This is a genomic window from Endozoicomonas sp. ALC020 (assembly GCF_049275935.1).
Classification (GTDB): domain Bacteria; phylum Pseudomonadota; class Gammaproteobacteria; order Pseudomonadales; family Endozoicomonadaceae; genus Endozoicomonas_A.
The window spans coordinates 2,784,885-3,246,257 of the sequence record NZ_CP184830.1 but is presented as its reverse complement, the minus strand read 5'-3'; the positions used below and the strand labels follow the sequence as shown (position 1 = coordinate 3,246,257).

General features: G+C 47.4%; 425 protein-coding genes, 5 tRNA genes, 3 other RNA genes, 8 pseudogenes and 2 riboswitches (2 of these 443 running past the window's edge). Of the genes and pseudogenes, 222 read left to right on the top strand and 219 right to left on the bottom strand.

The features are described from left to right. The 4 genes from ACOJUO_RS12195 to ACOJUO_RS12180 form a co-directional block, all read right to left on the bottom strand. Window positions 1-836, bottom strand: the 5' portion of a protein-coding gene (locus ACOJUO_RS12195; RefSeq protein ID WP_422136955.1) for a hypothetical protein. 298 nt of this gene lie to the left of the window's left edge; the window shows 836 of its 1,134 coding nt (coding positions 1-836); the start codon lies at window positions 834-836; its stop codon lies beyond the left edge, outside the window. A gap of 102 nt (window positions 837-938) precedes the next feature. Next, on the bottom strand, window positions 939-2,123 hold the full coding sequence (locus tag ACOJUO_RS12190; protein ID WP_422136954.1) for an FAD-dependent monooxygenase: 1,185 nt from the start codon (window positions 2,121-2,123) through the stop codon (window positions 939-941). 83 nt (window positions 2,124-2,206) lie between these two features. Next, entirely contained in the window at window positions 2,207-3,442 is a 1,236-nt protein-coding gene (gene ubiH / locus ACOJUO_RS12185; protein ID WP_422139916.1) for a 2-octaprenyl-6-methoxyphenyl hydroxylase, read from the bottom strand. A gap of 65 nt (window positions 3,443-3,507) precedes the next feature. Further along, the gene (locus ACOJUO_RS12180) at window positions 3,508-4,086 is read right to left on the bottom strand and encodes a UPF0149 family protein (protein WP_422136952.1); all 579 of its coding nucleotides are present in this window, start codon (window positions 4,084-4,086) and stop codon (window positions 3,508-3,510) included. A gap of 225 nt (window positions 4,087-4,311) precedes the next feature. Here ACOJUO_RS12180 and ACOJUO_RS12175 point away from each other — a divergent pair, with 225 nt between their 5' ends. The 6 genes from ACOJUO_RS12175 (at window position 4,312) to ACOJUO_RS12150 (ending at window position 6,427) form a co-directional block, all read left to right on the top strand. Further along, the gene (locus tag ACOJUO_RS12175; protein ID WP_422139915.1) at window positions 4,312-4,521 is read left to right on the top strand and encodes a TIGR02449 family protein; all 210 of its coding nucleotides are present in this window, start codon (window positions 4,312-4,314) and stop codon (window positions 4,519-4,521) included. Next, window positions 4,521-4,820 carry a cell division protein ZapA gene (locus tag ACOJUO_RS12170; protein ID WP_422136950.1) on the top strand — a complete coding sequence of 100 codons (300 nt, stop codon included), beginning with the start codon at window positions 4,521-4,523 and terminating at the stop codon, window positions 4,818-4,820. Before ACOJUO_RS12175 ends, ACOJUO_RS12170 begins: the two co-directional genes overlap by 1 nt. Window positions 4,821-4,945: 125 nt before the next feature. Beyond that, window positions 4,946-5,124, top strand: a non-coding RNA gene (ssrS, locus tag ACOJUO_RS12165) — 6S RNA. 94 nt (window positions 5,125-5,218) lie between these two features. Next, window positions 5,219-5,716 (top strand): DUF29 domain-containing protein, encoded by a 498-nt coding sequence (locus ACOJUO_RS12160; RefSeq protein WP_317143385.1) that lies wholly within the window; start codon window positions 5,219-5,221, stop codon window positions 5,714-5,716. An 18-nt stretch (window positions 5,717-5,734) separates the two neighbouring features. Next, window positions 5,735-6,061: an HI0074 family nucleotidyltransferase substrate-binding subunit gene (locus ACOJUO_RS12155; protein WP_422139914.1), complete on the top strand. Its 327-nt coding sequence runs from the start codon at window positions 5,735-5,737 to the stop codon at window positions 6,059-6,061. A 216-nt stretch (window positions 6,062-6,277) separates the two neighbouring features. After that, window positions 6,278-6,427: a hypothetical protein gene (locus tag ACOJUO_RS12150; protein WP_422139913.1), complete on the top strand. Its 150-nt coding sequence runs from the start codon at window positions 6,278-6,280 to the stop codon at window positions 6,425-6,427. Window positions 6,428-6,476: 49 nt separating this feature from the next. Here ACOJUO_RS12150 and ACOJUO_RS12145 read toward each other — a convergent pair whose 3' ends face one another. The 3 genes from ACOJUO_RS12145 to fur form a co-directional block, all read right to left on the bottom strand. Further along, window positions 6,477-7,253: a hypothetical protein gene (locus ACOJUO_RS12145; RefSeq protein WP_422139912.1), complete on the bottom strand. Its 777-nt coding sequence runs from the start codon at window positions 7,251-7,253 to the stop codon at window positions 6,477-6,479. 273 nt (window positions 7,254-7,526) lie between these two features. Next, on the bottom strand, window positions 7,527-7,949 hold the full coding sequence (locus ACOJUO_RS12140; protein ID WP_422139911.1) for a hypothetical protein: 423 nt from the start codon (window positions 7,947-7,949) through the stop codon (window positions 7,527-7,529). 147 nt (window positions 7,950-8,096) lie between these two features. Next, entirely contained in the window at window positions 8,097-8,504 is a 408-nt protein-coding gene (fur, locus tag ACOJUO_RS12135) for a ferric iron uptake transcriptional regulator (protein WP_422137071.1), read from the bottom strand. A gap of 102 nt (window positions 8,505-8,606) precedes the next feature. On the opposite strand from fur, the gene ACOJUO_RS12130 reads away from it, so the two are divergent. After that, window positions 8,607-8,984, top strand: a complete 378-nt coding sequence (locus tag ACOJUO_RS12130) for an outer membrane protein assembly factor BamE (protein ID WP_317143396.1) — start codon at window positions 8,607-8,609, stop codon at window positions 8,982-8,984. Between the two features lie 33 nt (window positions 8,985-9,017). Here ACOJUO_RS12130 and ACOJUO_RS12125 read toward each other — a convergent pair whose 3' ends face one another. The 3 genes from ACOJUO_RS12125 to ACOJUO_RS12115 all read right to left on the bottom strand — a co-directional run bounded on the left by ACOJUO_RS12125 (window position 9,018) and on the right by ACOJUO_RS12115 (window position 11,317). Next, the gene (locus ACOJUO_RS12125; protein ID WP_422136946.1) at window positions 9,018-9,365 is read right to left on the bottom strand and encodes an RnfH family protein; all 348 of its coding nucleotides are present in this window, start codon (window positions 9,363-9,365) and stop codon (window positions 9,018-9,020) included. Continuing rightward, on the bottom strand, window positions 9,358-9,789 hold the full coding sequence (locus ACOJUO_RS12120; protein WP_422136945.1) for a type II toxin-antitoxin system RatA family toxin: 432 nt from the start codon (window positions 9,787-9,789) through the stop codon (window positions 9,358-9,360). The genes ACOJUO_RS12125 and ACOJUO_RS12120 overlap by 8 nt, the downstream gene beginning before the upstream one ends. 169 nt (window positions 9,790-9,958) lie before the next feature. Next, entirely contained in the window at window positions 9,959-11,317 is a 1,359-nt protein-coding gene (locus ACOJUO_RS12115) for a sodium-dependent transporter (protein ID WP_422139910.1), read from the bottom strand. 483 nt (window positions 11,318-11,800) lie between these two features. Here ACOJUO_RS12115 and smpB point away from each other — a divergent pair, with 483 nt between their 5' ends. Next, window positions 11,801-12,280: an SsrA-binding protein SmpB gene (gene smpB / locus ACOJUO_RS12110; RefSeq protein ID WP_252177135.1), complete on the top strand. Its 480-nt coding sequence runs from the start codon at window positions 11,801-11,803 to the stop codon at window positions 12,278-12,280. A gap of 86 nt (window positions 12,281-12,366) precedes the next feature. Here the strand turns inward: smpB and ACOJUO_RS12105 are convergent, their stop codons facing one another. After that, window positions 12,367-12,903, bottom strand: coding sequence for a hypothetical protein (locus ACOJUO_RS12105; protein WP_422139909.1), 537 nt, complete (start codon window positions 12,901-12,903; stop codon window positions 12,367-12,369). A 260-nt stretch (window positions 12,904-13,163) separates the two neighbouring features. Between ACOJUO_RS12105 and ACOJUO_RS12100 the strand changes: the two genes are divergently transcribed. The 4 genes from ACOJUO_RS12100 (at window position 13,164) to ACOJUO_RS12085 (ending at window position 19,756) form a co-directional block, all read left to right on the top strand. Then, window positions 13,164-14,357, top strand: a complete 1,194-nt coding sequence (locus ACOJUO_RS12100) for a hypothetical protein (RefSeq protein WP_422136941.1) — start codon at window positions 13,164-13,166, stop codon at window positions 14,355-14,357. 391 nt (window positions 14,358-14,748) lie between these two features. Continuing rightward, on the top strand, window positions 14,749-15,321 hold the full coding sequence (locus ACOJUO_RS12095; RefSeq protein ID WP_422136939.1) for a polysaccharide biosynthesis/export family protein: 573 nt from the start codon (window positions 14,749-14,751) through the stop codon (window positions 15,319-15,321). A 165-nt stretch (window positions 15,322-15,486) separates the two neighbouring features. Next, entirely contained in the window at window positions 15,487-17,700 is a 2,214-nt protein-coding gene (locus tag ACOJUO_RS12090; protein WP_422139908.1) for a GumC family protein, read from the top strand. 883 nt (window positions 17,701-18,583) lie between these two features. Beyond that, window positions 18,584-19,756: a nucleotide sugar dehydrogenase gene (locus tag ACOJUO_RS12085; RefSeq protein ID WP_422139907.1), complete on the top strand. Its 1,173-nt coding sequence runs from the start codon at window positions 18,584-18,586 to the stop codon at window positions 19,754-19,756. Window positions 19,757-19,967: 211 nt separating this feature from the next. Here ACOJUO_RS12085 and ACOJUO_RS12080 read toward each other — a convergent pair whose 3' ends face one another. Further along, window positions 19,968-20,165 (bottom strand): type II toxin-antitoxin system VapB family antitoxin, encoded by a 198-nt coding sequence (locus ACOJUO_RS12080; protein WP_422136935.1) that lies wholly within the window; start codon window positions 20,163-20,165, stop codon window positions 19,968-19,970. Window positions 20,166-20,303: 138 nt separating this feature from the next. On the opposite strand from ACOJUO_RS12080, the gene ACOJUO_RS12075 reads away from it, so the two are divergent. The 10 genes and pseudogenes from ACOJUO_RS12075 (at window position 20,304) to ACOJUO_RS12030 (ending at window position 24,783) form a co-directional block, all read left to right on the top strand. Beyond that, window positions 20,304-20,594 carry a nucleotidyltransferase family protein gene (locus ACOJUO_RS12075; protein WP_422139906.1) on the top strand — a complete coding sequence of 97 codons (291 nt, stop codon included), beginning with the start codon at window positions 20,304-20,306 and terminating at the stop codon, window positions 20,592-20,594. A 109-nt stretch (window positions 20,595-20,703) separates the two neighbouring features. Continuing rightward, window positions 20,704-20,907: a hypothetical protein gene (locus ACOJUO_RS12070; RefSeq protein ID WP_422136933.1), complete on the top strand. Its 204-nt coding sequence runs from the start codon at window positions 20,704-20,706 to the stop codon at window positions 20,905-20,907. Between the two features lie 39 nt (window positions 20,908-20,946). Further along, a complete protein-coding gene (locus ACOJUO_RS12065) occupies window positions 20,947-21,201 on the top strand; it encodes a hypothetical protein (protein ID WP_422139905.1) in 255 nt (84 codons plus the stop codon). A gap of 115 nt (window positions 21,202-21,316) precedes the next feature. Next, on the top strand, window positions 21,317-22,450 hold the full coding sequence (locus ACOJUO_RS12060; RefSeq protein ID WP_422138217.1) for an ISAs1 family transposase: 1,134 nt from the start codon (window positions 21,317-21,319) through the stop codon (window positions 22,448-22,450). A gap of 32 nt (window positions 22,451-22,482) precedes the next feature. Then, a pseudogene (locus ACOJUO_RS12055) lies at window positions 22,483-22,635 on the top strand (hypothetical protein); the annotation flags it as partial. Next, window positions 22,632-22,886 (top strand): UPF0175 family protein, encoded by a 255-nt coding sequence (locus tag ACOJUO_RS12050; protein ID WP_422136931.1) that lies wholly within the window; start codon window positions 22,632-22,634, stop codon window positions 22,884-22,886. The pseudogene ACOJUO_RS12055 and the gene ACOJUO_RS12050, both read left to right, overlap by 4 nt. Before the next feature lie 408 nt (window positions 22,887-23,294). Further along, window positions 23,295-23,699, top strand: coding sequence for a type VII toxin-antitoxin system MntA family adenylyltransferase antitoxin (mntA, locus tag ACOJUO_RS12045; RefSeq protein ID WP_422136930.1), 405 nt, complete (start codon window positions 23,295-23,297; stop codon window positions 23,697-23,699). After that, window positions 23,692-24,108, top strand: coding sequence for a type VII toxin-antitoxin system HepT family RNase toxin (hepT, locus tag ACOJUO_RS12040; protein ID WP_422136929.1), 417 nt, complete (start codon window positions 23,692-23,694; stop codon window positions 24,106-24,108). Before mntA ends, hepT begins: the two co-directional genes overlap by 8 nt. 94 nt (window positions 24,109-24,202) lie before the next feature. Continuing rightward, window positions 24,203-24,367, top strand: a complete 165-nt coding sequence (locus ACOJUO_RS12035; protein WP_422139904.1) for a hypothetical protein — start codon at window positions 24,203-24,205, stop codon at window positions 24,365-24,367. A 134-nt stretch (window positions 24,368-24,501) separates the two neighbouring features. Continuing rightward, window positions 24,502-24,783 carry an addiction module antidote protein gene (locus ACOJUO_RS12030; RefSeq protein ID WP_422136928.1) on the top strand — a complete coding sequence of 94 codons (282 nt, stop codon included), beginning with the start codon at window positions 24,502-24,504 and terminating at the stop codon, window positions 24,781-24,783. Window positions 24,784-24,981: 198 nt separating this feature from the next. On the opposite strand, the gene ACOJUO_RS12025 is transcribed toward ACOJUO_RS12030, so the two are convergent. Beyond that, a complete protein-coding gene (locus tag ACOJUO_RS12025; protein ID WP_422139903.1) occupies window positions 24,982-25,317 on the bottom strand; it encodes a hypothetical protein in 336 nt (111 codons plus the stop codon). Window positions 25,318-25,904: 587 nt separating this feature from the next. On the opposite strand from ACOJUO_RS12025, the gene ACOJUO_RS12020 reads away from it, so the two are divergent. The 13 genes from ACOJUO_RS12020 to ACOJUO_RS11960 all read left to right on the top strand — a co-directional run bounded on the left by ACOJUO_RS12020 (window position 25,905) and on the right by ACOJUO_RS11960 (window position 37,611). Continuing rightward, a complete protein-coding gene (locus ACOJUO_RS12020; protein WP_422138217.1) occupies window positions 25,905-27,038 on the top strand; it encodes an ISAs1 family transposase in 1,134 nt (377 codons plus the stop codon). Window positions 27,039-27,340: 302 nt separating this feature from the next. Next, window positions 27,341-27,787 (top strand): UDP-N-acetylglucosamine--LPS N-acetylglucosamine transferase, encoded by a 447-nt coding sequence (locus ACOJUO_RS12015; RefSeq protein WP_422136924.1) that lies wholly within the window; start codon window positions 27,341-27,343, stop codon window positions 27,785-27,787. Window positions 27,788-27,799: 12 nt separating this feature from the next. Beyond that, complete coding sequence (locus tag ACOJUO_RS12010; protein WP_422139902.1) at window positions 27,800-28,285, top strand: glycosyltransferase; 486 nt, start codon at window positions 27,800-27,802, stop codon at window positions 28,283-28,285. Further along, window positions 28,282-29,091 (top strand): hypothetical protein, encoded by an 810-nt coding sequence (locus ACOJUO_RS12005; protein ID WP_422139901.1) that lies wholly within the window; start codon window positions 28,282-28,284, stop codon window positions 29,089-29,091. The genes ACOJUO_RS12010 and ACOJUO_RS12005 overlap by 4 nt, the downstream gene beginning before the upstream one ends. Before the next feature lie 120 nt (window positions 29,092-29,211). Continuing rightward, complete coding sequence (locus ACOJUO_RS12000; protein ID WP_422139900.1) at window positions 29,212-30,426, top strand: glycosyltransferase; 1,215 nt, start codon at window positions 29,212-29,214, stop codon at window positions 30,424-30,426. Next, window positions 30,407-31,870: a lipopolysaccharide biosynthesis protein gene (locus ACOJUO_RS11995; protein WP_422139899.1), complete on the top strand. Its 1,464-nt coding sequence runs from the start codon at window positions 30,407-30,409 to the stop codon at window positions 31,868-31,870. The genes ACOJUO_RS12000 and ACOJUO_RS11995 overlap by 20 nt, the downstream gene beginning before the upstream one ends. After that, window positions 31,842-33,134, top strand: coding sequence for a polysaccharide pyruvyl transferase family protein (locus ACOJUO_RS11990; protein ID WP_422139898.1), 1,293 nt, complete (start codon window positions 31,842-31,844; stop codon window positions 33,132-33,134). Before ACOJUO_RS11995 ends, ACOJUO_RS11990 begins: the two co-directional genes overlap by 29 nt. 329 nt (window positions 33,135-33,463) lie before the next feature. Then, window positions 33,464-34,603: an O-antigen ligase family protein gene (locus ACOJUO_RS11985; RefSeq protein ID WP_422139897.1), complete on the top strand. Its 1,140-nt coding sequence runs from the start codon at window positions 33,464-33,466 to the stop codon at window positions 34,601-34,603. A gap of 279 nt (window positions 34,604-34,882) precedes the next feature. Next, window positions 34,883-35,326: an acyltransferase gene (locus ACOJUO_RS11980; RefSeq protein ID WP_422139896.1), complete on the top strand. Its 444-nt coding sequence runs from the start codon at window positions 34,883-34,885 to the stop codon at window positions 35,324-35,326. Between the two features lie 154 nt (window positions 35,327-35,480). Next, window positions 35,481-36,125, top strand: coding sequence for a polysaccharide lyase (locus ACOJUO_RS11975; protein WP_422139895.1), 645 nt, complete (start codon window positions 35,481-35,483; stop codon window positions 36,123-36,125). Next, window positions 36,112-36,759: an SGNH/GDSL hydrolase family protein gene (locus ACOJUO_RS11970; RefSeq protein WP_422136916.1), complete on the top strand. Its 648-nt coding sequence runs from the start codon at window positions 36,112-36,114 to the stop codon at window positions 36,757-36,759. The genes ACOJUO_RS11975 and ACOJUO_RS11970 overlap by 14 nt, the downstream gene beginning before the upstream one ends. A 209-nt stretch (window positions 36,760-36,968) precedes the next feature. Beyond that, complete coding sequence (locus ACOJUO_RS11965) at window positions 36,969-37,217, top strand: sugar phosphate nucleotidyltransferase (RefSeq protein WP_422136915.1); 249 nt, start codon at window positions 36,969-36,971, stop codon at window positions 37,215-37,217. A 106-nt stretch (window positions 37,218-37,323) separates the two neighbouring features. After that, entirely contained in the window at window positions 37,324-37,611 is a 288-nt protein-coding gene (locus tag ACOJUO_RS11960) for a four helix bundle protein (protein WP_422136914.1), read from the top strand. On the opposite strand, the gene ACOJUO_RS11955 is transcribed toward ACOJUO_RS11960, so the two are convergent. Beyond that, window positions 37,612-38,049: a type II toxin-antitoxin system VapC family toxin gene (locus ACOJUO_RS11955; protein WP_422136913.1), complete on the bottom strand. Its 438-nt coding sequence runs from the start codon at window positions 38,047-38,049 to the stop codon at window positions 37,612-37,614. After that, window positions 38,049-38,306 (bottom strand): type II toxin-antitoxin system Phd/YefM family antitoxin, encoded by a 258-nt coding sequence (locus ACOJUO_RS11950; protein ID WP_422139894.1) that lies wholly within the window; start codon window positions 38,304-38,306, stop codon window positions 38,049-38,051. The genes ACOJUO_RS11955 and ACOJUO_RS11950 overlap by 1 nt, the downstream gene beginning before the upstream one ends. A 122-nt stretch (window positions 38,307-38,428) precedes the next feature. On the opposite strand from ACOJUO_RS11950, the gene ACOJUO_RS11945 reads away from it, so the two are divergent. The 6 genes and pseudogenes from ACOJUO_RS11945 to ACOJUO_RS11920 all read left to right on the top strand — a co-directional run bounded on the left by ACOJUO_RS11945 (window position 38,429) and on the right by ACOJUO_RS11920 (window position 40,314). Continuing rightward, window positions 38,429-38,554: a hypothetical protein gene (locus ACOJUO_RS11945; RefSeq protein ID WP_422136911.1), complete on the top strand. Its 126-nt coding sequence runs from the start codon at window positions 38,429-38,431 to the stop codon at window positions 38,552-38,554. Between the two features lie 82 nt (window positions 38,555-38,636). Continuing rightward, complete coding sequence (locus ACOJUO_RS11940; protein WP_422136910.1) at window positions 38,637-38,780, top strand: sugar phosphate nucleotidyltransferase; 144 nt, start codon at window positions 38,637-38,639, stop codon at window positions 38,778-38,780. Next, window positions 38,752-39,279: pseudogene (locus ACOJUO_RS11935) on the top strand (sugar phosphate nucleotidyltransferase). Before ACOJUO_RS11940 ends, ACOJUO_RS11935 begins: the two are co-directional and overlap by 29 nt. Beyond that, window positions 39,224-39,364: a hypothetical protein gene (locus ACOJUO_RS11930; protein ID WP_422136909.1), complete on the top strand. Its 141-nt coding sequence runs from the start codon at window positions 39,224-39,226 to the stop codon at window positions 39,362-39,364. The pseudogene ACOJUO_RS11935 and the gene ACOJUO_RS11930 overlap by 56 nt, the downstream one beginning before the upstream one ends. Before the next feature lie 428 nt (window positions 39,365-39,792). Continuing rightward, a complete protein-coding gene (locus ACOJUO_RS11925; protein ID WP_422139893.1) occupies window positions 39,793-39,918 on the top strand; it encodes a hypothetical protein in 126 nt (41 codons plus the stop codon). A gap of 132 nt (window positions 39,919-40,050) precedes the next feature. After that, window positions 40,051-40,314: a DUF2442 domain-containing protein gene (locus tag ACOJUO_RS11920; RefSeq protein ID WP_317143429.1), complete on the top strand. Its 264-nt coding sequence runs from the start codon at window positions 40,051-40,053 to the stop codon at window positions 40,312-40,314. Window positions 40,315-40,402: 88 nt separating this feature from the next. Here the strand turns inward: ACOJUO_RS11920 and ACOJUO_RS11915 are convergent, their stop codons facing one another. After that, window positions 40,403-40,660, bottom strand: coding sequence for a type II toxin-antitoxin system Phd/YefM family antitoxin (locus tag ACOJUO_RS11915; protein ID WP_422139892.1), 258 nt, complete (start codon window positions 40,658-40,660; stop codon window positions 40,403-40,405). 183 nt (window positions 40,661-40,843) lie between these two features. On the opposite strand from ACOJUO_RS11915, the gene ACOJUO_RS11910 reads away from it, so the two are divergent. From ACOJUO_RS11910 to nadS, 3 genes are all read left to right on the top strand, one after another. Beyond that, window positions 40,844-42,328, top strand: a complete 1,485-nt coding sequence (locus tag ACOJUO_RS11910) for a mannose-1-phosphate guanylyltransferase/mannose-6-phosphate isomerase (RefSeq protein WP_422139891.1) — start codon at window positions 40,844-40,846, stop codon at window positions 42,326-42,328. A gap of 231 nt (window positions 42,329-42,559) precedes the next feature. Further along, window positions 42,560-42,880 carry a type II toxin-antitoxin system RelE/ParE family toxin gene (locus tag ACOJUO_RS11905; RefSeq protein WP_422139890.1) on the top strand — a complete coding sequence of 107 codons (321 nt, stop codon included), beginning with the start codon at window positions 42,560-42,562 and terminating at the stop codon, window positions 42,878-42,880. Then, complete coding sequence (gene nadS / locus ACOJUO_RS11900) at window positions 42,873-43,169, top strand: NadS family protein (RefSeq protein WP_317143432.1); 297 nt, start codon at window positions 42,873-42,875, stop codon at window positions 43,167-43,169. Before ACOJUO_RS11905 ends, nadS begins: the two co-directional genes overlap by 8 nt. Window positions 43,170-43,282: 113 nt before the next feature. On the opposite strand, the gene ACOJUO_RS11895 is transcribed toward nadS, so the two are convergent. The 3 genes from ACOJUO_RS11895 to ACOJUO_RS11885 all read right to left on the bottom strand — a co-directional run bounded on the left by ACOJUO_RS11895 (window position 43,283) and on the right by ACOJUO_RS11885 (window position 44,204). Beyond that, window positions 43,283-43,531, bottom strand: coding sequence for an AbrB/MazE/SpoVT family DNA-binding domain-containing protein (locus ACOJUO_RS11895; protein ID WP_422139889.1), 249 nt, complete (start codon window positions 43,529-43,531; stop codon window positions 43,283-43,285). A 197-nt stretch (window positions 43,532-43,728) separates the two neighbouring features. Continuing rightward, a complete protein-coding gene (locus tag ACOJUO_RS11890; RefSeq protein ID WP_422139888.1) occupies window positions 43,729-43,923 on the bottom strand; it encodes a hypothetical protein in 195 nt (64 codons plus the stop codon). Next, window positions 43,920-44,204 (bottom strand): type II toxin-antitoxin system Phd/YefM family antitoxin, encoded by a 285-nt coding sequence (locus ACOJUO_RS11885; RefSeq protein WP_422139887.1) that lies wholly within the window; start codon window positions 44,202-44,204, stop codon window positions 43,920-43,922. Before ACOJUO_RS11885 ends, ACOJUO_RS11890 begins: the two co-directional genes overlap by 4 nt. 428 nt (window positions 44,205-44,632) lie before the next feature. On the opposite strand from ACOJUO_RS11885, the gene ACOJUO_RS11880 reads away from it, so the two are divergent. Continuing rightward, entirely contained in the window at window positions 44,633-45,721 is a 1,089-nt protein-coding gene (locus ACOJUO_RS11880) for a type II toxin-antitoxin system RnlA family toxin (RefSeq protein ID WP_422139886.1), read from the top strand. 43 nt (window positions 45,722-45,764) lie between these two features. Then, window positions 45,765-46,061 carry a type II toxin-antitoxin system RnlB family antitoxin gene (locus ACOJUO_RS11875; protein ID WP_422139885.1) on the top strand — a complete coding sequence of 99 codons (297 nt, stop codon included), beginning with the start codon at window positions 45,765-45,767 and terminating at the stop codon, window positions 46,059-46,061. Window positions 46,062-46,127: 66 nt separating this feature from the next. On the opposite strand, the gene ACOJUO_RS11870 is transcribed toward ACOJUO_RS11875, so the two are convergent. Both ACOJUO_RS11870 and ACOJUO_RS11865 read right to left on the bottom strand, forming a co-directional pair. Next, window positions 46,128-46,355 carry a hypothetical protein gene (locus tag ACOJUO_RS11870; RefSeq protein ID WP_422139884.1) on the bottom strand — a complete coding sequence of 76 codons (228 nt, stop codon included), beginning with the start codon at window positions 46,353-46,355 and terminating at the stop codon, window positions 46,128-46,130. 254 nt (window positions 46,356-46,609) lie between these two features. Beyond that, the gene (locus ACOJUO_RS11865; protein ID WP_422139883.1) at window positions 46,610-46,870 is read right to left on the bottom strand and encodes a DNA-binding protein; all 261 of its coding nucleotides are present in this window, start codon (window positions 46,868-46,870) and stop codon (window positions 46,610-46,612) included. A 128-nt stretch (window positions 46,871-46,998) separates the two neighbouring features. Between ACOJUO_RS11865 and ACOJUO_RS11860 the strand changes: the two genes are divergently transcribed. Next, window positions 46,999-48,132, top strand: a complete 1,134-nt coding sequence (locus tag ACOJUO_RS11860; protein WP_422138217.1) for an ISAs1 family transposase — start codon at window positions 46,999-47,001, stop codon at window positions 48,130-48,132. Window positions 48,133-48,143: 11 nt separating this feature from the next. Here ACOJUO_RS11860 and brnA read toward each other — a convergent pair whose 3' ends face one another. Both brnA and ACOJUO_RS11850 read right to left on the bottom strand, forming a co-directional pair. Next, the gene (brnA, locus tag ACOJUO_RS11855) at window positions 48,144-48,377 is read right to left on the bottom strand and encodes a type II toxin-antitoxin system BrnA family antitoxin (protein WP_422139882.1); all 234 of its coding nucleotides are present in this window, start codon (window positions 48,375-48,377) and stop codon (window positions 48,144-48,146) included. Continuing rightward, a complete protein-coding gene (locus ACOJUO_RS11850; protein ID WP_422139881.1) occupies window positions 48,374-48,625 on the bottom strand; it encodes a BrnT family toxin in 252 nt (83 codons plus the stop codon). The genes brnA and ACOJUO_RS11850 overlap by 4 nt, the downstream gene beginning before the upstream one ends. 83 nt (window positions 48,626-48,708) lie before the next feature. Here ACOJUO_RS11850 and ACOJUO_RS11845 point away from each other — a divergent pair, with 83 nt between their 5' ends. The 6 genes from ACOJUO_RS11845 (at window position 48,709) to ACOJUO_RS11820 (ending at window position 54,368) form a co-directional block, all read left to right on the top strand. Continuing rightward, a complete protein-coding gene (locus ACOJUO_RS11845) occupies window positions 48,709-50,091 on the top strand; it encodes a phosphomannomutase CpsG (RefSeq protein ID WP_422139880.1) in 1,383 nt (460 codons plus the stop codon). An 83-nt stretch (window positions 50,092-50,174) separates the two neighbouring features. After that, window positions 50,175-50,552 (top strand): VanZ family protein, encoded by a 378-nt coding sequence (locus tag ACOJUO_RS11840; RefSeq protein WP_422139879.1) that lies wholly within the window; start codon window positions 50,175-50,177, stop codon window positions 50,550-50,552. 11 nt (window positions 50,553-50,563) lie between these two features. Further along, window positions 50,564-51,934: an undecaprenyl-phosphate glucose phosphotransferase gene (locus ACOJUO_RS11835; protein ID WP_422136897.1), complete on the top strand. Its 1,371-nt coding sequence runs from the start codon at window positions 50,564-50,566 to the stop codon at window positions 51,932-51,934. Between the two features lie 76 nt (window positions 51,935-52,010). Then, window positions 52,011-53,411: an O-antigen ligase family protein gene (locus tag ACOJUO_RS11830; RefSeq protein WP_422136896.1), complete on the top strand. Its 1,401-nt coding sequence runs from the start codon at window positions 52,011-52,013 to the stop codon at window positions 53,409-53,411. Between the two features lie 137 nt (window positions 53,412-53,548). Next, complete coding sequence (locus ACOJUO_RS11825) at window positions 53,549-53,854, top strand: hypothetical protein (protein WP_422136895.1); 306 nt, start codon at window positions 53,549-53,551, stop codon at window positions 53,852-53,854. Then, a complete protein-coding gene (locus ACOJUO_RS11820; RefSeq protein ID WP_422136894.1) occupies window positions 53,844-54,368 on the top strand; it encodes a hypothetical protein in 525 nt (174 codons plus the stop codon). The genes ACOJUO_RS11825 and ACOJUO_RS11820 overlap by 11 nt, the downstream gene beginning before the upstream one ends. Window positions 54,369-54,631: 263 nt before the next feature. On the opposite strand, the gene ACOJUO_RS11815 is transcribed toward ACOJUO_RS11820, so the two are convergent. Beyond that, the gene (locus ACOJUO_RS11815) at window positions 54,632-55,213 is read right to left on the bottom strand and encodes an ATP-dependent zinc protease (RefSeq protein ID WP_422136893.1); all 582 of its coding nucleotides are present in this window, start codon (window positions 55,211-55,213) and stop codon (window positions 54,632-54,634) included. A 559-nt stretch (window positions 55,214-55,772) separates the two neighbouring features. On the opposite strand from ACOJUO_RS11815, the gene ACOJUO_RS11810 reads away from it, so the two are divergent. The 4 genes from ACOJUO_RS11810 to ACOJUO_RS11795 all read left to right on the top strand — a co-directional run bounded on the left by ACOJUO_RS11810 (window position 55,773) and on the right by ACOJUO_RS11795 (window position 59,737). Then, entirely contained in the window at window positions 55,773-56,096 is a 324-nt protein-coding gene (locus ACOJUO_RS11810) for a RusA family crossover junction endodeoxyribonuclease (RefSeq protein WP_422139878.1), read from the top strand. A gap of 73 nt (window positions 56,097-56,169) precedes the next feature. Next, on the top strand, window positions 56,170-56,829 hold the full coding sequence (locus tag ACOJUO_RS11805) for a hypothetical protein (RefSeq protein ID WP_422139877.1): 660 nt from the start codon (window positions 56,170-56,172) through the stop codon (window positions 56,827-56,829). 262 nt (window positions 56,830-57,091) lie between these two features. Continuing rightward, window positions 57,092-58,726, top strand: coding sequence for an IS1634 family transposase (locus tag ACOJUO_RS11800; RefSeq protein ID WP_422139876.1), 1,635 nt, complete (start codon window positions 57,092-57,094; stop codon window positions 58,724-58,726). A 684-nt stretch (window positions 58,727-59,410) separates the two neighbouring features. Continuing rightward, window positions 59,411-59,737, top strand: a complete 327-nt coding sequence (locus ACOJUO_RS11795) for a hypothetical protein (protein WP_422139875.1) — start codon at window positions 59,411-59,413, stop codon at window positions 59,735-59,737. Between the two features lie 95 nt (window positions 59,738-59,832). Here ACOJUO_RS11795 and ACOJUO_RS11790 read toward each other — a convergent pair whose 3' ends face one another. Then, on the bottom strand, window positions 59,833-60,252 hold the full coding sequence (locus tag ACOJUO_RS11790; RefSeq protein ID WP_422139874.1) for a hypothetical protein: 420 nt from the start codon (window positions 60,250-60,252) through the stop codon (window positions 59,833-59,835). Window positions 60,253-60,674: 422 nt separating this feature from the next. On the opposite strand from ACOJUO_RS11790, the gene ACOJUO_RS11785 reads away from it, so the two are divergent. From ACOJUO_RS11785 to ssrA (ACOJUO_RS11750), 8 genes are all read left to right on the top strand, one after another. After that, a complete protein-coding gene (locus ACOJUO_RS11785) occupies window positions 60,675-60,989 on the top strand; it encodes a type II toxin-antitoxin system HigB family toxin (protein ID WP_422136890.1) in 315 nt (104 codons plus the stop codon). Further along, a complete protein-coding gene (locus ACOJUO_RS11780; RefSeq protein ID WP_422136889.1) occupies window positions 60,986-61,411 on the top strand; it encodes a helix-turn-helix domain-containing protein in 426 nt (141 codons plus the stop codon). The genes ACOJUO_RS11785 and ACOJUO_RS11780 overlap by 4 nt, the downstream gene beginning before the upstream one ends. 876 nt (window positions 61,412-62,287) lie before the next feature. Next, window positions 62,288-62,542, top strand: coding sequence for a type II toxin-antitoxin system HicA family toxin (locus tag ACOJUO_RS11775; RefSeq protein ID WP_422136888.1), 255 nt, complete (start codon window positions 62,288-62,290; stop codon window positions 62,540-62,542). Further along, window positions 62,539-62,871: a type II toxin-antitoxin system HicB family antitoxin gene (locus ACOJUO_RS11770; protein ID WP_422136887.1), complete on the top strand. Its 333-nt coding sequence runs from the start codon at window positions 62,539-62,541 to the stop codon at window positions 62,869-62,871. The genes ACOJUO_RS11775 and ACOJUO_RS11770 overlap by 4 nt, the downstream gene beginning before the upstream one ends. A gap of 242 nt (window positions 62,872-63,113) precedes the next feature. Next, window positions 63,114-63,872: a tyrosine-protein phosphatase gene (locus tag ACOJUO_RS11765; RefSeq protein ID WP_422139873.1), complete on the top strand. Its 759-nt coding sequence runs from the start codon at window positions 63,114-63,116 to the stop codon at window positions 63,870-63,872. After that, window positions 63,865-64,482: a hypothetical protein gene (locus tag ACOJUO_RS11760; RefSeq protein WP_422139872.1), complete on the top strand. Its 618-nt coding sequence runs from the start codon at window positions 63,865-63,867 to the stop codon at window positions 64,480-64,482. The genes ACOJUO_RS11765 and ACOJUO_RS11760 overlap by 8 nt, the downstream gene beginning before the upstream one ends. Before the next feature lie 62 nt (window positions 64,483-64,544). Then, the gene (gene galU / locus ACOJUO_RS11755; RefSeq protein WP_422136884.1) at window positions 64,545-65,372 is read left to right on the top strand and encodes a UTP--glucose-1-phosphate uridylyltransferase GalU; all 828 of its coding nucleotides are present in this window, start codon (window positions 64,545-64,547) and stop codon (window positions 65,370-65,372) included. Window positions 65,373-65,427: 55 nt separating this feature from the next. Then, window positions 65,428-65,792, top strand: a transfer-messenger RNA (tmRNA) gene (gene ssrA / locus ACOJUO_RS11750). Between the two features lie 72 nt (window positions 65,793-65,864). Here the strand turns inward: ssrA (ACOJUO_RS11750) and ACOJUO_RS11745 are convergent. Then, a complete protein-coding gene (locus tag ACOJUO_RS11745) occupies window positions 65,865-66,365 on the bottom strand; it encodes a hypothetical protein (RefSeq protein WP_422136883.1) in 501 nt (166 codons plus the stop codon). Between the two features lie 229 nt (window positions 66,366-66,594). On the opposite strand from ACOJUO_RS11745, the gene ACOJUO_RS11740 reads away from it, so the two are divergent. Then, window positions 66,595-66,894 carry a transposase gene (locus ACOJUO_RS11740; protein ID WP_422139871.1) on the top strand — a complete coding sequence of 100 codons (300 nt, stop codon included), beginning with the start codon at window positions 66,595-66,597 and terminating at the stop codon, window positions 66,892-66,894. Window positions 66,895-67,025: 131 nt separating this feature from the next. Next, complete coding sequence (locus ACOJUO_RS11735) at window positions 67,026-67,433, top strand: IS3 family transposase (RefSeq protein ID WP_422139870.1); 408 nt, start codon at window positions 67,026-67,028, stop codon at window positions 67,431-67,433. Window positions 67,434-67,436: 3 nt separating this feature from the next. On the opposite strand, the gene istB is transcribed toward ACOJUO_RS11735, so the two are convergent. Further along, on the bottom strand, window positions 67,437-68,195 hold the full coding sequence (istB, locus tag ACOJUO_RS11730; RefSeq protein WP_317146525.1) for an IS21-like element helper ATPase IstB: 759 nt from the start codon (window positions 68,193-68,195) through the stop codon (window positions 67,437-67,439). 10 nt (window positions 68,196-68,205) lie between these two features. After that, the gene (istA, locus tag ACOJUO_RS11725; protein ID WP_422138318.1) at window positions 68,206-69,759 is read right to left on the bottom strand and encodes an IS21 family transposase; all 1,554 of its coding nucleotides are present in this window, start codon (window positions 69,757-69,759) and stop codon (window positions 68,206-68,208) included. Between the two features lie 249 nt (window positions 69,760-70,008). On the opposite strand from istA, the pseudogene ACOJUO_RS11720 reads away from it, so the two are divergent. Continuing rightward, window positions 70,009-70,419: pseudogene (locus tag ACOJUO_RS11720) on the top strand (IS3 family transposase); the annotation flags it as partial. Window positions 70,420-70,585: 166 nt separating this feature from the next. Here the strand turns inward: ACOJUO_RS11720 and ACOJUO_RS11715 are convergent. From ACOJUO_RS11715 to ACOJUO_RS11695, 5 genes are all read right to left on the bottom strand, one after another. Next, complete coding sequence (locus ACOJUO_RS11715) at window positions 70,586-72,313, bottom strand: hypothetical protein (protein ID WP_422139869.1); 1,728 nt, start codon at window positions 72,311-72,313, stop codon at window positions 70,586-70,588. A gap of 283 nt (window positions 72,314-72,596) precedes the next feature. Beyond that, the gene (locus tag ACOJUO_RS11710) at window positions 72,597-73,646 is read right to left on the bottom strand and encodes a hypothetical protein (RefSeq protein WP_422139868.1); all 1,050 of its coding nucleotides are present in this window, start codon (window positions 73,644-73,646) and stop codon (window positions 72,597-72,599) included. Window positions 73,647-74,771: 1,125 nt separating this feature from the next. Next, a complete protein-coding gene (locus tag ACOJUO_RS11705) occupies window positions 74,772-75,713 on the bottom strand; it encodes a hypothetical protein (protein ID WP_422139867.1) in 942 nt (313 codons plus the stop codon). Window positions 75,714-76,230: 517 nt separating this feature from the next. After that, window positions 76,231-77,499, bottom strand: coding sequence for a type II toxin-antitoxin system HipA family toxin (locus ACOJUO_RS11700; protein ID WP_422136879.1), 1,269 nt, complete (start codon window positions 77,497-77,499; stop codon window positions 76,231-76,233). Beyond that, the gene (locus ACOJUO_RS11695) at window positions 77,496-77,849 is read right to left on the bottom strand and encodes a helix-turn-helix domain-containing protein (RefSeq protein ID WP_422136878.1); all 354 of its coding nucleotides are present in this window, start codon (window positions 77,847-77,849) and stop codon (window positions 77,496-77,498) included. Before ACOJUO_RS11695 ends, ACOJUO_RS11700 begins: the two co-directional genes overlap by 4 nt. Before the next feature lie 199 nt (window positions 77,850-78,048). Here ACOJUO_RS11695 and ACOJUO_RS11690 point away from each other — a divergent pair, with 199 nt between their 5' ends. From ACOJUO_RS11690 to ACOJUO_RS11680, 3 genes are all read left to right on the top strand, one after another. After that, complete coding sequence (locus ACOJUO_RS11690; RefSeq protein ID WP_422136877.1) at window positions 78,049-78,495, top strand: hypothetical protein; 447 nt, start codon at window positions 78,049-78,051, stop codon at window positions 78,493-78,495. Window positions 78,496-79,359: 864 nt separating this feature from the next. Then, entirely contained in the window at window positions 79,360-79,677 is a 318-nt protein-coding gene (locus ACOJUO_RS11685; protein WP_422136876.1) for a hypothetical protein, read from the top strand. A 66-nt stretch (window positions 79,678-79,743) separates the two neighbouring features. Then, window positions 79,744-80,217: an FKBP-type peptidyl-prolyl cis-trans isomerase gene (locus ACOJUO_RS11680; RefSeq protein ID WP_422139866.1), complete on the top strand. Its 474-nt coding sequence runs from the start codon at window positions 79,744-79,746 to the stop codon at window positions 80,215-80,217. 47 nt (window positions 80,218-80,264) lie between these two features. Here the strand turns inward: ACOJUO_RS11680 and ACOJUO_RS11675 are convergent, their stop codons facing one another. Beyond that, window positions 80,265-81,863 carry an ABC-F family ATPase gene (locus tag ACOJUO_RS11675; protein WP_422139865.1) on the bottom strand — a complete coding sequence of 533 codons (1,599 nt, stop codon included), beginning with the start codon at window positions 81,861-81,863 and terminating at the stop codon, window positions 80,265-80,267. A 103-nt stretch (window positions 81,864-81,966) separates the two neighbouring features. Here ACOJUO_RS11675 and ACOJUO_RS11670 point away from each other — a divergent pair, with 103 nt between their 5' ends. Beyond that, on the top strand, window positions 81,967-83,040 hold the full coding sequence (locus tag ACOJUO_RS11670; protein ID WP_422139864.1) for a methyltransferase domain-containing protein: 1,074 nt from the start codon (window positions 81,967-81,969) through the stop codon (window positions 83,038-83,040). Between the two features lie 221 nt (window positions 83,041-83,261). Here the strand turns inward: ACOJUO_RS11670 and ACOJUO_RS11665 are convergent, their stop codons facing one another. Both ACOJUO_RS11665 and ACOJUO_RS11660 read right to left on the bottom strand, forming a co-directional pair. Next, a complete protein-coding gene (locus tag ACOJUO_RS11665; protein ID WP_422136872.1) occupies window positions 83,262-83,915 on the bottom strand; it encodes a ChrR family anti-sigma-E factor in 654 nt (217 codons plus the stop codon). Then, entirely contained in the window at window positions 83,912-84,523 is a 612-nt protein-coding gene (locus ACOJUO_RS11660) for a sigma-70 family RNA polymerase sigma factor (RefSeq protein WP_422136871.1), read from the bottom strand. The genes ACOJUO_RS11665 and ACOJUO_RS11660 overlap by 4 nt, the downstream gene beginning before the upstream one ends. A 120-nt stretch (window positions 84,524-84,643) precedes the next feature. Between ACOJUO_RS11660 and ACOJUO_RS11655 the strand changes: the two genes are divergently transcribed. From ACOJUO_RS11655 to ACOJUO_RS11630, 6 genes are all read left to right on the top strand, one after another. Continuing rightward, a complete protein-coding gene (locus ACOJUO_RS11655) occupies window positions 84,644-86,029 on the top strand; it encodes an NAD(P)/FAD-dependent oxidoreductase (protein WP_422136870.1) in 1,386 nt (461 codons plus the stop codon). After that, window positions 86,026-86,880, top strand: a complete 855-nt coding sequence (locus tag ACOJUO_RS11650; RefSeq protein WP_422139863.1) for a DUF1365 domain-containing protein — start codon at window positions 86,026-86,028, stop codon at window positions 86,878-86,880. The genes ACOJUO_RS11655 and ACOJUO_RS11650 overlap by 4 nt, the downstream gene beginning before the upstream one ends. Next, complete coding sequence (locus ACOJUO_RS11645; RefSeq protein ID WP_422139862.1) at window positions 86,881-88,188, top strand: class I SAM-dependent methyltransferase; 1,308 nt, start codon at window positions 86,881-86,883, stop codon at window positions 88,186-88,188. Between the two features lie 22 nt (window positions 88,189-88,210). Beyond that, entirely contained in the window at window positions 88,211-88,756 is a 546-nt protein-coding gene (locus ACOJUO_RS11640) for a DUF3833 family protein (protein ID WP_422136867.1), read from the top strand. Next, on the top strand, window positions 88,753-89,526 hold the full coding sequence (locus ACOJUO_RS11635; protein ID WP_422139861.1) for an SDR family NAD(P)-dependent oxidoreductase: 774 nt from the start codon (window positions 88,753-88,755) through the stop codon (window positions 89,524-89,526). The genes ACOJUO_RS11640 and ACOJUO_RS11635 overlap by 4 nt, the downstream gene beginning before the upstream one ends. Window positions 89,527-89,617: 91 nt before the next feature. After that, entirely contained in the window at window positions 89,618-90,016 is a 399-nt protein-coding gene (locus ACOJUO_RS11630; protein ID WP_422139860.1) for a hypothetical protein, read from the top strand. A 52-nt stretch (window positions 90,017-90,068) separates the two neighbouring features. Here ACOJUO_RS11630 and ACOJUO_RS11625 read toward each other — a convergent pair whose 3' ends face one another. Continuing rightward, window positions 90,069-91,616 carry a cryptochrome/photolyase family protein gene (locus ACOJUO_RS11625; RefSeq protein WP_422139859.1) on the bottom strand — a complete coding sequence of 516 codons (1,548 nt, stop codon included), beginning with the start codon at window positions 91,614-91,616 and terminating at the stop codon, window positions 90,069-90,071. Window positions 91,617-91,736: 120 nt separating this feature from the next. Here ACOJUO_RS11625 and ACOJUO_RS11620 point away from each other — a divergent pair, with 120 nt between their 5' ends. Next, window positions 91,737-92,792 (top strand): hypothetical protein, encoded by a 1,056-nt coding sequence (locus tag ACOJUO_RS11620; RefSeq protein WP_422139858.1) that lies wholly within the window; start codon window positions 91,737-91,739, stop codon window positions 92,790-92,792. A 52-nt stretch (window positions 92,793-92,844) separates the two neighbouring features. On the opposite strand, the gene ACOJUO_RS11615 is transcribed toward ACOJUO_RS11620, so the two are convergent. After that, entirely contained in the window at window positions 92,845-93,567 is a 723-nt protein-coding gene (locus tag ACOJUO_RS11615; protein ID WP_422136862.1) for an acyltransferase, read from the bottom strand. On the opposite strand from ACOJUO_RS11615, the gene ACOJUO_RS11610 reads away from it, so the two are divergent. Continuing rightward, the gene (locus ACOJUO_RS11610; RefSeq protein ID WP_422139857.1) at window positions 93,553-94,314 is read left to right on the top strand and encodes a class I SAM-dependent methyltransferase; all 762 of its coding nucleotides are present in this window, start codon (window positions 93,553-93,555) and stop codon (window positions 94,312-94,314) included. The two genes, ACOJUO_RS11615 and ACOJUO_RS11610, sit on opposite strands and share 15 nt — an antisense overlap. Here the strand turns inward: ACOJUO_RS11610 and ACOJUO_RS11605 are convergent. The 3 genes from ACOJUO_RS11605 to ACOJUO_RS11595 are packed head-to-tail and all read right to left on the bottom strand — an operon-like array spanning window position 94,311 to window position 97,559. Beyond that, the gene (locus ACOJUO_RS11605) at window positions 94,311-95,402 is read right to left on the bottom strand and encodes a prenyltransferase/squalene oxidase repeat-containing protein (protein WP_422139856.1); all 1,092 of its coding nucleotides are present in this window, start codon (window positions 95,400-95,402) and stop codon (window positions 94,311-94,313) included. The two genes, ACOJUO_RS11610 and ACOJUO_RS11605, sit on opposite strands and share 4 nt — an antisense overlap. Beyond that, a complete protein-coding gene (locus ACOJUO_RS11600) occupies window positions 95,395-96,153 on the bottom strand; it encodes a class I SAM-dependent methyltransferase (RefSeq protein ID WP_422136859.1) in 759 nt (252 codons plus the stop codon). Before ACOJUO_RS11600 ends, ACOJUO_RS11605 begins: the two co-directional genes overlap by 8 nt. Before the next feature lie 23 nt (window positions 96,154-96,176). Continuing rightward, a complete protein-coding gene (locus ACOJUO_RS11595) occupies window positions 96,177-97,559 on the bottom strand; it encodes a glycosyltransferase family 4 protein (RefSeq protein ID WP_422139855.1) in 1,383 nt (460 codons plus the stop codon). Between the two features lie 426 nt (window positions 97,560-97,985). On the opposite strand from ACOJUO_RS11595, the gene ACOJUO_RS11590 reads away from it, so the two are divergent. From ACOJUO_RS11590 to dxs, 11 genes are all read left to right on the top strand, one after another. Next, complete coding sequence (locus ACOJUO_RS11590; protein ID WP_422139854.1) at window positions 97,986-99,284, top strand: ATP-binding protein; 1,299 nt, start codon at window positions 97,986-97,988, stop codon at window positions 99,282-99,284. A gap of 127 nt (window positions 99,285-99,411) precedes the next feature. After that, window positions 99,412-99,827, top strand: a transfer-messenger RNA (tmRNA) gene (ssrA, locus tag ACOJUO_RS11585). Window positions 99,828-100,105: 278 nt separating this feature from the next. Next, complete coding sequence (rimK, locus tag ACOJUO_RS11580; RefSeq protein WP_422136856.1) at window positions 100,106-101,008, top strand: 30S ribosomal protein S6--L-glutamate ligase; 903 nt, start codon at window positions 100,106-100,108, stop codon at window positions 101,006-101,008. A gap of 11 nt (window positions 101,009-101,019) precedes the next feature. Continuing rightward, a complete protein-coding gene (locus ACOJUO_RS11575) occupies window positions 101,020-102,048 on the top strand; it encodes a succinylglutamate desuccinylase/aspartoacylase family protein (protein ID WP_422139853.1) in 1,029 nt (342 codons plus the stop codon). 5 nt (window positions 102,049-102,053) lie between these two features. After that, complete coding sequence (locus ACOJUO_RS11570) at window positions 102,054-102,503, top strand: ATP-dependent zinc protease (RefSeq protein ID WP_422136854.1); 450 nt, start codon at window positions 102,054-102,056, stop codon at window positions 102,501-102,503. A 326-nt stretch (window positions 102,504-102,829) separates the two neighbouring features. Continuing rightward, window positions 102,830-103,690, top strand: a complete 861-nt coding sequence (locus tag ACOJUO_RS11565; RefSeq protein WP_422136853.1) for a hypothetical protein — start codon at window positions 102,830-102,832, stop codon at window positions 103,688-103,690. Between the two features lie 129 nt (window positions 103,691-103,819). Then, the gene (locus tag ACOJUO_RS11560) at window positions 103,820-104,296 is read left to right on the top strand and encodes a GNAT family N-acetyltransferase (protein ID WP_422136852.1); all 477 of its coding nucleotides are present in this window, start codon (window positions 103,820-103,822) and stop codon (window positions 104,294-104,296) included. 307 nt (window positions 104,297-104,603) lie between these two features. Next, window positions 104,604-106,076, top strand: coding sequence for an alanine/glycine:cation symporter family protein (locus ACOJUO_RS11555; RefSeq protein ID WP_422139852.1), 1,473 nt, complete (start codon window positions 104,604-104,606; stop codon window positions 106,074-106,076). A 237-nt stretch (window positions 106,077-106,313) separates the two neighbouring features. Next, complete coding sequence (locus ACOJUO_RS11550; RefSeq protein WP_317143495.1) at window positions 106,314-106,556, top strand: exodeoxyribonuclease VII small subunit; 243 nt, start codon at window positions 106,314-106,316, stop codon at window positions 106,554-106,556. Between the two features lie 3 nt (window positions 106,557-106,559). After that, window positions 106,560-107,447: a (2E,6E)-farnesyl diphosphate synthase gene (gene ispA / locus ACOJUO_RS11545; protein WP_422139851.1), complete on the top strand. Its 888-nt coding sequence runs from the start codon at window positions 106,560-106,562 to the stop codon at window positions 107,445-107,447. Between the two features lie 325 nt (window positions 107,448-107,772). After that, window positions 107,773-109,698 (top strand): 1-deoxy-D-xylulose-5-phosphate synthase, encoded by a 1,926-nt coding sequence (gene dxs / locus ACOJUO_RS11540; protein WP_422139850.1) that lies wholly within the window; start codon window positions 107,773-107,775, stop codon window positions 109,696-109,698. A 62-nt stretch (window positions 109,699-109,760) separates the two neighbouring features. Here the strand turns inward: dxs and ACOJUO_RS11535 are convergent, their stop codons facing one another. Next, window positions 109,761-110,174 carry a nuclear transport factor 2 family protein gene (locus ACOJUO_RS11535; RefSeq protein WP_422136847.1) on the bottom strand — a complete coding sequence of 138 codons (414 nt, stop codon included), beginning with the start codon at window positions 110,172-110,174 and terminating at the stop codon, window positions 109,761-109,763. Window positions 110,175-110,250: 76 nt separating this feature from the next. Between ACOJUO_RS11535 and ACOJUO_RS11530 the strand changes: the two genes are divergently transcribed. Together ACOJUO_RS11530 and ACOJUO_RS11525 are read left to right on the top strand one after the other, a co-directional pair. Next, entirely contained in the window at window positions 110,251-110,484 is a 234-nt protein-coding gene (locus ACOJUO_RS11530) for a hypothetical protein (RefSeq protein WP_422136846.1), read from the top strand. A gap of 905 nt (window positions 110,485-111,389) precedes the next feature. Beyond that, entirely contained in the window at window positions 111,390-112,154 is a 765-nt protein-coding gene (locus ACOJUO_RS11525; protein WP_422136845.1) for a hypothetical protein, read from the top strand. 350 nt (window positions 112,155-112,504) lie between these two features. On the opposite strand, the gene ribA is transcribed toward ACOJUO_RS11525, so the two are convergent. The 10 genes from ribA to ACOJUO_RS11475 form a co-directional block, all read right to left on the bottom strand. Continuing rightward, window positions 112,505-113,098 (bottom strand): GTP cyclohydrolase II, encoded by a 594-nt coding sequence (gene ribA, locus ACOJUO_RS11520; RefSeq protein WP_422136844.1) that lies wholly within the window; start codon window positions 113,096-113,098, stop codon window positions 112,505-112,507. Between the two features lie 61 nt (window positions 113,099-113,159). Beyond that, entirely contained in the window at window positions 113,160-113,819 is a 660-nt protein-coding gene (locus ACOJUO_RS11515) for a retropepsin-like aspartic protease family protein (protein ID WP_422136843.1), read from the bottom strand. A 186-nt stretch (window positions 113,820-114,005) separates the two neighbouring features. Next, window positions 114,006-114,479, bottom strand: a complete 474-nt coding sequence (locus tag ACOJUO_RS11510) for a phosphatidylglycerophosphatase A (RefSeq protein ID WP_422139849.1) — start codon at window positions 114,477-114,479, stop codon at window positions 114,006-114,008. Between the two features lie 48 nt (window positions 114,480-114,527). Further along, complete coding sequence (gene thiL / locus ACOJUO_RS11505; protein WP_422139848.1) at window positions 114,528-115,496, bottom strand: thiamine-phosphate kinase; 969 nt, start codon at window positions 115,494-115,496, stop codon at window positions 114,528-114,530. A gap of 98 nt (window positions 115,497-115,594) precedes the next feature. Continuing rightward, window positions 115,595-116,077, bottom strand: a complete 483-nt coding sequence (nusB, locus tag ACOJUO_RS11500) for a transcription antitermination factor NusB (RefSeq protein ID WP_422136840.1) — start codon at window positions 116,075-116,077, stop codon at window positions 115,595-115,597. Window position 116,078: 1 nt separating this feature from the next. After that, entirely contained in the window at window positions 116,079-116,552 is a 474-nt protein-coding gene (gene ribE / locus ACOJUO_RS11495) for a 6,7-dimethyl-8-ribityllumazine synthase (protein ID WP_422136839.1), read from the bottom strand. Between the two features lie 60 nt (window positions 116,553-116,612). After that, complete coding sequence (gene ribBA / locus ACOJUO_RS11490; RefSeq protein ID WP_422136838.1) at window positions 116,613-117,725, bottom strand: bifunctional 3,4-dihydroxy-2-butanone-4-phosphate synthase/GTP cyclohydrolase II; 1,113 nt, start codon at window positions 117,723-117,725, stop codon at window positions 116,613-116,615. An 81-nt stretch (window positions 117,726-117,806) separates the two neighbouring features. Then, a complete protein-coding gene (locus ACOJUO_RS11485) occupies window positions 117,807-118,472 on the bottom strand; it encodes a riboflavin synthase (protein WP_422139847.1) in 666 nt (221 codons plus the stop codon). Between the two features lie 12 nt (window positions 118,473-118,484). Continuing rightward, complete coding sequence (gene ribD, locus ACOJUO_RS11480; RefSeq protein ID WP_422139846.1) at window positions 118,485-119,612, bottom strand: bifunctional diaminohydroxyphosphoribosylaminopyrimidine deaminase/5-amino-6-(5-phosphoribosylamino)uracil reductase RibD; 1,128 nt, start codon at window positions 119,610-119,612, stop codon at window positions 118,485-118,487. Between the two features lie 209 nt (window positions 119,613-119,821). Then, a complete protein-coding gene (locus tag ACOJUO_RS11475; protein ID WP_422139845.1) occupies window positions 119,822-120,361 on the bottom strand; it encodes an acyl-CoA thioesterase in 540 nt (179 codons plus the stop codon). A gap of 331 nt (window positions 120,362-120,692) precedes the next feature. On the opposite strand from ACOJUO_RS11475, the gene ACOJUO_RS11470 reads away from it, so the two are divergent. Next, window positions 120,693-121,706 (top strand): S66 peptidase family protein, encoded by a 1,014-nt coding sequence (locus ACOJUO_RS11470; RefSeq protein ID WP_422136834.1) that lies wholly within the window; start codon window positions 120,693-120,695, stop codon window positions 121,704-121,706. Window positions 121,707-122,041: 335 nt separating this feature from the next. Here ACOJUO_RS11470 and nrdR read toward each other — a convergent pair whose 3' ends face one another. The 3 genes from nrdR to ACOJUO_RS11455 all read right to left on the bottom strand — a co-directional run bounded on the left by nrdR (window position 122,042) and on the right by ACOJUO_RS11455 (window position 124,488). Continuing rightward, the gene (gene nrdR, locus ACOJUO_RS11465) at window positions 122,042-122,503 is read right to left on the bottom strand and encodes a transcriptional regulator NrdR (RefSeq protein WP_422136833.1); all 462 of its coding nucleotides are present in this window, start codon (window positions 122,501-122,503) and stop codon (window positions 122,042-122,044) included. Between the two features lie 150 nt (window positions 122,504-122,653). Beyond that, window positions 122,654-123,907: a serine hydroxymethyltransferase gene (gene glyA, locus ACOJUO_RS11460; protein WP_422136832.1), complete on the bottom strand. Its 1,254-nt coding sequence runs from the start codon at window positions 123,905-123,907 to the stop codon at window positions 122,654-122,656. Window positions 123,908-124,029: 122 nt separating this feature from the next. Further along, window positions 124,030-124,488: a DUF29 domain-containing protein gene (locus ACOJUO_RS11455; protein WP_422139844.1), complete on the bottom strand. Its 459-nt coding sequence runs from the start codon at window positions 124,486-124,488 to the stop codon at window positions 124,030-124,032. 163 nt (window positions 124,489-124,651) lie between these two features. Between ACOJUO_RS11455 and ettA the strand changes: the two genes are divergently transcribed. Beyond that, window positions 124,652-126,319 (top strand): energy-dependent translational throttle protein EttA, encoded by a 1,668-nt coding sequence (gene ettA / locus ACOJUO_RS11450; RefSeq protein ID WP_422139843.1) that lies wholly within the window; start codon window positions 124,652-124,654, stop codon window positions 126,317-126,319. Between the two features lie 208 nt (window positions 126,320-126,527). Here ettA and ACOJUO_RS11445 read toward each other — a convergent pair whose 3' ends face one another. After that, complete coding sequence (locus tag ACOJUO_RS11445) at window positions 126,528-127,016, bottom strand: hypothetical protein (RefSeq protein WP_422136829.1); 489 nt, start codon at window positions 127,014-127,016, stop codon at window positions 126,528-126,530. Window positions 127,017-127,263: 247 nt separating this feature from the next. On the opposite strand from ACOJUO_RS11445, the gene ACOJUO_RS11440 reads away from it, so the two are divergent. Continuing rightward, window positions 127,264-129,117: an RNA ligase family protein gene (locus ACOJUO_RS11440; RefSeq protein WP_422139842.1), complete on the top strand. Its 1,854-nt coding sequence runs from the start codon at window positions 127,264-127,266 to the stop codon at window positions 129,115-129,117. 167 nt (window positions 129,118-129,284) lie between these two features. Here ACOJUO_RS11440 and ACOJUO_RS11435 read toward each other — a convergent pair whose 3' ends face one another. Then, window positions 129,285-129,836 carry a hypothetical protein gene (locus ACOJUO_RS11435; RefSeq protein WP_422136827.1) on the bottom strand — a complete coding sequence of 184 codons (552 nt, stop codon included), beginning with the start codon at window positions 129,834-129,836 and terminating at the stop codon, window positions 129,285-129,287. Between the two features lie 351 nt (window positions 129,837-130,187). On the opposite strand from ACOJUO_RS11435, the gene ydiJ reads away from it, so the two are divergent. The 9 genes from ydiJ to ACOJUO_RS11390 all read left to right on the top strand — a co-directional run bounded on the left by ydiJ (window position 130,188) and on the right by ACOJUO_RS11390 (window position 143,374). Continuing rightward, on the top strand, window positions 130,188-133,268 hold the full coding sequence (ydiJ, locus tag ACOJUO_RS11430) for a D-2-hydroxyglutarate dehydrogenase YdiJ (RefSeq protein ID WP_422139841.1): 3,081 nt from the start codon (window positions 130,188-130,190) through the stop codon (window positions 133,266-133,268). A 352-nt stretch (window positions 133,269-133,620) separates the two neighbouring features. Next, window positions 133,621-135,342, top strand: a complete 1,722-nt coding sequence (locus tag ACOJUO_RS11425; protein WP_422139840.1) for a hypothetical protein — start codon at window positions 133,621-133,623, stop codon at window positions 135,340-135,342. Between the two features lie 318 nt (window positions 135,343-135,660). Continuing rightward, a complete protein-coding gene (locus ACOJUO_RS11420) occupies window positions 135,661-136,821 on the top strand; it encodes a hypothetical protein (RefSeq protein WP_422136824.1) in 1,161 nt (386 codons plus the stop codon). 141 nt (window positions 136,822-136,962) lie between these two features. Continuing rightward, the gene (locus tag ACOJUO_RS11415; protein WP_422139839.1) at window positions 136,963-137,934 is read left to right on the top strand and encodes a hypothetical protein; all 972 of its coding nucleotides are present in this window, start codon (window positions 136,963-136,965) and stop codon (window positions 137,932-137,934) included. A gap of 72 nt (window positions 137,935-138,006) precedes the next feature. Continuing rightward, complete coding sequence (locus ACOJUO_RS11410) at window positions 138,007-139,068, top strand: hypothetical protein (RefSeq protein ID WP_422139838.1); 1,062 nt, start codon at window positions 138,007-138,009, stop codon at window positions 139,066-139,068. Between the two features lie 188 nt (window positions 139,069-139,256). Beyond that, entirely contained in the window at window positions 139,257-140,630 is a 1,374-nt protein-coding gene (radA, locus tag ACOJUO_RS11405) for a DNA repair protein RadA (RefSeq protein ID WP_422136821.1), read from the top strand. 62 nt (window positions 140,631-140,692) lie between these two features. Beyond that, complete coding sequence (gene thiE, locus ACOJUO_RS11400; RefSeq protein ID WP_422136820.1) at window positions 140,693-141,307, top strand: thiamine phosphate synthase; 615 nt, start codon at window positions 140,693-140,695, stop codon at window positions 141,305-141,307. Between the two features lie 13 nt (window positions 141,308-141,320). Then, a complete protein-coding gene (gene hemL / locus ACOJUO_RS11395) occupies window positions 141,321-142,616 on the top strand; it encodes a glutamate-1-semialdehyde 2,1-aminomutase (RefSeq protein WP_422136819.1) in 1,296 nt (431 codons plus the stop codon). 110 nt (window positions 142,617-142,726) lie between these two features. After that, window positions 142,727-143,374, top strand: coding sequence for a hypothetical protein (locus ACOJUO_RS11390; RefSeq protein WP_422139837.1), 648 nt, complete (start codon window positions 142,727-142,729; stop codon window positions 143,372-143,374). Between the two features lie 82 nt (window positions 143,375-143,456). On the opposite strand, the gene ACOJUO_RS11385 is transcribed toward ACOJUO_RS11390, so the two are convergent. After that, window positions 143,457-143,768, bottom strand: coding sequence for a DUF1820 family protein (locus ACOJUO_RS11385; RefSeq protein WP_317143534.1), 312 nt, complete (start codon window positions 143,766-143,768; stop codon window positions 143,457-143,459). A 319-nt stretch (window positions 143,769-144,087) separates the two neighbouring features. On the opposite strand from ACOJUO_RS11385, the gene ACOJUO_RS11380 reads away from it, so the two are divergent. The 18 genes from ACOJUO_RS11380 to lnt all read left to right on the top strand — a co-directional run bounded on the left by ACOJUO_RS11380 (window position 144,088) and on the right by lnt (window position 171,233). Continuing rightward, window positions 144,088-154,452, top strand: coding sequence for a VCBS domain-containing protein (locus ACOJUO_RS11380; protein ID WP_422139836.1), 10,365 nt, complete (start codon window positions 144,088-144,090; stop codon window positions 154,450-154,452). Window positions 154,453-154,520: 68 nt separating this feature from the next. Continuing rightward, a complete protein-coding gene (locus ACOJUO_RS11375; protein ID WP_422139835.1) occupies window positions 154,521-156,704 on the top strand; it encodes a type I secretion system permease/ATPase in 2,184 nt (727 codons plus the stop codon). Next, window positions 156,701-158,026 carry an HlyD family type I secretion periplasmic adaptor subunit gene (locus tag ACOJUO_RS11370; protein WP_422139834.1) on the top strand — a complete coding sequence of 442 codons (1,326 nt, stop codon included), beginning with the start codon at window positions 156,701-156,703 and terminating at the stop codon, window positions 158,024-158,026. Before ACOJUO_RS11375 ends, ACOJUO_RS11370 begins: the two co-directional genes overlap by 4 nt. A gap of 43 nt (window positions 158,027-158,069) precedes the next feature. Continuing rightward, window positions 158,070-159,389, top strand: a complete 1,320-nt coding sequence (locus ACOJUO_RS11365) for a TolC family outer membrane protein (RefSeq protein WP_422136814.1) — start codon at window positions 158,070-158,072, stop codon at window positions 159,387-159,389. Window positions 159,390-159,569: 180 nt separating this feature from the next. Continuing rightward, window positions 159,570-160,745 (top strand): hypothetical protein, encoded by a 1,176-nt coding sequence (locus ACOJUO_RS11360; RefSeq protein WP_422139833.1) that lies wholly within the window; start codon window positions 159,570-159,572, stop codon window positions 160,743-160,745. A 279-nt stretch (window positions 160,746-161,024) separates the two neighbouring features. Continuing rightward, entirely contained in the window at window positions 161,025-162,380 is a 1,356-nt protein-coding gene (gene miaB, locus ACOJUO_RS11355; protein ID WP_422140067.1) for a tRNA (N6-isopentenyl adenosine(37)-C2)-methylthiotransferase MiaB, read from the top strand. Window positions 162,381-162,479: 99 nt separating this feature from the next. Continuing rightward, window positions 162,480-162,722 (top strand): hypothetical protein, encoded by a 243-nt coding sequence (locus ACOJUO_RS11350; RefSeq protein ID WP_422139832.1) that lies wholly within the window; start codon window positions 162,480-162,482, stop codon window positions 162,720-162,722. A gap of 121 nt (window positions 162,723-162,843) precedes the next feature. After that, the gene (locus tag ACOJUO_RS11345; protein ID WP_422139831.1) at window positions 162,844-163,026 is read left to right on the top strand and encodes a hypothetical protein; all 183 of its coding nucleotides are present in this window, start codon (window positions 162,844-162,846) and stop codon (window positions 163,024-163,026) included. Between the two features lie 442 nt (window positions 163,027-163,468). Further along, window positions 163,469-163,855, top strand: coding sequence for a hypothetical protein (locus ACOJUO_RS11340; protein WP_422139830.1), 387 nt, complete (start codon window positions 163,469-163,471; stop codon window positions 163,853-163,855). Window positions 163,856-164,407: 552 nt separating this feature from the next. Beyond that, window positions 164,408-164,515 carry an AAA family ATPase gene (locus ACOJUO_RS11335; RefSeq protein WP_422136811.1) on the top strand — a complete coding sequence of 36 codons (108 nt, stop codon included), beginning with the start codon at window positions 164,408-164,410 and terminating at the stop codon, window positions 164,513-164,515. Continuing rightward, a complete protein-coding gene (locus ACOJUO_RS11330; RefSeq protein WP_422136810.1) occupies window positions 164,487-164,939 on the top strand; it encodes an AAA family ATPase in 453 nt (150 codons plus the stop codon). Before ACOJUO_RS11335 ends, ACOJUO_RS11330 begins: the two co-directional genes overlap by 29 nt. A gap of 236 nt (window positions 164,940-165,175) precedes the next feature. Continuing rightward, window positions 165,176-165,430, top strand: coding sequence for a type II toxin-antitoxin system HigB family toxin (locus ACOJUO_RS11325; protein ID WP_422136809.1), 255 nt, complete (start codon window positions 165,176-165,178; stop codon window positions 165,428-165,430). 56 nt (window positions 165,431-165,486) lie between these two features. Then, on the top strand, window positions 165,487-165,930 hold the full coding sequence (locus tag ACOJUO_RS11320; protein ID WP_422136808.1) for a helix-turn-helix domain-containing protein: 444 nt from the start codon (window positions 165,487-165,489) through the stop codon (window positions 165,928-165,930). A gap of 312 nt (window positions 165,931-166,242) precedes the next feature. Continuing rightward, window positions 166,243-166,980: a 4-hydroxy-tetrahydrodipicolinate reductase gene (gene dapB / locus ACOJUO_RS11315; protein ID WP_422136807.1), complete on the top strand. Its 738-nt coding sequence runs from the start codon at window positions 166,243-166,245 to the stop codon at window positions 166,978-166,980. A gap of 199 nt (window positions 166,981-167,179) precedes the next feature. Next, complete coding sequence (locus ACOJUO_RS11310; RefSeq protein WP_422136806.1) at window positions 167,180-168,202, top strand: PhoH family protein; 1,023 nt, start codon at window positions 167,180-167,182, stop codon at window positions 168,200-168,202. After that, window positions 168,202-168,681, top strand: coding sequence for an rRNA maturation RNase YbeY (gene ybeY / locus ACOJUO_RS11305; protein ID WP_422136805.1), 480 nt, complete (start codon window positions 168,202-168,204; stop codon window positions 168,679-168,681). The genes ACOJUO_RS11310 and ybeY overlap by 1 nt, the downstream gene beginning before the upstream one ends. 61 nt (window positions 168,682-168,742) lie before the next feature. Next, window positions 168,743-169,582 carry an HlyC/CorC family transporter gene (locus tag ACOJUO_RS11300; protein ID WP_422136804.1) on the top strand — a complete coding sequence of 280 codons (840 nt, stop codon included), beginning with the start codon at window positions 168,743-168,745 and terminating at the stop codon, window positions 169,580-169,582. Between the two features lie 106 nt (window positions 169,583-169,688). Continuing rightward, complete coding sequence (lnt, locus tag ACOJUO_RS11295) at window positions 169,689-171,233, top strand: apolipoprotein N-acyltransferase (RefSeq protein WP_422139829.1); 1,545 nt, start codon at window positions 169,689-169,691, stop codon at window positions 171,231-171,233. 79 nt (window positions 171,234-171,312) lie between these two features. Here the strand turns inward: lnt and ACOJUO_RS11290 are convergent, their stop codons facing one another. Beyond that, on the bottom strand, window positions 171,313-172,152 hold the full coding sequence (locus ACOJUO_RS11290; RefSeq protein ID WP_422136802.1) for an isopenicillin N synthase family dioxygenase: 840 nt from the start codon (window positions 172,150-172,152) through the stop codon (window positions 171,313-171,315). Between the two features lie 277 nt (window positions 172,153-172,429). On the opposite strand from ACOJUO_RS11290, the gene ACOJUO_RS11285 reads away from it, so the two are divergent. Continuing rightward, window positions 172,430-173,833 carry a class II fumarate hydratase gene (locus ACOJUO_RS11285; protein WP_422137068.1) on the top strand — a complete coding sequence of 468 codons (1,404 nt, stop codon included), beginning with the start codon at window positions 172,430-172,432 and terminating at the stop codon, window positions 173,831-173,833. A 46-nt stretch (window positions 173,834-173,879) separates the two neighbouring features. Here ACOJUO_RS11285 and ACOJUO_RS11280 read toward each other — a convergent pair whose 3' ends face one another. After that, window positions 173,880-174,548 carry a YdcF family protein gene (locus tag ACOJUO_RS11280; RefSeq protein ID WP_422139828.1) on the bottom strand — a complete coding sequence of 223 codons (669 nt, stop codon included), beginning with the start codon at window positions 174,546-174,548 and terminating at the stop codon, window positions 173,880-173,882. A gap of 414 nt (window positions 174,549-174,962) precedes the next feature. Here ACOJUO_RS11280 and ACOJUO_RS11275 point away from each other — a divergent pair, with 414 nt between their 5' ends. Next, complete coding sequence (locus ACOJUO_RS11275; RefSeq protein ID WP_422136800.1) at window positions 174,963-175,544, top strand: sugar O-acetyltransferase; 582 nt, start codon at window positions 174,963-174,965, stop codon at window positions 175,542-175,544. A gap of 71 nt (window positions 175,545-175,615) precedes the next feature. Here ACOJUO_RS11275 and tatC read toward each other — a convergent pair whose 3' ends face one another. Further along, window positions 175,616-176,374 carry a twin-arginine translocase subunit TatC gene (gene tatC, locus ACOJUO_RS11270; protein WP_422139827.1) on the bottom strand — a complete coding sequence of 253 codons (759 nt, stop codon included), beginning with the start codon at window positions 176,372-176,374 and terminating at the stop codon, window positions 175,616-175,618. 387 nt (window positions 176,375-176,761) lie between these two features. On the opposite strand from tatC, the gene chrA reads away from it, so the two are divergent. Both chrA and ACOJUO_RS11260 read left to right on the top strand, forming a co-directional pair. Further along, a complete protein-coding gene (gene chrA, locus ACOJUO_RS11265; protein ID WP_422139826.1) occupies window positions 176,762-177,937 on the top strand; it encodes a chromate efflux transporter in 1,176 nt (391 codons plus the stop codon). A 76-nt stretch (window positions 177,938-178,013) separates the two neighbouring features. Continuing rightward, window positions 178,014-178,478, top strand: coding sequence for a hypothetical protein (locus ACOJUO_RS11260; protein ID WP_422136797.1), 465 nt, complete (start codon window positions 178,014-178,016; stop codon window positions 178,476-178,478). Window positions 178,479-178,493: 15 nt separating this feature from the next. Here ACOJUO_RS11260 and ACOJUO_RS11255 read toward each other — a convergent pair whose 3' ends face one another. Further along, the gene (locus ACOJUO_RS11255) at window positions 178,494-179,111 is read right to left on the bottom strand and encodes a hypothetical protein (protein ID WP_422139825.1); all 618 of its coding nucleotides are present in this window, start codon (window positions 179,109-179,111) and stop codon (window positions 178,494-178,496) included. A gap of 156 nt (window positions 179,112-179,267) precedes the next feature. Here ACOJUO_RS11255 and ACOJUO_RS11250 point away from each other — a divergent pair, with 156 nt between their 5' ends. Beyond that, complete coding sequence (locus tag ACOJUO_RS11250; RefSeq protein ID WP_422139824.1) at window positions 179,268-180,263, top strand: CobW family GTP-binding protein; 996 nt, start codon at window positions 179,268-179,270, stop codon at window positions 180,261-180,263. Window positions 180,264-180,351: 88 nt separating this feature from the next. On the opposite strand, the pseudogene ACOJUO_RS11245 reads toward ACOJUO_RS11250, so the two are convergent. The 3 genes and pseudogenes from ACOJUO_RS11245 to ACOJUO_RS11235 all read right to left on the bottom strand — a co-directional run. Further along, window positions 180,352-180,420 (bottom strand): annotated as a pseudogene (locus ACOJUO_RS11245) (SEC-C metal-binding domain-containing protein); the annotation flags it as partial. A 225-nt stretch (window positions 180,421-180,645) separates the two neighbouring features. Then, window positions 180,646-180,993 (bottom strand): annotated as a pseudogene (locus ACOJUO_RS11240) (UPF0149 family protein); the annotation flags it as partial. A gap of 816 nt (window positions 180,994-181,809) precedes the next feature. Next, on the bottom strand, window positions 181,810-182,493 hold the full coding sequence (locus ACOJUO_RS11235) for a zinc metallopeptidase (RefSeq protein ID WP_422139823.1): 684 nt from the start codon (window positions 182,491-182,493) through the stop codon (window positions 181,810-181,812). A gap of 485 nt (window positions 182,494-182,978) precedes the next feature. On the opposite strand from ACOJUO_RS11235, the gene ACOJUO_RS11230 reads away from it, so the two are divergent. Both ACOJUO_RS11230 and ACOJUO_RS11225 read left to right on the top strand, forming a co-directional pair. Continuing rightward, a complete protein-coding gene (locus tag ACOJUO_RS11230) occupies window positions 182,979-183,767 on the top strand; it encodes a threonine/serine ThrE exporter family protein (RefSeq protein WP_422139822.1) in 789 nt (262 codons plus the stop codon). Continuing rightward, on the top strand, window positions 183,767-184,261 hold the full coding sequence (locus ACOJUO_RS11225) for a threonine/serine exporter family protein (protein ID WP_422136792.1): 495 nt from the start codon (window positions 183,767-183,769) through the stop codon (window positions 184,259-184,261). Before ACOJUO_RS11230 ends, ACOJUO_RS11225 begins: the two co-directional genes overlap by 1 nt. Before the next feature lie 18 nt (window positions 184,262-184,279). On the opposite strand, the gene ACOJUO_RS11220 is transcribed toward ACOJUO_RS11225, so the two are convergent. Then, on the bottom strand, window positions 184,280-184,543 hold the full coding sequence (locus tag ACOJUO_RS11220; protein WP_422136791.1) for a hypothetical protein: 264 nt from the start codon (window positions 184,541-184,543) through the stop codon (window positions 184,280-184,282). A gap of 65 nt (window positions 184,544-184,608) precedes the next feature. On the opposite strand from ACOJUO_RS11220, the gene ACOJUO_RS11215 reads away from it, so the two are divergent. After that, entirely contained in the window at window positions 184,609-186,225 is a 1,617-nt protein-coding gene (locus tag ACOJUO_RS11215) for a VRR-NUC domain-containing protein (protein ID WP_422139821.1), read from the top strand. Between the two features lie 770 nt (window positions 186,226-186,995). On the opposite strand, the gene ACOJUO_RS11210 is transcribed toward ACOJUO_RS11215, so the two are convergent. Next, window positions 186,996-187,220, bottom strand: coding sequence for a hypothetical protein (locus ACOJUO_RS11210; protein WP_422136789.1), 225 nt, complete (start codon window positions 187,218-187,220; stop codon window positions 186,996-186,998). 550 nt (window positions 187,221-187,770) lie between these two features. Further along, a tRNA-Arg gene (locus ACOJUO_RS11205) sits at window positions 187,771-187,845 on the bottom strand. Between the two features lie 534 nt (window positions 187,846-188,379). Here ACOJUO_RS11205 and ACOJUO_RS11200 point away from each other — a divergent pair. Both ACOJUO_RS11200 and ACOJUO_RS11195 read left to right on the top strand, forming a co-directional pair. Continuing rightward, complete coding sequence (locus ACOJUO_RS11200; protein WP_422139820.1) at window positions 188,380-189,063, top strand: RING finger domain-containing protein; 684 nt, start codon at window positions 188,380-188,382, stop codon at window positions 189,061-189,063. A 370-nt stretch (window positions 189,064-189,433) separates the two neighbouring features. Beyond that, window positions 189,434-189,883, top strand: coding sequence for a c-type cytochrome (locus ACOJUO_RS11195; RefSeq protein WP_422139819.1), 450 nt, complete (start codon window positions 189,434-189,436; stop codon window positions 189,881-189,883). A gap of 31 nt (window positions 189,884-189,914) precedes the next feature. On the opposite strand, the gene ACOJUO_RS11190 is transcribed toward ACOJUO_RS11195, so the two are convergent. The 3 genes from ACOJUO_RS11190 to ACOJUO_RS11180 all read right to left on the bottom strand — a co-directional run bounded on the left by ACOJUO_RS11190 (window position 189,915) and on the right by ACOJUO_RS11180 (window position 191,819). Continuing rightward, window positions 189,915-190,853, bottom strand: a complete 939-nt coding sequence (locus ACOJUO_RS11190; protein ID WP_422136786.1) for a universal stress protein — start codon at window positions 190,851-190,853, stop codon at window positions 189,915-189,917. 127 nt (window positions 190,854-190,980) lie between these two features. Further along, window positions 190,981-191,595 carry a LysE family translocator gene (locus ACOJUO_RS11185; protein WP_422136785.1) on the bottom strand — a complete coding sequence of 205 codons (615 nt, stop codon included), beginning with the start codon at window positions 191,593-191,595 and terminating at the stop codon, window positions 190,981-190,983. After that, window positions 191,595-191,819, bottom strand: coding sequence for a PhzF family phenazine biosynthesis protein (locus tag ACOJUO_RS11180; protein WP_422136784.1), 225 nt, complete (start codon window positions 191,817-191,819; stop codon window positions 191,595-191,597). Before ACOJUO_RS11180 ends, ACOJUO_RS11185 begins: the two co-directional genes overlap by 1 nt. A gap of 202 nt (window positions 191,820-192,021) precedes the next feature. Here ACOJUO_RS11180 and ACOJUO_RS11175 point away from each other — a divergent pair, with 202 nt between their 5' ends. The 5 genes from ACOJUO_RS11175 to selD all read left to right on the top strand — a co-directional run bounded on the left by ACOJUO_RS11175 (window position 192,022) and on the right by selD (window position 196,439). Further along, the gene (locus ACOJUO_RS11175) at window positions 192,022-193,419 is read left to right on the top strand and encodes a PLP-dependent aminotransferase family protein (RefSeq protein ID WP_422136783.1); all 1,398 of its coding nucleotides are present in this window, start codon (window positions 192,022-192,024) and stop codon (window positions 193,417-193,419) included. 12 nt (window positions 193,420-193,431) lie between these two features. Continuing rightward, window positions 193,432-193,956: a DUF2878 domain-containing protein gene (locus tag ACOJUO_RS11170; protein WP_422136782.1), complete on the top strand. Its 525-nt coding sequence runs from the start codon at window positions 193,432-193,434 to the stop codon at window positions 193,954-193,956. A 217-nt stretch (window positions 193,957-194,173) separates the two neighbouring features. After that, complete coding sequence (locus tag ACOJUO_RS11165) at window positions 194,174-194,659, top strand: hypothetical protein (RefSeq protein ID WP_422136781.1); 486 nt, start codon at window positions 194,174-194,176, stop codon at window positions 194,657-194,659. A gap of 216 nt (window positions 194,660-194,875) precedes the next feature. Then, a complete protein-coding gene (locus ACOJUO_RS11160) occupies window positions 194,876-195,202 on the top strand; it encodes a hypothetical protein (RefSeq protein WP_422139818.1) in 327 nt (108 codons plus the stop codon). A 184-nt stretch (window positions 195,203-195,386) separates the two neighbouring features. Beyond that, entirely contained in the window at window positions 195,387-196,439 is a 1,053-nt protein-coding gene (selD, locus tag ACOJUO_RS11155) for a selenide, water dikinase SelD (protein WP_422139817.1), read from the top strand. 42 nt (window positions 196,440-196,481) lie between these two features. Here selD and ACOJUO_RS11150 read toward each other — a convergent pair whose 3' ends face one another. Beyond that, window positions 196,482-196,727 (bottom strand): hypothetical protein, encoded by a 246-nt coding sequence (locus tag ACOJUO_RS11150; protein WP_422136778.1) that lies wholly within the window; start codon window positions 196,725-196,727, stop codon window positions 196,482-196,484. A 168-nt stretch (window positions 196,728-196,895) separates the two neighbouring features. Next, window positions 196,896-197,327, bottom strand: coding sequence for a secondary thiamine-phosphate synthase enzyme YjbQ (locus tag ACOJUO_RS11145; protein WP_422136777.1), 432 nt, complete (start codon window positions 197,325-197,327; stop codon window positions 196,896-196,898). 73 nt (window positions 197,328-197,400) lie between these two features. Between ACOJUO_RS11145 and ACOJUO_RS11140 the strand changes: the two genes are divergently transcribed. The 3 genes from ACOJUO_RS11140 to ACOJUO_RS11130 all read left to right on the top strand — a co-directional run bounded on the left by ACOJUO_RS11140 (window position 197,401) and on the right by ACOJUO_RS11130 (window position 198,687). Continuing rightward, complete coding sequence (locus tag ACOJUO_RS11140) at window positions 197,401-197,853, top strand: hypothetical protein (protein WP_422139816.1); 453 nt, start codon at window positions 197,401-197,403, stop codon at window positions 197,851-197,853. A 142-nt stretch (window positions 197,854-197,995) separates the two neighbouring features. Continuing rightward, window positions 197,996-198,235 (top strand): type II toxin-antitoxin system VapB family antitoxin, encoded by a 240-nt coding sequence (vapB, locus tag ACOJUO_RS11135; RefSeq protein ID WP_317143578.1) that lies wholly within the window; start codon window positions 197,996-197,998, stop codon window positions 198,233-198,235. Beyond that, a complete protein-coding gene (locus ACOJUO_RS11130; RefSeq protein ID WP_422139815.1) occupies window positions 198,232-198,687 on the top strand; it encodes a PIN domain-containing protein in 456 nt (151 codons plus the stop codon). The genes vapB and ACOJUO_RS11130 overlap by 4 nt, the downstream gene beginning before the upstream one ends. 66 nt (window positions 198,688-198,753) lie before the next feature. On the opposite strand, the gene ACOJUO_RS11125 is transcribed toward ACOJUO_RS11130, so the two are convergent. The 7 genes from ACOJUO_RS11125 to ACOJUO_RS11095 all read right to left on the bottom strand — a co-directional run bounded on the left by ACOJUO_RS11125 (window position 198,754) and on the right by ACOJUO_RS11095 (window position 212,863). After that, on the bottom strand, window positions 198,754-199,980 hold the full coding sequence (locus ACOJUO_RS11125; RefSeq protein ID WP_422136774.1) for a hypothetical protein: 1,227 nt from the start codon (window positions 199,978-199,980) through the stop codon (window positions 198,754-198,756). 191 nt (window positions 199,981-200,171) lie between these two features. After that, window positions 200,172-201,452, bottom strand: a complete 1,281-nt coding sequence (locus tag ACOJUO_RS11120; RefSeq protein WP_422139814.1) for a hypothetical protein — start codon at window positions 201,450-201,452, stop codon at window positions 200,172-200,174. Between the two features lie 208 nt (window positions 201,453-201,660). Continuing rightward, window positions 201,661-202,884, bottom strand: coding sequence for a hypothetical protein (locus ACOJUO_RS11115; RefSeq protein ID WP_422136772.1), 1,224 nt, complete (start codon window positions 202,882-202,884; stop codon window positions 201,661-201,663). Between the two features lie 202 nt (window positions 202,885-203,086). After that, entirely contained in the window at window positions 203,087-204,307 is a 1,221-nt protein-coding gene (locus ACOJUO_RS11110) for a hypothetical protein (protein ID WP_422136771.1), read from the bottom strand. A gap of 185 nt (window positions 204,308-204,492) precedes the next feature. Then, on the bottom strand, window positions 204,493-205,701 hold the full coding sequence (locus tag ACOJUO_RS11105) for a hypothetical protein (protein WP_422139813.1): 1,209 nt from the start codon (window positions 205,699-205,701) through the stop codon (window positions 204,493-204,495). Window positions 205,702-205,888: 187 nt separating this feature from the next. After that, window positions 205,889-208,471 carry a WD40 repeat domain-containing protein gene (locus ACOJUO_RS11100; RefSeq protein ID WP_422139812.1) on the bottom strand — a complete coding sequence of 861 codons (2,583 nt, stop codon included), beginning with the start codon at window positions 208,469-208,471 and terminating at the stop codon, window positions 205,889-205,891. 516 nt (window positions 208,472-208,987) lie between these two features. After that, complete coding sequence (locus ACOJUO_RS11095) at window positions 208,988-212,863, bottom strand: WD40 domain-containing protein (RefSeq protein WP_422139811.1); 3,876 nt, start codon at window positions 212,861-212,863, stop codon at window positions 208,988-208,990. A 538-nt stretch (window positions 212,864-213,401) separates the two neighbouring features. Between ACOJUO_RS11095 and ACOJUO_RS11090 the strand changes: the two are divergent. After that, a pseudogene (locus ACOJUO_RS11090) lies at window positions 213,402-213,764 on the top strand (transposase); the annotation flags it as partial. Between the two features lie 459 nt (window positions 213,765-214,223). Here the strand turns inward: ACOJUO_RS11090 and ACOJUO_RS11085 are convergent. Then, entirely contained in the window at window positions 214,224-214,445 is a 222-nt protein-coding gene (locus ACOJUO_RS11085; protein ID WP_422139810.1) for a hypothetical protein, read from the bottom strand. A gap of 249 nt (window positions 214,446-214,694) precedes the next feature. On the opposite strand from ACOJUO_RS11085, the gene ACOJUO_RS11080 reads away from it, so the two are divergent. Next, on the top strand, window positions 214,695-214,838 hold the full coding sequence (locus ACOJUO_RS11080) for a hypothetical protein (RefSeq protein WP_422139809.1): 144 nt from the start codon (window positions 214,695-214,697) through the stop codon (window positions 214,836-214,838). Between the two features lie 41 nt (window positions 214,839-214,879). Next, entirely contained in the window at window positions 214,880-215,749 is an 870-nt protein-coding gene (gene dinD / locus ACOJUO_RS11075) for a DNA damage-inducible protein D (RefSeq protein WP_422136751.1), read from the top strand. Window positions 215,750-216,353: 604 nt separating this feature from the next. On the opposite strand, the gene cas6f is transcribed toward dinD, so the two are convergent. From cas6f to ACOJUO_RS11055, 4 genes are read right to left on the bottom strand one after another with little or no spacing between them, the layout of a single operon-like run. Then, window positions 216,354-216,965: a type I-F CRISPR-associated endoribonuclease Cas6/Csy4 gene (gene cas6f / locus ACOJUO_RS11070; RefSeq protein WP_422139808.1), complete on the bottom strand. Its 612-nt coding sequence runs from the start codon at window positions 216,963-216,965 to the stop codon at window positions 216,354-216,356. Further along, window positions 216,962-217,987 carry a type I-F CRISPR-associated protein Cas7f/Csy3 gene (locus ACOJUO_RS11065; RefSeq protein ID WP_422137066.1) on the bottom strand — a complete coding sequence of 342 codons (1,026 nt, stop codon included), beginning with the start codon at window positions 217,985-217,987 and terminating at the stop codon, window positions 216,962-216,964. The genes cas6f and ACOJUO_RS11065 overlap by 4 nt, the downstream gene beginning before the upstream one ends. After that, on the bottom strand, window positions 217,974-220,016 hold the full coding sequence (locus ACOJUO_RS11060; RefSeq protein WP_422139807.1) for a type I-F CRISPR-associated protein Csy2: 2,043 nt from the start codon (window positions 220,014-220,016) through the stop codon (window positions 217,974-217,976). Before ACOJUO_RS11060 ends, ACOJUO_RS11065 begins: the two co-directional genes overlap by 14 nt. Before the next feature lie 2 nt (window positions 220,017-220,018). Continuing rightward, window positions 220,019-221,260, bottom strand: a complete 1,242-nt coding sequence (locus ACOJUO_RS11055; protein WP_422136748.1) for a TniQ family protein — start codon at window positions 221,258-221,260, stop codon at window positions 220,019-220,021. A 400-nt stretch (window positions 221,261-221,660) separates the two neighbouring features. Here ACOJUO_RS11055 and ACOJUO_RS11050 point away from each other — a divergent pair, with 400 nt between their 5' ends. The 4 genes from ACOJUO_RS11050 (at window position 221,661) to ACOJUO_RS11035 (ending at window position 223,675) form a co-directional block, all read left to right on the top strand. Next, window positions 221,661-221,831: a hypothetical protein gene (locus ACOJUO_RS11050; RefSeq protein WP_317143595.1), complete on the top strand. Its 171-nt coding sequence runs from the start codon at window positions 221,661-221,663 to the stop codon at window positions 221,829-221,831. An 84-nt stretch (window positions 221,832-221,915) separates the two neighbouring features. Further along, window positions 221,916-222,140, top strand: coding sequence for a hypothetical protein (locus ACOJUO_RS11045; RefSeq protein WP_422136747.1), 225 nt, complete (start codon window positions 221,916-221,918; stop codon window positions 222,138-222,140). Continuing rightward, window positions 222,067-223,005, top strand: coding sequence for a JmjC domain-containing protein (locus ACOJUO_RS11040; protein ID WP_422139806.1), 939 nt, complete (start codon window positions 222,067-222,069; stop codon window positions 223,003-223,005). The genes ACOJUO_RS11045 and ACOJUO_RS11040 overlap by 74 nt, the downstream gene beginning before the upstream one ends. A 67-nt stretch (window positions 223,006-223,072) precedes the next feature. Beyond that, a complete protein-coding gene (locus tag ACOJUO_RS11035) occupies window positions 223,073-223,675 on the top strand; it encodes a LysE family translocator (protein WP_422139805.1) in 603 nt (200 codons plus the stop codon). A gap of 322 nt (window positions 223,676-223,997) precedes the next feature. On the opposite strand, the gene ACOJUO_RS11030 is transcribed toward ACOJUO_RS11035, so the two are convergent. The 10 genes from ACOJUO_RS11030 to ACOJUO_RS10985 form a co-directional block, all read right to left on the bottom strand. Next, window positions 223,998-224,159, bottom strand: a complete 162-nt coding sequence (locus ACOJUO_RS11030) for a hypothetical protein (RefSeq protein ID WP_422136745.1) — start codon at window positions 224,157-224,159, stop codon at window positions 223,998-224,000. Between the two features lie 168 nt (window positions 224,160-224,327). Beyond that, entirely contained in the window at window positions 224,328-225,338 is a 1,011-nt protein-coding gene (locus ACOJUO_RS11025) for a TniB family NTP-binding protein (protein WP_422136744.1), read from the bottom strand. Next, window positions 225,338-226,075 carry a Mu transposase C-terminal domain-containing protein gene (locus tag ACOJUO_RS11020; RefSeq protein WP_422139804.1) on the bottom strand — a complete coding sequence of 246 codons (738 nt, stop codon included), beginning with the start codon at window positions 226,073-226,075 and terminating at the stop codon, window positions 225,338-225,340. The genes ACOJUO_RS11025 and ACOJUO_RS11020 overlap by 1 nt, the downstream gene beginning before the upstream one ends. Next, window positions 226,024-227,100 carry a hypothetical protein gene (locus ACOJUO_RS11015; RefSeq protein ID WP_422139803.1) on the bottom strand — a complete coding sequence of 359 codons (1,077 nt, stop codon included), beginning with the start codon at window positions 227,098-227,100 and terminating at the stop codon, window positions 226,024-226,026. The genes ACOJUO_RS11020 and ACOJUO_RS11015 overlap by 52 nt, the downstream gene beginning before the upstream one ends. Next, window positions 227,075-227,728 carry a TnsA endonuclease N-terminal domain-containing protein gene (locus ACOJUO_RS11010; RefSeq protein ID WP_422136742.1) on the bottom strand — a complete coding sequence of 218 codons (654 nt, stop codon included), beginning with the start codon at window positions 227,726-227,728 and terminating at the stop codon, window positions 227,075-227,077. Before ACOJUO_RS11010 ends, ACOJUO_RS11015 begins: the two co-directional genes overlap by 26 nt. A gap of 152 nt (window positions 227,729-227,880) precedes the next feature. After that, on the bottom strand, window positions 227,881-229,131 hold the full coding sequence (locus tag ACOJUO_RS11005; protein WP_422136741.1) for an ammonium transporter: 1,251 nt from the start codon (window positions 229,129-229,131) through the stop codon (window positions 227,881-227,883). A gap of 232 nt (window positions 229,132-229,363) precedes the next feature. Further along, window positions 229,364-229,702, bottom strand: a complete 339-nt coding sequence (glnK, locus tag ACOJUO_RS11000; RefSeq protein WP_422136740.1) for a P-II family nitrogen regulator — start codon at window positions 229,700-229,702, stop codon at window positions 229,364-229,366. A gap of 488 nt (window positions 229,703-230,190) precedes the next feature. After that, the gene (locus ACOJUO_RS10995) at window positions 230,191-230,553 is read right to left on the bottom strand and encodes a hypothetical protein (RefSeq protein ID WP_422139802.1); all 363 of its coding nucleotides are present in this window, start codon (window positions 230,551-230,553) and stop codon (window positions 230,191-230,193) included. A gap of 25 nt (window positions 230,554-230,578) precedes the next feature. After that, window positions 230,579-230,842 (bottom strand): hypothetical protein, encoded by a 264-nt coding sequence (locus tag ACOJUO_RS10990; RefSeq protein ID WP_422139801.1) that lies wholly within the window; start codon window positions 230,840-230,842, stop codon window positions 230,579-230,581. 48 nt (window positions 230,843-230,890) lie between these two features. Next, window positions 230,891-231,916 (bottom strand): serine hydrolase domain-containing protein, encoded by a 1,026-nt coding sequence (locus tag ACOJUO_RS10985; protein ID WP_422139800.1) that lies wholly within the window; start codon window positions 231,914-231,916, stop codon window positions 230,891-230,893. Between the two features lie 138 nt (window positions 231,917-232,054). Between ACOJUO_RS10985 and ACOJUO_RS10980 the strand changes: the two genes are divergently transcribed. The 4 genes from ACOJUO_RS10980 (at window position 232,055) to ACOJUO_RS10965 (ending at window position 235,474) form a co-directional block, all read left to right on the top strand. Next, a complete protein-coding gene (locus ACOJUO_RS10980) occupies window positions 232,055-232,318 on the top strand; it encodes an accessory factor UbiK family protein (protein ID WP_422136736.1) in 264 nt (87 codons plus the stop codon). A 290-nt stretch (window positions 232,319-232,608) separates the two neighbouring features. Continuing rightward, window positions 232,609-233,010 (top strand): hypothetical protein, encoded by a 402-nt coding sequence (locus tag ACOJUO_RS10975; RefSeq protein WP_422136735.1) that lies wholly within the window; start codon window positions 232,609-232,611, stop codon window positions 233,008-233,010. A gap of 87 nt (window positions 233,011-233,097) precedes the next feature. Then, entirely contained in the window at window positions 233,098-233,817 is a 720-nt protein-coding gene (locus ACOJUO_RS10970) for a hypothetical protein (protein WP_422139799.1), read from the top strand. Window positions 233,818-233,962: 145 nt separating this feature from the next. Then, entirely contained in the window at window positions 233,963-235,474 is a 1,512-nt protein-coding gene (locus ACOJUO_RS10965) for a YifB family Mg chelatase-like AAA ATPase (RefSeq protein WP_422139798.1), read from the top strand. Window positions 235,475-235,589: 115 nt separating this feature from the next. On the opposite strand, the gene phnW is transcribed toward ACOJUO_RS10965, so the two are convergent. Then, window positions 235,590-236,732 carry a 2-aminoethylphosphonate--pyruvate transaminase gene (gene phnW, locus ACOJUO_RS10960; protein WP_422139797.1) on the bottom strand — a complete coding sequence of 381 codons (1,143 nt, stop codon included), beginning with the start codon at window positions 236,730-236,732 and terminating at the stop codon, window positions 235,590-235,592. 283 nt (window positions 236,733-237,015) lie between these two features. Between phnW and phnR the strand changes: the two genes are divergently transcribed. The 8 genes from phnR (at window position 237,016) to ACOJUO_RS10920 (ending at window position 245,068) form a co-directional block, all read left to right on the top strand. Then, window positions 237,016-237,741, top strand: a complete 726-nt coding sequence (gene phnR / locus ACOJUO_RS10955; protein WP_422136731.1) for a phosphonate utilization transcriptional regulator PhnR — start codon at window positions 237,016-237,018, stop codon at window positions 237,739-237,741. 99 nt (window positions 237,742-237,840) lie between these two features. Beyond that, the gene (locus ACOJUO_RS10950) at window positions 237,841-238,509 is read left to right on the top strand and encodes a phosphonatase-like hydrolase (RefSeq protein WP_422139796.1); all 669 of its coding nucleotides are present in this window, start codon (window positions 237,841-237,843) and stop codon (window positions 238,507-238,509) included. Between the two features lie 16 nt (window positions 238,510-238,525). Continuing rightward, entirely contained in the window at window positions 238,526-239,659 is a 1,134-nt protein-coding gene (locus ACOJUO_RS10945; protein ID WP_422139795.1) for a TIGR03364 family FAD-dependent oxidoreductase, read from the top strand. Window positions 239,660-239,957: 298 nt separating this feature from the next. Further along, window positions 239,958-240,425, top strand: coding sequence for a DUF29 domain-containing protein (locus tag ACOJUO_RS10940; RefSeq protein WP_422136728.1), 468 nt, complete (start codon window positions 239,958-239,960; stop codon window positions 240,423-240,425). Next, a complete protein-coding gene (locus ACOJUO_RS10935) occupies window positions 240,415-240,906 on the top strand; it encodes a DUF29 domain-containing protein (RefSeq protein ID WP_422136727.1) in 492 nt (163 codons plus the stop codon). The genes ACOJUO_RS10940 and ACOJUO_RS10935 overlap by 11 nt, the downstream gene beginning before the upstream one ends. A 249-nt stretch (window positions 240,907-241,155) precedes the next feature. After that, on the top strand, window positions 241,156-242,178 hold the full coding sequence (locus ACOJUO_RS10930) for a putative 2-aminoethylphosphonate ABC transporter substrate-binding protein (protein WP_422139794.1): 1,023 nt from the start codon (window positions 241,156-241,158) through the stop codon (window positions 242,176-242,178). A gap of 87 nt (window positions 242,179-242,265) precedes the next feature. After that, a complete protein-coding gene (locus ACOJUO_RS10925) occupies window positions 242,266-243,324 on the top strand; it encodes a putative 2-aminoethylphosphonate ABC transporter ATP-binding protein (RefSeq protein ID WP_422139793.1) in 1,059 nt (352 codons plus the stop codon). Continuing rightward, window positions 243,290-245,068: a putative 2-aminoethylphosphonate ABC transporter permease subunit gene (locus ACOJUO_RS10920; protein WP_422139792.1), complete on the top strand. Its 1,779-nt coding sequence runs from the start codon at window positions 243,290-243,292 to the stop codon at window positions 245,066-245,068. Before ACOJUO_RS10925 ends, ACOJUO_RS10920 begins: the two co-directional genes overlap by 35 nt. 92 nt (window positions 245,069-245,160) lie before the next feature. Here ACOJUO_RS10920 and ACOJUO_RS10915 read toward each other — a convergent pair whose 3' ends face one another. Next, window positions 245,161-245,955: a DUF1028 domain-containing protein gene (locus ACOJUO_RS10915; protein ID WP_422139791.1), complete on the bottom strand. Its 795-nt coding sequence runs from the start codon at window positions 245,953-245,955 to the stop codon at window positions 245,161-245,163. Between the two features lie 131 nt (window positions 245,956-246,086). Here ACOJUO_RS10915 and rep point away from each other — a divergent pair, with 131 nt between their 5' ends. From rep to ACOJUO_RS10895, 4 genes are all read left to right on the top strand, one after another. Then, window positions 246,087-248,099 carry a DNA helicase Rep gene (gene rep, locus ACOJUO_RS10910; protein ID WP_422139790.1) on the top strand — a complete coding sequence of 671 codons (2,013 nt, stop codon included), beginning with the start codon at window positions 246,087-246,089 and terminating at the stop codon, window positions 248,097-248,099. 170 nt (window positions 248,100-248,269) lie between these two features. Next, window positions 248,270-251,044, top strand: a complete 2,775-nt coding sequence (locus ACOJUO_RS10905; RefSeq protein WP_422139789.1) for a hypothetical protein — start codon at window positions 248,270-248,272, stop codon at window positions 251,042-251,044. Window positions 251,045-251,336: 292 nt separating this feature from the next. Next, a complete protein-coding gene (locus tag ACOJUO_RS10900; protein ID WP_422139788.1) occupies window positions 251,337-253,946 on the top strand; it encodes a hypothetical protein in 2,610 nt (869 codons plus the stop codon). Window positions 253,947-253,985: 39 nt separating this feature from the next. After that, window positions 253,986-257,381, top strand: a complete 3,396-nt coding sequence (locus ACOJUO_RS10895; RefSeq protein ID WP_422139787.1) for a hypothetical protein — start codon at window positions 253,986-253,988, stop codon at window positions 257,379-257,381. Between the two features lie 184 nt (window positions 257,382-257,565). On the opposite strand, the gene ACOJUO_RS10890 is transcribed toward ACOJUO_RS10895, so the two are convergent. Beyond that, window positions 257,566-257,778 (bottom strand): hypothetical protein, encoded by a 213-nt coding sequence (locus tag ACOJUO_RS10890; RefSeq protein WP_422136718.1) that lies wholly within the window; start codon window positions 257,776-257,778, stop codon window positions 257,566-257,568. A 198-nt stretch (window positions 257,779-257,976) separates the two neighbouring features. On the opposite strand from ACOJUO_RS10890, the gene ACOJUO_RS10885 reads away from it, so the two are divergent. Continuing rightward, the gene (locus ACOJUO_RS10885; RefSeq protein WP_422139786.1) at window positions 257,977-263,802 is read left to right on the top strand and encodes a hypothetical protein; all 5,826 of its coding nucleotides are present in this window, start codon (window positions 257,977-257,979) and stop codon (window positions 263,800-263,802) included. A 185-nt stretch (window positions 263,803-263,987) separates the two neighbouring features. On the opposite strand, the gene ACOJUO_RS10880 is transcribed toward ACOJUO_RS10885, so the two are convergent. The 6 genes from ACOJUO_RS10880 to ACOJUO_RS10855 all read right to left on the bottom strand — a co-directional run bounded on the left by ACOJUO_RS10880 (window position 263,988) and on the right by ACOJUO_RS10855 (window position 270,689). Then, complete coding sequence (locus ACOJUO_RS10880) at window positions 263,988-265,367, bottom strand: hypothetical protein (protein WP_422136716.1); 1,380 nt, start codon at window positions 265,365-265,367, stop codon at window positions 263,988-263,990. Between the two features lie 154 nt (window positions 265,368-265,521). Continuing rightward, entirely contained in the window at window positions 265,522-266,139 is a 618-nt protein-coding gene (locus ACOJUO_RS10875) for a LysE/ArgO family amino acid transporter (protein WP_422136715.1), read from the bottom strand. 45 nt (window positions 266,140-266,184) lie between these two features. Then, window positions 266,185-267,027 carry a DUF547 domain-containing protein gene (locus ACOJUO_RS10870; protein WP_422139785.1) on the bottom strand — a complete coding sequence of 281 codons (843 nt, stop codon included), beginning with the start codon at window positions 267,025-267,027 and terminating at the stop codon, window positions 266,185-266,187. Between the two features lie 501 nt (window positions 267,028-267,528). Next, entirely contained in the window at window positions 267,529-268,110 is a 582-nt protein-coding gene (locus tag ACOJUO_RS10865; RefSeq protein WP_422139784.1) for a 5-formyltetrahydrofolate cyclo-ligase, read from the bottom strand. Window positions 268,111-268,649: 539 nt separating this feature from the next. Next, window positions 268,650-269,258 carry a single-stranded DNA-binding protein gene (gene ssb, locus ACOJUO_RS10860; protein ID WP_422139783.1) on the bottom strand — a complete coding sequence of 203 codons (609 nt, stop codon included), beginning with the start codon at window positions 269,256-269,258 and terminating at the stop codon, window positions 268,650-268,652. 90 nt (window positions 269,259-269,348) lie between these two features. After that, complete coding sequence (locus ACOJUO_RS10855; RefSeq protein ID WP_422136711.1) at window positions 269,349-270,689, bottom strand: MFS transporter; 1,341 nt, start codon at window positions 270,687-270,689, stop codon at window positions 269,349-269,351. A gap of 252 nt (window positions 270,690-270,941) precedes the next feature. On the opposite strand from ACOJUO_RS10855, the gene ACOJUO_RS10850 reads away from it, so the two are divergent. After that, window positions 270,942-271,892 (top strand): hypothetical protein, encoded by a 951-nt coding sequence (locus tag ACOJUO_RS10850; protein WP_422139782.1) that lies wholly within the window; start codon window positions 270,942-270,944, stop codon window positions 271,890-271,892. Window positions 271,893-272,170: 278 nt separating this feature from the next. On the opposite strand, the gene ACOJUO_RS10845 is transcribed toward ACOJUO_RS10850, so the two are convergent. Both ACOJUO_RS10845 and ACOJUO_RS10840 read right to left on the bottom strand, forming a co-directional pair. Continuing rightward, window positions 272,171-272,926 carry an SDR family NAD(P)-dependent oxidoreductase gene (locus tag ACOJUO_RS10845; RefSeq protein ID WP_422137065.1) on the bottom strand — a complete coding sequence of 252 codons (756 nt, stop codon included), beginning with the start codon at window positions 272,924-272,926 and terminating at the stop codon, window positions 272,171-272,173. A gap of 13 nt (window positions 272,927-272,939) precedes the next feature. Beyond that, a complete protein-coding gene (locus tag ACOJUO_RS10840) occupies window positions 272,940-273,647 on the bottom strand; it encodes a TSUP family transporter (RefSeq protein WP_422136709.1) in 708 nt (235 codons plus the stop codon). Between the two features lie 225 nt (window positions 273,648-273,872). Between ACOJUO_RS10840 and ACOJUO_RS10835 the strand changes: the two genes are divergently transcribed. Further along, window positions 273,873-275,186, top strand: a complete 1,314-nt coding sequence (locus ACOJUO_RS10835; protein WP_422139781.1) for an aspartate aminotransferase family protein — start codon at window positions 273,873-273,875, stop codon at window positions 275,184-275,186. Window positions 275,187-275,258: 72 nt separating this feature from the next. Here the strand turns inward: ACOJUO_RS10835 and ACOJUO_RS10830 are convergent, their stop codons facing one another. Next, window positions 275,259-276,779, bottom strand: a complete 1,521-nt coding sequence (locus ACOJUO_RS10830) for a PLP-dependent aminotransferase family protein (protein ID WP_422136707.1) — start codon at window positions 276,777-276,779, stop codon at window positions 275,259-275,261. A 165-nt stretch (window positions 276,780-276,944) separates the two neighbouring features. On the opposite strand from ACOJUO_RS10830, the gene ACOJUO_RS10825 reads away from it, so the two are divergent. The 4 genes from ACOJUO_RS10825 (at window position 276,945) to ACOJUO_RS10810 (ending at window position 280,099) form a co-directional block, all read left to right on the top strand. After that, window positions 276,945-277,808 (top strand): transporter substrate-binding domain-containing protein, encoded by an 864-nt coding sequence (locus ACOJUO_RS10825; RefSeq protein WP_422136706.1) that lies wholly within the window; start codon window positions 276,945-276,947, stop codon window positions 277,806-277,808. Window positions 277,809-277,917: 109 nt separating this feature from the next. After that, complete coding sequence (locus ACOJUO_RS10820; RefSeq protein WP_422139780.1) at window positions 277,918-278,559, top strand: amino acid ABC transporter permease; 642 nt, start codon at window positions 277,918-277,920, stop codon at window positions 278,557-278,559. A 15-nt stretch (window positions 278,560-278,574) separates the two neighbouring features. After that, the gene (locus ACOJUO_RS10815; protein WP_422139779.1) at window positions 278,575-279,240 is read left to right on the top strand and encodes an amino acid ABC transporter permease; all 666 of its coding nucleotides are present in this window, start codon (window positions 278,575-278,577) and stop codon (window positions 279,238-279,240) included. Next, entirely contained in the window at window positions 279,233-280,099 is an 867-nt protein-coding gene (locus ACOJUO_RS10810) for an amino acid ABC transporter ATP-binding protein (protein WP_422136703.1), read from the top strand. Before ACOJUO_RS10815 ends, ACOJUO_RS10810 begins: the two co-directional genes overlap by 8 nt. Before the next feature lie 109 nt (window positions 280,100-280,208). Here ACOJUO_RS10810 and ACOJUO_RS10805 read toward each other — a convergent pair whose 3' ends face one another. Beyond that, the gene (locus ACOJUO_RS10805; protein ID WP_422136702.1) at window positions 280,209-280,928 is read right to left on the bottom strand and encodes a riboflavin synthase subunit alpha; all 720 of its coding nucleotides are present in this window, start codon (window positions 280,926-280,928) and stop codon (window positions 280,209-280,211) included. Window positions 280,929-281,205: 277 nt separating this feature from the next. Between ACOJUO_RS10805 and uvrA the strand changes: the two genes are divergently transcribed. Further along, a complete protein-coding gene (gene uvrA, locus ACOJUO_RS10800) occupies window positions 281,206-284,040 on the top strand; it encodes an excinuclease ABC subunit UvrA (RefSeq protein ID WP_422136701.1) in 2,835 nt (944 codons plus the stop codon). 236 nt (window positions 284,041-284,276) lie between these two features. Then, window positions 284,277-284,720: a bactofilin family protein gene (locus ACOJUO_RS10795; RefSeq protein ID WP_422139778.1), complete on the top strand. Its 444-nt coding sequence runs from the start codon at window positions 284,277-284,279 to the stop codon at window positions 284,718-284,720. Between the two features lie 136 nt (window positions 284,721-284,856). Here the strand turns inward: ACOJUO_RS10795 and ACOJUO_RS10790 are convergent, their stop codons facing one another. The 42 genes from ACOJUO_RS10790 to rpsL all read right to left on the bottom strand — a co-directional run bounded on the left by ACOJUO_RS10790 (window position 284,857) and on the right by rpsL (window position 312,141). Then, window positions 284,857-285,339, bottom strand: a complete 483-nt coding sequence (locus tag ACOJUO_RS10790; protein WP_422139777.1) for a zinc ribbon domain-containing protein — start codon at window positions 285,337-285,339, stop codon at window positions 284,857-284,859. Further along, the gene (locus ACOJUO_RS10785; RefSeq protein ID WP_422139776.1) at window positions 285,317-285,748 is read right to left on the bottom strand and encodes a hypothetical protein; all 432 of its coding nucleotides are present in this window, start codon (window positions 285,746-285,748) and stop codon (window positions 285,317-285,319) included. Before ACOJUO_RS10785 ends, ACOJUO_RS10790 begins: the two co-directional genes overlap by 23 nt. Window positions 285,749-285,854: 106 nt before the next feature. Continuing rightward, a complete protein-coding gene (locus ACOJUO_RS10780) occupies window positions 285,855-286,430 on the bottom strand; it encodes an IS607 family transposase (protein ID WP_422136697.1) in 576 nt (191 codons plus the stop codon). A 369-nt stretch (window positions 286,431-286,799) separates the two neighbouring features. Beyond that, complete coding sequence (locus ACOJUO_RS10775) at window positions 286,800-288,098, bottom strand: amino acid permease (protein ID WP_422139775.1); 1,299 nt, start codon at window positions 288,096-288,098, stop codon at window positions 286,800-286,802. A gap of 168 nt (window positions 288,099-288,266) precedes the next feature. Next, a complete protein-coding gene (rplQ, locus tag ACOJUO_RS10770; RefSeq protein ID WP_422136695.1) occupies window positions 288,267-288,653 on the bottom strand; it encodes a 50S ribosomal protein L17 in 387 nt (128 codons plus the stop codon). A gap of 73 nt (window positions 288,654-288,726) precedes the next feature. After that, window positions 288,727-289,728, bottom strand: a complete 1,002-nt coding sequence (locus tag ACOJUO_RS10765; protein ID WP_422136694.1) for a DNA-directed RNA polymerase subunit alpha — start codon at window positions 289,726-289,728, stop codon at window positions 288,727-288,729. A 31-nt stretch (window positions 289,729-289,759) separates the two neighbouring features. Continuing rightward, window positions 289,760-290,380 (bottom strand): 30S ribosomal protein S4, encoded by a 621-nt coding sequence (gene rpsD, locus ACOJUO_RS10760; protein WP_257254923.1) that lies wholly within the window; start codon window positions 290,378-290,380, stop codon window positions 289,760-289,762. Window positions 290,381-290,396: 16 nt separating this feature from the next. Next, the gene (gene rpsK, locus ACOJUO_RS10755) at window positions 290,397-290,786 is read right to left on the bottom strand and encodes a 30S ribosomal protein S11 (RefSeq protein ID WP_034841784.1); all 390 of its coding nucleotides are present in this window, start codon (window positions 290,784-290,786) and stop codon (window positions 290,397-290,399) included. A gap of 52 nt (window positions 290,787-290,838) precedes the next feature. Beyond that, the gene (rpsM, locus tag ACOJUO_RS10750; RefSeq protein WP_422136693.1) at window positions 290,839-291,195 is read right to left on the bottom strand and encodes a 30S ribosomal protein S13; all 357 of its coding nucleotides are present in this window, start codon (window positions 291,193-291,195) and stop codon (window positions 290,839-290,841) included. 381 nt (window positions 291,196-291,576) lie between these two features. Beyond that, entirely contained in the window at window positions 291,577-291,690 is a 114-nt protein-coding gene (gene rpmJ / locus ACOJUO_RS10745; protein ID WP_079253874.1) for a 50S ribosomal protein L36, read from the bottom strand. A gap of 49 nt (window positions 291,691-291,739) precedes the next feature. Further along, on the bottom strand, window positions 291,740-293,065 hold the full coding sequence (gene secY, locus ACOJUO_RS10740) for a preprotein translocase subunit SecY (RefSeq protein ID WP_317143664.1): 1,326 nt from the start codon (window positions 293,063-293,065) through the stop codon (window positions 291,740-291,742). After that, a complete protein-coding gene (gene rplO, locus ACOJUO_RS10735; RefSeq protein ID WP_317143665.1) occupies window positions 293,066-293,500 on the bottom strand; it encodes a 50S ribosomal protein L15 in 435 nt (144 codons plus the stop codon). It lies immediately after the preceding gene. A gap of 1 nt (window position 293,501) precedes the next feature. Beyond that, complete coding sequence (gene rpmD, locus ACOJUO_RS10730) at window positions 293,502-293,684, bottom strand: 50S ribosomal protein L30 (protein WP_252177315.1); 183 nt, start codon at window positions 293,682-293,684, stop codon at window positions 293,502-293,504. Window positions 293,685-293,687: 3 nt separating this feature from the next. Beyond that, window positions 293,688-294,200: a 30S ribosomal protein S5 gene (gene rpsE, locus ACOJUO_RS10725; protein ID WP_252177316.1), complete on the bottom strand. Its 513-nt coding sequence runs from the start codon at window positions 294,198-294,200 to the stop codon at window positions 293,688-293,690. A gap of 11 nt (window positions 294,201-294,211) precedes the next feature. Next, window positions 294,212-294,562: a 50S ribosomal protein L18 gene (gene rplR / locus ACOJUO_RS10720; protein WP_257253596.1), complete on the bottom strand. Its 351-nt coding sequence runs from the start codon at window positions 294,560-294,562 to the stop codon at window positions 294,212-294,214. Window positions 294,563-294,574: 12 nt separating this feature from the next. Beyond that, window positions 294,575-295,108 (bottom strand): 50S ribosomal protein L6, encoded by a 534-nt coding sequence (gene rplF / locus ACOJUO_RS10715; RefSeq protein ID WP_422136692.1) that lies wholly within the window; start codon window positions 295,106-295,108, stop codon window positions 294,575-294,577. A gap of 12 nt (window positions 295,109-295,120) precedes the next feature. Continuing rightward, on the bottom strand, window positions 295,121-295,513 hold the full coding sequence (gene rpsH, locus ACOJUO_RS10710; RefSeq protein WP_422136691.1) for a 30S ribosomal protein S8: 393 nt from the start codon (window positions 295,511-295,513) through the stop codon (window positions 295,121-295,123). A 29-nt stretch (window positions 295,514-295,542) separates the two neighbouring features. Then, window positions 295,543-295,848, bottom strand: coding sequence for a 30S ribosomal protein S14 (rpsN, locus tag ACOJUO_RS10705; RefSeq protein WP_422136690.1), 306 nt, complete (start codon window positions 295,846-295,848; stop codon window positions 295,543-295,545). A 15-nt stretch (window positions 295,849-295,863) separates the two neighbouring features. Then, the gene (rplE, locus tag ACOJUO_RS10700; RefSeq protein WP_257253585.1) at window positions 295,864-296,403 is read right to left on the bottom strand and encodes a 50S ribosomal protein L5; all 540 of its coding nucleotides are present in this window, start codon (window positions 296,401-296,403) and stop codon (window positions 295,864-295,866) included. 11 nt (window positions 296,404-296,414) lie between these two features. Further along, a complete protein-coding gene (gene rplX, locus ACOJUO_RS10695; protein WP_257253580.1) occupies window positions 296,415-296,732 on the bottom strand; it encodes a 50S ribosomal protein L24 in 318 nt (105 codons plus the stop codon). An 11-nt stretch (window positions 296,733-296,743) separates the two neighbouring features. After that, entirely contained in the window at window positions 296,744-297,112 is a 369-nt protein-coding gene (gene rplN / locus ACOJUO_RS10690; protein WP_062268071.1) for a 50S ribosomal protein L14, read from the bottom strand. A gap of 104 nt (window positions 297,113-297,216) precedes the next feature. Beyond that, entirely contained in the window at window positions 297,217-297,480 is a 264-nt protein-coding gene (rpsQ, locus tag ACOJUO_RS10685; RefSeq protein ID WP_422136689.1) for a 30S ribosomal protein S17, read from the bottom strand. A 2-nt stretch (window positions 297,481-297,482) separates the two neighbouring features. Continuing rightward, window positions 297,483-297,674: a 50S ribosomal protein L29 gene (rpmC, locus tag ACOJUO_RS10680; protein WP_252177324.1), complete on the bottom strand. Its 192-nt coding sequence runs from the start codon at window positions 297,672-297,674 to the stop codon at window positions 297,483-297,485. Next, window positions 297,674-298,087 (bottom strand): 50S ribosomal protein L16, encoded by a 414-nt coding sequence (gene rplP / locus ACOJUO_RS10675; protein ID WP_034841748.1) that lies wholly within the window; start codon window positions 298,085-298,087, stop codon window positions 297,674-297,676. The genes rpmC and rplP overlap by 1 nt, the downstream gene beginning before the upstream one ends. Window positions 298,088-298,098: 11 nt before the next feature. Beyond that, window positions 298,099-298,800 carry a 30S ribosomal protein S3 gene (gene rpsC / locus ACOJUO_RS10670; protein WP_422136688.1) on the bottom strand — a complete coding sequence of 234 codons (702 nt, stop codon included), beginning with the start codon at window positions 298,798-298,800 and terminating at the stop codon, window positions 298,099-298,101. A gap of 11 nt (window positions 298,801-298,811) precedes the next feature. Next, window positions 298,812-299,147 carry a 50S ribosomal protein L22 gene (gene rplV, locus ACOJUO_RS10665; protein WP_317143670.1) on the bottom strand — a complete coding sequence of 112 codons (336 nt, stop codon included), beginning with the start codon at window positions 299,145-299,147 and terminating at the stop codon, window positions 298,812-298,814. Between the two features lie 11 nt (window positions 299,148-299,158). Continuing rightward, window positions 299,159-299,437 carry a 30S ribosomal protein S19 gene (gene rpsS / locus ACOJUO_RS10660; RefSeq protein WP_252177327.1) on the bottom strand — a complete coding sequence of 93 codons (279 nt, stop codon included), beginning with the start codon at window positions 299,435-299,437 and terminating at the stop codon, window positions 299,159-299,161. A gap of 21 nt (window positions 299,438-299,458) precedes the next feature. Then, complete coding sequence (rplB, locus tag ACOJUO_RS10655) at window positions 299,459-300,286, bottom strand: 50S ribosomal protein L2 (protein ID WP_252177328.1); 828 nt, start codon at window positions 300,284-300,286, stop codon at window positions 299,459-299,461. Between the two features lie 11 nt (window positions 300,287-300,297). Then, window positions 300,298-300,594 carry a 50S ribosomal protein L23 gene (gene rplW / locus ACOJUO_RS10650; RefSeq protein ID WP_422136686.1) on the bottom strand — a complete coding sequence of 99 codons (297 nt, stop codon included), beginning with the start codon at window positions 300,592-300,594 and terminating at the stop codon, window positions 300,298-300,300. Further along, entirely contained in the window at window positions 300,591-301,193 is a 603-nt protein-coding gene (gene rplD / locus ACOJUO_RS10645) for a 50S ribosomal protein L4 (RefSeq protein WP_252177330.1), read from the bottom strand. Before rplD ends, rplW begins: the two co-directional genes overlap by 4 nt. Before the next feature lie 12 nt (window positions 301,194-301,205). Beyond that, window positions 301,206-301,844, bottom strand: coding sequence for a 50S ribosomal protein L3 (gene rplC, locus ACOJUO_RS10640; protein WP_422136685.1), 639 nt, complete (start codon window positions 301,842-301,844; stop codon window positions 301,206-301,208). Window positions 301,845-301,945: 101 nt separating this feature from the next. Beyond that, window positions 301,946-302,260 (bottom strand): 30S ribosomal protein S10, encoded by a 315-nt coding sequence (rpsJ, locus tag ACOJUO_RS10635; RefSeq protein ID WP_034841731.1) that lies wholly within the window; start codon window positions 302,258-302,260, stop codon window positions 301,946-301,948. A gap of 553 nt (window positions 302,261-302,813) precedes the next feature. Next, window positions 302,814-303,350: a hypothetical protein gene (locus tag ACOJUO_RS10630; RefSeq protein ID WP_422139774.1), complete on the bottom strand. Its 537-nt coding sequence runs from the start codon at window positions 303,348-303,350 to the stop codon at window positions 302,814-302,816. A 563-nt stretch (window positions 303,351-303,913) separates the two neighbouring features. Further along, window positions 303,914-304,492, bottom strand: a complete 579-nt coding sequence (locus ACOJUO_RS10625) for an HD domain-containing protein (RefSeq protein ID WP_422139773.1) — start codon at window positions 304,490-304,492, stop codon at window positions 303,914-303,916. Window positions 304,493-304,514: 22 nt separating this feature from the next. Continuing rightward, window positions 304,515-305,573, bottom strand: coding sequence for a TauD/TfdA family dioxygenase (locus ACOJUO_RS10620; protein WP_422139772.1), 1,059 nt, complete (start codon window positions 305,571-305,573; stop codon window positions 304,515-304,517). A 57-nt stretch (window positions 305,574-305,630) separates the two neighbouring features. After that, on the bottom strand, window positions 305,631-306,635 hold the full coding sequence (locus ACOJUO_RS10615; protein WP_422136681.1) for a putative 2-aminoethylphosphonate ABC transporter substrate-binding protein: 1,005 nt from the start codon (window positions 306,633-306,635) through the stop codon (window positions 305,631-305,633). Window positions 306,636-306,885: 250 nt separating this feature from the next. Continuing rightward, window positions 306,886-307,176, bottom strand: coding sequence for a helix-turn-helix domain-containing protein (locus ACOJUO_RS10610; RefSeq protein WP_422136680.1), 291 nt, complete (start codon window positions 307,174-307,176; stop codon window positions 306,886-306,888). Further along, window positions 307,157-307,504: a type II toxin-antitoxin system RelE/ParE family toxin gene (locus ACOJUO_RS10605; RefSeq protein WP_422139771.1), complete on the bottom strand. Its 348-nt coding sequence runs from the start codon at window positions 307,502-307,504 to the stop codon at window positions 307,157-307,159. The genes ACOJUO_RS10610 and ACOJUO_RS10605 overlap by 20 nt, the downstream gene beginning before the upstream one ends. Window positions 307,505-307,744: 240 nt before the next feature. Beyond that, window positions 307,745-308,938 (bottom strand): elongation factor Tu, encoded by a 1,194-nt coding sequence (gene tuf, locus ACOJUO_RS10600; RefSeq protein ID WP_257254328.1) that lies wholly within the window; start codon window positions 308,936-308,938, stop codon window positions 307,745-307,747. A 100-nt stretch (window positions 308,939-309,038) separates the two neighbouring features. Further along, window positions 309,039-311,141, bottom strand: a complete 2,103-nt coding sequence (gene fusA / locus ACOJUO_RS10595) for an elongation factor G (RefSeq protein ID WP_422136678.1) — start codon at window positions 311,139-311,141, stop codon at window positions 309,039-309,041. A gap of 18 nt (window positions 311,142-311,159) precedes the next feature. After that, window positions 311,160-311,630 carry a 30S ribosomal protein S7 gene (gene rpsG / locus ACOJUO_RS10590; RefSeq protein ID WP_252177337.1) on the bottom strand — a complete coding sequence of 157 codons (471 nt, stop codon included), beginning with the start codon at window positions 311,628-311,630 and terminating at the stop codon, window positions 311,160-311,162. Between the two features lie 136 nt (window positions 311,631-311,766). Beyond that, window positions 311,767-312,141 carry a 30S ribosomal protein S12 gene (gene rpsL, locus ACOJUO_RS10585; protein WP_034841716.1) on the bottom strand — a complete coding sequence of 125 codons (375 nt, stop codon included), beginning with the start codon at window positions 312,139-312,141 and terminating at the stop codon, window positions 311,767-311,769. A gap of 308 nt (window positions 312,142-312,449) precedes the next feature. On the opposite strand from rpsL, the gene glpX reads away from it, so the two are divergent. Then, window positions 312,450-313,460: a class II fructose-bisphosphatase gene (glpX, locus tag ACOJUO_RS10580; RefSeq protein ID WP_422136677.1), complete on the top strand. Its 1,011-nt coding sequence runs from the start codon at window positions 312,450-312,452 to the stop codon at window positions 313,458-313,460. Between the two features lie 148 nt (window positions 313,461-313,608). Here glpX and ACOJUO_RS10575 read toward each other — a convergent pair whose 3' ends face one another. Then, window positions 313,609-314,193, bottom strand: coding sequence for an RING finger domain-containing protein (locus tag ACOJUO_RS10575; RefSeq protein ID WP_422139770.1), 585 nt, complete (start codon window positions 314,191-314,193; stop codon window positions 313,609-313,611). 183 nt (window positions 314,194-314,376) lie between these two features. Between ACOJUO_RS10575 and ACOJUO_RS10570 the strand changes: the two genes are divergently transcribed. Then, the gene (locus ACOJUO_RS10570; protein WP_422137064.1) at window positions 314,377-314,562 is read left to right on the top strand and encodes a fructose-bisphosphatase class II; all 186 of its coding nucleotides are present in this window, start codon (window positions 314,377-314,379) and stop codon (window positions 314,560-314,562) included. Window positions 314,563-314,708: 146 nt separating this feature from the next. Here ACOJUO_RS10570 and ACOJUO_RS10565 read toward each other — a convergent pair whose 3' ends face one another. Continuing rightward, the gene (locus ACOJUO_RS10565; protein ID WP_422136675.1) at window positions 314,709-315,287 is read right to left on the bottom strand and encodes an RING finger domain-containing protein; all 579 of its coding nucleotides are present in this window, start codon (window positions 315,285-315,287) and stop codon (window positions 314,709-314,711) included. 184 nt (window positions 315,288-315,471) lie between these two features. Here ACOJUO_RS10565 and ACOJUO_RS10560 point away from each other — a divergent pair, with 184 nt between their 5' ends. Next, complete coding sequence (locus ACOJUO_RS10560) at window positions 315,472-315,657, top strand: fructose-bisphosphatase class II (RefSeq protein WP_422140066.1); 186 nt, start codon at window positions 315,472-315,474, stop codon at window positions 315,655-315,657. A gap of 146 nt (window positions 315,658-315,803) precedes the next feature. Here ACOJUO_RS10560 and ACOJUO_RS10555 read toward each other — a convergent pair whose 3' ends face one another. Continuing rightward, window positions 315,804-316,379 (bottom strand): hypothetical protein, encoded by a 576-nt coding sequence (locus tag ACOJUO_RS10555; protein ID WP_422139769.1) that lies wholly within the window; start codon window positions 316,377-316,379, stop codon window positions 315,804-315,806. Between the two features lie 219 nt (window positions 316,380-316,598). On the opposite strand from ACOJUO_RS10555, the gene ACOJUO_RS10550 reads away from it, so the two are divergent. Both ACOJUO_RS10550 and ACOJUO_RS10545 read left to right on the top strand, forming a co-directional pair. Continuing rightward, a complete protein-coding gene (locus ACOJUO_RS10550) occupies window positions 316,599-316,970 on the top strand; it encodes a hypothetical protein (protein WP_422136673.1) in 372 nt (123 codons plus the stop codon). Window positions 316,971-317,098: 128 nt separating this feature from the next. Beyond that, complete coding sequence (locus tag ACOJUO_RS10545; protein WP_422139768.1) at window positions 317,099-317,455, top strand: YgiW/YdeI family stress tolerance OB fold protein; 357 nt, start codon at window positions 317,099-317,101, stop codon at window positions 317,453-317,455. Between the two features lie 99 nt (window positions 317,456-317,554). Here ACOJUO_RS10545 and ACOJUO_RS10540 read toward each other — a convergent pair whose 3' ends face one another. Then, the gene (locus ACOJUO_RS10540) at window positions 317,555-319,267 is read right to left on the bottom strand and encodes a choice-of-anchor I family protein (RefSeq protein ID WP_422139767.1); all 1,713 of its coding nucleotides are present in this window, start codon (window positions 319,265-319,267) and stop codon (window positions 317,555-317,557) included. 528 nt (window positions 319,268-319,795) lie between these two features. Between ACOJUO_RS10540 and ACOJUO_RS10535 the strand changes: the two genes are divergently transcribed. Then, on the top strand, window positions 319,796-320,110 hold the full coding sequence (locus tag ACOJUO_RS10535) for a helix-turn-helix domain-containing protein (RefSeq protein ID WP_422136670.1): 315 nt from the start codon (window positions 319,796-319,798) through the stop codon (window positions 320,108-320,110). Window positions 320,111-320,219: 109 nt separating this feature from the next. On the opposite strand, the gene nhaA is transcribed toward ACOJUO_RS10535, so the two are convergent. Then, window positions 320,220-321,623, bottom strand: coding sequence for a Na+/H+ antiporter NhaA (gene nhaA, locus ACOJUO_RS10530; RefSeq protein ID WP_422136669.1), 1,404 nt, complete (start codon window positions 321,621-321,623; stop codon window positions 320,220-320,222). Window positions 321,624-322,045: 422 nt separating this feature from the next. Here nhaA and ACOJUO_RS10525 point away from each other — a divergent pair, with 422 nt between their 5' ends. After that, entirely contained in the window at window positions 322,046-322,573 is a 528-nt protein-coding gene (locus ACOJUO_RS10525; protein WP_422139766.1) for a hypothetical protein, read from the top strand. A gap of 113 nt (window positions 322,574-322,686) precedes the next feature. Continuing rightward, on the top strand, window positions 322,687-324,057 hold the full coding sequence (locus ACOJUO_RS10520; RefSeq protein WP_422139765.1) for a Fic family protein: 1,371 nt from the start codon (window positions 322,687-322,689) through the stop codon (window positions 324,055-324,057). A gap of 228 nt (window positions 324,058-324,285) precedes the next feature. Here the strand turns inward: ACOJUO_RS10520 and rpoC are convergent, their stop codons facing one another. From rpoC to birA, 16 genes are all read right to left on the bottom strand, one after another. Continuing rightward, window positions 324,286-328,497 (bottom strand): DNA-directed RNA polymerase subunit beta', encoded by a 4,212-nt coding sequence (gene rpoC / locus ACOJUO_RS10515; RefSeq protein WP_422136666.1) that lies wholly within the window; start codon window positions 328,495-328,497, stop codon window positions 324,286-324,288. A 64-nt stretch (window positions 328,498-328,561) separates the two neighbouring features. Then, complete coding sequence (rpoB, locus tag ACOJUO_RS10510) at window positions 328,562-332,638, bottom strand: DNA-directed RNA polymerase subunit beta (RefSeq protein WP_422139764.1); 4,077 nt, start codon at window positions 332,636-332,638, stop codon at window positions 328,562-328,564. Window positions 332,639-332,758: 120 nt separating this feature from the next. Then, window positions 332,759-333,031, bottom strand: a complete 273-nt coding sequence (locus ACOJUO_RS10505; protein ID WP_422139763.1) for a hypothetical protein — start codon at window positions 333,029-333,031, stop codon at window positions 332,759-332,761. Window positions 333,032-333,115: 84 nt separating this feature from the next. Beyond that, entirely contained in the window at window positions 333,116-333,493 is a 378-nt protein-coding gene (gene rplL / locus ACOJUO_RS10500) for a 50S ribosomal protein L7/L12 (protein ID WP_422136664.1), read from the bottom strand. A 132-nt stretch (window positions 333,494-333,625) separates the two neighbouring features. Beyond that, complete coding sequence (rplJ, locus tag ACOJUO_RS10495; RefSeq protein WP_317143700.1) at window positions 333,626-334,156, bottom strand: 50S ribosomal protein L10; 531 nt, start codon at window positions 334,154-334,156, stop codon at window positions 333,626-333,628. 345 nt (window positions 334,157-334,501) lie between these two features. Beyond that, window positions 334,502-335,197 carry a 50S ribosomal protein L1 gene (rplA, locus tag ACOJUO_RS10490; RefSeq protein ID WP_422139762.1) on the bottom strand — a complete coding sequence of 232 codons (696 nt, stop codon included), beginning with the start codon at window positions 335,195-335,197 and terminating at the stop codon, window positions 334,502-334,504. After that, the gene (rplK, locus tag ACOJUO_RS10485) at window positions 335,197-335,631 is read right to left on the bottom strand and encodes a 50S ribosomal protein L11 (protein WP_252177357.1); all 435 of its coding nucleotides are present in this window, start codon (window positions 335,629-335,631) and stop codon (window positions 335,197-335,199) included. Before rplK ends, rplA begins: the two co-directional genes overlap by 1 nt. 173 nt (window positions 335,632-335,804) lie before the next feature. Next, entirely contained in the window at window positions 335,805-336,338 is a 534-nt protein-coding gene (gene nusG / locus ACOJUO_RS10480; protein WP_317143703.1) for a transcription termination/antitermination protein NusG, read from the bottom strand. 9 nt (window positions 336,339-336,347) lie between these two features. Continuing rightward, window positions 336,348-336,719, bottom strand: coding sequence for a preprotein translocase subunit SecE (gene secE, locus ACOJUO_RS10475; RefSeq protein WP_422136662.1), 372 nt, complete (start codon window positions 336,717-336,719; stop codon window positions 336,348-336,350). 60 nt (window positions 336,720-336,779) lie between these two features. Continuing rightward, a tRNA-Trp gene (locus tag ACOJUO_RS10470) sits at window positions 336,780-336,855 on the bottom strand. 147 nt (window positions 336,856-337,002) lie between these two features. After that, window positions 337,003-337,078: transfer RNA gene (locus ACOJUO_RS10465), tRNA-Thr, on the bottom strand. 17 nt (window positions 337,079-337,095) lie between these two features. Next, window positions 337,096-337,169: transfer RNA gene (locus tag ACOJUO_RS10460), tRNA-Gly, on the bottom strand. Between the two features lie 70 nt (window positions 337,170-337,239). Continuing rightward, window positions 337,240-337,323 (bottom strand) — tRNA-Tyr (locus tag ACOJUO_RS10455). 105 nt (window positions 337,324-337,428) lie between these two features. Continuing rightward, window positions 337,429-338,127, bottom strand: coding sequence for an SPOR domain-containing protein (locus tag ACOJUO_RS10450; protein WP_422139761.1), 699 nt, complete (start codon window positions 338,125-338,127; stop codon window positions 337,429-337,431). 107 nt (window positions 338,128-338,234) lie between these two features. Then, entirely contained in the window at window positions 338,235-338,987 is a 753-nt protein-coding gene (locus tag ACOJUO_RS10445) for a type III pantothenate kinase (protein WP_422139760.1), read from the bottom strand. Continuing rightward, entirely contained in the window at window positions 338,984-339,946 is a 963-nt protein-coding gene (gene birA, locus ACOJUO_RS10440) for a bifunctional biotin--[acetyl-CoA-carboxylase] ligase/biotin operon repressor BirA (RefSeq protein ID WP_422136659.1), read from the bottom strand. Before birA ends, ACOJUO_RS10445 begins: the two co-directional genes overlap by 4 nt. Before the next feature lie 470 nt (window positions 339,947-340,416). On the opposite strand from birA, the gene ACOJUO_RS10435 reads away from it, so the two are divergent. Continuing rightward, on the top strand, window positions 340,417-341,754 hold the full coding sequence (locus ACOJUO_RS10435) for a WD40 repeat domain-containing protein (RefSeq protein ID WP_422139759.1): 1,338 nt from the start codon (window positions 340,417-340,419) through the stop codon (window positions 341,752-341,754). Window positions 341,755-341,947: 193 nt separating this feature from the next. Beyond that, complete coding sequence (locus ACOJUO_RS10430) at window positions 341,948-343,000, top strand: pyridoxal phosphate-dependent aminotransferase (RefSeq protein WP_422136656.1); 1,053 nt, start codon at window positions 341,948-341,950, stop codon at window positions 342,998-343,000. Here ACOJUO_RS10430 and ACOJUO_RS10425 read toward each other — a convergent pair whose 3' ends face one another. From ACOJUO_RS10425 to ACOJUO_RS10405, 5 genes are all read right to left on the bottom strand, one after another. Next, window positions 343,001-347,560, bottom strand: a complete 4,560-nt coding sequence (locus ACOJUO_RS10425) for an HAD family hydrolase (protein ID WP_422139758.1) — start codon at window positions 347,558-347,560, stop codon at window positions 343,001-343,003. Between the two features lie 87 nt (window positions 347,561-347,647). Then, complete coding sequence (gene thiC / locus ACOJUO_RS10420; protein WP_422139757.1) at window positions 347,648-349,375, bottom strand: phosphomethylpyrimidine synthase ThiC; 1,728 nt, start codon at window positions 349,373-349,375, stop codon at window positions 347,648-347,650. A gap of 50 nt (window positions 349,376-349,425) precedes the next feature. Continuing rightward, a riboswitch (TPP riboswitch) is annotated at window positions 349,426-349,530 on the bottom strand. A 65-nt stretch (window positions 349,531-349,595) separates the two neighbouring features. Beyond that, window positions 349,596-350,264, bottom strand: coding sequence for a phosphohydrolase (locus tag ACOJUO_RS10415; RefSeq protein WP_422139756.1), 669 nt, complete (start codon window positions 350,262-350,264; stop codon window positions 349,596-349,598). Continuing rightward, complete coding sequence (locus tag ACOJUO_RS10410) at window positions 350,261-351,091, bottom strand: phosphodiesterase (RefSeq protein ID WP_422136652.1); 831 nt, start codon at window positions 351,089-351,091, stop codon at window positions 350,261-350,263. The genes ACOJUO_RS10415 and ACOJUO_RS10410 overlap by 4 nt, the downstream gene beginning before the upstream one ends. A gap of 97 nt (window positions 351,092-351,188) precedes the next feature. After that, the gene (locus ACOJUO_RS10405; RefSeq protein WP_422136651.1) at window positions 351,189-351,704 is read right to left on the bottom strand and encodes a GNAT family N-acetyltransferase; all 516 of its coding nucleotides are present in this window, start codon (window positions 351,702-351,704) and stop codon (window positions 351,189-351,191) included. A 250-nt stretch (window positions 351,705-351,954) separates the two neighbouring features. Between ACOJUO_RS10405 and ACOJUO_RS10400 the strand changes: the two genes are divergently transcribed. Beyond that, the gene (locus ACOJUO_RS10400) at window positions 351,955-353,301 is read left to right on the top strand and encodes a PhoPQ-activated protein PqaA family protein (protein ID WP_422136650.1); all 1,347 of its coding nucleotides are present in this window, start codon (window positions 351,955-351,957) and stop codon (window positions 353,299-353,301) included. Between the two features lie 95 nt (window positions 353,302-353,396). Here the strand turns inward: ACOJUO_RS10400 and ACOJUO_RS10395 are convergent, their stop codons facing one another. Beyond that, on the bottom strand, window positions 353,397-353,822 hold the full coding sequence (locus tag ACOJUO_RS10395) for a hypothetical protein (protein ID WP_422139755.1): 426 nt from the start codon (window positions 353,820-353,822) through the stop codon (window positions 353,397-353,399). Window positions 353,823-353,906: 84 nt separating this feature from the next. On the opposite strand from ACOJUO_RS10395, the gene ACOJUO_RS10390 reads away from it, so the two are divergent. Then, the gene (locus tag ACOJUO_RS10390) at window positions 353,907-354,326 is read left to right on the top strand and encodes a hotdog fold thioesterase (RefSeq protein WP_422136648.1); all 420 of its coding nucleotides are present in this window, start codon (window positions 353,907-353,909) and stop codon (window positions 354,324-354,326) included. Window positions 354,327-354,404: 78 nt separating this feature from the next. Here the strand turns inward: ACOJUO_RS10390 and tal are convergent, their stop codons facing one another. The 4 genes from tal to ACOJUO_RS10370 all read right to left on the bottom strand — a co-directional run bounded on the left by tal (window position 354,405) and on the right by ACOJUO_RS10370 (window position 357,079). Next, on the bottom strand, window positions 354,405-355,355 hold the full coding sequence (gene tal, locus ACOJUO_RS10385) for a transaldolase (protein WP_422136647.1): 951 nt from the start codon (window positions 355,353-355,355) through the stop codon (window positions 354,405-354,407). A 221-nt stretch (window positions 355,356-355,576) separates the two neighbouring features. After that, a complete protein-coding gene (locus ACOJUO_RS10380; RefSeq protein WP_422139754.1) occupies window positions 355,577-356,140 on the bottom strand; it encodes a hypothetical protein in 564 nt (187 codons plus the stop codon). Between the two features lie 122 nt (window positions 356,141-356,262). Beyond that, window positions 356,263-356,706, bottom strand: a complete 444-nt coding sequence (locus tag ACOJUO_RS10375; protein ID WP_422136645.1) for a YbaN family protein — start codon at window positions 356,704-356,706, stop codon at window positions 356,263-356,265. Continuing rightward, entirely contained in the window at window positions 356,699-357,079 is a 381-nt protein-coding gene (locus ACOJUO_RS10370) for a hypothetical protein (RefSeq protein WP_422136644.1), read from the bottom strand. Before ACOJUO_RS10370 ends, ACOJUO_RS10375 begins: the two co-directional genes overlap by 8 nt. Window positions 357,080-357,251: 172 nt before the next feature. Here ACOJUO_RS10370 and ACOJUO_RS10365 point away from each other — a divergent pair, with 172 nt between their 5' ends. From ACOJUO_RS10365 to ACOJUO_RS10355, 3 genes are all read left to right on the top strand, one after another. After that, the gene (locus ACOJUO_RS10365; protein ID WP_422139753.1) at window positions 357,252-358,907 is read left to right on the top strand and encodes a hypothetical protein; all 1,656 of its coding nucleotides are present in this window, start codon (window positions 357,252-357,254) and stop codon (window positions 358,905-358,907) included. 173 nt (window positions 358,908-359,080) lie between these two features. After that, window positions 359,081-359,479 carry a hypothetical protein gene (locus ACOJUO_RS10360; RefSeq protein ID WP_422139752.1) on the top strand — a complete coding sequence of 133 codons (399 nt, stop codon included), beginning with the start codon at window positions 359,081-359,083 and terminating at the stop codon, window positions 359,477-359,479. Window positions 359,480-359,658: 179 nt separating this feature from the next. Further along, complete coding sequence (locus ACOJUO_RS10355; protein ID WP_422139751.1) at window positions 359,659-361,191, top strand: PhoPQ-activated pathogenicity-related family protein; 1,533 nt, start codon at window positions 359,659-359,661, stop codon at window positions 361,189-361,191. On the opposite strand, the gene ACOJUO_RS10350 is transcribed toward ACOJUO_RS10355, so the two are convergent. The 5 genes from ACOJUO_RS10350 to ACOJUO_RS10330 form a co-directional block, all read right to left on the bottom strand. After that, entirely contained in the window at window positions 361,176-361,760 is a 585-nt protein-coding gene (locus ACOJUO_RS10350) for a disulfide bond formation protein B (protein WP_422139750.1), read from the bottom strand. The genes ACOJUO_RS10355 and ACOJUO_RS10350 overlap by 16 nt on opposite strands. Window positions 361,761-361,780: 20 nt before the next feature. Further along, complete coding sequence (locus ACOJUO_RS10345; RefSeq protein WP_422136640.1) at window positions 361,781-361,939, bottom strand: DUF5993 family protein; 159 nt, start codon at window positions 361,937-361,939, stop codon at window positions 361,781-361,783. Between the two features lie 211 nt (window positions 361,940-362,150). Further along, window positions 362,151-363,161, bottom strand: a complete 1,011-nt coding sequence (locus ACOJUO_RS10340; RefSeq protein ID WP_422136639.1) for a tryptophan--tRNA ligase — start codon at window positions 363,159-363,161, stop codon at window positions 362,151-362,153. A gap of 181 nt (window positions 363,162-363,342) precedes the next feature. Continuing rightward, a complete protein-coding gene (locus tag ACOJUO_RS10335; protein ID WP_422139749.1) occupies window positions 363,343-364,266 on the bottom strand; it encodes a hypothetical protein in 924 nt (307 codons plus the stop codon). A 468-nt stretch (window positions 364,267-364,734) separates the two neighbouring features. Further along, a complete protein-coding gene (locus tag ACOJUO_RS10330; RefSeq protein WP_422139748.1) occupies window positions 364,735-366,108 on the bottom strand; it encodes an MATE family efflux transporter in 1,374 nt (457 codons plus the stop codon). 191 nt (window positions 366,109-366,299) lie between these two features. On the opposite strand from ACOJUO_RS10330, the gene mutM reads away from it, so the two are divergent. The 5 genes from mutM (at window position 366,300) to ACOJUO_RS10305 (ending at window position 370,704) form a co-directional block, all read left to right on the top strand. Further along, complete coding sequence (mutM, locus tag ACOJUO_RS10325; protein ID WP_422139747.1) at window positions 366,300-367,115, top strand: bifunctional DNA-formamidopyrimidine glycosylase/DNA-(apurinic or apyrimidinic site) lyase; 816 nt, start codon at window positions 366,300-366,302, stop codon at window positions 367,113-367,115. A gap of 64 nt (window positions 367,116-367,179) precedes the next feature. Then, a riboswitch (TPP riboswitch) is annotated at window positions 367,180-367,282 on the top strand. Between the two features lie 80 nt (window positions 367,283-367,362). Continuing rightward, a complete protein-coding gene (gene thiD / locus ACOJUO_RS10320) occupies window positions 367,363-368,181 on the top strand; it encodes a bifunctional hydroxymethylpyrimidine kinase/phosphomethylpyrimidine kinase (protein ID WP_422139746.1) in 819 nt (272 codons plus the stop codon). A gap of 10 nt (window positions 368,182-368,191) precedes the next feature. After that, a complete protein-coding gene (locus ACOJUO_RS10315; RefSeq protein ID WP_422136634.1) occupies window positions 368,192-368,977 on the top strand; it encodes an ABC transporter ATP-binding protein in 786 nt (261 codons plus the stop codon). After that, the gene (locus ACOJUO_RS10310) at window positions 368,974-369,726 is read left to right on the top strand and encodes an ABC transporter permease (RefSeq protein ID WP_422136633.1); all 753 of its coding nucleotides are present in this window, start codon (window positions 368,974-368,976) and stop codon (window positions 369,724-369,726) included. Before ACOJUO_RS10315 ends, ACOJUO_RS10310 begins: the two co-directional genes overlap by 4 nt. Window positions 369,727-369,747: 21 nt before the next feature. Continuing rightward, the gene (locus ACOJUO_RS10305; RefSeq protein ID WP_422136632.1) at window positions 369,748-370,704 is read left to right on the top strand and encodes an ABC transporter substrate-binding protein; all 957 of its coding nucleotides are present in this window, start codon (window positions 369,748-369,750) and stop codon (window positions 370,702-370,704) included. A gap of 62 nt (window positions 370,705-370,766) precedes the next feature. Here ACOJUO_RS10305 and ACOJUO_RS10300 read toward each other — a convergent pair whose 3' ends face one another. From ACOJUO_RS10300 to xerC, 4 genes are all read right to left on the bottom strand, one after another. Next, on the bottom strand, window positions 370,767-371,363 hold the full coding sequence (locus ACOJUO_RS10300; RefSeq protein WP_422136631.1) for a hypothetical protein: 597 nt from the start codon (window positions 371,361-371,363) through the stop codon (window positions 370,767-370,769). 102 nt (window positions 371,364-371,465) lie between these two features. Next, window positions 371,466-372,083: a hypothetical protein gene (locus ACOJUO_RS10295; protein WP_422136630.1), complete on the bottom strand. Its 618-nt coding sequence runs from the start codon at window positions 372,081-372,083 to the stop codon at window positions 371,466-371,468. A gap of 155 nt (window positions 372,084-372,238) precedes the next feature. Then, complete coding sequence (locus ACOJUO_RS10290) at window positions 372,239-372,946, bottom strand: HAD family hydrolase (protein ID WP_422136629.1); 708 nt, start codon at window positions 372,944-372,946, stop codon at window positions 372,239-372,241. Further along, the gene (gene xerC / locus ACOJUO_RS10285; protein ID WP_422136628.1) at window positions 372,946-373,959 is read right to left on the bottom strand and encodes a tyrosine recombinase XerC; all 1,014 of its coding nucleotides are present in this window, start codon (window positions 373,957-373,959) and stop codon (window positions 372,946-372,948) included. The genes ACOJUO_RS10290 and xerC overlap by 1 nt, the downstream gene beginning before the upstream one ends. 159 nt (window positions 373,960-374,118) lie before the next feature. Here xerC and ACOJUO_RS10280 point away from each other — a divergent pair. The 10 genes and pseudogenes from ACOJUO_RS10280 to ACOJUO_RS10235 all read left to right on the top strand — a co-directional run. Further along, window positions 374,119-374,256, top strand: a pseudogene (locus ACOJUO_RS10280) (RING finger domain-containing protein); the annotation flags it as partial. A 3-nt stretch (window positions 374,257-374,259) separates the two neighbouring features. Continuing rightward, window positions 374,260-374,691, top strand: a complete 432-nt coding sequence (locus ACOJUO_RS10275) for a hypothetical protein (protein WP_422137151.1) — start codon at window positions 374,260-374,262, stop codon at window positions 374,689-374,691. A gap of 292 nt (window positions 374,692-374,983) precedes the next feature. Further along, window positions 374,984-376,945, top strand: a complete 1,962-nt coding sequence (locus tag ACOJUO_RS10270) for an RING finger and CHY zinc finger domain-containing protein (RefSeq protein WP_422139745.1) — start codon at window positions 374,984-374,986, stop codon at window positions 376,943-376,945. Between the two features lie 239 nt (window positions 376,946-377,184). Further along, a complete protein-coding gene (locus ACOJUO_RS10265; RefSeq protein WP_422139744.1) occupies window positions 377,185-380,163 on the top strand; it encodes a CHY zinc finger protein in 2,979 nt (992 codons plus the stop codon). A 171-nt stretch (window positions 380,164-380,334) separates the two neighbouring features. Further along, window positions 380,335-383,685: a CHY zinc finger protein gene (locus tag ACOJUO_RS10260; protein ID WP_422139743.1), complete on the top strand. Its 3,351-nt coding sequence runs from the start codon at window positions 380,335-380,337 to the stop codon at window positions 383,683-383,685. 320 nt (window positions 383,686-384,005) lie between these two features. Beyond that, window positions 384,006-387,296 carry a hypothetical protein gene (locus ACOJUO_RS10255; protein ID WP_422139742.1) on the top strand — a complete coding sequence of 1,097 codons (3,291 nt, stop codon included), beginning with the start codon at window positions 384,006-384,008 and terminating at the stop codon, window positions 387,294-387,296. A 268-nt stretch (window positions 387,297-387,564) separates the two neighbouring features. Beyond that, window positions 387,565-390,372 (top strand): hypothetical protein, encoded by a 2,808-nt coding sequence (locus ACOJUO_RS10250; protein WP_422139741.1) that lies wholly within the window; start codon window positions 387,565-387,567, stop codon window positions 390,370-390,372. A 534-nt stretch (window positions 390,373-390,906) separates the two neighbouring features. Further along, complete coding sequence (locus ACOJUO_RS10245; RefSeq protein ID WP_422139740.1) at window positions 390,907-393,762, top strand: CHY zinc finger protein; 2,856 nt, start codon at window positions 390,907-390,909, stop codon at window positions 393,760-393,762. 267 nt (window positions 393,763-394,029) lie between these two features. Further along, on the top strand, window positions 394,030-397,767 hold the full coding sequence (locus ACOJUO_RS10240; RefSeq protein WP_422139739.1) for an RING finger domain-containing protein: 3,738 nt from the start codon (window positions 394,030-394,032) through the stop codon (window positions 397,765-397,767). A gap of 241 nt (window positions 397,768-398,008) precedes the next feature. Beyond that, on the top strand, window positions 398,009-401,302 hold the full coding sequence (locus ACOJUO_RS10235) for an RING finger domain-containing protein (RefSeq protein WP_422136620.1): 3,294 nt from the start codon (window positions 398,009-398,011) through the stop codon (window positions 401,300-401,302). A gap of 309 nt (window positions 401,303-401,611) precedes the next feature. On the opposite strand, the gene ACOJUO_RS10230 is transcribed toward ACOJUO_RS10235, so the two are convergent. Continuing rightward, window positions 401,612-401,740: a hypothetical protein gene (locus tag ACOJUO_RS10230; protein ID WP_422139738.1), complete on the bottom strand. Its 129-nt coding sequence runs from the start codon at window positions 401,738-401,740 to the stop codon at window positions 401,612-401,614. Window positions 401,741-401,815: 75 nt separating this feature from the next. Here ACOJUO_RS10230 and ACOJUO_RS10225 point away from each other — a divergent pair, with 75 nt between their 5' ends. From ACOJUO_RS10225 to ACOJUO_RS10215, 3 genes are all read left to right on the top strand, one after another. Continuing rightward, complete coding sequence (locus tag ACOJUO_RS10225; RefSeq protein WP_422139737.1) at window positions 401,816-403,903, top strand: hypothetical protein; 2,088 nt, start codon at window positions 401,816-401,818, stop codon at window positions 403,901-403,903. A 206-nt stretch (window positions 403,904-404,109) separates the two neighbouring features. Further along, window positions 404,110-404,832 carry a CHY zinc finger protein gene (locus tag ACOJUO_RS10220; protein WP_422139736.1) on the top strand — a complete coding sequence of 241 codons (723 nt, stop codon included), beginning with the start codon at window positions 404,110-404,112 and terminating at the stop codon, window positions 404,830-404,832. A 314-nt stretch (window positions 404,833-405,146) separates the two neighbouring features. After that, window positions 405,147-409,283, top strand: a complete 4,137-nt coding sequence (locus tag ACOJUO_RS10215; RefSeq protein ID WP_422139735.1) for a CHY zinc finger protein — start codon at window positions 405,147-405,149, stop codon at window positions 409,281-409,283. Between the two features lie 42 nt (window positions 409,284-409,325). Here the strand turns inward: ACOJUO_RS10215 and ACOJUO_RS10210 are convergent, their stop codons facing one another. From ACOJUO_RS10210 to lptM, 4 genes are all read right to left on the bottom strand, one after another. Continuing rightward, window positions 409,326-410,069, bottom strand: coding sequence for a DUF484 family protein (locus tag ACOJUO_RS10210; RefSeq protein ID WP_422136615.1), 744 nt, complete (start codon window positions 410,067-410,069; stop codon window positions 409,326-409,328). Next, window positions 410,066-410,896, bottom strand: coding sequence for a diaminopimelate epimerase (gene dapF / locus ACOJUO_RS10205; protein ID WP_422139734.1), 831 nt, complete (start codon window positions 410,894-410,896; stop codon window positions 410,066-410,068). Before dapF ends, ACOJUO_RS10210 begins: the two co-directional genes overlap by 4 nt. A gap of 10 nt (window positions 410,897-410,906) precedes the next feature. Beyond that, window positions 410,907-412,175: a diaminopimelate decarboxylase gene (gene lysA / locus ACOJUO_RS10200; protein WP_422136613.1), complete on the bottom strand. Its 1,269-nt coding sequence runs from the start codon at window positions 412,173-412,175 to the stop codon at window positions 410,907-410,909. Between the two features lie 123 nt (window positions 412,176-412,298). Then, window positions 412,299-412,421 carry an LPS translocon maturation chaperone LptM gene (gene lptM / locus ACOJUO_RS10195; protein WP_306670875.1) on the bottom strand — a complete coding sequence of 41 codons (123 nt, stop codon included), beginning with the start codon at window positions 412,419-412,421 and terminating at the stop codon, window positions 412,299-412,301. A 168-nt stretch (window positions 412,422-412,589) separates the two neighbouring features. Here lptM and cyaY point away from each other — a divergent pair, with 168 nt between their 5' ends. Beyond that, window positions 412,590-412,913, top strand: coding sequence for an iron donor protein CyaY (gene cyaY / locus ACOJUO_RS10190; RefSeq protein WP_422139733.1), 324 nt, complete (start codon window positions 412,590-412,592; stop codon window positions 412,911-412,913). A gap of 153 nt (window positions 412,914-413,066) precedes the next feature. Here cyaY and ACOJUO_RS10185 read toward each other — a convergent pair whose 3' ends face one another. Together ACOJUO_RS10185 and tenA are read right to left on the bottom strand one after the other, a co-directional pair. Beyond that, a complete protein-coding gene (locus ACOJUO_RS10185; protein WP_422139732.1) occupies window positions 413,067-414,197 on the bottom strand; it encodes a porin in 1,131 nt (376 codons plus the stop codon). A 585-nt stretch (window positions 414,198-414,782) separates the two neighbouring features. Next, window positions 414,783-415,469, bottom strand: coding sequence for a thiaminase II (gene tenA, locus ACOJUO_RS10180; RefSeq protein ID WP_422139731.1), 687 nt, complete (start codon window positions 415,467-415,469; stop codon window positions 414,783-414,785). 105 nt (window positions 415,470-415,574) lie between these two features. On the opposite strand from tenA, the gene ftnA reads away from it, so the two are divergent. Further along, the gene (gene ftnA / locus ACOJUO_RS10175; RefSeq protein WP_422139730.1) at window positions 415,575-416,090 is read left to right on the top strand and encodes a non-heme ferritin; all 516 of its coding nucleotides are present in this window, start codon (window positions 415,575-415,577) and stop codon (window positions 416,088-416,090) included. A gap of 232 nt (window positions 416,091-416,322) precedes the next feature. Here ftnA and ACOJUO_RS10170 read toward each other — a convergent pair whose 3' ends face one another. The 5 genes from ACOJUO_RS10170 to ACOJUO_RS10150 form a co-directional block, all read right to left on the bottom strand. Beyond that, window positions 416,323-417,795: an ATP-binding protein gene (locus ACOJUO_RS10170; RefSeq protein WP_422139729.1), complete on the bottom strand. Its 1,473-nt coding sequence runs from the start codon at window positions 417,793-417,795 to the stop codon at window positions 416,323-416,325. Between the two features lie 23 nt (window positions 417,796-417,818). Continuing rightward, on the bottom strand, window positions 417,819-418,547 hold the full coding sequence (locus ACOJUO_RS10165; protein WP_422139728.1) for a response regulator transcription factor: 729 nt from the start codon (window positions 418,545-418,547) through the stop codon (window positions 417,819-417,821). Between the two features lie 286 nt (window positions 418,548-418,833). Beyond that, window positions 418,834-419,598, bottom strand: coding sequence for an enoyl-CoA hydratase (locus ACOJUO_RS10160; RefSeq protein ID WP_422139727.1), 765 nt, complete (start codon window positions 419,596-419,598; stop codon window positions 418,834-418,836). A 49-nt stretch (window positions 419,599-419,647) separates the two neighbouring features. After that, window positions 419,648-420,964: a hypothetical protein gene (locus ACOJUO_RS10155; protein WP_422139726.1), complete on the bottom strand. Its 1,317-nt coding sequence runs from the start codon at window positions 420,962-420,964 to the stop codon at window positions 419,648-419,650. Next, window positions 420,964-422,631 (bottom strand): AMP-binding protein, encoded by a 1,668-nt coding sequence (locus ACOJUO_RS10150; RefSeq protein ID WP_422139725.1) that lies wholly within the window; start codon window positions 422,629-422,631, stop codon window positions 420,964-420,966. Before ACOJUO_RS10150 ends, ACOJUO_RS10155 begins: the two co-directional genes overlap by 1 nt. Before the next feature lie 421 nt (window positions 422,632-423,052). Here ACOJUO_RS10150 and ACOJUO_RS10145 point away from each other — a divergent pair, with 421 nt between their 5' ends. Then, complete coding sequence (locus tag ACOJUO_RS10145) at window positions 423,053-424,555, top strand: catalase (RefSeq protein ID WP_422139724.1); 1,503 nt, start codon at window positions 423,053-423,055, stop codon at window positions 424,553-424,555. Window positions 424,556-424,614: 59 nt separating this feature from the next. Continuing rightward, window positions 424,615-425,136: an ankyrin repeat domain-containing protein gene (locus tag ACOJUO_RS10140; protein WP_422139723.1), complete on the top strand. Its 522-nt coding sequence runs from the start codon at window positions 424,615-424,617 to the stop codon at window positions 425,134-425,136. A gap of 128 nt (window positions 425,137-425,264) precedes the next feature. Here ACOJUO_RS10140 and ACOJUO_RS10135 read toward each other — a convergent pair whose 3' ends face one another. Both ACOJUO_RS10135 and elbB read right to left on the bottom strand, forming a co-directional pair. Continuing rightward, on the bottom strand, window positions 425,265-426,062 hold the full coding sequence (locus tag ACOJUO_RS10135; protein WP_422139722.1) for an RING finger domain-containing protein: 798 nt from the start codon (window positions 426,060-426,062) through the stop codon (window positions 425,265-425,267). 12 nt (window positions 426,063-426,074) lie between these two features. After that, entirely contained in the window at window positions 426,075-426,728 is a 654-nt protein-coding gene (elbB, locus tag ACOJUO_RS10130; RefSeq protein ID WP_422136601.1) for an isoprenoid biosynthesis glyoxalase ElbB, read from the bottom strand. 188 nt (window positions 426,729-426,916) lie between these two features. Between elbB and ACOJUO_RS10125 the strand changes: the two genes are divergently transcribed. From ACOJUO_RS10125 to pgi, 7 genes are all read left to right on the top strand, one after another. Beyond that, window positions 426,917-428,119, top strand: coding sequence for a retroviral-like aspartic protease family protein (locus ACOJUO_RS10125; protein WP_422139721.1), 1,203 nt, complete (start codon window positions 426,917-426,919; stop codon window positions 428,117-428,119). A 548-nt stretch (window positions 428,120-428,667) separates the two neighbouring features. Then, window positions 428,668-430,149, top strand: a complete 1,482-nt coding sequence (gene pcnB, locus ACOJUO_RS10120) for a polynucleotide adenylyltransferase PcnB (RefSeq protein ID WP_422136599.1) — start codon at window positions 428,668-428,670, stop codon at window positions 430,147-430,149. 20 nt (window positions 430,150-430,169) lie between these two features. Beyond that, complete coding sequence (folK, locus tag ACOJUO_RS10115; protein WP_422139720.1) at window positions 430,170-430,667, top strand: 2-amino-4-hydroxy-6-hydroxymethyldihydropteridine diphosphokinase; 498 nt, start codon at window positions 430,170-430,172, stop codon at window positions 430,665-430,667. A gap of 220 nt (window positions 430,668-430,887) precedes the next feature. After that, window positions 430,888-431,682 (top strand): 3-methyl-2-oxobutanoate hydroxymethyltransferase, encoded by a 795-nt coding sequence (gene panB / locus ACOJUO_RS10110; protein ID WP_422136597.1) that lies wholly within the window; start codon window positions 430,888-430,890, stop codon window positions 431,680-431,682. Window positions 431,683-431,804: 122 nt separating this feature from the next. Then, on the top strand, window positions 431,805-432,665 hold the full coding sequence (panC, locus tag ACOJUO_RS10105; RefSeq protein WP_422139719.1) for a pantoate--beta-alanine ligase: 861 nt from the start codon (window positions 431,805-431,807) through the stop codon (window positions 432,663-432,665). Window positions 432,666-432,746: 81 nt separating this feature from the next. After that, a complete protein-coding gene (locus ACOJUO_RS10100) occupies window positions 432,747-433,274 on the top strand; it encodes a hypothetical protein (RefSeq protein WP_422136595.1) in 528 nt (175 codons plus the stop codon). Between the two features lie 274 nt (window positions 433,275-433,548). Beyond that, window positions 433,549-435,192 carry a glucose-6-phosphate isomerase gene (pgi, locus tag ACOJUO_RS10095; RefSeq protein WP_422139718.1) on the top strand — a complete coding sequence of 548 codons (1,644 nt, stop codon included), beginning with the start codon at window positions 433,549-433,551 and terminating at the stop codon, window positions 435,190-435,192. A gap of 182 nt (window positions 435,193-435,374) precedes the next feature. Here pgi and ACOJUO_RS10090 read toward each other — a convergent pair whose 3' ends face one another. Further along, window positions 435,375-435,617, bottom strand: a complete 243-nt coding sequence (locus ACOJUO_RS10090; RefSeq protein ID WP_422139717.1) for a hypothetical protein — start codon at window positions 435,615-435,617, stop codon at window positions 435,375-435,377. Window positions 435,618-435,794: 177 nt separating this feature from the next. Further along, entirely contained in the window at window positions 435,795-436,778 is a 984-nt protein-coding gene (locus ACOJUO_RS10085) for a transposase (RefSeq protein ID WP_422139716.1), read from the bottom strand. Between the two features lie 261 nt (window positions 436,779-437,039). Between ACOJUO_RS10085 and ACOJUO_RS10080 the strand changes: the two genes are divergently transcribed. Then, window positions 437,040-438,854: an F-box/WD repeat-containing protein gene (locus tag ACOJUO_RS10080; RefSeq protein WP_422139715.1), complete on the top strand. Its 1,815-nt coding sequence runs from the start codon at window positions 437,040-437,042 to the stop codon at window positions 438,852-438,854. A gap of 126 nt (window positions 438,855-438,980) precedes the next feature. On the opposite strand, the gene ACOJUO_RS10075 is transcribed toward ACOJUO_RS10080, so the two are convergent. The 7 genes from ACOJUO_RS10075 to ACOJUO_RS10045 are packed head-to-tail and all read right to left on the bottom strand — an operon-like array spanning window position 438,981 to window position 450,917. Next, window positions 438,981-442,604 carry a hypothetical protein gene (locus tag ACOJUO_RS10075; RefSeq protein ID WP_422139714.1) on the bottom strand — a complete coding sequence of 1,208 codons (3,624 nt, stop codon included), beginning with the start codon at window positions 442,602-442,604 and terminating at the stop codon, window positions 438,981-438,983. Between the two features lie 32 nt (window positions 442,605-442,636). Beyond that, entirely contained in the window at window positions 442,637-444,415 is a 1,779-nt protein-coding gene (locus ACOJUO_RS10070) for a hypothetical protein (RefSeq protein ID WP_422139713.1), read from the bottom strand. 48 nt (window positions 444,416-444,463) lie between these two features. Next, a complete protein-coding gene (locus tag ACOJUO_RS10065; RefSeq protein WP_422139712.1) occupies window positions 444,464-445,741 on the bottom strand; it encodes a hypothetical protein in 1,278 nt (425 codons plus the stop codon). 41 nt (window positions 445,742-445,782) lie between these two features. Beyond that, entirely contained in the window at window positions 445,783-447,399 is a 1,617-nt protein-coding gene (locus ACOJUO_RS10060; RefSeq protein ID WP_422139711.1) for a hypothetical protein, read from the bottom strand. A 48-nt stretch (window positions 447,400-447,447) separates the two neighbouring features. Further along, the gene (locus ACOJUO_RS10055; RefSeq protein ID WP_422139710.1) at window positions 447,448-448,863 is read right to left on the bottom strand and encodes a hypothetical protein; all 1,416 of its coding nucleotides are present in this window, start codon (window positions 448,861-448,863) and stop codon (window positions 447,448-447,450) included. A gap of 48 nt (window positions 448,864-448,911) precedes the next feature. Next, complete coding sequence (locus ACOJUO_RS10050) at window positions 448,912-449,775, bottom strand: hypothetical protein (RefSeq protein ID WP_422139709.1); 864 nt, start codon at window positions 449,773-449,775, stop codon at window positions 448,912-448,914. Window positions 449,776-449,822: 47 nt separating this feature from the next. Then, a complete protein-coding gene (locus tag ACOJUO_RS10045; protein ID WP_422139708.1) occupies window positions 449,823-450,917 on the bottom strand; it encodes a hypothetical protein in 1,095 nt (364 codons plus the stop codon). Between the two features lie 263 nt (window positions 450,918-451,180). On the opposite strand from ACOJUO_RS10045, the gene add reads away from it, so the two are divergent. Then, window positions 451,181-452,176 carry an adenosine deaminase gene (gene add / locus ACOJUO_RS10040; RefSeq protein WP_422136583.1) on the top strand — a complete coding sequence of 332 codons (996 nt, stop codon included), beginning with the start codon at window positions 451,181-451,183 and terminating at the stop codon, window positions 452,174-452,176. Between the two features lie 30 nt (window positions 452,177-452,206). On the opposite strand, the gene ACOJUO_RS10035 is transcribed toward add, so the two are convergent. After that, window positions 452,207-453,217: a 2-hydroxyacid dehydrogenase gene (locus ACOJUO_RS10035; RefSeq protein WP_422139707.1), complete on the bottom strand. Its 1,011-nt coding sequence runs from the start codon at window positions 453,215-453,217 to the stop codon at window positions 452,207-452,209. Window positions 453,218-453,621: 404 nt separating this feature from the next. Here ACOJUO_RS10035 and ACOJUO_RS10030 point away from each other — a divergent pair, with 404 nt between their 5' ends. Further along, entirely contained in the window at window positions 453,622-454,260 is a 639-nt protein-coding gene (locus tag ACOJUO_RS10030) for a hypothetical protein (protein WP_422139706.1), read from the top strand. 109 nt (window positions 454,261-454,369) lie between these two features. On the opposite strand, the gene ACOJUO_RS10025 is transcribed toward ACOJUO_RS10030, so the two are convergent. Next, window positions 454,370-454,582: a hypothetical protein gene (locus tag ACOJUO_RS10025; protein ID WP_422136580.1), complete on the bottom strand. Its 213-nt coding sequence runs from the start codon at window positions 454,580-454,582 to the stop codon at window positions 454,370-454,372. Window positions 454,583-455,128: 546 nt separating this feature from the next. Continuing rightward, a pseudogene (locus ACOJUO_RS10020) lies at window positions 455,129-455,320 on the bottom strand (2-hydroxyacid dehydrogenase); the annotation flags it as partial. 153 nt (window positions 455,321-455,473) lie between these two features. Here ACOJUO_RS10020 and ACOJUO_RS10015 point away from each other — a divergent pair. Next, window positions 455,474-455,851 (top strand): CidA/LrgA family protein, encoded by a 378-nt coding sequence (locus ACOJUO_RS10015; protein ID WP_422139705.1) that lies wholly within the window; start codon window positions 455,474-455,476, stop codon window positions 455,849-455,851. Continuing rightward, complete coding sequence (locus ACOJUO_RS10010; RefSeq protein WP_422139704.1) at window positions 455,827-456,570, top strand: LrgB family protein; 744 nt, start codon at window positions 455,827-455,829, stop codon at window positions 456,568-456,570. Before ACOJUO_RS10015 ends, ACOJUO_RS10010 begins: the two co-directional genes overlap by 25 nt. A gap of 36 nt (window positions 456,571-456,606) precedes the next feature. Here the strand turns inward: ACOJUO_RS10010 and ACOJUO_RS10005 are convergent, their stop codons facing one another. The 3 genes from ACOJUO_RS10005 to ACOJUO_RS09995 all read right to left on the bottom strand — a co-directional run. After that, window positions 456,607-458,838, bottom strand: coding sequence for a TonB-dependent receptor (locus ACOJUO_RS10005; protein WP_422139703.1), 2,232 nt, complete (start codon window positions 458,836-458,838; stop codon window positions 456,607-456,609). A gap of 99 nt (window positions 458,839-458,937) precedes the next feature. After that, complete coding sequence (locus ACOJUO_RS10000; RefSeq protein WP_422139702.1) at window positions 458,938-460,944, bottom strand: iron ABC transporter permease; 2,007 nt, start codon at window positions 460,942-460,944, stop codon at window positions 458,938-458,940. After that, window positions 460,944-461,373, bottom strand: the 3' end of a protein-coding gene (locus ACOJUO_RS09995) for an iron-siderophore ABC transporter substrate-binding protein (RefSeq protein WP_422139701.1). Its footprint extends 476 nt past the window's final position; only the last 430 of its 906 coding nucleotides appear in the window; its start codon lies beyond the right edge, outside the window; the stop codon is at window positions 460,944-460,946. The genes ACOJUO_RS10000 and ACOJUO_RS09995 overlap by 1 nt, the downstream gene beginning before the upstream one ends.

Sequence of the window (461,373 nt, the reverse complement as noted above, 5' to 3'; positions counted from 1 at the left end):
AACAGATAGAAGTATTCACAGGTGGTTTTGCCACTTTCAAGACAGCTCTGATAATGCTGATAACGCTGGTCAATCGCCTTCACAAGATACTGGCTGGCCAGCTGGACTATACGGCTGTCTTTGCCCATTTGAGGCATAAACCAGTCAATCAGACCCTCCAGCTGCTGCTCATCCCGGGGGGTCAGAAACTCTGGCAGAGGAAGATTATGCAGTTTTCTGATATGCAATGCGTCGGCAAGGCTCATCATGGCATGGAGTGTTGGCCTGTGCCCTGACTCTTTGGCCCAGAGCCTGATCCTGTCGAGCCCCATTTCTTCTGCCTTCTTTTGCCACAGAGGACTCTTTTGCAGACCGCCAATCAGGGCTTTGTAGCCAGTGCAGGCTTGAGTAAATCCGAGAAAATAATCGTCTCGCAGAGGGTAAGCATAAACCGGTGGAACAGCCGCAAACTCATTGCCTGAGCCTGTTTTGAGACTGTCGGGGTAAATAGCCTGAAGCATGGTGGTGGCGCACTGGATGGTTCTGTCCAGGCCACGGGCCTGATGATAACTGAGATCCGGATTCCAGCGGGAAGGAAAATCAGTCGGAAGTTGTGTCTGCCTGAAATGCTTACCCGCTTCATAACACTGCTTGAAGCCAATGTCTGTCATCTCACCGGGTCCCATGGGCCAGAGTTCGGGATTTAAAGGGTACCTTGGACTTCGATCTCCATGTCGCACCAGTGTGACAATGAAGTCATGAGAGTCGCGGTGATTGTCATTGTCGTCAGGCTCTGACTGAGCATGAGCCGTCATTAAAAAACACAATATACCCCAGACCAGAAGACACTCTTTCATTCTTTTATTCCTGATTAATTAAAGAATCAGACAACAGAGCATAGAAAGAAAAGTAACAATTGTTCAGAAAATGCGTCTGGATAGACAAACAATTTCGAGCTTTCAGACTCCCAGTGCATGTTTGATCAACATATCTTTGGCAAAAGGCAGACTATTCGTCCACTTCAGTCCGGTATTCCTCAGCCAGCGAAGACCGATATCGTCAGCGGCAAAGAGGTTCTGTAAACCCTCCATGGACTTCATCATCAACAAATTACTGCCCATTCTTCTGCGCTCATACCGATTCAGGATATGACTGCCAGAAAAGTCATCGCCACGCTCAATAGCACGAATAATTTCTTCAGAGAGAACCTCCACATCCTGCAGCCCAAGGTTCACACCCTGACCCGCCAAAGGATGAATGGTATGGGCTGCGTCACCTGCCAGCACAATTCTATTCCGGTGATATTGGCGGGCGTGTCGCTGCCTGAGAGGAAAGCGAAAACGGGGATCGACTGAAAGCACCTTCCCGAGCCTGGATTCAAAAGCGCATTCTACAGCCTGACAAAAAGCCTCATCATCCAGGGACAGGACTTCGTCGGCGCCATCGGGAACCAGCGACCAAACGATGGAGCAGAAGTGTTTTTCTCCCCGGCTGGGCATGGGCAGAAACGCCAGAGGCCCGGAGGCCAGAAAGACCTGCCAGGCGGTGTCCTGATGATATTTCTCTGTTTCTACGGTGGTGACCACCGCATGATGGAGACAGTCTTTCTGACTGGAAGGAATGCCCGAAAGTTTCCTCAGGCGCGACTCGGCCCCATCGGTAGCCACCAGCAGACGAGCTTCTATCTTTTCATTGTCCAGTTGAACCTGATGGGGCTCTCCCAGCTGATAGGCAATGGTTGACTGGTTGGGGAAGCATTCAACCCCCGTCTTAGCCAACTGCTCCAGCAGCGCATTGCGAACCACATCGTTTTCAACAATATTTCCAAGCGTCTTAAAACCTGCTGACCTGGCATCAAAGGCAATCTCACCCGTTCCTTCACTGTCCCAGACATACATATGCTGATAGGGCATTGCACGCTGTGAGGTCATAGCTTCCCAGGCTCCCAGTCGCTGGAATAACCGGGAAGAAGCTTCGGTCAGGGCACTGACTCTCGGTGCATAGGGACTGTCAGGAGAGAATACCTGAGCCGAAAGCGACTGTTGATCGACCAGGGCTATTTTCAGGTCTGTTTTTGACAGCGACAGGGCCAGAGATACCCCAACCATGCCACCACCGGCAATCACCAGATCAAATGATTTCAACCGAGATCTCCTGCTGATACTGTTTTTTCAGCTCAAGGCTGTATTTCCGCTAAAGGCTGTATTTCTGCTAAAGGCTCTGGCAATTAAAAGCCCATGGCCTTTCTGGCAAACCGACCTTTTAATCCCCGGCTCATATCCAGACAGCTTAACCCCAGGTTCCTGGCCAGAATCACCGGCAGCTCCTGTCGGGAAAACAATTTCACCAGACCGTCACAGAAGTCCAGAGTCATCCTCTGATCGATTCTCTGCTCATCGACGTACTGAAGCAAGCGGGACAGATTGCCCGGGGCCATACCCTGTCTGAGTGATTCAGCGATATTCCCGGCCAGAGCCATTGTATCCCTGATGGCCAGGTTATAACCCTGGCCTGCGACAGGATGCATAGCGTGAGCCGCATTGCCCAGAACAACCAGACCAGGTCTGACTTGCTCACGGGCAACACTGAGAGCCAGAGGATAGCTTTCACGCACACCAACTTTGATAAACTCACCAGCACGATAACCAAACTTTTCTTGTAAAGTGATCAGGAAAGTCTCGTCATCCATAGACATTTTGTCGTCAATTTCGTCAGACGGCACTGTCCAGACCAGTGCTGAACGATCTCCAGAGAGAGGAAGCAGAGCCATGGGTCCCCTTCCGGCAAAGCGTTCATAGGCTATGCCATTGTGAGGCTTATTCAGGGAAACGTTAGCAATCAGTGCATGCTGCTGGTAGTCATACTGCTTGCGTGAAATACCCAGTTTTGCCATCAAACGGGAACGACCACCATCGGCAAGGACCACAAGCGACGCCATTTTCTCAAAAGATTCATCCCCTTGATTGATAACCACTTTCGTTTCTGAGTCAGGCAGTGGCTGTAAAGATTGAACCTGTGCCGGACTCAGGACGTCTACCTGCCCCTGATCGCGATAAGCTTTCAGCTTTTTGAGCAGCACTTCACCCAGCCGATGGTTTTCAACCACATACCCCAGTGCAGGTACATTTTCTTTCTGATGATTAAGGTGGGTGGCACCAAAATGCCCTCTGTCAGAGACCTGAATATCCAGAATAGGCATGGCAAACGGATCAAGATCGGGCCAGATGCCAAGTTCACCATAGATCAGCCGAGTGCCATAAGAGAGTGCCGAGGCCCTGGCATCATAGCCCGGTGGAGACTTGGGCAGAGCGTCAGGGGAAGTATCCCGCGCTTCGTCAATAGAATGCGTTTCAACCAGCGCTACCTTCAGCCCATGTTCATCGATCGCAGACGCCAGAGCACACAGCAGACTGGCACCCACCAGCCCACCACCAATGATCAGGACATCGTACTTCCCGGTCATCTCTCTCTCCTTTCAACCATGAAAACACTCATCACTTAAGAGGACAACGGTAGCCTTTTTGGTTATCAGTGAATGGTTTTTGTATTACGCTTTGCCGATTTTTCCTGAGACGCCACCTCAGAAAAAATGGTTAAAAGACTCATCCGAACATACTCACTGACGTCTATGAACAAACGTTCAGACTCATCACTGCCATCCGCTTCAGGCCGGATCTGGGCAATTTCCGAGAAATCTCCCAGAACCCCTTCCACTTCCTGACTCAGAGACTGACCGCCAATCACTTCGCCGAAACCGAACAGAAACCCCTGACACCAAAAGCCCAGTGCTTCGGTTCTTTGCTCCAGGGCTTCATCGTCATCTGGCAGAAGCAGAGCAATGGAAAAGTCTGATTGATCAAGCTTTTGCAAGGTTCCCTGATACATGCGCATCAGGAGTTCCTGAAAGCGGCTGTCCAGCTCCTGATCATCCAGTAAACCGGACACCTGGCGGAACCAGGCTTCCACGCCGGGCTGACTGCCTGCAGCAAAGGTACCACAGAGAATGCCATGCAGTTCAGAAGGATGACTTTCACCGCCCAACTCAACCAGACGATCAGCCAGCTCATCAAAGGCGACAAGGTCACGAGCCGCATCATTATTTGTCATTACAATTACCCTGAAAGCCTTACTGGAATGAGCCCGTTGATCACATAACAACCGATCAATAACCGCGTGGATTGAAAAACCGGCAGGAAACCGGATCCCAGTGGCTTTATAAAAAACCCGATGGTCTGTGAGTGTACCAGATTTATCGGTTGGGCAAATCGCAAAGGCATTGTTCTGTCTACTGACAGCCGCTATAGTAGATCCAATAGCTCGGTCCCGGAACCTATGAACGACCACGAACTCACAACTCTGAACCAGAAAATCGATGACCTGGTAGCCATCAGCCTGAAACTGAAAAAAGAGAACCGGCTACTGCGCGCCAAGGAACAAACCTGGCAGGCAGAACGCGCGCAGCTGATGGAGAAGAATGATGTCGCACGCAGCAAGGTCGAGGCCATGATCAACCGCTTGCGCACTCTGGAGCATGAATCCTGATGGACAGTTCATCCACTACCACCGTCAATATCCTGGACAAAGAATACCTGGTCAGTTGTCCCAAACAGGAAGAAACCAATCTTCATCAGGCAGCCCGACACTTAAATGAACAAATGAAGCAGATCCGTGCGGGTGGCGTGATAGGTGCAGAGCGTATTGCAGTCATGGCGGCACTTAACATCAGTTACGAACTGCTACAGAGCAGGCAGCAAAGCCTGACCGACAATTCCGATGCTCAGGAACAGATCAAACAGATGCTTGGTAAGCTGGATCAGGCGCTCATGTTGATCGAAAGCTAAAACCCCTGACCGCTCTGGCCTGATGGTTCAATGTTGGCAAAAAACCAATTGAGCTATCAGTCAAAAGATCAATAGCAAAAAAAACCTACAGACTTACACGGCATAACCGATATAATTCCGGTTAAGTCTCCCTGGCCTGTTTGCCAGTCATTAAAGACCCGGGCTGATAATACCATAACGGGGATTCCTCGATGATGCTGGAGCGCAGGTCCACCTTGCAGTGGAAAGCCCGATTCATCACAGCAATCCCCACCGTTGCTTTAACGGCGACGGGCTTGTGTGACAGCGGCAGCTTGGGGAGACTTACTATCATGTTGTGTTTGACAACTTGCCCTCCCCTCACCAATTGCTATCCTCAAACCTCAAACAGTACGGTGTCCCCAAATCGAGGCAGAACGATGGAAAGTTTATACAACACTGACTATCACCAGTGGTTAAGACAACAGCGGGAACTCCTCATTCAAGGTCAATTGGATCAATTGGATATTGAAAACCTGATTGAGGAGTTAGAGTTGGGTATTAATCAAAACCTGGATACATTAGAGTCACACCTGATGATCCTGATTACTCACTTATTAAAATGGGATTATCAGGAAAAAGTATTACAAGATCCATGGGTGGACGAATGCGTGAAACATACCTGGATGCCCAGCATTAGAAACCCAAGGGCGAAAATTCGACAATTGATTGAAAAGCATTCTAATCTAAAACCCCAGATAGATCGTGTTTTGGCTAAGGCTTATTCCATCGGTAAGCAAGATGCCATTGATGAAATGAATGAATACGCTCGCCATGATCACCAAAGGCTCAATCAAAGCAGTTTTCCTGAAGTCTGCCCTTGGAGTTTTGAGCAGGTGATGGATAAATCTTGGCCGGTTTCTAAACACAGCCCCTGAAAGCCAGCCAACAATAAATTGCAGTATGAAGAGTTGCAACCCCTGGTGATTAATGCCTCAATTCAGCGATTCGACTTTTCCATTGAACTGAGTTGGAAAACTCTGAAAGCATGCCTTGCACAAGAAGGCATCACTGCCAATACGCCCAGAGAGTGTATGCAGCAGGCATACGCCGCCCACTGGTTCGATGACGAAAAAGCGTGGCTGAGTATGTTGAAGGACCGCAACCTGACTTCCCATACCTACAAAGAAGACCTGGCACTAGAAATATATCGTTGTTTACCCGGTCATTATCAGGCGATGAAGGCCTTGCATGTTTTTCTGACTAACCACTTTCGCCGCTGACCCAATGAATTGTCTCCGCACTGCGGAGACAATTGTGCAGACACTGTCTGCCCAATGCTTCAGTCCCATTTTTAACATCCTCCCCGCCGTGAAGAGGGTGTCGCAAAACTCTCTCCAGCGTGGGAACGAGTTGACTCCCCTCATTCCCGGCTTCATTCTCGTCATTCCCGCGAAGGCGGGAATCCCACTGACTCTCCACCAGAACCATACTGCCCGGTGCCCCCCTGGCCTTGTCATCCCCGGGAAGGCAGAGATCCACCGTTGGCGCTGGATTCCCGCCTTCGCGGGAATGACGAACTCAAAGCAAAGGAACGAGCTGTTGAAGTTTTGCGACACCCTCTGAACGACGGGGATTCCTTCGGCTAGACGGTCATCCCCGTCCTCAAAGTACGGGGTTTTACGCTCATTCGATAATTTAAAATATTCTATGAGAAATAGCATTGTTAACTTCTAATAACAGTGCACCAACTGACCTGATAGTTTCGTTCGTTTTAACGAGCTTACGGTTGTAGTGATTTTGCATCCACAAGTTAGAATGGATCCTGCCTCTGGCATCATCTACGCGCTGTCTTGCACTATTGTCTCCAGTCAAAGCTAAATGAGTCATATTTAAAGCACCATCAACACTATTAAGTACCATTTGACCCTGACAAAAACTGGCCGATGCTGAGACGCTCGCAGCTTCTCGTTCTAACTTATTCATTCTGATAACAAGTTCATCTTGAAGTTGAAGAAGCAGAGAGGAGTCGTAGTGATTATGATAAAGGGTTTTCGCCAGATTGAGACGAGTTCTATCTTCAAGATCATCAACACCCAATTTATTATTAAGCTGAGTTGCGGCTCTGAATCCATCTTTGATAGTCTTTACATTGTCGTAAGGTTTAGTAGCAGCATCTATAGCCTGTTTCAGAATACCATTTTCAAGTTTACTCTTAATTTGGTGCGCACGAGTTTCATTAAATCTCATACCCGGTGTAACCAACCGTTTAAATGCGTCAGCAACTGCACCAACCATACGGCTAAAAATATTTTTCCTACCTGTTTCGGCTGTGACATTGACATTAACAAATCTGCCTTTAACGTTACTTTCGTGGACATAAACAGTGTAAGCTCTTTCTGCTTCCTCAGAGTAAAAGGTTACTTTTTCACCTCTAAACTTACCAGCTTCGTTAATTAGTGTTTCATCAGCCATGCTATTTTTCCATGACTTGATGTGAAAGGTATTTGCTAGTGGACATCCCTGTATATTCATACGAATTACCTCCGTGGCAGTTAATATTTTTTAAAAGATATAGAAAATTCACCCTGACTATAATGACAACTCAGTTAGCAACACTGACAATTGTTGGAAACAGCCGGGGTCATAAGGAAATTGGTGTCATTCATTTTTCCGCTCATTCGACTCTGGTCTTTTTCAACTCGTTCCCTCGCTCTGAGGGTGTCGCAAAATTTCAACAGCTCGTTCTCACCCTCTGAAGTCGTCATTCCCGCGAAGGCGGGAATCCAGCGCCAACGGTGGATCTCTGCCTTCTCGGGGATGACAAGGCCAGGGGAGCACCGGGCAGTATGGTTCTGGTGGTGAGTCAGTGTGGATTCCCGCCTTCGCGGGAATGACGAGAATGAAATCGGGAATGACGAGAATGAAATCGGGAATGACGAGAATGAAGTTGGGAATGACGAGAATGAAGTTGGGAATGACGGGGGTGAAGGCGGGAACCAGAGTTTTGCGACACCCTCCCAATGAGGTAATCCAGTCGACATCTTTAGCTTTAGCAGAAAACTTATCCGTCAAGGCATATATCTCTGAAGACTTGTCATAGGAACAAAGTTCCCGAATAGCATGGGCTAAACGCGGGGGAAGATTGTGGTCAATGAAGTATTTCGCCATTAGCAATCCTTTGTTCAAAAGATACTGCTGCCATGACGGCTGACACATCAATCTTGTAGGGTATTCAGCTGAATGAAAGAAACGCAACTCACAAAAAAAGCCGATCCACTGTGACCGGCTTTCCAAGAAAACGTGTTCCAGAATAAATCAGGACTTTTGTTTTGGCTTTACGTACAGCACCAGGTTGTGGTCAACAATCTCGTAGCCGTGCTTATCAGCAATCTCTTTTTGACGACGCTCAATATCTTCATCGATAAACTCGATGATCTCACCGCTTTCCATACAGACCATATGATCGTGATGCTCACCTCTGGCCAGCTCGAACACCGAGTGCCCGCTGTCAAAGTTGTGCCTGATCACCAGACCGGCCCCTTCAAACTGGGTCAGCACCCGGTAGACGGTAGCCAGACCGACATCTTCTTCTGCTCCGAGGAGTGCCTTGTAGACATCCTCCGCACTCATATGAAGGCCCTGAGAGCTTTCAAGAATCTGAAGGATTTTGACACGAGGCAGCGTGACCTTCAGACCCGCTTTGCGCAACTCTTGATTTTCCAACACGTTTCCCTAACCTTTAGCATTTAGCAGGTAATCCCTGCTATTATCACACTTTTAAACCGAACATTCATTTTCGAAGAAGATAGTGGAAGTCTGAAACCGATGCAAAAACGTCCAGCCCTGACCACCGTTGTTCTCAGTGCCGCTGCTCTTCTGGCTGGGTGTGCCAGTTCAACAGACAGTGGCTCCAAACTCATCAGCTTCCCCGGTGTTTACAAGGTCGACATCCAGCAGGGTAATGTCATTACCCAGGAAATGGTCGATCAACTTCGTCCGGGAATGACCCGTAACCAGGTCCAGTATGTTATGGGCACCCCTCTTATGGAAGACGCCTTCAACCGGGACCGCTGGGATTATATTTCCAGTCTTCAGCCTGGCGGCGAACAGCGCACCCAGCAAACCCTGACTATCTTCTTCAAGGACGACAAACTTACCTCTATTGAAGGAGACTTTCGTCCCGGTGCTGGTAAAACACCTTAAGACAGCTTTGTTGACTGGAAGAGCAGCTCACCCTCAGGATGCAGCTGCCTCTTTCTTGAGCTTCGCTGTCTCCGCACGCTTCTTGCGCACTTCTTTCGGATCAGCTATCAATGGTCGATAAATTTCTATCCGGTCACCTTCTTTCACTGCCTGATCGGCAGGTCTGATAACCGCTTTGCCAAAGATACCCAGTTTAACAGAGTCCCAATCAATCTCAGAAAAAATCGACTTCATCCCGGATTGTCTGGCAGCATCAAGTACTGAAGTACCTTCTTTAACATCTACAGTCAGGATTCGGTAATCATCCGGCTTGGCGTAAGCCACTTCAACGCTTACTCTGGAATCTTCCCCCGGCTCCGACCGGTTATTGTTTTCAGCCATAAAGCTGCTCCGCTCTTTGACAGAAGGCGTCAACCATTTTATTCATTGCCTTATTGAACACTGCACCGACTGTAGCTCTGAGCACCGGGTTGGATATTTCGAAATCCAGCTCCAGAGATACCTTGCAGCCTTCATTGCCCAACGGTTTGAATGTCCAGAGCCCATTCAGCTTTGAAAAAGGCCCCTTCAGCAATGACATTTCAATAGATCGATTTTCCACCATTCGGTTCCTTGTGGAAAACTCATAACCCAGACTCCCTTTTGACAGTTCAAGAGCGGCTTCCAGCACTTCCCCTTCCTGCTTCAGTATTCTGGCCCCTGAACACCAGGGTAGAAACTCAGGATAACCTTCAACATCAGCCACCAGCGGATACATTTTTTCTACTGGCTGCATGATCAGGGCTGAACGGGAAACTCTTGGCATGACACACTGCAAATTTACAAAACAAGGGCCCGCGAGCATACCATATTGTCAAAGTTTTTGCTTTCAGGACTCTGCAGGAAGGACAGTGTAACTGAGCATCGGAAGGTGTGGGAGGAGCGTAGCCCCATAGCTACGCTCTGCGTCGATTATGATTTAAAAAGGCTTCAAATCATTTCAGCGCTGTGTACAGAATCAGAGCTACCGCTACGGGCACAATGATACGAACGGCAACGCGCCATACATTGAACAGACCAACGCTCATAGCCAGTTCGTTAGACATAACAGAACGCTTAATAATCCAGCCAGCAAAGATCGCTGTCAAAGCACCACCGAGAGGCAACAGGAAAACGTCGGTCATGTAACCCGCCAGGTCAAAGATAGTCTTGTCGAAGAACTTGACGTCGGCCCAGATGTTAAAGGAGAACACAGAGCCCAGACCAACCAGCCAGATAGCACCGCCAATCAACCAGGTCGCCAGTACACGATTGATAGCGAAGCGCTCAGTCACCCAGGACAGAGAAGGCTCAATCAGGGAGATGGCTGAACTCAGGGCAGCAATACCTACCAGCGTGAAGAATATGAAGCCCAGAATCGATCCGCCAGTGATATTAGCGAAGGCAGAGGTCAGGGAAACAAACAGCAGGCCGGGGCCGGCAGAAGGCTCAAGACCATGAGCGTAAACAATCGGGAATACGATCAGACCAGATATGATGGCCATGAGGGTATCCAGGAATGCAACATTCAGAGCTGTACGCGGAATAGAGTTATTAGCAGGCATGTAGGCACCGTACGCCATCAGGGCACACATACCCAGACTCAGGGTAAAGAAGGCCTGACCCATTGCCGCCGCAACCGCTTCGCCGGTAATCTTGCTGAAATCCACATCGAACATGAAGTGGAAACCACGCATAAATTCACCGGTGGCCAGAATACTGTAGCCCAACATGGCAAACAACAGGACGAACAGCGTTGGCATCATAACCTGAAGACCTTTTTCCAGACCTTTATGAACACCACGAGCGGTTATCAGAACAGTGATAACCATAAACAGGGTGTGCCACAGAATCTGTCTTGGCGCCGAGGCCGTCAGAGCTTCAAACTCACCGCCAATCTGATCAGCTGACATACCATTGAAGACACCTGTCAACAGATCCCAGGCGTATGACAGCGCCCAGCCGGCTACTACGCTGTAGAAGGTCAGAATGATGAAGCCGGTGACCATCCCCATCCAGCCAATCACTTCCCAGCCACGAAAGACACCTGCGTCGCTGGTCAGTTTACGCATGGCATTCAGGGGGCTCAGGCGGGTTGAACGACCAATGGCCGTTTCAGCCATCAGCAAAGGAATACCTACCAGAGCGATACACAGCAGATAAACCAGAACAAAGGCGCCACCGCCGTACTGACCGGCAATGTATGGGAATTTCCAGATATTCCCCAGGCCAATGGCAGAGCCGGCCGCAGCCAGCATAAATGTCCAACGGTTGTTCCAGGTTTTGCGCGAGGTTGTCGGGTTTTGTCCTGACATGAGACTCCTCAATGATATACAGCAAAATTCTTATCGAGTGAAACCTTCATGCAGAGTGTTGCAAGGATAATTCAAACAACACTGCATTCAATTGCAAGCCGCCCGGGCTATTCAGTCTTGAATCAGACAGTCAGGAAAAGGAACTCAAACGACAACCAGCTTGCAGAAGAGAGTAGAGTCATTACTTACAGCCAGGGGCACAAATAACAGCCCACTCAACACCGGATAAAGCAGCTACCATAAAGCTTTCACTGGAGCATGAGGGCGACGCTGAGCATTGTATCGGTTTAATTTCTCACCTCAACCACTTTTTCCTACAATCACCACAAAAAAAGAAATATCCTCCAAAATAATTTACAGCCCAGAATATTTAACCTAAACAATGTAAATTCCGGACAAATACGAAAAATCGTCAGGAACTTGAATAAGTAACAGTCATAAGCAACGACTGGTTTTATACTCTATCCACGTTATAATCCGCGCATGGCTAAAAGATCGAAAAAAAGCGGCAAAGGCGACTCCTCCATTGTCGTCAACAAAAAGGCCCGTCATGACTACCATATAGATGAGTCATTTGAAGCGGGACTGTCACTGGCAGGCTGGGAAGTCAAAAGCCTTCGCATGGGCAAAGTACAGCTTGTAGACAGCTACGTTCTGCTCAAAGATGGCGAAGCCTGGTTGATTGGTGCCCAGATCACTCCATTGGATACGGCATCCACCCATGTGGTGGCAGATCCTCTGCGCGACCGTAAGCTGCTGTTGCACAGAAGAGAGCTAGCCAAGCTGTTCTCGGAAACTCAACAGAAAGGTCATACCTGTATCGCTACCAAGCTCTACTGGAAAGGCCACCTGGTCAAATGTCAGGTAGCCCTCGCCCGAGGCAAGAAAGAGTTCGACAAGCGAGCCGCCACCAAAGAGCGCGAGTGGAATATTGAAAAGCAGCGGGTTATGCATCGGGGGTGAAAGGTTAAACTTTTCAGAATCACACAGCAGGTTCAGCTAAGCAGAGAAGAAAAGGTTGCTCCCGGAGGCCCCGGGAGCAGAAAGCTTCAGTTCGGACTGATCTCCGGCGGCCTGTCACCTGCACCTGTGTTAGGTGGAGGTGGTGGCGGCACCGTGGTGTCAACAGCCACTTCTGTTTGTTCCGCTTCAATTTCCGTCTGTTCCGCTTCTTCTGTTGTGCCCTCAGTTTCCGCCAGTGCCTGCTCACAGTTTGCGGCGGCCTGACCAATCGCGCCCTGCAAAGCAGCATTGCCTGCTGAGGCGGTCATCAACGCAGCGACCATCGATTCTTTGTTCTGTTCAGAAACCTGACAAGCTGGAATATAGACAATCGGCTTCATCTGATCCGGAAATTCAGCAACCGCAGCCACCACCAGTGAAGCCAGCAAGTCTGGCTGATCCTGCAACTTTGCGGTAGCCCCTGAAATTAGCGCTTCAATGGATTGGTCATCATTTTCCATGGCCTTGGCCAGTGCCTGCTCGACGGGCATGGTCGTCAGATCTTGCGCGAGGTCGGCCCGGACACTACCCGAGAGGGCCACCATCATCAGCGCAGTGGATGCAAATATGAGTTTTGGTTTCATCGTCGTTCCGGTTACGGTTCCCTGGACATGCACCTTTTATACAGCAACTGTCGCATCCATGTATAGGCAGGGACTGCGAGAAATTATATTGGCAGACCTCAACCAATACAAACTGGCAAAAGTCTTAAAGTGTCTTTTAAACAGAGCCTCTTAAACAGTGCCTGTTAATTAGCAGTAATAGACATTAATATACGGGCTTATCCAGATGTACGTCGTTTATATTACACCAGCCGTTCCAGTTTAAGGTAGAGACAGTTAGCATGAAGGGAATAAAGCAGCTCAGCACAGCAAGTCTGCTGGCTATGTATGGCACGAATGCGATGGCTGCCGTTGAGGATGCAGGCCATATCAATCTGGGTCCTGTGGAAATGGTACCGGTAGTCAGTGCCGGTATCGGCTACGACGACAACGTTTACCGTAAAGGTGAAGGCGAACTGGCGGATAAAGGCTCTACAGTTTACAAGTTGAATGCCGAAGCGCAGTTCCGAGCCCAAACCGGTCTCAACACCTACGCGGCAACCCTGGCAGCCCGTAACACCAATTTTTCCAGTCAGTCCGACGCCAGTTATACCGACGTTGGTGTTAAGGGAGATATCCACCAGGAATTTACCAGCCGCCACAGGCTGGATGCCGGATTTGACCTTGGCCGCTATCACGATGCTGGCTCTACTGTTAATGATGTCACTGATAAGTCCGCACCGGAATACAATCGCACCCAGGGCAGCCTGAAATACGGCTTTGGCGCCCAGGAGGCGATAATGCGTGCCGACCTGTTTGGCAGCTACAACAAACAGAATTACAGAGCGGGTGGCGAAGACAAAAAGACTACTGAATATGGTGCCACCGGCTATTACCAGTTCATGCCCAAGACCAGTGCCCTGATAGAAATCAAGGAGCGCAAGCTGGACTACACCGAGGAACAGAATGCTGCTTACGATATCACCAGCTATCTCGTAGGTCTCAGCTGGGATGCCACCGCCAAAAGCAGTGGTTATGCCAAACTGGGTCGCCGTTACCGGAGTGCCACTGGCATAGAACGCCAGGATTATACTGGCTGGGAATTGGGTGTAAGCTATCTACCGGTAGACCGCTCTCTGATTCAGCTGAGCACCACCCGGGACTACGGTCTGGAATCGGATGACCCGGCCAGTGCGGACTTTACCAAAGGCACCACAACCCGACTCACCTGGGAGCACCAGTGGACCGGAAAAATCAACACCCGAGCCAGCTACAGTTATTCCGACGAATCGATTCAAGACGGCACCGGCATCACCGAGAAAGAGCGCAAGGTAAACCAGCTGGGTCTGGCGGTAGACTGGAACATCAAACATAACATTCTACTCTCTGCCTCCTGGCAGCATGTCAGCCGCGATGAAACCGACAAAAACGGCTTTACCGGTGCTGAAGATTACAAGCGGAGCTACTATATGCTCACAGGTACTTTAGCTCTTTAAAGCACTACCGCTGCTCACTTTCAGTTGCCCGTGCTAGCATCAGCCCGTCTTTTTTTCGGTTCTTTCACGGGTTGATCTATTTTTAGAACCGATTCATTAACACATGCAAATAAGAAAATGATGCTCAACCTGTTTTCAGGTAACTCCCAGTAAACAGGTTGAGCAAGTGGGGTATTTTGCTAGCAGGAAGAACGTCTTGTTATTTGCCGAACATTTCTGCAGCTTTATCTGGGTTTTGGTCAGCCAACCTGTGAAAGCCCCTATTTTTCAGAAGGCGGGAAGCGTTTAGCATGTTATGTTATTATGTTTGCTTTTTTATTCAGGACTTTTTTCAATCTATCGCCTCAAATAAACCTCAGCCTTTTCAGGAGATTTCAATAGGGTACAAGCAATGATTTCCAGACAATACCTAACCAACCCACTGCGGCAGCTGACGACTTTAGTCGTTTTACTATCAATCATGGTCTTCAGTAGTGGCCTGCTGGCTGCCAACCCCATGAGCCTCTCTCGCTACAAACTGGGTGCAGGGGATGAAATCATGATCTCCGTTTACGGTGAAGAAGGGATGGAGAAAGAAATAATCCTGACGGATGCGGGCAGTATTTCCTATCCGTTCCTTGGGGAGTTTCGCGCCAAAGGTCTCACCCTGGGTCAGCTACAAAGGCTGATAACGGAAAAACTGAAAGACGGCTACTTCATTGACCCTCGGGTCAGCGTCTCCATGGTGAAATACCGCAAGTTTTTTGTCACCGGTGAAGTCAAGGAACCGGGAGGGTTTCCCTTTGAACCGGGGCTGACCCTGGAAAAAGCTATCGCTCTGGCGGGTGGTTTTACTCAGCGGGCTTCCAAAAAAGGCATTATCGTCACACGCGATGAAAATGGCAGTGAGAAAGAAAAGGAACTGTCGCTTAATGGTTCGGTTCTGCCCGGTGATATTATCGTTGTCAGCGAAAGCTTCTTCTAGGAGCTTGAACGAGAATAGAGTCCGAAAAATAGAAGACTATTCTCGTGCAACATCTCAGAAAACCGGCAGTTAACCAGACTCTTTTTCAGTAACCACGAAGGCACGAGGTTTTTCTTTTAAAAAAAATCTCCTCAGTGACTTCATGGCAAAAAATATGTACCCGATATGAACACAGAAACCCGAAAGGCATCATCGCCACCCGAAGCCCCTGCAAAAACAAGACTGCCCCGGGACGAAGAGATTATCGACCTTCGCCAGATTTTCCATGTGCTCAACAGTCACCGCTGGGCGATTGTCGGTTTTACCGCTGCGGTCACCCTGGTGGCGATATTTGTGGTGTTCTCCATGACACCCATCTACCAGGCCACCGCTACCCTGCAAATCGAGCAGGAGCAGGCCAAAGTCCTGTCCATTGAAGAGGTCTACGGCATTGATGGTGGAACCGACAGCTACCTCAACACCCAGTTTGAGGTGCTGAAATCCCGTGGCGTACTGGAAAAGGTAGTCAACAAGCTTGATTTGCTGAACAACCCGGAGTTTAACGGTCGACTGAAAGAAGCCCCCTGGTATGCAGGCATGCTGGACTGGCGCAACTGGTTCGGCCTGAAACAGCCGGAAGCACCGGAAGATCCGGACATGATCATGCGCGATACCATCAATGCACTGTCAGCCAGTGTCTCCATTGAGCCCGTGCGAAAAACCCAGATTGTAAAAATCCATGCCCAATCCGAAACCCCGCAACTGGCGGCAAAAATCGCCAACGCCATTGCCAACGCCTATATCGAAGCCTACATGGAATCAAAGTTGGCCCTGACCCTGAACGCCACTGACTGGATGCAGGGCAGAATGGGTGAACTTTCCGAAAAGCTAAGAGTGGCAGAACAGGAGTTACAGGACTACCGTGAACAGGAGAACCTGATTGAGCTGGAAGGAGTCCTGAACGCTTCCAGCGACGAACTCAAGGCGCTAACCAATGCCCTGGTGGAAGTGCGCCGCAAGCTGGCGGTATCTGAGAACATCTATAGACAGATCTCTACCGGTGATACGCGCAAAGGCGACAATGCATCCCTGCAGGCGGTGCTTAGACACCCGCTGATTCAAAATCTCAAGCAGGAGAAATCAAAAGTTCAACGACAGGTAACGGATCTGTCCCGCCGTTACGGCCCAAAACATCCTGATATGATTTCGGCAAGGTCTGAACTGAAAAGTATTCAGGACAACCTTAATCTCCAGATTCGCACCATCGTCGAAGGGGTAGAGCGAGAATACGAAATCGACAAGGCCAATGAACGCAGCCTGACTGCGGCGGTAGAAGCGCTGAAAAAACGCATTCAGGCGACCAACCGCAAAGAATTCCGCCTGCGAGCTCTGGAGCGTGAAGTACAGACCAATAAAGACCTGTACGACGCCTTCTTCACACGGATTCAGGAAACCTCCGCTACCAGCGACCTGCAAACCGCCAATGCCCGAATAGTGGATCAAGCCTTTGTACCGAACTCGCCGATCAAACCGAAGAAAAAGCTGATTATTGCCGTGGCCGCATTGATGGGTTTGTTGATCTCCTGCGGTATCGCCTTCCTGCTGGAAATGCTGAACAACACTATTCGCACGACGCGGGACGTAGAAGATAAGCTAAACCTGCCGGTAATGGGGGTATTGCCAAAACTCACCGATAAAGCCCAGTTGGACCGTGTGTTCAACCTGTTTACCGACAAAAAACAAGCTTCATTCGGGGAGGCGGTGCGCACCATCCGGACCAGTGTCAACCTGACCGCAATGGATGAGAAACACCGACTGTTTGGTGTCACATCAACAGTACCCGGTGAGGGTAAATCATCGGTGGCCTCCAACCTGGCGCTGGCTCTTGGGCAGCTGGGCAAAACCCTCCTGATTGACTGTGACTTACGTCGCCCGGTGGTGGGTAAAAACTTCCATATCAAAGGGGGTTCTGCCGGGCTGGCCAACTTAATGGCCGGTACCGCCAAAGTGTCCGATGCGGTGCATAAACTGGAAGGGATTGATGTGATTCCCTGCGGCATGGTACCTCCGAACCCACAAGAACTGCTGGCTTCTGATCGACTGGCAAGCCTGCTGACCAAACTGAGGGAGCATTACGACTACATCGTGCTGGACTGCCCACCAGTGCAGAACGTCAGCGATGTATTGATGGTCTCCCGCCATTGTGACGGGCTGGTCTATGTAGTGGAAGCCGGCCGTATGCAGGCCAATGCCGTCAACGCGGCGGTTGGCCGACTGCTGCAGGCCGGGGCTCCGGTTACTGGAGCGGTGCTGAACAAGATTAACCCGAAAGCCAAAGATCCTTACGGCTATAACCAGCGGTATTACGACACAACTGGTTACTACTCCGGAGCCTCCTGATCTCTGTTAAATCGTGAAGAGCGCTAAGGCTTAAAAAATGGCCTTAGGCTCTTGGTAAATCGAAAAATACCGTTTTATGTCGCGGGAGCAATTCAAGCTGAGGCCAAAAACGAGAGCCTGATACCTGCCAATGATAGACCAATTGCTGTGGCAGGTATTGACCAAAGTCGTATATTAGTTAATCGAAATATTGATTATGTACGACAGATTAAATATGTTATTTTTAATGCTCGGCGTGACCTCTGATACTTTAAATATAAAAATATTGTCTAAAACTAAAAACCATAGCTTTTCGCTACTGAGCCAGTGAAATTACCAAAAAACTATTCAGGGCTGTAGTACAAACTCCCTGAAAACAACGACTTATGGGGTTTAATGCGGTCATACACTCATGTGAACACAGTACAAAACATGCGTCGTACTTGAAATGTAATATTGTAGCCGTAAAATGTATCTCCATTGTTATCGGGGTGCTAGATCTCTCTAATTTTTCCCTGTCTGCTCATACCTGCATCATTGGTTGTCAGTGGTGCTCTTTTTTATTTGACAGGCAGCGTGATTGGCGGTGTAAGCAATGCCTGTTACCGAAGCCGTATGGTTGGACATCGCAATTGAACGCTGGTTGTTTCAGTAAAAACCGAAAATCTGACGGGCGGTAGCGTGATTTTTATAATTGCAACAATCGTCTAGCGCTGCCAGATTCTTCAAATTCCGTTGAGTTTAACTAACCAGTTCCCGCTCCTGCGTCTGAAAGCTTTGAGCAAAATTAACGTTTCACGCATTACGCAGCACTTTTTGACTGGTTTGGCCGGGCTGCTGCGAAAATACACGATAACAAATCTGTCTCGGCTATTTTGACGCTCTGAATATACAAGTGACTCCAATGCCTAAAATTGCAATAGCCGGAACCGGGTATGTCGGTTTGTCCAATGCCATGCTTTTGGCTCAACACAATGAAGTGATTGCGCTGGACATTATCCCTGAGAAAGTGGGTATGCTGAACGAACGCCTCTCACCGATCGAGGATGACGATATCGAACGTTTCCTTCGCAATGAGACGCTTCACTTCCGGGCCACACTGGATAAACAGCAGGCATTTGCTGAGGCTGATTATGTCATTATCGCAACCCCTACGGATTATGATCCGAAGACCAATTATTTTAATACCGAAAGTGTTGAAACAGTGGTTCGTGATGTGATGGACATCAACCCGGATGCCGTCATGATCATTAAATCAACGGTACCGGTAGGCTTCACCCGACAATTAAAAGAAGACACCGGCAGCAACAACATCATCTTTTCTCCGGAATTCCTGAGAGAAGGTAAGGCACTGCACGACAACCTCTTCCCCTCCCGAATCATCATTGGTGAACAGTCAGAGAGGGCAAAAAAAATAGCAGAGCTGTTTGCTCAGGGTGCGGAGCAAAGAGATACTCCCATTCTTTTCACCAACAGCACCGAAGCCGAGGCCGTGAAACTCTTCTCGAATACTTTTCTGGCACTGAGGGTTTCCTACTTTAATGAACTGGACACCTACTGTGAAACCCACGGTATCGACTCACGGCAAATCATCGAAGGTGTTGGGCTGGACCCAAGGATTGGCAACCACTACAACAATCCAAGTTTTGGTTATGGCGGCTATTGCCTGCCAAAAGATACCAAACAGTTACTGGCCAATTATCAGGATGTGCCCAATAACCTGATCAGAGCCATTGTTGATTCCAACACCACCCGAAAAGATTTTATTGCCGACTCCATTCTCCGGCGCAACCCTGAAGTGGTCGGAGTTTACCGACTGGTGATGAAATCCGGCTCCGATAACTTTCGTGCATCAGCCATTCAAGGTGTGATGAAACGGATAAAAGCCAAAGGGGTTAAAGTGGTCGTCTATGAGCCGGTGCTGACTGACGATGAGTTCTTTCATTCAGAGGTGATCAACGATTTGGAAGCCTTTAAAGCAGTCAGTGATGTGATTATTGCCAACCGCAAAGAATCTGATTTGGAAGATGTTGCGGAGAAAGTTTATACCCGTGATTTATTTGGGGTGGATTCGTGAAGTCGCAGATCAAACGCACTCAGTTTTTCACACAACCGAGTGAATTGCTCATCGTATTTAATGCCGGTTAACACTTCTTGCAATATCGGGCCAATCATCACAGCCCGGTGTTGGCGGATTAATCTCTGCAACAGTATTGTTTCTTCAGGTATGGATTCAGTCCTGCGTCGACGCAGTGCAGCCGACCATACACAGGTATCAACAAGCACCATTATTTTCTTCGGGCCTCTTTTTTAAGGGGCTGAGCGTCGTAATCAATGGTGCCGAGATCATCCAGTAGTTCCAACTGCTTGCGGTGGCGAATAAATTCGGCGAGAGCTTCGTTAACGGCTGCTTTTTTGGTTTTGTAGCCTCCCAGTTGTTGGACCTGAGCAATCAAGTCGTCGTCTATAGCGAGGTTTGATGGCATGTTATCAACTGCTACACAATGGTTTACACAAAAAATCAATTTAGCCCGAGTGCTCATCCATTGCCAATGGCTGAACAATCGCAAAACCTGAGTGACCGACTAAGACTAGGTAGAAACGACTATCGGCTGAGGCATCCCATGAGACCATCGGCAGCATTAAAAAAATACCGGGTAAAGATCAAGGCCATCATAAAAGAGCATAAAGCGGCCAATGCCAGAGTATTTGGCTCTGTACTGAATGGAACAGACACCGAAACCAGTGACCTGGACATACTGATTGACCCAGATCAGGGCATGACCCTATTTGATATTGGAGCGATTCGCCACAAGCTAAAGCAGCTAACCGGTGTAAAAGTCGACATCCTGACCCCCGGCTCACTTTCAGACTCGATCAGAGAAGAAGTTCTTAGCCAGGCAGAGCCGATATAAAACTGAAAAATCCCCTAACCTCAGTTTTTTGAGCTGAACCTGGTTTCCTACTCTACGCACCTTAAAGTAAAACTATATTTGTCTTACCTTAAGCTGAAGGTAGAAAACCATGAAAAAGAAAACAGAGAGTAATTTTCTGCGTTATCTGAAAAGCACAAAAAAGTTGACAGCCGACTGGCCTGAGTGGAAAAAAGAGGCTTTGAAGACAAGGTCTGCAGAGCATGATGTTCTGGATGACCATGATGCTCTCAATAATACGCAAGTTACACAAGATCGTAGCGATTGTGCTCAGTGGCTAAAAAATCACCTGTAATGGGTGATGAAGAGTAACCAAAAGCACATGGGTGAAAAAATGATCGACTTTGGAAAGTTCAAGCAGTCACTTGTGCTTCTAGAATCGCAATTCGGAAATTGGCAAACTCTGGATACCTCATTACCTTCATGGATTCAGGAAGCAGTTTCTGAATCCGTTATCCGGCGGTATGTAACCTGCTACGACTGCTTATGGAAAGCCCTGAAACACTACCTGAAAGAAGGCCTTGGTCTCCCTGATGTGCCTAACAGTCCAAAGCCGCTGTTTCGGATAGCCAATGAGAACCGCTTATAGGGAAAAATCATGAAAGCCCCCGAAGCCACTGGGCTCAATGGCTATAAGGATTTCTACCTATAGAGTAAAATACACATCCATTGTCTTATACAAAAAAGATTTGGATGTTCTGGAAATGAATGCATTTGATTTAATGAATAGGCTATCTGTCATTTATGACGCACGTCAGCAATGGAAAGTAGATCATAAACTTGCTGATATTCTGCTCTTAACCATCTGTGCTGTCATTGCAGGTTGTGAAGGTTGGGAAGAAATTGAAGACTTCGGCAATGAAAGACTGCAATGGTTAAAAAAGTATGGTGAATTTGGATACGGTATTCCTTCACATCATACAATTTCCAGAGTAGTTGCTGCTATTAACCCAAAGCAATTCCAGAAATGCTTTATTGAGTGGATGCAAGCCTGTCACCAGACAACCAATGGTGAGATCATTGCAATTGATGGAAAAACAGCAAGAGGCTCTTACGATAAAGGCAAGGACAAAGGTGCAATTCACATGGTGAGTGCATTTGCGACTGCAAACGAATTGGTTCTTGGTCAAATTAAAATTAATGATAAAAGTAACGAGATTACCGCCATACCTGAATTGCTCGATCTCCTGGAAATCCGTGGCTGCCTCATCACTATAGACGCCATGGGGTGTCAGAGGGATATTGCCAAGAAAATCGTTGATAAAGGCGCTGATTATTTGTTAGCGGTAAAAGGCAACCAGGGTAAGCTTTATGAAGCATTTGAGAAACATTTCTCTGTTGAAAAAGTGAATCAATGGAATGGTGATACTTTCAGAATCGAAGAGAAAAGCCATGGTAGAATGGAAACACGCCTTCACATTGTAAGTGATACCTTTGATGAGTTCGTTAATTTTTCTTTTGATTGGAAAGGAATGAAAACACTCGGGATTATTTTCTCTGCAAGAATGGAAGATAAAGTGTTCAATGCTGATGATATCAGTGTCCGTTATTATATCTCCTCTGCGAAGTTAACAGCAGAAGAATTTTCACATGCTGCAAGAGAGCATTGGGCGATCGAAAATAAACTCCATTGGAAAATGGATGTTGCAATGCGAGAAGATGATTGTCGAATCAGAAGGGGCAATGCCGCTGAAATGCTCACAGGTTTTCGACATATGGCAGTGAATATGTTGAACAATACCAAAACCTTTAAAGCAGGCTTAAAGCGTAAACAGAAAAAGGCAGCCATGAACACACAATACCTGTCTGAAGTCCTTGCTGGGTGTGGGGTTTCATGATTTTTCCCTAGAACCGCTTACTAACATCTGATGTCGCTCAGTGGATGACATACGCAGACACTCGCATCGGAACTTCTCACGACTACGATGGGAAAAAAGCAAAAGCTGCACTAAATATTATGGATGCCTTTATCAAAGATTCCGTAAAGCTTTATGTAAGCATGAGCGATGAAACCTGGTCATGAAAACAGCGTTGGAAACACCTGACCTGAATGCTCTGTTGGGCATTCCATTTACAGACCAAATACTGGAACAGGGAGTGGCAATTAACCTGGCCATTCATTTGTTTCGAAATGACGTGGTTACCCTTGCTAAAGGGGCCAGGATAGCCCGGGTTCCACTGGGTGATTTTATCCAGATTCTGGGTGCACAAGGCATTCCTGTAGTTGACCATGACCCTGCGGATCTGGACAGTGACCTTGAAAACCTTGGATAAGCCGAGGATACTTCGCAAATCGTAGCCAATAGCAGCCCAATAATTGCCTTTGATAATCACCAGAAATTCAACACCAACAGTGAAAATCAGCTTTTTACACTGACTTCCCTGCTGTTTCTTAAGAAAGACATCAATGGGTTTACGCACTATTCGGCTGACAGTTACATAGCAGATATGGAAGACCTGAAACCAGCAGCTATTTTTTATGATCATTACGGTTCAGGTACTTAACCCAGATCACCAGTGCACAGACAATGGAAAAGAAAATAGCCAGAGCCCAGGCGAAAGGGTTCATCTCAATCATGGTCAGACTCCAAATGAAAGCCCAGACCCCGGTTTTTCCTTGGAAAAACCCGGCAAAAAAGTTACGTTGCCTAAACCATTACCGATAGAGCTAATATCAAACCAATGGAACCACTGCACAAGGCAGTCATCATCTCATTTCTCAGGCAAGCTTATGGTGACTTGTCACAAGGTATACTGCTCTTTGGGAGCCATGCCAACGGCACAGCCAATAAAGAAAGTGACATAGACTTGGGTATTTTGATTGACGGTATGGCTGACCCGGTTGAACTATGGGAAAACGCCCAGACACTAGCCAGCCAGGTGAATACCAATATTGACCTGATAGATTTACGCGCAGCAACTACTGTACTACAGCATGAAGTGATCAATACAGGAATCTGGCTGTGGCAGCAAGATACCCTAACCTGTGACTTATTCGAACTCCAGGTTATGTCGTTGTACCAGCAGCTACAATACGATAGACGGGAAATCCTGGACGACTTACAAAGAAGGCTGCGTAATGAATGACATTATTCTTAACAAATACTCAATCATTCAGCGCTGTATTGCCCGTATTAATGAAGAATACAAAGGTCATGAGTCTGAACTGGCGACAAATTACACTCAGCAGGATTCTATAATTCTGAATATTCAGAGAGCCTGCCAGGCTGCCCAGGATATGGCGAACTACGTTATCAAACTGAAAAAATTGGGAATCCCCCAGAATGCCAGAGAATCTTTCCAGCTACTAAACGATCATGGACTAGTATCAGCCCCACTCACAGTCAGTATGACAAAAATGGTGGGGTTCAGGAATATAGCGGTTCATGAGTACCAAAAATTGAACATAGCTATTCTCAAATCTGTTATAGAAAACCATGTTGATGAAATTAACGGGTTCGCAGAAGAAGTTATGCGCAGTTTTAATAAGGATTGACAATGAAAGACCTGAACATGGTTTTCCTGGCCCCGGTTTTCCTTTCCGGTTTTTGTAACTTGAACACGTATCCAAATGGATACATACTTCTTTAATGTACTTGCTCAAGACCACTGACCACTTCGAGAAGTGGTTGAACAAACTCAAAGACAAGCCGGGCAAGGCTCGAATCCTGGCCTCTCTGAAATTGCTGGAGCAGGGGCACATCGGGGACTGGAAATCAGTTGGAGGCAAAGTGTCAGAGCTTCGGGTGCACTAGGGGGGCAGGCTATAGGATCTACTTTGCCAGGCAAAAGGATATCATCATCGTATTACTCAATGGTGGTGACAAGTCCAGCCAGTCCAGAGACATTGAAAAAGCAAAAGCCATTTTAAAAAATCTGGAGGCATGACATGAGCAGGAAGCTAAAGACCTTTGATGCATCAGAGTATCTTGACGACAGTGAAACGATTGCAGAGTACCTGAATGCTGTCATTGAAACGGGTGACCAGGCTTTGCTCTTATCGGCTATTGGTGATATCGCCAAGGCAACAGGGATGCAGAAGATAGCCAATGACTCAGGCCTTGGTCGGGAAAGTCTATACAAAGCCCTGGCACCAGGTGCGAAACCAAGGTTTGAAACAGTGTTCAAAATTCTTCAGGCTCTGGGAGTGAGTTTGAAAATCAGCCCTTAGCATTAGTGTTATTCTGGCATCGGACAATACAAAGTATAATAAGGATGTTGGGTTACATTGTGAACGATGAAAGACCTGACCCCGGTTTTCTTTCTATTATCAGTAACCCTCGCCAAGCTTGGTAAGTTGACAACAGCTAAAAGACAGCCTTTTGCATCACGGGAGAAGTCCCGTGGATGCTGTTGTCAGGTGCCGTGGTTATTTTTGGAGGTGGTTTACAATGATAGCCAGAGTGTCTTCAATCTTGTCAAAACGTTCACGGTTTTCTTGCTGGTTAGCGTCGATCTTGTCAAAACGTTCACGATTTTCTTGCAGGTTAACGTCAATCTTGTCAAAACGTTCACGATTTTCTTGCTGGTATTGGCGAACTTCTTGCTGGTTAGCGTCAATCTTTTCATTAAGTGACTCAATAGCTATTTCCTGCCGTGCGCTGTGCAGGTACAGCTTCCTAATATCGTCCTGTGAGTTTTTTACACTGACCTCTATGCGACTGATGGCATTAAAGAAATCATCTGTGTCTTTATCGTGGTTCACGCGTACACCCTGTGATTATTTCTTGTGCGTTGAGCATAGCAGACAATAAAAGATGGCACAGAGACACCTAACCTTTTTCTGACCATCTGTGCTGTCACTGCCAGCGCAGAAAGCCAGATGTATTTTGTCAGTGTTATCATCTTCGTTAAGTTTTTGAATGGATGCAAAAGCGACATATCCTCAGTTCTGCCGACAGCTGGCGGAAAATGCGTGAAATTCGCAATGCATTTTCTCACGACTACCCGGAAGCTGAATCAAAGCGGGCTGAGGCGCTTAACATGGCATGAGCTGTGGCTCCCGAACTGATTGAAATCACCGAACAGTTCGAAGCCTATGTACTCAAGCTCCACAATATAAAGTTAGGCGGCGGTCATTGAGAATCAGTCCGGAACAGAAAGACGACATCATCGAGTTGGTCAGGAAAGAGATCAGCCAGCAGGCCAGGGTCTGGCTCTTTGGCTCCAGGGTCTAGGGAAAAATCATGAAAGCCCCCGAAGCCACTGGGCTCAATGGCTATAAGGATTTCTACCTATAGAGTAAAATACACATCCATTGTCTTATACAAAAAAGATTTGGATGTTCTGGAAATGAATGCATTTGATTTAATGAATAGGCTATCTGTCATTTATGACGCACGTCAGCAATGGAAAGTAGATCATAAACTTGCTGATATTCTGCTCTTAACCATCTGTGCTGTCATTGCAGGTTGTGAAGGTTGGGAAGAAATTGAAGACTTCGGCAATGAAAGACTGCAATGGTTAAAAAAGTATGGTGAATTTGGATACGGTATTCCTTCACATCATACAATTTCCAGAGTAGTTGCTGCTATTAACCCAAAGCAATTCCAGAAATGCTTTATTGAGTGGATGCAAGCCTGTCACCAGACAACCAATGGTGAGATCATTGCAATTGATGGAAAAACAGCAAGAGGCTCTTACGATAAAGGCAAGGACAAAGGTGCAATTCACATGGTGAGTGCATTTGCGACTGCAAACGAATTGGTTCTTGGTCAAATTAAAATTAATGATAAAAGTAACGAGATTACCGCCATACCTGAATTGCTCGATCTCCTGGAAATCCGTGGCTGCCTCATCACTATAGACGCCATGGGGTGTCAGAGGGATATTGCCAAGAAAATCGTTGATAAAGGCGCTGATTATTTGTTAGCGGTAAAAGGCAACCAGGGTAAGCTTTATGAAGCATTTGAGAAACATTTCTCTGTTGAAAAAGTGAATCAATGGAATGGTGATACTTTCAGAATCGAAGAGAAAAGCCATGGTAGAATGGAAACACGCCTTCACATTGTAAGTGATACCTTTGATGAGTTCGTTAATTTTTCTTTTGATTGGAAAGGAATGAAAACACTCGGGATTATTTTCTCTGCAAGAATGGAAGATAAAGTGTTCAATGCTGATGATATCAGTGTCCGTTATTATATCTCCTCTGCGAAGTTAACAGCAGAAGAATTTTCACATGCTGCAAGAGAGCATTGGGCGATCGAAAATAAACTCCATTGGAAAATGGATGTTGCAATGCGAGAAGATGATTGTCGAATCAGAAGGGGCAATGCCGCTGAAATGCTCACAGGTTTTCGACATATGGCAGTGAATATGTTGAACAATACCAAAACCTTTAAAGCAGGCTTAAAGCGTAAACAGAAAAAGGCAGCCATGAACACACAATACCTGTCTGAAGTCCTTGCTGGGTGTGGGGTTTCATGATTTTTCCCTACCCATTCAGCGAATTGCCAAGCTGGAAGGTGTACGGTTGGTTTGATGTAGATGTTTTTAGACATTTTAGAGTCAAACTGCTGAACAATACGAAAACCTTCAAAACGGGCCTGAAGAGAAAACAAAAGAAAGCTGCTATAAGTATAAGCTAACTGGCTGATGTCCTTGCTGGGGAGGCGATTTCATAATTTTGCCGTAATGTCTGAGTAGAGCAGAGCAACAGTTAATGATTCAGGATTAAAGAACTACCCCCAGTTGATTAATTGGTTAACTAAAAACGGAATAAATTCAAAATGAAAAAAATTCTTGCTGTGGCTTCCGGTGGTGGTCACTGGAAGCAACTAATTAAATTGAAACCTGAATTAGAAAAAGCAAATATAATATATGCAACAACTATCAAAGGTTTGGCTGAACAAGAGGGTATTAAAAACTCATATATCTTGCCTGAAGCTAGCAGTACTGAAAAGTTAAAAATACCCAATCTTCTTTATGAAGTCATTAAAATGATTGTTAAGGAACGGCCAGATATTATTATTTCGACAGGTGCTGCACCAGGCTTATTAACAATAGTGTGTGGTCGGCTTTTAGGCTCAAAAACACTATGGATCGATAGCATAGCAAATGGTGAAAAACTTTCTATGTGTGGTAGATTATCCACCTTCTTTGCGCATAAAACGCTTTCACAATGGGAAAACCTTTGTGATGGTAGAAAAGTTTTTTATCATGGTTCAATTATTTAAGAGATAAGTACATTGATATTGGTTACTACAGGCACACAGTTTCCTTTTGACCGAATGGTTCTTGCTGTAGACAAGTGGGGCAATATAAATAGTGAAGTAGAGATATTTGCCCAAATTGGTAAAGGTGGAATTAAGCCACAACATATAGAGAGTACTGATTTCTTAACTCCAGTACAGTATTCAAGCTTGCTAAAAAAAACAAAGGTTATAGTAGCGCATGCTGGCATGGGTTCTATTTTAACCGCTTATGAATTGAATATTCCTATTATAATTTTCCCTAGACGTTTTGCTCTTGGTGAGCATAGGAATGATCATCAAACATCAACAGCAAACAAATTTAAAGATGTATCTGGAATCTATGTTGCGACAAATGAAACTGAAATACACAACTACTTAGATAAATGGAATAGATTAAAGAAACCTGAACAAAAAAATAATCCTGAATATTACAAGTTGAAAAATTTCATCAATTCTTTTATTGAAGGGAATGAATTATGAAATTCTTACTTATGACAACTTCAATATTAAGCGAAAAAGCAATAAAGGAACTAGAACGCCTGTTTAACAGTATTGAAGAATCAGAGAACAGGCTAGAAAAAATTAAACACATAGTTCTTCTTCAAAACTTTACAGAAGAATATCAGTTTTTTATAGAAAAACACTCGAGATTAATTGATTTCATGACTTTTGATTCAAAAATGTCTTTATCAAAAGCACGAAATCTAATGTTAGCAAAGGCTAGAAAAGAAGGTACTTTGTCAAATGTTGATATAATTGCTTACCCCGATGACGACTGTTGGTATACAAAAAGTTTTCTGGAATACATTAGCTCTATCTTTGCAAGCAAAAACAACCTTGACTTCTTATTTTGTAAGTATTCATCTAAGCCGGTAGATGCATTGGATAGTAATAAACCAATAAAAGCTAAAATTACTGATCTAATAAAAAATGCTTCATCAAATACTATATTTGCCAGGTCAAATATAGCAATAAATGCAGGTGGCTTTGACGAATCATTAGGTGTGGGCACACCAAATAATGGGGGTGAAGATTTGGATTATGCAATAAAATTATTCTTATCATCTAGGTCAACAGAATTTATTGATAATGAACTGGTTGGTCACAGAGATAAAATGTTAGAACTGAAAGAAAAATATTTCCAAGGTAGCCATATTGCTTTAAGAAAACATGCATTTAAAAAACCAACCCTTTTTTATCAATGGTTTCGAAAATTGATTGTTGGGATCGTATTGATTATTAAAGGAGACATGAATTTTACTAAACTTATGAAGGCTAAATATTAAAGAACGAACACTTCTAGTTCTTTTGAAAAACCATATCAATTTATTGAAAAGACGCTAATGATCCAACGTATAAAATATACAGCATTAATTACAAAGCACACTAACAACTAAACAATGACTATGAAAGCTATTTTTGTATGTGAACGATTACCAAGCTTGGGCTTCAGTGGCGCTCAAAGCTACAACCTTAATATAATTAATGCATTGTTAGACTGTGGTTATGAGGTAACTGTAATAATAACTGGTGACTACTTTCCTGCTATCTTTTCAAGCAAATACGAAATCAAGCATCCACAAGTTAAAACTAAATATGTAAATGCGGTAAAGATTTTTAGTATTTATCTGTCTAAATCATGGCGTTCATTTTTAAGGCCATTAAAAAAAATAAGTTATTTGTTTTTTGATAGTCATAGTCCTCAAAAAAAAATGACAATTGGTAAGTTTTTATCAAAAAGAGATACCAACTCTACAAAAAAACTGATTACGAAAGAATGCAGCTTAGTTGTTGTAGACACAATATTTAGGTCAGCAATTATTGATGAGCTATCGTCAAAAAAAATATTAATAGCGCATGATGTATTTTTTGATCGGACTAAATCATTTCAAAAACGGGGTTATGAAGTATCACCTAGTATTACAAAGGATAAAGAGATTGGTATATGGAAAGAATTTGATTGTATTGCAGCAATCAATATTGAAGAGATGGATTTAATATCTTCATTAATAAAGAATAAGTCAGTGGTAACCATTTATCCAAGTGTTTCTAATAACACCTATCCGGCATTACGTACTTATAATGGATCTAGTATCTTATATATTGGTGCTAATGCAAACCACAATGTTGATGGGCTTAAATGGTTTTTTAATGAAGTTTGGCCAACCATTCTCAAACAGCATCCAAATATACATTTAAATATTATCGGTTCAGTTTGTGATGCTTTTCAAAGCCCGCCAGAAAATGTCAACTTCCTTGGTCGATTAGATTCCATAGAGGAAATTGCTAAAGACTGCCTATTTGCAATCAATCCGGTATTAATGGGGAGCGGGATAAAAATAAAAATTCTTGATTACTTAGCTTTAGGGTTACCGACAATAACCACAAAAGAAGGTGGATACGGGTATCCGAAGGGTGATCATGTGCCATATATTTGTGTATCAACAGCTAGTGAGTATATCAATGCTATTTCTAGCTGGATAGGTGACCGTAAATTAGTAACTGAAAGAGCAGAATATTGTTCGGCTGTTTTAGAGATTTTTACAAGGAAGTCTGCAGCTAAATCAATGGCTGGTTGTTTTAAAAAATTAGGTTTGAATAGTGACACAGATACGATCTAGCTTATTATGGTCAGCAGTAAAAAATTCTCTAGTCCGATTCAGTGGTGCTATTACTTTTATAGTAATGGCCAGGGTTTTGGAAACAGAACAACTAGGTATATTTTCAGCAGTTCTTGCAGTTTTAGCATTCCTAGAAATTTTTAGTGATGGTGGTATTAGTGATGCTCTTATTCAAAGAGAAAAGCTTAATGATATAATATTAAATACTGCTTTTGCTATAAATATTGTCATTGCCCTTATACTGGTTGTTTCGGTATGGTCTTTTTCAGACAACTTGGCTTTTCTTTTGCCAATGGAGGGAATAACAGAAATTCTTAAATTTGGTAGCCTTGCACTATTAATGAACGCTATTGGCTTTGTACCACAAGCGTTACTCAGGAGAAATTTTAAGTTTAAATGGCTGGCAATAAGAGCAGCTTGGGGTGCTCTAATCAGTAGTGTTTTTGGTATAACCCTTGTATTGGCAGGCTTTGGTGTATGGAGCCTACTGGCTCAGTTTCTATTAATGGCTCTTGTAAATGTGGTACTGGTTTGGAAAGGAGTTGACTGGCGTCCAAGCACTTCTTTTTCGATTACAGAAGCCAAACCGCTAGTTAAGTTTGGATCAAATTTAATTGGAGCTAAAGTACTGGATTATTTTTCAAATAGATCTGTAGAAATCTATGTGGTTACAATTTTTGGGCCCGTATCACTTGCTTTGTATGTAATGGGGCAAAGATTATACAGTCTGGCCATGCAAGTTATTTCTGCTGTGACCGTAGATGTATATATGCCCAAGTTTTCATTGTTAAAATCTTCCCATGAGGAACTTAGCAGTTGTTACTATAGAGCAGTAACTGTTACAGCTGCTATTGGCACACCCATATTTATTATACTAGCTATTTTGTCGCCTGAAGTCGTTAATATACTTTACTCGCATAATGGGCAAGGTTCTGAAAGGGTGGCCTTTTATCTTTCTATTTTAGGTGCAATACAAGTTATTCAGTTTTATAATGGTACTCTTCTAAATGCTATAGGGAGGCCAGATCTCACTCTTAAAATACTTTTAGTAAAAAGTATTGGAGTGTTGACATTAATGATATTTGCCACAGAAGTAAGTTTTTCTGACTTTGTTTTTTTCTACTTCACAGTCCAACTTTTTATTGTACCAGCCAGTTTTTTGATGGTCGCAAAATACTCCAAAACCTCATTAATTAATATTGTTAAAAAAACATATCCGTTTTTCTTAGCTTCCACTGCAATGGCGTTTAGTGTTACTCACCTCAGAGATCACCCGTTATTATCTTTGAATAATTCCCTTCTCAGTTTATTTTTACTTGGAATAATTTCAGTATCAATTTATTTTTTTGTTTTGGTGACTTTCTTTAATTCGAAAGCCAATTTAGTTTTGAAAATTGTATTAGGTGATAAATATTATGGTTTTTCACAATCAAAAAAAAAGTAAGGAAACAAAATCAATCAAATCTCAGATTAGAGAGTTTATTTTGCCACCGCTAATGTTTACTTCGTGGTATTTTTTAAAACGCAAGATAACTCCTATCAAAGTTGATAATTGTGTTAAAAAATTGGTATTTTTCTCACCCCATACAAGCAACCCTTTCGGCTCTAAAGGTGATGAAGCAATGCTTATTGCACTTGTCAATAAGTTAAAGGTTCAAAACCCTGATATCGAGTTAGCAATAGCGGTTGAACCTGGAGCATTTGTTTCTCCTTTGAAAAAGCTTGATGTAAAACCAATTGAGTGCTGGTCTTATCCATGGAGCCTTAAAAATATTTTTGCCCATGTAAAGGATTATGATGCAAGTATTTGCATAGGTGCAGATGTTATGGATGGCTATTATTCTGACATTAAGTCACTGCGGCTTTGGCTAATTTCAGATTTGATGGCTCGACATGGAAAAAAAACAATAATAGGAGGGTTTTCATTTAATTCTTTGCCTGCTACTTTTACCAAACTCTTTTTAACTAAATTTATATCAGACAAAATCATTGTAAATTTAAGGGACTCTTGTTCTTTAAAGTGCTATGATCAAATAGCTCGCTTTGATGCCAAACTCGTCGCAGATAATGCATTTATGCTTGCTCCTACTTTAAGTAAAGAAGTGAGTGATATAAAAAAATGGGTTGAGATACAGAAAAATAACAAAAGAATGGTTGTTATTTTTAACATCCACCCGATTTTAGTTCCTGATCGTTCTAAAGAAAAACTGACCTCAATGATTAACAGCTGTGCACAAACTGTTGACTTTATCATATCTGAATATAATGCAAGCGTTTTATTTGTAGCACATGATTTCAGAGATAAAAACACTGGTGATGTTTTTATGTTGAATGCGATTTATTCCAAGTGTAAGAGTGATAAGAGTTATCTTTCAACAGTATTCAATGATATTCCTGCCTCAGACTTAAAGGGTTTAGCATCATTGGCTGATTTGGTGATTACAGGACGAATGCATTTATCAATAGCAGCCTTAGGCTCAGGCGTACCTATATTAGGAATAACCTATCAAGATAAATTTGAGGGTCTTATTAAACATTTCGAACTTCCAAGTTACGTGCTTGCATCACCAGAGAAGATTATTGACGCTTCATTTTTTAAAAAATTTTGTGAGCATGGGATTCATAATGTAGATGAACTCAAAAAAAATGTTCAATCCAAAGTAGAGGTCGTCAGTTCGCTTTCAGAAAAAAACATACGATTAATTTGAACAGTTTAAATGTTGTCTAGTCTCACTCTTGGTAAAACAGTATTTAAGTTACTAACTTGTGATTTTTAATTTGTAAAATTCGGTTTTCAATTCTGGCTTGTTTAAAGGAGGTGCTACTTTGCTTTGGCAGGCGTAGTTCGTATTGCAGCAAAAAGCAAAAAATACTGTTCTTATTCTCGATTAACTAGTTACAAGTTTTTGTGCTTTAAACCATAAGAATTGCTTAAATCAATTACCCCCCACATATGTCATTCGGTAAATTTATACTTTAGTAATCTGTTATAGATTTATAGCCAGGTTGTATTTCAATATTGGTTTTTTAAAAGATAATGATTTTCTACCAGCTTTTTTCATTTTCATTGCTTTTATTAGTATTAAATGTTGGAATGGTTTTTAATGTCGGTTTTGCAAATCCAATAGAAAAATCCTTCCTACTACTTTCAGCATTGGTACTAATTTTTAGACGGCATTTTGATCATAGAATAATAGCAATACTATTTGTTATTTTAATGATCACTCTTTTTAGTGCGATCCTGTCAGATTACTCTGATTTTAGTTGGATTATTTACGGAAAAGCTTTATTTCAAATAATTACAATTTTTATTTTCTTATCTGCCAGATTAACTGAGGCTGAAATAAGGTTCGTCTTAAAGGTGGTTACCTGGCTACCAACTTTTTCAATACTAATTGGTATGTTTTATTGGGTTGCTTTTGGCAGAAGCATATTTAGTTATGAGTTTGCTAGTGGTTTACCTAGGCTACAAGGTTCGTTAATACCTGCCTATCTTGGAGCCTATTGTATTGCAGGTTGTTATTCATCTTTAAGGTATGCTGATACATATGATATACGTTATCTCTGGTTAGTTTTTATTAATACAGTCATACTTATCTTAACTGGAGGGAGAATGGCGCTATTTATTGGTGCTCTTCTCTGCTTTCCAGTTTTCTGGGGTGGCTTCAAAAACTACATGAATCTAAAACGACTCATAATTATTGCAGCAGCTATATTTTTAATTTTATTTTTGATATTGTTGGGCGATGTTATAATTGGTCGTATTTTTCAAACACATTTAAGTGGCAGAGAAATCATTTGGGATTATCTTAACGACGTACTCGCCAAACATTGGTGGTTTGGTGTTGGTTATGGGCATCAGGCTACAATCCTTCCAGATGAGGTTAGAATTTTAGTGGGTGGAACAATAAGTGCGCATAATGAGTATTTGAGAGTCGCAGTGGAAATTGGATACATCCAAACTATTGTATTCTATTCTCTTTTGCTCCTCGCACTTATTCTCAAGGCTAGGCTGACAGAATGTACTAAGCCCTTTGAAATAATTTGGTCCAGCATATTATTTTTATTAATTTGTATAACTGAGAATGCAATTTCTTCAGTTTCTGGTTTTTTGTTCTTAATTGTTGTTGTAATGACTCGCATGGAACCAATGCGTACTTCTATGCGACAACCGTAAACTATTTACCTCTTGCTAGGATTTTGCAATGAGTAATCAAAATAGAATTAGCTCTCGTAGTAAAAGTGGAGGGGACAAAAAACTGTTTTAAATACTTTTGTGTTTTAAAATTTAATAACCAAATAATAAATATAAACTCCCTCAAAAAAGTCTATTAAAAATTAAAAATCCTTCATAGGTTGGGCTTACTACGAGGCTTAGAGACTTATGAAGCTGACATATTCATTTTTTTGAGTGATTCCAATTTAACTTTATTTTCTTTTAAGAACTTAACGAAAGATGACTCTAAACAAATTCCTTTTTTTACAAAGAGCTTTAGTAAAGCTGAGATTGTTTTGGTATACACATTTTTGGGGAATGAAGATACATAAAACAGTCGTTATATCTATGAGTGCAAAACTAGATAAAACCTACCCTAAAGGAGTCAATATAGGTGAATACTCATACTTAGCATTCCGATGCTCAATCCTGACGCATGATATGACTAGGGGGATTAAAACGAATACTATTATTGGCAAAAACTGCTTTATCGGTGCTAACAGCATTATCTTACCAGGCATAACTGTTGGTGATAACAGCATTGTGGCTGCTGGGGCTGTAGTAACAAAAAATGTACCCAACAATTCTATTGTTGTAGGTAATCCGGCAAAGTTATTACGGTCCAATATCTGTGTAGATAAATATGGAGTTCTCATTGCAGAGAATGATCATTCCACGAAATAAAATCCTATTTATTCTCTCGTCTTTTTTACTATTCACTCTGTATGGTTGCACAAGCACCCTTACCAAGGAAAAGCCTGCAACAAGCTGCCAAATCTTATGGAAGCCTAACTCGGAGAATTTAAGATTCAAAGGTAGTTCCGCATCATCTATTATCATGGCGCTTGCTCCAGATGATTCACCGTCACTAAAGAGAAATGTTTTTAAGGGTCCAAATGATATAGCACAAATCAAACTTACTTTATTTGATCGCAATATAACAGCTGCCAGAATAACCTTTGATATTTTTCTTGAAGATGGATTTGAGTTCAGTCGCGGTGGTCATAAGCTACCACTCGGTTTATGGGGTGGCAGTTTGGATAGCAGATGCCTTGCAGGTGGTTGCCCACCTACAAGGCAAGATGGATTCAGTATAAGGTTGATTGAAAATCAAGGACTCCTCGGTTTATACATATATAACCTAAACAGGTCATCAGGTTCGGATAAGAAAGTATATGGCTCTACTCACATTAGCTCCACTTATATTGAATCTAATCGTTGGCACAAAATAGCTATAGATGTTTTCTTGAACTCCCCTAATAGAAACGATGGTATGTCCTATCTCTGGTTGAACGATAAGCTCGTTTTAATTGTGAGAGACTTGATTTTTAGAAATGCAGATGACTGGTTTATTCGTGGACCACTTCTGACTGAACTATGGGGGGGAGATATTTATCTATGGGGCAGTCAATCACCAAAAGATCAGAGTATTTGGTTTAAAAATTACAGAATTAACAAACTAAATTGCCATGAAGATTTATGATTTAATATTTATTGTTTTGATTACTATGATATCGACTCCCACAGAAGCATATGAAAATAAAAATAATATTGAGATCATTGCTATTGGGACAAGCTTGACAAAGCGCGGTATATGGTTAGAAGAATTAAGTAACGAATTAAGCAAATGTTTATCAGCTCCAGTAAAGCACCTAAATTTCGGATACCCTGGTAGAAACATTGAATATGGTTTAAGTCAACTTGATCTTATTCTTAAAAATAGAGCTGATTTTTTTCTTATTGAATTTTCGGTTAACGATGCCGACCTTATTAAAGGTGTAACGTTTACTAAAAGCAAGGAGCAAACAACAACACTAATAAATAATATAAGAACAACTTATCCTGAAGCCAAGATAATCATGATGAAGATGAATCCTGCTCTTGGCTTAAAGAAAGTAATGCGACCTAGGCTTAAATCTTTCTACGATATTTATGACCAGTTTGCCACGCTCCATAATGTATTTGTGATTGATTTTTATGAAAAATGGGAAAGCATACTTTCTGATGAACTTAAAGAAAATATTCCAGATGGGATTCACCCTGCACCCACCTACGCAGCTAGAGTAATGGTTCCACCACTTTTAAAACTCCTAAGTAACGAAAACTGTACTAATTAGTTCTAAATACATAACAAAATAAAATCATATGTTATCTTGCTAGCAGGCTACAAAAACCCAGAAATATACTTAAAAAACTAAATCGCCTTACACCTAATCTTTACTTTAATCGGTAAGCCTTAATATACCTAGTGTTAAATATTATTCCTTTTATTACATGTCAAGATTGACTACATCATTCATTACCTTGAGTTAACGTAAGAATATCTATGTTTTTAACACCCGTCATCATGTCCGGCGGCACCGGCAGCCGCCTCTGGCCCCAGTCCCGCTCTCTATACCCTAAGCAGTTCCTGCCACTGGTAAACGAACAAACCATGTTGCAGAACACACTTTCCTGGCTTGACGGGTTGGATTCGGTATCGGATCCGTTAGTGATTGCCAATGAAGAACACTGCTTCCTGGTAGCAGAGCAAGTCCGCCAGATGGGGGGCGGTGACTTCGGCCATTATTCTTGAACCTGTCGGTAAAAACACGGCACCCGCCGTCGCTCTGGCAGCCCTGAAAGCTCAATCCCTGTCTGAAAAGTAAGACCCATTACTGCTGGTATTGGCTGCGGACCATGTGATTCAGAATGTACAAGCTTTTCATCAGGCGATTGAAGCTGCATTACCTGCGGCAAGCGTTGGTGTATCAGTGCCATCCAATATTGCGGAAGGTGCTGGGCGGGGCAGCAACAAGGATTACTTGCGCTTTCTTTATATTGCCAGAGGTGCACTTCGTGAATTGGAAACACAGCTTATTATCGTAGGTGAGCTGGGTTTTTTTCCACCTGGAACCATATTAGCGAAAGTCGATGGGCTATTCAGAGTGCTGTCAGGCTTAATCAGCGCCATCAAAAAAACTCAATAACTATTCTCTATTCCCAGCCCAAAACTCCCAAGGATTTAACAATTTCACCCCTGTCTGTTCAAAGTCCTTAATGTTCCGGGTAACGACCGTCAGTTGATGGGTGATTGCTGTGGCAGCAATCATGGCGTCCCGCTCGGATTTTGGATTGGGTATATGTAACCGGGCACAGGTCAGGGCAATCGTGGTATCTAGTGGCAAAATGCGCCCCTCGAAAGCGGGTAGCATTCGCTCGTTCATCCATGCTCTGAGCGACCGGCCCTGCACTGGGTCTTTCCTGTCTTTCAACAGGATGCCCATTTCTATTTCCAGGACGCTGATGACTGATAAATAGAGTTCATTCGGTGCCACGGTTGTGGCCCAATGACTCACTGAAGGATGACCTTTGCCTGCACTGCACTTGCGCAGCTCAGACACAACATTAGTATCAAGCAGGTACATCAGAAAAAATCTTCCGGTTTCAGGAAGTTGTCTTTCAGGGGCAGCGCTTCCAGATCGGCTTCCTCCACATCGGGCATCGCCAGCAGCTCGAGTATGTTGGCTGCATTGCGGGTAATCTCTTTATAGTGTTCGATATTAAGCAGGACATGGGTGACGGTCCCTCTGTCGGAAATAAATACCGGCTGCTTGAGCGCAGATCGTTTAGCCTCAGTAACATTCTGGTTGAATGTCCGTGATGAAATGGTCGTTATACTCATATCGAAATCCCTCTGCCCCTATTAACTTTTCACTATTAACTATTCACCACGTAGTAATGTAGCTACATTATTTATGGTTTTCAAAGTTTATAAATAACGTTTATGTGGCGGGCCACCAGGGCATGGTGGGCTCGGCTATTGTTCGTCAGCTGTCTGGACAGGCTGATATAGAACTGATCACCCGAAGTCATGATGAGTTAGATCTGACCAATCAACTGCATCAACACACCAAAGACTACTTTCTTTAATTTTTTTTGGCTGCAAAAGCACGGTGAAAACCTGTGCTAAAAAAAAGTCTGTGCCTCCGTTAACTCTTGGCAAATATCCTCTATGAATTTAATACCCGTTATCATGTCCGGCGGCTCCGGCAGCCGCCTCTGGCCCCAGTCCCGCTCTATATACCCTAAGCAGTTCGGAGTTCCTGCCACTGGTAAACGAACAAACCATGTTGCAGAACACACTTGCCCGGCTTGACGGGTTGGATTCGGTATCTGATCCGTTAGTGATTGCCAATGAAGAACACCGCTTCCTGGTAGCAGAACAAGTTCGCCAGATGGGGCGGCAGACTTCAGCCATTATTCTCGAACCTGTCGGTAAAAACACGGCACCTGCCGTCGCTCTGGTAGCCCTGAAAGCTCAATCCCTGTCTGAAGAGGAATAACCATTACTGCTGGTATTGGCTGCGGACCATGTGATTCAGAATGTTCAGGCTTTTCATCAGGCGATTGAAGCTGCATTACCTGCGGCAAGCGATGGCAAGCTGGTGACCTTTGGTATCGTACCTACCCATCCGGAAACCGGGTATGGCTATATTAAGGCCAGTAAAACGTTAACCGGGAATAGTGAACAGGTTTCTCCGGTAGACAATTTTGTGGAAAAGCCAGATTTAGAAACGGCTCAGGGCTATCTTGCTTCCGGTGACTATTATTCCCATTGGTGTCGTGCATCGACTGGAAAACCCCGGCAAGTTTGACCTTGAGTTGATTGAGGTGCAGAGCGGGGGGTATTTGGGGGAGGATGATATTGTGCGGTTTGAGGATACGTACGGTAGGGTGTGATGAGTCGTGGGTGAATGCCGCCACCCGCTGCCCGCCTCATGTTAATCACAAGCGTTTTGTTCTTTTGGTAAGCGGGCACAGGGCAGCGTTTCTTGGCATTAACTATTCCCTCATAAGCCAAAGGTGATTGCTCCCCGCCCTGTCGAGGGTGTTGCAAAACTCCAACAACTCGTTCCCACGCTCTGAGGTTGTCGCAAAACTCCAACGGCTCGTTCCCATGCTCTGAGGTCGTCATTCCCGCGAAGGCGGGAATCCAGCGCCAACGGCGGATCTCTGTCTCGGGGATGACAAGGCCAGGGGGCACCGGGCGGTTTGGTTCTGGTGGTGAGTCAGTGTGGATTCCTGCCTTCGCGTGAATGACGAGAGTGAAGTCGGGGATGACAAGGCCAAGGGGGCACCGGGCAGTACGGTTCTGGTGGTGAGTCAGTGTGGATTCCCGCCTTCGCGGGAATGACGAGAGTGAAGTCGGGGTTGACAAGGCCAGGGGGGGCACCGGGCAGTGTGGTTCTGGTAGTGAGTCAGTTTGGATTCCCGCCTTCGCGGGAATGACGTGAATGAAGCCGGGAATGACGTGAATGAAGCCAGGAATGTCGGGAGTCAACTCGTTCCCACGCTGGAGTCAGTTTTGCGACACCCTCTAAGGGCAATAGATCTCCAACCACTTGGGCGTATAGCAGGAGCTGATAATGATTAAAATTGTTCAGGCTGTTTATCAGACAAGGCTGGAAATAAAGCTTCGCTTTTCTGATGGCAGCTTTGGTGTTATGGATTTTAGTGAAATGTTGTCACATAAAACCAGCCTTACCCTGGCTTTAGAGGATGGCGTTTTTTTTCAGCGCTTCTTTATCGAGCTGGGTGCTCTTTGCTGGCCTAATGGCCTGGAGTTCAGTGCGGGCAGCCTTTATAAAAGGCTGGAAGAATCCGGTAAACTGGTTAAGCCAGCTGCGTAGGAATTGTCCTCTAAATAAGTTGCCTATGGGGCAAATAAGCTTTTAAATTTGCGTAGCTCCGAGACAACGTTGGTATCAAGCAGGTACATCAGGAAAAATCTGCCGGTTTCAGAAAGCTGTCTTTTAAAGGCTCTGCTACCAGATCGACATCCTTCGCTTCGGGCATGGCCAGCAGTTCAAGAATATTGGCAGCATTGCGGATGATCTCTTTATAGTGATCAAAATTGAGCAGGACGTGAGTAACGGTCCCTCTATCGGAAATAAATACCGGTTGCTTCAGTGCCGATCGTTTAGCCTCTGTGACATTCTGGTTGAATGTTCGTGATGTAATGGTCGTCATACTCATTTCGATGCTCCTGTTCATATTTAATACCAATCAAACTTTCTAACTCCCTATTGCGCTGAAGATTTGAGTCTTAATCCTGTGTTGGCGATCGTCGCCTTGTCTTAAGGCTCAAATCTCCATGCTTATCACAAGTATATTAAGACACCAAAGATTATTTTTTAAAAAGACTGCACCTTAAAAATTATGAATTTAATACCCATAATCATGTCCGGCGGCTCCGGCAGCCGCCTCTGGCCCCAGTCCCGTTCTTTATACCCAAAGCAGTTTCTGCCGCTGGTCAATGAACAGACCATGCTGCAAAACACATTGAGCCGGTTGGATGGGCTAAACTCTGTTTCCGCTCCAATGGTGATTGCCAATGAAGAGCATCGCTTCCTGGTAGCAGAGCAGTTTCGCCAGATGAATCGCAAAGCCTCTGCAATTATTCTGGAGCCAGTGGGGCGGAATACTGCACCTGCTGTTGCCTTGGCTGCTTTAAAAGCCAAGACCCTCTCCGAAGATGAAGAACCGCTGTTATTGGTATTGGCTGCGGATCATGTGATTAATGATGTCAATGCTTTTCATCAGGCTGTTGAGGCTGCGTTGCCTGCGGCTCTTGATGGCAAGCTGGTCACTTTCGGGATTGTGCCTGGTCATCCGGAAACAGGGTACGGTTATATAAAAGCCTTGAACGACAGTGAGACAAAGGCACAAGGTTTTTCTTCTGATGAGCAAAAAGAAACCTTTGAGCCTTTGAGCCTTTCTGCTGAAAAAATAATGCCTGTGGAGCAGTTTGTAGAGAAACCAGATCTGGAAACGGCACAGGGTTATCTGGCTACAGGTGACTATTACTGGAACTCCGGCATGTTCCTGTTCAAAGCCTCGCGCTATCTGGAGGAATTGAACAAGTTCCGTCCGGATATTCTGGAAGCCTGCCAGAAAGCCATGGAAGTACAAACTGCTGATCTGGACTTCGTCCGTTTGGATGAATTGGCCTTTAAAGCCTGCCCGGAGGAGTCCATAGATTACGCCGTGATGGAAAAAACCACCGATGCAGTGGTGGTTCCCTTGGATGCAGGCTGGTCTGATGTTGGCTCCTGGTCATCGCTGGCAGATATTTCTGAAAAAGATGAAGTTGGAAACTCCACCCTGGGTGATGTTCTGCTTCATGATACCCGTAACACTTACGTGCGCAGTGAGAAAAAACTGATTGCCACCTTGGGCGTCGATGATCTGGTGATCACCGAAAGCGACGACGCCATTCTGGTGGCCCATAAGAACCGGGTGCAGGATGTTAAAAAGATTGTTGAACGGCTAAAGGCAGCTAACCGGTCTGAAGCTAAATTGCACCGTAAGGTTTATCGCCCCTGGGGTGCTTATGACTCCATCGATATGGGCGACCGCTTCCAGGTTAAGCGCATTACTGTTAAGCCGGGTGCGCAGCTTTCTTTACAGATGCACCATCACCGGGCCGAGCACTGGATTGTTGTCAAAGGCACAGCGCTGGTCACCAATGGCGATCAGGAAATTCTGCTGACTGAAAACCAATCGACTTATATTCCTATTGGTGTCGTGCATCGACTGGAAAACCCCGGCAAGTTTGACCTTGAGTTGATTGAGGTGCAGAGCGGCGGGTATCTGGGTGAGGATGATATTGTGCGGTTTGAGGATACTTACGGTAGGGCTTGATTGACGCCGCCCGCTGCCTGAAAAAGCACAGCTCTTGTCTTTTATGGGGAGCGGGAGGCGAGCGGCGCCTTAACTGTTCATTTTAAACGCTTTGGTGATTACCGGCCGTATTTCGATATACCGGTGACCAGGCTGGAGTATGATTTGCTTATTTCCCAGACGCCTTGATGTTTCACAATTTGCAGAAATCCCACATTGTGGTACATTGATTACTACAAAATGGGATTAAATATGGAATTTGTAGAAGCCAGCATATTTACCAAAATCATCACCCAGCTCATGTCTGATGATGAGTATCGATCCATGCAAAAAGCCTTGATCGCACAGCCTGATCTTGGCAGTGTTATCAAAGGTACTGGGGGGCTACGGAAGTTCCACTGGAAGTTGGGTGACTCGGGAAAGCGAGGAGGTGTGCGAACGATCTATTACTGGCAGGTCAGTGAGGAAACCTTCTACATGCTGTATGCCTACACCAAAAACCGACAAAAAGACTTAACAAGTGCCGAGAAAAAGTTACTGTCAGAACTAGCGAGGGAGTTTTGCAATGAGTGACCATGAATTTAACTTTGATGAATTGGTGGAGAGCGTCAGGGAAGCGATCGACATTAACAAAGGTATTAAGAAACCTTCACGGTCGTTCAAATATGAAGAGATTGACGTCTTTGCTATCAGGAAGGCAACGCACCTTTCACAGGAGAAGTTTGCCGCCCTCCTTGGTGTGAGCATCAAGACAGTACAGAGTTGGGAACAAAAGGTGAGAAAACCGCTCGGGCCAGCCAGATCGCTACTTATTATGTTTCGCAACAACCCTGCCCAGGCAATGGCTTTGCTTCATCAATGAGAACTCGAGATAGACCTGTTAACGAAGGATTCTCGAAAAAGAAAAAAGATTTTATGCGGGCTGTTCAATGTGTTGCGAGCCACAGCGCAACAGCACATTGGTAGCCACAGCAGTCATTGTTTGTCCCGGAATTTTCTGGCGGCTTTGCCTTTGATGGCTTTTTTGGTGTTCTCTGGCGTCAGGGGCAGATGGGGATCAGCGGATAATTTGATGGTGCCAGAGAGATCATCGGAGTTCATTTTTACCAAATGTGCCACACCGTCAAGCTCGAAAACCTGTATAAAGTCACCTGGTTTTAGCCCGAGCTTTTGGCAGATGCTTTGAGGAATAGTCACTTGCCTCTTGGCCGTTAATTTATGCACATCGCACCTCTTTATGTATCTCTTTATGTATAACTACGTTGCAATAGTAATACTATCTGTAGGCACAGATTGTACACAGGGCAAATGTTAGCGCTAACCGCTGCCCGAAAAAGCGGAAAATGATCTTGACCAGCTACAAACTTCGCTGTTTCTGTTGGACGCGTCAATCAGGATGCAGGTATCAGGGAATACTCGTTTCACTGGTTGATCTCCGAACGGTTATCTTCCAGTAATGCTTCAAATTCCACAGGCTCCAGAGAAGGCTGGAAGCGATCAAATATCTCATCAATACTTGGTCTTACTTTTTTGTCAGGTACCTGCAGGATGATTTCTCCAGAAGGAGTCATGGATATCATTAACTCTGAACCTTTTTTTAAATCGAGAATGATCATTGCATGGCTTTCCATGGCTCATTGGTGCATTCCGTGAGATCATTGGCCCGTGCTTTTGACGCCAGCTCGTTCAGGGCTTTACGGGCTGATTGTCTCAGGGCGACCGGTGAGGCAATGGTGACCAGCGCTTCGCCATTGGAAGTGACCGTAACTGGTTGACCTGACTGAGCTTTTTTTAGATAGCTCAACAGGTTGGCTCGTAGTTCACTGATATTGATCTGTTCCATAGTCATCTCGTTTTTTACGTAAATTTTGTACAAAATAGCAGATTCAGAGAACAAGAGGCTTGCTTATTGACGTGATTTAATCCTGTTATACTTGTTGGCCCTCTTTAAGTGATACTGGCAAATTTGACCTTGAACTGATCGAGGTTCATAGCGGGGTGTCTGGGTGAAAAGAAGCCGGGGTCTGGTCTTTCTTTGTACATAACCAGCAATTCTAGTCATACATTTTTGACTTTGAGCACAGAGCGGGGAGTGTCTTGCGGAGGTTGATATTGTGCGGTTTGTGGTCACTTACGGTAGAGTGTGATGGTTTGTGCCGGTATGGTCAGCCGGATCTATGCAGTGAAAAAAACTGATAATCAGGAGGTCATCGTTTTTGGTTATTAGTTAAACTTTCCTCACTATTTCAGAAAGGGTTGCTAAACTTTTGCCGTTCCTTTCTATTAAGTTGTGAAAAAACTAGCGCCTTATTGGAGTTATCGGCAATGAGCAACTACAAAAGTCTGAATTTAAAAAGAGAGTCGATTGATAGTTATATTGAGGAATTTGCAGAATCCAACTCCTTAAGCTTAAGAGCAAATCAAATTGTCGGCAACAAGAGAAAAAGGATTAAGATAGGTTATGTCGGAGTAGATGATGCTATCATCGATCTACATTTGAATAATGATGGAACCACAAGTATTAATCACAAGCTTGGTAAAAACCAAGAACTCGGTGCAAAGCTTGCTAATTTTCTCTTGGAAACAATAGATCCTCATGAGTTTCTTACAGTTAACTACACTCTAAAAGGCATTTATGCTGATGATATTGAGCCCGTCATAGAAGAGGTTAACAACTGCTTTTTGGATAATGGTGCTAATGAGTTTGAAATATCTATTGATCAAGAGAACGATGTACGTAAAGTGTTCAAGATCACCAGTCTTCAGCATCAGGACACGATTACAGTTACTCACTTTAAAACCAGTAACTTGTTAGCAATACAAGGGAAACCGCTGTTTTCATACAGGCGATTAATTTATTTGCTTACTGAGTTGCTTGATCTGGCTGGCTTGCAGGCAGTTTTAAGCCGGACAGAAGAAAATACAGCCCAGATAGTAAGAGCTGAATTGGCCCAAGACTATCTTAAAAATCAACTGACTGACTCGTTTGAATATTTATCCAAAACCATCAAGGAGTTGTTAGTTGCGGGCTGCTGTGTGAAACTTGCATCTCCTAAGCTGCCTGAGTACTCCATGCTGTTGTTTCCTGACCTGAGAGCATTAGAGGGGGTATTAAGATCTATGCTATGCGATTGTGGGATGTATCCTGGTGATGAAAAGTCTGGTTTTGGAGCTTTCTTCTCAGTTGTAGGTGAGAATGTAGCGCTAAAAAAAGAGTTCAAGGATCGCATTGGATCAGTCGATAGGGTAAAGGCATTTGAAAGAACCTATGCGTTTTTCAGGAAGCACCGGCACACCTTATTTCATATGGAAGACTTCACGGACGCAAGCAGGAAAATTGATACGCTCGAGAAAGCTATAGAGCTAAGCAAGGATTGTTACAAGTTAATCAATAACTTATACAGGTTGCAATAATAAAATGATTAAATTTCGCAAGGTCGATAACTCGGAAATAGCAGTGATTACTGCTATTGCTGGATATCATCCTATGCAACATTTAAAAGCATTGAGTGCTGAGCTTAATTCTATTGATTATTGTGGCGTTGTCGTATTTGACCTTTTGGTTTTTAATGGCCAGAGTGATAACCGTTTTGCAACATTATTTTTTAATGGAAAAAGCTTCGACAGAGCATCATTTAAGACTCCAACTGATATTGATCAAAATTTGATAAATAAACAGGATAATTACTTTCGTACTCATCCAGATTTACTGAAAAAGAGTGTATTGTCTTTTTCAGAGCTGAAAAACTTCTAAAAGAAAACCTAAAGAAAAATTCTGGGACAAGGTTTTCTTTTTGAAAGTCGTTAGCCGTATAAAGTTTTAGCCGGGAAGTCGGGATAGTATGATTTTTAACGTTCCTTTGATTTCCCCAACATCTTCCTTCAGGACTGTGACATCCGATTTCAATGCAGCAATTTCTCTATCCTGATGATCAAACCTCCGGAGCATTTCGCCACGGGTATCGCTGGCATATGCGACCCTACCCGTCAGGGTGTCTCGGATATGGTCAAGTTCTGTGTCAGACGTTCGGTGATTTCTCAAGCTCATGCTTTACTCCTGAAAGGTGGCTGAGGGATCAGCGTAGCACACAAAAAGAAATTGGCATTTCGATGAGTTAGTGAATTTTTCCCTTGACTGGCCGGGTTCAAAACCCCTGGGAATAGCGCTGTCATCGCAAGAAATTGGAGGTGAGCTGGTAAATCTGGATGGTGTCCGCAAATGCTGTTACAGCGATTCTGCAGAATTAAAGTCCGAGCAATTAGTTTACCAGCAACACTTATTCCCGATTCTTTCATGACTGGTCATCCAGTCTGTCCAGAATTTTCAGAGCTTCCTTTGCCCGACAACATTCGATGCAGGCTTTTGCCGGATTTTTGGGTAGTATTCGCCAGCTGCTCGAAACCGACCGTGGCATTCACCAGATCCCTCAGAACCATTCGGGCGGCATCGGGCTCACCGTTAAGGAACAGGGTTACGGCTTCGTCCAGAAGAGCACAGGCAAAATCAGGGTCTCGTTCCGCCCGGGCTTGTAGTGTCTGTTTGAAATCCCGTGCTGATGACATACTAACTCCGTAGGGAAAAATCATGAAAGCCCCCGAAGCCACTGGGCTCAATGGCTATAAGGATTTCTACCTATAGAGTAAAATACACATCCATTGTCTTATACAAAAAAGATTTGGATGTTCTGGAAATGAATGCATTTGATTTAATGAATAGGCTATCTGTCATTTATGACGCACGTCAGCAATGGAAAGTAGATCATAAACTTGCTGATATTCTGCTCTTAACCATCTGTGCTGTCATTGCAGGTTGTGAAGGCTGGGAAGAAATTGAAGACTTCGGCAATGAAAGACTGCAATGGTTAAAAAAGTATGGTGAATTTGGATACGGTATTCCTTCACATCATACAATTTCCAGAGTAGTTGCTGCTATTAACCCAAAGCAATTCCAGAAATGCTTTATTGAGTGGATGCAAGCCTGTCACCAGACAACCAATGGTGAGATCATTGCAATTGATGGAAAAACAGCAAGAGGCTCTTACGATAAAGGCAAGGACAAAGGTGCAATTCACATGGTGAGTGCATTTGCGACTGCAAACGAATTGGTTCTTGGTCAAATTAAAATTAATGATAAAAGTAACGAGATTACCGCCATACCTGAATTGCTCGATCTCCTGGAAATCCGTGGCTGCCTCATCACTATAGACGCCATGGGGTGTCAGAGGGATATTGCCAAGAAAATCGTTGATAAAGGCGCTGATTATTTGTTAGCGGTAAAAGGCAACCAGGGTAAGCTTTATGAAGCATTTGAGAAACATTTCTCTGTTGAAAAAGTGAATCAATGGAATGGTGATACTTTCAGAATCGAAGAGAAAAGCCATGGTAGAATGGAAACACGCCTTCACATTGTAAGTGATACCTTTGATGAGTTCGTTAATTTTTCTTTTGATTGGAAAGGAATGAAAACACTCGGGATTATTTTCTCTGCAAGAATGGAAGATAAAGTGTTCAATGCTGATGATATCAGTGTCCGTTATTATATCTCCTCTGCGAAGTTAACAGCAGAAGAATTTTCACATGCTGCAAGAGAGCATTGGGCGATCGAAAATAAACTCCATTGGAAAATGGATGTTGCAATGCGAGAAGATGATTGTCGAATCAGAAGGGGCAATGCCGCTGAAATGCTCACAGGTTTTCGACATATGGCAGTGAATATGTTGAACAATACCAAAACCTTTAAAGCAGGCTTAAAGCGTAAACAGAAAAAGGCAGCCATGAACACACAATACCTGTCTGAAGTCCTTGCTGGGTGTGGGGTTTCATGATTTTTCCCTAACTAACTCCGCCTTCCCTGATCCAGTCTTTCGGCCAGCCAGGTTTTGACCACAGCTTGCCGGGCAATACCAAGCCTTGCTGCCTCGCGATCGAGCGCGGCGATCATCCACGCAGGAAAGTCGATATTGATTCGACGGGTTTCCAGGCCGGGACGCTGAGCGCTGGACCAGTCAATATGTTCATCAATGCTGTCGTGGCCCTCATCAAAGGCCTGGTCAAATTCTTTGGCTTTCATAAGCGGCTATTCTTTTTGGATCTTGAGCGACGTACTGAAATAATTCGGTTTTTATCTTCACGTGGCGTAAATACGGCAGTCCAGTGCTTCTCAGCGTATTTGGCAATGAGTAGGAAAAGAGACTCATCAGAAATCAAGGTCTTGATAATCACTCGATTTTCATCCAGCCAGAGGTTCTGGGCCTGCTCGAAATCAATGCCATGTTTTTCCAGGTTGCCGAGGCTTTTTGCTGGATCATACTCAAACATGATTATTTAGGTATCCAATATATATCTACAGGACACCTTAAATATATGTCAATGTATACTGTTTTTCACTTCTGGTGTTATAGATGAGTACACTTAACTGTTTCAAGGCTTACGATATCCGTGGCCGCATGCCTGATGAATTGAATGAAGCTGTCGCCTGGCGGATTGGCCGGGCAACAGCGGAATATCTAAAACCCAAAACCATGGTGGTGGGGGGCGATATTCGCTTGTCTACGCCTGAGTTAAAAGCTGCTCTGAGTGACGGTCTTCGGGCAGGCGGGGCGGATGTGATTGATATCGGCCTTTGTGGCACTGAAGAGGTTTACTTTGCCACATCGCACCTGAAGGCAGATGGCGGCATTATGGTCACGGCCAGCCATAACCCGAAAGACTACAACGGGATGAAGCTGGTGCGGGAAGAAAGCAAGCCGATTTCCGGGGATACCGGGTTGCGTGAAATTCAGCGGTTGGCTGAAGATGTGTTTGTGGAGCCAAATAGAACGGGCTCCCCGGATACCCCATTAGGTTCTTATCGGCAGATCAGCAACCTTGCTCCCTATGTGGATCACATTCTGGGGTATATCAAACCGGATGAGCTAAAGCCTCTGAAACTGGTGGTCAATGCCGGCAATGGCGCTGCCGGGCATGTGATTGATGCCATTGAGGAACGGTTTAAGGCATCTGAAGTGCCGGTGGAGTTTGTGAAGATTCACCATGAGCCGGATGGTCACTTTCCCCATGGCATTCCTAACCCGTTATTACACGACTGTCGGCAGGCAACGGTGGATGCGGTTCTTGAGCACAAGGCCGATATGGGCATTGCCTGGGATGGGGATTTTGACCGTTGCTTCCTGTTTGATGAAAAAGGCCAGTTTATTGAGGGGTATTATATTGTCGGGCTGTTGGGCGAGGCGTTTTTGGCTCACTATCCCGGTGCGAAAATTATCCATGACCCCCGATTGACCTGGAATACTATTGATCAAGTTGCCAGTGCCGGTGGTGTGCCAGTGTTGTGTAAAACCGGCCATGCTTTTATTAAGGAACGGATGCGGGAAGAAGATGCGGCCTATGGCGGAGAGATGAGCGCGCACCATTATTTCCGTGACTTTGCCTACTGTGATTCCGGGATGATTCCCTGGTTACTGGTGGCGGAGTTGATGTCCCATAAAAACAAGAAGCTTTCTGAACTGGTGGCCGAGCGGATTGCCCTGTTTCCATCCTCTGGTGAGATCAACAGTACATTGGATAATCCACAAGCGGCTATTGATCGCACTCTGGCAATTTATGAAAAGGATGCGGTGGCGGTGGACCATACCGATGGTATCTCTCTGGACATGGGTGACTGGCGATTTAACTTGCGCCTTTCTAACACTGAGCCAGTGATTCGGCTGAATGTGGAAAGCCGGGGGGATGTGGCGCTGATGGAAGAAAAAACATCTGAACTGTTGAGTTTGATTCGGCAGTGATTGTTTTGGACACGGAGGCATGGAGTTTTTCTTTTTAAAAAACTCATTCTCTGTGCCTTTGTCGCCAATAAACAGGGTTGTGAATGGTACGGATTATAGCGGCTGGCTGGCTGGCCTTTGTGGTGATTCTTTCCGCCAGTAAGAGTCTGGGCTATGGCAAATGGGCCTGGGGCAGTATTGAGCATTTTCTGGGCGGCAATTTGCAGATGCATTTTGTCATGGCGTTTATCCTCTCTGCATTGGCACATCTGGCCAGCTCAGGATTCTGGCAACGGGGCTGGTTGTTAATACTGTTGATTATTGGCTGTGCACTGGATGAAAGCGTGCAGTTTTTTTTACCCCTACGAAATTTTGACCCGCTGGATTTTCTCGTAACCTGTATCGGGTTGTTGTTGGCTGCTTTGCCGTTTATGGTAGCGCAGTGGAGAATTCTGAAGAAGAGTTGTACTCCAAAAAGATAGAGTCTACGTAAATGCCTACCTCTTTGTTATCGGGCCGCTCCCGGCTGCCTCTTTTTTCTCTGGTGATTATGGACATAGCCATCGCAATTGGTTGTGCTGAGCTGTCCGAATATATCCGTTTTGGGAATCATGCCACCCATTATGTGAATGCGATGGCCATACAGGCCCTTTTAGTCGTGGTTTTTTCGTTTTTGTGTGATGTTTACTCGCCGTGGCGTGGGCGTAAACTCATTGAGCGGCTCAGCAGAGTTTTTGCTGCATGGCTTCTGTCGTTTATGACGTTGTTTGCCATTTTGGTATTGACCAAAACCTCTGCGCAGTATTCCCGAATCTGGTTATTGATCTGGGGGGTGGGGGGCATTTTCATGGCGCTGCTGACCCGCTTTGTTCTCTATCGCATATTGATGTCGATTCGACGGCGCGGTCGCAATACCCGGCATGTGCTGGTGATTGGCGAAGGCCGTAACTTTGAGGCAATGCGCGCCTATTTTTCCAAAGACAACAGCTTGGGTTTCCGTTTGCAACATGTGATTGAGCATCACAATAATGAGCAGGCACTGGCAGAGCTACAAGAATACCTTGCTGAAAATAAAGGCTTTGATGAGTGCTGGCTTTGTATTCCTTTTAACAAAAACTCTCTGCTTCAGCCGGTGCTGTTCACCCTGCGCCACAGTACCGCCAACATTCGTTACATGCCAGGGCTGCAGGATCTGCCGCTGTTAAACCATAACATTACCAAAGTCGGTGATTTTGTTACCCTGGATATCAGTTGCTCCCCCATGGACAACAGTAACGCTTTTATTAAACGGATGTCTGATATTCTGTTTGCTAGCCTGATTCTGTTGCTGATATCACCCGTGATGATAGGTGTCGCCATTGCCGTGAAGCTTTCGTCACCGGGGCCAGTGTTTTTCAGGCAATACCGTCACGGTGCTTCTGGCAAGCAGGTGAAAGTGTATAAGTTCCGCAGTATGAAGGTACATAAGGAAGGCGAGGGTAAAGTAACCCAGGCCACCAAAGGTGATCCGCGAGTGACTAAAGTCGGTGCCTTTATTCGCCGCACCAGTCTGGATGAGCTGCCCCAGTTTATTAATGTGCTGCAGGGGCGGATGTCCATTGTCGGGCCAAGGCCTCATGCCCTGGCTCATAATGAGTATTACAAAGACCTGGTGGAATCCTATATGAAACGCCATAAAGTGAAACCGGGTATTACCGGTCTGGCCCAGGTGCGCGGCTTCAGGGGTGAGACCGATACACTGGATAAGATGCAGCGAAGGGTGGAGTGTGACCTGGAATACATCAACAACTGGTCGCTGTGGTTGGATATCAGGATTATCATCGGTACCGTGTTTAAAGGGTTTATGAACCCTAACGCCTATTGATTTGACGCTGCCTGCCTTGCCCGAAAAAGATAAGACTGAGACTTTTATGAGCAGCGGGCAGCGGATTTAAATAAACATGAAACAAGTTCTTTTTTTAGCATTGCTGGCGGTGATGCTCTGGCTGCCGTTACCCGAAGGCAGCAAGCCCGAGTGGGCGATAGGGATTATGATGATGCTGGTCTTCGGGCTGGCGTTGTTCTGGTTACTGGGTTATGCCCTGAATCGGCTGCCGGTGACCCTTGTTTTTCAGAAAGCCCGCTGGTTTCACGTTGGGTTTATTCTGATCACCAGCTGGCTGTTTATACAACAAACGCCGCTACCGGCTAATTGGGTAAAAACGATTTCCCCCCATGCGTGGGATATTCATTCTCAAGCCAGTTTGGCATTGGAATTGCCTCTTCCCGAATGGCTCCCACTCTCTATTGATCCTTTTGCCACGCTGGTTACGGCCTTGCTGACAATGGCTTATTACCTGCTGTTTTGCCTGTGTCTTCTACTGATTGACCGGCCTGAGAAACTGAAAATCTTTGCCTGGGTGCTGGTCATTTCAGGTATTTTACAAGCAGTGTTTGGTTCATTAACTACGCTGTCAGGTCTGGAGGTTTTGCTGTTCCGGGATAAGCCCTCTTACTTCGGTGTCGCCACCGGTACCTTTGTGAACCGTAACAGTTTTGCCGGTTTTCTGGAGATGACTTTAGCCGCTGGTATGGGGTTGCTGATTGCCCAGCTTAATGAGCGACCTTCCCAAAGTTGGCAGGAATGGCTGCACCGCACCCTGAAAACCCTGATGAGCAATAAGGTAATTCTCCGCACCGGGCTGGCCATTATGGTGATTGGTCTGGTGCTCTCGCGCTCACGTATGGGGAATACTGCGTTTTTCACAAGCCTGATGGTGACCGGCTTTTTGTACGTCATCTGTCGAAAACAGCTGAGCCGGAGTATGGTGGTGCTGTTTGTCAGTTTACTGGTGATCGACATTGCTATTGTCAGTCAATGGTTTGGCCTGGAGAAGGTGGTGGAGCGTCTTGAGCAGACTTCACTGGAACGGGAGACCCGTCCCAATGTCTCCGAAGTGACACTAAATGCCATTGGCGATTTTGGCCTGACCGGCTCCGGTGGCGGCTCCTTCTATACGACACTGCCTTTTTATCACGATGGTAGCTGGAGGGGGTATTATGACTTGGCCCATAATGATTTTCTGCAGTTTCCCCTGGAGTTTGGTTTGCTCGCTTATGCCATTCTGGCGCTGATGGTGCTTGCTGCGGTCTGGCATGCCATTGTGGCCATGCGCCAGCGTCGTAATCGGCTGATGATTGGTATGGGCTTTACAGCCTTTATGGGCATTCTGGCCATTATGATTCACTCATCGGTGGATTTTAATCTGCAAATCCCTTCTAACTCAGCGTATTTTATCTGCATGATGGCGCTGGCATTGCTGGCGCGATATTTGCCGACGGTTGGCAAAACACGCAGGTAAAAGATCTCTGGTGAGAGGTTTTTGAATAGGGATAAATCATGAAAGCCCCCGAAGTCACTGAGTTCAATGGCTATAAGGATGTCCACCTTAATAGACTATAATTTTCTGTCACATATGTATTGGAGCAACATATAAGCATGAAATTTACTATTGAAGGTAATGATTGCATGCCTCCACTTTCAGGAGGTTATTTAATCATTTTTCTTGACAACCAGGAAATACATGTTGTTAGTGTTCCATCTCCAAATATATTTGCAGATAGACATAAGGACAGCATTTCAGAAAATCATGATGAATTTGAAGACTCGAATGGAAATGAATTTTCAATATCGGTATGGTCTTCAAATGTGGGTGTGGATTGGCAGCTAGACATAACGTCAACTAATAATAGAGAAAACTTAAAAGAACGTATTGGTGTGGAGTATCGCCCAAATGACTTCTGACCGATGCAAAAGTAGTTTCTATGAAGAATTCTGTTCTGGTATAGAAATAATAGAAAACCAAAGTAATGATAAGTTTCACAATAAATTATATTTTTCTAATGTAATAAGCTTGATGGAAAAATATCTATATGACCTTTTCATAAATGAAATCTCTTCAAATAGGGAGGCGATTGTAAGATTAGGAATGCAGAATAAATTTAGAACTGAATCACTGAAAATTCCTTACTTGCTTCATCATACAGTTGAAGAATATTTAATTAATGCAATGAAAAACATGGTCTGGCATAGACTTAACGATATTGATGTTTTGTTCAAAAATGTAATTGGTATAAAGATTAATATCAGTACAACATTGCTTGAAATTCTCAACATAAGGCACCACATCATTCACAGAAATGGTTACGATCTTGAAGGAAATAAAGTAGTAATTGAAGATCAAGATTTACAATACTGTATAGCCCTAGTCAACTCTTTTGTATTCGAAATAGATAAAAAGTATCAGGCTCAAAGGTAAATGAACAAATTGTAGTTTTGTGCATTAGCAACATAACGAATCTGTCATTTATGACGCATGTCAACAATGGAAAGTAGATCATAAACTTGCTGATATTCTGCTCTTAACCATCTCTGCGGTCATTGCAGGTTGTGAAGATCGGTAAGAAATTGAAGACTTCGGCAATGAAAGGCAGCCATGAGCACACAATACCTGTCTGAAATCCTTGCTGGGTGTGAGGTTTCGTGATTTTTCCCCAGGCTTTTAAGCCTTTCAGCCACTTTTCAGTGGCTGAAAGCAATGCCTCCGGCTGGCTGGCAGCTATCCAGAAGATACTGTTGTGAGGTATCAATCACTGCCAGGTCATCCAGCGTATTCCGCCCAAGCAGAATACTCTGGGGAAATTTGGAACGTGAGGTAAGGCTGAACTCGGTGGTGGTTTTTATATTGCCCAGTTCGATAGTGGCTTCTATGACGGGCCGTCGTTGTGGTTTCCCGGAATGGGTTAGTACACGAATAAACCGTTTAACGGGTTTGAGCAGGGTCACTTCCCGACCATAACCGCCCCGCTCTGTCAGGATCTTGAACCTTACCCAGTCTGAACCATTGACTGAGGTTTCGAAATTAATATCCCTGGCATCCATAGAGGATGTGGTGGAACCGGAGTCAATCAGTGCGGGAAGTTGGGTATCAAACTGATGGTCAATGCGAGTCACGGTTTCCAGATGGCCCACCAGGTAACGGTTGCCAATATTGCACTGTTGAGAAGTGCTGGCCGAAAGGGGCTGAGACAGTGGCGGGAATAACAGCATCAGAGCCAGTGAAAGAAAACCAGCTGCATAGCGCAGCCTTAGAGAATACAACATATCTTCCTCCATGAAGGTACTACTTCTTTAACCTTTCCTTAAGTGTATTCATGGAGGATGGTGTTGCCGGAGGGTGCTGACCAGAGGCATTAAATGGCGATGTACCTAATTATCCCGATGATTGCTCAGGGTCAGGGCGTCAGGAGTTCAGCACTGCGAACGGGCTTATCGGGTTTCTGGTGAATGGGATTTGTGAAAACGTCAATATCACGGCGAAAATCATGAACGAGCCTCTGCTGACTAATGCCACCATTCTCCTTTGGGTGGTAGTTGCAGAGGTGCCGGTGATTAATGCATCATCTTGTGACGTCCCAGCAGTTCGAAATAGACAGAAACTATTCTTCAATAAAAGCAAAGTACGTTGTTTGCTCCAGCTAATTATACAATTGCCATTTGACAAGAGCAGGCAAAGGGTTGGCACACTGCGTTAGCCTCTCCTACAAATTCGCAACTATTGATTTTTGATGGTTATAGGTAATACTACTCTTACTCAAAATCCAAGAAAGCAAGGCTTGACTGTGTAACGTCAAGTTACGAAAATTCAGTAAGGTAGTACAATGTGATTGAGTTTTTATTGCATAAAAGGCCAGTGTCGCTCCAAGTAAAGAGGCGAGAAAATCTTCAAGCATGGAAAGATTTTATTTACGGGAGGGCCAGGCAATTCTGGCGTGGCCCACCTTTAACAGAAGATAACGACATACACCTAACAGTCGTCTATTTTTGTAATGATTCACCTGTCGATGTGGACAATATAATTAAACCTATTCAAGACGCACTTAGCAGCCTTGTATTCGCTGATGATGTGCAAATCACTGACGTTGAAAGCCATCGCCGCTATTTATCCGATGGTATTGATGTGTTACAAATTTGCCCTCTATGCTAGCTGAAGCAGCAGCAACAGGCGAAGAAAGTGTATATATTAAAGTTGGACTTGCTAGTGCTTTAGAGGAATATTTATGAAATCTTTTTATGAGAAGTGCGAGCAAAAAGCAAATGAGCTTGCTGAAGAGTTACATGAGAAAGGATACTCTGTTAATATACAGCCTCAGAGGGACTCACTTCCTTTCACTCTTGAAAATTATCAGCCTGATATTATTGCCACAAAAGGAACTGAAGGTCTTATCATAGAAATAAAATCCTCAGCCAAGCGAGTCTCTATTGATAAATTCCAAAGTATTTCAAATGAGATTTCAAAGCACGAAGGGTGGAGGTTCATATTGGTCACCCTTGACGATGAGGGGATTGATTTATTTTCATATAGCAATGAGTCTCTACCTAGTAGAGATGAAATCAATGAGCGCAAAGAAGAAGTTGAACAACTGATAACAATAGGAATGTTTGATGCTGCACTGTTGTATTTATGGAGTACATTGGAAAGCTGTTTAAGGATTTTAGCCTTAAATACAAACATTCCAGTAGAAAGATTGGCGTTTAATAAATTATCTGATCACTTATATTCTAATGGAGAATTATCTATCGAACAGCATGAGTACTTGAAACAGATAATAGTGTTAAGAAATCAAGCAGCGCATGGATTTAATACAGAAATTCAAGCAGATCAGTTAAACACCGGTGTCAAAATATTAGAAGATCTTAATACTAGAGAACGAGGCTAACACATATGCTTAGGGTAGACATTAAGCCCCACCCTCAGCACAAAGACCTAATCTTGTACGCCCTGAACAACCATCTCGTGCAGGGTGTTCACGTTTCGCATTATTTGCCCAGAAGTTGTGCAGCTTCCTTATATGTGAGAGCAGAGACTTTCCTGCATTCATCAGGGATAAAATGACATTACCAACTGCCTTTCACCACCCCGATTGATATTTGCCTAAAATCTGTTGTCAAAGAAATAAACAGACATTCAGGTGCACCAACATGCCTCAAGCTCAATACCAGTCTAAGAACCTCAACCACCTTGGCTTGGTTGCCGCTATGTGTCGGGAGTTAAAGATAGCCGAATACATTGATGCCCGTATCACAAATGACTCCGATGTTCGTAATGTCACTATTGGACAAGCTGTAGTTGCAATGATCATCAATGGCTTGGGCTTTACGGGGCAAACTCTGTACATGCTCCCTGAGTTTTTTGAGGATAAGCCGATTGACCGCCTTATCGGGGAAGGTATACAGGCTGAACACTTGAACGACAAGGTACTTGGTCGGGCTCTCGACAGTTTGTACGACGCTGGTGTTAGCGACTTGTATCTCAATCTGGCCGTCAAGGTCGTCAATCATCTGAAACTTCCTTGCAAGGCATTAAATCTGGATGGCACCAGCTTTCATGTGGATGGAGTCTATAACAGTCATGACAATCCAGACGACTTAAATTGTATTCATATCTGCCAAGGTTACAGCCGTGACCACCGGCCTGACCTGAATCAGGTAGTCTTGCAGTTAATGACTGAAAATCAGGCGGGCATCCCTGTGTTTATGGCCCCTGCCAGCGGTAATGTAAACGACAAAACCTGTTTTCAGGAAATTATCAAAAATCATCTGTCATGTTTTAAGGCCGCTTTGAATAGCCGCTATCTGGTTGCTGATGCTGCCATGTATGTTGCAGAAACCCTTCAGTTGCTTGATGAGCAAAAGCAGCTGTTTATCTCCCGGGTGCCCCTGAACATCAAGGAGGCAAAGGAGCTGGTCTGCAAAGCGCCAACCATGTCGCTGGTGCCTGTTGAAGGCTATGAAGATTACTACTCAGCTGAAGTGCCTTCCTGCTACGGAGGGGTTCAGCAACGATGGTTCCTGTTTCTCAACAAAAAGCGCGGGCTTAGTGAACGGAAAACATTGACCCGAAAGATGCAAAAGCAGTCACTGAAAGAGGCCCGTGATCTGGAGAAGCTGAGCAAAAAGGCCTTTTTGTGCCGGGACGATGCATTGAAGGCTTTTGCCTTGTGGCAGAAACAATCGAGACTTTGCCAAAGCGAAACAGAGCCAGAGGTTATCCGTAAACCCTGCTATTCGGGCAAAGGAAGACCATCGCCGGATAGCAAGCCTGATCACTTCGAGTACTTTGTGCAGGCTGAGTGCTTTGTTTCCTGCGAGAAAAGGGAGCATGCAGAAGCCTCACTGGGTTGTTTTATCCTAAGCACCAATGAACTGGATAAAAATAGTTTGAATGCCTCTGAGCTGCTGTCTACTTATAAGTCGCAACAAAAAGTTGAAGGCGGCTTTCGGTTCCTGAAGAGCCCGGACTTTCTGGTCTCTTCGCTCTATCTGAAGAAAGCGGAACGTATTGAAGCCCTGTTAATGGTGATGACTCTATGCCTGATGGTCTATGCTGCTATCCAGCACAGAATCAGGCAGGAACTGAAAAAGCAAAGTCGTGTATTTCCAGACCAGAAAAAAAAGCCCTGCCAGAACCCAACAGCAAGATGGGTATTTTTCTGTTTCCAGGGGCTTAGTGTATTAACGGTCAATAATCAGGAGGAACATGTGATTGGCTTGAAGGAAAGGCAGTGGACGATCATTCAAATTTTGGGCATTTTTTACGAGTCCATGTATTCCTGATAGGGGTGGTGAAAGGCGGTTACCAAACAACCGGGTTCCACTTTTCATCGCCTTATGCGTCGAGATTTCTTCAATGGCTCCACTTTCATAAAGGTTCGCCTGCGCAGCGTGGGCAAGATACTTTTTCAACGTCACAACCACGAAGGATATTAGAATCAGACTAAACACCAGTGTCGCTGATTTAGTGTTAAAACGATGCCACCCTGAATAGGACTTGGTCAAAGTTATTGAGGAGGTTCTGAGTAAAAACTCATAAAAAAAATCCAGAGGTCGGCGCCGACACGCTGCCCCTGAATTTGGCGTTATGCGCTTAGTAGTAAGGTGCATTCAACTATCTGCTATATTGTATTTCCTGAATTAATTATTTTGTATGAGGTTTTCTATAGTGAGTCAACTGAAAAGAATAAAGTCGGCCTTGATTAACTAAGCTTATCTTGATCCAAAAGATTTCAAAATTAATATAATCCGAGGTGAGCCAGCTACTGTAGAACATCTCGAATCAGGAATAACCATATCAATCTATCCAAATGATTCGATTATTGTTAATGGGGCAGCATTAAAAATATGGGCCATGAACAAAAATTAAAAGTTTGGATTTAGACAGTGATGAATGGGTGAATGTTTGGAGAAGACTTAAAGATAATAACGAGATATAAAACATTTAAAAAGTCATGGGGTTAATAATTGATTGCCTTCATTAAGTGGTTAAATGAACCAAACCGAATCAAAAATTGGTTCTCTTGGTTGGCCTGGGTTAGCTTATCTGCATTATTCATTGCGGCTGGTCATAAGGCAGGATACTGGCCAGTAACATTTCTGGGTATTTTTTCTGCATTCTTATGTTGGGTTTCTTCTGTTCATAGTTTATCAAACCTCGTAGGGGATTTTATTACCAAAAGGTTACCAAAATGGTTGGGCTGGCCTATTGCAGGTATTGTTGTTGCTATAATGCCACTTGGTATCCTGATTCTACTATCAATGTCACTGGTCGCACTCATCAGCAGCGCATAACGAATAAGGATAGATCGCGCCCAGCCGCAATCTTATCCTGTTGTTGCACAAGCAGACGACGCTAGACGTGCCGCCGCTTTGCTCATCGTTAAGTGCTATTCATGAAAATTGAACAAATGAATATTTGGATGAATTTCAAAGTTAGGCTTAATATCATGTCTTTTCAAGTCTGCCATTTCCTGAATAGCTTCTGGAGTTAGTACTTTGGAAATACCATCTTGGATAATTCCGATAAAGTGTATGAGAGATTCATTAGATAGATAGTGGTATAAACGCCATATCCTGATGCCTTGAATTCTATTTTCTATCATGAAATTGAAGTATTCAGATAAGCAATGATCGCATCGATTTAAATTTTCTATCATTAAATTTAAGACTCTGCGAGCACCAAAACACCATGCTACCCTGTGCTCATCATACATAAGCCGATCTAATATCTCTTCGTAATCAGAGTGAACAGATGAGCTACTAAGGCAAATGACAAACAATACATACTGAAAGTATTTACTTTTCACGCTGGCAACCTGCTATAGATCAGTAAGTTAGCGGTATTATAGTTTTCGTACTCCCCTGTAGCACGCACCTAAACGGGTAAGAGCTGGCCTTTCTCCAGCTCTCCCCAGTCGAGTCAACCAAGCATTCGGGCATGTAGATCTATACCGCAGTAATATGGGTGAGAATTAATGCAGAATCCCATTGGGTCTTCTCCATGTGGGATTGATTGGTTGCCTTTAGCTTATTGTTTCGGCAATAAGCTGGGGAGAAGGCTCAATAAGTACCGAATGGTTCCAGTTCGTTCCGGGCCTGCGCCCCCTCCAACCGACGTCCGCAGCGCGGTTGAACCAGGCGTTATGCTCCTATCAATTCTTCTAGTTCACAATTTGTAAAATTCCCTTATGCGTGCTAGAGTTCACAATACGTGAACATAGAGACTATTATGCACGTTATCTCAAGAAAGCCGTTTAACGAGGCTGCAAAAAAGTATCCAAACGATGCTACTGCAATTGACGCAACCTATAAGTCATTGAGAAATAGTGATTTTCATAGCCCGAATGAGTTGAGTTCACTATTCCCCAGCTTGGATAATTTCAAGTACAAAGATAAATGGTGGGTAATAGATGTTGGTGGCAACAACCTTCGACTCATAGCTTTCATTGAGTTCAGAGACAGTAGAATGTATGTCAAACACATCGTCTCACACTCTGAATACGACAAACTATGCAAGAAGTACGCAAAGGAGGCTGGTACATGAGATACACAAATCTTAAGCAAAAGGCTCTAGACTTTTTTTCTGAAGCAGGCTTTGTAAGTCGTATTCATAGTGAGGAAGAGTACGAACAAGCTCTGGAATTAATGGAAGAACTCATCGAAGACTACGATAAATATCTTCCTCTAATCGAAGTTCTCTCTATATCCATTGAAAAATGGGAAGATGAGTCTGAGGATTTTTCAGATTTCAATGCAAGAATTGAAGCTCTGGATGATGGTGTAGCTGTTCTAAGAACACTAATGGATCAATATCAGCTCAAAGCTGATGATTTAAAAAGTGAGCTGGGAAGTAAGAGTTTGGTTTCAATGATCTTGAATGGTTCACGAAATCTAACCAGAGATCATATTCAGGCTCTTTCACAACGGTTCAAAATATCGCCGTCTGTATTCTTCAGTGGAGCATAAATCGGGTAGCCGGAGGATTCTAACCTCCAGCCCCCACTCCACGAAGCGTGCGGGTCCGCACTACACGAGTCACCGAGGATGGTGAAACCTGATCCATAAGTCTTTCAGAGAAACAAGCCCAGGATTTGCAAGAAAGCTGTCGTTCAATGCTTGCTATACTGCGAACGTTTTGCTCAACCGGTAATACCCTTTGTTACTGGCTGCGATCGAGGCGGCTTTGATATGGTCAACGCCTAACTTGATCAGATTTATATAACGAGTTTTCGGCTTACGCCACTGCTTGATAAAACAGCAACGGATGCGCCGACGTATCCATTGATCCAGTAACAGTATGGGGCAGTAATTAAAGCGAAGCAGGCCCTTCTGTGACCAGCGGATTCTCTTCCCTGTGAAGGTAAAACTCAGGAACTCGATCTCGTGAATTTCACCACCTTGCTTGTGGTCGGGTTGACTGTCAGTTTTAGTCGACGTTCAAGGTACTGAGTGATGCTTTCCATCACCCTTTCCCCTGCCCATTGCCTGCGAACCAATATCACGAAGTCATCGCAATATCTTGCGAAACAGTGACCCCGGTATTCCAGTTCCTTGTCCAGGTTATCAAGAAGTACATTCAACAGTAGCGGTTAAAGTGGATCACCTTGTGACATACCTACCCGAGTGGGGTAGCATTGCCCATCAATCTTATCAGTTGGCCTGTTAAGCGCAAGATCCGATGCTGGTTTACCCAGAAGGGACTTTCATCCCATAATTTCATGCCCATGCCGGGCGTACCAAAAAATTTCAGCGGACACTAGCTCCGTTCGTGCCGCTGAATTTGGCTTTAGGCTCCTAAAATATCATTTGGTATGATTGCGCATTAAGCTATCATTTCAAATCATGAATAATGCAAATAGAAAAACACTAAAGGCGCTATTTGCCGACCCGATAAATGGCAATATTGAGTGGCGCAAGCTCGAAGCATTGTTTCTGTCATTGGGAGCCAAACGGACAACTAAGGGAGGTTCTTCAGTCAGTTTCGTTCTGAATGATGTACGTGCTGATTTTCATAGACCGCACCCAGACAAAGCATCGCTACGGTACCGGATTAAGGATGCCAGGCGTTTTCTGGAACAGGCAGGGATTAAACCATGAATATAATGAAATATAGAGGCTATATAGCCAGAGTTGAATACGATGATGAAGATCGTATATTTGTAGGGCATCTGGCTGGCATAAAAGATATTGTTGGTTTTCATGGTTCTTCTGTAGATGAACTGGAAACGGCTTTTCATGATGCGGTTAATGACTATATTGCAATCAGTGAAAAAACGGGGCGTCCGGTTCAGAGACCCTATTCGGGCAATCTGATGCTGCGGATTTCACCGGAAGTTCATGCTGCTGCTGCGACTGCCGCCGAAGCAAAAGGGAAAAGCCTGAACCAGTGGGCTTCAGAAGTTCTAAGCAATGCTTCTCAAATTTAACCTCTCTGCCTACCGGAGCCTAAATCGGGTAAGAGCTGGTCTTTCTCCAGCTCTCCCCACACCACAACAGTATGCGGGTCCGCGCCTGGCGATTGACCGAGGATGGTGAAACCTGATCCATAAGTCTTTCAGAGCAACAAGCCCAGGATTTGCAAGAAAGCTGCCGTTTAATGCCTGCTGCACTGCGAACGTTTTGCTCAACCGATAATTTCACGTGCCCTTGCGGTGAATAGCTTTTAAACATGATCGATATTCATAACCATATTATCCCCGCCATTGATGATGGCCCGGACACCCCGGAGCAGTCTCTGGAACTGCTGCGTATTGCCGAAGCCAATGATATCCAGCGGTTAGTCTGTACGCCCCATATGCATCCTGGTCGTTACGATAACGATATCACCACCATTGCTCCCGCCTTTGATGCACTGTTAGGCTTAGCCCTTGAAGCAGGCGTGGGTATTCAACTGGCCATGGGCGCTGAGGTGCGCTTCAGTGACGAGTTGATGTTTCAGCTCCGCAATGAGCGTATTCCGATGATCGGCAAGTGGGAGGGCAACGACTGTCTGTTGCTGGAGATGCCTCACCAGAATATTCCCATGGGCATTGAAGAAATGCTTGAGTGGCTGACTCGGCAGCATGTGAGGGTAGTGATTGCTCACCCGGAACGTAATAAAGAATTGATGGCCTACCCTGAGCGAATCTTCCCGCTGGTGGAGAGGGGCGCTTTGTTGCAGGTGACTGCGGGTTGCATTCCCGGTTTTTTTGGTGAAAAGGCGCAGACCACAGCCCGCTGGCTACTGGATCATGAACTGGTGCAATTTGTGGCTTCTGATGCTCATCACAGCAAACATCGACCACCCGCGATGAAGGCTGCTGCAGAGGTGCTGGATGACTGGTACGGTAAGGAGTTTCGGGATCAGTTGACGATGATCAATCCGGACTTGTTGACCTTTTCGCTCTTTGGTAACCAATCACTCTTAAAGGCTGGACGTGATGTTTAAGCGATGGTTGATGGTTTTTCCAGCGATAGTTCTGCTGGTAACCGCCTTGAATACTGCATGGAATCTGGTGCAGTCGCAGATATGGCGCTCCCAGACAGAGAACTTTCTCGATCATTGGGCTGCTAAAACGAAAGAAGATGACGGCTTCTCGGTGGATAAAGAAGAGTGGCAACTCACGCTGAATGGTGCAGATAAGGCGTTAGACAACATGCCAGGCTCTCCGGACTTGCTGGTGATGCGTGCCAAAGTACTTGATCGGGGAGTACAAGCGGGCTGGTCAAAGCATGATTACGGAGAGCTGTCAGAACTTGACGCCTGGCAACAATCCATTCTGTTAAGGCCTGGCTGGCCTTATAGCTGGAGCAACTATGCTCAGGCTCGTTCACAGCGATCATTAATTGACTCGTCGTTTGAGCAGGCATTGGTTCGCGCTGACCAACTCGGTCCGTGGGAACAATACGTAATGGAAAACGCCAGCATTCTTGGCAGATATTATCACGGATGGTTGTCTGAGCCGACTCAGCAGATGCTCAATAGCAGTCATCAGCGGCTGGTAACGCTTTATCCTCATCGGGCTAAACAGATAGAACAGAAATACCCACTGCCTTAAAGTATTAGCTATTTTCCCCAAAGGGCATAAAAAGCTCTTAAATCACAAAAGTACAATTGATTATGCTGAAAAAATGTCTTTTCCCTGCTGCCGGGTACGGTACGCGTTTTCTGCCTGCTACTAAAAGTATGCCCAAAGAGATGATGCCGGTGGTGTCCAAACCACTGATTGAATACGGTGTAGAAGAATCCCTGCAGGCTGGCTTATCGGACATCTGTATGGTGACTGGTCGCGGTAAGCGAGCACTGGAGGATCACTTCGATACCAATTACGAGCTGGAGCACCAGATCGCAGGTACGGACAAAGAAACATTGTTGACCAATATTCGACAGTTGATCGACAGCTGTACTTTTTCGTACACACGACAGCGAGAGATGAAAGGTCTGGGCCATGCCATTCTCTGTGGTGAAACATTAATTGGCAAGCAGCCCTTTGGTGTGGTCCTGGCCGATGACCTGTGTATCAATGCCGATGGGCCTGGTGTACTGGCACAGATGGCACAGCTCTACAAACAGTTCCGTTGCTCAATTGTGGCAGTCATGGAAGTGCCGGAAGATGAAGTCCATAAATACGGTGTCATTGCCGGACAGGCTATTTCTGATGACCTGATTCGCGTAGAAAATATGGTGGAAAAACCTGCCAGAGAAGAGGCTCCCAGTAATCTGGCCATTATCGGGCGCTATATTCTCACTCCGGACATTTTCGACCTGATCAGAGATACCCAGCCGGGCAAGGGAGGTGAGATCCAGATTACCGATGCGCTGATGACCCAGGCTCAGCTTGGCTGTGTGCTGGCTTATAAATTCAAGGGCAGACGGTTCGATTGCGGCAGTATTGAAGGTTTCATCGAAGCCACTAACTATTGCTACGATAAGCTTTACGCTCATTAATAATAAGTGGTTGACTTTGAACCCACTTTTTGAATAATTAGTCTCAGGTTTCACCGGGGGCGATCTGGATTCGACGACGGTTACGAAACCTTAGGTGCATGTCGAGAATGTAGTGATTCTCGTAAATCAAAACACTACAACCTTTTAGTTGCTAACGAAGACAACTTCCAAGGAGCTCTGGCAGCCTAAACCCTGCCTCCTCCCGGTCACTCCGACTTGCCTGTTGGCTGGAAATGACCGCTACTGAAAACAGGATCGCCTTGATGTCTGCCTGGGGCTGACAGGTTAAACTTTTCAGGATCGCGCAGTGTCACCCTGACCGTTGGGTCGTTCTGCGTTAACCTAATAACGGAATCTAAGCATGTAGAGCCGAAGGCGGAGAATCGGCGGACGCGGGTTCAATTCCCGCCGCCTCCACCAACTTGTCAATAGCCCTAATGAGTTCTTAGCAACCATTAGGGCTTTTTATTTTAAATTAACTATCAACCCTCGTTACTGACTCTCGAATCCATCAGGCTTCTTCTTGCCATCATAACTGACCCAGACTTTAATCCTGTTGGCATCGCCATTATCAATCCATAATAATCCATATGGATCCGCGCCTTCACTCACACTGACACTGGGGGCCTCACCAGTCTTTTTCTCCCACCAAAATTTCGCCACTCTCTCAGAGTGTGCTTTGCTTTTCACCAGGAACAGCTGGGTAGCAGCCGACTTTTCGCTACAAGCACCGGATTCAAGATAATGGATATTCATGGATTGACCGTTTTCATACGCCTGAATCGTCCCCACATAACGAGGCACAACAAAGTCAACACATACGCCCGATGAGTCCCACACTGCCTTAACGGAGTAGGCGTCCTCATCGGGTCCGACTTTCTGAAAGATTTCTACCTGCCTCACACCGTCGGAGAGAACATTCAGGGAGCATAAAGAGAACACAACCGTTAAAAACGCGAGCTTAAAGGCCTGCCTTGTATTTTGCGTCAACATAATGGAATCTCTCGCTACATCACAACAACTTACATTCTAGCTGCCTTTCACCACCCCGATTGATATTTGCCTAAAATCTGTTGTCAAAGAAATAAACAGACATTCAGGTGCACCAACATGCCTCAAGCTCAATACCAGTCTAAGAACCTCAACCACCTTGGCTTGAAGTGGTCTAATGACACCGGACACCTCGTTAAGCACAATAGTGCAACCAGTAACGAGGTTCATAATGGCAACGCGAAAACATTATTCTCAGGAATTCAAACTCAAAGCTGGAAAACTGTTTACTGAACAAGCTCAGTCGCCTACAGCAGTCGCCAGAAGTCTAGGAATTTGTGCGACTAACCTCCGTCGTTGGGTTCGACTCAGTGAAGAGAAGAAAGAGCTGGCTTTCCCCGGCAAAGGCCATCAGGCCCTGACGACTGAACAGCAGAGAATCAAAGAGCTTGAAGCTGAAAACAAACAGCTGAAAATGGAACAGGAAATCTTAAAAAAAGCCATGGCCTTCTTTGCGAAAGACCAGCTGTAAGATACGCCTTCATACAGCGGGAGAGGAAGGCCTATCCTGTCGTAACGCTATGCAAAGCACTAAAAGTTAGTCGCAGCAGCTTCTACTAATGGAATAAACAACAGGCAAAAAATCAACAGATTGACCCGGAGATGTTTCGCCTGGAGGCAGATGCCCGAGAGATTTTTGCTCAATCAGGTGACTCTTATGGAAGTCGTCGAATGGCGAAAGCCCTGCATTCAAAAGGTTACAGCATAGGGCGTTATCAGGCCAAAACCCTGATGCAACGGCTTGGCCTGCGGGTTCGGGTGGTCAAAAAATTCAAGGTGACAACCAACAGCAAACACAAACTGCCAGTGGCGGCAAACCTTTTGAATCGTGAGTTTTCAGTTTCAGCACCCGACAGAGTATACGTAGCTGATATCAGCTACCTCTGGACTCGTGAAGGCTGGGTTTATCTGGCGGCTGTCGTTGATCTGTTTTTGCGTATTCTGGTCAGCTTGAACACCCATTCTGGTTCATTTGAACACCCTGGATCTCCTACGCATCACCCAGTCTGATTTTTAGTCCAAGTGTTCAAGTGTTTCCAGTTTTCCCAGCTTCTTGCGCATGGATTCCCCTTTCAGCGTAATCCTGTGGGCGTTGTGCATCAGGCGATCCAGAATGGCGTCTGCCAGAGTCTCATCACCGATGCTGCCATGCCATTGCCGGGTCGGTAGCTGGCTGGTAACCAACGTTGAACTTTGTTCGTGACGGTCATCCATCACTTCCAGTAAATCGTTGCGTTGCTGCTGGGTCAGAGGTTCCAGCCCCCAGTCATCCAGTATCAACAAATCCACCTTCGCCAGTTGCTTGAGTTGCCTGCTGTAGCTGCCATCACCATGGGCAAGGCTCAGCTCTTCCAGTAAGCGCGAGAGTCGGTAATAGCGGACACTGTAACCCTGTATGCAGGCCCGGTGTCCCAGTGCACAAGCCAGGTAACTTTTACCACTGCCACAAGGTCCGGTAATCAGCAGGTTCCTGTGCCTGTTTAACCAGTCCTCGCTGGACAGTGTGGCTATTTGGACTTTCTTCAACCCCCGGGGATGTTCGTAGTCAATGTCGTCTACCCGTGCAGCCAGCTTAAACCTGGCCGCCCTCAGTAACCGGGCAAGACGTTTGTTATTGCGCTCGGTCTCTTCCTGTTCTGTCAGGAGGGCCAGCCGCTCCACAAAGCTCAGGCTGTCGTAGGTGCCGGGCTGCTCCAGTTGCTGAGCCAGGGCATCGGCCATGCCTGTCAGGCGCAGTGACCGCAGACGGGTCAGAGTTTGATTCATCATGATACGTCTCCGGTTACTGATAGCTGGCTGCACCACGAACATTTTCGTGGCTGTCATGAAGAGGTAGTGTCGTTTGTTTCACCTCAGGTTGAAGAGCCTGTTTGTCTTTACCTGATTGCAGGATCGCCCGGATATTCTTGAGTCGGTAACCTTTGATTTTCCGGGCATGGGCGCAAGCATTGTTTAACCGGTCAGCTCCGTAATCCCGTTTGAGGTTCAATAACCCCAGGCAAGACCGATAAGCCTGCTCCGGATGCTCACGACTGTTCAACAGATACTGAGTTATCCAGTGAACATCGGGGCCCAGCTGTTTTGCCCACTCCAGCAGTCGTTCCGGTGTCCACTCCTGGTGCTTGCTATGTCGTTCAGGCATATGGGCTGATTGAGTGGTAAAACCGGTTGTGAACTTACGGGGGTGACAGGCCACAACTTCACCTTTGCAGAAGACAGTGACCGTATGTTCTGTTGCCTGAACTTCCACCTCTTTCTTGACCAGCTGATGAGGCACTGAGTAGTAATGGCCTTTACAGTGAATGTGATAGTCAATGTTCACCCTGGCTTTGCTGAACTCAGCGTACTCAAAGGCCTGTTTGGGCAAAGGTCGCAAAGCGGGTTCATCCAGTTGCTCAAAGGTACTTCGTCGTGTACCTGGCAGTTTTTGAAAGGGCTTAAGGTTGAGTTCAGTCAATAGCTCCCGTATACGACTGTTCAGTTCTGCCAGGGTAAAAAAGGTCTCATGACGAAGTCTGGCCAGTATCCAGCGTTCAACCAACTGCACACCCACTTCGGCTTTCGCCTTGTCCTTGGGCTTGTAGGGCCGAGCTGGAATGACCGCCACCTGGTAGTGGTTGGCCAGGTGTTGGTAAGCCGGGTTCAAGTCCGGTTCATAACGGCAAGACTTACTGACACCGCTCCTGAGGTTGTCTGGTACCACGACAGCTGGAATACCTCCAAAGAACTCAAAGGCCCGAACATGAGACCCCAGCCAGTCTTCGGACTTCTGGGATAGGGTGGCTTCTGCGTAGGTGTAGTTAGAGGCTCCCATCACCGCTACGAAAATCTGGGCGTTATGGGCGATCTCACCGGTCTTTGGATTAACGACAGGGACCGTAAGACCAGCGTAGTCTACAAACAATTTTTCACCCGCCTTGTGATGCTGTCGCATGGAACGTTTCTGGCAGCCCAGCCACTGGTTGTAGCGGTGACAGAACTGCGAGTAGCTGTAGGCATTGAGAGTGCTCTCCTGGCAGTACTCCTCCCAGAGTGTTTGCTTGGTCACCTCCTTGCGCTTGAGTGACTGGTGAATAACGCCCCAGTCCGGGTCGACCAGCCCCTGGCGGCTCGACAGGGGGGCCTCAGGGAACAATGTTTGCACCAGGGTAGCCTCAGAGCAATCGGAGGACAGAGGCCAGCTCAGTGGGGACCGCTCAAAGGCCTGAACGTAGTTGGACACAGTGCCAACACTGACCCGCGTGCTGCGAGCTATTTGCCGGATGCTGAGGCGGTACTCAAAGCGCATCCGAAGCATTTCTTGAAGTTTTCGCATGGAAATCCTGTTATTTGGCATGGCTGCTGTCCTTACTGTTTAGAAAGGTCAGCGGCTAAAGTTCATGGAAATCAATGCGTAAGAGATAATCTACCGAAAGAAGAGGTTTCAGATTCTGGAGGCTTGAACACGGATTCTGGGCAGTTGAACAGCGATTCTGGTAATCTCGAAAAAGTGTTCAAGAGTTAACAGAATGAGTGTTCAAGCGCCGCCAGAATAGGTGTTCAAGAGTTAACAGAATCAGTGTTCAAGCGATGCCAGAATATGCAGTTTTCGCGGAAAGTCGTCGGTTGGTCGATGAGTAACCGTATGACGACAGAGCTGCCCCTGGAAGCTTTGAGAATGGCTTACTGGGGCAGAAAGCCTGGAGATGGTGTGATGCACCATTCAGATCGTGGCAGCCAGTACGCGTCTCTGGAGTATCAGAATCAACTCAGGGAGTATGGGATGGTCTGTAGTATGAGTCGCAAGGGTAATTGCTGGGATAACTCTGTGATGGAGCGGTTCTTTGGCAGCCTGAAAAGGGAAAGAACGGATCATTATATTTATGATACTCGGGCAGAAGTAGAGGCACATGTTATTGATTACATTTTGTTCTACAACAATAACAGATTGCATTCCTATCTGGACTATATGAGTCCAGTAGACTTCGAGAAGCAAAAATTGAAAAAAGCAGCTTAATCAGGTGTCCGTTTTTACTTGACCACTACAAAAAATGCTGGCAAAAATAAAGGCACAACACAGATACTTCATTGCAGATAACCAAGCTCAAATAGAAACAAAACATCACTCTGGAATATTCAGGGATTAGTGCTGACCACCAACAGTAAACACTGAACGTACTGATCTATTTTTTCTGCCCTGAGCAGCTCTTATCCATTAAATCAATATTCAGTTGCATCCACAGCAGAGTAGCAGCCAGGTTCACGTTGTTATGGCAGGTTCCATCATCGAGAGATAACAGGCCCCGAGTCTTATCGATCACCTGATTCACCTCCTGTTGGCGTTCTTCAGGAAAATTTTCCAGCAATCGTTTCAGACGCTGCTGCCCTTGGGTCAGATATGCAAACCTCGGAGGAAACTGGCACAGCTGATAAAGTTTAACCAAATCTGGTTCCAGCCCCCAGTCCTTCCAATTTCGCAATGCCATCATAACAAGGGATTCCAGATCAAGGGTATCAAAGGCAGGCTTGTCTAGCGTTTCAATAAAGTCCTTATCCTCCCCATTGATTACCAATCGTCCCAGTTGTTCACTTCCCTCCAGATACATTATTTGCAAAAAAAACCTCAACATCTTCTCTTTAGTAAGAGGTTCTTTTTCTGAATAATAACCGTTATCAGCCAACATGGGGAATGCCAACAATGTTTCCAGATCGTGAAACACGAATGACTCACAACCAAAGCGACTGACTTGACGTTGAGGAAAAAAGTAAAACCGGGAATCAGTAAAGCCGTGATATTTTATCGCCAGTGTTAAAGCTAAAGCGACAAAATGCGGCAGGGGTGAATAAGTTTGTTCATTATTGTAGTACTTAAAAACATTCAGGCTATCAGCGACAAAAACCCGATAATGCCCTTTGCTATTTCTCCTGATAGAAAAAACACTAATGTGGCCTGTTTTAACCTGAAAAATATAGTTTTTTGGCTCTTCGGCTGCCATTAATGGCAACTCGGTTATAAATAACGCAACCAGCTGATAAAGACACTGCGGGAAGCCAATATAAATATGCATGAGTTTTATAATATCTGCGCTGGCAGCATCCAAAACCCTCTCAACTAACTCGTCGTCGAGCAGCCCTTTGGGTAACTCAAGCTCAGGAAGCACCGCTTTGGCAAAAAATTCGATTAAATTTACTGGTAATTTCTTAAGCTTTGGATAGTCAAGTAGAACATGTGTCATTTCACCAGTTTCCAGCTTTCCAGGAAAATAAAGCTGAAGTAAACTTAGAATCGCTTTCCAACGGTATTGACTCTTCTCCAGAGAGCCTTTTTCTTCCAGAATACCGGGGTTTTCGGCGTAGAATTTTTTCACTTCTTCATTAAAGTCATCAATATTTTTTTTCTGATCCATTGTTTTCAACGACTTTTCAGTGGCCTTAAGTATTTCTTTCAGTTTTTCAAGATACCTGGCATGACCCTCACCGTTTCCGGAAGCTGACGCTGACGCTGCAGCAGAGGAACCTGAACTGCCCAGCCCTTCACTGCGTTGCTTTTTGCTTTGTCGCTGCTGCTGTGGTGGTGGCGATTGATTGCCCGTTTTGGTCTGTTTCTTGTTTTCATTACCAAAACGGTTCAATTCGAATGGATAGGCAGAAAACACCGTTGCTTTATCTGGCTGTAATCCTCCCCATTCAGAGACAGGTGAACTGACTATCGAACCTTTTTTTTTCTTCTGTAACAGCAAAAACGGAACAACCTTAGACTCAGGTAAACGAATGGGGTCAGATAAGAAAGAGGAAAGAATCGCATCGACACCACCACTGGAGAGCAATGACGAAGTGTGAGGAATTACAGCCTGGCCGCCAGCTGACCAAAAGATGCTGGCAAAAATAAAGACATGGCTCATATTCTTCATTGTTGATAACCAAGCTCAAATAAAGACAAAAATATCATACTAGACAAAAAACTCAGATTTGCCCGACTAGGTGGTGTCTTCTTTTTGTCTTAAGAAGATTGTCTTAAACAGATCAGAAGCTCAATATATACGACATCAACTAACTAAAAACCGGGAATTCCGTCTATGTTACCTTTAGACGTATTTTCAGAACTGATTCAAGCTCAGGCAGATAATCATCGATCACAAATACCCGCTACTCCATTTTGTAGTAAATATTACCGTTTAAACATGCCCAACGGAATCAATCTTTGACTACCTGACCAGTTGATTTTGCAGACGCCTCAAATTCAGTTTTTGCAGATTGGTAACCGGGAGCACCAGGAGCAAAATAGAGTTCATCAAACAAATTATTTGTTTCAATATATGCAGATTCCCCAGATGTATATTGTTTAGCAAATCTTGTCTCACTAACAGTTTGAGTTACAGTCAATAACACTTCACCCCTGTAATAGACACGATAATGAGTACTGCTATAACCTTCACAACATGAACAAATATTATTCCCGTCATGAACATCTTCGCCCTTTGAAATATCGCAAGGTTGAAGATATTCAAGTAATTGGATGGCGTTCTCGAATACCTGAATCTTCGGGTTAGGTTTTTTTGCGCGATAGTGCTCATCGTTTTCAGTCAGGATTTTTTTTAACCTGTTCATATGCTTTATGATGCCTGGCACAGTTTTATGAGCTTTTGAAGCGGTCGAAGAAGTACGCCTACGCTTCGATTGTTCAGTGTCAGAAGAGGCGTCAACATGCTCATCTACTTCCTCAAACCTGCGTTTTTTTGACACTTTCTCCTTTCTCCTTTTCTCCTTTTTCTTTTTCTCCTTTTTCCGTTTCTCTTTTTTTCTTTTCTTAGCTTGTCTCTCTACTTTTGCAATAGCCTTATCGGCGCGTGGCTGAGAGCGTTGTTTTTCTTTCATCGCGTGATGACTTTGGCTTGTCGAACTTTCAACGGAATTCAGCGCCCCTTCATCAGACTCACTACTGTTGGATGATAGAGAGAATTTACAAATGCCATAACAGGCAGCGACATAGCAATTTAAACCAAAAGTATGCTGTTCTTCTTCAGGGTCTTCCTTTCCATCGTCAGAGTCAGACGCCAGTGGATAAGTGAAATAGCCTGCAACACGGGTAGTTGTCCCTGAGCCTGAGGCTTGCTGACCGGATGATTCTGATTGTGGGTTTTGTTGGTCATTTTGTTGTTGGCTTTGTCCGGGTAGCACCAAAGTGGTGATCGCAAACGAGTCATCCTGACTTACCCCCAGCTGACCCATTGACTTAAACAGCATCGAATCGGGCTTCCAATAGCTTTTTAAAAGCCAGCCGACAGTGACAAGCGCTTCTGCAGGTATCCATGAATAATGTTTGCCACTCAGAGCGGCGTGATTGGTTGCCAGGATCAGTTCGTAAGCAACCAGCAGATTGGTGACGAAAAGCAATCGCCATGAAATGGACTCACTAAAGTTCATTTTTAGCCCGTAAACACCGTGTCTGCCTGGCTTGTCATCATGTGGCAAAGTTGATCCTGCACTGTCGTTTGTGTCAGCAAGGTCTGTCGGATTGCCCAACAACGGATTGAAGTTGTGCTTTACAGAAAAGCTCTGAGTGATTGGCGTATGCTCGATAACAAAATGTCTTGTCAACGATTCTGCCTGACAGACAATAGACAGCGCTAAAAGCAGGAACAGCAGCGTCGCAAAAAGCGATTGTTTCATTATTCGACCTGCGCACTTTGACACTCCCCGCCTTGTCGAGGGTGTCACAAAAGAGTAAGCAAGGCTGATTTATTTTCCCTGCCCCTGGCAGTTCCCATCCAACAAATCAACATTCAATTTCATCCATAGTAGGGTAGCAGCCAGGTTCACGTTGTTACGGAGAGTTCCATCATTGAGGGTTAACAGGCCCCGAGTTTCATCGATTACCTGATTCACCTCCTTTTGACGTTCTTCAGGAATTTTCTCCAGCAACCGATTCAGATTCTGCTGTCCCTGAGTCAGGTGTGCAAACCTCAGAGGAAACTGGCGTAACTGAGACAATGTAACGAAATCGGGTTCCGGCCCCGATATATTCAAAATGTGGATCATCATGTAAATAAAAGAGTCGAGGTCTTGCGCATCAAAGGCAGGTTAGGTTTTGGTATACGAACTGGGTCGGCGGATAAGATAGAGGACAGAATTGTATCTACACCATAACCAGAGACCAATGATGAAGTGTAAGGAATTGCAGCCTGACTGCCAGCTGAAAAAAAATATGCTGGCAAAAATAAAGACACAACAATTACTCTTCATTATTGATAACCAAGCCCAAATAGAAGCGAAAACATCATTCTAGACAAAAAACTCAGATTTTCCTCACTCTTGGATAACTTATTTAATCTGAACCAGCACCCGGTCATAATATACGTCATTAAGTACCTAACCAGTTGATTTTGCACACGCCTCAAATTCACTTTTTGCAGATTGGTACCCGGGGGCATCAGGAGCATAATAGAGTTCATCAAATAACGTACTGGTTTTAATATCTGCTAACTGTCCACAACTGTACTTAGTTGAAAATCTTCTTTCACTAACAGTTTCATTAACAGTGAATAACACATCACCTTTATAATAAACATGGTAATAAGTATTGATGCCAAAATCATAGTTTCCACAGACATCAGGCACGAATTTAACATCTTCACCTTTTGAAATATCCCAAGGTTGAAGATATTCAAGTAATTGGATGGCATTCTCGAATGCCTGAATATCCGTGTTAGGATTTTTCGGGCCATAATGCTCATCGTTTTCAATCAGAATTTTTTTTAAAGAGTTCATGTGCCCTATAATACCTGACACAACTTCATGAGCTTTTGCGACTGCCGAAAAAGTGCTGTGCTCCGCTGGAAAGGCGTTAACAAGTGGCTCACTACTATCAGATGATTGTCGGAGTTCACAAACACCACAACAGGAACCGACGTAACAATTTAAATCCAAAGTATGCTGGTTTTGTTCAGGGTCTTCCTTTCCGCCGCCAGATCCAGACGACAGTCGACTTGTGATAGAGCCTGAAACACGGGTACTTGTCCCTGAGGCTTGATGACCGGATGATTCTGATGGCGGCTTTTGTTGGTCACTTTGTTGTTGCTTTTGTCCCGGGAGCATCAAAGTGGTGATTGCAAACGAGTCATCCTGACTTGCCTCCAGTTGATCCATTGGCTTAAACAGCAGTGAATCGGAGTTCCAGTAGCTTTTTAAAAGCCAGCTAACAGCGACAAACGCTTCTGCTGTTATCCATGAATAAGGTTTGCCGCTGGAAGCGGTGTCACCTTTGGCCAGGATCAGTTCGTAAGCAACCAGCGGATTGATGGTGAAAAGCAACCGCCATGAAATGGACTCGATAAAGTTCTTTTTTCGCCCGTAAACAACAAGCCTTCGTAGTTGGTCATCAGGCGGAAAAGTTGCCCATGCATAGTCGTTTGTATCGGCATCGCCTGACGGGGTGTACTGCAATGAATTCAAGGCGCACTTAATAGAAAAGCTCTGGTATAACTGTGCATGCTCGACAAGAAAACGTGTTGTCAACGATTCTGCCTGACAGATGACAGACAGCAACAGAAGCGGTAAGAGCAATGTCGTAAAAAACAGCTGTTTCATTATTCGGTCTATACAATTTAATTTTGTGGAGATTAATTAATAGACCAGAAAAATGGCAAATCAAAAAAATAACTGTAATTTGCCTTCAGAAACAAACCAAAGGTTGCCGCAAAAAAAGTTTGTAGACACCATTGCCACTAGCACCATCGCAGTGTCTTGATAGCTGGGAAGATGGCAGACCATCCGCTGAGCAATACGTGAGGCCATGCCCCTTCTGTCACTTTTCTTCATCAAGATAGGTTTACAGCCTGAAATCCTGATGCAAGTTTTTCCAATGCTCTGTTAACTTTTCTTTGTGTTTCACATTCATCGGAAGTTCTTTAATAGCGGAATGCCACAATGTTCGGGCCCTATACATTACATCTTCTAGATGAGGCCTTACTGCTCGCCATGGTATGCCCGATTTTTCTGACCACGCCTTGAAGTTTGAGAATGATACAGCATACCAATCTTTTGTTTTTCCCAAATTCAAAGCAAAGTTTCGCTCCCCATCGATATACACATTTGTCGTTACTATGTCATAAGCAGGAGATAGCCGTGGTGTCACCTTGTCTTCGTATAAAAGACTCCAGTTTTTTAAATGCGCGTCACCATTTGCCAACAAAATATTCACTAACAGTCGTCTTGCGAACTGCTGTACATCTGTTAATGCATCACCAGAAAACTCGTACAAGACCCTGGCAATCTGTTCATAGTTTGCGGTGCGATATTTTTCATGGGGATACTTCACCAATACTTGTGCGAAGTCTTCCATATGAACTCGCCTGCTCTTTTTTCGATCAAAACGCTTTATCGCAAAAGCAAGGGATTCTTCAGGTAAATTGATTTGTGGCAGGTTATCCAACTGTCCCATATCAACCAGCTTGATTTCCGGTATATCAATACCCGCTATGGATGCCAGAGTCATCGCCGAATATTCATTAACAGGAACATCTCTATATTTTGTTGATGGCGTTTTTATAATCCAATCGCCTAAAACCCCGGATTTACAAAGGTTATAACGCCCATCCTTTTCTTCCATTGAAAACTTCATCTGGACGCCTGCCAGGGAAAATTTATTTTCTCGTTCTAATTTTTCGAACTTAATCACTTTCGCATTTCGATAATGACCTCTGGAAATAAGGGATACAACATCATCAGGTACGTGTTCTGGCTCTAATGGTGTGGCAATGATTGCTCCGGGCAAATCTTCCCCCAGATAAGAGAAGATTTGAAATTCATTATCAATATGCACCTTTAATCCCTGTGCAATGAGTTCTCGCAGCGATCCTTCTGGTAATAAATTTGATAGCGTTGGATGCAAGCGTTGATTTCGTGCCCAAGGCTCTGACATCAATTTATCAGAATGAGGAAATGCAGGATGGGTGATCAGGCTAAACGTTGACCGATGAATATTACTGCTAAATTCATCGGCAAAAAAAAGTACATTCCTACCACTCTGGTAGCCAGCCAAATAACCCACGCACTCTCCATGAAGTGTCAGCTTAATGACGTTAACATCGTTGCTCACGAATCATCTCCAAGCAAATCTTGCCACGGATCATCAAACAAGCTTTTCTTGTTCACTGAATTAGACTGATCTCTTTGGCCTGAGCTAACGCCTTCAGATCCTGCCTCCTGCTCTTCGTTAACGCTTCTCCCCAGGACGGTCAGAACCGCCCCAAGCTTCTCTTTGGGTATAAGCACTACTTCACTATTTAAGCCCTTTGCTATCAATTGGAGCGTGTCAAGCCGTGGATTCCCTTTGGACTCCAGGCGCTGATATTGCTGGCGGGAAACACCAACACGCAGCAACATGTCGTTTTGTTTCAGACCTAAATCCAAGCGCCTTTTTTTAAGTTGCTGAAGCAAAGTATCCATATCATCTTGTCAACTTACTAGTTGCTTTGTTAGCTATAAAGAAACATATTAGTTTCATTTTTGAGAAAAGCAACTAATGTATTGCTTTACAATTTTCCAATCCATTGAATCAGACCCAAAGCAGCCAGAATTGCAAGTTTTCAGTCAAATGCTATTTTTTCATGTCCAATCATGAATTAATTACCATTGAGGTCGCTTTATGAAGAATTACCTGTTTGTAATAATGCTTGGGTATACGAGTGTTTTCTCAAGCACTGCCCGCTCTAATGACGTCTGCGTCGTCCCTCGCAGCTACGATCAAAAACCCATGTTGTCAGGTTTATACGATGAGGAAAACTCCAATGATGACTACGTCGTCCCTCACAGCCACAATCGAGAACCCATGTTGTGGGGTTTATACGATGAGATAAGCTTGAGGAGGACCTTGCTGGCATTGCACGCAATGGGGCTTGTTGTTTATTGGGTTATTCCACGTGCATGTCTAGGCGCTGCTGGAGGCTATTATTTTTTCTCTGGATCACCCCACATCAGGGCGTTGAAGGGTGCTGCAATTCTGGGAGGGCTATCAGCATGTGCATTTTCAACTGCAGCTGGCGTTATGCTTTATAATTGCCGCATAGATAATGTAAAAGAGGGGTCGCACTGAAAGAAAAACAGATCACCCGTATATTTCTTAATCTCCCTGGCTTAAAGCGTCGATAACCTCTATTGTTCCTTGCACAATATATAACCTGCTGCCTGACTCTCAAGGTAGCTTTCGTTTCTTTCTTGCCTTTTCACCAAAGATGCTGATTCCAATCAGAACCTTCTTAGCTTGGACGATGGTTCAATAATTTTTTCAATCACGCTCAAAGCAGCCCGGCTTGCAAGCTTTCAGTCAAATGCTATCCTGCGTGTTCAATCAGGAACTAATGGCCATTGAGATCATCTAATGAAAAACTTCCTGTTTGTCATAATGCTTGGATATGTGATTATTTTCTCAGGCGCTGTCTTCTCCAGTGGCAGCAGTGATCATGGCAATTACAATTATGGCTGCTGCGATGATGATGACAACTTTGGTCCTGACAGCTACAGCAAAAAAACCATTTTGTGGGGTTTATACACTCCGAAAAGCTTGGTGAATACTTTTGCGGCATTGTTCGGAACGGGAGTTGTTGTTTTTACTGTGACTCCACACGCATTCATAGGCGCTGTTACAGGGTATTGTATTTACCATGGATCACCCCACATCAGGGCGTTGAGAGGTGCTTTAATCTATGGAGGTCTGGCAGCATGCGTATATTCACCTCGAGTTGGCATTTTGCTTTATGACTGGAGCAGAGGTAACGGGGGATCAGACTAAGCCAGTAATCTTCGTCAAAACAGTCCTTCACCGGCCAGTGGCAACTCCTGTCCTTTAAAAACACAACCCTTTTCGATGAACAAACTTTAATCTACCGGACACGATCTGTTTATCCACAACCCTCTACACTTGAGCCATGACTAACTTCCTCCCTGATCGAGGTAAATCATGGAAAAATGGCTCAATCAATTAAAAAATGACTTCATTCACGTTAAGACTGCTTTTTTTGAGCAGCGTAATGGCGCTGCCATCAGCCCGTTTAAAGCAATTCTCGGCACCGTTATTCTCACGGGCCTGTTTGTACTGATGTTGCCGCTGATCATGCTGATCTTTATGGTTCAGATGGGGCTGATTCTGGTGGGTATGGTTGCTGTTCTTTTTATGGGGACCCGAAAACAGAGTGGACAATGGCCCAAAGAGGAAAAGCTGGTTAACCCTAAACCTGAGCCCGCAGAAACCGACAGGGAAGCGGAGATAGGAGGCTGATATTTTTGAGTTAGCTGTCCGGATAAGGTATTTTTCATCGACTTATCCACAGATCGGGTGATCCTTGTGTCTACTGCTATCCTCATTGTTTTTATTGCTGTCATCTTGTTCTGGGGCAAACGCCGCTTTGACCAGAAAAAACAACTGGCTCAGGAGGCCCTGGTTCAGGGTCAGGCTTTTCTGGAAAAAAACCAGAATGAAGAAGGCGTGATGACTACAGAGTCCGGATTGCAGTACAAGATTCTTGAGAAGGGTGAAGATTCCGATCACCCCACAGCCACCAGCAAAGTGAAAGTGCACTATCACGGTACGTTAATTAATGGTCAGGTGTTTGACAGTTCTGTAGACCGTGGACAGCCGATTTCTTTTGGACTGAATCAGGTGATTCCGGGCTGGACCGAAGGTCTGCAACGGATGTCGGTAGGCGACAAGTTCCGACTGTTTATTCCTGCCAATCTGGCATACGGCAGCGGGGGTGCCGGTAAAATCCCCGGCAACTCTGCGCTGATCTTTGATGTGGAGCTGCTGGGTATCGAATAAACCATTCATTCAATATAAGGGCAGAGGCCCTCTGCCCCATTAATCACTTATTCTTCAACAACCCCCTGCTTGCGCAGGTAATCGTCATAAGTTCCGTGGAAATCGACGATGCCATTTTCTGTGATTTCAATGATGCGGGTCGCCAGAGACGATACAAACTGACGATCATGGCTGACAAAGATCAGTGTGCCCGGATAGTTTTCCAACGCCAGGTTCAGAGATTCAATGGATTCCATATCCATGTGGTTAGTCGGCTCATCCATCAGCAATACGTTCGGTTTTTGTTGAATCAGTTTGCCGAACAACATACGGCCCTGCTCACCACCGGAAATAACGCGGACGGACTTTTTGATGTCGCTCTGGGAGAACAGCATACGGCCCAGAACACCACGGATCACCTGCTCATCGTCGCCTTCGTTCATCCATTGACTCATCCAGTCGTACAGGTTCATATCCTTATCGAACTCGTCGCTGTGGTTCTGGGCGTAGTAACCGATATCAGCGTTTTCTGACCACTGGATAGTGCCTCCCTTCGGTGCCATCTTACCGGCCAGAGTATGCAGCAGTGTGGACTTGCCAATACCGTTCTGACCAATGATGGCAATGCGCTCACCCACTTCAACCATCAGTTCAACGTCGTTGAACAGCATGTTGTCCTGGTAACCCTGGGACATTTTTTCCATCACCAGCGCATTGCGGAACAGTTTCTTTTCCTGTTCAAAACGGATAAACGGATTCTGTCGGCTGGAAGGTTTAACCTCTTCGAGCTTGATCTTGTCGATCAGCCTGGCCCTGGAGGTCGCCTGTTTGGCTTTGGAAGCATTGGCAGAAAAGCGACTGACAAAACTCTGGAGCTCCGCAATCTGGGCTTTCTTCTTGGCATTATCAGCCTGCATACGCTCACGAGCCTGGGTAGCCGCAATCATGTACTCGTCGTAATTACCCGGGAACGTTCGCAGCTCACCGTAGTCCAGATCAGCCATGTGGGTGCAGACACTGTTCAGGAAGTGACGGTCGTGGGAAATAATGATCATGGTGCAGTCGCGCTGCTTGAGTACCCCTTCCAGCCAGCGGATCGCATTGATGTCCAGGTTGTTGGTGGGTTCGTCCAGCAGCATGATGTCCGGATCGGCAAACAATACCTGAGCCAACAGAACACGGAGCTTCCAGCCCGGGGCAACAGCACTCATTGGACCATAGTGTTGCTCCAGAGGAATATCCAGGCCCAGCAGCAGTTCACCGGCACGGGCTTCGGCGGAATAACCGTCCATTTCACCAAACAGAACTTCCAGATCTGCGACACGCATACCTTCTTCTTCTGTCATGTCAGCCTTGGCATAAATGCGGTCACGCTCTTCCTTGACCTTCCAGAGTTCGGCATGGCCCATGATCACGGTATCAATCACCGTGTTTTCTTCATAGGCGAACTGATCCTGGTTCAGCTTTGCAATACGCTCGTTGGGATCGTAGCTGACATTGCCGGCAGAGGGTTCCAGTTCGCCACTGATAATTTTCATCAAGGTGGACTTACCACAACCGTTAGCACCGATCAGACCGTAACGGTTGCCGTCGCCAAACTTGACGGAGATATCTTCAAAGAGGGGTTTGTCCCCGAATTGCATGGTCACATTAGACGTTATCAGCATAACCTAGCTCCCCCTTGGCGATCTGCCTGACCAGACAGCCTATACATCATTTAAAAGATAAACCGCCAATTATTACACAAATGTGCCTGTTTGGTTATCAGAGGTGCTCCATACTTCCCTGTTGATAGTGACAGTGTCCGTCAGCAAACGGCTATGGCCTCCCGGTTTGCCGCTGGCAATAGAAGAAGGATCTCACTATTATCAGCTAACTGCCCGAGCTCTGTGCGGACATACAGGCTTATCCAAAGGAATTAATAATTTATATTCTATGACCATCTTCGCATTTCTTTCAGGCATCCTGTTAACTTGGCTGGTAATGTCAGGACTTTTGTCCCAGCTGATCAGTCTGATCGTCAATATCTGGTGGCCCCCTTCTAATGGAGAGCGTGGCATGCTGGCTGATCAGTGGCTTTTGAACAGTGGTGTATCAACTTCCTCCGGCTGGAGGCTGATCGGTTATTGGCGCGAGACTTCCGATTATGGTCATGCCTGTTCCGAGCTGGCAGGTCTGCTTGCCGATAAAGCCTGCCTCTCCAATCAGGATAAGGTGCTGGATGTGGGTTTCTCCAGCAACGATCAGCTTTTGGTCTGGCTCGATTATTATCAGGTTGATTCACTCACCGCATTGGCAGAAACAGAGCAACTGCTGGCAAGCGCCCAGGACCAGTGTGATCACTATGACCAGCTAAAGCTGGTAAGAGGCCACGAGCTGGAGCTGGCGAAGCTGGAGGCTGATTCTTTTGACAAATTGCTGGCCCTTGATTGCGCTTACCAGTTTGATAACAAATCGCGTTTTTTCAACAACGCCAGAAAAGTCCTTAAGGATGGCGGCAGCCTTACCCTGACCGATATGATACTCAGCCGCCCTTTCAGGAATCCCATGGAACGAAGAATGGTAAACCTGCTGGCAAGACCCTGTGGTATTTCTGTGAAAGGCTTAATGGTTCGGCAAAAGTATGAATTCCATCTTAAAGAAGCGGGCTTTGAAAAAGTTGAGTGTCTGGACATCAGCCAGGATGTTCTTTCGGGCTTCTGCTTCTGGTTCTCGCAGCACTATCGTCAACTGTCGCCTGTTACCCGTCCAAAAGTCTGGATTCGTTTGCGGCTGCTGGTCTGGTTTATCCGCTGGATGCAACACCGGGGATTGCTGGAATACCACGTCATATCTGCACGATGATGACAGTTATGTTTCATTATCCACAAATATTGTGGATAACCTTGTGACTTCTTTCTGGATACATCTGGAAGCCTCATTAAACGGTTTTTTTGTCAACTGATCAAAAAACAACCAACTATTTATGTAGATACTTTAAGGCTGTCGTTTAGATTCAGTCGTCGGAATGCAAAGAGTGTGGATAACCCATGCATCCCGGAAGACTGACTGTAAAATGACTCAACTCAAAGCTGGAAGAAGGGTTGCAGAAGCCTGGGAACGAGACCATTGAATCGTAAAGGTGCATCAGTGGCAATCAGACAAATGCAGTCTTCGCCGGTGTCTGCCACCGGTTGATGTTGAACGTCCGGGTCCAGATCGGCTACATCTCCAGCGCAGAATCGACCCAGCTCATCCGAATAGGAACCTCTCAATACCATGGTAAGTTCTGAGCCGGTATGCCCGTGGGAAGGCATGCAGGTGCCAGGTGCGATCTTTAACAACCGCAGGTTGCTGCCACCAGACGCTGGCAGTAAGAATTGCTTCAGGCCCGGAGCCATGTACCGCCAATGCAGATCGTCCAGGTAATAGCCGAGCAAGGGTCTGAAAGGAGCCGGTATATCGGCATCAACCGGAACATCCCGCTCCTCTCTGCTACTGACGGGAGCCTGCTCAATCTCATCAAGCAGGGCAAGAATGTCGTCTTTAGCATGGTCAGACATGGGTGCTGGTTCTAACTCTTCCAGTAAACTGATACCGACTTGTTCAGCTTCCTGAACCTGTTGTCTGCAATGACTGCAAACACTCAGATGAGCAGCAACCACAGTAGCAATGGCATCAGGCAGACTGCCCGCAGAGTAGCTCATCAGGGTGCTGAGGTCAGGATGATGTGTAGTCATTTTAACCCTCCCGCCTGACTACGAAGTTTGTTGAAAGCCAGTCTCAAGCCTGACTTGACACTGCCCAGAGGCATGTCCATGTCTTCAGAAATTTCCCGGTGGCTTTTTCCTTCGTAGTAGACCTTATACACCAACTGAGCCTGTTGTTGAGGCAGGCTCTTGAGAGCGGACTTGATCTTTTCTGAATCAAGCTCCGCCATGGCTGGCTCAAAATGGCTTTCCGGATAATTATCTAACGGCGTCATCAAGTCCGCTTTTTCCTTTCTCAACCGATCAATCCAGAGGTTGCGTGCAATCCTGAAGATCCAGGTGGACGCCGTAGATTTCTCGGGGTCGTAACTTTTACAATGTCTCCAGACAGAGAGCATGGTTTCCTGAACCAGCTCTTCAGCCATTTCTCCGTGTGCGCCTTTAGTCATCAAGTGTCTTTTGAGTCTGGGTGCAAAAAAACTGTACAGGAGCGCAAACGTTTGTTTGTCCCGATAGCGGCCCAGATCAACCAATGACTGCTTGAGCTTGTCTGGCATTTCAGAGTGACTGTTTTCTGAATCCATTGTGGTCTTGTTCGTAGATGGACTTATCATGAGAGTATCGTGTGTCCAGCTCATTTGTCTCTCTTTACGCTATGAAATGTCGTTTGGATCATCTGGATTCCGATTTTTTAGTGAGTGATCCAAATAAATCGTTATAGCGTAAAAATCTTGAAGATTATGTTTACAGGTCGCCCTATGACAGCTAAAGGACTCAGCATTGCTGTAATTGGATCAGGCATCAGTGGGCTTTCCAGCGCCTGGTTACTGTCCAAGCAGCATCAAGTCACTCTATTTGAAAAAGATGATCGTTTTGGAGGTCACAGTAACACGGTGATGGTTCAGGATGATGACCAGTCTATACCCGTGGATACCGGTTTTATTGTCTTCAATGATAAAACTTACCCCAATCTAACAGCTCTTTTTGACCATTTGGATGTACCTGTCACCAATACGGATATGTCTTTTGCGGTATCCATGAATAAAGGACAGACTGAATATTCCGGAACAGACCTGAATGGACTGTTTGCCCAAAGGTTGAATGCCGTTAAGCCCGGATTTCTGAAAATGTTGCTGGATATTTTCCGGTTCTATCGGTCCAGTGCCAAATTAATGAAACAGCTGGACCCATCAGTCACGCTCCGGGAACTGCTCACAGGTCGGGGCTACAGCCAACGTTTTATGGATGATCACCTGGTGCCAATGGGAGCGGCTATCTGGTCAACGCCATCCGATCGAATGCTGGATTATCCCGCCCTGGCTTTTATGCGTTTTTGCCAGAATCACGGCTTACTCCAGCTGACAAATCGTCCTCAATGGCAAACTGTCAATGGCGGTAGCAAAGAATATGTTCGCCGCATTCTGGATGACATGGACGGCCTGGCCATCAAAAATCGCTGTGTTCGAAAGGTCAAGCGCCATGCAGACCGGGTTATCATTTCTGACTTGCAGGGCGATACTCATGAGTTTGATCATGTTGTTATGGCCTGTCACGCAGATACTTCTCTGGCGATGTTGAGTGAACCCAGTGAGTTGGAACAATTACTGTTAGGATCGTTCAGTTTCCAGCGTAATCGGGCTATTTTGCACAGTGATGAACGACTGATGCCTAAACGAAAAAGAGCCTGGGCGAGCTGGAACTATTTTGGCACCCAGAGCAATGAGGGTCCTTCCGTCACTTACTGGATGAATCGTCTTCAGCATCTGGAAGGTCTTCCTCTGTTTGTCACTCTCAACCCTTCCATAGAGCCTGAATCTATTCATGGTTGCTACCTCTACGACCACCCTGTGTTTGATCGAAATGCTCTGGAGGCACAATCAAGATTATGGGAGTTACAGGGCCGTAATCGTACATGGTTCTGTGGCGCCTGGTTTGGTTTCGGTTTTCATGAAGACGGCCTTCAATCCGGGCTGGCCGTTGCCGAAGCGCTGGGTGGAAAAAGAAGACCCTGGTCTGTTGAAAACCAGAATGACAGATTGATCTGGCCCGAACATGGTATCGGGAAGAGGCCGGTTTCTCATTTTACAAACAGCACTACCAACAAGGTTACAGACAGCAGTGTCAGTAATGGGAGGCGGACATGAAGTCAGCGGTCTATTGGGGACAGTTAATGCATAACCGTATTCGGCCCCGGAAGCACCGTTTCAGTTATCGGGTGGCTTCCTGGCTTATCGATCTGGATGAGCTGAATCAGCTTGATGACGAGCTCAAGCTGTTTTCAGTGAGCCGATTCAATGTGCTCTCTTTTCATCCAAAAGACTTTGCTGACGGTTCCGGAAACTGTCTCAAAACCCAGGCAACCAGGCTTTTGTTGGCATATGACATCCCGGCACCTGAACAAATCTTTATGTTGTGTTACCCCAGAGTACTTGGCTATATCTTTAATCCTCTGACGGTCTATTACTGTCTGGACTCAGAGCAGAAACTGTCTACCCTTATCTATGAGGTGTCCAACACCTTTGGTGAACGACACAGTTACGTTATACCGATAGAAAACAGTGAGGGTAAAAAAACAACCTTTCACCAGTCCGTCAAGAAGCAACTTCACGTTTCACCCTTTTTTGAAACCGAATGTGAATACCGTTTCAAGGCCCGCTTGCCCGACCAGATTCTGAAACTTGGCATTCATCTACATAATGCTGATGGCCAGCTATTTGCAGCAGTTCTCAAGGGCGAGCGACAGGCGCTCAGTGATCTGAACATTCTCAGGCAGTTGTTTGTTCTGCCATTGCAGGCTTTCAAGGTAACTCTGGCCATTCATTGGGAAGCTCTCCGGCTATTCATTAAAGGTGTTCGGGTAGTTCGCCATGTTCCAAAAGGTCGCTTCTTCAGTTGGAGTCGCGGCATCACACACCGCTGGAATAGCACCCTGAAACGCACAGGAAAAACAACAACCATGAACGAACAAAAAAAGTACCAGAAACAGGGGGCGTAAATGTTGGACATCTCAGGAAAAACCCTGTCGCAGAATGGATTGCCTTCCGGGCAGAGCGCAGCTAACCTCCATGCTGAAAGAAGCGCCCACAGCGAAGGAAATGCCCTTGGCGAAAGTGAATTGTTTCTCAATAAAACATCGTCCAAAGCCGTTAATTGGCTGGTTAAACGGTTGGAGAAGGCTTCGCTGAGTCGTATTGAGTTAGTACAAAAGAACAGTGTGATAAAAATAGGTTCGTCTCTACGGGACGTACCGATTGCCAGAGTCAGAATTAATCACCCTTTCAGCATGCTCCTGGCAGCCAACCGGGGGATCATCGGGCTGGCAGAATCTTACATGAAAGGCGACTGGGATACGCCAGACCTGCAGGCTCTGCTGGACTGGGGAATGTTTAATGAAAAGCAGTTAGACAAGCAATTTTCCTCAAACTGGCTATTTCGAAAACTGAATCGATTAAGTCATCTTTTAAACAACAATAGTCGCTCAGGAAGTCGTCGCAATATTGCCGCCCATTATGATCTGGGCAATGACTTTTACCGATTGTGGCTGGACGACTCCATGACCTATTCCAGTGCCTTGTTCAGCAACAACGATGAAACACTTGAACAGGCTCAGGCCAATAAATACAGATGGGTACTGAACTGGCTGGATGTGATGCCAGAACATTCCGTGCTCGAAATCGGTTGTGGCTGGGGAGGTTTTGCCCGCTCATTACAGCAGCAGGGAGGACAGAATTATTCCGGAGTGACGCTGTCCAGAGAGCAGTTACAGTTTGCCCGTGATTCGCTTCAGCAGGATGCCGGTTTTAACTTTCAGCTAAAGGATTACCGGGATATCCAGGGACAGTACGACCGCATTGTCTCCATAGAGATGTTAGAGGCCGTGGGAGAGAACCACTGGCCCATTTATTTCCGGAAAGTGTTTGATGCCCTCAAGCCTGGCGGAGTGGCGGTGATTCAGGTGATTACCATTGATGAAGAGCGCTTCAGCGATTATCGGGCGGAAGCCGACTTTATTCAGCGTTATATCTTCCCGGGCGGCATGCTCCCGACAGACCAGGTGATCCACGACCAGTGTCATCAGGCAGGCCTGAATATCGAGAACACTCATTCCTTTGGCCGTGATTACGCCAGAACACTTTCAATCTGGGCCCAATCATTCAGGCAACACTGGCCAGAGATTGTGACTCTGGGCTTTGACGAACATTTTAAACGTATGTGGTTGTTCTACCTGGCTTATTGTGAAGCCGGCTTTAAGCAGGACAGCATTGACGTGAGACTTTATCGAATCAGTAAGCCCGGTATATGAAGCAGGCAGGGAGGTCTTAGTTATGCGGGAAGCAATACAGAAGCGATACAGGCAGGACCAACCTGTTCTAACCATTGAACAATATTTCCAGGGCACCACCTATGCCTGGGGAGAGTTTGTTGATCGCTTTGGTAAAGTGCGGAACTACTTTGAAGTCATCATGAAAGGTCGAATAGAAGACAATACACTAATACTGGATGAGGACTTTATTTATGACGATGGCACTGCATCCAACCGGCTCTGGAAAATAAAAACACTGGATGACAGCCACTACGAAGGTCAGGCAGATGATTTGATCGGTCTGGCCACAGGCAGCAGTCAGGGCAACACCTTTAACTGGACCTATGAAATGAATTTACCCATCAAGGGAATCAACTGGCGGGTGAAATTTGATGATTGGCTGTTCCTGCAGGAAAATGGCCAGATTCTCAATATTGCTGATGTCAGCAAATGGGGGTTCAGGCTGGGCACCCTGACCTTCTATTTCAGTAAAGATGCTTCGCTGATCAGTGCATCATCGCTGGAAAAACTGCAGCTTTCGAATACAGAATCAGAGAAGGAAAAATGAAGAAACTCCCATCTCTGAAAAACAAGGTAATCTGGATTACCGGTGCCAGTCAGGGAATCGGTCGCCAGCTGGCTTTAATGATGGCCCGTCAAGGTGGCACGGTCATAGCTACGGCGCGAAGTTTCGGCAATCTGGACCGGCTACAGAACGAAGCGCTTGATCTGGAGGGAGTTATTATCCCTTTGCCTGCCGACGTGACCCGTCAGGATGAGGTGACGCGAGTAGCCGAGGAGATTATGAGCCGCTTTGGTCAGGTAGATATTGCCGTATTGAATGCAGGCACATTTATCAAAACAGCAGGCGTGGATTTCAGATCCACCCATATGCGTCAACACTTCGAATTGAATGTGATGGGCGTCTGTCATTGTCTGGATGCGTTAATCCCCATGATGGTGAACCAGCAGTCGGGAACCCTGGCGATTAATGCCTCGCTGGCCGGCTATCGTGGTTTACCTGCTGCCGCCGCTTATGGGGCCAGCAAGGCAGCTCTGATCAATATGGCTGAGTCCCTGTATACGGATCTGAAACCGAAAGGTGTGAATATCAAACTGATCAATCCGGGATTTGTAAAAACCCCTCTGACGGATAAAAACACCTTTGAGATGCCCTTTCTGATGGATGCTGAGCCAGCAGCAGAAGCTATTCTGCGCGGTTTAAATGGCAAACATTTTGAAATTCGATTTCCGAAGGTGTTTGGCATGATGATGGGAATGCTCAGAATTTTGCCCTATAGAGCCTATTTTGGTGTGACCGGTCGGCTGAATCAATAATGGTCTCTTCAGGTTGTGCCAGAATGGACTCAACGGCACCCTGTTTCGGAGACTTGGGAGGCTGATCAACCAATAACAAATCTGGCTCCTTATGAAATTTGCCAAGTACCCGCTCATCCTGATCATTGCAATAGCTGCCATTGTCTGGTTTGGGGTAATGGACTCCATCACCCCATTGGTGAGAGAGGATATTACCCACCCCATATTTACCATTGGTGATGCCAGCTATCAGAGCGCCCTGTCGGAAGGGAAGAGTATCATCAAGTTTGGACCTATGTTCTGGGGGTTATATCCCGGTGGATTGGCGTTTAAAAGTGCCAGAGAAGCCACAGCTTTTATGCAAAATAACCAAAGTGAACTGGATAAATTTGCTTCCGGCTGGGCGGTTTACGAATTGACCGGGGATTTTGAAATGGATACACATTTATCAGGCCAGCATCGCTATTTAAATCAATCCTTACTGGTCAGGCAGCGAGTGGGCCAACCTTAGCCAATAAAAAGCTCTAATATGTTCGGCTGGGCAAGGGTTTAAGGCGTTTTTGCTAAAGCTCGTGTATTTTCTTCAAATACACCTCTGCCTGATGGGTAATAACTGCCCGTTCATCACCGGACTGTTTGTCCCAGTTCTTGTAAATCATGCCGATTCTGGGGTTCTTGCTCAGTTGCTCTCTGTGTTTCACCATAAAATGCCAGTAAAGACTGTTGAATGGGCAGGCCCGCTCACCGGTTTTTCGCTTCACGTCGTAGTGACAGCTTTTGCAGTAGTCACTCATCTTGTTGATATAGTTACCGCTGGCCGCATAGGGTTTTGAAGCTAACAAACCACCGTCTGCAAACTGGCTCATGCCACGGGTGTTTGGGAGTTCGACCCACTCAATAGCGTCCACATAAATGCCCAGGTACCACTCATCAACCTGACCGGGGTCGATTCCTGCCAACAAACAGAATGTGCCGGTAATCATCAATCTCTGTATATGGTGGGCATAGGCATAATCCAGAGACTGACCAATCGCCTCCTGCAAACAGGTCATTCGGGTTTCGCCGGTCCAGAAAAAGTCCGGCAATGCACGCTGAGCCTTGAAGTAGTTGAGTGAGGAATATTCTGGCATATTGACCCAGTAAATGCCCCGAACGTACTCCCGCCAGCCAAGAATCTGTCGGACAAATCCTTCCACCTGGGCAATGGAGATGGACTCGGGGTCTGCTCGCCAGGCTCTGACTGCGGCCTGAATCACCTGCATTGGGGTCAGCATTTTACTGTTCAGGGCAAAGGACAGACGAGAGTGATAGAGGCTCCATTTTTTATCACTCCGGTGAGTCATAGCGTCCTGAAACTGCCCGAACCGCGGCAATCCGTGTTGACAGAAGTAACGCAGTTGTTTGAGTGACTGCTGCCTCGTAATCGGCCAGATCAGCTCGGGAGTGGCTTTACCAAAATATTGAATATTTTGTCTGTTCAGCCTTTCCAGAATCCCTGTCACGGGATTAGTGAACACCAGTGGCTCCGGGATCTCTTCAAGATCACTGGCTTTAAAGTGGTTGCGGTTCTGCTGGTCATAATTCCACTGCCTGCCCTCTGGCTGATCGCCGTCCATCAGAATGTCGAATCGCTTTCGCATCTTGCGATAAAAGTGCTCCATCCTTGTGGCTTTGCCCTGACCGAAATAGCTCGAAATCTCATCAAACGGCAATAGAAAGTGTTCGCTATCGACTTCCTGGACAGGGACACCGATATTCATGTCCTGCAACTGCCTCAGAAGCCGGTATTCATCGGCTCTCTGGTATTGAACCTGTTTGATCCCGTGGGTTTTGACCAGCGCTCGCAGAAGGGATGGCAAATCCTCGTATTGAGCCGTCTCATCGAGGGTTAAATGCAAAACCTCATGGCCGGACTTTGCCAGTGCCGCAGCAAAGGCTTCCATCGCTGCAAAGAACGCACAGATCTTTTGTACATGGTGCTTTACATAGGAGGCTTCCTGATGGAGCTCTGCTATCAGATAGAGGGTATCCGGGTCTTTCTTACTGAACCAGCTATGACCAGCGTATAGCTGGTCCCCGAGGATGAGCCTCAGTGTTGAATAGGTTTTCATAGAACCTTCGCAAGTATCTGCCTACATCCTTACCTTTAATGCCTTCTGGGGCAAGAGGAACTTTCTCACCCTTAGTCGTGTCTAAATTATTAAACGGATTTACTATCAGGAGGTACCATTATGAAGTATTTATGGACAATTCTATTGATTCTGGCCCTGCCACTTAAAGCTCCAGCGGAAGAAATCAATCAGGGAATGATTGATATGGTTTCCACAGCCTACGGTTTGAGCGTATCGGGCGCCTATCCCGAGACTGCTTTAGTGGTCGGCAATTCTGCTTATTATGAACAAATGCTCGCTGCCGGAGCCATCGGTAACGACCACTCTGTGGACCCTGCTTTCTCTGAAGCCTATACAGCTCTTGGAGCCAAGGCTGAGGAGAATTTTTCCAAACTCTGTGAAGCCTATAAATTGTCAGCTTCCGAGAGTAAACCGACGGCACAGGATGTTCTGGATGCCATGAAGGCGCTGGACTTCGGCAGGCAATTTAATGCCGGCATTGAGGCATCCCGCAACAGAGATGACGGGCTCTTACTTTACAAAACGCCTTCCCTGATTAAAAAAGCTTTTAAGTCACTCCTGCCCTCTCGTGCAAGAAGTTTCAGAAAGCTCATAGAAAGCAGCCATGCCAGAACCATGATTTTCAATATCAATAAAGATCTTGTTAATTTACTGGGCATCGGTTCAAAGGCACGTACTGACCAGGTTAATGACATCGTCAGCTTTACCTCGAACAGCAAAGATTCAAGACTCATAAGGAGCAACACCGGCAATGCCGAGGGCATGAGCAAGGGGTTTAATGCCGTAGCCGGTGGATCTGGCCTGCAACTAAGTAAAGTAGACCCCGGAAAAGTCGTCAGCCATTACAGTGGCAAAAGTCAGGCTGATGTCATCATTGCTGCCGTTACAGAGCACGCTGCAAAACATGAAGACGTCGTCTACCTGCTGGCATTTTATGGTCAGTCCAAATACCAGTATTTCACCGTCAGCATTGCCAGGGGTTTCATCAACATTACCTTTGCGGCTGATGATAACAAACCGGTTCCGGTCGTCATTGCCTCAATGCCCGCAAGCAGAGTCGATTATTCAACCCTCGCGGCAGCCATTAATGACTTTATGAGAGGCAAGGATGAAGTGCCGGATCTGCTGGGAATCTGGAGAATGGCTGACCTGTAAACTCGCTTGATTCCGGGCTAATTGTTCATGAGAGCCTGCCGGGGAGTCAAAGTTAATCCCCTTTTCTGGGAAAAAGCTTGTGACGAACCCAGCCTCTCAGGCTATTCCCCCCCAAAACATAGCGATCCAGTTCCTCCTGCATGTGAAGGAAACGATCGCTGTCCCGAAACATAAATTCTCTCTTCAGCATCCGGCGTTGGGGGTTCAGCTTTTTAATAACTTTAGCCGGATTGCCTCCCACTACCGTATTGGGAGGCACGTCTTTCACAACCACCGCACCTGCTGCCACAACACTGTTCTCGCCTATAGTGATACCCTTGCCAACTTTCGCACCGTGCCCCACCCAGACATTATCTTCCAGCACAATAGGTTTGCTGCAACGGAAGGGGCGCAGACGGTTATAGAGACCGTGCCAGTCGCTGTCGGATATGTAGCAATCGGCGGCTAACATACAGTTGTCACCAATGGTAATGCTGGCTGCTGAAGATATTGTAGTTCCCGGAGATATCAGGCAATGATCACCTATTTTGATATCACCCTGGATTCCCCGGCCGCTCCAGGTGGAAAGACTGACCGGGTTATGGCGGATACTGATCAGGTGGACAAAACGACCAATGGAAATACCGGCACCATGAACATTGACAGTAGAAGGGTGAACCACCATGGGGTGTTCGCCCAGATGTTCAAAATGTTTGCTGAAAAAGTGCCGGATATAAAACCGCTGCCAGCGGTCTGAGAGCACCTTGATCCAGAAAGGTTTATGATTTTTACGCACTGTCCAAGCCTGATTTGTTATTATGCCTTTGCAGCCAGTCATCTGACTGAACTACTTCCGACGTATAAGTTGAAAAAACGAACGACCTCTTTACAGACGGGTCTTTTACAAACGGGTCTTTTACAAGCTATGCCTCTAAAACTGCCACTCAATATCGATTCGGTTAAAGGCTTTCTGGCACCGGATGAAGGTGAAGCACTTTATCAGTTCGCCCTGAAAGCCAGCCAGCTGGGCCCCTGTCTGGAAATTGGCAGTTACTGTGGCAAGTCTACGGTCTACCTGGGTGTTGCCTGTCAGCAAAATAACAGTGTGCTCTACGCCGTCGATCACCACCGGGGTTCAGAAGAGCACCAGCTGGGAGAAGAGTACCATGACAGTGACCTCTACGATGCCAGCATTCAACAGATGGATAGCTTTAAAGCGTTCCGAACCACAATGCGCGAAGCCAAACTGGAAGATACGGTTGTCCCTGTTGTTGCACCTTCAGCGGTAGCATCCCGTCACTGGGCCACGCCTCTGGGCATGGTGTTTATTGACGGCGGTCACAGTGAAGCAGCCGCCCGGACAGATTTTCGCAGCTGGGTCAGCTTTATCAAGCCCGGCGGCATTCTGGCCATACACGATATCTTCCCCGATCCCAAAGACGGTGGGCAGGCACCCTACAATATCTCGAAGCTGGCGAAAGCCTCCGGATTGTTTGAAGAGCTGCCCATGGTCAACACTCTGGGGCTTTTCCGCCGCCTTTAATTGTTAACTGCTGCCAGAGCTTCTTCGGTTTCTGGCAGTTCCACTTCCGGTTTTATCTCCAGACTTGATTCCAGGAACAGACGGGAAGCGGCTGTGTGCTCGGTCAGAGCATCGGCTGCCAGCAAAATAGCACCGGCAGTCCAGGTCGTTTTTTCCTGCGGCCAGATCACCTCTTCAACGTATTGATAGCCTGTCCAATAGCCGCCATCACTGTCACGCCAGTTGTGCAACCAGCTATAGAGCTGAGTGGCTTTCTGCTTTTCACCGGCAGCCAGCAGCGCCATGGTCAGCTCGCAGGATTCAGCGATGGTGACCCAGGGTTGATCGCTGACACAGAGACAGCCCATGTCTTTACGTACAAACTTGTCCCAGAATGTCTGGATTCGGTCACGGGCTTCCTGACCACGGAAGACACCGGCCAGAATGGGATAAAACCAGTCCATGGAAAAACGCTCTTTGCTTTCCCAGGTGCGGTCGAAGTACTCGGGATGGAATTTCAGAGCCTGCCCCAACTGTTGCCAGGCATTGAGCCATGGCTCAACCTTCCTGTTCAGCGCTTGAGCGATCAGAATGGCGCATTCGAGACTTTTCAGAACCGAAGAGCAGCCTGTAATCAGCGCGTCTTTGTGTGGCTCACCATCTTCCATGACCGCCCAATAAATCTCGCCAGTAGACGACTGTTGTCGTAATACAAACTGGATAGCACTTTCGACCATGGGCCAGTTCAGTTCCAGAAACCCGATATTTTCAGTAATCAGATAGTGATGCCAGACACCGGTCGCCACATAGGCGACAAAGTTCGTTTCTCGCTTATCACTGTATAGAGGCTTGCCGTCCTGATAGTTGGCGAACCAGCTGCCATCTTCCAGCTGCTCTTTTCGCAGCCAGCCATAGGCGCTTTCAGCTTCAGAATAATGACCAATAATACTCAGTCCCATGGCCGCTTCGGTATGATCCCAGGGGTCCAGCTTGCCACCGGTAAACCAGGGAATGCTGCCATCTTCCTGCTGTACAGAGAGGATGTGCTCTGCTGTTTTGTTGAGAAAATCTCTTGGGAACAGGCCTTTGGTCAGCAGCAGGCTATCCATAACAGACCTCCTTGTTGGTATCGTTGGATTTACCTCTGCCTGACTCCCACTCGAAGTACATCACGACACTTTTTCCCATGACCGGATCAAGCAGCTTTTCGGTAATGCGGGTCACCTTCGGCTTTTTCATAAGATCCCATACCAGCAGTTTGTGATAGTGATCGACCAGTTTAGAGGGCTGTTCCCATTTCCAGCACTTCAGCCACCAGTAGGGAACGTGCAGGGCGTGAGCCCAGTGTCGTGAATAACGACGCCAGCCAAGCGATTCGATATCATGGCGCAGATGCGTGGCGTTGAAGATGCGAATATGGCCACCTTCCACCTCATGGTATGCTTTGCTCAGTCGCCAGCAGATCTCTTCCGGCCAGGCTCTGGGCACACTGACTGCCAGCAAACCATCGGGCTTCAATACCCGTTTGATCTCGGCCAGCACCCCCAGGTAATCGGGAATATGCTCCAACACTTCGGAACAGATTATTTTGTCGAACGTGTCGTCTTCAAAAGGCAATTCCAGAGCGTTGCCCTGAATAAAACGAAGACTGCGACCGTCTTCTGCCCCCTGCAGAAATTGTTCAGACTCCTGCTGCCTGTCACGGGCTGTTTGCAAGTCTTTTTCGCAAAGGTCCAAACCTGTCACATCCACTCTGACCTTCAGCCAGGCTGCGATGGAGTGACGGCCCTCACCGCAACCCACGTCCAGCACTTTATCGCCACTGCGTAACTTCAGACGATTAAAATCTATGGTTTGCATATTGTTTCAGTTATCCTCTGGCATCATCCGCTGACAGCGGTTCGCTGGTCAGGCTCTGCATCGGCAGCGATTGTGGCTTTTAATTCTTCGGGTTCTTGTTCAGTATCCAACAGGTTCAGGTAATACTGGCTGAACTGTCTGGCGGCTAGTTTCCAGCAGAAGGTATCCAGAATTCGTTGTCGGCCAAGCTGGCCGTATTTCATCCGCTGTTCAGGGTTTTCCAACAGTGTCCGCAAGGCTTGTGCCAGGGCTTTGCTGTTGCCAGCCCGGACAATCAGGCCAGCATCTCCCACAACTTCAGGGAGAGCTCCTCCGTCTGAAGAAATTACCGCACATCCACAGGACATGGCTTCTCCGGCCGGCAGCCCAAAACCCTCATAGAGTGAAGGGGTCACAGCAATGGCGGCCTGGGAATAGTATTCCACCATTTGTTCAGTGGAAATGCCGGACACAAAAGTTACCACTGAACCAAGATTCAGTTGTTTCAACTGCCGCTCTGTCTGACCACCTGCTCTCAGTTTGCCTACCACCAGCAGTTCCAGCTCAGGATAGTCCGGTTTTAACAAAGCCATGGCTTCCAGAAGGTGTTTTAAACCTTTCAGAGGCTGGTCCGCAGAGGCTGTTGTCATAATTCTGAACGGCTTGCGTTCGATATGGGGTTGAGGACTGAAGACTTCGGTATCAATCCCATTATAAATAAGACTAATGTCGTCAGCTGGACGCTCAAAGGCTTCAGCAATATCCCCCCGGGACTGCTCCGAAACAGTGACAATGTGCTTCAGTTTACGAACCACTTTGCCCTGCATGGTCAGGAAGGAATACCAGCGACGAGTCAACAGACGGTGCTTCCAGTCAGGCGCGGCATCCAGAGCCAACTGTCTGTCCCGGGTTATGGGGTGATGGACGGTGGCTACAACGGGAATACCCTGTTTTTGCAGGTCCAGAAGGCCATAGCCGAGACTCTGGTTGTCATGAATAATGTCGTAGTCATGACCGTTTTTGCGCAGATATTTCACGACACGACGAGTAAATGTGTAGGGCTCGGCAAAGCCTCCGGTCAGCATGGCCCACCACTCAAAGAAATCAGACCAGGATTTCAGGTGTCTGGGTCTCAGGGCTGTGACATGACTTTGCTGGTTGAACAGATCCAGACTGGGGATTTCAATCAGACCCACCCGGGGATCAAGATCCGGATAAGGAGGGCCGGAAATAACATCAACCTGATGACCGGCTTCCACCAGAGCCTTGCTCAGGTACTTGAGATAGATGCCCTGACCGCCCACAAAGGGATGACTTCGATAACACAGCAGACAGATTTTAAGTGACCTGGCAGGCTGTTCGGATACCTCAGACGACAGGGGGCTTGCTGACGTCAGTGTGTTGGGCAGTTTTTCTTGTACGGTCATTGAATAACCTGTCACCAGACTGGTTTATGGGCTTGAAACAGTGCTGTTTGCTGAATGTGACGGGACAAAGGCCACCGTTTTCTACCCGTATCATTTATGCGGGTGAGTCCTTTCTGTCAGACTCGGACAGGCTCCTGATCGTCAGGGTCGTGGGAAAATAGCATAAAGTGAAGCGGGCGTGAAATGGCGGGTGCATATCGAATAAATCTCTGAGGGTCATACTCCCTTTGTCTGCAGCGAACTGATGACAGATCTACCTTCATGCCTCACCTCTTGGGGCAGAATATTGGCCACGCAAAAAACTGTTATAACATTTTTATGCGCAATAAAATGTTATAAAAATACACTTTATTGCGCATAAAAGTGTATACACCTACACTTTATCTAAGAACGATCAAAAATCCGACATAACCCATGAAAAGATTGTTGCTGAAAAAACTGCTTGATTGGAAGCAAAGCCCTTCGAGAAAGCCTGTTCTGCTTGATGGTGCAAGGCAAACGGGCAAATCTTTTCTCCTTGAAACACTGTTCGGTGGACACTTCGAACAAGTCATACGCCTGGATTTTCTTGAGCAGCCCGGTTTGGCGAATCTGTTTGCCGACTCTCTCAAACCAGACGATATTATCACCAATATTGAGATTGAACTGAACATCAGCATTGACAGGCAAAAAGATCTCATCATTTTCGATGAGGTTGGAGAATGTCTGGCGGCCCTTCACTCCCTGAAGTTTTTTGCTGAACAGTGTCCTCATATGTATCTTTGTGCATCGGGGTCAAATATTGGTCTTCTGGATTCATTTCCCGTTGGTAAGGTGGAATGGCTTGAACTCTACCCAATGACATTTGAGGAATTCCTCCTGGCCTCCAATCAACCGCCTCTGGTTAAAGCTTTTGAACAAATGAATCTGGGTAAGGTAGCTCATGAAAAGCTCTTCAGTTTGCTTATTGACTATTACTTTGTTGGAGGGATGCCAGAAGCAGTAAAGGCCTGGTTTGAGATTGATAAAGACATCACTGAAAGAACCCGGACAGTCCAACAAATACATACTTCACTTCTCTCGGGTTATGAGCGCGATTTCGGAAAGTACTCCGATAAACTTTCTGCACAACATATACAGGCAATTTTTAAAAATGTGCCAGTTCAGTTATCCAATACCATGGACGACTCAGTTAAACGGTTTAAGTTCAAAGACGTTTTAGAGAAAAAAAGTCGCTACAAAGAGCTGGCGGGCCCCATTAACTGGCTGGAAAATTGCCGACTGATATCCAAGTGTCACCCCATAGACTGCAAGCCTGACTCCCCCCTTAAACCACTGGCCAAAGAAAATATCTTCAAACTGTTTTTATTCGATATTGGCTTACTGGGACACATGCTGCAGATCAACTACAAGGAGCATCGGGATCAGAAGTATCACTACAAGGGTTTTATCGCAGAAAACTTCATACAAAACGAACTCATCACCCTGATCGGCAAGCCAACCTATTCATGGGAATACGCCAGAAGTGAAATCGAATTTCTGTATAAAACCGAAGCAGGTGACATCGTACCTGTAGAAGTAAAAAGTGGCAAAAGGACTCGAGCCAAATCGCTGCAAACTTATGTCCAGCGATATAGCCCAAATACAACACTCAAGCTGATTGGTTCAACAGGCTCACTGGATGACCCTGCTGCCAGAGTCCTGCCTTTGTATTACATTTCTAAAATCAAAGAGATTCTGGGGTAATTTGAACAGCCGGACTTCTGTGCGCCAGGTGCTGCTGGAACAATAAGAGATGGGAGCGAGATATATAAAAAATTGTCTTACTTCTATAGATGGCCTATAACTAAATGATCCAATGAAGTTTTGATCCGGGGGCGATCTGGATTCGACGACGGTATCGAAACCTTAGGTGCATGCCGAGGACGTAGTGGTTCTCGTTAATCAAAACACTACAAACCTTATAGTTGCCAACCTGGTAGCTCTTGGAGACGCTCAAAACGAACTCTTCGATCAAGAAGAGATCGCACTTGCAGCTTAATCGTAGCTAAACCCTACGAGTCTTCCAGTCTGTCCGGCTCGTCTACTGGCCGGTTTTTGGACTGTCACCGTAAGTAGACTCGCGAGGCCCGGTATGCCTGTGGCTGGCCAGCTAAAACTTAACAGGATCGCTCAGTAGAACCCCGACCGCTGGGTCGTTACTGAGTTAAATCCAAAGGCGGATCTAAGCATGTAGAGCCGAAGGCTGAGAATCGGCGGACGCGGGTTCAATTCCCGCCGCCTCCACCAATATAAAGCCCTGTGGATAATTGATCTGCAGGGCTTTTTTTATGTCTGACAAGACACTTTTTCTTCAGGGTTCCGAAAAAGTATCAAAGGTTTGTCGAGCGAAACTTCCAGCCGTTTTCGCAGGTTTATCTCCGGGTCGTGCAATTCTCGAGCGCATGAACATTTGCCACCTGCCTGAAACACATCATCCCTGACGGACTATTTTTGAAGAAATAAAGATTTCTTATCAAGTTTGTTTGTTCCCACAAACTTCTATCTTGAAGTAATTTGGAGTCAATATGAAAATTGCAGTACTGTCTCGCAACCCCAAACTGTACTCTACTCGTCGTTTAAAAGAAGCCGGCGAAGAAAGAGGACATGAAGTTGATATTATTGACACACTCCGATGTTATATGGATGTAACACGCAGTCGCCCCACTGTTCGTTGTGATGGTGAGTCTCTTCCATACTACGACGCAGTCATACCAAGAATTGGCGCTTCAATTACATTTTATGGCACCGCCATCGTCAGGCAATTTGAAATGATGGGCACATTCTGTGTGAATGAATCTGTTGCCATTACTCGCTCTCGCGACAAATTACGTTCTTTACAATTGTTGTCACGAAAAGATATTGGATTACCGAGAACAGGCTTTGCCTGTAAACCCGAGAATGTAAAGGACCTTATCAAAAACGTAGGTGGAGCCCCCCTGGTTATAAAATTACTGGAAGGTACTCAGGGTATCGGAGTAGTTCTCGCAGAGAATCAGAAAGCAGCAGAAGCAATAATTGAGGCTTTTTTTGGGTTGAAAGCTAATATTTTAGTTCAGGAGTTTATAAAAGAAGCAGGAGGTGCAGATCTCCGTTGCTTTGTGATTGGCAGCAAAGTCGTAGCCGCTATAAAACGACAGGGAGCAGATGGAGAATTTCGCTCAAACCTCCATCGCGGTGGAACAGCAACGCTTGTCCGTTTGTCAAAAGAGGAGAGAGCGACTGCCGTTAATGCCGCAAAAGTAATGGGACTGAATGTCTGTGGTGTCGACCTTTTACAATCTGACAATGGGCCAGTCGTTATGGAAGTTAACTCCTCTCCGGGACTGCAGGGCATTGAAACAGCAACAGGAAAAAATGTTGCTGGCATGATCTACGAATTTATTGAAAGCAAAGCAACTAAATCAACCCGAACCCGTGGAAAAGGCTGAAGGTGACAAAGATGTTATTACCAGATATCAGTATCGGTGGCTCTGTGATCAAGGCCGGGCAAACCAGACAAGTTAGTCTGGAGGTTGCAAAGCTGTACACCGATACCGACTTTTCAGTACCTGTACATGTTATACACAGTAAAAAACCGGGTCCAAAAGTCTTTGTGTCTGCAGCTGTTCATGGTGATGAACTGAACGGAATTGAGATTATTCGTCGGCTAATAAATTTAAAGACATTTAAAGTTACTGTGGGCACATTAATTCTTGTTCCAATGGTTAATGTTTATGGCGTGCTTTATCAAAGCCGATACCTCCCAGATCGCCGAGATTTAAACAGAAGCTTTCCCGGTTCACCGAAAGGCTCATTGGCCAGCCGGTTAGCTCATATATTCCTGAAAGAAATAGTCAGCCTCTGTGAATACGGCATAGACCTCCACACAGGTGCTATTCATCGCTCAAACCTGCCTCAGATTCGTGCCAACCTGACGGATAAAGAAACACTCTCTCTGGCCCGTGCATTCGGTGTACCCGTTTTATTGAACGCCAATATTCGTGATAATTCTCTTCGACAGGCAGCTGAAGAGCACAATGCGCGAATACTGCTTTATGAAGCTGGAGAAGCCTTAAGATTTGATGAAGTCAGTATACGTGCGGGAGTTCATGGCGTTATCAATGTGTTAGCTGAACTGGGGATGCTCAGACTAAGGCGCAAAATAAAAGCTTTTACTCCCTACATAGCGAACAAAAGTTCGTGGGTCAGGGCTAATGCCAGCGGCATTATCAACTCACTTAAAAATCTTGGTGATCAGGTTGATAAGGGAACTCCATTAGCCACTATTGGTAGCCCACTTGGTGAAATCATTGATGTAGTAAAAGCGACACAGGCAGGCATCATTATTGGTAAACAGAATATCCCTCTCGTTCAGGAGGGTGAGGCTATGTTTCATATCGCTTTCTTTTCTGCATCCGATGATGATGTTGCTGAAGATATAGAAATGATGCAGGAAGAACTGCAAACTGAATCGTCCGTCTTGGAGTAACTTAAATGTTTAAAAAAATACAAAAAGCAAACAACAAACCTGTTATTGGCTGTGTAGAGCTATGCGACCTGCCAGACCTGGGTATTTGTGGCGTTGAAGTACGCATTGATACCGGAGCAAAAACCTCCTCCCTGCATGTGGACAATTTAATATCCTTTGAAGACGAGGGGAGCCCATGGGTTATGTTTGACCTGCATCCAAACCTCCATAACGTGGAAGAAGTTCTAAGCTGTAAAGCGCCTGTTAAAGATATCAAAACCATAAGGTCATCAAACGGGATGATAGAAAAACGGTATGTGATTAGTACCACATTAAAATTGCATGACTACATCTGGACTATCGATGTAACACTTTCTAACCGTGCAAAGATGACATATCTGATGTTACTTGGAAGAGAAGGGATGGGTAATTTTTTTTTAGTAGATCCTTCTCGGAAATTTATGAAGAACAAATAGGATAGATACATTCTTTGGGTGTGAATGCCAAACCATGCTGGCAGCAACACTCGATTCTGCCTGCCTATTGCGACCTGTATATTCTCGTCGATGAAGTTACCACCCGGGATGCCATTCCAGATGGAAAGATATGAGGAGACCACCGGTAAAGTGATTTTCGGATTTTTAACCATGCAGCAGTCATCTACTAATGTTTTTCGGGAACTTATACGGGGTCCAGCGTGTCTTATGTGTATGGGTTAAGCAATTTTAAATCAGCTCATTCTAATTAATTCACTAAACTTCTTGACTGAAGCCAAGTGTTCTGAAGATTGGAGGATCGTGTAATGAAGAGATTTCTCAAATTTGGCCTTCCTTTCACCCTGTTATTTTCTCTGGGTGCGAGTGCCGAACCATGTTGGCAGCAACAGTCGGTTCTGCCTGCCGACGGCAACCTGTGTATTCTCATCGATGATAAAGTGGAGCCAGATCAACCAAAATGGTTTTTCGGCAGGGCGGCACTGGATCTGAGTGAAACCGACCAGGCGGATGGCAAAATAAAACACTTTTGTGTTTATGAAGTAAAGAGTGAAGGTGGCTATGACATCAGGCGCAGCAATGACTATTTCTGGCTGGATGCGACGGAAAGTGAGGTCCAGTCAAGATTTCAAATACTGCCTAAGCACAAAAATGATCCACTCAGCCCTGATCAGTCTGATAAATGGGTTTTGAGCTCAGGCGCTCTGGCAGATCTTTTCAAGTTCTGCTCTGCTGAAAAACCAGAAGTGGTTGATTCAAGCGATATCAGCATGTGCGCAAAACCTTTGCAGAACGAAAGCATTGCTTTCGGAAAACTTTCCACACAGGCTAAATGCAAGGTGTTTGATGCAGCGGTAGGCGAAGGTGTATTGCCCCTCCGTCTGGTGCAGGCTATGCGTAAAGATATGTCTTATGCCACGTGGATAGGCGTTGGCTGGGCTGTGCGCAATGGTCAGCCATTTGCCACGCATACGGTTTATGGCCCTCCCTACTCCACAGAATATTGCCTGCTTCAGGCCATGATTCGAGGCCACGAGTACTGTAGCGTTGATAAAACCGGTCACTATCAAACTGGCAATCTGATTGACTACGATGACACAGCCGACGGCATAAACGACGCTTATCTTTTAAATTATCCTGATCAACCCTCAGGCAAACCGGAACTGTAATATCAGGGATTACTGCTATCAATCGACAGTCTGGCGGCCTCAAGCAGAAAGACGGCTAAAATAACATGTCAATAACTGTTAGATTTTAAAAGCTATTCTTCGCAAAAAAGCAGTAGATCCCTGACAACAATGGAAATAAGAAAAGCACAACGCAGCGATGCCCATAGAGCTTTTGAGCTTCGAACTCTGGCGATACGTTCTGAATGCAAAGGCCATTACAGTGATGAAGCCATCGCTCTTTGGACTGATGGTTCTGCCACTGAGAAATTTGTCGATGACGTTGAGCAGAATTTTCATGTTGTGATGATGAAAGGGGAAGTGGCCGGTACAGGAATGATTGATATTGGGAACGGTATGATCGATGCCATCTTTGTGGACCCTCGATTTATGGGAATGGGCGTAGCCCGCAGGATGATGACTCACCTGGAACAGATTGCGAGAGAAGCCGGTCTGCCTGAGATGAAGCTGAATTCAACTTTGAATGCGGCTCCCTTTTATAGACTTTGTGGTTTTGAAGGAAATGAAGTATCGACTTATCATTCTTCCAGAGGATTTCAGCTGGACTGCATTCCCATGACGAAAAACCTCTCTGATGATGCCTGCTGACTCATTGTTGTGGTTTCACCCACACTTCTAAGAGGCTGTCGCAAAAGTGCTGCGCTTCTCCGAGGGCAGCCCTGGAGGCGGCTGGGATGCTCATTTACTCGTTGTAAACTGGCCTTTTTCGCCAATTGGTGCTGTGTCTCAGCTTGACTCGGTAGTTTTTCAGCAGCCTCTTAACCCGTTGCTATTCGTGACTTTCAGCTGAACCGTAAAGACAGGGTTTGTACCTATCCATCATCGTTTATTCATCTATATTATATGGAAATAATAACAAACAAACTTTATGTCATATTGATATTCCGGAATTACTATGAACGATTTCATTTCTGCATCGAATAATCTTCTTTGGGGAAGTATCCTGATTTACCTGCTGCTAGGAGCCGGTATTTTATTCACTATTCGTACCCGCTTCGTGCAGTTTCGCCGCTTCGGTCTGGCCGCCAGAACCATGATGGGAAGTCGCAGAACCCACTCCCACCGCCAGATTTCTGCGTTCCAGGCATTCTGCACCAGTCTTGCGGCCCGAATAGGTACCGGTAATATCGCCGGTGTTGCCGTTGCCATCTACCTGGGTGGACCCGGTGCTATCTTCTGGATGTGGCTGATCGCCCTGCTGGGTATGGCAACCAGCTTTTCTGAAAACATTCTCGCCCAGATATACAAAACCAACAATGGCGACGGCACCTATCGCGGAGGTCCCGCTTACTATATGCAGAAAGCGTTGGGTCAGCGCTGGATGGGCATTGCTTTTTCCATCGCCCTGATTATCGCATTCGGATTTGCTTTCAACAGTGTTCAGTCCAACTCTATTGCGGCTGCTTTTTCGGGTTATAACATTGCTCCTGAGTACATTGGTGCAGGTCTGGTACTGGTCAGCGGCATTGTTATCTTTGGCGGCATTCGTTCCATTGCCAAAGTCGCTGAAATGATTGTTCCTGTGATGGCTCTGGGCTACCTGGCTGTGGCTCTCGTGATCGTTGCCATGAATGTCTCTGAACTGCCAGCTGTATTCACTCTGATTTTCAAGAGTGCTTTCGGTCTTGAAACAGCTATGGGTGGCGGTGTTGGCTACATGGTTTCCCAGGCGATGATGCAAGGTATCAAGCGCGGTCTTTTCTCCAACGAAGCGGGTATGGGTAGCGCACCTAACGCTGCAGCGACTGCACACTCCACTCACCCGGTCAGTCAGGGCATGATGGGAATGCTGGGCGTATTTATGGACACTATCGTCGTATGTACAGCCACGGCTGCTATCATTCTGATGTCTGGCATGCTGGAACCGGGCAGTGGCCTGACCGGCGTTGCATTGACTCAGGCTGCCCTGTCCAGTGAGATAGGTTCCTGGGGTGAACATCTGGTTGCAGTAGCTATTTTGTTGTTTGCTTTCACTTCCATCATTGCCAACTACTACTACGGTGAGTCCAACCTGCTGTTTATCAAAAACAGCAAGCCTCTGTTGGTGCTTTATCGTCTGGCAGTGCTGGTTATGGTGTTCTGGGGCTCTATTGGCAATCTTCCTGCCGTCTGGGCTTTTGCCGACCTGTCTATGGGTATCATGGCCCTGATCAACATTACCGCTATTCTGCTACTGTCAGGCATCGTTGTGCAGGTTCTGAAAGACTTTGACGAACAGGTGGCTGACGGCGTTGTCCCGGTATTTAACCGTAAGAAGTTTCCATTGCTTGATAAGACCATGGATAAAGACGTATGGCAGGAGCACAATGCTGGCGGGGTTCAACCATACCCTATCCCGAAAGTGAAGGCCCAGACGGCTACTGAATAACATCTGTTGAGGTCGAGCCACCTGCCCGACCTCTTTTTCCTGAAAATGCTCTCCTGCTTGACATAAAACCGCTTCAGCAGAACCTGTCCTAACCCGGATTTGTGATATGCTTGAGCCCGTTTAAAGTTATCCAGGTGAGTACCGTCCTTTTTGCCATGCACTGAAGCACTCTGGCTGTGAAAGGTCATCCCAAAGGCAGGTATTCCCCCACCAAGTCAATGGAAAAGGTTTCTGAGCATGCCGGAAAAAAAGCAGGGCTTCGCCTTTGAGCAGTCGCTCACCGAACTGGATACACTGGTCCAGCAAATGGAATCCGGTGATATGTCGCTGGAAGAGTCACTGAAGGCCTTTGAAAAAGGGGTAAAGCTGACACGTGAATGTCAGAAAGCCCTGACTGAAGCAGAACAGAGAGTCCAGCAGCTTCTGGAAAATCAGGGCCAGCCGGAAACCCGCCCGTTCGATCCGACAGAAGGCCAATAATCCATGACTCTGCTGGAATACATCAAGGGTTGTCAAAGCCGCGTTGATGAGCAGCTCAAAAATCATCTTCCCGGAATCAGTCAGGTCAGTGAAAGACTGGTTGAGGCTATGTCCTACTCCGTTTTTAACGGCGGCAAACGCGTCCGACCGATCCTGGTTTATGCCGCCTCTGAAGCCCTCGGCGGCGAGCAGACTCAAGCAGACCCTGCTGCCTGCGCTGTAGAGCTGATCCATGCTTACTCCCTGGTACATGATGATCTTCCAGCAATGGATGACGATGACCTTAGAAGAGGCAAACCCACCTGCCACAAAGCTTTTGATGAAGCCACAGCCATTCTGGCCGGTGACGCTCTGCAAACCCTGGCTTTTGAAGTACTGGCTACCAACAGTCATGAATTACCCGCGCCTGTCCGTCTGCAACTGGTCAGGGAGCTGGCCCGTGCTTCTGGCCATGGGGGCATGTGCGGTGGCCAATCCATGGACCTCAACTCGGTAGGCAGTCCTCTGAATCAGGAACAGCTGCAGTTAATGCACAGCCACAAAACCGGGGCGCTGATTCGCGCCAGTGTTGTCATGGGCGCCATCTCAAGCGGTAAAGTCGAAAGGGAACAACTGACCCACCTTATTCGTTATGCGGACGCTATCGGTCTGGCTTTTCAGGTTCAGGATGACATTCTTGATGTCACTGTCGACACCGAAGTACTGGGCAAACAACAGGGGGCAGACCTGGCTCTCGACAAGCCCACTTACGTATCGCTCATGGGACTGGAAGGAGCCAGAGAGCTCGCCAGCTCCCTTTCTCAGCAGGCGATTCACTCCCTTGAAAGCTTCGGGAGTCGAGCCATAATACTCAGGCAAATGGCAGAGTATCTCATCCAGAGATCTCATTGAACCGATCTGAGCAGTATTCCAATAGAAAAAACCTCCTGTTCAGGTACAATCCTATAATTCACCGATGACATTTACTGTTATCATTCTTTGCCCTTTGAGAAGAGTGTGGAATGATATCAGTCTCTCATGACTGTGTTATGACGCTGTCAGGCTTCGATACCCTCAAACCTGGCAAACTGCCGGAAGCATCAAGGTTTCCCCTTCCCGTCCCATACAAGTTGTGGTGAATGAGGAACTACGTCGAATTTTTGAAAAGCGACCCGGAACACCGCTTCCCCTGAAAAAGTCGCTTTTTATGGCTGAGAGGCCTGGATCGCAAGCAAACATGTTTCACGAAATACCCAAGACAAAACCTGATACTCCGCTGTTGGATCAGGTCGATACGCCTGATCAGCTGCGCCAACTTGACAGGACAGATCTGCCCCAGCTGGCCCGGGAACTCAGAGAATTTCTGCTCTACTCGGTCGGTCAGGTAGGTGGGCATTTTGGTGCCGGGCTGGGTGTTGTTGAACTGACTGTCGCCCTGCACTATCTCTTCGATACCCCCCATGATCGCCTGGTATGGGATGTGGGCCACCAGACCTATCCCCATAAAATAATCACTGGTCGCAAAGACAAAATGAGCACTCTTCGACAGAAAGACGGTCTGGCTGCGTTTCCAAAAAGAGAAGAAAGTGAATTTGATACTTTTGGCGTAGGTCACTCCAGTACGTCTATCAGTGCCGCAATGGGCATGGCGACCAGCGCTCGACTGAAAGGAGAAAAACGTCGTACCGTTGCCGTGATTGGCGATGGTTCCATGACGGCCGGGATGGCTTATGAAGCCATGAACCATGCCGCCGACCTCAAAGCCAACATGCTGGTTATTTTAAACGACAATGACATGTCCATTTCAAAAAGCGTGGGCGGCTTGTCGAATTATCTGACCAAAATCTTATCCAGCAGGACCTATCACCATATTCGGGAAGGCAGCAAGAAAGTACTTAATGGCATCCCCCATGCCTGGGAGCTGGCGCGCAGGACCGAAGAACACATGAAGGGAATGATCATTCCCGGTACTCTGTTCGAAGAAATGGGTTTTAACTATTTTGGTCCTATTGACGGCCACGACCTGCCCATGTTGCTGCATACTCTTGAAAACCTCAAAGATCTGGACGGTCCTCAATTCCTGCACGTAGTAACCCGCAAGGGTAAAGGCTTTACACCGGCAGAAAAAGACCCTATTGGTTATCACGCCATCACAAAACTGGAACCCAGCTCCAAAGCCAGTGAAGAAAAACCCAGTCTTCCCAAAAAACCCAAGTACTGTAATGTCTTTGGTCAATGGCTCTGCGACATGGCTGCAAAAGACGACAAACTGGTCGGTATTACCCCGGCCATGTGTGAAGGCTCGGACCTGATTCGCTTTGCTGATCGCTACCCGGATCGCTATTTTGATGTCGCCATTGCCGAACAGCACGCAGTGACTCTGGCTGCTGGTATGGCTTGTGAGGGGATGAAGCCCGTCGTAGCGATATACTCTACTTTCCTGCAACGAGCCTACGATCAGCTGATTCACGACGTTGCTGTTCAAAAGCTGAATGTTCTTTTCGCCATCGACCGGGCAGGCATGGTTGGCGAAGACGGCCCGACTCATGGCGGCTGTTTTGATATTGCCTACCTGCGCTGTGTACCTGAAATGCTGGTCATGACGCCTTCTGATGAAGATGAAACCCGTCGTATGCTCTCTACAGGTTACCAGTATAAGGGACCGGCTTCTGTCCGTTATCCCAGAGGAACCGGACCCGGTGTCGCGATCAGTGAAAGTCTGGAACCCATGACAATCGGTAAAGGAGAAATTCGTCGTCGGGGACAGCAAGTAGCTATTCTCTCTTTCGGCACTTTGCTGCAGAACGCTCTGCAAGTCGCTGACGAACTGAATGCCACTGTCGCAAACATGCGCTTTGTCAAACCGCTGGATAAAGAGCTCATTCAACAACTGGCCAAAGATCATGAACTGCTGGTCACTCTGGAAGAAGGCTGCATTGCCGGTGGAGCCGGCTCAGCCGTTTCCGAGTTCCTGAATGAGCATGGCATTAATGTGCCCATCATGCAGCTGGGCATTCCGGATGACTACATCGAAGCCGCCAGTCACAAACAACAACTGGCCGAGTGTGGACTGGATGCCGAGGGTATCAGACGATCCATTTTGAAACGCATGAGCCGGAGCCTGAAAAGAGCGATTAAAATCGCCCACGTCACCCCGGCCTGATCATCTCATTATCAGCCTCCTGTTCATGGGAGGCTGATTCATTTCACTTCTGATACTCTGATCTATTGCTGAACAGATGTTGCTAAATGCATAGCTTCTTCGCCTTCCATCTGAATGGTCACATCTTCATACAGTGATATTTTATTGTCGCGCATCTCTATATAGCCAAATATTTTAAACAAGGCGGTAGTGCCCTCATTGGAGGTTACTCTGGAGGTGTGGTGATCGAACCCCCGGTCACCGTCAAAAAAAATCCGATGCACAGAAATATCTACGCTTCTGGTATGCTCCTTTATCCACTGTAATCGCTCGCAAATTTGTCGGCTGCCCTCCAGACGTCTTTCATTGATGATTATGACGGCGTCCTCCGTAAAATAATCAGTCACTTTTGAGGTGTCATGCTTTGCCAGGACAATTTGTAGAGCATCACAGAAAAGTTGCACTTTTTGCTGATAAGTCATTACCTTTGCATTCATGAGTACTATTCCTACCTTCGACATCCTCCCCGCCGTGAAGAGGGTGTCGCAAAACTCTCTCCAGCGTGGGAACGAGTTGACTCCCGTCATTCTCGTCATTCCCGCGAAGGCGGGAATCCACACTGACTCACCACCAGAACCGTACTGCCCGGTGCTCCCCTGGCCTTGTCATCTCCGAGAAGGCAGAGACCCACCGTTGGCGCTGGATTCCCGCCTTCGCGGGAATGACGACCTTCAGAGCATGGGAACGAGCTGTTGGAGTTTTGCGACACCTTCTGAACGACGGGGATTCCTACAGCTAGGAGCCTGACCGAGAATAGCGCCCGTAGCGAGGACGGCAGAAAATTGAGGATGAAAATTCGGTTTTGTGAGGAGAATAGCGAGCTATTTGACGAACAAAAGCGGATTTTCAGACCAATTTGCTGCCGCCGCAGTAGGGCAGACTATTCTCGGTCAGGCTCCTAGAGGGTCATGCCCGAGCGCAGTGTACACCTTACCCAACAGCGGCATACACCTTATTCGACAATCTGCTCTACCTTTCAGATTGTCTGGGCGACCCCTTTAACAAACACGGGCAGAAAGCGGAAGGTATTTTACTTTTCCTGTCAGGTAGCGTAATCGCTAAAAACACCTGACGGATAGCAAAACAGCACAAGGGGCTTGCTCTGCAAGCCGAGCTTTCATCCCCGTCCTCAAAGTACGGGGTTTTACGCTCATTCGATAAGAAAGGTTCAATTTCTTCAGATATCCCACCCATTCTGAACCAACTGGAAATTGATTCAAATGAATGGCTCAAAACCATGAGATGGAATAACCGCCTTTATCGGGCAATGGGCAGGCTGGAAGCCATGAAAACTATTGCTCGGAAAATGGGGCAGTAATGAGTATAGGGATCGTTTACCTGTAGTCGCTCATTTCATGGCGTAAGCTGACTGCCCAACTTTTCCATTGTTATTTGTTTGTCCTGTCATATGGGGACCTTTACTATTTCTGACTTTTCCCCTTTTGAGCTATTCGTTTGTCGTTTGTTATGACAAACGATTATTCTGCTTGGCTGTAGGTTTGATGGTCTGCTGGGCTCGCGGTTAATAGGCCGTATTTTATATTTTTATATGGATGTCCTATTTTTCTTTTGAACTTTAATGACCATTACCTGTCTAAAACTTAGATGGCCATTGCTAGTCTAAAACTACAAATTATTACGAGGGATATATAATGACTTACGGAGTAACAACCAGCGCCGCAGTCAGTGCGGTAACTCAACCGCCGCATTACAGTGCAGCTGCGTCCAGGACCGATTCGGAGGCTACAACGCTTATTCCACGTGTTGATCAGCCTTCTGTAGATGAGGCTTCAGGCATTGCAGCCCGTAAAGCAACTAAAAGAAAGTTTGAAGAAGTACTGTTGGTTCCGACAGACAGGCCGCCTTCTGGCAGTCATCCCTCTACTTCCATTTTGGAAAATAGAGAAAATAACCATGAAAAATATTCACAAATGACTAACGCAGAATATGCTAGCACGTTTAGTTATGACGATCCGTTAGGATCAAATATAGAAGTTATCCTGGGAACAGGGGATTCAATTTGGGCTGAGTTGCCTTCCATTTATAGTGCGTGTCATCGTTATTGTTATCTTCTGATTTCTGCGAGTGAGAACAGAATTAATGCGGCCATGCATACTGCCATGAATGAAATAAACCTTGACTCTCATAAGGGAGAGGTCGATGATTTTTTAGAGGAATTCGGTGATAAAAAGTATAAAAAACTACTTTTTGTAAGAGACCATGAACTCTACTCCCATCTTGTTGAAAATGGTACCAGATTGGGTAACAACAGCGACGTTTATGTGTGTTTTTTTAATGAAAATCCTGTTACCGCATCCGACTACGATATTCAGTGTGATGCAAGACATAACAAATACGTGATATTAGACTCATCCGATAAATCAATCATAAAAGAGGGCAGAATATTTCATGATTAAATCCTCATTAGCCGACAGCTTGCACTAAGTTCTGTGCAAACTGTCAAGTGCCGAAAACAATGGAAAATACAAGACACTCGTAACCTGTTCCTTTTTTGGGATATATGGTTGATTTGTTTCCAGTAGCATTTTTGGGTGCCCAGTTTATTTCATATGGGACCTTTGCTATTTCTGACTTTTTCCCCTTTTGAGTCATTCGTTTGTCGTTTGTTATGACAAACGATTATTCTGGGGAGCTGTCAGGGTTTGACGGGCTGCTGGGCTCGCGGCTTATGGGCTGTATTTATATGGATGTCCTACTTTTTTCACCAAGAGCCAGAAACAGGTCGCATCTGGCTCCAGCTCAGACATCATGCAGTATCGTACAAGTGTCCCAGCTTCCAGACCTTGGTGGTCAGGTACTTCTCGTTATGAGGATTCTGCCCAGTCTGATGGGGCTGACGATGAATAATATCAATCCCCTGACGGGTCAAGGCTTCAACCTTTTTAGGATTATTGGTCATCAGTACTAACTGTGTAACCCCCAGATGATCCAGCATGGTCTTGCACATATCGTATTTGCGCAGATCAGCAGCAAAACCCAGTTCTTCGTTGGCTTCTACGGTATCCAGACCTGTATCCTGAAGCTGGTAAGCCCGTACTTTGTTCAGCAGACCAATGCCACGGCCTTCCTGACGCAGATACAGGATAACCCCGCGACCAGCTTCGGCAATCTTGCGCATGGCCTCCTCAAGCTGGGGGCCGCAATCACAGCGCATGCTGAAAAGAGCATCTCCGGTCAGACACTCTGAATGAACCCGTGCCAGAACGGGACCACCCTGACTCACATCCCCCATGGAGAGAGCCAGATGCTCCTTGCCGGTGCCACTCTCTTCAAATCCATGCATCATGAACTCACCGAAAGGGGTGGGCAAGCGAGACTCTGCAACGTAACGAACAGACACTCACTACTCCTCAAGACAGTCGTGCGTTGGGATTGTAACAGTACAAGATGTTACAGGCGAGTTAATATGGAGCCTCCAGTGTCATGACCCCGCCTTCCTCACTGAATCGGATATTCTTCAGATAACTCATACCCAGTAACACCTTTTCAGGGCTGCTGCCTTCGATGACCGTCGCTTCAACATTGGCAACCCGTATGCCGCCGACGGACACGAAATCCAGCATCACCCGAAAACCCCTGACGACGCCACTGGCCGTTTCGACACGAACCGCGCTGCCATCCCTGTAGCGAATGCCAAGACGGTCAGCCGTGGCACCGTTGATGGCGACAACATTCGCTCCGGTATCTATCAGCACCTGAACCGGATTATTGTTAATGACACTCTGGGCAAGGTACTGCCCATCATTGCTTCTGTTGATTCGAAACGTCAAAAGCTCCGGCGATTGAATGCCGTTACCCATATCGCGACTGAGAAAATAATCTTTCGCTACGCCATTGATTTCGAGCCGGGCTTTTCGACTGCTGGCGTCGATCAGTTTGACACCTTTCACCGGTTCTTGACCGGCCTTGAGAAATTGACGTTCACCATCAATGAAGACAAGAGCTTTGTCTGGAAACAGGGCCACTACCCTGACATTGACGGCGTGGGAAGAGTATGAAAAAGACAACAATAGGCTGGTAAAAACCCCAGCAATCACCTTGAAAGAGAATACTGATTTCATTCTATTTTTTATTTTGATCACCCACGAAGGGTTATAACCAATTCCGTTTAGGCTCTATCTTGCTCACCACAGGCGATAGGGTCAAGTTGTTAGACACAGCCGAATATTTTATTCTCGAAAACACCCACCAACTCTCAGAGTCGGCACTCAGCTCTATGGCTCTGAGATCCAACAGGACACAAGCCATCAGAGCACAAAACAAGCAATAACCTGAAGACAGACAAGCGCAAAAATACCAGCCACAATGTCGTCTATCATTATACCCAGACCACCATGCACTCTCTTGTCTAACCAACCGATGGGCCAGGGTTTCCAGATATCGAAGATTCGGAACAGGATAAAACCGACTAACACCCACTCCCAGCCTCTGGGAGCAGCTAGCATAGTAATCCAGTAACCGACAAATTCATCCCAGACAATACCCGGATGGTCATGGACGCCCAGATCTTTAGAAGTCTTTCCACACAGCCAGATGCCCAAAATAATACTGACAACCAGTACTAAAAAATAATTCCAGAGCGGCAGGTACTGGAACATCAAATAGAAAGGAATGGCCGCTACCGTACCAAAGGTTCCCGGCGCAACAGGCGACAGGCCACTACCCAGACCAAAGGCTAAAAAGTGCACCGGATTTTTCCAGACTGAGGGTGTATTGCTCATAAGTTTCTGTAGTCCATGAAAGAATGCTCTTTCATAAAAAAGATGTCACTAAAAGTGCTGGTAGGCTCGTGGAGAAAGTGGCTCTGCCGTCTCTGCATCCACCAGCCCGGTAGCGGAAGTTATTCGACCGATACAGGTTACAGGATTTTCAGCCAGCAGGCTGTCAGGAAGCTGCAACTTTTTTCGATCGGGCCATGTAAAGCACAGCTCATAATCATCGCCTCCGGCCAGGGCCAGCTCCCTGGCTTTCTCCAGACCCTGCAAACTTTTCAGCTCTTTGGAGACGGGAACCGATGAAGTACTGATTTGAGCACCTACCTGGCTGGCTTTGAGAATATGCCCCAAATCGCCCAATAGACCATCGGAAATATCCAGGGCAGCTGTGGCTCCATTTTCCAGTAACCACTGACCCAACGCTATTCTGGGTGTCGGTCGATAGTAACGTTCCAGCAGATGACGCTGTTCGAGGGTGCGAACACTGCCCGGGCTCTCACCTCTCAAAACATCAGGTAATGCACCGACAGCGTCACCAAGACAACCACTGACGTAAATCAGGTCTCCAACTTTAGCGCCATTTCGCCGCAGCGCTTGAGCTACAGGTAATGTTCCCTGTACCTGTATCGAGAGGGTCAATGGCCCGAGGGTGGTGTCACCCCCGATCAATCCTATCTGATAGGTTGACGCAAGCTCTGCCAAACCGTCAGAAAACGACTGCAGCCAGACATCATTCGATTCAGGCATGGTGAGACCCAGCGTAAAACTGTGGGGTTTTGCCCCCATAGCGGCGAGGTCACTGAGATTAACGGCCAGCGCCCGACAACCCAGCAGATAAGGGTCGCAGTTTTTCGGGAAGTGAATGCCTTCAACCAGCGTATCCAGGGATTGAGCCAGTTGTTGACCAGGTTGAAGAGACAGAAGCGCACAATCGTCGCCTATACCAACGACATCACTTAAGTGCGATCGAAGACCCGGACGATCGAAGAAACTGCGAATCAGATCAAATTCGCCAAGCGCCATAGGAAAGGTTCCAGCCAAGCTAAAATGTGAGTTTAACCTGCTGTCAGGCGGGTTAACAGATCAGGAGACAACAGCGCTACCTCCTGATCAAAAACCGATTACTTCCGACGGAAGTTACGCACCTCGTCAGGACGAACACGGGGTGCCAGCTTGTCCAGAATGCCGTTTATGTAACGGTGAGAATCCTGAGCACCAAACCGCTTAACCAGCTCAATCGCTTCGTTGATGACCACGCGGTATGGGACATCAGAGCGATTCATCAGTTCGTAGCAACCAATGCGTAGAGCCGACATTTCAACCGGGTCCAGCTGTGAAATGGGACGGTCCAGCAGCGGCGACATGGCGTCATCGAGTTGACTGACTTCACGGGCAATCCCGGTCAGCAGCATGTGGAAATAGCCGTCGTCAACTTTGCTGAAATCGTTGTCCGCACGGAACTGCATTTCAATCTGGGTGACGGATGACTGGGACATCTGCCACTGGTACAGGGCTTGCAGCGCCAGTTGACGTGCACGACGACGGGCAGATGGTTTAGGACGCGGGGCAGGTTTCTGCCCGGTTTCCTGCTTCTCAGTGGACAACTCAGGCCTCCAGTTTCTTGAGCAGGGACACCATTTCGAAAGCTGCCATGGCAGCCTCTTCACCCTTGTTACCCGCTTTGGTGCCGGCACGCTCGATAGCCTGTTCAATGGTGTCTACGGTCAGAACACCAAAGCTCACTGGAATTTCTTCCTCCAGATTCACGCTGGACAGGCCTTTCACGCACTCGTTAGCAACGAATTCAAAGTGTGGCGTGCCACCACGAATGACGGCACCCAGAGCAATAATAGCGTCGAAGCGTTGGGTTTTGGCGACTTTTTTAACAGTCAGTGGAATTTCGAACGCACCCGGACAACGAATAATAGTAATATCTTCTTCCGCAACACCGTGACGGGTCAGGCTGTCCACAGCCGCATTGAGCAGACTTTCTACAACAAAGGCATTCCAGCGGCCAACAACAATCGCATACTTGCCGTCATTAGCCTGCAGAGTACCTTCGATGGTTTGCAATGACATTGCGCTTTCCTCAATAAATCTTTGTAATGCACTTACTTCAAAGTACATGTGCTCTGACGTTCAGTCTTCACACGGGATATATTCTACAATTTCCAGATCAAATCCGGACAGGGCAGCGAAGCGAACCGGTGAGCTGAGCAGGCGCATTTTGCCTACTCCCAGGTCACGCAGAATCTGTGAACCGGTACCAATGGTCAGATAAGCACCGGACATACCGTTGCTGCCACTCTTGCCTTCCGAGAACTTTTCCAGTGCTCCGCCCAGGTCCAGTCTGGACTCAGAGTCCAGCAGCACAATCACGCCACGACCTTCACTGGCCACTTTGGCCATCGCCTTGTGCAGCGGCCAGCTGGACTTACCGCTTTCCGGATGTGCCGACAGCAGATCACGGAATGGTTCCATAGCGTGAACTCGCACCAGCGCCGGAGAGTTCGGTGTAATATAGCCCTTGGTCAGGGCAATGTGCGTAGCGCCGCTGATAGAATCCTTGTAGGCCGTCATATCAAACTGACCAAAATCGGTATCCAGTGTGCGCCGCTCTGACTTTTCAACGGTTTTCTCATTCAGGATTCGGTAGTTGATCAGATCGGCGATGGTGCCGATTTTCAGATCATGCTCTTTGGCAAACACTTCCAGGTCGGGACGACGAGCCATCGTGCCGTCTTCGTTCATGATCTCGATGATAGCGGCTGCCGGTGTCAGTCCGGCCAGACGCGCCAGGTCACAACCGGCTTCGGTATGACCCGCACGGCTGAGTACACCGCCAGGCTGCGCTCTCAATGGGAATACATGACCTGGCTGAACAATATCGCCGGGGCGGGACAGTGGGTCCGCTGCCACTCGAATGGTTCTGGCCCGGTCATGGGCAGAAATACCTGTGGTTACGCCTTCTGCGGCTTCAATGGAAACGGTAAAAGGTGTACCAAAGCCCGATGCATTGTCTTCCGAAGTCACCATCGGTGGCAGCCCCAGAAAATCACAGCGCTCTCCGGTCAGTGTCAGGCAGAGCAGACCTCTGGCCTCCCGGGCCATGAAATTCACGATCTCAGGAGTGATTTTTTCAGCAGCGATTATCAGGTCACCTTCGTTTTCACGGTCCTCATCATCTATCAGGATGACAGGTTTCCCGAGGCGAATATCCTCAATAATCTCTTCAATGGAGTTAAGCTGCATAACACCCCCATGTGTGTTTTTTATACATCCGGTATGCGAAACCGGCGTATTCTAACGGTTTCGTTCCCAAGCTGGAAGCAGTCACTTCATAAAGCCATGTTCAGCAAGAAAACCGGCTGTCAGGCTGGCAGGAGCCGATTCACTCTGTTCCCTGAGGCTCGGGTCCATTAGCCTTTCCAGATACCTGGCCAGCAGATCCACTTCCAGATTGATTTCTGTTCCTGCCCGGTACCCGGCAATAATGGTTTCCTGCCGGGTATGAGGCACGATGTTCAGGGCAAAGCGACAGCCATCCACCCTGTTTACCGTTAAACTGACACCATCTATCGTGACTGACCCTTTGTGGGCAATGTACCGGGCCAGATGAACGGGAGCCTCCACCCAATAGACCGTCGAACGACCCGAGAGTTCGATGGAGACAATTTTACCGACACCGTCGACATGACCACTGACCAGGTGGCCACCCAGCCGGGTTGAAGGCGTCAGAGCTTTTTCCAGATTCAGGGCAGAACCGACAGCCTGTCCCGAAAGCGTTGAATTTTCAAGCGTTTCCAGGGAAACATCGGCTACATATCCCTGTCCGGTCAATTCCACCACAGTCAGGCAGACGCCATTGGTGGCAATACTGTCACCCAGTTTTACATCAGAAAGATCCAACGAACCAGAGTTGACCGTTAACCTCAGATCACCAGAGAGGGGTTCTACTTTCTGCAGGCTACCAACAGCCTCAATAATGCCTGTAAACATGAATAGTGAATCTCAGTAATCAGTGTTCTGTTTAAACGTTGCCTTAATAAGCCAGTCATCGCCAATAGCACGGATATCAGAGATATTAAGACCCAGCTTTTCTGACATAAACTGGAATGGAAGGTTCAACAATGGCCGGGCTGCTGACCCCATCAAGATCGGGGCCATAAAGATATTCAGCTCATCCACCAGTCCTTCACTGACAGCGGCTCCGGCAAGGGTAGCTCCTGTTTCCAGCAAAACTTCCTGGCAATCTCTTTGAGCCAGTTCGCTCATTAATGCGTTCAGGTCCACCTGTCTGTCGGCGTTCAGCCTGATCACTTCAGCACCGGCAGCCTCCAGCTGTGCCTGTCGGCTCTGTTCTGCCTGATTCGTGCAGACAATCAGAGCCCTGCCGGGCCCGGTGACCACTTTCGCGTCGACAGGGGTTTGCAGGGATGAATCCAGAACCACCCTTAATGGTTGTCTGCGGGCCAGTTTTTCAGCGTCTGGCAGCCCCAGCTCTTCAGCTCTGACTGTTAATGAAGAATTATCATGAAGAATCGAGCCAACACCCGAAACAATGGCACAGCTCTGCGCCCGGAGCTTTTGAACTTCACTGCGGGCATCGGGTCCGGTAATCCACTGGGATTCACCACTCTCCATAGCCGTTCTGCCATCGAGGCTCATGGCCAGCTTGAGTCGGACGAAAGGTTGCCCGCTCATCATCTTTTTGATGAAGCCAGGATTCAATGCTCTGGCTTCGGCTTCAAGAATACCGGATTCAACCTCAATGCCGACGTCACTCAGTCTTTTCAACCCACGACCGGATACCAGGGGGTTAGGGTCTTCCATAGCAGCGACCACCCGGCTCACCCTGGCCTTGATCAGCGCTTCTGCACAGGGCGGTGTTTTTCCGAAATGACTGCAGGGCTCAAGGGTGACATAGACCGTTGCTCCCTTAGTCCGGTCACCTGCCATTTCCAGGGCATGCACTTCAGCATGGGGCTCGCCCGATCGTTCATGAAAGCCTTCACCGACAATGACGCCATCCTTCATGATCACACACCCTACCCTGGGATTGGGCATTGCGGTGTATAACCCTTTACGTGCCAGTTGCAGCGCACGAGACATCATTTCATGATCAATCGCAGACGCCATGGGACCTTCTCCAGGCTCAGTCAGAAATGGGGCCAGTTTATATGAATTTACCTCCGGCATCACTCACTGGTGAAAGCGCCCGATAAAATTTAAAGAGGACAATACTCACTTCTCATTGCCCCCTTCAGCCAGGGAGAATCAGTCAAAAGTAAATGAGTTTAGCGGGATGCTTTCGGTTAAAAAAGATTCAGTCAATGGCCCATATCGTCTTAAGTCCGGGCTGACAAAGGAGGCCATGGACGCTGCTCTTCGCTCTCAATCCAGGCCTTGACCCAACCTTCCGGCTCTGGACGCCAGTCTTCCCTGCCCGTGGCTTTTCTGACTCGTTCAGTGGCCACTATCCGGCCCTTCTCGGTGACAGCCGTTCTTAACAGAATTGAAGAAGCCGGTTCCCCTTTGACCCACATGGACTGGATAATATAAACCCATCGCTCATCCATCGCAGCCACCTGAGTGTACATAGTTACTTTGTCGAACATCCGGACCCGCTTTCGATAACGAGTGGTACTGCCAGCAACCACCAATCCCCACTTCTCTCTTTTGAGGACATCAGACAGCCCACACTGAATAGAAAGAGTAAACCGGCCCAGATCATAGAGCGTCAAAACACGACCATTGTTCATTTCCATGAACAGATCTAAATCCCATGGCATACAGCGAAAGCAGTTTTCACTGACAGCATCGACGGAAATTTTGGGCGCTTTTTTGGCTTTACGGATTGTGGTCAGCAGTCGAATGAATGGATACATACTCAAATCTTCTAGTAATTATGCCGAGCATCATAGCCATTCAAACAGTAGAAAGAAACAAGCGTTTAAAACTGAGTCATTCACGCTTGTTAATCAATAGCTCAAAGTCTGTTCGAAGCTGATATGTTGTCTAGACTATCCTAGATAGCTTTCAGCCCTGTATGAGATGTTTCATGGCTAAGAACTAAGCGCATGCAAGTGATGACAGGACGTAATGACAGCCACCCCTCACAAACGACGTACCCATTGATGAAGTCTGTCGGGAAGATGACAAGCCCGGAGATAAGAGAGGGAGAGGCCAGGAAAACAAGCCCTTCTTCCGGAGTAAACTATGAAAAAATTATTATTTATTATTCTATGTTGGCTAATGACCAGCCCTGTATTGGCGTTACCTGCTATTAAACCGGCTCCTCTCAATAAGGGTGATACCGTTGCCTTAATTTCCAGTGGCTTTCGTGTTAATACCGCCCAGGATGTGCAATTTGCAACAGAACGACTCGAGGCACTGGGCTTGAGCGTTATCTACGGTAAAACTATTTTTCAACAAACCGGATATTTTGCAGGTACTGATCAGGCACGAGCTGCTGATATCAATGACATGTTTGCCAATCCAAAAGTAAAAGCCATTATCGAGTTGCGGGGCGGCTGGGGGTCAGCGCGAATACTGGAATATTTAGATTTCCCTTTAATCAAAAAGCATCCCAAGATTTTTATGGGTTTTAGCGACATTACCACCTTGCTGCTAGCCATCCACCAGAAAACCGGCTTAATAACGTTTCACGGCCCGATGGCTGCAGCTTACCCCTGGACACAATACACCGTTAATTATTTAAAGAAAATTCTCTTTGAAGGTAATGCCATTACCATGAGCAACCCCATCATCAAAAGCGATGATTTAACCCGTACTGTTGCCAGGATTCAAACTATTCGCCCTGGCATTGCCACAGGGGAAATTCTGGGTGGCAACTTATCCGTTTTAGTTTCTATGCTGGGAAGCCCCTACTTACCCAGTTTTAAAAATAAAATTCTGTTTTTGGAGGATACCGGTGAAGATGTTTATCAAATTGATCGCATGTTAACCCAGTTACAAACTGTCGGTATATTAAAAGAAATCTCTGGTTTTATTTTTGGTCAATGTATAAATTGTAATGCCAAGGTTCCTTATGGCTCTTACCGCTTGCAGGAGGTGTTAAAACAACATATTTCACCCTTGAATATTCCAGCCTGGAATGGAGCAATGATTGGCCATCAGGCCAGTATATTTACCATTGGTGAAGGTGTGAAGGTTCGTATCGACGCAAGTAAAGGGACTATTACGATGCTGGAACCTGCCGTCAATCCCTGAGACGAAAGTTTTGAACCGAAACTGCCTGTTCTAAAAGCCGGAAACTGAGAACAGACCACCAAAACAGATACTAAGACATATTTGTATGGCAGCACTTCGGTAATTCCTCTGGATATCATTCTCATAGCTTCTGGCGATTTGCATACTAACCAGCCTGTCAATGGATCGCGCCAGCACCTCTTCATCCATGACTATGGGAAGATTGGCATGCAGCAGGGTACCGCGTCATAAGAGTGCCATTATTCTTGCTGCATTTGCCGTCTACTATGGGTGTGCTGGCATTGTCAATCATTGACTTATGAACGAAAAACTCTGCAATGAGGTCAGCAATGGCCTCATTGTTTATCAATGGTTTCCAGTCGTTCAATTTCTTCCCGGAATTCATTCAGGTCCTTGAAGTGACGATAAACAGAGGCAAACCGGATATAGGCTATTTCGTCCAGCTCCCGAAGTACACGCATCACTTCTTCCCCCAAAACCAGGGATTTTATTTCCCGCTCACCGGTGGCCCGAAGCCGATGCTTGATCCGGTTCACAGACTCTTCAATCTGTTCCACGCTGACAGGACGCTTTTCCAGAGCTTTGGATATGCCTGCCCTTAGTTTTTCTTCATTGAAGGGTTCACGGGAACCGTCTCTTTTGACCAGCCTGGGAATCAACAACTCTGCCATTTCATAAGTCGTAAATCGTTCACTACAGGTCAAACATTCACGACGACGGCGAACCTGGTTACCGTCTGCCACCAGGCGGGAATCAATGACTTTGGTATCGACAGCGTTGCAAAAAGGGCAGTGCATGGGTAAGAGAAACGTTTTTCAGAGTGAGTCTTCCATCATAATTCACGCCTGTAAAATTACCAAGACTTTGCAGAATGAAGTGATTCTGTGTGGGTAAGCCGCTGACCCGATTCTCAGGTCAGCGGTCTTACTTTGAAAAACAGCCCTGGATCAGCTGTAGACAGGCAGACGCTTGCAGATTGCCAAAACCTTCGCCTTCACATCCCCGACAACCTGTTCATTACCAATGTTTTCAAGTACGTCACAGATCCAGCCTGCCAGAGCAGCAGAATCCTCTTCATTGAAACCACGGCGGGTAATGGCCGGAGTACCAATACGCAGACCACTGGTGACAAATGGAGAGCGAGGATCATTTGGAACAGCATTCTTGTTGACCGTAATGTTAGCTTCACCCAGAGCCGCTTCGGCGTCTTTACCTGTGTACTCTTTACCGATCAGATCCATGAGGAACAGATGGTCGTCAGTGCCGCCGGATACAACCTTGATGCCGCGCTCGAGCATAACCCGGGTCATCGCCTGAGCATTTTTAACGACCTGCTGCTGGTAAGTCCTGAAGTCATCGGACATGGCCTCTTTGAAGCAAACCGCTTTAGCTGCAATCACGTGACACAGAGGACCACCCTGGGACTCGGGAAATACCGCAAAGTTGAACTTTTTGTTCAACTCTTCATCATCGTTAGCCAGGATCAGACCACCACGGGGACCACCCAGGGTTTTGTGAGTCGTTGTCGTAACAACATCGGCAATACCTACCGGAGACGGGTAAACACCGGCAGCAACCAGACCAGCCACGTGAGCCATATCAACCAGCAGGAAAGCACCTACCTTGTCGGCTATATCGCGAAAACGCTGCCAGTTCACAACACGGGAGTAGGCCGAGAAGCCTGCAACGATCATTTTTGGCCTGTGTTCATCCGCCAGACGCTCAACTTCTTCGTAGTCGATCTCGCCGGTTTCAGGATTCAGGCCATACTGAACCGCTTCGTAAATACGGCCGGAAAAGCTGACCTTGGCACCGTGAGTCAGGTGGCCACCATGGGCCAGGCTCATACCCAGAACCTTGTCACCGGGCTTGATCAGAGCCATGTAGACCGCCGCATTGGCCTGGGAGCCGGAATGAGGCTGAACGTTAGCGTAGCTGGCACCAAACAGCTCTTTGGCACGATCAATAGCCAGCTGTTCAGTGACATCAACATGCTCGCAGCCACCGTAGTAGCGCTTGCCCGGATAACCTTCTGCGTATTTGTTGGTCAGGACAGACCCTTGTGCTTCCATCACTCTGGGGCTGGTGTAATTTTCGGAAGCGATCAGTTCGATGTGCTCTTCCTGGCGAACCGCTTCAGCGTCTATGGCAGCCTTGAGTTCAGGGTCGAACTCAGCGATGGACATGTCCTTTCTGAACATTAATGATTCCTCGGAATGTTGCCTGTTAATGAGGTTTTTCGGCGACCATTCTAATACAGCTGTTCAGGATTTCGTATCGAAAAAGTTTCATGTCAATTTGAGCGAGACTCATGGGCTCTGACTTAGCTTTCTGGCAGCCAGTCCTCAGTCATGATTTGTTCAAAGCTCCAGGGGGAGTCAGCCGGGAAATCATCGGGCTTACATTTCATGTCAGCCGCTGCATCTCTTTTTGCAGACCGATAGGCTTTTGGCAAGACCTCATCAATCTTACTGTTTAGGCCAGGGTTATCTTCGAGTAGATCGAAGATGGCACCTCGTTGTTTAGCGATACTGACCAGCCAGCTCCTGTACCAGTCCGTCATTGTGTGCTGATCGTCTTTTCCAGACTGCATTTGCCATTTCAGCAGGTGCAAGAGCAATTCTTTAACACAACTGCGTAAAGCCTGATACTGAGCCTTACCCATGTCTTCAATTTCCTCTACCAGATTGGCAATATCAAGTTCATTGAAACGACCTTGCCTAATCAACTCGGCCTGACGATACGACCAGCTATAGAAATCAGTGTCATACAGGTTTTCCATAAAAATACCTCCATTGCCCTAACACTGTAGGCAAAGAACGGAAGGGAATCAAAATGAAGCATGCAGAGGCTGACGCCTTTGCGGAGTAAGTACGAGCATACAGAAATGCCTCAAAAGTGCTATTATACGGAGGCTTCAGTCAAACCTATTATGGATGCCTAAATTGTCACAATACGTCTATACCATGAACCGGGTGAGCAAGATCGTTCCCCCAAAGCGCCAGATTCTTAAAGACATTTCCCTCTCTTTTTTCCCCGGTGCCAAAATTGGCGTCCTGGGTCTGAACGGTGCCGGTAAGTCCACTCTGCTGCGCATCATGGCTGGTGTCGATCAGGAATTTGATGGCGAAGCCCGTCCACAACCCGGTCTGAATGTTGGTTACCTGCCTCAGGAGCCGCAACTGACACCCGGTAAAACAGTCCGTGAAGTGGTGGAAGAGGCACTAGGTGAAATCAAGGAAGCCCAGGACAAGCTGGAAGCCGTTTACGCAGCTTACGCTGAGCCCGATGCGGACTTTGACGCCCTGGCGACAGAACAGGCCAGACTGGAAAACATTATTCAGGCGGCCGATGCCCATAACCTGGAGCGCAAACTGGACGTCGCTGCCGACGCTCTGCGTCTTCCCGAGTGGGACGCTGTCGTAGACAATCTGTCAGGTGGTGAGCGCCGTCGTGTAGCTCTTTGCCGCCTGTTGCTCTCCAGTCCCGAAATGCTGCTGCTGGACGAGCCTACTAACCACCTGGATGCCGAGTCAGTGGCCTGGCTGGAGCGCTTTCTCGTTGAATATCCGGGAACCGTTGTGGCTATCACCCACGATCGTTACTTCCTGGATAACGCAGCGGGCTGGATTTTGGAGCTGGACCGTGGCCACGGTATACCCTGGGAAGGTAACTACAGCGACTGGCTGGAGCAAAAAGAAGCCCGACTCGAGCAGGAAAGCAAGCAACAGGACGCTCATCGAAAAGCGATGCAACAGGAACTGGAATGGTCCCGCTCAAATGCCAAAGGTCGCCAGTCCAAATCCAAAGCACGTCTGGCACGCTTTGAAGAGATGCAGTCCCAGGAATTTCAGGCCCGTAACGAAACCAACGAAATCTACATTCCACCCGGCCCACGTCTGGGTGATAAGGTTCTGGAATTCAATCATGTTTCCAAAGGCTTTGGTGATCGGCTGCTGATCGACGACCTGAATTTCAGCATTCCCAAGGGTGCTATTGTCGGTATCATCGGGGGTAACGGTGCTGGTAAAACCACCCTGTTCAAGATGATTACCGGAGACGAACAGCCTGATTCCGGAAGCATCGAACACGGCGAGACGATCAAAATCTCTAATGTTCAGCAGATGCGTGACGAGCTGAAAGACGACAAAACTGTTTTTGAAGCGATCTCCGATGGCCAGGACATTCTTCGCATCAATGGCTACGAAATGCAGTCCCGCAAATACATTGGTCGTTTCAACTTCAAAGGCGGTGACCAGCAGAAGCGTGTGGGTGAGCTCTCCGGTGGTGAGCGCGGTCGACTGCAATTGGCCGCGACACTGAAAGAAGGCGGCAATGTACTGCTACTTGACGAACCCTCCAACGACCTTGATGTTGAGACCCTGCGTGCACTGGAAGATGCACTTCTGGCCTTCCCGGGCTGCGCCATGGTGATCTCTCACGATCGCTGGTTCCTGGATCGCGTGGCCACACATATCCTGGCTTACGAAGGCGATTCCAAAGTCACCTTCTTCGAGGGCAACTACACCGAGTACGAAGCCGATCGCAAAGAGCGTCTGGGTGAAGAGGCAGCGGGCCCTCATCGTATGAAATACAAGCGTATTGATGCCTGATTGCCAGCCGACTAGAGCGTAGCTTTCTGGCTACGCTCTTCAGTCAGCAGTGCGTGATTCGTCCGGTTACTCAGCCATTGACTGAGACCTGAGAGTAGGTCCCCTGTAATATGAAAAAACGACGAATGTCTGCTTCAACCGATCGACAAAGCCCCGAAAAGAAATGGAAACATTTGTTTTCGGGGCTCTCAATTTGTCTGGCTGCGCTCTAAAAGTTGCTGCGGCCATGCATGGGAACAACTTTGACTTTGAATCTACTAAGTTCAGCCATTGGATCTCCAGCGTTGAATAATGGCAGCTTCTCATCAAGTTTATTTGAGTAGTCGATAACACAATCAGTGTTATATCCACTTAGTTGCGGAACTTGTGAAATTATTTCATTTGGATTTGTCGTTCCATCCAACTGTTGTATTATCAGCCCCTCTGCGGAATTTTCACCTGCGTATATCCTCATCCCCCTACCCATAATGAAGAATGGTTCATCGGCTCCTAACTCTGTTGCAACCTTCAGTGCTGATCTTAATTTTATATAGTGGATTCTTTTTCCATCAATTGAAATTGGTGGATTCAACCTGAATTCCTGTTCGTAAAACAGCAATCCTTCTTTAGTTCGAACGCACTCCATTGTCTTCTCTGCAAAGGCTTCGAAAGACATGCACATAATAACTATTGGCAATATCAGATAGGATTTAAACATCTCATAACCTTTTGAACAACGTGTTTAAAATAATACACATTTGTTTTTTTTCAACATCAACCGAGACCCGGTGCAGTAATGCTCTTCAGCACTTCCGGCTACTTGCTTTTTAAGCGGTCACGAACGAAAAAGTACTTAAGAGCCGTTTCTTTTCAGACCCTGACCGCTTAATCCCGAATAAGAATAGAACTTTCCTAAGATTCATCTAGTCTTCTCACTTCTGCAAAATAATTCAGGATTTATGGCTATGCTGTTTAAGGCACTCGGTAGTTTGCGTCTTGGTTTGATGTGCACTATTACAGGCTCAATACTGTCAAATAGTGCACAAGCTTCCGGAGCGGTTTTTATTGGGAGAATGGGAGGCTTGGCAGTACAGGTTCAGGGAGATAAGGCCCTGTTTAAAAACAACGAAATGCTTCACAAAAGCAACCCGTTGTCTCTGGCAATGGATAACAAAGGCATTCAAAAAATAGAAATAGAACCGGACAAGATAGAAATTTACAAAGATAAAAACAACTTGCCAGACACCATTTATTTTCCACTACTGATTGAGCCAACCCCATCGGCCACAGGCATTCAAACCATTGACCAAACCAGAGGGCTACAACTACTGAACGACAGCGTTATATCACTGGCAACCACCGTAATCGATAAAACCATCGTTCTTTCTACACCCACTCTGTACGCCCCGCCAACGGAATACAACTCTAAAACGATCGCTTATTCTGAGCTGGAACTCTATCAGGAGACTCAAAATACATTTTATGCGACAGCTTCTATTCCTATGCTGACCCCTGTGTCCTCAGCGGCATCCGAGGGGGATTATATTGACCTTGATTTTGAAACTCGGGATACCATCAGGGTTTACCCAAAAGGAAAGGACTCTGACTCCACATCCGGTTTTTTTGAGCAGATTATCAGAAAAGTGCCTGATAGCCCTGAGAAAAAAAGCGAAAACGGAGGGCAACAGGAAAAGCAAACGACCAATTCGTCCGGTGATGACCCCAACTCGGAAGACACTACTTCAGAAGACACTACTACAGAAGCGACAACAGATTCCTCGACCACAGTCGAAACTGCTTCAACCCCCACACTGCGATCGGAAGCCTCAGCGCTGGATGAAAAAGCTGATCTAACGCCGAAGCCTCTATCTGAAAATTTCAACACGTATCACTCAATAGAAAACAGTTCGAATCAAATCGTGCTTGATGCCATTAGAGCATTCATTGAAGAAAATGATGAACAGGATCTTTCATGGGTCGTACTTGAAAAAATTCACGGCTGCAACTACAGCTTCTGGACGGACGGCAGCATTGTTAAGGTGGGTAGAAGGAATGATTGGATTGGTGAAGATGAAAACTTTTTTAACCACCGCCCGGTAAATGAACAATACAGAGAAATGATTCTTGATATGCACCGGAAGTTCTGTAAAGAAGGAGACATTTTAAATGTTACGGGCGAACTCTACGGCAAATCTATTCAGAAAGAAATTTTTTATCAGGATAATATAAAATTTGCGGCTTTTGACATTTTCGTCAACAAACAAAAAATAGATTATAACACTTTTAAACAGTGGACTTCAGCTATTGGTATCCCTACGGTTACAGAGATAAAAATATGTGACTCCCTTGAAAGTGCTCTTTCTTTCAATCCGGTTTTTACAAGTTTTCATAGTCAAACCGGTGATGTTGCAGAAGGTGTTGTTATTAAGCCTGTGCAGCCTAAATTTTTAAAATACCAAAAACCTGTCATTTTAAAAATAAAAAACCCGAGATTTGCTGAAACCAATTTTAAAAAAGCACTTCCTAACGAAAATAAAAAAATAAAGCAAGAGAATCAGATTATACTCTCCTCACTTCTTGCAAAAGTAACGGAAAACCGTCTTTGTTCTGTTACTTCAAAATCAGATAAATTAACAACAAAAAACACTAATAAAATTAAAGGCGAACTTGTTAAGGACATTTTAGATGAATATGAAAGAGAGAATGAGCTAGCTGCCAAGAGTAAAGTAAACGATAACAAACAGTGGAAACTTATAATTTCTGAATTATTTAAAGCCGCATATCAACTGATAAATGATCGGCCTGAGACTTTTCAATAACCGGGAAAGCCTGTTGACTAGTTTGACTCGTTCCTATGCCGGTTCATGGTAATGAGTCATTCTTTGTGAAACTCTATAGCCAAACCTCACCCCTCGATAAGAGTTAACTACGAATTGAAAAAATCACACCAAATGAAAGAATGTCTTTGAAAACCTTTTTCTAGATGTTACTCATCCCAATTTTCAGTACAATTGATTGAAGAGTTTTCATAACGCATATAATTACGTTCATATAAAAATGGTCTCAATACCCCCTCAAAGACTTTTCTAAAGGCATATGGGAAGCGTGATAATTGTAACTGTGGCGTTATAGATAATATGGTAATTAAAGCAGTAATTGTTAGCACCGGAAAAAGATCAAATAATGCTTTATTTAATTCCTGGATGTTCGTTATATTTCTCTTTAGCTCAGCCCGTGTATCTTCTGGCAAAAGAAACCAGTAGAAAAAAATAAAATAATGGTTAAATAAACAACTATCTCTCGCATACGTATATATAGTATTGCAATCAATATGGTAAGAACTACCTAAACCAGCATTCGGGTCAGCTCCATATACTAATAATAAAAAAATAATCTGCATGCTTTCTGTCTCAAAAATGGCTGGATGGAAAGAAGAATAGCCAATAAATCTAATACAAAAAGCAGACACATTGGGATCAGCCCCATTTTGAAGTAAATGAAGTATCATCTCAACACTTCCATGCTGAAGAGCTGCCACTATTGGATAGACAGCCTCTTCATAGATTTCTTCATCTTCAACTACTCCATCGAACTCCCTTACATTAATATCTTTTCCTTGCGTAACGAGCAGAGTAACTTTCTCCTTATCTGCACTTTTTATGGCATCTAAAAACTCTCCGGAATAAACATAAATTGGATATAAAAAAAACGCATCTTAATAAACCTGAAAAATTGTAACCCAGTGCAATATAGCACCGAAATCATGAAACAACTAAATGAGCAAAAATCCCCACTGACTAAAGACTTTTAATTGCGTACAATACGCAGTCCGAGAAACGTCACCTTCGCTTCGCAAGACGATAAAACAGCAAAGCCCGGGAGTAGGAAAGTGATCAGCAAACTGAACCAACAGGCCGTCAATGCCACCAGCGCAGAAGGGACGCTGTATCAGAATTTTGCCGATCGGCTGGCCAGCTCCGGATTCCAGGGCGATATAGAGCTGGGCTATGCAGAACGGACTGTGCTGGCTACTGACAACTCGATCTATCAGGTGTATCCGGCAGGTGTCCTATACCCCAAAGGCACCGAAGATCTGAGCACAATGTTGTCATTGGCTAATGAACCTTCTTTTCAAACGGTTGTACTCTCTCCAAGGGGAGGAGGTACCGGCACCAACGGCCAGTCACTAACCTCGGGATTTATGGTAGACACCAGTCGCTATATGAATCAGGTTCTGGAGATCAACCCTGAAGAGCGCTGGGCAAGGGTTCAAAGCGGTACCGTCAAAGACTATCTGAATGATCTGGCTGCAAAGCACGGACTGTTTTTTGCCCCGGAACTGTCCACCAGCAACCGGGCGACAGTGGGTGGCATGGTGAACACCGATGCCAGTGGTCAGGGTTCGGTTGTCTATGGCAAAACCCGCCATCATGTCCTTGAACTGACCTCGGTCTTTGCTGATGGCACCGTATGGAACTCATCACCACTGACAGAACAGGAGCTTGATGAAATCTGTCAGCGCAAAGACCGCGCAGGGCAGGTTCACAAAACGGTGATTGAAGCCTATAACCAGAATAAAGATCGTGTCGAAACCATCTTTCCAAAGCTCAACCGTAATCTCACCGGCTACGATCTGGCCAATATCCGCAGAAAAGATCCTGTGAACCCTGAAGACGTTGGCAAGTTTGATCTCAATGCCATTCTTTGCGGTTCTGAAGGGACCCTGGCCATGGTCAGTGAAATCAAGGTCAACCTTCTGCCTATACCCGACACCTCTGCACTGGTTCTGGTGTTCTACTCCAGCTTTCAGGAATCGCTGAGGGATGCCCAGTCCCTTATGCAAGCGACTCCAAGCTCGGTTGAAACCATTGATTCCAAAGTTCTGTCGCTCGCCAAAGCAGACAGTGTCTGGGAGAGCGTCAAAGAGTACTTTCCGGATGATGTTGATCAAATAGACGGCATTAACTTTGTTGAATACACCGGCCAGTCGCAAGCCGATATTGAAAAAGGTATTGAACGCTTAAAAGCAGAGTTGGACAAGCCATCGGAAATCCAACGGGTGGGTCACAGCGTTGTGACAGGAACTCCAAACGTTAAAAAGATCTGGAATATGCGCAAGCAGTCCGTGGGATTGCTGGGCAACATGGAAGGCGACGCACGACCTATACCCTTTGTAGAAGACGTTGCCGTGCCACCAGAGAATCTGGCTGCTTTTATCGCTCGCTTCCGGGCGTTACTGGATAGCCATAACCTGTCTTATGGCATGTTTGGTCATGTCGACGCCGGGGTTCTCCATGTAAGACCCGCCATTGATATGAAAGATCTTGAGCAGGAGGTTCTGGTCAGAACCATCAGTGATGAAGTCTCTGCGCTGGCGAAAGCCCATGGTGGCGTCCTTTGGGGAGAGCATGGCAAAGGCGTTCGCTCTGAATACGCACCCGACTTTTTTCAGGATCTTTACCCGGTACTACAAAACATCAAAAGTGCTTTCGACCCCCATAATCAGTTGAATCCGGGAAAAATAGCGACACCCTCCACCCGGGCATCAGAAACCCTGCTGAAGATTGACGGTGTGCAAACCCGTGGCCAGCTGGACAGAACCATCGAAAGAAAAGCCTTCGATGCTTTTACCCATGGCATGTATTGCAATGGCAATGGCGCCTGCTTCAACTACAATCCCAACAGCGCCATGTGTCCAACCTGGAAGGCCACTCTGGATAGAACTCAATCACCCAAAGGCCGATCAGGACTGGTACGTGAATGGTTGCGACTGCAAAGCGCGGCGGGCAGCAACATCTCTGAAGCAATGGACGAAGCTCGCCAGTCCGGACTTTTCTATAACGCCATGGACAAGACCCGCAACAGCATTGCCAAGCTGCGAGGCAAGGAAGATTTCAGTCATGATGTTTATGAAGCACTGGACAGCTGTATGAGCTGTAAGTCCTGTGCAGGTCAGTGCCCTATTCAGGTGAATGTGCCTGACCTGAGGTCCCGGTACTTTGAGCTTTACCACACTCGCTACCTGCGCCCTGCTAAACATCATGCTGCTGCGATGTTGGAACCCGTTCTGCCAACACTGGCAAAAGCCAAATCTGTTTACAACCGTGTGGCCAACTCGGGTTTGATGAACAAGCTTTCGGCCAAAACGTCCGGTCTTCAGGATCTGCCGACTATCACCAGTGCATCCCCTCTGGAAGACAGCTGTCGTTCTGGTGCCTCCGTGGCCTCAGACAGTCTGCTTGCTTCCATGACAGAAAAAGAGCTGGCTCGAACGGTGGTGATTGTTCAGGACGCCTTTACCAGTTTTTTCGAAACTCCGGTATTGACTGACCTGGTCGAGCTGTTGGTCAGACTCGGTTATCGTCCTCTCGTTGCGCCCTATAAACCCAACGGCAAAGTGTTGCATGTCTATGGTTTTCTGGGGCGTTTTGAGAAAGTCGCGAAAACCAATGCCAGAGCACTCAAAAAACTGGCCGATAAAGGTGTAGCCCTGATAGGGATTGATGCTGCCGTTACCCTGACTTATCGCGATGAATACCATGAGATCATGGGTGAAGAAGCTCCCAAAGTGCAATTACTCTCGGAATGGTTTGCCAGTCAGGCAGATACCATTCGTGAGCTTCAGTTAAATCTGAATGGTGAGTTCAAGCTGCTGGGGCACTGCACGGAGACCACGAATGCGCCAGCAGCACCGGCACAGTGGCAAAAGCTGTTTGCCGCCTGTGGACTAAAACTGACTTACCAGGCTACTGGCTGTTGCGGTATGGCGGGTATCTACGGACATGAAACCCGTAACCAGGAAACGTCCCGCAAGCTATACGACATGAGCTGGAAACCTGTGATCGAGAATCCTGACAACCAGGATCAACTGTTGGCTACCGGCTACTCCTGTAGAAGTCAGGTTAAGCGTTTTGGGAATACCGAGATTCCTCACCCGGTCTCAAGGCTGTTGGCCTTGATGAACGAGTAAAATAACAGTGCTCAACCCACTGCCAACAGCTCTGACAGCTCATTAGGATTCTCAATCAGATCAGCCACCAGCGTGTAAGCTTCCAAAACCGCCATGAACGCTGACACAGGGGGTCATCGTCCTGATTCGTGAGCAAATTGAAATCCCGGGCGCTCACCAGGATTCGGCCCTCACAAGGAAATCTGATCTGTGCTGAAGAGTGCTCAGGGCGCTCTCCTGCTGACGCCTTTTTGTCATCTCCACTCACTGTTAAAGCTTATCTAAATGCTGAATCAGGTTTCTGACTCTGATCCTGACTCTGTTTCTGTTGCTAGATTCTTGATAAAGAGGTTTTAAAACAGGGAAGTAAACAATGACTCAGGGTCTCTATGAACAGGTTCGGGATCTGACGCTAGATCGTAATAAGTTTGCACCGGGTACCAGGGTTGGACTCAATGACCAATACGAACTGGTGGAAGTAATAGCCAGCTATAAAGACTGGATTGTCACTCATCCGGACCCGGTTCGCCTGAGAAACCTGCTCGGCTCGCTGATTCAATCAGCCCAGGATGTGAATCAATACCTCAACCTCAGTGATCGTTCCGCCTCAATGCTTGAAGCAAAGGTAGCGGGAGAGCTGGACTTCTCAGTACTGACCAAACAGGTCGCAGCATTCCTGAAAACCCCCGCCTGTCAGATCATTCGTACCAGAGAGCAGCTCAATAATCTGCTGCAAGCTTCCGTCAAAGCCAAAAAAACCGGGAAAAATATTCAGGTCGAACTGAAACAAACCCTGCATGAAGGCTTTTCAAGATTCTGCAACTTTATGGACGTCAGCGATCTCAACCAGCTGGTCGGATTCTACAGAACAGCACTGTTTGAATGGCTGGATGAATTCAGTCATCTGTGCGCAACTCAGGGCGATCTGAATGACCTGTATCAGACTACCCGGAACTGTTTTGATGCCTTCACCAAAGACCTTATTACTGAGACTCAGGGCAATGTTGTCACGCCTTCTTCTGCCAAGGCAGCGAATCAGGTTGCAAAAGATGAGAAGCGACAGTGGGATGATAATGCCGAATCACTGATTGAAATGGATGGCTGGTTGCAATCATCCAACACTGAAAATCTGGAACGACTGCTGAAGAAGATCCGTCAGGATAAAGATCTTGGTGACAGGTTTCTGAAAGTTAAAGGGTTTGAACTCAGATCCCGTCTGGAAAAATGTCCTGACGCCGTAGCTATGGACCTGAAGAGCATGAAGCTTTCACTGGATGATCACCTCCTGCGCATTGCAAAGCCTCAGCGCAAGAAACAAGATCCTCTTTATCAAATTGTTCTCTCTGTTGCCCGGCAGCAGAGCACCGACATTATTGCCCGTCTGCCACAGGATGATCCTGACATGATGGGTCTTGGTCTTTATCTGAAATACCCGAATGTGTTGGCTCGATGTAAGTCAGCCCTCGTGCATCAGCTCATTCTTCTGATTCAACTCAGCCCGGAAATGGAAGAGCACTATATTACCGTAGCCTCAAAACATTATCTGAGGCACCAGAACGGCTTGATGGTTGCCCGGTCACCGCTTTTGTGCAAAGCCACCCGAAGTACACTGCTACTGTCTGACTTTACCCAGGAAAAAACTATCACTCTGGAATTCATCAAACATTACCCAAAAGCGGCTCTGGACATTGAGCCGACTGTTTTTAAAAAACTACTTGCTCACCCTGATCTGGTCGACTTCTGGCCCGGGTTTATCGCAGAAAATGCGACCCGGCTCAGTATTGAAAACTGGCAACAGCTCTTTTCTGGAAACCCTTCCGGTTTTCATAAATTGATCACCCGACAAATGTCAGCAACACCTCCCGTGGTTTGCCGGTTTCCCAACGCTTTCGCAGCTCAGGTAAAGAGCTTCCTGAAAAACAACCCGGATATGTTAAGCAAAGTACTGAAGTTACCCAGACAGGTAGAAAGTGCTGGTTACAGAACGTTGATAGCCATCGCCCAATCACTCTCTTTTGAAATTGCCACCCTCTCGGAAATCAAACCTGATTCAGGTTTGAAATCAGAGGAAATTGGCAGCTCAAGTCAATACTGAATCATAAACGACGATGGACAAATGAACTCGGCATCGCAGGCAAGACCATGCCTGCGGCCGAAACACGGCCTGAAGCCAAGGTTGTATGAGTAGAGGTGTTTGGTATCGACAGTTGAAATAAAAATTGTCAACTAACGCCAAAAAACTGCTGATAAGGCCAGTGTTGTCATGAATACTCCGGGCGTTAATTACTTAGAAGACATTTTCTAGCACGGTGAAACCTTTGTTTTTGAAAAAATACTTATTTTCTTGATCTATCAATTTTCTGGTCTAGCCTCTCAATTCTTAAAAACACAAAACAGATGTAAGGATAAAGCTTTGAAAAAGCCATTTTCCAAGGCACTGCTGTTATTGCTAATATTGCTGCCTGTTACCTGTAATGCCAAATCTTTTAAAAGACATTTTATTGTCGAGTTTGAACAAGATGGAGGCGTTCCAGAAAGGAGTTTTTTCATAGAATACAATAAAAACACATTGTCGTACGATAAGTCATACTCTGCCGAAACAAATGATGACTCAGGATCAATTTTTCCGCCTGATCACAAATCATACAGACTTGGCGATTATGGAGAAACAACGCCTCTTATTGAATCAATCCCGTGGGAATTGATTTATGTCGCTCATCTGCTGGTTGCTTACAAGCTGGTTCTGACCACCAGCGCCCCGCTTCTGAGCGCCAAACCCTATTCATGGATACCCGCAGAAGCGTTTGTCGCTGTCGGCATACTTTTGAAAAGCTATTGGAACTCCAATTCATCGCTGTTTAACCCGGTGGATCAACTGGAGACAAGTCAGCATCATCCGTTTGCGATCACCACTATGGTGCTTCCGGGACAGGATCAAACAGAAAATGGCCAACAAAACCAGGCATCAGCATCATCCGGTCAGCAGGCCTCAGGAACAATCACCCGTAGAGGCTTTTTCGCCAGGTTTCTGTCTCGCGGCTCTGGCGAAGGCAAAGAAAACCCCGAACAACATCAGCATACTTTCGGCTTAAATTGTTACGTCGATTCCTGTAATGGCGTTTGTCAATTCCGATCACAAGCTGATAGCAGCAGGCAACCTGATAGAGGTGAGGAGTGCCCCATATGCTTTGAAATGTTTGGAAAAGTAACTGTGACTCCCTGTTGTTCGAATAAAATTGACACACACTGTTTAAAAGAGATATTTCTGAGCACTTCACCAGGGTCAACGAAAACCTGTCCATTTTGCAGAAGAGATCTGTCTTTCCTGGCAGAATCACCGGATTTTGCAGCAAGTGTAGAATCACAGCAGGACTTAACAGTTGCTGATAACAAGCCTTCGGGTATCAGTTCCTCACAAACGGCCTCTTTCACTAACACTATGAGAGCACTTGATCTAGCAGTCTGCGAGGTGATCCTAATGGACGGGATTGGCAGGGTGTTGCCATGTGGGAAGGTCTGCAAAAATCACGCAGCCCTGGCCAATCATGTATCACACTTCCACTTTCGCCGATGAAACTGTGACGTGGCCAGAGAGCCCCCTCTATGATTGGAGCGGGGAATTTCATACCAATCGATCATTTTTTCTTGATTTAACAACGTTCTGATCTAGCCTCTCTATTTCAAAAAATACGAAATAGATATTAAGGATGACCCCTTGAGAAAACCATTTTCTGCTGCATTGCTGTTCTTGCTGATGTCGTTGTCTGTTATCTGTTACGCCGAACCTTACAACAATGCCCTGAGCGCCAAACCTTATTCATGGATACCGGTAGAAGCGTTTGTCGCCGTCGGCATGCTTTTGAAAAGTGATTGGAACTCCAATTCATTGCTGTTCAACCCGACGGATCAACTGGAGGCCAGTCAGGATCATCCGTTTGCCATCACTACTATGGTACTTCCCGGACTGGGTCAACAAAAAAATGACCAGCAAAGCCAGGCATCAGCATCATCCAATCAGCAGGCCTCAGTAACAACCACCCACCTTAAAAACTGTTTCGCCCAGCTCCAGACTTGCCGCCGCGACGGTAATGGGAACCCTGAACAACCCCAACATACTTTCGGTTTAGAGTGTTACGTCGATTCCTGTAATGGCGTTTGTCGATTTCGATCACCCGCTGCTAGCAGTATGTCACCTGAAGCAAGTGACGAATGCCCTATATGCTGTGAAACGTTTACCAATACGATTCTTACTCCTTGTTGTTCACAGAAAATTGACAAACACTGCTTGCAAGAGGCATTTGAGAAAACTGGGAACACCTGCCCATATTGCAGAGAAGATTTGTCTTTTCTAGCTCAATCACCGGATTTTTCTCCAAGTGAAGCAGATGGGGAGTGCCCTATATGCCATCAAATGTTTAGAGATGATGTGCTTGTGACTCCCTGCTGTTCGAAAAGAGTCGAGACATGTTGTCTACTGGATGCTTTGGTATGGTCGGAGTCGGGACAGTGCCCATTTTGCACAGCAGGCACGTTATCAGTATTACGATCACTAGGTTTTATAGCAAGCGCAGAGGCACCGCAGGACTTAACAGGTTCTGTTAACGGAGACTTGCCAATAGTTGGCGAGGATGGGCCATGTCAAAGAGTCTACAAGTATGTTAGAGACCTGATCGGGTATCTCGAATAAATATACCCCTGATGAGTTTCTGGTCTAGCCTCCACATTCTCAAAGACACAAAATAGCTGTCAGGTTAAACCTTTGAAAAACCCATTTTCAGCGGCACTGCTGTTATTGCTAATGTCGGTTTCTGTTATATGTTCCGCCGAACCGTCGAAAAGCTATTTTATTGCCGAGTTTGAACAGAATGGAGGCGTTCCAAAAGGGAGCGTTTCTATAAAACTCAACAGTTACGTTGAAACAACCTCTTTTATTGAATCGATATCGTGGGAGCTGATTTCTGCCACTCATCTGCTGGCGGCTAACAAACTGCTCCTGAACACCAGTGACACCTCTTTGAGCGCCAGACTTTATTCATGGATACCATTAGAAGCGCTTGTTGCTGTCGGAATGCTTTTGAAAAGCTATGGGAACCCGGATTCACCTCTGTTTAATCCGCTGGATCAACCGCAGGCAAGTCAGGATCATCCGTTTGCGATCACCACTATGGTCCTTCCGGGACAGGGTCAAACAGAAAGTGGCCAGCAAAGCCAGACATCAGCATCATCTGGTCAGCAGGCCTCAGGAACAATCAACCGTCTTATAGGCTCTTTTGCCAGGCTTCTCTCTTGCCACCGCGACGGTAATGGAGACCCCGAACAACAGCAGCACACTTTCGGTTTAGATTGTTACGTCGACTCCTGTAAAGGCGTTTGTCGATTACGACCACCAGCTGAGAGCAGAAAGCTACCTGAAGCAAGTGCCGATTGCCCTATATGCTTTGAAATGTTTACCAATGCGATTCTTACGCCCTGCTGTTCACAGAAAATTGACAAACATTGTTTACAAAATATATTTCAGACAACTCCGGAAATCTGCCCGTATTGCAGAGTAGGCCTGTCTTCATTAGCAAACTCACCAGATTTTGCAGTACGCGATGGGGCACAGCAGCACTTGCCGGAGCCTTATGACGAGTCCCGGGGTGTCAGCTCCTCACAAACGGCCTCTTTCGATATCCATTCGAGAGTACGTGGTCCAATAGCTTGCAACATGATCTTAATCGACGAGAATGACGGCCTGCGGCAATGTGGGATAGTCTTCAGTAATTATGCGGCCCTGAGGACTCACATAGCAAGATACCACCCCCCAGCACCCGGGCCATGACAGGGAGCAGCCCTGAAGCTCGAAGTAAACAGGATTCTAAAAAACTGACTGATTGCACATACGACTTTTGCTGTCATGGCTGTGAGCCCTGTGCGAAAAAGGCTTCAGACTCGCAACAAAGAGATGGCGCTTTAAGTTGGAGCTGACACAAGGACAGGCTACCATACAGTTTTATCTGAAACCTTCTAATGGCCAAAGCAAAATCCAGAAAAGCCTATGTCTGCACCGAGTGCGGCAGCGAGTCCTCCAAGTGGCAGGGGCAATGTCCAGACTGTAAAGCCTGGAATACGTTCAAAGAGGTCAACCTGGGACCTGCGGCTTCCCCCTCTATTGGTGCCGTCAATAAATCAGGCTTTGCAGGCACCCTCAGTGGTCTTCAGACCCTGAGTGAGGTGGATGTTGCTGAAGCGCCCAGGTTCAGCAGTGGCACGTCAGAGTTTGATCGGGTTCTCGGCGGTGGTTTTGTCAAAGGCAGTGCTGTCCTGATTGGCGGCCATCCGGGGGCTGGCAAGAGTACCATCCTGCTTCAGGTCCTGTGTCATGTTGCCCAGAGCATGAATGCCCTTTATGTCTCCGGTGAGGAATCACTGCAACAGATTGCAGCCCGGGCCAAACGCCTCGACCTGCCTGCTGATCGCCTGAAGATGCTGGCAGAAACCTCAGCCGAAAATATTGTCGCTGTGGCCGAACAGGAGAAGCCAGGGGTTATTGTTATCGACTCTATCCAGGTCATGTATATGAACGGTGTGGATGCGGCTCCCGGAGGCGTTGCCCAGGTCAGGGAGTCCGCTGCCTTTCTCACCCGTTTTGCCAAACAGACAGGCACTGTCTTATTGTTGGTGGGCCATGTGACCAAAGATAATTCTCTGGCAGGCCCCATGACCCTGTCCCATATTATTGATACCCAGATCATGCTTGGAAATACTGATGATTCACGCTTCAGGGTTATGCGGGCAACCAAGAACCGATTTGGTCAGGTGAATGAGCTGGGCATCTTTGCCATGACGGAAAGGGGCATGAAAGAAGTCAAAAATCCTTCAGCCATTTTCCTGTCCCGGGCATCTGAGCCCACCTCAGGCAGCATTATCAATGTTTTGTGGGAAGGCACCCGCCCTCTTCTGGTGGAAATTCAGGCACTGGTCGTAGACTCGCAGCTAGGCAACCCAAGACGTGTAACAGTGGGACTGGATCAAAACAGGCTGGCCATGCTGCTGGCGATACTGACTCGACACGGGGGTATTTTTACCAGCGATCAGGATGTCTTTCTCAACGTGGTAGGGGGCGTGAAAGTCACAGAAACCAGCGCCGATCTGGCCGGTTTGCTGGCAGTCGTTTCCAGCCTGCGCGACAGTGCTCTGCCCCAAGACCTTTTTGCCTTTGGGGAAGTGGGCCTTGCGGGTGAAATCAGGCCCGTTGCCAATGGTCAGGAGCGCCTGATTGAAGCGGCCAAACATGGTTTCAGAAGAGCCATTGTTCCGGCAGCAAACAAGCCCAGAAAACCCATTGAAGGATTAACTGTTGTCGGTGTTCACAAACTGTCCGAGGCACTGGAGGCTATCTGAATTATCCGGGTCGACACTCATCCTGTTATAATCCGGCGAAATGTTTGAAATCAGGTTAGAACATGCTCAAAGGTCTCTACGGTGTAACCGACAGCCAGCTTCTCCCCGACGATCGTATTCTACTGGAAGCGGTTGAACAGGCTTTGATGGGCGGCATGAAAGTACTTCAGTACCGAGACAAAAGTCTGGATCATGAAAAGAGGTTCCGTCAGGCCAGTACTCTGAGGGTGCTCTGCCACACATACGGGGCCCTTTTGATCATCAATGATGACATTGAACTGGCTGCAGAATCGGAAGCAGACGGCGTGCACCTGGGACAACAGGATGAATCCATAAAATCCGCCCGAAAAAGGCTCGGGGAATACGCTATTATTGGTATCAGCTGTGAAGGATCTCTCGATCTGGCCCACAAGGCTGTTGAGGAGGGTGCCGATTACATTGCCTTTGGACGTTTTTTCCCCTCACATACCAAGCCTGACGCCAAGCCTGCCGAGCCGTCACTTCTGCCTTCTGCCCGGGAGACCTTTGAAGTCCCTGTTGTAGCTATTGGAGGAATTACTGTGGATAATGCCCCGCAGCTCATAGAAGTGGGTGCTGATATGGTGGCAGTGGTTCATAATTTATTTGCTTCCACAGATATTCAGAGTCGTGCCCGCAGTTTTACTGAATTGTTTTAATCAGGAATAGATCATGTCCCTTCCCCATGAACGCTCTAGCACTCTTTTTACTGAAGCCCAGGCTGTCATCCCGGGGGGAGTCAACTCACCGGTCAGAGCGTTCAAGGGTGTCGGTGGCAAGCCAGTCTTCTTCAAAAGTGCCAAAGGTGCCTATATTCAAGATGTCGATGGCAACAGCCTGATAGATTATGTGGGTTCCTGGGGTCCGATGATTCTCGGACATAACCATCCGGATGTTGTCAGCGCCGTTCGCGATCAGGCTCTGGATGGAATGAGCTTTGGTGCGCCCACAACCCTGGAAACCGAGCTGGCTCTGAAAGTCCGTGAAATTTTTCCCTCCATGGAACTGCTCAGAATGGTGAGCTCGGGCACCGAAGCCACCATGAGTGCTATTCGTCTGGCCAGGGGCTTTACCGGCCGTGACAAAATTGTCAAGTTTGAAGGCAACTACCATGGCCATTCTGACTCACTGCTGGTAAAGGCTGGCTCTGGCGCACTGACTCTGGGAGTGCCAAGTTCTCCGGGAGTTCCTCAAGCTCTGGCAGAAAGCACTATTACACTGACGTACAACGACATTGACTCTGTTAAACAGGCTTTTGCAGAAACAGGCAGCGAAGTGGCCTGTATCATCGTCGAACCAGTGGCCGGTAACATGAACTGCATTCCCCCGGTCAAAGGTTTCCTTGAAGGTCTGAGAGAAGTATGTAGTGAGTACGGCGCCCTGCTAATCTTTGATGAAGTCATGACCGGATTCCGTGTTGCCCTGGGTGGAGCACAGGCTCACTATGGCGTAAAACCAGATCTGACGACACTGGGTAAAATCATAGGTGGCGGTCTGCCAGTGGGTGCTTTTGGTGGCCGAAAAGAGGTCATGGAGCACCTGGCTCCACTGGGACCGGTTTATCAGGCTGGTACCCTGTCTGGTAACCCGTTGGCTATGGCCGCAGGGCTGGCGACACTGAGAAACCTGAGCCGTCCCGGCTTCCACGCAGAACTTACCGAAAAAGCAGCGAAGTTACTGGCAGGCTTCAAGGAGAAAGCCTCACAACATGGTATTCCCCTGCAAACCTCTCAAGTGGGTGGTATGTTTGGTTTATTTTTCACTGACCAGCCTCGCGTCGACCGCTTTAATCAGGTAATGGCCTGCGATGGAACCTTCTATGGTCGCTTCTTCCACGCCATGCTGGATGAGGGAGTCTATCTGGCTCCCTCCGCATTCGAAGCCGGATTTATATCCGAAGCTCATGGTGATCTGGAGATTCAGAAAACCATAGAGGCTGCGGATCGTGCTTTCCTTCACTGTCGATAAGGTAATCAATTGACCGTGAAAAATATTTTACTGCGTCGTTTTCCATGCTCACCGGATTCATACATGAGAATGACGCAAAATAGTTTTCTTACCTCACGGCTGTATTCACTATGAGTTCACTGGCTCTTTCGGATGCGGTGCTGGCAGCTGCCAGCACCTTTGCTGTTTTCCTGCTCTGCCAGCAACAGGCATTTGCCGAGATTCACAGAACGGCTACCAAGGGGGCCCTCCTGGGCTTCCTGCTGGTTGCTCTGGCGTCGGCAGCGGGCACCCTGAAGTATGGCTTTTCAGAGATCTGGACCGGTGTCTATCTCTTTCTGAATAACGCCGCTACTTACCTTTCGCCACCATTAGTTGGTACAGCCATTGCCCTGCTTCTGTCTAACAGGGTGTGGAGCAAGCCGGCCTGGGGAAGGATGATCATCGGACTCTGTCTGGCTTACGAAATAAGCCGCTGGTACGGGGTTGAAACACTCTACAGGGACGCCCTGTTGGCTTTCAGCCTGCTCATAGCCCTCTACAGTGTCGTCAGAGCACAGGTAGAGCCCGGACCCAAAGGCTTACTGCTCGTTGCGTTCATCAGCTTTTTTATTGGCGGCCTGGTCATTGGCAATCAGGGCACCCTGGGCGGATACCTGAGGCTTAACCTATTCCGCTACATGCTTGCCCTGGGAAGCCTGCTGATGGCAACCGGTTTGTTCATGCTATTGAAAAACCAGAACCGGCCTTTCGAACAAGCAGACATCAATCAGGAATAAACGAACCCTCCCCTTTCCTGCTGCACTGCCAGCAGCAGGCGACCGGCAAACAAATGCGCGATCAGGGCTCAGACCCGAAGGCTCATGCCGGAGGCATTGGAAACAGTTTGACGTTATTGCCTTTTGCTTCAGAAACCTTGGCTGCCCCTTCTTTTTCAACTTCGTCAATACGAATAATAGACGACAAAGGAATATAACTCCGCTTAACACCTTCGAAAGTGCTCTTTAGTTTCTCTTCACTGGGATCGACCAGCAACTGGCTACGCTCACCAAAAGCAAATTCCTCTACTTCAATAAATCCCCAGAGCTCGCTCTGGAAAATCTGTCGAGCATACACTTCAAAGACTTCAGACTCATTCTGAAAAATAACGCGAAAAATCTGAGATTTCGACATTGACTCCAAACACCTGTGACGCCGGAAACTTTAATGAAAAACATTCATTTCCAAAGGAGATTAGGGACTGGTTCTAACGCCTATGGTCATTTCGGGCATGTAATACTAAAGGCGGCTAGCATAGCACAGACTGGGCGACCATGAGCTAATGAAAACGGGGGTTTATTGGACTTTAGTAATTTTTCGATATCTAAACTATATTTCACTGTGGGCTGGTTATGGAACATGGTTTGTATTCGATATGTTTACAGTGTCGCAAATTTCGGGCCCGGTTTTCTATCTAGCTAACTCTGGTGAGCTTGAGTCCCTTGAATCAGGCATGCTGATTTCTGAGAGCACGATAATTTCAAGTCCCGATGAGCATCATGTGGTTCTTCAGGAAGAATCAGGATCCCCGATCTCTGTTTTAGTGAAAGACCTTCAACCTGTGGCTGACATCTTGCAGAATAATGCTGCTAATTCTGCAATAAACAGTGTCCACTCAGCCAATAGTTTGCCTGACAGTGGTTCAGATGAAACACTGCAAGCGACTGAAACAGCCAGAGAGCATAATGACCGTCGGGTTATGCATGTTATAGAGTTTGAAGACGGGCATCATAAGGCAGCAGCTATTGTGGAGCGCGTTAACCTTGAAGTGGAGGTTTCGAAAGGACAAGCTTCCGCTAATGATCAATCTGCACGAGACTACACCGGCGATTTAAATACAGACTCTGGCTCAGTTTCGCTATTTAATGAAAAATCTTTTTTAAATTCACGAAACGGGACCGTTGCTCCACAGATAGCAGGAAGGTCACCAGCATTATCCGAAAATGCTGCTTCGAGTAATTTACCTCTGACAATTGTCGGCAGTTTTGCTGGTCAAGTGATCGAAGATTCGCAGATCAGTGCTTATGGACAATTGGATTTAAAAAATGGGGAGGGCACTTTCCCCGCGCAAGTTTATCAGGGTAAATATGGTGTTCTGACCATTCAGGAAAGTGGTGCGTGGGGCTACACGCTGGATAACAGTGCATCTGATGTTCAGGGGCTGCATGATGGACAGCGTGTATCTGAGCATTTTGTCGTACATGCTCTAAATACAAACGGTGTTGATTTCTCCCGCGCGTTTACTGTTGAAGTTCAAGGCTCTAATGACTTGCCAGTCGTAAATGGTGGACATGCAGGCCATTCAGTTGAAGGTGTCAGTCAACCGACCACTGGCAGCATTACCTCTACCGATGTCGATACTGGCGACACTGCAACCTTCTCTACCACGATGACAGTAGCAGGGTTCGCACTGAATGCCGATGGCTCCTATTCTTTCGACCCAACCGATCCGGCTTACAACAGCTTGGCTCAGGGCGATTCGGAGAAAATCGTCATCCCGGTCACGGTGACTGACGCTAGCGGCGCTTCTGATACAAAAGCTCTGTTGATGACAATTAGCGGCACCAACGACGCCCCCGTGCTTGATCAGATACAGGCGCAAAGTGTAAAGAAAGATGGCAACCAACTTAGCGGACAGATCACTTCACAAGACCCGGATAACCATGCATCCGTCGCTTATTCAATCGCCACTCCGGTTGATGGCTTCACGCTCAGCAGAGATGGTCAGTATGCCTTTGACCCAGGCCATACCGCCTATCAGCCCCTTGTTGCCGGTCAGAATAAAACGCTGACTATCCCCATCACGGTTACAGATCAACACGGAGCCACCGATACCCGGAATCTGGTCATTACCGTACACGGTCAATCCAATGCTGCGGTGATTGCTGGAGCAGACTCCGGTAGTGTCACCGAGGACTCTTCATTACAAGTCACTGGTAGCCTGAGTATCACCGATAAGGATGCAGGGCAGGATCACTTCCAGGCAGGTATCTACACAGCAACCTGTGGCAACTTAAACCTCAACGCTAATGGTCACTGGGCTTATAATCTGGATAATGCCCATGCCAACGTTCAGGCGCTGGGGGCTGGCACAACGACCACCAACAGCCTGACCGATACAATCCAGATTCAGAGTGCAGATGGCACAACGCATGACATTGTTATCACCGTTAACGGTTCTAACGATGGCCCGGTGCTGAACGCCATTTCCGCCGCCTCTGCAACAGAAGGTGCCAGTCAGGCAACCACGGGAAGCATTACTTCCGTCGATGTTGATACGGACGACACTGCCACTTACTCCACCACAGCGACGGCGGCAGGGTTTACGCTGAAGGCCGATGGTACCTATTCTTTCGACCCAGCCGATCCGGCCTACGATGGTTTAGCTCAAGGCAATACGCAAAGAATCGTGATCCCGGTCACGGTGACTGACGGTAATGGCGCTACAGATACTAAAGCCTTGTTGATGACGGTTAGCGGTACCAACGACGCCCCCGTGCTTGATCAGATACAGGCACAAAGCGCAACGGAAGATGGCAGTCAACTTAGCGGGCAGATCACTTCGCAAGACCCGGATAACCACGCATCCGTCGCTTATTCAGTCGCTACTCCGGTTGATGGCTTCACGCTTAACAGGGATGGTCAATATACTTTTGATCCGGGCCATGCTGCTTACCAGTCCCTTGCGGCCAGTCAGGATAAAACGCTGAGTATCCCTATTACCGTTACGGATCAACATGGAGCCACCGACACACAGAATCTGGTCATTACTGTACATGGCCAATCGGATGCTGCGGTGATTGCTGGAGCAGACTTCGGTAGCGTCACCGAGGATTCTTCATTACAAGTCACTGGTAATCTGAGTATCACCGATAAGGATGCAGGGCAGGATCACTTCCAGACGGGTAACTACAAAGCAACCCATGGCAACTTGAACCTTAATGCTAATGGTCAGTGGGCTTACAATCTGGATAACGCCCATGCCGACGTTCAGGCACTGGGGGTCGGCACCACGACCACCAACAGCCTGACCGACAGGATTCAGATTCAGAGTGCTGATGGCACAACCCATAATATTGTTATCACCATTAACGGTTCTAACGATGGCCCGGTACTGAATGCCATTTCCGCCGCCTCTGCAACAGAGGGTGGCAGCCAGCCGACCACGGGAAGCATTACTTCCGCCGATGTTGATACGGGTGACACTGCAACTTACTCCACCACAGCGACAGTGGCAGGGTTCATGCTGAAGGCCGATGGCACCTATTCTTTCGACCCAGCCGATCCGACCTACAATGGTCTAGCTCAAGGCGATACGCAAACAATCGTGATCCCGGTCACGGTGACTGACGGAAGTGCCGCTACAGATACTAAAGCCCTGGTAATAACCGTTAGCGGTACCAACGACGCCCCCGTGCTTGATCAAATACAGGCGCAAAGCGCTTCGGAAGATGGTAGCCAGCTTAGCGCGCAAGTCACTTCACAAGACCCGGATAACCATGCATCCGTCGCTTATTCAATCGCTACTCCGGTTGATGGTTTCATGCTCGGCAGCGATGGTCAATATACTTTTGATCCGGGCCATGCTGCCTACCAGTCCCTTGCGGTCGGTCAGGATAAAACGTTGACTATCCCCGTTACGGCTACGGATCAACATGGGGCCAAAGATACCCGGAATCTGGTCATTACCGTACATGGTCAATCGGATGCTGCGGTGATTGCTGGAACAGACTCCGGTAGCGTCACCGAGGATTCTTCATTACAAGTCACTGGTAATCTGAGTATCACCGATAAGGATGCAGGGCAGGATCACTTCCAGACGGGTAACTATAAAGCAACCCATGGCACCTTGAACCTTAATGCTAATGGTCACTGGGCTTACAACCTGGATAACACCCACGCCGACGTTCAGGCGCTGGGCGCTGGCGCAACGACCACCAACAGCCTGACCGATACCATTCAGATTCAGAGTGCGGATGGCACAACCCATAATGTTGTTATCACCATTAACGGCTCTAACGATGGCCCGGTCCTGAATGCCATTTCTGCCGCCTTTGCAGCAGAAGGTGACAGCCAGCCGACCACGGGAAGCATTACTTCCGCTGATGTCGATACGGGCGACACTGCAACCTACTCCACCACTGCGGCGCTGGCAGGGTTTACATTGAATGCCGATGGCACCTATTCTTTCGACCCAACCGATCCGGCCTACGATGGTTTAGCTCAGGGCGATGCGCAAAGAATCGTGATCCCCGTCACGGTGACTGACGGTAGTGGCGCTACTGATACTAAAGCCTTGGTGATGACGGTTAGCGGTACCAACGACGCCCCCGTACTTGATCAGATACAGGCGCAAAGCGCGACAGAAGATGGCAGCCAGCTTGGCGGGCAGATCACTTCTCAAGACCCGGATAACCATGCATCCGTCGCTTATTCAATCGCTACTCCGGTTGATGGCTTCACGCTTAACAGGGATGGTCAATATACTTTTGATCCGGGCCATGCTGCCTACCAGTCCCTTGCGGCCGGTCAGGATAAAACGGTGACTATCCCCATTACGGCTTCGGATCAACATGGAGCCACTGATACCCGGAATCTGGTCATTACTGTGCACGGTCAATCGGACGCTGCGGTGATTGCCGGAGCAGACGCCGGTAGCGTCACCGAGGATTCTTACCTACAAGTCACTGGTAGCCTGAGTATCACCGATAAGGATGCAGGGCAGGATCACTTCCAGGCAGGTAACTTCACAGCAACCCATGGCAACTTACATCTTGATGCCAATGGTCACTGGGCTTACAGCCTGGATAACACCCACGCCAACGTTCAGGCGCTGGGGGCTGGCGCAACAACCACCAACAGCCTGACCGATACCATTCAGATTCAGAGTGCGGATGGCACAACCCATAATATTGTTATCACCATTAACGGCTCTAACGATGGCCCGGTTCTGAATGCCATTTCCGCCGCCTCTGCAACAGAAGGTGACAGCCAGCTGACTACGGGAAGCATTACTTCCGCCGATGTCGATGCGGGCGACACTGCAACTTACTCAACCACTACGACGGTGGCAGGGTTTACACTGAATGCCAATGGCACCTACTCTTTCGACCCAGCCGATCCGGCCTACGATGGTCTAGCTCAAGGCGATACGCAAAGAATCGTGATCCCCGTCACGGTGACCGACGGCGGTGGCGCTACTGATACTAAAGCCTTGGTGATGACGCTTAGCGGTACCAACGACGCCCCTGTACTTGATCAGATACAGGCACAAAGCGCGACCGAAAACGGCAGTCAACTTAACGGACAGATCACTTCACAAGACCCGGATAGCCATGCATCCGTCGTTTATTCAATCACTACTCCGGTTGATGGCTTCATGCTCAGCAGGGATGGTCAATATACTTTTGATCCGGGCCATGCTGCCTACCAGTCACTTGCGGCCGGTCAGGATCAAACGCTGACTATCCCCATTACGGTTACGGATCAACACGGGGCCAGCGATACCCGGAACCTGGTCATTATCGTACACGGTCAATCCAATGCTGCGGTGATTGCCGGAGCAGACTCCGGCAGTGTCACCGAGGATTCTTCATTACAAGTCACTGGCATCCTGAGTATTACCGATAACGATGCAGGGCAGGATTACTTCCAGGCGGGTAACTACACAGCAACCCATGGCACACTACATCTTGATGGCAATGGTCACTGGGCTTACAACCTGGATAACACCCATGCCGACGTTCAAGCGTTGGGGGCTGGCACAACGACCACCAACAGCCTGACCGATAGTATCCTGATTCAGAGTGCTGACGGCACAACACATGATATTGTTATCACTATTAACGGTTCTAACGATGGCCCGGTACTGAATGCCATTTCCGCCGCCTCTGCAACAGAAGGTGACAGCCAGCTGACTACGGGAAGCATTACTTCCACTGATGTCGATACAGGCGACACTGCAACTTGCTCCACCACTATGACGGTGCCAGGGTTTACACTGAATGCCGATGGCACCTACTCTTTCGACCCAGCCGATCCGGCCTACGATGGTTTAGCTCAGGGCGATACACAAAAAATCGTGATCCCGGTCACGGTGACCGACGGTCTTGGCGTTACTGATACTAAAGCCTTGGTGATGACGGTTAGCGGTACCAACGACGCCCCTGTGCTTGATCAGATACAGGCACAAAACGCGACGGAAGATGACAGTCAAGTTAGCGGGCAAGTCACTTCACAGGACCCGGATAACCATGCATCCGTCGCTTATTCAGTCGCTACTCCGGTTGATGGCTTCACGCTCAGCAGGGATGGTCAATATACTTTTGATCCGGGCCATGCCGCGTTCCAGTCCATTGCGGCCGGTCAGGATAAAACGCTGACTATCCCCATTACGGCTACGGATCAACATGGAGCCACTGATACCCGGAATCTGGTCATTACTGTACATGGTCAACCGGATGCTGCGGTGATTGCTGGAGCAGACTCCGGTAGCGTCACCGAGGATTCTTCATTACAAGTCACTGGTATCCTGAGTATTACCGATAAAGATGCCGGGGAGGATCAGTTTCAGACGGCTAACTACACTGCGACTCATGGCAACCTTGACCTTAATGCTAATGGTCATTGGGCTTACAACCTGGATAATTCCCATGCCGATGTACAGGCGCTGGGGGCTGGCACAACGACCACCAACAGCCTGACAGATACAATCCAGATTCAGAGTGCTGACGGCACAACACATAATATTGTTATCACCATTAACGGTTCTAACGATGGCCCGGTACTGAATGCCATTTCTGCCGCTTCTGCAATAGAAGGTGACAGCAAGCCGACCACGGGAAGCATTACTTCCGCTGATGTCGATACGGGTGACACTGCAACTTACTCCACCACAGCGACAGTGGCAGGGTTCACGCTGAAGACCGATGGCAGCTATTCTTTCGACCCAGCCGATCCGACCTACAATGGTTTAGCTCAAGGCGATACGCAAAGAATCGTGATCCCGGTCACGGTGGCTGACGGAAGTGGTGCTACTGATACTAAAGCCTTGATGATGACGGTTAGCGGCACCAACGACGCCCCCGTGCTTGATCAGATACAGGCACAAAGCGCGACGGAAGACGACAGCCCACTTAGCGGACAGATCACGTCAAAAGATCCGGATAACTATGCATCCGTCGCTTATTCAATCGCTACTCCGGTTGATGGCTTCATGCTCAGCAGGGATGGTCAATATACTTTTGATCCGGGCCATGCTGCCTACCAGTCTCTTGCGGCCGGTCAGGATAAAACAGTGACTATCCCCATTACGGCTACGGATCAACATGGAGCTACTGATACCCGGAATCTGGTCATTACTGTGCATGGTCAATCGGATGCTGCGGTGATTGCTGGAGCAGAGTCCGGTAGCGTCACCGAGGATTCTTTATTACAAGTCACTGGTAATCTGAGTATCAGCGATAAGGATGCAGGGCAGGATCACTTCCAGGCAGGTAACTACGCTGCAACCCATGGCAACTTAAATCTTGATGCTAATGGTCATTGGGCTTATAACCTGGACGAGACCCATGCCGACGTTCAGGCACTGGGGGCTGGCGCAACGACCACTAACAGCCTGACCGACACAATCGAGATTCAGAGTGCGGATGGCACAACCCATAATATTGTTATCACCGTTAACGGTTCTAACGATGGCCCTGTACTGAACGCCATTTCCCCCGCCTCTGCAATAGAAGGTGACAGCCAGCCGACCACGGGAAGCATTACTTCCACCGATATCGATACGGGCGACACTGCAACTTACTCCAGCACTATGAAAGTGCCAGGGTTTACATTGAATGCCGATGGCAACTATTCTTTCGACCCGGCCGATCCGGCCTACGATGGTCTAGCTCAAGGCGATACGCAAAGAATCGTGATCCCGGTCATGGTGACTGACGGTAGTGGCGCTACTGACACTAAAGCCTTGATGATGACGGTTAGCGGCACCAATGACGCACCAACACTCTCTTCAACAGTAGTGTTGCCTCCGGGTACAGAGGATCAGGTGGTTATCATAAAGGCTTCTGACCTTCTGGCTCACGCCACTGATGTGGATCACCGTGCTCAGCTTAGTATTCATAAGCTGTCAGCAGACCATGGTCGTATTACTGATAATTATAACGGCACATACACCTTCATCCCGACTGTAAATTACAACGGCCCGGTGCAATTTAGCTATGAGGTCAAGGACGAGCATCAGTCCTCTGTCACCCAGACGGCTTCAATGAATCTGGCTGCTATTGATCATCCTTCGATAATATCCGGAAACCTTGTTGCCACTGTTGCCGAAGGTGACATCGGTGATATCACTAATGTCAGAGGCATGCTCACTGTTAGTGATGTTGATGCTGGTGATAATCCGGTTTTCCACAATGTGTCGCCCACTGCAACAACCTATGGTCATTTCACCATGATTAATGGCTTGTGGACCTATCTGCTTGACCAGAGCAAGGTGCAGGAACTAAACCCGTCTGCTCCGGATGCCAGCAAGCGCCAGGCCGCAGACTCTTACACATTTACGGCCAGTGATGGCAATACTCAAACGGTTCATATCACCATCACGGGTAGCAATGATGAACCCACGGTTGCAACGGTTCCTCTAAGTGGTACTGAAGACACAGCCTATACCTTCAGTGCCAGTGACTTTGGCTTTCAGGATGTGGATGCGGGTGCAGTTTTGGATCATGTCACCATCACCCGGTTGCCTGCAGCCAATGAGGGCAAATTCCAGTTAAATGGTGCAGATGTGACTGTCGGCCAAAATATAGTGACCGGTGCTATCCCCAATTTGGTATTCACCCCTGCCGCCAATTTTAACGGCGATGTACATTTTACTTATACCGTTAACGATGGTACGGCAGATTCAGCCATAGCAACTGGCAACATCAGTGTTTCGAGTGTTGTTGATGCCGCTGCCATTTCAACCAGTGCCCCACCTGCAGGAGATGAAGATAAGGCCATCGCACTAAACCTGGTTATTGCATCACACGGTGATACCCTGGAAAGCATTACCCTCACAGGTTTTTTAGCCGGTACTCAGTTTTCATCAGGTCATAGCGATGGTTCCGGTGGGTGGGTAGTAAATGCGAGCGATGTCTCATCGTTGACTTTAACACCTCCAACGAATTATCAGGGCTCCATGCCGTTATACGTCACTGCGACGACGACTGATGGCACCCACTCTGTTACCTCTCCTCCCCAAGCTGTTTCGGTCATGGCCAACTCTGTAACTGATGCAGCATCAGTTGCTTTAAGTTTTTCCGCTGAGCAAAAAGTTATGACCTTTAGCAGTGCGGGAACCGGGGGGGTTCTGAACCAGGGCCAGCTTGATACACCAGACCCTATTACAAAGTTGGCCGTTGAGTTTAACATTATCGGTAGTCAGCAAGTTGCCACAAGTGCTCATCACGGCGCTACGTTTCTGAGTTATGGCGTCCCGGCAGATCCAAATGAGTTTTATGTCTGGAGACCAGATAACCTGACCATTGGAATAGGTCACCATGAATACGCTACCGGCATTGATACAACTGACGGAAATAGCCATCGCTACTCATTATTATGGGACTCAGTGACCGGTCACCTGGATGTTCTTGTCGATGGCCAGAGCGCTTACAGTCATGACCACATTGCAACAGGCTACCAGATCCCGGGGCACGGCGTTTTTGCTCTTGCCCAGGACCAGGATCATTATGCAGAAGAGTCCGGACCTGCTGCCACAGGAAACCATGGATTTAACCCTAACGATGCCTATCATGGTCAGATATTCAGTGTATCGATGGCTGCCAATGTTGATGTTGACAAAACTCTGCTGACTCATTCTCCCCTGGGCAAAGTAATATCAAAAAATGCAGGCCTGGTTTTTGATATACAGGCAGACTATTCTGGCATGCTTGTCGATGTGACAGGTCATCATCAGTTATCACAGGTCGGAGCATTGACCGAACAGAAGGTGTCAGTCGATACGGATATCGCTACTCCCAATAGCTCTGCACTATTGCATTTACACCCAAAGATAACACCACCTGCTGATCCGCAAGACCGTATCAGCAAGATTGAACTCACAGGTTTTAATGTCGGAACGGTATTAAGTGATGGCCATGGTCACGCTCACACAATTACCCAAATGACAGAACATGTCGATGTTCAAAACTGGACAACCACCGACTTGACTGCACTGTTACCAGGTGGGAATGCGCAAAATATGAATATCCGGCTAGTCGTAACAACCTCCGGTGCAGGAGGTGATACGGTCAGTGAACATTCTGCGCCGTTGATAATGGATCCGACCCAGCCTTTACCAGCACCGCCGATTTCAAGCCATGAGCAGGCTCCGGGGAGTGAAAGCGCCGACATTAACGTTCAACATGATAGACAGGCAACTGAAGGACCTATACAGGTAAGCCTTTCTGATAATGAACCTCAAGTCAATCTGGAGGCGCTGCGTGATCAAAATCAACCCCGTACTCAGGGTGATATCGACAATGCCCGGATCATACGTGCCGAGGTCGTTCTTGAAGCAGCTACCGAAAATGAAGCCGAGGGCTCTTTACGGCGTCAGGTTGAGCAACATCTCAATGAACAACAAAGCGAGAACGCTGGAGAACAAACCATTTCCAATGAGCTAAAAAGCGAACCATCACAGCCGACTGATGAAAAACCCTTGGCAAGCAGTAACACAGAGACTACCCACGATGATGCAACCTCAGGGAGTTCAAGCTTTCACATAGAGAATCTGGTACCAAAGCCGGATGATAATTCCTTTCCACCGATTTAACGACACAACTGACAATCGGTGCAAACGCAGACAAGAACCGTTCCAAAACTCAATGTTTGGGAGAATAGATGACAGATCAGAGCAACACTGAAGCCACTGATCGATGGGATACAGGATCTCCCGAGCGGACACACTTTGATGCCTTGCTCGATAGCCTGGTTATCGTGACTAAGTTGTATGATAAACCAAGTACGGCGACTGCCTTAAGTGCAGGCTTGCCTTTGATTGAGAATAAACTCACCCTTGCTCTGTTACCACTGGCGGCTGAACGAGCCAGTTTGTCTGCGCGCTTATTGAATCGTGAACTCGACACAATACTTCCCGAAGTCTTGCCAGCTATTTTGTTGCTTCACAATGGCAATGCCTGCGTGCTGACCAAGCTCGACATTACAGCTGACGAAGCCACAATTATTCGCCCGGAAGCAGGTCTGGGCAAGGCTGAAATGCACCTTGATGAGCTGCGTCTGCTGTACACAGGGTTCTGTTTTTTTATTAAGCGTGAGTATAAATTTGATAAAGGCCGCCGCCTGATAACCGGTGAGGCGGGCAAACATTGGTTTTGGGACACCTTGCGACTGTCTTTCCCAATTTATCGTGATGTGATCATTGCCTCTGTTGTTATTAGTTTATTTGTACTCGCCACCCCCTTTTATGTCCGAAATATCTATGACCGGGTCGTCCCTGACTCAGCTTTTGATACCTTGTGGGCATTTTCAATTGGCGTCGCCATTATTTTTTTCTTCGATCTTTTGCTTAAATTGATTCGGACCTTTTTCCTGGATGTTGCAGGGAGAAAGTCGGATGTCATTCTTTCATCCAGAATTTTTGCTCATGTTCAGGCTTTGAAATTAGAACACCGACCCAGGTCAGTGGGTTCATTTGCCAGAATGGTGAGTGAATTTGAGAGTATTCGGGATTTTATTACCTCTGCAACACTTAGCACATTGGTTGATATACCTTTTGTCATTATTTTCCTGATCGCAATTTATATATTTAGTGGCTACCTCGTTATTGTCCCGATGGTTTCAATTTTTATTATTTTGGTCATTACACTGTTGATCCGTCGACCAGTTGATGAGGCTATCTCTCATAGCTATGGTGCATCCTCGGTAAAGAATGGGTTGCTGATTGAAACCCTTAATGGCCTGGAAACCGTTAAGAGTAATCGAATGGAGGGGTTAAATCAGCGAAAGTGGGAACAGAATATTGGCGAAGCTTCGTACTGGAGCAATCGCTCCCGGCTTTATTCAACCTTTGGTACGAGTACGTCTGGCTTTATCCAGCAAATGTCGACGGTTGCCGTACTCATTGTTGGTGTGTATAAAATTGCAAACCATGATCTGACCATGGGTGGGTTGATTGCGGCCAGTATGTTAACAGGGCGTGTAATTTCTCCAATGACCCATGTTGCAGGCTTAATCGCACGATGGGGGCAAACCAAAGTAGCTTACAAGGGTATTGCCGGTATTATGGCAATGCCTGTCGAACGGGAAGATGAAAAACAGTACCTTCAGTGCGACCTTACTGACGGTCATTATCAGCTTGAAAATGTTTCGTTAACCTTTCCTGAGCAAACTGTTCCTGTTATCAAAAGAGTGTCCATTAATATTCCTGCGGGAAGTCGATTGGCGGTAATTGGTCGCATTGGTTGCGGAAAAACCACTTTGCTTCGGCTCTTAATGGGACTTTATACGCCTACCGAAGGTGTCATTAAGCTCGACGGTATTGATATTCGTCAACTTGATCCAAGTGACCTGCGCAAGATGATAGGCTCAGTTGAGCAACTGCCGACCCTGTTTTCTGGAACGATACGCGATAATATCGCCACGGGTACACCTTATGCTACCGATGCGCAGATTCTTAAAGCCGCAGAGATGGCAGGCGTCATCGAATTTACCGGGACGCACCCGGACGGCTTGAACCGAGAGTGCGGCGAGCAGGGGAGAATGCTCTCCGGAGGTCAACGACAGTGTGTGGCACTTGCTCGCGCTTTGCTCCGGGATCCTAAGATTCTGATCTTTGACGAGCCCACCAGTGCCCTTGATCAAGACTCGGAAAGAAAACTGATACAGCGCCTGAATCGACTGGCACCTGATAAAACCATCATTGTTTTTACACAACGGCTTGCCATATTGAGTTTACTTGATTCCATCGCGGTTATGGATGATGGCGAGATACTGATGAAAGGAGAAAAGCGAAAAATTCTTGATCAGCTTGCGAGTCAATCTCCCGGCCGGATGAGGGCTGTATGAGTTTATCACGGTTAAAAGGCAAAGCATTCACTCAGGCCGATCTCGATTTTATCACTGACGCCTCTCAAGGTGAGTTAATGCGAACACCGTCTGCAGCCAGAGTGACGCTTTGGATAGTATTTGTGATGGTGTTGTTTTTGCTCGTTTGGGCCTATTTTGCCAACATCAATGAAATCGTTCGCGGCCAGGGCAAAGCGACCCCCATTAGCCGTACACAGGTCATTCAAAACCTCGAAGGCGGTACTATTAAAGCAATCCACGTCATTGAAGGGCAGTCGGTCATGCAGGGTGAGCTGCTCATGGAACTTGATCCAACGGTAGCGAGCGGGTCATTGACACAGTCGGTCGTGGAGACTTCATCGTTACTTGCAAAAGAAACGCGCCTTGCAGCAGAAGTTGCTGGTACTCACCCAGAATTTACCCCTGAACAAATTGCTACCCATAACACTTTTATAGATACACAGTTAAAGCTCTATAAGGTGAGACAGGATGAGCTTCATATGCAGCTTGATGACATCCATCTGAAAACAAGCAAGGCTCGCCAGGAACTTGTCTCAGCTCAACAGCAGGTGGAAGATCAGCAGCGACAGGTTGATTTGATCCAGCAGCAGCTCAAAATGAACGAGCCTCTACTTAAAATGGGTGCAGTATCTGAGTCTGTTGTGATTGACGTTAAACAAAGGCTCAGTCAGGCACAATCAGAGGTTAATAAAACAAACAACCAGATCCCAAAGCTGCAAGCAGAGATTCAGCGTCTTGAGAAAGAAGAAGGCAGTACTCTGTCGGGCTTCCGGGCGGAAGCTCAGGAACAGCTATCCGAAGTGCGAACTCGTCTTGGTATTGCACGTGGTAAAAAAACCGTCAACGAGGCAAGTGTTCAAAACACCGAGCTGCATTCGCCGGTTGATGGGGTAATTCAAAAATTGTATGTCACAACCATTGGTGGTGTCGCAAAACCAGGGGCTGAGCTTATCGATATTGTGCCAGTAGATGATGAGCTATTGGTTGAGGCTAAGGTAAAGCCTAAAGATATTGGTTTTGTGCAGCACGGCCAGCATGCAAAAGTGAAAATTTCGGCGTTTGATTTTGCTGTTTACGGTGGGCTGGATGGCAGAGTACAGACCATTTCCGCAGATTCCATTACTGACCCCCATGGCGATAGTTTTTACATCGTAAAAGTAAGAGTCGAAAAAGCTTACTTTGGCGAGGGTTACAGCCACCTGAATGTCATTCCTGGCATGCAGGCAACTGTCGACATCAGCGTGGCAGAACGCAGTGTATTGCAGTACATCATGAAGCCACTATTGAGAGCTTTAAAGTGATAATTGCAGTGGCGATTATGTGTTTATATTGGAGCTGATGACAATGAAGCCTGTATTACGCACCACACTAACAGTGCTTGGTATGCTTTGGTGCAACACGAATTGGGCACAAAGCCTTGAGCAAACGATTAATGATGCCATACAGACCAACCCGGATATGGCTGTAACCTTACAGTCTTACTTTGCATCGCAGGCTGAACTCGACATTGCCCAGGGAAGGTTTCTACCCAGTCTTGATTTAAGAGCTGATAGTGGGCGAGAAGATCAGGATAGAGCTAATGTTGGAGAAACCAATCAAACTCGCAAGCAGGCCAGGCTGAAATTATCAATCCCGCTATTTCGTGGTTTTGCCAATACCAGTGAATACTCGCGCGCTGACTTCAACATGCAGGCTCATTATCATCAGACACTAGCACAAGCTGAATCACTCGCTTTACAGGTGGCGCAGGTTTATACCCATGTAATGAATGCTCAAGAGGTACTGCGTTTGTCGCAAGAAAACCTGGAGCAACATCTCGAAACTTACGATATGGTCGCTGCACGCAAGCGACAAGGCATATCGGATAAATCTGATCTTACGCAAATCAAAGGACGTATTGCCAGAGTCAGAGCCAATATACTAGCTGCCCGTAACAACCTGGCTGATGCTGAAACTTTATACAAGCAACTCACTGGTGACTATCCCGGTGACTTTATCCGTCCGGAGGTCGATCAGTCTTATTTACCTGAAAGCCAGGATCGAGCCATTAAATTAGCACTTCAGAATAATCAGCTACTCATCGCCAGCAGACTCGATGTGAATGCTTCAACAGCTGATGTGAAAGGTGTTCAATCTGAAAACTATCCCAGCTTTGACTTAGTTGCAGATCGTAGTTGGAAAGATAATGTGTCTGGTTTTGATGGTCGGGAAGATGAATCGCGACTGCTTGTAGAAATGAACTGGAACCTCTACTCCGGGGGACAAAGCAGCTCCCGTTATCGTCGGGCTCTCTATCGGGAGGAAGCCTCCCGGATGCGTTCGAATAAGGTGTATCGCGAGGTTCAGGCCAATGCAGAATCATCTTGGGACGCTTTCGTGACACTAAAGCAATCACGCGTCCATTTACACGATTATGTAGAGCAATCCAGAGAGAGTACGGAGTTATATCTGGCGCAATTTAAGGCTGGCCATCGTACGTTATTGGATTTGCTTGATACTCAGAACGAGCTGTTTGAAGCGCGCAAGCAATACCTCGCTGCTGATTATCAGTACGTTTATGCCCAATACCGTGTTCTTGCGAGCATAAGCAATATCCTGGGTGCAATGCGAATCAATACTATACGGCCACTGTTGCAAAAAGGGCCAAAGAAGACGACTCCATAAGCAAGGAGCGTGTACCACCCAGGGCTCACTTGGGATGAAATACAACAGGTGTTAGCGACTGATTCCGATATTCCACAGCGGAATTTGACAGATTCGACAATCGTATCTAATTAAAATATGTGCTCCGCTTTCCTTCCAATATCTTGCCTGTTCATTCCTTAACATCTCCTAAGGCTCCTCATGAATACACGACTCCCACTGCTTATACCCATACTCCTGTCTCTTTTTATCCCTCCTGCTTTTGCCGACAAAGAGTGTTCCGACATTGACGCTCTTGGCCTGAAAGAGAAGCAGCAAAGATTGATTGATATGAAACAGCGCTTCATCGAAACCCTTAAACCCTGGAAACACCTGGATCATATTCGTAAAGAGGCCACCAACCCCTCGCAATTAGATGAAGCAGGGGATCTTGCCCTGCAAAGCATCCCTGAAATCATTCAAAAAAATTATCCGGAAGTGCCCAAAACCATTCAGGAAGATATTAGTCAGCAGATAGAAGAACTCGATAGGGTGGCAGACTGTTTCCACTTTGGTAAGCGAAACAAAGAGTCGCTGATGAAACTGCGTTACCGCAAGGTACAAGACACCGATAGCCCCTATATTGGCTTCCTGTTACCAAAGGAGCGGGATCAGCCCCGCAAAGCGGAAGTCACCAGCTCTTCATCCTGCCGGGATAAACACTGCGACTTCACCACTAAGAATGTCGATGACCTGGATAAAGATGTCATCCTGCTGGTTCATCGCCCTGCCCGACTCAGTACTCCGGTCATGCATACGAAACCCATTGTCGACCCCAACACCACTGCCACAGAGCGCCTGCCTGAACGTGATTATCTTCTGGAGCTCAACCTGGAACGGGTCGGCGAGTATTTCACCAAGCCTGAAATCTACATGCATCTGACCTACTACAATGGCGACCAGCCCATTCGTGAGGATACGATTGAAATCCCCTGGGCAAAAGAAAAAGGCGTCAACAAAGGCAAAACAGAACTGATTATCTGGATGAATGCAGACTCCGTACAGCTGACTCTGATGGAAAATGACTGGGAAATCCCCTTCAGACTGATCGGCAAAATCCTCAGCAAGGCTGTAGCCATTGGAATACAGCTGGCCAGCGCCAGTTATCCTGAAATAGGCCATATCAAGAGTGCTCTCGATACGCTCAATAATCGCTTCTCATCGGAAGAGACCGAATTCTATGATGCCTTGGGCAGAATGAATGCCGATGATCTCCTGGATACCGTTCGTCTGCAAAGAACCGACGTGCAAAGTTATGTCGTCATGAAAACCGGGGTTGTAAAAATGACACTGATGCCTGTCTACACCCCCAAAACAGGCTTGAAAGACGAACTATAGCCGAATGGTTATCACGTAGTCTCTGTATGGAGGGTCAGAAATATTGCTCACTACCTTACGGGGTCGACTGCCGTTATAATGGCGACTTTTTCACCAGCCAGATCAGTGATCGCTGATTTTGCTATTCTGAGTCACCTGAGGCCTGAACATGACAGCTTCAGGGTCTCAGACCATTATACAGCAGACAGGAATCCGGCTTTGGCGTCTGAAATAACCAAAACAGCCCTGAGCAAACAAACAGCCCTGAGCGAAAAGAATGTGAACCCAGAAAGCAAAAGTATGAGCGCAACAAAAAAGCTTTATATCAAAACCCACGGTTGCCAGATGAACGAGTACGACTCAGCTCGAATGGCTGACCTGCTCGGAGAAACCCATACTCTGGAGTTAACAGACAATCCGGAAGAAGCCGATGTTGTGTTGGTTAACACCTGCTCTGTGAGGGAAAAAGCCCAGGAAAAGCTGTTCCATCAACTGGGTCGCTGGAAAAAACTGAAAGAAGCCAATCCCGACCTGGTGATCGGTGTCGGAGGCTGCGTGGCCAGCCAGGAAGGGGAAGCTATCCGCAAGCGTGCGCCCCAGGTAGACGTAGTATTCGGACCACAAACCCTGCACCGCCTGCCAGAGATGATCGATGCCACCCAGAGCAACCATATCCCTGTGGTCGATGTCACCTTCCCGGAAATTGAAAAGTTTGACCGGCTGCCAGAGCCTTCTGTAGAAGGACCAACGGCCTTCGTTTCCATCATGGAAGGGTGCAGCAAATACTGTACTTTCTGCATTGTTCCTTACACCCGTGGTGAAGAAGTCAGCCGCCCCATGGATGACGTAATTGCCGAGTGTGCCGGTCTGGCTGAGAAAGGGGTTCGGGAAATCAATCTGCTGGGGCAGAATGTAAATGCTTATCGTGGCGAAAAAGACGATGGTACTGTTTGTGATCTGGCTGAGCTGATCACCATAGTCGCTGCGATAGACGGCATTGACCGAATTCGTTTCACCACGTCTCACCCGAAAGAGTTCTCCCATAGCCTGATCGATGTTTACGCTCAGGTACCGGAGCTTGTCAGCCACCTGCACCTTCCTGTGCAAGCCGGATCTGACCGAATTCTCTCCCTGATGAAACGTAACCACGAAGTTGAGATGTACCGGGACAAGATTCGCCAGTTGCGTGAACACCGCCCTGACCTGAGTCTCTCTTCAGACTTTATCGTGGGCTTCCCGGGTGAAACCGATGAAGATTTTGAAGACACCATGAACCTGATCAACGAGATCGGTTTCGATGCCTCTTTCAGCTTCATCTATAGTAAACGCCCCGGAACCCCGGCATCCGACATGCCCGACGACGTTCCTGAGTCCACCAAAAAGCAGCGACTGAAAATTCTGCAGGAGCGAATCAATCAACAGACCATGCAAATCAGTCGTCGTCTGGTAGGCAGCACCCAGAAAATTCTGGTAACGGGTTACTCCAAAAAAGACCCGGGCGAACTGAGTGGCCGGACAGAGTGCAATCGTGTGGTTAACTTCAAGTGTGCCGAACCTCGCCTGATTGGTCGATTTGCCGAGGTTGAGATTGTTGAGGCGTTCCCTCACAGTTTGCGTGGCAGCCTGATTGATTCTGAACTGGGTGTTGTTGCCTGACCCTTCGAACAGAGTGGCTGGTCTCAAGGTGAATGTTCCCCGCCCTGTCGAGGCTGTCGCAAAACTCTGCTTCCCGCCTTCACCCCCGTCATTCCCAACTTGATTCTCGTCATTCCCGATTTCATTCTCGTCATTCCCGCGAAGGCGGGAATCCACACTGACTCACCACCAGAACCATACTGCCCGGTGCTCCCCTGGCCTTGTCATCCCCGAGAAGGCAGAGATCCACCGTTGGCGCTGGATTCCCGCCTTCGCGGGAATGACGAACTCAGTGCATGGGAACGAGCTGTTGGAGTTTTGCGACACCCTCGATTGGGCGAGAGTTTACGACGATTTTGCTAAGTTTTGTAAGCTTTGGGAGTTAACACATAACTACCCAGAGCTATCGAGACCGACGCTCTCTGTACCCTCTCTCAAAGTCTGCTATGCTATTTTTCTCATTCATTTGATAGAGGAGTAAAGCATGAGCTTAAACGCTGAACAGCCGCCCGAAACCGAGCTTGACCCTATTCGGGACACCCTGACGGAGATTGTCAGCTACGCCAGTAAAACCCGTGCTGAAATGCACCAAGGGTTCGCTCAGATAAACAAACGTTTTGATCAGCAAGACAAACGTTTTGACCAGCAAGACAAACGTTTCGAATAGTTCAAACAAGAGACTCATGAACGCTTCGACAAAATAGAAGACACTCTCACCATCATCGTCAACCACATCAAGAAATAAGCCACAGCGGAAAAATTATAAATTAACCGGGAGCCTGAAGATCAGCACTCGCTAATAACAGGAGCCGCAAGTTATACGGCTTTGTTTTTGGATTTTTCTACAGGCTCGTTATGTGCTCAAAATACAACTATAATCTCGTGCGGCATGGTTGGTTCAAATGTAGGCCTTTGCTCCTGAAAAGCATGATTATCAAGAAATTGAGAGATTTCGCATACATATCTATCATTTATTGAGTTTGGTTAATTGCACGTAACATGCTTTCATTATGAGTTGGCTTTAGCGCATGAATACTAATCATTAGTACCGGATATAAGGAGTTTAATTTATCAAGAGCTTTATATGCGCCCTTTTTATTACAGGCATCTTGAATTTAGGGCACGCTTCATGTCTAGTATATAAGAGTTCCAACAGCTGGACGGCCATTGGTTACATTGGTTTAGATAACCAAACCATCTACAAGATTTCTGATAAATCACATAAAAATGTTTACGTTGACATGCTACAAAAGTTTGCTTTTGAGCTAACAAATAACTTGGGTTATAGTATTTTTTCAAAAATCTTCTACGAAACCCCACATCAAGAAAAAGTGACAGGTTATATTAGCGTTTTCAAAAATGTTATTTATGAAAATGCTAGTAGTTGGAATGAGGTTGGTTTTATAGGTTGGGATCGTCGTACTATCTATAAAAATAGGGATAGTTGGGACATCACAGGGTATATCGGATTTGGTTGCGACGATGACGATGATTAGTAATTCTAAATTTTAAGTTAAAGTTCGGATGATTCATAACGAATAAGGATAGATTGTGCACAGCCGCAATCTTATCCGGTTGTTGAACAAGCCCGGATTTGACAGCCACTCAGTATGGTTTGTAGGAAATAGCTTTTTCTCTGGCTGCCTTCATAGCTGATGTAGGTTGGTTTTGACTTTTGTTAAGCTAAGCGTGCCCCCGCCCCAGCCATTAATTGAGCATTGTCGTGAAATTATGTATTCAGATTGTGCTGGCTCTCCTCTGTTGAGTGAATTTAAGCCCTTTTCTATTGGTCAGGTGTTTTTGGCAAAGTTCTTCGAACTGTTTTTTCGGTTGAATTCATGTTCAGTATTCCTGTTATTCAGACACATCAGAATTGATGTGGTATCAGGAATTATTAGACAATATTGAGAGTTTTTTTACCGCGTTAGCGGCTTGGTTCATCAAAGCGTTTAAGAGTGACTACCCACGCTTGCTGATTTCGCTTCGCTCAAATTATAGCAAGCTTGGGCAGCACCTTGACACAATGTTAGGCGCGACAGGAGGTTCATTTGGAAAATCTAATTGTTTTTACTGGCGGTCCAGGTTCAGGTAAAACATCTGTTATTAATCACTTGAAAGAACTCGGGTATGAGTGTGCCCCCCGAAGTCGGTCGTGAAGTAATTAAGAAGCAAGTAGAGTCTCAAGGTCTCGCGTTACCATGGTGTAACAAAGTGGCATTTCGTGACGAAATGGTGAGAGAGGAGATCATAAATTATGAGAGATATAGAATGATCAAAGACACAGTTTTCTTTGATCGATGTGTGATTGATTGTTACGGGTATAGTACGCTGGAGCAGTTGCCAGTATCAAATATGTTGCTCAGATATTGCATTGAGATTAGCTATCGTAAATCGGTTTTTTTGTTCCCACCTTGGGAATCAATATTCACTAATGATCTGGAACGAAAACAAGATTTCAACGAGGCTGTAGCTACGTACGAACACATGGTTGAAGCCTACTACAAATTCGGTTATGACTTAGTGGAAGTGCCAAAATGTTCTACCAAGAAACGGGCAGAATTTATCGTGAATAATGTGTAGCTAACAAGCGGCTGCATTTCGTTCCGGCCTGCGGCCTCCAACGGACTCGCTTCACTCGCCGATGAGCCGAGCGTTAGGTGCCACCACCTCTGAAACTTCTCATGAAATTGACAGTACGATTCCTGTGAGCCATCATTCTTGGCAGGAATCATTTGTCTATCATAGATTATGGGAGATTGGATTTTTTGCATGTAATAAAGCGAAAACCATTCGATGACCTTGCTGTTCGGTTTCCAATGGATCGTGAACCTATCTTGAGAACGTACAGGTTGCTTGACAGTATGAAGTGTAAACCAAACAACTCTCAAGAGCTTAAGAACCTGTTCCCAAGCTTAGATAGATTCAAGTACGTGGAAGATTGGTGGGTTATTAATATTGGTGGTAACAAATATCGAACTGTACTCGGAATTAATTTCAGATCGGGTAGAGTTTTTGTGAAATTTGTTGGGACTCATAAAGAGTATGAAAAATTTACGAATGAGTATAGATGATATAGCTAGTGCGGAAGCTTGAGCTCCCACCAAAACATGCAAAAAGTGAATTGACAATGTTAGTAGCACTTGAAAATAGAGAGAATACGATGACTATATATGAACAAATGAGAGAGTTTGTAGCGTCAGTATCTCATGAAGCTAAAACGAGCTTCGGATTTTCTTTGCCTCTATCATCAGAAGCAGATTACAACAAAGCTTGTGATTTAATAGAGGAACTTGACTCAAAAAAGGGTACTGATAAAGAAGTTGATTTTATTTATCATTTCATGAAAATGTGGGAAGACAAGAATCTTCAAGCATTGCCTGAAGCCAGAGGAATAGATTTTCTATTACATTTGATGGAGGTAAACAATCTATCACAATATGATTTACCTGAAATTGGTAAGCAACCATATGTATCAAGAATAATTTCAGGAAAAGCAACGCTTAAATTACATCACATAGATAGATTAAGTGATAGATTTAATGTTCCTAGATCTATGTTTCTAGATGATTGAGACCACTCCCAATATAATTAGCTCCAGCACCTAACGAATATGGATAGATTGCGCGTAGCCGCAATCTTATCCGGTTGTTGAACAAGCCCGGATTTGACAGCCACTCAGTACGGTTTGTAGGAAATGGCTTTTTCTCTGGCTGCCTTCCCCTCTGTGTCAGAATAGATGTCGCCCTATTTTCTTTTCTCGCAGGTTCGCTGGTCGACCATTGACAGCTCCACCTGATCCGTTACAGTGTCGTCACTCACCTGCATGCCAAAACCCGTTAGTTGGCATTTCCCATAACATCAGACAATTACCACGGAGCACACCATGTCAGTTTTGAGAATCGCTGTGAACGGAGCCAAAGGCAAAATGGGACAGACAGTGGTTGAGTTTGTCCAAAAACACAGCCGTCTGGAACTGGCCGCATCCATCGACCTGGGCGATGACCTGGCAGCGGAAGTGAAAAACAACGACGCCGATATTGTCGTTGACTTTACCCGTCCGGAAATTCGTATGGAAACTGTGAAGAACACTCTGTTCTCTGGTGCTTCAGCGGTAGTCGGTACAACCGGCTTTACGCCTGAAGACCTGGAGAGCATTCGGAGCTGGGTCAGGGAAACCGGCAAAGGCTGCTTTATTGCACCTAATTTCATCGTGGGTAACGTGCTGATGCAGCAGTTTGCCAGGCAGGCCGCCCGTTATTATGAATACGCCGAAATCATTGAGTACCATCACCAGCAAAAAGTAGACTTCCCATCGGGTACCGCAGTAAAAACAGCCGAACTGATGAGCGAAGAGCGCGAGAAGTTCAATATTGGTACCCATGATCAGGTTGCCAACATTGAAGGCTCGCGGGGTGGTGATTACAGGGGAATAAAGCTTCACGCAGTCCGTATGCCAGGCTTTGTAGCCTCTCAGGAAGTGATTCTGGGCGACACTGGTCAGTACCTGACCATCCGTCATGATTCCATTGAACGAACAAGCTACATGCCAGGCATTCTTATGGCCAGTGAGTACATCCACGACAAGGCTGAACTGGTATACGGGCTGGAACATATTCTCTGATCGCAGAGAATGAATGGATTAAACAGATGACATTGTTAAAACCTACGGTAAAATCCTATTTTTCAGCAGTCTGATTCACTCATTTTTGCCCGCTGCGAGTGCACAGCAAAATACACTCATAGCGAATAAAATACGGCAAGAATCGGACTGCAGTATATGCTTAACCAATATAAATCGCAGTAAGAGCTGAATTCTCGACTTGAATACCCAGATCCAGGCAACACCGACAAAAAGTGCAGGTATAACCTGTCAGTTTCTTCTCGAACCGGACGATCCCCATCGATTCGCAGAGCTCTGCGGACAATTCAATCAGCACCTGAAACAGATAGAACAGCGCCTTGGCGTTGATATCCGTTATCGTGGCAACCAGTTCACGATCAGGGGTGAGGATCGGAGTGCCCAGGCTGCTTCGGAGATACTCAAGCGTCTATACCGGGAGACCGGAAAAACAGAACACCTGACGGCTGAGACAGTGCACCTCTATCTTCAGGAGTCAGCTGTTGAATGGGTCCACGAAGCCAGATCCGACAATCTGATCACTCTGCGCACCCGCAAGGGCACAGTCACTCCAAGAGGTGAAAACCAGCAGAAATATGTTCGTTCCATTCTTACTCACGATATCAACTTTGGTATTGGCCCGGCTGGCACCGGTAAAACCTATCTGGCTGTTGCTGCTGCCGTTCAGGCTCTGGAAGAAGAGGAAATCCGTCGAATCCTGCTGGTAAGGCCCGCTGTGGAAGCCGGTGAAAAGCTGGGCTTTCTTCCGGGTGACCTGTCTCAAAAAATCGATCCTTATTTGCGTCCTCTCTACGATGCACTCTATGAAATGCTGGGCTTTGAGCGAGTCGACAAACTGATCGAGAAAAATGTGATCGAGGTTGCCCCTCTCGCTTACATGCGTGGCCGTACTCTTAATAACTCTTACATCATCCTTGATGAAGCCCAGAACACGACGCCGGAACAGATGAAAATGTTCCTGACCCGCATCGGTTTTGGCTCAACCGCCGTCATTACCGGTGACATTACCCAGGTCGACCTGCCCAGGGGCACCCGCTCTGGTCTGGCTCATGCCATTGATGTTCTCAAAGGTGTCGACGGTATTGGCTTCAACTGGTTTAACGCCAAGGACGTTGTCCGTCACCCGATTGTCCAGAGAATTGTGCGGGCTTACGATCGCTTTGATCAGTTAAGTCAGAACAAATCTGTTGCAGGGGTTCAGTAATGTCTGCAGACGTCCATGTCGACGTACAGATAGCCAGCGGGAGTTCCGAAATACCCTCGCAATCGGATCTGCACAAATGGGCAGCTGCAGCAGTTGGCAATCATCGCGAAGAAGCCGAAATCAGTCTGCGTATTGTTGACAGTGAGGAAGGTGCAGAACTCAACCGGCAATGGCGCCAAAAAGACGGTCCCACCAACGTTCTGTCTTTTCCCTCTGACCTGCCGGAAGAACTCAACCTGCCGCTTTTGGGCGATCTGGTTGTCTGTTCACCTGTGGTTGAACGTGAGGCCAGGGAACAGGAAAAAACCCTTCAGGCACACTGGGCTCATATGATGGTTCATGGCACACTGCACTTGCTGGGTTATGACCATATCGAAGAAGACGAAGCCGAGGCGATGGAATCTCTGGAAACAGCGATTCTCCAAAGCCTTGGTTTTCCTGATCCGTACCAGTCTGAAAAGGGCGGATCATCATCATAGGAGAGGCTGGCCGAATCATGCAGATGATGCCATGAGAAGGCCTTCACGGTAATACAAGGTAATGAACGACGACACTGCGCCGGGCGACTCGCCCGCCCCGACATGGAAAGACAAACTGACGGCTCTGTTCGCTCAGGACCCTCAGAACCGGAGTGAGCTACTGACTCTACTCAATGATGCCGGACTCAGGGGCATTATTGACGATGAAGCTCTCAGTATTATTGAGGGCGCTGTTCAGGTGGCTGACATGCAGGTCAGGGAAATCATGATCCCACGCTCCCAGATGGTCTGTGTTGATGAAGACCAGGAGCCTCGGGACTTCCTGTCCAGGGTGATCGAATCAGCCCACTCCCGCTTTCCCGTCATCGGCGATACCAAAGACGAGATTATCGGCATTCTTCTGGCCAAGGATCTTCTGCCGCTGATTCTCCAGAATGGTAAATTCAATATCAAGGACCACCTTCGTCCTGCCACTTTCATTCCTGAAAGCAAACGTCTGAATGTGCTCCTGAAAGAGTTCCGAACCAACCGTAATCACATGGCCATAGTCATTGATGAATTTGGTGGTGTAGCCGGTCTGGTCACGATCGAAGACGTTCTCGAACAAATTGTCGGGGATATAGAAGACGAGCACGATGTTGAAGAGGACAGCTTCATCAAACCGGTTGAGGAACAGGCCCGTACTTTTATCGTCAAAGCCCTGACCCCTATAGAAGACTTCAACGAGCACTTTGAATCCAGCTTCAGCGACGAAGAGTTCGATACCATTGGGGGGATTGTCCTGCAGGAGTTCGGACATATGCCCAAACGGAATGAGTTCGTGGAAATTAACGGTTTCCGATTTGATGTTCTGAATTCTGACGGCCGCCGAATTCGACTGTTGCGAGTTAGCCCCGTCTAGCAAAATCAGGCAAACTGGCGGGGAGGACTCACGGTGTGACTGGTTTCAGTCCGACGGTTCTCCAGCCAGTCACCGCTGAGGAAACTGACTTTTCCGAATTCCATTTATGAACAAAAAAACGCTCTACTTTGGTCACCTTGCCACACTGTTGGCTGGAAGTTTGTTTCCACTGGGTTTCAGTCCCTTTAACATCTGGCCTGTCCTGATCGTTGCTACAGCAGCAGGCTTTGCTTATACCCGCACAGAAACAGTAAAGACGACCACTGTCCGAGGCTTTCTGTTTGGGCTGGGCCTTTTCGGTACAGGGACTTCATGGATTTATGTCAGCATCCATAACTTTGGTGCTGCCTCAGTCCCTCTGGCAGCTCTGTTAACCGCTCTGTTCGTTATTATGATGGCTGCCCTGATGGTCATGCCGCTTTTCTATCTTTATGCAAAACTCAGGCATCGATTCAATATTCAGGCTCCCTGGCAACAAGCTCTGATTTTCGCCGGATTATGGACACTGTTTGAATGGGTTCGTAGCTGGCTACTCACTGGCTTCCCCTGGCTTCTTGAGGGTTACTCACTGCTCGACACCCCTGTTCAATCCTGGGCACCTGTCGTAGGTGTTTTTGGATTGACTCTGCTCATGGCTTCGACTGCAGCCCTGATTACTGCGACACTGGTCACTGATCGAGCCCATCGGAACCCATCTTTGATCGCCCTGTCAATCACCCTGGTGTTCTGGGTTGCATCGGTTCCACTGGGTAAATTACAGTGGACTCACCCCGTGGGGGAGATAAGCTTCAGCGCTGTTCAGGGGAATATCCCCCAGCTCCTGAAATGGGACCCCGGCTATGTTGAGAAAACACTGAATACTTTCTATGGACTTTCTGAAGACGAGTGGGATCAGGAGCTGATCATCTGGCCTGAAAATGCCATGCCTCTTTACTACAGTCAGGCCAGATCGGTGCTCAGTCAGCTCAATCGTAAAGCAGCTGAACACAACAGCGCCCTGATTCTCGGCTTACCTATTGATGAGCGATCTGAGGACACAAAATCTTTGTTCGACGAAAAGTATTACAACGGCATAATCGCCATGGGTCTGGGAGAAGGTCGCTATTACAAGCAGAAGCTGGTTCCCTTTGGGGAGTATGTTCCTCTTGATTCACTCCTGCGCGGGCTGATCAGCTTTTTTGACCTGCCTATGTCGGCATTCAGCCCGGGGCCTGGTGGTCAGGAAAAACTGCGAGTCCCCAACACTGTGATAACCACTTATATTTGTTATGAGGTGGTTTACCCCGACTTTGCTGCCCGGCAGGCAAAAGACAGTGGGTTGTTAATAACCATCAGTAATGACACCTGGTTTGGCAAGTCTATCGGCCCCGAGCAACATTTCCAGATGGCCCTTATGCGCTCACTGGAGACCGGTCGATACATGATTCGCGCGACCAACGACGGTATCACTGCCCTGATAAACGATAAAGGTCAGATGGTTGAAAGCATCGAACGTTTCAAACCCGGAGTACTGAGAGGCACCGCTAAAGTCATGACAGGCAACACTCCTTTCATGTTACTGGGGTCCTGGCCTGTTTTATTCTTGAGTTTGATAATGATTATTGTGGCAGTTCTCAGCGCAAGAAGATCTGTCTCTGATTCACAGAAGTAAGGATCGGCTGTCTGTTATCTGAATTAAAAAGGGTGGCTTTGAGTCACCCTTTTTAATTCGGCCATCCTTTGATAAAAAATCAAACCACGCCCAGTTCTTTCAGTCGTTCCACCAGGTAACTACGCTGAGTATGACGCTCAGACAAGACCACCTCACTGCGTGGATGCAAGAACAGAGGCAGGGACATTCTGGATTTCTCACCCTTACCACCAGTCGGGTTGATCACCCTGTGACTGGTGGAAGGGAAATAACCGCCGGAAGCTTCCTGCAACATATCCCCGGTGTTGATGATCAGGTAGCCGAACTTTGAAGGAACATCGACCCAGCTGCCATCTTTCAATCTGACCTGCAGGCCGGGCTCACTGGCTGCTGGCAGAATGGTCAGCAGATTGATATCTTCATGGGCTGCTGCGCGAATGGCTCCCGGCTCTTCTTCGCCAGTGAACGGAGGATAGTGAAGTACCCTGAGCAAGGTATTTGGCGTGTCTTCAATCATATGTGGAAGCGGCTCGGAAAAGCCTTCTGCTACCTCACAAGGCGCATTACTTTCAACCCATCCCAGCAACTCACCCGCCAGATCAGAAGCTTTTTCATAATAATCTGTAATTTCTGATTTCAGTTCAGCAGGAATCCGGCCCCAGGGGTAAATATGGTAATACTCTTTAATATCTTTCTTCTCATGCCCTTTGGCCACTTCAGAAACCTCTGGTGGAAAATAGCCGTCCTGCTTTTCAGGATCAAACAGAAAATCCTGTCTGGCGGGAGAATTAAAGAAGTTCAACCAGTTATCGTAAATTGACTGAACCAGATTCTGACTCAAAGGGTGGTTGGTTAAAACCGCAAAGCCGGTTTCGCGGAGTGATTCAACAAATTTTTGAGCTGCATCTGTGGCCTTATAATCAACTACCTTAACGTCCATTATCCTGATATCCGGTCAGTAAAAGTGGCGAGATTTTATCGTTCAGTTCAAGAAAAGAACAAGCTTTATGCGGTATTAAAAGCATTAAACCGGCTTCATACAAAAAATTGATTTTTTATTCTCAATAGCCGCCAATAGGCTATAAGGGTCTATGATATTGGCGTTCACATTCGAATTCCGGACTGGATAGGGTTTCGATTCAATGACAAACACCAACCTCAAGCAAAAAACCTGGCGACATTTGACTCTGGCACTACTAATGGGACAGTCGACAGCCATGTACAGCTCTGCAGAACGCCCAACCGGGGTGCGAATTGAACGCGATAGCCTGGGAGAAGTGACTGTTCCCAGGGACGCCCTCTATGGTGCCCAGACCCAGCGGGCAGTTGAGAACTTTCCTGTCAGTGGGCAGCCATTGCCTCATCCTTTCATAGAAGCCATTATCCGCATCAAAAAAGCCGCAGCCCGAACCAATCAGTCACTTGAGTTACTGGCTGAAGAGAATGCCCTGGCCATTATCGAAGCTGCAGATACTCTTATTGAAGGAAAATATGCGGATCAGTTTCCTATCGATGTCTACCAGACCGGGTCCGGAACAAGCAGTAATATGAATGTGAACGAAGTGATCAGTAATCTGGTCAATCGTACTTCAGGATTAAAAATCTCGCCCAATGATCACGTCAATATGGGACAAAGCAGCAACGACGTCATTCCTTCTGCTATTCACGTATCGTCTGCCTTGTTGATTCATAATCACCTGCTGCCCGCTTTGAATCATCTTCTGGAAGTGATGAAAAAGCGTCGGTTAGAGCTTGAGAATACCGTAAAAACAGGCAGAACCCATATGATGGATGCCATGCCCGTAACCTTTGGTCAGGAAATCAGTGGCTGGATAGCACTGATCAATAATGACCAACAACGAATCAGGCAGACTCTTGAGCGTCTCTATCAACTCACTCTGGGTGGCACCGCTGTTGGCACCGGAACCAACACTCATCACGACTTTGCAACAAAAGTCAGCAAACAACTGAGTCAGGATACCGGTTTGCTTTTCAAGCCTGCTAATAACTTCTTTGCAGCCCAGAGCCTGCCGGCCACAGCGCTTGAACTGTCCTCAGACCTTCGCAGTGTGGCGGTGTCACTGATGAAGATCGCCAATGACCTGCGCCTGATGAACAGTGGACCTTTGGCAGGGCTTGGTGAAATTGAACTGCCTACCCTGCAGCCTGGCTCCAGTATCATGCCGGGTAAGGTGAATCCGGTTATCTCCGAATCGGTTACCATGGCAGCCGCCCAGATCATGGGGCTGGACTCAGCCATCGCGATTGCCGCCCAGTCTGGCAATTTTCAGCTCAATGTCATGCTGCCACTGATCGCCAACAACCTGATCAATAGCATTACTCTGGCCACCAATAGCAGCCTGATTCTCGCCGACAAGGCTATAGCCGACTTTACTGTCAGGGAAGCTCATATCAAGGAAACGCTGAGGCGCAATCCGGTACTGGTGACAGCCCTGAACCCATTGATTGGCTATATGAAGGCGGCTGAAATTGCCAAGCAGGCTTATCGTGAGAAACGTCCGGTCATCGAAGTTGCTAAAGAAAAAACCGGTATGTCGGAAGAGGCATTGAAGAAGATTCTGGACCCTGGACGGGCCACCAAAGGCGGCATTGTCAAATAGCCCGGCTTGCTAAAGAGGGCGTCACAAAAACCCGTTTTCGACACCCTTAACGAATGGTCAGCCGATACCAGATTAAGCCCAGATATTCATTCAGGGCCAGTTCACTGAGCCTGAGATTGCGAACCCTCGGGATCCAGTTGGCCCCTTTCTGCCAGGTGATCTCTTTCGAGTTGAATGCTGTGGGTGCCGGAATCACTTTGAAGCCAGCCCTTTCAAAACTCAACACTGCCCGGGGCATATGCCAGGCGTGAGTAATCAGGACAACCGTTATCTGCTCTTTACCTGCCAGCTCATTACCCAGCAGCTTTTTACTGTTCCGGGCATTTTGCCGGGTTGTCGTGCTCTGAGTTTCTTTCCATGAGACATCAACGTTATAGTCATTCTTCAGAACCCTGGCCATCATTTCCGACTCAGGTCGCTTCCCACCGCCAGTGGCCAGAATGGGGACTTCACACTCCCGGTGCAACAAGGCGGTATAACGAATACGCTCAAGTGACAGAGGGGTCGGCTGATAACCCTCCAGTTCAGCAGAGCTTCTCGGCCTTCCCCCTCCCAGCAGCACCATGGCATCGGCTTTTTTACAAAGACTCCTATCAACAGGAGGATATATCTCCAGCCCCCTGGCGAGAAGATTGGCAATAGGGGCAACCGAAAGCAGATAGAGAAAAATCAGGGCCAACCACGCCAGCAAGCCCATTGTTGTTTTAAAGATCATGTTTTAAAGATCATTCCCAAAATCAGCATCCATAAAATATTAAAGGGGGGAAGCTGTCAGCCTCTCACCCCAATCAGCTACTGTAATTCACCAACAATATAACATCGTTACTGAGAAAAAAGCTTAACCGTTCAAGAGCCTGTCAGAATGATCTGATTCAGGCATTCAACCTGATAGCAATGAGTCAAAAAAAATGACAAGGCCCAGCTTGATGGGATCAATAAGAATTTACTTATTCAGCCGCCACTAATGCTGATATTTTAAGCTTTTTCGTAACATCCAGTATTCAGTATTCCGGCTCAGGACTATTTATCTGACAAGAGATCCTGATAATAGATCGGAAAGCACGTACTAAACCCCTGATCCAGACATGAGTTAATAAAGCCACTGACAAACTTTTATTGAAGTAGCCTTATGACCGAAAAAGAGAAAATGCTTGCAGGACTGGATTACCTTGCATTTGATTCTGAATTGACCCAGGATCGCCTCGAGGCCAAGAAGCTGTGTCACCGCTTTAATCAAGTTTCACCGGACGACAAAACACAACAGGCAGAGGTTCTCAATGAACTTCTGGGTACCCTTTCAGAAGCATGGATAGAGCCCTTTTTCTATTGTGATTATGGCTACAATATCCACTTGGGAGAGAACTTTTATGCCAACCATCACTGCACGATTCTCGACGGTGCTAAAGTCACCATTGGTAATGATGTGTTGTTTGGCCCCAGTGTCACCATAAGTACTGCGGGACACCCTCTGGATTCAGTAACCCGAAACACAGGGCTGGAGTTCTGCAAACCCATCACCATCGGTAATAACGTCTGGCTGGGCGCCAATGTGAGCGTCAATCCCGGAGTGACTATTGGCGATAATTCTGTGATTGGAGCGGGCAGTGTGGTGACTCGTGACATTCCTGCGAATAGCGTGGCAGTGGGAGCACCCTGCAGAGTCATTAAATCAGTCATGAACAAAGAAGCCATCTTATCACCCTTAAGCTGATGAGATAGCTTTATCTTGACATCCTCTAAAAGTACGGGGCTTTCCGCTCATTCAGGTAAAAGGCCTCTGATTCACGACTTCACTTCGGCTTCCTCTGGTTTTCGAGACGTCAGACGAGCAAACAGAATGCCCACCTCAAACAACAACCACATCGGGCCAGCCAGCAGAGTCTGGGAAATTACATCAGGAGGGGTCAGCAGCATGCCCAGAACAAAGCAGCCTACGACAATATAGGGACGCTTTCCAGACAGGGACTCAACGGTTGAGACTCCCGACCAGATCAGAAGCACAGTGACAACAGGAATCTCAAATGCCATACCGAAGGCAAAAAACAGTTTCAGAATAAAATTCAGGTAACTGTTTATGTCGGTCATCACCGTGACACTCTCAGGGCCGGTGCTGGTAAAGAACCCAAAGATCAGCGGAAAGACCACAAAGTAGGCAAAAGCCACTCCGACATAAAACAGTACGACACTGGCAATCAGCAGTGGTACAGCCAGCCTCTTCTCATGCCTGTATAGCCCCGGCGCAATAAACCCCCATATCTGATTGAGGATAAAAGGAATAGCGGCAAACAGTGACAGGACCATTGTCAGTTTGAAAGGTGCCAGAAAGGGCGAAGCAACATCCGTTGCGATCATGCTGCTATTTTCCGGCAGGAAAACTCGCAGAGGCTCTGAAAAGAATTCATAGAGCGTACTGGAAAAGTAGAAGAGCCCGGCAAAAATAATCAGCACAACAACGATGCTGCGCAGAATACGGGTTCTCAGCTCTAGCAGATGCTGAACCAAAGGTTGTTGCTTGTCACTGCTCTCGGTAGTAGACGACATTTATTTGTTATCCTGAAAATCACTCCGATGGCCAGATACTTAAGCATACTCAACTGAAAACCCTTCTCACAATCAGTAGATTCAATAGGACAGCCACTACTTGCGAAAAAAACAGCCGCCATTCTGCACAGAACCCTATCTGAAATGATTTCCAATAAGTACCTGGCCAGTTGGTTTCGCATATTCTGGCGAGTGGATTTTTTCATCCTTCAAGGCGCAACGACGGGCGCGTAGCCATAGCTACGCAACCAGAGTTGGAACGCAGAAGGGTGGAAAAAGCCGCCGTCCAGAATATGCGAAACCAACTGGTTAGGTACTTAAGTGAATTCATTCGATTAATGACATACCCATCCTTACAATAACGGGCAATATTTGTGAGGACAGTTTATGAGACACTCGATTCTCGACATCTTCTGGCGCTTTCTGGTGCTGGGTTGCTACTCCTTCGGGGGACCCACAGCCCACATTGGCTACTTTCATAAAGAGTTTGTAGGACGTCGCAAATGGCTCAGCGAAAGAGATTACGCTGACACCGTAGCCCTCTGCCAGATGCTGCCCGGACCGGCCAGCAGTCAGGTAGGAATGAGCATAGGTTTTGAACGTGCCGGCCTGCCGGGTGCTGTGGCCGCATTCCTGGGTTTCACCCTTCCTTCTGCCCTGATCATGATCCTGCTGGCACTGGGCTACAGTGAGATATCCGGCATCCCTGCCGCTATGGGAATGCTACAGGGCATCAAGCTGTTTGCCGTTGCTGTCGTGGCGGATGCCCTCATCAAAATGGGCAAATCATTATGTCCGGATCGTCCCAGGGTGACATTAGCGGTGTTGTCAGCAGGGGTCATGTTGCTGCTTCCCCATGTATTCACCCAGATTGGGGTGATTTTTGTGGCGGCAGCCTGTGGATTCGTCATCTACAAAGATCAGTCTGCTCATGACGACCATGCCCGGGTTAAAGGCAGCAAACGACAGGCCTTTGCTGCACTGGTTCTTTTTCTTGCCGGCCTTATCTTGCTGCCTTTCTTTGCAGATATGTCAGACTCTACCAGCCTGAGCTTGTTTGACAGTTTCTATCGCGCCGGTGCCTTGGTGTTTGGCGGCGGTCATGTTGTTCTGCCGATGCTTCAGGCTGAAGTTGTACATCCCGGCGGTGTTACCCCGGACGCCTTTCTGGTTGGCTACAGTGCCGCCCAGGCAGTACCTGGCCCTATGTTTGCCTTGGCTCCTTTTCTGGGCGGTGTATACGGCGATAGCTACAGTATTTCCAATGCACTGGCCGCTCTGTTGGGTATTTTTGCTCCCTCTTTCCTTCTGCTGGCAGCGGCCTGGCCCTTCTGGAATCGTCTGAAAGCCATGCCAAAGCTGAGAGCCGCTATCAATGGCATTAATGCGGCGGTGGTAGGCTTGCTTCTGGCAGCCTTTTACAATCCGGTGATTACTCTGGCCATCAAGGATGCTCAGGATGTTGCCCTGGCATTGTTGGCTTATCTGCTTCTGGCTGTCTGGAAGCTGCCAATTGCCTGGATGGTTCCCCTTTTTGCAGGCATTGGTTTTCTGTTGATCTGAAACTGAGCAGACACTTCCGGGGAACTTTTCACTCCCCGGAGACTCTAAACTATATAAGCTTTTGGAGGGTACGATTATGCAATTCGTGGTGTTCTGGGATATCAACTGGCTGAAGGAACGACTGAGAAAGAAGCCTCTCTCTGGTCGGGAAACTTACCTCTATGCGATATGCTGGCTGGCATTTCTAACCCTGGCTTTTTTTCCTGGAAGCATCAATGACCGCTCTGCCCATTCCGTCTGGCTTGAGGCCATAGAGCTCTTGATTCCTGTCATTGCTATCTTTTACGCCTGGCTCTGCAACGGGGGTCTTCAGGGAGAACAGTTCTGGACCCGACTGATTTCAATAGGTTGGGTCGTCACCATGAGAGCGTTGGTGTTCAGCCTGCCGATCTTTTTAATATTGGCTTTTGCACCCATGGAACAGTCAGAGCTTATTTTTGAATCCGTCGCCACATTGGTGAGTTTATTCATAATCTGGCGGCTGGGGAGTCATATCGAAGGACTAAGGGAAGTCAATATGACTAAAAAAACTTCCCTGTGAGCGGATGTTTTACTGTTACTTTTCATTCTCGAGAGTCTTGATTCTGGCTCTCACCTGCCTTATGTCCCGCCACAGTTGAAAGCTTTCTGCAGGGTTCTTATACCACTTCAATTTGTCTTTTTGCTTAATCATATTGTTCAATACATCTTGTTCGTTAACTAATCTGACCTGACGCCCCCCCCATTCGACAGCCTGTGATGCAGTCTGATAAAACTCTTCTGCTTCATGCTTTACGGCATCAACAACCTTAACTGCGGCTTTTTTTATCTGATTCAGAGGACCCTTCTGTCTTGCTTTCCTTGCTTCGGCCATTCGGCTTCTTTGTTCCTTACGAATTTTTTCATTTTGAAGCTGGGCACTGGTTTTGGCATTTTCCGCCTGGGTTCTGAATTTTTGAGCTTGCTCTAGTGTGCACTGTTGCGCAACCTTCGACCTGTACTGTCCAGCCTGTTTTTCCAGATGATCAGCTTGAGCCAAAAAGAATTCTTTTGACTCCTTCAGAATGGGTTTGCCATCGACAGCCTCAGCTGCTCGATGATCATATCGCCCGACCTGCTTGCCTTTGACCTTGTTCGAACTCTGTGAAGTTGAAGCTCCCACCAAGCCTTTGAGAAAATTTACTGGTCCAGCCATGGCTCATGATCCTCCTTGAAAGCTGAAAATACCTTACATCTAACTATCGACGATTTTCAGGTTTCTTCCATCACTGGACAGTGTTTAGAGAAATTCTTCTCCCATACCTTCGGCAAAAACGTTATATTATAACAACCTCAATCAGTTTCAGATGTCATGACCAAAGCAATCCCTACTAACCTGATTACCGGCTTCCTCGGATCCGGTAAAACTACTGCGATCCTTCATCTTCTTGCCAACAAGCCCACAGAAGAAACCTGGGGTGTGCTGGTGAATGAGTTTGGAGAAATCGGCATCGATGGCGCCATAATGTCGGGCAAAGGCGCAGTTGTCCGGGAAGTGCCCGGTGGCTGCATGTGCTGCGTGGCCGGGCTACCCATGCAGATAGGGTTGAATATGCTGATTGCCCGCAGCAAACCAGACCGTATTCTGATCGAACCCACAGGACTGGGGCATCCGGAGCAGATTCTGCAGACGCTGTCAGGTGAGCACTATTGCGATGTACTCGATCTGAAAGCCAGTATCTGTCTGGTGGACCCCCGGAATCTGAAAGACCAGCGGTATCTGGATAACGAAAATTTTCAGGATCAGATCGCTCTGGCAGACGTTATCGTGGCCAATAAGACCGACTGTTGTGAGGATTCCGACAAAGAGCGTTTTGACGACTTCTGCAGCTCTATGGAAAACAAAACATTCAAAACAGCCTGGGTAGCCCATGGCGCACTGGAGCAGCAATGGCTGGATCTTCCCAAAGGCCATCAGGTCGCTCTGCACCCGGACGCGCATCACTCACACAGCGCCATGCCCCAAACCGCCCCCCTGCAACTGCCCGATGGCGAGCTGTTTATCCGGCGAGAGAACAAGGGACAGGGCCATTTCAGCTGTGGCTGGCTGTACAGTTCAATGCTGGTGTTTTCCTTCGATGCACTGTTTCATCTGTTCAACAGCATACCCGCCAAACGTCTGAAAGCTGTGGTTAATACCCATCTCGGGCCAAGGGCATTTAATGCCCAGGATGGAGTAGTCAGCATCATGGAACTGGAAGAATGCGATAACAGTCGGATTGAGGTGATTCACAACGAACCTCTGGCATGGGATGAGATTGAAGAGTTATTGTGCCAGGCGGCAGGATTGGTGCCTGATTCAGAGTGAAGGCTTTACCAGTTACAAAAACGGGACCTCCATGAGATCCCGTTTCCAGAAAGTGTTGTGTTTCATCTGGATAATAAGCTTGCCAGAATCAAGCGCCGCAGCACTTCTTGTATTTTTTACCACTGCCACAGGGGCAAGGATCATTGCGACCAATTTTGGTAACAGAAACCGGATCTGGCGTTTCCGTAATGGCTTCCCAACGGGTGCGAACTCCCAAGTCAATGGAAGCCAGCTCCCTGGCTACAGAGGGCACTGCAGACAGCATCTTGCCAATGTCAGGCCCCCCCGGTTTTTTGGCTTTATCCATTAGCTGCTCAGGGTTGGACCAGACGCTGAGGAGAATGGTGCAGGCTGTCCAGGATTCTTCCAGCTCTTTCATGGCCTGGTGCTGGAATATTTCTTCCCAGAAGTTCACCAGCATGGCATTGGCTTCACCGAAACCTTTGGACCACTTTTGAAGATTGGGGAACAACTCATCTTCCGGCGTTTCTGACAGACAGTCTTCAGGAATGATATCCAGCCCCATTGCAGCAGTCCGCTCAATCGTGTCGCAAAGATTAAACAATATACGGTGAGCGTCTTTTTCCTGCTGCGCATCCGTAAAAGCAGGTGTTTCACCAAAGATTTTTTTAAACCAGCGGTTGGGTGGCACCGGTTGAGGCGAGCCCCAGATACCAAACAGGAAACCTTCCAATTCCTGATAGGACATCTGGCCATACTCAGACAGCATGGTTGCCAATGTTGCCTTCTGGGCATCGTCAAAACGCCAGTCAGGAATGAAGGAACGGGTTTCTCTCAAACCCAGCTCAATCTCCACGTCCTCAATATCACCATGAACCTCACGATCAACTTTACCACGCTCAAAAGCATCGCGGATGACTTTAGCTGCTTCTTTGCCGTGCAGATCGATCAGGGCACCGACCAAGGCCGTATTCAGATAGTTCCCATCATCTTCCCTGTCTTCCAGAAGCTGCTGAAGGCCTGCTACTGTGCTTTCACGATCCGCGTCATGGTAAGTCGCATTCCAGCGCAGAGACTCTATAGCCAGATCCCGGGCATCTTCATTTTCCCCGGTGTTTCTGGCAATGCTCCAAAGGCGATCAGTGGCCACTTTACCAAGACGACCGACCACAGAAGGCAGATACTCTGAAATCACAAAATGTTCATCATCTTTGTAGAACAGCTCCAGCAGAGGTTCTACCGCTTCTTTTGCCTGCAGAATACCCAGAACTCTCCAGGCATGAACGGGTGACCAGACGGTATCGGCATCGTCATGGTCAAAGAAGGCCCAGTCCTGAGCCAACTTCAACAGCTCCGGGATGTGCGACTCATTAAATTCAAAACGGCTGTAATCCGTCCAATCCTGCCAGTCGCAGTGGCCCAGACCAAGAAGTTCAGAAATAGGAGAGGTATAAGGACTCATGGAGATATCCGAAGGTGATCCGTACAGAAAGGCACGCAATCATAGTAGATCAGTTCAACTAATCCAACATCCTCGAGCTCCTTCAGAATAAATACTCCGGAGAGATTATGACGCTCATTCAAACTAACGTCTGAGAATAGCAATCCAGCGGCCAAGATTAAGCAGGCTGCCCAGCGCTGCAGCAACATAAGTCATGGCAGCCGCTTTTAATACCTCTCTGGCAGCAGGCATATCTTTTTCTGACAGGTAACCCTCCGCCAGAATGGGCAGGGCTTTTTTAAAGCTGGCATCCAGTTCAACGGGCAAATTGATCAGTTGCACCCAGATGGCCGCTAGCATACCGGAGACACCGATCAAAACCGTTAGCAACATGCTGTGTGGAACCCGGGTCAGGGCGAAAATCAGTGGCGTAATCATCAGTGCCATGGCACTGAAACGCTCTATGGTTATGGCGAGACGTATCCGCCTCTGACGAAGCATAAATCCGGCATGTTTTTCCTGATGCTGAAGCGCATGTCCGGTTTCATGGGCCGCGACAGCAACTGCTGAAACTGAACGTCCATCGTAGTTTTCCGGAGAAAGCGAAATCAGCCACTCTTCCGGGTTATAGAAGTCTTCTCCCTGGTTGCCTTTGATAACCTTTACACCCTCAAGGCCAAAGCGTTCCACAAGATGTTCAGCCAGCTCGCCACCGGTTCCCTGGAGATCCGGACGATCACTGCTATGTAGTCTGATTGTTCGCTTTACCCAGATCTGGGGACCAAACACCAGAACAAGAATCAACAACCCCAGGATGACAAAGACCATTCCATGCTCTCCAATCCATTGATAATGTTTTAGCCCGGAAATTTCGTAAACTATCGAGCTTTTCGCTCAGCCATTCTCTTGATTTGCAGCGTTTTTATACGCTTTCAGGATTAAAAAATGGCCTGTTCACGTACCACGTCGGCGATCACTTTCAAGACGACCAGGGCCAGAATCAGCCTTGGGGCCCAATGCATATTTTTTACATCTTTAAAGAATTGCAGCATGTTTTTCAGCCCATATTACCGCTTACTGTTTGTGAAAAGGTCTTTCATAATGAAAAATAATTTCACTTTTTCACTTGTGGCTGGGAAGCTTTATATCATATCTCGGCTGCCAGCTCATATAAGTGTCCGTCGCTGGCGTGGTTCAATGGCGGTATATTTCTATCTCTGCTGTTTGCTAAAATCCTGACCTGAATCGGGAAGCCTGGCATTATTGGCCGATCTGGTTTCTGAATCCTTGCCTCACTCCAGAATCTGCTTTTCATGGCTATATCGAATTTTGCCCCTGAGTATAATCACCGAGCCGTGTCCAGCCTTCTGCTGGATATCGCTGTTCTGCTTACGTCATCCGGTGCACATACTGACAGGGTTGATCGTAATATACGACGAATATCTTATGCCCTGGGATATGACATTGAACTATTCTTCTCCTTTGCCGGGATTACTTTGACTCTATCTGATCGAGAGAGCCCCCACCTTCAACACACTGCTTTTAAAAGAGTTGGCCATTACGCTGTAAACCTCAGTGTGGTATCCGCCATCAGTCGAATGAGTTGGAAAGTCGCTTTTGAAAACTGGCCCATGACCGACATTGCCATAGAAATAGAGCGCATCCGAAGCATTCCTCATTACCCAAAAATGGTATTGCTGGTCATGATAACTCTGGCAGGTATGGCCTTTTGTCGACTGGCCGGCGGAGAAGTTCTGGCCATGCTGCTGGCAGGTGCGGCGACAGCCATTGGCTTTACAGCCCGAAATATATTGCTGGCCAAGGGTTATAACCTTGCCCTGACCGTTGTCGCTGCTGGCTTTATCGCCAGTACTATCAGTGGAATGGGTCTGGTGTTTCACTGGGGAGATTCTCCGGAAATAGCTGTAGCCACTTCCGTTCTTTTTTTGATTCCGGGCGTGCCGCTGATCAACAGTATTATTGATCTCATGCATGGCTATATTATTGTCGGACAGGCACGCGCCACGCAGGGCATTGTTATCGCATTTGCCATTGCCGCAGGTATCGTCATCAGCTCCGCACTGTTGGGAGTTCATCAATAATGAGCGGTTTGCTGTTAGAAAAGTGTCTTTGGGCTGCTCTGGTCGCCATGGGCTATGCTACGCTGTTCACTTCGCCTATTCGGGCATTCTGGGCTTCAGCTTTTCTGGCTGCCCTGGGATACGGACTGAGAGGTGTAGCCCTGCAGTTTGGTCTCGATTTACTGACATCCACACTGCTGGCATCATGCACCATGGGCTTGCTGTCGATTCAGTTAGCACATTGGGTGCACACGCCTACTACTGTTTTTATGGCACCCGCTGTTATTCCGATGGTGCCGGGCGTCTATGCCTATAGAAGCATTATGGGGCTTATGGAGATGAGCCAGGCCACCACCTTCTCAAGCGATCTTTTAATGCAAACCGTCAGCTATGGGTTGAATACACTATTTATTCTTTTATCCCTGGCCGTCGGAGTCACCATTCCATCTCTGCTCTTTAAGAATCGCAGTGTCAAAGACATCCGTTTCCTGAAATCCCGTCGCACAAGAGTCTAATTTCTCATAAGTAGCCGGTTAAGTTGTCATCCAGGGAGTGTCAGGCAGTTTATCGAGATTCTGCTCATATCTGTTCAGATTGAAAGTCGCATCATTTTGAATCACATCGATAATCTCGACCGAAAGGGCGCAGGCAATATAGTCCATGGCTTCCTGTCTATCCATACCCGTCATGGTCAGCCTGAGCAGTGTCTCTTTAACCCTTGTGGGGTTATTCCCGGTCAGCTGGTTTTCTACGATTTCCAGCAAATGCGCCTCAGTGACCAGATCATCATCAATCATGGCATTTTTCCGATTATTAAATAGGGTAATCTTAGCGTTTTACCTTATCGATTGGCAGCCTGACGATGACTGAAATGGTTGAAATTCCGGAAGACTATTATCTAACCAACTTCCTGTCACTGCTGGATTTTGTTAATCATCATTATGAAGACCTGTTGGTGGATGATGAAAATAGTTTTCTCAGCTGTTTCCATGCTGCCTCTGAACCTGCCCGGCGTCTCTATGTTCGTCTGATTTGCAGAAAGGGCCCCTTGTTCCGCTCAGACTTATTGAAGTATCCGGAAATATTGGCCATAACCCCGGCAGCCCGTGAGCTTGAGAAGCTGGGGCTACTGGCTGTTAATCCTGATATTAACGTCTCGGAACTGGTTCAACTTGGCACCAAGCCAGAGCTCTTGAAGTGGTTCAGCTCAGTCAGTGGCATTGCTTCGAAGTTGAAAAGACCTGAACTTGTTGAACGGATTGTGGCTGAAGTCTCTCAGTCACCCGATCTGCCTTTTGATATCTATAAGCCTCTTTTCGCCGAACAGGTTCAGAATCTACAATTCCTGTTTTTTGGTAATCTCCATCAGAATCTGACCGAATTTGTGCTGCAAGACCTGGGACTTTATAAGTTTGAAAATTACCCTCTGGAAAAAAGCAATCGACTATTCAAAACCCGGCAGGAATTAAACGACGCTTTACAACTATCTAAGTTAGGCATTCTCGCTTATGAAGCAGAATTTGATAAAGACTCTCAAGCCCTTTGCCATTTACAAAATGAACTCCCCGCCCCACCTGCCAGCCCCATTCTAAAAAGACGCTTCAGCCGCCTGGTCAACCGGATCGCCAGAGAATTGGAGCGTAAAGAACGGTTCGATGAAGCTCTAAGCCTGTTTGCACAATCAAACCTGCCGCCAGCTCTGGAAAGAATGGCTCGTATCCACCAAAAGCTTGGAGAGATAAAGGCCAGCGAAACGATTTGCACCCATATTCTGAAACAACCTGCCAGCGATATGGAGCTGGAGTTTGCCAAACGATTCATCAGAAAATTAAAGAGGGAGAAAGCCTTACGAAAACAATCCCGTTTTTCTGAAAAACGCCTTTCCCTACCTGATAGCAGCGAAAGGGTTGAATTTCAGGTGCAAAAACACTTTCAGAATAATGGCTGGAAAACATTCTATGTAGAAAATACTCTGATCTGTGGGCTGGCAGGTCTGCTGTTCTGGGACATTCTGTTTGCCGATATTCCAGATGCCTTTTTTCATCCTTTCCAGAGTGCGCCTGCTGACTTATCGACCCCCGACTTTTACCGTAAACGACAGAATTTGTTTGAAAAAAGATTCAGACAACTGAAAACGTCTGATGTGACCCGGGAGGCTCTGACTATTTATCAAAAAAAGCGGGGCATTTCCAACCGTTTAATCTATTGGCCCGGGCTTTCAGAAGAGTTAATCACGCTTGCCTGCGACCTGATACCCTGGCCTCACCTGAAAGCCATGCTGGAAAAACTGGTTTTCGACTTTGCCCATAATCGTACTGGCTTTCCCGACTTGATTCTTTTTCAGCCAGAAACCCGGAAGTATCGATGGGTAGAAGTAAAAGGCCCTGGTGACCGACTTCAGGACAATCAGAAACGCTGGCTTTCATTTTTTTCCGAACACGATATACCGGCTGAAGTTATGTATTTGGATTGGCAGTAGTCAGAATGGTGTCATGACCATCGCCGAGATCAGCCTCTTTGGCTACAGCACACTAACACTTGACCGACTTTCCTTTTATCGTGGTCAGGCTTAAATGCTTTTTCAGAGTCCGGTTTCTGAAAAGATTTCCTCTTCCCCGTCCGACGCTGAGGTATTTCTTTGATAAGCTGGTGGAGGGTTTGCAGGTGCAGTTAGGGTGGATCGACTGTCTCTTTCTTCATAGGGTGGCGGTTGCATTGAAATAATGGGCGGATAAGAATGGCTACCGGCATCTTCATCAGCCCGGAGTAAACCCTGAAGCACGGGAGTACTTCCAGGCTGGTCTGTTACTGGCAAATGCCTGCGACAAACATCATCTGCCTCAGTTATACGACGACACCGGATACTGCAGCCATCGTTCCGATATGCACTGACAGCTAGGTAAGTCAGGCAACCAATACTGGAGCCAGTAATGCCACCGATAATAAGTCCTGTGGGACTGGTTCCGCTTCCAATAGTGGCAATACTCCCTATAAGGAAACCAACAGCACCTCCAAGGCCTGTAGAAATTCCAGTACAAATCCCGTGTCTTCGAGCACTTTGCAACGTCGGGTCCTGGCAAATACATTCTACTATTGTTGCACTTCCTGCTACCTGCATAACATCCTACCCACATTAATGATTTATGTTGTCATTATTCAATTGGACTAAAGTATCTGAAAAAAGTTCCTCAGTTTTTGTCAGAAAACATCCAGAGCCTTTGAGAGTGAGTTAATACTTTAAATGCTTTTTCAAACCGTAGTTTCTGAAGAAGTTTCCTCTTGCCCATCCGACGCTGAATCATGTCTTTGGTAGGGTGGCGGAGGATCTGCAGGTGTGGTCAGGGTGGCTCGACTGTCTCTTTCTTCATAGGGTGGCGGTTGCATTGAAATAATGGGCGGATAAGAGTGGCTACCGGCGTCTTCATCAGCACGGAATGACCCCTGAAGCATGGGGTTGCTTCCGGGTTGGTTCATTACTGGCAGGTGTCTGTGACAAGCGACGTTTGTCTCAGTTATACGACGGCAGCGGATAGTGCAGCCTTCAGTCCGGTATGCACTACAAGCCGCGTAAGACAGGCCACCAAGACAGCAACCAGAAGAGCATCCGATAAGAAATCCTGCGTAAGTACTTGCGGTTGCGAGAGGCAGCACATTCCCGGTGAAGCCGGCAATCAGGCCTCCACAACATGCAGAAGTTCCGCCAAGAATGCCGTGTTTTCGAGCAGTTTTCGTCGTTGGGTCTGGGCAAATACATTCTAATATTGTTGCACTTCCTGATACCTGCATAACATCCTACCTCCATTAATGATTTATGTTGTTATTACTTTATTGGACTAAGGTGCATTAAAAAAGTTCCACAGTTTTTGTCAGAAAAATGAATTTTTCTCTCTGTCAACAATCACGGAGCAGCGGGGATCATTGCTTAGTGCCAGACAGGCACAGTCTCTGATATGTGATGCAGGGAATAGCGTGGCTGAACCCGGAAAGGTTCATTATTCGGTGTCAACGGGGACAATCAATGAAATGGCGCTCTCGTAGGGAATCGAACCCCAATCTCAGCCTCCGGAGGGCCGCGTGTTATCCGTTACACCACGAGAGCATCGTCTGGCGTAGCCTCGACAGGGCTGAGGCAGGTTAGAATCCCTGTCCAGCTGAGCTACGACTGTTTGAAAGCCAATTGACTTCAGGGCTTTCAGCGGAGGCCAATATTACTGATCAGCTTCCTGCCTGTCTATGGCTTTTTGCCGCAAATACGGTTTTAGACACTGGTATCTCAAGCTGAACAGGTTTTGGCGGATTCGTCAACTGTCAGCTAATAACCTTTCCTGGCAGCCGGGGTCCTGCATGCATAAGCGTGTCTTGTCTGGTGGAAATACCTGTGACCAACCTTTTTTGCTTTTTCAAACGCCCTATCCGAGGTGACGTAAGATTCAGCATTTGCCATGAACTCAGGGAACTGATGGGAAAAGATGAAATCTGATCTGGACGAACATGACACTGCCTTCTATACATCAAGCACAAATCTCAAAGCAGCACTTAATCACAAATTCAGGGACTGCCAAGTAGATGCATTCCTGTGGATTTTTTTGTGACGCTTGCTCTCTTTATTAAAATCAAAATGGTGTAGCTGTTTATGCGCTTGTTTATTTTTTTAGTTTTCAACTTAATTTTAACAATAGGGTACGCTGACGTATGTCCAATTTGTCTGCATGAAATTATCAGTGGTCAGCAAAGTACCAGCCTTTGTTGCGGACATGATTTTCATAAGGATTGTATAGAGACATTACGATCAAATCATCGTGATCTGTTATGCCCGGTTTGCAGGCAGCGATCCCGAGTACACCATGGTGCAAGTTCGGGAAATCATAGTGTTTGTTTTGGGCAAGAACCTGCGGTTGAGGCACTTTCCAGACCAGAGCTTCAGGCAAATATGATTGTCGAGCTACAAAACAAACCGGCTAGTCCTAAGTTATTATCTGCAGCAGCTCTATTTGTACAATCACAACTCCATTGTCCACCAAGAGACGATAATGACAGAAGATTATACAAAACATTACTTGATTTGTTCTTTCAGCGTTTTTCAGAGTTAAGCGAAGCCGATCGGTGGAAATCAGTAGAAGCTTTTCGAATGATAATGGATATAACATGCAAGCCAGAGACACAGACTCAGACAGAGAATCAGACAGAGACAGAGACTCGGACAGAAACTCAGACTCAGACTCAGACTCAGACTCAGACAATGACAGTGACAGTGACAGAGACAGTGACAGAGGCAGAGGCAGAGGCAGAGGCAGAGACAGAGTCAGAGACACAATGACAGCTGATTTTATTTAGCAAAATCGCCGTCAACCCTCGCCCAATCGAGGGTGTCGCAAATAAAGAAGCACCAATGTTTATATTTCGACAAATAGTTCAATACAATCAATCTGTTAAACAATTAGCTGATATGACAAACGTTTTGTTCTATAATCCGCGTTGCTTAAAAACAATTCGGTTGCTGGCGGTGCCCTGAGCACACAATAATAAGATCATCTCAATGGTTTATTCAGGTCCACCAGATCTAACCATAAGCAGCATAAGCGTTGAGATGCCTGACGTAGCCAAGTGCCACTGGCCAATTACAGTAAATTGTGCCACTGACTCATTACATGGTGCCGCGGGCCTTTGTCGATATAGGGGATAAGTGAGTGTCTCGGGTAACTCAAATACGTACGTTAATTGCCTTGGTCGGAGGCCTGTTTTCCGTCCTGGCGTTCGCCAAGCCTGTTGAGCTGGATGATATTTCCCGTAAAGAAGTAGCCGAGCGCATCGCTCCTCTTGGCTCTGTGTGTCTTGAAGGTGAAGACTGTGCTGCCAATGCCGGCGCCACTGCCAGCACCGCCAGTGGTCCTCGTTCCGGTGAGCAGATCTTCAACCAGTTCTGTACTGCCTGCCATACTTCCGGTCTGCTTGGCGCTCCCAAGAAAGGCGACAAGGCTGTCTGGGAAACCAAACTGGCTGCAGCGGGTGATTTCAGCAAGCTGCTGGGTAATGCCATCAAAGGTGTCGGCAGCATGCCTCCAAAAGGAACCTGTGGAGATTGCTCTGACGAAGAGATCAGCAACGCCATTGAATTCATGAGTGGTCTCAAGCCCTGATACGCTTCAGTGTTGTCAGCTTCACTGGCTCTCAGGCCAGTGGACTGACAAAGCCTTCCGGCTTAACAGCCAGAATTGAACAGTAGATATTGTTCAGAATATTCTCAGCCGTATTCCCCATCAGTACTCCACGGGCATGACGGCTCAGAGTTCCCATAACGATCAGATCCACATTAATTTCGTTGGCCAAATTCTCTATTTCTCTGGCAGCGTTGCCTTTCAACAGGTGTACTTTTACCCTGTCAGATTCAGGATCAATGCCCGCATCAACCAGTGTCTTATCCAGTCTCTGCTGATAGCGCTGATGAGTGCTCTCCTGAAGATCATAGATCTCCTCATCACCCAACATCCTCAATGCAGGCTGGTTCAACGGCAGGTTCCAGACTGTCACTATATGCAGCTCAGCGTCTTCCTGACTGCTGAGATAGTGACCATGAAGGAGCAGATTTCTATTCAGGGCCACCGCATCAGAGTCCGGGTCACCGACATCGACCGCTACCAGAATCTTGCCGGTGAAATCAGGTAGCTGATCCCTGCAGGCCATCATCAATACAGGGACCGGACATTTTCTTAGCAGCGCCAGGTCATTACCTGTTAACTGATTACGAACCAATGCCCCAGAGGGATCTGCAAGCTTGATAACCAGGTCTACACCAAATTCTTCAATTAAACCCGCAATAAGTTGTCTTGGCTTGCCAGCAACAATATGAACTTCGGCTTCGATGCCTTCTTCCCACGCCAGTTGCCTGAACTTCTCGGCATCCAGTTCCAACTGCTTTCTCATGGCAGCCTCCAGCTTGCTTTCCAGAGGTATGAACTGAAGCTTGCGCATAATTTCCAAGCTTTGATCAAAAAAGGCCATAATAAGCCTGGCGTGGTTATCAGCCACCAGCCTGAAGGCCTGTCTTAACTCGAGCTCGCTGGTATGACTTCTGGTGATGGCCACCATAACGGTCTTGAAAGCATGCATAGTCAACCCCATACAGTTCGCATCGGGCTTGTCGAATTACGTGCCGCCATCCTGCGACAAGCTCAGAACGAACGAAGTGTGTATATCAGTTCCTGGCTGCACCGGAAGCAAGACTCCAGAAAACGCCTCAGATCATCTCACCAATAACCGGAATAATAGACAGCACCAGTAAAAGCGCCATAGTGATGTTAAATGCCCTTTGATAAGACGGCTGTTGCAACACCTTTTTCAGACGAACACCAAAAAATAACCAGACGCCTACGCAGGGAATCGCAGCGACCAGAAAGGCCAGGGCAATGACAATCACTTGCAGAAATACATCTCCGGACACTGTTGTATAAGCAGCCACGGCACCTGTCGCCATAATCCATGCCTTCGGGTTTACCCACTGAAACAGGGCTGACTGTATAAAAGTCAGTGGTCTGGACTTGCCGCCATTTAAATCGGCAGGTGCAGACTTTGCGATGAGCCAGGCAAGGTATAGAAGATAAGCGACACCCAGAACCTTGATAATATCGTGAAGCACTGGAAAAAGATCAAACACCGCCCCCAGCCCCAAACCCACAAACAACACCATCAGAGGAAAGCCAAGACAGATGCCCAAAAAATGGGGGATGCTCTGTCGGGTGCCATAATTCATCCCCGAGGTCATGATCATGACATTATTGGGTCCCGGAGTAATCGTACTGGAAAAAGCAAAAGCCAGCAGGGGCCACAAAACGATGCTCAACTCGCCACTCATTATGAAACTCCCGATACTGTTATCTGGCCTTTGAGGAAGAGTACAGCGGCTCCACGCAGCAACACCCTGTCCTCAACCCATTCACACCCCAGCTCCCCCGTTCTTCGGGAAATCTGTTCAGCTTTGAGTGTTCTTTTGCCCAATAGTCCAGACCAATAAGGAGTTAGCATAGTATGAGCTGAACCGGTGACCGGATCTTCTTTATGAATGGGAAGCACTTTCATTATTTGTTCCTTTCTTCGGTTGTCCGATCAAAAACGATTTGGACTCTCTTGTTTTTTTTGCCTTTACTTTCAACCGGCATAAATTGTCACCATACAATTTTGTTTTTATTTTGCTTTTTTCATTTGATTGCAGTTTATAGGCTGCTTAAAATGGTTCAATCCTTTTATTGTCACCATGACAATCATGTAAATAGCTGAATCTATGATCGACTGGCAACCTGATCTGGATCGTTTTTCCGGTCCCAAATACAAAGCGCTGGCTGACGCTATAGAAGAAGCCATAAAGGAGGGCAAGCTAAACAATGGCGACCGGCTGCCCACACACCGCTCTCTATCTGAGCAACTGGGTGTCACCATCGGGACAATTACACGTGGCTACGCTGAAGCTGAACGACGGCGGCTTATCATCGCAAGAGTGGGAAGTGGTACATTTGTTCTTGGCAAGGTCTGGGAAAAAAGAGATTTCTCTATTCCAGAGCCCCGGGAATCCGACCTGATCGACCTTAGCCTCAGCTTGCCCGTCCCGGCCAACCGAGAGCAAACCCTGGCCAGGAGCCTAAGTTCAATAGCCGAAAAATGGCAACAATTGTCGCCTTTACTGGATTACCATCCGGAAACGGGCATCCCCCGGCACCGTGAGACCATAGTTCGCTGGATGGGCTATCACGGAATGAAAGCGGCGCCAGACAATATTCTGATAACATCCGGTGGCCAGAACGCTAACATGCTTACCCTCCAGGGTCTCATGAGGCCCGGAGATGTTATCGCGTCAGAATATCTGACCTACCGCGGATTTATTAATGCCGCCAGACACTGGCAGCTTCGCCATATGGGTTTGGCCATGGATCGGCACGGTCTGACGCCTGAGGCGCTGGAGCAATGTTGTGATCAATTCAAACTCCGTCTTCTCTACCTGACGCCAAACCTTCAGAACCCGACGGCCACTTTAATGCCACTGGCCAGGCGTCAGGAAATTCTGGACGTTGCTGCTGCGCACAACCTTGTGATTCTTGAAGACGATGTGCAGTTTATTCCACCTGAAAACCGCTTACCGTCTCTCTATAGCCTTGCGCCGGAACGAGTGGTGTACACTTCAAGTTTTTCCAAATTCCTGGCGGGAGGGCTGAGAGTCGGTTTTATTTGCAGCCCGAAAGACTTGAACCTCAAAATCAGAATTGCCATGCAAAACAATTATTGGAGCGCACCGCCACTGATGTCAGAAGTGGTAACGGAATGGATTGACTCCGGGGAAGCCCGGCAACTGACAGACTGGCAGCGGGAAGAAATCCTGCACCGGCAGGACATTCTGAAAGAAACTATCGGGCACCTTGATATTCAGTCACAGCCTTATAGTTTTTATGCCTGGCTGAGACTGCCAGAACCCTGGCGGGCAGAAACATTTGTCCAACAGCTGGAAAGTAAAAATGTTAAAGTGTTGCACTCTGAAGTTTTTGCGGTTGGCAGCTCGGCTGCGCCTCAGGCCGTGAGAATCTGTATCAGTAGTCCATCATCAAGAGATCAACTCAAAAGAGGACTGGAAACCATCAGCGAACTTCTGGCCTCTGACCCCAAACCTGTTTTCAGACCCATTGTCTTTTAAATGGTTTTTTAGATGAAACAACTGAATACTTTCTGGCTTAACAGTGGCCTGGCTTTGGCAGGCTGGCTGGTGTGCATGACAACCCGATCAACCTGGGCTGTTGCCGCAGCAGTCATCATTCTGATAGTACACTTCTCTACCTACGGCTCATGGAAAAAAGAGCGGGAGATTATGTTTATTACCCTGATTCTCGGTAGCGCCCTGGACAGTGTGATGAGCAATATAAGCGTTCTTCAATTTGCCGGTGAGAGTCGAATTCTTCCGCCATGGCTGGCTTGTATCTGGATAATGCTGGGACTGACCATCCGTCATAGTCTGAGCTGGTTAGGTAAAAGCAGACTGACAGGCAATCTGTTTCTTATTATTTTGAGTGCAGCACATTACTTCCTGTTGTTACAGTTTACCTATGTATCTTCCTGTCTGCCCACATGGCAGGCAGTGGCTATTCTTTCAATATCCGCAACAATAATTATTAATATTATTCTGACATTCTCTGATGTCTGGTGGGAAAAATATCGTCTCCAGAACCCGAAATAATCTCACCTGTTATTGAGTCTGAAAAATCACTGCTATCGAATTGCTGCCACAGAAACAGGCTCAAAAAGAGTCTGCTCTCAAATACGCTTACATAAAAGTATCACTTTAGTTACATAAACTATTGTAATATGCCGTCATTTCTGTGTAGCCTGACAACATTTCCGGGCGATGAGCTCTAGATGACATAGTGCGCGAAAATAAAAAAGGAAAGTATTTGATGACCGTCTCAGCCCCCCCTGTTAATGCCAGCAACTTTCTGACTCAAAAGGCAGCTGATATGAAGTCCTGGTTCGAGTCCGGGACCCAACCCATAGAAGGCCTGAATGTTCGTAAAATGCCGGCCCGTGCAGAGCCTCTTGAATACATAGCGAGCGCGGGAAAAACCAAAAACAAGGCTCGCTTCAAACTGATTGTCAGTAAGAACTTTAAGCTTTGGTCGATGGATCTTGAAATGAGTTTTTTCTGCCAGCCCTGGCTAAGCAATGACGGCATAGCCAACCCACCTGGTTTACTTTTCTCAGTCATTGATGACGAAGGTACGATTCACCCCATTGAATACCTGCCGACAGTGTTCGATTATGAAGAAGAGGATATGAATGCACCACAATGGTTCAGCTTCTGGATTCAAAAAATTCTGAAAAGACCTTCAATCAAAATTGTCTTTGCCTATAAACAACTGATTTTCTCTGAGCTTGATGACTAAAGCGCCCTTTCATTTACCATGATACGCCCAGAAACAATAATAAGAACCGGAGCCTGCTTTGAATAATTCATAACAAAAGGCTCCTTTCTTTTTATTTCCGGACGGGTGAAAAATATCTGCTATTACTTAATAAAAACAGGCAGAGCCTTCTTACTCCGAAAATACTGGATTAGTAACATACGTTTTTCTGCCATCTAACTTTTTGGAAGGAAAATAATGAATCGTTTACTCCTGCTTTTCTTCACTGCTTCACTATCACTCTTCTCATATTCAGAATTCAGTCACTACACTCATCGCTGGGTTGCCGTATTTGACTCAGGTATTGTTAAAAGCTGCGATGCAGAACTACTGATCGAAAAGCTGGACAAACTCTCTTCAGAGGTGACGATATCACTGGTACGCCCCTTCGGATCCTGCGGTATTGTTTTTCTTTCCGATTCATCGCTGGATATTGAAAGCCTGACTCAGCAGGACCCATCCATTCGATATATTGAACCAGATGGCCTTAACCAAATTCTGCCGGAAATGACACCCATTAATTAGCAACAAAACATAAGAGAACGATAATTAAAACAATTCCCTTCTAAAGAGTGATGACAGCACTAACAACCTGGTAGCCTGTTATCTGGCATTGATTCCCTGGACTCCGGCTCTCCCACTGCTTGCTTCTACTTCTATTAGTGCTAAAGTGCATGATTTTTCCATTTTATCCCTCTTGAGCATTTTAATGACCTCCCAGTACACCAACAACATCAAGCTGACTGAATACAGCCATGGTGCAGGATGCGGCTGCAAAATTTCGCCACAAATTCTCGATGGCATTCTAAAAACCAACCTTCAGCTGCCTGACTTCCCCGGACTGATTGTCGGTAACTCCAGCAAGGACGATGCCGCTGTTTTTGACCTCGGAAATGGTGAAGGCGTGATCAGCACCACTGACTTTTTCATGCCTATTGTTGATGATCCCTTCGATTTTGGACGAATCGCTGCCACCAATGCGATCAGTGATATCTACGCCATGGGAGGTAAGCCCATGATGGCTATTGCCATTCTGGGCTGGCCAGTGAATAGGCTGCCCCCTGAAATTGCCGCAAAAGTTGTCGATGGCGGTCGTCGGGCTTGTGCTGATGCCGGTATTCCTTTGGCAGGTGGGCACAGCATTGATGCACCGGAGCCTATTTTCGGACTGGCGGTCACTGGCAAAGTACCGCTAGAGCAGCTCAAGCGCAATGACCAGGCCCGGGCAGGTAGCAAGCTTTACCTTACCAAGCCTCTTGGTGTCGGTATTCTCACCACAGCCCAGAAGAAAAAGCTGCTCAGGGACGAACACAGCCACCTGGCTCGTGATGCCATGTGCACACTTAACAAAATTGGCTCAGAGCTGGCGCAATTACCGGGTATCAGTGCCATGACCGATGTCACAGGATTTGGTCTGCTGGGTCATCTGATTGAAGTCTGTGAAGGCAGCGAAGTAGCGGCCAATATCAGAATGAGCGCTCTACCACTACTCCCCCACGTCAGTGAATACCAACTACAAGGTTGCATTCCGGGCGGTACTGTACGCAATTTTGACAGTTATGGGCATAAAGCCGGGATCATCATAGAAGAGCAAAAACAACTCCTGTGTGATCCACAGACCAGTGGTGGCTTACTGGTCGCTGTGGACAGGGAAAGCGAAGAAGCGTTTCTGGCCATCACCCGGCAGCATGGTCTTTCACTGGAGTCTATTGGTGAGCTGGAAGAATATTCAGAAGGCCCATTGGTGAGGGTTCAGGTATAAAAGGCCAAAAAAAGCCCGACAGTGTCGGGCTTAAAAAAAAGGTTAAATTGTACGGTTACCGTATTCGCTCGAAGGTTTTTTGGGCGGATCAGCAGTAACATTTGATGGGACCTCTTCTATTTCACCACCGGACTTAAGAAAGGCCTCTACCTGAGCGTTAAGACTCTCTCTGAGTTTTTTCCGGGATTCAACTGTGCGTTGATCAGCGGGTTCGTCTCGACTCCCCAGATAACTGATATCAACCCCGTCAAAACCAGCAGCAGCTTTTTTCGGCGTTTTCCGTGCCATAGCTATTTCCTCTTGGATACTGGTCAATGGAGCAATCTGTGCTCCAACCCATATTTTAAGACTTTAGTTCCGATTTTTTTTAGTTATAGTCCAGCGTTGGTAAAACGCCAGTCGGTTCGAGTCCTCCATTGATATACTGCTGTTAAAAAAAGACCAATGAAATTATAATTACCTATATAGACGGCCTTGTAAAGTCGCAATCAAGCGACGTTTTCCGCCGCGCTTTTTGTGCTCTCCTAACCAGAGTCCCTGCCAGGTCCCGAGATTAAATCGGCCCCCGGTAACAGGTATCATCACACTGGCACCCCACAAGCTTGATTTTATATGGGCCGGCATATCATCAGCCCCCTCAAGAACATGGCGATAGTAGTCGGCACTATCCGGAATAGCTTGAAGGGAAAATGTTTCCATATCATGACGAACATCCGGATCTGTATTCTCATTCAGAGTAAGGGACGCGGATGTGTGCTGAATAAAGATATGAGCCAGACCCACCTGATAGAGTGAAAGCTCGGGAAGCTTTGACTCCAGCTCATCAGTGATAAGATGGAAGCCCCTGTCTTTTTCCGACAGTTGAATCAGTTTCTGAAACCAACTCATATCAAGTCTTCTCCTGTTTTGCCGAACTGCATTGGGCATTAAGCCCTTTTGGATAGCTTAACAGGCCTGTTTAATGATTCAGAGATTTTGGTTTGCTTTCATACTGCCTCTTTCTTTTCTGACAGCACTGTCTCACGCCAACGATTTGAATAACTTTGGCTGTGACTTTCTTGCTATGCAGGCTTTCTATATGGAAGAACTGGGAGTCAGTGGTGTCACTATTGTTCATCTGACACAAAAAATGGATAAGCCCGAAATAAAGGGCTTTACCAAACCGCTCGGGCCGAAAAAGTACCTGATAGCCTTGGCAGAAGGACTCGAACCCAGTGAAATAAGAGTCACCATGGCTCATGAACTGGTGCATGTCCGGCAGCTGGAAGAAGGCTCAATCGAAAACAGTGAGTTTAAAAAGCATTATCTGGACCGAAGCTTCGAAGATGAAGCCTTCCGGCTAAGCCTGCCATTAGCTGCCCAATTCTACACCAGCCATTCATGTAATGATGAAAATCAGGCAAAGCAACACTGAACGAAGGGGTAGTAGAGTATTTTCCAGCTCAGGGGCGTCGATAGTTGCGCCGTCTATTGATGACAACCTCTCCGAACTTATTGATCTACCCGCTGTTATAGTCTACTTTTTGGATATACAAAATATATATACAGGACTAAACATGGAAACCAGTGTATTTAGAAACAACCGTTCACAGGCGGTCAGAATCCCCAAAGAGCTTGAGCTGCCAGAAGGCACAAATCGTGTCAGGATCTCCAAACGTGGAGAATCTATACTGATCACTCCGATAAAAGGAGACTGGGACTCATTCTTTCAGATGGTTGATGAAAACGCTGTTGAGTTTGAGCGTCAGCCTCAACCCGACATGCAGGCCAGAGATCTGGGGGATTGGGGCGAATGAAATATATGCTGGATACCAACATGGTTATCTTCGCTATGCAAAAAGACGACCCCAGGCAAGTACGCCAAAAGATAACCAGCCACAATGGTGATATGTTCATTTCCTCAATCACCTATGATGAGCTGATGTTCGGTGTTTATAACTCAGACAGCGAAAAACGAAAGCAGACCAAAATCATTATACTAAACGAGTTTCTCATGAGGGTGTCCATTTTGCCCTTTGATGAAAAAGCCGCCGATCACTCAGCCAATATCCGGCAACACCTTTGCTCAAAAGGCCAGCAAGTCGGCATATACGACAATCTCATTGCGGGTCATGCCCGAAGTCTTGGCATGACATGCATCACCAACAATACCCGTGAATTCGCCAGGGTACCCTCTCTGCTCGTGGAAGACTGGACCAATGTAAAAACACAAAAAACCAGCAGAAAAAGGTCATTGAGTTCAAACTGATCTACGAAAGAGCCTTGTGTAACTGCCAGAGTTCACCGCTGATTCAATTGCTAAAAGTTGAGTCTGTCAGTTAAACAGGGTCGAGAGATAATCCAGAGGCGCATAGAACTTTTTCCACTGAGTCCAGCCGGTCTCTGAAAAGCCTTCTTCCATTGGATAGCCATAAACGACGTAGTTTGAAAGACTGTTGATGAGAGCGAAGGTCAGTGCAGGCACCAGAGTGACACCGGCTCTGATAAATGGGTTGTTTGAGGTTATCTTCGAACTGCCGAACATAAGCAGGACTCCAACTCCGCCCACAGCTGAGGATCCGAGTCCGACTCCGAATCCGGCTCCTAATCTGGCCAAGGCTCCGGCTGAGGTCGTGGCACTGGCTATGGCTCCAGCTACGGCCCCGGCTTCGGCTCCAGCGCCGGCTCCGGTTATAGCTCCGACTTCTGCTCCGGCTCCTGCTATGGCTCCGGCTCCGGCAAAAGTTCCTGCTAAAGCTGCGATTCCGACTCCGGCTAAGGCTAAGGCTCCAGCTTCAGCCTTTAACTGTTCCCCCGCATCAATTGTTAACAATGAAAAAATTCCCGAGAGGCTACCCGCAATTGCTGCGCTGACAGCGGAAGCAAGAGTCGCTTTTGCCGGACTGAAGCCTTTATAGATCATGGCTTCATAGGCGACAGCGCCTGCCATAATCCCATTGACCACAGACAATGTCGTGTACCCTCCAGCCGCATACCATTCAGTTGTAGTATTTCTCACGCTCATTTTTCTTAGAATTACCGCCGAAAAAGCGCTGGCTCCAGTTCTTAATAATGCTTCGGACGCAAGGTAGATCAGGACTGTAACAGGTATCTTCCCACTCGTTTTCGTTATAGCCGCATAAGCTGCCATTACAGCACCGGCAAAATATAGGGGTTTCCACCAGCGCTGCTCCAGGGGCCAGGGAGACACATGCCCAGCCAGCGCCACTTCGGTGCTGGTCATCAGGGGGGCCAGCTGCAAACAAAAATCCGTTTTCAACTTCTCCAGCTCCTTTGTATCCGATTCAGCCAGATCATATTTACTAGAAAGCCCCGAGACTATTCCCGCTGTTTTACACACACCCCACCAGATACCCAGGTTGAGCAGGGTAGACAGAGAGAATCCAGCAATGTTTACCGTTAACTCAAGCCCGTTTGCCACCAGTGCGGTGTCATTTAAAGGCTCAAGAAAATCAAAATCATTTTGTAAGGGGGGACTGGCCTGTGCTGTCGTATAAAGCAAACACAAAACTAATGGACACAGGTTGAATGGCTTTCTCATGGTGATTTACCAGATGCAGCTACTGAACCGGAAATATAGACCTTTATCAGAGCTATGGATGACAAAATTCTTAACTCCAACGTGCGCTGCAGATAAGGCAACTAACACATAATGAGGCTCTTTTACCGTGTTCTTCTCACCAAGGCTGATGGTTTAATTCCTGTTAACCTCAGGGGCACTTCAAGCGTCTGTCATCTAAACAGGGTCGAGAGATAATCCAGGGGCGCATAGAACTTTTTCCACTGGGTCCAGCCGGCCTCTGAAAAACCTTCTTCCAGTGGATAGCCATAAACGGCGTAGTTCGAAAGACTATTGATAAGAGCGAAGGTCAATGCAGGCACCAGGGTGACACCGGCTTTGATGAACGGGTTGTTTGAGGATATCTTCCAATTGCCGAACATTAGCAAGGCTGCGACTCCACTTAAGGTAAGGGTTCCGGCTCCGATTCCGCCTGAGATTCCATTACTGACTTCTGCTGAGGCTCCAGCTCCGAGTCCGGCTACGGCTCCGGCTCCGGCTCCGATTCCGGCCAGGGTTCCTGCACATGCTCCTCCACCGGCAACAGCTCTGACTACAGATTCGATTGTGGCTGTGGGTATAACTTCAGCTCCGAATCTGGCTAAGGCCAAGGCTAAGACTCCAGCCCCGAGTCCGGCTATGGCTCCAGCTTCGATTCCGGCTAAGGCTCCAGCTACGATTATGGTCAGGGCCTGCGTCTGTCCGTCCACATCAATTGATAGCATTGAAATAACTCCCGAGAGGGTACCCCCAATCGCTGAGCTGACAACAGAAGCAAGAGCCGCTTTTGCTGGACTGAAGCCTTTATGGATGATGACTTCATAGGCGACAGAGCCCGCCATAACCCCATTCATCGCAGAAAATATCATGTATTCCCAAGCGGCATACCTTTCAGCTTTAATATCCCTCACGTTCATTTTCCTTAGAATTAGCGTCGAAATAGCGCTGGTTCCAGTTCTTGATATCGCTTCGGACGCAAGGTAGGTCAAAACTGCGACAGGTATGTGCTTCCTCGTTTTCGTAACACTGGCGTAAGCTGCCATTCCTGCACCGGCAAAATACAGGGGTTTCCACCAGCGCTGCTCCAGGGGCCAGGGAGATACACGCCCGGCCAACGCCACTTCGGTGATGGTCACCAGGGGGGCCAGCTGCAAACAGAAATCCGTTTTCAACTTCTCCAGCTCCTTTGTATCCGATTCAGCCAGATCATATGTGCTTGAAAGCCCGGAGACTATTCCCACTGTTTTGCATACACCCCACCATATACCCACATTGAGCAGGGTAGACAAAGAGACTCCGGCAATGCTTGCCGTGAACTCAAGTCCGTTTGCCACCAGTGCGGTGTTATTTAAAGGCCCAAGAAAATCAAAATCATTTTTTAAGGGGAGACTGGCCTGTGCCGTCGTATAAAGCAAACACAAAAGCAAAGGAAACAGTTTGAATGACTTTCTCATGGTGACCTGCCAGATACAGTTACTGAACGGGAAATATAGACTCTTAACAGAGCTACGGATGACAAAATCCTTAACTACAACGTGCGGTGCAGATAAGGCAGCAAACACATATTGAGGCTCTGCTAATGAGGTCTCACCACAGCCTGATGGTCTACTTCCTGTTAACCTCAGGGGCGCTTCGAGTAAATGGATTTGAAGGTTGAATCTGTCAGTTAAACAGAGTCGAGAGATAATCCAGGGGCGCATAGAACTTTTTCCACTGAGTCCAGGCGGTCTCTGAAAAACCTTCTTCCAGTGGATAGCCATAAACGGCGAGGTTCGAAAGACTATTGATAACAGCGAAAGTCAACGCGGGCACCAGAGTGACACCGGCTTTGATAAACGGGTTGTTTGAGGTTATCTTCCAATTGCCGAACATAAGCAAAGCTGCGACTCCGCTAAAGGTAAAGGCTCCGGCTGTGACTCCGGCTCCGATTATGCCTCTGATTACTGCTGAAGCTGAAGCCCCACCTCCGATTCCGGCTATGGCACCCGCACATGCTCCTGCTCCGGCTATAACTGCGACTACAGCTTTGATTCCGGCTGCATCTCCGGCTATGGCTCCAGCTCCGGCTATAGCTGTGGCTCCAGCTCCGGCTATGGCTCCAGCTACAATTCCGGCTAAGGCCTGTGCCTGTGCGTCTACCTCAATGGTTAATACTGAAATAACTCCCGAGAGGGTACCTGCAATCGCTGAGCTGACAACAGAAGCAAGAGCCGCTTTTGCTGGCCCAAAGCCTTTATGGATGATGGCTTCATAGACGACAGCGCCTGTCATAATCCCATTGATCAAAGACAACAATGAGTATTCCCAGGAGGCATACGTTTCAGTTGTAATATTCCTCACATTCACTTTTCTTAGAATTAACGCCGAAATAGCGCTGCCTCCAGTTCCAGATACCGCTCCGGACGCGAGGTAGGTCAAGACTGCGACGGGTAAGTGCTCCCTGGTTTTCGAAGCAATAGTGGCGTAAGCTGCCATTCCTGCACCGGCAAAATACAGGGGTTTCCACCAGCGCTGCTCCATGGGCCAGGGAGACACATGCCCGGCCAGCGCCACCTCGGTGGTGGTCACCAGCGGGGCCAGCTGCAAACAGAAATCTGTTTTCAACTTCTCCAGCTCTTTTGTATCCGGTTCAGCCAGATCATATGTGCTTGAAAGCCCGGAGACTATTCCCACTGTTTTGCATACACCCCACCATATACCCACATTGAGCAGGGTAGACAAAGAGACTCCGGCAATGCTTGCCGTTAACTCAAGTCCGTTTGCCACCAGTGCGGTGTTATTTAAAGGCCCAAGAAAATCAAAATCATTTTTTAAGGGGAGACTGGCCTGTGCCGTCGTATAAAGCAAACAGAAAAGTAAAGGAAACAGTTTGAATGACTTTCTCATGGTGACCTGCCAGATACAGTTACTGAACGGGAAATATAGACTCTTAACAGAGCTAAGGATGACAAAATCCTTAACGTGCGGTGCAGATAAGGCAGCAAACACATATTGAGGCTCTGTTAATGAGGTCTCACCACAGCCTGATGGTCTACTTCCTGTTAACCTCAGGGGCGCTTCGAGTAAATGGATTTGAAGGTTGAATCTGTCAGTTAAAGAGAGTCGAGAGATAATCCAGAGGCGCATAGAACTTTTTCCACTGAGTCCAGGCGGTCTCTGAAAAACCTTCTTGCAGTGGATAGCCATAAACGGCGAGGTTCGAAAGACTATTGATAAAAGCGAAAGTCAACGCGGGCACCAGAGTGACACCGGCTTTAAAAAGTGGGTTGTTTGAGGTTATCCTGGAACTTTCCAACATAAGCAAGGCTGCGAATCCGGCAAAGGTAAAAGATCCAACTTCGGCTCCAACTAAGGCTACTAATCTCTCTCTGAACCCGGCAGGAGCTGCGGCTGGAACTGCGCCTGTGGCTGTGGCTGTCGCTGCGGCTGAAGCTGCAGCTGTGACTGTGAGTAAAGCTGCGGCCCCGGCTCCTAATCCTGCTCCTGCTCCGAGTCCGATTCCTGCTCCGGCTACAGCTCCGGCTAAAACTCCAATCCCGGCTTTGGCTAATGTCTCTCCGCCCACATCAATTGTTAACAATGAAATAATTCCCGAGAGGCTACCCGTAATCGCTGCGCCAACAACAGAAGCAAACATCGCTTTTGCTGGCCTGATACCTTTATGGATCATGGCTTCATAGACGACAGCGCCTGCCATAACCCCATTAATCAGAGACAATATTGCGTATTCCCCAGCCGCATACCATTCAGTCACCATATCCCTTACGCTCATTTTTCTTAGAACTAATGTCGAAATAGCGCTGGCTCCAGTTCTTGATGCCGCTTCGGATGCAAGGTAGATCAAGACTGCGACAGGTACGTGCTTCCTCGTTTTCGTACTACCGGCGTAAGCTGCCATTCCTGCACCGGCAAAATACAGGGGTTTCCACCAGCGCCGTTCCAGGGGCCAGGGAGACACATGCCCGGCCAGCGCCACTTCGGCGGTAGTCACCAGGGGGGCCAGCTGCAAACAGAAATCCGTTTTCAACTTCTCCAGCTCCTTTGTATCCGATTCAGCCAGATCATATGTGCTTGAAAGCCCCGAGACTATTCCCGCTGTTTTGCATACACCCCACCATATGCCCACATTGAGCAGGGTAGATAAAGAGACTCCGGCAATGCTTCCCGTTAACTCAAGCCCTTTTGCAACCAGTGCGGTGTCATTAAAAGGCTTAAGAAAATCAAAATCATTTTGTGAGTGGGGGCTGGCCTGTGCCGTCGCATAAAGCAAACATAAAAGCAATGGAAACAGGTTGAATGACTTTTTCATGGTAATTTTCCCAGTACAGCTAATGAACGGGAAATATAGACCCTAAACGGAGCTATGGATGACAAAATCCTAAGGCAGCAGACACATAGCGAGGCTCTGTTACTGAAGTCTCATCACGGCCTGATGGTCTGCTTCCTGTTAGCCTCAGGGGCACTTCGGGTAAATGGAATTGAAAGTTGATTCTGTCAGTTAAACAGAGTCGAGAGATAATCCAGGGGCGCATAGAACTTTTTCCACTGGGTCCAAGCTGTCTCTGAAAAGCTTTCTTCCATTGGATAGCCATAAACGGCGTAGTTTGAAAGACTGTTGATAACAGCGAAAGTCAACGCAGGCACCAGAGTGACACCGGCTTTAATAAGCGGGTTGTTTGAGGTTATCCTTAAACTGCCCAACATAAGCAAGGCTGCAACTCCGCCAAAGGCAAAAGCTCCAGCTATGGCTCCAGCTGCGGCTTCGACTCCTGCTCTGAAATCGGCTTTGGCTATGACTGTGGCCGTTGCTGTGGCTTTGGCTATGGCTGCGGCTATGATTGTGGCTTTGGCTGCGGCTGCGGCCACAGCTCCGACATCTGCTCCGATTCCGACTACTACTCCGGCCAGAGCTCCAACTAGAACTCCGGTCCCGGCTTTGGTCTCTGTCTGTCCGCCCACATCAATTGTTAATAATGAAATAAAACCCGAGAGGGTACCGGCAATCGCTGCGCTGACAACAGAAGCAAGAATCGCTTTTGCTGGCCTGAAACCTTTATGGATCATAGCTTCATAGGCGACAGTACCTGCCATAACCCCATTAATCACAGACAATATTGGGTATTCCCCAGCCGCATACCAATCAGTTACCACTTCCCTCAGGCTCATTTTTCTTAGAGCTAACGCCGAAATAGCACTGGCTCCAGTTCTTGATACCGCTTCGGACGCAAGGTAAATCAAGACTGCAACAGGTATGTACTCCCTCCTTTTCGAACTGGCAGCATAAGCTGCCATTCCTGCACCGGCAAAATACAGGGGTTTCCACCAGCGCTGTTCCAGGGGCGAGGGAGATACATGCCCGGCCAGCGCCACCTCTGCGATAGTCACCAAGGGGGCCAGCTGCAAACAGAAATTCGTTTTCAACTTCTCCAACTCCTTTGCATCCGATTCAGTCAGACTGTGTGTGCTTGAATGCCCGAAAGCTATTCCTGCTCTTTTACATACACCCCACCATATACCCACATTGAGCAGGGTAGACAAAGAGACTCCGGCAATGCTTTCTGTTAACTCAAGCCCGTTTGCCACCAGTGCGTTGTCATTAAGAGGCTTAAGAAAATCAAAATCATTTTGTGAGGGGGGGCTGGCCTGTGCCGTCGTATAAAGCAAGCACAAAAGTAATGGAAACAGGTTGAATGACTTTCTCATTCTGATTTGCCAGATACAGTTCCTGAACGGGAAATATAGACTCTAAACGGAACTATGGATGACAAATATAGACATTCAGGGTCAGTCGTTTTTACGCCTTCTGTAGTTTTTATTATCCGGTGATGTTCTGTCAGGTAGCCAGCTCAGTGTCTGTGGAGACTTTTTATGTCTCAAACACCGGAAATGATCATAATTCGGGGAACAAATCCGTGACATTCTTCACGGGAACTGGTTGTCTGCTTTTGAGCTTCTTAACGAAAACGGTAGCTGAAACCGCTGCAACGAAGACAACACCCACCGCGATAAGCCCAATACCCCAGTCCGGGATTTCTGCTCGTGATAAAGGGGGAAGGTTCTTTGGGTTGTAGTTTTGAAGACCCAGAGAAAGCACCTGCATACGGACATGCCGGATACCCTTCTCAATATCAGCGTCTGCAATTGCCAGATAGGCGTTATTGCCCACAAAAATCGGGCGCATCGACTTTGTTGCCGGGGTCTTGAATGCGGTGTCAAAATGATGGACATTGACCTGATTTTCATAAGTAATGACGGACAGTTGTCCATTACTGTTGTAAATAATAGCGTGCAAATAATGGTCTGAAGTCACCAGTCTGACGATTAAAAACGAACCAGGTTTTCCTGAAGGAAAACGAATCACATCGTCTATAATATGAGCACTGTCCATCACTCCAGTGTCAGTCGCCACCCGGCGAATGGAGAGTTTCTCTTTCTCAGGGCTGAATACAGCAACGTAAACATGGTCCTTTTGAATCAGAATGTCCTGCCGGATGTTGTCACTTTCAATGTTTGTGTCAATTACTATCTCTTTGCCATTGTATCCAAAAGAGAAAGCGGGATTGAGTTGTTTTTTTTCGAACTGTCTTATAAATACAGGATAGGGCGCATTTTTACCGCCACTGATGCCTGTTACATAAAGGTGCTTGCCATCTGGAGAAACCCTCAAAAAAAGTCCTCGTTCCTCATCGCTCTTAAAACATTTTTCAGGAAACGTGAGTCCTTGTTGATGATAACTGCTCATCAACAGTTTGTTATTGATTTTTCCTGTTAAATACATGACACCCTGATGATGAGCGGTATCATTAATTTGAACCCCTTCAGGAAATACCTTGTCGTGTACGCTGAATCGTGCCCGGTATCCCTGGCCAGCAATTAACGGAAACTCCAACAGAACCGTTTTTCCAGACGTTGGCGTTGCAATAATGTCAAGGTGAGAACCTGTAGTTTCGTGAATAACCTGTCCAGCCAGAGACTGATAGGAAGCCAACCTTCTGAAACTGCTGGCAGAGGTCGTGTAAGTCACAATACCACACAGACCAAATTGCTTATCCAGTTCAGAGCCTTTATAACGTGCCAGAATAATCCTTTTGGGATCCGACTCAGGCTGAATAACAACGTATATCTGCTGATTTGCAGCATCATACGCTTGAAACTGGGGTATTCCTTCTGGCGGTGGACAGTCAGCCGAAAGGCTGGGTGCATTTGTATTGTGAGGCAGAGTTGTATTCGACGATAAAGTTTTGTTCAGCAGTGAATTTGCTGACGGAGATTCCGAAATGATCGTAGAAGTCGTGGTCAGTTTTCTGGTTGACAGACGTGTAGAGGGTGATGTTTTCGCTGATGCTCTTATACCGACCTGATAAATCCTGACCTTTTGGTCTTCCCCACCGACTGCCAGCAGGGTACCGTCGTGGTTATAGGCAACGCTCCGTATATCGCTTTTCGCATCGGAGATGGTGTGCAGGAGGCGGGCTGGTTTCGACACGTCATATATCCTAACCTTTAGATCACCTGACCCAACTGCGAGTCGGGTGCCGTCGTGATTGAAGTCGATGCTCATAATCCAGTCTCTCGCAACGGACAGAACTTGCGGCGGAATGGTCAGGTTATTCGGGTTATAAATCCTGACCTTATTCCAGACCTTTCTATCACTTCCCCCAGTTGCCATCTGAGTGCCGTCGTAGTTGTATTTAACGCTCCGTACCTGACCATTTGACTCGTGCAGAGTATGGGGGAGAATGGACAGATTCCTCGGATAATAAACCCTGACCTTTTGATCTTTCCCTCCCACTGCCAGCTGGGTGCCATCGTGGTTGTAGTCAACACTCATTACCCAATCATTTGCATATGGCAGTATTTTCGGGGAAATGGACAGGTCATTCGGGTCATAAATCCTGACCTTGTGATCTTGCCCACCCACTGCCAGCTCGGTGCCGTCGTGGTTGTATTTAACACTGCGTACCGCTTTTGTCGCATCGGACAGGGTAGCAAGGGGGGAGGACGGGGACACTGGGTCATAAATCCTGACCTTTTTATCATTCCCCCCGGCTGCCAGCCGGGTGCCGTCGTGGTTGAAGGCAACAGTCCTGACCCAGTCTTTAAAATCGTGCAGGGTATGCAGCAGTCTGGGCCTCGCCGGGTCACTCATATCAAAGATTTGTACGGGGCCTGAAGAAGGGCATTTGGGATCAGCACTGCCGGAACCCATTCCCACAGCCATGAGCGTACTGTTCTTATTCCATGAGACACTCATAACCCTGTGGGGCCCACAATAACTTGGTGGGACAACGCCTCCTGTGGGTGTTGGAGCGGTCGTTACCGGCAACATGTTCGGATCTATATTAATCTCGTGGATCAGTAAAGGTTGCATTGTTGGCCGGGCAATAACGGCCGTTTGAGCAACTGCCTGCATACAGCTTGTTGCCAATAAGATAACCAAACCCGCAATAAAACAGCTCTTTGCAATGCCCATAACCACTCTCCAGAATTCCAGCTTGGTGATCTGAGGCAATGAAAATGGATACAAAATTCACTGCCGCCCGGTTAAAAAACAGGGAAAGATGTGAGGTGCCTGACGCTGTCGGTCAGCGGTAAAATAACAGTTGCCGAGACAGCTATTTCAGAAAACAGGAACAATAGACGTGAGTCTCAGTGGGTGTTGGCGCTTCAATCAGCTCTTCAACATCTTCTGCTAAACGCTGTATCTTACGACGACTTTCAGATAGGTAGCTATCAATCCATTCATTTCCAGATGTTAATGTTGCTGTACTGTGATTACTGGATCCTCGTAAGCACATCCTTCAAAAAAAATCACCATTATCGGTATGGATAAATATATACGATTTCATGCGGAAGCGTTGCTGACCCTATTTGCTGATAATGGGCTTTGATACGCTGTACAGGAATGTCAGGTGTCTTCTCGTTAATCCCAGAGGATCATCAGCGGGTTGATCTGGTTGCCAGACTGTTTGGTGGTTATTAATGATCATCACTCTTGGAGCGCATTCGTGGCATCACTTACTGGAACGGGTGGTTTCCTCCTGAACTTCTTATGGACTAAGACTGAAACCGCGACAACCAGGACCACAACAACCACTGTAATAAGCCCAATACCCCACTCTGGGAATTCTCCGGGGGGTGAAGGCGACAGGTTCTCAAGATGCAGAGAAATCACCTGCATCCGGACATGCCGGGTACCCTTCTCAATATCGGCGTATGCAGCTGCCAGATAGGCGTTATTGCCCACAAAAACCGGGCGCATTGACCTTGTTGCCGGGATCTTGAATGCGGTGTCAAAATGATGGACATTGACCTGATTTTCATAAGTAATAACAGACAGTTGCCCATTACTGTTGTAAATAATGGCTTGCAAACAATTTTTCGCAGTCACCAGTCTAACGGTTAAAAACCTACCAGATGTGCCTGAAGAACAACGAATCGTATCGTCAATAATAAAAGCGCTATCCATTTGTCCATTGTCAGTGGCGAACCGACAAATGGAGAGTTTCTCTGATGCTGGGTTGAATACGGCAACATAAACATGGTTCTTTTGAATCAGAATGTCCTGCAGACTGTTGTCACTTTCAATGTTTGTGTCAATTACTATCTCTTTGCCATTGTATCCAAAAGAGAAAGCGGGATTGAGTTGTTTTTTTTCGAACTGTCTTATAAATACAGAATAGGGCGCATTTTTACCGCCACTGATGCCTGTTACATAAAGGTGCTTGCCATCTGGGGAAACCCCCAAAAAAAGTCCTCGTTCCCCATCGCTCTTAAAACATTTTTTAGGAAACGTGAGTCGTTGTTGATGATAACTGCTCATCAACAGTTTGTTATTGATTTTTCCTGTTAAATACATGACACCTTGATGATGAGCAGTATCATTAATTTGAACCCCTTCAGTAAATACCTTGTCGTGTACGCTGAATCGTGCCCGGTATCCCTGGCCGACAATTAACGGAAACTCCAACAGAACCGTTTTTCCAGACGTTGGCGTTGCAATAAGGTCAAGGTGAGAGCCTGTAGTTTCGTGAATAACCTGTCCAGCCAGAGACTGATAGGAAGCCAACCTTCTGAAACTGCTGGCAGAGGTTGTGTAAGTCACAATGCCACACAGACCAAATTGTTCATCCAGTTCAGAGCCTTTATAACGTGCCAGATTAACCTTTTTGGTATGCGACTCAGGCTGAATGACAACGTATATCTGCTCATTTTTTGCATCATACGCTTGAAACAGGGGTATTCCTTCTGGCTGCGGGCAACTACCCGGCAGGCTTGGCGCTTTTGTATTGTGAGGCAGGGCTGTATACGACGATGAATGCGTGATCAGCGTTGAATTTTCTGATGGAACTCCCGAAATGGTTGTAGAAGCAGTGGCGAGTTTACTGGTTGAGTGACTTGCAAAGAACGAAGCAGTGGTTAGTTTACTGGTTGAGAGACGTGTAGATGACGATGTTGTAGCTGACGCTCTTATATCGAAACGATAAATCCTGACCTTTTCATCTTCCCCCCCAACTGCCAGCAGGGTGCCGTCGTGATTATACTCAACGCTCCGTACATCGTTTTTCGCATCAGAGATGATGTACAGGGGGCGTGTTGGATTTATTGCCTTGGACGCAATGGGCGGGGGCAGTTTGGTGTGCAGGAGGTCAGATGTATTCGACATGTCATATATCCTAACACTTCGATCACCCGACCCAACTGCGAGCTGGGTGCCGTCGTGATTGAAGTCGATGCTCATGATCCAGTCTCTCGCATCGGACAGAACTTGCGGCGCAAAGGTCAGGTCATTCGGGTTATAAATCCTGACCCTATTCCGTGCCTTATTATCACTTCCCCCAGTTGCCAGCTGAGTGCCGTCGTGATTGTATTTCACGCTCCGTACCTGACCGTTTGAATCCTGCAGAATGCGCGGGAAAATGGACAGATCCCTCGGGTCATAAACCCTGACCTTTTTATCTCTCCCTCCCACTGCCAGCTGGGTGCCGTCGTAGTTGTAGTCAACACTCATTACCCAATCACTTGCATCGGACAGAGTGTGCGGGGAAATGGACAGGTCATTCGGGTCATAAATCCTGACCTTTTGATCTTGCCCACCCACTGCCAGCTGGGTGCTGTCGTGGTTGTATTTAACGCTGCGTACCGCTCCTGTCGCATCAGACAGGGTAGCAAGGGGGGTGGACGGGGACACTGGGTCATAAATCCTGACCTTTTTATCATCCCCACCGACTGCCAGCCGGGTGCCGTCGTGGTTGAAGGCAACGGACCTCACCCAGTCTTTAAAATCGTGCAGGGTATGCAGCAGTCTGGGCCTCGCCGGGTCACTCATATCAAAGATTTGTACGGGGCCTGAAATAGGGCATCCGGAACCGCCGGAACCCATTCCCACAGCCATGAGCATACTGTTCATATTCCATGAGACACCCATAACCCTGTGAGGCCCACAATATCTTGGTGGGACAACGCCTCCTGTGGGTGTTGGAGCAGTCGTTACCGGCAAAACGTTCGGATCTATATTAATCACATGGATCAATAGAGGGCGCATGTTTGTAGTACCAGACGTTGTTGGCTGGGTTGTATACGACGATGAAGGTCTGGTCAGCGTTGAATTTCCTAATGGAGATCTCGAAATGGTTGTAGAAGCAGTGGTAGGTATACTGGTTGAGGGACGTGCAGATGGCGAAGCAGTTGTGAGTTGACTGGTTGAGGGACGCGCAGATGACGATGTTGTCGCTGGCGCTCCTGTAGCGACCTGATAAATCCTCACCTTTCCATCTTCCGCCCCAACTGCCAGCAGGGTGCCGTCGTGGTTGTATTCAACGCTCCGTACAACATCTGTCGCATCAGAGAGGGTGTACAAAACGCCAGGCAGATTCAACATGTCATATATCCTGACCTTATGATCAGCCGACCCGGCGGCGATTCGGGTGCTGTCGTGATTGAAGTCAATGCTCATGACCTTGTCTGTCGCACCCAACAGAGTATACTTCGTGCTGGCCAGGTTCTTTGTGTCATAAACCCCAACCCTTTTTTCCGGCCTTCCAAGATCACTTCCCCCAATTGCCAGCAGCGTCCCATCGTGGTTGAATTTAACGCTCCGCATTTGACCAAGCCAAGGGATCTTAGCTTGCGGGGCAATGGACAGATCCCTCGGGTCATAAACCCTGAGTCTGTAGTCTCTTGATACCGTTGCCAGTTCGGTGTCGTCGTGGCTGTAGTCAATGTCCATTACCCAGCCTCGTGAATCGGTCAGAATTGTCGGGCGAATGGACAGGTCCCTTGGGTCATAAATCCTGACCTTTTGATCGTTCCCACCCACTGCCAGCTGAGTGCCGCCGTGATTGTATTTAACGCTGCGAATCGGGCCTGTCGCATCGGACAGGGTAGCAAGGGGGGCGGACGGGGACACTGGGTCATAAATCCTGACCTTTTTATCATCTCCCCCGACTGCCAGCCGGGTGCCGTCGTGGTTGAAGGCAACAGCCCTCACCCGGTCTTTAAAATCGTGCAGGGTATGCAGCAGTCTGGGCCTCGCCGGGTCACTCATATCAAAGATTTGTACGGGACCTGAAAAAGGGCATCCGGAACCGCCGGAACCCATTCCCACAGCCATGAGTGTACTGTCCTTATTCCATGAGACACTCATAACCCTGTGGGGCCCACAATGTCTTGGTGGGACAACGCCTCCTGTGGGTGTTGGAGCGGTCGTTACCGGCAACATGTTCGGATCTATATTAAGCCCGTGGATCAGTTGAGGTTGCATTGTTGGCGAGGCAGTAACGGCCGTTTGAGCAAATGCCTGCATACAGCTTGATGCCAATAAGAGAACCAAACCCGCAATAGACAAGCTCTTTGCAATACCCATTGCCATTCTCCAGAGTTCTGTCTACCGACACTTCACTTCGTGGTCGAGGAAGCCAGTAGGGTTTAAAAACCTTTAGAAACATCCTCTACAAAAACGAATGAGAGCAAAGTAAGAGTCGTAAAGTTGATTGCTGAAATAATGCTTGCGTTGAAAGCTACTTTCATTCTTTGAAAGTAGAAACGCAGCTTTGTATGCCTATGATGAATGGGGCAGCAGATGCGTCGGGCGGTGTTTGAATATATTGAAATTGATTATAGTCGGACGCGTCAACACAGTTTTAACGGGTATGTGAGCTCTGAAAAATATGAATAGCCAGAAGCAGTTTAATCCGGCGTCACTTATATACTGTCTCAGATCAAGTGTTCTCCGTAACATAAAAAAAGACCTCGGTCGCACAACACCTGAAGTATTGTTGCCGAGGTCTTGTTTGTCAGAGTTGTGCTGGATTAATAGGATAAGTGCAATCGACTGAAATTTCAGATTTGAGTCAGCTGCTGGTACATTTCGTAGCTCTCACACTCAGAAATGGAAGTCAGGAATGAGTACACAAACCAGACAATACAAGCAGCTGACTCTTGGTCAACGATACCAGATTCAAGCACTCCGTGGAAAAGGCCATTTGCAAAAAGAAATCGCAATGGCAGTTGGCATCAGTGAGGGCGCTCTGTCGCGGGAGCTCAGCCGTAATTCTTCTACTCACGGCTACTGTGCTGAGAGTGCTCATGCACTGGCTTGTAAAAGAAAAAAATCAGCCAGAAAGTTCAGCAAAACAGATGAACGATATATGCCCATCATCGAGAAAGGATTGCTCCTTGGCTGGTCACCTGAAAACATCAGCAAGCGGATGCACGTCGAACTGCCTGAGATTGCCCTGAGTCATACGACTGTTTATAGCCGTATCGCGAACGCCTCTTGAAGTCTACACCGGGCAGTCGATTGCACTTATTGCTTGAATCCAGCGTTAACCTTGGATTTCCCTGGTTTTCTACGGTACATAAAAGAGACCTCGGTCACACAACACCTGAAGCATTGTTGCCGAGGTCTTTTTTGTCAAAGTAGCTGTTTTATGTCATTACTACTTTTTTTGTCAGGACATGGTTGCACCCACATGCACTGTCGGTACTACCATATCGTGACAAAAGCAGCCCCCATAAACTAAGGACTGCAGCAGGGATAAAACTTCATTTGTCATAAGAATAACAGCCATCTCATGACAAATAATTCACTTTACAGCCATAGCACGACAATTGCTTACCCCGATAGCGATCTACCTGCACGGTAGGTTATGTGAAATCAGGGTAAGCTTCGATACCTCATTCTTTGCCAACTGCCTGACCGGCAGGTCACAAATACCAAGAACTCAGGCTTGAGTTTCCCTGTTTGCCAACTGCCTGATCGGCAGGTCACTCTCAAGAGTCACCTGGCTGGCATGGCGCAGTTTTGCCAACTGCCTGATCGGCAGGTCACAATCCCATGCCAACCATCGCCCTATGATGTATTTTGCCAACTGCCTGATCGGCAGGTCACTGGAGGGAAAATGCAGATAACCCTCACAGCTCAAGAGGATAGGCCAATAATCCACAAAACACCCTTTTTTAGTCCGATCAAAAAAATTCTAAATAAAACAACCAGCTACAAGCCTTGTTTATTTTTGGTAAAAGTCAGATCCGGCACCGTCCCTCATGCACACTCATGATTTGCTAACCCATAACTGGTATAACCATCACAACATATATTTGATTCTTGTTCGTTCAGCATTAGCCAGCATTAACCGAACCCTCTGAGTGAACAGAAAATAATCGTCAATTATCTTGATGCTGAAAATAAAAAGATGAAAAAACAGCTGAGGCTGGCAGAAAAAACCATCGCTCAGTTGACAGAATACCGCACAGCCCTGGTTACCGTTGCCGTCACTGGGAAAATCGACTTGCGAAACGTCAAGATTGAAAGCACTGTAGACTCTGCTGAGCAATAATACCCAAAGCATTTTTTATAACTTAATCGAAGGTTACCACTATGAACAAAGCGTTGATTTCCCAGCTAACCAACCGATTCGAGGAAATTACCCACACATTAGCCGATGCAACCATAGAGTTCTGGTATGCACGGGAGCTGATGTCTGAGCTGGGGTATGACCGCTGGGAAAACTTCACCAAGGTTGTAGATAAGGCCAGAGCTGCCTGTGAAAACTCAGGAAATCCTCAAGACGACCATTTTCGTGACGTCACGAAAATGGTTCAGTTGGGCTCCAGTGCACAGCGCCCTGTTGCTGATGTTATGCTGACCCGCTATGCCTGCTATCTGGTTGCCCAGAATGGCGACCCCCGTAAAGAATCCATTGCCTTTGCCCAAACCTATTTTGCTCTTCAGACCCGAAAACAGGAGGTTCTGGAAGAACGTTTACGGCTTCAGGATCGACTGGATGCCCGGCAAAAGCTCAGGGAATCTGAAACCGAGCTTTCGAGAAATATCTATGAGCGGGGCGTTGATGAACGGGGTTTTGGTCGTATTCGGTCAAAAGGTGATGCCGCCCTGTTTGGAGGCAACAACACCAGAAACATGAAACAAAAGCTGGGTATGCCTGAGAAGCGGCCACTGGCTGATTTCCTGCCTACGGTGACCATTGCAGCGAAGAATCTGGCCACCGAAATTACCAACCACAATGTCACTGAGCATGACTTGCAGGGAGAGCGCCCCATTACGCAAGAACATGTTCAGAACAACCGAAGCGTTCGCACAATGTTGCAGGAACGTGGCATTACACCAGAAGAGTTGCCACCAGAAGAAGATATCAACAAATTGTCTCGTCGCGTGAAAAGCAATGAACGTAAGTTAATCAAGGAAAATCGGCTGCCCAAACCTGCCCGGCAGACTGATAAAAGCTGAATTTGATATTAAGAGAGTGTTTTGCGACACCCACATTTCTAATGGGTATGTTAGTTCTGAAAAAGATGAGTAGACAGAAGCAGTTTAATCCGGCGTCACTTTTATACTTTCTCAAATCAAGTGTTCTCCTGTACATAAAAAAGACCCCGGCTAAACAACACTGAAAGTATTGTTGCTGGGGTCTGGTATGTCAAAGTTGCTTGTATCTATGTCATTTTTATCTGTTTTATGTCATGAGATGCTTGTAGCGACAGCCAGAGCATGTTCACTGCCGTGCAATTTCCAACTGCCTGCTCGGCAGGTCACAAAATTGATAACTTTACGCTACACCTGTTTCTATTTCCAACTGCCTGCTCGGCAGGTCACATTACAAAATCAGTGTCGCTGTCCGATCTCCGATTTCCAACTGCCTGCTCGGCAGGTCACGGGGGCGAGGGTGCTTAACAGTTACCGTCGGCATTTCCAACTGCCTGCTCGGCAGGTCACCGGGAGGGAAAATGTATATAACCCTCACAGCTCAAGAGGATAGGCCAACAATCCACAAAACACCCTTTTTTAGCTCGATCAAAAAATTTCTAAAAAAACAACCAGCTAAAAGCCCTGATTATTTTTTGGTAAAAGTCAGATCCGGCACCGTTCCGCATACACACTCCTGGTTTGCTAACCCATAACTGGTATACCCATCACAGCATATATTTTTAGCCGCGTGCTTCTGGAGCCTAAAGTAAAACACTTGCGTGGGATCCTCAGAGCTGGTCATTGGAATGTTATGAAACAACTGAATATTGCGAACACGACTTGATGAGTCCTGCCTCGGTAGATATTTATAGCCTTTTTTTTCAGCTATTGGCTGCCCACGCCTTATGCGCCGCTGCCTGCCTCCTTCACAATATTTATCGCTTTTTAATTCTTTTCCGTATCGAACTTCTTTAACGTTATCAGGAACTGTGGTGATCTCATGAAAGAAAAACTTCTGAAGTCTTTGCATCTCCAGAAAGTACGGCTGTGACATTAGCTGCTGTAAGCAGAGCCGGTCTACTGAAACACAAGCAATGATGTCACCGATGGTTTTATCGCAGAATTTCGGAAATGTGACCCCCACACTGTTGATGCTATGCCTACACTGGAACCCATGGAGGATTTTCAAGCACCTGCCAACCAACAGTTCATTATTCGATCCCGGCTGAAACTGGATACCGAAGGTAAAGCGTTTCATTCTTTTTTCTCCGGTCTCATACCACCGCACACATGGCAGGCCATAAGGAAGTGGATATCATCCATTGCTGGATCATTCAAATCAGGTTTCGCTACCAGAAACTCAATATATCGCTCTATATTCTTTAACAGGGAGAAATAATCCTTTCCTGTACTTGGGTGTCGGTGAGCTGTCAGCTCTTTCCTATCCGCACAATATGCACTCACTTTTTTCCGAGATGTTGCCCCAGGAAACCAGTCATCAATCTCGTGCAACGCTGCCCCAAGCTTATGGCGGCTGAATACCACTTGCTCCTCACTATTGATTTCACAAGTGGCCAGCAACTTACTTCTTGATTCACCATCGGCAAATGCCTGGCTTGGAAATACCTCAGAACAGAGCGGTAACATCAACCTTGCCTCAACCAATAGCGAGCAGGAATCTCTCAAGGATGTCAGAGCCTTTTCAAATCGATCAACCCATTTTTCGATGGATTCCTCAAGGTCATCCAGCTCTCTGTTCCACCGCCTTGTTTCCACATGATCAATGATCATTTGATCTTTATCCCTGCAATCATGAAGGCGAATTTCTGTACCGAGAGTGTATTGGTTTTCCCATAGCCAGTTACCCAACAACAGGTTCTCCAGATACCTTCGGGCCAACACTCGATAACCGCCCACTTCTTTGTAGGCATCACTTAGCCTCGCCACGGCTTCCTTCATTTCCGGGCGATCACATTGATACAACTGCCCAGAATGCGCCTTAATCCTTATTGAAAAACGAACCACCAATGCCTCGGACTCAGGTGGCATATAAACCTCCTGAATGGTTTGGATATTCGCATGGGATAACGATGAGGGCTGGCAACTTTCTTTTACGCCCCCTTTAGCAGCATAGGCTTCTGCGTAACCTTCTTTGGTTGCAGCAATAGTGGTTGTATCGGGCAACAGCGGATGCTCCCTGGCCTCATTATCAACCCAAAAAAACAATCCTTTCCCAAGGTAGATCGATCGTTGTTGAGCATGCTGACTACACAGCTTCATCACCTGGATTCTCCTTTACTGAAACCTCAATACCAGAGCTGCTGAAAGTAATAGACCAAAAAGCACGTTCAAGTGGATTTATTTGCTGCACCGGACGCAATGCAACAACGGATACGACAGGTGTCGCAAAAGCATGAGAGCAACCTCCAGCACCCACTCTTGTTTCCGGTTTACCCAGGAATCGGAACCCGCCACCAATGGGAAAACTCTTGCCCTGGGACAGACATTTCAGCAGTTCGCTTCTCTCGGGAGAATTACGTAAAGCGACAATCACTCTCCCATAACTAGGCATCCGCACCAATGATGCTGAGACTTCTTCCACAGTCCCATAACGATCACATTTCCTGTAAAGCTCACATTGCCCATAACTTCCCTCCATTGGGTGCGTTAAAGTCCCTCCAGCAAACCTTGAGGGTAGACAGCCAAACAGGTTGTCTTCACTCAGGTCTATCTCTTCTCTGGTCTCCGGAAGCTGTACGATCAGATCGAACTCAACATCACAACTTCTGTGGTCAATCACTGGACTATTAACCAAGCTACTGTTTTTCATCTCTTGAGCCGAAGCGGGATGCCCTTTGTTCAGACCGTATTTTCGCAGCACCACAGCAAACCGAAAATCCGTTCTGCCAGGTTCATACCCGAGGTTGCATAAAAAGGCATGCACCAACCCAGTCCAGGCTGTTAATGAGGGCAGACCAATAACATAAGGATTGCTTCTAGCGTTGGCGTTGTAGACTAAAAGTCGTTTGAAGTGCAGGAACCGGCCAGAAATTGCCGGGACTTTAATCGGTACTGTAAATTTATTTAGCGTGATATTTACTGCTTGTTCCAGTAGAGGCAACAGATCAGGATTGTAGGACAGCTGTGCTGAATACCAGGAATGCTCAAAAAGGGTATTGATATAAGTCAACACATATTCAGCGGCTCGATCTTCCTCATTCAGGCCCCCCTGAATCAGCCTCATTTCCAAAGCTTCACTTAGAACTCTGGAAATCTGGCTCTGACCTGCCAAATAGTGAGTCCTCAAGATAAAAAGGAATGAAAAAAGTTCTTCAATGACCTGTGCTAACTTGTTCCTTTCATTACTCAGTCGTTCCTGTCTCTGCCTTTCCGTTTCAACAATCTGCCTGTTCGAGATCAACTGCAGAAGAAAGCTCAAATTTCCCTTACGAAAAATAGCCCGATCATTGAACACATGTTTTTTAGATCGCCACTTATCCAGTATGGATTCGAGGCTGAGATCACGTTTATCCAGACTTGGCGGGTAATAGAGGCAATACAGTTTCCCTCCGCAAGTCGCCAAAAAACTGCTGACTTGAAAGGGCCACGCATAGAATAACGGACGACAACGAATGTTCGTATGCCTCACCAGGTTGTGTATCCATCTCTGAAAACCAACCTCAACCAACGGGGTAACAGCGATATAATTTCCATCTCCATCGGGAAAAGAGACCACCACACTGTTTGGACTCACAAAATCAGGTAGAGTGTTATACATTCCCCCTCGACAAGCATCCTGTAGTGGTTGAACTCGCTTCTCCGGAAACCCAAGGGTGATAAGCTTTTGAATAAACGGGCTGCCCCTCTCGTTCGAGAACTGTTCAAAAAGCGAGGTCACTCGGTTATGCCAGAAAAACTCCGTCGCCAGGAAATGGCTCTTCGATACTTTGTTGCTGTTATGGGAATATCCCAAATGCTTCTGGCCGTCCTCGCCATAGTGTTCAGGGAACCATCGGGCGCAACCAGAGGCACGACTGTTTGGATCCTTAAAGTAATGGGTAACCACCCATGGCGCGGTTGCAAGTATGCCTTTATGCCAGTGCTCACTTTTGAAGAGCTCCTTTGCTGCCATTTCATCAAACAAATCCGTCTTGTCACCCATTGATCGTGTCAAATTTGCCAGAATGATCAGAGCCTGAGCAATACTTCCATCAATCACCACAGGAACATCAGAGAAAAAGGCATGCTTGATTCTGATGTTACGCTCCTGACTGTCCTTACCCTCCAGCAGATCACTCAGTTTCACCATTATCACCACCTTGAAAGATAGAGGCTGCGGTTGGATTCTCCTGACTGAAAGCTCACGCACCATAGGACAAAAACGTCATTCAATCTGAATAACGGCTGTTCAGGGCTTATGAGTTGCTTGTCTTTTTGCAGCCTATACGGATGCAGCATCCCCTCTTCAATCAGCCGTGCCAGATGCCGAGTATTAATCCCTAAAATCACACAGGCCTCAAAACCATCCAGCAGGGTTTGGCCGATTTCAGCATAGGGATGCCCCTCCTGAAAAATAGCCCGGTCAAAAAAGGAAAATACGAACTTGAGAATGTCGTTGGTCGCCAGCCGACTATCTGGCAAATAACGGCTTACTCTCAGCAACGAACCAAAAATAGAGCGAAATGCAGTTTCTTGCATCGACCGCACAGAATACTCAAGTCCGCCCTGAGCCAGCTGATCCAGCCGGACGTATAGCTTGCGCGGCCAGTCATCAAAGAAATCAATGCACCGAAGCAGAACGTCGTCTTCATCCACAGATGGTCCGCCAGAATCATCAGCCCACAGCATAAACCACAGCACTGCTCCAAAAACGGCTTCCGTCGTTGAAGCACTGTACAGAAGATTGTCTCCTTTGCTTTTTGTCTTGTACCCGTAGACCCGTTCCGCCAACTTCACCAACTGAGGATTCCCAATTTCAGTTTTTGCCGAGATTAAATCAAAGCCACACCGGCAAGAGTGGACTGCTGCGTCTCGTATATAATCGACACCCACCCCGCACTGAGGACATTTAAAAACAAGCGCGGTACCATGCCTGGGACAAGCTCGCACCAGAGAGATATGCCAAAAAGTTGGGATATAAGATTTCTCTTTTAAACATTGAGGGCATACAGGAATGTTCTCTGATCGAAAAAACACCTTGGGAATATCAAGCCCTTTCCAGTACAGTGAAGAGTGATGCCCCGCAAACAGCCGATCTGTTTTGAGTACCGACAGCTCCAGAAAAGGCAGGTGTTCTTTGCAGCACAAATCAGATAGCAGGCTCAACGCCCAGTAGCGTTTACTTGAGGAAGTGTTGGCGTGATAGAGATTGAAAGAGCCAAGGTCTGTGGGCATTGCCCCTGCCAACTTGCCATGTTGCTTTTGCAGGAGCTTCCCTAAATGGGGGAAAAGCTTCTTTACCCTGAAATGGTTTTCTTCGGCGAGCCGGATAATATAGCTCTCCAGAGATTCGTCGTATTCAGGGTCTGGGCGGATCAGAAACATAAGCACCATTACTCAGGAATTCTGAGCATCAATATAGCGGCTAATTCTCCACACGGAGTGGCATTTTCCTGCGCTTCTATGGATTGTGCTGCAATCATCTGACTTACGCTTTAAAATTTGAACTGACACAGTAACACTCTTGCATGTGAAGGCATAAATCTACTAAAAATTAGCTGAACTTACCTGAAATAATTAAACTACAAATACAGGGTAAACATAGAGACAATATTTTTTAAGAAAAATCAAAAAGCTAAAGCCTTTGCACCATTTGAAAGCATACTTTCGCACTCATATAAGGCATTTCCTATTTTGAAAAATTATTGACTTACGCAGACGATCCAATTAAATTTTCTCATGCTTCCTGTGAAGTATAAGGTAGCCAACCCATGAGCTTGAAAGGAATGATAAAATGAAAATTAAAGCAGATGTTAATGTCGATGCCCCCAGTGCATTCACTATTCGTAATCATGCATTTGAAACAAAAAATCCAAGTGCATTTACTATTCGTAATCATGCATTTGAAACAAAAAGCCCAAGTGCATTCACTATTCGTAATCATGCGTTTAAATCAAAAAAATAAGCTGTATTTTTGATAAAGTAAGCTGTTTGGTAGAGTGGAGCAGTTCATTCTGTCAGACACATTTTAGGCGATAAGGATAAGACTATGAAGCTTGCTGAAAATGTTATTAGGGAGTTGAAAAGTATAGGTGCTAATAAGTATCCATTGTACGAAAAGATTTTAAAACACTCTTTTGATATTAATAGCCCGATCTTTGCAAAAGATAAATTTTCTCGAGCTTACAGAGAGCTTGCTAATGATGGTGAGTGGTTTGCGAACCAAATGGTTGCAAATGCTTGTTTGGAAGGCTATGGCGCTCAACAATATTGACCTTTATAAACTTTGTAGGGATTTTGAAAATAGTTTTTTTTGCAAATCAAATTGCAATATGTATATTACACCTCCAAACACTCAAGGTTTGAAAGCTCATTATGATACTCAAGATGTAATAGTGCTTCAGATAAAAGGCTATAAGAAGTGGTTCTTTGAAAAAGAATCAACCTTATACCCAATGGACAATGATTACGATGACCAACATGTCGAAGATATTATAGAACTTCACTCAGAGGTTTTAACTCCTGGGAGTATTCTTTATTTGCCAAGAGGTTGTGTTCATAAAGCCCTTAATGAAGGTGATAATACTTCTATTCACCTCACAATATCGCTAACACCGTACAGAAAGATACACTTATTGCATGCAATGCTGGAGCAGGCTGTTAATAATCATTCCTTTTTAAGGAAAGCGGTTACTTTAAGCGACATTAAAAAAACCTTAAGTGGGAAAGACACTGGATCAATAACACGTTTAGTTGACTCTCTTAATGAGTTCATATGTAACAGTATTGAAAAAACAGAAGAAAGAATTCTACTTGACGCAGCTCTTAGTTTAATAAAAGATATTCACGATCATCAAAGAACAATATCAATAAACTCGACATTTGAATTCTCTGATATGAATAGGGTTGTTGATCATAATTCGATATTAACTGTTTGCGAAGACCAAAACCTATTCTTTTCAGAGAATGAAAATAAGATTTTTTATATAGGAGGTGAAATTACTATAGATCAAGCGCATATATTTATTAAACGACTATTACTCGAAAAGAAGGTATTCAAGGTTAGTGATATTGATTCTGATGATGCACTAAATATAGCTGATTCTCTAATCAAATCAGGGATCGTCTATTTGAAATAATCTATTTCGCCAGACAACTATAGGGGGTGCACCAGTGCTTTTATTTTTCTTTCTTGCGGTATCAGTAATGGTAATTACTCCAGGGCCTAATGGAGCACTTATAATAAAAACAGTTTCAAAATATGGAAAATTGCATGGTTATCATAATGTGCTTGGAATAGTAGCAGCATTTTTTATACACGGTACTTTATCTATATTCGGATTATCAGCAATTATATTGACTTCTACTGGGATCTTCAATGCAATAAAAACTATAGGAGCTATATATCTTGCATATTTGGCGATTAAAGCTTTTATGTCATCTATTAAATATAGAGAATTAAAGAGTGATGGATACAACATCGAAAAAGGACGGTGCCTTTATAGGAGAAAATACATCTTATCTTTAACAGAAGGACTCTTGACTAATACTTTAAACCCTAAAGTTTCGTTGTTTTATATTTCTGTGTTCCCACAATTTTCAGGCTACTACGGTAGCAATATTGCAACGCTATATAGTCTTGTCACTATTCATGCTATCTTCGCTTTTTTATGGTTTTCCCTAATGACAATATTTGTATCGAAGAGTATTTCATTTACTAATTCACAAACCTCAAACTTTGTCATCCAGTTCAGTGTAGGGTGCATTCTGTCCGTTTTTTCATACAAAGTGTTAATTCTTGGAGTTTAGCATTAAGTCTTTAAAAATCAATGAGTTACATGCATTTTCTGACGTAAAAGCAATTTTGTAGGCCGATAGATACTCCCTTTCAATGGCCTTCATGTCACGTCTGAAATTCTGAAATGCTCTCTTGTCACTCGGTGAGCATGGTACCCTAAGAAATGGGCCAAATGGGGAAATAAGCTTTCCATGCCTTTTACCGTTCTGAAATAACCAGCCTTGGTCGACTTTCTTTGAGACCAGTGCGCCGATCTCTTTACAACTGCTGAACTTTCGCATTATCAACATCCTTGAAGGCAGGTGCATTCATACACCTGCCATATTCATTTACTTACTTTTTGGAACTTCCTGTATTCTTAGCTGCAGCAGACTGTGCACGAGAAGCAAAACTGCCACTGGAAACCTTTCCACCATCTGCTTTAGCTTCACTGCTCTGGATGCGTGCCGCTGCACTGGGTGTCATAGGAGCACTGGTCTTGGACTTATTAGCCATGAGATAACCCTCAAGCGTTCTACACAACCCACCGTAGGTTGCGTTTCGAGTCTCGCTTTGGAGACAAGGTTGAGGTTACGAAAGAAGCGGGGAGTTGGCGGCAGCGTGGGTGGTGAAAAATTTTTTATTTTTGTGTAGGCCAGATAAAACCTGACCTACACGTGGACTCTATAATATCTCGGATAGAGTTCTCACTTCTGTAAATGTTTCCTCAACAACTGGATTTACTCCTCTCTTTGCATTTTGATCCCAGTACGATGGTTTCTCTAGCTCAACAAATTCTATCTGATCAAGGTCTTTCATACGGAATGGATTTTTATCCTCTGGAAAGAATACCTCACATGCTTTCAGAAAATGGTCGTAAGTAATTTGTCGAGTACTTTCTTTGATTGCAAGGAATGCAGCTTGATCGATAACATTCCTTAAAACCCGCAAATTGCCACGACTCACCACAAAAAGTCGAAGAGATATTTCTCGACTCTTCAAATTCGCTTTTTCTTCAAACCCAAGCTCCTCGTCCAATTCATCCAGAAAGTTGAGATAAATTGCCTTTTTTGGTTTGTCTGAGATGATAAATGGAGACAGATATCTTCTACGAAGAAAACGACTTGCTAACTGGGAGTTCTGTTCAATGGCATGCAGGCACCAAGGCATCCCAAACAGGATAAAAGGTCTTTTGGTTTCAATGATTAGCCTTTTTAAGCACTCTGTAGCGTCATATACCAATTTTCTACTTTCGTGTTCCAGAAACCCCTGGGCTTCATCAATAATGAAAAGCTCAATACCAAGCTGATCCACATATTTAACTATTAATTGCAGCAGATCCTCCTCATCCAGTTCCTTGTAATCTTCAATCTCCTGACCAATGGCTTTTAGAATCTTGATCAACAGGCCTCTCTCTGACAGTTTCGTAGGCAAGACACAATATACGACAGGCATTATTGATCGATCCGCCTTCTCATAGCGCTTATGGTCATTTCTAAATTTTTCGATTTGTGCTGACTTACCTGCTCCAGTGTCTCCGTAACATAACATGCATGGTGGTTCTCCCCCGTACTTTGCCAGCTCCTTACATTCTTCCATGTCACTAAAAACAAGGTTATGAATCTCCATCCAGATTCGCAGGTCTCTGACGTAAGCACTTCTCTTTTTTTGCCAGTCTGACAGTACTAACGCCATTACTCTTCACCTCCAGAAGAACTCCAAGCTGAACGGTCAATAGGAACATACCAATCATCTTTTTGATCTGATGAATCACTGGAATTGGAGCTCACTGCATTATTTCCAGGCTCCTTGGTTACACTTGTCAAAGAGCCTGTTGAGTTGTCTGCGACTTTGGCATACCTAGCAGCTCTGACAGACGTACTATTTTTTCCGGTTCTTCCATGACTTTCCCAACGCTCAATCTCCTTTCGAACCAACTCTTTGATAGCGTCTCTTGCCGCTACAACGTCATCATGCCTGTATTTCGCACAAATATATTTCCGAGCGTACTTTTTATGTACCTTATGCTGCCATTCAGAGAGACCATCAGCATATTCAAAATCGACAGCAGGTACTTTCAAGTAACGCCGCTCCGATTCATTAAACACATGAATATACCCAAGGTCATCAGGGTCAACTTTGTACATGACCGTACCGCTACCGATTCTGCCTCTCAACATAGCCAGTTCATCTGAGTCATATCGAAGATTTGAATACTGAACACCACCACGACGCAACTTGCTGTACTTGGTTCGACCTAAGATAACATCCAGTCTTTTTGGATCTACATGCCGAGGAGGGAAATCAAGGATGGCTTCCTTCCAGGCAAGGTCAGGAATAATGGTTCCTTTCGCTACTGGTTGCTGCTGATAAATATCCACTACCCAGGTATATAGAATTTCTGTGAAGGTAGTAAACCAGAGCAAATCCATGGATTCTGTATCTCCGGATATTTTTCACTAATATAATTTTTGGGAATAATTATCGACTTGAGCAGCTTTATAAGAGACAAAAAGCTCGGTGGATGAAAGCCTATATAGAAGCCAGTAATAGAGCGAGACAAAGCATCTATGGAAGTAGTCAGCCAGGGACGTCCAAGAGGTAGGAAGTTCTCATCATCAACAACAAAGACATCAAGCTTCGTATGATCGACTTCTACTCGTTGTAAAACCCTTTCTAGGTTCAAGGACTTACCTGTAGAAGAAAACTCAATATCAGCCTTTCTCTTTCCTTCTCTTGCCATCATCAATTCATAGGGCGGCTCAGCTTTTATACGTTTTCGGAATATGTCATAGCAAGGTGTTTTGAGTTTTTCATCTTCAGATCTTTGCTTGTTCGCCTTTGTTATATAACCATCAAGGTTATCCCACGCTTCCTGAATCGATATACGTTCTTTGGTCTTGTATGTTTCTATTGCCTGCTTTATGAAATCCTCAACTTCCTCTGGTAGTCTGCTGGTATGATTTCCCTGCTTAATATAATCCGTAAATAATGCTTTCACTGTTTGACCATTGGAACTGTACGCAGCATTCCAGCGTGCGAGAGTTCTCCAACCAGGAGGTTTTGAGTCATTCAGCTCTCTGGCAATCTCAGGAATTAATGGAGAAAGTGATTTCTCTGTCCAAGAATCAACAGATTTTCGCAATTTACTGACATATTTGAATCTTCGTAGTACTTCTTCTCTTTGCTTTTTGGGTAAGCTGGCTAAATCTTCAGATAAAGAATCCTCTTCCAAGCTTTCTGGACTATTGATCACAAACTCAACTCTTCCAGCAGCCAGACTGGTTTCAATCTCTTCTATGCTTTTTTTGAGAACCTCACCACTTTGCAAAAGATCTCTTAGAGCAAGCTCCTTTTCATTGCGATTCTCCACTCGAAAAAGTTTTTCAACTTGCGTTTCCTCCTCTGGAAAAAACTTAAACACAGTTCCTTCAGTGAAACGCTGGACGATGGTCATGGCATATTCTCACTACAGAGTCTTTGGTCAAGGGAGAAGTATCTAAGTCAGTGGTCAACTCGTTTCTGGCAAGAAGGTCATATGCCAGCGGAAGAAAATAAGGTAGCTCCATATCAGACAGAACAGCATGATCCTGAAGACTTAGTTGCTGTTCTTCGTTTGATCTCACTATTTCAATTATTTTTCTTTGTTCTGATGCTAGAACACCACCAGTCCTATACCTGTGCAGTATTTTCAGATTATTTAGGTAAGGCTGTCTCCGGATATACTCTTCAGTCCACAACAAGAGCTGAGTGCCTGAACGTTCTGCAGCAGCCTTCATGCAATGAAAACGCTCCAGAAAATCTTTCCGCCTGGCAACTCTCTCTGGTTTAACCTCTATATATGGTCTTTCACCTCCTATCATTCGAGACAGAAAATCAGGGGTATATCTGCAAATGCGACCTTCAAAAACATACTCATAACCCTCAGGCTGGGACTCATAGGAGAGTACCTTTGAGCTGTATTCAAGAGGGTAACAACTATCAAATTCGAGCGCTGATTCAGTGAGGATCGTTGAAGGGTTCTTGAGGCTAACGAAACGATGAATATTGTTAACCTTGGATTTTCCGAGTTTTCTACGATACATAAAAAAGACCCCGGTCATACAACACCAGAAGTATTGTTGCCGGGGTCTGTTTTGTCAAAGTCGTCGTTTTATGTCATTCCTAAACGTTTTATGTCACGTTATGGAAGTATCAACACACACGGCGACAGCTTTTTTTAATCACCTGCATCTTATCACTGTTTACCCATAAACTCGGGATAAGCTTCCATACCACATTCGGTCAGGTCAGCACCTTCATACTCTTCTTCTTCAGTAATACGCAGACCAAGTATCTGCTTGATAGCAGCCCAGACGATCAGGGAAGAGAGGAATACCCAGGCGAAGATTGAACCGATACCCAACAGCTGGGCGCCGAAAGTTGCACCGTCGTTGGTCAGCGGTACTGCCAGCAGACCCCAGATACCTACAACACCGTGTACTGAAATGGCACCCACTGGATCGTCGATGCGCAGTTTATCCAGTGCCAGGATGGCCAGAACGACCAGAGAACCACCAACGCCACCGATCAGAGTCGCAGATACTGCGGTTGGTGTCAGCGGCTCAGCGGTAATGGATACCAGACCGGCCAGAGCACCGTTCAGAGCCATAGTCAGGTCAGCCTTACCGAACAGGACACGGGCTATGATCAGAGCAGCAATGACACCACCAGCAGCACCAGCGTTAGTGTTGACAAAGATCTGGGCGACAGCGTTCGCACTTTCAACATCAGACAGTTTCAGCTGAGAACCACCATTGAAACCGAACCATCCCAGCCACAGAATAAAGGTACCCAGAGTAGCGAGTGGCAGGTTGGCACCGGGGATCGCATTAACAGCACCGTCTTTACCGTACTTGCCTTTGCGTGCACCCAGAAGCAGCACACCTGCCAGAGCGGCAGCAGCACCAGCCATGTGCACAACACCGGAACCTGCGAAGTCCTGGAAGTTAGCTTCGTTCAGGAATCCACCGCCCCATTTCCAGAAGCCCTGAACGGGATAGATGAAGCCAGTCATGAAGACCGCAAACAGCAGGAAAGACCAGAGTTTCATGCGCTCTGCAACCGCACCGGAAACGATCGACATTGCAGTCGCTACAAAGACCACCTGGAAGAAGAAGTCTGAACGTACAGAGTAGTATGGCGCATCATCACCACCCGCAGTTACCGCTGCAACCGTGTTTTCAGTACCAATCAGAGAGCCAAGGACCGGCAGGATACCGCCTTCATTGGTTCCAGGGTACATAATGGCGTAACCACAGAGCAGGTACATGGTAGAGGCAATCGCAAACAGGGCGATATTCTTTGTTAGAATTTCAACGGTGTTTTTAGAACGGACCAGACCGGCTTCGAGCATGGCAAAACCGGCTGCCATCCACATTACCAGCGCACCGGACATCAGAAAGTAGAAAGTATCGAGTGCGTACGACACTTGAGCCAGATTTTCCACAGGGCTCCTCCCAAAAAAGTTCAGCAGATAAGTAGTCTTTTGCTACGGCATTTGTGCCCTGAAAACAGTCTCCTCAACTCGGAAACTGTTTCCACATTAGCTATTTTTATTCTTGCGAATGTCGTCTGGTGCTTTTAGTGTATCTGCAACAAACGACGAAGTTTTTTTATTGTTGTGCATGCACCCTGAGAACCATCAATTTCCTGACTATGGTCTCTTGCTGCTCTGCACATCAAACAGCGTCTTCGCCAGTTTCGTTAGTTCTGATCCGAATCGCCTGCTCCAGATTAGTAACGAAGATCTTCCCGTCACCAATCTTTCCTGTGTTGGCAGCTGAAGAAATGGCTTCGATCACCTGATCCAGCAAGTCATCTGCAATGCCGACCTCCAGCTTAACCTTGGGCAGAAAATCAACCACATATTCAGCTCCACGATAAAGCTCAGTATGTCCTTTCTGTCGACCGAACCCCTTAACTTCGGTGACAGTGATACCCTGAACACCAATCTCGGACAAAGCCTCTCGCACGTCGTCCAGTTTGAATGGCTTAATGATGGCTGATACCAACTTCATAAAAGCTCTCCTGAGTGAATCCTGTTGGCCAACAGGGAAAATCCGGACATTGTTATAGTGATCCGCGCTCCCAGCCCTGAATATTCAGCTGATCTAGATTCCAACTGAGTTTGGTGGCTTACATGCAGACAATGTGCCAAATTTTGAAAATAACCTGATAAACGGGTCTTTAGAGTAAAAAAGGCCCATTTCCGTTCACTTGTTAAATTTCATGCACCAACAAAGCCCATCTCTAACAATTCTCGCACTTAAATCGCGCACTTTTCTGATGCAATGGATCAGCCTCTGTCTCTCATACAAAGCCTGGCTAGCTACTTGGGGAACATCGCCGTAACCGCAAAGCGGAACCCCCAACCTTCAGCGCCCTGTTCTGGCGCATCAGCTCTGGCGCATCAGCCCAGTAACGCACACCAGCTGCAAAGCTCACCGGTAGCTGGCCTATGCGAACTACTTTTGACAGCACAGCATTTACTGGAATATTCCATTGACTATTCTCCCAATCGTAAGTGCTTTCGGATTGTAGCGTATATGTCCAGCCTTTTTGGGTGCAGGAGAGAAGTACCCGATTGCGAACCGCTGTTACCTGCCACATCATTTTGTTCGATCAAAGGTAGCATGGTTCTGGACACGATATTCCAATTATCATTCATCTCGATGGGTATAACAGGCTGTATATTAACAGTTACTCTGTGCCCGTCTTGAGGAACAAAGCCCGTATCATAATTGGCTTGCACGGGTACACTGATCAAATCAGCGACAGGGTTGGTTAATTTTTTTGCCAGCTCATTGTCGTCACAATAACCTGACAGGCAGAGAATCAGGCTTAAACACGATGACAGAAACTTAAACATAACGACAGTAGACTTTTAAATTACTCTAATCCAGGTACAGGCTGACTCTTCCGCTGAAAGCTTCCATCGGAATTTCCGTAAAGTCGGTAGCAAACCAGACTACTACATTATCTCTGGAAGGTGACACATATAAGCCCTGGCCATTCATACCACTCTTATAGAGGTCACCATCAGCGAATACAGCATCCCACTGATAACTATTAAATAGTGGTGCATCTCTGAACTCTTCTGCCAGCCTGGGCCCAAGTGCGCCTTTCAAATAGTTATCGCGTTCTCCTGATGTTTGCATACGTTTCAGCATTTTTTCTGAAACAATGCGTCTATCGCCAAGCTTCTTCTAACTCGGGGTAAACAACATGCCAAAACGTGCCACATCATCTAAACGAGAGCTGACCAGGCCATGAATAATGGCATTACCCTGCGGACTTAAACCAACTGTTGCATCGCCCGCCATGCTCGCTTTGGACCAAATCCGCTCAGCAATAACCTCTGCCAATCTTTTTTGTGTGATTTCCTCAATTACCAAACCCAACATCTGTGTATTAGCGGATGAACACTCAAAAGCCGTGCCCGGCTTTTTCAGATAAGGAATCGCGAATAAGGCATCGTCGTGGGTGTAAACTTTTCCGTCATCAGCGGGCAAACCAACCTCTGCTCTCACAAAGGCGTTGTAAGGGGTATCACCGCTACGTGTTGCGGGACTTTCCTCTAAATTGAGGCCCGACTGCCTATTCAACACATCAAATAGTTTCACTTTCCCCCAAGCTGTACTTTTTGCTTTGGGTAGATAGTCTGCCACGGTTTTCTGTAGATCAATACGCCCTTCCTCTTCCAGCAAAGCGATGAGCGTGCCGACGATCACTTTTGAATTCGACATCCACACATGGCGGTCGTTCTCTCTAATGCCGGGGTATTGCTGGTAGACAATTTCGCCGTTTTTGACAACCAGAACGCCCTGAACCGGTGAATGCTTATCCAGGATCACTTGCTCGAATGTAGTGGATTCGCCGTCTTTTTTGAGTGCGATTTCAGCAATTGATTTCCTGGCATTTTCATTAAGCCTGACCACCCCTCCATCATGGTAAATCATGACTTGCGGAAGAAACTCACCCAAGTGCAAATAAGAGTAAGCACCCGATTCGGTAATATTTAGAAACTTGCTCAAGCTCCACTCATTATGCAACCGTCGTGCATCGGTCAGGCTATAACCATGTTTGATTGCGTGCACCGAGAAATCTTCGGTTGGCGTGGCGTAGGCGTCGTCTCTGTTACCCGCTGCGCTGACACTGTTTGAGAGGATAAGGCTTACGAACAGAGAGAACCAGCCGAGGGCAGATACAAGTTTGATTTGAGTCTTTGGCATAAGCCAAATCCATGAGTTCACCAAGTAAATGTTCATGAATTAACCAACAATTTAGCACATAAAAGCAGACACGGCGAAATAGCTGCTTGTGGTATCATCACTGCCGGTTTTAAATCACAGCAATTGCAGGAATAATCGATGATCGATAAAGCCTCCCTTATCGGTAGTATTGCCGGCAAAGCAGGACAGGTTCTGGGTGGGCAGAAAAGCCAGACCCGGGAAGATATTGAGCACAACATCAAGGCAATGGTGAGCAGTGCTCTGGCCAAATTTGAACTGGTCACCCGTGACGAGTTTGATGCCCAGGTCGCGGTTCTGAAGCATACCCGTGAAAGACTGGAAGCCCTCGAAAAGAAAGTGGCCGAATTGGAAAAAGCTGGATCGTCCGACGGTTGCTGCTGATGTCATTGGCCGTTCTTGCCCTGAGAACGGCTGCCCCACGCACTGCCAGATTTTACTCTTCACTGACACTTTTCATTGTATAAAAAAATAATTTAAATCAATAAGTTAACTCGAAATCAAAATTATCCCCCTCGGTAGTTATCCCTATAGAGATACTACTTTCTTCGCTATAGCATTGCTCTACAAATTAAGATGACTGCCTCAACTCCATTTGGTAGCAATGGCCATATCCCTACAAAGACAGGATGGCCTCAAGGACAAATAGTGAAAATTTCAGGAGAACAATCACTATGAAACGCGCACTTTCAATGTTTACTCTGCTGATGACCATGGTGATGTCTGGCTTTGCACAGACTGCATCTGCGGCTGGCTGGGAGCTTCTGGGCGAAAAGAAAGTCAGTCGTCGTGCAGAAGTAGACACCATCCGTGTTGGTCTGAGAGACGGTGCTTTCAAGCGTCTGCAGTTCAAGGTCAAAGGTGCAGACGTGGATTTCGACAAAGTGATTGTTCACTACGAGAACGGTCAGAGCCGTGAAGTAGCCATCCGCAGCAAAGTCAGAAAAGGCGGTAGCTCCCGCGTCATTGACCTGCCCGGCAAAGCAAGGGCCATTGAAAAAGTAAGATTCTATTACGACACCGAAGGAACCGGACGCGTTCAGGCCAGTGTTCTGCTGATGGGTAAGTCTGCCTGATAACAGACAACCGAGAAGTGGCAGCTGAACGACTAAGCTTCCGGGTCTGGAGCCATTGAGCTTCAGACCTCTCTGGAGAGAACCCATATGATAAAACGACTGTTTACGTTTTTAGTTTTACTCACCACTTTTTCACCGGTCTCAACAATGATCCATGCAAGCCCGGGCAATAATGATCGGGATGAAATCCGTGAAGAGCGCCGTGACGACCGTCAGGATAATCGTGAAGAGCGTCGAGACGACCGTAAGGACAATCGCGAAGAACGTCATGACGACCGTCAGGATAATCGTGAAGAGCGTCGAGACGACCGCCAGGATAACAGAGAAGACAGAAGAGATGATCGTCAAGACCACCGTCATAATGGCTGGGATGGCCCAAAGGTCATTAAGAACAACCTGGTCGTTGTAGCCCCTAGAAAAAGGGTGATCAGAAACAATATTGTCGTGGTAAGAAACTATGGTAACTCATACTACGGCTATGGCCATTACCACGATGACAACGATGCCTACAAATGGCTGGCGTTTACGGCCATCACGCTGAAAATTCTCGACAACATCAATGAAGCGGCGCAGCGTGCTCACGAAGAAGCACAGATCAAAGCCACTACAGCGCCTGTCGGTGAAAAAATCATCTGGGATGAAGGCGATGCCTCCGGCTATGTTGTTACTACCAAAGAAGGCAAAAGTGCCTCCAGCGGTCTGGTTTGCCGTGAATTTCAACAGTCCATTACAGTAGGTGGTCAAACTGAGGATGCCTGGGGTCAGGCTTGCCTGCAGGAAGACGGTTCCTGGAAAATCATTAACTGACCTCTGCACCGGCCAGCCTGCTGGCCGGGCAATTCTGCCAGCAAATCTCTGAATCACTGCTATTCTCAACCCTTCAGCTTTGCAAAGGCATTCCATTCCGGTGTGCCAAAACAACAAAAACAAGCACAAAAAGAAGGGAGTGTTTATGTCGCGGCTAGCTGTTGTTCAAACCCGCGCCAAAACCGGGCTGGATGCGCCTGCGGTATCGGTTGAAGTGCATTTGTCGGCAGGTCTGCCAGCCCTGAATATGGTCGGTCTTCCGGAAGCTGCTGTTCGTGAAAGTAAAGACAGGGTAAGAAGTGCCATCCTCAACAGTGGCTTCGAGTTTCCGGTTTCCCGTATTACCGTTAATCTGGCACCCGCTGACCTTCCCAAAGAAGGCGGTCGCTTTGACCTGCCTATCGCTCTGGGTATTCTGGCGGCATCGGGCCAGCTCAAACCTGAGTCTCTGGCAGGTTACGAGTTTCTTGGTGAACTGGCCCTGTCAGGCGCGCTGAGACCGATCACCGGCTCACTGCCAGCATCCATAGCCTGCAGCCAATCGGCTCACACACTGCTGCTTCCCCAAATGAATGCACAGGCGGCAGCCCTTTGCCCTGATGCCAGAGTGTTGGGAGCAGAAAACCTGCTGGGAGTCTGCGCTCATCTCACCGGTAATCAACATCTTACAGAAGCCACCTGCAACAGGAATGAATCCCCTGTCGATTATCCCGACCTGCTGGATGTCAAGGGGCAACAACAGGCTAAACGAGGCCTGATGACGGCAGCCGCTGGTGCTCACCATCTGATTTTCTACGGTCCCCCGGGAACCGGCAAAACCATGCTGGCCAGTCGCCTGCCCGGAATTCTTCCCGAGATGAATGACCATGAAGCTCTGGAAGTGGCCGCCATACATACTTTGTCTTCCTACAGCCAGCCCCCTTCATGGAAACAGCGACCCTTTCGCAACCCCCATCATACCGCTTCAGCCGTCGCCCTGGTGGGTGGAGGCAGCCAGCCCCGACCAGGAGAGATTTCCTTTGCGCATAATGGTGTCCTGTTCCTGGATGAACTGCCGGAGTTTCAAAAGGTAGCCCTGGAAGTACTGAGAGAGCCCCTGGAAACCCGGGAAGTGGTTATTTCCCGAGCCAAAGGTCAGGCCAGCTTCCCTGCCGGCTTTCAGTTGATTGCCGCCATGAACCCCTGCCCCTGCGGATATCTTGGAGACCCACAGAAAGCCTGCCAGTGTTCTGCCGAGCAGGTCAGACGTTATAAACGAAAACTGTCAGGTCCTTTACTGGATCGCATTGATTTACAGATAGAGGTTTCCAGTCAGAAAACGGAGCGACTTTTTGAAAACCCGCCCGAAGATGAAAACCTGTCAACTGAAAAAATACGTCAACAGGTGATTCAGGCAAGGTCTATCCAGCAGCACAGGCAGGGGAAACCCAACGCCCGATTGTCTGCCAGCGAGATGGATGAATACTGTTCACTGAATAAGCAAGAACAGGATTTTATGACCCGGCTGTGTGACAAACTGGGTTACTCAGCCAGAGCCGTACACCGAATACTGAGAGTGGCCCGAACTCTGGCGGATATTGATGAGGACAAAGACATTCAACAGAAGCATCTTGCTGAAGCGGTGCATTACAGAAAGCTGGATCGTGAACCAGGTTAACCGATAACCTCTCTTTGTTATGAAGCTGTTTTTTCAATCTCTGGCTATCAGCTCAGCGGCTCAGGCAGATCATCTATCAGTCAGCGCTTACTTTCAGGTTCACACCCTGACAGTATTACTGTTCCTGCCAGTACATGCTTTCGGAAACGGCTTTAATCAATCGGCTGATGTCTTCCGGATACACTTCCCCGATATTGCCAATTCTGAAACAGTCAGCATCAGAGACTTTACCGGGATAAATGACGAAACCTTTCCCTTTCAGCTGCTCATAAAAGCGGAGGAATTCATAATCGGGGTGCTCGGGGGAGTAAAATGAAGTTATAAACGGAGAGTGCAGTTCAGTGTCTAACAGGCACCGGAAGCCCAGCTCACTCATACCCTGGACGAGCAAACGCTGATTGCTGGCGTAGCGCTTGTGACGGGCAGCAATGCCCCCCTCTTCAATCAACTCTGCCAGGGCTTGATGGAAAGCCCTTACGGTGTGGGTGGGGGAAGTAAAACGCCACTTACCGTGATTCTTTTCCATGCATTGCCACTGATCATAGAGGTCCAGAGACAGAGAGCGGGCCAGGCCTTTGCATTGGGACAAAAGAGTACGACGAGCTATAACAAAGCCAAAACCGGGTACGCCCTGAATACACTTGTTGGCAGAGCTGATCAGAAAATCAATACCCAGCCCGGCAAGGTCAATCGGCACACCGCCGAAGCTGCTCATGGCATCAACAATCAGAATACAGTCGTGTTTCTTCACCACCTGTGCGACTGCTTCAACAGGGTTCAGCATGCCTGTTGTGGTTTCACAATGAACAATGGCGACATGAGTGATGGCTTTATCTTCAGAGAGTATCTGATCAATTTCCCTCGGCATCGGCGGATTAATCTCACCACAATTCAGAACACTGTGGGGAATATTCAGATACTCGGCAATCCGGGCAATACGGGCACCGTAAGCCCCATTGTTAATGACCAGTAATTTCCCTTCATCAGAGATAACCGACCCGACGGTTGCTTCTACCGAAGCAGTACCACTACCCTGCATGAGAACGGCGGTGTAGTCATCAGTATCCGAGGCCAGTTTAATCAGCTGACTGCGGATCTCTTCAACCACGCCAAGGTTGTAATCATCGTCCCAGGTACACCAGTCACGCAGCATCGCTTCGCGGACACTGGCAGAGGTTGAGAGGGGTCCCGGAGTCAACAGAAGATAAGGATTTTCCAGGCTCTTTTCTTTCACAGTGGGCACTTCTTTTGTAGACATGACTTTAATGAGACACCTGTAGAAACAGAAATTTCAATCGTCTGGTATATACCAATTGGTACAAAATCATGATGGAGACACTTTTTTCTGTAAATACCCAGCGACCACTCTTCATAAAAATTTCACATTCATACCAGTCTGGAAACAACAGCTAAAAGAGCTCCCCCAACGTCAGTCAAGCAAATAGTTAATTGTCATAAAAGCGATCATTTAATTGTCATAAAAGTCGTTTAGTATGGTCTATACCAGTTGAAAATCCATTGACCCTTAGAGAATAGTATTTATGGGACAGGGAAAAAATCAGTATCAAATCATTCGCACGGCCCTGAACGAGCAGATAGAAAGCGGGGCATTAAAACCGGGAAGCAAGCTACCCTCGGAGCGATTGCTGAGTGAAAAATTCGGTACCACCCGCATTACTCTCAGAGAGTCATTGTCATCACTGGAAGCCGACGGACTGGTCTATCGCGAAGATCGCAGAGGCTGGTTTGTTTCTCCGCAAAGAGTGACCTATGACCCTACGGTGAATGCTAACTTTCATACCATCGTTACCCGCCAGGGCAGAGTACCCGGTACCCGGATGATCCATGCTGAACGGGTACCAGCACCGCCCAGGGTTCAAAAGCTACTTCAGATCCCAGCTCTGACCCCTGTGTATCGGCTGCAACGCCTTCGTTCAGTGGATGGGCGAAATGTCCTCTACGTTGAAAATTACATGAACCCTGCCTACTTCCCGGATCTGCTCAAGCATGATCTGTCTCGATCACTCTCCGATATCTATCAGGAGCATTATAACCGCCAGTATGCCCGGGTCAGTTTCAGGTTGTACCCGGTAGGCCTGAATGCCGAGGCTTCTTTGCACCTCAAGGTCACCACGGGCAGTTCCGGTTTGTTGGTTGAGCGAACAAACTACGATCAATCGAATGTCTTGATTGACTGTGACTTTGAGTATTGGCGGCAGGATGCGGTGGTTATAGCCGCTGACACCACTGTGAGCCCCATGACTTGAGAGTCATTAATACCTGCTGGTGCCAATGGTATGAGCCATTTTCTTACTGAACGTCCAAACCCTTTAATTTCCGAATCTGAAAAATGAGAAGAGGTCACAATGAACAAAATTCAACTCGCGGTTTTTGATATGGCTGGTACTACGGTCAATGAAGACAACGTCGTTTACAAAACCGTTCAGAAGAGTCTTGTCGACGCAGGCTACGATTTCACTCTGGACGAAGTCCTTGAGCATGGCGCAGGCAAAGAGAAGCATCAGGCCATAAAAGATACCCTGTCGTCCAAAGGCTTTGACCACTCGGACTCGGAACAAATCTTCCAGTCCTTTAAAAAACAACTGACACGGGCCTATGAAGAACTGGCAGTCACCTCTTTTGACGGCGTCCCCGAACTTTTGAAAGAGCTGCGGGCAAAAGGCATCAAAGTCGCACTCAACACCGGCTATAGCCACCAGGTAGCAACAGGCCTGCTGAAAAAGATGAACTGGCTGCCCGGGGTCGAATTCGACACCCTGATCACTGCGGATGATGTAACAAACGGCAGACCAGCACCGGACATGATTGAGCTGGCCATGGAGAAAACCGGTATTCACGACAGTTCACAGGTACTTAAAGCCGGAGATTCAGCCATTGACATCGAGGAAGGAAAAAACGCCCACTGCGGTATCACGGTTGGCGTGACTACAGGCGCCCAGACCCGGGAGCAACTGGCAACAGCCGCTCCAACGCTGGTGCTCGACAGCCTGGCCGATATCCTTAAGCACATTTGAACACAGGGAGACACCTTTGAAATACGATTTAATGGTTGTCGGTGCAGGTATTCTTGGCACTTTTCACGCCTTCGCTGCTGCGAAGCGGGGGTATAAGGTACTGCTGGTTGAAAAAGACAGTCAACCGGTACAGGCCACCGTCAGAAACTTTGGCATGGTTGTTCCATCCGGCATGACAGCAGACCTGCTGCCGACCGCCCTGGACTCTCTGAGCATTTATCAGACCCTGCAAGATCAGTTTGATATTTCAGCCCGAAGAAATGGCAGCTGGTATATAGCCTCCGATGACCAGGAGTTGGCCATGTTGCAAGAGCTACACCAACGAAATCAGCAAACGGGCTACCCTTCATCACTGCTAAGTATTGACGAGGTTATACGTGCCAATCCTGCCGTCAAGAAAAGTTATGCAAAAGGTGCCTTGTACTTCCCGGAGGAATTCAGTGTTAACCCCCTGCAACTGATTTACCGCATCATTGAGTTTATTCAGCAGGAATACACCGTTGAATACCGACCCAACACCCAAATCATCAGCATGGAAACCGGGCAGGATGAAGTCATCAGTATGGATTCAGCTGGTGAGCAATACCGGGCTTCAAAAGCGATAGTCTGTAACGGGCATGATTTCAAAACCCTGTTTCCATCACGCTTTCTCAACAGTGATATTGAGCTGGTCAAGCTCCAAATGATGCGTACCAAACCACTGAAGAGCGTCAGTCTCAATGGCAATTTGCTTTCGGGCAGGACTATCAGACGCTATGAGAGCTTTCGCAACTTGCCTTCCTGGAGTGCCGGAGAAAAAGACTCAGAGCTGGATAAGTACGGGATACATATTCTGTTCAAACAGGAGCTTGACGGGTCCATCATCATTGGCGACTCACACGAGTACGCCGATGCCCGCGAGGCAGAGAAACTCTCCTTCACAATGAATCAATCCATCAATGAACGGATGCTGACAGAAGCCAGAAACATTGTTGAGCTTCCTTGCTGGGATATCGCGGAATATTGGGCAGGTTATTATTGCCAGAGTAAAACCGATCACTACTACCAGGATCATATAGACGACAAAATTCATTTTCTCACGGCCATCGGTGGCAAGGGCATGACCCTGGCTCCCGGCATTGCAGAAAAGAATATTGAAAACATCCTTTGACATCCTCCCTGTCGTAAAGAGGGTGTCGCACAACTCCAAAAACTCGTTCCCGTGCTGGTCCGTGGGAACCAGAGTTTTGCGACACCCTATTAAAGTACGGGGTTTTACGCTCATTCGATAAATCTTTCAGCAAACCCATCATTTCTTTGCGATATTGACGGTTCTCCCTGGCATCAATGACCAAATTGACCAGCCCAAAACCACGGGCAAAGCCCCGGCAAAAGCATCTGTGCTTTAGCAATTCATTTTGATTCCCCTATGTTATTTGCCTACAGTGGTAGGGCAATGGAGGTGATTTATGGAAAACTTGTATGACACTGATTTCTACACATGGTCTTATCGACAAGCCGAGCTTATCAGGCAAGGCCGTTTCGATGAACTTGATATGGACAACCTGGTCGAGGAAGTTGAGGACATGGGTAGAGCCCGTTATCGTTCAGTACAGAGCCGTTTGTCTCAATTACTCATGCACTCGCTTAAATGGCAGATGCAGCGTAAAAAAAATGATTTGCATGAGATGGATCAATGGTTCCGAAGCTGGTCAACCAGTATCAGTAAACAACGTATTGCCATTGAGCATGAGCTTGAAGAAAATCCCGCTCTCAATAGTAAACTGGACGAGATTTTGCCAAAAGCCTATCAGTACGCCCGAAAGCTTGCTGCCAACGAGATGCAGTGCAGACCCGACGCTTTCCCGTCTGAGTGCCCATGGACCTATGACGAAATCATGGAAGATGGCTGGCTGCCGGAGGCTGATGATGACTGATTTATACAAAACCGACTACACCGCCTGGCTAAGCCAGCAACGGGAGCTGCTGGCTCAGCGACAATTTCACAAACTCGACATTGACAATCTGTTGGAGGCGATGGAGTACGAAATGGGCAGTACCAGAGATACTCTTGAGTCTCATTTATCGGTATTGGTTTTACATCTTCTCAAATACGATTATCAGAAACGGATTCTGAAAGATTTGTGGGTAGAGGATAAGGTTGTCCAGACGTGGATGCCAAGTATCTACAATTCCAGAGCAGCGATTGAAAAGCAAATTTCAAAACACCCTCATTTACAGCCCATGATCGTGGAGTTATTGGCGGGTGCATATTCCGATGCTTGTCGGCAAGCGGTTAAGCAGATGAACAATTACGCTCGCAGTGAAAGCCAGAAGCTGAGCAAAAAAAGCTTTCCCGGCCAATGCCCATGGACCTTTGAACAGATCACAGATGACGACTGGCTGCCCGGCGACTAAAACAGCGCAGCAGCCCCAATCCCCGCCACCGTAATAATGGTGCCAAAGACCCCGCCCTGGTTCTGGGCACTCTGCCGAACCGCCGCCTGATTGCACAGCCTCCGACGACCAGGAGTTGGCCATGTTGCAGGAAACTGTCACAGAGTCGAAAAAGATCTGTAATATTTTAGTCATTTCTCTCTCGTAGAATCGCGATATCCCTTCTGGTCTTAGCCAGAACAAAATGATTATCCGACTGGAGAGAGCTCCATGAAAAAACACCTGACAGCCCTGACCCTGGCAACAACTTCAATTTTCAGCGCTTCATCTTTCGCTGCATCTCCTGTGGAATTGACGGTTTATACTGCTTTTGAGACCGACATTCTGAATCGCTACAAGAAAGCCTTTGAGCAGGATAATCCCGATATCAGCATCAAATGGGTACGGGACTCTACCGGTATCATGACCGCTAAACTGCTGGCAGAAAAAGATAACAGCAGGGCAGACGTCGTATGGGGTCTGGCCGGTTCCAGCATGGCACTGCTGAAGGACGAAGGCGTACTGGGCACCTACAAGCCCAGAGGTCTGGATCAAATCAAGACTCAGCTGGTTGATCCTGATGCCGCTAAAGCCTGGTTTGGCAACCAGGCCTATTTCAATGTCATTTGCTACAACGAAGCGGTAGCCGCAGCCAAAAAACTGCCCAAGCCTCAATCCTGGCAAGACCTGCTTGATCCGGTCTATCAGGGCCAGATTGCCATGCCTAACCCGGCCTCTTCCGGCACTGGCTATATGCAGGTTTCCGCCTGGCTGCAGAGCATGGGTGAAGACAAAGGCTGGGCCTATATGGATAAGCTGAACAACAACATGTCCCAATACACTCACTCAGGTTCCAAGCCCTGTGTTCAGGCTGCCATGGGTGAAGTGGCTATTGGTATTTCCATGGCAGTTCGTGGAGCTCAACTGAAAAGCCAGGGCGCGCCACTGGATCTGATTCTGCCAAAAGGTGGCATTGGCTGGGATGTGGAGTCAGTGGGTCTGGTTGCAGGTACCGACAAGGCTGCAGCTGCAAAAAAACTGATCGACTGGTCTCTCAGCCAGGAAGCGAATGAGCATTATGTAGAGGCTTACCCCGTTGTCGGTCACAAAGACGTCCGTAAAGAAGTACCTAACTATCCAGATGTAGAAAGCGCCATGGTGGATCTGGACTTTGGTGAAATGGCCAGTGAGCGTGAGACTGTACTTGCTGAGTGGTCCAAGCGTTTCGATCATATGTCCGAACCCAAGTCGTGATATCACACTAGTTACACAGAAAGTGCCGTTTATTCCCCAACGGGAATAAACGGCTTTTCAGGTTTGGAGCTTTAGGAAGTTAACGCTATGAAACCCTTTCTCACCATCGAAAACCTGGGGAAACGCTTCGGCGATTTCACCGCTCTCAAAGAGATTTCCCTGTCCGTTAATAAGGGTGAATTCATCTGTTTTCTCGGCCCCTCGGGTTGCGGAAAGACGACGCTGTTGAGAATGATTGCCGGATTGGAAGCCTGTAAACAGGGAGAGATCTGGCAGGATGGCACCAACATAACAGCACTCCCACCTGAACAAAGAGACTTCGGCATTGTCTTTCAATCCTATGCCCTGTTCCCCAACCTGAGTGTTTCAGAAAATATCGGTTTTGGTTTGAAAAACCAGGGTCAATCCAAACGTGAAGTTGAGGGCAGCGTGAACCAATGGCTGGATATTATCGGCCTGCAGGATTCCGGCCCCAAATTTCCCTCTCAGCTTTCTGGCGGTCAACAACAGCGTGTAGCACTGGCAAGGGCTCTGGCACTCTCTCCGGGGTTGTTGTTGCTCGATGAACCCCTCTCGGCCCTGGATGCCAAAGTCAGAATCAAGTTGCGGGAAACGATCTGTAAGCTGCAAAGAAAACTGGGCATTACCACCATTATAGTGACCCATGACCAGGAAGAAGCCATGGCTATGGCTGATCGCATCGTGGTGATGAATCACGGAAACATAGAACAGATAGGCACACCGGAAGAAATTTACAAACAGCCAGCCTCTCGCTTCGTTGCTGAATTTGTTGGCGCCATGAACTTTCTGGAAGGTGATACCAACAAAAAGAATCAGGTCGTACTGGCCAACCAGCCACTCTCTCTGCCAGTGACTGAGTCAACAACGAGAAAAGTGATTCTGGGGATTCGTCCGGAAGACCTGAGCTTCAGTGAAGGTCAGTCTGCTTTGCCAGTCAGTGTTGAAAGTCTGGAGTTTCAGGGCTCCTTTGTTCGTGCAGAGTGCAGCCCTGTTGGCTGGAGCAGTGAGCGACTGATTAAAGTCGATGTACCTGTCCACCAGCTGGCTGGCCTTAAGCTGGAACCGGGGAGCCAGAATCGGTTGTCCCTGAGTGAAAAACATATCCATGTCTTCCCTGCAGCATGATGAGCCCGCTTTAAATATGAGTCTATCTACACACACCCCAGCGGATGCAAACTCTCCAGCACTGGGCCGGAAGCCTCTGCTGCCAGCCATCAGCAGGGATCAATGGATTCTTGGGCTGGTCATCGGAGCGGTTGCTCTCTATCTGATCATTTCACTGCTTCTGCCACTCCTGGCCATGCTGGCAAGAAGCGTTCAGGACAGCAATGGGGCGTTTATTGGTCTGAGTTACTTTGCTGAGTATCTTGGCAACCCGGCCCTGAGTCATTCCATTGGCAACACGCTGAAAGTCGGTGTTATTGTTACGACAATAGTCGTTAGCTTGTCATTCCTGTTTGCTTACGGACTGACACGAACCCAGATGCCTTTGAAACCGCTCTTCAAAGTAATGGGCATGTTACCCATACTGGCACCTTCCCTGTTGCCTGCCATCAGTATGATTTATCTGTTTGGTAATCAGGGGGTGGCTGTAGACCTGCTGTTTGGTCACTCTATTTATGGTCTGCCCGGTATTGTTATGGGTCTGGCTTTCTGGACCTTTCCCCATGCACTGCTAATTCTTACCACGGCGCTTTCAACATCCGACGCCAGACTCTATGAAGCAGCTCGCTCCATGGGTACCTCTCCATTCAGAACGTTTACAACAGTCACGCTTCCAGCTGCCAAGTTTGGTTTGATCAGCACGGTCACTGTCGTATTCACCCTGGTCGTAACCGACTTTGGTGTCCCGAAAGTGATTGGTGGCCAATATAACGTACTGGCTACCGACATCTATAAACAGGTCGCCGGTCAGCAGAACTTTGCCATGGGCGCTGTCATCAGTGTGCTTTTGCTGATACCCGCTCTATTGGCTTTTGTGATTGATCACAGAGTGCAGAAAAAACAGAAGGAATTGTTTGGCGCTCGCTCAGTCAATTTCCAGCCCGAGCGAAACCCCGTGAAGGACAGCATTTTCTTCCTGCTCTGTAGCCTGGTCTCTCTGGCCATTTTGGCCGTGGTGGGCATGGCGATTTATGGCTCATTGGTCACTTTCTGGCCCTGGAATATGGAGCTATCCTGGAACAACTATCAGTTTGAAAGGTTCAGTGCCAATGGCTGGGAACCCTATTTCAACTCTCTGGAAATGGCGTTCTATACGGCTATTGCCGGAACCCTGATTATTTTCATTACCGCTTACAATGTGGAAAAAAGTAAGTTACCCCCCATACTAAGGCACTTTATCCACATTATGGCCATGTTGCCGATGGCAGTACCCGGTATGGTGCTGGGTCTGGGTTATATCTTCTTCTTTAATCAGGCCGGTAATCCGCTGGGTATACTCTATGGAACCATGGCTATTCTGGTTATCAACACCGTGGCCCACTATTTCACTGTCGGGCACCTGACGGCATTGACCGCTCTGAAGAAGTTACCCGCCGAGATCGAACAGGTAGCCGCATCACTCAAGATTCCACAGTATAAAGCTTTCCTGAAAGTATCCCTGCCGGTCTGCACGCCTGCTTTGCTGGATATAGCGATCTACCTTTTCGTCAACGCCCTGACCACCACGTCGGCTGTTGTTTTCCTTTACTCCACGGATACTATGCTGGCTTCCGTTTCTGTAATGAATATGGAAGATGCCGGACAAACAGGCCCGGCCGCAGCCATGGCGGTTTTGATTCTGGCAACCGCAGCCTGCGTCAAGATAGCTCATATGACGTTGGGTAAATTGCTATTGAACAGAACCCAGAAGTGGAAGCACTCCTGAAGCACTCAAAACTCGCTGGTCTGTGGGAACGTGATTGATTCGTTCCCACGATGAAGCATGGGAAGCAGAATATTTTTACGACGGGGAGGATATCAAAGGTCTTGATGCACCTGCTTCCCGGAAATAGATGCTTTCCATTTGTCAAACTGAGCCTGAAGCTCATTGATCGGATCGACACCTGCGGGAACGGACGCTACGCCCAAATCGACGTAGTAGTTCTCTTCGGTGTCATCAGGTCGGGCAACCACCAAAAAAGAGAATAATGAGGAAACCCCTTTAGAAGAACAGCGGCGATCGGCACCAGCAAAATTAGCGCCCTGTATGGCGGCCACGAGTTTATCAGCCAGACTGCCCTGGGTACCGTTAAAACTATCTTCCATATTATCCAATACTGCTTCATGTAATAGAGAATTTCCCAGAATCACATAATGGTTTCCCGTACGATGTCCATCTGCAATAAAGACATCTTCTCCCGTAAAAGCAGCAGACCGTGGATGATTGGCAGCATCAAAATCGACAATGCCGTACTGCCGGGCGGATGGGAATTGATCCACGTCATTGGCCTTTAGCCAGCGAATGATTTGCTCGGGACTCATACCCTCATCCATCTTTTTGCTGGCATTTTGCTGATTGACTTCGTGGTAAAAAGCCTGACTCACGATGACACCTTTGCCCGGATGCAGTCGTGATAAAAAATCGGCTTCTGTACGCTGGAAGGCGCTTAGAGGAGAACAGGTTGCCCCGGCAGCCCCAACTTCTCTGGTAACAGGGTCAACGGCAACAATAGAAAAAGTACCCTGAGCAGTTAAAGAGACTGACAGCAGTGACAGCACACTGAAAATAAAACGAAATTTCATAGGCTCAAAAACCACTTGAATTTTTGTCATTGTTATATTGATCCTGTGACCAGAATGGTGCCAGAGAGCCTTTATGTCAATTTTAAAACAGACAACGGTACAGCCAGATTCCTGATATACTGATCCTCTCAGCTCAAGACACAACACCAAAGCGACCCCCCGTGCACAGACTCAACGACCGACAGGCCGAAGCCGTCAAATACATTGATACCCCTTTGCTGGTTCTGGCCGGTGCGGGCAGTGGCAAAACCAGTGTGATCACCACCAAAATCGCTTACCTGATTCAGGAATGTGGTATCAATGCCCGCAATATCATTGCCGTGACCTTCACCAACAAGGCCGCACGGGAAATGAAAGAGCGTGTCGGCAGACTGGTCAAGGGCAGGGCCTCCTACGGCTTGACGGTTTCAACCTTTCACAACCTGGGGCTCAACCTGATCCGCAAGGAATGCAAGACGCTGGGATACAAGCCGGGCTTTTCCATTTTTGATGCCCAGGATGCCCACGCTCTGATAGGCGAATTGATGCAGCGGGAAATGGGATCAGACGAAGAGAGCGTTGATGCCGTCCAGCACATGATCTCCAACTGGAAGAATGACCTGATTCTGCCCCCACAGGCCATGGACAATGCCCGTCAGCCCAACGAGCAACTCGCTGCTCGGGTTTATGAACATTATAACCGCACGTTAAAAGCCTTTAATGCGGTCGATTTTGATGATTTGATTCTGCAACCGGTCATGTTGTTCCGTGAGCATCCGGAAGTTCTGGAGCGCTGGCAGAACAAAACCCACTATTTGCTGGTCGACGAATATCAGGATACCAATGGTGCCCAGTATGAATTGATCAGTCGACTGGTAGGAGACCGGGGCAAACTCACCGTGGTAGGTGACGATGATCAGTCCATTTACGCCTGGCGTGGTGCCCGTCCTGAAAACCTGGCACTGCTCAAGGACGATTATCCTTCGTTAAGAGTTATCAAGCTCGAACAGAATTACCGCTCCACCAGCCGTATCCTGAAAGCGGCCAATACCCTGATTGCCAATAATCCCCACGTGTTTGAAAAAACGCTGTGGAGCGAACTGGGCATGGGGGAGACTATTCGGGTTATTCGATGCCGTAATGACGAGATGGAATGTGAACGCATTGCTACCGAAATACTGACCCAGAAACTAAAAAACGGTACCCACTGGAAAGATTACGCGGTGCTGTATCGAGGCAACTTCCAGTCTCGCTTGCTGGAAATGAAGCTTCAGCATCATCAAATTCCTTACCGCATCAATGGCGGCACTTCATTCTTCGCCCGCGCTGAAGTCAAAGACATGATGGCTTATCTCCGACTGCTGGTGAATCAGGATGATGACAACGCCTTCCTGCGTGTTGTCAACATCCCCCGTCGGGAGATAGGCCCTGCTACGTTGGAAAAACTGGGCAATTACGCCGGTACTCACAACCTGAGTTTGTACGCTGCCTCGCAGGAAATGGGTCTTCAGGAAGACCTGTCGCCCAAGTATGTCGAGAAGCTACGCAACTTTACCCAGTGGCTGGATTCGGTATCCCGCCGCTGCCAGACCGATGAAGACCCCATTGCCGCCATCCGTGAAATGATTAACGACTGCGACTATGAAAACTGGCTGATGCAGACCACAGCAACGCCTGCAGGGGCAGAGAAACGCATGGGCAATGTCTGGTTCCTGATTGACTCACTGCAACAGACTCTCGAAAGAGGCGACGAAGATGCTACGGTTGAAGATGCCATCGCCCGACTGATTCTCAGAGATATGATGGAACGGCAGGAAGAGGAAGAAGATAACGACAAGGTACAACTGTTAACGCTTCATGCTTCCAAGGGGCTTGAGTACCCCTATGTATTCATGATGGGTATGGAAGAGGACCTTCTGCCCCACCGTACCAGCATTGAAGAAGACAATATTGAAGAAGAACGACGACTGACTTACGTCGGCATCACCCGCGCCAGAAAGACTTTGACCATGACGCTGGCAGGGCAGCGAAAGCAGTACGGTGAAATCATTGATACCACACCCAGTCGTTTCCTCGACGAACTGCCACAGGAAGACCTGGAATATACAGGATTCGGCGAGAAGGCCAGTAAGGAACAGAATGCCCTGACCGGTAATGCAGCTCTGGCGATGTTACGCAGCCGGTTGAGCGACTGAATAGCAACAGCAGCCAGCCTTAAAAACCATTCGGATTTTTCTTCTGCCAGCTTCAAGGCGACTCTGACCCAGTCAATGGGGTGCCTGGAATCTTTCTGCATGATGACGCCCCGTAGTCTATACATACAGACTCGAGTGGTTGTTATCATTATTCTTATCGCAGTACCCGTATGAATAGAAGCCTGACTGTCGGTGAAAGATCGTCTTTGCTATTAGTGTCGCTTGTCGCCTGTTTTCCGGACTGCAGCAGTTGGGCTGACACTGTCGAGCTGAACAATAATAATTTCAATCAATACCTGAATGCTGACCATCCGGTCAAAGGTGACTATCAGTTAACCAGTAATATTGACCTGAGCCAATTTCTCTGGAAACCCATCGGCAATGCGTCCGTTCCGTTTTCTCTCACTCTGAATGGCAACGGCCACGTTATTTCCGGACTCAAGGTTTCAACTTCAACCGATAACACGACCTCAGGCTTTTTCGGGTCACTGCAAAACAGCACCATCAGGCAGATCCTGCTTAAAGAGCCAAAAGTGACCAGTACCGGATTTACAAGCCCGGCAGGTGCCCTTGTGGGAGAGTTGAAAGGCAGCAGGATTGAAGAAGTAGTCAATTATGACGGAGCCGTCAAAACCATTGGTTCTCTCAGTCATGCCGGAGGTGTAGCGGGCAGTGTTACTGATAGCATTATACACGACAGCGTAAACACCGGAACCGTTATCACGACCGCAGATGCCAGCGCAGGCGGTATCGCCGGATTGGCGGTTCAGGCATCGTCCCTGTCAAATAACCTGAATACCGGAAAAATAGCCTCCAGAAATTTATATGCCTCACCTGCCGGTGGCATTGTCGGAGCTCTGAGAAACAACAGCATTGCTAACAACAATGTCAATACCGGTGAAGTTAATGTTGGCTTTAGCCAATATTCCGGGGGGGTTGCAGGAGAAGCACAAGCAGCCAAGGTATTACATAACCTCAACACTGGAAAAATATCTTCAGATTATTCGAGAGCCTACTCCAGGTTAGTTGGAAGTGTAAGTGGAAGCAGTGGCGGAATAGTGGGGCATGCTTGCGGGCAAACCCTGGTCAGCAAAAATCTCAATACGGGTAGCATTTCTACAAAGCGTTGGCGTACCTATGCAGGTGGAATAGCAGGAGACGTGATCAACGCGCCTGTTGTTCAAAATGTCAATGTCGGAACTGTCAGGACTCACGGCAATCAGGCATCTGCCGGAGGAATTACCGGGGAAGCGGTTGGTACAAGCGTTCAGGACAACCTGAATGCCGGAGCAGTCATAACGAAAGGCGTTAATGGCCACGTAGGTGGTATTACCGGGGCTGCGGCCCACTTGGCCTCAGTTTACAATAATGTCAATACGGGGCGGGTTGAGGCACAACAGGGAGCGTGGTCCTATGTCAGTCCTGCAGCCGCAAGAGTGTACCGGGCAGGTCCTATTGAGCATAACCTGGATACTTTCACAAAGTACCAATGGACCAGTGAGACATTCAGTGGACGTAATAAAGGTGTCGTAAGACTATCGAAAAGTGCTCTCAAATCAAACCTGACCGGATTGAACAGCACGCTCTGGAATGCCGGTAATGAATCGCAGCTGCCGATGCTCAAAGGCATTAACATCCCCTACCGTGAGCTGGCCCGAATAAGTGGTAACAAATTCCCAACAGCTCTGAGTGAGTTTGCAGACCCCGGTGGTGTTTCAAATGCCACCTCTTTTAATCCTGATGTCTGGAACGCTCGGGATGGTTACTTACCCTTTCTACACGTTTTCTCCAAATCACAAGCCTTATTAGCCGGGATTGACTGCACACAAGAAGGATTTGAATGCAGTACAGACAATGACATCTCGCAGACTCCAACATCCACACAGCCTTTGCCACCCCATTCGCCCGGCCTCTCAAGTCAATGCCCGCCACCAGAAGGCACACCGCTCTTGCAAGCCTATGACCCGGAAAACCAGCATATATACGTTGTGATTAAAGCTGAACCGTCTTCTGAATCGGCTCCTGAAGGTATAATTCTGGCACGCTATAAGGGCCCTGAACTGGATCAACAATTTGGTTTGTGCGGCATTGTGACTTATACAACCTCTAGCCCCCACGCCAAAATACTGAGCTCATACCCGTCTCTGTCAGCAAAGGTTATTCACAAAACCACAGGCTCTTCCCTCAATATTATTGCAACAACAAAGTCAGGAAAAACGACCCTGTTCGAGTTCCCGTTAACGGCCAACCAGAGATACCGATTGCAATTCAACGTAAAACTAAATCCCGCTGCTGCTTCTGAAAACGATGATAAAAAGTTGATAACCGCCAGTAACATTGACACGGTCAACTCTCGGCTGGACATCCTGATACAAAAAGACCAGACCTACGTTGCCACATTCAGTCCCGGAGAAGAGAAACTTTCTATTCGTCGGTTTGCCGCTGACAGTGGAGAAATGGATAGTACTTTTATTATTGATGACTGGATTGATTTTTCTTCCCGCTCCCCGGATTCACCTACAACCGTCAGGCTGATGACAACGGAAGATTATCTGCACGCCATTATTTACAACAGCGATGGACAACTGTCTGTATTTACTTATGAAGATCAGGTCAACGTCCATCGTTTTGACACCAGATTTAAACCTGCGGCAGCAGAGTCTATGCGCCTGGTATTTGTAGGCAATAAAGCTTACCTGGCCATTGAAAACCCTGATACTGAGGAAGGCGGTCGGCAGGTTCAGATGCAAGAAATCTCTCTGGGCATTGAAAACTTCAATCGTCAAAAACCCTGTGTCGCATTACGGTCTTCGGAATCGTCTGCGGTGATTTCTGACTGGCGGACTGAGCTTATTGCAGCAGGCGCTGTAGTGGCTACTACGGCGGTTGCAGTCATCCTTATCATTAACAAGTTTAAAAGGTCAGGAATGCGAACACGTAAGTAGCGACCCTGAGAAAACGGGCAAATACAAAGTCAGTCGGCATGATGACTCTGAATAGTCTACATTAACGTACTTATTATCATTATCTCTATGGTAGTTCTGCAATGAATAAAAGCCTGATAAGAGATCAAAATCGGCAAAGCCTGACTATAAAAAAAAATCCTTTGCACTATTACTGTCACTTGTCGTCTGTTTCTCAAACGGAAACAATTGGGCCAGCACTATTGAGCTGAACAATAATAATTTCAGAGAACATCTGAATGCCGACCACCCGGTCGAAGGTCACTATCAGCTAGTGAGTGATATTGACTTGAGCCAATTCACTCCCTGGAAACCCATCGGCAACACCTCCATTCCGTTTTCTCTCACACTGTATGGCAACGGCCACGTTATTTCCGGACTCAAGGTTTCAACGTCAGCCGATAACACAGCCTCAGGCTTGTTCGGGTCACTGCAGAACAGCACCATCAGGCAGATCCTGTTTAAAGAGCCAAAAGTGAGCACTGTCGGATTTACAAGCCCGGCAGGTGCCCTTGTGGGAGAATTGAAAGGCAGCAGGATTGAAGAGGTGGTCAATTATGCCGGAATCGTCAGAGCGAGCGGTCCTGGTAGTCATAGCGGAGGTTTGGCGGGCAGTGTTTCTGATAGCGTTATACACGACAGTGTAAATACTGGCACCGTCCTGACGATCAGAGCTGCCAGCGCAGGTGGTATCGCTGGCTGGGCCGATCAGACATCTTCCATATCTAATAACCTGAATACCGGAAAAATAACCTCCAGAATTTTATATTCCTCCTCGCCTGCCGGTGGCATTGTCGGAACCCTGAAAAACAACAGTACTGCTAACAACAATATAAACACCGGTGAAATTAATGTTGGCTATACCGAATATTCCGGTGGGATAGCAGGACAAGCAGAAGCATCGGAGGTATTACATAACCTGAATACCGGAAAAGTTGCCTCGGATTATTTGCGAAGCTTCTGCTTCTGCTGCGGGGAAGGTGGTAGCAGTGGTGGAATAGTGGGACATGCCTCCGGGCAAACTCTGGTCAGCAAAAATCTCAATACGGGTAGCATTTCTACAAAGTATTGGCGTACCTATGCAGGTGGAATAGCCGGGGATGTGGTCAAGGCTCCTGTTGCTCAAAATGTCAATGCCGGAACTGTCACTACTCAAGGCCCTCAGGCATCCGCCGGGGGTATTACCGGAGAAGCTGAAGGTTCTAGCGTAAGGGACAACCTGAATGTCGGAGCAATCACAACGAAAGGTGTTAGTGGTCATATAGGTGCTATTTCCGGGGCAGCCACCCTTTCAGCCACAGTGTGCAACAATGTCAACACAGGGTCCGTTGAAGCCCAGCGAAACTTCAGCTACGTAAGCGGGGCCGCAGCAAGAGTTTGGAAGGCAGGTCGTATTGAGCATAATCTGGATACTTTCACAAAGTACCAATGGACCAGTGAGAGAGGCAGTGGACGTAATAAAGGTGTCGTAAGACTATCGAAAAGTGATCTCAAATCAAACCTGACCGGATTGAATAGCACGCTCTGGAATGCCGGTAATGAATCGCAGCTGCCTATGCTCAGAGGCATTAACATCCCCTACCGTGAACTGGTCCGAATAAGTGGTAACAAATTGCCGACAGTTCTGAGTGAGTTTGCAGACCCCGGTGGTGTTTCAAATGCCACCTCTTTTAATCCTGATGTCTGGAACGCTCGGGATGGTTACTTACCCTTTCTACACGTTTTCTCCAAATCACAAGCCTTATTAGCCGGGATTGACTGCACACAAGAAGGATTTGACTGCAGTACAGACAATGACATCTCGCAGACTCCAACATCCACACAGCCTTTGCCACCCCATTCGCCCGGCCTCTCAAGTCAATGCCCGCCACCAGAAGGCATACCACTCTTGCAAACCTATGACCCGGAAAACCAGCATATATACGTTGTGATTAAAGCTGAACCGTCTTCTGAATCGGCTCCTGGAGGTATAATTCTGGCACGCTATAAGGGCCCTGAACTGGATCAACAATTTGGTTTGTGCGGCATTGTGACTTATACAACCTCTAGCCCCCACGCCAAAATACTGAGCTCATACCCGTCTCTGTCAGCAAAGGTTATTCACAAAACCACAGGCTCTTCCCTCAATATTATTGCAACAACAAAGTCAGGAAAAACGACCCTGTTCGAGTTCCCGTTAACGGCCAACCAGAGATACCGATTGCAATTCAACGTAAAACTAAATCCCGCTGCTGCTTCTGAAAAAGATGATAGAAAGTTGATAACCGCCAGTAACATTGACACGGTCAACTGTCGGCTGGACATCCTGATACAAAAAGACCAGACCTACGTTGCCACATTCAGTCCCGGAGAAGAGAAACTTTCTATTCGTCGGTTTGCCGCTGACAGTGGAGAAATGGATAGTACTTTTATTATTGATGACTGGATTGATTTTTCTTCCCGCTCCCCGGATTCACCTACAACCGTCAGGCTGATGACAACGGAAGATTATCTGCACGCCATTATTTACAACAGCGATGGACAACTGTCTGTATTTACTTATGAAGATCAGGTCAACGTCCATCGTTTTGACACCAGATTTAAGCCTGCGGCGGTAGAATCTATGCGCCTGGTATTTGTAGGCAATAAAGCTTACCTGGCCATTGAAAACCCTGATACTGAGGAGGGCGGTCGGCAGGTTCGGATGCAAGAAATCTCTCTGGGTCTTGAAAACTACAATCGTCAAAAACCCTCTGTCGCTTTATGGTCTGCAGAATCGTCTGCGGTGATTTCTGACTGGCGAACTGAGCTTATTGCAGGAAGCGCTGCAGTCGCTACAACGGCGGTTGCAGTCGTCCTGGCCATCAACAAGTTTAAAAGGTCAGGAATGAAAACCCGTAAGTAGCGACCCTGAAGAAACGGGCAAATAACAAGGCCAGTCGGCATGATGACTCTGAGTAGTCTATATAAACCTACCTATTATCATTATCTCCATGGTATTGCCGCAATGGATAAAAGCCTGATAAAAGATCAAAATCAGGCAAAGCCTGACTATCAAAAAAAATTCTCTGTACTATTACTGTCACTTGTCGTCTGTTTCTCAAACGGAAGCAATTGGGCCAGCACTATTGAGCTGGACAATAATAATTTCAGGCAATATCTGAATGCTGACCACCCGGTCAAAGGTTGCTATCGGTTAATCAGTGATATTGACCTGAGCCAAATTGTCTGGAAACCCGTCGGCAATAAATCCGTTCCGTTTTCCCTCACTCTGGAAGGCAACGGACATGTTATTTCCGGCCTCAAGGTTTCAACTTCACATTATGGCACTGCCACTGGCTTGTTCGGGTCACTACAGAACAGTGTCATCAGGCAGATCCTGATTAAACGGCCAAAAGTAAGGAGTTCCAGATTTGTGAGCCCGACAGGTGCGCTTGTGGGAGACTTGAAAGGCAGCATAATTGAAGAGGTGGTTAATTATGCCGGAACGATCAAAACGACCGGTTACGGCAGTGACGCCGGCGGTTTGGCGGGCAGTGTTTCTGACAGCGTCATACGCGATAGTGTAAACACCGGCACCGTCACCACAATTTTTGGAGGCAGCACAGGCGGAATCGCCGGATTGGCCAATCAGACATCATCTGTTTCAAATAACCTGAATACCGGAAAAATAATCTCCGGATTTTGGCATTCCTCACCCGCAGGTGGCATTGTTGGAACACTGAAAAATAACAGTACTGCTAACAATAATATGAATACCGGCGGGGTCACTGTCAGATATACCGAAAATTCCGGGGGAATTGCAGGAAAGGCAGAAACGGCCAGGGTATTAGATAATCTTAACACCGGAAAAATGTCCATAAATTCGAGATTAGTCGACGCTATAAAAACAGGAGGCAAGGGCGGAATAGTGGGGCAGGCCTCCGGGCAAACCATGGTCAGCAGAAACCTCAATACTGGCAACATTTTTTCAGAGTATGTTCCAACACATGTGGGTGGAATAGCGGGGCAAGTGGACGAGAGTTCTGTTGTTGAAAATGTAAATGCCGGGACTGTCAGTGCTGGCGGCTCAGTGGGAGGTATTGCCGGAGGTACTGAAGGTGGAATCATTCGGGACAACCTTAATGCCGGAGCAATTAAATTATCTGATATTGGTGGCTATGTCGGTGGTATTGCCGGAAAGGCCAGCTTTTATTCGACCTCGCTTTACAACAATGTCAATACGGGGCCGGTTGAAGCTCAGGAAGGAAGTCTCTATCTGAGCGGGGCAGTGGCAAGAATCTGGATGACAGATCGTATTGAGAATAACCTGGATACTTTCACAAAGAATCAATCGGCTAGTTTAGGTGATGATGGACGAAATACAGGAATCAAAAGACTGTCAAAAACTGCTCTCAAATCAGACCTGAGTGGTTTGAACAGCACACTCTGGAATGCCGGTGATGCAACACAGCTGCCGATGCTCAAAAGCGTTAACACCCCTTACCGTGACCTTGCCCGAATAGATGGTACCCAACAGACAAATAACCAGTTTCCCACCGTCCTGAATGAGTTTGCTGATCCTGGTGGTGAGACAGATGCTACCTCTTTCAATCGTACTATCTGGAACGGACGGGATGGTTATTTACCGTTTCCAAAAGTTTTCTACAAACCACAAACACTACTGGCTGGAATTGATTGCACACAAGGAGGATTTGACTGCCGCGAGGATAAGAACATCGTGGCAACTCCGTCGGTTACACCATCGTCGTCTGCTCGGCTCTCAACCGTTTCATTAAGCACTGCTTCCAGACCCCATAGCTTATCGGATTCGGAGTCAGCGTCAGAAACTTCATCTCCGGCCCAATCGTCATCTGCACAGCATTCAATCAGCGAATTGGACACTACACTCGGGGCTCGTACTTTACCTGATTCGGAGTCACCATCAGAAAAATTGTTGCATACAACCTTACCTGATAGTACATCCTCCACAACCCATTCAGCCAATCCGCTGGATAACTGTCCGCCACTGAAGGGCACACCTCTCTACCAGGCGTACGACCCGGTAACCCAGCGGATATACGTTGTCATCCAGCCTGGAACACATTATGAAGAACTTTCGGAAGGGGTTATTCTGGCACGCTATAAAGGCACCGAACTGGATAAACAATTTGGTTTGTGCGGCGTTATGAAATACACCCCCTCTGACAACCACGCCATAATGCTGGATCCCTCCCAGTCACTGGTAGGACAGGTTATTCAGGAAACAACTGGTTCCTTCCTTAACCTTGTTGTAACAACAGATTCAGGAAAAACGACTCTGCTCGAGTTCCCGTTAAGTGCTATCCAGGGATACCAGGCACAATTCACCGTTAATAACGACTTATTCCCTGAAAATCTGCAAATTAATGATGCTACTCATCATCAGGGTTTCATGTATTTAACTGGAACAGTCGATGACAACATATTTATTGGCCATTACCACCAGCAGCAGCTCTTTTATCCTATAGATTATGCCGAAAGCAGTGGCCAATATGATGAGGAACAAGGGCTTAGTCTAAGGCTTTCCCCGGATGGTGAACGCCTTTATGTAACGGGCAAAAGTGATAGAGATACATCCTATCAACTGTTTATCAGGCAGTTCGATAGTAGTCAACTAAGCCCCATTGCCACTTTTGGAGACAGCGGGAAAGAGATAATACCCACCAATAACATCGACAGAGTCAATATTCAGCAGGATATCCTGATACAAAAAGACCAAGTCTACGTTGCAACATTTAGCCCTGAGAAAGAGCAACTGTCTATTCGCCGGTTCGCCACTGAAAATGGCCAGATGGATAGTGCTTTTATGATTGACGATAGCGTTGGCTTTCCTTCCCGCACATCGGGTTCGTTTGCAACTGTCAGGTTGGTGACAACGGAAGATTATTCGCACGCCATTATCTACACCAGTGATGGACAAATGTCTGTAGTTACTTATAAAGATCAGGCCAACATTAATCGTTTCGATACCACATTCAAACCGGCAGCAGTAAAGTCTATGCGACCGGTTTTTGTGGGCAATAAAGTCTATCTGTCCGTTCAGGATTATGAGAGTGAGAAGGGGAGTCGGCATGTTCAGATGCAGGAAATTTTTCTGCATCCTGGAAACTACAACCATCAAAAACCCCCTGCCGCCATATTGTATAAGGAATCGCCATCGTCCTTCGGATTGTCCAGGAAATCATCCGGAAAACTTTCTGCAGCAGTTTTTGGTTTGGGAATCGGGCTTATTACAGCGAGCACTGTGATGACTGTAACGATTGCAATTGTGATAGCCATTAAGACCCTCAAGAAACAACCGCCTCTATCAGCAATATAAATGCAACTTCCAGACGCTTTTATCAAGGATCATCCGTATAACAAAAGCTGCCTGATATGTTCCTGCATAATGACTCCTCTTAGCAAAATCGTCGTAAACCCTCGCCCAATCGAGGGTGTCGCAAAAGCCCAACAACTCGTTTCCACGCTCTGTGTGGGTGTCGCAAAACTTCAACAGCTCGTTCTCATGCTCTGAAGTCGTCATTCCCGCGAAGGCGGGAATCCAGCGCCAACGGTGGATCTCTGGCTTCTCGGGGATGACAAGGCCAGGGGGACACCGGGCAGTATGGTTCTGGTGGAGAGTCAGTGTGGATTCCCGCCTTCGCGGGAATGACGAGAATGAAGTCGGCAATGACGGGAGTCAGCGAGTTCCCACGCCGGAGAGAGTTTTGCGACACCCTCGATTGGGCGAGGGTTTACGACGATTTTGCTAACATTGGCATGAACCGTGACTGATGAGCTGAACAGGATTTTATTACGGATCGTCTGGATAACAAAATCTGCTTGCCATGCTTGCTCATGATGACCCCTTATAGTCTATAAATACAAATGAGAATACGAGTAGTTATCATCATTATTTTTATGGTAATGCTTCCATGAGTACCAACCTGATAGAAAATCAGAATTGGCGTAGCCTGCCTATCAACAAAAAGCCATCTTTATTATTACTGTCACTTGTCGTCTGTTTTCCAGACTGGAACAGTTGGGCCAGCACGATTGAGCTGGACAATAATAATTTCAATCGATATCTGAACGCCGACCACCCGGTCAAAGGTCGCTATCGGTTAATCAGTGATATTGACTTGCGCCGATTCAGGCCCTGGGAACCCGTCGGCAATAAATCCATTCCGTTTTCTCTCATTCTGGATGGCAAAGGCCACGTAATTTCCGGCCTCGAAGTTTCAACCTCGTTAGATAACACGGCCTCAGGCTTGTTCGGGTCGTTGCAGAATAGCGTTATAAAACAGATCCTGCTTAATCAGCCAAAAGTGACCAGTTCCGGAACGAACAGTCCGTCAGGTGCGCTTGTGGGAGAGTTGAAAAGCAGCAGGATTGAAGAGGTGGTTAATTATGCCGGAACCATCCAAACGGGGGGTCTTCACAGTCATAGCGGAGGTATAGCGGGCAGTATTTCTGATAGCGTCATAAGGGATAGTGTCAACACCGGCACCATTTTCACAACCGGAAGCGCTATCTCAGGGGGTATCGCTGGATTGGCCGATCAGGCATCTTCTGTTTCAAATGACCTGAACACCGGAAAAATAGCCTCCAGAAACCTCTATTCTTCTCCCGCCGGTGGCATTGTCGGAATGCTGAAAAGGAATAGCTTTGCTAATAACAATGTGAATACCGGTGAGGTTAATGCTGGCCATACTGAAGATTCCGGAGGGATTGCAGGGCAGGCAATAGCGGCCAGTGTCTTACAAAACCTGAACACCGGAAAAATTGCCTCCGACTACCTGGACGGCACCTCCCACCGGGGAGGTGGTAATGTGGGTGGAATAGTAGGGCAGGCCTCAAGCCATACCCGCGTCAGCAAAAACCTTAATACAGGCAGTATTTCTGGAAAATATTACTCCAAGGTGGGAGGAATAACCGGCCAGGTAATAAACGCTCCGGTTGTTCAAAATGTCAATGTCGGCCCTGTCACTACTGATGGCAAATATGCCTATAGCGGAGGTATTGCTGGAAAAGCCAGAGGTACAAGCATTCACGACAACCTAAATGCCGGAGCTGTTATAGGGAAAGATTATTACAGTCCAGTCGCTGGTATTTCAGGGACGGCCCAACGGGCCTCAGTTTACAATAATGTTAATACGGGTCTGATTAAAACACATTATGAACGCAATAAAAGTGCGGCAGTCGCAACCAATTACGACGCAGCCCGTATTCAGAATAATCTGGATACTTATACAAAGTATCACCCGGCTTCCGAATGGAGTGGATATAACACGGGTGTCGAGAGAATATCAAAAGCTGATCTTAAAGCAAACCTGAGAGGTTTGAGCAGCGAGCTCTGGAATGCCGGTGATGCAACACAGCTGCCGATGCTCAAAGGCGTTAACACCCCCTACCGAGACCTTGCCCGAATCAATGGGACCCGACAGGCAAACAACCAGTTTCCTCCCGTCCTGAATGAGTTTGCCGACCCTGGTGGTGTCGCCAATGCTACCTCTTTCAATCGTACTGTCTGGAACGGTCAGGATGGCTATTTACCGTTTCCAAAAGCTTTCTTTGAACCGCAAACACTACTGGCCGGAGTTGATTGCACACAAGGGGGATTTGACTGCAGCAAAGAAATGCTTACTCAATCACCCACGGACAGTACTCTGAGTTCTGAGTCACCATCAGAAGCTTCAAACGCTATACCCTTGTCATCCGCGCAGACGTCAACCGGAACATTGATCACGGCTTCTGTGGCTCGTACTTCCCCTACTTCTGAGTCACCGTCAGAAGAAGCTTCATCTACTATCCCACCGTCAACGGCACAGCCAACAACCAGCGAAATGACCATGGCTTCTGTGGCTCGTACTTCCCCCACTTCTGAGTTACCGTCAGAAGCTTCATCCACTGCCCCACCAACAACGGCACAACCAACAACCGGCAAACTGACCACAGCTTCTGTCGCTACTAATTCGCTCACATCTGAGTCACCGTCGGAAGAAGCTTTATCCAGTGTTCCATCGTCAACGGCGCAGCCAACAAGCGGCGAACTGACCACGGCTTCTGTCACTCGTACTTCACCCACTTCTGAATCACCGTCGGAAGAAGCTTTATCCACAGTTCCATCGTCAACGGCGCAGCCAACAAGCGGTGAACTGAGCACGGCTTCTGTCACTCGTACTTCACCCACATCTGAATCACCGTCGGAAGAAGCTTCATCCACAGTTCCATCGTCAACGGCGCAGCCAACAACCAGCGAACTGACCACGGCTTTTGTCGCTCGTACTTTGCCCACATCTGAGTCACCGTCGGAAGAAGCTTCATTTACCGTCCCATCGTCAACGGTACAAACAACAACCGACGAACTAAACACGGCTTCTGTCGCTCGTACTTCGTCCACTTCTGAGTCACCGTCAGAAAAAGCTTCATCGACTGTTCCTTCGTCAACGGCACAACCAACAACTGGCGAATTGACCACAGCTTCTGCCGCTCGTACTTCGTCCACTTCTGAGTCACCATCAGAAGAAGCTTCGTCCACTGTTCCATCGTCAACAGCAGAGCCAACAACCAGCGAACTGAGCACGTCTTTTGTAGTTCGTACTTCACCCACTTCTGAGTCATCATTGGAAGCTTCATCCGCTGTACCATCGTCATCGGCACAGCCGAAAACCAGGGAACTGACAACGGCTTCTGTAACTGGTACTTCACCAACTTCTGGGTCATCTTTGGAAGCATCATCCGCTGTCCCTGCATCATCGTCACAGCCATCAACCAGCGTGGCCAGGACTATTCAGCTAGACAATAATAATTTCAATCAATATCTAAATGCCGACCATCCGGTCAAAGGTCACTATGAGTTAATCAGTAATATTGACCTGAGCCGATTCACTCACTGGGAGCCCGTTGGCAATAAATCCGTTCCGTTTACTCTCACTCTCATTGGCAACGGCCACGTGATTTCCGGCCTTGAAGTTTCAACATCAGCAGATAACACTACAGCAGGCTTGTTCGGGTCACTGGAGAACAGCACCATAAGACAGATCCTGCTTAACCAGCCAAAAGTTACCAGCTCCGGAGATGCAAGCCCGACCGGCGCACTGGTGGGAGAGATGAAACAGAGCCGGATTGAAGAAGTGGCCAGTTCTGCCGGAGTCATCAAAACGAGCGGTTCCGGCAGTCATGCCGGTGGGATAGCGGGCAGTGTTTCTGATAACAGCATCATACGCGACAGCCTCAACACCGGAACCGTAATCACAACCGGAATTGCCTGCGCTGGCGGCATCACTGGACTCGCCGAACAGGCATCCGTCATTTCAAACAACCTGAATACCGGAAAAATAACGCCCAGAAACTTACATGACTCACCTGCCGGCGGCATTGTCGGCAGACTTAAAATCAGTAGCCTTGCTTATAACAATTTGAATACCGGTGAGGTTAATGTCGGCCATACCGAAAATTCCGGAGGCATTGCCGGAGAAGCCGAGGCAGCCAGAGTCGTACAAAACCTGAACACTGGAAAAATTGCTTCCGATTATTTGGACAGCACTTCCCAACGGGGGGGTGGTAATGTTGGCGGAATAGTGGGGGAGGCCTCGAGCCATAGCCTCGTCAGCAACAACCTCAATACAGGGAGTATTTCTGGAAAATATGGCTCCCACGTGGGTGGCATAACAGGGCGAGTAGTCAATACAACTGCTGTTCAAAACGTCAATGTCGGGCCTGTCACTACTGACGGCAAATTTGCCTATGGCGGAGGTATTGCCGGAAAAGCCAGAGGTGAAAGCATTTATGACAACCTAAATGCTGGAGCGGTCGTAGGAAGAGGCAGGAGCAGCCCAGTCGCTGGTATTTCAGGAACAGCCCGCGGGGCCAACGTTTACAATAATGTAAACACCGGGTTGATTAAAACATATTATTATGACAACCGAAAAAGTGCGGCAGTAGCAAACATTCGCAAAGCCGGACGTATTGAGAATAACCTGGATACTTTCACAAAGAATCGCAGTGTTCTTACTTTCGTCGAATGGGATGGATATAATACAGGCGTCGTGAGAGTACCGAGAGACGTCCTAAAATCAAACCTGAGTGGTTTGAGCAGCGAGCTCTGGAATTCCGGTGATTCATCACAGCTGCCGATGCTCAAAGGCATTAACGCCCCCTACAACGAACTTGTCCGAATAAACGGTACCAAACAGGCAAACAACCAGTTTCCCAGGGCCCTGAATGAGTTTGCAGACCCTGGTGGTAACTCAAATGCCACCTTTTTCAGTCGTACTGTCTGGAACAGTCAGGATGGCTATTTACCTTTCTTAAAAGCTTTTTTCGGAGCACAAACATTATTGGCCGGAATTGATTGCACACCAAGTGGGTTTGACTGCAGCGAGAAAAAGGAGACAACTCCGTCGGCTTCATCATCGTCATCGGAAAAGCCATCAGCCAGCCTGTCGGATAACTGCCCGCTACCGGAAGGCACACCTCTCTTTCAGACCTATGACCGGGAGAACCAGCGCATATACGTTGTCATTCAGCCTGAGTCACATGAGCCTTCCGGGATTATTCTGGCACGCTACCAGGGCACTGAACTGGATAAACAATTTGGTTCATGCGGCACTGTGAAATACACAACCTCTGTCAACCAGGCCAAAATACTGGATTCTTACCAGTCTCTGACAGGGCAGGTTATTCATGAAACCACAGGTCCTCATCTTGACATTGTTGCAACGACAACGTCAGGAAAAGCGACTCTGCTTGAGTTCCCGTTAACTGCGGCCCAGAGAGACCAGGCACGACTCAGGGTCCGCAAGAACCTGTTCCCCGACAATGTTCAAATTAATGATACCGCTTATCATGAGGGTGTCATGTATTTAACAGGAAGCATCGATAACAGCCTGTTTGTTGGCCGTTACCTCCAGCGACGGCTCTATTTGCATGAAAAGTATCCTGAAGATAAGGAAGAAGGACTTTTTTTAAGACTCTCCCCAGATGGCAAACGTCTTTATGTTGCTGGAAAAAGTGATCAGGATGCGCCCCATCCTCTGTTTATCAGAGAGTACGACAGTAACCAACTAAACCCCGCTGCCTCTTTTGGAAACAATGGCAAAGAGATAATGGCCACCAATGACATTGACACGTTCAACAGTCAGTACATCCTGATACAAAAAGACCAGTCCTACGTTGCCGTATTCAGCCATGAGGGAGAGAAACTTTCTATTCGCCGGTTCACCACCGAAAATGGACAGATGGACAGTGCTTTTATTATTGACGACAGGATTGATTTTTCTTCCCGCACAAAGGGCTCAACAACAACTGTCAGGCTGATACCAAGAGACGATTTATTACATGCCATTATTTACAACAGTGATGGACAAGCGTACGTAGTTACTTATCAAAATCAGGTTAACGTCCATCGTTTCGACACCACCTTCACACCTGCAGCAGCAAAGTCTATGCGCCCGGTTTTTGTCCGCAATAACGCCTATCTGGCCGTTGAAAATACCAATATTGAGGAGGGTAGACGGCTTGTGCGTATGCAAGAGATTTCTCTGGAGATAGAAAACTACAACTACCAAGTATCCCCTATCGCTTTCTCGTCTGAGAGATCGACTGAAGGAATGAGTGGCCTGGGAATCGGGTTTATTGCAGCCGGCAGTGTGACTGTTGCAACAATTGCAATCATCCTGGCCATTAAGAAGTTCAAAAGGCAGAGATTTGGATCAGGGACAGAAACTCACGAATTACTATCTTTGGATAAATTTTAGATAATTGACAGACAGGACGGCCCCGTAACGAGGATGGCAGAAAACTGATAATTAAAATCCGGTTTTGCAAGCAGAACAGCGAACTATTTGACGAACAAAAGCAGATTTTCACCAATTTACTGCCACCACACGACTGCATGAACACGGAGCCAGAGCAACGCAGGAGCAGTTGCCGGGTAAGGCAGCTATTCCTGGCCAAGCTCCAAATTGCCCTCCTTGTAGACATACTTCCCGGCCAGCTTGATGCCCGCTTTCGCCAGAAGCTGACGGTATTCCAAAGGTTTCAACCAGACAATCCGCTTAAAATCCTCCTCGCCCAGAATCTCATCAAGTGCCTCTTTCATCCGCACAGTCTGACCCAACGGAAACTCTCCTACCATCAACAGAGGCAAATTGGCGCCTTCCTTGTCCTTGCCAATTCCCAGTTCACCCAGCCCGTCTACCACTCTTTTGATGGCTGGAATAAAGGTATCCCTGGCACATCGGGTTAATGCGTTTTGACCGGCATACCAGTCTTTTTCATTGACACCCTCTGGCACTGTATTCTGTTGCAGCACCCAGAAGCCGACATAGCCGGCTTCATTTTTCTTATCTTTCAAGCGAACAAACAGGTGATTAAACTTTCTGGTTGGCAGGGTGGTATTCAATCGCTCCTGTTCCTTTTTGCTATAGCCCAGAACAGGATAGGCCAGATAATCACCTTTAGGTGCCCGTCCATAAACGTCAACGGTTGGCATAGCATTCATGGCTTTCAGAACCGGTACATGTTTCAAATCCAGTGTGTCAAAATCACTGGCTGTGCAGGCTGCTGGCAGCTGATCGAGGAAGAACACCTGGATGGCTACGCCATACTCATAACCCCCACCCTCACTGTCGTAGCTCACCCGATCATAGCGCATAACACCATCCCGAATTTTGTAACCAATGGCGTAGGTGGTCAGTTGAATAAAATCCAGATCCCTTAGCTCTGTCTTTTCACCCACTTTCTGTCTGGCCAGTTTCGCCATCAGACGGGTATCTGAATCCATTTGTAAATGCTTATCGGGGGGCATCTGGAAATGACGAAGCTTCAGAACTTCTTCCATGTTCTCGCGAATGTACTGCTCTTTCAGAACTAACCTGCCACCGACCACAACGGCTCTTTTGTGATGGTCATTATATCCGGCAATACCGACGTAAACGGCATCAAGCCCGATTTCGTCGTCATCTTTCAGCTCAGGCCAGTGGAAGCGAGCCGATTTCCTGAGATTATCAAGAGCATTAGCGAACAGAACTGTTTCCGAGTCACGGAACGCCAGATTGCCCGGATGACCCATACCGGTGAGTGAAGCCTCATAAAAGTCTTCTTTACCAGATGACTGGCTGTAACTGACATGGACCGGAGAGGCCACAGAGCTGGCCAGTACCTTCTCTGGATTATTTGCCGAAGCCAACACCATGTTGACCTCGGCATTGCTTTCATAGACCACCAGCACCAGATTGTCTGAATAGGTCTTGGCAAAGGATAGTGAAGAGAACAAACTGAGAGAGATCAAGACAACACTGCCTATAAGCCTGAGCTTCATCGGATCAACCCCTTTTTTAGCAAACCTTACAGCAGGGACACTGCTGTATCAGCGAACCGCAGCACTTCTGTGCAAACGTCATTAAAAAAAGCACCTGATCATCAAAATAGCCAATGAAATGAAACCCGGAAGCATAATTGTTTAGACAGAAACGTTATAAAATATTGGTCAGATCCATTTGCAGCAGACTGAGGGCAATGCTGAACATGATCAGACAAATCACCAGATCAATGATTTTCCATGCTTTTGGACGGGCTAACAGGGGTGCCAGCTTCACAGCACCAAACCCAAGACCATAGAACCAGATAAGCGATGCGGTGATAGCTCCCAGTACAAAATAACCACGCTGATCACCGTATTGAGCACCAATACTGCCCAACAAAATGACCGTATCAAGATAAACGTGCGGATTCAGCAGAGTGACCGCCAGAGTCGAAAACACAATACCCCGAATAGACTTTTGCACCTGCCCTTCTGCTTTGAGTTGCCCGGTTTTGAAACTACGCTTCAGTGACATCAGGCCAAATCCAGTCAAATAAGCAACACCCGCCCAGCGGGCTACTTCAAGCAGTGTGTTATTACTTTGGATAAGTGTACCAAGACCCATGACACCGGCCAGTATCAATAAGGCATCGCAGACTGCACAAATTGTGGCAACCAGGATAGGTGACTCTCGACGTAAGCCCTGAGCCAGCAAAAATGCATTCTGACTGCCAATAGCTATGATCAAGCCGCCGCTTAATAGCAACCCATTCAGATAAATTTCCAGCATTGCCTACTTTCTTAAAGCGCGTTATACATTCAACAGAGCGACCCACTATGGCCCATTCAAACCCCAATCATAGTGATGATCTAAATCCCCTTTGTACTGCTGAAGCCTGGTGCGCAGATCAGGTTTGGCGTATTTCACCAAGTGGGCGATCAAAGATTGGTCATTCCCACCGAAGTCGACTTTATACCAATGATAGATACTTGAGACGAGCAGTTCGCCATCGTCAAAGGTCACGCCGCGTTCGTGGTTGACGTAATCGGTTGCGGCGGCTTCAAGCAGTGTTTCTGTGTTTTCTGAGGTGAAAGCTTTTGCGGCAATATTCGGGCAACTGTAGCTGGCGCAGTTGACAGCGTAATGGATGCGTGCGTCGCTCCAGATGGGTCTCAGGATATTGTGCTCAATGTTGTTGAGCGTGAGTTTTTTACCTTGAATTTGGGTGATATCGTCGTTCCAGGGGCCAAAGCCGAAGAAACTTTTGCCAAGCTCAGTAATACTATCCACGGGGTAGTTTTCAAGAATCAATTCCACCGTGAGCGCATTGTAGAGGTTCACCCAGTAAGCGAACTGCTCTTGCTTTGAATAGCTGCGGGGGTCAAGCGCGGTCATTTTTTTCAGGTAGTTTTGCAACCGCGATCTGTCGGCTTTGGAGACTTTGCCGTAATTGAACAGGTTCACGCCGGAGGCATGTTTGTTGTCCAAGTATGTGTCGAGGGTATGTTGCCAGTCGCTGTGATCGATGACAGCTTTATTGCTTTCGTCGCTTTTATTCCAGAAAGGAATCAACTCAGATTCAGGGGCCGCATGCACGACACTGACGCTCATGAGCATGCCAAGAAAGCCGAACAAACTCAGCAAAACGAGTTTGGTAGATTGGGTAAAAAATTTCATTGAGATGCTCCTTTTGCCTCAGCATAACATTTGATTTATCAGGCGGACAAAACCCTCACTCGCGCCATTATAAAGTGGTGAATAACAACTCAGTGTCACGCAGTGCTCCGAAGGTCTGCCCATGGCAAGCGTTGAGAGACAGGCTAAGTTTTGAGACATACGACTCAATACCAATACTAAGATGAAGCCCCTGTCTATCATTCGCTTGCAGTTAACACCTCTTTATGCGAAATTCACCAACGCTTGAAAAAAGCAATTGATGCCCATAGCGATTAAAATAAAAGTCGCTTTTGATGGCAAATCAATGACTGGCTGGCTTCCCCGTGTTCAAGACGGCCAAGAATAATAATTAAAATAAAGTGGAGTTCTGAAGAAAATGGTTAACCCAAAACCCAGTTCAATCAGCCTTTTATTAGCTGTCTTTATCGTCGCCGTGTTAACAACAGCAGCGACTTCGACTCTGATCTGACAAGCTGATGGCTTAGGCCAGGGAGTGGCTTACTAAACTTTCTCACCATATAGCTGCTTTTCTGTTGCAATGCTCTTCATTGGAACATCCCAGTCCGCCGCCGGAATTGAACTGACTTTCTGACACTCATGCGCTAACCCCATCAGTATCGGTTTACTGCGGTTTTCCAGAAAGGCAAAAGTCCGGTCGTAATAACCCGCTCCCATGCCAAGACGATTGCCCTGCTCATCAAACCCGGTGAGCGGCATAAGCACCAGATCCAGTGCTTCTGCCTTAACGGTTTTTTCAAGATCCAGTTCCGGTTCGGCAATCCCGTAACGGTTCTCTACCATCCGGGTATTGGGTCTGTAGAGCTGGAAATACATCTTTTCAGGCTGCTCCTGATCCAGAACCGGAAGATAGCAGAACTTATCCTGCTCCCAGATCGCTTCGGCGATAAATCCGGGATCAATTTCACCATCATTAGCCAGATACAGAGCGATATGCTGACTGTGCCGAAAAGCCTCACTGTTACACACGACAGAGGATAATTTCTTTGCCGCAGTAAGTTGCTGTTCAGCCGACAGGGATTGACGACTGCTTCGTAACTGCTTGCGCAGGCTGGCTCGATCCATCTGAGATGACACCCGACATTGTTCTGTTGGAGCAATATTGTCTACTGCTGAAAGGAAATACTCAATGATTGAAATGGATGATGCCTGTCAGAAATCAGCGACTGCCTCTCCAGAAAAGGCAAAAGGCCGCTGATTTCAGCGGCCTTTTGCTATGTTCAGTTCCTGACTAGGAGCCTGACCGAGAATAGCGCCCGTAGCGAGGACGGCAGAAAATTGAGGATGAAAATTCGGTTTTGTGAGGAGAATAGCGAGCTATTTGACGAACAAAAGCGGATTTTCAGACCAATTTGCTGCCGCCGCAGTAGGGCAGACTATTCTCGGTCAGGCTCCTAGCAGCCTGTCGGACTTAAGCGTCCGTAGCGAGGATTGCAAGAAATTGAGGATAAAAATCTCTGTTTCTGAGGAGAATAGCGAGCTATTTGACGAAGAAACAGGGATTTTTAGACCAATTTATTGCAACCGCACGACTGCATGGATGCAGGAGCTAGAGCAACGCAGGAGCAGTTGCCGTGTAGGACAGTCTTAAGTCCGACAGGCTGCTAGAACGGAATATCATCATCAAAGTCGTCAAAGCCACCTGCTGGCGCAGTCTGAGGCTGTTGCTGAGGTTGCTGCTGCGGAGCAGGACGCTGTTGAGGCTGATGTTGCTGAGGCTGATGCTGCGGCTGCTGTGGAGCGGCTGCAGGCGCCTGCTGTTGCATCGGCTGCTGGGGTGCATTGTATTGTTGCTGAGGAGCAGGCTGTTGTGCAGCTCTTGGCTGGAACTCGCCACCACCCGCAGGCATAGCCATTCCGTCCTGACGGCCATCCAGCATTTGCAGCTGGCCACTGAAACCGTCAACAACAACTTCTGTCGTGTACTTATCCTGACCGGACTGATCCTGCCACTTACGGGTCTGCAGTTTACCTTCAATGTAAACCTTGGAACCCTTGCGCAGGTATTGCTGAGCAATTTCAGCCAGCTTGCCGAAAATGACCACCCGGTGCCATTCGGTTTTTTCCTGTGGCTGGCCGGTGTTACGATCTTTCCAGGACTCACTGGTCGCAACACTCAGGTTGGCTACAGCGCTGCCATTCGGGGTAAAACGGACATCCGGATCATTGCCCAGGTTGCCGATCAGAATGACCTTGTTAACACCTCGTGCCATCAGTTTCTCCAGTAATTTTTAACATGAACCCTTTTCATCCTCACAGGAATGAAAACAGGCTCCTGGTTGTCGCTTTCTCATTCATTTATGTCAGCACTCACCGTATTGGCGCAGCGCGGTCATATCCACTATTTTTCTGTCCACCTTCAGATAGGCGGTTCTCTCACTGTCCAGGACAGTCACTTCCTCAACCCCGGGAATAATGGCCAGTTCCCTGCCAATAGCACGGGCATCCAGGCTCATGGAGGAGTCGAGGGCCATCACCATACTGCTGACATAAGGAGGTTGCTTCATGGTAACAGACAATAACCACCAGAGTGCAGTAGGGATTGCACAAACCATCATGACACCGGTCGCTCCCCAGTACTGAAAGGCGAGTCCACCAAGGCTTCCACCCAGAGCAGCCCCCAGGAACTGACTGGTTGAGTATACGCCCATGGAGGTTCCCCGGGTGCCTGCCGACGATAATTTACTGACCAGAGAAGGTAGTGTAGCTTCCAGAAAATTGAATGCAGCAAAAAACAGGAATATTCCCAGCAAAACACTTTCGGCACGCCACATACCGGCAATGGCTGCCAGCAGGACAGTGACAGCGCCAACAAAGCACTGTTTCAGGCGACGTTTGGCTTCACTGAAAATAATCACCGGTACAATCATCACAAAAGAGACCGAGAGTGCCACCACGTAAATCCAGCCATGATTTTCCCGGGCCATCCCAAGGGTGTCTTCCAGCATCTGAGGCAGGAATACGAACAGGGCCATCAAGGTGAAATGCAGGGTAAAGATACCGGCCATCAACCTGAGCATTTCCCGATTACCTATAACATTGCCCACATCTTTGATACTGACTTTGGTGTTCAGATCAGTCCGGGTCACTACCGGAGTTGGCACCATGAACAATAGAATCAGAATGCTCAATCCGGCCATTACAGCATTACTGCCAAAAAGCCCCTCCAGCCCCCACCAGTCGGCAAAAAGAGGGCCCAGTAACATGGCGATGCAGAATGAGAATCCGATACTGATACCAAATACCGCCATGGCCCGGGTACGGTACTGCTCACGGGTCAAATCAGCCAGAAGTGCGGTGACAGCCCCGGATACCGCACCAGCACCCTGAAGAATCCGACCAAAAATGACTCCATAAATAGAGTCGGCCTGAGCGGCAACCAGACTGCCCAGCATAAAGATCATCATACCGGCTATGATAACCGGCTTGCGCCCGAACCGGTCTGACATCCAGCCAAAGGGAATTTGCAGAGCCGCCTGGGTTAACCCATAAGCACCAATCGCAAAGCCGGCCAGGGCTGGAGTGGCCCCCTGCAGGTCTTCGGAATAAAGGACCAGAACAGGCAGTACCATAAACAGGCCAAACATCCTGAATACAAACACCAGTGACAGTGAGACCGTTGATTTCAGTTCCTGCGGAGACATTCCTGACTTCTTATATAACATTGCAAGCGGCTTATTTTATCAGGAAAAACTTTTGAAGAAAGGAGTCGCCGAAAGACAATATGCCCATTGGATTTAAAAATAGAAAAAAAAACTTACATTTACCTGCAACTTCCCGAAAATCAGCTATTTTTAATCGTTCCGGTGGAATCATTACAACCATGAACAAGAAGTCTGCCAGACCTGAGGCCGCTTACAGGTAGCCCAAGCAATAAAAAAAGAGGATTGATCAACATGATATACCCTGCCCGACGCTTCGGTCATTTACCACTTTTCATGATGGCGGTAATTGCTTTCACATTGGCAACTCCCAAGCCAGCAGAGGCCGCTAACGACAGAACGCTTCGCTATGCGCTTCTTTCCTCTGGAGTGGTTTTTGTGGGCGGTTTGCTGCTGTTAATTGAGACTTCCTATTCAGGTGGTTCAAACTACTCCGGGGATGTTGAAAATCAGGAACACTCGTTGCAATTGCCCGTCATAACCTACAAAAAGGAGGCGGCGTTAAAAAACCATCACTCCGTTGATGTCAGGCTTGCCCCTTCGGTAGACCCGAAAGGCGAAATAATCGAATTTAAAGGGACCCTCTTACAACTGAAAGGCACAAAAAAAGCAGCTGTCTGTAACCCCATCCTGGAAGTCAAAGAGGTGAATAAAAACCTTTTAAAAGATATTCACGACCAATGCAACGCCTGGTTCAGCAGAAACAATATGGTATTTCCCCATGAGGTCAGTGGTATTGATCTGGCAGAAGCCTTTAATGTTGCGCTTCCGGAAATGGTATATAGAGCCAACATTCTGACCCTCACTCCCTATCAGGTAGCGCTGAACCCCAATCACAAAGAAGCTACCAAAGAAGATATGAGTTATTTCAGCATAGCGATGAGCGACTTCGAGCCTAACCAGTACTTTAAAACCTGTTATCACTATCCAAGAAACGCCGGCATGAACCCTCCGATGATCGACTCTGCAGGCGAACTGGTTTTCAAACTGCCAAAACAGGGCGTTACTCATCTGCATCATGACGGACACAACGAGTATTTCATAGCGACTCGCCTGTCCAGCAGCCAGGCTAAATTTGCCTATGCCTGGAAGCTTGGCTCTCCCTGGCCACCTATGCCCAGACCAGTCAGATTAACTCCGGCAACCAAAGACATTCTGCCCATTCATGTCCTTGATCACGAGTAACCCGAAAACAAAGTCAGTTCAGTTTAAGTGCATGCACGGTATTGTCATAGACAGTCTTCAGCCCCGATCATCAAGAAGGTGTCGCAAAAGCCTCATCAATATTGGGGGCTTTTTTATCCCCCCCTACTGAGGGTGTCGCAAAAGGGTATGGTCAGCAGGATATATCAAGATCGTCGTTCCCGCGCAGGCGGGAACCCACCACGAACAGTGGATCTCCGCCTTCGCGGAGATGACGGTTTGAAGCTTGAAGCGTTTTAATTGACCTTTTGCGACACCCTCTACTGATCACGGTCGATAGCAAATGGAGACCAGGCCTGACGTGTTGGCATCACCTCAACACGGTTGATATTGATGTGTTCCGGCAAGGTTGCGATGTAGAACATTTGCTCGGCAATATCTTCTGCGCTCAAAGGCGTGGTGCCACGGTACAGGTTATCAGATGCCTCCTGGTTTCCCTTGGTACGAACCAGGGTGAATTCGGTCTCTGCAATGCCTGGCGACAGGTCCGTAACACGCACACCTGTCCCCTGCAGATCACACCTCAGGTTATAACTGAACTGCTTAACAAATGCCTTACTTGCACCATAAACATGGCTTCCCGGATAGGGCCATTGACCTGCAATCGAACCTACATTGATGATAGTAGCGCCTGCCCCAGACTTGATTAAGGCAGGCAGCAGTGCATGCGTGACATTGACCAGGCCAGTAACGTTGGTGTCTATCATGGTATGCCAGTCATTAAGATCAACCTCGGGTGCTCCCTGGGGAGCCAGTGCCAGTCCTGCGTTGTTGACCAAAGCCGTTACTGCTGAAAATTCCTCTGGCAACGACGCTACTGCTTTCTTGACGGCTTCTGAATCGCGTACATCCAGTTGCATCACATGCACAGGAACATCCAGTGTCTCCCTGAGGTCCAAAAGTCTCTCTAAACGACGCCCCGAAAGAACCAGCGACCACCCCTCTTTGGCAAATCTGTGTGCAGCAGCTTTACCAAAACCAGAGGTCGCGCCAGTAATAAATGCGATTTTCTTCATCATGTTTTCCTTGTTAAATCATGATTGTGAGCAGTGCCAACATCATCAAAATGGGCGCTACCGTGTTTTTTGGTGATGAATCCGGGTATAAATCAAACAACTTCTTTCCCAATAAACTGCCCAGCATGGCAACAGGAAAAAGAACCAGGCTGAACTGAACAGACCGGGCCGAGATAGCATCGACATAAAGCAAACCCAACAGTGATGTCGCTGAACTCAGGATAAAAAACAGTATCGCCGTTGCTCTGATTTCACTGGCCTTTAACGACAGGTTTAACAGATACAAAACCAGTGGTGGACCGCCCGCTGAAGCCGTTGTCATGCCAAAACCTGACAATGCACCAGCAAGCATGGCATAGCGATGGTTAAGCCAGGTGAACCGCAGATCAAACATGATCAAAGTACCGGCAATCAATGAGAAGCCTGCAATCATCATCTTCAGTTCATGTGCAGATATGACCGAAATAAACAAAAGCGAGACCGGTATTGCGCCTAGCATGCCCAGTGAAAGCATGGTCAGCAGACGTCGATTAACCTGCTTCCTGGCGCCCGGCAACAGACACAGACTACTGAGCAGATCGAGTGTCAGAGCAATAGCAATGGCATCAAAGGGGGAATAGACAAGACTCAGGCACAGGGCAGCAATAATGGCAAATCCAAAGCCACTGTAACCCCTTACCAACCCGGCAAACAAAACAAATACCGTTGCTAAGCCCATCATCAATTCCGTTAAACATTACACATTGCTTCTGAAGGCCATCAATGTAATCAGCCCACGACCTATCCTATAGAGCCAGTTTTTCAGATTGTCTGAGTCAGTAGCGCCAACAGCCGCCCTGACACAAGGCTTTTTTTAAACTGTCCCTACATCCTTTTTTATGTTTCTCGCCAAGATAACTGCAAATCACAAACAAAGACTCAATCCTTACCCCACTGGAGAATTAAAATGGATGTATTGGGATCAGATGTATCAAATCATTATGTCGTGGAATTGGATAAACATGTATTCCACTCTTGGTCGGTACAAGAGTCAGCAACACCGGTAGCCATTGCCGGTGCACAGGGATCTAGCCTTTGGGATTTCGAAGGAAAGCAGTATCTGGATTTTAGTAGCCAGTTGGTGAACACCAATATTGGGCATCAGCACCCAAAGGTGATTGATGCCATCAAGGCCCAGGCTGAATCTCTGGTGACCATAGCTCCGGCAACAGCAAACCTTGCCCGGGGTGAAGCAGCCAGGCGCATACTGGATAGAGCACCGGCTAAGTTCAATAAGGTGTTTTTTACTAACGCTGGTGCTGATGCCAATGAAAATGCGATTCGCATGGCAAGACAATTTACCGGTCGTGACAAGGTGCTTTCTGCCTACCGCTCATACCATGGCAATACCGGCTCAGCGATCGCTGCCACAGGTGATTTTCGTCGTGTACCCAATGAATACAGCCGCGGGCATGTACACTTTTTTAACCCTTATCTTTATCGCACCGAGTTCAATGCAAAGACGCAAGAACAGGAATGTGAGCGAGCTCTGCAGCACCTGAAACGAGTGATTGAATGCGAAGGACCAGATTCCATTGCCGCCATTCTTCTGGAGACAATCCCGGGCACAGCAGGCTTTCTTTTACCACCGGAAGGCTATCTACAAGGGGTTAGAGATCTGGCCACCGAACATGGTATACAACTGATCTTCGACGAAGTGATGGTGGGATTTGGTCGCACTGGCCGCTGGTTTGCTTTTGAGCACTTTAACGTTATTCCGGATCTGATCACCTTTGCCAAAGGGGTTAACTCAGGCTACGTTCCTGCTGGCGGCGTTGTTGTAAGCGAGCCAATATCCGAATATTTCAAGAGCCACTTCTTTATGGGCGGCCTCACCTATTCTGGCCACCCACTGGCCATGTCCGCCATTGTCGCAACTCTGGATGCAATGGAAGAGGAAGGCATTGTTCGCTATGCCGATGAGGTAGGAAACACGGTTTTGGGACCCGCATTAATCGACCTGATGGAAAAACACAACAGCATTGGCGACATTCGTGGCAAGGGCATGTTCTGGGCTCTGGAGCTGGTCGAAGACAGGACAACACGAGAGCCTTTAAGCAATGAGAAAATGGCCTCCATTAAAGCCAGATTAACCGACAAGGGCCTACTTTCTTTTATAGTGAACAACCGTATTCACGTAGCGCCGCCTCTTATCGTTAAACCCAATGAGATTGCCCAGGGTGTGGCCATTATTAGCCAGGTACTCTCGGACTTTGATTAAAACCTGAACAAAAAACGCCAGGACAATGGTCTTGGCGTTGACACCTCCAAAAGGAAAAAATCTATATAAAGCCTAACCTTCCAGGGCGCTTGCCAGTTGTTCAACCCCGGGGGTAATGAGCGCCTTATCGATGGCATGAAAGCCAAGCCTGAAAAAACTATTGGTTTCAGGGTTAGCTTGTTCCTGCCCCATGAAATGCGAATATCCTGTTTCTATCAGAACCCCCCGTTGAGATGCTCTGGACGCCAGTCGCTGACTGCTTATTCGGTCGGGTGTTTCTAACCACAGCGCATTGCAATAGTTACCCTTGGCCAATCGCTTACAATCGGGAAGATAGCGCTGAACCGCTTCATTAATCTCGTGCCAGCGCTGGCGTGTATTGTCTTTGAAACGTCGCAGGAAGCTATCGTAATAACCCTGTGAGATAAAATGCGCCATTTCCATTTGCACCCGGCTTGGCGGGTGGCGATACATTAAACGACGCAGTGTTCGTAACTCATAGATCAACTCTTCCGGAGCAACGATATAACCAAGGCGTAGACCAGGTGCCAATGTCTTGGAAAAACTACTGACGTAGACAACACGGTTGTCTTTATCCAATGCCTTTAGTGCAGGCAAGGGGTTCCATTCGGAGTTGCTGTCTGAGTCGTAATCATCTTCTATAATGATGGCGTCACTCTTTTGCGCTAATTGCAAAAGGTCATGTCGGCGTTGCTTACTCATGGTCACGCCCGTTGGAGCCTGATGACTCGGTGTAACATAGAAATAATCACACTTGGATGACAGCTCGTTAAGCACCAGCCCGCTCTGGTCAACAGTATGCGGATGAAGCTGTGCCCGGGCCAAACTAAAAATATTGTTAGCTTCTTTATAGCCAGGGTTTTCCACCCCTACTCGAGTGTGTTTATCCATTAACATCCTGGATAGCAAATAGAGCGCGTTCTGTGAGCCAACGGTAATGAGAATCTCATCGCTCCTGGCGTGAATGCCTCGCTGTGGGAGTACCCGGGTTCGGATCTGCTCTACCAATAACTCTACATCCTTATCAACTTTGTCACACAGCCAGCTATGATCTTTCGGGTCTGCTATCACCTTACGAGTGGATTCTCGCCACTGCGCCAGAGGAAAATCTTGAATGCTTGGTTGCCCATAGATAAAGGGATATTGATAACAGCTCCAGTGGGAGGGTTTAACTATACGGGGGAAAGCATCTGTAGAAACCTTGAATCGACGGCTCCAGTTTGCGGCATTGGCAGGGTTGTCTGCCTCAAAATGGTTCAACTCCTGTTCCACCTCTTCAAGTCTGGTGGAATATTTTTCCGACAGGTAATAACCGCTTCTTGGCTTACTTATCAGGTAACCGTCATCTGACAGTGCTTCGTAGACCAGTGACACAGTATTGCGTGACACCTTCAATTGACTTGAAAGCTTACGGCAGGAAGGCAGCGCCTCATCGGCAGAGAACACACCTTCGAGTATTGCTTTAACAAGATACTCTCTTACCTGCTCCTGCAAACTTCTCTTCGAATCAAACTCAATGAAACAGCTGTAATTTATCCCCATGGAGTCAACCTTTTGGATATTTTTATTCATTGCATTCGATTCACCACAGCAAAAAGCAAGCCAATATACTTAATTAGTCGTATTTATCTTATATTCTAACCACTGTCCCAATCAGCACGGAAAATTGGCTCTAACCCAACTATCTATCTCATCTCTAAAGTGAAGGCGTTCACAAATCACAGCAAGTAACAAATTATGAGACATGGAATAAAACTTAGAAAATGGGTAGCCGTTGCCGCAGCAACGATGACTATAGGCATGTCCAGTATGGTTGTTGCCGATGAGTCGCCATCTTTTGCCAGCAAGGGAATAAAGGTTGCGACAGAGGATAACTACTCTCCGTTCAACTTTATCGATAAAGGCAAGCCAACCGGGATAAATAAAGATCTTCTGGATGAACTGCGCGACTACTCCGACTTTAAAGTAAAGCAGGAGATTCTGCCCTGGACAGGTCTTCTGGCATCCGTTTCCGCAGGTCAGTATGACCTTGCCCTTACCGGTGCAATCATTACTGACGCTCGCCTCAAAGCATTCGATTTCACCCCACCCATCGCCTCCGCACAGCACTATTTCGTCGCCCGGGCAAAAGACGACAGCGTAAACACGATTGCAGATCTGGATGGAAAAACAGTTGGCTTGCAGGCAGGCAGCGCACTACTGGAAAGGCTTCCCGAATTGAAAACCATGCTTGAAGCCCAGGATAAGAAACTAGGAAAAGTGGTTGAGTATCAATCATACCCTGAAGCCTACGCCGACCTGGCAAATGGTCGCATCGATTACGTGATCAACAGTATCGTCAATATAAATGAGTTGGTAAAAACCAAGCCCAAGGTATTCAAGAAAGGTGAAGCTGTATCCGGCCCCGGCTTTGTAAGCTGGCCTGTACCCAAAGACAACCCTGAACTGCTGGCCTATCTGACCGACTTCTTTGCACACTTAAAAGAGACAGGTCGTATGGCTGAGTTGCAGGAAAAATGGTTCGGTGAATCCTTTGATGAACTGCCAACCAACGCCATCGTTTCAGTTGAACAGTACCATAAATTGACTGCAGTCCGGTAAACCACTCCTCACAGTTCAGTAATGACCAGGGCTTAAAAACGACTACTCCTATCGCCCTGGTCTTACTTAAAAAATCAACGTTAATACTGCTGCAGACAGGTAGGTATTTATGGATCACTACGGATGGATGCAATTGCTTCAGGGGGCATGGACCACGGCATGGATATCAATGGTATCCATCGCCCTGGGGGTGGTTTTCGGGCTCGTGATAGCGCTTATTCGTATGGCGAAACTGCCAATTGTCGATCAGATATTAGGTGTCTATGTCAGCTGGGCAAGAGCCACACCACTGGTGACATTAGCCTTGTTCATCTTCCTCTCTTTTCCGTCTTTAGGCATCAATCTCGATAAACACTTCTCGGCCATCTTGTGTTTAACCCTGAATACCTCTGCCTTTAATGCCGAGATCTGGAGAAATGCATTCCTTAACTTCTCCAGTGGGCAGAAAGAGGCCGCTGAAGCTCTGGGTATGCGACGACTGACCTATTTTAGGCGCATCATGTTCCCTCAAATGGTGGTCATGAGCCTGCCCGCACTGGTCAACGAGATGTCTTTCTTAATCAAAGGCAGCCCGGCGATTGCCGTGATTGGCGTTGTTGACCTGACTCGTGTTACCAACCGAATCGCAGCCGTCACCTATGAACCTCTACTTCCTATTCTGTGTGCTGGCATTCTCTATATGTGCATCATAGGTGTGCTAATCAAATTACAACAAATGGCCGAGAAAAAGGCTAACTACCTGGCTGGCTGATAATAAGGAGTAATCATGGCTGAATGGGAAATAATCTGGCAGCAAAGAGACATCTTTATTTCAGGTTTTGGTAATACTTTTATACTGTTTTTGGCGGGATCAATCGCAAGTTTCATCCTGGGTGTGACCCTTCTCTACACCTTGGAAAATGGCTCAAAAGGTGTTAAAGGCAGCGTAATCCTGATCATCAATATGATGCGCACCCTGCCCTTCCTGATTTTGGCTTATCTGCTGTATTACGGGTTGCCAGAGGTCGGAATCCGCATGGATGCCTTTACTGCGGGGCTGGTCTCTTTATGCCTTTATCATGGCACCTATTTCTGCGAGATCTTCAGAGGTATTCGCAAAGGACTGGATTCAGGCTTGACGGAAGCAGCCCAGGCTTGTGGCTTCTCCAGATTCAAGACCTTTACCCGCATTATCATGCCCAATGTGCTGTTTCGATCCGTGCCGCTCATTGCCAATCAGCTGATCATCTGCCTGAAAGACACCGCCTTTCTGTGCATTATTACCGTTGGTGAGATCACAGCGGCCGCTAACAGTATTCAATCAACCTACTTTATTCCGCTTAACGCATTTATTGTGGCTATTGCCCTGTACTGGATTATCAGTATCGCCATCGAACAGGTCAGCAAAATCACACTTAATAAAGTTCAGGATAGAGGGCTAAGCCATGCTTAATGAAAAGATTCTCACCAAGCCAGTTGAAACCCCGAAAACCGCTCAGGAAAGCGCACCTGTGGTAGAACTGCCTGTCCAGTACCCAAAAACCGAATCCAATGCCCGGGATATTGTAAGGGTGGTGAACCTGTCCAAACAGTTTGATGGCATCGAGGTGCTGAGAGACATTAACCTCACCATCAAAAAGGGCGACGTTGTCAGTATTCTGGGTTCTTCCGGTTCAGGTAAGTCGACCCTGCTTCGTTGTATGAACTGGCTTGAACAACCGGAACGAGGCAGCATCCATTTGGGTGATGAGCGCATAGGTATCAATCCTGTTACCAGGAAACCGCTCAAATACAAAGAGCTCGCCAGGATTCGCGAGCGTATCGGTATGGTGTTTCAAAGCTTCAATCTCTGGCCTCATCTCACTGTGCTCAAGAATGTCATGGAAGCCCTGTTACATGTTAAGAAAATGCCAAAAGCGGAGGCGGAAAAAATCGCCAGAGTGCAGTTAGAAAAAGTTGGTATGTCCCATAAACTCGACAGCTATCCAAATATGCTATCGGGCGGTCAAAAACAGAGGGTCGCTATCGCCCGTGCACTGGCTATGGAACCAGAGGTATTGCTGTTTGATGAACCCACCTCAGCCCTTGATCCTGAATTGGTTGATGAGGTTCTGACCGTGATGCAGGCGTTATCGAAAGAGGGTTACACCATGGTGGTGGTCACACACGAAATGGAGTTTGCCAGAAACGTTTCAAGCCAGGTGGTGTTCCTGGAGAAAGGTATTCTGATTGAAAAATGTCCGCCAGAGAAGTTCTTTACCAATCCGGATTCACCTCGGGTAAGACAGTTTTTGAAGCTCGATGGCGCCTGACTCAACTTCAGCACTGAGAACAGAAAGCCCTGGATTGCAGGGCTCTCTGGCTGCTGCAAATCACTGGCTCCTCTGTTTTCAGGCCCTTTCCGGGTATAAGTGAGCTGAATCAGCGCCGGACGTGATCTGTTTGCGCAAGGCTCGTGGTCAGTGACTCTGTTAAGTTAATATTTTTTTCTTCCATTAATGCTTCCAGTAAAGGATAAAGAGCGCCCAGTTGCTTTTCGAGCGTGTCTTTAATGGTGTCGACGATCACCTGCGTACCACGCTCAATTTCAATGTTGACCCAATCATCTGCTTTTTTAGCATTGAATGTTGTGACTCTTCGGGTCTCAGGAATCAGCCAGACTTCAAAACAGTCTTTCTTCTTGTCGACATCGGATAAGGTTAGGCTGCATCCATTAATCGCTATATACCCTTTAGGGAAAATGTATTGCCCCCATTCATTGCTGTATGCAAACCGCATACGGCAGTTTCCCTCGATCTCTTCAACTTCAAGAATCTGAGCCCGAAAGTCGATGTGTCCAGAAAGAGGGTGTCCGCCAATTTCCGCCCCATCCATTGCTGCTCGCTCGACATTCACGGCCTGACCAGTGACATGATCTCCTAATGTCGTTACACGTAAGCTTTGCAAAATAACATCAAATCTGGCCAGAGTCGGACTGATAATTTCTGTTACCGTAAGACAAACGCCGTCCACCGCAACACTGGCCCCTACATTCAGCCCCTGGCAAAAGCCTTCCGGGAACTCAATGTCAAAGGTTCGGATGCCATCGTGGTCATCCACACGGCCAATTTTGGCCATGCCTTGAACAATGCCTGTAAACATTCAAATTGCTCCATTACTTTCGAATTAGTGTCAGGGTATACGTGTAAGGACTGTCAGCAGGATCTTCAACGATGTTTCTTCAGGCGAACAATATAATATCTGCAGCCAAAATATCACACGATTTTAGCTTAAAGTGCTCTGGTTTAAACTCGTAAGGATAGAAAAAGCCACCGTCCAGACAGGTGAAACCAGCTAGCCATTTACTTAACATGGGTTTGCGCAAGCAAAGCCTATATAATTGCTCCTTTGCCTGACAGATGGTACTGAGGGACTGGCTTTGGACACAATCACCGTAAGGGGTGCAAGAACCCATAACCTGAAGAACATCGATCTCGATATGCCCCGGGACAGCCTGATTGTCATTACCGGTCTTTCCGGATCAGGAAAGTCGTCCCTGGCCTTCGATACCCTTTATGCCGAGGGTCAGCGTCGCTATGTGGAATCTCTGTCTGCCTATGCACGACAGTTTCTCTCGATGATGGAAAAGCCGGATGTCGATCACATCGAGGGTTTGTCTCCTGCCATTTCCATTGAGCAGAAGTCCACCAGCCATAACCCTCGTTCGACAGTCGGCACCATTACTGAAATATACGACTATCTTCGTTTGCTTTTTGCCAGAACCGGTACACCCCGCTGCCCTGAGCATCACTTACCCCTGGAAGCCCAGACCGTCAGCCAGATGGTGGATCAGGTACTGGCATTGCCAAAAGGTACCAAACTGATGTTGCTGGCACCTGTGGTCAGGGATCGAAAAGGTGAACACCTCCATGTCTTCAGCGAACTGAGAGCCCAGGGTTTTATTCGAGCCCGCATTGATGGCATTGTCACCGACCTCGATAACCCACCTGAGCTGGACAAAAAGAAGAAGCACACTATCGAAGTGGTGGTTGATCGCTTCAAGGTAAGAGAAGATCTGCAGTTGCGTCTGGCAGAATCTTTCGAAACAGCTCTCGAACTGACCGACGGGCTGGCAGCAGTCAGCTTTATGGACGCGGAGGAGCAGGACATTGTGTATTCAGCCCGCTTTGCCTGCCCGTCTTGCGGCTACAGCATCAATGAACTGGAGCCCCGCATGTTCTCGTTCAATAACCCGGCGGGGGCCTGCACCACCTGTGATGGTCTGGGGGTCAAGCAGTTTTTTGATGAAGACCGTATTGTCCAGCACCCGGAATTAACCCTGGCGGAAGGCGCCATTCGTGGTTGGGATCGCCGCAGCGTCTATTACTTTCACCTCTTAAAGTCACTGGCTGCACACTTCGGCTTTGATATTGATACCGCTTTTGATGATCTTACTGCTGAGCAACAGACGATTATTCTTCATGGCTCCGGCGAAGAGCAGATTGATTTCAGTTACGTCAACGATCGGGGCGATGTTTATAAAAAGCGCCATCGTTTTGAAGGCATTATCCCCAACTTTGAACGCCGTTTCCGTGAGACAGAATCCCAGTCTGTGCGTGAAGAGCTTTCCAAGTATTTGAGTACCCAGCACTGCCCAAGCTGTAAAGGCACTCGTCTCCGTCAGGAATCAAGACACGTCTTTATCGAAGATGAAACACTGCCCGATCTGGTGAAACTACCGGTAGAACGTGCGCTTGCTTATTTCGAACAACTCAGTCTTCCCGGCCAGAAAGGTGAGATTGCAGAAAAAATTCTGAAAGAGATCTGTGATCGTCTGAGCTTCCTGGTCAACGTGGGTCTTAACTACCTGACACTAGATCGCAGTGCGGATACCCTCTCAGGAGGTGAAGCCCAGCGCATTCGACTGGCCAGTCAGATTGGTGCTGGCCTGGTTGGCGTTATGTATATTCTGGACGAGCCCAGTATTGGTTTGCACCAGCGAGATAACGAACGTCTACTGAATACACTGACCCGTCTCCGCGACCTGGGTAATACAGTGATTGTTGTAGAACATGACGAGGACGCCATTCGCACTGCCGACCACGTGATTGATATCGGTCCGGGTGCCGGAGTTCATGGCGGTGAGATTATTGCCCAGGGCACACCTGCCCAGATTATGGACAATGAAAAATCGGTCACAGGCCAATATTTGACTGGCACTAAAAAAATCGCGATACCTGAACAGCGTACACCAGCGGATAAAAAGAAACGACTTAAACTCACCGGCTGCACCGGCAACAACCTGAAGAATGTCACCCTGGAAATCCCGGTGGGGCTGATGACTTGTGTAACAGGCGTTTCCGGCTCAGGAAAGTCCACCCTCATCAACAGTACTCTTTATCCTATCGCTGCCCAGGTCTTGAATGCTGCCACTACTTTAACGGCATCAAAGCACAGGAAAATCAGCGGTCTGGACCACTTCGATAAATGCATCGACATTGACCAAAGCCCTATTGGTCGGACTCCAAGGTCCAACCCAGCTACCTACACAGGCATTTTTACCGCGATTCGTGAACTGTTTGCCGGAACCCAGGAAGCCCGTTCCCGTGGCTACAAGCCCGGACGTTTCAGCTTTAACGTTAAAGGGGGTCGCTGTGAAGCCTGTCAGGGCGACGGTGTCATAAAGGTAGAGATGCATTTCCTGCCTGACATTTATGTGCCCTGTGACGTCTGTAAGGGCAAACGATACAACCGTGAAACGCTGGACGTTAAATACAAAGGCAAGAATATTCATGAAGTTCTGGAAATGACCGTCGAGGAAGCTCTGGAATACTTTGAACCGATTCCTGCCGTTAAACGTAAACTGCAAACTCTGATGGATGTTGGTTTGTCGTATATTCATCTGGGACAAAATGCTACCACACTCTCCGGCGGTGAGGCACAGCGGGTGAAACTGGCCAAGGAACTTTCCAAAAGGGATACCGGCAAGACCCTGTACATTCTTGATGAGCCAACTACAGGCCTGCACTTTCACGATATTGAACAGTTACTGGCAGTGTTGCACAGGCTAAGAGATCGCGGGAATACCGTGGTAGTGATTGAGCACAATCTCGATGTCATCAAAACAGCAGACTGGATCGTCGATCTGGGACCCGAGGGAGGTGATGGTGGAGGTCAGATCATTGCCGAGGGCACGCCTGAAGTTGTGGCTGACAACGAATTTTCCCATACCGGTCGCTTCCTGAAGCTGATGCTAAAGTCACCTGATCAATAACAGAGAACCAATATCAGCCCTGACGGGCAAATGGAATTCACTCCCGCCGGATTCGACGGGAGCACTCTTTCGGATATCGATAGCGTTTACAGATTGAAGCTGAAGGCGCAATGAAGGATGATTCCCCCCTTAAAGTTTTGCCTTGAAAAAGGGTCTTCCGTTTTCAGTCAGCTGGACGCATACCACTTTTTCTTTCGTTTCGGGCATCTCGGGTTAAGCACTCTAAGGAGTTCACTATGTGGGGCAAGAACAACTCAGAAAACAGCCTGGTCAGCAGCACCAGAAATGATGACACCATCACTCTGATAGCTGCAGGCACAGAAGTTGAAGGAGACATTCGTTTCCGTGGCATCGTTCATGTTGAAGGTAAGATCAAGGGCAATGTCAGTTCCAACGATGGCAAACTTCAACTGATTGCCGGTAGTCGTGTAGAGGGTAATATTACTGCCGCCCAGATAGTAATCAATGGTCGTGTAACTGGCGACGTTTATGCTACTGAAAAGCTTGAGCTATCAGCCGAGGCCCATGTGGAAGGCAACGTATATTACGATGTGATGGAAATCGCGGCCGGAGCTGCCATAAATGGCAAGATGGAACGTATGCACAAAAGTGGCGAACTGTTGCCCAACCCCTCTGAAGAAGAAAATGAAGTCAAGGTCAAGAAACTTGGATCTACCTGATCCTCCGAGAGGAAAGAAGACACTCTTTCCTCTTTATGAATAACCGGTGGTCAACTCATCCGTTATTGCAATGAATACCACCTCTTGATTAAAACCGCAACGAGCGCAACGCTCGCTGTTATGGCTAAGGTTCAAGCTACCTTGTCAAACACTTAAGAAAGACATTTCTGGCACCGTTGATGTCACGATCAACGGTGAAGCCCTCACCCTTAATAACCTTGGAAGAACCTAATTTTTCGTCAATGGTCCCGCTCCATGATCGAGTCTTGGATGTATAGGCTTCGTTGCAATCAACTACATGCTTTCCATACTTTTTTGCGTACCACTTAAGCCGCTTTTTGAATTGGTAGTGATTGAGGTCAAGCATCTGGCGGCAGGTGTTACGGCGAATGGTGCGAACCTTCTTATCTTTGCGTGTGACCATACCTCTTGTCTCAAAGGTTGGCAAAAATACAACATCGTAGTTCGACACCAGCTCGAACGCCAGCCGGTTATGCAGATCAAGAGCAATGTCATCCTTTTTGCATTTCAGCCGGTCAATTTCCCTGTTGAAATGAATAATCCGATCTCTTGCCCACTGGGGCATGTCGGGGAACTCAACGCCCTTCCGCGTGTTCACCGGGGTCAACTCCAACGCATCTAACCTTCCCTTGGATTTCGGGATTTAGCTCAATATGTTGTTGAACCTGAATGAACCAGCGACCTTTGTCGTAGGTTACGACACAAGACTTGCCAATCGCTTCTGCTGGCACATCTTCTGTCAGGTGAATCTTGCCAAGAGCCTGTACGCAGGGATTTAACCCCTTTGGCAAACGGTCAATAGAGAATGAGTGCCTGCTACCTTTGCGGCTTTTGAAACTGATTTCTGCAAAGCCCTCTTTAGCTCCCTTGAGCTTCTTGTTGTGCTTGCAGACCGCTTTGAATGTAGCCGCTGCCGCCAGTGTTCCATTATCAGAAACAATCGAGTTATAAGCCCTGCCACTTTCTTTTTGCTCCTGCTCCACTTGAGCTTTAATGGCAGGTCGCATGTTGATGAATTTTCCGCTGGCATCTTTATAGTCATCGTTGCGGAAACGCTCAACAGCAAGGTTGTACGACCTGCGATAGAGTATCAGGGCATCGTGATAGGCTTGCTTATTCTCTGGGTAAAACCTGATCTTTTTTGACGCTACTATCTTTGCGTCCTTTGCGTCTTTTAGCAGATCGCTTCCCGTAGTGGCTATTGCAGAATGAGGTAATGAAACCGATAAGCTCTTGGGTGTCGAATGACTTACTGGCGTTATCCGGGTCATCCAAAACCTCGATGTGTCCTCCCGATAATTCAACAAGCCATTTGATGAGTCCAAACCCTGATCGGGCAAGGCGATCTTTTGTGGCAACCACAATATGGGTTGGATTTCCGCACACCGCTGATTCCAGAATGGTTTGCAGTCCTTTTCGCTTAAAGTTGAAAGCACTGGCAATGTCGCTGATAAATTCTGCATCAGGGTGCTCTTTGAGTAAGATACGCTTTTGCGTGTCAATGCTGGATTTTTGCTTTCCAGAACTCACTCTTGTATAGCATATCTTCCTCTGCTGGTTAATGAATATGCGGAAGTGACCACCACTGGTTTGCTTCACTTTTTCGTAGTGACCGCTTTCGATCTTGCGCCTCATAGTTTGACTGGTTACGCCTTCAATCTTGGCTAGCTTTGTAGTTGAACCCCACAAGATAAATTCACCTTTTGACGATTTATCTTGTGTCTGGCGTAATTGATTTTGCGATTGTTGCAATTTTATTTGACTGTTTATTTCGCAGCCTTTTAGGGACTGATAAAGCTTGCCGTGTCGAAGCTTAAATTCGCAGTACGAACCAATTTTTTATGGAAAAACACCTACCTGAAAAGAAAAGTATTGATCCAGATCAATTCTCTTGTAAGCGTTAATACGTATAGTACGAACCATAGGAGCAAGGGCACACACACAATAAGAACGATTTCACAATAAGAAAAAATAATACAAGGGACCAAGTATAAAAATCATAACACTTGATATAGCCTGTTAGTATATAAAGCCAAGTTTGAGAGAACCTGGTTTTTTTTATTTTATTAGCTGTGAAACCAGAAATCCTGCCACAACAATCACACCAAAAATCACCACAAAAAAATCCTTCAAAGGCTTGCGATATCGTTTCAGAGCAGCAGACCTGTAGAGCCCTATGACCGGAATAAAGAACAGGATAATCGCCATTATGGGGGCTACTATGGCATCCATGATCATAAGAATACTCCAATCACCAACACCTGCAATCCAGCATCCCAGGGCCACCAGAAAAATACTCAAGCGTCTGGGTCTGGCAGAAGGGGTTGTTAACTCACCCGGCCTGAACCGTTCCAGCCCCACACCAATAAAGCCATTGATCACTTCAATAGTGCCGAGAAAAAAACCATAGTAAGAAGTTAAAATCGCCACAAAAGCGATAACAGGTGCCAGACTGGAAAATAAACGATTACCGGGTTGATTAGCCAGGATGGAAAGAATTGGTAGGTTTTGAGCTTTCGCAAGCTCAATCTGTTCTGGCGCCAGAGCCAATACACACGAAAGCACGAAGAACAATGTGATAAGCAGTAAAACCAGAGAGCTTCTGAAGTGAATCTGGTCGGTCTTGGCGATGCACTGATGAAGCTCAGGCATTTGACGCCGGTACGATCGGGCAAAGGATGGACAAACAGCCGCATGGTAGAAAGAAAATACCAGCACGGGTAACGTCAGAAGAAAGGTTTTAACGATATCCACCATGGGCACTTCCTGACGGAGAAAATCCATTCGCCATTGAGGTATCAAATACAGACTTACGCACAGAAGCACCACAGTCAGAGGAAAAACCAGACTGCTGATCAGCTTCAACATTTTCTGCTCTGAGCCACTAAACAGCGCGATCATGCCCGTGACAAGCAAAAAAACAAGCAAAGGTCTGTTTATTAGGCCTTCCCATTTGAGCTGATTTATCAGAAAACTCTCACTAACATTCGCAATGCCAATGGTATAAAGCAGCAGGACAGGAAACATCGACAAAAAACAGAGCAGCATCAACCACTGACCGACTTTATCACCAAAGTTCTCTCTAACAATACTGCTGATATCCCCATCAGGTTTCCGGGAAGACAAACAGAAACGGGTTAACCCTCTATGGGTGAGAAATATGATGGGACCACTGACCAGGGCCATGAAGAAAAGAGGCCATATACCACCACTACCGGCGACTATGGGGAGGTAAAGCAGCCCTGCACCTATGCCTGTACCTATGTGACTGAACATCCAACCTGTGTCCCTGGCGGTCCATTCTGATTTGGCGTATTTTTCTATGGAACGTTTTGCTTCAATACCCTGATTTGACATAGACCCCCCCATTCGCAAAACTGCAATGCCTTTACAATTTAGACAATGAAAAGATGGCCTGGTTCCCCTGTGATTTTCTGCTGAATCGATTCAAAGTTGGCTTGTCATTAGGAGCCTCAAAAAAAAACCGGACACAAGGTCCGGTTTTTTTTTGAAGGAGTAAAAATCTTACTCTTCAGTAGCTTCCACTTCAGCAGCTGGACGATCCAGCAGCTCGACGATAGCCATAGGTGCATTGTCACCCTTACGGAATCCGCACTTCAGGATGCGGATATAGCCGCCTGGACGCTCTTTGAAGCGAGGGCCCAGTTCGGAGAACAGCTTGCCAACAGTCTCTTTGTTACGGAGACGATCAAACGCCAGACGACGGTTGGCTACGCTGTCTTCCTTAGCCAGGGTGATCAGCGGTTCTGCAACACGGCGCAGCTCTTTAGCCTTAGGCAGTGTTGTTTTGATTACTTCGTGCTCTACCAGGGAAGCAGTCATGTTCTTGAACATCGCCTTGCGATGTGAACTGTTCCGGTTGAGCTTGCGGCCACTCTTACGATGACGCATGGCACAAACTTCCTCATTCTACCATTTGCCTTACACCCACTCTTTTGGAGTGAGTGAAAAAGCCAATGGCTGCTTAAGCAGAAATCTTGTCGTCGCCCTTCAGGCTGGCCGGTGGCCAGTTGTCGAGACGCATACCCAGGCTCAAACCACGAGAGGCCAGAACGTCCTTGATCTCGGTCAGGGACTTCTTACCCAGGTTCGGGGTCTTGAGCAGTTCAACCTCAGTGCGCTGAATCAGGTCACCGATGTAGTAGATGTTTTCTGCCTTCAGACAGTTAGCACTACGAACAGTCAGTTCGAGGTCATCCACAGGGCGCAGCAGGATAGGATCAACTTCATCCTCTTCCTTAACTGGCTCTGGCTCTGGCTCACCTTCCAGATCAACAAATACAGCCAGCTGCTGCTGCAGAATGGTTGCAGCACGACGGATGGCTTCATCCGGGTCCAGAGTACCGTCGGTTTCCAGATCAAGAACCAGCTTGTCCAGGTCGGTACGCTGCTCGACACGAGCACTTTCAACGACATAGGAGACGCGGTAAACAGGGCTATAGGTGGCATCCAGTTGCAGACGGCCAATAGCACGGGTCTCATCTTCATCCTGATGACGGCTGTCAGCAGACTCATAACCGCGGCCACGAGCTATCCTCAGCTGCATGTTCAGGTCGCCTTTCTCATTCAGATTGGCGATCACATGATCCGGGTTAACGATTTCAACATCGTGGTCCAACTGGATATCCGCAGCAGTCACAGGGCCAGCACCTTTCTTGGTCAGACTCAGTGTTGCTTCGTCACGGCCGGTCATGCGAATGGCAAGACCTTTGAGGTTCAGCAGGATGTCAATAACATCTTCCTGAACACCTTCAATCGCACTGTATTCATGCTGTACGCCGTCAATCTCAACTTCTGTCACGGCACAGCCGGGCATGGAAGAGAGAAGGATACGACGCAGAGCATTGCCCAAGGTATGTCCAAAACCACGCTCAAGCGGTTCCAGAGTTACCTTAGCGCGCGTCAGGCTAATTTCCTCGACATCAATGTGTCTAGGAGTAAGAAATTCAGTAACCGAATTCTGCATGGATGTTACACCCCACCTAACTGTCTATCCCTTACTTGGAGTACAGCTCGACGATCAAGTTTTCGTTGATGTCAGCTGACAGGTCACTCCGCTCGGGCAGCACCTTGAAGGTACCTTCCTTTTTGCTGGCATCAACCTCAACCCAGGTAGAAAACCCACGCTGAGCGGCCAGTTCAAGGGCTGCGTTGATACGCAGCTGGTTTTTAGCCTTTTCGCGGATGGCGACAACATCGCCAGGCTGAACCTGGTAGGAAGGAATGTTTACAGTCTTTCCATTCACCAGGATGGCTTTGTGGCTTACCAGCTGACGTGCTTCGGCACGGGTGGAACCGAATCCCATGCGGTAAACTACATTATCAAGGCGAGACTCAAGCAGTTGCAAGAGGTTTGCACCCGTTGCACCTTTCTTGCGATCAGCGGCCTTGTAGTAGTTACGGAACTGCTTCTCCAGTACGCCGTAGATACGACGAACTTTCTGCTTTTCACGAAGCTGTACACCGTAGTCAGAAAGACGGCCACGACGCTGACCGTGCTGACCTGGAGCAATTTCTGCTTTGCACTTTGACTCGAGTGCACGAACACCACTCTTCAGAAAGAGATCGGTGCCTTCACGACGAGACAGTTTGCACTTTGGACCAATGTATCTAGCCATTTATACCGACTCCTGCTTATACACGACGCTTTTTAGGCGGACGACAACCGTTGTGGGGGATCGGAGTAACATCAGTGATGTTAGTGATCTTGTAACCACAAGCGTTCAGTGCGCGTACAGCGGATTCGCGGCCAGGACCAGGTCCTTTCACGCAGACATCCAGATTCTTCAGACCGTATTCAGCGGCAGCCTGACCTGCACGCTCAGCAGCAACCTGCGCTGCAAACGGCGTGCTCTTACGAGAACCACGAAAACCGGAACCGCCGGCTGTGGCCCAGGCCAGAGCGTTGCCCTGACGATCGGTAATGGTCACGATAGTGTTGTTAAAAGAAGCGTGGATGTGAGCAACACCGTCAACAACCTGCTTTTTAACCTTCTTACGTGAACGAGTACCTGGCTTTGCCATATCAGAATAAATCCTGTTTCATAAGAACGGTATAACCATTCTTAATTGATACTTACTTACGAATAGGCTTGCGAGGACCCTTTCGGGTGCGAGCATTCGTCTTGGAACGCTGACCACGAACCGGCAGACTGCGACGGTGGCGGATACCACGGTAGCAACCCAGGTCCATGAGGCGTTTGATGTTCATACTGATTTCACGACGCAGATCACCTTCAACGTCCAGCTTGGCGATTTCACCACGCAGGGACTCAAGTTGCTCTTCGCTCAGATCAGCGATTTTGGCTTCTGGCTTAACGCCAGTGGTCTCACACAGCTTTTTAGCTGTGGTCTTGCCGATGCCGAATATGTAGGTCAACGAGATAACAGCATGTTTGTTATCCGGAATGTTGACGCCAGCAATACGGGCCATTCAATCGTCTCCGTTTGTTTTCTCCGTGAGTTCATCCTTGCCTGTACAGACAGGGACATTTTGAGTTCACGGTTATTTTCGCCTGTAGACTTATCAACCAACTTTGCAGCCAGTCATGCGATGTTTATCTACTTCGCCATCTATAGGCAGATAACACGGACCGGATCAGCACCTGAAGATACTGTCGGGAATGCTATAAAGCATGCCCTCCCAATCCATTGTTAGATGCTTACACAACTAACAGGTCGAAAAGCGGAAATTTTAATCCCACCAACGACAAAATACAACCGCTCATGATGCTCATGAACGGTTGTATTTATCTGTAGCCTTATGAGGTCAAGCCATAACGGCCCGGGACAACCCGAAAGACCTCATGCACAATCAACCTTGGCGTTGCTTGTGACGTGGCTCAACGCAGATGACACGAACAGTGCCCTTGCGCTTGATAATCTTGCAGTTACGGCAGATTTTCTTAACCGATGCACGTACTTTCATTATTCACTCCACCATTTCAGAGCTAGTGGCATTCGATGCAGAACCGGTGTTAGCGGATCAGGCCACCACCACCGTAGCCCTTAAGATTGGATTTCTTCAGCAGTGACTCGTACTGATGTGACATCAGGTGTGACTGCACCTGAGCCATCGTATCCATGACGACCACTACTACGATCAGCAGACTGGTACCACCCAGATAGAAAGGCACGTTAGCCGAAACTACCAGGAACTGTGGCAGCAGACATACTGCTGTCATATAGATAGCGCCAAACATGGTCAAACGAGTCAGGACACCATCAATGTAACGGGCAGACTGCTCACCAGGACGAATACCCGGGATGAATGCCCCTGACTTCTTCAGGTTGTCTGCAACATCCTTCGGATTGAAGACCAGCGCAGTGTAGAAGAAGCAGAAAAAGATGATACCTGCAGAGAACAAGACTATGTTCAGCGGCTGACCCGGACCCAGTGCCAGTGCGATATCCTGGAGCCATTCCCAGCCCTCGCCCTGACCAAACCATTGTGCAATGGATGCAGGGAAGAGCAGAAGGCTGGAAGCAAAAATGGCTGGAATAACACCAGCCATATTTACTTTCAGGGGCAAATGGCTGCTCTGTGCCGCAAACACTTTACGACCTTGCTGACGCTTGGCGTAATTGACAGTTATACGGCGCTGACCGCGTTCGATGAATACAACGAATGCAATAATTGCAATGGCCAGCAGAGCAATTGCGAGCAATGCCAGAATATTGATGTCACCCTGACGGGCGGACTCGAATGACCGCCCGATCGCACTGGGAAGGCCAGCGACAATACCTGCAAAGATCAGGATAGAGATGCCGTTACCAATCCCGCGTTCAGTCACCTGCTCACCCAGCCACATCATAAAGACGGCACCGGTTACGAAGGTGACTACAGCTACTACATAAAAGCTGATATCAGGATTGAACGCCACGCCCTGGTTAGCAAGACCTACGGTCATGCCAGTACCCTGGACGAACGCCAGCAACACTGTCAGGTAGCGGGTATACTGACTGATCTTGCGTCGACCCGATTCACCTTCCTTCTTGAGCTGTTCCAACTGGGGGCTGACCACGGTCATCAACTGAATGATGATGGACGCCGAAATGTAGGGCATGATTCCCAGTGCCAGCACCGACATACGCTCCAATGCACCACCGGAGAACATGTTGAACAGGCCAAGAATGGTCCCTTCATTTTGTTGAAACATCCGAGCCAGGGCATCAGGGTTGATGCCAGGCACAGGAATATGAGCACCGATCCGATATACCAGGATCGCCAGAAATACGAACTTGAGGCGAGAAATTAACTCGCCCAAACCGCTTTGATTCCCAACAGGTAGTGTCTTAGCCATTTAGTCCTCGATCTTACCACCAGCAGCTTCGATCGCGGCGCGAGCGCCTTTGGTAGCTGCCAGACCTTTTAGTGTTACGGCCTTGTTCAGTTCGCCGGACAGTATCACTTTCGCTCGCAGGATGCTACCGTTGATGAGGTCTGCAGCCTTCAGAGCCGCCAGATCGATCACTTCGGATTCAACCTTGGCCAACTCATGCAGACGAATTTCAGCAGTGAAACGCGCCTTGCGGGAAGTAAAACCATACTTGGGCAGACGGCGTTGCAGTGGCTGCTGGCCGCCTTCAAAACCTGGTCTTACAGAACCACCGGAACGTGACTTCTGACCTTTGTGACCACGACCACCAGTCTTACCCAGACCGGAACCGATACCACGGCCAACGCGCTTGCGCTCTTTACGACTGCCTTCGGCAGGACTCAGAGTATTCAGACGCATGTTATTCTCCTTCGACCTTAACGAGGTAAGATACCTTGTTGATCATGCCGCGAACGGAAGGAGTATCTTCCACTTCAACCGTGTGGTTGATGCGACGCAGACCCAGGCCACGGACGCAAGCCTTGTGGCTTTCGAGGCGACCGTTAGTGCTCTTTACGAGCGTCACTTTGATCTTCTCAGCCATGACTTACCCCAGAATGTCTTCAACAGACTTGCCACGCTTGGCAGCAATGTCATCAGGAGAACGCATGTCGCGCAGACCCTTGAAGGTTGCGTTAACAACGTTCACAGGGTTGGTGGAACCGTAGCACTTGGCCAGTACGTTGTGTACGCCAGCCACTTCCAGAACAGCACGCATTGCACCACCGGCAATAACACCGGTACCTGCAGAAGCAGGCTGCATGTAGACCTTGGAAGCACCGTGACGGGCTTTTACAGGGTACTGCAGGGTATCACCGTTCAGGTCTACCTGGATCATGTTGCGACGGGCAGCTTCCATAGCCTTCTGAATAGCGACAGGCACTTCACGCGCCTTGCCACGACCGAAGCCTACTTTACCTTTACCATCACCAACAACGGTCAGGGCTGTGAAACCGAAGATACGGCCACCTTTCACCACTTTGGCTACACGGTTAACCTGCACCAGTTTTTCGATCAGGCCTTCGTCATTGTTTTGCGGTTTACGCTCATCTTTCGCCATGATGCCTACCCTCAGAATTCCAGACCGGCTTCACGGGCTGCATCGGCGAGAGCCTTAACACGACCGTGATACTTAAAACCGGAGCGGTCGAAAGCGACCTTGGCAACACCAGCAGCTTTAGCTCGCTCAGCAATCAGAGCGCCCACTTTTTTAGCAGCTTCAACGTTACCGGTAGCTTCGCCACGCAGCTCCTTCTCAACGGTGGAGGCAGAGGCCAGCACCTTGTCACCCTCAGGGGCAACCACCTGCGCATAGATATGACGCGGTGTGCGATGAACGCTCAGACGGTTAGCGCCCAATTCACGCATCTTCATCCGTGCACGTCGGGCACGACGCAGGCGAGCAGAATTTTTATCAATCATGATCACCTTACCTTACTTTTTCTTGGCTTCTTTACGACGAACGTGTTCGTCGGCGTAGCGGACACCCTTGCCTTTGTATGGCTCTGGGCGACGGAATTCGCGGATTTCCGCTGCAACCTGTCCAACCAGCTGCTTGTCGATACCCTTGATCAGGATCTCTGTCTGGCTTGGAGTTTCCGCAGTGACGCCTTCCGGCAAACTGTAGTCAACCGGATGAGAGAAGCCAAGGTTCAGATTCAGGCTCTTGCCCTTGGCCTGCGCACGATAACCTACACCCACCAGCTGCAGTTTCTTTTCGAAACCAGCGGTCACACCGGTCACCATGTTGTTAACCAGCGCACGGGTAGTACCAGCCAATGCACGAGAGTGCTTGGCACCGTCACGGGCTTCGAAAGTCAGGACGTTTTCTTCCTGCTTTACTTCAACGTTGGAGTGAATGCTCAGCTCCAGTTGACCTTTACCACCCTTGATGGAGATATGCTGACCATTCAACTTGATCTCAACACCGGCAGGGACTTCTACAGGGCTTTTTGCTACTCGAGACATCTGACCCCTCCCTTAGAATACGGTGCAAAGAATTTCGCCACCAACACCGGCTGCACGGGCAGCACGATCGGTCATTACACCTTTGTTGGTAGAAACAATGGCAATACCAAGACCGCCTTTCACTTTGGGCAGACCTTCTTTGCCTGCGTAAGAACGAAGACCCGGACGGCTTGCGCGCTTCAGGTTTTCAATAACAGGTTTGCCTTCATAGTATTTCAGGTCGATGATCAGAGTTTTCTGAACTTCGCCTTCTACACGTGCATCGGTTATATAACCTTCTTCCTTCAGTACTTTGGCTACAGCAGCCTTTACCTTGGAAGATGGCATTTCGACAGATGCATGTTCTGCCATTTGGGCATTACGGATACGAGTTAGCATATCTGCTAACGGGTCCTGCATACTCATTATCTATCTCTCCAGAAGATCAATCGCGCTTACCAGCTGGCCTTAACCAGACCTGGAACATCACCACGCATGGCCGCTTCACGCAGCTTGATGCGGCTCAGGCCGAATTTACGCAGGTAGCCGTGAGGCCGACCTGTTACACGACAGCGATTACGCAGACGAGATGAGCTGGCATCACGTGGCTGCTTCTGCAGTGCTACCTGAGCGTCCCACTTCTCATCTTCTGAGCTGTCAGGACTGATGATGATCGCTTTCAGCGCAGCGCGCTTCTCTGCATACTTGGCAACGGTGCGCTGACGCTTCAACTCCCGCTGCTTCATGGATACTTTTGCCATGGGCTCGTACCTTAATCAGTTACGGAACGGGAAGTTGAAGGCTTTCAGCAGTGCACGGCCTTCGTCGTCAGTCTTGGCTGTGGTAGTCAGGGTAATATCCAGACCACGCAGAGCGTCGACTTTATCGTAATCGATTTCCGGGAAAATGATCTGCTCTTTGACACCCATGCTGTAGTTGCCACGGCCGTCGAAAGACTTCGGGCTGATACCACGGAAGTCACGAACACGAGGCAGAGCAATGTCAACCAGACGCTCCAGGAATTCGTACATACGTTCGTCACGCAGGGTCACTTTAACACCGATTGGCCAGCCTTCACGAACCTTGAAGCCTGCAACGGATTTACGTGCCTTGGTAACGACTGCTTTCTGACCGGCGATTTTTTCCATGTCAGCAACAGCGTTCTCGATGACTTTCTTGTCACCGATCGCCTCACCCACACCCATGTTCAGGGTGATTTTAGTGATACGAGGAACTTCGTGAACGTTGCTCACGCCCAGCTCTTCTCTGAGCTTGGGCAGGATCTCTTCACGATATTTAGTCTTGAAGTTTGCCATTATGCCACCCCTTACGCGTCAACCGGTTGACCGGTAGACTTGAACACGCGCTGTTTCTTGCCATCTTCAGAGATAGCAATGCCAACACGGTCAGCCTTGTCGGTTTCTGTGTTCAGGATTGCAACGTTGGAAGCCTGAATTGGAGCTTCTTTTTCAACGATGCCACCAGGGGTGCCCAGTGTCGGGTTGGGCTTCTGATGCTTCTTGATCATGTTGATACCAGAAACAATCAGTTTGCCATCGGCACGAACGGTCTGCACTTTGCCGCGCTTACCTTTGTCCTTGCCAGCAATGACAATTACTTCGTCGTCACGACGGATCTTTTTCATTTCCTGCTCCCTTACAGTACTTCTGGTGCCAGGGAAATGATCTTCATAAACTGCTCACCACGCAGTTCACGAGTCACTGGCCCAAAGATACGGGTACCGATTGGCTGATTGCTTGCGTTCAGCAGAACGGCAGCATTGCCATCGAAGCGGATTACGGAACCGTCTGGACGACGAACGCCTTTTTTGGTACGCACAACAACGGCGTTCATCACCTGGCCTTTTTTGACCTTACCGCGTGGAATCGCTTCCTTAACGGTGACTTTGATGATGTCGCCAATGTGGGCGTAGCGGCGGTGGGATCCACCCAACACCTTGATACACTGTACTCGACGAGCGCCGGAGTTATCGGCTACTTCGAGTTGAGATTCTGTCTGGATCATGCTTATTCTCCAAGCCCAAACTGCAGACGGGTACCCGCCGGTCGTTGTACAACTGGCCGACCACAAGGCCAGCCACTTCCACTCAGACCCAGGGCACCGTGGCCTTATATTTGAGTAGCACGCTCATCAATGGAAACCAGTTCAAATGTCTTGGACTTAGACAAAGGACGTGTTTGCTTGATTGTGACAATGTCGCCCATACGGCAATCATTGTTTTCGTCGTGAGCGTGCAACTTGGTGGACCGCTTAACGATCTTACCGTAGAGCGGATGTTTAACACGGCGCTCAATAAGAACGGTGACGGTCTTGTCCATCTTGTCACTCACAACCTTACCGGTCAGAGTACGGACTTTCTTGTCTTCAGCCATTGTTAAATACCTGCCTTCTCATTCAACGCCGTCTTAATACGGGCGATGTCGCGTCGGGTCTGCTTCAGCAGATGAGTCTGACTCAGCTGACCCGTCGCTTTCTGCATGCGGTAGTTAAACTGGTCCCGCAGCAGTGTGACCAGCTCTTCGTTGAGCTGTTCAACCGTTTTTTCACGCAATTCAGCAGCTTTCATCACATCACGCTCCGCTTAACGAAGGCAGTTTCCACTGGCAGCTTGGCTGCAGCCAAGGCAAATGCCTCGCGAGCCAGCTCTTCGGACACACCTTCCATTTCGTACAGGACACGACCCGGCTGGATCTGTGCTACCCAGTACTCGACACTACCCTTACCTTTACCCATACGAACCTCGAGAGGTTTCTTGGAGATCGGCTTGTCAGGGAAGACGCGAATCCAGATTTTACCACCACGCTTGATATGACGGGTCATGGCACGACGTGCTGCTTCGATCTGACGAGCAGTTATGCGTCCACGGCCTGTTGCTTTCAATGCGTATTCACCGAAGCTAACAGTGGAGCCGCGGTGTGCCAGGCCGCGATTGCGACCCTTTTGCTGCTTACGAAATTTCGTACGCTTTGGCTGTAACATTACCGCGCTCCTTACTTCTTAGCCTGTCTCTTCTTAGGACGTTTGGCTGGCTCTTTAGGCTGCTTTTCAGCTTCAGCTGCCATTCCGCCAATCACTTCGCCTTTGAAGATCCATACTTTAACGCCCAGGATACCGTAGGTAGTCAGGGCTTCATAAGTTGCGTAATCGATGTCTGCACGCAGAGTGTGCAGAGGTACGCGACCCTCACGGTACCATTCGGTACGGGCAATCTCGGCGCCGCCGAGACGACCACTGATTTGCACCTTGATGCCCTTCGCGCCCAGACGCATAGCATTCTGTACAGAACGCTTCATGGCACGACGGAACATTACACGACGCTCCAGCTGACCAGCGATGGACTGTGCAACCAGCATTGCGTCCAGTTCGGGCTTGCGAACTTCTTCAATGTTGATGTGAACAGGTACGCCCATCATATTGGTAACAGCCTGGCGCAGCTTCTCAACGTCTTCGCCTTTTTTACCAATTACGATGCCTGGACGGGCAGTGTAGATGGTAACGCGAGCGCTCTGTGCTGGACGCTGGATGTCGATGCGGCTTACAGAAGCATTTTTCAGCTTCTTCTGCAGGAAATCACGAACTTCCAGATCCGTAATCAGCTTGTCAGCGTATTGCTGACCTTCAGCAAACCATACAGATCTGTGGGGCTTTACGATGCCCAGTCGGATCCCATTTGGATGTACTTTCTGACCCATGTGATCGCTCCTTAGACCTCTGCAACCTTAACCGTGATATGGCAAGACCGCTTAAGAATGCGATCAGCACGGCCCTTGGCACGTGGACGAATGCGCTTCATGGTCATACCTTCGTCAACGAAGATAGTAGACACTGTCAGCTCATCGATATCCATGCCTTCGTTGTGCTCTGCGTTAGCAATCGCAGATTCCAACACTTTCTTGACCAGCTCTGCAGCCTTTTTAGGGCTGAATGCCAGCAGGTCCAGGGCTTCACCAACAGCTTTGCCTCGGATCTGGTCAGCAACCAGGCGCGCTTTCTGGGCGGAAATGCGAGCGCCTTTGTGTATAGCAGCTACTTCTTTCATTTCTTACCCTCTTAGCGCTTCTTGGCCTTTTTGTCTGCAGCGTGACCGCGGTAGGTGCGGGTAGCAGCAAACTCGCCCAGCTTGAGGCCTACCATGTCTTCGCTAACGAAAACAGGCACATGCTGGCGACCGTTATGAACGGCGATAGTCAGACCCACCATGTTTGGCAGGATCATTGAGCGGCGTGACCAGGTCTTGATCGGACGCTTGTTGCCGCTTTCAACCGCATCTTCGACTTTCTTCAGCAGGTGAAGGTCGATAAATGGGCCTTTCTTCAAAGAACGTGGCACTGTCGTATCCTCTCTCTAGGCTTACTTCGCGCTGCGACGACGTACGATCATTTTATCCGTACGCTTGTTGGAACGAGTCTTACGACCCTTGGTCGGAACACCCCATGGTGTCACTGGGTGACGACCACCGGAGGTACGACCTTCACCACCACCGTGTGGGTGATCAACCGGGTTCATGGCAACACCACGAACGGTCGGACGCACGCCTCTCCAACGCTTGGCACCCGCCTTACCCAGAGAGCGCAGGTTGTGCTCGCTGTTAGAGGCTTCACCCAGAGTTGCACGACAGTCAGCCAGTACTTTACGCATTTCACCGGAACGCAGACGCAGGGTTACGTAAGCACCATCACGCGCTACGACCTGAGCGGAAGTACCGGCACTGCGCATCATCTGCGCACCTTTACCTGGCTTGAGCTCAACACAGTGAACTACAGAACCCTGCGGAATATTACGCAGAGGCAGTGTGTTGCCTGGCTTGATAGGAGCATCAACACCAGAGTAAAGCTCGTCACCAGCTTTCACACCTTTAGGTGCGATAATGTAACGACGCTCACCGTCCATGTACTTCAGCAGGGCGATATGAGCGGTACGATTTGGATCGTATTCCAGACGCTCAACGATAGCCGGGATGCCATCCTTGTTGCGACGAAAGTCTACGATACGGTAGTGCTGCTTGTGACCACCACCACGATGACGGGTAGTGATGCGACCAGCGTTGTTACGACCACCAGACTTGCTCTTCTTTTCCACCAGAGGCGCGTGTGGGCGGCCCTTGTGAAGGTCAGGGTTTACAACCTTGACAACAAAGCGACGACCCGGAGAAGTCGGCTTGCACTTAATTACGGCCATCCTGTAACTCCTTATTCCGCGTCGGCAAAGTCAATCTCTTGACCCTGCGCCAGACTGACGTACGCTTTTTTCCAGTCTGAGCGCTTGCCCATACCGAAACGAGTACGTTTGGTCTTACCTTTAACAACCACTGTACGAACAGCATCAACGCTGACTTCGAACAGTTGCTCTACCGCTTTTTTGATTTCAAGCTTGGTTGCGTCCTTGGCTACCTTGAAGACGTACTGGCCATGCTCTTCAGCCACCACTGTCGCCTTCTCGGAAATGTGCGGACCAAGCAGAACTTTATAAATACGTTCCTGGTTCATCCCAGCATCTCCTCGAATTTCTTGATGGCTGCAACAGTCATCACGACTTTCTCATGAGCGATCAGGCTGACGGGGTCAACGCCTTGTACGTCACGTGTATCCACATGGGGAATGTTGCGAGTCGCCAGATACAGGTTCTGATCTACCTCATCAGAAACAATCAGACCCCTCTCGACATTCAGCTCCTTCAGTCTGGCTACCATCAGCTTGGTCTTTGGCGTTTCGGCACCAAGGCTTTCAACCACCACCAGACGTTCCTGACGAACCAGCTCAGACAAGATAGAACGCAGAGCACCACGATACATTTTCTTGTTCAGCTTTTGAGCGTGATCCTGTGGTTTAGCAGCAAAAGATTTACCGCCCCCGCGCCACAGTGGGCTACGGATTGTACCGGCGCGTGCACGGCCAGTACCTTTTTGACGCCAGGGTTTGCGTCCACCGCCGCTTACTTCGCTGCGGGTTTTCTGAGCACGGGTACCTTGACGAGCACCGGCCATGAAAGCAACGACAGTCTGGTGAACCAGGCTTTCGTTGAATTCAGTACCGAAGGTCACGTCAGAGACTTGAACCGTACCAGCACCTGTTACATTCAATTCCATCGTCTAATCCCCTCAGGCGCGCGCTTTAACTGCAGCTTTAACGATAACGTCAGCACCAGTAGCACCAGGTACTGCACCCTTTACCAGCAGCAGGTTACGTTCAGCATCAACGCGAACGATTTCCAGGGACTGAACAGTCACTTTCTCAGCACCCATATGCCCAGCCATCTTCTTACCCTTGAAGACACGACCCGGGGTCTGACACTGACCGATGGAACCAGGAGCACGGTGAGACAGAGAGTTACCGTGTGTAGCGTCCTGCATATGGAAGTTCCAACGCTTTACGCCACCCTGGAAGCCCTTACCTTTGGACTGACCAGTTACGTCTACTTTCTGACCCTGCTCGAACAGGTCAACTCCGATCAACTGACCCAGCTCGTAAGAAGCAGAATCGTCAACACGGAATTCCCAAAGACCATGGCCAGCCTCTACTTTTGCTTTCGCAAAGTGGCCAGCCTCTGGCTTGCGAACACGGCTGCTTTTTTTAGTACCCGTAGTCACCTGAACTGCGCTGTAACCATCAACATCCAGGCTTTTAACCTGAGTGATGCGGTTAGGATCAACCTCAATTACAGTGACTGGTACAGAAGCACCGTCTTCTGTGAAGATACGGGTCATACCGCACTTCTTACCGACTAATCCAATAGTCATTTCAACCTCTCTCGTGTACGGGGCTTTCACCCACTATGGCCGCTCATTCCAGAGCGTTACACAAAAGTTTTGTGCACACTGAATGGCTGCCCGTGCCGCTATTAACCGAGACTGATTTGCACTTCAACGCCAGCTGCCAGGTCTAGCTTCATCAGTGCGTCAACGGTCTTTTCGGTGGGCTCAATAATGTCGAGAAGACGTTTATGAGTACGAATCTCATACTGATCACGCGCATCTTTGTTTACGTGTGGAGAGATCAGAACCGTAAAACGTTCTTTTCGGGTTGGCAGAGGGATTGGACCACGCACCTGAGCACCAGTTCGCTTCGCAGTATCAACAATTTCCTGCGTGGACTGGTCAATCAGACGATGATCAAAAGCCTTCAAACGAATGCGAATCTGCTGAGCTTGACTCATCTTGTTGTAACCATCTATCAATAAAGAACTAAGTCCGGTGAACAATGCCACCCAGACAAAAGAGGACGCGGAATTCTACTAAGCACAAAACTTAAAGTCAACACAAGTGCCTGACGAAAAATAATTCGACACTTGTTTCAGCCACCGCACGCGTAGTTAAGACGGCATGATAACCTAATAGAACGAGTAATGAGATAAGGAAAACTGCTAAGGAGTGTTGAGCAAGTTGCCAACCTGGCCTTTACGATCACGCTAAAAATATATACGACAGCACTAAAGTGCTAAGGCTATATCGGACGTTAGAACTTAACTTAGCTAGCTGCCCAATTGACTGACATCTACTATTCTGCCCTCTGGAAGTGCCAGGTTCATATTTTTATTGGTTACTTTTGATCCTGGGCACAACCCATCAGTGTTTCGAAATCAGGCTCAAACAAAACTGATTTAGTTAATTAAGTGTACCCGGCAAGAGAAAACTGGAAAAACGGCGGATAAAAAAATCACTGCGGGGATCGCAGTGATTTTTGGTTTATTGTTTAGGATCGCATCAGGCTTATGCCTTTGATGTTGAAGCTTCCCCCTCATAATAAGCCACAACCCTGTCAGCAAGCTTTGATCGTTCAAAGCCATTGCCATTCGTTACATCCAGGACCGCATTGTAAACCTTTGCCATCAAATAGGGGGTAAAAAAGGCTGTCACGCTTAATCCTATAAAAGATCCAACAGTGACACCAGCAACAGCACCAGCAAACAGACCTTGTGGCCCCGCTAACGCTCCAACCGCCGCACCAATGGAACCCGCTGTGAAAGCCCCAACGGACGTGGCAGTTGGCATAACGTGTAACACTGATGCAACGCCCAGCGCCAGCGCTGACAATGCGGCCAGAGCACGATTGGTTTTTCTGGCTTGCAATGGCTGACCCTCATATCCCTTATCCCCTACAGGCACATGAGAACCCTCATTAAAGGGTGCTACGATAGCTACTTTCTTACCAGAAAGACTTGCTTCATTTTTGTCTGTTAAAGTGGCTTGATATGGCGCTTGATACTGACCCGTTACATCAGAATAATCGATTTGACCTAAATGCATATTACACCTCCATTTGTATAGATTTATGAGTATTTATTCCTTAATAGTTCTTTCCTCAATGAACTTGTACTGAATGATATTGATCTGTAGCAATCTACTCAATTACATAAATGTTAGGATTACTAACATCTTAAGGGTGCAATATGGAATTAGGATGAAACAAAACCGCTTTAGTTAATAAAGAGTACCAAGCAAAAGAGAATCAGAAGAATGAGGCACAAAAAGCAACCGTTAAAGCCAAGGGCATTCACCCCAACTTGTCGAGACCGGATTTTAACGGACTCGACTCGAATATCTCGAGCTGATTGAAAAATGAAAAATGATGCGCTGAAGGACATCGATGAAGTACTGAGATGAATCACTACCTGTAAGAAGAAAACTGACAATTACGTCTAGAACACAGTGTCATTATCCCCTTCCCTCTTCTGTCCAGCAAAAAACCAGTTCTTTCTCCGCGCTGGGACACAGCGAAGGCTACACGTCAGATGCTTGGCCCTCCGTTGGCGGTATTCCTTTTTTCTTCACCTTGCAGCTCGGCTTTACGAATTTCGTCTTCGACTTTATTATATGCTCAATGTGTTATCGGGAGCAGGCATCTCAGTCATCACCAAACACTCTTCAGTCAGCTTCAGGTAGTAATCCAGATCAGGATGTTCCAGCTCGGCTTGCTTGCCCATATCATCATAAACCCGAACTCGCATAGCTTCTTTGTAATAAGGTTCCGCTTCAAAGGCAGTGACCTCCTGATCACTCATCAGACCACCTTGTACAGCAAGTGACTCCCGCGAAGCCTCGGTAAGCTTGTCGTAATAGGCAGGCTTGAGTGTGCACATGTATCGCTTTGCCTGAACATGAAGTCGAATACAGTCTGTGACCAGTGTTGGCAGATAACCTTTTAAACAACGCTCACCAATATCTTCATGAAAGCCATCAATGCCATGATCGGAAATATCTTCCGGGAGACCATGCAACAAATGACCAATATCATGAAGGAAAGCAGCAACGACTACTTCCTTTGAGCTGCCACTCTGTTCAGCGTAAAAGGCTGACTGCAACATATGATTGGCCATTGAGATATGCTCACCATAAGCAACATGACCATTCTCGATATATTGTGTGCGGATAAAATCAATAACTCTCATTTCAATAATCTTTTCTTCTGGATCAATTCATTCGCTTAAGTTCACTGCGCAGGGAATCAATATCCGCATAAGCACCCTGAAGATGTCGTTTACCCCGGGCTGGCATTTCACGACCATGCAGAACCCGCTGATTGTTGAACATCATCAATTCGCCCGGAGCCAGCTTACAGGTATATTTACAGGCTTCACTGTGAAGAAGATTCATAAAACACTGATAGGCTTCGTAGAAGTCTCTGGCTTTTTCAAATGGCAGGCGCACCGGCTGGACCGAACGGTTGTTAATACGAATACCGATGATTTCACCCTCGCAACCCAACTCAATCACCGGGCCACTGCTCGACAAACTGGTGCTATCACTACTGAAGTTGTAATGCAGGGTAATTGTCGAAAGCAGAGCGAAGTATTCAGGATGCTGCTGTCTCAGCAACTGTGCCGCATAAAAACCATCCGCCAGAGCAGTGATGCCACCCTCCGGCGCAGCCTCAAGGCAATGCAGCAATTGCAGTGTTGGCACTGGATGACGGTAAGGATTATCCGTATGAAGGCTCAGCGGCCTGGGCGTAAAGGCGAGATTTTCCGGCTCTTCTTTGCTTATTACTTCAAAATAACGGCCATAGTTGGTTTCACGGACGTAGCCAAAATGATCGACAACCTTGAGCACCTGCCCTGCCTGAGCTGGCACATTGTAGAGAAATGACAGACCGTGGGTTTCAATGGCTTGCATCCACTGTCGTTTAATCTCAGGATCGTCTATGGCGTTGTAGTCAAAACGAATACTGTCAGCCTGCAAAGCCCCTCCCCACAAACTTGGTGTTTCAGGGACAAACGCCTCAGCGATAAGCAGACTTGCTGGATAGATTGACCGGTGACCATCCTGCCAGAGAATCTGCAAGCTTTTATCAACACCAATATCAACGACAGCTGCCGCTTCTGGCCTGATATTCATAGGCACGTCCATGACCTCAATCAGCCTTTGCCCCGACTCATGTCGGCATTGATCACAAGGACAGTTATCGCGAAGCCAGAAGTAATGAAATGGCTTATCGTGGAAAAACAGGTGATCGTTGAACAGCTCAAGCATGGCATCCCCTTAAAACCACAGCCTTACTTTTATTAAGTGTTTTGGCGATGGGTATTATTATTCTGACTTAAACTCAAACTTAGCGGACCATTCTTTAAGAACGGCATCGCGCTCATTGGCCATACGACCAAAATCAACGTCAGCCATGACAGCTTCAACATCGGGGTAATTTTTGACTTCGCCTTTCACATCCTTGTGAGCGACAACCGGGTAAACCGTGTTGTAAAGCTCATTGGCTTCTTCAGATACCGACCAGTCAGCCAGTGCTTTTGCTGCATCGGAGCTTGTATTGACCAGACCAACTGCCTCTAGATCCCAGCCAACACCCTGAGGCATCACAAGATCTATTGGTGCGCCCTGAGTTTTCAATTTAGCGCCACGCAGAGCAAATGAAATACCAATCACCGTTTCTCCCTGGGCTGCTTCAACACAAGGCTTGGAACCAGAGTGAGTGTATTTGGCAATATTTTTATCCAGAGCCTCCATGTACGCCCAGCCCTTTTCTTCACCCATGGTTTGCAGCCAGGCAGCCACCTGAGTGTAACCCGTGCCGGAAGAGGCTGGATTAGGCATGATAATATGCCCTTTGTAAACCGGGTTCAGAAGGTCATCCCATTTTTCAGGTTTTGGCAGACCCAGTTTTTCAGCCTCTACGCTGTTGAAACAGATCGCATTAAAAAAAGCATCATGTCCGTACCAGGCTTTATCGCTTTCCGGATCCACCATGCCGGATTTAAGCTCGGAGACACCTTCCGGGGTATAGGCTTTAATAATGCCCTGATTTTTCAGAAGAGCCTGAGACGAAGCAGCCAGCCCCCATACCACATCAGCAGGAGTTCCTTTGCCTTCTGCCAGTATTCTGGCAGTGATTACTCCGGTAGAATCACGAACCCAGTTGATTGTGATATTCGGATGCTCTTTCTCAAAAGCCTCTTCGAATGTTGATAGCAGATCTGTTTCAAAGGCCGTGTAAACAGTCAACTCCTCAGGAGAATTAGCCAAAGAAGTGTTACTAACAACAGATACTGACGCCAGAGCCAGACCAGTCATCCATTTTTTCATAAGGTCATCTCCAACTAGAATCGACCTGAACCAACGACATTTTCTGGCATCACCTTACTCCGGATATGTTTCAATCAAATGAAACCTTTTTATCCATGCCTTAGTTATTACTCTCGAGGTTGGAAAAGCGCAAGAAAGGAAGATCACAAGGAGCACCTGTGACTGAAGACGACAAAAATCCAGACAAATGGACACCTGAAAACCAGTTGGCTGTCATCATTAAAACGACAGCATTAAACCAAGGGAAGTGTCACAAAGGAGAAAAAGTGATGTTGAGCTTGTGTCCGGTGGCTTGTGCATATTTTTTCAGCATACCCAGACTCGGGAGCGTTTTACTGTTGGCACTTTCGAGACGGCAGATACTGGTTTTCTGTGTACCTATTGCCCGGGCAATGTCTTCCTGGGTCATTCCAGCTTCCTGCCGCATTCGAATCAGTTCACGGCGGAGTGCAAAGAACTCTGCTTTTTCTTCCATCGCAGCTTGAACATCTTCGCGCTCAAGCGCCTTCTTGCGAAATGCTTTATAACTTAAGTTTGCCATGCTGCACCTCCTTCATCCGCTTATATCCAAGATCTAAGTCTCTTTTAGATGTTTTTTGAGTTTTTTTCTGAAACACATGCAAAATAACAACATGGTTTCCTTTCACACTGCAAAAAAGACCCCTGCCTATTCCTTCAGATCCATTAGCCCTAAGTTCATATAACCCACACCCCATTGGTTTGGTATGAGGTTCACCAAGGTTTGGACCGTGAACTTCAACCTGATCAAGAAGATCAATGAAATCAGCCAGTATCCCGGCAGGCAGCTTATCCATGTCCTTGGCGACTCGATCACTGTAGAAATGGATGTGCCAAGTTAATTTTTTCATAAGGTGAGGTTAGCAATATTGTTAACCTTGTCAAGTTCAACCATTGGCAGGGACGGTCGGCAAATCGAGATAAACTAGAGGCCCGGTTGAGTTTTTTCTTCGAACAGGTGGGCCATGGTTTCGCAATTCGTTGAGATGGTTTTCACCCATCCACCAGGAAAGCCAGCGGCTTAAAGACAAAAAAACCCCGGACAAGTCCGGGGTTTTTATAGGGTGGTCTAGATTACCAGCGATTCAATATCACTCGATGATCTTGGCAACAACACCAGCACCTACAGTACGACCACCTTCACGGATAGCGAAGCGCAGACCGTCTTCCATCGCTACTGGAGCGATCAGGGTAGCTACAAAGTTAATGTTGTCACCAGGCATTACCATTTCAACGCCTTCTGGCAGTTCTACAGCACCGGTCACGTCAGTGGTACGGAAGTAAAACTGAGGACGGTAGCCCTTGAAGAATGGAGTGTGACGACCACCTTCGTCCTTGGACAGAATGTAAACTTCTGCTTCGAACTTGGTGTGAGGCGTTACAGTTCCTGGCTTGATCAGACACTGACCACGCTCAACTTCTTCACGCTTGGTACCACGCAGCAGCGCACCAATGTTCTCACCTGCACGACCTTCGTCCAGCAGCTTACGGAACATTTCAACACCGGTAACAGTAGTCTTGGTAGTCTCTTTGATACCAATGATTTCTACTTCTTCACCAACAGTGATGATACCACGCTCAACACGGCCAGTTACTACGGTACCACGACCAGCGATGGAGAATACGTCCTCGATAGGCATCAGGAACGGCTGATCGATAGCACGCTCTGGCTCAGGGATGTACTCGTCCAGGGTTTCAACCAGCTTCTTAACAGCGGAAGTACCCATTTCGTTGTCGTCTTTACCTTCCAGAGCCATCAGGGCAGAACCAGTGATGATTGGCGTGTCGTCACCCGGGAACTCGTAAGTGTCCAGCAGTTCACGAACTTCCATTTCAACCAGTTCCAGCAGCTCTTCGTCGTCTACCATGTCAGCTTTGTTCAGGAATACCACGATGTAAGGTACGCCAACCTGACGAGACAGCAGGATGTGCTCACGAGTCTGAGGCATGGGGCCGTCAGCAGCGGAACATACCAGGATAGCGCCGTCCATCTGAGCAGCACCGGTGATCATGTTCTTAACGTAGTCGGCGTGTCCTGGGCAGTCTACGTGAGCGTAGTGACGGCTAGGAGAGTCGTACTCTACGTGAGCAGTAGAGATGGTGATACCACGCTCACGCTCTTCAGGAGCGTTATCGATCTGAGAGAAGTCTTTAGCTTCGCCACCCCATACTTCTGCACACACGCGAGTCAGTGCAGCCGTCAGAGTAGTTTTACCGTGGTCAACGTGACCGATGGTGCCGACGTTTACGTGCGGCTTCGAACGTTCAAATTTTTCCTTAGCCATTTCTCTTGACCCTTAGATAAATATCAATGGTTCGGGGTAGTGATTCTCGTGCAGCATTCTAACAGCCCTTTATGCCTGTTAGAACACCGCAGATACACTATTAACCCTGATTTTTAATGACCGCTTCAGCAATGCTGGCGGGAGCTTCGGCATACTCGCTGAATTCCATCGAGTATGTAGCACGCCCCTGAGTTGCTGAACGCAGATCTGTGGCGTAGCCGAACATTTCACCCAGTGGCACCTGAGCGTTAATAACCTTACCGGAAGGTGTATCTTCCATACCCTGAACAATACCACGACGACGATTCAGGTCACCCATAACGTCACCCATGTAGTCTTCAGGTGTTACCACCTCAACCTTCATCATGGGCTCCATCAGAACAGGGTTAGCCTGTGGCGCGTATTTCTTCAGACATTGAGAAGCAGCGATTTTAAACGCCATTTCGTTGGAGTCAACATCGTGGTAAGAACCATCGTACAGACGAGCTTTCAGACCCAGCAGAGGGTAGCCGGCAATAACACCGTTCTGCATCTGCTCTTCCAGACCCTTCTGAACAGCCGGGATGTATTCTTTCGGAATAACACCACCAACAATCTCGTTGACGAACTGAAGACCTTCTTCGCCTTCTTCAGCCGGAGAGAACTCAATCACAACGTGACCGTACTGACCACGACCACCAGACTGCTTGGCAAACTTGTGGTTAGCATCAACGGTAGCTTTCAGCTTCTCACGGTAAGCAACCTGTGGCTTACCAATGTTCGCTTCAACCTTGAACTCGCGACGCATACGGTCAACGATGATGTCCAGATGCAGCTCACCCATACCGGAGATGATGGTCTGACCACTCTCTTCGTCGGTATGAACACGGAAAGAAGGATCTTCCTGGGCCAGTTTACCCAGAGCGATACCCATCTTCTCCTGGTCGGCCTTGGTCTTTGGCTCAACCGCAACAGAGATTACAGGCTCCGGGAATTCCATACGCTCAAGAGTAATAACGCTGTTCATGGCGCACAGAGTGTCGCCAGTGGTCACGTCCTTCATACCGATCAGAGCAACGATATCACCCGCCAGACACTCTTTGAGTTCTTCACGGTTGTTAGAGTGCATCTGAACCATACGACCTACACGCTCACGCTTGCCCTTAACAGGGTTGTAAACGGTGTCGCCGGAATTCAGGGTACCGGAGTAACTACGGATGAAGGTCAGGGTACCCACGAATGGGTCGGTAGCAATTTTGAACGCCAGCGCAGCAAACGGAGCATTGTCGTCAGCTTCACGGGTTTCTACCGTGTCTTTACCGTCGTCCAGAATACCTTCAATGGCCTTAACTTCTTTCGGAGAAGGCATGTATTCGATAACAGCATCCAGAACGGCCTGTACACCCTTGTTCTTGAATGCAGAGCCGCCGAATACCGGAATAATTTCGTTAGCCAGGGTGCGAGCACGGATACCGGCCTTGATTTCTTCCTCGGAGAGTTCACCTTCTTCAAGGTACTTCTCCATCAGCTCTTCAGTGGACTCGGCAGCTGCTTCAACCATGTATTCGTGCATTTCTGCACAGACATCGGCCATCTCGGCAGGAATGTCTTCATAGTTGAAGGTCATACCCTGGTCAGCTTCGTTCCAGATGATCGCCTTCATCTTAACCAGATCGACAACACCTTTGAACTCGTCTTCAGAGCCAATCGTCATCTGCATCGGAACAGCATTTGCGTTCAGACGATCGCGCAGCTGATCGACTACCATCTGGTAATTAGCACCGGTACGGTCCATCTTGTTGACGAAGACCATACGAGGTACTTCATACTTGTCAGCCTGACGCCATACGGTCTCAGTCTGAGGCTGAACACCAGAGGAACCACACAGAACAACGACAGCTCCGTCCAGTACACGCAGGGAACGCTCAACCTCAATGGTGAAGTCAACGTGTCCGGGAGTATCGATAATGTTTACACGATGCTCATCAAACTGAGCATCCATACCACGCCAGAAACATGTAGTAGCAGCAGAAGTAATGGTAATACCACGCTCCTGCTCCTGCTCCATCCAGTCCATAGTAGCTGCACCGTCGTGCACCTCACCAATTTTGTGGCTCAGACCGGTGTAGAACAATACACGTTCAGTGGTCGTTGTCTTACCCGCGTCAACATGGGCACAAATACCAATATTGCGATAGCGGTCAATAGGGGTTTTACGGGCCACGACTCAATCCTCTGATACTTAGAAACGGTAGTGAGAGAACGCTTTGTTAGCTTCAGCCATGCGATGCACGTCTTCACGCTTCTTGACAGCGGCACCCTTGTTCTCGGCAGCATCCATCAGTTCGCCGGCCAGGCGAAGATCCATAGACTTCTCGCCACGCTTACGCGCAGCGTCAACCAGCCAGCGCATAGCCAGTGCTGTGCGACGGCTTGGACGAACTTCTACAGGTACCTGGTAGGTAGCACCACCGACGCGGCGGGACTTTACCTCTACCACAGGAGCGATGGACTCGAGCGCTTTTTCAAACTGCTCCAGAGGGTCCTTGCTGGTACGCTCCTGAACTTTGTCCAGTGCGCCATAGACGATTTTCTCGGCAACAGATTTTTTACCGGAAACCATCACATGGTTAATGAATTTTGCCAGAGTCTTGTTATGAAACTTTGGATCTGGCAGTACTTCGCGCTTGGCGACTACGCGTCTTCTTGGCATTGATAAGCCCTCTTTTCGGCCTTCAGGTAGCTCAGGAAAAAACTCCTGACCTTACTCTTATCAACCTACTGTTAAATTCTTGCTCTACTGAGCGTTCTCAAGTCTAGTCTCTGGACACTGGTTTCAAGCAACCAGTTCAAGACTTAGGCTTTTTGGTACCGTACTTGGAACGGCCCTGCTTACGGTCGTTAACACCCTGAGTATCCAGGCTACCGCGAACGGTGTGGTAACGAACACCGGGCAAGTCTTTTACACGACCGCCACGGATCAGAACAACACTGTGCTCCTGCAGGTTGTGACCTTCACCACCAATGTAGGAAGTCACTTCGAAGCCGTTGGTCAGACGCACACGACAAACTTTACGCAGCGCAGAGTTTGGCTTCTTGGGGGTAGTAGTGTAAACACGGGTGCATACACCGCGACGCTGTGGGCAGGCCTGCAGCGCAGGAACGTCGGTCTTTTTGACCTTACGCTTGCGAGGCTTGCGAACCAGCTGGTTAATTGTTGCCATTGGCGAACTCCAGTCGTTTCTAAGTAAGTAAGAATCAGCTGCGTCAGAGGAGTGCGCAGAAGATTCTTTGCTTCAACGGCAAAAGCCGGCGTAAAAACCGGCATCTACCAACCCCTTTCAAATACAGCTAGGGGCAATATAAAGCGGCGAAATTTTACGGAATGCTGGGAATTGCGTCAAGTCTGTGGATAACACAAATCGTGTAAAAGTGAAGCTCGCGGAGTAAAATCCCGATTATTGCGATTCACTCCGGATGTCAGAGTTGTGATAAAGTCCCGCCCATACCCTAGATCACCCTCAGGATTACCATGAAACGCGAACTGGCGATTGAATTCTCACGTGTGACCGAAGCGGCAGCCCTGGCTGGTTATAAGTGGCTTGGCAGAGGCGATAAGAATGCGGCTGACGGTGCAGCAGTTGAAGCCATGAGAGCCATGCTCAACAAAGTTCAGATGGATGGCGAGATTGTCATTGGTGAAGGCGAAATCGACGAAGCCCCCATGCTCTACATCGGAGAAAAAGTCGGCAAGGGTCAGGGCGAGAGTATTGATATTGCCGTTGATCCTATTGAAGGTACCCGCATGACTGCAATGGGTCAGAACAATGCTGTGGCCGTTCTGGCTGCTGGCGATAAAGGTTCCTTCCTGAAAGCGCCCGACATGTATATGGAAAAGCTGGTTGCCGGTCCTGGCGCGAAAAACGCCATCGACCTGAACCTTAGCCTTGAAGAAAACATCCATAATGTCGCCAAAGCACTGCACAAGCCCATAGAAAATCTGACCGTTATCACACTGGCCAAGCCTCGTCACGACAGCGCCATTGAGATGATGCAAAAAATGGGCGTAAAGGTTTTTGCCCTTCCTGATGGTGATGTAGCCGCCTCTATTCTGACCTGTATGCCCGACAGCGAAGTCGACATGATGTACTGCATCGGCGGTGCACCCGAAGGCGTAGTATCGGCAGCTGTGATTCGTGCATTGGGTGGCGATATGCAAGGTCGTCTGATGACCCGCGATCAAGCCAAAGGCGATACGCCTGAAAACAGGGCTGCCGGTGATGTTGAACGCAGCCGCTGTAAAGAAATGGGTATTGAGCCCGGCATTCTCTTGCGTCTGGATGATATGGCCAGTTCTGATAACGTGGTGTTCTCGGCAACCGGTATTACCAAGGGCGACCTGCTGGAAGGTGTTTCCCGCCAGGGTAACATCGCAGAAACCGAAACACTGGTGATTCGTGGTAAATCCCGTACGATCCGTCGTATCAAGTCTATCCACTATCTGGATCGTAAAGACGACGACATTAAGGGTGTCATCCTTTAACTTTGTTTTCCTCCGAGCCATTGTCTATTGAAAACAGAAATGGCTCCCCCTTCTTTCTATTCGCAACTGTTGTCAATTAAATCTGAGCAGCGGTGCTTGAGGGATCAGCCAGGAGAATATGCTTCAAAAAATATCTCAGCAAATCATTTTAATGATTTTTTACGAGATAATTGGCAGCAACCCCGACAACAGACACGGCAGCTAAACAGAAAACTCCAGGGATTCCCATAACGGCATAAGTAGCAACACCACTAGCAATACCGGTAGCAACACCAGTAGCAACATCGACAGTCTTTCCACGCAGCTGAGTAGCCAAGAAAGTGTTGATAGCACCACCAACCATGGCAGCGGCGAGTGCCCCGGAAGAACGGACGTCATCTGCAATTACTCCACCTGCAACTCCTACAGTCCCGCCAGCAGCCGAAATAAAAAACGAGGGAGTTGGGTGAGCAAACGTGTAACTAATCTTGCGAATAAATTTAAGAGTTCTTTTCGAAATAGTTACCATGCGTTCCTGCAATGGAATTTTTTTTATCTGTTTTATATCACTATCAGTTAATTTTTTTAGACAGATACGGCAGCTTTGTTGTTTATTCCTTTCCAACCATTGCTGCATGCATGATTTACCAAAAGCATGTCCGCATTCTAGTTTGATACTTTTGCAATTTGTTGTGTCAAAACATATTGTGCACTTAATCTCAATAATACCATTAACTCTGCAATCACCATCCATAGCAACCCCCCCTATTATACTTTTGGCTTATTACATTATTAGATACTTATATTTGGTTTTAGTTCCTTATAAATACTTGGATTTTTAACTCGTTCTGTCATCAAGGTGTTTTTTCTCTCCCGAAAGGCGATAGATAATCCCCTTTAGGGCGATGAGGCAGAACATCAACAGGATCTTGCTTCACTGGCTGACGACACCCCGGTCACCGGTATTACCAAGGGCGACCTGCTGGAAGGTGTTTCCCGCCAAGGTAATATCGCAGAAACCGAAACACTGGTGATTCGTGGTAAATCACGTACGATCCGTCGTATCAAGTCTATCCACTATCTGGATCGTAAAGACGACGACATTAAGGGTGTCATCCTTTAACTTTGTTTTCCTCGGAGCCATTGTCTATTGAAAAACAGAAATGGCTCCTTCCTTCTTTTGTTCATGGCTCTTGTCAATTAAATCTGGCACCAGTGACTGAGGGATCAGCCAGGAGAATATGCTTCAAAATAGCTCAGCAAATCATTTTAATGATTTCTTACAAGATAATTGGCAGCAAGCTTGACAACAGACACGGCAGCTAAACTGAAAGCTGCGGGCTTTCCCATAGAGACAAAAGTAGCAACACCAGTAGCAAAACCAGTAGCAAGTTCGACAGTCAATTGACGCTCCCATTCATGAATACTCACGAAACCGCCGATAGTACAACTAATAAAAATAGAAGCGCCAATCCCAGCATCGTTCTCATCTGCAACTACTGCAGCTAAAGTTGCGGTAGCCCCGCCAGCAATCCCAACAAGAAGCGAGGGATTTGGGTGAACAAACATGTCAACAGTCATGTCAACAGTCTCGCGAATAAATTTAATAGTTCTTTCCAAAATAACTACCATGCGTTCATGCAATGGAATTTTCCCTATCTTTTTTAAATCAATATCAGTTAATTCTTTTCGACAGAAGTGGCAGTTTTTTTTGTCATTCCTTGCCAACCATTTCTGCATGCATGATTTACCAAAAGCATGCCCGCATTTTAGTTCGATGCTGTCGCATTTTGCTGTGTCAAAACATATTGCGCACTTAATATCATCAACTCTGCAATCACCATTCATAGCAAAACCCCCTATTATACTTTTTCGCTTATTACATTATTAGATACTTATTTTTGGTTTTAGTTCCTTATAAATACTTGGATTTTTAACTCGTTCTGTCATCAAGGTGTTTTTTCTCTCCCGAAATGCGATAGATAATCCCCTTTAGGGCGATGAGGCAGGACATCAACAGGATCTTGCTTTACTGGCTGACGCCACCCCGGCCACCGGTATTACCAAGGGCGACCTGCTGGAAGGTGTTTCCCGCCAAGGTAATATCGCAGAAACCGAAACACTGGTGATTCGTGGTAAATCCTGTATGATCCATCGTATCAAGTCTATCCACTATCTGGATCGTAAAGATGACGACATCAAGGGTGCCATCCTTTAACTTTGTTTTCCTCCGAGCCATTGTCTATTGAAAACAGAAATGGCTCCTTCCTTCTTTTGTTCATGGCTCTCGTCAATTAAATCTGGCAGCAGTGACTGAGGGATCAGCCAGGAGAATATGCTCTCAAAATAGCTCAGCAAATCATTTTAATGATTTCTTACGTGATAATTGGCAACAACCCCGACAACAGACACGGCAGCTAAACAGAAAGCTCCGGGGCTTCCCATAACGGCATAAGTAGCAACACCACTAGCAATACCGGTGGCAATACCCGTAGCATAATCGACAGTCATTCCATAGTATTGAGCATAAGTAGCCAAGAAACCTTCGGTAGCAAAACCAGCAAACATAGGCGCGCCACTCCCAATATGGCCCTCATCTGCAACTGCTGCAGCTGCACATGCGGTAGCCCCGCAAGCAATCCCAACAGTAAGCGAGAGAGTTGGGTGAACAAACATGTCAACAGTCTCGCAAATAAATTTAGTAGTTCGTTCCAAAATAGTTACCATGCGTTTCTGCAATGGAATTTGTTCTATCTCTATATCATCACCAGATAATTGTTCTCGACAGAGATGGCAGTTTATTTGGTTACTTCTTTCCAGCCCTGCCTGCGTGCATGACCTACCAGAAGCATTTCCACAATTTAGAGTGCTTGGAGTGTTGCTTTCACAATGTTTTGTATCTTGACATATTGTTCTTATATCACCGTTAAGACTATTCATATCAAAGACCTCCTATTATATTTTCAGTTGCTTTCAACAATATTAGATACTTAAATTTGGTTTTAGTTCCGTATGAATACTTGGATTTTTAACTCGTTCTGTCATCAAGGTGCTTTTCCTCTCCCGGAAGGCGATAGATAATTCCCTTTGGGTCTTAAAGCATTGCACTGAGCAGCCGTGACAGGTAGCGTTAAAACATTGACTCAATGGATTGAGCACATGTTAACGACACTGCCGCGCCTCCTTACGATTTTTTTATCGCTTCTGCTTGTCAATCTGGCCTGGGCATCGGAACCCGAGCTCTGGTATCAGAAGGTCTGGTGCGAAGGTAGAGGCGGAGAAGTTGAAGCCAGACTCGACGACGGTAGACGTGTCGATTGCATAACTGACCTTCACGCCATCGAAATGGATTTTGCCAACAAATGGCCTGAAGCCATCGGCCAGTCTCTTGCCTATGGAATGCTGACCAAAAAACAGGCTGGGATTGTGTTGATTCTGAGAAAACCATCCGACCATGAATATTGGGAACGCTTACAACAGGTTCTGGAGCACTATAAACTGCCGGTTACTACCTGGAAGCTTGGCCCCTGAAGCCACAGTTTTTTCTTTTATGAAAAAAGTTTAATGATTCACTCATCTTCCGGTTAACTGCTTTCGATTAATCTAAGCCCACCTTTTACACAAATACCCATTTCGAAAGAAAACCGGAGATTGAAACCATGAATAAGACACTATCTGCTTTCCTCGCTGCTTCAACGATCGCACTGACCACTGGCAACGCATTTGCTGAATACACCGGCCCCATCAGCACACCCAGGATCAATGATGTTGCTTCCATCATCGAAAACCCGGTTGATGACTCCCAGGTGGAACTTACCGGTTACCTGACCAACAAAATCGACGATGAAACCTACACCTTTTCAGATGGCAACGACAGCATTCAGGTAGAGATTGAATCCAGAGACATGCCTCAGGTGCAGATCAATGAAAAGACCAAAGTTAAGATTTTGGGCGAAGTAGAAAGCGGTGCTTTTGAAACAACCGAGATAGAAGTCGAAAAAATCACCGTCATCTGAACAGAGCTTCACTTTAAACAAGGGTTGCCGGAAATTCTCTGGCAACCCTCAACCCTTTGAAGACAAAAACGATAATAATCTACCGAAAGGCACGTCTAATCAATCTACCTGATATACCAGTGTAGAACCAGAGACTTCATGACCGATTATCAATAAAGGCTTTCCAGTTGGACTGTCAGTGGCTTCTACAAACTTCATACCCTCCGGAGAAACATCCCCCGCTTTTTCTGGTTCTTTCTCAGTATCAACTGAAAAATCACGGTTGTAGACATAGCTGACAAACTTGGCTTTTTCAGGATGAGTCACGTCGTACATCAGGACACCGCCGGTTCGTTCCAGACCAATAAACGCATATTGACGTCCATCAATCTCACCCACAGCCAATGCCTCTGGCTCAGGGCCTTTGTCGTCACTGCGGTTATCACCTTTGGTTTCTTCGTCATTATTGTTGAAGTGTTTACCCAGCACAGCAGCCGTCACTTCTTCAAAGTCGCTGCCTGAGTCATAGACCAGCTCACCTGTTTCGTTCCAGATAGAAAATGAGCGTGCTCCGTAGGAGTAAAGTTCTTCAAACTTGCCGTCGTTATCCGAATCACCCAGAGTGTTGGTAATTTTCAGACGAGCCAGCTTTTTCTGGTCTTTGGCTGCTTCAGCGTTAGGATGCTCCAGGGCCACCTTAACCTTTTTGGTACGAACTTCTTCTGTGAACCCCAGGCAACCGTCTTCATCATCGTATTTCAGACCACCAGAAGCCAGACATTGAGCTTCAGAAGCAGCTTTGTACCAATAATCTCTGGCATCACCTTCGTTGGCTGTTACAACATAGGTTTTACCTTCTACGGAATAGGTAGCAATGGTATCTGGCTGATACATACCATAGACACCACTCCATTTTTGCAGATTCACACCACCGTCTTTATTGCTGGCATCCATCGCAAACTGACCATAATCCTTGTAACCAAGGGGAACAATAGAATCAATGCGAGCATTGGCAATATCAACCAATGCCAGGGCATTGTTTTCCTGCAGAGAGACGTACGCTGTTCTGGAATCATCAGAAACGGCTATGTACTCGGGCTCAAGATCCTGAGCCACAGAAGCATCACGACCAAAAACCCTGACATCCTCTGGCAGCTCACTGTTTCTGGAGTACCCCTTGTTGAAAGCAGTGAAAGTAGCATGACGTGGTTCTTCCAGTTTGCCTTCAGAGGTAACCTTGACGACACTGACTGAACCTTCCGGGTCAATTTTGTAATCCGATGAGGGTTCACCTTCGTTCGCTGTCAGCAGGTATTTTCCATCGGGCGTAAAGGTCACCATATCAGGCAGTGCACCTACAACCTTATAGTCACTGAATACAGCGCCACCTTCAGAATCGAGCTTATAAACAATGACAACGCCTTTCTTTTGTTTGTCACTATTTTCAACAGCAACAGCCAGCAGATCGCCATGAACAGAAACGCTGTTGGCGGTGCCCAGCTTCATGCCGTCAATACTGGATTCAAGATTGATCTTGCCAATTTTGAGTATATTGGAATCCATGGTCGGATTAGCCAGTGGCTGCCCCTTGAATGATTTACCGCTGAGAATATCTACGGTTTTATCAAGGGCGTTGACAACATAGATAGATTGACTGGCTTTATGCCAGGCCACAATCTCTGCAGCACCTTTATGGTAACTGCCAGAAGCATATCGAGCGATCGGCTCCATGGTGGGATGGGAAACTTCAACGTTTTCCTGAACCATTGAACAGCCAGCCAAAATGAAGGGAGCTGCCAGAGTGATAGCGTTGCGAGCGAGTTTCAGTTCCATTGAGATTCCTGATTTTATTCAATTTGATCAGGGCTTTTTATAACGGTTACAAATGACTATTTAATGACATTGTTGACACAAAGACGACAAAAACTGGCTTTTCTCGTCCCACCACTGGAGAGGCTATAGCATAAAGGAATACCCCGCTGTCATATTTCTCAAAAAAAATGCTACCTTGAAACGCTCTGACCATCGATAAAGGCAGTTTATGATGAGGAAGTTATTAACATTACTTTTTCTTTACTTCGTAGCATCTGCATCAGCGGCAAATGCAAATCCTAAAATATTTCAAGCAGCTGAGAAATTTATACTTTTGTGTAACGTGTTAGCATTAAAAATTATGCCTCCGGGGTAAGATGCGCTTTGCTGGCAAGGGTAAAGGCAGACGCGGTGGTTTACGAGTCATTTATTATTATCTGGATGAACATCAGCGCTTTTATCTGCTGACCCTGTACAGCAAAAATGAAATGACAGACCTGACTGCCAGTCAGAGGAAAAAGTTAAGACTATTTATGGAGGCATGGCGTAATGAGCAATCGTGATTTATTCTCGGAACTCAGCTCTGCTCTTGCTGAAGCCAGGGAGCACTCAGAAGGTAAGTTGACGCTGAGAAGCCATCAGGTAGACGATAAAGGCGAGTTGAGCATCTCACCAGATGAGATTGTCGGTATTCGTGAAACGTTTAATATGTCCAGAGGCGTGTTTGCACGCTTGCTGCATACCTCTGTCCGCACCCTGGAGAACTGGGAGCAAGGGCGCAGTGTACCCAATGGTCAGGTCGTTACCCTGCTTAGGCTGGTCCAGCGCCATCCAGAAACTCTTTCGTATATTGCGAGTCTTTGAACAACACTTTCAAGGAATTATGTTGCAATGGCGAGAGCCGTAACTATATCCCTAAAAAACAAACCCGGAGCCAACTCCGGGTTATTCGTTCTCAGATAATAGTCTGACTTCAAGCCTGCTCAGCAGTAGCCTTTTCATCAGCCTTTGGAGAAGCTTTAGTCAAACAGATAAAGCCTGCAATACCCGCGATCAGGGAGGCAATCAGAACCCCTGCTTTTGCCAGTACCAGATCATTGGGGCTGCCAGCAAATGCCAGCTCTGATATGAAGATAGACATGGTGAAACCAATTCCGCCCAGGAAGGCAACACCGACAATATGCAGGAAGTTACATTCATGTGGCAAATCACCCCATCCCAGTTTCCAGCCTACCCAGGTAGCACCGGCAATACCAATTAACTTCCCTAATACCAGACCCAGAGTAACACCCAGAGTGACGTTATTGAAAATCTCGGTATCCCCGGAGAATACATTAAAGGGTATACCGGCGTTAGCCAAGGCAAAAATAGGAATGACGATATAGGTAACAGGCAGGTGCAGACCCGTTTCTATTTTCTGCAGTGGAGCTTCTGCAAGGCGGGCACCATTACCCAGAGCCCGAACGTAAGCCAGCACTTTTTCATTTCGCAGAACATCTTCACCAGGGCGGTAACTCCGGTCAAATCGTCGAATCAGATTTTTTACCTGAAAGCTGAATGCAACTGGATCGTATTTGGGTTTTGCCGGTATGGCAAAAGCGGTAATAACACCAGCCAATGTCGCATGAATACCTGCTTCGTAGAGCTGAAACCAGAGGCCCGCACCTATTAGCAGATAAGGCAATGGACTACGAATACCGGAAGCATTGAGAACCCATAATAATGCAGTAAATCCTGCAGCCCATAGCAAAGCAAGCTGATTGATTTCGTTGGTATAGAAGACGGCAATGATCATGATAGCGCCCAGGTCATCCACAATGGCCAGGGCCACCAGGAAGGTGATCAGGCTTTTAGGAACACGACCACCCAGCAGCGCACAAGTACCAACAGCAAAAGCAATATCCGTTGCCATTGGAATGCCCCAGCCGTCTGCAGCAACACCGCTCGGGTTGATACCGGCATAGATCAGTGCGGGCACCACCATACCACCAATCGCCGCCATGATAGGCAATACGGCATGCTTGAGGTCGGAAAGCTCACCGACAAGGAATTCACGCTTGAGTTCGAGACCAACATGGAAAAAGAAAAAAGCCATCAAGCCATCATTGACCCAATGGTGAACAGACATCTTCAGACCACCGTCGCCGAATGAGACTCCGGCGTAGGTTTTCAGGATCTGTTCATAGAGGGGGTACAGATTACTGTTCGCGATCACCAGAGCGATGACAGCGCAGATCATCAGAAGGATACCGCTGGTCGTTTGACGATGGATAAATTCTTCAAAAGGCGTGAGGATGCGGTCAAATGCCACCTCCCAGCGAGCGTTATAAACCTTGCCTTTTCGACCTATAAATTTTGTGAAATTATTTCCCGCCACAGCAACTCCTCAAGAGCATCAAGCTTGACACCGTAGACTACATCATGAGGTTGTTGATGTCTCGTGAATGTTCAGTGAGTCTTTTATTACCTGTAGTCAGTCGTCTGTTGAAGGTTTTATCTCTAAACCTCTCAAGTTTAAAAAAGAGGGCTTTTCTCCTGAGCCGGTTGCTGTTTAACACAGACATAGCAAGCTGTTTCCATCAACTCGTTCCTCAAAAAAGCATTTCTTCATATTATTACCTTTCTCGATAATTGGTAGAAAAATATAATGCCTGCTTCAGCCGCCTTATACGATCGGCTGGGCGCAGCGAATGAGCAGATAGCATTTACTATGTGACTGCTTGAATAGTGTATTTGTGCTAATGTTGATTAACTGTGATCGAGGCCGAATCAAAGTAAAATTTTCAAGAGAGAATCACAGTGAAAAGATCAATGATAATATTTTTATTTATCTCGTTTATTTCTACTGCTGCTGAAATAAAAAAGATTTCTAACAATCAGTTTGAATACAAAAACAATCAAGGTGAAATAAGAAAAATTCTAATAGATAAGCCAATAGGAATGGTGAACTATATAGCTGTCATCAGGCAGGCTATATTCACAAGGTTTCTGATACGAACAAACGATGGGAACCACTATCTACACCATGAAGCCTTCGAAGTACCAGACTCTCCATTAGCTGCATATTATAAGCAGCTCAGTGACAATCAACGAACACCATTTGTTACCACGGAGGGATTATATAACCTCGCAAGTGCAGGAACATTTCTTAACTCACAACAGCCTGCAACAGAGCCCAGGCACGTAATGATCACAACCGCTCTTAGCGATGTGCAAAGAAGCAGTTCTGGCGATAAGTTATACATTCGTCCAATGCATGAAAATGACGCATTTGTCAGAGTGACGGGAGGCGTTTATTCCATTGTCTTTCAGGCTCATTTCAAATGAAATTTGCGGTCTAAGGTCAGTCTGCCTTTAAACGTCCCAGAATCTCCTTTATTTGTCCTTTACATGTCCTATAATTGTCCGAATAGGATTTTAAGGGACACATTTAAGAGACAATGATGACGTTAAGTATTGGCGATCAACTTCATGAAATCATTAAAGTTATAGAGCTGAATTCAAGTGGTCTGGCTCGAAAGGAGATCTCAGATCTACTTTCTTTTTCTATAAATAACAAGACATTACAGAGACGGTTAAACAGCCTTTGTGCTAACGGAGTTATTGCAAAAGAAGGAAACAAAAGAACAACAAAGTACTATCCGACTCATCTTTCCCGAACCGATAGTAAGAGACAAAATAAGGACAAATCGAGCTTAATTTTCAGCCCCAATAGCCAGAATGCTCTTTATTTGCTGGAAACACCGCTGCATGCCCGGACGAGAGTGTCCTATAACAGGGAATTTATCGAAGCTTATGTCCCTAACGAAACAAGTTATGTCCCTTATGACATTCGCAGACAACTATTCCTGAAAGGTAAACGCTTTGATCAACAGTTAGCCGCTGGCACCTATGCCCGTCAGATATGTCAGAGACTTCTGATTGACCTGTCTTACAACTCAAGTCGACTTGAGGGAAATACTTACTCAAAACTTGACACTCAGAAGCTGATTGAAAATGGCATTACGGCTGATGGAAAAATTCATGAAGAAACCGTGATGATTATGAATCACAAAGAAGCAATTCTGTTTCTCATTGAAAATGCAGAATTGATCAAACTCGACAGTTTTACTCTATTCAACCTGCACAACCTCCTCTCCCAGGACTTACTGGCAAATCCACAGAGTTGCGGTAACATCCGAACAGTAACCGTCGAAATAGGAAAATCAAGTTACACGCCTCTCGAAAACCCTCATATCCTTAGAGAAATGCTGGAACTGATACTGGTCAAAGCCAATAAAATAGAAGACCCATTCGAACAGAGCTTCTTTCTTCTGGTGCATCTTTCATACTTGCAGGCATTTGAAGATGTCAATAAGCGCACCTCTCGCCTGACTTGTAATATCCCATTTATCAGGCAGAATCTATGCCCTCTAAGCTTTACCGATGTCCCCCGCGATGACTATATTGCCGCACTGCTGGCAATTTATGAATTTAATGACATCAGCCCTATGCTGGATCTATTTGCCTGGGCTTATCTTCGCTCCTGCAATCAGTACGAAGTTGTCAAAAAGTCACTGGGTGAGATCGATGCCTTCCGAGTCCAACACCGACAGTTGAGAAAACAGGTCATGGGTCAGGTCATCCGTGATAATTTACACCGTCAAGATGCGGCTCAACTTATCGAACAATTCTGCCTGAACAATGGCATCGGAGATGTTGAGAGGTTTATGGCTATGACAATGACCGACCTTAACAATCTCCACGCTGGCGCTATCATTGGCCTTGGAATATCAGAAAGCCAATTTTATATCTGGCTGGCTGGGAAATAAGCAGCAGCACTCGTTCAACCAACCTGCCATTGCTATTGGTTGTCACGAAATTGCGTTACATAGAAATAGCTTACCGTGTCTGCGTCAGAGCGTACCAAACTACAGGTAAATAAAAGCCATCGTTGAACATTTACGAGACAGCAACTGGCTCTGTGAAAATAAGAGAGGTCACCCGAAGGCAGCCTCTCTCATTTAGCTCACTGTATAAAAACAGGCGTCAGCCTATTTTTACACCTCGCCGAAGTTAAGAGCTTCAGACAGAGCCGCTTCAACTTCAGAAGCAGATACCTTGCTCGGTACTTCAAACTCAGGCTCTTCACGACCCTTACGACGTTCTTCGTGGTAAGTCAGACCTGTACCTGCAGGAATCAGACGACCCACGACTACGTTCTCCTTCAGACCACGCAGGTAGTCACGCTTACCGGTAACAGCTGCTTCGGTCAGAACTCTTGTGGTTTCCTGGAAGGAAGCCGCAGAGATGAAGGACTCAGTGGCCAGAGATGCCTTGGTGATACCTAGCAGAACCCTGTCGTACTTGGCAAGAATCTGATCCTGATCGCCCAGCTTCTCGTTTTCTTCCAGAACAGTGGTCAGTTCTAACTGGTCACCGCGGATCAGAGAAGAATCACCGGTGTCGGTCACTTCAACTTTACGCAGCATCTGACGCAGAATGGTTTCGATGTGCTTGTCGTTAATCTTAACGCCCTGCAGACGGTATACATCCTGGATTTCGTTAACGATGTAACGGGCCAGCTCACCAACGCCAAGTAGACGCAGAATGTCGTGGGGGTTCGTAGGACCGTCAGAAATAACTTCACCCTTGGTCACCTGTTCACCTTCGAACACGTTCAGGTGACGCCACTTCGGAATCAGCTCCTCATAAGGATCGCTGCCATCGTTCGGGGTGATGACCAGACGCTTCTTGCCCTTGGTCTCTTTACCAAAACCGATGGTACCAGTGATTTCCGCAAGGATAGAGTGCTCTTTGGGCTTACGGGCTTCAAACAGGTCGGCCACTCGTGGTAGACCACCGGTGATGTCCTTGTTACCGCCGGACTGCTGCGGAATACGGGCAACTACGTCACCAATTTCTACCGTCGCGCCGTCGGCCAGGTTCACCAGAGCGTTCGCAGGCAGGAAGTACTGTGCTGTTACATCAGTATTTGGCAGCTTCAGTTCTTTGCCATTAGCATCCAGCAACTGGATAGCAGGACGGATATCCTTTCCAGCAGAAGGACGATCCTTAGGATCCAGAACTTCGATGTTGGACAAACCGGTCAACTCATCCGTCTGAGTCTTGACGGTAATGCCTTCTTCCATGCCCAGAAACTTAACGGTACCGGACAGTTCGGTCACGATGGGGTGGGTGTGTGGGTCCCACTTGGCCACTATCTGACCGGCTTCTACTTCAATACCGTCCTTGACAGACAGAACCGCACCGTATGGCAGCTTGTAACGCTCACGCTCACGTCCGAATTCATCTGCGATAGCGAGCTGACCAGAACGGCTTACAGCAACTAGCGCACCGTCTTTACGTTCAACGTGCTTCAGGTTCAGCAGACGGGCGGTACCCTTGTTCTTAACAGAGATGTTGTCCTGTGCAGATGCACGGGATGCAGCACCACCGATGTGGAAGGTACGCATGGTCAGCTGGGTACCGGGCTCACCGATTGACTGGGCAGCGATAACGCCGACCGCTTCCCCTTTGTTAACCAGGTGTCCACGACCCAGGTCACGGCCATAACACTTGGAACAGATGCCGTAGCGGGTTTCACAGGTAATTGGAGAACGAACCCTGACTTCGTCAACGTTCATCAGCTCCAGGCGCTTAACCCAGGCCTCATCGATCAGGGTACCGGCAGGTACAGCGATTTCATTCTCTGCACCCGGCTTGAGTACGTCTTCAGCAACCACACGACCCAGGATACGTTCACCCAGAGGTTCTACGACTTCACCACCTTCGATGTGCGGAGTCATCTGCAGACCACGGACAGTGCCACAGTCGTCTTCAGTCACTACCAAATCCTGGGCAACGTCTACCAGACGACGGGTCAGGTAACCGGAGTTCGCTGTTTTCAGAGCGGTGTCTGCCAGACCTTTACGAGCACCGTGAGTAGAGATGAAGTACTGCAGTACGTTCAGACCTTCACGGAAGTTTGCGGTAATCGGCGTTTCGATGATGGAGCCATCCGGCTTGGCCATCAGACCACGCATACCGGCCAGCTGACGAATCTGTGCAGCACTACCACGAGCACCGGAGTCGGCCATCATGTAAACGCTGTTGAAGGATTCCTGTTCTTCCTCTTCACCCTGACGGTTGATCACGGTGTCGGACTTCAGGTTGTCCATCATGCGCTTGGCCAGCAATTCGTTGGCACGGGACCAGATGTCGATCACCTTGTTGTACTTCTCACCCTGTGTCACCAGACCGGAAGCAAACTGGTTTTCAATCTCACGCACTTCTTCGTTAGCGTCATCAATGATACGGCTCTTGTCGCCCGGGATAACAAAGTCGTTAACACCGATTGAGGAACCGGAAATCGTCGCATAATGGAACCCCATATACAGCATCTGGTCAGCGAAGATAACGGTTTCCTTGAGACCCACGTTGCGATAACAGGTATTCAGCAGACGGGAGATCGCCTTCTTCTTCATGGTCTGGTTGACCAGTTCGAAAGGCAGACCTTCAGGTACGATTTCCCATAACAGGATACGACCAATGGTAGTATCTGCCAGGAAAGCGTTGCTGTGCTCTACGCCGTCGTCGTCTTTGTACTTTTCAGCAACACGTACCTTGATACGGGCATGGAGATCAGCATGACCGGTACGGTAGGCACGCAGGGCTTCGTTTACGTCAACGAAGGCCATGCCTTCACCCCTGGCGTTAATACGGTCACGGGTGATGTAATAAAGACCCAGTACTACGTCCTGGGAAGGTACGATAATAGGTTCGCCACTTGCTGGTGCCAGAATGTTGTTGGTAGACATCATCAGGGCACGGGCTTCCAGTTGAGCTTCCAGAGTCAGAGGTACGTGTACCGCCATCTGGTCACCATCAAAGTCAGCGTTATAAGCCGCACACACCAGCGGATGCAGTTGAATCGCCTTACCTTCGATCAGAACCGGTTCGAACGCCTGGATACCGAGACGGTGCAGTGTAGGTGCACGGTTCAGCATCACCGGGTGTTCTCGGATTACATCAGCCAGAACGTCCCAAACCTCAGGGGTTTCACGCTCTACCATCTTCTTGGCAGCTTTGATGGTGGTCGCCAGGCCTTTGGCTTCCAACTTGCCGAAAATGAATGGCTTGAAGAGCTCCAGAGCCATTTTCTTGGGCAGACCACACTGATGCAGACGCAGGGTAGGACCTACGGTGATTACAGAACGGCCAGAGTAGTCAACACGCTTACCGAGCAGGTTCTGACGGAAACGGCCCTGTTTACCCTTGATCATGTCAGCCAGGGATTTCAGGGGACGCTTATTGGAACCGGTGATAGCACGACCGCGACGACCATTATCCAGCAGCGCGTCTACAGATTCCTGCAGCATACGCTTTTCATTGCGGACAATGATGTCTGGAGCATTAAGATCGAGCAGACGCTTCAGACGGTTGTTACGGTTGATTACACGACGGTAAAGGTCATTCAGGTCAGACGTCGCAAAGCGACCACCATCCAACGGCACCAGAGGGCGCAGATCGGGTGGCAGAACCGGCAGAACAGTCAGAATCATCCACTCAGGGTTGTTACCTGATTTGTGGAAAGCTTCCAGCAGTTTCAGACGTTTGCTCAGTTTCTTCAGTTTGGTTTCGGAATTGGTCTGCGGAATTTCTTCGCGCAGCATGTCAACTTCTTCACCCAGCTCGATGTCAGCCAACAGAGCTTTGATGGCTTCAGCACCCATACGGGCATCAAAGTCGTCACCAAACTCTTCCAGAGCCTCGTAGTACTGCTCATCGTTCAGCAGCTGGTTTTTCTCCAGGGTCGTCATACCCGGATCAATCACTACGTAAGACTCAAAGTACAGTACCCGCTCGATATCACGCAGGGTCATGTCCAATAACAGACCGATACGGGATGGCAGAGACTTCAGGAACCAGATGTGAGCAACAGGGCTGGCCAGTTCGATGTGACCCATACGGTCACGACGCACTTTCGCCAGCGCAACTTCTACACCACATTTTTCACAGATGACACCACGGTGCTTAAGACGCTTGTATTTACCGCACAAGCACTCGTAGTCCTTAACCGGACCAAAGATCTTGGCACAGAAAAGGCCGTCACGCTCAGGCTTGAACGTACGGTAGTTGATTGTTTCCGGCTTTTTAACTTCACCGTAAGACCAGGAACGTACCATTTCTGGGGAAGCCAGACCGATACGAATCGAGTCAAACTCTTCGGTTTGACCCTGGGTCTTGAGTAGATTCAGTAGGTCTTTCAAGATCGCATCTCCTCGATCCACCTGCTGGCCAGACTATGCCTGACCGGCGGATTTCACGTATTCGTTATTCGGTGTCCAGCTCAATGTCGATACCCAGAGAGCGAATCTCTTTCAACAGTACGTTGAAGGATTCGGGCATCCCGGCTTCCATTCGATGATCACCATCGACAATGTTTTTATACATCTTGGTACGCCCGGTCACATCATCAGACTTAACAGTCAGCATTTCCTGCAGGGTGTAGGCAGCACCGTAGGCTTCCAGTGCCCATACCTCCATCTCACCGAAACGCTGACCACCGAACTGGGCCTTACCACCCAGCGGTTGCTGGGTAACCAGAGAGTAGGAGCCTGTAGAACGTGCGTGCATTTTATCATCAACCAAGTGGTTGAGCTTCAGCATGTACATGTAGCCCACAGTGACAGGACGGTCAAAGGCATCGCCAGTACGGCCGTCGTGCAATTTTACCTGTCCCGTGTCGCTCAGGTCTGCCAGACGCAGCAGTTCCTTAACTTCAGACTCTTTGGCTCCATCAAATACTGAAGTAGCCATCGGTACACCGCCGCGCAGGTTGTTGGCCAGTTCCACGACTTCTTCGTCAGTGAACTTGTCCAACTCCTCAACACGTCCGCCACCCACTCCGTTATAGACCTGATCCAGGAATTCACGGATTTCAGCGACTTTCTTCTGAGACTCGATCATGCGGTTGATCTTGTGACCCAGACCACGAGCCGCAGCTCCCAAGTGAGTTTCCAGAACCTGCCCTACGTTCATCCGAGACGGTACACCCAGCGGGTTAAGTACGATATCAACCGGATTACCTTCTTCATCATAGGGCATGTCCTCGACAGGCATGATGATGGAGATAACCCCCTTGTTACCGTGACGACCCGCCATTTTGTCACCTGGCTGAATGCGACGCTTGATAGCCAGATAAACCTTGACAATTTTCAGGACGCCAGGCGCCATGTCATCACCGGTCTGCAGCTTTTTCTTCTTGTCTTCGAAGCGCTCGTCGAGCTGTGCACGACGTTCTTTCAGCTGTTCTTTAGCCAGATCCAGCTGTTCGTTCAGGGCCTCGTCAGACATGGACAGACGGAACCACTGTTCGTGTTCCAGATCATTCAGGAATTCGTCAGTGATGGTGTTGCCCTTGCTCAGGCCAGGACCACGGTCGACAGGCTGACCACGCAGAGCTTCACGCAGACGATCGAAGGTATCTTCTTCAACGATACGGAACTCTTCGTTCAAGTCCTTGCGGTATTCGTCCAGAGCCGCCTTTTCGATGCCCTGGGCACGACTGTCTTTTTCAACGCCGTCGCGGGTGAATACCTGTACGTCGATGACGGTACCCTTAACAGAAGTTGGCACACGCAAGGAAGTATCTTTAACGTCGGAAGCCTTCTCACCGAAGATCGCACGCAGCAGTTTTTCTTCCGGAGTCAGCTGGGTTTCGCCTTTAGGAGTTACCTTACCGACCAGAATGTCACCGGCACCTACTTCAGCACCAACATGAACAATACCAGCTTCATCCAGTTTGTTCAGTGCAGACTCACCGACATTAGGAATATCAGAAGTAATTTCTTCCGGTCCCAGCTTGGTGTCACGAGCCACACAGGTCAGTTCCTGAATATGGATCGTGGTGAAGCGGTCTTCCTGTACAACGCGCTCGGAAATAAGGATCGAGTCCTCAAAGTTGTAACCGTTCCATGGCATGAAGGCTACGCGCATGTTCTGACCCAGAGCCAGCTCACCCATGTCTACAGATGGGCCGTCAGCCAGAATATCACCACGAGCGATGGTTTCACCGGCACGAACCAGAGAACGCTGGTTAATACAGGTATTCTGGTTAGAACGGGTATACTTGGTCAGGTTGTAGATATCGACACCGGCCTCACCTGGTTGCAACTCGTCGTTGTTGACACGAACAACGATCTTGGCAGCGTCAACGGTATCAATCACACCGCCACGCTGGGCAACAACGCAAACACCGGAGTCAGAAGCTACGTTACGCTCCATGCCAGTACCTACCAGAGGCTTGTCGGCACGCAGGGTTGGAACGGCCTGACGTTGCATGTTCGATCCCATCAGAGCACGGTTAGCATCGTCGTGCTCGAGGAATGGAATAAGGGATGCCGCAACGGATACCACCTGCTTGGTCGAAACGTCCATGTACTGGACTTTTTCAGGACCCATCAGAGTAAATTCGTTACGGTGACGAACGTTAACCAGCTCTTCAGTCAGGTTATTACTGTCGTCCATTTTCGCAGAAGCCTGAGCGATAACATACTCACCTTCTTCGATGGCAGAGAGGTAATCAATATCATCAGTTACCTTGCCATCTACTACCTTGCGGTAAGGAGACTCCAGGAAACCATAATCGTTAGTACGGGCATAGGTCGCCAAAGAGTTGATCAGACCGATGTTCGGACCTTCAGGCGTTTCAATAGGGCATACACGACCGTAGTGAGTCGGGTGTACGTCCCGAACTTCAAAGCCGGCACGCTCACGGGTCAAACCACCCGGGCCGAGTGCTGATACACGACGCTTGTGAGTCACCTCGGACAGCGGGTTGTTCTGATCCATAAACTGGGACAGCTGGCTGGAGCCGAAGAATTCCTTGATAGCCGCTGCAACAGGCTTGGCGTTAATCAGATCCTGAGGCATCAGGCCTTCAGACTCTGCCAGACTCAGACGTTCCTTAACGGCACGCTCAACACGAACCAGGCCGACACGGAACTGGTTTTCAGCCATTTCACCCACAGAACGGACGCGACGGTTACCCAGATGGTCAATATCGTCACAGATACCCTGACCATTTCGGATGTCTACCAACGTCTTCAGAACATCAACAATATCGGTGTTGTCCAGAACACCGGAACCGATGTCTTCTTCACGACCCAGACGACGATTGAATTTCATACGACCTACAGCTGAGAGGTCATAACGCTCTGCAGAGAAGAACAGGTTACCAAACAGGGTTTCTGCTGCTTCTTGAGTGGGTGGCTCGCCAGGACGCATCATGCGGTAGATTTCTACCAGAGCTTCCAGACGGTTTGTAGTAGTGTCACTGCGCAGCGTATCGGAAATATATGAACCGCAATCCAGTTCATTGATGTACAGGGTTTCAACCTGCTTGATACCAGCTGCCAGCAGCTTTTCGTATACTTCCAGGGTAATTTCAGTGTTGCAATCAACAATGATCTCACCGGTCGCGGAATCTATAACGGTTTTGGCCAGGACTTTTCCGTAAATGTACTCAACGGGAGCTTCCAGCTGTTCAATATTGGCTTTTTTCAGCTGACGGATGTGACGTGCAGTAACACGACGCCCCTGTTCAACCAGAACATTGCCTTCACCGTCTTTAATATCAAAGCTTGCAGCTTCACCACGCAGACGCTCGGCGGCAAACTCGGTACTGACACTTTCAGCACCGATGCTGAAATCTACAGTATCGAAGAAGTAGTTCAGGATCTCTTCATTACTCATGCCCAGAGCACGCAGAAGGATCGTAGCAGGCAGCTTACGACGACGGTCGATACGCACGTAAAGCATGTCCTTGGGATCGAACTCGAAGTCCAGCCATGAGCCACGGTAAGGAATAACACGAGCGGAGTATAGCAGCTTGCCTGAAGAGTGTGTTTTACCACGATCGTGGTCAAAGAATACACCAGGAGAACGATGAAGCTGAGATACGATAACACGCTCAGTACCATTGATTACAAAGGTACCGTTCTCAGTCATGAGCGGAATTTCGCCCATGTAAACTTCCTGTTCCTTGATATCTTTGATTGCCTTGTTGGCAGAGTCTTTGTCATAAATGATAAGGCGCACTTTCACCCGCAGAGGTACTGCGTAAGTTACACCTCGAAGTTGACATTCCTTGACATCAAACGCAGGAGTACCGAGCCTGTAGCTCACGTATTCCAGCGCCGCATTTCCAGAGTAGCTTACGATTGGAAATACGGATTTGAATGCAGCATGAAGACCAATGTCTTCACGTGCGGTCGGCTCTTTTCCGGACTGCAGCAGCTTGTGATAAGAATCAAGCTGAATAGCCAGAAGATAGGGCACATTCATGACATGCGGCAGTTTGCCGAAGTCTTTGCGGATGCGTTTTTTCTCTGTATACGAGTATGCCATCAGCGTTCCCCAGCTTGGTCACCTGGTTCTGGCTTCAGACCGTCTGGCCTGGCCATCTAGGTTTATTGAGGGCGGGTGGCCCCCTTTTGATACCCAATTAAAAAACGGTGATTTCAACCGTTACCGTTGCATGAGCTTTAGCGTCCAGAATGAAAGCAGGGCTTTCATTCTGAGAATCTGACCGGAAATTGCGCTCCAACGGATCATGATCCGAGCTGTCGATTTCCGGTAAGGCTCCCACTCTGCCAATGACACTGCAACTTTCTCAGATTGATGGAGATCTACTTCGGCGGTAACACACAGTTCAGCCTGTGCCAATACCGATCTGAATCCCATCAATTTAATAAGCCATCGAACACTGCCATCCAGCATGGAACGATATAGCTCATACAACGGAAAAAGGCCGGTGCCATAGAGGCACCAGCCACCTGAGTCTATTATGCAATAGGCTCTGGATATTTCAACGCTGTCGTAGAATTACTTAACTTCTACGGAAGCGCCAGCTTCTTCCAGCTGCTTCTTCAGGTCTTCAGCTTCTTCCTTGCTCACGCCTTCTTTCAGAGGAGCAGGAGCGCCATCTACAACAGCTTTAGCTTCTTTCAGACCCAAGCCAGTCGCGCCGCGAACAACCTTAATTACGTTTACTTTCTTGTCGCCAGCAGCAGTCAGAATTACGTCGAATTCAGTCTGTTCGGCAGCCGCAGCGCCAGCGTCGCCAGCAGCAGCAGGGGCAGCAGCAACTGCAGCAGCAGCAGAAACGCCGAACTTCTCTTCCATAGCTTCAACCAGCTCAACAACGTCCATTACGGACATTTCAGCGATTGCATTCAGGATATCTTCTTTAGACAGAGCCATTGTATGTCTCCAAAAATCTTTTTTGGGGTAAAACCCCGGAATTCATTAAATAAGAGAAAAAATCAGCCAGCTGGAGAGCACCCGGATTAAAGGCCTCCCACGCACTAAGGGCTTTAATGCCTGCCAAGAGGCTTAGGCGGCTTTCTTTTTCTCGTCGGCAACAGCTGCCATTACACGTGTAATGCTGCTTGGGAACTCGTTCAGAGTTCTGGCCAGCTTGGTTACAGGTGCAATCATTACACTCATCAGCATCGCGCGAGCCTGATCCAGAGTAGGCATCTTGGCCAGAACATCAATCTGTTCTGCTCCCAGAAGCTGTCCAGAGATGGACAGAGCCTTAACTTCCAGAGCATCGTTCTCTTTAGCGAAGTCCTTAATCAGACGCGCAGCAGCGCCCGGATCTTCCTGAGAGAAGGCCAGCACAGTTGGACCAACCAGAGAGTCTTGCAGGCACTCAAAATCAGTACCTTCAACAGCGCGCCTGGCCAAGGTATTACGTACAACCTTCAGGTATACGTTACCTTCACGAGCCTGCTTACGCAGTTGAGTCATCTGGTCAACCGTGAGACCACGGTAGTCCGCGATTACAGCCGACAGAGCGCTTTGTGCAGCCTCGCTGACTTCGGCGACAATCGCCTTCTTGTCTTCGAGTCCTAACGCCATTGGCTTTACTCCAAATTATGAAGTTAACACCCGGCTATTCAGCCACTGAGTAACCGGGCAGTTACAATACGGTGAAGGGTTAATAACAAAATACTGAAACAGTCTTTTGTATTGCTCACCGTCTACGCAGGAAATTAAGCGTCGATCTTTTTGTCAGGCCTCCTGGCCCAACCCTGATTTAACAGGCACAGATCTTCACACCTACGATCTTTGACGGCCTCCGAAAACCGGAGACCCCAAAGTCTTTCAGATACTGCAGATATCCTGCCTGCAGCTTTCCACTATTCGTTAACCAGCTCAGGGCTGACTCTCAGCTCCGGGCTGTTTTCAGCAAAGCTGTGAATATTAGATATTCAGGGAGCTCATGTCGATAGTCAGACCCGGGCCCATGGTAGAGGACAGAGTGACTTTCTTCATGTAAACACCCTTACTGGAAGAAGGCTTCAGCTTCTTCAATTCAGCCAGCAGTGCTTCAGCGTTCTCTTGAAGGGAGCCCGCTTCAAAATCGATTTTACCGATGCCCGCATGGATAATACCGTTCTTGTCAGTACGGAAACGTACCTGACCGGCCTTGGCGTTTTTAACCGCTTCAGCAACATTTGGAGTAACAGTACCAACTTTCGGGTTAGGCATCAGGCCGCGCGGACCCAGAATCTGGCCAAGCTGACCTACAACGCGCATCGCATCCGGAGAAGCAATAACTACGTCAAAGTTCATTTCGCCCGCTTTGACGTGAGCAGCCAGATCATCCATACCAACGATGTCAGCACCGGCTTCTTTAGCTGCTTCAGCGTTAGCGCCCTGTGTGAATACAGCAACACGAACGTCTTTACCAGTTCCTGCAGGCAGAACGGTAGAACCACGAACTACCTGATCGGATTTACGAGGATCCACACCCAGATTTACAGAAATCTCAACGGATTCTTTGAACTTAACGCTGGATACTTCCTTCAGGACGTTAGCAGCTTCTTCGAAGGAGTATGCCTTTTCAGCTACAACCTTCTCAGCTATCATCTTGGCGCGCTTGGTCATCTTAGCCATTATTCCACACCCTCCACGTTGACACCCATGGAACGAGCAGAACCAGCAATGGTGCGAATTGCCGCGTCCTCGTCTGCTGCAGTCAGATCAGGCTCTTTGATCTTGGCCACTTCCAGAAGCTGCTCACGAGTAGCAGTACCCACTTTTTCAGTGTTAGGGCGACCGGAGCCTTTCTTCAATTTCAGAACTTTCTTCAGCAGAACAGATGCAGGCGGAGTCTTGGTCTCAAAGGTGAAGCTTCGATCGCCGTATACGGTAATTATTACCGGAATCGGCATACCAGCATCCATCTCTTGAGTCTTTGCGTTGAACGCCTTACAAAACTCCATGATGTTCACGCCGTGTTGACCCAGAGCAGGACCTACAGGTGGTGAAGGATTAGCTTTACCTGCAGGCACCTGCAGTTTGATGTAAGCTTCGACTTTTTTAGCCATATCAACCTCAATAGTGGGTCTTCGCTTTAACAGTCACTTTCGGCTTCCACCAGACTGCCTCAGCTACCCGTTCAGGGCTTGCGCCCTTCAGATAAAAACCCTGCACTACTTACGCAGCACAGGGTCTTGAATTTTTTAAAGTCTGTTATGCCTCAAGACCCGCTCAAGACTGATCAAACTTTTTCAACCTGGACAAACTCCAGCTCAACCGGTGTAGAGCGACCGAAGATCATTACCGCAACATGCAGACGGCTCTTCTCGTAGTTCACTTCTTCCACCACACCATTGAAGTCCGCAAACGGCCCATCAATGACTCTAACCATCTCACCAGGTTCAAACAGCGTCTTGGGACGTGGTTTCTCAACACCTTCCTGAACACGCTGCAGTATGGCATCCGCCTCTTTTTCGGTGATTGGTGCAGGCTTGTCCGCCGTACCACCAATAAAACCCATGACCCGAGGGGTATCTTTAATAAGATGCCAGCTATCTTCGTTCATTTCCATCTGGACTAATACATATCCAGGGAAGAATTTACGCTCACTTTTACGCTTCTGACCGTTTCTGATTTCAACCACTTCTTCGGTAGGCACCAAAATCTCACCAAAGAGGTCCTCCATACCGTGAAGCTTTACGCGCTCAATCAGCGAACGCATCACCTGCTTTTCGTAGCCGGAGTAGGCATGAACCACATACCAACGTTTCGCCATTATTTATCCCTATCCAATCAGGCTGCTGATAATCCAGCCTAGCAGAGAATCAAGCGCCCACAAAATGAGCCCCATAATTACAACCACAGCTACAACAATCAGCGTGGTCTGAACAGTTTCCTGACGAGTCGGCCAGACTACTTTGCGAATCTCAACCTTAGCTTCCTTGACCAGCGTCCAAAAAGCATCACCTTTTACGGTTTGAAGCGCAACAAACCCGGCCACTGCAGCCAAGGCCACCAAAGCCAGCGCCCTGTAGAGAACAGAATACTCACCAAAGTAAACATTCCCACCAACACCAGCGGCCATCAGAACCGCAACAAGGGCCCACATGAGGCCATCCAGTCGTCCTTTAGGTGCTACTTCAGGTTTTCCACTCATCGGTTGACTATCTCTATTCGGAAAAGCTTTGCCAGAAATTATACTGACATAATATAGAAATGGCAGGCCAGGAGGGAATCGAACCCCCAACCCCCGGTTTTGGAGACCGGTGCTCTACCAATTGAACTACTGGCCTGTATCTTTGAGCAGTCTTGTGATACCTACCCCGATACAAGGACCGATCAATTATAATCGACCCCAATCAAGCTGAAAAGTCTTATTCTTTTTTAAACCCCATAAACAGAGGCAACCAACAGGAGGAATCCACCCCCTTTACACCATATGGAGCTCTTGAGCAGATTTGAACTGCCGACCTCACCCTTACCAAGGGTGCGCTCTACCAACTGAGCTACAAGAGCACTTAAATCAGAATTAATGGAGCGGGTAGCGGGGATCGAACCCGCATCATCAGCTTGGAAGGCTGAGGTTCTACCATTGAACTATACCCGCAAAGCAGGACCTACATCATGCAGTATGCCCACTTATCAAGCCAACTTACAAGAAAGAAGACTTAGAAATCTGGTGGTGGGGGCTGGATTCGAACCAGCGAAGCTTTCGCGTCAGATTTACAGTCTGATCCCTTTGGCCGCTCGGGAACCCCACCAAGTGCTGCGCCATTCTATTCAGGAGCATTTCAATGTCAAGTCCGTTCCCTGCCAACTATGCAGAAAGCTTGTCTTGTCTAGCCGCCCTGAAGCGCAGGCGTATATTAGTGAATCGAATCGTCGGATGCAACGCTTTTGCAGTTTTTTTCCAGCATTTTCAGATCATTGTATTCGTCAGCCTGCCTCTCCCAGAAACCGACGCTTAACTTCTTTGCTTCTGAATCTGTCATCTCCAGCCAGAATGTTTCAGGCTCACGGGGTAGCCTTTTAATAGCGGGTTCATAACCCGCCTCTTGTACACGACGACTGACTTCATTCGCCGAAACTTCCTTGCTGAATAACCCCAGAGATATGCCATTAGCCAGCTCACCCTGGGTAATCACAAAACTGTCTATTCCCTGCCCCTGCAACTCTCTTAACAACCTTATTGCCGACTGCCGATTACTTCGGGGAGGAATATGCACCCAGTAGTCAGCAAGTACTGCCTCGTTGTCAGAACGCTCCCTGCTCGAAATACCCAGAGAAAAGAGTTTCTGCTGCAGATGGTCTGCTTTTGCAGAGGATTCAAAAGGCCCCACTACAAGACACTGGGCTTCAGCGACTTTCTTTGTCGTTTTTTTCTCCCGCGTTTGCACAGGGAGTTCTGATGCTACCTCAGAGAGCAGCATCAATCTTTTACCTGCCTGTACAGAAACTTCGGCACCTACGTTTACAGCCCGGTAGGGCTTATGGGACTGATGATAATAACCCCAGACAAAATAGCCGGCATTGGCAAAGAGAAGTACCAGGACGATCCAGCGCATACTAAAAACCGAATTTTGGAAGTTAAACTCTATAAATAGCTTCTATAAACAGCTTTTATAAACAGTATGACTTCCCATTAATTTTAAATCTGGGTGATTAAAAAACATTATTGTCTTTCAAAGGCAATCGAGAGTCCATCCAGAACCAGCTCTTCAATCAGCACCTGCTCTATTTCTTCCTTTATGTGAGTTTGCAACAAAGAAGCATCGCCGCCGGTCAGAAACAAACGGGCGCCCGGCCATTTAAGACAGGTCTCATGAATGAAAGATACTGCCATAGCCAGAACACCATGGTTAATACATTCTGAAGTGACGGTTCCCAATGCTGTTGCTTCTGCAGGATGCTCAATGTTATCGAGATTGGCCGTATTGACGGCCAGAGCTTTTTTCATCAAGCGGATACCCGGAACAATGAATCCTCCCTGATGGTTTCCGTGACCATCAATCACATCCACTGTAATAGCTGTACCACAACTGACAACGATTTTAGTATTGTGCAAAGAATGAGCGTGTGCCGCCAGCATGGCCAGCCACCGATCTACACCCAACCTTTCTGCTTCTTTATAGATAACTGTAAGACCAGCAAAGCTTTTTCGGGTTTTAGCAATAAATGGCTCCACGCCGGTAGCTTCTGACAAAATGCGCACTAACTGCTCTAATCTTGCGTTCCCTGAGACTGTTGAAATAGCAATGGAGTCAAGAGTTCCCAACTCTTCCAGAAGCAGGGACAAGATAATCTGCCAGTCAGCATCATTATGAATGAAGCCCGATTGAGCGGAAGCACCACCGACCATCAGACGCCATTTAAGTCGGGTATTTCCGGCATCCAGCTGCAACTGTCTATCGATGAGCTCGTTCATGATTGACGTAATGACACTTCTCCACCATTAAAAATATGAAGACCAGAAACTGTCTCGAGCAGCAGCCCGCCCTGATCATCCACTCCCATATAACGCCCTGTTACGGATCGGTTAGAAGCCATTAATGTAACTTCCTTGCCACGATAGGCATCGTATTCGCACCATTGCTCTCTGAACAGCCTGAAGCCACCTTGTCCAAATCCATCGAGTAAATGAGTCAGGGTATTGATTAACTGTCCTGCGACCGCATTTCGGCTCACCGTCTTGCCACACACCCGGAAAAGGTCAACAGCCGGCTGACTCACTGACTCCAGCTGCCCATCACTTAAACGGACATTAATGCCTATTCCGATCACCACATCACACTCACCCGTGGGATCTCCATGGACTTCCAGTAACACACCACAGAGTTTTTTACCCTGCCAGAGAACGTCGTTGGGCCATTTAAGCTTTAATTCTCTGGCTCCCAATGTTTCCAGTGCTTTTACAACGGCCAGACCTACCGCAAGACTGAGCCCCTCCAGCGAAGCCGTTCCCTCACCACTCTGCCAGAGGGCAGACAAGCTTATTGTTGACCCAAAAGGACTGCTCCATACCCGACCCCGTCGCCCTCGCCCTCTTGCTTGATACTCTGCCAGACAAAAACGGGTGACTCCGGCAGGAACCGAGCCCAGGTTACGAACAAGATCATTGGTTGATTCCGTAATAAAGCAGGTATGGACTTCAGATTTATTTCGAACGTCTACATCTATATTGCTCTGAATCTTTTTATTATCAAGAAGCTCAATACCACTGCCGAGGCGGTAACCTTTACCTCGCACAGAATCCACTGCCAGGCCAAGCTCTTCAATCGCTTTCAGTTTTTTCCAGACAGCGGCCCGACTGATCCCAAGCTGCTCACCCAGATCTTCACCGGAATGAAACTGCCCGTCTGCCAACAAGCCCAGTAATTTATCCATCAACCACTCCCAACAACTGAGAGCAAATAATATGCGCTTCATTCCTGCTGCTCAAATCATTCAGACATTCAGTCTGTCTCAACAGATTCCATAAAAAGCGTCATTAAAGATGATGAAAAATTCCCACTCATAAGACGAGCCCCACAAAAGCTGTTACAGAAGTGCATTACGCTACGATTCCCGCAAACCTCTTACCAGTCACATTATTCTCAGCGGTTCTTCAGGAAATGATATTACAGAGATGTTTTTGGTGTTCTTTCATCCAGACGCTTATACTCAATCGTAAACGATCAACCCAGATACTCTTTGTTCCAATCCTGAATGAACAGCAGTTTTTTCTTCCAGAAGCCCGGAAGCGCTGCCCGCTTCTGAAGCAGCCTCGTCTCTCTATTTTCACTGTTTTCTGTCATGGCCACACCGGTTGAGGAAACTGTCCGAATTATTCAAAGCTGGAGTTCTGGAGGAAGGTAATGAACTTTGGGAAGCATCTGGCTATTGCAAGTCTGATTATCTCACTTCCGGTAAGCTGCATACAGGCTCAAAATCCGCGCTCAATTGGGCCAACAGAAATACCTCCTCAATTATTCTATGTAATTGACATAGGTCCGAACCAGCCACAGGCAATACCCACTTCAACGCCCACTGCCACCACGCCGACACCTTGTGGACCCCACAGCGCTTTGAGTATTGCATGGAATAAAAACAGTACGCTCATGGCTGTGGGAGTACGTTCCGGCACTAGCTCCTGCGGTCTTTCAGGAAGCCTGCAAATCTTTGATATGAGTTCAGGATACCCCAGGCTCCTGCGTTTCGTGCACGCAACAGACTTTATAGGAAGCGTTACTTTCAGTCCCGACGGCACTCAGCTGGTAACCGGAGGGGATGATGATACGGTCAATGTTTTTGAAGGAGTGAGCCCGTTCAAACACCTGCAAACCCTCATCGAAGGGCAAAGCGATATAGAAACTGTTGCCATTAACTCCAACGGCACCCTGCTGGCAGCCGGGGGGAAAGATACAGATGTCAGGCTCTATGTTAAAAACAGGAGAAATCTGTTCACTTACGTGAAAACCCTGACCGATGCAAGAAACTATATACAAACAGTTGACTTCCACCCCATCAACGGCCAGCTGGCAGTCGTCGAGCGTGGCAACAGGGTAAGAATTTACAGCGGGACCAATCCTTATAACCTCCTGAAGAACTTCTTTATTCCAGGCGCCCGGTTATTAACTGTTGCCTACAGCCACGACGGCACCCTGCTGGCATCTGCGGATGATCGACAAAAAATCAATCTTTATAATGGGACGAACCCGGGCAACCCTCTACAAACCCTTACCGCACCGAAGCGGATATTGAGCATTGCCTTCAACCGAAAAGCTACCCAACTGCTGGTTGGGCATATAAATGGAGATGTGAGTATTTATGTGATCACACCGTTATCCAACGTGTTCACGGACACTCTGCCGTTCGTAAAGTCACCGCTCCCGGCACGCGCTCTTGCATTCAGCCCCGACGGTAAATGGCTGTCAGTCGGTAGAACAGAGGTCGCGATATACAGGGTCGATGGTGTAAGAGCGCCTACAACTCAAGCCAGCACAACTGAAACGATTACAACAGTTGTCATCACAACAGCAGTCAATACAACAGCAGTCAATACAACAGAGGCCACTACAACAGAATACTGTGAAGAACCCAGCCCAGTAACCAGAATAAAAAGTAACACCGAAATGGGTAATTCTTCGACACTCACAGCCCTTTCGCTAATCGCATTACTAACCGCCGTTCTTCAGGGCATAATACTGCAATGATGTTTTTGGAAAGCCATCTGGCCAATTAAGCCTCTGTCATGGTTGATCTTTTGGCTTGATCCGACCTTCCAGAAAACAAACAGCAAACTCATGTTATTCGGCCTGCATCCAGCTACTCGCATTATTTTCCTTGGCTTGCCAGACACGCTCTGCATATACTTGCGCCCTGAAAGAACAGGCAGGAACCTTCGTCATGAGTATTTTCAAATCCCACATTGTCCAAATGGGAGCCTACACCCCCCCTCTGGAAGGCCGGGACCCTCATGACCATCTGTTGCTGGACTTTAATGAACGTACCCTGCCCGTCTGCCCTTCAGTGAAAGAGGCCATGATTGATTTCATTCGGGCTGATCGCCTGCAGTGCTACCCATCCTATGGGAACATTGCTGCAAAGATTGCCAGATACTGCCATGTTGATACTGATCAGCTGATGATCACCAACGGCTCCGACCAGGGTATCGAACTGATCATCCGCTCAGCCTGCCGTGAAGGTGAAGAAGCCATTATTCCCCGCCCCTCATTCGCCATGTATCAGCAGGTGGCCAGGGTAGAAAACCTCAACATTATTGAGCCCTCATATTCCAGAGACAATGGTTTCCCCAGACAGGCTGTGCTTGATGCTATTTCCGATAAAACCCGGCTTATAGTGATTTCCAATCCCAACAACCCAAGCGGCACTATTGTGGCCAGGGAAGACATTCTTGAAATTGCCGCCGCTGCCCCCAACGCCGCTATTCTTGTGGATGAATGTTATTTTGAATACACGCAGAAAACAGTGGCAGATGTCGTTGAACAATACCCCAATCTGCTGATTACCCGCACCTTCTCAAAAACCTGGGGCTTACCTTCTGTTCGACTTGGTTATGTCATCAGTAATAGTGAGAATATACGAGCACTGCTGAATGTTCGCGGCCCGTACGACGTTAATCAGCTGGCAGTGGTTGCGATAGATGCAGCGCTTTCCAACCCTGGCTATACCGAACAGTATGTTAAAGAAGTGATGGAAGTCTCCAAACCCATGTTTGAAGATTTTCTGAACAGCAAAGGAATTGATTACTGGCCCAGTGTCGCCAACTTTATCTGGACATTCCCGAACAACCCGGATGAGATCGAAAAATACCTCCGGTCTCACCATATACTGGTTCGACCGAAGGCCGATGAAAGTGGTAAAACAGGCTTGAGAATTAATCTGGGCAACAAGGCCCAGACTGAGTCTCTTATCCAAACCTGGTCCCGGATAATCTGATTATTGATAGTTAATCACAGGTTTCCCCAAATGCGCAGGAGGCTGATAGCCTGTTGGTAATTTATAGTCTCGCCAATCAAAACTAGGGTTGAACTCTCTCTGCCCATCAATCATATCTCTCATTGAAGGCGATTCGTTGATATAGATCGCTGTCAAATCACCAGAATTCCAACCGTTATCATCAGCTAGCTCCTGCAGCTCGATAAATCGCTCAAAACTGATATCAGGACCTCTTCCATCTCCAGACGTGAACATTTCCCGGTCGGCAGCAAAGTCGACCCTGTAAATCATCGGTTTAGCGCCATAGAAGTGGAATGTCGTATAGGGTATGCCTCGGTCATCAGCGGCTTTTTCAACAGACTTCAGCATGTCCTGCAAGTCGTCCACCATGACGATGTGTTGTGCCGGATGCCCGGATTTGTCGAGGTAGTGATGCAAGCCCTGCTCCTTGGTTTTCAGTGGCCCCGTTTGGATTTTGATCGAGATTGCATCATCAAACAGATTTCTATCGAGTTGTGTTTCCTCAATTTTTTTTCTCAAAGAGTCTTCGTCATTGGCAGTAAGCAGAATAATTCTGGCATTGCCCGGACCCGCCTTTGTTCGGATATCCTGAATGATTTTGGCCGTATCAGGATTGACCAGACGTCTCTCTTGACGACCCTCGGCCACTAAATCTTTGGCGATCAGCGTCTCATCCAAATCGAAACAGACCAGGACCGGTTCACCGGGCTTGATATGTGCCAGCACTTCCCTGATGTCTTGTGATTTCGGCACTCTAACTGACTCACGGACTTTCAGAGCTTCTGGTAAAGCACTCGCTGCTTCAGGTACTGTGACCTCGCCAGGTGGAACCGTGACTGCCTGAGCAGCTGGAAGCTCATTCTGCCCCCAGGTCATGACCCGACGTCCCCGGCCCATCAAATTCAGCTTGATATCATCTTTGACTTCTTTAGCCCTCCCCCTGAGCGCGCGGTTTTCTGTTTTCCAGTCATTATTCGGGAATGCCTGTTTCAGGTTTCTTTCAATCTCCAGAGGACCAAGACCTAAATCGGGTCGTATCTGAGCCAGTTCCTGCGAAGCAAGCTCTATGTTATTGGCAGCAGGATCAGAAAGCCTCAACATCTCAGGCATCAATGCTTTCATGTCTTCTGCTCTGGAAACTTGCGCCTGGTCCATTCTCATCTGCAGAGAGATCAGCTGGCTGCGTTTGAGGTTCAATCCCCCCCAGAGGAAATCCCAACCCGCTTCAGAGAAACATCTGGATAGATTCGCTTCTACCTCCGCTGGACTCAATTGGAGTTCAGGTCGAATCTGTACCAATTCTCTGGCAGCCTGCTTTCGACTTTGTGATGCAGCGGGAGATAACTTCCATAAGTCGTCCATTAGTTGTTTCATTGCAGTCGGCTTACTTATCGGTTGAGCATTAATCACCTGTTGCTCAGCCTTGTCGATATTAGCCTGTAGCCTCATATCGACATCGGGACCACAATACTCATTCCACTCCCGTTCCGTTGGAAAAGCTGCATTAAAGTTGGTTTCCTGAACATCCCTCATTGCCTGATCAATCTGTATATATCTGCCTCTGAGCTGTTGAAATGCCTCATAAGCCGTACGACGACTGCTTCTTTGCTCAGGTGACAGAAGCACCAGATTCTTTATCAGATCACGGCACGACTCTCGCCCTTTGTTTGGATCGAAGGCATCAAAACGATGCTTCAAAGGTTCGACTTCAGCGGGTCTTCTCAGCTGGTAGGTGCCATCCCACAAAGAAGGCCACAGCTCACGTCCCGGAGCTCTCTCCAGACCTTTGATAATTTCAACCCTGGCAGGCGCCCCATTGACATGGCTGGATAACCAGTCAGCAGCTGCTTCAATGCTGACCTGCCACTGTTCAGGTACCTTATCCAGCTGCTCAAACACGCCTATCAGATGGCCATAATTTCGATCACTGGCCAGACAGAGGTTGGTGCTGTCAATCTCCCTGTCATATTGCTCATCAGTGACAAACTCTGGAGAGTACGCCTGGACGGAGACAGTGTTGAAGTAATCTCTGGCTTCATCCGTCGGTGTTCCATCGGGATTAAGCACAGGGAACATCTGTCGGTTTTGCGCGTCCACTACGATAAATCGCCCGGATGACTTCAGTCTTTGCAGAAAGGTGTAATGACCGGCACCACCGCTTTCGCCTGATTTCAGGACAACATACCGGTCACTATCAAACGCCTCGGCTAATGGCCTTTTGGCGGCACCGGGCTGTCTCTGCTGACCTTTTTTGATGGCTTCGAAAAACTCACCGACATGATTCTGAAATTGATGGTGATGCTGTTTTTCTTCAATACCGTCGATCTGGGCCCAACCCACAATAGGCGTCGTCTCACTGTTATCAAAAGGAATCTCTATTGGCGTTGAAATGGCATGGACCTGGTTATACCCCTTGCCTCTGGCAAAGTGCTCCAGAGAGTTGGCAAAGCCCTGACAGTTTGAATTACCCGCTGCCTGTCTTTTATAGAGTTCGGATACAACGTTATTGAGGAGTTCAAATTCAACTTCTTCATCGGCTGAAATCAGGGTCTGCCTGTGGATTGTCAATTTATCCAGATCGGCGAGGCGATTGACTCTATCAGCGCCAAAAGTTCCAGCCTCTATCTGTCGTATGGCTTCATCCTTATCAATCCGTCCGTACTGGTATTCAAGTTCAATTTTGGAACGGTTATAACCACGGTCAATATCTTCCTTAATCTGGTTAAATGCTTCTGCCTCCGTATTCGGTTGGACATTAATGAGCATCTGTCGACGCTCTTTTTCCAGATCACGCACAGCATCCTCAAAAGAAACTGCATGAACCCTATGCTGATTAAACCGGCCACTGACAACCCGGTCGGGTTGCTGGCCGGATGGCTGTATACGATCCCACTGAGCTTTCATGGTCAGGAATTGTTGTTGAGCGTCGTCCATTTCCGGCAACTGCCATGAAGACTGCTCAGAGGGCATAGTATTCGCAGCAGAAGCTTCTGGCTGTTTTTCAGAAACAGGAGGCGGTATCGTGACTGTCTGCGGAACAACAGACGCTCCATCCGTTGTTGCAATCACCTTTTTGGCTGTTACCACAATTTTCCCGGAAAACTCACGGATGTAGTCCTGCTGACGAGGGCTTCTGTTCAAAACTCCCCGGGCCAGCCTCTCATCGGTATTTAAAAGATGAATAGCCACTGCAAGGTCTGCATCCTTTATATCCGGGTTGAATGCCCTGGCTTTTTTAAAGGCTTCCAGCTGTTCCCTAGTTGCTGGTTGCTGAGGGCCAACAAACTCCTCGCCCAATGGGCTAAAACCCATTTGCCTATAATCGTCGTCCAGCTCGTCACTGATGTCATGGGGCTTTGCAGAAGACTGTCTCAGGTAGCTATAGAATTTCTCAAGGCTGGTAAACACAGGTATTGCGTTGTCGTCCTCTACGGTCTTTGAAGCAGCCTCTGAAGCTGCCTGAACATCTTCTGCGGGGAGAACGCCGTACAGGAACTTACCCTCATTAACCGTGCGCCCCAATTCGTTGAGCAGAGGATCATTAAATTTCATATTATCCAGGCAGGCATTGACCATTTCATCGGTCATCACTTTATCCCGATAAGCCTGTTTCATATCCTGAACGGTCAAACTGTATTGTCTGTCTCCGAGAATATCCACAAATATCTGACATGCCCTGTGAACCAGCTTCTCTCTGATTTGCGGCGGAGTAATCGCAGACAGGCGCTGAGTATCAAGTGCATCACTACGGCGGGCATTCGCCCGCTCCCGTCTGGTACATCGAAGCTCTCTGGGAGGGTTTGTCTTGAAATAATCAATAGCCTGATCCATGACGTAAAAATATTGGTCCAGATCGCCAGTATGCCGGGAAGTGAACACATTTTTGCGAGTTGTATCCGTTGTTGATTGAAGTAATGTAACCCTATAAGGCTTCTCTTCATCAGGAGCCCGATGTTTCGCACATTGAATCCGGATATCGACTTTCTCGGATTCCATAAAGTCCTTTAAATGAGATTCCCAGTCATCTTTGTCTCGGGCTTTAGTGGTCAAACAGAACTTTGAGATCAGGTTTTCGACGGCTGCCACTATTTCATTGTCTGGTGCTTTTTTCAGGAGTAGCTGAACCAGCTCAACCTCAGCCTCATGCAGAACGGTCAGACTGGCCTGGTTTAAGGCTACACATTCATCATTCCAGACACTGGCCTTTCTTGGCGTAGCCGGATCTGTGATGGATACATCTCTTTTTAACAGCGGGGTTCTGGCCCCGGTGGCCGTCCGTACTTCACGACTAACGCCCACTAGCTCCGGTTTATCCATAAGCTCATTGTGTCGCTGGTAATAAATGCTTACGGAGCGACAAAAGGCATTGTACTTATCGGACGGCCCCAGAACCCAGCCGACTTTTTCCGATGACAAGCGACCATTATCAAGAATGGGGTATTTGCCTTGAACGTCTTTATTGGATTTATAGAAATCAAGAAATGATAGGGGAGAAAACGGAACCACTATGACCTCCTTGTCATTGGCATAGCTAAGCATTCCCAAAAGCTTAGCAAGCTGTGGTTACGTCACTTATTCGACAGGCGACAGAGAGTCAGCCAGAGGACTGACTCCCGAAGTTTATTTTCAGGCAGTTTCTTCCAGTTCACGGACGTCCTGGGTCATGCGCATAGGGCAGAAATCGGGTCCGCACATGGAACAGAACTCAGACTCTTTCGCACCTTCCTGAGGTAATGTCTGATCGTGATAGGCTTTGGCCGTATCAGGGTCCAGAGCCAGGTTAAACTGATCCAGCCAGCGGAATTCGAAGCGCGCCTTGGACAGGGCATTATCCCGAACCTGGGCAGCGGGATGACCTTTGGCCAAATCAGCAGCATGAGCGGCAATTTTATAAGCAATCAGACCGGCTTTTACATCATCTCTGTCAGGCAGGCCCAGATGCTCTTTGGGTGTGACATAACAGAGCATGGCGCAGCCATACCAGCCGATCATGGCAGCACCAATGCCTGAAGTAATATGGTCATAGCCGGGTGCCACATCAGTAGTCAGAGGTCCAAGGGTATAGAAAGGCGCTTCATGACAATGCTCCAGTTGCATCTCCATGTTTTCCTTAATGAGGTGCATGGGTACATGACCCGGTCCTTCTATCATGACCTGAACATCGTATTCCCAGGCAATCTTTGTCAGTTCCCCAAGGGTTTTCAGTTCGCCAAATTGCGCTTCATCGTTGGCATCGGCGATAGAGCCGGGACGCAATCCATCCCCCAGAGACAGGCTGATATCATACGCCTGACAGATCTGACACAGCTCCCGAAAATTGTCGTAGAGGAAATTCTCAGCATCATGCATCTCTGCCCACTGGCCCAGAATACCTCCACCCCGGGAAACAATGCCTGTTACCCTGTTTCTGGTTTTAGCAACATGTTCCCTGAGAACACCGGCATGGATCGTCATGTAATCCACACCCTGCTCTGCCTGCTCAATAATGGTGTCTTTCATGACCTCCCAGCTCAGGTCTTTCACCTTGCCCCTGACCTTTTCCAGAGCCTGATAGATAGGCACAGTACCGACAGGCACAGGCGAGTTCCTGATAATCCATTCACGGGTTTCATGGATGTTCTTGCCTGTGGATAGGTCCATCACCGTATCGCCACCCCAGCGAACCGACCAGAGCATCTTTTCAACTTCTTCTTCAATGGAAGAGGTCACCGCAGAATTGCCAATATTGGCATTGATCTTCACCAGAAAGTTACGCCCGATGATCATGGGCTCGGACTCAGGGTGATTAATGTTGGCCGGGATAATGGCACGCCCTTCAGCGACTTCTTTTCTGACAAACTCCGGGGTGATATGGGAGCCATCAGTGCGCCCCATACTCTCGCGAATCGCAATAAACTCCATTTCCGGAGTAATTATCCCCTTTCTGGCGTAATGCAGCTGGGAGACATTTTGGCCAGCCCTGGCCCTGCGTGGCGTTCTCAGTGCTTTGAAGCGAATATCTTGCAAGCGCAGGTCGAACTGACGGGAGCGGGCAAATTCCGAGGAGCGATCGTCGAGCAGCTCAGTATCCGCTCTCTCTTCAATCCACTGTGAGCGCAAACCAGGCAGGCCCTGATTCAAATCATGAGGAACGCCGGTCTCTGTGTAACTGCCCGAAGTGTCATAAATACGCACCGGTTCATTCTTGCCGCCACCAAAACGTTCGGGGGTATCGTGCAGGCGAACTTCCCTCATACCCACACGAATGTCTTCGCGACTGCCTGTTACATAGGTTTTTTGAGAGTTGGGAAAAGGGCGACAGGCGTCCATTAGCAACTGCCGGTCAAACCCGGACGCATTTTTCTCGCAAGCCATCGTTTCTGTATCCTTCACGTTGAGTTCATGACGGTTTCGATATAGCTTGCCGGATAGGCCATCTTGTTCCCTTCGCAGGTGTTAACCTGAGCAGGTTCTACGGATTCCGAAAAACAGCAATTCGGTCTCAGCCTGTGGCGCTCCGACAAGATTGCCGGAAAGTATAAGTAGATTTCTAAAAGGTTAATAGTATAAAGACACAAAAAAACCAAGGGTTTATTCAGCTGTAGTCGCCTGAAAGCTCCTTACACAGCTGGGTTCTGAAGGTCTGCAAAAAATCACTGTGACGTGCCGCCATTTTACGCCCGGGCTCTATTTTCATGGTCTTTTGAATCTGTAAAAGCTTGATTTCAAAATGGTCCAGCGAGTATTGACGATCGTTCAGCGCCCTGTTTTTCCCCATGGGATCTTCGGGATCGAACAGTTTCTGGCCCAGCTTGCCGCCCGTATAAAAACAGCGGGCAATACCAATCGCGCCCAAAGCTTCCATCCTGTCGGCATCCTGAACCACTTCAGCTTCCAGAGTTTCAGGAGTGATATTAGCGGAATAACTGTGAGTTTTTACTGCATGACACACGGCAGCCGTCAGCTCTTCTGGAAAGGCCAGAGATTTCAGGCAGACTTGGGTCTTTTCAGCCGCCAGGGTGGAAGCCCTGGAGCGCTCCGGATGGTTTTTTGGCAACACCACAATGTCGTGAAAATAACAGGCAGCAAGAACCACCAGCCGGTTAATGTCAAAACGCCCCTCATCCATCAATTGTTGAGCGGTTTTCCAGACCCGCTGAAAATGGGAAATGTCGTGCGAGGCATCATCGCAGTCCCTGTCTTGCAGGTATTCGACAAAACGTTCTTCCCAGCTTTTCAGCAGTGCAGGTTCATTAAAGTTCATGATTCGGGATCCACAGGCCTTTGGTAACGTTGACAGGTTCTGCTGTTAATAGCCGGAAAATCATGCAAAAAATTGTGAGTGTGGACAACCACTCTGTCCGGGTGAATATCCACCAGATTATAAACCGGAGGCTCCGGCGAAACAGAGTCTGGCCTGGGGTTATCAAAATCAAAAGGTGTCTGGTGTACCAGTGAAGGTGGGCATGAAAAGCTGATCCCCTGCCAACTGCCTGAAACAGAGCGGTGCAAATGCCCCAGGAACAAATGCCTGATCCGTTCCTTATGGGGCTTGATCGCTGACCAGAGTGCTGCTGAGTTGATCAGATTGTCCCTGTCCATACTCGCCAACCCCGTTTCAAAAGGAGGATGGTGCATAAACAGGCAAACCGGTTTGTCTGATGCCTTCAGTTCATCTCTAAGCCATGCCAGTCTTTGCTCACAAAGAATCCCGCTGCGCTTTCTGTCATCCAGAGTATCCAAACAGATCAGGTTGACCCCTTCTGTTTCGAGCTTAAACTGGATAAAACCTTCCTGCTGCCTTGGGTGACTCGAAAAAACATCCAGAAAATTCTGCCTGTGATCATGATTGCCCATCAGGCAGTAAACCGGAAAAGGCAACCTGTCCAACTCTTCTTTCAGGGCTCTATAAGCCTCTTTCTCGCCCCAGTGTGTCAGGTCACCGGTAATAATGCAGGCGCTGGATTCCGGCACTTGCTGCACAAGTGTATCGACACAGTTTTTCAACCTTGCCTGTGGGTCAATGTCGTAATTCAACATGCCCGCCGGAACCAACTGGGGGTCAGAAAAGTGTACAAATCGATAGACCATAAAATGCAATCCCGTCATTATTCTCAAGTTAAATGATCGCACGGAAAAGGTATCGCTTCAGAGGAAGTTTGTTTACTTTTTTGATGGTCTATTCAGACTAATGAGAGTGACTGAGAGCTTCTGCCGAACTCAGAGAAAACCGGGCAACCGTTAAATTACACCATCCCTCATAACCGGCCAGACTCATACCCAGTGACTCGATCACATCAAGGGCAAACTCGTTTTGGGGTGAAGCAAAAGAGATGATTTCCTTGAAGCCCAATCTTTTGAACCCCAGATCGGTCACAGCTTCAGCCGCTTCGATGACCAGCCCACGACCGCGATACTCCTGACTGAACCGCCAGCTCATCTCTATGGTATCGCCATAGGCCGAAAATCCACAGTTGCCAATCAGCCTGTTACTCTCTTTTAGAACAACTGCCCAACGAGACCAGCCTTTATGGTCAAGTTCGATCTGAAAACGCCAGAGATCGGTTTCTGCTTCGCTGGCGGGGGAGTGAATACTGTAATGCAGTTCTTGGTGAACTGCTCCAATGATATCGGCATACGGCTTTAAGTCAGCTTCTTGCCAGGTTCGCAGGATCAGTCGGGGTGTTTCGGCAACAATCAGCACATGAGACTCCAGAAACTTCATGACCAGGCAAGATAAGGTTTAGTCGATTTTTTCGCTTTAACCAGAATCTGTACCCAATTAATAAAAAGAGTACTGCTCTCTTCGACCCTGAACCGATAAAAAAAGTTCGCCAGATCGAACGTTTTTTTCCCAGACACGATAGACTGACTGCAAAGTGACTCCCGGCTGTTATTCACTCCAGAACCGCCGATGAAACTTAAAGGAACTTGAGTAACTATGAGGTCTGGCATTGAACCCTATATTTCTGGACTACCTGAATAGAAAAGACGAAAGCTTCAGCTGGCGCTGCCTTGAAACTTCTCATTGCGAAGAGTTTCCGGTCGTCTCCGTTAGCCATTTAGAACTGATTTCCCAGACTTGGCAGGAAGGCTCAGGGTTTGGCCTCCTTCAGCCGGAATGGCAACACCGCCTCACACTTTACTGGCCTGAAGGAGGTTCAGAGAGTCCCTGTCTGTTAATGATTAATGGTGGATCAAGGCACGATCCATCCCTTGAACTCACTCCCTCGCATAATGTCGATGGCGCACATTTATGCCAACTCACCAAAGCCCCGGTAGCCGTTCTCAAAGATGTTCCCAACCAGCCTTTGACCTTTCGGGATGGTGTTCCCAGGTCGGAAGATGATCTTGTTGCTTTTTCCTGGCAAGCCTTTCTGGAAGATCCTGAACACAATGGTCTTATGCCCATTCAATGGCCCATGGTGAAAAGTGTTATCCGGGCCATGGATGCTTTGTGCGAGTTCAGTGAAGAGATCAGTGAAAAAAAATGCTCCCGAATAAATGACTTCATTATCGCCGGGGCTTCCAAACGGGGCTGGATTTCATGGTTGACGGCAGCCGCTGACCAAAGGGTCATGGCTCTTATTCCAATGGTGATCGATACATTGAACGTACAAGCCTGCATGAATCATCATCTGAATGTTTATGGCGGCTTTGCCAGCGCTATCAGCGATTATGCAGACAGTGATCATGACATTCTGTCAAGCCTGGAATCCAAGGGTATGCAGCAATTGCTCAATGATATTGACCCCTTTGTCTACAGAAGTCAGCTTCATCTGCCTGCATTTATTGTCAACGCCAGTTGCGACGAGTTCTTTCCACCAGACTCTGCACGTTTCTATTACCCGAAGTTATCCGAATTAACCTGGCTGAGGTATTTACCGAATGCCAGCCATTACCTGGGCCGGGACAGTGACGTAAACACCGATGAGATCATGGCTTCTGTCTTTGGTGCGCTGATCTCGGAGCAGGATATGCCCGCCATGAACTGGCAACTGCTGGATGAAGGTGGTTTGGAAATCAGAACCAGCCTTGAACCTAAATTAGCCCGTGCCTGGGTTTGCCATAACCCTGAGGCCAGAGACTTCCGAAAAGATGTACTGCAACAGGCAGGTATCCGCTATCAGGCAACCCGTATAGAACCTGTCGTCTCAATGCCCTGGACTTATCAGTTTTACCCTGCAACGCCCGAGAATGGGTGGACTGCCTTCTTTATCGAGCTGGTCTTCAACAATGCGCCTTATCCGGATCTGATCCTGACATCAGGCGTTCGGGTGACTCCTGACGTTTATCCTTAGAGCAGCCCTGACTGTTTATCCACTCGACAAAAAAGGATAACCGGACAGCCCATCAGAGATCATATATCGCAATAGCACTGAGCGATATCAGGGGGCTACTCAGACTTTTTCATATCCCGATATTCTTTCAGTTTATCCCGTAGTTCCTTGCGTGACTCTCGATAGGTTTGCATCTGCTGATCGTTGAGTACCGTCGCCAGTCTCTTATTGGTTTCATCCCTGTTTGCCTTGAGAGCCCTGGCTTTTGCAAGCCGGTCCTGATCGGTGGCCTGAATCTTTTTCACATTCTCCCTACTCTCCTTCAGGATGGCCTTTACATTGGGCTTTTGTTCATCCGTGAGATTGAGTTTTTGCTCCAGCCGACTGTATGCTTCTTCCATATTCACGGGCGCTTTGCTCGGAGCCGCTTCTACTTCGACAGAGCAAAACACCAGCAGAATGGAAACCACCGATAGACAGAAGATTATGCTTCCTGGTATCGAATGATTGTCCAGAGAATAAAAAGATGCCCCGGTTTTCATAGCAATTCCTCCAGTGAAATTGACTGCTCATACACCTTGAAGAGCAAAAAAGGTGTGTGATACATAACATGAAAGGTGCCTGCCATGTCGATATGGAAGACCCAAGCTACTCCAGAAAGCCTGAATCAGAGATGTGAAGGCAGTATGTGCAGTCATGTGGGTATCAATATAGTAGAAATAGGCGACGACTTTCTTCGTGGCACCATGCCGGTAGACGAGAGAACCAAACAGCCCCTTGGATTTTTACACGGTGGCGCATCGATGGTTCTGGCTGAGACCCTTGGCAGCATTGCAGCCAACCTCTGCTGCGCAAAAGATCAATACTGTGTCGGCCTTGAGATCAATGCCAATCATCTTAAGTCAGTCACTTCCGGACGGGTGACTGGTACCGCCAGAGCCGTTCACATTGGCAAAAGCACACAGGTCTGGGAAATCAGGATCGAAAATGAACAGGGGCGGCTCACCTGTATTTCGAGAATTACCATGGCCGCAGTCGGCAGATAAAAGTTCTGATGAAAAGCAGATACCGGGCGTTTCTGTATCTGCTTCAGGGTCTGATGTCGTGTTGTTTTGGGAAAAAAATCACAGTCTGGATTCGATCAGGCTCTCCAACTTCACCTGATCTCTGGCAAAATTACGAATGCCTTCGGCGAGTTTTTCTGTGGCCATCGCATCTTCATTCATTGCCCAGCGGAAAGCCTGTTCGTTCAGTACCACTTTTTCATGACTGGATGTGGCACTCTCCGGAGACAGCTTCCGAACAACCGTCGCTTCTGTCTTCTCCAGATCATCCAGCAGACCCGGGCCGATCGTCAGACAATCACAACCCGCCAACTCAATAATCTCAGCTGTGTTACGGAAGCTGGCACCCATGACCACAGTATTGTAGCCATGCTGCTTGTAGTAGTTGTATATGCGGGTCACAGAAACCACACCCGGATCCTCAGCCGCTTCAAAGTCACGACCTTCAGCTTTTTTGTACCAGTCAAGAATACGGCCAACGAATGGAGAAATCAGGAATACACCAGCTTCAGCACAAGCCTGAGCCTGGGCAAAATTGAACAACAGGGTCAAATTGCAACGGATGCCTTCCTGCTCCAGAACCTTCGCAGCTTCAATGCCTTCCCAGGTAGAAGCAATCTTGATGAGCAGACGTTCAGGGTCCGCGCCCTGCTCGCGGTAAAGGGCAACCAGCTCCCGAGCCTTGCCAATGGTGGCATCCTTATCAAATGATAAACGAGCATCGACTTCTGTTGAGACAACACCCGGTACGACCTGCTGGACTTCCTTACCAATCGCTACGGCCAGCCAATCACAGGCATGCCTGACCTGCGCTACTCCATCATCAGTTTTGGATTTGCCATACTCCAGAGCACTATTGAAAAGTGGCTCATAAGCAGGAAGTTCAGCCGCTTTCAGAATGAGGGATGGATTGGTTGTAGCATCTACAGGCTGATATCGACGAATGGCTTCGATATCGCCGGTGTCTGCCACTACTTTCGTCATTCCCTTGAGTTGCTCTAACTGATTCATTGGACTCTCAATCCTCACTTTTTTTTATGGCAATCGATTTCGTCAAAATAGTCAAGAACTACTCAGGGCCGTGTCTACATTCAAGAAAAGTTCATAACAATAACGATAGGCACTCTAACAAAGCCCAATGGCCAGAGCTGATAACGCAGCCTTTCGGGCTTCCACAACTTCCTCATTGCATCCTGCGTGATGAAATGAATCCGGCACCCGGAATTTATAAATCAATTATTCTGTGAGGTGTTCTGGTGCATCATCTGGTTAACCCTGAGCTCCTGCAGCAACAGTTCAATTTGAAACTGTTCCGCTTCAATCAGAGTTTTATAACGGGCTACCACCGCATTCATCTGATCAGACAAGGTTCCTTTGGTCTTCTGATCAACACTGTTTGCAATAGACTTCGATTGAGTATTGATGTCTTTTTCCTTAACACTGTTTCGGGGCTGGCTTTTATTCTGAGGGGTCTTTTTATTGATTTTGGCCTGCAGCTGTTTCAGCTCGCTCTGCATGCGATCACGGTAGGTCCGAATGCGCTTTTGTCTCAGAGCAATACGATCTTCGATCATCCGGGCGCGGACCTTTTCGTCCATTCCCCGCAGTTTATCCATATCAAATGGCTCAAGGGGTGCCGCCAACCCCTTAAGTTCAATAGGTTTGGCATTGCTGTCGCACTTTTCTTCTGTAAAAACCACAGCGCCATTTACCTGACATTTGTAAATTGGCTTCGCGTACCCTGTAACCGGAATCAATAAAATGCCGACGCCCAGCAAAAGTTTTCTCAAATCCATGATGATGCCCTGACTTAATACCTTTTCTTCACTATAGTCAGAGCCTGGAAAATGAATATCAAAACGACCTGCTCCCTTATTCTTGCCCGTGGCATGATTACAAAGATCAGTGTGCTATTGACTCACTGTTTTTGGTATCTGCGCATTAGTACCCACAGATAACTGCTCACCGCCAATGCAATCAGTCCCAGCAATATTTTCAGAACAACCTGGGGAACCAGCCAGACTGAAATCCCTATGCCCAGCCATAATAATGCCAGAGCCCGATACCCTATTTTGGGTGAGAGTGCCCTGTCATGCAGATATTCTTTCAGGACCGGACCGAACCTTGGGTGCCCCAGCAGCCACTGATTCAATTTTGGTGAAGAGCGAACGCTGAGCCACAATGCCATCAACAGAAACACCGTCGTTGGCATCAGAGGCAACACAGCACCTATAATGCCGAGCACAATGCAAAGTACTGCCAACCCCTGATACAAGAGTCGCAACAATGGATTTCTGACCAGAAGGTTGCCTTTTTCTGTTGCTACCTGATCAGCCAAACGGGGCTCTTTACACTTACTCAAATGTCGCTTCCTGAATACGCTTAACGTACTCCAGCTCTGTGAGTTTTTTCAGAACTTCATAGTAATCCTGCTGATGGGTGTCACCGACGGCCAGATACTCGCCTGAGCGGCACTGTATTTTTCCCGGCGAAACCCGGTAAACAACCAGCGTTGGATCAATCGCCATAACCTGATCAACATACTCGATATTGTCAGGAATACAGAATTCATAGGACACTGCCGTCAAGCTGTCATCTTTACCACGCAGACCCTCCCTGTTGAGTTCATTGAGATCAAACTGGATCTTGGCCATATCCCCCGCTTTCCAGCCAAGCGTGGAGCAACCACTCATAAACAGAGCCAGCAGGAGTAAAGCAGGAGTTTTCAATGACATAAGCAAAACCTTTAAAGATTAACTGCTTGACTATAGTAACTCTTTTCTCTGCTTCATGGTGGTTAATCACGAAAAGGATGCACATACGACTAACAACAGAAATAATCCACATTAGAATGATCACACAAAATATATCTATACTGATATCCTCTGCACTCAGCATCGTTAAATTATGCATTCCAATATTCTTGTTCGAGCCGCTCTGGTGATACTGATCCTGACGGCCAACAGCAGTTTTTCAGCCTCTGACTTTGAGATTTCCGAGTTAACCAGAGGGCATCAGCGGACCAGTGACTATCTGGACAGTATTCGTGACAATCGTCCACTACTCGAGACGTTCATGAATCAATTGCCAAAAGGCGGCAATCTCCATCATCGCTTCATGGGGGCCATTGAACCCAAAGAGGTCATTGATATTGCGATAGAACGAGGGTTCTGCATGTATAACAACCAGTACATGGCCCCGTGTGACTGCTGCGCACAGTCCGTGAAGGATTATGTCAGTAATGAAGAAAACCATGCAGCTCTGATCAAGCAACTTATGCTTCCAGACGGTCATGATCCCGACGAGGTTCGCAACTACTTTCTTATGGTTAAAGCCTTGTTCGATGGGATAGATGCCCGTTTCATTTCATATGTGCGAAAAAAGGCCGCTGTTGATGGACTTTCCTACATTGAATCAACTGTCTACTTCGATGAAGCAAACGGGCCAGACAAGTTATTTTCTCTTATCACTCATCTTCCCACACCGAACCCTGACAGCACCCAAAGTCTGGAAGACTTTCGTGCCAGACTGAGTTCCCAGTCAGATTTTCAAACCCAGTTAAAGACCGCTGCCGGAAAGATAGCCAACGCCTTGAAAGCTTCTGACGATCATTTGAACTGCTCTCATAGTCACTCTCACCCTGCGTGTTCTGTTAGCGTCCGGTTTCTACACGAAGTACACCGGGCTGATCCCCTGCCCCAGGTTTACGCCCAGATGATCTTTGCCTTTGAACTGGCTCAATTGAGTCTCTCCGGCAACGACCATCAGGTGCTGGGCATCAACATAGCCGGATCTGAAAATAGTGATAGGGCACTGAATGATTACCTCAGTCACATGAAAATGCTGAGTTTTCTGAAAAACCACAAACAATACCCTCTGGTGAAAGAGCGTATCAGTCTTAATGCAGGAGAACTGGCCAAGGCCACGGTTGAAGATTTTTACTATCGAACCACCATGGCAGATGCTGTTCAGATCGTTCAGCCCAAACGTGTAGGTCACGGATTAAGCTTTATGGCACAGAACTGTCTGAAGCAATCTGACTCCGGTAATGAAGAATACGCCAACTGCAGTGCCGAACTGCTCAAAACCATGCTGGATAATGACATTGCTGTTGAAATTCCACTCACCAGTAACCGGCGATTGAGCGGTATCGGGGCCAACAGCGGTCACCCCTTTCCTGTTTATGTCAGCAGTAATATTGCAGTGACGCTGGCTACTGACTATCCGGGTATTCTGAAAGTCGATTTGACCAGTCAGTTTGTAGAGGCCGTCTCCAGTTTCAGTCCTGATCAGACCGGCAACAGTATTCACCTGTCCCTTGACCAGATTATTGATTTTGCACGCAACAGCCTGGAGTACAGTTTTCTGCCCGGTCAGAGCCTTTGGCTGAAGAGTGAAAGCCACGTCAGATATCAAAAAAGGGTTCCGGCCTGCCTGGATCTTGAATCAGAAGCCTGCAAGAAATTTGTTAGTGGTAATACCAAGGCGAGATTCCAGAGAGATCATGAATCAAGGCTGAAAGACTTCATGTTAACAGTACCTGTTTTGAGTAAGAAACCATAATTTAACACCCTTGAGAACTACCAGGAAACTTGCAAAACGAGAGTAACAAAATGGCAAAAGAATTCGTCTCCAGATCTCGGTTCGGCTTACTGACGCAACTGAAATTAATAACGACATTAGTGATCCTGCTGTTCAACGCAAACGCAGTAGCAAAACGTAGCTGGATAGCTTTTGTGACACCTGAAGACGGCGATCACAGACAAATCTACAGCGTTTCTTATGATAGGAATGGTGAAACTCGATGTATGCTTTATCCTCCTATGATTGACGACGGTTTCACCTTCACATGGCAAGAAGGTCAGAATCCATCATCATCACAACCCCTGGCAATCATGAACCTAAACGCCTCACCATTCAGTAAATGCGGTTGGTCGCAATCTTATCAAGACATCATCATACAGGATTCCCACAATCGCGTGGTAAAAGCCCGGTGGTACAAACAGGTAGATAAAGCTCCTTATCTATGGGTACGAGAAGACTTGGGTGATTTAATATCCAGCACTAAGTGGAGAGAGTTTGATGAAGATCATACTGACATCTACCCCGCGATAGTTGTTCAACTCCGTCATTGAAACACTACACGATCCTGTTGTTAACAGTTTTCGTCCCCCCATTCCCTTTGTCGCTAATGCTCGGCGACAAATGGAACGTTTACATTTCTGAAGATATAAACATTATTCAGAAAATAAAATGAGATTCGATCGACCCCCCTTGCGGACGACCAGGAAACTTGCAAAACAAGAGTAACAAAATGGCAAAAGAATTCATCCCCAGATCTCGGTTCGGCTTACTGACATTGCTCTGCTTCTGTCTTCTGATTCTGAGGCATCAGGTTCATGCCAGAGATCACCTGAAAGTCTCTCCCGGAAACTGTACCCCTTCTTACCTGGGTAAGCACTTTCATGACGTGCTGCCCTGCTACCTGAAGCAGAAAGATAAGAATTATCAGTGGAGTGTTTCACCAGCAACTGAAGAGCGCGTTGAGCTGGATGGAAAAGTGCTGAAGGTCAAAGTATACCCTGTCAATATGAAGTCTCTGCGCTGGACTGTTGGCGAGCAGGAAAAAGTCTCTGACCCCGTCTGGGAGCACCGGGTCATGGTTTATGTACCGGAAAAGGTCAGCGCCGACACAGCGCTGCTCAATATCAATGGCGGCACCATCCACTGGCCTGAAGGTCAGCCCGATAACAACAAGAGGTTCACCGATGCCCTGCATTTTTCCCATATAGCTGCCAGAACACGGTCAGTCGTCGTTGACCTGAAAGATATTCCAAACCAGTTCCTGCAATTTGGAGACAAAAAACCACTGAAGGAGGATGCTCTGATTGCCTATACCTGGCAAAAATTCCTCGATAACCCGAAGAAAAACTATAACTGGCCACTCCGACTGCCCATGGTCAAGGCTTCCGTCAGAGCCATGGATACAGTTCAGGCACTGATGAAAGAAAAACATATAAAAATTGACCGTTTTGTATTAGCCGGGGGGTCAAAACGAGGCTGGACAGTCTGGCTGACTGCAGCAATGGACAAAAGGGTCTCCGCCATTATACCCATGGTCATTGATGTGCTTAACCTGCAAGACAGTATGCGCCACCATTTCAATAGCTACCAGGGCTGGGCTCCGGCTATCAAAGACTATTATTCTCTGATGCACACACTCGGTACCCAACCTCTGACTCAGTTAATGGAAGTGATCGACCCCTATTCCTACCTTCCTCAGCTGGCCATGCCAAAATACATCATCAATGCCACGGGCGATGATTTTTTCTTACCCGATTCCAGCCGCTATTACTTTAATGATCTGAAAGGCGAAAAATGGTTGAGATTTCTTCCTGACCTGCGGCATTACATTCTCAGAATGGATCAAACACTGGTCAGTGAAACCATCGAATCCTTTTACGGAGCCACCATTGAAGATCGTCCCATGCCCAGGATCAACTGGGATGTCTCTAAGCAAAACCTGAAAGTGGAAGCCTCAATGCCCCCCAAAGCCATGAAACTCTGGACTGCAGAAAATCCTGAAACCAAAGATTTCCGAACCAGCCCTGACAACCCCACAGTCACCCGGTTTAAATCCGAAGCACTCAAATTCCATTGCCATAAAAGCTGTCGGGCCGATGTTGCGTTAAAAGCTCCCGAAAAAGGTTGGAAAGCCAGCTTTGTAGAACTGATCTATCCCAATCCACCTTATCGTGACCTGTCATTTACTACCCGGGTGTTTGTCACTCCGGATGTTTACCCTGAGCACAGCGGCAATGCGTCTCATGGTCAGAGCCATCCATAAAACATATAACGCAGCGGATTGTCCGGGCACTGCTCAAGCCCACACTCAAAGAAGACTGAAACGATATTGGCAACAACCAGAAACACTAGAAACGCAAAGGCCAAATGGGAAAACCTTCGAATTCTTGGGTCTCTCGCTTCTGAAACCTCGTTCCTGTATGCATACAATTCAAATTGTCTGGAGTAGCCTATGACCAGTGCGATGTACACGATTAAAGCAGAGCACAGAATATACAACCAGGTATACATATGCAGCCCCAGGATAGCTTCACCATATCCTTGAGGTGTTGTCAGATGCAGTGCAATTTGCCTAAGAGAAATAAAGCTCGTCAAGACGGCTGCCAGCAGCGACAGACTGTAATGACCAGGTCGAATATGATACCTCATATTGAGCAGAAACCCTGAGGCAATGATTAGTATTCCCTGCCGCTGCAATATACAGAGAGGGCAGGGTAACTCCCCCATCACAAATTGAAACCAGAAAGCGACAACCAGAAGAAGGCAGATGACTGTCAATTCAAAAACACTGGCAAATTTCACAAAATCATTGATCTCACTGCGAGAGTTCATGACCGATCTCCGACAGGTGTCTATAGATAAATTTCCAGGTGCTCAGAAATATGATGCATAAAAATCAATGCAATCAGAACGAGAGAAATGCTGAACAAAACGATGCCCCATCTTCGATTGAACCAGGCGACAAGCATCGCAAATAATATGAAGATAAAAGACAACAAAGCGTAAGGCATTAACCGTGCTCCCCGGCCCGACGAGACTGTTTCAGCAATGCCGCGCTGCACTGATAAGACGTTAAAAAGTGTCTTCGGGCACCAATCTCGGGCAGGCTCCTGAACATGAAAGTTTCATAAGAGCATAGCTTTGTCATTCTTTATTGTCAGATAAGAAGCGTCTGTTGAAAGGACGCTCTTAAGAAAGCAAATGTCTGGCGTGGGAAAAAAATCAGGCAAAAGGACGGATACCCACCTTATTGCGAATATCCTGCAGGAACGGCACTGCTTCAGCACGGGCTTTTTCTGCACCTTTTTGCAACTCAGCTTCAATAAATGCCGGGTCAGCCATCAACGCGTTATAGCGTTCACGAGGCTCCCTGAGTACATTGTTGATGTATTCAAAGAGTTCATTTTTCAGGTCACCCCAGCCAGCACCGGCTTCGTACTGCTGCCGTTTTTCAGCCACCTCCTGTTCCGTCGCAAAGGCTGAAAAGATCTGAAACAGAGTGCAGGTTTGCGGGTCTTTAGGTTCACCGGGCTCCAGAGAGTTGGTTTTGATCTTGCGGATCAGCTTGAGCAGCTTTTTCTCTGGCACAAACAACGGGATGGTGTTGTCGTAGCTCTTGCTCATCTTGCGACCGTCAAGACCATTGAGAACCGCAGTGTTTTCACCCACCACGGCTTCTGGCAGCACAAACCTGGTTTTGTAGTGGTGGTTCATTCGACCGGCAATATCCCTGGCCATTTCCAGATGCTGAACCTGATCACGACCCACTGGAACACGGTTGGCATTGAACATCAGGATATCCGCCGCCATCAGGATCGGGTAATTGAACAACCCCATCAGCACGCCCTTGTCCGGGTCAGACTCGCCCGCCTCCTGATTGCTCTGGGTAGCTGCTTTATAGGCATGAGCACGATTCATCAGACCTTTGGCGGTCATGCAACCGACAATCCAGTTCAGTTCCATAATTTCCGGAATATCAGACTGACGATAAAAAGTGACACGATCGGTATCCAGACCCAAAGCCAGCCATGTCGCGGCAATTTCCAGCCCGGACTGGTGAATACGCTTGGGGTCACGCCCCTTGATCAGGGCATGGTAATCCGCCAGAAAAAGGTAGGACTGAATGTTTTCGTCACGGCTTTCTTCAATCGCAGGACGGATAGCACCCACATAATTGCCCAGATGCGGCGTGCCTGTGGTGGTAATACCGGTTAATACTTTGGTCTTTGTCATGGGGTCACTCATAGGCCTCACGAAGTGGCAATGGGCACTTTACTGGAAACGGGAAGGCGGCATTATAGAAGAGGCAAGGCAGGCATCTCAACCACAGGCGGCACTGCTGTCCGGTTAAACACATTCAAGCTCCATAATCAGGGGCGTCTGAAGCTTGAATATTTTTAACCGGACGAGAAGACTATTCTGATTTCTTGTGACAGCGCTTCCTACTACAAACAGGTTTTTTTGGGCAGCTCAAACCGAAGCAGAGGATATTTTCATAGAAGGTGGAACCTGAAGGGCAAGAATCCCAGGTTGTAAAAATAGAGCAACGAAAAGGATTGCAGCCATCACCATTACATAAATGGCAAGCAGGAGAAAACTGTTCAACAGTGCATGTACATCTGGGGCAGTCACCATGGAACGATGGGCTCTCGCATTTGGAGCAAAAATCGTCTTCATCGTTAGCTGCATAGCTAACTTCATTGCTACCCTCATTGCTACCTTCATCACTCTCGCTCTGGTCGTTCAAAGCTGGTCGGAAGAAGGGCGAGAAATACAAGGCACCAACAAATAACCCACATGAGTTCTCACCATTATCCGATAGCGTTTCATATCCAAATTCAAATCCTTTGCCAACGGTAGACTGCACACAGATGTCCAGGTGACCTGCGTTCTGATTTCTGTTTTTGAATACGTAATAGCTCCTGGATACGTAATAATAACCATTGTCGTTTTTTTCAATATGGGCAAATGAAGTAAGCCAGGTGGCAAGCTGCTCATAGTTTGCATCGAGCCAATCGAAGTTAGCGGTGTACTGTGTGTCCTGGACGACAACACCAAGTAGTCGCGGGTATGCACAGACAAACGAATCAGGTTCAGTTCCGGGGATGACCTTACCAATCAAATCGCCAGCATCGGCTCGAGTGTCGGAAGGCATGCACATCAGGACATCGGGATGAGCAGCCTCAAAGATATCTGTCGTTAATTCGCCAGCACCTTTCATCATGCCAGAGCTGAAATCAGCTTGCGTGTTCCTGGGACAGGTATCGGCACGAACATTGAGGGTAATTGTGGACAATAAAAGCAGCGTGAAAAAAAGCCTATGCATGAGGGGTTTCATAAATAACTCTTTTTTCATTGTTCAGTGAAACGGATGCAGGGAAAGAGTAAAAAACGTCAAGCGACTTTTTTATAGAATCAAAGTACAAGTGAACAACAAAAGTCACTTTAACCATGCACTGAAAGTCTGGGGAGTAAGAGCCTTGCTCTCGTGTTTTCGATTGGATCAGAATTCGTCAGCTTGATTCTGAGCAGCCAAGACTACGCATGCACCGACTGATAATAGCAAACCCCTGATAAGTCTGCCCAAATAGAGACATTCTCATGATGTGTCGTACTTATTCTTATTGGTTTTATCTCATCCGGCATCACACTGCCAACCCTGACAGAACAGGTGTGCACTGATTGGTAAAATTGAGACATTGTCCATATAGCTCTCAAGGCACCGGATACTGACAAGAGCCGACATTCGTCGGCCCTTTCTGACACTCAGATTGCACATTTTTCAATCAATATTCATGGCAAACGATTACGTCACAATGGCTCTCTTGCTCAGCGATCTGAAACGCAGCAGCAGGAATACAGCAGAAAGCGTCAGTGCCAGCACTAATCCGATCCAGAGACCATGGGGACCCATAGGTTCATCGGCGATAAAATCCGTCAGTCCCAGCGTATAACCCAGTGGCAGAGCTATACCCCAGCAGGCAATCAGAATAATGATCATAGGTACCCGGGTGTCTTTGTAACCCCTTAATGCACCATTGGAAGCGACCTGAATACCATCGGCGTACTGGAACAGTGCAGCAAAGATCAACAGCTGGGCAGCCAAAGCTTTAACCGCAGTATCCCGGGTATAAAGCGATGTCAGAGCATCGGCAAACGCCCACATAACAGCAGCAATCAGGGTGGCTGTCAGCAGGGTCGCTACGATACCCGAATACCCCGAGAACCTTGCAGCCTCAGGGTCACCAGCCCCAAGAGCCTGACCGACCCGTATGGTGATTCCCATGGATAGACTCAACGGCACCATAAAGGCCATGCTGGCGAGATTCAATGCAATCTGGTGACCCGCGACGGTCACTGCGCCCAGTTTGCCGATAACCAGAGCGACCGCCGAAAAGATACTGGCTTCAAAAAAGATGGCCAGACCGATGGGAACGCCGAGTTTCAGGTGAGCAGCTATTCGCCCCATGTCGGGCGATTCAAAACGGTCGAACAGATTCACTTCTGTATGCTTTTGATTGAACCGGGTGTAGCAGAACATCAACAGGCACATCACCCAGAAACAGATGGCTGTTGCATAGCCGCAACCTACGCTACCCATTTCCGGAAAGCCGAACTTGCCATAAATCAACACATAATTAAGCGGAATATTGATCAGCAAACCGACAAAGCTGATAAGCATGGCCGGTTTGGTAATGGAGCGCCCTTCGCAATAGCTGACCATGGTTTGATATAAACAGATCCCGGGCACACCCCAGGCCAATGCATCCAGATAAGCATCCGTCCTGGCAGCCATTTCGGCATTGATTTCCAGAACATTGAGCAATGGCATGGCATTCATCATCAACACCATACCGACCACACTTAACACCAGAGACAGCCAGATGGCCTGACGAACCGGTGAAGCAATCTGGTCAATTTTTCGGGCACCAAACAGATGGGCGACAGTCGGTGTGGTCGCCATCAGGATACCTCTGATTAACAGATAAATCGGAACCCAGATACTGGAGCCAATAGCCACCGCTGCAAGATCTTCTGCAGAGTATTGACCCGCCATACTGGTATCCACAAAGCCCATACCGGTAGTTGCCAGCTGCGCACCCAGAATCGGGGCAGATAAATAAATAAGCTCTTTAAGTTCCTTGGAATATCGTTGGTATAACGTTGGGCTGGCTGTCATTTTTACTCACTGTTCTGATGTGCTTTTACCAATACTGAATCGGGGTAAAAGTTAAACCATCTTACCAGTCACATAACAACATTTGATATGGCTAATTTGCCGTGACTTTTTGGGGCCCTGCGCGGGATTTTTACCTATTTCCTTTAGCCGGTTACATCGCCTTTTGATGACATATTTGCTACTGTCGGCGGATGCCTGAATTACCTGAAGTTGAAACGACCCGAAGAGGTATTGCACCTCATATTATTGGTCACACCGTATCGGATGTTATTGTTCGCAATCCACAACTGCGCTGGCCGGTTCCAGAACATTTGCAACAGCATTTGTCCGGGCAGGTTATCCGTGCAGTCACCCGACGGGCGAAGTATCTCCTGATCAAAACCGACGCCGGAACCTTATTGGTTCACCTGGGGATGTCCGGAAGCCTGCGCATACTGAAAGAACCGCAGGAAGCCCGAAAGCATGATCATGTCGATCTGGTTTTCAGTCACGGGATAAGGCTGAGATACACCGACCCAAGAAGGTTCGGAGCGGTTCTGTGGATCGACGACGATGTTATGAAACATGACTTGTTAAGCAAACTCGGCCCGGAGCCACTCGGTGATGAATTTACAGCCCAGAGGCTTTATCTCAAATCCAGGGGGAAAAAACAGCCGGTAAAAACGTTCATCATGGACAGCCATGTTGTTGTTGGGGTCGGGAATATTTACGCCAATGAAGCCCTGTTCAAAGCAGGCATCCGGCCTGACAGGCCCTGCGGAAAAATTTCCAAAGCCCGTTACGAGCGACTGACCGAAAGCATCAAAGAGATTCTGGAAAAAGCCGTTAAACAGGGTGGAACAACACTGAGGGATTTTGTCGGAGGCGACGGCAAGCCAGGTTACTTCAAGCAGGAACTGGCTGTCTATGGACGCAAGGGTGAAGCCTGCGTGCACTGTTCAACACCTATAGTAGAGATCCGGCTGGGTAATCGCAGTACCTGTTACTGTAAAAAATGCCAGCGTTAATCTGAACCGGGATTTAACCGACCTTTTGAGGATTAGACATAGTTACAGAAACAAAATAGACTCGCACCGTTGGTTGGGGTGTTCGGAATGAATGTTTTCCGGACTGAGAGAGACCCATTGAACCTGAACCGGATTATACTGGCGTAGGAAACCGACGATTGAACGGGCTCGCTATCCCCGACAGGATTTCCCCGGCACCGTTCTTCAGATACCTTTTCTACGTCAGTTCGAAGAAGTAAACCGAACGATGACTAATGAAACACCAATTGCCCTTACCATTGCCGGATCGGACAGTGGTGGTGGCGCCGGTATACAGGCAGACCTGAAAGCCTTTTCAGCATTGGGTGCCTACGGCTGCAGTGTTATTACCGCTCTGACCGCCCAGAATACTCAGGGCGTGCAGGGTATTTTTGACGTTGAGCCTGCCTTTATCCGTCAACAACTGGATTCAGTCTTTTCCGACCTGGCTATCAAGGCCGTTAAAGTGGGCATGTTGAGCCAGCCAGACGTTATCACAACGGTAGCGGATAGTCTGGCTCACTACCGCCCGGCCTATCTTGTGCTTGACCCTGTGATGGTGGCTACCAGTGGTGACGTTCTGCTGCACCAGAGCGCTATTGAGACTCTCAGGCAATTACTGATTCCCAAAGCCAGTCTGATCACCCCTAATCTACATGAAGCTGCGGTGCTTCTTGACTGCCCGGTGCCCAAAAATCCGGATCAGATGATCGATATGATTGAGCCATTGCTGGCGCTTGGCTCGCGGGCAGTTCTTCTTAAAGGTGGTCACCTGAGTGCTGGCAATAGCGATGATAAGGCCACTGATTTTTATCACGACGGGAGTTCTTTGCACCGACTGGAGTCCAACTGGATAAAAACCGCTAATACCCACGGCACAGGCTGCACACTCTCCTCAGCGATCACCGCATTGCTGGCTCGTGGCTACTCCATGAGTGAAGCCATTCCGGAGGCCAAAAAGTACATTGCCCAGGCCATTGCCCATGCCGATCAGCTGAACATCGGTCAGGGTAGCGGACCTGTTCACCACTTTTACAACATCTGGTGATCCGGTCTGAATGTTTGATGTTTTAGTAAAAAATGCTGCTCTGGCTTATGGTGAAAAGGTTATTTTTAATGGTCTTGACCTGACTCTCGCAGGAGGCGAGTGGACCTGTCTGCTCGGTGGCAGCGGGGTTGGCAAGACCAGCCTGTTGCGGTTGATTGCCGGTTTATCCACAGGCCAGCCCTCTACCCCCCAAAAAAATGTCTTAACCACAGCCGGCACTGTGCTCTGCCAGGATGGCTTTTCCCTTGAAGGTCGCATTGCCTGGATGGCCCAGCAGGATCTGCTGCTGCCCTGGTTCTCAGTCATTGACAATATTACGCTGGGTGAACGGCTCAGAGGCTCTTTCTTTAGACGAACAAAAGTCCCTGCCGAAGAAATGGCAAGAGCCAGACATATTCTCGAGCAGGTTGGCCTTGTGGATAAGTCTGACGAATTACCCCAGAACCTTTCCGGTGGACAGCGACAGCGCGTTGCCCTGGCCAGAACCCTGATGGAAAATCGCCCCCTGGTATTAATGGACGAGCCCTTCGGCGCCCTGGACGCCATCACCCGACTGAATCTTCAGGACCTTGCCTGTGAGCTACTGGCTCATCGAACGGTACTGTTGATCACCCATGACCCTCTGGAAGCCCTGAGGCTGGGCCATCGTATTTATCACCTTCAGGGACACCCCGCAAAATTAACCGAAGCCATTATGCCACCCGGTACCCCACCCAGATCATTGGCAAACAGAACCTTGCTGAGCCTGCAGGGTGAACTGCTGGAACGACTGAGACATGAGGAAGAGCATAAATGAAATTCTGGATGCCGCTGCTCAAGCCTTTTCTGGTAGTTCTCGGCCTGTTAGTCATTTGGGAAGCCATTGTCGTACTGTTTTCTATGCCGAACTATATATTACCGGGTCCGCTGGCAGTGCTGAGCAGTATGTACGACAATGCCTCTTTGCTGTGGGAACACACACTCGTCACCCTGACAGAGATGCTGCTGGGTCTGGTTCTGGGGGTTCTGTCGGGCATCCTGCTGGCTATGATTCTGGTTTATTTCGTAACACTTCGACCATGGCTTCTACCACTGCTGCTCATTACCCAGGCGGTTCCGGTCTTTGCACTGGCTCCCATACTGATGCTCTGGTTTGGCTACGGCCTGGCTTCCAAAGTAGTCATGACCATTCTGGTGATTTTCTTCCCGGTAGCCACCTGCTGCTATGACGGCTTGCGCCACACTCATCAGGGCTGGCTGGACATGGCAAAGACCATGGGCGGGAACCGTTTTTCCACACTGCGTCATATCCGCTGGCCGGCAGCCCTTCCTGCCCTCGCCTCCGGCTTGAGGGTTGCGGTTGTCGTGGCTCCCATAGGAGCTGTAGTCGGTGAATGGGTTGGCTCCAGCGCCGGGTTGGGCTACCTCATGTTGCAAGCCAATGCGCGCCTGTGGGTAGACCAGATGTTCGCAGCGCTGACGGTACTGGCTATCTGCTCTGTCGGTCTTTACTTCATGACCGATCTGGCTCTGAAAAAACTTATCCCCTGGCAACCTGCCACCTGACTCTGCTGAGGACTCATAATTTTGCTCGCACAAAAACTATTCAGAAAAGTGTCTGTTCTGCTGTCGCTTCTGTTGGCCAGCTCACTTTCATTTGCCCAACCTGTTAAAGAGCTGAACCTGATGCTGGAGTGGTTCGTCAATCCAGATCATGGGCCTATCGTGATTGCCCGGCAAAACGGCTACTTCAGGGATCAGGGGTTGAAAGTAAATATACAGGAGCCTGCTGATCCTAACCTGCCTCCCAAGCTGGTTGCCGCCGGTGATGTTGACCTCGCCGTCTATTATCAACCCAGCCTGACTCGCGGCGTCGCCAACGGCCTGCCTCTGGCCTGGGCGGGCACCCTGGTTGCGACACCTCTGGATGGACTGATTGTTCTGGAAGATGGGCCGATCCAATCCCTGAAAGACATGAAAGGGAAAACCATTGGCCTGAATATTGGCGGCAATGAGAACGCTTTTCTGGATACGCTGTTCAAACCTTACGGGTTTTCTTCAAAAGACATCAAGATGGTGAATGTTGGCTGGAACCTCTCTTCTTCCCTGATGTCAGGCCGTGTTGATGCAATTATGGGTGCTTACCGGAACTTTGAGCTGAACCAGCTGGCCATCGAAGGTCGACAGGGCAAGATGTTCTATTACGAAGAAAATGGTATCCCTCCCTACGACGAGCTGATTTTTATTGCCAACAGCAAGAAGCATGACAAGCAGGTGATCAGGAAATTCCTGCGAGCCATCGAACTGGGCACCCAGTTTATTGTCAACAATCCGCAAGCCTCCTGGGAAATTTTCAGGGATTACAGTCCCAAAAAGCTGGATAACGAGCTTAACCAACGGGCATGGTTTGATACGGTGTCACGCTTTGCTCTCAGACCCTCGGCCAGAGACACAGGGCGCTATGACCGTTTTGCCCGATTTCTCGAGGCCCATGGCGATCTGAAAAACATTCCAGAAGCTAAAGACTACATGCTGAATCTCTGATGAGCAGAGGGCAAAGCAGCTTCAGGTCAGCTGCCCTGCCTGACAGGCATCAGATAAAACAATCAAAATTCATCGTAATACCGTAATTTCCCTATCTGTTCCGGTGACTGCACCGGAACTTTAACGGCGTTGAATCTGTCGAATGCATTATTTTCTGGATTGAATACTTCATAGACAAATTCGTTACCATCAACTTTAATAACTTTGGTAATATCCAAACCACCTTTCGGGTTAATAATATTGGCTTTCGATTTAAAGTCATTTAGATCAACGTCTTTATATTTAAAATCGAATTCCAATCTTTCCCAGGTGTCTTTGGGGGAAATATGTCTAAGATCGAAGATCAACCTTTCCCCCGTGTCTTCAGGGGAAAACCATACACCAGAATAAGCTATTAATTTAAGATTCTGTTCCGGGATTTCTATAACCGTATCATATCTACCGTACAATATATCCTCACTGTAGTGTTCACCATACCCTGTAATAATGAACTTTACCGGACCTTTATAGCGCTGAGGTGGGTGGTAAGTAATATATTCGTTAAAAGGTAAATCATCTTCAGAAAGCCAAGTACCTATTATCTCGTTTTCCACTTCATCGGCGTGTAAATAAGTAAAAGACAGAAGTAGTATTATGCAAGCTGCATAGTTAATTTTCATTATCAGGTTTCTCCTATCCAAAAACATATAGACCAACGGAATATGGATTAAGTTCCAGAGATGCCTGAAAAACATTCCATCCACCAGAAACTGCATGCTGAATCACCGATGGGCAGAGGACGAACCGTTCTGAGGCCAACCGCTCTGCCTGTCAGGCCTCAAAAAAGTCAGTCGGATATCTTCGAGATGCGGTAGTTGCTTTATCTGCTCCATTGACTGACCCGGAAGTTTAACAGTTTTGAATTTGTCAAATCCCTTGCTATCTGGATTGTATTCTTCGTAGATAAATTCGTTAGCATCGACTTGTACAACTCTGGTAAGAGATAAACCTTGAGCTGGGTCTAAAATTTCTTTTCTGACTCTATGACGATCTAAATCAACGTTTTTGCTCTTAATATCAAGAATCATTTTTTCCTGTGAGTCTCTGGGAAAGAACCATAAACCACTGAAAGCTATTGCTTTACTACTGAGCATTGGCATTTCTACAACCACATCATATCTGCCGTATAATACATCCTCGCTAAAGCATTCACCACATCCTCTAATATTGAACAATGCCGACCCTCCAAACTGACAAGGTGGATGATAAGTTATATATCTATTAAAGGGTAAATTATCTCTGATAAGCCAAGTGCCTATTATCTGCTTTTCCACTTCATCGGCGTGTAAATAAGTAAAAGACAGAAGTAGTATTATGCAAGCTGCATAGTTAAGTTTCATTATCAGGTTCCTGGTATCCAAAAAAAATACAGTTCAGTGAAATATATATTAGGAATCCATAGATACCTGACAAAAAATTCCGAAGGACAGCACTGTCGTGCTGTCTATGAATTTGTGATAGATGGAATTAATTACCCGGTCAGTCAGGCGAAGACTTAATATTCTGGCTGAAGATCCTTGTCCAAAACCCTGAGCAGACCGGTTAGCGATCGTATCTCGTAATCAGGTCTGCGGTCGCCATTGAACGCCTTGTCAGCAGGATTAAACCAGACGGTTCCAATTCCCAGTGCTCCGGCACCAGCAACATCGGCTTTCAGGCAATCTCCCACATGAAGGGTCTCATCGGGAGTCACACCGGCACGCTCCATGGCTTTCAGGAACAGAGTCGGCTCTGGTTTCAGACTGTTGTAATCCTCTGCCTTGAGAGCAAAGTCAAAAAACTCACTGACCGACAATTTCCCAACATCGACATTGCCATTGGTGACCGCAGCCAGCGTATAGTCTGCTGACAGATGAGAAAGGACTGGCTGAACTTCGGGAAAACACTTCACATCATGACGCCACTCCATAAACTCCCGCATCAAGTCACCGGCAATTTCTTCCGCTCTTGATTCCGGGCAATCGCAGTCTTGCAGAATCTTCTGCAGAGAAAACCGGCGCAGTTCCGTAATCTGATATTTGAGCTGCGGATGATCCTCCAGGAGTTTGACCCGATACTCAAACACTTGCTTGGGGTTCATTCTATCGTGGGTTGCTGGCCAGTACTCACAGAGTTTTTTCCAGGCTTTCTGTTCTGCCCGAATCAGTACCGGCATGTTTTCCCAGAGCGTGTCATCCAGATCGAAAGTGATCAGCTTTATCATTATTTTTTCCTTTTGGGTTCTTTTATTGCTGAAGGCTCCTGATCTTCGGTAACTCTCTCTTCCCTATCAGACGGTTCATTAACAGAGGACGTCTTACTGACTCTCTGTGCTCTCGGATGAGCCTTATCATATACGTCGGCCAGATGTTGAAAATCAAGATGGGTATATATCTGGGTAGTGGCAATATCACTGTGCCCCAACAGCTCCTGAACCGCCCTGAGATCGCCACTGGACTCCAGCAGATGACTGGCGAAAGAGTGTCTCAGCAGGTGAGGATGCATACGCCCTGAGAGACCCCTGTCTCTGGATAGCTGACTCACACGGTTTTGCACCTGACGGGCACTGATACGATTACCCTGCTTTGAGAGAAACAGGGCCTGTGCATTTTTTTCCGGAAAAATAACTCTGACGGACAGCCATTTTTTTATAGCTTCACGCGCCTTTCGACCCACCGGCAGCCAGCGTTCTTTTTTGCCCTTGCCCAATACGATCACCTGCCTGTAATCATCCTGGAAACTATTGAGATTCAAGCCAACCAGTTCCGAGAGGCGCAGCCCCGAAGAATAGAACAGTTCCAGGATAGCCAGATCCCTGATCACTAATGGGTCATCATCCTCCTGATCAAGCAGCCTGGTGAGTTGATCGGCATCCATGGTGACAGGTAACTTTCTGCCCACCTTGGGTGCAGTGACTCTCTGGGCAGGGTTATCCGCAACCTTTCCCTGCCGGTTAAGGTAACGATAAAAACTGCGAACGGATGAAAGCAGGCGATGCAGACTCTTCTGCCCAAGGCCCTGGCCATGCAACTCTGCCAGCCATGTCCGGAGCTGACGTTCTTCAAGCTTTTGCCACTGAGTGATTCCAAGCACTTCGGCCTGCTTCAGTAATTTACCCAGATCTCTCTGATAGGCCGAGCAGGTGTGAACAGAGCTATTTTTTTCAAACTTCAGATAATCGAGAAAAGCATCAATATCCTGTTGCAGGAAACCCATGACAGAACCTTTGGTAAGCACATCTGTTCATCATTCACCAAGCCCTCTGTCCATGCAATATCGATAACGATGGTTCTTTTGCATTTTTGCGGGAAATATAGCTCGCGACCAACCTCCCGTTACCCGCAGGGAACCAAAACCAGATACAGGTGTCAAATGTTAAAACAGTGAGGTTTTCATATGAATGCTACCGAAGGTGTTAGATGTGCAATATGCCACGATTCAGTAGATTGCAGTCCCTTCAAACTAACATGCGGACATGCTTTTGGTAAATCGTGCGTACGGGTATGGATGGAAAGTTCTGACCAAAAGAACTGCCCGATGTGTAGAAAAGAATTAACTGATGACGAAATAACACAGATAAACGATCTCCCGTTATATGATCGAACTGTAAATGTTTTGAAAAAAGCTACCCCAATCTTTACCAAAACTGCTTCGTTTTATCTCAGGTTTTGCTGCATTTACGTTGCTGTTTCCGCAATTAAGTTAAAGTCTGAAGCTTTCTCAGTTTCATATATTACCAGTATTTTGAATCCTGCCGTGTCTATTCCAACAGGTGTTATCGGGGCTCTCGGGGCTGCTACTGGTGTCCCCAGAGTTTATTCAACTGCTGCTGGGGCTGCATTCGGGGCTAGTGTCATGGCTTTGGCTGTGTCTAATAATTCTTTCGTTAAAGCTTTCCCTGAACGGGTTATAGTAGGGGTCATTTCGGGGGCTTCAATAGCTTTTACATCATATAACAGTAGGAGGTGAGTTTCACTTTCATCCGCTTCGACCTTGCAGTGACTCGTGATTAAGGCAATGAACCGTACAATTATCCTGATTCGAGCGAGTGAGTGCGTTTAAGGCTCTGCGATTCACGGAAAGTACCCCGTCTGGCAATTCTGAAGTTCTTGTCTATTCTCTGTCTGTTCTACCAACATCAGTCAATAGCGTCCCTTTCTTTTTCCAGAGCAGAAAGTCAGCACAGATTGTTCCGGCGTTTTCCGTCAGACAAGAAGGGCCGGGTTGGTATTATTAACACCCGTTGTTTAGAAAGATTTGAATGCGTTTTTACCGTTTCTTCCTGGCATTTGTTCTTTTACTACTGGCTCTGGCGGTCCTGCCGTTGTGCTATTGTGCAACCATTATTGACCAAAACAATCACGATGGACACAGGGTTCGGATTGAAATCAATGATGATACAGATCTGCAGCGGGCGAGTCTGTGGCAAGTCAGTTTGCTGCTTCCGGAAGGCTTCAATAACCGAAAAAGCAGCCTTTGTTTTATGGCACCTGTGGTGCCAGCAGGTTCGAACAGTATCCCGCTATTGACCACGAACGACCCGGTTGACTATTGCTACCAGCTGACAGAGAAGCAAACACATGTCTTTCAGGATGTCTCAAAACATGCCTCTGAAAACGGCACACTGGTTCGTTTAAAACTCACGACGGAAGACAGACCAGAGTCGGCTTTTATCACCACCAATCAATCGCTGAAACCCCATACTACTTCTCATAGAGAGGGCTTAAAGGCAGGTAATGGTGGTGGAGAACCATCAGGCAAGGTATCAGATAAAGCTCCAAAGGACGAAAGTAACGACCACCAAAAAGAAAAAAAAGGTGAACCTGGAGATAAGGGGAGCGACTCACCGGGAGAAAGCAATTATGGCAGCGAAGAGGGTAATAACAGAAAAGACGGCAATGGAAAAGAAAGTGCAAAAAACACCTGGACTCAAGACCTTCAGCTAATTGCCAACCAACTCGTAGCCCTCATTGAAAGCGACGATCCCGATGCTGTTTTTATGCTAAGGCAAATACTGGATGAGCTGAACATGCCTCAGCGTTTGCAGGTTCTCGAAACAAAAAGCACAAACACCAGTGGCAATACTGTCACGCCTCTTGAGGCAATATTGAAACTGCAGCGTTCTTTCTATGAGAACTCAACGCGCAACCGGTTTATCGAGCAGTTGATAGAAGCTACGAGCGACCAAACAAGGACTCTGGATGATTTTAACATTCTGTCTGAACTCCAACCGATCATTGCAACTGACCGGTCAATGCCCGAAGCAAACGACAATAACCTGATGATTTTGTATAAGATTGTTCAGGACTTCATCAACAGATTCAATCAATCTGACCAACAGCCATCAATAGGTCACTTTGAAAAATCTTGCTTTACTGAGTACTTCGTTCAATTACTCCTGCTTTATTCAAACCCAGTTGAATCCATTCGTGAGCTGTTAGGGAAAATGTCAGATTCAGTTATCAGACATGATATTATGAATTCTGCACAATCATTAACATTCTCCACTCCTTTTCACGCTATCCTTATACAACTTGAACAGCACCCATCGTTCCATGAATTAGAAGGCCTCTCAAATGAACTGATAAGGCAGGCGCCTGGTTCCCACCTACATAATGAGGAGGCAACCCCGTCGGGTGCAGAATTAACGACACGGGTTCAAAAAACCCGAGAGCGATTGTGCGAACATTACAACAGGCTCTGCCGTGTGAATTTTAAGTGCTGTGGTTTGTATTTCCCCTGCCACAAATGTCATAACGAGAGCGATAAATGCAAAGTGACAGATTGCAGGGCTGTTGATGCAACATGGCTTCTATGTTCTGTATGTGGATATGAAGGGACGATTACGGAGAACTCCCAGACATGTCCAAACTGTAACGAGCAAATGTCGCAATATTTCTGTGCAATATGCAAACACTTTACCGATACGGAAAAAGAACCATACCACTGCGATAAATGCGGCATTTGCCGAGTAGAAAAGGATGGAAGCTATCACTGTGATGTTTGCAATACCTGTTTACAAGACGTTCACAAATGCCGGGAAAACGCAGGCCACGATGACTGCGGCATCTGCATGGAAGATGTCTTCCGCGGTGGCAAAGTACTCCCCTGCTCCCACATAGTTCATCATGAGTGCGCCATTGCAATGATTCAAAACGAGATAAGAACCTGCCCTGTTTGCAGATACCCTCTATACAGTCCGTTGGATGAAAACAATAATTAACCGTCTGACCGGATTTAATAATCACCGTCGTGATCGCTTCATGTTTATAAGCAAGTAACCCATTTAGCAATTCAGAAATTCTTGTCTATTCTCTATTTGTTCTGCGAATAATAAGACCGGTCAATAATGTTCCTCTATTTTTCAATTGCAGAAAGTCAGCACAGATTGTCCTGACTTTTTCTATCAGACCAGAAAGTTGGTGCTGGTGTTATTAACACAAGTTATTTGGAAAGGTTTGAATGCATTTTTACCGTTTTTTCATGGCATTTGCACTTTTCTTAATGACTATGATGACTGTGCAGTTGTGCCATTCCTCCACCATCATTGAACGACACTATCCCGATGGGCGCAGAGCTCGGATTGAAATCAATAATGGCACAGATCCTCAGGGTATGAGTCAGTGGCGAATGAGTTTGCTGCTTCCGGAAGATTTCGATGACCAAAACAGCACCCTTTGCTTTAAGGCACCCGTGGTGTCAGCAGATTGGAACAGTATCGCACTATTGGTCAACAACCACTTGAGTAACTATTGCTATCAGCTGGTAATAGCCGCAAAGGAGCAAACATCCGTCTTCCAGGATGTCTCAAAACGTGCCTCTGAAAACAGCCTGCTTGTACGCTTGAAATCCAGGACGGCAGACAAACCGGAGTTGGCTTCTGTCGCCATCCACCAACTCCTGAGCGGCAAATCCCATGCTAACCCACTAACCCTTCTGGTTTACCCCGACAGGATGACTGACCCTGGGCTGGAAGTCGGCCAAACCCGAAATAGCACACTGACAATGACGGGAGACAGACTGGCTGGCAACGCAGATTTTTCCGGTGGCGGCAATGGAGGCTTCTTTTACTCGCCCCCTCCACCATGGGGAGGAGGTGGGAGACCATCAGGATTATTCGACATAGATCTGGTTGTCCTGAAACCCGTCAGCAACTGGCTAATGTCTAAGGGCAAGGACTCCAGCTCTTTTGAGAAACAGCCATACCCGGCGCGTTTGAAAATGACACGCGTTAACGCAGATGGCTCCTCCAGTGAAGCCGTTATACCCGTTGGCTGGCTTGACTTCCTGAGCACTGATCAACTGACCGATGTTAATTTCTGGAACACCCTCTTCCAGCGTGCCACCACTTCTTGCCCGGCCAGCGAAAGCCTTCAGTCGCAGCTTGGCTGTTTGAAGCGATTTCTTGAGTTCACTGTCTTGAAGACAGATCATGCTGGCGGCTTAAAGGCAGGTAATGGAGATGGAGAACCATCAGGCAAGGCAAATGATAAAGCACCAAAGGACGAAAATAACGACCATCAAAAAGAAAAAAAAGGTGAACCTGAAGATGAGAAGAGCCATTCAACCAAAGAAGGCAATGATGGCAGTGAAGAGGGTAATAACAGAAAAGACGACAACGGTAAAAAAAGTGCAAAAAACACCAGGACTCAAGACCTTCAGATAATTGCCAACCAACTCATAGCCCTCATTGCAAGCAACGATCCCGATGCCGTTTTTAAGCTGAGGCAAATACTGGATGAGCTGGACATGCCTCAGCGTTTGCAGGTGCTGGAAACAAAAGGCACAAACACCGAAGGCAACACTGCCACGCCTCTTGAGGCGATATTGGAACTGCAGCGTTCTTTCTATGAGAACTCAACGCGTAACCGGTTTATCGAGCAGCTAATAGAAGCTACCAGCGAGCAAACAAGGACTTTGGATGATTTTAACATTCTGTCTGAACTCCAACCGATCATTTCACCTCACCGGACATTGCCCGAAGCTGTCAACAACAACCTGACGATTTTGTACAAGATTGTTCTGGATATCATCCACAGGGTCAATCAATCTGACCAGCAGCCGCCCTTAGGACAATTTGAAAAATGTTGTTTTACCGAGTACCTGGTTCATTTGTTACTGCTCTATTCAAACCCAATTGAATCGATTCGTGACCTGTTAGAGAAAATACCAGATTCAGTCATGATCTGTGATATTATGTTTTTTGCAAAATCATTGACATTCTCCATCTCTTTTCGCAACGCTTTTTTACGACTTAAACAGCACCCATCGCGCGATGAATTAGAACGCCTTTCAAATGAGCTGATGTGGCGGGCGCTTACTCACTCACAACAAGTGCTTTCTATAAAGCCTGTAATCAATCACAGTGGTAATACCTTCAACTGCACAACTGCAAGCAATGCAAATAAATTCGCCGATTTCATCCAGCAAATTGATAGCAACCAAAGTGCCTCCGGGTCCACCGTCAGTTCTACTGACTTAAGTGCTAATAGATACTTACAGCAGGGAGCCAGGCCTAAACCTCCAGCCCTTTCTGATCAGCAAAATCCCTCTTCCCAAAAGCGACTCCAGACAGGACGTGCACATCATAATCATCGGACCAATGGGACACAGGAACGATCCGATTTGGAAGTGTCGAGGAGAAATCAAAACGTCTTAAGTCCATATCCGATCACTGGTTCCCTTCTCGTTAAGCTGAAAAGACACGCTGAGGAAAAAAGAGAGAAAAAAAAACAACAGATAAGACAGATAGAAAGACAACAGAAGGCAGCAGCCAGCCCGGCGATGCAGAGTAATGGCAAAGAGTGTTCTGCTTCTAACCAGCAGTCGAGCAACCATAATGAGGAGACAAACCCATCGGACGGGCAGCTAAAGACATCTGTGCAAGTAAATCGAAAGCCTTTGTGCGGTCATTACCATAGGTTATGCCGTGTAAACTTTGGTTGCTGTGCCGGGTATTTCCCCTGCTACATCTGCCATAACATGAGTGATTATTGCGAGGTTAAAGATCTCCAAGCTGATAAAGCAATAAAGCTAAAGTGTTCTATCTGTAACTACGAGGGGGACATTACGGAAGACTCCCAGACGTGCCCGGGATGCGACCAGCTGATGTCGGACTATTTCTGTGCAAAATGCAAACACTTCACCAATTTAGAAAAAAAACCGTTCCACTGTGATAAATGCGGCATTTGCCGAAAATTCAAGGATAAGTGCTTTCACTGTGATGTTTGTAATGTCTGCCTGGATAGAAGGTATCAAGACAATCACAAATGCCGGAAAAACTCAGGCCACGACGAGTGCTGCATCTGCCTGGAAGATGCCTTCTCCGGCTGCGTGATACTGCATTGCTCCCACAAAGTACATCGTGATTGCGGCGATGCAATGATTAAAAGTGGGATAACAACCTGCCCTCTTTGCAGACGCTCTCTGTACAAACCGTAATCCATATAGCAATTCTGACACACTTGACTATTCTCTGTTTCTACTACAAATAACAGGATTGACCAGTGATGTTCATTTATTTTTCAGAGCAGAACTGTTTTTGCCCATTCTGTCTATCAGATAAAGAGAACAAGTCGCAATTATTGACACAAGTTCTGTAGTGCAATTTGAATGCATTTTTACCGCTTGTTCACAGCATTTGTTCTTTCACTGCTGGCTATGGCGGTCGTGCCTTTATGCTATTGCTTAACCATCATTGACCGACACAATCCCAATGACAGGGTTCGGATTGAGATCAATGAGGGAACAGATTCTCAGGGTGTGAGTCAGTGGCAATTGAGTTTGCTGCTTCCGAAAGGCTTCAATGACCGAAAAAGCATCCTCTGCTTTAAAGCACCTGTGGTGCCAGCAGATTCGAGCAGTATCGCACTATTGGTCACGACCGACTTGAGTGACTATTGCTATCAGATAGTCATAGTGACAGGGGAGCAAACACGCGTCTTCCATGGTATTTCAAAACGGGCCTCTGAAAGCGGCATACGGGTTCGCTTAAAATCAACGACAGCAAACAGACCAGAGTTGACTTCTGTCACCAGCAATCAACCCGTCAAACCCCATACAGCTCCTCTTACCCTTCTAATCTATTCCGACAACATCACGGAAAGTGTGCTGGAAACAAGACAAACCCGAAATAACACACTGGCAATGACAGGTGACAAGCTCGCTGGCAACACAGATTTTTCCGCTGGCGGTGATGAAGGCTTCTCCTATTCACCGCCTCCACCATGGGGAGGAGATGGGAGGCCATCGGGATTATTCGACATAGACCTGGTTATCCTGAAACCCGTCATCAACTGGCTGATGTCCATGGGCAAGGATTCCAGCTCATTTGAGGAACAGCCATCCCCGGCGCGTCTGAAAATGACACGCATCAATGCAGATGGTTCTTCCAGTGATGCCGTTATAACCTTGGGTTGGCTTGACTTTCTGGACATTGAACAACTGACCGATGTTAATTTCTGGAACACCCTCTTCCAGCGTGCCGCCACTTCTTGCCCGGACAGCGAAAGCCTTCAGTGGCAGCTTGGCTGTTTGAAGCGATTTCTTGAGTACACTGCCTTGAAGACAGATCATGCTGGTGGCTTAAAGGCAGGTAATGGGGATGGAAAACCATCAGGTAAGGCATCCGATAAAGCATCAAAGGAAGAAAATAACGACCATCAAAAAGAGAAAAAAGGTGAACCTGAAGATCAGCAGAACAATTCACCGGGAGAAAGCAATCATGGCAGTGAAGAGGGTAATAACAGAAAAGACGACAATGGAAAAGAAAGTGCAAGAAACGCCAGGATTCAAGACCTTCAGGTAATTGCGAACCAACTCGTTGCCCTCATTGAAAGCGACGATCCCGATGCCGTTTTTAAGCTGAGGCAAATACTGGATGAGCTGGACATGCCTCAGCGTTTGCAAGTTATCGAAACAAAAAGCACAAACACCAGTGGTAATAGTGTCACGCCTCTTGAGGCAATATTGAAACTACAGCGTTCTTTCTATGAAAACTCAACGCGCAACCGGTTTATCGAGCAGCTAATCGAAGCTACGAGCGTTCAAACAAGGACTTTGGATACTGTCAACATTCTGTCTGAACGCCAACCAATGATTCCACCTGACCGGTCAATGCCCGAAGCTGGTGACAATAACCTGATGATTTTGTATAAGATTGTTCAGGACATCATCAACAGGTTCAATCAATCTGTCCAACAGCCATCATTAGGACACTTTGAAAAATCTTGCTTGACTGAGTACTTCGTTCAATTACTCCTGCTCTATTCAAACCCACTTGAATCCATTCGTGAACTGTTGGAGAAAATATCAGATTCAGTGATAAGACGCGATATTATGATTTTTGCACAATCATTTACATTCTCCATATCTTTTCGAGAAACCCTGATACAACTTGAACAGCACCCATCGTTCCATGAGTTAGAACGCCTCTCAAATGAACTGATGAGACAGGCGCCCGCTTCCCGCATACTGCAAGAGCCCCCACTACTGGTGTCTTCAGTAGAGCCTGTAATCAGTAACCATGATAATACCAATGGCAGAGCCACAAACAACTCAAACAGATTCGCACACTACACCCAGCAAGTTAACAGCTACCGAAGTGACTCCGGGTCTACCGGCAGTTCCCCCGTCGTCTTGCCAGCCGATAGATACATACAGCAAGGGGCCAGGCCAAAGCTGTCTGACCCTGGTGATCAGGAAAATCCCTCTTCCCAAAAGCGATTTCAGACAGGGCCTTCTCATGGTAATCATCTCACCAACGGAGCACACAACCGATCCGATTTGGAGGCGTCTGGAATAAATCAAAACTTCTCAACTAAACATTCGACCGATGACTCCCTTCTCGTTGAGCTGAAAGGCCGCGCTCAGGAAAAAAAAGAGAAAAAAAGACAACAGACTAAAGAGTTAACTGAACAGGCTCAAGAATTACCAATAGAGAAGCAGTCTTTAACTGCAGAAGTTCAAGCGTTAAAAACAGTGATTCAGGAGCTAACTAAGTTAAAAACAATGATTCAGGAGCTAACTAAGGAGACTCAAGGATTAAGACTAGAGAATCAGGTGTTGGTTGCGATGAATGAAAACCTGATTACAAAAAATCAGGAGCTATACAAGTCTATGGACAAATCAAATACTGAAGCGCTGCATTTGAAGGAACAAATCAAAAAGTTGCACGTTGATCTCAGAAGACAACAAGAATTAGTAGACCATTTGATCCATCGATCAGATTATCAGACGGCATCAGCCAATCAGAGGGTACAAACCAATAATCTTGCGATGAACAGCAATGGCACAGTGTTTTTAGCTCCTTTCCATCCGTTGAACACTGACAATGAGAAAGCAAGCCCGCCGAAAGAGCAGTTAAAGACATATGCGCAAGAACAACGAAAGCCATTGTGCAAAGATTACCGCAGGCTCTGCTATGTAAAATTTGAGTGCTGTCAATGGTACTTCCCTTGCCATAAATGTCATAACAAAAGTGATCGATGCGAAGTTACCTCTCGAAAAGCTCTTCACACGACACGGCTTTTATGCTCTGTGTGTGGATTCAATGGGGATATTACGGAAGACTCCCAGACATGCCCGGGATGCAACGAACTAATGTCGGAGTATTTCTGTGCACAATGCAAACACTTCACCGATTTAGAAAAAAAACCATACCACTGCGATAAATGCGGAATTTGTCGAACATCTAAGGATAATGCCTTTCACTGTGATGTTTGTAATGTCTGCATGAATACAAGACTTCAAGACAGTCACAAATGCCGGGAAAACTCAAGCCACGATGAGTGCTGCATCTGCCTGGAAGATACCTTCTCCGGCGGCAGGATAATGCCTTGCAGTCACAAAGTACATCGTGAGTGCGGCGCTGCAATGTTTGTAAACGGGATAAGAACCTGTCCTATTTGCAGACACCCTTTAGACGCCTGGTTTGATGAAACAATCATTAAACCATCTGACTGAATTTAATAGTCGCTACCAGCGACCGCGTCTGACTTGCATAGGGAGTTAGAACGTTCGATTGGTATAAAATGAGTTTTTAAAAATAGCAGCACCGTACTGCTACCACAGCCCGGTATCAAGCCCTGCAAGACACTTTCAGGTTGATAATGCCGAAGACTCTGATACACATAACGAGTCACTCAAATAGCAATTCAGGAATTCTTGTCTACTCTCTGTTTGTCTTACGGATAATAAAGCCGGTTAATAATGTTCCTTTATTTTACCAGAGCAGAAAGTCAGCACAGGATTGTCCCGACGTTTTCTGTCAGACAGGGATTTGAATGCATTCTTACCGTTTATTCATAACATTTGTTCTTTTCCTGATGACTATGTTGGTTGTGACCTTGTGCAATTCCTCAACCATCATTGACCGACATAATCCCGGTGGGCAAAAGGTTTGGATTGAAATCAATGACGGCACAGACCCCCAGGCTGTCAGTCAGTGGCAAGTGAGTTTGCTGCTTCCGGACAATTTCAACAATCGAAACAGCACCCTTTGCTTTAAGACACCTGTCGTGTCAGCAGATCCGAACAATATTGCTATATTGATGACAAACGACCAGAGCAACTATTGCTACCAACTGTTGCTACTGACAAAAGAGCAAACACCCGACTTCCAACATCTCTCTCAACAGGCCTCTAAAAATGGCACACTTATTCGCTTGAAATCCACGACGGCAGACAGACCAGAATTAACTTCTGTCACCACCAATCAACTCCTTAACGGCAAACCCCATACGACCCCATTAACCCTTTTGGTTTATTCCGACAACACGACCGGCAGTGAACTGGAAACCGGCCAAATCCGGAATAACACAGTGACATTGACAGGCGGCAAGCTCACTGGCATCGCTGATTTTCCCGGTGGCGGCAACGGTGGTTTCTTCTATTCACTCCCACCCCCACCTTGGGGAGGTGGCGGGGGGAGACCATCGGGATTATTTGAAATAGATCTGGTTATCCTGAAACCCGTCATCACCTGGCTGATGTCCATAGGCAAGGATTCTATTTCGTTTGAGGAGCAACCCACCCCGGCACATCTGAAAATGACACGGGTTAATGCCGATGGCTCTTCCAGCGAAGCCGCTATACCTGTTGGCTGGCTTGACTTCCTCAATATTGAACAACTGAACGATGTTGATTTCTGGAACACCCTCCTCCAACAGGCCGCCACTTCCTGCCCCGCCAGCGAAAGTCTCCAACGACAGCTTGGCTGTTTCAAACGATTTCTTGAGCGTAGTGCCTTGCAGACAAATCATGGCGGTGGCCTGATGGCAGCTAATGAGGAGGGGCAACCCTCTGGTAGCGCACCCAATTCGGGGCCAAAGGACGAAAATAACGATCACCAAAAAGAGAAAAAAGAAGAACCTGAAAATCAGGACAACCAGTCACCGGGAGAAGGCCATGATGGCAGCGGGAATGGCAATAACAGAAAAGACGACGATGGCGAAGAGAGTGGAAAAAATGCTACCGCTGAAGACCTTCAGGTACTTGCGAACCGGCTTGTTGCCATCATTGAAAGTAAATACCCCGGAGCAGTTTTTAGACTGAGACAAATACTGAATGAGCTGGACATGCCTCAGCGTTTGCGGGTTCTGGAAACAAAAAGTACCAACACCGCAGATACTGTCACTCCTCTTGAAGCGATACTGAAACTGCAACGTTCTTGCAACGAGAATTCATCGCGCAACCTGTTTATCGAACAGCTGATAAAGGCCACTTGCAATACAAAAAAGAATTTGAGTAAATTCAACATTCTATCTACACTCCGACCGGCCATTCCACCTGATCAGGCAGTGCTCGCAGCAGGCGACAACAACCTGTTGATTTTGAATAAAATTGTTCTGGACATAATCCACAAAGCCAATCAATCTGACCAACAGCCACCTGTGGGACAATTTGAAAAGTGTTGCTTTGTTGAGTTCTTCGCTCAATTGTTCCTGATTTATTCAAACCCGGTTGAACTGATTCGTAATCTGTTGGGGAAAATATCAGATTTAGCTTTAAGGTATGATGTTATGATTAATCCACAATCATTGACATTTCCCGCCTGTTTTTTATATAACTTCACGCAATTTCACCAACACCCATCCTTTCCTGAATTAAAGCGCCTCTTAAATGAGCTGATGAGGCAGGCACAAAACTCCCACTTACAACAAGTGCCTTCTATAGAGCCTTTCATCAGTAACAGCGATACTACCGCTAACGAAACAATTGCCAGCAGTGGAGATACAAGTACCATCCAGCGAGCTGTCTGCAACCAGAGAGCCTCTGGCTTTACCGGCAGCTCCCCTTGCTTACTGGCTGGTAGAAACCCAAAGCTGGAAGCAAGTTCAAATCAGCCTGCCCTTGTTCATCAGCAAAATGACGCTTCCCGGGAGCGATTACAAGCAGGACCTTCATCTGGTGATCTTCAAGCCACCGGGACACAGGAACGATCCGATTTGGCAGTGTTGAGGACAAATCAAAACCACTTAAGTAACCTCCTGATCGATGGACCCCTTCTCGAAGAGCTGGCAAAACACGCTCTGAAAAGACGGGTGAAAAAAAGACAACAGTTAAAACAGCTAGAAAGACAAATGAAAGCAAGGCGACAGATGTTGCCGGTCAGCTCTCCGTTGCCAAGTCATGTTCTCGCCGAGCTGGAAAGACACGCTGAGGCAAAACAAGAGCAAAAAAGACAACAGTTAAAACAGCTGGAAAGACAAATGATAGCAAGGCGACAGATGTTGCCGGTCAGCTCTCCGTTGCCAAGTCATGTTCTCGCCGAGCTGGAAAGACACGCTGAGGCAAAACAAGAGCAAAAAAGACAACAGTTAAAACAGCTGGAAAGACAAATGATAGCAAGGCTACAGATGATGGCGACCAACCCGACGTTGCAAAGCAATGGCGCAGAGCATTCTGCTTCTTTCCAGAAGTCGAGCATCCATAATGAGGAGGCAAACCCGTCGAATGAGCAGTTAAGGACGCCTTTGGAAAAAAAACAAAGGCAACTGTGCATTCATAGCCGTAGGTTATGTCGCGTAAACTTTGGGTGCTGTGAAGGTTATTTCCCATGCAACAAATGTCATAACGATAGTAAGAAATGCGACCTTACTGATCGTAAGGTTATTCATGCAATAAGGCTTCAATGTTCTCTATGTAACTATGAGGGGGATATTACGGAAGACTCCCAGACATGCCCGGGATGCAACGAACTAATGTCCGACTATTTCTGTGCACAATGCAAACACTTCACCGATTTAGAAAAAAAACCATACCACTGCGATAAATGCGGAATTTGCCGAACAGAAAAGGAGAAGTCCTTTCACTGTGATGTTTGCAATTTCTGTATGGATAAAAGTGCACAAGGCAATCACCGATGTCGGCCAGATTCAGGCCATGATGAGTGCTGCATCTGCCTGGAAGATGTTTTCCACAATTCCGTGATATTGCCCTGCACTCACAAAGTTCACCAGGATTGCGCTACGGTGATGATTACGAACAAGATAAGAACCTGCCCTGTTTGCAGATACCCTCTATCCGCTCAGTTAATTGACAGGATTTTGACCGTAATCAATAGTCGCCGCTAGCAGCCTGACCGGTACCACAACCCGGTATCAGGCTCTGCAGGATACTTTCAGGTTGATGCTGCCGAAAGCGTTGTGGCACAGAGCAATTTACCCACATAGCAATTCAGAAATTCTTGGCTATTCTCTGTTTCTACTTCGGATAACAAGAACAACCAATGGTGTTCCTTATTTTTCCATAGCGGAAAGTCAGCACAGACTGTTCTCACACACTTCATCAGGCAAAGAGGGCCGATTGGAATTGTTGTACCAGTTATATAGCGAGATTTGAATGCTTTTTTTACGCTTATTCATAGCATTTGTTCTTCCTCTACTGGCTATGGCGGTGGTGCCTTTTTGCTATTCCTCAACCATCATTCATCGACATAATCCCGGTGGGCACAAGGTTCGGATTGAAATCAATCACGGCACAGCCCCTCAGGCTGTCAGTCAGTGGCAAGTGAGTTTGCTGCTTCCGGACAGTTTCAACAATCGAAACAGCACCTTTTGCTTTAAGACACCCGTGGTGTCAGCAGATTCCAACAGTATTGCGATATTGTTGACGAACGACCAGAGCAACTATTGCTACCAACTGTTGCTAATGACAAAAGAGCAAATACCCGGCTTCCAACACCTCTCTCAACAGGCCTCTGAAAATGGCACACTTATTCGCTTGAAATCCACGACGGCAGACAGACCAGAATTAACTTCTGTCACTACCGATCAACTCCTTAACGACAATCCCCATACGACCCCATTAACCCTTTTGGTCTATTCCGACAACACGACCGGCAGTGGACTGGAAACCGGCCAAACCCGGAATAACACAGTGACATTGACAGGCAACAAGCTCACTGGCATCGACGATTTTCCCGGTAGCGGGAATGGTGGCTTCTTCTATTTACTCCCACCCCCACCCTGGGGAGGTGGCGGGGGGGGACCATCGGGTTTATTTGAAATAGATCTGGTTATCCTGAAACCCGTCATCAACTGGCTGATGTCCATTGGTAAAGATTCTATTTCGTTTCAAGAGCAACACTCCCCGGCACGTCTGAAAATGACACGGGTTAATGCCGATGGCTCTTCCAGCGAAGCCGCTATACCTATTGGCTGGCTTGACTTCCTCAATATTGAACAACTGAACGATGTTAATTTCTGGAACACCCTCCTCCAGCAGGCCGCCACTTCCTGCCCCGCCAGCGAAAGCCTCCAATGGCAGCTTGGCTGTTGCAAACGATTTCTTGAGCGTAGTGCCTTGCAGACAAATCATGGCGGTGGCCTGATGGCAGCTAATGGGGAGGGACAACCCTCTGGTAGCTCACCCAATTCGGGGCCAAAGGACGAAAATAACGATCACCAAAAAGAGAAAAAAGAAGAACCTGAAAATCAGGAGAACCAGTCACCGGGAGAAGGCCATGATGGCAGCGGAAATGGCAACAACAGAAAAGACGACGATGGCGAAGAGAGTGAAAAAAAAACTACCACTGAAGACCTTCAGGTACTTGCGAACCGGCTTGTTGCCATCATTGAAAGTCAAGATCCCGGAGCAGTTTTTAAGCTCAGGCAAATACTGAATGAACTGGACATGCCACAGCGTTTGCGGGTTCTGGAAACAAAAAGCATCAACACCGAGGATACTGTCACTCCTCTTGAAGCCGTAATGAAACTGCAGCGTTCTTGCAACGAGAATTCACTGCGCAACCTTTTTATCGAGCAACTGATAGAGGCCACAAGCAATACAAAACATAATTTGAATAACCTTCACACTCTGTCTCTGCTTCGACCAATCATTCCACCTGACCGGGCAATGCCCGAAGAGGGCGACAACAACCTGTTGATTTTGTATAAGATTGCTCTGGACATAATCCACAAGGTCAATCAATCTGACACAGAGCCACCTATGAGTCAGTTTGAAAGATGTTGCTTTACTGAGTACTTCGCTCAATTGTTCCTGGCCTATTCAAACCCGGTTGAACTGATTCGTAATCTGTTGGGGAAAATATCAGATTTGTGCTTAAGGCGTGTTGTTCTGATTAATCCACAATCATTGACATTTCCCAACCGCTTTTTAAATACCTTTATACAATTTCACCAACACCCATCGATTTCTGAATCAGAACGCCTCTCAGATGAGCTGATGGGTTATGCAAAAAATTCTCACTTACAACAGGTGCCTTCTGTAGAGCCTGTCATCGATAACAGCGATACTCTCTCTGACGAAACACTTGTCAGCAATAAAGATCCAGGTACCACCCACCAGCAAGCTGATAGCCACCAAAGAGCCTCTAGCTCTTCCGGAAGTTCCCCTTGCATACTGACTGATAGATACCCAGAGCCAGAGGCAGAGGCAGATCAGCCTGCACTTGCCTATCAGCAAAATAACGCTTCCCAAGAGCGATTACAGGCAGGACCTTCATCCGGTGATGATCAAACCACTAGTGCACAAGACCGATCTGCTTCTGATCAGCAGTCAAGTACCCATAATGAGGAGACAAACCCGTCGAACGAGCAATTAAAGACACCTGTGCAAGAGCGAATGCCATTGTGCAATCATTCCCATAGGTTTTGTCGTGTAAACTTTGGGTGTTGCGAAGGGTATTTCCCCTGCCCTAGATGTCATAACAATAGTAAGAAATGCGACCTTACAGATCGTAAGGATTTTCATGCAAAAAGGCTTCAATGTTCTCTATGTAACTATGAGGGGGATATTACGGAAGACTCCCAGACATGCCCGGGATGCAACGAACTAATGTCGGAGTATTTCTGTGCACAATGCAAACACTTCACCGATTTAGAAAAAAAACCATACCACTGCGATAAATGTGGAATTTGCCGAACATTTAAGGATAGGGCCTTTCACTGTGATGTTTGTGATATCTGCCTGAATACAAGGTTTCAAGACAATCACAAATGCCGAGAAAACTCAAGCCACGATGAGTGCTGCATCTGCCTGGAAGATACCTTCCACGGCTGCAAGATAATGCCTTGCTACCACAAAGTACATGGTGAGTGCAGCACTGCAATGCTTAAAAACGGGATAAGAACCTGCCCTATTTGCAGAAACCCTACAGACGCCTGGTTTGTTGGAAACAATCATTAAACCATCTGACTGAATTTAATAGTCGCTACCGGTGACCGCGTCTGACTTACATAGGGAGTTAAGTACCTAACCAGTTGGTTTCGCCTATTCTGGACGGCGGCTTTTTCCATCCTTCTGCGTTCCAACTCTGGTTGCGTAGCTAAGGCTACGCGCCCGTCGTTGCGCCTTGAAGGATGAAAAAATCCACTCGCCAGAATATGCGAAACCAACTGGCCAGGTACTTAGAACGTTCGATTGGTATAAAATGAGTTTTTAAAAATAGCAGCGCCATACTGCTACCACAGCCCGGTATCAAGTCCTGCAAGTCACTTTCAGGTTGATACTGACGAAGGCTCTGTTGCACAAAACAAGTAACACAAATAGCAATTCGGAAATTCTTGTCTACTCTCTGTTTGTCCTACGGATAATAAAACCGGTCAATAATGTTCCTTTATTTTTCCAAAGCAGAAAGTCGGCACAGATTGTCCTTGCGTTTTCTGTCAGACAGGGAAGGCGGGTTGGTATTAATAACACATTTAGTGCAGAAAGATTTGAATGCATTCTTACCGTTTATTCATAACATTTGTTCTTTTCCTGATGACTATGTTGGTTGTGACCTTGTGCTACTCCTCAACCATCATTGACCGACATAATCCCGGTGGGCAAAAGGTTCGGATTGAAATCAATCACGGCACAGCCCCTCAGGCTGTCAGTCAGTGGCAAGTGAGTTTGCTGCTTCCGGACAGTTTCAACAATCGAAACAGCACCTTTTGCTTTAAGACACCCGTGGTGTCAGCAGATTCCAACAGTATTGCGATATTGTTGACGAACGACCAGAGCAACTATTGCTACCAACTGTTGCTAATGACAAAAGAGCAAATACCCGGCTTCCAACACCTCTCTCAACAGGCCTCTGAAAATGGCACACTTATTCGCTTGAAATCCACGACGGCAGACAGACCAGAATTAACTTCTGTCACCACCAATCAACTCCTTAACGGCAAACCCCATACGACCCCATTAACCCTTTTGGTCTATTCCGACAACACGACCGGCAGTGAACTGGAAACCGGCCAAACCCGGAATAACACAGTGACATTGACAAGCAACAAGCTCACTGGCATCGACGATTTTCCCGGTAGCGGGAATGGTGGCTTCTTCTATTTACTCCCACCCCCACCCTGGGGAGGTGGCGGGGGGGGACCATCGGGTTTATTTGAAATAGATCTGGTTATCCTGAAACCCGTCATCAACTGGCTGATGTCCATTGGTAAAGATTCTATTTCGTTTCAAGAGCAACACTCCCCGGCACGTCTGAAAATGACACGGGTTAATGCCGATGGCTCTTCCAGCGAAGCCGCTATACCTATTGGCTGGCTTGACTTCCTCAATATTGAACAACTGAACGATGTTAATTTCTGGAACACCCTCCTCCAGCAGGCCGCCACTTCCTGCCCCGCCAGCGAAAGCCTCCAATGGCAGCTTGGCTGTTGCAAACGATTTCTTGAGCGTAGTGCCTTGCAGACAAATCATGGCGGTGGCCTGATGGCAGCTAATGGGGAGGGACAACCCTCTGGTAGCTCACCCAATTCGGGGCCAAAGGACGAAAATAACGATCACCAAAAAGAGAAAAAAGAAGAACCTGAAAATCAGGAGAACCAGTCACCGGGAGAAGGCCATGATGGCAGCGGAAATGGCAACAACAGAAAAGACGACGATGGCGAAGAGAGTGAAAAAAAAACTACCACTGAAGACCTTCAGGTACTTGCGAACCGGCTTGTTGCCATCATTGAAAGTCAAGATCCCGGAGCAGTTTTTAAGCTCAGGCAAATACTGAATGAACTGGACATGCCACAGCGTTTGCGGGTTCTGGAAACAAAAAGCATCAACACCGAGGATACTGTCACTCCTCTTGAAGCCGTACTGAAACTGCAGCGTTCTTGCAACGAGAATTCACTGCGCAACCTTTTTATCGAGCAACTGATAGAGGCCACAAGCAATACAAAACATAATTTGAATAACCTTCACACTCTGTCTCTGCTTCGACCAATCATTCCACCTGACCGGGCAATGCCCGAAGAGGGCGACAACAACCTGTTGATTTTGTATAAGATTGCTCTGGACATAATCCACAAGGTCAATCAATCTGACACAGAGCCACCTATGAGTCAGTTTGAAAGATGTTGCTTTACTGAGTACTTCGCTCAATTGTTCCTTATCTATTCAAACCCGGTTGAACTGATTCGTAATCTGTTGGGGAAAATATCAGATTTGCCCACAAGGCATGTTCTTATGATTAATCCACAATCATTGACATTTCCCAACCGCTTTTTAAATACCTTTATACAATTTCACCAACACCCATCGATTTCTGAATTAGAACGCCTCTCAGATGAGCTGATGGGTTATGCAAAAAATCCCCACTTACAACAAGTGCCTTCTATAGAGCCTGTCACCGGTAAAAGCGATAATATCTCTGACGAAACAATTGTCAGCAATAAAGATACAAGTACCATCCACCAGCAAGCTGATATTAACAAAAGAGCTTCTGGCTCTTCCGGCAGTTCCCATTGCATAGTGACTGGTAGATACTCAGAGCTGGAGGCAGAGCCAAATCAGCCTGCCCTTGCCTATCAGCAAAATAACGTTTCCCGAGAGCGATTACAGGCAGGACCCTCATCTGTTGATCCAAGACCAGGGAGAGAAAAACAACAGAGGGTAGCGGCCAGCCCGGCGATGCAAAGCAATGGCGCAGAGCGTTCTGCTTCTGACCAGCAGTCGAGTGCCCATAATGAGGAGGCAAACCCGTCAAACGAGCAGTTAAAGACACCTGTGCGAAAAGAACGAATGCCATTGTGCAATCATTACCATAGGTTATGTCGTGTAAACTTTGGGTGCTGTGAAGGGTATTTTCCCTGCTATAGATGTCATAACAAAAGTAAGAAATGCGACCTTACAGATCGTCAGGCTTTTCAAGCAAAAAGGCTTCAATGTTCTCTCTGTAACTATGAGGGGGATATTACGGAAGACTCCCAGGCGTGCCCGGGATGCAACGAACTAATGTCGGAGTATTTCTGCGCACAATGCAAAGAATTCGACAATATGGAACTAAAACCATTCCACTGCCATAAATGCGGAATTTGCCGAATAAACAAGGATGAGTCCTTTCACTGTGATGTTTGTAATATCTGCCTGTATATAAGGTATCAAAGTAATCACGAATGCCGGGAAAACTCAGGCCACGATAAGTGCTGCATCTGCCTGAAAGATTCCTTCGACGGCTGCTTGATAATGTACTGCTCTCACAAAGTACATGATGATTGCTACGCTGCAATGCTCCGTAAAGGGATAAGAACCTGCCCTGTTTGCAGACAATCTCTATACGTTCCGCCGGTTGAAAGAAATAATTAACCATCTGGCTCGATTTAATAGTCGCCGCCAGTGACCGCTTCAGTATTGCAACACGGGAAGAGGACAAGGCTCTGTGGCACAAAGCAATTAATCCATTTAGCAATTTTGACATTCTTGTCTATTATCTGTTTTTTCTAAGAATAATAAGACCTTCCAGTAATGTTTCTTTATTTTTCAGGGCAGAAGGCCAGCACAGACCTTTCTGATTGTACTCTGTCAGGCAAACAGGACAGGTCCGGGTTGTTATCATAAGTTAGTGAGATTTGAATGCACCTTTACCGCTTATTCATAGCATTTGTTCTTTTCCTGGTGGCTATGGCAGTTTTGCCTTTGTGCTATTCCTCAACCATCATTGACCGACATAATCCGGGAGGGCACAAGGTTCGGATTGAGATCAATGATGGCAAAGATCCTCAGTTTGTGAGTCAGTGGCAAATGAACTTGCTGCTACCGAAGGGTTTCGATGACCAAAACAGTATCCTTTGCTTTAAGGCGCCTGTGGTGCCAGCAGATTCCAACAGTATTGCGATATTGGTGACGAACGACCCGAGCAACTATTGTTATCGACTGATGATGCTGACAAAAGAACAAACACCCGACTTCCAACATATCTCTCAACATGCGTCTAAAAATGGCACGCTTGTTCACTTAAGATCCACGACGGCAGACAGACCGGAATTAACTTCTGTCACTACCGATCAACTTCACAACGATAAGCCCCATACTGCCCCGTTAACCCTTCTGACCTATACCGACAACATAAACGACAGTGGGTTGAAAACCGGCCAACCCGGGAATAACACACTGACATTAACGGGCGGCAAGCCCGCTGGCATCGGCGATTTTCCCGGTGGTGGCAACGGTGGCTTCTTCTTTTTGCCGCCCCCCCCACCCTGGGGAGGTGGCGGTGGGAGACCATCGGGATTATTTGAAATAGATCTGGTTATCCTGAAACCCGTCATCAACTGGCTGATGTCCATTGGTAAAGATTCTGCTTCGTTTGAAGAGCCACCCTCCCCGGCGCGTCTGATAATGACACGGGTTAATGCCGATGGCTCTTCCAGCGAAGCTGCTATACCTGTTGGCTGGCTCGACTTCCTCACTGTTGAACAACTGACCGATGTTGATTTCTGGAACACCCTCCTGCAACATGCCGCCACTTCATGCCCTGCCAGCGAAGGCCTTATTAGGCAGCTTGGCTGTTTCAAACTATTGCTTGAGCGAACGGCCTTGAAGAGACATCATGGCGGTGGCCTGAAGGCCGCTAATGGAGATGGCCAACCCTCTGGTAGCGCACCAAATTCAAGATCAGAGGACAAAAATAACAGCCATCAAAAGGACAAAAAAGAAGCACCTGAAGATCAGAACAACAACTCACCGGGAGAAGGCAATGATGGCAGCGGGGATGGTAATAACAGAAAAGACGACAATGGCGAGGAGAGTGAAAAAAATGCCAGGACTCAAAACCTTCAGGTACTTGCCAACCAGCTTGTAGCCATCATTGAAAGTGACGATCCTGATGCTGTTTTTAAGCTGCGGCAAATACTGGATAAGCTCAACATGCCACAGCGTTTGCAGGTTTTGGAAACGAGAAGCGCAAACACCAGTGGTAATGCTGTCAGTCCTCTTGAGGCGATACTGGAACTGCAGCGTTCTTGCTATGAGAATTCATCGCGTAACCGGTTTATCGAGCAGCTGATAGAAGCCACGAGCGATAAAACACGGACTTTGAATGACCCTGACATTCTGGCTTCACTGCAACCGATAGCCCGACCACTGTCCGAAGCTGGCAACAACAACCTGATGATTTTGTACAGGATTGTTCTGGACATAATCCATAGAGTTAATCAATCTGGCCAGCAACCACCAATAGGACAATTTGAAAAAAATTGTTTTATTCAGTACTTCGTTCAATTGTTTCTGTTCTATTCAAACCCACTTGAACTTATTGGTAATCTGTTAGGGCAAATATCAGATTCAGCGGTAACCCATGAGATTATAATTGCTGCACAATCATTGACACCTGCCAGTTCTTTTTCAAATGCCTTTATACAATTTCACCAACACCCCTCGTTTCATGAATTACAACATTTCTTAAATGAACGATTAAGAAACCCACAGCAGGGAGCAAGGCCAAAACGGCCCACCCTTTCTCATCAGTCAAATACGCCGCACCAAAAACGATTAAAAACAGAACGATCTTATGGGGATGATGACATGACTATCATTGCTTTTTGCGATGATGCATTGAAAGTGAATAAGGTGCAACATACACAAATTACTCATAATAAGTGCCCAATATGTTGTGAGCGCTTTTTACGCACAGCAGGATTAGTGAAAACACCCTGCAATCACATTTTTCACGTGCTTTGCTTGAATCTGTGGCTCCAAAAAAGGCTACCTGATCTTGCAATTAAAACTTGTCCTGTATGTCGATCAGAATTAAAAAGCTCAAAAGAAAAACTTAACAACCTTAACAGGCTATTGAATAAATACGGCAATTGTCATTTGTTAGACACTGCAGATAGAGCCGTTAAGGAATGGAATAGAACAACAAGTCATGAAGCCTTATACCATTTTGTCCAACTTTGCAGACTCAACAGTCAGGCGTCAGATGATCCACGGTATGCCAATATCTTGAGAAAAATAATTTATCCCGTTATAAAAGCCAACATTCGCCATGACTCTGAGATCACGTCAGCCAGCTTCAGCCCTGATAGCCGCCAGGTGGTGACCGCCGGTGAAGATTGTACTGCGAAAATCTATGGCCATAAGGCTGATGGATCGTGGGAAGAAGAGGCCATTATTCGCCACAATGGTAAGGTCAAATCAGCCAGCTTCAGCCGCGATAGCTGTCGTGTAGTTACTGCCAGTGAGGATCACAAGGCGAAAATCCTGGGCCAAAAGGACGATGGATCATGGACAGAAGAACTCACCGTTCAACATACTGGTACGGTCAACTCAGCCAGCTTCAGCGCTGATAGCCAACGTATGGTGACTGCCAGTGACGATGGTACCGCAATAATCTTTGGCCAAAAGGACGACAGGCCATGGGAAACAGAAGCCAGCATTAGCCACAATGGTCCGATCCAATCAGCCACCTTCAGCCCCGATGGTAGCCATGTGGTGACTTTCGGTAAAGATAACCTGGTGAAAATCACTGGCAGGTCGGCCAATGGAGCATGGCAAGAAAAAGTCATCATTGCCCATGATTACACGGTCAACTCAGCTACCTTCAGCACCGACAGCCGCCGTGTGGTGACCGCCAGTGGCGATGGTACGGCAATAATCTGTGCCCAACAGGACGATGGATCATGGGAAAGAGAATTGACCATTAGCCATATCGACAGCGAGGGTCCGATCATATCTGCCGAGTTCAGCCCCGATGGCCGCCATGTGATGACTGTTGCCGGGGATGACCTGGTTAAAATCTATGGCAGGCAGGACAATGGATTATGGGTAAAGAAAGCCATCATTGCCCATGAAGATCGGATCAACTCAGCCAGCTTCAGCGCCGATGGATGCCATTTGGTGACCGCCAGTTCTGATAATACGGCCAAAATCTATGGCGAAAAGACCGATGCAGCATGGGAAGAAGAAATGACTATCTGCCACAACCATAGACTCTTATCGGCCACTTTCAGCCCCGATAGCCAACATGTGGTGACTGCCAGCAGAGGCGGGACGGCAAAAATTCATAGCCACAATAATAATGGATCATGGGAAGAAAAGACCACCATCCTTCATAAAGGCTGGGTTCGTTCAGCCACCTTCAGCGCCAATAGCCGCTTTGCGGCGACCGCGAGTATCGATAGGAAGGCGAAAATCTATAGCCTGAAAGACGATGCATCATGGCAAAAAGAAATCACTATCTATCATCATGGTGCGGTATTCTTGGCCAACTTCAGCGCTGATAGCCGCTTTCTGGTGAACACCAGTTGTATTTCAGATATTGGTCGCTATCAGGAGGCTGCGATGATCACTGAACTCTGGAAGGACGAATGAAAGCAAACCGCCCTTCTCTGACTTCAAGATGTTGCGGAAGACATTGTGGCACAAGACAAGTAGTCCCTATAGCGATTCAGAAATTTTTGGCTATCCTCTGTTTGTACTGCAAATGATGAGATTGGCCAATGCCGTTCCTTTATTTTTCCAGAGCAAAAAGTCAGCACCGATTGTCCCGGCATTTTCTATCAGACAAAGAGGGCGGATTGGATATTATCGACCAGGTTACAGAGAGACTTCAGTGCAGTTTTACCGCACATTTATAGCTTTCATGGCCTTTGTCCTGTCATTACCAGCTATGGTGATTGCACCGTCAGGCTACTCTTACACCCTCATTGACCAGCATAATCCAGATGGGCACGAGGTTCGGATTCTGACCCTTCTGACCTATTCCGACAACCTGGCTGACATCGGACCGAAAACCAGCCAAACCCGCAATAACACACAGACATTGTCAGGTGGCAAGCTCGCTGGCATCGACGATTTTCCCGGTAGCGGGAGTGGCGGCTTCTCCTGCCTCGCCAGCGAAAGCTTCCAATGGCAGCCTGGTTGTTTCAAACCATGGCTTGAGCGAACGGTCTTGAAGACAAATCATAACGGTGGCCTGAAGGCAGGTAACGGCGATGGGCAGCCTTCTGGCAGAGCACCTGATCCAAAGCCAAAGGACGAAAATAACCACCATCAAAAGGAAACAAGAGAAGAACCTCAAGATCAGGAAAACCAATCACCGGGTGAAGGCCATGATGGCAATGGGAATGGCAATAACGGAAAAGACGACGATGAATCGGTGACTAAAAATAATGACTCCACTCAAGACCTTCAGGTACTTGCAAATCAGCTTATAAACATCATTGAAAGCGGCGATCCCAGTGCCGTTTTTAAACTCAGGAAAATAATGGATGAGCTGGACATGCTTCAGCGTTTGCAGGTTCTGGAAACAAAAGGCACAAACAGCAGGGATGAAAGTATCACTCCTCTTGAGACGGTACTGCAACTGCAGCGTTCTCTCGAACAGAATTCATTGCGCAACCCATTTATCGAGCAGCTGATAGAAGCCACAAGCGATAAAAAACAGACTTTGAATGACCTTGACACTCTGCCTGCACTCCAGACAATAATTCCACCGGACCCGGCAATACCCGAAGCTGGTGACAACAACCTGATGATTTTGTACAAGATTGTTCAGGACATAATCCAGAGAGTCAATCAATCTGACCAACAGCCACCTGTAGGACACTTTGAAAAACGTTGCTTTGCTGAATACTTCGTCCAGTTATTCCTGACCTACTCTAACCCACTTGAGCTTATTCATTATCTGTCAGGACAAATATCAGATTTAGCCATAAGGATTGATATTATAACCGTTGCACAATCATTTACATTTCCTGCCTCTTTTGCAGATACCTTTGCACATTTTCATCAACACCCGGCGCTTCATGAATTACAACATTTCGTAAATGAACAGTTAATTCAGCTGCGTACCGACCCTTCACCCCATGAGCCAGTAATGAGTTCTACCCCACAAGTTAATAGCTGCCAAAGTGCCTCTGGTACTGGATACTCAAAGCAGGGAGCAAGGCCAAAGCAACCCGCCCTTACTCATCAGGCAAATGGGCTGCGCCAAAAACGATTAAAGAAAAGACGATCACACGGTGGTCATTCAACTCGTCTGGCAAGTACATCATCTTTTGTCGGTGCGGGTAGAGCCATGGCTGTGCCTGGCAAGAAAACAATGGATGATTATATAAATATCAATGCCTTTCGCGATAATACATTTAAAGTGGATAAGGTGAAACATGCACAAATTACTGATAATAAGTGCCCAATATGTTGTAAGCGCTTTTCACGCACAGCAAGATTAGTGAAAACGCCATGTCATCACGTTTTTCATGTGCATTGTTTAAATCTGTGGCTCCAAAAAGGGCTATCTGACCTTTCAGTTAAAACTTGTCCTGTATGTCGATCAGAATTAAATGACTTAAGAGAAAAACTTAACGACTTTATCAGTCTATTGAAAAAATACGGCAATTGTCATTCGTTAGACAGTGCAAATAGAGCCGTTAAGGAATGGAATATAACAGAAACATGTTATGAAGCCCTATACCATTTTGTCCAACTTTGCAGGCACAACAATCAGGGTCCAGATGACTCACAGTTCGTCAATATCTTGAGGACAATAATTCATCCCGTTACAAAAGCCAACATTCCCCATGACCTTGAGATCAACTCAGCCTCCTTCAGCCCTGATAGCCGCCGGATGGTGACCGCCAGTGACGACTGTACCGCGAAAATCTACGGCTATAAGGCCGACGGATCATGGGAAGAGGAGGTCACTATCCGCCACAATGGTCCGGTCAAATCAGCCAGCTTTAGCAACGACAATTGTCGCGTAGTAACTGCCAGCACAGATCACACAACGAAAATCTTTGGCCAGAAGGACGATGCATCATGGGAAGAAGAACACTGTGTTCAACATACTGGTAAGGTCAACTCAGCCACCTTCAGCGCTGATAGCCACCATGTAGTGACTGCCAGTGAAGATCGTACGGCAATAATCTTTGGCCAAAAAGACAACAGACAATGGGGACCAGAAGTCACCATTAGACACAATGGTCCGATCCAATCAGCCGCCTTCAGCCCCGATAGTAGCCATGTGATGACTGTCGGTAAAGATAACATGGTAAAAATCACTGGCAGGTTGGCCAATGGATTATGGAAAATAAAAACCATCATTACCCATGATGACGCTGTCAACTCAGCTACCTTCAGCGCTGATAGCCACCATATAGTGACTGCCAGTGACGATGCTACGGCAATAATCTATGGCCAACAGGACGATGGCTCATGGGAAAAAGAATTGACCATTAGCCATATCGACAGCGATGGCCCGATCCAATCAGCCGGGTTTAGCCCTGATGACTGCCATGTGATGACTGTTGGCAGGGATGACCTGGTTAAAATCTATGGCAGGCAGAACAATGGACCATGGGTAAAAAAAGCCATCATTGCCCATGAAGATCGGATCAACTCAGCTACCTTCAGCGCCGATGGATGCCATTTGGCGACCGCCAGTGACGATAATACGGCGAAAATCTATGGCAAAAAAACCGATGCATCATGGGAAGAAGAAATAACTATCTGCCACTACCATAAGGTCCTCTCAGCCACCTTCACCCCCAGTAGCAGACGTCTGATAACCACCAGTATCGACAGGGCAAGCAAAGAGTATTGCCAGAATGACAATGGATCATGGAAAGAAGACAGCCCTACCCTTTATAAAGATTGGGTCTGTTTCCCTTCAGCCACCTTCAGCACCGATAGCCGCTTTGCGGCGACCTTCACTATCGACAGGAAGACAAAAATCCATACCCTGGAGGGCGATGCATCATCGAAAAAAGAAATCTCTACCTGTCACAGTGGTACGGTACTCTCAGCCAACTTCAGCGCCAATAGCCGTTTTCTGGTAACCACCCATTTCGTGTCATATGGTCGCCACCACTCTGCAAAAATCACTGAACTATGGAAGGAAGAATAACAGACAAGTATTTTGCCGGTTAAGAGATTGATGCTGCCGAAGGCTCTGTCGCACAAGACAAGCAATCCACATAGCAATTTAGAAATACTTGGCTATTCTCTGTTTCTACAACAAATAACAGGATTGGCTAAAGATGTTCCTTTATTTTTTCAGGGTGGAACTGTTCTGACGCACTCTATCAGGCAAAGAGTACGGGTTGGAATTGTCGACACAAGTTGTAAAGCGAGATTTGAATGGACTTTTTTCCGCTTATTCATAGCATTTGTACTTTTCCTGCTGGCTATGGCGGTTGTGCCGTTATGCTACTGCTCAACTCTCATTGACCAGCATCATCCCGATGGGCACGGGGTTCGGATTGAAATCGATGATTTCACGGATCCGCAGGGTGTGATTCAGTGGCAAATGGTTTTGCTCCTTCCGGAAGGCTTCAATGACCAAAACAGCTTCCTTTGTTTTAAAGTACCTGTGGCGCCAGCAGATTACGACAGTACCTCGATATGGGTCAGGAACAACTTGAGTGACTATTGCTATCAGCCAGTAATAGTAAGGGAAGAGCATATACCCTTCTTCCATGATGTCTCAGAACGCGCCTCTGAAAATGGCACACTGATTCGCTTAAAATCCACGACGGCAGAGAGACCAGAGCTTATTTCTGTCACCACGGATCAACCGCTGAACGTCAAACCTCGGGCTATCCCACTGACCCTTCTGGTCTACCCCGACGAGATCACGGACAGTGGGCTGGAAACCGGACAAACCCGAAATAACACACTGTCATCAACAGGAGACAAGCTCGCTGGCAAAGCCAATTTTCCCAGTGGTGGCAACGGGGGCTTCTTCCACTTGCCTCCCCCTCCACCCGGGGGAGGAGGGAGACCAACGGGATTATTCGAAATAGATCTTGTTATCCTGAAACCCGTCATCAACTGGCTGATGTCTTTAGGCAAGGATTCTACCTCAACTGAGGAACAGCCATCCCGGGCGCGTCTGAAAATGACGCGCGTTAACGCAGATGGTTCTTCCAGTGAGGCCGTTATACCCGTCGGTTGGCTTGACTTCCTGAATATTGAACAACTGACCGATGTTTATTTCTGGAACACTCTCTTCCAACGTGCCGCCACTGCTTGCCCAGCCAACAAAAGCCTTCAGTGGCAACTTGGCTGCTTGAAACTATTTCTTGAGCAAACAGCCCTGAAAACAGATCATGCCGGTGTCTTAAAGACCGCTGATGGGGATGGAGAAGCATCGGGTGATTTACCAGATAAAACACCAAAGGACGAAAATAACGACCACCCTGAAGAGAAAAAAGGTGAACCTGAAGATCAGGAGAACAATTCACCGGGAGAAGGCAGTTATAGCAGTGGAGATGGTGACAAAAGAAAAGACAACAATGGCAAAAAAAGTGAAAAAAGCACCAGGACTCAGGACCTTCAGCTACTTGCTAACCAGCTTTTAGCCATTATTGAGAGCGACGATCCCGATGCCGTTTTCAAGCTGAGGCAGATACTGGACGAGCTGGACCTGCCCCAGCGTTTGCAGGTTCTGGAGACAAAGGGCACAAATACTGCGGGCAATACTGTCACGCCTCTTGAGGCGATATTGCACCTGCAGCGTTCTTTCGATGAGAACTCAACGCGCAACCAGTTTATCAGGCAACTGATAGAAGCTACGAGTGATCAAACAAGGATTCTGGATGATTTTAACAACCCCTCTGAACTCCAACCAATCGCCCCACCTGACTGGGCACTGCCCGAAGCAGCCGACAGTAACCTGATGATTTTGTATAAGATTGTTCTGGATATCATCCACAGGGTTAATCAATCTGACCAACAGCCACCCATAGGAAACTTTGAAAAATGTTGCTTTACCGAATACTTTGTTCAATTGTTCCTGCTCTGTTCAAACCCACTGGTACCTATTCGTGAACTGTTAGGAAAAATATCAGATTCGGGCATCAGCCGTGATATTATGATTTCTGCACAATCATTTACCTTCTCCATCTCTTTTCGCGATATCTTTATACAACTTAATCAGCACCCATCGCGCCTTGAATTAGTGCGCCTTTCAAATGAGTTGATCAAGCAGGCGCATACTATCGAGTTACTGCAAATGCCTTCACTACAAGTCCCTTCACTACAAGCCTCTTCACTACATGCCTCCTCACTAAAAGCCTCTTCACTACAAGCCCCTTTCACAGAACCTGTAATCAGTCAGAGAGATATTGCCTTTAACACTACCACTGCAAACAATGGAAATATGCTCACCCATTCCATCCAGCAAGTTAATAGCTACCACAATGCCTCTCGCTCTACCGACAGCACTCCTGGCTTAGCAACTGACAGATACTTACAGCAGGGAGCCAGACCAAAGCTGCCTGCCCTTGCAGGTCCCCAAAATGCCTCCTTCCAAAGGAGATCTCAGACAAGACATTCACATGGTCATCATCAATCCAACTGGGCAGACGACCGATCTGATCTGGAAGAGTTGGGAATAGATCAAAACTTCTTAATTAAACATTCGATCGATAACTCTATTCTCGTTGATCTGAAAAGACGCGCTCAGGAAAAAGAAAAAAAAAAAGACAACGGATTGAAGAGTTAACTCTAGAGGTTCAAGAATTAAGAAGAGAGAATCAGGCGTTAACTTCAGAAGCTCAGGGACTAAGAAGAGAAAACCAGAATTTAACTTCAGAGTCTCAATGGTTGAGAAGAGGGCATCAGGAATTAACTGAAGAGGTTCAAGGATTAAGAAGAGAGAATCGGAGGTATTGTGATTCGCGGGCCCGTTTGGAAGAGTCAGTAGACTATGTGAACCAACAAGCACGGTATCAGACGGCAGCGGCAAGCCCGGGCTCGATAGCAAACAACGAAGCAGAGTCTCACGCATGTTACCAGCAATCAAGCCCCCTGAATGAAGAGCCAAACCCATCGAACGCGCAGTTAAATACATCTGCGCAACCAGAACGAAACTCATTATGCGGTCATTACCAGAGGTTATGCCTTGTGAACTTTGGATGCTGTGCCGGATTTTTCCCCTGCCAAAGATGTCACAACATTAGTAATGACTGCGACGTTGACGATCGCATGGCTGTTGATGCAATAAGGCTTCGGTGCTCTCTGTGTCACTATGAGGGGGACATTACAGAAGACTCACAGACGTGTCCGGGATGCAATCAGCTAATGTCGGAATATTACTGTGCAAAATGCAAACATTTCACCAGTATGAATATCACACCGTTCCACTGCAATAAATGCGGTATTTGCCGAATAAACAAGGAAGAGAACTTTCACTGCGATGTTTGCAATGTCTGTCTGGACATAAGGTTGCAAGGCAATCACAAATGCCGGGAAAACTCAGGCCACGATGAGTGCTGCATCTGCCTGGAAGATGCCTTCGGCGGCTGCCGGATACTGCCCTGCTCCCACAAAATTCATAGGGAATGCGCCATTGAGTTGGTTAAAAACGGGATAAGAACCTGCCCTGTTTGCAGAAGCCCTCTATATACTCCGTTAGTTGAAAATAGCAATTAACCCTCCGACCGGATTAAATAATCACCACCGGTAATCACTTGATGTTTATAGTGCAGGAAGGAGGGGCTATTGTGCAGTTTCTGGCGGTGCAGAGTTTGCTGCTTCCCAAGACTTTACGATAAAAGGCATGCAACCCACATAGCAATTCAGAAATTCTTGTCTATTATCTGTTTGTTCTAAGAATAATAAAACCGCTCAATAATGCTCTTTTGTTTTTCCAGAGTAGAAAGTCGGCACAGATTGTCCGGACGTTTTTATATCAGACAAGGAGGGTGGAATTGGTGTTATTAACATAATTATATAGAAAGATTTGAATGCATTTTTACCGTTTATTCATGGCGTTTGTTCTTTTCCCGCTTGCTATGGTGGTTGTGCCATTATGCTACTCCTCAACCCTCATTGACCGACATCATTTAGACGGGAGCAGGGTTCAGATTGAAATCAATGATGCTGCAGATCCGCAGGGTGTCAGTCGGTGGCAAGTAAACTTGCTGCTTCCGAAAGGTTTTAATGACCGAAAAAGCATTCTCTGCTTTAAGGCGCCTGTGACTCCAGAAGATTCGAACAGTATCGCAATATCGCTCACGAACGACTTGAGTGACTATTGCTATCAGCTACTGATAATGGAGGAAGAGCAAACACCCATCTTCCAGGATGTCTCACAGGGTACCTCTGAAAATGGCACGCTTGTTCGCTTAAAATCCACGACGGCAGACAGACCAGAGTTGACTTCTGTAACCAGCGATCAACCGCTGAAGGACGAGCCCCATATTGCTCCAATGACCCTTCTGGTCCACCCCGACAACATAGCAAACAGTGGACTGGAAACCGGCCAATCCCGAAATAACACACTGTCATCGACAGGAGGCCAGTTCACTGGCACGGGCAATTTTCCCAGTGGTGGCAATGGCGGCTTCTTCTACTTGCCTCCCCCTCCCCCCTGGGGAGGTGGTGGGGGCAGACCATCGGGATTATTCGAAATAGACCTGGTTATCCTCAACCCCATCATCAATTGGCTGATGTTTATTGGTAAGGATTCTATCTCGTTTCAGGAACAGCCGTCTCCGGCCCGTCTGAAGATGACACGCGTCAACGCAGATGGCTCTTCCAGTGAGGCCGTTATACCCATTGGTTGGCTTGACTTCCTGGATGTAAATCAACTGACCGATGTTAATTTCTGGAACACCCTTTTGCAGCGTGCCGCCAATTCTTGCCCGGCCAGCGAAAGTCTTCAGTGGCAGCTTGGCTGTTTGAAACTATTTCTTGAGCGCACAGCCCTGAAGACAAGTGGCCTGAAAGCGGGCAATGGGGATGGTGAACCTACTGGCAGGGCACCAGACAGAGAATCAAAGGACGAAAATAACTATCAACAAAAAGAACAAAGAGATGAACCTGAAGGTCAGGAGAGCAGATCACCGGGGGAAGGTGATGATAGCAGTGAAGATTGGAATAACAGAAAAGACGACAATGAAGATGAAGATGAGAATGAAGAAAACACCGGGACTCAGGACCTTCAGGTACTTGCGAACCAACTTGTCGCCATCATTAAGAGCAACGACCCCAACGCCGTTCACAAGCTAAGGCGAATACTGAATGAGCTGGACATGCCTGAGCGTTTGCAGGTTCTGGATACCAAAAGCACAAACACCAGGGGTAATGCTGTCACTCCTCTTGAGGCGGTACTGGAACTGCAGCGTACTTACCGTGAGAACTCAGTGCGCAACCGGTTTATCAGGCAGCTGATAGAAGCCACGAGCGATGAAACACAGGCTTTGAATGACCTTGGCACCCTGTCTACAAGTGAACCGATTATTCCACCTGAGCAGGCACTGCCGGAAGCTGCCGATAACAACCTGATAATTTTGTATAAGATTGTTCAGGACATAATTGACAGGGTCAATCAATCTGACCAACAGCCACCAGTAGGACAATTTGAACAATGTTGCTTTACTGAATACTTTGTTCAATTGTTCCTGTTCTATGAAAAACCGCTTGGGCCTATTCGTGAACTGTTAGGAAAAGTATCAGATATAACCACACGAAGTAATATTTTGTTCCACGCAAGGCCGTTTACATTCCCCAAGCCTTTTATAAATATTACGCAATTTGATCAGCACCCGTCGTTTCAAGAATTATTAAGCTTTTCAGATAAACTCTTGAGGCAGGTGCAATCTTACTCATCATCACAAGCGCCTTCGCCAAAAGAGTCTTCACCACAAGCCTCTGTAATCCGTAACAGAGATTATATCTCCGACGACACAACTGACGGTGCCTGCCCCGAGCCTGATGAACATCAATCCGAGTGTAACGGTGATAATACCTCCAACGAAATAATTGTCAGCAATGCAAGCCCATTCTCCGATTCAATCCAGCCTGTGGATAGCTTACAGGCAAGTTCATTCACTGATTCAGTCCAACCAGCTGATAGCTTCCAGGCAAGTTCATTGACCGATTCAGTCCAACCAGTTGATAGCTTGCAGGCAAATTCACTCACCGATTCAGTCCAACCAGTTGATAGCTTCCAGGCCAGTGCAAACACTCATTCAATCCAGCCTGCTGATAGCTCCCAGGCAAGTTCATTCACCGATTCAGTCCGACCAGTTGATAGCTTCCAGGCCAGTGCAAACACTCATTCAATCCGGACTGTTGATAACTTTAAGGCAAGTGTAAACACTTATTTAATCCGACCCGTTGATAGCTTCCAGGCAAGTGCAAACACACATTCAATCTGGTCTGTTGACGGCTTCAAGGCCAGTTCAAACACTCTTTCACTCCGGCCCGTTGGTAGCTTCCAAAGTGCCTCTGGCGCCACCGGCAGCACCCCTAACGTACCAACAAACAGATATTTACAGCAGGGAGCAAGGCCAAAGCAGACTGCACTTACCAATCAGCGAATCGGCCCTTTCGAAAGGCGATTACAGGCAGGACGTTCACACGGTGCTTATCACGCCAGTAGGGCACGTGACCGATCCGATATGGAAGTGTCAGGGATAAATCAAGACTTCTTAAGTAAACATACGACCGATGCTTCTCTTCTCGTCGCCCAAACTTATCCCCAACCTTCTTTGCCTGCACAGATGTGGGATAGCAACGGACTGCCTTCAAATCCTTCACCGATTGCTCCGGAAAATGCATTTAATGCATTCGAAAACCCTGCCCTTTATGAACTTGGAAACTTGAATAGCAGTTTAAGAGAGTTAGAACATGCTACAAATCAATACCACTGGCTTACAGAAATGATTGAGCTGCAAAGATGCGATCAGGAGAAAGATAAAGAAAAGATTGCAAAGTTAACTGGACAAAACGAACAGTTAAGAGAATTGAACCAAATGTTAAGAACAGAGAACCAAAGATTAAGAATAGAAAATCAAAATTCAGATATAGAGAATCGAAACTTAAATGTAGAAAATCATGAATTAACGATAAAGAATCAAGAATTAAATGCAGATATTGAGGGGTTGCGAGGCTGCGTAACTTATTTTGAAGATCAAAACAGAAGCTTGAATAACCAATATTCAATATTGATGCGTGAGCTTCGTCAGCTACGATCAGCAAACCGCATGAATGATCGAACAGATCAACCTATGGCAGAGGTCTGGCCGACGATGCGAATCTCAGCCGATTTTGTTTCTCACGATCACTCGATCACTCACAATGAGCTGGAAAACTCGTCTGACTCCTCCGATTCAGGGCCACCATCTGTAAGCGATATGCCTCATGGAGAAAATCAACAGATGGCCGCAGCCAACACTTTGCAGATCATTGACTCATATTCTGCCCCTTACCAGCAGCCGTGCACCCAAAGCGGGCATGCAAACCCGCCCGATGAGCAGGCAGGCTGTTCAAACGTAGATTTACAACGGCTTCCACTGCAAGAGTCTCACGGAGCAGGGTGCCAGCATTATCGGAGATTCTGCTCTGTGGGTTTTCCTTGCTGTCCGGGGTATTTCCCCTGCCATAGATGTCATAACGAAAACAAGGATCCTTCATGTACAGCTACACATAAGGCTCTCAATGCAGTACGGCTTAAGTGTTCTCTGTGTGGATATGAGGGAGAAATTAATGAAGATTCCCAGACATGCCCCGGATGTGGAGAGCAAATGTCGGAATATTACTGCGCAATTTGCAAACACTTCACCACAGCACATAATAAACCGCATCACTGCGATAAATGTGGTATTTGCCGAATAAACTCAGATAATTCCTTTCACTGTGATGTTTGCGGTGTCTGCCTTGATAACAGGCTATTGGGCAATCACAAATGTCGGGAAAACTCAGGCCACGATGAGTGCTGCATCTGTCTGGAAGATGCCTTTAGCGGCTGCCAGATATTAGCCTGCTCCCACAAAGTCCATAAGGAATGCGCCATAGCAATGATTAATAACGGGGTAAGAAGCTGCCCTGTTTGCAGACACCCCCTATTTACTCAGGAGCATGAACACAATGATTAAACGTCTGAGCGGATTTAATAGTCGCCGCTGGCTTAGCCTCCCTCAGATAAGACGACTCAAGACGCGGCTGGTCACATCACTGAGATAACCAATGAACAGACTGCCCATGGAAGCCCGAAAATGATTTTCATCCCGGCTGCCCAGTGCCAAAACACCCACTTTATCCGGGAAATTCAATGGCGCCAGTGCCACTGAACCGATTTCCCCATGGTTGTCCGGAAACAGGAATTCCAGTTCGCGGGACTTCATTCGGCCACAGATGACCTTTTGACCGGAAGATTGTTTATCCCTGAAGCCTGAAAGCAGATCACCCAGAATTTCATCCGCTGTATCAGGATCTTCTTCCCGGATGGTCAGATTGGCTGGTTGGCGGGTAAACAGAATCAGGGAATGAAAATCGATTTCAAAATCCTGCTCCAGACCATCTTTGAGGGTTTCAGTCGCCTGCTCAAGATCCTGACTTTCCAGCATACCAAGCACCAGTTTGCGAGTCTGTTCGAACAGGCGATCGTTATCCCGGGCAACGTCCACCAGTTTGCCAAGCCTGCGCCGCAACTCAAGATTGTGTTTCCTGAGCAGTTGTAACTGACGTTCAACCAGTGAAATAGCTTCCCCTCTTTCATGGGGAATCTTGAGATCCAACAGCAGTTCATCCTGATTCAAAAAAAAGTCAGGATGGTTCTTCAGATACTGAATCACCTGATCTGCCGTCATAGCAGTGATCTGGTTTTCTCTGCCAGCGTTTTTCTTGTTTGAGGCTTTATCACTGGTGGCCGAGTCTGTCATATCCTTGTTTGTCCTTCGAATACCCTGGTGGCACTCCCTGTCATCATAACCGGGTGACCTTCTCCCTGCCAACGAATCAGAAGACTGCCACCGGTAAGATTAACCCGAACCTCTTCATCCAGAAGTCCTTGTAAACGACCCGCGACAACCGCCGCACAGGCACCGGAACCACAAGCCAGGGTTTCACCCACGCCTCGCTCATAAACCCGGAGGTTGATCTCTGTGGCATCCAGTACCTGCATAAAACCGGCATTACAGCGTTTTGGAAAACGACTATGGCCTTCCAGTTTGGGACCCATTGATTCAACCGGTGCCCGGTTAATATCCTCCACCTGCCATACGGCGTGAGGATTGCCCATGGAAACTGCCCCCACTATCAAACGCTCTCCGTCCACATCAAGGTCATAGGTGGTTTGCATGGATGGTGCGTTGAACGGAATCTGTTGAGGCTCCAGCACCGGAATACCCATGTCCACCGTAACATCGCCATTGTCTTCAATGGTGAGTTCCATATTGCCACCTGAAGTCTGAACACGAATGGTGTCACGTCCAATCAGTTTCTTGTCCCTGACAAAACGGGCAAAACAACGGGCACCATTGCCACATTGCTCCACTTCACTGCCGTCGGCATTGAAGATCCGATAACGGAAATCCATATCGGGATCGGTGGGCGGCTCAACCATCAGCAACTGATCAAAACCAATTCCAAAATTCCGGTCAGACAGGCTGCGGATTTTTTCCGGCGTAATGCGTATGGACTGGGTGACTCTGTCAACAACCATAAAGTCATTGCCCAGGCCGTGCATTTTTGTGAAGTGCAACAACATAGCGCAATAATTATCCTTCTGGCAGCAGTATTTCGTTGGCCCACTGGTCAGCCAGCCTTTCCCGGCGACGAACCAGATGTACCTGATCACCATCGACCATAATTTCAGCAGGGCGACAACGGGAATTATAATTGGAGCTCATTCCAAAGCCATAGGCACCGGCAGAGCGGACCGCCAGCAAATCGCCTTCAGCCACTTTCAGCTTTCTGTCTTTACCCAGAAAGTCTCCGGTCTCACAAATGGGCCCGACCACATCGCACAATAGCTCCCCTCTCTCGTCGTTGCGCACCACCGGTTCAATACCATGCCAGGCGCTGTAGATTGAAGGACGCAAAAGATCATTCATGGCCGCATCAACCACGGCGAAAGCCTTATGGTCAGACTGTTTGATCAGCTCAACTTCAGTGATCAGCATCCCTGCCTGTGCGGCAATAGATCGCCCGGGTTCAACCACAATTTTCAGGTGCTTGTGGTGCTCGTTGGCAGCCAGGTGCTCTCTCACTTGCCCCAGATATTCTGAGGGTGTCGGTGGCTGTTCGTGTTTTTCGTAGGAAATACCCAGGCCACCACCAATATCCAGATGCTTCAGAATAATACCCATTTCACGAAGCTGATCAACCAGCAGCAATAGACGATCAAGAGCATCAATAAAGGGCTCTTTGGTCGTGAGCTGAGAGCCGATATGACAGTCCACACCCACCACTTCGATATTCGCTAGCTCAGCTGCCCGCTGGTAAACGGCAGGCGCAGCCTTGATATCAATACCGAACTTGTTGTCTTTCAGACCCGTAGAAATATAAGGGTGGGTCCGGGCATCGACATCCGGATTCACCCGGACAGAAACAGCGGCCACTTTGCCCATGATTTCTGCTTCTTGCTGGATTCTTTCCAGCTCCGTTTCTGACTCAATATTGAAGCAGTGAATACCCAGTTCCAGGGCTCTTCTGATTTCATGACGCTGTTTGCCGACACCGGAGAAAACCACTTTAGAGGCTTCACCGCCGGCAGCAATAACCCGCTCCAGTTCACCAACGGAAACGATGTCAAAACCCGCTCCCAGTTTTGCCAGAACATTCAGAACCGCCAGGTTGCTGTTAGCTTTGACGGCGTAACAAATCAGGTGAGGCCACCCTTCCAGCGCCTGTTTATAGGCTTTAAACCCTTCTTCAAACCCTTTGCGGGAATAGATGTAGGCCGGGGTACCAAACTGTTCAGCAATTTCAGTAACGGGAACCTGTTCAGCATAAAGCTCACCGTTACGGCTGGGAAACCAATCCATCAGACTGTCTTACTCTCTGTCATAAAATTTCTGGGGAGCATTATTCTACTTTTCCGGGCTTGAGGCATCCATGCACTTGAGGCATCTATGCGCTTCAGTCGCCTGTCTCTCCCCGGAGACTGATTACTCTGACCCACTATGAGTCAACTGCTGGGTGTCACCATCCTTTGGAAGATACAAATCCCCTTTCTGACCGCACCCGGCAAGCAGAAGAGTGGTGAACATGAGGGCAATAAGGGCTCTCATGAAAGGCTCCTTGTACTTTTTACCATGAGCTGAATTCGCTCAGGGCTGTGTGGATAGTCATTCACCACCAGAACAGCCCTTCTTTGAAAAGGCTGTTTCAGCAATGATCAACCGCTGAGTATAATCTGCATCAAACAGCGGCGATAGCCCTAACTGACGGATACACTGATGAACGAAAGCGAATATCATGACCTCCTGGACGACCTGATGGTCGCTATTGAAGACGCCATAGAAGAGGCAGGGCTGGATATTGATTATGAAACCGCCGCAGGCATTCTCACTCTGACCTGTGAAGACAACTCCAAGGTCATTCTGAGCCGCCAGACACCCGTGCTGCAATTATGGCTGGCCGCCAAAGGCGGCGGCTTTCACTTCGATTACGATGAAGGCAAAGAACAGTGGATTGCTGACAGCAACGGCGAAGCGTTTATGCAGGTGTTGAATCGCTGTTTGAGTGAGCAGTATGGGGAGGCAGTAGAACTTACCGTTTAAGTGCTGGTGAAGCTTTTAGCTTCCCTGGTTCAGGTTTCCTAAAAAACAAAAAGGCGAAACCCGGATAGAGCTTCGCCTTTTTTGACAGAGTCTGGGGAAGCAGATTGCGCCTCCTCAGATACTGCTTACTGTCAGGCTGACTGCTTCTGATGATTAGAAGTAGTAAAGAGCCTGCAGAGCGTAGGTGTCGTCAAAATCTTTATTGCCGGCAGCAGCGACTTTCTCACCACGGGTGTATTCGAAAGCGAACTGCATTGGGCCAGTTTCATAGATGGCACCCACCATGTAGTCGGTGAACTGAGCGTCAGTCTTGTCACCAGTGTAGGTGTCGTCAGCAGTCAGCTGGTTGAAACCAGACTGCAGGTAGAAACCATCAACAACCTGAGGCAGGGCCAACTTACCGTACAGTTCAATACCGGTAGATTCTTTGTCCAGAGTGCCTTTGACTACAGCAGTCTTGTTTTCAAACTGACCGTAGGTAGCTGCCAGGTACAGAGCTTCGTTTTCGAACTTGGCACCAACGGTAGCAGAGGTAGACTTGTCAGAACCGCTGTAATCTGGAGAGTTAGTTGGAAGACTTGCAGGAGTATTGTCTACTTCGTTAGCGTACTTGGTTTCGTTGTAGGTAGCACCCAGAGACAGACCCATTGGCAGATCGTAGCTCAGAGCAACACCGTAGCTGGAGTCACGAGTTCCAGACTCACCAGCCAGTGTAGTGCCACCGGTACCTTTCAGCTGGTACTGGATACCAACGTTCAGACCGCCAAAGCTGTTGCGATACTGGATTACGTCGTCAGCACGCGCAGTACCGTCAGTGTCGCCATTGTCGTGTGCAGCATCAGCATCAGTTGCCAGACCTGTACGGCCACTGTAGACACCCATAGCAGCACCACCACCGATGGCGAACTGGTCAGTCCAGCCAGATACGTCAGAGGTTACAGACCATGCTTTACCTGCAGTGAAGGCACCGTAGGTATCGTGGCTCAGGCCAACATTACCCAGACGGTTGAAGAACTGATCGTCCTGGTCGCCGTCAACAGCGTAGAAGCCCCACTCAGCAACAGCAGAACCGGTCCAGCCGCTGGAAAACTTGTGAGCGTATTTGAAGTTGATGCGTGGGCTGGCATCTTTCATCTCAGCGTCAGAACCATTGCTCTTAACGGTCTTAGCTCCGATCTTACCGCCAATTGACAGGCTGTTAACGTCATCGTTATAAACTTCCAGGGCCATTGCCTGACCGGCAACGAGGGAAGCGACTAAAGTGGCAAGCAGTTTCTTCTGCATGATCACTGGACTCCTAACTCAATGTGTTGTGTTGTGTGAATCTTTTCTGCTTTTTATATGTGATCACGAACTATTAGAAATCATTCTATGACCGAGCAGTTATATGCGGATTCTTATAAGTTATTGGACGTTCATCACATCACTAAAACTCATATACTTATTCAATTTTTGATATTGCTGAGGATTTATACTTATACGACTAAGTTCGAACGCAATTAAAGCCACCATTAAAATAGAGATACTTACCTATTGAACTCCCCGACCTGTCTTTTTACCGTAACTATTTAGCGCAGACGGTTAAGTAAATTTTTTAAAAACCGGGTAAAAGTTGATTAAAGAAACACACTCTTTTTCGCTAAAAAAGAGACTTTATGGCTCACAAGTAAACGACAAAGATTAAATTATTAAAAAAACAGAACATTACTGCCTGTGTCAGGTATTGAATTTCGGAGAGAGTAAGGCAGATCGGCATTCAAACTAAGCAGAGCCATACAGCGGGATAAATGGATTAAAAGAAGCCTTTAGAAGCAGAAGGTTTATTTTTATCAAAGTGAACTGTTTCCAGCCCACCTTGAATAATGTTCCTTAAAAAGTCCGATTCAGCCCCATATCCCAGAAGCCAATTTCCAGACGGGTGGCCTCTCTGAAAGTACGACAGAGAGAGTCCATCCGGCCTTCAGAGAAACGGCTGGCAGCCAGTGTTTCAATCGCTTCAACCTGCCTGACAGCCCCTTGCACAAACTCCTCTCCCCCATAGGTTTGGATCCATTTCCAATAGGGGTTTCCTTCTCTTTTAGTTGCTGGGTCATTGATCAGTCTCAGACCAATCTCTGCATAGCCTACTGCACAGGGGGCGAGGGCAGTTTCCAGATCCAGAATATCACCTGCCATTCCTCGCTCCAGCACATAGCGGGTATAAGCCATATTAGCCCTGGCTTCTGGCTGACTGACCACATCCTGCTCAGTCATTCCCCACTCGACACAGTAGTCCAGATGAAGATTCATCTCTGAGAGAATCCCGGCCACGGAGCCGGAAGCTGCCCTCATATCCTCAAGATTATCAGCCTTGTAGACCGCCAGCGCATAAGCTCTGGCGAAGTGAATCAGAAACAGATAGTCCTGCTGCAAATAATGCTTGAAGCTTTCCAGAGGCAGTGTGCCGTCCGCAATACCCTGAACAAACTCATGGTGACAATAGCGGTGCCAGTCATCAGCACAGGCTGTTTTCATTTTGCAGTAAAGCGTATCGGAATGATCAAAAGGAGAAGTCATGACTCAGTCCAGAAGCGTGTGAAAAAAGGCGAAATCATACCCTGAATGTTTAACTGGAGCACCAAGCCGTTATACTTCAGTTTTTGGCACGAACAGGTTAAAACCATGCTGACTCAAACCATGATCGACAAGCTCAACGATCAGATCAATCTTGAGTTCTACTCCTCCAACCTTTACCTGCAAATGGCTTCCTGGTGCGAAGCCCAGGGGCTTGATGGCTGCAACGAGTTTCTGCGTCGGCATGCCCGGGAAGAAATGGAGCATATGCAAAAGCTCTTTGACTATGTTAATGAGACTGGGGCAATGGCTATCATCGGTGCAATCAATGCACCTCCCCACCAGTATGAATCGGTAAGAGATATCTTCCAGCGAACTTACGAGCACGAGTGCGAAGTGACCCGTTGTATCAACGAGCTGGCGCACACTGCATTTACTGAAAAGGACTATAGTACTTTCAACTTTCTGCAGTGGTATGTAGCCGAGCAGCACGAAGAAGAAAAGCTGTTCAAAGGTATTCTGGATAAAATCGATATGATTGGCTTTGAGGGCAAGGGTCTCTACTACATCGACAATGAAGTATTGAAACTGGTAGCCTCCATGCCTCCTGTAACGGCAGCATAGATAGTGCTTTCACAGGGCAGCTTTATGGCCACGGAGGTTCCTTCATCCAATGCCTTAAGCTTGCTCTGTCTAGCAGCCTGTCGGACTTAAGCGTCCGTAGCGAGGATTGCAAGAAATTGAGGATAAAAATCTCTGTTTCTGAGGAGAATAGCGAGCTATTTGACGAAGAAACAGGGATTTTTAGACCAATTTATTGCAACCGCAGTAGGACAGTCTTAAGTCCGACAGGCTGCTAGACAGGCAAAGTAAACCGGAAACTGGTCCCCTTTCTCAATCGGCTGGTCACCTCTATATGACTGCCATGCAACTCCAGAATTCTTTTCACGATGGCCAGCCCCAGGCCAATACCTCCGGCTTTGTTGCGATGCTCTGCGGCCAGTGATGCCTGGTAGAAACGATTGAATATTCTTGGCAGATCCTCCTCATCAATGCCTCTGCCTGTATCTTCAACCGTTACATTAACGCCCCTTGCTGTGGTACTCAGACGGATCAGGATCGAGCCATTCTGCGGAGTGTGGGTAATAGCATTTTTCAGAAGATTATCAAACACCCTCTGAATCATTCCGATATCAGCAAAAACCTGTGTCTGACTTTCATTACACTCTATGGACAGGGAAATCCCCCGTTCTTTCAGAGTCAGCCTGAAGCTCTGAACCGTGTCGTACATCAGCTCAGCCAGAAGAAAGTGCTCAAAGTCAGGCTTTTTGCTGCCTGACTCCAGCTTTGACAGCTCAAACAGATCCGTGATCAATCGGGATAAACGATGACAGCCTTTTTCAGCCAGCCTTAAATATTCGATACGCTGATCTGCCTCCAGACGCTCATCCCTGATAATCAGAGTCTCCAGATAACCCTGCATCGTTGCCAGAGGCGTCCTGAGGTCATGAGAAACATTGGATACCAGCTCCCGCCTCAGCCGATCTGTGGTCCTTAACTGTTCCAGCTGCGCTTTGATCCGCTCAGACATGGCCTGAAAAACCGCTGACAGTCGCCCCACCTCATCGGTTTTCTGGCCATCAGTCTGTGAAAACAGGTTCTCCGTGCCCAATTCTGACTGGGCAAACCCGGACATATCGCAACTCAGTTTGGTCAATGGTCGGCTCAGCAGTCGGAAGATTAGCAAGCCCACCAGCGCACTACTGGCAACAATAATCAGCAATGACCAGAACATCTGCTTACTGATATGGCTCCAGGCAATGCTGTCACTAATATTGTCATAAAGCCTGCCACCCAGAACCACATAAAAGTAACCGCGAACTCCCTGCGCAAAGCGGATTTCTGAAGCAGAAAAAATCTTGTCGACATTGCTGTGTCTCGGGTCATTGGCCCGAATGGGGAAACGCTCATCACCGGCAATGAACCTTTTCACGGGTTCAAGATCAATCTGGTCACGAACCAGTTCCCCTTCTTCCAGAGTATGAGTCAGGACTCTACCCTGCGGACCCAGCAAATAAACCTCTACTGCCGGATTAATGATCATGGCCTGGTGCGCCAGCATGCTGATCGCCCTTTCACTGCCGACATCACCTTCGATCAGCTCATGCTCGCGGGTCACATACATGGCAATGCTCTGATTCAGTGTCTGGGTCAGTTCTTCATAGTAGAGTCGCATTCCCCATTGCCCGATTACCAGAGCAGCCAGGCCGACACCGGATACAATAATCAGTAAAGCCAATGACAATTTTTTGTTCAGAGTATTCAGCATTTCCCTGCTCCTGACGGGTCAATTTATACGACCTCTCTTTGGAGGGAGTTGAGCGGTCTGTCCTGTAATTTATAACCCACCCCCCAGCAGGTAATAATGTACTCCGGGTGTCGTGGATTAAGTTCCAGTTTACTGCGCAGACGATTGATGTGGGAGTTGACCGTGTGCTCATAACCTTCGTGGTTATAGCCCCATACCTGATCCAATAATTCCGCTCGGCTAAATACCCGACCCGGATGACGGACAAAGTGCATCAGCAGATTGAATTCCCTCGCCGTTAGGTCAACCGTTCTACCCGATAACTTAACCAGACGACGGGGTTCCATAATTTCAAGATCCCTGATCTTTATAACATCTTCAGAAGTCCTCTTGTCTGTCATCACTGCGACTCTGCGGAAGACGGCTTTAATTCGGGCAATCAGCTCAAGCATGCTAAAAGGCTTGGGAATATAGTCGTCCGCACCGACTTCCAGACCCAGCACCCGGTCCAGCTCGGTAGAACGCGAAGTCAGTAATAAAATGGGGATGATCTGATTTTGCTGCCTTAGCTGTCTGCAGATTTCCAGACCACTGGCCCCGGGGAGCTGTATATCAAGAATCAGCAAGTCCCACTCTCTGGAGACAGCCAACTCCAGCCCCTGATTACCATCAGGCACATGGGTGACCCGGGCCCCCAGGTCACCCAGATGCAGCGAAACCAGATCACCGATCTCCTGCTCATCTTCGACTATCAGAATACGTTTGTTTTCCATGTCTTTGTCGGACTCAGGTTGGAATACCTGACTCGTTTGTATCGCAGAAACAGCGCAGTGTGAAGCCTGAACCCTTAAAACTGTGACCGGAACAGACTTATACCAATCGAACTTTCTAACTCCCTATTGCGCTGAAGATTTGAGCCTTAATCCTGCGTTGGCGATCGTCGCCATAGCTAAGGCTATGACTCCTCACGCCGCCTTGTCTTAAGGCTCAAATCTTCATGCTCATCACGGGAGTTAGAAAGCACGATTGGTATTACTCATTGTCGCCGTGACACCCGCTTTACTTTCCCTTGAAATCCGGCTGTCTTTTTTCCAGAAATGCGGCCATCCCCTCTTTTTGATCCTGAGTAGCGAACAGGGAATTGAATACACGACGCTCATATAGCAACCCTTCGTTCAGGGTCAGTTCCAGAGCCTGATCTACCGCTTCCCGAGCTATCATGACCGCAGGCTTACTGAACCGGGCAATGACCTCTGCTGCTTTGATCGCCTCTTTTATCAGTTCTTCTGCACTGAAAAGCCTGGCCACCATACCCGCCTGCTCAGCCTCCTGTGCTGTGATCATCCGACCGGTAAGAATCATATCCATAGCTTTGGCTTTGCCCACCAGCCTCGTGAGGCGCTGAGTGCCACCCATGCCGGGAATGACGCCCAGCCTGATTTCTGGCTGGCCAAATTTTGCTGTTTCTGATGCATAGAGTGTGTCGCACATCATGGCCAACTCACAGCCGCCACCAAGGGCATAACCTGATACAGCAGCAATTTTTGGTGTACGCAAACGGGCAAAACGCTCCCAGCCTGCAAAGAAGTCCTCCTGAAACATCTCAGCAAAGGATTTTCCGCACATCTCACGGATATCCGCCCCGGCTGCAAAAGCTTTCTCTGAACCGGTTATCACAAAGCACCCTAGCTGCGGATCACGATCCAGAGGCTCCATGACTTCCAGCAACTCATTCAGTGTTTCGGTGTTAAGTGCATTCAGTGCTTCAGGACGATTCAGTCTGATTAGTACAACTTTATTTTTATGCTCAACGATAATACTCATAAGGGTTTCCTGCCTGGATTTATTTGCTGTCAGAGATGGACTGTTTTACTTATGAATCCCAGATCGCACCGTAGGCAGGAATTCCTCTCATCTCCATTTCATAAACCACTTTCTGCGTAAGAGGTTGATTAGCGATACAAATCACGGCTTCGGCACCCGTTGCCAGTACTGCATCGTGGGCCAGTTTCACCAGGTCTGGCTTACCCTTGCTGCTGGTATCCCAGATCAGGGCATCAGGAACGGCTTCAAGAATTTCATCCACCAGTTCATCGCCATAGGTTTTCCGTGGAGTGCGTGTAGACCACACCAGACTTGCCGGCACCTCTTTTGCCAACAAGTGAGGCAGGCACGGACCGATTCCGCTGCCGGTTGCGATGTAAACAACCCTCTTGAAAAGAACTTCAATATTAGCGACTCCCGCCGTAGGAATACCCTTAACCCAGATATGCCCGGGCTGGTCATCAATAAACTGTCCGGTCCAGTCACCTGCCCGGGAAATGGTCAACCTGAATCCTTCCTCACCGGGAGCAGGAACATTGGCAAAGGAGTGCCATTCCAGCAGCGGCTTGCGACTGATTGCAGTCGACGATCCGGCAAAAGGGGTGACCCCATGATCGAACCGGGTCAGGGCAACGTGAGAAGAAGGCGAATTAATCTCAATCTTCACCTTTTTTAATCTCAGCCAGGGAAGAATGACACTCAAGGTCATGACACTGAGGCCAAAGAAAGACGCAGACCGGATCAGCTCGGAAAAGCTGCCGGCAAACATATAGCTTTGAACCCAGAAAAGTATGAGAACGGACCAGCCACCAAAGCGGTGAACCCATTCAAACTGATTGTGGAGTCGGCTTCGAACCGGCGGCACGGCCATTGCAACGATAACAACCAGCAAAACCATGAGCGCGACCATGACTCTCATGACACCTTCAGGGACACCCAGCAACTCATGGCTCTGGTGATAGAACAAGCCTCCCAGAAATGCTGCATACCAGAGTGTTCCGGAGAAAGCACTGCCGCTGTGCAAACCACCAAAATGGTAAACCTTGGCCAGAGTCCATCGTATCCAGAGAGGCCAGCTGACAGGAGCGCGGGTAGCTACCCAGAAGAAAAAGTTGATGACATACTGCTGGCGAACCAGAACAGCTATAGCAAAGTTAACCAGCACCATGTCTGATAATGCCGAAAGATTGATGCCTTGCTGTGACCACCACCCTGCCTCGGTTAATCCATACCAGAGCATGACGGCATTCACAGTCAGGACCAGAAAAACCAGACGGTTATAATGCTCAAGATAACGATGCCGGATGATTCGTCTGAAAAGGCTATGTCCTGGTTCCTGCAATGGTTGTTCTGCTATCGTATCCATCAGGCTACCGCTCCTTCTTTTTCTGATTTGGTCTCTGCCGGGTTCTCTTTTTTCTGAATCATGGCCAGCAAAGCCTGCTTATCGGTTTTTCCCCGTGTTGTCAGCGGGAATTCGGATAGAGCTACTACGGAGGAAGGAAGACAGTAATAGGGCAATCTGTCTTCTATGGCTTTCAGACATTTTTCAATGCTGCTATTAGCGGGTCTGACAAATGTCACCAGTTCTTTGTCGTTTAGCTTCATGGTCACAGCCTGTTGACATAGACCCGCTGACTCGATGACGTTTGAAATAGCGTCGAGCTCTACCCTGAAGCCTTTAACCTTGACCTGATCATCAGTGCGCCCAAAGTGTTCCAGCTCGCCCTCTTCATTCCAGCGTGCCAGATCTCGCGTTCTGAACATCAGGCTACCATCGGCCATAAAAGGATCAGGCTGATAACGCTCACGGGTCAGACGGGCATTATTGATGTATCCTGCTGAAACACCTTTACCCCCGGCCCAGATCTCACCCACTTCTCCCATCGCACAGGGCTGCATATGCTCGTCCAGCACATACACCGTATTATTGGGTGTCGGTTTGCCAATAGTGAGAGCCATTGAGTGTGGGCGAAAGTGCTGGGCCGTATTGATGATGGTGGTTTCGGTTGGGCCGCAGCTGTTAATGAAGCGACATCTGCCAGCCCAGTTTTCTGCCAGTGATCTTGGGCATGGCTCGCCTGCAACAGCAACACTTTTGATTCTTTGACACTGGTCAGCATTAACTTTTGCAAGAATACTGGGAGTAGCGATGATGACATCGCACTGCTTGGCTGTTTCAGTGAAATCATTTTCCCGGATCACCAAGGTTCCGCCATGGGCAAGACAACCCAGAATTTCCCAGGCCGCCATATCGAAAGCAATGTTCAGCAGTTGCGACACTTTGTAGCCGGGCTTTATTCCCAAATTACCTGGCGCTGTCAGCAGAATATTGCAGACATTGCCATGAGTAACCCGGACACCATTAGGCTTACCGGTGGTTCCCGACGTGAAAAGAATAAAGCAATTGTCACCGTGGCTTGCAGCAGAGCGAGGCACTGTCATGGACCAGGATTGCTGATCCCCTGACTTTGGAAAATCCAGACTATCAATAGCCAGAACTCTCTGGTAGTCCCTGACAGGAATTTTCTCCACCAGATGTGACAGTGTCAGAACAATATGGATATCTGCAGAATCCATCACGTCGATCAGGGTGGATTCCGGCGTAATTCTGACATCCTGAGGCACATAGGCGGCTCCTGTCTTCAGAATACCCACCAGCCCCACCAGCATGTGAATGGATCGCTCAAGAAACAGCCCAACATTATTTCCCTGACCTATTCCCATAGTGGCCAGTTGCACAGCCAACCAACTGGCTTTTCGATTGAGTTCACCGTAGGAAATATTTTCCTGTTTGTGCTGGGCAGCAATGGCTTTCTCCTGCTTCAACGCCTGCAGCTCAAAAGCCTGATGAATAGCATGGTGCGAGATTTGTCGTTCAGGGCCCCGGCCAAAAGCCTCAAATTTCTTTTGATCAGCGGGACTCAGTCCTCCCAGCGCCTGCCGGTTAAACCTCCTATTCTGAACTGCATCTTCCAGAGATTGGTTTAGTGATAGCGAGGTCACCGGGTTGTTGTGACTTTCCATCCTCATTGTTTTTGTCTCCAGTCAAATAACACGATAGTGAAAAGTGACAACGGAAAGCCTTTTGGGCTCATGGTACTTTTCACCTTTACTGCGGTTGACTGAAAACATCACAGGAAATTCTCACAGAATTATCACAGGCTTCTCACTTATTTTTAAAATTCGCTCCAATGCTCTTTTCAGATCAAAATAAGCATGGTTAAACAACCATAGATAACAATTACACAACAAACTTAAAGCCATTAACTTTCTCTATTGTCCAGATAGAGAGAAGTAACTGTCTCCTTGCTCTCCCGCCTGATTCAATAAATCCAAGCTTGGTTATGATCGACTGACTCGGCTAACCATAAAAAAATCACATTTAAGAAATTCCTTTTGAAAGCATCTTCGTTGTTATAAATGCTTGCATGGAGGTTAGGAGATAAAAGCGATGAAACCGCTTGCGTATTGCACATTACTTACCCTTGCCATATCCACCACCCTTCAGGCCACTCCTCTGACCCGGGATAACGGAGCAGTAGTGGGTGACAACCAGAATTCATACACCGCCGGGGAGAACGGTGGTGTTCTACTCCAGGATGTTCAACTCATTCAGAAGCTCCAGCGTTTTGCCCGGGAGAGAATTCCTGAGCGTGTTGTCCACGCCCGTGGAACCGGTGTTTATGGTGAATTTAAAGCCAGTCGTGATATTTCCGATTTAACCCGCGCCGCTGTTTTCACAAAAGATGAAGTCACTCCGGTATTTGTTCGTTTTTCTACCGTAATCCATAGCAAAGGATCACCAGAAACTTTGCGTGACCCGCGAGGTTTTGCGACCAAGTTTTATACTCGTGAAGGTAACTGGGATCTGGTAGGCAACAATCTTCCGGTGTTTTTTATCCGCGATGCCATCAAATTTCCGGATATGGTCCATTCACTAAAACCGTCTCCAGTGACGAATCAGCAAGACCCGAATCGATTCTTTGATTTCTTCAGCCATGTTCCTGAATCCACTCACATGCTGACCTGGGTCTATTCCGACTTTGGCACACCGGCCAACCTGCGTCAGATGGACGGCTTTGGTGTGCATGCCTACAAATTCATTGATGCTGGCGGTGATGTTTCCTACGTGAAATTTCACTGGAAAAGTCGCCAGGGCATCAAGAACCTGACAGCCGAAGAAGCGGCAGAAATACAAAGCAGGGACTTCAGCCATGCGACACGTGATATGTATGAAGCCATTGCCAGAGGCGACTACCCGAAGTGGGATCTTTTCATAAAAGTACTCAAGCCATCACAACTGGATGACTTTGACTACAACCCACTGGATGCCACAAAGATGTGGCTCGATATCGAAGAGACCAGAGTAGGTACGATGACGCTGAACCGGACACCGGACAACTTCTTCCAGGAAACGGAACAGTCCGCTTTTGCCCCGGCCAATATTGTACCAGGGATTGAACCTTCTGAAGATCGCCTGCTACAGGGTCGGGTGTTTTCCTATGCCGATACTCAAATGTATCGTCTGGGCACCAACCATCAGCAGATTCCTGTTAACCGTGCCAAAGCAACGGTCAGCAACTGGAATCAGGACGGCGCCTCCAACCATGGCAATCAGACTTCTGACGTTAACTATCAACCCAGTCGTTTAGACCCAAGAAAGGAAGTGGCCAAAGGCCGCTACAGCTCTTTACCTGTTGAAGGCGAGTATCTGCAGCGAGCTATCAGGAAACAGTTGCCGTTTGCTCAGGCAGGCGTCCTCTATCGCAGCTTCAACAAACAGGAGCGCAAAAATCTTGTTAGCAATCTGGCTGCAGATCTTGGCAAGGTTGAAAACGAAGATGTGAAATACATCATGCTCAGTCACTTCTATCAGGCTGACAGCGAATTTGGTGAACAACTGGCAAAAGCCGTTGGCGGCAACCTGAAAACCGTCAAGAGCATGTCCAGATAACGCCACTGCAGTGGCGCTCAAAAAGTGTGTGCCACTGTCTTCAAAATGAAGGTGGATCTATGCGCTTGGTTATTTTGTTTTCATGGTTTTTAGGACTCGCTGTCACTGTTCAACAGTTACAGGCTGATACACCTGATTATTCCGTTGAAGTCAGACCATCAGCTTCTGAAAAAGTCGTTAAAGGTCAGACTGCACGACAACTTACGGACTTTTTTCTGGCAGCAGCCCGTATCAACGATACAGAAGTGATTAGCACATTTGTGAAAGCTGGTTTTCCGGTAAACGCTAAAAACCAAAAGGGCTACACAGCCTTGATGGTGGCTACCTATAACGGACAGCCCGATGCTTTTAACCTGCTTTTATCAGAGGGTGCAGACCCCTGCCTTAAGGACAACAGGGGAAATACCGCATTAATGGCAGCCATCTTCCGTGGCGAGTTGAAGATGGCTTACCGGTTAATGAAAAGTGAGTGCGACCCTCGACAGCAGAACAATGCCGGACAGACAGCAGAAGAGTTTGCCCGTGTTTTTGGGCAACAGGATATTCTTCAGGCGCTGGCATCCACCAAAAACACGGAATGATTTTTTAAGGTTGAGTGGGACTGCAGGACATAGTCTGGCATTAGCTTAATCTCAGAACCCGATCAACCAGCTTGTCGATCCCCCGGCCAGCTTCACTGATGCTCCTGACAATAGCGCATCGGGGGTTACTAACGCTGGCATAAAGGGCAGAAAGGTGATTGCTTCTCCCACTCATTAATGCATGCCCAGCAATACCAATGTTTTAAACAGGACGCAACTGCAGGGGCTTTGAAGGACTCTAAACAAATAAGACATAATCCTGGAAAAAGCTGCCTTGCCAAGTAGTCGAAAGCTTCTATAGATAATTCGTGCTCTGCTATTTTCGCAATGAGTCTGAAAATGGCTAATAACGAGCTTTCATTACTATTAAAAAATACGCTTAGGTCATAAGCAGTATTAGCCAAAAAACCTGATAATAAGCTTATTGATAAAATAGCAATATATTTATAATTATGAGTACTAGCGCTTTGAGATATAAAGAAACGTAATAAAGCAACAATTACTATTTCAGATAATCGTAAAGGCAGCCTTAGATGATCGTAATATAATGACAGATAGGTTAATAAATCCAAAAGACCAGTGTAAAAACTCTGTACGTAATCTTCATATGACGCAGAATGGTCGGAACTTACATATTCATCATAATATAACGAGAAAGCAGTTAATAAATTCAACAGACCACTGGAAAAACTCTTGTCGTAATCTTCATAGGAAACATTATGGTTGAAACTTATATGCACTTCATAAGTATCAACTTGATACCCGTAAGAAGCAGCACACAATATTAGAAAGATAAATATCACTAATTTGCGTAGATGAGGCATATTCATCACCCAAGGGAGGGCAAGCCAACTGACCACTGTCCACTGTCCACTGTCCACTGTCCACTGAACAGCAGCCTTGCCATCCCAGACAAAGGAGGACAAGGCTTCGGGAAATCAGACCATAGACAGAACCCGATCAACCAGCTTGTCGATCCCGACAGCGGCTTCACTGATACTCTTGGCAATCATATAGGCCGGAGTGGTCACCAGCTTGTGCCGTTCATCAACCACAATATCATCCACAGCACACTCCACGTGCCTGACGCCTGTCTGCTCCAGTGCAGCAGCGGTCTCAGCGTCATTGCCGATGGTGGCCAGAACCCCTTCACCAAATATGCGACCGGCAATAGCCGGTGAAATGCACATCATCCCGACCGGTTTTCCGGCGTCTGCGAAAGACTTGACCGCCAGGCTGACGCCACTCTGAACCTTGAGTTCGCTGCCCCTGAAGGCAAAATCCGATAAATTTTTTGCCGCTCCGAAACCACCGGGCAGAATCAGGGCATCAAAATCTTCCGCCTTCAACTCTTCAAGCGGCCTGATCTCACCCCGGGCAATCCTGGCCGCTTCTACCAATACGTTGCGGCCTTCTTCCATTTCTTCACCCGTTACATGATTAATAACGTGATGTTGAGGTATATCGGGGGCAAAGCACTGGTAACTGGCTCCGCAGCGATCAAGGCTGAGCAGGGTCAAAACAGCCTCATGGATTTCGCTACCATCAAAAACACCGGACCCGGAAAGAATAACAGCTACTTTTTTACTCATGGATAGTCTCCATTTCATGCCATCACGAAAGAGCGGCAGACTACAGATTCTGAAAATCATCAGCCACAGGCGAAAAAATCTCTTCAATACTATAGAGCAAAGAAGGATGAAATAATTTGCACAATTAACACGCAGATGGATTGCGTCGACGATCCCTTTGGAGTCAAGCTAGACTGAAGAAAAAATACTTGAATGGAGTCCCTGTCCTGTTGAAAAAAATTCTGGCTCTAAGACTTCTAACATTATCCATCATGATGTTTGCCACTGGCCTGATTACCGGTTGGTGGTGGCATGAAGTGTTGGCTGTTAAGGGCAAAAAGACTTACTTCGAAAATCAGGACTTCAGGAATTGGCTGCCTCTTGGAGATTTCACTAACACGCTAGAGTGGCCTGACATACCTCAGGAAATCATTGATTTTGAGCGGGCACTGGAAGAACACAGGTACGATGACGCCCTGATCATTTTTCAACGGCAGGAGCGACAGAATTCGGAACTTAGTCAACGACTGGAAACAGTCCTGCTGCAAAAAATAGATGAATGGTATGAACACAGGGAGTACAGTATTGCTGCACTGGAACGTTTTACCCAACATTATTATCAAAACCCGGTTTTTCTGAAAAAGCTGGCCCAGCTCTACACCGAGGAGCAGGAGCTGGAGAAAGCCATTGAAGTGTTGATCAGCGTCCGCTCGTTCATCAGCCTGCCTGATCAGCTGGAAAACACAGCCGGCAGTATTCACAAGCTCAGCCGCATGATCTATGAAAACAGGCAGAAAAACCAACAACTCCAGGAAACCCTGCCCCTCTTCCAGAAACTGGCAACCATGGAACCCGAGCGTGCCTTTTACCGGTTTGCAATGGCTCAGGGTTACCTGTCTGCCGAGGATTCCAACAATGCCATTCGCGAACTCGAGTTATTGCAGACCGATGAAGAGTTTGGCCGAATGGCTTTCAAACAACTGTCTGACCTGTTGCCCCCTGTTCAGGAAGAACCCGAGGAAATGCCAACCTCAGCCATTTCTCTCGTTAATGAAGGCAATCACTACATCGTAGTAGCGTCAACTCAGGATAAAAGCCAGCCAAGATTGCTGATTGACACCGGAGCCAGCCTGACAACTTTGCCCAATACTTTATTGAAAGAGCTTAAACGCAAGAAAATGGCCCATCGGGTGAATCATACCCAGTTGAAAACAGCCAGTGGGTTTGTCTTTGCTCCTATTTATCGGGTGAAGGAGCTACACCTCGGTCAATACATTGTCAAAGACCTGGAGGTGGCCGGATTAGAGCTGGACTACGCCTCTGCAGAAGGGTTGCTGGGTATGAATGTACTGGGTCAGTTTCACTTTCAGATCGACCAGGACCGTAACTACCTGATTCTGTCACCTCGTTAACACCGAAGTGTTACCCCCACCTGTTACGCATTAATACCTATTCTCTGCGAAAGTAACAAAGTCTCGTAACCTTTTCTTCATTTGCCCCCTTCGAATAATTTAATTATTGTTAAAAATCAACAAGTTAAAAAAACTGGCACAACCTATGCTAAAGACTGACAAAACAATAACAATAAGCACAAATAATAAAAATAATAACCCTGCCCAAATAACAACAATAAGGGCAAAAGTAAGTTGATTATTTTGCAGTATGCCCTCCGGGTTCACCATGGAAAAGGTAGCCAGCAAAATCATCCGTTTACAGTCTCCGGCGATACAATAAAAATAATAATGATTCGCCAACTAAGGGGGGGGAGGTTTGCCTTTCCCCCTTTTTTCTTTTCTATCTAACACCTGTCTGATGTCCTGATATGAGCTCCTAAAGACTATAAACCTGTGTCAACATCCCCCACTGGAATGCTATGATGTACGCCAGACCGGAGCAGTACATCTGATCCACCGCGACGATATTACTGACTAACCAACAAAGATTTCATGCAAAACTCATCATGACAGGCATCATTATTACAGTATTAGTGGTGCTGGGCATATCGCTTGCTGCTTACTTCCTGCTTAAGCCATCCACAGAAAAAGACTCTGCACCCCCTGAATCGCAGCTTCCTGAACCCGACTCTGTTTGGGAGCCTGACCAATCCCAGTCTGAAGACCAGACTCGCATTCCTCAAGAAAACCACCCTGTTTCACGGCGTGAAATCAGTGAAAATGCTCTGAAAGTACTTCACCGACTGAACAATAATGGCTATGAAGCCTACCTGGTAGGGGGCTGTATCCGGGACCTTTACCTGGACCTGCACCCCAAGGATTTTGACGTTGCCACCAATGCAACGCCTGAACAGGTCCGCAGACTGTTTCGTAACTCACGGATCATTGGTCGAAGATTCAGGCTGGTGCATATTCTGTTTGGTCGCGAAATGATTGAGGTCGCCACCTTCAGGGCCGGTCATGATGATGCCCGCAATGATAGCCACAGCAAGGACAAGTCCGATCACTCTGATTCCGGACGGATTCTCAGAGACAACGTCTATGGCTCAATGAAAGACGACGCTATTCGTCGAGACTTTACCGTCAATGCACTCTATTACGACGTCCGTGATCACTCTGTCATAGATTACTGCGGTGGTCTTCAAGATCTTGAAGATCAGACCTTGAGGTTGATCGGTGATCCGGTTAAACGATACCACGAAGATCCGGTCCGAATGATACGGGCGCTGCGCTTTATGGCCAAGCTGGATTTCGATATGGACCCTGCAACTGCGGACCCCATCTATGATCTGGGTCATTTGCTGAGTGACATACCATCGGCCAGGCTGTTTGACGAGGTGCTGAAACTACTGCAATCAGGCAAAGGGGTAAGAACTTTCCACCTTCTGCGTGAATACAGTCTGCTTCAGTACCTGTTCCCGGCAACACATCACAGCCTTGAAGCTCAGGATGAATTTGCTGAAGCACTGATTATCAGGGCGCTGGAAAGTACCGATTCACGCATTGCCCGTGGCAAACCCGTCACTCCCGCCTTTTTATTTGCTGCCTTCCTCTGGACGCCGCTGCAAAGACTGGCCGGAGATCTCCGTGAGCAGGGCATTCCTCCCATACCCGCTCTGCAACAGGCAGCCATGGTCGTGCTGGACAATCAGTGTACTCACACTGCGGTTCCAAAACGTTTCACCATGGTAGTACGGGATATATGGGAAATGCAGCACAGACTGGAACGCCGTCAGCCAAGAGCCATTGAGTCCTTGATGGCGCACCCTAAATTCAGGGCCGCCTACGATTTTCTGGTACTCAGGGAAGCCGCCGGTGAAGCACTGGACGGAGCGGGGGAGTGGTGGACCGACATCCAGGACTCTGCTGACCAGGACAGAAACAGCATGATTCGCGACCTTCATTCCCGCCCCGGTGGTAAGGGAGGCCAGAAACGAAGAAGACGCCGCCCACGCAAGCGTCCTCCTGTTACGAACAAACCGCAATAAACCAGCGAAGCTGAAGCATTATGACCAGCGTCTATATAGCCCTGGGCAGCAATCTGGACAATCCCGGTCTGCAATTGCAAAGAGCCGTGTACGACATCGATTCCCTGTCCAAAGTTGAATTATCAGGCTGTTCAAAGCTCTACATCAGTGAACCGGTGGGGCCTGCAGGACAGCCTGACTATTACAACGCTGCCATTCGGATTGAAACCACATTCGCACCACTGCCGTTACTGGACGCCTTACAAGCCATTGAAAATAACCATGGCAGAATCAGAACCGTGCACTGGGGGCCGAGAACACTCGATCTTGATATTATCCTGTACGGTGATGAAATCATTGATTCCGATCGTCTGACAGTGCCCCACTATCAGATGCATCTGAGAAACTTTGTGCTCTGTCCACTTCTGGATATAGACCCTGACCTGACCCTGCCTGATGGCCGCAAGGCAGCCACACTTCTGGCAGAAGTCGGAACCGCAGGTATTGAAGTCATGGCAACAAAGTATCCCTGGCTTTGACATCCTCCCCGACATGAAAGAGGGTGTCGCGAAAGCAAGTAACGAAAGCAAGTAACGAAAGCACTTAGCGAAAGCACGTAACGAAAGTACGGAGGTTTACGCTCATTCGATAAACTTCCGAATCACGCTTCCCCAGAAGCACTGACACACCTGACTGCTTTGCGTATAATCCGCCACAAAGCACTTTCCAGTTAACGCTAAAGGCTCAAGGTCCTGATAGATGGCTAAAGTAACCCTGAAAACCCTGGCCGACATGAAACAATCCGGCGAGAAATTTGCCAGCCTGACGGCCTATGACGCGACGCTCGCCCATCTGGTCAACACTCAGGGGGTTGAAGTCATTCTGGTGGGGGACTCTCTTGGCAATGTCATACAGGGCAATAGCAGCACGGTTCCCGTCACCGTCGATGACATGTGCTACCACACCCGCTGTGTAGCCAGGGCAGCTCATGACTCCATGGTCATGACAGACCTTCCTTTTGCTTCCTACGCCACCGAAGAACAGGCAGTCATCAGTGCCGCCAAAATCATGCAGGCCGGTGCCGAAGTGGTGAAACTGGAGGGTGAAGGCTGGTTGCCTCCTACCGTGACCTGCCTCAGGCAGCAGGGCATTCCTGTCTGTGTCCATATGGGACTCACCCCACAATTTGTTAATGTTTTTGGCGGCTACAAGGTTCAGGGTCGGGAAGAGGAAAGAGCCAACAGCATGATCCAGGCTGCCATTGATCTGCAGGCTGCCGGTGCGGCCATGCTGCTTCTGGAATGCGTACCCAATGACCTGGCTCGGGAAATCACCAAAGCCGTTGACATCCCGGTTATCGGCATTGGTGCCGGAGACGCAACCGATGGCCAGATTCTGGTCCTCCATGACATGCTCCATCTAACAGCAGGCCGCAAGCCCAAGTTTGTCAAAAACTACATGCAAGACAGTGCCACCCCACAGGAAGCTGTGGCTCGGTATGTTGCAGAAGTTAAAGATGGCACTTTCCCGGGTCCGGAACACAGCTTCAATTGAGTCTCTCCATTCAGTCAGGTTTCTGAATGATCTGGCTGAATGGTATAAACAGAATCTCTTACAACCGCCAAAAGCCAGAAATACTGGCTTTTTTAAAGTCACTGATCGTCTAGTTATTCGCTATGAAAACACTTCATACCATCGCTGAAATCCAGGCTGGGGTAGCAGCTTGCAGAGTCGAAGGCAAAACCGTAGCTTTCGTGCCGACCATGGGTAATCTGCATGGCGGTCACCTGACTTTGGTCGAAAAAGCCCAGAAACTCTGCGATGTGGTCGTTGTCAGCATTTATGTCAACCCACTGCAGTTTGGCCCGAATGAAGACTACGACTCATACCCTCGCACCATGGAGCAGGACCAGCAGCTCCTGATCGAGCAGGGAGTGGATCTGCTCTACACTGCCCAGACGACAGAAATTTATCCTGAAGGCAGCGAACATCACACCCACGTCAGTGTCGAAGAGCTTGATGGCATGCACTGTGGCAAAAGCCGTCCGGGCTTTTTCACAGGTATAGCCACAGTGGTCAGCAAACTGTTTAATATTGTTCGTCCCGATGTGGCCGTCTTCGGAGAAAAAGACTTCCAGCAGCTGGCCATTATTCGCAAAATGGCCAAAGACATGTGTATACCTGTTGAGATTGTCGGTGCACCTATCGCCCGCGAAGATACCGGACTGGCCATGAGTTCCCGCAACGGTTATCTGACACCGGAAGAACGTGAAGAAATAGCCCCCACGCTTTATCGCTGTCTGCGGGCCGCACGTGAAGCTATTCTGGCGGGCGAGTGTGATTATGACCTGCTGCGCCGTGACGCTTTTGCAAAAATGGCACAGGCTGGATTCAAGCCGGACTATTTCAACATCAGCAGTACTACCACGCTTCTGCCAGCGGGTCCCGATGACCAGAACCTGGTGATTCTGGCAGCCGCCTACCTCGGCAAGGCCCGATTGATTGACAACATCACGATAACAAGTCAGAAAGATTAGCAATGGTTGAATTAACCGGGAGCTAAACAGGGAAGGAGTGTCTTATACTGAACCAGACTCAACGATACGAAGGTAGACTCTATGGAAGACAGGACACGACAGGTTTCACACTGGTTTAGCCGGTGCATGAGTGTTTTGAGTATAGGATTACTGACACTCATCAGCTACAGTCCTCCTGCTTTGACTGCCCAGGAAGCTCCCTATGGCATGTGGTTGTTACTAAACCCTGAAGTGCTGGGGAAGAAAGTGACAGCGGGTGCATTGATAATTTGCTCGGGAAATGCTTCCAGCGATTCTGATTGTGGAGAAAAAAATCATTTCACTCTGGTTTTTCTTGAAGATAACGGAATCCATGGCTGTTTAGACTTCGTGTCTACAGGATCAGCCAAAAAAGAAGCAGAGAAGCCCTGGCAACTGTTTGCCAGGGATGACGACGATGAAGAGAAGGAAACTTTATTGGCTAACGTTGAGCGGTCAGGTGAGCATTTGACATTGATTGATCAAGAGCAGCGCCACTTATTGAAATTTAAAAAAGATACCTACAAAAATATAGAAAAAAAAATTGATGATATATGCAGTCAAAAATATAAGGAGCAGAAACCTCATTAAATCAACAAAGCATTCGTAAGTACTCAGCCATACGGAATCGAATATTTCTGGCTTATTGGGCAGGTGCTCTGCAAGGCGCAACGACGGGCACATAGCAAGCTATGTGACCAGAGTTGCAACGCATCACGACTGCATGGATGCAGGAGCTAGAGCAACGCAGGAGCAGTTGCCGCGAGTGCCTGAACAATAAGTCAGAAAATATGATTTCGTATGGTTGAGTACTTACCATTCATAAATTCTACTTTCTATCACAACACTCCGAGGCTGTACTCACATGAGTCCTATTCAACACTTGCCTGAATCCTCATCGCTGGAAACCCTGCAACAAAAGATGGCAGGCACGCACCTGCGAGAACTGTTTGCAGCTGACAAGGACCGATTTGAACGCTATAGCCTGGAAGCGGCTGGCCTGTTTCTGGATTACTCCAAAAATCTGATAAACGACGATGTAATGTCTTCCCTGATGACGATGGCTGAACAAGCCAGACTGCCAGAGGCCATTCAGGCCATGTTCCGGGGTGACAAAATCAATTACACCGAGAAGCGTGCCGTTCTGCACACAGCCCTGCGTAACTTTGGCACAGACCCGGTCATGGTCAACGGTGAAGATGTCATGCCCAAAATACGCGCTACCCACAAGCGCATGAAAGGCATTACCGACTCAGTGCATTCTGGCGAGTGGCAAGGCTTCACCGGCAAAGCCATCAAACACATTGTCAATATTGGTATTGGCGGCTCCTATCTGGGTCTGAAGACAGTCATCAATGCTCTGACGCCTTATCATGTTGAAGGGCTCGAACATCACTATGTAGCCAATATTGATCCGAACGAAATTTCAGAAGTTTTCCGCAGGATTGATCCAGAAACCACCCTGTTTATCGTGGCTTCCAAGTCCTTTGGCACACTGGAAACCTTGCAGAATGCCCAGGCTGCCCGTGCCTGGATGCTGGAAAAAGGTTGTGCCGAGTCCGACATTCGCAAACACTTCGTGGCTATTTCCACCAATCTGAAAGCCATTGATGAGTTTGGTATCGCCCAGGAAAACACCCTGCCACTCTGGGACTGGGTCGGTGGCCGTTACTCTCTTTGGTCCACCATTGGACTGATGATCAGCCTGGTAGTGGGCTTTGAGAACTTCCAGAAACTGCTGAAAGGTGCCTGGGAGATGGACAGGCACTTTGCCCAGGCACCTCTGGAAAAGAACATGCCGGTTATCCTGGGTATGCTGGGCGTCTGGTACCAGAACTACTTTGGCTCAGAGTCCCACGCCGTTATTTCCTACGATTACTTCCTGCGTGACTTCCCGGGCCATTTACAACAGATGGATATGGAAAGTAACGGCAAGCAGACCCGCAGAGATGGCAGCACCGTTAATTACCAGACAGGTGCCGTTATCTGGGGTGGCACAGGTACTAATGACCAGCACGCCTATCACCAGTTGCTGCATCAGGGTACACGACTGATTCCTGTGGACTTCATTGCTCCGGCCACCAGCCATAATCCACTGGGCGAACAGCATCCATGGCTATTTGCCAACGCCCTGGCCCAGAGTCAGGCCATAATGCAGGGTAAGAATCTGGATGAGGTTCGTGAAGAGTTAACGAAGGCGGGCATAAGCAGTGCCGATATTGACGCTCTGGCGCCTCATAAGGTGATTCCCGGCAACCGTCCCAACAATATGATTGTGCCTGAGAAAATCACTCCGGAGGTGGTGGGTGCTCTGGTGGCACTCTATGAACAGAAAGTCTTTGTGCAGGGAACCCTCTGGCAGATCAACTCTTTTGATCAATGGGGTGTAGAACTGGGCAAGGTTCTGGGCAACCGGGTTTATGACCGCCTGAAAGAGTCCGGTACGACTTCCGATCAGGACAGTTCCACTAATGGACTGGCTAATCGTTTCAAGCGTTTTAATGCCTGATTGAGGTTGAATTAAACGGCATCTGTTCAAAGAGTTGATAACTCTACGATTTCATCATCACCTGACGAGAAAGAAATCTCTTTGTAACGTTTTGGCTGGTTTCTCTCCAGCCAAACTGCAAAACAAAAAAAGAGCCGCGATAGCCTCAGTGGATATTGCGGCTCCTCATTCTGTCGTGTGAATCAAGAAGTTATTTTATCGATCATTGCAATCCAAGCACTAAGTCGAACATCTACATCAACAGAAAATAAACCTTTGGAAACGCTAACTGAATTTGTATAGTCTTCTCCAATTGATTCTAATATGCTTTTTTGAAGTTTTTCAGCACTATCCAAATAAAATAAGACAAATAAAATAAGACACCCATGATTAAAATAATGATTAAAAAAAAAATAAGACACCCATAAAAAAAACAAGACATTCAAAAACTGTATTCCCAAAAAGGATCAGAAAATCTATCCTCAAGTAGCGTATCAATGAGACACACAGCGCCATCCAACGAACAAAGGCTGTCCAAGCCATAATTCAGACAATGCAAATCCATTCCGACATAAGTCGAAGAGATAAAGAGAGGGTCTTTGACGTCTTAACTGACTTCTACACTAACCTGTCAGGTACAAACGACTGCAGGCGTTTAAACCTCGAAGCCACTTCTGTCTGGCTTCAAGTGCAAAGGCCTTCATCGCCTCCAGACGGCCAACTGCCCGATAAAAACGATTATTCCATTGCATGGTTTTCAGCCACTCATCCGGATCAATTTCCAGTCTTTGAAGAATAGGAGGGGTACACGACGGGATGGAACCTTTCTTGTCTGTCCTGACAATGCGGCCACTCCAGTCAACCAGTTCCAGATAGTCGTGAAGAAGGTAGGGAAGGGCAACGTCCGCTTCCTGTCCCTGCAAACAGAAAGGTTTCAGGGTCAGCGGCTGTTTTTTAGTCTCAGAATGTTTAACCTGCTCCACTCGTTCCTGAATCGACGTGTAGTTCGACTCTTCCGGTATTTCTGCCTTTCCTGCCCGAATCGGATTCAAGTCAACATAGGCCATGCAGGTCAGTAACGCTGCTTCGTCCAGCAATGCCTGGCTTTTAAAGCGACCTTCCCAGAAGCGTCCTTTACACTCATCTTCTTTGTTGGCCTCACGAGCAAGATGTTCATTCAGGCAGCGCATAAACCAGCTGATATCCGTTAAACGACGTCGGTATTCCTCAGCATATTCATCAATACGGGCCAATTCAGCGCTGCCCAGTTTGTCAGCAGCCAAATGCCTTTGTACCAGAAGTGGGCCTGTAAACAAGGTCGTCCAACGGTGAAGCACTTCGTCCCGTGACCAGCCTCTGGCAGATGACTGATTGATGTGCAAAACCACATGATAATGATTCGACATGACAGCGTAAGCGCAGACTTCGATAGCAAAGACTGAAACCAGTTCCCGGAGTTTATCCACCACCCACTGGCGGCGATGCTCGTAGTTCTTGCCAGTCAGGTGGTTCTCTCCACAGAGGTAAGCCTGACGAACACATCTTGCTATGCAGTGGTAATAGGGCGTTGAACCGGGGTCAATCAGAGTATTGCGGGCCTGAGCCATGAACTCACCTGTCTGGGTAAAAAATCAGTGATGGGTGAAAAAGTAGACCAGGTGGATGGTAAAGCAAATTTATGGGTGTCTTTTTAAATGTTTGTAAAGCAAATTTATGGGTGTCTTTTTAAATGCGCAGACAAAAGTTTTGTTAGTTGCACTCAAAAAATTTTTATGAACTTTTATTCCAAAACCCAATCTAATTACCAAAATCAATTTTTAAATGTCGTAACTGGTCGAAAGGAAATCCTGACGTAAGTAAAAAACACTATGAATTCTATAAATAACAAGCTCGAAATTACAGATTTACCCTCACCACCACCCGAGCAAGCTCAATCGGCAACAACCACTGCTATCCATGCCGACAGGTCCGTCACTGTACCTGACAGGCAGATACAATCTTTGCTGCATTTATTATCCACAACATCATATTCCCTCATCTTCAGATATTTGTCGCTTCGGGATATTCACTGCTTAAAACAGGTATGCACCCACTTTCGCGATGCTATTAAAAGCGATAACGCCCTGGCAAAAGCATGGTTTCGTCGGTTTCCTTTATCACACCAGTATCAACTGAGAAAAACCATCACTACAAAAAGTAATCAACAAGTCCATGATTGGCTTGGGTCGTTTACGAACGATAAGACCTTATTGACGTCACTTACCCATCTCCAAAAGACGGGTGCTTCTGTACCTGCTCTGCTATTTTTCACCAAGACTGTACTTATGTCTCAGTACAAAACATTCAAGCTGGATACAAAAACCATCATTGAAATAAATTACCGACCCCGTTCAGCCACCCTGAGTGATGATGGCCGTCATCTGATGGTGTTCAATTCTCATAGGACGGTGAAAATCTTCGGTCATGAGGATGATGGATCATGGCCAGAAAAAAAACACATCATTCATGATCATCCTATCAGTTCAGCCACCTTCAGCCCCGATAGTCAGCATGCAGTGACTGCCAGTCAGGACGACACGGCAACAATTTTTGGCTTGGAGTGCGATGGATCATGGGAGCTAAAAACCACCATTAGACATCAACGTTATCTGATGTCGCCCACCTTCAGTCCCGATGGACGCCATTTGGTGACCAACAGTAACGACAGGACGGCGCAGGTCCATAGCCGGAAAGACAACGGATCATGGGAACAAAAAGTCATCATTCGCCATCACGATATCGTCACATCAGCCATCTTCAGCTTCGATGGCCGCCATTTGGTGACCATCAGTGATGATAGGACGGCGCAGATCCATAGTCTGAGTAACACTGGATCGTGGGAACAAAAAGCCATCATTCGCCATCACTATGCAGTCTCATCAGCCACCTTCAGCCCCGATGGCCGCCACTTGGTGACCGCCAGTTGGGGTCACAAGATAAAAATCCATAGCCTGAAAGACGATGAATCATGGGAAGAAACAGGTTCCAGTGACCATAGAAGTCCTCTATTGAAAGCTAGCTTCAGCCCTGATAGCCGCCATCTGGTAATAACCACTGAATATAACAAGCCAATAATCTATGGCAAGGCAGCTGATGGATCATGGGTACAGATTTCCCACGGGGCTGATGTCGAATCAGCCACCGTCTCCTTTAGCCCCGATGGCCGCCATTGGGTTACCGTCAATTGTTATGGAGAGTCACAAATCTATAGCGAGAATGCCGATGAATCATGGAGGCAACAAATCATCTTTCGCAATATTAGCCACGTCCTCTCTGTCAGCTTCAGCCCGGATGGCCGCTATGTGGTGGGCGCAGGAAGTACCTCGTTTAACTCAATCTTTGGTACGGTATGCATTTATGGTCGGGAAGCCAATGGATTTTGGATTCGTAAGGCCATAATTTTTCATGAACAGGAGGTCTTTTTGACCAGTTTCAGCCCTGATGGCCGCCACGTGCTAACTTCCAGCAAGGACAAAACCACTAAAATCATAGGTCAGCAGACCCGTGGGACATGGGTCGAAAAAGCTATCATTTCCCATGATAGTCCTCTCGTCAAAGCTACCTTCAGCCGCGATGGCAGCCATGTGTTCACTGTCACTGAAGAGGGCACGGTGAAAATAACCGAACTACGGAAGAAAGATTGATTGTTTGCTGTCACTGAATGACGCCATTGCGTCGGCAATCCGGGTAGTTAGAAAGTTCGATTGGTATTAGAGCTGAAAAAAACGACATCTGTTTAATAGATGCCGTTTAACCTCAAAGGCAGTATTTTACTGCTGTGGCGGTAGCAGCAGTGACTGTATCTTCAAAAGCTTGTCTTCAAGTTGTTGCTGATCCGCTTCAGACAGCTTCTCTCTGAATAAACCAACCACATCAAGAAGTGCCGTCTTGAAGGCTTCATTTTGCAGAGTCAGATTCTCATTTTCCTGCATAACAGTAGGCATTTCTTTTTCCAGACGGTATTCCAGATCCTCCAACCGGGTTCTCAAGTACCCCGCCTCTGTCTCCAGTTCAGCATTTCGAAGCACGGTTTTATCGGCAAATTCAAGAGATTCATCCACCTGAGTCTGTTTCTCAAGCTCAATCTGCGCCTTTGCTCTGGTCAGTTTACCGACCTCTTCACGCCACTTTTTCTCTTCTTCTGCCCGATCGCTGGCAATGTGCGCAAATTGCTCACTTTCTGCCTTAACCTCTTTCAGCTGTTTTTTGATATCTGCCACTTCCAGGGCGGCCTCACTGACTCGTTTTTTATAGTCTCTCTTTTGATCCTGAGCCATTTTGAGTTCCTCCCTGAGGTCTGACATCTGCTGCTCCAACTCATTTTTCTTCCTCATAAGCTCCTGATACTGAAAGCGAGAAACACCTCGAGGACCCTGAGCCTGAAGATCGGTCAACCTTGTTTCACCGGTCACAGAAAGAGGTTGAAGTAAAGAATTGGGTTGATGTGTGGCGGTACTGAGACTGACATAGGCTCCCTGATCGTCGAACTCGACGCCGGACTCCCGGAAATCAAAACCGGTACCAGTCCTTGGCACCTGCCCACTGTTTTCTAACAAGACTTTCAACCTGTCAATTTCAGCCATGGCCTCAGCGTGCTCTTGCTGCAACTGTTCCAAATGGCTTTTGGCAGAATTGTAATCCAGCTGAAAGCCTAATTTAGCCGCCTCTTCTTCATGAAGCTTTTGATTGGACTCGTCCAGATCCTGCCTGAGCCGCTCAAGCTGAGCCTTGCGTGCACTTTCCGTCTGGGAAAACAGAGCTTTTTGATCGGAGAAGGCCTTTTGCTTAAGCTGCAGCTCCTGCTCAATAATATCCGCTTTTGAAGCTTTCTCCCTCAGCGTTGCCACCTCACTTCTCAACTCAAGCCGTTCTTTCCCGAGTTCTATTTTGGCCTTCTTCTGCTCATCCCTGAGTCGATAGACCTCTCTGGTGAGCCTGTCTACCTGTTGCTCAAGACGAACAGCATCACTCCTGAACTTTTTGCAGTCTGACTTCGCCTGCGCTACTTCACCGATCGCTCTCTGCTCCGCTTCGGAAACGTTGCTCAGCTGAGCTTTCAAGGCAATGAGCTGTTGATTCAATTCACTCACACTGCGCTCAGACTGGCTATAGTCCTCCTTGAACCGGGTCTCGAATGTCAGCAATGCATCTTCAGCTTTCTCTTTGAGACGCCTCAGTTCAGAGACCTCAACAGTCAGCGATTCAATCTGCTGGGTTTGAGAGCTCCGGGCTGACTGAGCCTCTCTGGAAGCCAGTTTCAGCTTTGTTTCTGATGCCAGCAGCGACTTTGCCAGATCCTCAAGGCTCTTGGCCTGTTGGGTGAATTCTGCTTCCGCTCTGCGCTGCTCTTTTAACACGGTTTGCAATCCAGCTTTCAGGGTAGTCACCTCTCCTTCCAGAGCTGCCCTGGCGGTATTCCACTCCCTGGATTGAGCGATCCAGGTTCTCACTTCATGCTCTTTCTTTTGCAGCGCTTCTTTTACGCTTGTCTCTGCCGTAGAAGCCTTTAGTAATAGAGACCGGGTCTGTCGCAGGTCAGTCTGAACCTGAGCGAGCGTCTCTTTGTTGGCTTTCAGTTCGTCTCCCGTGGCTCTGAGTTGTTCCAGTTCCCTGTTCTGCTGACCCAGCTGAACTTCCAGCGCTGAAACGCGACCGTTAGAGCCTTTAAGCTGAATTTGGGTATCCTTTAACTGTTTTTTCAGCTGCGTTTTTTGAGATTCAAGCTCGGTTAACCGCTCTTTACCCAGTCTGAATTTCTCTTCCAGCCTTTGACTTTTTTCAAAATACCCGGATGCTTTTTCATTCTCCTTTTTCATGGCACCGTTCAGGAACTCAAGCTGAGCCGACAGCTCGTGGTAATGAGCTCTTTCTTTCTCAAGCTGCTTCTTCTTCTCTTTTAACTCCATATTAAGCTGGATATTGGCCTGGCTGGCCTTGATTCGTGCATCAGAGACCTGACTGGCGAAACGTGTTCTGAGTTGACGCACCTCAGTGTCAGAAGACAGCTTGTCGGCCTGCAATTTTTCATTGTGCTCTCGTGCTTCGACGAGCTGGGCTTGCAGCCGTTGAATCTGAGATTGCAGCTGGTTCAGGCCTTTTTCGGCTTTCTTTGTCTCATCCATGACTTGCTTCATTTCTGCGTGGTGGCTTTTCAACTGTTCTTCAATAGCCACAACTCTCGAATGGGCCTGATCTCGCTCACCCCTGATTCTCTGCAAATCTTGCGTCTGATTTTTTGTCAGCGTCTCTAACTGTTCACTTCTGAGTTGCAACGCTGCAAAATTCTCTAAAGGTTCTGATACTGATTTAAGGCTGCTTTGTGCATTATCCAACTGCCTCCTCAAGCGAATGTTTTCAAGCTCTGTTTCAGACTGTTGCCCTTCCTTCCTGGTCCTTTCCCGTAACTGGGCTGTGACCTGATTTAGCTGGAATTTCAGATTGTCAGCCCTTGTGGATTCTGCATTTTTTTCTTTGTGGAGTTTATCAATGGCGTTCTGGAAAATTTTTAAACGACGACTAGCCTCATGCAAATTCGTCTCTAGTGTGCCAGCTGCCTCTTTAACACGTCCCATTCTGTCTTGCTCGGTCAGCGCCTGAATCATTTGTTTTTCACTAAACTCAGCCTGTCGTGTAAGCTCCTGATTTTTTCTATCCAGGTCATGAGCTTCCTCATCTTTATTTGTCAGCAACAGGGTCTTCTGACGCAGCTCATCTTCAAGTGAGCGAACGTGGGCAATCAAAGCCTGCGCGAAGTTAGCTTTTGAAGGATCTTGATCATAAGCTTGCAAATGTCTCTGATCTCTTTGCTGGATATCAGCAAGGAAGCTGTCTTTTAATGTTTCGAACTCATCCAGAAGTTCATTGGCCATTAGCTGTAACGATTGCTGATCCTTGCGCTGACTTTCTAACACGGTTTCATAGAAGGGAATATCGTTACCTAATGCATCTTCAGTCTGTTGCGCAGCTTTCAAAACTTCACAGTAGTCACTATGGAGCTGACAGATAAGCTGGTAATACTCATGAATGCGCTCATCCATTTTCTTCAGCTCAGCCTGAGTTTCAGCATCGCTGGCCTGGGCAGGCTGAAGCGAACAGGTTGGCAAAAAACTACCGAACCAGGATGCAGACGGCTCCAGCCCTACCGTCCGGTCCCCCAGAGATTTACCGCCATTCACAAAACGACTATGCTCGGGCCGGGCAGGCAAGGTTGATACCGTCTTTCCTGCCAGCACCATGCTTAAGTTGCCTTTAGAGGCACGACAGCGTCTCCATGCGTACTCCACAGCTTGACCTGGATTCTTGCCGGGTTTCTCTCGTGTTATCCGCCCCCCTTCTCTCCCCAAAAATTGAGATTCAGTCAATGCTCTTGCGGGATTGTGTATTGGATTGGACATAGCAATACTCCTTTTACTTCATTAAAAAATTCTTAAACCGTTTGACTATCAGCCCGCCTGATCAGGGGGCTTTCATCTCCGCTTGTCGGGTTGTTCTGTATAAACCTGCCTGGCTGGGCTCTGAGGGTTTCAATCTCCCTTTCCAAAGCTGCCCTGTCGGTCTCCCACTGTCGGGATCGGTTGACCCAGGCAGTGACTTCATCCTCTTTTTGTTGCAAAAGAGACTGGGTCCGTTGCAGGTTATTCTGAAGCTCAGTCAGTGTATTTTTGGGTACCACATCAATACCCTTGGCAGTGAGCTTTTTATGCATATTTTTTAACTTCTTCAGCATATGAGCTTTTTGACTTTCAACTTCAGACAGTTGCTCTTGTGTGGCTTTAAGCATGGTGGCCTTCTGGCGTAAGTCATTCTCAAGCTGCTCAGTCGGTCTTGATTGTTCCAATCGCTCTAAACGGGCTCTGATATCGTCATCCTGATGAGAACCTGCAGTATGTTGAGCTTTTGATATACGCCAATTTAGATGATCAGCCTGTTCCTGGTTTATTCTTATGGTCTCTTGATAGGCACGATCAAGTAAGTCTTTTTCTTCCTGAATTCTTCTTATGATTTCTTGATAGCCACGATTAAGAACTGCATTTTCTTCCCGGATTGTTCTTATGGATTCCTGATAGTTACGGTTAGCTTCTGCTAAATCCTTTTCCAGCTTCTCAGCCCGTCTGGTTAGCACACCTTTGTCTTCATGGATTTTTCTTTCGGAGCCAGTATTAGCTTTGGCCAATTGACTCTTCAGTTGCTCATTCTGACGGGATAGATCAGCATTTTTTGCACTGATTATTAGTCCGTAAGAGTCAGACTCTTCTAAGCGCCTTCGAACTTCTAGCAAATCCCTGCTCTGATTGTTATTCAATTCTTCTAGCTGAACTATTCTTTCATTTTGATCTCGAGAAGACTTTACGATGCGATTAGCCGATTCTAAGTCCTGAATCAGCTTTAGAATCTGTTGGGGGTCCGAAAATTTTTTCAGCCCGATTTTGGAAAAGGCATCATCCAACTGCTTTTTTTCTTCCCGGATGGTTTTAATTTCTTTCTGAATCGATGTTGAATTACTATTAGCATTTCTTAAGTTATTCTCTAATTGTCTGACTCTTTCATCAGCAATCGCCTTAATTGATTGCTGGTCACAAGCTCGGTTCAAATGCTCTTTGCTAATCTTAGCCTGTTCTCTAAGAAATCTGATGTCTGCATCCAGTTCATGGACTTCACGATCTTTGGCTTCAAGCATTTTGGTTTGTTTCTGCAATTTATCAGCCATTAACTGTAATTCTTGCTGCTCCTTATGCTGGCTTTTAGACGCTTCTTCATAGAAGGGAATATCGTCGCTCAATGCCGTTTCTGTCTGCAAAGCAATTTCCAGCGTTTTAGTGAGCTGGCTATGGAGCTGGCAGATGCACTGATAATACTGCTGAAGACACTCATCCATTTTATCCAGCTCGGCCAGGATTTCAGTCTTACTGGCCTGGACAGACCTTCCTGAATCGGTTGACGAACGTTGCCAGAATGAAGAAACTGCCGCTGTCCGCGACTTCAGACTTTTAAAACGGCCAGGCACAGGGGGTTCAGGCAAGGCTTCCACGATCGTAGTTTTGCGCAACTTGCTTAATATCTCTGTAAGAGCTTTGCATTGATGCAATGAATAGATCGCAGTATGGCGCGTATGGTTGCTGGGCAACTCAGATGCCAACTCAACATCTTGATTAACCAAAATGTTAGATTCGAGCGGTCGGTTTGCTGTGCCTGCTGGTGTTGCCATTGTATTACCCCCTTTACACTATGCAAAAATTCATAAGCCGTCTGACTGTTAACGAGCCTGATCCGGTGAGGCTTCTGTCTCTGCTATGCCCTTCTGGCGTAACTCATCCTCAAGTTGCTCAATCCGTCTGGATTGCTCTATTAATATTATCTGGGCATCGATAGCCTTTTTCTGATAATGATCTGTTGCATGCTGAGCAAGTGATAAATGCTTCTCCAGAGCTTTAAGCTGGCTGGATAGCCTGTGTTTTTCTGCATGCTCCTTTTTTACTGCGTTTGCATGCTCACTTGCGTTACGATCAGCACTTTTCAGACTCTCCTTCAGTTTCCGAAGCTGTTTGTCTTTTTGATTCATTTTATTCCTCGTACCGGCCACGAGATCTTCAGCAGCTTTCGAGCGATCCCTGGCGTCTTCTAAAAGTCTCTCCAGATCTTCAATCCGTTCGGATAGTGCAGTTTTTTCTTTAAGGATTGTGCTTAAGGTATCCTTATCAACATTTGGATCAGGTTGGTCTTTTGCTAAATCCTTATCCTGCTTGTCAGCAGGTTGCCATTTTTCAGCTTTTTCTTGCCGGAGTGTATTAAGCTCTTCCCGCATCGATGTTAAACGAAGATTAGCTTCTCTTAAACTGTTCTCTAACAGTCTGACTGATGCATCTTTACGAATGATTATGTCTTCCACATTCTGCAACTTGAACAATTTATTTCTGCTGCTTTCAAGCTCTCGTGTAAGATCCTGATTTTTTCTAACCAGTTCACCTACTTCCTCATCTTTGGTGTCAAGGATTTTGTATTGTTCTTGCAACTTACCAAACAGTGACCCTATTTTTTGCTGATCATGATGCTGCCTTTCCATCGCACTGTTGTAGAAGGGAAAAATGATCTTCAATTCCGTTTCAGTCTTTAGAGCAACATCCATAGCCTCAGAGTGCTGACTATGGAGCCTGGAGAGCTGCTGATAATCCTTCTGAGTTCGTCTGTCCATTCTCCCCAGCTCAGTCAGAATTTCAGCCTCTCTGTCTTCTAGCTTTCCTGAATCGGTTGACGAGTCATACCGCAGTGAAGAAGCTACCACTTTCCGTGACATCAGACTTTTATCACCGTAAAGAAGATGGCAATAATCAGGACGGTCAGGCAACTTTTCCGCGGTCATGCCTTCGCGCAACAGGCTTAATGTATCTATAACAGCAGAGAATCGATGCAATGAATCCACTGCAGAACTGTCCGCACATTTGCGAGGCGCTTCAGCTGGCATCTCAACATTTTTATTGACCTTGGGGTCAGATACAAATGAAGGTCCTGCTGCTGATTTAATTGGGTAAGTCATAGTAATACTCCTTTTACACTATTAAAAAATTTATAAACCGTTTAACTATTATCCTGGGAAACTTCCATCTCCTCTGACTGGTTGTTCTGTAATAGCATGCTCAGTTTATCCATCAGATTTTCAATCTCTCTTTCCATAGCCGCCCTGGCGGTGTTCCACTGTCTCGATTGATTGACCCAGGCGATCACCTCATCTTCTTTCTGTTGCAAAAGAGACCGGGTCTGTTCCAGCTCATTCTCAAGCTGAGAGCGCATTCTTTTTTCAGCTCTGAGACTTTGTTCTCTACAGGCCAACTGGCTCATCAAATGATTGTTTTCAAGTTCCAGTTCAAACAGTTCCCCCTGAATGTCGTCACGCTCTGTGGTTTTTGGATCTGACTCATTCTCACGTTGGCTCGCTCCCCTGGATTGTTGAGCTTTTTCTTTCCGCATTTTTTTTAAAAGAGCCAGATGAGCATCTGAACAACGACGAGCTTCTGCTAACTCTGCCTCCAGTCCTTGAACCTGTCTGGACAACACATCGTTTTTTTCTTGCATTGCTTTTTGCATTTTTTCTGATTCAACTTGCTGATTATTTGAGAACATTCTAGTTTCTAATAACTTCTGCTTCGTCCTGAAAAGATCTTCGTATTGTCTACCTTTTTCTTCTTGCAGCGTTTTAGCTCTTCCGAATAGTTCATCTCTATCTTTCTTTATTATTTTTAAAATATGCTGATCGCCACGAGCTTGTGCTAAATCCGCCTTCAACTTCTTAAAATCTTCCATGCTCACATGTTTTCCAGCTTCGAAACTGCGAAGGGCAGCTTGAGCCTCTTTTCTTTCTATTCGAACTTCCTTAAGCTCTTCCCGCATCTGAGCTGAACGCTTACGAGATAGACTCAGCTGGTCATCTAATTCTTTGACTAATTCCTTAGTTTGAATGGTTCTGACTTGTTCGTCCGCTACCGAAAACGCTTTATTTTTGCTAAGTACAGCCTGCTGCGTAAGCTCCTGGATTTTTTTATCCATTTCATGAAATTGCTCATTTCGGGCTTCAAGTATTTTCGTCTTCTGATCTAGCGCACTCTCAAGAGAACCTAAGTGTGCAGTCAAAGCCTGAGAGAATTTACTGCCCATTACCGGTAATTCTTCCTGACCCTTATGCTGACCTTGTAACACTTCGATATAAAAAGAAATATCGTTTTCTAATAAGTTTTCAACCTGTTGAGCGACATTCAGAGATTCACAGAGCTGACTGTGAAGCTGGCAGAGGCGATGGTAGTACGCCCTTCTTTGCTGATCCATATTTGCCAGTTCAGCCCAGATTCCATAGCCATTTTCTTCATTAATCTTGCTTAAAACGCTTCTTGTGCCTACGTTAATCCTGCTTAAAACGCTTGGCATCTTCTCTGTACTATCACCGAGGGATGGATGCGCTGACACCGTCCGATGATCCAGACATTTAAAATCACTCAAAAGACGGCACTGCGAAGGGGGTTTAGGTAACTCTTCCACAGTGATCCCTTTACGCATCCTGATTAATGGCTCTGTAAGAGCACTGCATCGATATAATGAATATTCCGCAACGCTGGCGGGATCGTCGCCGGACATCATATCTTTGATCCGAACACCCGGGTCAGTTATGTGTGCAGAGGTTGCTGCGCCTGGTGGATTTGCCATTGTAATACTCCTTTTACAACGTTAAAAAATTCGCAACTATTTTGACTATCAACTAGCCTCATCCAATGTAGCTTTAGTATCAGTCGTCTGGTCGTCCATTGAGAGAGCTCTCAGTTTAGCCCTCAGGTTTTTAATCTTTTTATTCGTCGCTGCCCTGTCGATATCCCACTGTATGGATTCAACAACCCTTGAGCTCAGTTCAGCCTCTTTCGCTTTCAAAAGAGACCGGGTTTCTTTCAGCTCACTCTGAAGCTGAGAGAACATCTTTTTACTCTTTATCAATTCAAGCACTCTGGTACTGTTCAATTGAGATGAACGCTTCAGCATTTTCATAAAAAGAGCATTTTGACTTACTGTATTGGAGAGTTGCTTTTGTTTGCCTTCAAGCAGTGCGGTTTGATGATGTAACTCATTCGTTAGTTCCTCAACCTGTCTGGATAGCCCATCTTTTTCATCACTGAGTTTTTTTTTGATAGCCTTATCAGTCTCGAAGCGAAGTTTATTTTGTACTGCAAGCTTCCTCAGTCTTTTAACCTTATTGGATTGTTTCTGATAGTCACTTTTATATCTTGCTACACATTTCCTCAGGTTTTTAATCCGTTCGGATTGTTTCTCAGTTTGTACTTCAAGTTCTCTAACGATCTGGTTTTCTCTATCCGAACGTCGTGCATATTCTTTTTTCAATAACGCCAGATAATAATTATTTTCTTTTGATATTTTATATCTTTCTTTCTCGGTTTCGCTATGGATGCTATCCATCTTCAATATACGACTACGGTATTCACTCACAAGCTTCTCTAAATTTTTAATTTTTTCATCAACAAGCGCCTTTGCTTCTTGCTCGTCATGCAGTCGCTTCATTGGCTTTTTGCTCTCTTCAAGCGGTAGTGTAAGCTTCTGGAATTTTCTAGCCGGTTCAGAAACCTCCTGATCTATGGCCTCAAACATTTTGGTTTTCTGATGCAGCTCATTAGTCGTTACCTCTAATGCTTGCTGATCCTTATGCTGACTTAAAAATGCTTTCGTATAGAAGAGAATATCTTCTTCCAATATAGTTTCAGTCTGCCTAGCAAATTGTATAAATTCCATTAACTGCGAGCGATACTCACAAAGGCGCTTGTAATCATTCTGAATACGTTCATTCATTTTCTCCAGTTCAGCCTCGATTTCAGCCTCACTGGCCTCGCTTACTTTTCGCAGAATAGTTGTCGGGCCCTGACAAGATGAAGATACTGCCACCTCTCGGGACTCCAGATCTTTACGACAAAAAGGGCTATTTTCTGGAGGGGCAGAAAAACCCGACATGATTGTGTCTTCTGTCGGTAATTTTCCTAATGCATCTTTACAAACATAACAACGACGCAATGCATATCTCGCAATGCTGTCCGAATAGCCCCTTGGCATCTCAGATCTAATGGGGTCATGTCCGAGCGGACTCATTGTTAAGTCGAGTGAGTTGGCCATTGTAATACTCCTTTTACAACATTCAAAAATTCATAAACCGTTTGCCTGTTAACGAGCCTCGTCCGGTCCAGCTTCTATCCCTGCCGTCTGGTTGTCAGTTGAGAGTGCTCTCGGGGTAGCCTTTGCAACCCGGGCACTCACTTTATTCTCTCTCTCTTGCAAGAGAGCCTGAGTCTCTCGCAGATCATTCTGTAGCTGAGATAGCGCCTCTTTGGGTACCACATCAGCGCCCTCGGACGTTAGCCTTTGATGCATATCTCTTAGCCTTTGAAGCAATTGAACGTTTGTGGTTTGCATGTCAGACAGTTGTTTTTCTTTGGCATCAAGCACTCTGTTCTTCTGATGTAACTCCTTCTCTAACTGCTCATTCCGTCTGGATAGCACAGCTTTTTCATGCCGGAGTCTGTAAGAGTCATTCTCCCTCTCATCCTCTTTGAGACTGAGTAACACTCGGTCATAATAGAAATCAAAGTCTTTAATCAATGCCGATTCAGCATCCTCAACAAGGCCCATAACTTCAGTGAACTTTTTATGGAGCTTGCAGAAGCGCTGGTAATCTCCCTGAATACGTTCATGCATTCTTTCCAGCTCAGCCCGGGTTATCTCCAGCTCAGCCCGGGGTCCAGCCTCACTGTCTTCGGTAAGCTTTTGTGATGCAGTTGACTCCTGCAGGGATGAAGAAACGTCCACCGTCCGTTTTTGTAGACGTTTACCACCCTCCAGAAGCGTGCAATGTTCTGGGGGGGGAGGTAAAGTCAGGCAGGTCCCGTTCAGATAAATATTGCGTAATGCTTGTCGATAATAACTGCATCGATACAATGCAAACATCGCAGTGCCTCTGTGCGTCTTAGGTAACTCCTGAGCGAGGTCAGTTTTTGCTGAAGGATTTCCTGCGCCAAATGGACCTATCATGTAATACTCCTTTTACAACATTAAAAAATTCACAACTGTTTTGACGATTAACGAGCATACGGGGAGGCTTTCGTCTTTGCCGTCGGGTTGTTAACCGAGAGTGCTCTCAGGCTAGTTCTCAGGGTTTCAATCTCTCTTTCCATAGCAGCCCTGTCGATATCCCATTGTCTGGATTGGGCATCTTTTTCTTTCCTGATTTCGAAAATGGTATTATTACATTCATCTATTTGTTGATAAGCTGCTGATAAATCTTTCTGCAGTTTGTCAGCCCGTCTGGATTGTTTCTCTTTTTCAATCCGGGTTTCTTCTTTGATATCATGATCAGCTTCAACGCGACGGATGTATGCTTCTATAGAACCTTCCCGCCACTTAATAAGCTTGGATAATGTATCTTTTTCTTTCTGCATTTTGCCAAGTTCGTACTGCATATCTTTTATACGACTGTCAGCTAATTTCAGACGTTTCTCTAAATTCATGACTTTTTCATCAACAGGCGACTTTATTTCTTGCACGGCCTGTGGTCGATTCATTGGCTTATTGCTATCTACAGGTTGTTGCATAAGGTTCAGGATTTTCATCTCCAGTTCAAGAGCCTGCATATCTTTGGCCTCATACATTTTGGGTTTCTCATTCACCGCAACAGCCTTTGATTGTAATTCTTGCTGTTCCATATGCGGACCTGCTAAAGCATTCTGATAGAAGGAGATATCGTCATCCAATGCCATTTCTATCTCTAAAGCAACAGCCAAAATTTTCCTTAACCGCTGACTATGTTCACAGAGGCGCGAGTAATTCTCCGACGTACATTCGACGATTTCCTCTCGCTCAGCCTGAATTCCAGCCTCAGTAGTCCCGCTAATCTTTTGTGGATTGGTTAACGAGCCCTGACTGGATGAAACAGCTTCTATCGACCGGGCTTCCAGATGTTTTTCAACCTTCGCAGAAGAGTGTCTAAGAGGCAGTGGAGCAATTGGCCACTCGAAATCTGTCGTTAGCTTGCTTAATTTGTCTTTATATTCACAGCATCGACGCAATGAATACATCGCAGTAGTACCCTGGTGCTTCACGGGCATTGTAGGTGTCGTCTGAACATTCACGCCAGTCACTGATGAAGGACCCATTGCACCTGATGGATTTGCCATAGTAATACTCCTCTGACAACATTTAATTTAATTAGTCATACACCTTTTGACTCTGGCCAGTACGGCTTGTTCCCCTGTTTGGTCCTGAATAACTTTGTTGTTAGCCATTCTGACAAAATTTCCCCAGTCAATAGGGAAATCCGCTACTCTCGCCTTAGACTTATGACTGATTCTCTGTAATATTCATTCCCCCGAAACCGCATTATGAAATGGTCCCGGGCTGAAGAGACGCGGACCCCGAGATTGATGAGAGCAGCATTAACATGATTGACAAGTCCATTCCCCTCACCGACATTCATCGTCATCTGGACGGTAATATTCGCCCCCGGACCATTCTGGAGCTGGGCCAGCAGCACAACCTGGAGTTACCCGCCAATAATCTGGAAGATCTGATTCCCCATGTTCGGGTTATGAGCAATGAGCCTGACCTGGTGAGTTTTCTGGCCAAGCTGGACTGGGGTGTAAAGGTTCTGGCAGATTACGACGCATGTCGTCGAGTCGCCTATGAGAATGTTGAAGACGCCCTGAATGCCCAAATTGATTACACCGAACTGCGCTTCAGCCCTTACTATATGGCCATGACTCACAACCTTGATCCTCAGGGTGTGGTCGAAGCGGTCGTGGACGGTGTTCAGGCCGGCAGCCGTGATTTTGGCGTCAAAACCAACCTCATCGGTATCATGAGTCGTACTTTTGGCCAGGAAGCCTGCCAGCAGGAACTGAATGCCTGTCTGGCCTTCAAGGACAGACTGGTTGCAATTGATCTGGCCGGTGACGAGTTCGGCAAACCGGGTGAGCTGTTTGTCGAGCACTTCAAACAGGTTCGTGATGCTGGCCTGAATGTCACAGTTCATGCGGGCGAAGCAGTGGGCGCCGAAAGCGTATGGCAAGCTATTCGTGATCTGGGTGCCACCCGAATTGGCCATGGTGTCAGAGCCATTGAAGACCCGGCGCTGATGGATTACCTGGCCGAGCACCGCATTGGTATTGAATCCTGCCTGACGTCAAATATCCAGACCAGCACTTTCCCAAGCATTGAAAAGCACCCGCTCAGGAAATTCCTGGCACACGGCGTATTAGCCACTATCAATACCGATGATCCGGCGGTGGAAGGCATTGAGCTGCCCTATGAGTATGAAGTCGCGGCGCCTGCTGCTGGTCTCTCCCCTGAGCAGATCCGTCAGGCCCAGGAAAATGGTCTGGCCATTTCTTTTTTGAGTGACGCTGAGAAAGAAGCGCTCAAAGCTGCCAAACACTGAGTATATGGGTCGGGCCTCACTGGTCCGACCTCAATGCTGATCTGGCACATCTCTGGCTATTTCGTTGCCAGAGGCTTTTCCCTCGAAAAAAGCTCTGGCATTGCCCAGTGTGGTTTTGGCAATGGCCACCAGCGCCTCTTCGGTAAGAAAAGCCTGGTGGCCGGTAAAAATAACGTTGTGACAGGCTGAAAGGCGTCTGAAAACATCGTCCTGAATCACCTCATCGGACAGGTCTTCAAAAAACAGGTCCTGCTCGTTTTCGTAGACATCCAGCGCCAGTCCACCCAGAATCCCTTTTTTCAGAGCGTCCATTGCTGCCATTGAATTCAGCAGTTTACCTCTGCTGGTATTGACCAGTAACACTCCGGGTTGCATTTGGTTAAATGCGTCCTCATTGATCATGTACTCGTTGTCTTTCGTTAAAGGGCAGTGCAGGGTGATCAGCTTGCTTTGTTGCAGCAGTTGATTCAGGGAAACATAATCCCCACCCAGATCTTCAAAAGCCGGGTTCGGATAAGGATCGTACCCCAGCAGTTTGCAACCAAAGCCTTTCAGAATACGGGCAGCAGCCAGACCGATTTTGCCCGTGCCAATAACCCCCGCTACACGACCATGGAGGTTAAATCCTGTCAGCCCTTCCAGTGAGAAGTTGGCATCCCGGGTTCTCTGATATGCTTTATGGGTTTTGCGATTCAAGGTCATGATCAGGGCAATGGCATGCTCAGCCGTGGCCTCGGGAGAATAAGCCGGAACTCTTGCTACAGTGATACCCAACTCTTTTGCCGCATCCAGGTCAACATTGTTAAATCCGGCACAGCGCATAAGCAGAAGTCTGATACCATACTCCGCCATGACAGTCAGAACTGGCCGACTGAGATCGTCATTAACAAAAGCGCAGACGGCATCACCCGCTCTGGCCAGGTGAGCGGTTTTTTCATCCAGGTGAATATCAAAGTATTCCAGTTCAAAGCCGGTATCGGCATTGCACAGGTCAAAGAATTCACGATCGTATTTTTTGGCATTAAAGATACAGATTTTCATGATCGGTTCAGGTTCCTCTTTTCACTGGCATGAGCATTTGACAGCCATAAACTCTGGGCAACTGATAAGAATCATAGCGGAATTTTTTAGTGAAAATAGCCTTTCTATGCCAACGTATGGCAGCTCTTCCGGGCTGTGGTTTGATTTGAATCTCCCGGTTTAGCCGGGCAGGCCGGGTCTCGCTGATCAGGCCTTTAACGCCAGGAATTTTACAACACTAAACAGCAAGCAAACCCTAATGATGCGAACTGTTCTTTTGTGAATGTTTGAATGTTTAATCTTTTCTACTACCTTCGACAGAGGATTTAATTAAATGATAGGGATTTTTATGAAAACTATATTTTTTTGGGCGATGCTGATTATCGCCGTGACGGGTTTTTGTTCAGAAGAAAACGAATCTGTTTGTGTTGATAACCGATTTTTTTTTCCAAATCGATAACCCCGACGACTATGAAGTGAATATCAAATTTTTGGACGAAAGTTCAAATTTGCTTTATGAGCATGACTTATTCAATGGATTACATCCTGATGCTATAACGAAAAAAGTATTGATTGATTTTTCTTCTCGGGCAATAACGGTGAATTCAATTTCTCGGGTAATAACGGTGAAATCAATCTTGTTAGATGGCAATTCCAAGGTCATAGCCAAAGAAAAGGAAAGTGATACAGATAATAGAATTGAAAAACTTTTACCATCGAACTATCTAATTACCATGACTCGCATCAGCGATCATGATACTAGATTGATCTCCAATCAATGTTATTCATCTAATGATCAGGAAAAGGTTGAGATACTACAAGCTTCTACAAATACTGCTCTAAATCAATTAAACATTTTTGAATTAAATATGAGACTTTTTGGAGTCAGTCAGATAGATGAAAATAAAAAGGAACAATTGTTTGACGAGAAAATTCGTTCTCTTGGCTTTAAAAAAGATGCCTGTGGCAGATATGTTCACATTAACAGTTCATCATTAAATCTAGACGACTGTGCCAGTATTGTTATCCCGGTCCTGTCAGAGCCCGAGTTGCGGTTAAGATAAGGTGCTCTGCAGGGGACAATTCTCTGATGGATCTTGTATAAAAGGGAGAGTGGGTGCTAGCCAGCAGGTTTAAACGCAAGCTGAATGATTCCTGCCTTTGCGAGAATGACTATCGAAGGAGTATCAATGCTACAACTCGTTCCCATGCTCTGAAGTCGTCATTCCCGCGAAGGCGGGAATCCAGCGCCAACGGTGGATCTCTGCCTTCCCGGGGATGACAAGGCCAGGGGGACACCGGGCAGTATGGTTCTGGTGGAGAGTCAGTGTGGATTCCCGCCTTCGCGGGAATGACGAGAATGAAGCCGGGAATGACGGGAGTCAACTCGTTCCCACGCTGGGACCCACAGGGCCTGAAAGCATGGGAACCAGAGTTTTGCGACACCCTCCTTCGCGGGAATGACAACTTCCTACTTAGTTTGATGAACACAACAAGCGGTTTGACAAAATCGAGGATACTCTAGCAGCCTGTCGGACTTAAGCGTCCGTAGCGAGGATTGCAAGAAATTGAGGATAAAAATCTCTGTTTCTGAGGAGAATAGCGAGCTATTTGACGAAGAAACAGGGATTTTTAGACCAATTTATTGCAACCGCACGACTGCATGGATGCAGGAGCTAGAGAAACGCAGGAGCAGTTGCCGAGTAGGACAGTCTTAAGTCCGACAGGCTGCTAGGAGCCTGACTGAGAATAGCGCCCGTAGCGAGGACGGCAGAAAATTGAGGATGAAAATTCGGTTTTGTGAGGAGAATAGCGAGCTATTTGACGAACAAAAGCGGATTTTCAGACCAATTTGCTGCCACCGCAGTAGGGCAGTCTATTCTCGGTCAGGCTCCTAGCCATCGTCGTAAATCACCTTAAGAAATAATCACACTACCTGGGTGCCCACTCTCTTGCCGTATCCAGATCAGCATTGTTAAATCCGACACAGCGCATGGGCAGAAGTCTGATATCATATTCCGTCATTACACTTAGAACCGGCCGACTGATATCGTCATTAACAAGAGCACAGACTGCATCAGCCGTCCTGACCAGGTGTGCTTTTTTCTCATCCAGATGAATATCAAAGTATTCCCGTTCAAAGCTTTAGTCGGCATTGTACTGGCCAAAAAATTTACGATCGTATTTTTTGGCACTAAAGATACAGATTTTCATGATCGTTCAGGTACCTTCTTTACTGGCATGAGCAATGGTTAAGCATCATAGTGGAGTTTTTCAGTGAATATAGCCTTCCTATGCCGACGTATGGCAGCCTGGCTAAGCAGTGTCATTATTCTGATGGCCTGTCTGTGGACAGGCGATATACTCAGTGTCTGGATCAATCATGCCCTTCCGGGCAGTATTATCGGCATGCTGCTTCTGGCAGCCCTGCTGGGCAGCGGCCTGATTCGACTGTCCTGGGTTGAAGCCGGTGCCAGCTTTCTGGTTCGCTGGATGTCCCTGTTGTTTGTTCCCATCGGAGTTGGTGTTATCAATCAGCTGGATCTGCTGGCCAACAGTCTTGGTGCTCTATTGCTGACCAGTATTTTTGGGACAGTGGTCGTTATGGCCATTGCCGGTTGGCTGTTTCAATGGCTGGAACGTACACGACAATGACTTTGTTCCCGATGTTTTCGACCACTCCGATGAAGGGTCTGCTCTACTGCTCTCTGACAGTGGTCGTCTATCTGATCGCCTGGAAGCTTCAGAATCGTTTTAAGTATTCACTGCTTAATCCGTTACTGATCAGCATTCTGGTACTCGTGGGTATTCTTCTTGTCGGCAATATTCCCTACTCCGACTACCAACAGGGAGGTAACTGGCTAAGCAACCTGCTGGGCATCGCGGTTGTCTCTCTGGGCGTGCCTCTTTATCAACAGATGAGGGATATTCATCAGGAGCTGCCCGGTGTGATTCTGGTGGTTTTTATTTCCAGCCTGTTTGCCCTTGTCAGCACGGTTATACTCTCGGTTCTGGCTGGTGCCGATGGTCAGGTCGCTATTTCCCTGGCACCCAAATCGGTGACAACACCCATTGCTGTGATGATTGTGGATAGCCTGAATGGTGTCCCTTCTCTTACGGCTATTGCCGTCATCCTGACGGGTCTGATGGGTGCTATTTTTGGCTTGCCATTACTGTCGTTGCTGAAAATCACTGACCCCAAAGCCAGGGGTATCGCCATGGGCACGGCCTGCCATGCATTGGGCACTGCGAGAATGGCTCAAAGTTCGCTGAAGGAAGGTGCTTACAGTGCGCTGGCGTTAGTACTTTCTGCCAGTATCAGTGCCCTTCTGGCTCCGTGGGTGATACCCCGGGTTCTTGGCTGGTTGCCCTAAATTAGCGGCCAGTTTTTGCCTGGCCGCTTTTCCTGCTTAATACTCTACGCGATAACTCAGAGTGTAAGCACGACCTTCTGCATTATGAGCACTGATGCCATTGTAAGTGTCACCAGCCCACTGGCTGTAGACCGTTTCGTAGTCCTCATTCAACAGGTTGGTAATACCTGCTTTCAGAGTGCCCACGGGCATAGCGAAGGAAGCCAGCAGATCAACAGTTGTATAACCGTCAACCTCATAACTTACGACATTACCACCAGACACTTTCTTGCCTTTGTCGTAATCGGCAAAGGTTGTCGACTGCAGACGTATACTCATATCTTCCTGATCGTAGGTGACATAGGTCACGTACTTTTCAGGAGAGACATCGGCTGCCTGCAGGTCAAGCCATTTGCCCACTTCTTCGTAGTAGCTGCGCCCTTCTGTGAAGGCATAGCTGCCACCGACACTCCAGAAATCATTGACGAAATATTCCAGAGAGCCTTCAAAGCCGTAGACTTTCTTTTGCTGATCCAGCAGGTCCACATTGTAATCTTCATTAAAGTCTATGGTTTTATCAGACTCGTTATAAAAGACAGAGGCATTGGCCAGCAGGTTTTCAAAACGTCCACGCCAGCCCAGTTCATAGCTGTCAGTCTTGATGGCATCCAGATTGGCTTGTGATATATCGGTAGGATTCAATGGCAGATTGGGAACTATGGCCAGAATGCTGTCTGGTGAAATCACATCCCTTAAAATCCTTGAAGCATCAGGGACTTCAAAACCCTGAGAGTAGTTAACAAACACTTCATTGCTGCCATTCAGCCGATAGACCAGACCAACGTTAAATAGAGTATCGTCATACTTTCTGACATCACCCTCTAATACAGTTACATCTGCATTAGGAAACAAAATAGGCAAAAACCAGGTTTCTGCTAACGGAGTGTAGTCAGCAATATCCAATTCAGCGCGCTCGTGACGAACACCGGCGTTCATGGTCAGCTGTTCGGTAATATCCCAGGCGGTCTGCAAGTAAAACCCGAGAGTCTTGGCATCGACATCCGGACCGTATTCATAGGAAGATCCTGTCGGTTCAATAACTGTGCCGCCACTGTCAATGTACTTTTGCAGATCGTGCAGTTGTCCTCTCTGTTCGCCTTTGTCAACATCGTAGTCAATACCGTAGGAGATTCTGAACGTATCGGTCAGAGCCCTGTCGAGAAGCAGCTTCAAGCCATAGACTTCTGAGGTAGACGTCGACTGATTAACAAAAGTAGTGCCTGGGGATATCGTGGAACCTAACATATTCGGGTAAGGGAAGAACCTTGCGTCACGCTCACGATAGTAGGTTTGCAACTGAAAATTATTGCCTAAAAAGTCAGCATCACTGTAGACCAGATCAATGGAATTTCTCTTGCTGTAAGGCTGATCTTCCAGCTGCAACCCTTTAACAGGTGGTGGTGCGTCAGCAGCATCTCCAGTGATCAGAGAGGAAATGTCGGGCGCGTAATCAGAATCCATCTGATCATCAAAATATTGCAGTGTTGTCTCCAGGCGCTGCTCCGCATTGAAGTCATAACCCAGTTTCACCAGAACATCTTTGGTATCGGTATCGCTTCGGCTGACCTGAGAGGGGTCCGGGTTAACCCGGTCACCATCGGCATCAAAAATGCCATCACGACTCTCGTAAGTTCCGCTGAACAGGTAATCAAAATTACCGTTACTGCCACTGATACTCTGATTCAGGGTATAGCTGCTCAGCTCGTCACCAGATACCTTGATGCCGGCTTCAGAAGCAAACTGGATATCGCCTTCGGCTGGCTTACGGGTGATCAGGTTGATAACAGCGCCGGTCGCACCACCACCATAAATTGCGCTGGCACCGGAAATCACTTCAATACGTTCAATGTTTTCAGGACGAATCATGCTGAGCTGGCGACTGATCTGACGGTTCTCGGTCTGAGCAATGCCATCAATCAAAACCAGAGCCTTACGACCACGGACGCTTTGGGTTCTGTCGGTCACCGTCTGAGTGCTGGGACCAAAGCCAGGGACCAGCCGTTCAAGAATATCAGCCAGTTTCTGACCGGACACGCTCTGCTGGGCCACTGCTTCACCACTGATGACCTGTACGGTCCCGGAAACATCAGAAATACTGGCTTCAGAGCGGGAAGCGGTAACAACGACTTCTTCCAGCCGGGTCACGGAATCATTGCCTTCTGCAAAAGCACTCTGACTTCCCAACGCCATGGTTATAGCGATGGCAAGAGGCGTTTTATTTGTTTTCATAGGTTAGCTTTCCCTGTGTTTGATTATCATTCTCATTAGATCCCTGTTCTTGTTCCAAGCCCGCTTCCCGCAGGTTTGTGATTTTTTCAAAAAGGTTATTTAACGACTTTGGACGTATTTACCACTGAGCAGTAAAAGGATGAAATAAATACCACCGGCTCCTGAGACCAGAAGACCTGAAGGAATTTCAAAAGGAGCCATCAACGATCGTGATAGCCAGTCACTGATGACCAGCAGCAAAGCGCCCGTCATGGCAGTAGCCGGAATCAGATGTCTGTGGCTTGACATGCCGGTGACGCGGCAAATATGGGGCGCCATCAACCCGATAAAAGAAATACCCCCCACTGTCGCAACACTGGTTGCACTCAAAAGGGCGACCAGCAGCATCAGCAGATACACTGAAGCCTTTACTCTGATGCCCAGCAGGGAAGGCCAGGAGGCGCCCAACTGAAGAATGTCCAGCTTTCGCCACATCAGCATAAACATGGGTATCAGGATTAAGACACCAGAAGACAACAGATAAACCAACTCACTGCTGGCTGCATAGGTACTGCCTGAAAGCCATACAAGCACCTCGCTGGACTGATTACTGCCCAGCACCATCACTACGCTGATCAGCGTTGCCGAAACCGCAGAAAGACAGAGGCCAGCCAGGGCAAAAAGCTGGGGATTAAACCCGGTCATCCGACTGAGGGCCATTAAAAGAAGCAGGGCAAAACCACTGCCAAACATCGACAGCATGAGCAAGTCCAGACGCTCAAGACCAGGCACCATGACAGAGCCCAGGACCACAAACAAAACGCCCGTGGTCGTCAGACCAGAAACATCGGGACTGGCCAGAGGATTTCTCATCAGGGTCTGAAGAACCAGACCAGAGACAGCCAGTGCAGCTCCGGCAAAAGCTGCCGTTAAAACTCTGGGCCAACGCAGGTCGATCCAGGACCGGTCAAGGCCGCTGAACAGACTGAAGTAAAAAGCGACCAGCACTAAGGACAGCAGAACCCAGAGGACTTTTACCGGAGACATGTGAAACAGAGCACGTATTCCTGTCTCACCGGGTGCTCTGGCCAAATTGCTGATCCTTTTACGCTGGCTCAACAGGAAAATCATGAAAGGTGCGCCGACAACCGTTGTCATGGCTCCGGCCGGGATACTGTAATGGGCTTCGGACATCAGGAAAGGAATCATTCTGGCCAGCACATCTGCACCCAGTAGCAGCAATGCACCTGTCAGGCTGGCCGCCAGCAGACGTTTCCATGCTGAGCGATAACCAAGACCACGGGCAATGTGCGGGGCAATCAGACCAATAAAACTGATCATTCCCACCTGACTGACGACAGTGGCAGACAAAAGCAGAGCAATCACCAGCGACAAGCCAACGGTTCGTCTTACATTTATCCCCAGACTCTCGGCCTGATCTCTGCCCAACTCAATCAGGTCCAGACGTCGGGCCAGCAATGTGGCAAAGAGAATCATCAGGGTAAAGATCGGCCAGCTACTGTTGATAGCCTGATAGTCAAACTGGGCAAGATTCCCTGCCCCCCAGGTGTACAGGCCCTCCAGACGATTCTCGAAAAACATCAGAATACCGGCACTGAGAGCACCCAGTGACAGGGTAATGGCCATACCAATCAGAACAAGGTTAACCGGTGAATCACTGATAGCTGTGGCCAGCCTGAACACCAGTAAAGTGGTAAGCGCAGCACCCGAAAAGGCGACAACAACTGGGTACTGGTCGGTCAGTTCAGGCAACAGAACAGTTCCCAGCACTACGGCGAGCATGGCCCCGGAGTTCACTCCCAGTGTTGCCGGACTGGCAAAGGGATTTCTTGTCGCTCCCTGAATCAACACACCCGCTGCCCCCAGTGCGGCACCGCATAACAATGCCATCAATGTTCTTGGCAGAAGGAGCCAGGTCACTATTTCAGAGGCCATAGCATGATCGGCGGGTTGCTGCAGGAACGGCAATCCATTCAACAAATTAAGATCAATGCCGGCAGGCCCCACTGTCAGGGAAACAGTGACCAGAAGGATGAACAAAAACAATGTCACTGCCGTCTTTTTAACGCCTTCATAAAAACTGTTTACAGACTCCAGAATAAACATCACACCTCCGGAGCCAGGTAACGGGCAAAAGCCTTGGCCATTCGAGCAGCCGACTCAGGGCCACCATATGACCAGAGTGCGGGCAGATAATAGACCCGGCCTTCTTCAACAGCCGGAAGGGCATTCCAAACCGATGATTGCGCCATCGTTGGCAGATTTTCGGGCTGACTGCCAATAATGATCAGACTGGCGTCGCCAATAGTGGTCAGTTTGAGGAGGTCAACATGGGTAAAATCCCGTCCGGGTAATGAAGAGTGCCAGCTGTTTTCCAGACCAATCCTGTTAACAATGGCACCCGCCAGAGACAAATCGCCGTAGACTCGAAGTCCCAGTCCCATACCGACAAACTTACCCACAACGACTTTCTGGCCGGAGAGTCCCGCTGCTTTGATCATATTGCGGGCCTGTTCCAGCTCAGACTCCATTTCC

Bases quoted from the DNA above. Each gene is read 5' to 3' on its own strand.
- ACOJUO_RS11510 (WP_422139849.1), bottom strand. From the start codon at position 114,479: ATGAGCAATACACCCTCAGTCTGGAAAAATCCGGTGCACTTTTTAGCC.
- ACOJUO_RS11045 (WP_422136747.1), top strand. From the start codon at position 221,916: ATGAAGCTTGCTGAAAATGTTATTAGGGAGTTGAAAAGTATAGGTGCT.
- ACOJUO_RS12120 (WP_422136945.1), bottom strand. From the start codon at position 9,789: ATGCCAAGAGTTTCCCGTTCAGCCCTGATCATGCAGCCAGTAGAAAAA.
- ACOJUO_RS10545 (WP_422139768.1), top strand. From the start codon at position 317,099: ATGAATAAGACACTATCTGCTTTCCTCGCTGCTTCAACGATCGCACTG.
- ACOJUO_RS10270 (WP_422139745.1), top strand. From the start codon at position 374,984: ATGCGTTTTTACCGTTTCTTCCTGGCATTTGTTCTTTTACTACTGGCT.
- ACOJUO_RS12160 (WP_317143385.1), top strand. From the start codon at position 5,219: ATGGAAAGTTTATACAACACTGACTATCACCAGTGGTTAAGACAACAG.
- vapB (WP_317143578.1), top strand. From the start codon at position 197,996: ATGGAAACCAGTGTATTTAGAAACAACCGTTCACAGGCGGTCAGAATC.
- rpsJ (WP_034841731.1), bottom strand. From the start codon at position 302,260: ATGAGTCAAGCTCAGCAGATTCGCATTCGTTTGAAGGCTTTTGATCAT.
- ACOJUO_RS10990 (WP_422139801.1), bottom strand. From the start codon at position 230,842: ATGCAAACATCAGGAGAACGCGATAACTATTTGAAAGGCGCACTTGGG.
- ACOJUO_RS10940 (WP_422136728.1), top strand. From the start codon at position 239,958: ATGGAAAACTTGTATGACACTGATTTCTACACATGGTCTTATCGACAA.
- ACOJUO_RS11440 (WP_422139842.1), top strand. From the start codon at position 127,264: ATGCTGTTTAAGGCACTCGGTAGTTTGCGTCTTGGTTTGATGTGCACT.
- ACOJUO_RS11690 (WP_422136877.1), top strand. From the start codon at position 78,049: ATGAAGAATTACCTGTTTGTAATAATGCTTGGGTATACGAGTGTTTTC.
- ACOJUO_RS11840 (WP_422139879.1), top strand. From the start codon at position 50,175: ATGGTACGGATTATAGCGGCTGGCTGGCTGGCCTTTGTGGTGATTCTT.
- ACOJUO_RS11380 (WP_422139836.1), top strand. From the start codon at position 144,088: ATGCTGATTTCTGAGAGCACGATAATTTCAAGTCCCGATGAGCATCAT.
- rpsK (WP_034841784.1), bottom strand. From the start codon at position 290,786: ATGGCAAAGCCAGGTACTCGTTCACGTAAGAAGGTTAAAAAGCAGGTT.
- ACOJUO_RS11805 (WP_422139877.1), top strand. From the start codon at position 56,170: ATGAAATCTTTTTATGAGAAGTGCGAGCAAAAAGCAAATGAGCTTGCT.
- ubiH (WP_422139916.1), bottom strand. From the start codon at position 3,442: ATGACCGGGAAGTACGATGTCCTGATCATTGGTGGTGGGCTGGTGGGT.
- ACOJUO_RS10160 (WP_422139727.1), bottom strand. From the start codon at position 419,598: ATGAGTATTATCGTTGAGCATAAAAATAAAGTTGTACTAATCAGACTG.
- ACOJUO_RS10290 (WP_422136629.1), bottom strand. From the start codon at position 372,946: ATGATAAAGCTGATCACTTTCGATCTGGATGACACGCTCTGGGAAAAC.
- ACOJUO_RS11990 (WP_422139898.1), top strand. From the start codon at position 31,842: ATGGTTTTTCACAATCAAAAAAAAAGTAAGGAAACAAAATCAATCAAA.
- ACOJUO_RS11765 (WP_422139873.1), top strand. From the start codon at position 63,114: ATGATCGATATTCATAACCATATTATCCCCGCCATTGATGATGGCCCG.
- ACOJUO_RS10630 (WP_422139774.1), bottom strand. From the start codon at position 303,350: ATGCATTTAGGTCAAATCGATTATTCTGATGTAACGGGTCAGTATCAA.
- ACOJUO_RS11600 (WP_422136859.1), bottom strand. From the start codon at position 96,153: ATGCAAACCATAGATTTTAATCGTCTGAAGTTACGCAGTGGCGATAAA.
- ACOJUO_RS11785 (WP_422136890.1), top strand. From the start codon at position 60,675: ATGCACGTTATCTCAAGAAAGCCGTTTAACGAGGCTGCAAAAAAGTAT.
- ACOJUO_RS10410 (WP_422136652.1), bottom strand. From the start codon at position 351,091: ATGGTCTATCGATTTGTACACTTTTCTGACCCCCAGTTGGTTCCGGCG.
- ACOJUO_RS10810 (WP_422136703.1), top strand. From the start codon at position 279,233: ATGCTTAATGAAAAGATTCTCACCAAGCCAGTTGAAACCCCGAAAACC.
- ACOJUO_RS10875 (WP_422136715.1), bottom strand. From the start codon at position 266,139: ATGCTGGAAATTTATCTGAATGGGTTGCTATTAAGCGGCGGCTTGATC.
- phnR (WP_422136731.1), top strand. From the start codon at position 237,016: ATGGGACAGGGAAAAAATCAGTATCAAATCATTCGCACGGCCCTGAAC.
- selD (WP_422139817.1), top strand. From the start codon at position 195,387: ATGACCTCCCAGTACACCAACAACATCAAGCTGACTGAATACAGCCAT.
- add (WP_422136583.1), top strand. From the start codon at position 451,181: ATGATTGACAAGTCCATTCCCCTCACCGACATTCATCGTCATCTGGAC.
- ACOJUO_RS11425 (WP_422139840.1), top strand. From the start codon at position 133,621: ATGACTCAGGGTCTCTATGAACAGGTTCGGGATCTGACGCTAGATCGT.
- ACOJUO_RS11485 (WP_422139847.1), bottom strand. From the start codon at position 118,472: ATGTTTACAGGCATTATTGAGGCTGTTGGTAGCCTGCAGAAAGTAGAA.
- dapB (WP_422136807.1), top strand. From the start codon at position 166,243: ATGTCAGTTTTGAGAATCGCTGTGAACGGAGCCAAAGGCAAAATGGGA.
- ACOJUO_RS11170 (WP_422136782.1), top strand. From the start codon at position 193,432: ATGAAACAACTGAATACTTTCTGGCTTAACAGTGGCCTGGCTTTGGCA.
- hepT (WP_422136929.1), top strand. From the start codon at position 23,692: ATGAATGACATTATTCTTAACAAATACTCAATCATTCAGCGCTGTATT.
- chrA (WP_422139826.1), top strand. From the start codon at position 176,762: ATGAGACACTCGATTCTCGACATCTTCTGGCGCTTTCTGGTGCTGGGT.
- ACOJUO_RS11035 (WP_422139805.1), top strand. From the start codon at position 223,073: ATGGTAATTACTCCAGGGCCTAATGGAGCACTTATAATAAAAACAGTT.
- ACOJUO_RS10935 (WP_422136727.1), top strand. From the start codon at position 240,415: ATGATGACTGATTTATACAAAACCGACTACACCGCCTGGCTAAGCCAG.
- ACOJUO_RS11975 (WP_422139895.1), top strand. From the start codon at position 35,481: ATGGCGCTTGCTCCAGATGATTCACCGTCACTAAAGAGAAATGTTTTT.
- rpsL (WP_034841716.1), bottom strand. From the start codon at position 312,141: ATGGCAACAATTAACCAGCTGGTTCGCAAGCCTCGCAAGCGTAAGGTC.
- ACOJUO_RS10825 (WP_422136706.1), top strand. From the start codon at position 276,945: ATGAGACATGGAATAAAACTTAGAAAATGGGTAGCCGTTGCCGCAGCA.
- ribE (WP_422136839.1), bottom strand. From the start codon at position 116,552: ATGTCATTGCAAACCATCGAAGGTACTCTGCAGGCTAATGACGGCAAG.
- ispA (WP_422139851.1), top strand. From the start codon at position 106,560: ATGACTCTGCTGGAATACATCAAGGGTTGTCAAAGCCGCGTTGATGAG.
- ACOJUO_RS10055 (WP_422139710.1), bottom strand. From the start codon at position 448,863: ATGGCCAACTCACTCGACTTAACAATGAGTCCGCTCGGACATGACCCC.
- miaB (WP_422140067.1), top strand. From the start codon at position 161,025: ATGAGCGCAACAAAAAAGCTTTATATCAAAACCCACGGTTGCCAGATG.
- ACOJUO_RS10275 (WP_422137151.1), top strand. From the start codon at position 374,260: ATGTGTAGAAAAGAATTAACTGATGACGAAATAACACAGATAAACGAT.
- ACOJUO_RS10045 (WP_422139708.1), bottom strand. From the start codon at position 450,917: ATGGCAAATCCATCAGGTGCAATGGGTCCTTCATCAGTGACTGGCGTG.
- ACOJUO_RS10425 (WP_422139758.1), bottom strand. From the start codon at position 347,560: ATGCTTAGCTATGCCAATGACAAGGAGGTCATAGTGGTTCCGTTTTCT.
- ACOJUO_RS10415 (WP_422139756.1), bottom strand. From the start codon at position 350,264: ATGAACTTTAATGAACCTGCACTGCTGAAAAGCTGGGAAGAACGTTTT.
- rplL (WP_422136664.1), bottom strand. From the start codon at position 333,493: ATGGCTCTGTCTAAAGAAGATATCCTGAATGCAATCGCTGAAATGTCC.
- ACOJUO_RS10265 (WP_422139744.1), top strand. From the start codon at position 377,185: ATGCATTTTTACCGTTTTTTCATGGCATTTGCACTTTTCTTAATGACT.
- ACOJUO_RS11620 (WP_422139858.1), top strand. From the start codon at position 91,737: ATGAAGTATTTATGGACAATTCTATTGATTCTGGCCCTGCCACTTAAA.
- ACOJUO_RS11010 (WP_422136742.1), bottom strand. From the start codon at position 227,728: ATGTATCGTAGAAAACTCGGAAAATCCAAGGTTAACAATATTCATCGT.
- ACOJUO_RS10895 (WP_422139787.1), top strand. From the start codon at position 253,986: ATGATGACTCTGAGTAGTCTATATAAACCTACCTATTATCATTATCTC.
- glpX (WP_422136677.1), top strand. From the start codon at position 312,450: ATGAAACGCGAACTGGCGATTGAATTCTCACGTGTGACCGAAGCGGCA.
- ACOJUO_RS11565 (WP_422136853.1), top strand. From the start codon at position 102,830: ATGAAGAGATTTCTCAAATTTGGCCTTCCTTTCACCCTGTTATTTTCT.
- ACOJUO_RS10540 (WP_422139767.1), bottom strand. From the start codon at position 319,267: ATGGAACTGAAACTCGCTCGCAACGCTATCACTCTGGCAGCTCCCTTC.
- ACOJUO_RS10885 (WP_422139786.1), top strand. From the start codon at position 257,977: ATGAGTACCAACCTGATAGAAAATCAGAATTGGCGTAGCCTGCCTATC.
- ACOJUO_RS11775 (WP_422136888.1), top strand. From the start codon at position 62,288: ATGAATAATGCAAATAGAAAAACACTAAAGGCGCTATTTGCCGACCCG.
- ACOJUO_RS10060 (WP_422139711.1), bottom strand. From the start codon at position 447,399: ATGGCAAATCCACCAGGCGCAGCAACCTCTGCACACATAACTGACCCG.
- ACOJUO_RS10430 (WP_422136656.1), top strand. From the start codon at position 341,948: ATGAGTATTTTCAAATCCCACATTGTCCAAATGGGAGCCTACACCCCC.
- dinD (WP_422136751.1), top strand. From the start codon at position 214,880: ATGAACAAAGCGTTGATTTCCCAGCTAACCAACCGATTCGAGGAAATT.
- ACOJUO_RS10435 (WP_422139759.1), top strand. From the start codon at position 340,417: ATGAACTTTGGGAAGCATCTGGCTATTGCAAGTCTGATTATCTCACTT.
- ACOJUO_RS10445 (WP_422139760.1), bottom strand. From the start codon at position 338,987: ATGAACGAGCTCATCGATAGACAGTTGCAGCTGGATGCCGGAAATACC.
- ACOJUO_RS10250 (WP_422139741.1), top strand. From the start codon at position 387,565: ATGCTTTTTTTACGCTTATTCATAGCATTTGTTCTTCCTCTACTGGCT.
- ACOJUO_RS10575 (WP_422139770.1), bottom strand. From the start codon at position 314,193: ATGGATGGTGATTGCAGAGTTAATGGTATTATTGAGATTAAGTGCACA.
- ACOJUO_RS11180 (WP_422136784.1), bottom strand. From the start codon at position 191,819: ATGAAAGTGCTTCCCATTCATAAAGAAGATCCGGTCACCGGTTCAGCT.
- ACOJUO_RS10145 (WP_422139724.1), top strand. From the start codon at position 423,053: ATGAAACCGCTTGCGTATTGCACATTACTTACCCTTGCCATATCCACC.
- ACOJUO_RS11150 (WP_422136778.1), bottom strand. From the start codon at position 196,727: ATGGCACGGAAAACGCCGAAAAAAGCTGCTGCTGGTTTTGACGGGGTT.
- ACOJUO_RS11715 (WP_422139869.1), bottom strand. From the start codon at position 72,313: ATGAAGAATATGAGCCATGTCTTTATTTTTGCCAGCATCTTTTGGTCA.
- ACOJUO_RS12170 (WP_422136950.1), top strand. From the start codon at position 4,521: ATGGACAGTTCATCCACTACCACCGTCAATATCCTGGACAAAGAATAC.
- lptM (WP_306670875.1), bottom strand. From the start codon at position 412,421: ATGAGAGCCCTTATTGCCCTCATGTTCACCACTCTTCTGCTTGCCGGG.
- ACOJUO_RS11655 (WP_422136870.1), top strand. From the start codon at position 84,644: ATGACAGCTAAAGGACTCAGCATTGCTGTAATTGGATCAGGCATCAGT.
- ACOJUO_RS10965 (WP_422139798.1), top strand. From the start codon at position 233,963: ATGTCGCGGCTAGCTGTTGTTCAAACCCGCGCCAAAACCGGGCTGGAT.
- rpsC (WP_422136688.1), bottom strand. From the start codon at position 298,800: ATGGGTCAGAAAGTACATCCAAATGGGATCCGACTGGGCATCGTAAAG.
- ACOJUO_RS10930 (WP_422139794.1), top strand. From the start codon at position 241,156: ATGAAAAAACACCTGACAGCCCTGACCCTGGCAACAACTTCAATTTTC.
- ACOJUO_RS11100 (WP_422139812.1), bottom strand. From the start codon at position 208,471: ATGGGCATTGCAAAGAGCTGTTTTATTGCGGGTTTGGTTATCTTATTG.
- ACOJUO_RS11880 (WP_422139886.1), top strand. From the start codon at position 44,633: ATGAGCAACTACAAAAGTCTGAATTTAAAAAGAGAGTCGATTGATAGT.
- ACOJUO_RS10170 (WP_422139729.1), bottom strand. From the start codon at position 417,795: ATGCTGAATACTCTGAACAAAAAATTGTCATTGGCTTTACTGATTATT.
- ribBA (WP_422136838.1), bottom strand. From the start codon at position 117,725: ATGCAGCTTAACTCCATTGAAGAGATTATTGAGGATATTCGCCTCGGG.
- ACOJUO_RS10300 (WP_422136631.1), bottom strand. From the start codon at position 371,363: ATGAAAATTAACTATGCAGCTTGCATAATACTACTTCTGTCTTTTACT.
- ACOJUO_RS10005 (WP_422139703.1), bottom strand. From the start codon at position 458,838: ATGAAAACAAATAAAACGCCTCTTGCCATCGCTATAACCATGGCGTTG.
- ACOJUO_RS11215 (WP_422139821.1), top strand. From the start codon at position 184,609: ATGACTGAAATGGTTGAAATTCCGGAAGACTATTATCTAACCAACTTC.
- cyaY (WP_422139733.1), top strand. From the start codon at position 412,590: ATGAACGAAAGCGAATATCATGACCTCCTGGACGACCTGATGGTCGCT.
- ACOJUO_RS11605 (WP_422139856.1), bottom strand. From the start codon at position 95,402: ATGGATAGCCTGCTGCTGACCAAAGGCCTGTTCCCAAGAGATTTTCTC.
- rplK (WP_252177357.1), bottom strand. From the start codon at position 335,631: ATGGCTAAAAAAGTCGAAGCTTACATCAAACTGCAGGTGCCTGCAGGT.
- ACOJUO_RS12000 (WP_422139900.1), top strand. From the start codon at position 29,212: ATGAAAGCTATTTTTGTATGTGAACGATTACCAAGCTTGGGCTTCAGT.
- ACOJUO_RS11330 (WP_422136810.1), top strand. From the start codon at position 164,487: ATGAGTGTGCCCCCCGAAGTCGGTCGTGAAGTAATTAAGAAGCAAGTA.
- ACOJUO_RS12180 (WP_422136952.1), bottom strand. From the start codon at position 4,086: ATGACAAATAATGATGCGGCTCGTGACCTTGTCGCCTTTGATGAGCTG.
- ACOJUO_RS11745 (WP_422136883.1), bottom strand. From the start codon at position 66,365: ATGTTGACGCAAAATACAAGGCAGGCCTTTAAGCTCGCGTTTTTAACG.
- ACOJUO_RS10395 (WP_422139755.1), bottom strand. From the start codon at position 353,822: ATGAAAACCGGGGCATCTTTTTATTCTCTGGACAATCATTCGATACCA.
- ACOJUO_RS11160 (WP_422139818.1), top strand. From the start codon at position 194,876: ATGAATCGTTTACTCCTGCTTTTCTTCACTGCTTCACTATCACTCTTC.
- ACOJUO_RS10295 (WP_422136630.1), bottom strand. From the start codon at position 372,083: ATGAAACTTAACTATGCAGCTTGCATAATACTACTTCTGTCTTTTACT.
- ACOJUO_RS11110 (WP_422136771.1), bottom strand. From the start codon at position 204,307: ATGAAAAAGTCATTCAACCTGTTTCCATTGCTTTTATGTTTGCTTTAT.
- thiC (WP_422139757.1), bottom strand. From the start codon at position 349,375: ATGGCTTGCGAGAAAAATGCGTCCGGGTTTGACCGGCAGTTGCTAATG.
- ACOJUO_RS10315 (WP_422136634.1), top strand. From the start codon at position 368,192: ATGTTTGATGTTTTAGTAAAAAATGCTGCTCTGGCTTATGGTGAAAAG.
- ACOJUO_RS10310 (WP_422136633.1), top strand. From the start codon at position 368,974: ATGAAATTCTGGATGCCGCTGCTCAAGCCTTTTCTGGTAGTTCTCGGC.
- ACOJUO_RS11095 (WP_422139811.1), bottom strand. From the start codon at position 212,863: ATGGGTATTGCAAAGAGCTTGTCTATTGCGGGTTTGGTTCTCTTATTG.
- ACOJUO_RS10355 (WP_422139751.1), top strand. From the start codon at position 359,659: ATGGCAAAAGAATTCATCCCCAGATCTCGGTTCGGCTTACTGACATTG.
- rpsH (WP_422136691.1), bottom strand. From the start codon at position 295,513: ATGAGTATGCAGGACCCGTTAGCAGATATGCTAACTCGTATCCGTAAT.
- ACOJUO_RS10550 (WP_422136673.1), top strand. From the start codon at position 316,599: ATGTTAACGACACTGCCGCGCCTCCTTACGATTTTTTTATCGCTTCTG.
- rplV (WP_317143670.1), bottom strand. From the start codon at position 299,147: ATGAAAGAAGTAGCTGCTATACACAAAGGCGCTCGCATTTCCGCCCAG.
- ACOJUO_RS10245 (WP_422139740.1), top strand. From the start codon at position 390,907: ATGCATTCTTACCGTTTATTCATAACATTTGTTCTTTTCCTGATGACT.
- ACOJUO_RS11735 (WP_422139870.1), top strand. From the start codon at position 67,026: ATGTTTCGCCTGGAGGCAGATGCCCGAGAGATTTTTGCTCAATCAGGT.
- rplC (WP_422136685.1), bottom strand. From the start codon at position 301,844: ATGACTATTGGATTAGTCGGTAAGAAGTGCGGTATGACCCGTATCTTC.
- ACOJUO_RS10085 (WP_422139716.1), bottom strand. From the start codon at position 436,778: ATGGCTCAGGCCCGCAATACTCTGATTGACCCCGGTTCAACGCCCTAT.
- ACOJUO_RS10010 (WP_422139704.1), top strand. From the start codon at position 455,827: ATGGCTGGAACGTACACGACAATGACTTTGTTCCCGATGTTTTCGACC.
- ACOJUO_RS11630 (WP_422139860.1), top strand. From the start codon at position 89,618: ATGAAATTTGCCAAGTACCCGCTCATCCTGATCATTGCAATAGCTGCC.
- ACOJUO_RS10075 (WP_422139714.1), bottom strand. From the start codon at position 442,604: ATGTCCAATCCAATACACAATCCCGCAAGAGCATTGACTGAATCTCAA.
- nrdR (WP_422136833.1), bottom strand. From the start codon at position 122,503: ATGCACTGCCCTTTTTGCAACGCTGTCGATACCAAAGTCATTGATTCC.
- ACOJUO_RS11560 (WP_422136852.1), top strand. From the start codon at position 103,820: ATGGAAATAAGAAAAGCACAACGCAGCGATGCCCATAGAGCTTTTGAG.
- ACOJUO_RS10070 (WP_422139713.1), bottom strand. From the start codon at position 444,415: ATGGCAACACCAGCAGGCACAGCAAACCGACCGCTCGAATCTAACATT.
- ACOJUO_RS12015 (WP_422136924.1), top strand. From the start codon at position 27,341: ATGAAAAAAATTCTTGCTGTGGCTTCCGGTGGTGGTCACTGGAAGCAA.
- ribD (WP_422139846.1), bottom strand. From the start codon at position 119,612: ATGGCGTCTGCGATTGATCATGAAATGATGTCTCGTGCGCTGCAACTG.
- rpmD (WP_252177315.1), bottom strand. From the start codon at position 293,684: ATGGCTGAGAAGATCAAAGTGACGCTCGTAAAGAGCACTAACGGTCGC.
- ACOJUO_RS11470 (WP_422136834.1), top strand. From the start codon at position 120,693: ATGAAAAAATTATTATTTATTATTCTATGTTGGCTAATGACCAGCCCT.
- ACOJUO_RS11320 (WP_422136808.1), top strand. From the start codon at position 165,487: ATGTTAGTAGCACTTGAAAATAGAGAGAATACGATGACTATATATGAA.
- ACOJUO_RS11145 (WP_422136777.1), bottom strand. From the start codon at position 197,327: ATGAGTTGGTTTCAGAAACTGATTCAACTGTCGGAAAAAGACAGGGGC.
- ACOJUO_RS10605 (WP_422139771.1), bottom strand. From the start codon at position 307,504: ATGAAAAAATTAACTTGGCACATCCATTTCTACAGTGATCGAGTCGCC.
- ACOJUO_RS11230 (WP_422139822.1), top strand. From the start codon at position 182,979: ATGGCTATATCGAATTTTGCCCCTGAGTATAATCACCGAGCCGTGTCC.
- ACOJUO_RS10625 (WP_422139773.1), bottom strand. From the start codon at position 304,492: ATGAGAGTTATTGATTTTATCCGCACACAATATATCGAGAATGGTCAT.
- ACOJUO_RS11220 (WP_422136791.1), bottom strand. From the start codon at position 184,543: ATGATTGATGATGATCTGGTCACTGAGGCGCATTTGCTGGAAATCGTA.
- ACOJUO_RS11140 (WP_422139816.1), top strand. From the start codon at position 197,401: ATGATTCAGAGATTTTGGTTTGCTTTCATACTGCCTCTTTCTTTTCTG.
- ACOJUO_RS11640 (WP_422136867.1), top strand. From the start codon at position 88,211: ATGCGGGAAGCAATACAGAAGCGATACAGGCAGGACCAACCTGTTCTA.
- ACOJUO_RS11200 (WP_422139820.1), top strand. From the start codon at position 188,380: ATGCGCTTGTTTATTTTTTTAGTTTTCAACTTAATTTTAACAATAGGG.
- ACOJUO_RS10065 (WP_422139712.1), bottom strand. From the start codon at position 445,741: ATGACTTACCCAATTAAATCAGCAGCAGGACCTTCATTTGTATCTGAC.
- ACOJUO_RS11950 (WP_422139894.1), bottom strand. From the start codon at position 38,306: ATGAGTATAACGACCATTTCATCACGGACATTCAACCAGAATGTTACT.
- mntA (WP_422136930.1), top strand. From the start codon at position 23,295: ATGGAACCACTGCACAAGGCAGTCATCATCTCATTTCTCAGGCAAGCT.
- ACOJUO_RS11770 (WP_422136887.1), top strand. From the start codon at position 62,539: ATGAATATAATGAAATATAGAGGCTATATAGCCAGAGTTGAATACGAT.
- ftnA (WP_422139730.1), top strand. From the start codon at position 415,575: ATGCTGACTCAAACCATGATCGACAAGCTCAACGATCAGATCAATCTT.
- rplX (WP_257253580.1), bottom strand. From the start codon at position 296,732: ATGAAAAAGATCCGTCGTGACGACGAAGTAATTGTCATTGCTGGCAAG.
- ACOJUO_RS11235 (WP_422139823.1), bottom strand. From the start codon at position 182,493: ATGGTCTTTGTCATCCTGGGGTTGTTGATTCTTGTTCTGGTGTTTGGT.
- ACOJUO_RS11515 (WP_422136843.1), bottom strand. From the start codon at position 113,819: ATGAAATCAGTATTCTCTTTCAAGGTGATTGCTGGGGTTTTTACCAGC.
- ACOJUO_RS10165 (WP_422139728.1), bottom strand. From the start codon at position 418,547: ATGGAAAACAAACGTATTCTGATAGTCGAAGATGAGCAGGAGATCGGT.
- ACOJUO_RS11625 (WP_422139859.1), bottom strand. From the start codon at position 91,616: ATGAAAACCTATTCAACACTGAGGCTCATCCTCGGGGACCAGCTATAC.
- ACOJUO_RS11455 (WP_422139844.1), bottom strand. From the start codon at position 124,488: ATGGAAAACCTGTATGACACTGATTTCTATAGCTGGTCGTATCGTCAG.
- ACOJUO_RS10610 (WP_422136680.1), bottom strand. From the start codon at position 307,176: ATGGCAAACTTAAGTTATAAAGCATTTCGCAAGAAGGCGCTTGAGCGC.
- ACOJUO_RS11060 (WP_422139807.1), bottom strand. From the start codon at position 220,016: ATGGTGAAACTGAGTGATCTGCTGGAGGGTAAGGACAGTCAGGAGCGT.
- ACOJUO_RS11525 (WP_422136845.1), top strand. From the start codon at position 111,390: ATGACTTACGGAGTAACAACCAGCGCCGCAGTCAGTGCGGTAACTCAA.
- radA (WP_422136821.1), top strand. From the start codon at position 139,257: ATGGCCAAAGCAAAATCCAGAAAAGCCTATGTCTGCACCGAGTGCGGC.
- ACOJUO_RS11650 (WP_422139863.1), top strand. From the start codon at position 86,026: ATGAAGTCAGCGGTCTATTGGGGACAGTTAATGCATAACCGTATTCGG.
- ACOJUO_RS12145 (WP_422139912.1), bottom strand. From the start codon at position 7,253: ATGGCTGATGAAACACTAATTAACGAAGCTGGTAAGTTTAGAGGTGAA.
- secY (WP_317143664.1), bottom strand. From the start codon at position 293,065: ATGGCTAAGACACTACCTGTTGGGAATCAAAGCGGTTTGGGCGAGTTA.
- ACOJUO_RS11760 (WP_422139872.1), top strand. From the start codon at position 63,865: ATGTTTAAGCGATGGTTGATGGTTTTTCCAGCGATAGTTCTGCTGGTA.
- ACOJUO_RS10905 (WP_422139789.1), top strand. From the start codon at position 248,270: ATGAATAGAAGCCTGACTGTCGGTGAAAGATCGTCTTTGCTATTAGTG.
- ACOJUO_RS11575 (WP_422139853.1), top strand. From the start codon at position 101,020: ATGTTATTACCAGATATCAGTATCGGTGGCTCTGTGATCAAGGCCGGG.
- ACOJUO_RS11610 (WP_422139857.1), top strand. From the start codon at position 93,553: ATGATTTTTACGCACTGTCCAAGCCTGATTTGTTATTATGCCTTTGCA.
- pcnB (WP_422136599.1), top strand. From the start codon at position 428,668: ATGACAGGCATCATTATTACAGTATTAGTGGTGCTGGGCATATCGCTT.
- ACOJUO_RS11845 (WP_422139880.1), top strand. From the start codon at position 48,709: ATGAGTACACTTAACTGTTTCAAGGCTTACGATATCCGTGGCCGCATG.
- rpsN (WP_422136690.1), bottom strand. From the start codon at position 295,848: ATGGCAAAAGTATCCATGAAGCAGCGGGAGTTGAAGCGTCAGCGCACC.
- ACOJUO_RS11250 (WP_422139824.1), top strand. From the start codon at position 179,268: ATGACCAAAGCAATCCCTACTAACCTGATTACCGGCTTCCTCGGATCC.
- ACOJUO_RS10335 (WP_422139749.1), bottom strand. From the start codon at position 364,266: ATGAAACCCCTCATGCATAGGCTTTTTTTCACGCTGCTTTTATTGTCC.
- rpmJ (WP_079253874.1), bottom strand. From the start codon at position 291,690: ATGAAAGTACGTGCATCGGTTAAGAAAATCTGCCGTAACTGCAAGATT.
- ACOJUO_RS11665 (WP_422136872.1), bottom strand. From the start codon at position 83,915: ATGACTACACATCATCCTGACCTCAGCACCCTGATGAGCTACTCTGCG.
- ACOJUO_RS10240 (WP_422139739.1), top strand. From the start codon at position 394,030: ATGCACCTTTACCGCTTATTCATAGCATTTGTTCTTTTCCTGGTGGCT.
- hemL (WP_422136819.1), top strand. From the start codon at position 141,321: ATGTCCCTTCCCCATGAACGCTCTAGCACTCTTTTTACTGAAGCCCAG.
- rpoB (WP_422139764.1), bottom strand. From the start codon at position 332,638: ATGGCATACTCGTATACAGAGAAAAAACGCATCCGCAAAGACTTCGGC.
- ACOJUO_RS11055 (WP_422136748.1), bottom strand. From the start codon at position 221,260: ATGGTGCTTATGTTTCTGATCCGCCCAGACCCTGAATACGACGAATCT.
- ACOJUO_RS12065 (WP_422139905.1), top strand. From the start codon at position 20,947: ATGATCGACTTTGGAAAGTTCAAGCAGTCACTTGTGCTTCTAGAATCG.
- nadS (WP_317143432.1), top strand. From the start codon at position 42,873: ATGAGTGACCATGAATTTAACTTTGATGAATTGGTGGAGAGCGTCAGG.
- ACOJUO_RS10390 (WP_422136648.1), top strand. From the start codon at position 353,907: ATGTCGATATGGAAGACCCAAGCTACTCCAGAAAGCCTGAATCAGAGA.
- tuf (WP_257254328.1), bottom strand. From the start codon at position 308,938: ATGGCTAAGGAAAAATTTGAACGTTCGAAGCCGCACGTAAACGTCGGC.
- ACOJUO_RS11255 (WP_422139825.1), bottom strand. From the start codon at position 179,111: ATGGCTGGACCAGTAAATTTTCTCAAAGGCTTGGTGGGAGCTTCAACT.
- ACOJUO_RS11860 (WP_422138217.1), top strand. From the start codon at position 46,999: ATGAATGCATTTGATTTAATGAATAGGCTATCTGTCATTTATGACGCA.
- ACOJUO_RS11910 (WP_422139891.1), top strand. From the start codon at position 40,844: ATGAATTTAATACCCATAATCATGTCCGGCGGCTCCGGCAGCCGCCTC.
- nusG (WP_317143703.1), bottom strand. From the start codon at position 336,338: ATGGCGAAACGTTGGTATGTGGTTCATGCCTACTCCGGCTACGAAAAG.
- ACOJUO_RS12035 (WP_422139904.1), top strand. From the start codon at position 24,203: ATGTACTTGCTCAAGACCACTGACCACTTCGAGAAGTGGTTGAACAAA.
- thiD (WP_422139746.1), top strand. From the start codon at position 367,363: ATGACTAATGAAACACCAATTGCCCTTACCATTGCCGGATCGGACAGT.
- ACOJUO_RS11570 (WP_422136854.1), top strand. From the start codon at position 102,054: ATGTTTAAAAAAATACAAAAAGCAAACAACAAACCTGTTATTGGCTGT.
- ACOJUO_RS11275 (WP_422136800.1), top strand. From the start codon at position 174,963: ATGACCGAAAAAGAGAAAATGCTTGCAGGACTGGATTACCTTGCATTT.
- ACOJUO_RS10080 (WP_422139715.1), top strand. From the start codon at position 437,040: ATGAATTCTATAAATAACAAGCTCGAAATTACAGATTTACCCTCACCA.
- secE (WP_422136662.1), bottom strand. From the start codon at position 336,719: ATGAGTGGAAAACCTGAAGTAGCACCTAAAGGACGACTGGATGGCCTC.
- rpmC (WP_252177324.1), bottom strand. From the start codon at position 297,674: ATGAAAGCTGCTGAATTGCGTGAAAAAACGGTTGAACAGCTCAACGAA.
- rplB (WP_252177328.1), bottom strand. From the start codon at position 300,286: ATGGCCGTAATTAAGTGCAAGCCGACTTCTCCGGGTCGTCGCTTTGTT.
- ACOJUO_RS10950 (WP_422139796.1), top strand. From the start codon at position 237,841: ATGAACAAAATTCAACTCGCGGTTTTTGATATGGCTGGTACTACGGTC.
- ACOJUO_RS11260 (WP_422136797.1), top strand. From the start codon at position 178,014: ATGCAATTCGTGGTGTTCTGGGATATCAACTGGCTGAAGGAACGACTG.
- ACOJUO_RS11130 (WP_422139815.1), top strand. From the start codon at position 198,232: ATGAAATATATGCTGGATACCAACATGGTTATCTTCGCTATGCAAAAA.
- tatC (WP_422139827.1), bottom strand. From the start codon at position 176,374: ATGTCGTCTACTACCGAGAGCAGTGACAAGCAACAACCTTTGGTTCAG.
- ACOJUO_RS11905 (WP_422139890.1), top strand. From the start codon at position 42,560: ATGGAATTTGTAGAAGCCAGCATATTTACCAAAATCATCACCCAGCTC.
- ACOJUO_RS11050 (WP_317143595.1), top strand. From the start codon at position 221,661: ATGAAAATTAAAGCAGATGTTAATGTCGATGCCCCCAGTGCATTCACT.
- ACOJUO_RS11225 (WP_422136792.1), top strand. From the start codon at position 183,767: ATGAGCGGTTTGCTGTTAGAAAAGTGTCTTTGGGCTGCTCTGGTCGCC.
- ACOJUO_RS10100 (WP_422136595.1), top strand. From the start codon at position 432,747: ATGGAAGACAGGACACGACAGGTTTCACACTGGTTTAGCCGGTGCATG.
- ACOJUO_RS10620 (WP_422139772.1), bottom strand. From the start codon at position 305,573: ATGCTTGAGCTGTTCAACGATCACCTGTTTTTCCACGATAAGCCATTT.
- ACOJUO_RS12030 (WP_422136928.1), top strand. From the start codon at position 24,502: ATGAGCAGGAAGCTAAAGACCTTTGATGCATCAGAGTATCTTGACGAC.
- ACOJUO_RS10820 (WP_422139780.1), top strand. From the start codon at position 277,918: ATGGATCACTACGGATGGATGCAATTGCTTCAGGGGGCATGGACCACG.
- ACOJUO_RS10815 (WP_422139779.1), top strand. From the start codon at position 278,575: ATGGCTGAATGGGAAATAATCTGGCAGCAAAGAGACATCTTTATTTCA.
- ACOJUO_RS12075 (WP_422139906.1), top strand. From the start codon at position 20,304: ATGAGACCATCGGCAGCATTAAAAAAATACCGGGTAAAGATCAAGGCC.
- rpsG (WP_252177337.1), bottom strand. From the start codon at position 311,630: ATGCCAAGAAGACGCGTAGTCGCCAAGCGCGAAGTACTGCCAGATCCA.
- rplP (WP_034841748.1), bottom strand. From the start codon at position 298,087: ATGTTACAGCCAAAGCGTACGAAATTTCGTAAGCAGCAAAAGGGTCGC.
- rplJ (WP_317143700.1), bottom strand. From the start codon at position 334,156: ATGGCGTTAGGACTCGAAGACAAGAAGGCGATTGTCGCCGAAGTCAGC.
- ACOJUO_RS11105 (WP_422139813.1), bottom strand. From the start codon at position 205,701: ATGAGAAAGTCATTCAACCTGTTTCCATTACTTTTGTGCTTGCTTTAT.
- lysA (WP_422136613.1), bottom strand. From the start codon at position 412,175: ATGGATTGGTTTCCCAGCCGTAACGGTGAGCTTTATGCTGAACAGGTT.
- ACOJUO_RS10975 (WP_422136735.1), top strand. From the start codon at position 232,609: ATGAAACGCGCACTTTCAATGTTTACTCTGCTGATGACCATGGTGATG.
- ACOJUO_RS10330 (WP_422139748.1), bottom strand. From the start codon at position 366,108: ATGACAGCCAGCCCAACGTTATACCAACGATATTCCAAGGAACTTAAA.
- ACOJUO_RS11645 (WP_422139862.1), top strand. From the start codon at position 86,881: ATGTTGGACATCTCAGGAAAAACCCTGTCGCAGAATGGATTGCCTTCC.
- ACOJUO_RS11065 (WP_422137066.1), bottom strand. From the start codon at position 217,987: ATGAAGCTGTGTAGTCAGCATGCTCAACAACGATCGATCTACCTTGGG.
- ACOJUO_RS11710 (WP_422139868.1), bottom strand. From the start codon at position 73,646: ATGCTGTTTAAGTCAATGGGTCAGCTGGGGGTAAGTCAGGATGACTCG.
- ACOJUO_RS10775 (WP_422139775.1), bottom strand. From the start codon at position 288,098: ATGTCAAATCAGGGTATTGAAGCAAAACGTTCCATAGAAAAATACGCC.
- ACOJUO_RS11850 (WP_422139881.1), bottom strand. From the start codon at position 48,625: ATGTTTGAGTATGATCCAGCAAAAAGCCTCGGCAACCTGGAAAAACAT.
- ACOJUO_RS11535 (WP_422136847.1), bottom strand. From the start codon at position 110,174: ATGAATGCAAAGGTAATGACTTATCAGCAAAAAGTGCAACTTTTCTGT.
- ACOJUO_RS10845 (WP_422137065.1), bottom strand. From the start codon at position 272,926: ATGAAGAAAATCGCATTTATTACTGGCGCGACCTCTGGTTTTGGTAAA.
- ACOJUO_RS11385 (WP_317143534.1), bottom strand. From the start codon at position 143,768: ATGTCGAAATCTCAGATTTTTCGCGTTATTTTTCAGAATGAGTCTGAA.
- ACOJUO_RS11030 (WP_422136745.1), bottom strand. From the start codon at position 224,159: ATGGCTAATAAGTCCAAGACCAGTGCTCCTATGACACCCAGTGCAGCG.
- ACOJUO_RS11985 (WP_422139897.1), top strand. From the start codon at position 33,464: ATGATTTTCTACCAGCTTTTTTCATTTTCATTGCTTTTATTAGTATTA.
- ACOJUO_RS10350 (WP_422139750.1), bottom strand. From the start codon at position 361,760: ATGAACTCTCGCAGTGAGATCAATGATTTTGTGAAATTTGCCAGTGTT.
- ACOJUO_RS11890 (WP_422139888.1), bottom strand. From the start codon at position 43,923: ATGATCATTCTCGATTTAAAAAAAGGTTCAGAGTTAATGATATCCATG.
- ACOJUO_RS10785 (WP_422139776.1), bottom strand. From the start codon at position 285,748: ATGCGACCTGCCATTAAAGCTCAAGTGGAGCAGGAGCAAAAAGAAAGT.
- rplE (WP_257253585.1), bottom strand. From the start codon at position 296,403: ATGGCAAACTTCAAGACTAAATATCGTGAAGAGATCCTGCCCAAGCTC.
- ACOJUO_RS10980 (WP_422136736.1), top strand. From the start codon at position 232,055: ATGATCGATAAAGCCTCCCTTATCGGTAGTATTGCCGGCAAAGCAGGA.
- thiL (WP_422139848.1), bottom strand. From the start codon at position 115,496: ATGGCGCTTGGCGAATTTGATCTGATTCGCAGTTTCTTCGATCGTCCG.
- ACOJUO_RS11175 (WP_422136783.1), top strand. From the start codon at position 192,022: ATGATCGACTGGCAACCTGATCTGGATCGTTTTTCCGGTCCCAAATAC.
- ACOJUO_RS10915 (WP_422139791.1), bottom strand. From the start codon at position 245,955: ATGACAAAAATTCAAGTGGTTTTTGAGCCTATGAAATTTCGTTTTATT.
- ACOJUO_RS11280 (WP_422139828.1), bottom strand. From the start codon at position 174,548: ATGATCTTTAAAACAACAATGGGCTTGCTGGCGTGGTTGGCCCTGATT.
- ACOJUO_RS11695 (WP_422136878.1), bottom strand. From the start codon at position 77,849: ATGGATACTTTGCTTCAGCAACTTAAAAAAAGGCGCTTGGATTTAGGT.
- ACOJUO_RS10795 (WP_422139778.1), top strand. From the start codon at position 284,277: ATGTGGGGCAAGAACAACTCAGAAAACAGCCTGGTCAGCAGCACCAGA.
- ACOJUO_RS12130 (WP_317143396.1), top strand. From the start codon at position 8,607: ATGCAAAAACGTCCAGCCCTGACCACCGTTGTTCTCAGTGCCGCTGCT.
- pgi (WP_422139718.1), top strand. From the start codon at position 433,549: ATGAGTCCTATTCAACACTTGCCTGAATCCTCATCGCTGGAAACCCTG.
- phnW (WP_422139797.1), bottom strand. From the start codon at position 236,732: ATGTCTACAAAAGAAGTGCCCACTGTGAAAGAAAAGAGCCTGGAAAAT.
- ACOJUO_RS12095 (WP_422136939.1), top strand. From the start codon at position 14,749: ATGATTTCCAGACAATACCTAACCAACCCACTGCGGCAGCTGACGACT.
- thiE (WP_422136820.1), top strand. From the start codon at position 140,693: ATGCTCAAAGGTCTCTACGGTGTAACCGACAGCCAGCTTCTCCCCGAC.
- panB (WP_422136597.1), top strand. From the start codon at position 430,888: ATGGCTAAAGTAACCCTGAAAACCCTGGCCGACATGAAACAATCCGGC.
- rplN (WP_062268071.1), bottom strand. From the start codon at position 297,112: ATGATCCAGACAGAATCTCAACTCGAAGTAGCCGATAACTCCGGCGCT.
- ACOJUO_RS10855 (WP_422136711.1), bottom strand. From the start codon at position 270,689: ATGTCTCCGCAGGAACTGAAATCAACGGTCTCACTGTCACTGGTGTTT.
- dapF (WP_422139734.1), bottom strand. From the start codon at position 410,896: ATGTTGTTGCACTTCACAAAAATGCACGGCCTGGGCAATGACTTTATG.
- ACOJUO_RS12005 (WP_422139901.1), top strand. From the start codon at position 28,282: ATGAAATTCTTACTTATGACAACTTCAATATTAAGCGAAAAAGCAATA.
- ACOJUO_RS10520 (WP_422139765.1), top strand. From the start codon at position 322,687: ATGATGACGTTAAGTATTGGCGATCAACTTCATGAAATCATTAAAGTT.
- ACOJUO_RS11345 (WP_422139831.1), top strand. From the start codon at position 162,844: ATGAGCTTAAACGCTGAACAGCCGCCCGAAACCGAGCTTGACCCTATT.
- ACOJUO_RS12115 (WP_422139910.1), bottom strand. From the start codon at position 11,317: ATGTCAGGACAAAACCCGACAACCTCGCGCAAAACCTGGAACAACCGT.
- ACOJUO_RS12060 (WP_422138217.1), top strand. From the start codon at position 21,317: ATGAATGCATTTGATTTAATGAATAGGCTATCTGTCATTTATGACGCA.
- ACOJUO_RS10370 (WP_422136644.1), bottom strand. From the start codon at position 357,079: ATGTCATTGAAAACTCCTGCTTTACTCCTGCTGGCTCTGTTTATGAGT.
- ACOJUO_RS11015 (WP_422139803.1), bottom strand. From the start codon at position 227,100: ATGACCATCGTCCAGCGTTTCACTGAAGGAACTGTGTTTAAGTTTTTT.
- ACOJUO_RS10565 (WP_422136675.1), bottom strand. From the start codon at position 315,287: ATGAATGGTGATTGCAGAGTTGATGATATTAAGTGCGCAATATGTTTT.
- ACOJUO_RS12080 (WP_422136935.1), bottom strand. From the start codon at position 20,165: ATGCCATCAAACCTCGCTATAGACGACGACTTGATTGCTCAGGTCCAA.
- mutM (WP_422139747.1), top strand. From the start codon at position 366,300: ATGCCTGAATTACCTGAAGTTGAAACGACCCGAAGAGGTATTGCACCT.
- ACOJUO_RS10865 (WP_422139784.1), bottom strand. From the start codon at position 268,110: ATGGATCGAGCCAGCCTGCGCAAGCAGTTACGAAGCAGTCGTCAATCC.
- ACOJUO_RS10210 (WP_422136615.1), bottom strand. From the start codon at position 410,069: ATGACAGACTCGGCCACCAGTGATAAAGCCTCAAACAAGAAAAACGCT.
- ACOJUO_RS11300 (WP_422136804.1), top strand. From the start codon at position 168,743: ATGAACGACGACACTGCGCCGGGCGACTCGCCCGCCCCGACATGGAAA.
- ACOJUO_RS11550 (WP_317143495.1), top strand. From the start codon at position 106,314: ATGCCGGAAAAAAAGCAGGGCTTCGCCTTTGAGCAGTCGCTCACCGAA.
- ACOJUO_RS10840 (WP_422136709.1), bottom strand. From the start codon at position 273,647: ATGATGGGCTTAGCAACGGTATTTGTTTTGTTTGCCGGGTTGGTAAGG.
- ACOJUO_RS12050 (WP_422136931.1), top strand. From the start codon at position 22,632: ATGAAAACAGCGTTGGAAACACCTGACCTGAATGCTCTGTTGGGCATT.
- ACOJUO_RS11120 (WP_422139814.1), bottom strand. From the start codon at position 201,452: ATGAGAAAGTCATTCAAACTGTTTCCTTTGCTTTTGTGTTTGCTTTAT.
- ACOJUO_RS11800 (WP_422139876.1), top strand. From the start codon at position 57,092: ATGCCTCAAGCTCAATACCAGTCTAAGAACCTCAACCACCTTGGCTTG.
- glnK (WP_422136740.1), bottom strand. From the start codon at position 229,702: ATGAAGTTGGTATCAGCCATCATTAAGCCATTCAAACTGGACGACGTG.
- ACOJUO_RS12100 (WP_422136941.1), top strand. From the start codon at position 13,164: ATGAAGGGAATAAAGCAGCTCAGCACAGCAAGTCTGCTGGCTATGTAT.
- ACOJUO_RS12140 (WP_422139911.1), bottom strand. From the start codon at position 7,949: ATGGCGAAATACTTCATTGACCACAATCTTCCCCCGCGTTTAGCCCAT.
- ACOJUO_RS11115 (WP_422136772.1), bottom strand. From the start codon at position 202,884: ATGAGAAAGTCATTCAAACTGTTTCCTTTACTTTTCTGTTTGCTTTAT.
- ACOJUO_RS12105 (WP_422139909.1), bottom strand. From the start codon at position 12,903: ATGAAACCAAAACTCATATTTGCATCCACTGCGCTGATGATGGTGGCC.
- ACOJUO_RS11835 (WP_422136897.1), top strand. From the start codon at position 50,564: ATGCCTACCTCTTTGTTATCGGGCCGCTCCCGGCTGCCTCTTTTTTCT.
- ACOJUO_RS10140 (WP_422139723.1), top strand. From the start codon at position 424,615: ATGCGCTTGGTTATTTTGTTTTCATGGTTTTTAGGACTCGCTGTCACT.
- glyA (WP_422136832.1), bottom strand. From the start codon at position 123,907: ATGTTCAGAAAGGACATGTCCATCGCTGAGTTCGACCCTGAACTCAAG.
- ACOJUO_RS10185 (WP_422139732.1), bottom strand. From the start codon at position 414,197: ATGCAGAAGAAACTGCTTGCCACTTTAGTCGCTTCCCTCGTTGCCGGT.
- rpsM (WP_422136693.1), bottom strand. From the start codon at position 291,195: ATGGCCCGTATTGCTGGCGTCAACATTCCGGATAACAAACATGCTGTT.
- rplO (WP_317143665.1), bottom strand. From the start codon at position 293,500: ATGCGTCTGAATACTCTGAGTCCTGCCGAAGGCAGTCGTAAAGAGCGC.
- rpsE (WP_252177316.1), bottom strand. From the start codon at position 294,200: ATGGCGAAAGATGAGCGTAAACCGCAAAACAATGACGAAGGCCTGATC.
- ACOJUO_RS10255 (WP_422139742.1), top strand. From the start codon at position 384,006: ATGCATTCTTACCGTTTATTCATAACATTTGTTCTTTTCCTGATGACT.
- ACOJUO_RS12070 (WP_422136933.1), top strand. From the start codon at position 20,704: ATGAAAAAGAAAACAGAGAGTAATTTTCTGCGTTATCTGAAAAGCACA.
- ACOJUO_RS11685 (WP_422136876.1), top strand. From the start codon at position 79,360: ATGGAAAAATGGCTCAATCAATTAAAAAATGACTTCATTCACGTTAAG.
- ACOJUO_RS10765 (WP_422136694.1), bottom strand. From the start codon at position 289,728: ATGCAGAATTCGGTTACTGAATTTCTTACTCCTAGACACATTGATGTC.
- ACOJUO_RS10345 (WP_422136640.1), bottom strand. From the start codon at position 361,939: ATGCCTTACGCTTTGTTGTCTTTTATCTTCATATTATTTGCGATGCTT.
- ACOJUO_RS12090 (WP_422139908.1), top strand. From the start codon at position 15,487: ATGAACACAGAAACCCGAAAGGCATCATCGCCACCCGAAGCCCCTGCA.
- ACOJUO_RS11830 (WP_422136896.1), top strand. From the start codon at position 52,011: ATGAAACAAGTTCTTTTTTTAGCATTGCTGGCGGTGATGCTCTGGCTG.
- ACOJUO_RS11375 (WP_422139835.1), top strand. From the start codon at position 154,521: ATGACAGATCAGAGCAACACTGAAGCCACTGATCGATGGGATACAGGA.
- ACOJUO_RS12085 (WP_422139907.1), top strand. From the start codon at position 18,584: ATGCCTAAAATTGCAATAGCCGGAACCGGGTATGTCGGTTTGTCCAAT.
- ACOJUO_RS11945 (WP_422136911.1), top strand. From the start codon at position 38,429: ATGGTGGGCTCGGCTATTGTTCGTCAGCTGTCTGGACAGGCTGATATA.
- ACOJUO_RS11185 (WP_422136785.1), bottom strand. From the start codon at position 191,595: ATGAGTGGCGAGTTGAGCATCGTTTTGTGGCCCCTGCTGGCTTTTGCT.
- ACOJUO_RS10050 (WP_422139709.1), bottom strand. From the start codon at position 449,775: ATGATAGGTCCATTTGGCGCAGGAAATCCTTCAGCAAAAACTGACCTC.
- ACOJUO_RS11870 (WP_422139884.1), bottom strand. From the start codon at position 46,355: ATGAGCTTGAGAAATCACCGAACGTCTGACACAGAACTTGACCATATC.
- panC (WP_422139719.1), top strand. From the start codon at position 431,805: ATGAAAACACTTCATACCATCGCTGAAATCCAGGCTGGGGTAGCAGCT.
- ACOJUO_RS10035 (WP_422139707.1), bottom strand. From the start codon at position 453,217: ATGAAAATCTGTATCTTTAATGCCAAAAAATACGATCGTGAATTCTTT.
- ACOJUO_RS12175 (WP_422139915.1), top strand. From the start codon at position 4,312: ATGAACGACCACGAACTCACAACTCTGAACCAGAAAATCGATGACCTG.
- ACOJUO_RS11970 (WP_422136916.1), top strand. From the start codon at position 36,112: ATGAAGATTTATGATTTAATATTTATTGTTTTGATTACTATGATATCG.
- ACOJUO_RS10380 (WP_422139754.1), bottom strand. From the start codon at position 356,140: ATGGATTTGAGAAAACTTTTGCTGGGCGTCGGCATTTTATTGATTCCG.
- rpsD (WP_257254923.1), bottom strand. From the start codon at position 290,380: ATGGCTAGATACATTGGTCCAAAGTGCAAACTGTCTCGTCGTGAAGGC.
- ACOJUO_RS10340 (WP_422136639.1), bottom strand. From the start codon at position 363,161: ATGACAAAGACCAAAGTATTAACCGGTATTACCACCACAGGCACGCCG.
- brnA (WP_422139882.1), bottom strand. From the start codon at position 48,377: ATGAAAGCCAAAGAATTTGACCAGGCCTTTGATGAGGGCCACGACAGC.
- ACOJUO_RS10555 (WP_422139769.1), bottom strand. From the start codon at position 316,379: ATGAATAGTCTTAACGGTGATATAAGAACAATATGTCAAGATACAAAA.
- ACOJUO_RS11955 (WP_422136913.1), bottom strand. From the start codon at position 38,049: ATGTACCTGCTTGATACTAATGTTGTGTCTGAGCTGCGCAAGTGCAGT.
- ACOJUO_RS10805 (WP_422136702.1), bottom strand. From the start codon at position 280,928: ATGTTTACAGGCATTGTTCAAGGCATGGCCAAAATTGGCCGTGTGGAT.
- ACOJUO_RS11920 (WP_317143429.1), top strand. From the start codon at position 40,051: ATGATTAAAATTGTTCAGGCTGTTTATCAGACAAGGCTGGAAATAAAG.
- ACOJUO_RS10365 (WP_422139753.1), top strand. From the start codon at position 357,252: ATGCATTCCAATATTCTTGTTCGAGCCGCTCTGGTGATACTGATCCTG.
- ACOJUO_RS11660 (WP_422136871.1), bottom strand. From the start codon at position 84,523: ATGAGCTGGACACACGATACTCTCATGATAAGTCCATCTACGAACAAG.
- ACOJUO_RS10535 (WP_422136670.1), top strand. From the start codon at position 319,796: ATGAGCAATCGTGATTTATTCTCGGAACTCAGCTCTGCTCTTGCTGAA.
- istA (WP_422138318.1), bottom strand. From the start codon at position 69,759: ATGCCAAATAACAGGATTTCCATGCGAAAACTTCAAGAAATGCTTCGG.
- ACOJUO_RS12125 (WP_422136946.1), bottom strand. From the start codon at position 9,365: ATGGCTGAAAACAATAACCGGTCGGAGCCGGGGGAAGATTCCAGAGTA.
- ACOJUO_RS11740 (WP_422139871.1), top strand. From the start codon at position 66,595: ATGGCAACGCGAAAACATTATTCTCAGGAATTCAAACTCAAAGCTGGA.
- ACOJUO_RS10215 (WP_422139735.1), top strand. From the start codon at position 405,147: ATGCATTTTTACCGTTTATTCATGGCGTTTGTTCTTTTCCCGCTTGCT.
- ACOJUO_RS10925 (WP_422139793.1), top strand. From the start codon at position 242,266: ATGAAACCCTTTCTCACCATCGAAAACCTGGGGAAACGCTTCGGCGAT.
- ACOJUO_RS10150 (WP_422139725.1), bottom strand. From the start codon at position 422,631: ATGAGGATGGAAAGTCACAACAACCCGGTGACCTCGCTATCACTAAAC.
- folK (WP_422139720.1), top strand. From the start codon at position 430,170: ATGACCAGCGTCTATATAGCCCTGGGCAGCAATCTGGACAATCCCGGT.
- ACOJUO_RS11040 (WP_422139806.1), top strand. From the start codon at position 222,067: ATGATGGTGAGTGGTTTGCGAACCAAATGGTTGCAAATGCTTGTTTGG.
- rplR (WP_257253596.1), bottom strand. From the start codon at position 294,562: ATGATTGATAAAAATTCTGCTCGCCTGCGTCGTGCCCGACGTGCACGG.
- ybeY (WP_422136805.1), top strand. From the start codon at position 168,202: ATGTCTGCAGACGTCCATGTCGACGTACAGATAGCCAGCGGGAGTTCC.
- ACOJUO_RS11165 (WP_422136781.1), top strand. From the start codon at position 194,174: ATGACCGTCTCAGCCCCCCCTGTTAATGCCAGCAACTTTCTGACTCAA.
- ACOJUO_RS12020 (WP_422138217.1), top strand. From the start codon at position 25,905: ATGAATGCATTTGATTTAATGAATAGGCTATCTGTCATTTATGACGCA.
- ACOJUO_RS11865 (WP_422139883.1), bottom strand. From the start codon at position 46,870: ATGTCATCAGCACGGGATTTCAAACAGACACTACAAGCCCGGGCGGAA.
- ACOJUO_RS11290 (WP_422136802.1), bottom strand. From the start codon at position 172,152: ATGGACGTTAAGGTAGTTGATTATAAGGCCACAGATGCAGCTCAAAAA.
- ACOJUO_RS10970 (WP_422139799.1), top strand. From the start codon at position 233,098: ATGATAAAACGACTGTTTACGTTTTTAGTTTTACTCACCACTTTTTCA.
- ACOJUO_RS11595 (WP_422139855.1), bottom strand. From the start codon at position 97,559: ATGACCGTACAAGAAAAACTGCCCAACACACTGACGTCAGCAAGCCCC.
- rplW (WP_422136686.1), bottom strand. From the start codon at position 300,594: ATGAACCAGGAACGTATTTATAAAGTTCTGCTTGGTCCGCACATTTCC.
- ACOJUO_RS11365 (WP_422136814.1), top strand. From the start codon at position 158,070: ATGAAGCCTGTATTACGCACCACACTAACAGTGCTTGGTATGCTTTGG.
- rplD (WP_252177330.1), bottom strand. From the start codon at position 301,193: ATGGAATTGAATGTAACAGGTGCTGGTACGGTTCAAGTCTCTGACGTG.
- ACOJUO_RS11020 (WP_422139804.1), bottom strand. From the start codon at position 226,075: ATGGATTTGCTCTGGTTTACTACCTTCACAGAAATTCTATATACCTGG.
- ACOJUO_RS11780 (WP_422136889.1), top strand. From the start codon at position 60,986: ATGAGATACACAAATCTTAAGCAAAAGGCTCTAGACTTTTTTTCTGAA.
- cas6f (WP_422139808.1), bottom strand. From the start codon at position 216,965: ATGAAACGCTTTACCTTCGGTATCCAGTTTCAGCCGGGATCGAATAAT.
- ACOJUO_RS11080 (WP_422139809.1), top strand. From the start codon at position 214,695: ATGAAAAAACAGCTGAGGCTGGCAGAAAAAACCATCGCTCAGTTGACA.
- smpB (WP_252177135.1), top strand. From the start codon at position 11,801: ATGGCTAAAAGATCGAAAAAAAGCGGCAAAGGCGACTCCTCCATTGTC.
- ACOJUO_RS11285 (WP_422137068.1), top strand. From the start codon at position 172,430: ATGTACAGCTCTGCAGAACGCCCAACCGGGGTGCGAATTGAACGCGAT.
- ACOJUO_RS11025 (WP_422136744.1), bottom strand. From the start codon at position 225,338: ATGGCGTTAGTACTGTCAGACTGGCAAAAAAAGAGAAGTGCTTACGTC.
- ACOJUO_RS10260 (WP_422139743.1), top strand. From the start codon at position 380,335: ATGCATTTTTACCGCTTGTTCACAGCATTTGTTCTTTCACTGCTGGCT.
- ACOJUO_RS11820 (WP_422136894.1), top strand. From the start codon at position 53,844: ATGACTTCTGACCGATGCAAAAGTAGTTTCTATGAAGAATTCTGTTCT.
- elbB (WP_422136601.1), bottom strand. From the start codon at position 426,728: ATGAGTAAAAAAGTAGCTGTTATTCTTTCCGGGTCCGGTGTTTTTGAT.
- ACOJUO_RS11980 (WP_422139896.1), top strand. From the start codon at position 34,883: ATGACTCTAAACAAATTCCTTTTTTTACAAAGAGCTTTAGTAAAGCTG.
- ACOJUO_RS11940 (WP_422136910.1), top strand. From the start codon at position 38,637: ATGAATTTAATACCCGTTATCATGTCCGGCGGCTCCGGCAGCCGCCTC.
- rplA (WP_422139762.1), bottom strand. From the start codon at position 335,197: ATGGCTAAGATGACCAAGCGCGCCAAGATGATAGCTGAGAAGGTTGTA.
- ACOJUO_RS10450 (WP_422139761.1), bottom strand. From the start codon at position 338,127: ATGCGCTGGATCGTCCTGGTACTTCTCTTTGCCAATGCCGGCTATTTT.
- ACOJUO_RS10615 (WP_422136681.1), bottom strand. From the start codon at position 306,635: ATGAAAAAATGGATGACTGGTCTGGCTCTGGCGTCAGTATCTGTTGTT.
- ACOJUO_RS11675 (WP_422139865.1), bottom strand. From the start codon at position 81,863: ATGCTGATAACGTCTAATGTGACCATGCAATTCGGGGACAAACCCCTC.
- galU (WP_422136884.1), top strand. From the start codon at position 64,545: ATGCTGAAAAAATGTCTTTTCCCTGCTGCCGGGTACGGTACGCGTTTT.
- ACOJUO_RS11825 (WP_422136895.1), top strand. From the start codon at position 53,549: ATGAAATTTACTATTGAAGGTAATGATTGCATGCCTCCACTTTCAGGA.
- ACOJUO_RS11635 (WP_422139861.1), top strand. From the start codon at position 88,753: ATGAAGAAACTCCCATCTCTGAAAAACAAGGTAATCTGGATTACCGGT.
- ACOJUO_RS11815 (WP_422136893.1), bottom strand. From the start codon at position 55,213: ATGTTGTATTCTCTAAGGCTGCGCTATGCAGCTGGTTTTCTTTCACTG.
- ACOJUO_RS11370 (WP_422139834.1), top strand. From the start codon at position 156,701: ATGAGTTTATCACGGTTAAAAGGCAAAGCATTCACTCAGGCCGATCTC.
- lnt (WP_422139829.1), top strand. From the start codon at position 169,689: ATGAACAAAAAAACGCTCTACTTTGGTCACCTTGCCACACTGTTGGCT.
- birA (WP_422136659.1), bottom strand. From the start codon at position 339,946: ATGGATAAATTACTGGGCTTGTTGGCAGACGGGCAGTTTCATTCCGGT.
- ACOJUO_RS11360 (WP_422139833.1), top strand. From the start codon at position 159,570: ATGAATACACGACTCCCACTGCTTATACCCATACTCCTGTCTCTTTTT.
- ACOJUO_RS10835 (WP_422139781.1), top strand. From the start codon at position 273,873: ATGGATGTATTGGGATCAGATGTATCAAATCATTATGTCGTGGAATTG.
- ACOJUO_RS11125 (WP_422136774.1), bottom strand. From the start codon at position 199,980: ATGAGAAAGCCATTCAACCTGTGTCCATTAGTTTTGTGTTTGCTTTAT.
- ACOJUO_RS10995 (WP_422139802.1), bottom strand. From the start codon at position 230,553: ATGTTTAAGTTTCTGTCATCGTGTTTAAGCCTGATTCTCTGCCTGTCA.
- ACOJUO_RS10880 (WP_422136716.1), bottom strand. From the start codon at position 265,367: ATGAAGCTCAGGCTTATAGGCAGTGTTGTCTTGATCTCTCTCAGTTTG.
- ACOJUO_RS11390 (WP_422139837.1), top strand. From the start codon at position 142,727: ATGAGTTCACTGGCTCTTTCGGATGCGGTGCTGGCAGCTGCCAGCACC.
- rpsQ (WP_422136689.1), bottom strand. From the start codon at position 297,480: ATGGCTGAAGACAAGAAAGTCCGTACTCTGACCGGTAAGGTTGTGAGT.
- ACOJUO_RS11325 (WP_422136809.1), top strand. From the start codon at position 165,176: ATGGATCGTGAACCTATCTTGAGAACGTACAGGTTGCTTGACAGTATG.
- ACOJUO_RS11445 (WP_422136829.1), bottom strand. From the start codon at position 127,016: ATGTTTAAATCCTATCTGATATTGCCAATAGTTATTATGTGCATGTCT.
- ACOJUO_RS10000 (WP_422139702.1), bottom strand. From the start codon at position 460,944: ATGTTTATTCTGGAGTCTGTAAACAGTTTTTATGAAGGCGTTAAAAAG.
- rplQ (WP_422136695.1), bottom strand. From the start codon at position 288,653: ATGCGTCATCGTAAGAGTGGCCGCAAGCTCAACCGGAACAGTTCACAT.
- ACOJUO_RS11555 (WP_422139852.1), top strand. From the start codon at position 104,604: ATGAACGATTTCATTTCTGCATCGAATAATCTTCTTTGGGGAAGTATC.
- ACOJUO_RS10985 (WP_422139800.1), bottom strand. From the start codon at position 231,916: ATGCCAAAGACTCAAATCAAACTTGTATCTGCCCTCGGCTGGTTCTCT.
- ACOJUO_RS10850 (WP_422139782.1), top strand. From the start codon at position 270,942: ATGATATACCCTGCCCGACGCTTCGGTCATTTACCACTTTTCATGATG.
- rimK (WP_422136856.1), top strand. From the start codon at position 100,106: ATGAAAATTGCAGTACTGTCTCGCAACCCCAAACTGTACTCTACTCGT.
- ACOJUO_RS11210 (WP_422136789.1), bottom strand. From the start codon at position 187,220: ATGAACCAACCCGGAAGCAACCCCATGCTTCAGGGGTCATTCCGTGCT.
- tal (WP_422136647.1), bottom strand. From the start codon at position 355,355: ATGAATCAGTTAGAGCAACTCAAGGGAATGACGAAAGTAGTGGCAGAC.
- ACOJUO_RS10830 (WP_422136707.1), bottom strand. From the start codon at position 276,779: ATGAATAAAAATATCCAAAAGGTTGACTCCATGGGGATAAATTACAGC.
- ACOJUO_RS10155 (WP_422139726.1), bottom strand. From the start codon at position 420,964: ATGGATACGATAGCAGAACAACCATTGCAGGAACCAGGACATAGCCTT.
- ACOJUO_RS11965 (WP_422136915.1), top strand. From the start codon at position 36,969: ATGTTTTTAACACCCGTCATCATGTCCGGCGGCACCGGCAGCCGCCTC.
- ssb (WP_422139783.1), bottom strand. From the start codon at position 269,258: ATGGCACGAGGTGTTAACAAGGTCATTCTGATCGGCAACCTGGGCAAT.
- ACOJUO_RS11475 (WP_422139845.1), bottom strand. From the start codon at position 120,361: ATGTATCCATTCATTCGACTGCTGACCACAATCCGTAAAGCCAAAAAA.
- tenA (WP_422139731.1), bottom strand. From the start codon at position 415,469: ATGACTTCTCCTTTTGATCATTCCGATACGCTTTACTGCAAAATGAAA.
- ACOJUO_RS11915 (WP_422139892.1), bottom strand. From the start codon at position 40,660: ATGAGTATGACGACCATTACATCACGAACATTCAACCAGAATGTCACA.
- ACOJUO_RS11190 (WP_422136786.1), bottom strand. From the start codon at position 190,853: ATGCATGCTTTCAAGACCGTTATGGTGGCCATCACCAGAAGTCATACC.
- ACOJUO_RS10870 (WP_422139785.1), bottom strand. From the start codon at position 267,027: ATGAAATTTTTTACCCAATCTACCAAACTCGTTTTGCTGAGTTTGTTC.
- dxs (WP_422139850.1), top strand. From the start codon at position 107,773: ATGTTTCACGAAATACCCAAGACAAAACCTGATACTCCGCTGTTGGAT.
- rplF (WP_422136692.1), bottom strand. From the start codon at position 295,108: ATGTCTCGAGTAGCAAAAAGCCCTGTAGAAGTCCCTGCCGGTGTTGAG.